Origin of the sequence: Mycobacterium conspicuum (genome assembly GCF_010730195.1) — a bacterium.
Taxonomy (GTDB): domain Bacteria; phylum Actinomycetota; class Actinomycetes; order Mycobacteriales; family Mycobacteriaceae; genus Mycobacterium; species Mycobacterium conspicuum.
In genome coordinates this window covers 2,222,954-2,684,326 of sequence record NZ_AP022613.1, presented here as the reverse complement: position 1 = coordinate 2,684,326, position 461,373 = coordinate 2,222,954, and the positions used below count along the sequence as shown (strand labels likewise).

General features: G+C 68.0%; 328 protein-coding genes, 2 tRNA genes, 10 pseudogenes, 1 riboswitch and 1 other annotated feature (2 of these 342 only partly in view). Of the genes and pseudogenes, 125 read left to right on the top strand and 215 right to left on the bottom strand.

Features of this window, described 5'->3' with window-relative positions; translation table 11 throughout:
- The 3 genes from G6N66_RS30050 to G6N66_RS29015 form a co-directional block, all read right to left on the bottom strand.
- Positions 1-781, bottom strand: partial view of a serine/threonine-protein kinase gene (locus G6N66_RS30050; RefSeq protein WP_085236348.1) — the 5' portion only. Its footprint begins 1,139 nt before the window's first position; the window shows 781 of its 1,920 coding nt (coding positions 1-781); its start codon is at positions 779-781; its stop codon lies off the left edge, out of view.
- Positions 782-939: 158 nt separating this feature from the next.
- A complete protein-coding gene (locus G6N66_RS12480) occupies positions 940-2,340 on the bottom strand; it encodes a sulfatase family protein (RefSeq protein ID WP_085236347.1) in 1,401 nt (466 codons plus the stop codon).
- Between the two features lie 52 nt (positions 2,341-2,392).
- Positions 2,393-2,890, bottom strand: a complete 498-nt coding sequence (locus G6N66_RS29015; protein WP_179968273.1) for a hypothetical protein — start codon at positions 2,888-2,890, stop codon at positions 2,393-2,395.
- 166 nt (positions 2,891-3,056) lie between these two features.
- Between G6N66_RS29015 and G6N66_RS12470 the strand changes: the two genes are divergently transcribed.
- Entirely contained in the window at positions 3,057-3,917 is an 861-nt protein-coding gene (locus G6N66_RS12470; protein ID WP_085236344.1) for an SCO6745 family protein, read from the top strand.
- Here the strand turns inward: G6N66_RS12470 and G6N66_RS12465 are convergent, their stop codons facing one another.
- The 6 genes and pseudogenes from G6N66_RS12465 to G6N66_RS12440 all read right to left on the bottom strand — a co-directional run bounded on the left by G6N66_RS12465 (position 3,918) and on the right by G6N66_RS12440 (position 31,692).
- Positions 3,918-4,289: a nuclear transport factor 2 family protein gene (locus G6N66_RS12465; RefSeq protein WP_085236342.1), complete on the bottom strand. Its 372-nt coding sequence runs from the start codon at positions 4,287-4,289 to the stop codon at positions 3,918-3,920. It abuts the gene before it with no gap.
- A 20-nt stretch (positions 4,290-4,309) separates the two neighbouring features.
- A complete protein-coding gene (locus G6N66_RS12460) occupies positions 4,310-5,779 on the bottom strand; it encodes an MFS transporter (RefSeq protein WP_085236340.1) in 1,470 nt (489 codons plus the stop codon).
- Positions 5,780-5,905: 126 nt separating this feature from the next.
- Positions 5,906-8,191 (bottom strand): MMPL family transporter, encoded by a 2,286-nt coding sequence (locus G6N66_RS12455; protein ID WP_085236339.1) that lies wholly within the window; start codon positions 8,189-8,191, stop codon positions 5,906-5,908.
- 33 nt (positions 8,192-8,224) lie between these two features.
- Positions 8,225-9,913 carry an ABC transporter ATP-binding protein gene (locus tag G6N66_RS12450; RefSeq protein ID WP_163645828.1) on the bottom strand — a complete coding sequence of 563 codons (1,689 nt, stop codon included), beginning with the start codon at positions 9,911-9,913 and terminating at the stop codon, positions 8,225-8,227.
- A gap of 29 nt (positions 9,914-9,942) precedes the next feature.
- A pseudogene (locus G6N66_RS30575) lies at positions 9,943-31,422 on the bottom strand (non-ribosomal peptide synthase/polyketide synthase); the annotation flags it as partial.
- Positions 31,423-31,464: 42 nt separating this feature from the next.
- Entirely contained in the window at positions 31,465-31,692 is a 228-nt protein-coding gene (locus tag G6N66_RS12440) for an MbtH family protein (protein ID WP_085236334.1), read from the bottom strand.
- Between the two features lie 497 nt (positions 31,693-32,189).
- Between G6N66_RS12440 and G6N66_RS12435 the strand changes: the two genes are divergently transcribed.
- Positions 32,190-33,206, top strand: coding sequence for a TIGR03617 family F420-dependent LLM class oxidoreductase (locus tag G6N66_RS12435; RefSeq protein ID WP_085236332.1), 1,017 nt, complete (start codon positions 32,190-32,192; stop codon positions 33,204-33,206).
- Here G6N66_RS12435 and G6N66_RS12430 read toward each other — a convergent pair.
- On the bottom strand, positions 33,203-34,717 hold the full coding sequence (locus tag G6N66_RS12430; RefSeq protein ID WP_163645827.1) for a PecA family PE domain-processing aspartic protease: 1,515 nt from the start codon (positions 34,715-34,717) through the stop codon (positions 33,203-33,205). The genes G6N66_RS12435 and G6N66_RS12430 overlap by 4 nt on opposite strands.
- Before the next feature lie 130 nt (positions 34,718-34,847).
- Here G6N66_RS12430 and G6N66_RS12425 point away from each other — a divergent pair, with 130 nt between their 5' ends.
- Positions 34,848-35,558, top strand: a complete 711-nt coding sequence (locus G6N66_RS12425) for a glycoside hydrolase (RefSeq protein WP_085232124.1) — start codon at positions 34,848-34,850, stop codon at positions 35,556-35,558.
- 58 nt (positions 35,559-35,616) lie between these two features.
- Here the strand turns inward: G6N66_RS12425 and G6N66_RS12420 are convergent, their stop codons facing one another.
- Both G6N66_RS12420 and G6N66_RS12415 read right to left on the bottom strand, forming a co-directional pair.
- Entirely contained in the window at positions 35,617-35,928 is a 312-nt protein-coding gene (locus tag G6N66_RS12420) for an STAS domain-containing protein (protein WP_085232125.1), read from the bottom strand.
- Positions 35,928-38,393 (bottom strand): SpoIIE family protein phosphatase, encoded by a 2,466-nt coding sequence (locus tag G6N66_RS12415; protein WP_085232149.1) that lies wholly within the window; start codon positions 38,391-38,393, stop codon positions 35,928-35,930. The genes G6N66_RS12420 and G6N66_RS12415 overlap by 1 nt, the downstream gene beginning before the upstream one ends.
- A 229-nt stretch (positions 38,394-38,622) precedes the next feature.
- Here G6N66_RS12415 and G6N66_RS12410 point away from each other — a divergent pair, with 229 nt between their 5' ends.
- The 3 genes from G6N66_RS12410 to G6N66_RS12400 all read left to right on the top strand — a co-directional run bounded on the left by G6N66_RS12410 (position 38,623) and on the right by G6N66_RS12400 (position 41,622).
- Positions 38,623-40,221 carry a PecA family PE domain-processing aspartic protease gene (locus G6N66_RS12410; protein WP_085232126.1) on the top strand — a complete coding sequence of 533 codons (1,599 nt, stop codon included), beginning with the start codon at positions 38,623-38,625 and terminating at the stop codon, positions 40,219-40,221.
- A gap of 67 nt (positions 40,222-40,288) precedes the next feature.
- Positions 40,289-40,666, top strand: a complete 378-nt coding sequence (locus G6N66_RS12405; RefSeq protein ID WP_085232127.1) for a hypothetical protein — start codon at positions 40,289-40,291, stop codon at positions 40,664-40,666.
- Entirely contained in the window at positions 40,666-41,622 is a 957-nt protein-coding gene (locus tag G6N66_RS12400) for a dipeptidase (protein ID WP_085232128.1), read from the top strand. Before G6N66_RS12405 ends, G6N66_RS12400 begins: the two co-directional genes overlap by 1 nt.
- A 6-nt stretch (positions 41,623-41,628) precedes the next feature.
- Here the strand turns inward: G6N66_RS12400 and G6N66_RS12395 are convergent, their stop codons facing one another.
- Positions 41,629-42,165: a hypothetical protein gene (locus tag G6N66_RS12395; RefSeq protein WP_085232129.1), complete on the bottom strand. Its 537-nt coding sequence runs from the start codon at positions 42,163-42,165 to the stop codon at positions 41,629-41,631.
- Between the two features lie 179 nt (positions 42,166-42,344).
- Here G6N66_RS12395 and G6N66_RS12390 point away from each other — a divergent pair, with 179 nt between their 5' ends.
- Both G6N66_RS12390 and arr read left to right on the top strand, forming a co-directional pair.
- The gene (locus tag G6N66_RS12390; protein ID WP_372515954.1) at positions 42,345-43,796 is read left to right on the top strand and encodes an aldehyde dehydrogenase family protein; all 1,452 of its coding nucleotides are present in this window, start codon (positions 42,345-42,347) and stop codon (positions 43,794-43,796) included.
- Positions 43,797-43,818: 22 nt separating this feature from the next.
- Positions 43,819-44,247, top strand: coding sequence for an NAD(+)--rifampin ADP-ribosyltransferase (gene arr, locus G6N66_RS12385; RefSeq protein WP_085232131.1), 429 nt, complete (start codon positions 43,819-43,821; stop codon positions 44,245-44,247).
- Positions 44,248-44,251: 4 nt separating this feature from the next.
- On the opposite strand, the gene G6N66_RS12380 is transcribed toward arr, so the two are convergent.
- Both G6N66_RS12380 and G6N66_RS12375 read right to left on the bottom strand, forming a co-directional pair.
- Positions 44,252-45,922 carry a sensor domain-containing diguanylate cyclase gene (locus G6N66_RS12380; RefSeq protein WP_232079282.1) on the bottom strand — a complete coding sequence of 557 codons (1,671 nt, stop codon included), beginning with the start codon at positions 45,920-45,922 and terminating at the stop codon, positions 44,252-44,254.
- 210 nt (positions 45,923-46,132) lie between these two features.
- On the bottom strand, positions 46,133-47,869 hold the full coding sequence (locus G6N66_RS12375; RefSeq protein ID WP_085232132.1) for a PE domain-containing protein: 1,737 nt from the start codon (positions 47,867-47,869) through the stop codon (positions 46,133-46,135).
- Between the two features lie 174 nt (positions 47,870-48,043).
- Here G6N66_RS12375 and G6N66_RS12370 point away from each other — a divergent pair, with 174 nt between their 5' ends.
- The gene (locus tag G6N66_RS12370) at positions 48,044-48,346 is read left to right on the top strand and encodes a hypothetical protein (RefSeq protein WP_139825121.1); all 303 of its coding nucleotides are present in this window, start codon (positions 48,044-48,046) and stop codon (positions 48,344-48,346) included.
- A 126-nt stretch (positions 48,347-48,472) separates the two neighbouring features.
- Here the strand turns inward: G6N66_RS12370 and G6N66_RS12365 are convergent, their stop codons facing one another.
- Positions 48,473-49,378, bottom strand: a complete 906-nt coding sequence (locus tag G6N66_RS12365; RefSeq protein ID WP_085232151.1) for an alpha/beta fold hydrolase — start codon at positions 49,376-49,378, stop codon at positions 48,473-48,475.
- A 584-nt stretch (positions 49,379-49,962) separates the two neighbouring features.
- Here G6N66_RS12365 and G6N66_RS29475 point away from each other — a divergent pair.
- A pseudogene (locus G6N66_RS29475) lies at positions 49,963-50,250 on the top strand (glycoside hydrolase domain-containing protein); the annotation flags it as partial.
- Between the two features lie 181 nt (positions 50,251-50,431).
- Here the strand turns inward: G6N66_RS29475 and G6N66_RS12355 are convergent.
- The 6 genes from G6N66_RS12355 to G6N66_RS12330 are packed head-to-tail and all read right to left on the bottom strand — an operon-like array spanning position 50,432 to position 56,266.
- The gene (locus tag G6N66_RS12355; RefSeq protein WP_085232135.1) at positions 50,432-51,457 is read right to left on the bottom strand and encodes a zinc-dependent alcohol dehydrogenase family protein; all 1,026 of its coding nucleotides are present in this window, start codon (positions 51,455-51,457) and stop codon (positions 50,432-50,434) included.
- The gene (locus G6N66_RS12350) at positions 51,454-51,957 is read right to left on the bottom strand and encodes a DUF6841 family protein (RefSeq protein ID WP_085232136.1); all 504 of its coding nucleotides are present in this window, start codon (positions 51,955-51,957) and stop codon (positions 51,454-51,456) included. Before G6N66_RS12350 ends, G6N66_RS12355 begins: the two co-directional genes overlap by 4 nt.
- Before the next feature lie 23 nt (positions 51,958-51,980).
- Positions 51,981-52,817: an MBL fold metallo-hydrolase gene (locus tag G6N66_RS12345; protein ID WP_085232137.1), complete on the bottom strand. Its 837-nt coding sequence runs from the start codon at positions 52,815-52,817 to the stop codon at positions 51,981-51,983.
- 37 nt (positions 52,818-52,854) lie between these two features.
- Positions 52,855-53,760, bottom strand: coding sequence for an alpha/beta hydrolase (locus G6N66_RS12340; protein ID WP_085232138.1), 906 nt, complete (start codon positions 53,758-53,760; stop codon positions 52,855-52,857).
- An 8-nt stretch (positions 53,761-53,768) separates the two neighbouring features.
- Positions 53,769-54,611, bottom strand: coding sequence for an alpha/beta fold hydrolase (locus G6N66_RS12335; RefSeq protein WP_085232139.1), 843 nt, complete (start codon positions 54,609-54,611; stop codon positions 53,769-53,771).
- Positions 54,611-56,266, bottom strand: a complete 1,656-nt coding sequence (locus G6N66_RS12330; protein WP_085232152.1) for a GMC family oxidoreductase — start codon at positions 56,264-56,266, stop codon at positions 54,611-54,613. Before G6N66_RS12330 ends, G6N66_RS12335 begins: the two co-directional genes overlap by 1 nt.
- A 220-nt stretch (positions 56,267-56,486) precedes the next feature.
- On the opposite strand from G6N66_RS12330, the gene G6N66_RS12325 reads away from it, so the two are divergent.
- The 3 genes from G6N66_RS12325 (at position 56,487) to G6N66_RS12315 (ending at position 60,961) form a co-directional block, all read left to right on the top strand.
- A complete protein-coding gene (locus G6N66_RS12325) occupies positions 56,487-57,323 on the top strand; it encodes an alpha/beta fold hydrolase (protein ID WP_163645826.1) in 837 nt (278 codons plus the stop codon).
- A 31-nt stretch (positions 57,324-57,354) separates the two neighbouring features.
- Entirely contained in the window at positions 57,355-57,906 is a 552-nt protein-coding gene (locus G6N66_RS12320; RefSeq protein WP_085232141.1) for a hypothetical protein, read from the top strand.
- Positions 57,907-58,174: 268 nt separating this feature from the next.
- Positions 58,175-60,961, top strand: coding sequence for a helix-turn-helix transcriptional regulator (locus G6N66_RS12315; protein WP_085232142.1), 2,787 nt, complete (start codon positions 58,175-58,177; stop codon positions 60,959-60,961).
- Positions 60,962-61,034: 73 nt separating this feature from the next.
- On the opposite strand, the gene G6N66_RS12310 is transcribed toward G6N66_RS12315, so the two are convergent.
- Entirely contained in the window at positions 61,035-61,742 is a 708-nt protein-coding gene (locus G6N66_RS12310) for an alpha/beta hydrolase (RefSeq protein ID WP_263990161.1), read from the bottom strand.
- A gap of 529 nt (positions 61,743-62,271) precedes the next feature.
- Between G6N66_RS12310 and G6N66_RS12305 the strand changes: the two genes are divergently transcribed.
- The 3 genes from G6N66_RS12305 (at position 62,272) to G6N66_RS30405 (ending at position 63,635) form a co-directional block, all read left to right on the top strand.
- Positions 62,272-62,505: a hypothetical protein gene (locus G6N66_RS12305; RefSeq protein WP_139825122.1), complete on the top strand. Its 234-nt coding sequence runs from the start codon at positions 62,272-62,274 to the stop codon at positions 62,503-62,505.
- 501 nt (positions 62,506-63,006) lie between these two features.
- Complete coding sequence (locus G6N66_RS12300) at positions 63,007-63,348, top strand: hypothetical protein (RefSeq protein WP_085232145.1); 342 nt, start codon at positions 63,007-63,009, stop codon at positions 63,346-63,348.
- Between the two features lie 35 nt (positions 63,349-63,383).
- Positions 63,384-63,635, top strand: coding sequence for a ribbon-helix-helix domain-containing protein (locus G6N66_RS30405; protein WP_139825125.1), 252 nt, complete (start codon positions 63,384-63,386; stop codon positions 63,633-63,635).
- A 538-nt stretch (positions 63,636-64,173) separates the two neighbouring features.
- Here the strand turns inward: G6N66_RS30405 and G6N66_RS12290 are convergent.
- Together G6N66_RS12290 and G6N66_RS30400 are read right to left on the bottom strand one after the other, a co-directional pair.
- Positions 64,174-64,395 (bottom strand): HigA family addiction module antitoxin, encoded by a 222-nt coding sequence (locus G6N66_RS12290; protein ID WP_372515942.1) that lies wholly within the window; start codon positions 64,393-64,395, stop codon positions 64,174-64,176.
- 78 nt (positions 64,396-64,473) lie between these two features.
- Positions 64,474-64,845: a type II toxin-antitoxin system RelE/ParE family toxin gene (locus G6N66_RS30400; RefSeq protein ID WP_372515937.1), complete on the bottom strand. Its 372-nt coding sequence runs from the start codon at positions 64,843-64,845 to the stop codon at positions 64,474-64,476.
- 60 nt (positions 64,846-64,905) lie between these two features.
- Here G6N66_RS30400 and G6N66_RS29010 point away from each other — a divergent pair, with 60 nt between their 5' ends.
- The 4 genes and pseudogenes from G6N66_RS29010 to G6N66_RS12265 all read left to right on the top strand — a co-directional run bounded on the left by G6N66_RS29010 (position 64,906) and on the right by G6N66_RS12265 (position 69,726).
- Entirely contained in the window at positions 64,906-65,442 is a 537-nt protein-coding gene (locus tag G6N66_RS29010; protein WP_085232154.1) for a helix-turn-helix domain-containing protein, read from the top strand.
- Positions 65,443-65,454: 12 nt separating this feature from the next.
- Positions 65,455-65,811: pseudogene (locus G6N66_RS12275) on the top strand (PIN domain-containing protein); the annotation flags it as partial.
- 47 nt (positions 65,812-65,858) lie between these two features.
- Positions 65,859-67,098, top strand: a protein-coding gene (locus G6N66_RS12270) for an IS3 family transposase (protein WP_408632889.1) whose coding sequence is annotated in 2 segments (ribosomal slippage) — positions 65,859-66,151 and positions 66,150-67,098 — 1,242 coding nt in all. Because the reading frame shifts where the segments join, the coding sequence is not laid out codon by codon here.
- Positions 66,134-66,249: a sequence feature (AL1L pseudoknot), on the top strand. It overlaps the preceding gene by 116 nt.
- Before the next feature lie 294 nt (positions 67,099-67,392).
- A complete protein-coding gene (locus G6N66_RS12265; RefSeq protein WP_232079281.1) occupies positions 67,393-69,726 on the top strand; it encodes a DEAD/DEAH box helicase in 2,334 nt (777 codons plus the stop codon).
- Between the two features lie 252 nt (positions 69,727-69,978).
- Here the strand turns inward: G6N66_RS12265 and G6N66_RS12260 are convergent.
- The 16 genes from G6N66_RS12260 to G6N66_RS12185 all read right to left on the bottom strand — a co-directional run bounded on the left by G6N66_RS12260 (position 69,979) and on the right by G6N66_RS12185 (position 83,251).
- A tRNA-Pro gene (locus G6N66_RS12260) sits at positions 69,979-70,052 on the bottom strand.
- Between the two features lie 35 nt (positions 70,053-70,087).
- Positions 70,088-70,561 (bottom strand): lipocalin-like domain-containing protein, encoded by a 474-nt coding sequence (locus G6N66_RS12255; protein WP_085234211.1) that lies wholly within the window; start codon positions 70,559-70,561, stop codon positions 70,088-70,090.
- Positions 70,558-71,325, bottom strand: coding sequence for an IclR family transcriptional regulator (locus tag G6N66_RS12250; protein WP_085234212.1), 768 nt, complete (start codon positions 71,323-71,325; stop codon positions 70,558-70,560). The genes G6N66_RS12255 and G6N66_RS12250 overlap by 4 nt, the downstream gene beginning before the upstream one ends.
- A complete protein-coding gene (locus G6N66_RS12245) occupies positions 71,322-72,143 on the bottom strand; it encodes a BKACE family enzyme (RefSeq protein WP_085234213.1) in 822 nt (273 codons plus the stop codon). Before G6N66_RS12245 ends, G6N66_RS12250 begins: the two co-directional genes overlap by 4 nt.
- The gene (locus G6N66_RS12240) at positions 72,140-72,490 is read right to left on the bottom strand and encodes a beta-D-galactosidase (RefSeq protein WP_085234214.1); all 351 of its coding nucleotides are present in this window, start codon (positions 72,488-72,490) and stop codon (positions 72,140-72,142) included. The genes G6N66_RS12245 and G6N66_RS12240 overlap by 4 nt, the downstream gene beginning before the upstream one ends.
- Before the next feature lie 2 nt (positions 72,491-72,492).
- The gene (locus tag G6N66_RS12235) at positions 72,493-73,323 is read right to left on the bottom strand and encodes a cyclase family protein (protein WP_085234215.1); all 831 of its coding nucleotides are present in this window, start codon (positions 73,321-73,323) and stop codon (positions 72,493-72,495) included.
- On the bottom strand, positions 73,320-74,237 hold the full coding sequence (locus tag G6N66_RS12230) for a 3-hydroxyacyl-CoA dehydrogenase family protein (RefSeq protein ID WP_085234216.1): 918 nt from the start codon (positions 74,235-74,237) through the stop codon (positions 73,320-73,322). Before G6N66_RS12230 ends, G6N66_RS12235 begins: the two co-directional genes overlap by 4 nt.
- Positions 74,231-74,998 carry an SDR family NAD(P)-dependent oxidoreductase gene (locus G6N66_RS12225; protein ID WP_232079280.1) on the bottom strand — a complete coding sequence of 256 codons (768 nt, stop codon included), beginning with the start codon at positions 74,996-74,998 and terminating at the stop codon, positions 74,231-74,233. The genes G6N66_RS12230 and G6N66_RS12225 overlap by 7 nt, the downstream gene beginning before the upstream one ends.
- 128 nt (positions 74,999-75,126) lie before the next feature.
- Positions 75,127-76,551: a PE domain-containing protein gene (locus G6N66_RS12220; protein ID WP_085234218.1), complete on the bottom strand. Its 1,425-nt coding sequence runs from the start codon at positions 76,549-76,551 to the stop codon at positions 75,127-75,129.
- 34 nt (positions 76,552-76,585) lie between these two features.
- Entirely contained in the window at positions 76,586-78,019 is a 1,434-nt protein-coding gene (locus G6N66_RS12215) for a PE family protein (RefSeq protein ID WP_085234219.1), read from the bottom strand.
- Between the two features lie 47 nt (positions 78,020-78,066).
- Positions 78,067-79,467 carry a ribosome biogenesis GTPase Der gene (gene der, locus G6N66_RS12210; protein ID WP_085234220.1) on the bottom strand — a complete coding sequence of 467 codons (1,401 nt, stop codon included), beginning with the start codon at positions 79,465-79,467 and terminating at the stop codon, positions 78,067-78,069.
- A complete protein-coding gene (gene cmk / locus G6N66_RS12205; RefSeq protein WP_085234221.1) occupies positions 79,464-80,126 on the bottom strand; it encodes a (d)CMP kinase in 663 nt (220 codons plus the stop codon). Before cmk ends, der begins: the two co-directional genes overlap by 4 nt.
- Complete coding sequence (locus G6N66_RS12200) at positions 80,123-80,860, bottom strand: pseudouridine synthase (protein ID WP_085234222.1); 738 nt, start codon at positions 80,858-80,860, stop codon at positions 80,123-80,125. Before G6N66_RS12200 ends, cmk begins: the two co-directional genes overlap by 4 nt.
- Positions 80,860-81,564: an SMC-Scp complex subunit ScpB gene (gene scpB / locus G6N66_RS12195; protein ID WP_085234223.1), complete on the bottom strand. Its 705-nt coding sequence runs from the start codon at positions 81,562-81,564 to the stop codon at positions 80,860-80,862. The genes G6N66_RS12200 and scpB overlap by 1 nt, the downstream gene beginning before the upstream one ends.
- Complete coding sequence (locus tag G6N66_RS12190; protein WP_085234224.1) at positions 81,564-82,391, bottom strand: segregation/condensation protein A; 828 nt, start codon at positions 82,389-82,391, stop codon at positions 81,564-81,566. The genes scpB and G6N66_RS12190 overlap by 1 nt, the downstream gene beginning before the upstream one ends.
- Positions 82,388-83,251, bottom strand: a complete 864-nt coding sequence (locus G6N66_RS12185) for a ParA family protein (protein ID WP_085234225.1) — start codon at positions 83,249-83,251, stop codon at positions 82,388-82,390. The genes G6N66_RS12190 and G6N66_RS12185 overlap by 4 nt, the downstream gene beginning before the upstream one ends.
- A 163-nt stretch (positions 83,252-83,414) precedes the next feature.
- On the opposite strand from G6N66_RS12185, the gene G6N66_RS12180 reads away from it, so the two are divergent.
- Entirely contained in the window at positions 83,415-84,167 is a 753-nt protein-coding gene (locus tag G6N66_RS12180; RefSeq protein WP_085234226.1) for an O-methyltransferase, read from the top strand.
- An 89-nt stretch (positions 84,168-84,256) separates the two neighbouring features.
- Here the strand turns inward: G6N66_RS12180 and xerD are convergent, their stop codons facing one another.
- The 9 genes from xerD to G6N66_RS12135 all read right to left on the bottom strand — a co-directional run bounded on the left by xerD (position 84,257) and on the right by G6N66_RS12135 (position 93,948).
- Positions 84,257-85,195 carry a site-specific tyrosine recombinase XerD gene (gene xerD / locus G6N66_RS12175; protein WP_085234227.1) on the bottom strand — a complete coding sequence of 313 codons (939 nt, stop codon included), beginning with the start codon at positions 85,193-85,195 and terminating at the stop codon, positions 84,257-84,259.
- Positions 85,192-85,815 carry an NUDIX domain-containing protein gene (locus G6N66_RS12170; protein WP_085234306.1) on the bottom strand — a complete coding sequence of 208 codons (624 nt, stop codon included), beginning with the start codon at positions 85,813-85,815 and terminating at the stop codon, positions 85,192-85,194. Before G6N66_RS12170 ends, xerD begins: the two co-directional genes overlap by 4 nt.
- Positions 85,808-87,559: a CTP synthase gene (locus G6N66_RS12165; RefSeq protein ID WP_085234228.1), complete on the bottom strand. Its 1,752-nt coding sequence runs from the start codon at positions 87,557-87,559 to the stop codon at positions 85,808-85,810. Before G6N66_RS12165 ends, G6N66_RS12170 begins: the two co-directional genes overlap by 8 nt.
- Before the next feature lie 117 nt (positions 87,560-87,676).
- Entirely contained in the window at positions 87,677-88,618 is a 942-nt protein-coding gene (locus tag G6N66_RS12160; RefSeq protein ID WP_085234229.1) for a copper transporter, read from the bottom strand.
- A 7-nt stretch (positions 88,619-88,625) separates the two neighbouring features.
- Complete coding sequence (gene steA / locus G6N66_RS12155) at positions 88,626-89,807, bottom strand: putative cytokinetic ring protein SteA (RefSeq protein WP_085234230.1); 1,182 nt, start codon at positions 89,805-89,807, stop codon at positions 88,626-88,628.
- A gap of 453 nt (positions 89,808-90,260) precedes the next feature.
- The gene (gene recN, locus G6N66_RS12150; RefSeq protein WP_085234231.1) at positions 90,261-91,994 is read right to left on the bottom strand and encodes a DNA repair protein RecN; all 1,734 of its coding nucleotides are present in this window, start codon (positions 91,992-91,994) and stop codon (positions 90,261-90,263) included.
- 15 nt (positions 91,995-92,009) lie between these two features.
- Positions 92,010-92,945, bottom strand: a complete 936-nt coding sequence (locus G6N66_RS12145) for an NAD kinase (RefSeq protein ID WP_085234232.1) — start codon at positions 92,943-92,945, stop codon at positions 92,010-92,012.
- Positions 92,942-93,751: a TlyA family RNA methyltransferase gene (locus G6N66_RS12140; protein ID WP_085234233.1), complete on the bottom strand. Its 810-nt coding sequence runs from the start codon at positions 93,749-93,751 to the stop codon at positions 92,942-92,944. The genes G6N66_RS12145 and G6N66_RS12140 overlap by 4 nt, the downstream gene beginning before the upstream one ends.
- Before the next feature lie 8 nt (positions 93,752-93,759).
- Positions 93,760-93,948 carry a hypothetical protein gene (locus G6N66_RS12135; protein ID WP_085234234.1) on the bottom strand — a complete coding sequence of 63 codons (189 nt, stop codon included), beginning with the start codon at positions 93,946-93,948 and terminating at the stop codon, positions 93,760-93,762.
- A gap of 111 nt (positions 93,949-94,059) precedes the next feature.
- Here G6N66_RS12135 and G6N66_RS12130 point away from each other — a divergent pair, with 111 nt between their 5' ends.
- Complete coding sequence (locus tag G6N66_RS12130; RefSeq protein ID WP_085234235.1) at positions 94,060-94,365, top strand: hypothetical protein; 306 nt, start codon at positions 94,060-94,062, stop codon at positions 94,363-94,365.
- On the opposite strand, the gene G6N66_RS12125 is transcribed toward G6N66_RS12130, so the two are convergent.
- From G6N66_RS12125 to G6N66_RS12105, 6 genes and pseudogenes are all read right to left on the bottom strand, one after another.
- The gene (locus G6N66_RS12125; RefSeq protein ID WP_085234236.1) at positions 94,346-95,350 is read right to left on the bottom strand and encodes an HAD-IIA family hydrolase; all 1,005 of its coding nucleotides are present in this window, start codon (positions 95,348-95,350) and stop codon (positions 94,346-94,348) included. The two genes, G6N66_RS12130 and G6N66_RS12125, sit on opposite strands and share 20 nt — an antisense overlap.
- A complete protein-coding gene (locus G6N66_RS12120; protein ID WP_085234237.1) occupies positions 95,347-96,192 on the bottom strand; it encodes a tetratricopeptide repeat protein in 846 nt (281 codons plus the stop codon). Before G6N66_RS12120 ends, G6N66_RS12125 begins: the two co-directional genes overlap by 4 nt.
- Positions 96,193-96,223: 31 nt before the next feature.
- A complete protein-coding gene (locus tag G6N66_RS12115) occupies positions 96,224-96,595 on the bottom strand; it encodes a DUF732 domain-containing protein (protein ID WP_085234238.1) in 372 nt (123 codons plus the stop codon).
- Positions 96,596-96,668: 73 nt separating this feature from the next.
- Positions 96,669-97,943 (bottom strand): tyrosine--tRNA ligase, encoded by a 1,275-nt coding sequence (gene tyrS / locus G6N66_RS12110; RefSeq protein WP_139825326.1) that lies wholly within the window; start codon positions 97,941-97,943, stop codon positions 96,669-96,671.
- A 3-nt stretch (positions 97,944-97,946) separates the two neighbouring features.
- Positions 97,947-98,134: pseudogene (locus G6N66_RS29005) on the bottom strand (gamma-glutamyl-gamma-aminobutyrate hydrolase family protein); the annotation flags it as partial.
- 97 nt (positions 98,135-98,231) lie between these two features.
- A complete protein-coding gene (locus tag G6N66_RS12105; RefSeq protein WP_085234240.1) occupies positions 98,232-98,843 on the bottom strand; it encodes a DNA-3-methyladenine glycosylase in 612 nt (203 codons plus the stop codon).
- Positions 98,844-98,902: 59 nt separating this feature from the next.
- On the opposite strand from G6N66_RS12105, the gene G6N66_RS12100 reads away from it, so the two are divergent.
- Positions 98,903-100,174, top strand: a complete 1,272-nt coding sequence (locus tag G6N66_RS12100; protein ID WP_085234241.1) for an ammonium transporter — start codon at positions 98,903-98,905, stop codon at positions 100,172-100,174.
- A 7-nt stretch (positions 100,175-100,181) separates the two neighbouring features.
- On the opposite strand, the gene G6N66_RS12095 is transcribed toward G6N66_RS12100, so the two are convergent.
- Positions 100,182-102,368 carry an NHL repeat-containing protein gene (locus G6N66_RS12095; protein WP_085234242.1) on the bottom strand — a complete coding sequence of 729 codons (2,187 nt, stop codon included), beginning with the start codon at positions 102,366-102,368 and terminating at the stop codon, positions 100,182-100,184.
- Positions 102,369-102,553: 185 nt separating this feature from the next.
- Between G6N66_RS12095 and G6N66_RS12090 the strand changes: the two genes are divergently transcribed.
- Genes G6N66_RS12090 through G6N66_RS12080 form a run of 3 tightly spaced genes read left to right on the top strand, consistent with a single transcriptional unit; the run spans position 102,554 to position 104,698 of the window.
- Complete coding sequence (locus G6N66_RS12090; protein WP_085234243.1) at positions 102,554-103,318, top strand: ABC transporter ATP-binding protein; 765 nt, start codon at positions 102,554-102,556, stop codon at positions 103,316-103,318.
- Positions 103,252-104,082 (top strand): ABC transporter permease, encoded by an 831-nt coding sequence (locus tag G6N66_RS12085; RefSeq protein WP_197747039.1) that lies wholly within the window; start codon positions 103,252-103,254, stop codon positions 104,080-104,082. Before G6N66_RS12090 ends, G6N66_RS12085 begins: the two co-directional genes overlap by 67 nt.
- Before the next feature lies 1 nt (position 104,083).
- Entirely contained in the window at positions 104,084-104,698 is a 615-nt protein-coding gene (locus tag G6N66_RS12080) for a TetR/AcrR family transcriptional regulator (RefSeq protein WP_085234245.1), read from the top strand.
- Here the strand turns inward: G6N66_RS12080 and G6N66_RS12075 are convergent.
- From G6N66_RS12075 to G6N66_RS12065, 3 genes are all read right to left on the bottom strand, one after another.
- Positions 104,664-104,876 carry a Trm112 family protein gene (locus G6N66_RS12075; protein WP_085234246.1) on the bottom strand — a complete coding sequence of 71 codons (213 nt, stop codon included), beginning with the start codon at positions 104,874-104,876 and terminating at the stop codon, positions 104,664-104,666. The two genes, G6N66_RS12080 and G6N66_RS12075, sit on opposite strands and share 35 nt — an antisense overlap.
- Positions 104,869-107,910 carry an acyl-CoA synthetase gene (locus G6N66_RS12070; RefSeq protein WP_085234247.1) on the bottom strand — a complete coding sequence of 1,014 codons (3,042 nt, stop codon included), beginning with the start codon at positions 107,908-107,910 and terminating at the stop codon, positions 104,869-104,871. The genes G6N66_RS12075 and G6N66_RS12070 overlap by 8 nt, the downstream gene beginning before the upstream one ends.
- Positions 107,911-108,019: 109 nt before the next feature.
- Positions 108,020-108,373 (bottom strand): hypothetical protein, encoded by a 354-nt coding sequence (locus tag G6N66_RS12065; protein WP_139825327.1) that lies wholly within the window; start codon positions 108,371-108,373, stop codon positions 108,020-108,022.
- A gap of 93 nt (positions 108,374-108,466) precedes the next feature.
- On the opposite strand from G6N66_RS12065, the gene G6N66_RS12060 reads away from it, so the two are divergent.
- On the top strand, positions 108,467-110,254 hold the full coding sequence (locus G6N66_RS12060; protein ID WP_085234249.1) for an ABC-F family ATP-binding cassette domain-containing protein: 1,788 nt from the start codon (positions 108,467-108,469) through the stop codon (positions 110,252-110,254).
- 14 nt (positions 110,255-110,268) lie between these two features.
- Positions 110,269-111,552: a cytochrome P450 gene (locus G6N66_RS12055; RefSeq protein WP_139825331.1), complete on the top strand. Its 1,284-nt coding sequence runs from the start codon at positions 110,269-110,271 to the stop codon at positions 111,550-111,552.
- Here the strand turns inward: G6N66_RS12055 and G6N66_RS12050 are convergent.
- The 15 genes and pseudogenes from G6N66_RS12050 to G6N66_RS11980 all read right to left on the bottom strand — a co-directional run bounded on the left by G6N66_RS12050 (position 111,535) and on the right by G6N66_RS11980 (position 141,575).
- Positions 111,535-112,596: a type III polyketide synthase gene (locus tag G6N66_RS12050; RefSeq protein WP_085234251.1), complete on the bottom strand. Its 1,062-nt coding sequence runs from the start codon at positions 112,594-112,596 to the stop codon at positions 111,535-111,537. The genes G6N66_RS12055 and G6N66_RS12050 overlap by 18 nt on opposite strands.
- Positions 112,597-112,795: 199 nt before the next feature.
- Positions 112,796-115,915: a type I polyketide synthase gene (locus G6N66_RS12045; protein ID WP_085234252.1), complete on the bottom strand. Its 3,120-nt coding sequence runs from the start codon at positions 115,913-115,915 to the stop codon at positions 112,796-112,798.
- Positions 115,912-122,295, bottom strand: a complete 6,384-nt coding sequence (locus G6N66_RS12040; RefSeq protein WP_085234253.1) for a type I polyketide synthase — start codon at positions 122,293-122,295, stop codon at positions 115,912-115,914. Before G6N66_RS12040 ends, G6N66_RS12045 begins: the two co-directional genes overlap by 4 nt.
- A gap of 19 nt (positions 122,296-122,314) precedes the next feature.
- Positions 122,315-128,701, bottom strand: a complete 6,387-nt coding sequence (locus G6N66_RS12035; RefSeq protein ID WP_085234254.1) for a type I polyketide synthase — start codon at positions 128,699-128,701, stop codon at positions 122,315-122,317.
- Between the two features lie 218 nt (positions 128,702-128,919).
- Positions 128,920-129,981 (bottom strand): type III polyketide synthase, encoded by a 1,062-nt coding sequence (locus G6N66_RS12030; protein ID WP_085234255.1) that lies wholly within the window; start codon positions 129,979-129,981, stop codon positions 128,920-128,922.
- Between the two features lie 102 nt (positions 129,982-130,083).
- A complete protein-coding gene (argH, locus tag G6N66_RS12025; protein ID WP_085234256.1) occupies positions 130,084-131,511 on the bottom strand; it encodes an argininosuccinate lyase in 1,428 nt (475 codons plus the stop codon).
- Complete coding sequence (locus tag G6N66_RS12020; protein WP_085234257.1) at positions 131,508-132,728, bottom strand: argininosuccinate synthase; 1,221 nt, start codon at positions 132,726-132,728, stop codon at positions 131,508-131,510. The genes argH and G6N66_RS12020 overlap by 4 nt, the downstream gene beginning before the upstream one ends.
- Before the next feature lie 13 nt (positions 132,729-132,741).
- Positions 132,742-133,233 carry an arginine repressor gene (locus G6N66_RS12015; protein WP_085234258.1) on the bottom strand — a complete coding sequence of 164 codons (492 nt, stop codon included), beginning with the start codon at positions 133,231-133,233 and terminating at the stop codon, positions 132,742-132,744.
- Positions 133,230-134,162: an ornithine carbamoyltransferase gene (gene argF, locus G6N66_RS12010; RefSeq protein WP_085234259.1), complete on the bottom strand. Its 933-nt coding sequence runs from the start codon at positions 134,160-134,162 to the stop codon at positions 133,230-133,232. The genes G6N66_RS12015 and argF overlap by 4 nt, the downstream gene beginning before the upstream one ends.
- A complete protein-coding gene (locus G6N66_RS12005; protein ID WP_263988763.1) occupies positions 134,159-135,343 on the bottom strand; it encodes an acetylornithine transaminase in 1,185 nt (394 codons plus the stop codon). The genes argF and G6N66_RS12005 overlap by 4 nt, the downstream gene beginning before the upstream one ends.
- Complete coding sequence (argB, locus tag G6N66_RS12000) at positions 135,340-136,227, bottom strand: acetylglutamate kinase (protein ID WP_085234260.1); 888 nt, start codon at positions 136,225-136,227, stop codon at positions 135,340-135,342. The genes G6N66_RS12005 and argB overlap by 4 nt, the downstream gene beginning before the upstream one ends.
- On the bottom strand, positions 136,224-137,441 hold the full coding sequence (gene argJ / locus G6N66_RS11995) for a bifunctional glutamate N-acetyltransferase/amino-acid acetyltransferase ArgJ (RefSeq protein ID WP_085234261.1): 1,218 nt from the start codon (positions 137,439-137,441) through the stop codon (positions 136,224-136,226). Before argJ ends, argB begins: the two co-directional genes overlap by 4 nt.
- A pseudogene (gene argC, locus G6N66_RS11990) lies at positions 137,438-138,497 on the bottom strand (N-acetyl-gamma-glutamyl-phosphate reductase). The gene argJ and the pseudogene argC overlap by 4 nt, the downstream one beginning before the upstream one ends.
- 51 nt (positions 138,498-138,548) lie before the next feature.
- On the bottom strand, positions 138,549-140,027 hold the full coding sequence (locus tag G6N66_RS11985) for a PE family protein (RefSeq protein ID WP_085234263.1): 1,479 nt from the start codon (positions 140,025-140,027) through the stop codon (positions 138,549-138,551).
- A gap of 240 nt (positions 140,028-140,267) precedes the next feature.
- Complete coding sequence (locus G6N66_RS11980) at positions 140,268-141,575, bottom strand: cytochrome P450 (protein WP_085234264.1); 1,308 nt, start codon at positions 141,573-141,575, stop codon at positions 140,268-140,270.
- A gap of 109 nt (positions 141,576-141,684) precedes the next feature.
- On the opposite strand from G6N66_RS11980, the gene G6N66_RS11975 reads away from it, so the two are divergent.
- A complete protein-coding gene (locus G6N66_RS11975; protein WP_085234265.1) occupies positions 141,685-142,365 on the top strand; it encodes a TetR/AcrR family transcriptional regulator in 681 nt (226 codons plus the stop codon).
- On the opposite strand, the gene pheT is transcribed toward G6N66_RS11975, so the two are convergent.
- The 5 genes from pheT to G6N66_RS11950 form a co-directional block, all read right to left on the bottom strand.
- On the bottom strand, positions 142,362-144,848 hold the full coding sequence (pheT, locus tag G6N66_RS11970) for a phenylalanine--tRNA ligase subunit beta (RefSeq protein WP_085234266.1): 2,487 nt from the start codon (positions 144,846-144,848) through the stop codon (positions 142,362-142,364). The two genes, G6N66_RS11975 and pheT, sit on opposite strands and share 4 nt — an antisense overlap.
- The gene (gene pheS / locus G6N66_RS11965) at positions 144,848-145,891 is read right to left on the bottom strand and encodes a phenylalanine--tRNA ligase subunit alpha (protein ID WP_085234308.1); all 1,044 of its coding nucleotides are present in this window, start codon (positions 145,889-145,891) and stop codon (positions 144,848-144,850) included. The genes pheT and pheS overlap by 1 nt, the downstream gene beginning before the upstream one ends.
- Before the next feature lie 158 nt (positions 145,892-146,049).
- Entirely contained in the window at positions 146,050-146,853 is an 804-nt protein-coding gene (locus tag G6N66_RS11960) for a rhomboid-like protein (RefSeq protein WP_085234267.1), read from the bottom strand.
- Positions 146,854-146,895: 42 nt separating this feature from the next.
- Complete coding sequence (locus tag G6N66_RS11955; protein WP_269474949.1) at positions 146,896-147,684, bottom strand: adenylate/guanylate cyclase domain-containing protein; 789 nt, start codon at positions 147,682-147,684, stop codon at positions 146,896-146,898.
- A gap of 202 nt (positions 147,685-147,886) precedes the next feature.
- Positions 147,887-148,711 carry a PE family protein gene (locus tag G6N66_RS11950; RefSeq protein WP_085234268.1) on the bottom strand — a complete coding sequence of 275 codons (825 nt, stop codon included), beginning with the start codon at positions 148,709-148,711 and terminating at the stop codon, positions 147,887-147,889.
- Between the two features lie 245 nt (positions 148,712-148,956).
- Here G6N66_RS11950 and G6N66_RS11945 point away from each other — a divergent pair, with 245 nt between their 5' ends.
- The gene (locus tag G6N66_RS11945; protein WP_085234269.1) at positions 148,957-150,015 is read left to right on the top strand and encodes an oxygenase MpaB family protein; all 1,059 of its coding nucleotides are present in this window, start codon (positions 148,957-148,959) and stop codon (positions 150,013-150,015) included.
- 70 nt (positions 150,016-150,085) lie between these two features.
- Here G6N66_RS11945 and G6N66_RS11940 read toward each other — a convergent pair whose 3' ends face one another.
- The 4 genes from G6N66_RS11940 to infC form a co-directional block, all read right to left on the bottom strand.
- Complete coding sequence (locus G6N66_RS11940; RefSeq protein WP_085234270.1) at positions 150,086-150,859, bottom strand: TrmH family RNA methyltransferase; 774 nt, start codon at positions 150,857-150,859, stop codon at positions 150,086-150,088.
- Positions 150,860-150,873: 14 nt separating this feature from the next.
- Positions 150,874-151,263 (bottom strand): 50S ribosomal protein L20, encoded by a 390-nt coding sequence (gene rplT, locus G6N66_RS11935; protein ID WP_085234271.1) that lies wholly within the window; start codon positions 151,261-151,263, stop codon positions 150,874-150,876.
- Positions 151,264-151,338: 75 nt separating this feature from the next.
- The gene (gene rpmI, locus G6N66_RS11930; RefSeq protein ID WP_085234272.1) at positions 151,339-151,533 is read right to left on the bottom strand and encodes a 50S ribosomal protein L35; all 195 of its coding nucleotides are present in this window, start codon (positions 151,531-151,533) and stop codon (positions 151,339-151,341) included.
- A gap of 49 nt (positions 151,534-151,582) precedes the next feature.
- A complete protein-coding gene (infC, locus tag G6N66_RS11925) occupies positions 151,583-152,203 on the bottom strand; it encodes a translation initiation factor IF-3 (RefSeq protein WP_085234273.1) in 621 nt (206 codons plus the stop codon).
- A 549-nt stretch (positions 152,204-152,752) separates the two neighbouring features.
- Between infC and lysX the strand changes: the two genes are divergently transcribed.
- The 4 genes from lysX to G6N66_RS11905 are packed head-to-tail and all read left to right on the top strand — an operon-like array spanning position 152,753 to position 158,417.
- Entirely contained in the window at positions 152,753-156,058 is a 3,306-nt protein-coding gene (gene lysX / locus G6N66_RS11920) for a bifunctional lysylphosphatidylglycerol synthetase/lysine--tRNA ligase LysX (protein ID WP_085234274.1), read from the top strand.
- Positions 156,058-156,492: a DUF6653 family protein gene (locus G6N66_RS11915; protein ID WP_332107691.1), complete on the top strand. Its 435-nt coding sequence runs from the start codon at positions 156,058-156,060 to the stop codon at positions 156,490-156,492. The genes lysX and G6N66_RS11915 overlap by 1 nt, the downstream gene beginning before the upstream one ends.
- Positions 156,467-156,712, top strand: coding sequence for a hypothetical protein (locus G6N66_RS11910; RefSeq protein WP_085234275.1), 246 nt, complete (start codon positions 156,467-156,469; stop codon positions 156,710-156,712). Before G6N66_RS11915 ends, G6N66_RS11910 begins: the two co-directional genes overlap by 26 nt.
- Positions 156,705-158,417 (top strand): serine/threonine-protein kinase PknH/PknJ, encoded by a 1,713-nt coding sequence (locus tag G6N66_RS11905; RefSeq protein WP_085234276.1) that lies wholly within the window; start codon positions 156,705-156,707, stop codon positions 158,415-158,417. The genes G6N66_RS11910 and G6N66_RS11905 overlap by 8 nt, the downstream gene beginning before the upstream one ends.
- Positions 158,418-158,420: 3 nt before the next feature.
- Here the strand turns inward: G6N66_RS11905 and uvrA are convergent, their stop codons facing one another.
- The gene (gene uvrA / locus G6N66_RS11900; protein WP_085234277.1) at positions 158,421-161,330 is read right to left on the bottom strand and encodes an excinuclease ABC subunit UvrA; all 2,910 of its coding nucleotides are present in this window, start codon (positions 161,328-161,330) and stop codon (positions 158,421-158,423) included.
- Between the two features lie 159 nt (positions 161,331-161,489).
- Between uvrA and G6N66_RS11895 the strand changes: the two genes are divergently transcribed.
- Positions 161,490-162,167 carry an MBL fold metallo-hydrolase gene (locus tag G6N66_RS11895; protein WP_085234311.1) on the top strand — a complete coding sequence of 226 codons (678 nt, stop codon included), beginning with the start codon at positions 161,490-161,492 and terminating at the stop codon, positions 162,165-162,167.
- A 233-nt stretch (positions 162,168-162,400) separates the two neighbouring features.
- On the opposite strand, the gene G6N66_RS11885 is transcribed toward G6N66_RS11895, so the two are convergent.
- On the bottom strand, positions 162,401-162,796 hold the full coding sequence (locus G6N66_RS11885; protein WP_085234278.1) for an XRE family transcriptional regulator: 396 nt from the start codon (positions 162,794-162,796) through the stop codon (positions 162,401-162,403).
- Positions 162,797-162,992: 196 nt separating this feature from the next.
- Between G6N66_RS11885 and G6N66_RS29470 the strand changes: the two are divergent.
- Positions 162,993-163,083 (top strand): annotated as a pseudogene (locus G6N66_RS29470) (MBL fold metallo-hydrolase); the annotation flags it as partial.
- Between the two features lie 3 nt (positions 163,084-163,086).
- Here the strand turns inward: G6N66_RS29470 and G6N66_RS11880 are convergent.
- Complete coding sequence (locus G6N66_RS11880; RefSeq protein WP_085234279.1) at positions 163,087-163,527, bottom strand: universal stress protein; 441 nt, start codon at positions 163,525-163,527, stop codon at positions 163,087-163,089.
- Between the two features lie 291 nt (positions 163,528-163,818).
- Between G6N66_RS11880 and G6N66_RS11875 the strand changes: the two genes are divergently transcribed.
- Positions 163,819-165,402, top strand: coding sequence for a mannosyltransferase (locus G6N66_RS11875; RefSeq protein WP_085234312.1), 1,584 nt, complete (start codon positions 163,819-163,821; stop codon positions 165,400-165,402).
- A gap of 40 nt (positions 165,403-165,442) precedes the next feature.
- Positions 165,443-166,162, top strand: coding sequence for an MgtC/SapB family protein (locus tag G6N66_RS11870; protein WP_085234280.1), 720 nt, complete (start codon positions 165,443-165,445; stop codon positions 166,160-166,162).
- A gap of 2 nt (positions 166,163-166,164) precedes the next feature.
- Here the strand turns inward: G6N66_RS11870 and G6N66_RS11865 are convergent, their stop codons facing one another.
- The 4 genes from G6N66_RS11865 to G6N66_RS11850 all read right to left on the bottom strand — a co-directional run bounded on the left by G6N66_RS11865 (position 166,165) and on the right by G6N66_RS11850 (position 173,425).
- Positions 166,165-167,592, bottom strand: coding sequence for an MFS transporter (locus tag G6N66_RS11865; RefSeq protein ID WP_085234281.1), 1,428 nt, complete (start codon positions 167,590-167,592; stop codon positions 166,165-166,167).
- A gap of 29 nt (positions 167,593-167,621) precedes the next feature.
- Positions 167,622-169,040, bottom strand: coding sequence for an MFS transporter (locus G6N66_RS11860; protein ID WP_085234313.1), 1,419 nt, complete (start codon positions 169,038-169,040; stop codon positions 167,622-167,624).
- Positions 169,041-169,100: 60 nt separating this feature from the next.
- Positions 169,101-171,272 carry an excinuclease ABC subunit UvrB gene (gene uvrB, locus G6N66_RS11855; protein WP_085234282.1) on the bottom strand — a complete coding sequence of 724 codons (2,172 nt, stop codon included), beginning with the start codon at positions 171,270-171,272 and terminating at the stop codon, positions 169,101-169,103.
- Between the two features lie 113 nt (positions 171,273-171,385).
- Positions 171,386-173,425 (bottom strand): serine/threonine-protein kinase, encoded by a 2,040-nt coding sequence (locus G6N66_RS11850; RefSeq protein WP_085234283.1) that lies wholly within the window; start codon positions 173,423-173,425, stop codon positions 171,386-171,388.
- 239 nt (positions 173,426-173,664) lie between these two features.
- Between G6N66_RS11850 and G6N66_RS11845 the strand changes: the two genes are divergently transcribed.
- The gene (locus tag G6N66_RS11845; protein ID WP_232079279.1) at positions 173,665-176,322 is read left to right on the top strand and encodes an ATP-binding cassette domain-containing protein; all 2,658 of its coding nucleotides are present in this window, start codon (positions 173,665-173,667) and stop codon (positions 176,320-176,322) included.
- A 155-nt stretch (positions 176,323-176,477) separates the two neighbouring features.
- Positions 176,478-176,912, top strand: a complete 435-nt coding sequence (locus tag G6N66_RS11840) for a DUF402 domain-containing protein (protein WP_163645824.1) — start codon at positions 176,478-176,480, stop codon at positions 176,910-176,912.
- Here G6N66_RS11840 and G6N66_RS11835 read toward each other — a convergent pair.
- The gene (locus G6N66_RS11835) at positions 176,899-177,882 is read right to left on the bottom strand and encodes a DUF2889 domain-containing protein (RefSeq protein WP_085234286.1); all 984 of its coding nucleotides are present in this window, start codon (positions 177,880-177,882) and stop codon (positions 176,899-176,901) included. The two genes, G6N66_RS11840 and G6N66_RS11835, sit on opposite strands and share 14 nt — an antisense overlap.
- A 66-nt stretch (positions 177,883-177,948) precedes the next feature.
- Between G6N66_RS11835 and G6N66_RS11830 the strand changes: the two genes are divergently transcribed.
- Genes G6N66_RS11830 through G6N66_RS11810 form a run of 5 tightly spaced genes read left to right on the top strand, consistent with a single transcriptional unit; the run spans position 177,949 to position 181,619 of the window.
- Positions 177,949-178,506 (top strand): DNA polymerase ligase N-terminal domain-containing protein, encoded by a 558-nt coding sequence (locus tag G6N66_RS11830; protein ID WP_085234287.1) that lies wholly within the window; start codon positions 177,949-177,951, stop codon positions 178,504-178,506.
- Positions 178,503-179,501 (top strand): non-homologous end-joining DNA ligase, encoded by a 999-nt coding sequence (ligD, locus tag G6N66_RS11825; protein ID WP_085234288.1) that lies wholly within the window; start codon positions 178,503-178,505, stop codon positions 179,499-179,501. The genes G6N66_RS11830 and ligD (G6N66_RS11825) overlap by 4 nt, the downstream gene beginning before the upstream one ends.
- Entirely contained in the window at positions 179,501-180,391 is an 891-nt protein-coding gene (ligD, locus tag G6N66_RS11820) for a non-homologous end-joining DNA ligase (protein ID WP_085234289.1), read from the top strand. Before ligD (G6N66_RS11825) ends, ligD (G6N66_RS11820) begins: the two co-directional genes overlap by 1 nt.
- On the top strand, positions 180,384-181,163 hold the full coding sequence (locus G6N66_RS11815; RefSeq protein WP_085234290.1) for an Fpg/Nei family DNA glycosylase: 780 nt from the start codon (positions 180,384-180,386) through the stop codon (positions 181,161-181,163). Before ligD (G6N66_RS11820) ends, G6N66_RS11815 begins: the two co-directional genes overlap by 8 nt.
- 21 nt (positions 181,164-181,184) lie before the next feature.
- On the top strand, positions 181,185-181,619 hold the full coding sequence (locus G6N66_RS11810; RefSeq protein WP_085234291.1) for a hypothetical protein: 435 nt from the start codon (positions 181,185-181,187) through the stop codon (positions 181,617-181,619).
- Here the strand turns inward: G6N66_RS11810 and coaE are convergent.
- The 3 genes from coaE to polA all read right to left on the bottom strand — a co-directional run bounded on the left by coaE (position 181,599) and on the right by polA (position 187,043).
- Positions 181,599-182,762: a dephospho-CoA kinase gene (coaE, locus tag G6N66_RS11805; protein ID WP_085234292.1), complete on the bottom strand. Its 1,164-nt coding sequence runs from the start codon at positions 182,760-182,762 to the stop codon at positions 181,599-181,601. The genes G6N66_RS11810 and coaE overlap by 21 nt on opposite strands.
- A gap of 6 nt (positions 182,763-182,768) precedes the next feature.
- Positions 182,769-184,211: a 30S ribosomal protein S1 gene (rpsA, locus tag G6N66_RS11800; protein WP_085234293.1), complete on the bottom strand. Its 1,443-nt coding sequence runs from the start codon at positions 184,209-184,211 to the stop codon at positions 182,769-182,771.
- Between the two features lie 168 nt (positions 184,212-184,379).
- Positions 184,380-187,043: a DNA polymerase I gene (gene polA / locus G6N66_RS11795; RefSeq protein ID WP_085234314.1), complete on the bottom strand. Its 2,664-nt coding sequence runs from the start codon at positions 187,041-187,043 to the stop codon at positions 184,380-184,382.
- A 109-nt stretch (positions 187,044-187,152) separates the two neighbouring features.
- On the opposite strand from polA, the gene G6N66_RS11790 reads away from it, so the two are divergent.
- Positions 187,153-187,635, top strand: a complete 483-nt coding sequence (locus G6N66_RS11790) for a Zn-ribbon domain-containing OB-fold protein (protein ID WP_085234294.1) — start codon at positions 187,153-187,155, stop codon at positions 187,633-187,635.
- 8 nt (positions 187,636-187,643) lie between these two features.
- Positions 187,644-188,846: a lipid-transfer protein gene (locus G6N66_RS11785; RefSeq protein WP_085234315.1), complete on the top strand. Its 1,203-nt coding sequence runs from the start codon at positions 187,644-187,646 to the stop codon at positions 188,844-188,846.
- Between the two features lie 78 nt (positions 188,847-188,924).
- Here the strand turns inward: G6N66_RS11785 and G6N66_RS11780 are convergent, their stop codons facing one another.
- Complete coding sequence (locus G6N66_RS11780) at positions 188,925-189,548, bottom strand: ANTAR domain-containing response regulator (RefSeq protein ID WP_085234295.1); 624 nt, start codon at positions 189,546-189,548, stop codon at positions 188,925-188,927.
- Between the two features lie 124 nt (positions 189,549-189,672).
- Between G6N66_RS11780 and G6N66_RS11775 the strand changes: the two genes are divergently transcribed.
- A tRNA-Leu gene (locus G6N66_RS11775) sits at positions 189,673-189,749 on the top strand.
- Positions 189,750-189,823: 74 nt separating this feature from the next.
- Here G6N66_RS11775 and G6N66_RS11770 read toward each other — a convergent pair.
- Positions 189,824-191,032 (bottom strand): tyrosine-type recombinase/integrase, encoded by a 1,209-nt coding sequence (locus G6N66_RS11770; protein ID WP_085234296.1) that lies wholly within the window; start codon positions 191,030-191,032, stop codon positions 189,824-189,826.
- Positions 191,033-191,240: 208 nt separating this feature from the next.
- On the opposite strand from G6N66_RS11770, the gene G6N66_RS11765 reads away from it, so the two are divergent.
- From G6N66_RS11765 to G6N66_RS11740, 6 genes are all read left to right on the top strand, one after another.
- Entirely contained in the window at positions 191,241-191,477 is a 237-nt protein-coding gene (locus tag G6N66_RS11765; RefSeq protein ID WP_085234297.1) for a helix-turn-helix transcriptional regulator, read from the top strand.
- Positions 191,478-191,601: 124 nt separating this feature from the next.
- Positions 191,602-191,829: a hypothetical protein gene (locus G6N66_RS11760; RefSeq protein ID WP_085234298.1), complete on the top strand. Its 228-nt coding sequence runs from the start codon at positions 191,602-191,604 to the stop codon at positions 191,827-191,829.
- Between the two features lie 76 nt (positions 191,830-191,905).
- On the top strand, positions 191,906-192,619 hold the full coding sequence (locus tag G6N66_RS11755; RefSeq protein ID WP_085234299.1) for a hypothetical protein: 714 nt from the start codon (positions 191,906-191,908) through the stop codon (positions 192,617-192,619).
- Entirely contained in the window at positions 192,616-192,930 is a 315-nt protein-coding gene (locus G6N66_RS11750) for a hypothetical protein (protein WP_085234300.1), read from the top strand. Before G6N66_RS11755 ends, G6N66_RS11750 begins: the two co-directional genes overlap by 4 nt.
- A gap of 1 nt (position 192,931) precedes the next feature.
- Positions 192,932-193,663, top strand: a complete 732-nt coding sequence (locus tag G6N66_RS11745; protein WP_085234301.1) for a RelA/SpoT domain-containing protein — start codon at positions 192,932-192,934, stop codon at positions 193,661-193,663.
- Positions 193,660-193,920 (top strand): hypothetical protein, encoded by a 261-nt coding sequence (locus G6N66_RS11740; RefSeq protein WP_085234302.1) that lies wholly within the window; start codon positions 193,660-193,662, stop codon positions 193,918-193,920. Before G6N66_RS11745 ends, G6N66_RS11740 begins: the two co-directional genes overlap by 4 nt.
- A 45-nt stretch (positions 193,921-193,965) precedes the next feature.
- Here the strand turns inward: G6N66_RS11740 and G6N66_RS11735 are convergent, their stop codons facing one another.
- Positions 193,966-194,691 (bottom strand): hypothetical protein, encoded by a 726-nt coding sequence (locus G6N66_RS11735; RefSeq protein ID WP_085234303.1) that lies wholly within the window; start codon positions 194,689-194,691, stop codon positions 193,966-193,968.
- Positions 194,692-195,051: 360 nt separating this feature from the next.
- On the opposite strand from G6N66_RS11735, the gene G6N66_RS11730 reads away from it, so the two are divergent.
- The 9 genes and pseudogenes from G6N66_RS11730 to cydC all read left to right on the top strand — a co-directional run bounded on the left by G6N66_RS11730 (position 195,052) and on the right by cydC (position 206,514).
- Entirely contained in the window at positions 195,052-195,498 is a 447-nt protein-coding gene (locus G6N66_RS11730; RefSeq protein ID WP_085234304.1) for a hypothetical protein, read from the top strand.
- Between the two features lie 248 nt (positions 195,499-195,746).
- Positions 195,747-197,576 carry a PE family protein gene (locus G6N66_RS11725; protein ID WP_163645823.1) on the top strand — a complete coding sequence of 610 codons (1,830 nt, stop codon included), beginning with the start codon at positions 195,747-195,749 and terminating at the stop codon, positions 197,574-197,576.
- On the top strand, positions 197,573-198,571 hold the full coding sequence (locus G6N66_RS30395; RefSeq protein ID WP_408632893.1) for a hypothetical protein: 999 nt from the start codon (positions 197,573-197,575) through the stop codon (positions 198,569-198,571). Before G6N66_RS11725 ends, G6N66_RS30395 begins: the two co-directional genes overlap by 4 nt.
- 130 nt (positions 198,572-198,701) lie before the next feature.
- Complete coding sequence (locus G6N66_RS11720; RefSeq protein ID WP_085235162.1) at positions 198,702-200,033, top strand: adenylate/guanylate cyclase domain-containing protein; 1,332 nt, start codon at positions 198,702-198,704, stop codon at positions 200,031-200,033.
- Positions 200,034-200,035: 2 nt separating this feature from the next.
- Positions 200,036-200,611, top strand: a complete 576-nt coding sequence (locus G6N66_RS11715) for an HdeD family acid-resistance protein (protein WP_085235159.1) — start codon at positions 200,036-200,038, stop codon at positions 200,609-200,611.
- A gap of 62 nt (positions 200,612-200,673) precedes the next feature.
- A complete protein-coding gene (locus tag G6N66_RS11710; protein ID WP_085235158.1) occupies positions 200,674-202,128 on the top strand; it encodes a cytochrome ubiquinol oxidase subunit I in 1,455 nt (484 codons plus the stop codon).
- Between the two features lie 17 nt (positions 202,129-202,145).
- On the top strand, positions 202,146-203,186 hold the full coding sequence (gene cydB, locus G6N66_RS11705) for a cytochrome d ubiquinol oxidase subunit II (protein ID WP_085235157.1): 1,041 nt from the start codon (positions 202,146-202,148) through the stop codon (positions 203,184-203,186).
- Between the two features lie 80 nt (positions 203,187-203,266).
- Positions 203,267-204,823, top strand: coding sequence for a thiol reductant ABC exporter subunit CydD (gene cydD, locus G6N66_RS11700; RefSeq protein ID WP_232079498.1), 1,557 nt, complete (start codon positions 203,267-203,269; stop codon positions 204,821-204,823).
- Positions 204,816-206,514 (top strand): annotated as a pseudogene (gene cydC / locus G6N66_RS11695) (thiol reductant ABC exporter subunit CydC). The gene cydD and the pseudogene cydC overlap by 8 nt, the downstream one beginning before the upstream one ends.
- On the opposite strand, the gene G6N66_RS11690 reads toward cydC, so the two are convergent.
- The 10 genes from G6N66_RS11690 to G6N66_RS11645 form a co-directional block, all read right to left on the bottom strand.
- Positions 206,427-207,824 (bottom strand): bifunctional lysylphosphatidylglycerol flippase/synthetase MprF, encoded by a 1,398-nt coding sequence (locus G6N66_RS11690; RefSeq protein WP_085235161.1) that lies wholly within the window; start codon positions 207,822-207,824, stop codon positions 206,427-206,429. The pseudogene cydC and the gene G6N66_RS11690 sit on opposite strands and share 88 nt — an antisense overlap.
- 82 nt (positions 207,825-207,906) lie before the next feature.
- Positions 207,907-208,755 (bottom strand): acyl-CoA thioesterase II, encoded by an 849-nt coding sequence (locus G6N66_RS11685; protein WP_085235154.1) that lies wholly within the window; start codon positions 208,753-208,755, stop codon positions 207,907-207,909.
- 21 nt (positions 208,756-208,776) lie between these two features.
- A complete protein-coding gene (pyk, locus tag G6N66_RS11680; RefSeq protein ID WP_085235153.1) occupies positions 208,777-210,195 on the bottom strand; it encodes a pyruvate kinase in 1,419 nt (472 codons plus the stop codon).
- A gap of 75 nt (positions 210,196-210,270) precedes the next feature.
- Positions 210,271-210,672 carry a DUF2752 domain-containing protein gene (locus tag G6N66_RS11675; protein WP_139825418.1) on the bottom strand — a complete coding sequence of 134 codons (402 nt, stop codon included), beginning with the start codon at positions 210,670-210,672 and terminating at the stop codon, positions 210,271-210,273.
- Positions 210,673-210,690: 18 nt separating this feature from the next.
- Complete coding sequence (locus G6N66_RS11670; protein ID WP_085235152.1) at positions 210,691-212,031, bottom strand: prolipoprotein diacylglyceryl transferase; 1,341 nt, start codon at positions 212,029-212,031, stop codon at positions 210,691-210,693.
- On the bottom strand, positions 212,028-212,816 hold the full coding sequence (trpA, locus tag G6N66_RS11665; protein WP_085235151.1) for a tryptophan synthase subunit alpha: 789 nt from the start codon (positions 212,814-212,816) through the stop codon (positions 212,028-212,030). The genes G6N66_RS11670 and trpA overlap by 4 nt, the downstream gene beginning before the upstream one ends.
- Positions 212,813-214,075 carry a tryptophan synthase subunit beta gene (trpB, locus tag G6N66_RS11660; protein ID WP_085235150.1) on the bottom strand — a complete coding sequence of 421 codons (1,263 nt, stop codon included), beginning with the start codon at positions 214,073-214,075 and terminating at the stop codon, positions 212,813-212,815. Before trpB ends, trpA begins: the two co-directional genes overlap by 4 nt.
- Before the next feature lie 35 nt (positions 214,076-214,110).
- A complete protein-coding gene (gene trpC, locus G6N66_RS11655) occupies positions 214,111-214,929 on the bottom strand; it encodes an indole-3-glycerol phosphate synthase TrpC (RefSeq protein ID WP_085235149.1) in 819 nt (272 codons plus the stop codon).
- Between the two features lie 85 nt (positions 214,930-215,014).
- The gene (locus G6N66_RS11650) at positions 215,015-215,656 is read right to left on the bottom strand and encodes a TIGR02234 family membrane protein (protein ID WP_085235148.1); all 642 of its coding nucleotides are present in this window, start codon (positions 215,654-215,656) and stop codon (positions 215,015-215,017) included.
- Positions 215,646-217,175 carry an anthranilate synthase component I gene (locus G6N66_RS11645; RefSeq protein ID WP_085235147.1) on the bottom strand — a complete coding sequence of 510 codons (1,530 nt, stop codon included), beginning with the start codon at positions 217,173-217,175 and terminating at the stop codon, positions 215,646-215,648. Before G6N66_RS11645 ends, G6N66_RS11650 begins: the two co-directional genes overlap by 11 nt.
- A 94-nt stretch (positions 217,176-217,269) precedes the next feature.
- Here G6N66_RS11645 and G6N66_RS11640 point away from each other — a divergent pair, with 94 nt between their 5' ends.
- Positions 217,270-217,752 (top strand): peroxiredoxin, encoded by a 483-nt coding sequence (locus G6N66_RS11640; RefSeq protein ID WP_085235146.1) that lies wholly within the window; start codon positions 217,270-217,272, stop codon positions 217,750-217,752.
- On the opposite strand, the gene G6N66_RS11635 is transcribed toward G6N66_RS11640, so the two are convergent.
- Positions 217,725-218,816, bottom strand: a complete 1,092-nt coding sequence (locus G6N66_RS11635) for a calcium:proton antiporter (RefSeq protein WP_085235145.1) — start codon at positions 218,814-218,816, stop codon at positions 217,725-217,727. The genes G6N66_RS11640 and G6N66_RS11635 overlap by 28 nt on opposite strands.
- Before the next feature lie 64 nt (positions 218,817-218,880).
- Here G6N66_RS11635 and G6N66_RS11630 point away from each other — a divergent pair, with 64 nt between their 5' ends.
- A complete protein-coding gene (locus tag G6N66_RS11630) occupies positions 218,881-220,338 on the top strand; it encodes a serine/threonine-protein kinase (RefSeq protein ID WP_085235144.1) in 1,458 nt (485 codons plus the stop codon).
- Positions 220,339-220,417: 79 nt separating this feature from the next.
- Complete coding sequence (locus tag G6N66_RS11625) at positions 220,418-221,779, top strand: HNH endonuclease signature motif containing protein (RefSeq protein WP_163645822.1); 1,362 nt, start codon at positions 220,418-220,420, stop codon at positions 221,777-221,779.
- Between the two features lies 1 nt (position 221,780).
- On the opposite strand, the gene hisI is transcribed toward G6N66_RS11625, so the two are convergent.
- Genes hisI through hisD form a run of 8 tightly spaced genes read right to left on the bottom strand, consistent with a single transcriptional unit; the run spans position 221,781 to position 228,156 of the window.
- Positions 221,781-222,128, bottom strand: a complete 348-nt coding sequence (gene hisI, locus G6N66_RS11620; RefSeq protein WP_085235196.1) for a phosphoribosyl-AMP cyclohydrolase — start codon at positions 222,126-222,128, stop codon at positions 221,781-221,783.
- Positions 222,125-222,919 carry an imidazole glycerol phosphate synthase subunit HisF gene (gene hisF, locus G6N66_RS11615; protein WP_085235197.1) on the bottom strand — a complete coding sequence of 265 codons (795 nt, stop codon included), beginning with the start codon at positions 222,917-222,919 and terminating at the stop codon, positions 222,125-222,127. Before hisF ends, hisI begins: the two co-directional genes overlap by 4 nt.
- 50 nt (positions 222,920-222,969) lie before the next feature.
- Entirely contained in the window at positions 222,970-223,770 is an 801-nt protein-coding gene (locus tag G6N66_RS11610; protein WP_085235198.1) for an inositol monophosphatase family protein, read from the bottom strand.
- 4 nt (positions 223,771-223,774) lie between these two features.
- The gene (gene priA / locus G6N66_RS11605; protein ID WP_085235199.1) at positions 223,775-224,509 is read right to left on the bottom strand and encodes a bifunctional 1-(5-phosphoribosyl)-5-((5-phosphoribosylamino)methylideneamino)imidazole-4-carboxamide isomerase/phosphoribosylanthranilate isomerase PriA; all 735 of its coding nucleotides are present in this window, start codon (positions 224,507-224,509) and stop codon (positions 223,775-223,777) included.
- Between the two features lie 2 nt (positions 224,510-224,511).
- Positions 224,512-225,132, bottom strand: coding sequence for an imidazole glycerol phosphate synthase subunit HisH (hisH, locus tag G6N66_RS11600; protein WP_085235200.1), 621 nt, complete (start codon positions 225,130-225,132; stop codon positions 224,512-224,514).
- The gene (hisB, locus tag G6N66_RS11595) at positions 225,129-225,740 is read right to left on the bottom strand and encodes an imidazoleglycerol-phosphate dehydratase HisB (RefSeq protein ID WP_085235201.1); all 612 of its coding nucleotides are present in this window, start codon (positions 225,738-225,740) and stop codon (positions 225,129-225,131) included. The genes hisH and hisB overlap by 4 nt, the downstream gene beginning before the upstream one ends.
- Positions 225,737-226,858 (bottom strand): histidinol-phosphate transaminase, encoded by a 1,122-nt coding sequence (locus G6N66_RS11590; protein ID WP_085235202.1) that lies wholly within the window; start codon positions 226,856-226,858, stop codon positions 225,737-225,739. Before G6N66_RS11590 ends, hisB begins: the two co-directional genes overlap by 4 nt.
- Positions 226,855-228,156 carry a histidinol dehydrogenase gene (gene hisD / locus G6N66_RS11585; protein ID WP_139825427.1) on the bottom strand — a complete coding sequence of 434 codons (1,302 nt, stop codon included), beginning with the start codon at positions 228,154-228,156 and terminating at the stop codon, positions 226,855-226,857. Before hisD ends, G6N66_RS11590 begins: the two co-directional genes overlap by 4 nt.
- A gap of 106 nt (positions 228,157-228,262) precedes the next feature.
- On the opposite strand from hisD, the gene G6N66_RS11580 reads away from it, so the two are divergent.
- Positions 228,263-228,682: a nitroreductase family deazaflavin-dependent oxidoreductase gene (locus tag G6N66_RS11580; protein ID WP_085235204.1), complete on the top strand. Its 420-nt coding sequence runs from the start codon at positions 228,263-228,265 to the stop codon at positions 228,680-228,682.
- A 68-nt stretch (positions 228,683-228,750) separates the two neighbouring features.
- On the opposite strand, the gene G6N66_RS11575 is transcribed toward G6N66_RS11580, so the two are convergent.
- Positions 228,751-229,779 (bottom strand): alcohol dehydrogenase catalytic domain-containing protein, encoded by a 1,029-nt coding sequence (locus G6N66_RS11575; protein ID WP_085235225.1) that lies wholly within the window; start codon positions 229,777-229,779, stop codon positions 228,751-228,753.
- A gap of 40 nt (positions 229,780-229,819) precedes the next feature.
- Here G6N66_RS11575 and G6N66_RS11570 point away from each other — a divergent pair, with 40 nt between their 5' ends.
- Positions 229,820-230,398, top strand: a complete 579-nt coding sequence (locus G6N66_RS11570) for a TetR/AcrR family transcriptional regulator (protein WP_085235205.1) — start codon at positions 229,820-229,822, stop codon at positions 230,396-230,398.
- Here the strand turns inward: G6N66_RS11570 and G6N66_RS11565 are convergent.
- Entirely contained in the window at positions 230,395-230,802 is a 408-nt protein-coding gene (locus G6N66_RS11565; RefSeq protein WP_085235206.1) for an SRPBCC family protein, read from the bottom strand. The two genes, G6N66_RS11570 and G6N66_RS11565, sit on opposite strands and share 4 nt — an antisense overlap.
- 91 nt (positions 230,803-230,893) lie before the next feature.
- On the opposite strand from G6N66_RS11565, the gene G6N66_RS11560 reads away from it, so the two are divergent.
- Positions 230,894-231,751: an AraC family transcriptional regulator gene (locus tag G6N66_RS11560; protein ID WP_085235226.1), complete on the top strand. Its 858-nt coding sequence runs from the start codon at positions 230,894-230,896 to the stop codon at positions 231,749-231,751.
- On the opposite strand, the gene nadC is transcribed toward G6N66_RS11560, so the two are convergent.
- From nadC to nadA, 3 genes are all read right to left on the bottom strand, one after another.
- The gene (nadC, locus tag G6N66_RS11555; RefSeq protein WP_085235207.1) at positions 231,688-232,545 is read right to left on the bottom strand and encodes a carboxylating nicotinate-nucleotide diphosphorylase; all 858 of its coding nucleotides are present in this window, start codon (positions 232,543-232,545) and stop codon (positions 231,688-231,690) included. The genes G6N66_RS11560 and nadC overlap by 64 nt on opposite strands.
- A 61-nt stretch (positions 232,546-232,606) precedes the next feature.
- Positions 232,607-234,181 (bottom strand): L-aspartate oxidase, encoded by a 1,575-nt coding sequence (locus G6N66_RS11550; protein WP_085235208.1) that lies wholly within the window; start codon positions 234,179-234,181, stop codon positions 232,607-232,609.
- Positions 234,178-235,230, bottom strand: a complete 1,053-nt coding sequence (gene nadA / locus G6N66_RS11545; RefSeq protein WP_085235209.1) for a quinolinate synthase NadA — start codon at positions 235,228-235,230, stop codon at positions 234,178-234,180. Before nadA ends, G6N66_RS11550 begins: the two co-directional genes overlap by 4 nt.
- Positions 235,231-235,278: 48 nt before the next feature.
- Between nadA and G6N66_RS11540 the strand changes: the two genes are divergently transcribed.
- Together G6N66_RS11540 and G6N66_RS11535 are read left to right on the top strand one after the other, a co-directional pair.
- Positions 235,279-235,989: an NUDIX hydrolase gene (locus G6N66_RS11540; RefSeq protein WP_085235210.1), complete on the top strand. Its 711-nt coding sequence runs from the start codon at positions 235,279-235,281 to the stop codon at positions 235,987-235,989.
- Between the two features lie 156 nt (positions 235,990-236,145).
- The gene (locus G6N66_RS11535; RefSeq protein WP_085235227.1) at positions 236,146-237,486 is read left to right on the top strand and encodes a lipase family protein; all 1,341 of its coding nucleotides are present in this window, start codon (positions 236,146-236,148) and stop codon (positions 237,484-237,486) included.
- Here the strand turns inward: G6N66_RS11535 and G6N66_RS11530 are convergent.
- Genes G6N66_RS11530 through bioB form a run of 3 tightly spaced genes read right to left on the bottom strand, consistent with a single transcriptional unit; the run spans position 237,452 to position 239,344 of the window.
- The gene (locus tag G6N66_RS11530; RefSeq protein ID WP_169721535.1) at positions 237,452-238,105 is read right to left on the bottom strand and encodes a DUF2567 domain-containing protein; all 654 of its coding nucleotides are present in this window, start codon (positions 238,103-238,105) and stop codon (positions 237,452-237,454) included. The two genes, G6N66_RS11535 and G6N66_RS11530, sit on opposite strands and share 35 nt — an antisense overlap.
- A complete protein-coding gene (gene bsaP, locus G6N66_RS11525) occupies positions 238,102-238,296 on the bottom strand; it encodes a biotin synthase auxiliary protein BsaP (protein WP_163645821.1) in 195 nt (64 codons plus the stop codon). The genes G6N66_RS11530 and bsaP overlap by 4 nt, the downstream gene beginning before the upstream one ends.
- A 16-nt stretch (positions 238,297-238,312) precedes the next feature.
- Positions 238,313-239,344, bottom strand: coding sequence for a biotin synthase BioB (gene bioB / locus G6N66_RS11520; RefSeq protein ID WP_085235212.1), 1,032 nt, complete (start codon positions 239,342-239,344; stop codon positions 238,313-238,315).
- A 114-nt stretch (positions 239,345-239,458) separates the two neighbouring features.
- On the opposite strand from bioB, the gene G6N66_RS11515 reads away from it, so the two are divergent.
- From G6N66_RS11515 to G6N66_RS11495, 5 genes and pseudogenes are all read left to right on the top strand, one after another.
- Positions 239,459-239,638, top strand: a complete 180-nt coding sequence (locus tag G6N66_RS11515) for a hypothetical protein (protein ID WP_085235213.1) — start codon at positions 239,459-239,461, stop codon at positions 239,636-239,638.
- Between the two features lie 74 nt (positions 239,639-239,712).
- Positions 239,713-241,554, top strand: coding sequence for a hypothetical protein (locus G6N66_RS11510; RefSeq protein ID WP_232079277.1), 1,842 nt, complete (start codon positions 239,713-239,715; stop codon positions 241,552-241,554).
- 1 nt (position 241,555) lies between these two features.
- A complete protein-coding gene (locus tag G6N66_RS11505) occupies positions 241,556-241,930 on the top strand; it encodes a hypothetical protein (protein WP_085235214.1) in 375 nt (124 codons plus the stop codon).
- 62 nt (positions 241,931-241,992) lie between these two features.
- Positions 241,993-243,245, top strand: a pseudogene (locus tag G6N66_RS11500) (hypothetical protein).
- A gap of 73 nt (positions 243,246-243,318) precedes the next feature.
- Positions 243,319-244,164: an aldo/keto reductase gene (locus tag G6N66_RS11495; protein ID WP_085235215.1), complete on the top strand. Its 846-nt coding sequence runs from the start codon at positions 243,319-243,321 to the stop codon at positions 244,162-244,164.
- On the opposite strand, the gene G6N66_RS11490 is transcribed toward G6N66_RS11495, so the two are convergent.
- The 5 genes from G6N66_RS11490 to G6N66_RS30035 form a co-directional block, all read right to left on the bottom strand.
- Entirely contained in the window at positions 244,152-244,670 is a 519-nt protein-coding gene (locus tag G6N66_RS11490) for a 2'-5' RNA ligase family protein (RefSeq protein WP_085235216.1), read from the bottom strand. The genes G6N66_RS11495 and G6N66_RS11490 overlap by 13 nt on opposite strands.
- A complete protein-coding gene (gene bioD, locus G6N66_RS11485; protein ID WP_085235217.1) occupies positions 244,670-245,350 on the bottom strand; it encodes a dethiobiotin synthase in 681 nt (226 codons plus the stop codon). Before bioD ends, G6N66_RS11490 begins: the two co-directional genes overlap by 1 nt.
- A 9-nt stretch (positions 245,351-245,359) precedes the next feature.
- Positions 245,360-246,502 (bottom strand): 8-amino-7-oxononanoate synthase, encoded by a 1,143-nt coding sequence (locus G6N66_RS11480; protein WP_085235218.1) that lies wholly within the window; start codon positions 246,500-246,502, stop codon positions 245,360-245,362.
- A gap of 922 nt (positions 246,503-247,424) precedes the next feature.
- Positions 247,425-248,843: a PE-PGRS family protein gene (locus G6N66_RS30040; RefSeq protein ID WP_163645820.1), complete on the bottom strand. Its 1,419-nt coding sequence runs from the start codon at positions 248,841-248,843 to the stop codon at positions 247,425-247,427.
- Positions 248,844-248,974: 131 nt separating this feature from the next.
- Positions 248,975-250,807, bottom strand: coding sequence for a PE family protein (locus G6N66_RS30035; protein WP_163645819.1), 1,833 nt, complete (start codon positions 250,805-250,807; stop codon positions 248,975-248,977).
- Between the two features lie 605 nt (positions 250,808-251,412).
- Here G6N66_RS30035 and G6N66_RS11465 point away from each other — a divergent pair.
- Both G6N66_RS11465 and G6N66_RS11460 read left to right on the top strand, forming a co-directional pair.
- Positions 251,413-251,607 carry a hypothetical protein gene (locus tag G6N66_RS11465; RefSeq protein ID WP_085235220.1) on the top strand — a complete coding sequence of 65 codons (195 nt, stop codon included), beginning with the start codon at positions 251,413-251,415 and terminating at the stop codon, positions 251,605-251,607.
- Positions 251,608-251,948: 341 nt separating this feature from the next.
- Complete coding sequence (locus G6N66_RS11460) at positions 251,949-252,563, top strand: methyltransferase family protein (protein WP_139825428.1); 615 nt, start codon at positions 251,949-251,951, stop codon at positions 252,561-252,563.
- Between the two features lie 9 nt (positions 252,564-252,572).
- Here G6N66_RS11460 and G6N66_RS11455 read toward each other — a convergent pair whose 3' ends face one another.
- The 3 genes from G6N66_RS11455 to G6N66_RS11445 are packed head-to-tail and all read right to left on the bottom strand — an operon-like array spanning position 252,573 to position 269,975.
- Entirely contained in the window at positions 252,573-265,157 is a 12,585-nt protein-coding gene (locus G6N66_RS11455) for a non-ribosomal peptide synthetase (protein ID WP_139825424.1), read from the bottom strand.
- Positions 265,144-269,742, bottom strand: a complete 4,599-nt coding sequence (locus tag G6N66_RS30390) for a non-ribosomal peptide synthetase (RefSeq protein ID WP_139825425.1) — start codon at positions 269,740-269,742, stop codon at positions 265,144-265,146. Before G6N66_RS30390 ends, G6N66_RS11455 begins: the two co-directional genes overlap by 14 nt.
- Before the next feature lie 5 nt (positions 269,743-269,747).
- The gene (locus G6N66_RS11445) at positions 269,748-269,975 is read right to left on the bottom strand and encodes an MbtH family protein (RefSeq protein WP_085235221.1); all 228 of its coding nucleotides are present in this window, start codon (positions 269,973-269,975) and stop codon (positions 269,748-269,750) included.
- A 594-nt stretch (positions 269,976-270,569) separates the two neighbouring features.
- Between G6N66_RS11445 and G6N66_RS11440 the strand changes: the two genes are divergently transcribed.
- Positions 270,570-271,367, top strand: coding sequence for a class I SAM-dependent methyltransferase (locus G6N66_RS11440; RefSeq protein ID WP_163645818.1), 798 nt, complete (start codon positions 270,570-270,572; stop codon positions 271,365-271,367).
- Here G6N66_RS11440 and pdxR read toward each other — a convergent pair.
- On the bottom strand, positions 271,352-272,755 hold the full coding sequence (gene pdxR, locus G6N66_RS11435) for a MocR-like pyridoxine biosynthesis transcription factor PdxR (protein WP_085235223.1): 1,404 nt from the start codon (positions 272,753-272,755) through the stop codon (positions 271,352-271,354). The two genes, G6N66_RS11440 and pdxR, sit on opposite strands and share 16 nt — an antisense overlap.
- Before the next feature lie 62 nt (positions 272,756-272,817).
- Between pdxR and G6N66_RS11430 the strand changes: the two genes are divergently transcribed.
- Positions 272,818-273,726 carry a class I SAM-dependent methyltransferase gene (locus tag G6N66_RS11430; protein WP_085235224.1) on the top strand — a complete coding sequence of 303 codons (909 nt, stop codon included), beginning with the start codon at positions 272,818-272,820 and terminating at the stop codon, positions 273,724-273,726.
- A 37-nt stretch (positions 273,727-273,763) separates the two neighbouring features.
- Here the strand turns inward: G6N66_RS11430 and G6N66_RS11425 are convergent, their stop codons facing one another.
- From G6N66_RS11425 to G6N66_RS11405, 5 genes are all read right to left on the bottom strand, one after another.
- Positions 273,764-281,398 (bottom strand): type I polyketide synthase, encoded by a 7,635-nt coding sequence (locus tag G6N66_RS11425; protein WP_163645817.1) that lies wholly within the window; start codon positions 281,396-281,398, stop codon positions 273,764-273,766.
- Positions 281,398-289,941 carry a fatty-acid--AMP ligase gene (locus tag G6N66_RS11420; RefSeq protein ID WP_408632888.1) on the bottom strand — a complete coding sequence of 2,848 codons (8,544 nt, stop codon included), beginning with the start codon at positions 289,939-289,941 and terminating at the stop codon, positions 281,398-281,400. Before G6N66_RS11420 ends, G6N66_RS11425 begins: the two co-directional genes overlap by 1 nt.
- Positions 289,942-290,022: 81 nt before the next feature.
- The gene (locus G6N66_RS11415) at positions 290,023-300,990 is read right to left on the bottom strand and encodes a type I polyketide synthase (RefSeq protein WP_232079494.1); all 10,968 of its coding nucleotides are present in this window, start codon (positions 300,988-300,990) and stop codon (positions 290,023-290,025) included.
- 326 nt (positions 300,991-301,316) lie between these two features.
- Positions 301,317-302,597: a glycosyltransferase gene (locus G6N66_RS11410; RefSeq protein ID WP_085235286.1), complete on the bottom strand. Its 1,281-nt coding sequence runs from the start codon at positions 302,595-302,597 to the stop codon at positions 301,317-301,319.
- Entirely contained in the window at positions 302,598-303,710 is a 1,113-nt protein-coding gene (locus G6N66_RS11405; protein ID WP_232079275.1) for a class I SAM-dependent methyltransferase, read from the bottom strand.
- 341 nt (positions 303,711-304,051) lie between these two features.
- Here G6N66_RS11405 and G6N66_RS11400 point away from each other — a divergent pair, with 341 nt between their 5' ends.
- A complete protein-coding gene (locus G6N66_RS11400; protein ID WP_085235285.1) occupies positions 304,052-306,262 on the top strand; it encodes an acyltransferase family protein in 2,211 nt (736 codons plus the stop codon).
- A 126-nt stretch (positions 306,263-306,388) separates the two neighbouring features.
- A complete protein-coding gene (locus G6N66_RS11395) occupies positions 306,389-307,489 on the top strand; it encodes an NAD-dependent epimerase/dehydratase family protein (protein WP_085235284.1) in 1,101 nt (366 codons plus the stop codon).
- A gap of 12 nt (positions 307,490-307,501) precedes the next feature.
- Here G6N66_RS11395 and G6N66_RS11390 read toward each other — a convergent pair whose 3' ends face one another.
- Positions 307,502-308,782 (bottom strand): glycosyltransferase, encoded by a 1,281-nt coding sequence (locus tag G6N66_RS11390; protein ID WP_085235283.1) that lies wholly within the window; start codon positions 308,780-308,782, stop codon positions 307,502-307,504.
- Positions 308,783-309,079: 297 nt separating this feature from the next.
- Here G6N66_RS11390 and G6N66_RS11385 point away from each other — a divergent pair, with 297 nt between their 5' ends.
- A complete protein-coding gene (locus tag G6N66_RS11385; RefSeq protein ID WP_085235282.1) occupies positions 309,080-311,257 on the top strand; it encodes an acyltransferase family protein in 2,178 nt (725 codons plus the stop codon).
- Positions 311,258-311,278: 21 nt separating this feature from the next.
- On the opposite strand, the gene G6N66_RS11380 is transcribed toward G6N66_RS11385, so the two are convergent.
- Both G6N66_RS11380 and G6N66_RS11375 read right to left on the bottom strand, forming a co-directional pair.
- Positions 311,279-312,274: an NAD-dependent epimerase/dehydratase family protein gene (locus tag G6N66_RS11380; RefSeq protein ID WP_085235281.1), complete on the bottom strand. Its 996-nt coding sequence runs from the start codon at positions 312,272-312,274 to the stop codon at positions 311,279-311,281.
- Between the two features lie 54 nt (positions 312,275-312,328).
- On the bottom strand, positions 312,329-313,711 hold the full coding sequence (locus G6N66_RS11375) for a nucleotide sugar dehydrogenase (protein WP_085235280.1): 1,383 nt from the start codon (positions 313,709-313,711) through the stop codon (positions 312,329-312,331).
- Between the two features lie 215 nt (positions 313,712-313,926).
- Between G6N66_RS11375 and G6N66_RS11370 the strand changes: the two genes are divergently transcribed.
- The gene (locus G6N66_RS11370; protein ID WP_085235279.1) at positions 313,927-314,739 is read left to right on the top strand and encodes an alpha/beta fold hydrolase; all 813 of its coding nucleotides are present in this window, start codon (positions 313,927-313,929) and stop codon (positions 314,737-314,739) included.
- A 12-nt stretch (positions 314,740-314,751) separates the two neighbouring features.
- Here the strand turns inward: G6N66_RS11370 and G6N66_RS11365 are convergent, their stop codons facing one another.
- Complete coding sequence (locus G6N66_RS11365; RefSeq protein WP_085235278.1) at positions 314,752-315,579, bottom strand: TylF/MycF/NovP-related O-methyltransferase; 828 nt, start codon at positions 315,577-315,579, stop codon at positions 314,752-314,754.
- A gap of 314 nt (positions 315,580-315,893) precedes the next feature.
- On the opposite strand from G6N66_RS11365, the gene G6N66_RS11360 reads away from it, so the two are divergent.
- Entirely contained in the window at positions 315,894-317,534 is a 1,641-nt protein-coding gene (locus G6N66_RS11360) for a GMC oxidoreductase (RefSeq protein ID WP_085235277.1), read from the top strand.
- 59 nt (positions 317,535-317,593) lie between these two features.
- Here the strand turns inward: G6N66_RS11360 and G6N66_RS30030 are convergent, their stop codons facing one another.
- Positions 317,594-320,977 carry a PE family protein gene (locus G6N66_RS30030; RefSeq protein ID WP_085235276.1) on the bottom strand — a complete coding sequence of 1,128 codons (3,384 nt, stop codon included), beginning with the start codon at positions 320,975-320,977 and terminating at the stop codon, positions 317,594-317,596.
- Positions 320,978-321,180: 203 nt separating this feature from the next.
- Positions 321,181-322,170, bottom strand: coding sequence for a Gfo/Idh/MocA family protein (locus G6N66_RS11350; RefSeq protein WP_085235275.1), 990 nt, complete (start codon positions 322,168-322,170; stop codon positions 321,181-321,183).
- A gap of 110 nt (positions 322,171-322,280) precedes the next feature.
- Between G6N66_RS11350 and G6N66_RS11345 the strand changes: the two genes are divergently transcribed.
- The 6 genes from G6N66_RS11345 to G6N66_RS11320 all read left to right on the top strand — a co-directional run bounded on the left by G6N66_RS11345 (position 322,281) and on the right by G6N66_RS11320 (position 330,244).
- The gene (locus G6N66_RS11345) at positions 322,281-323,096 is read left to right on the top strand and encodes a glycosyltransferase family 2 protein (protein WP_085235274.1); all 816 of its coding nucleotides are present in this window, start codon (positions 322,281-322,283) and stop codon (positions 323,094-323,096) included.
- Positions 323,097-323,142: 46 nt separating this feature from the next.
- The gene (locus G6N66_RS11340) at positions 323,143-324,792 is read left to right on the top strand and encodes a GMC oxidoreductase (RefSeq protein WP_085235273.1); all 1,650 of its coding nucleotides are present in this window, start codon (positions 323,143-323,145) and stop codon (positions 324,790-324,792) included.
- Positions 324,793-324,874: 82 nt separating this feature from the next.
- Positions 324,875-325,897 carry a GDP-mannose 4,6-dehydratase gene (gene gmd, locus G6N66_RS11335; protein WP_085235272.1) on the top strand — a complete coding sequence of 341 codons (1,023 nt, stop codon included), beginning with the start codon at positions 324,875-324,877 and terminating at the stop codon, positions 325,895-325,897.
- Positions 325,898-325,905: 8 nt separating this feature from the next.
- Positions 325,906-326,868, top strand: coding sequence for a GDP-L-fucose synthase family protein (locus G6N66_RS11330; RefSeq protein WP_085235295.1), 963 nt, complete (start codon positions 325,906-325,908; stop codon positions 326,866-326,868).
- A gap of 88 nt (positions 326,869-326,956) precedes the next feature.
- Positions 326,957-329,143 carry an acyltransferase family protein gene (locus tag G6N66_RS11325; protein ID WP_085235271.1) on the top strand — a complete coding sequence of 729 codons (2,187 nt, stop codon included), beginning with the start codon at positions 326,957-326,959 and terminating at the stop codon, positions 329,141-329,143.
- Between the two features lie 249 nt (positions 329,144-329,392).
- Positions 329,393-330,244 carry a sulfotransferase domain-containing protein gene (locus tag G6N66_RS11320; protein ID WP_085235270.1) on the top strand — a complete coding sequence of 284 codons (852 nt, stop codon included), beginning with the start codon at positions 329,393-329,395 and terminating at the stop codon, positions 330,242-330,244.
- A 116-nt stretch (positions 330,245-330,360) separates the two neighbouring features.
- On the opposite strand, the gene G6N66_RS11315 is transcribed toward G6N66_RS11320, so the two are convergent.
- Together G6N66_RS11315 and G6N66_RS30385 are read right to left on the bottom strand one after the other, a co-directional pair.
- Positions 330,361-331,473: a glycosyltransferase family 4 protein gene (locus G6N66_RS11315; RefSeq protein ID WP_085235269.1), complete on the bottom strand. Its 1,113-nt coding sequence runs from the start codon at positions 331,471-331,473 to the stop codon at positions 330,361-330,363.
- Complete coding sequence (locus tag G6N66_RS30385) at positions 331,470-331,760, bottom strand: GDP-mannose 4,6-dehydratase (protein WP_372515775.1); 291 nt, start codon at positions 331,758-331,760, stop codon at positions 331,470-331,472. The genes G6N66_RS11315 and G6N66_RS30385 overlap by 4 nt, the downstream gene beginning before the upstream one ends.
- 299 nt (positions 331,761-332,059) lie before the next feature.
- Between G6N66_RS30385 and G6N66_RS11310 the strand changes: the two genes are divergently transcribed.
- The gene (locus tag G6N66_RS11310) at positions 332,060-332,935 is read left to right on the top strand and encodes a sulfotransferase domain-containing protein (RefSeq protein ID WP_085235268.1); all 876 of its coding nucleotides are present in this window, start codon (positions 332,060-332,062) and stop codon (positions 332,933-332,935) included.
- A gap of 70 nt (positions 332,936-333,005) precedes the next feature.
- Here the strand turns inward: G6N66_RS11310 and G6N66_RS11305 are convergent, their stop codons facing one another.
- Positions 333,006-334,271: a glycosyltransferase gene (locus G6N66_RS11305; RefSeq protein ID WP_085235267.1), complete on the bottom strand. Its 1,266-nt coding sequence runs from the start codon at positions 334,269-334,271 to the stop codon at positions 333,006-333,008.
- A gap of 56 nt (positions 334,272-334,327) precedes the next feature.
- A pseudogene (locus G6N66_RS30380) lies at positions 334,328-334,543 on the bottom strand (GDP-mannose 4,6-dehydratase); the annotation flags it as partial.
- 702 nt (positions 334,544-335,245) lie between these two features.
- On the opposite strand from G6N66_RS30380, the gene G6N66_RS11295 reads away from it, so the two are divergent.
- A complete protein-coding gene (locus tag G6N66_RS11295; protein ID WP_139825430.1) occupies positions 335,246-336,160 on the top strand; it encodes an FkbM family methyltransferase in 915 nt (304 codons plus the stop codon).
- 187 nt (positions 336,161-336,347) lie between these two features.
- Positions 336,348-337,223 carry a hypothetical protein gene (locus G6N66_RS11290; protein WP_232079274.1) on the top strand — a complete coding sequence of 292 codons (876 nt, stop codon included), beginning with the start codon at positions 336,348-336,350 and terminating at the stop codon, positions 337,221-337,223.
- Between the two features lie 21 nt (positions 337,224-337,244).
- On the opposite strand, the gene G6N66_RS28805 is transcribed toward G6N66_RS11290, so the two are convergent.
- The 10 genes from G6N66_RS28805 to G6N66_RS11245 form a co-directional block, all read right to left on the bottom strand.
- Positions 337,245-338,036, bottom strand: a complete 792-nt coding sequence (locus tag G6N66_RS28805; protein WP_169721537.1) for an ABC transporter permease — start codon at positions 338,034-338,036, stop codon at positions 337,245-337,247.
- The gene (locus tag G6N66_RS28800) at positions 338,033-338,794 is read right to left on the bottom strand and encodes an ABC transporter permease (RefSeq protein WP_169721536.1); all 762 of its coding nucleotides are present in this window, start codon (positions 338,792-338,794) and stop codon (positions 338,033-338,035) included. Before G6N66_RS28800 ends, G6N66_RS28805 begins: the two co-directional genes overlap by 4 nt.
- The gene (locus G6N66_RS11280) at positions 338,791-339,720 is read right to left on the bottom strand and encodes an ATP-binding cassette domain-containing protein (RefSeq protein ID WP_085235263.1); all 930 of its coding nucleotides are present in this window, start codon (positions 339,718-339,720) and stop codon (positions 338,791-338,793) included. Before G6N66_RS11280 ends, G6N66_RS28800 begins: the two co-directional genes overlap by 4 nt.
- A 199-nt stretch (positions 339,721-339,919) precedes the next feature.
- On the bottom strand, positions 339,920-341,221 hold the full coding sequence (locus G6N66_RS11275; protein WP_085235262.1) for a UDP-glucose dehydrogenase family protein: 1,302 nt from the start codon (positions 341,219-341,221) through the stop codon (positions 339,920-339,922).
- Positions 341,222-341,343: 122 nt separating this feature from the next.
- Entirely contained in the window at positions 341,344-342,063 is a 720-nt protein-coding gene (locus G6N66_RS11270; RefSeq protein ID WP_085235261.1) for a class I SAM-dependent methyltransferase, read from the bottom strand.
- 163 nt (positions 342,064-342,226) lie between these two features.
- The gene (locus tag G6N66_RS11265; protein WP_163645815.1) at positions 342,227-343,039 is read right to left on the bottom strand and encodes a Gfo/Idh/MocA family protein; all 813 of its coding nucleotides are present in this window, start codon (positions 343,037-343,039) and stop codon (positions 342,227-342,229) included.
- A 59-nt stretch (positions 343,040-343,098) separates the two neighbouring features.
- Complete coding sequence (locus G6N66_RS11260) at positions 343,099-344,166, bottom strand: NAD-dependent epimerase/dehydratase family protein (RefSeq protein WP_085235259.1); 1,068 nt, start codon at positions 344,164-344,166, stop codon at positions 343,099-343,101.
- Positions 344,167-344,182: 16 nt separating this feature from the next.
- Positions 344,183-345,385 carry a class I SAM-dependent methyltransferase gene (locus tag G6N66_RS11255; protein ID WP_197747038.1) on the bottom strand — a complete coding sequence of 401 codons (1,203 nt, stop codon included), beginning with the start codon at positions 345,383-345,385 and terminating at the stop codon, positions 344,183-344,185.
- Positions 345,386-345,559: 174 nt separating this feature from the next.
- Positions 345,560-346,795 (bottom strand): glycosyltransferase, encoded by a 1,236-nt coding sequence (locus G6N66_RS11250; protein WP_085235257.1) that lies wholly within the window; start codon positions 346,793-346,795, stop codon positions 345,560-345,562.
- Between the two features lie 131 nt (positions 346,796-346,926).
- A complete protein-coding gene (locus G6N66_RS11245) occupies positions 346,927-348,213 on the bottom strand; it encodes a glycosyltransferase (protein ID WP_085235294.1) in 1,287 nt (428 codons plus the stop codon).
- Between the two features lie 402 nt (positions 348,214-348,615).
- Between G6N66_RS11245 and G6N66_RS11240 the strand changes: the two genes are divergently transcribed.
- The 4 genes from G6N66_RS11240 (at position 348,616) to G6N66_RS11225 (ending at position 356,764) form a co-directional block, all read left to right on the top strand.
- Positions 348,616-349,032 (top strand): MmpS family transport accessory protein, encoded by a 417-nt coding sequence (locus tag G6N66_RS11240; RefSeq protein WP_085235293.1) that lies wholly within the window; start codon positions 348,616-348,618, stop codon positions 349,030-349,032.
- Entirely contained in the window at positions 349,029-351,890 is a 2,862-nt protein-coding gene (locus G6N66_RS11235; RefSeq protein WP_085235256.1) for an MMPL/RND family transporter, read from the top strand. Before G6N66_RS11240 ends, G6N66_RS11235 begins: the two co-directional genes overlap by 4 nt.
- A 137-nt stretch (positions 351,891-352,027) precedes the next feature.
- A complete protein-coding gene (locus tag G6N66_RS11230) occupies positions 352,028-354,943 on the top strand; it encodes an MMPL/RND family transporter (protein WP_085235255.1) in 2,916 nt (971 codons plus the stop codon).
- Positions 354,944-355,012: 69 nt separating this feature from the next.
- Entirely contained in the window at positions 355,013-356,764 is a 1,752-nt protein-coding gene (locus tag G6N66_RS11225; RefSeq protein ID WP_085235254.1) for an AMP-binding protein, read from the top strand.
- Here G6N66_RS11225 and G6N66_RS11220 read toward each other — a convergent pair.
- Positions 356,761-357,225: a YbjN domain-containing protein gene (locus tag G6N66_RS11220; protein WP_085235253.1), complete on the bottom strand. Its 465-nt coding sequence runs from the start codon at positions 357,223-357,225 to the stop codon at positions 356,761-356,763. The two genes, G6N66_RS11225 and G6N66_RS11220, sit on opposite strands and share 4 nt — an antisense overlap.
- Positions 357,226-357,315: 90 nt before the next feature.
- On the bottom strand, positions 357,316-358,659 hold the full coding sequence (locus G6N66_RS11215) for an adenosylmethionine--8-amino-7-oxononanoate transaminase (RefSeq protein WP_085235252.1): 1,344 nt from the start codon (positions 358,657-358,659) through the stop codon (positions 357,316-357,318).
- Positions 358,660-358,667: 8 nt separating this feature from the next.
- Here G6N66_RS11215 and G6N66_RS11210 point away from each other — a divergent pair, with 8 nt between their 5' ends.
- The 9 genes from G6N66_RS11210 to G6N66_RS11170 all read left to right on the top strand — a co-directional run bounded on the left by G6N66_RS11210 (position 358,668) and on the right by G6N66_RS11170 (position 370,467).
- Complete coding sequence (locus G6N66_RS11210) at positions 358,668-359,132, top strand: hypothetical protein (RefSeq protein ID WP_085235292.1); 465 nt, start codon at positions 358,668-358,670, stop codon at positions 359,130-359,132.
- 274 nt (positions 359,133-359,406) lie between these two features.
- Positions 359,407-360,213, top strand: a complete 807-nt coding sequence (gene ripD, locus G6N66_RS11205) for an NlpC/P60 family peptidoglycan-binding protein RipD (protein WP_085235251.1) — start codon at positions 359,407-359,409, stop codon at positions 360,211-360,213.
- A gap of 94 nt (positions 360,214-360,307) precedes the next feature.
- Positions 360,308-362,434 (top strand): acyltransferase family protein, encoded by a 2,127-nt coding sequence (locus G6N66_RS11200; RefSeq protein ID WP_085235250.1) that lies wholly within the window; start codon positions 360,308-360,310, stop codon positions 362,432-362,434.
- A gap of 37 nt (positions 362,435-362,471) precedes the next feature.
- Complete coding sequence (glgX, locus tag G6N66_RS11195; RefSeq protein ID WP_085235249.1) at positions 362,472-364,676, top strand: glycogen debranching protein GlgX; 2,205 nt, start codon at positions 362,472-362,474, stop codon at positions 364,674-364,676.
- A 3-nt stretch (positions 364,677-364,679) separates the two neighbouring features.
- The gene (gene treY, locus G6N66_RS11190; RefSeq protein WP_085235248.1) at positions 364,680-366,977 is read left to right on the top strand and encodes a malto-oligosyltrehalose synthase; all 2,298 of its coding nucleotides are present in this window, start codon (positions 364,680-364,682) and stop codon (positions 366,975-366,977) included.
- Entirely contained in the window at positions 366,970-368,715 is a 1,746-nt protein-coding gene (treZ, locus tag G6N66_RS11185; protein ID WP_085235291.1) for a malto-oligosyltrehalose trehalohydrolase, read from the top strand. The genes treY and treZ overlap by 8 nt, the downstream gene beginning before the upstream one ends.
- 61 nt (positions 368,716-368,776) lie before the next feature.
- On the top strand, positions 368,777-369,349 hold the full coding sequence (locus G6N66_RS11180; protein WP_085235290.1) for a mismatch-specific DNA-glycosylase: 573 nt from the start codon (positions 368,777-368,779) through the stop codon (positions 369,347-369,349).
- Positions 369,346-369,999, top strand: a complete 654-nt coding sequence (locus G6N66_RS11175; protein ID WP_085235247.1) for a class I SAM-dependent methyltransferase — start codon at positions 369,346-369,348, stop codon at positions 369,997-369,999. The genes G6N66_RS11180 and G6N66_RS11175 overlap by 4 nt, the downstream gene beginning before the upstream one ends.
- A 36-nt stretch (positions 370,000-370,035) precedes the next feature.
- Positions 370,036-370,467: a hypothetical protein gene (locus G6N66_RS11170; RefSeq protein WP_085235246.1), complete on the top strand. Its 432-nt coding sequence runs from the start codon at positions 370,036-370,038 to the stop codon at positions 370,465-370,467.
- A 13-nt stretch (positions 370,468-370,480) separates the two neighbouring features.
- On the opposite strand, the gene vapC is transcribed toward G6N66_RS11170, so the two are convergent.
- The 3 genes from vapC to G6N66_RS11155 are packed head-to-tail and all read right to left on the bottom strand — an operon-like array spanning position 370,481 to position 372,428.
- Positions 370,481-370,882 carry a type II toxin-antitoxin system VapC family toxin gene (gene vapC / locus G6N66_RS11165; protein ID WP_085235245.1) on the bottom strand — a complete coding sequence of 134 codons (402 nt, stop codon included), beginning with the start codon at positions 370,880-370,882 and terminating at the stop codon, positions 370,481-370,483.
- Positions 370,882-371,091: a type II toxin-antitoxin system VapB family antitoxin gene (locus G6N66_RS11160; RefSeq protein ID WP_179968272.1), complete on the bottom strand. Its 210-nt coding sequence runs from the start codon at positions 371,089-371,091 to the stop codon at positions 370,882-370,884. Before G6N66_RS11160 ends, vapC begins: the two co-directional genes overlap by 1 nt.
- A 20-nt stretch (positions 371,092-371,111) precedes the next feature.
- A complete protein-coding gene (locus tag G6N66_RS11155) occupies positions 371,112-372,428 on the bottom strand; it encodes an aminotransferase class I/II-fold pyridoxal phosphate-dependent enzyme (RefSeq protein ID WP_085235244.1) in 1,317 nt (438 codons plus the stop codon).
- Positions 372,429-372,457: 29 nt separating this feature from the next.
- Between G6N66_RS11155 and G6N66_RS11150 the strand changes: the two genes are divergently transcribed.
- Positions 372,458-373,141, top strand: coding sequence for a pyridoxamine 5'-phosphate oxidase family protein (locus G6N66_RS11150; RefSeq protein WP_085235243.1), 684 nt, complete (start codon positions 372,458-372,460; stop codon positions 373,139-373,141).
- Between the two features lie 31 nt (positions 373,142-373,172).
- Here the strand turns inward: G6N66_RS11150 and ilvA are convergent, their stop codons facing one another.
- From ilvA to G6N66_RS11115, 7 genes are all read right to left on the bottom strand, one after another.
- Positions 373,173-374,453, bottom strand: a complete 1,281-nt coding sequence (ilvA, locus tag G6N66_RS11145; RefSeq protein ID WP_085235242.1) for a threonine ammonia-lyase — start codon at positions 374,451-374,453, stop codon at positions 373,173-373,175.
- 34 nt (positions 374,454-374,487) lie between these two features.
- Positions 374,488-374,925 (bottom strand): nitroreductase family deazaflavin-dependent oxidoreductase, encoded by a 438-nt coding sequence (locus tag G6N66_RS11140; RefSeq protein ID WP_085235241.1) that lies wholly within the window; start codon positions 374,923-374,925, stop codon positions 374,488-374,490.
- 85 nt (positions 374,926-375,010) lie between these two features.
- A complete protein-coding gene (gene dnaE / locus G6N66_RS11135; RefSeq protein WP_085235240.1) occupies positions 375,011-378,553 on the bottom strand; it encodes a DNA polymerase III subunit alpha in 3,543 nt (1,180 codons plus the stop codon).
- Positions 378,554-378,610: 57 nt separating this feature from the next.
- Positions 378,611-379,042 carry a type II toxin-antitoxin system Rv0910 family toxin gene (locus tag G6N66_RS11130; RefSeq protein WP_085235239.1) on the bottom strand — a complete coding sequence of 144 codons (432 nt, stop codon included), beginning with the start codon at positions 379,040-379,042 and terminating at the stop codon, positions 378,611-378,613.
- A gap of 23 nt (positions 379,043-379,065) precedes the next feature.
- The gene (locus tag G6N66_RS11125; RefSeq protein ID WP_085235238.1) at positions 379,066-379,905 is read right to left on the bottom strand and encodes a DUF559 domain-containing protein; all 840 of its coding nucleotides are present in this window, start codon (positions 379,903-379,905) and stop codon (positions 379,066-379,068) included.
- 114 nt (positions 379,906-380,019) lie between these two features.
- Positions 380,020-380,823 carry an SDR family NAD(P)-dependent oxidoreductase gene (locus tag G6N66_RS11120; protein ID WP_085235237.1) on the bottom strand — a complete coding sequence of 268 codons (804 nt, stop codon included), beginning with the start codon at positions 380,821-380,823 and terminating at the stop codon, positions 380,020-380,022.
- 4 nt (positions 380,824-380,827) lie between these two features.
- On the bottom strand, positions 380,828-381,844 hold the full coding sequence (locus G6N66_RS11115; protein WP_085235236.1) for an SDR family NAD(P)-dependent oxidoreductase: 1,017 nt from the start codon (positions 381,842-381,844) through the stop codon (positions 380,828-380,830).
- A 224-nt stretch (positions 381,845-382,068) separates the two neighbouring features.
- Here G6N66_RS11115 and G6N66_RS11110 point away from each other — a divergent pair, with 224 nt between their 5' ends.
- Complete coding sequence (locus tag G6N66_RS11110) at positions 382,069-382,473, top strand: group I truncated hemoglobin (RefSeq protein WP_085235235.1); 405 nt, start codon at positions 382,069-382,071, stop codon at positions 382,471-382,473.
- Between the two features lie 28 nt (positions 382,474-382,501).
- Positions 382,502-383,263: a methyltransferase domain-containing protein gene (locus G6N66_RS11105; RefSeq protein WP_085235234.1), complete on the top strand. Its 762-nt coding sequence runs from the start codon at positions 382,502-382,504 to the stop codon at positions 383,261-383,263.
- Here the strand turns inward: G6N66_RS11105 and G6N66_RS11100 are convergent.
- A complete protein-coding gene (locus tag G6N66_RS11100) occupies positions 383,260-384,186 on the bottom strand; it encodes an RluA family pseudouridine synthase (RefSeq protein WP_085235233.1) in 927 nt (308 codons plus the stop codon). The genes G6N66_RS11105 and G6N66_RS11100 overlap by 4 nt on opposite strands.
- A complete protein-coding gene (gene lspA / locus G6N66_RS11095) occupies positions 384,183-384,776 on the bottom strand; it encodes a signal peptidase II (protein WP_085235288.1) in 594 nt (197 codons plus the stop codon). The genes G6N66_RS11100 and lspA overlap by 4 nt, the downstream gene beginning before the upstream one ends.
- A 42-nt stretch (positions 384,777-384,818) precedes the next feature.
- On the opposite strand from lspA, the gene G6N66_RS11090 reads away from it, so the two are divergent.
- Positions 384,819-385,739 (top strand): asparaginase, encoded by a 921-nt coding sequence (locus G6N66_RS11090; RefSeq protein WP_085235232.1) that lies wholly within the window; start codon positions 384,819-384,821, stop codon positions 385,737-385,739.
- On the opposite strand, the gene G6N66_RS11085 is transcribed toward G6N66_RS11090, so the two are convergent.
- On the bottom strand, positions 385,704-387,113 hold the full coding sequence (locus G6N66_RS11085) for a DNA polymerase IV (protein ID WP_085235231.1): 1,410 nt from the start codon (positions 387,111-387,113) through the stop codon (positions 385,704-385,706). The genes G6N66_RS11090 and G6N66_RS11085 overlap by 36 nt on opposite strands.
- Positions 387,114-387,337: 224 nt before the next feature.
- Between G6N66_RS11085 and G6N66_RS11080 the strand changes: the two genes are divergently transcribed.
- Positions 387,338-388,666, top strand: a complete 1,329-nt coding sequence (locus G6N66_RS11080; RefSeq protein ID WP_232079273.1) for a hypothetical protein — start codon at positions 387,338-387,340, stop codon at positions 388,664-388,666.
- A gap of 37 nt (positions 388,667-388,703) precedes the next feature.
- Here the strand turns inward: G6N66_RS11080 and G6N66_RS30025 are convergent, their stop codons facing one another.
- A complete protein-coding gene (locus G6N66_RS30025) occupies positions 388,704-390,113 on the bottom strand; it encodes a PE family protein (RefSeq protein ID WP_163645814.1) in 1,410 nt (469 codons plus the stop codon).
- Between the two features lie 108 nt (positions 390,114-390,221).
- On the bottom strand, positions 390,222-393,356 hold the full coding sequence (ileS, locus tag G6N66_RS11070; RefSeq protein WP_085232800.1) for an isoleucine--tRNA ligase: 3,135 nt from the start codon (positions 393,354-393,356) through the stop codon (positions 390,222-390,224).
- A 458-nt stretch (positions 393,357-393,814) separates the two neighbouring features.
- On the opposite strand from ileS, the gene G6N66_RS11065 reads away from it, so the two are divergent.
- The gene (locus G6N66_RS11065; RefSeq protein WP_085232799.1) at positions 393,815-394,552 is read left to right on the top strand and encodes an O-methyltransferase; all 738 of its coding nucleotides are present in this window, start codon (positions 393,815-393,817) and stop codon (positions 394,550-394,552) included.
- Positions 394,553-394,581: 29 nt separating this feature from the next.
- Here G6N66_RS11065 and G6N66_RS11060 read toward each other — a convergent pair whose 3' ends face one another.
- From G6N66_RS11060 to G6N66_RS11045, 4 genes are all read right to left on the bottom strand, one after another.
- Positions 394,582-394,824 (bottom strand): Rv1535 family protein, encoded by a 243-nt coding sequence (locus G6N66_RS11060; protein ID WP_085232798.1) that lies wholly within the window; start codon positions 394,822-394,824, stop codon positions 394,582-394,584.
- A 299-nt stretch (positions 394,825-395,123) separates the two neighbouring features.
- Positions 395,124-395,293: riboswitch (M-box (ykoK) riboswitch) on the bottom strand.
- A 172-nt stretch (positions 395,294-395,465) separates the two neighbouring features.
- A complete protein-coding gene (locus G6N66_RS11055; protein WP_085232797.1) occupies positions 395,466-396,596 on the bottom strand; it encodes an NAD(P)H-dependent flavin oxidoreductase in 1,131 nt (376 codons plus the stop codon).
- Between the two features lie 91 nt (positions 396,597-396,687).
- Positions 396,688-397,506: a phthiotriol/phenolphthiotriol dimycocerosates methyltransferase gene (locus tag G6N66_RS11050; protein ID WP_085232796.1), complete on the bottom strand. Its 819-nt coding sequence runs from the start codon at positions 397,504-397,506 to the stop codon at positions 396,688-396,690.
- A gap of 41 nt (positions 397,507-397,547) precedes the next feature.
- Positions 397,548-398,117 carry a carboxymuconolactone decarboxylase family protein gene (locus tag G6N66_RS11045; RefSeq protein ID WP_085232795.1) on the bottom strand — a complete coding sequence of 190 codons (570 nt, stop codon included), beginning with the start codon at positions 398,115-398,117 and terminating at the stop codon, positions 397,548-397,550.
- Positions 398,118-399,176: 1,059 nt separating this feature from the next.
- Between G6N66_RS11045 and pks2 the strand changes: the two genes are divergently transcribed.
- Positions 399,177-405,443, top strand: coding sequence for a sulfolipid-1 biosynthesis phthioceranic/hydroxyphthioceranic acid synthase (gene pks2 / locus G6N66_RS11040; protein ID WP_085232794.1), 6,267 nt, complete (start codon positions 399,177-399,179; stop codon positions 405,441-405,443).
- Complete coding sequence (locus G6N66_RS11035) at positions 405,440-406,681, top strand: glycosyltransferase (RefSeq protein ID WP_085232793.1); 1,242 nt, start codon at positions 405,440-405,442, stop codon at positions 406,679-406,681. Before pks2 ends, G6N66_RS11035 begins: the two co-directional genes overlap by 4 nt.
- Before the next feature lie 2 nt (positions 406,682-406,683).
- On the opposite strand, the gene G6N66_RS11030 is transcribed toward G6N66_RS11035, so the two are convergent.
- The 4 genes from G6N66_RS11030 to G6N66_RS11015 form a co-directional block, all read right to left on the bottom strand.
- Positions 406,684-408,081, bottom strand: coding sequence for a WS/DGAT/MGAT family O-acyltransferase (locus G6N66_RS11030; protein ID WP_085232792.1), 1,398 nt, complete (start codon positions 408,079-408,081; stop codon positions 406,684-406,686).
- A 68-nt stretch (positions 408,082-408,149) separates the two neighbouring features.
- Positions 408,150-409,334: a wax ester/triacylglycerol synthase domain-containing protein gene (locus G6N66_RS11025; protein WP_232079272.1), complete on the bottom strand. Its 1,185-nt coding sequence runs from the start codon at positions 409,332-409,334 to the stop codon at positions 408,150-408,152.
- Between the two features lie 250 nt (positions 409,335-409,584).
- Positions 409,585-410,946 carry a wax ester/triacylglycerol synthase domain-containing protein gene (locus G6N66_RS11020; protein ID WP_179968271.1) on the bottom strand — a complete coding sequence of 454 codons (1,362 nt, stop codon included), beginning with the start codon at positions 410,944-410,946 and terminating at the stop codon, positions 409,585-409,587.
- A gap of 52 nt (positions 410,947-410,998) precedes the next feature.
- On the bottom strand, positions 410,999-412,444 hold the full coding sequence (locus tag G6N66_RS11015) for a condensation domain-containing protein (protein WP_085232789.1): 1,446 nt from the start codon (positions 412,442-412,444) through the stop codon (positions 410,999-411,001).
- Positions 412,445-413,300: 856 nt separating this feature from the next.
- Between G6N66_RS11015 and G6N66_RS11010 the strand changes: the two genes are divergently transcribed.
- Positions 413,301-416,798 carry an MMPL/RND family transporter gene (locus G6N66_RS11010; protein WP_085232788.1) on the top strand — a complete coding sequence of 1,166 codons (3,498 nt, stop codon included), beginning with the start codon at positions 413,301-413,303 and terminating at the stop codon, positions 416,796-416,798.
- Here the strand turns inward: G6N66_RS11010 and G6N66_RS11005 are convergent.
- From G6N66_RS11005 to G6N66_RS10980, 6 genes are all read right to left on the bottom strand, one after another.
- Positions 416,787-418,526 (bottom strand): AMP-binding protein, encoded by a 1,740-nt coding sequence (locus tag G6N66_RS11005; protein WP_085232812.1) that lies wholly within the window; start codon positions 418,524-418,526, stop codon positions 416,787-416,789. The genes G6N66_RS11010 and G6N66_RS11005 overlap by 12 nt on opposite strands.
- Positions 418,527-418,624: 98 nt before the next feature.
- Positions 418,625-419,452 carry a glycosyltransferase family 2 protein gene (locus tag G6N66_RS11000; RefSeq protein ID WP_085232787.1) on the bottom strand — a complete coding sequence of 276 codons (828 nt, stop codon included), beginning with the start codon at positions 419,450-419,452 and terminating at the stop codon, positions 418,625-418,627.
- 11 nt (positions 419,453-419,463) lie between these two features.
- A complete protein-coding gene (locus tag G6N66_RS10995; RefSeq protein WP_085232786.1) occupies positions 419,464-420,216 on the bottom strand; it encodes a GAP family protein in 753 nt (250 codons plus the stop codon).
- Positions 420,217-420,300: 84 nt separating this feature from the next.
- On the bottom strand, positions 420,301-421,200 hold the full coding sequence (locus G6N66_RS10990; protein ID WP_085232785.1) for a hypothetical protein: 900 nt from the start codon (positions 421,198-421,200) through the stop codon (positions 420,301-420,303).
- A gap of 18 nt (positions 421,201-421,218) precedes the next feature.
- Positions 421,219-421,797 carry a methyltransferase domain-containing protein gene (locus tag G6N66_RS10985; RefSeq protein WP_085232784.1) on the bottom strand — a complete coding sequence of 193 codons (579 nt, stop codon included), beginning with the start codon at positions 421,795-421,797 and terminating at the stop codon, positions 421,219-421,221.
- A gap of 61 nt (positions 421,798-421,858) precedes the next feature.
- Positions 421,859-422,902, bottom strand: coding sequence for a polysaccharide pyruvyl transferase family protein (locus tag G6N66_RS10980; RefSeq protein ID WP_085232783.1), 1,044 nt, complete (start codon positions 422,900-422,902; stop codon positions 421,859-421,861).
- Positions 422,903-423,093: 191 nt separating this feature from the next.
- Between G6N66_RS10980 and G6N66_RS10975 the strand changes: the two genes are divergently transcribed.
- Complete coding sequence (locus tag G6N66_RS10975) at positions 423,094-424,134, top strand: polysaccharide pyruvyl transferase family protein (protein ID WP_085232782.1); 1,041 nt, start codon at positions 423,094-423,096, stop codon at positions 424,132-424,134.
- Between the two features lie 8 nt (positions 424,135-424,142).
- Here the strand turns inward: G6N66_RS10975 and G6N66_RS10970 are convergent, their stop codons facing one another.
- The 5 genes from G6N66_RS10970 to mutA all read right to left on the bottom strand — a co-directional run bounded on the left by G6N66_RS10970 (position 424,143) and on the right by mutA (position 432,480).
- Positions 424,143-425,876 carry a PE family protein gene (locus G6N66_RS10970; RefSeq protein ID WP_085232781.1) on the bottom strand — a complete coding sequence of 578 codons (1,734 nt, stop codon included), beginning with the start codon at positions 425,874-425,876 and terminating at the stop codon, positions 424,143-424,145.
- Between the two features lie 85 nt (positions 425,877-425,961).
- Complete coding sequence (gene lipL / locus G6N66_RS10965) at positions 425,962-427,248, bottom strand: esterase/beta-lactamase LipL (RefSeq protein WP_139825189.1); 1,287 nt, start codon at positions 427,246-427,248, stop codon at positions 425,962-425,964.
- A gap of 63 nt (positions 427,249-427,311) precedes the next feature.
- Positions 427,312-428,283, bottom strand: a complete 972-nt coding sequence (gene meaB, locus G6N66_RS10960; protein WP_085232779.1) for a methylmalonyl Co-A mutase-associated GTPase MeaB — start codon at positions 428,281-428,283, stop codon at positions 427,312-427,314.
- Between the two features lie 67 nt (positions 428,284-428,350).
- Positions 428,351-430,612, bottom strand: a complete 2,262-nt coding sequence (gene scpA, locus G6N66_RS10955; RefSeq protein ID WP_085232778.1) for a methylmalonyl-CoA mutase — start codon at positions 430,610-430,612, stop codon at positions 428,351-428,353.
- A 2-nt stretch (positions 430,613-430,614) separates the two neighbouring features.
- Positions 430,615-432,480 carry a methylmalonyl-CoA mutase small subunit gene (mutA, locus tag G6N66_RS10950; RefSeq protein ID WP_085232777.1) on the bottom strand — a complete coding sequence of 622 codons (1,866 nt, stop codon included), beginning with the start codon at positions 432,478-432,480 and terminating at the stop codon, positions 430,615-430,617.
- Between the two features lie 168 nt (positions 432,481-432,648).
- On the opposite strand from mutA, the gene G6N66_RS10945 reads away from it, so the two are divergent.
- The gene (locus G6N66_RS10945; RefSeq protein ID WP_085232811.1) at positions 432,649-433,380 is read left to right on the top strand and encodes a TVP38/TMEM64 family protein; all 732 of its coding nucleotides are present in this window, start codon (positions 432,649-432,651) and stop codon (positions 433,378-433,380) included.
- A 28-nt stretch (positions 433,381-433,408) separates the two neighbouring features.
- Here the strand turns inward: G6N66_RS10945 and G6N66_RS10940 are convergent, their stop codons facing one another.
- Positions 433,409-434,548: an SPFH domain-containing protein gene (locus G6N66_RS10940; protein ID WP_085232776.1), complete on the bottom strand. Its 1,140-nt coding sequence runs from the start codon at positions 434,546-434,548 to the stop codon at positions 433,409-433,411.
- 26 nt (positions 434,549-434,574) lie between these two features.
- A complete protein-coding gene (locus G6N66_RS10935; protein WP_085232775.1) occupies positions 434,575-435,009 on the bottom strand; it encodes an NfeD family protein in 435 nt (144 codons plus the stop codon).
- 57 nt (positions 435,010-435,066) lie between these two features.
- On the opposite strand from G6N66_RS10935, the gene G6N66_RS10930 reads away from it, so the two are divergent.
- Positions 435,067-435,942, top strand: coding sequence for a hypothetical protein (locus G6N66_RS10930; RefSeq protein WP_085232810.1), 876 nt, complete (start codon positions 435,067-435,069; stop codon positions 435,940-435,942).
- On the opposite strand, the gene G6N66_RS10925 is transcribed toward G6N66_RS10930, so the two are convergent.
- The 3 genes from G6N66_RS10925 to fabG1 are packed head-to-tail and all read right to left on the bottom strand — an operon-like array spanning position 435,939 to position 438,483.
- Positions 435,939-436,937, bottom strand: a complete 999-nt coding sequence (locus G6N66_RS10925) for a ferrochelatase (RefSeq protein WP_085232774.1) — start codon at positions 436,935-436,937, stop codon at positions 435,939-435,941. The two genes, G6N66_RS10930 and G6N66_RS10925, sit on opposite strands and share 4 nt — an antisense overlap.
- A 6-nt stretch (positions 436,938-436,943) precedes the next feature.
- Positions 436,944-437,750, bottom strand: a complete 807-nt coding sequence (gene inhA / locus G6N66_RS10920) for an NADH-dependent enoyl-ACP reductase InhA (RefSeq protein ID WP_085232773.1) — start codon at positions 437,748-437,750, stop codon at positions 436,944-436,946.
- 10 nt (positions 437,751-437,760) lie between these two features.
- Positions 437,761-438,483, bottom strand: a complete 723-nt coding sequence (fabG1, locus tag G6N66_RS10915; protein ID WP_085232772.1) for a 3-oxoacyl-ACP reductase FabG1 — start codon at positions 438,481-438,483, stop codon at positions 437,761-437,763.
- Positions 438,484-438,630: 147 nt separating this feature from the next.
- Here fabG1 and G6N66_RS10910 point away from each other — a divergent pair.
- A pseudogene (locus G6N66_RS10910) lies at positions 438,631-439,467 on the top strand (hypothetical protein); the annotation flags it as partial.
- A 68-nt stretch (positions 439,468-439,535) separates the two neighbouring features.
- On the opposite strand, the gene G6N66_RS10905 reads toward G6N66_RS10910, so the two are convergent.
- The 6 genes from G6N66_RS10905 to G6N66_RS10880 all read right to left on the bottom strand — a co-directional run bounded on the left by G6N66_RS10905 (position 439,536) and on the right by G6N66_RS10880 (position 445,694).
- Entirely contained in the window at positions 439,536-440,543 is a 1,008-nt protein-coding gene (locus G6N66_RS10905; RefSeq protein WP_085232809.1) for a VWA domain-containing protein, read from the bottom strand.
- A gap of 10 nt (positions 440,544-440,553) precedes the next feature.
- The gene (locus G6N66_RS10900; protein WP_085232771.1) at positions 440,554-441,507 is read right to left on the bottom strand and encodes a DUF58 domain-containing protein; all 954 of its coding nucleotides are present in this window, start codon (positions 441,505-441,507) and stop codon (positions 440,554-440,556) included.
- Positions 441,504-442,646 carry a chaperone MoxR1 gene (gene moxR1, locus G6N66_RS10895; RefSeq protein ID WP_085232770.1) on the bottom strand — a complete coding sequence of 381 codons (1,143 nt, stop codon included), beginning with the start codon at positions 442,644-442,646 and terminating at the stop codon, positions 441,504-441,506. The genes G6N66_RS10900 and moxR1 overlap by 4 nt, the downstream gene beginning before the upstream one ends.
- A 115-nt stretch (positions 442,647-442,761) precedes the next feature.
- On the bottom strand, positions 442,762-443,475 hold the full coding sequence (gene ripB / locus G6N66_RS10890; RefSeq protein WP_085232769.1) for an NlpC/P60 family peptidoglycan endopeptidase RipB: 714 nt from the start codon (positions 443,473-443,475) through the stop codon (positions 442,762-442,764).
- An 11-nt stretch (positions 443,476-443,486) separates the two neighbouring features.
- Positions 443,487-444,914: an NlpC/P60 family peptidoglycan endopeptidase RipA gene (gene ripA / locus G6N66_RS10885; protein ID WP_085232768.1), complete on the bottom strand. Its 1,428-nt coding sequence runs from the start codon at positions 444,912-444,914 to the stop codon at positions 443,487-443,489.
- 240 nt (positions 444,915-445,154) lie between these two features.
- On the bottom strand, positions 445,155-445,694 hold the full coding sequence (locus G6N66_RS10880; protein WP_085232767.1) for an Rv1476 family membrane protein: 540 nt from the start codon (positions 445,692-445,694) through the stop codon (positions 445,155-445,157).
- Between the two features lie 220 nt (positions 445,695-445,914).
- Between G6N66_RS10880 and G6N66_RS10875 the strand changes: the two genes are divergently transcribed.
- Positions 445,915-448,713 (top strand): aconitate hydratase, encoded by a 2,799-nt coding sequence (locus tag G6N66_RS10875; RefSeq protein WP_139825188.1) that lies wholly within the window; start codon positions 445,915-445,917, stop codon positions 448,711-448,713.
- Positions 448,714-449,295, top strand: a complete 582-nt coding sequence (locus tag G6N66_RS10870) for a TetR/AcrR family transcriptional regulator (RefSeq protein ID WP_085232766.1) — start codon at positions 448,714-448,716, stop codon at positions 449,293-449,295.
- Between the two features lie 116 nt (positions 449,296-449,411).
- On the opposite strand, the gene G6N66_RS10865 is transcribed toward G6N66_RS10870, so the two are convergent.
- Genes G6N66_RS10865 through trxA form a run of 3 tightly spaced genes read right to left on the bottom strand, consistent with a single transcriptional unit; the run spans position 449,412 to position 452,266 of the window.
- Positions 449,412-451,040, bottom strand: a complete 1,629-nt coding sequence (locus G6N66_RS10865) for an ABC-F family ATP-binding cassette domain-containing protein (protein ID WP_085232765.1) — start codon at positions 451,038-451,040, stop codon at positions 449,412-449,414.
- Between the two features lie 24 nt (positions 451,041-451,064).
- On the bottom strand, positions 451,065-451,907 hold the full coding sequence (locus G6N66_RS10860) for an enoyl-CoA hydratase (RefSeq protein WP_372515809.1): 843 nt from the start codon (positions 451,905-451,907) through the stop codon (positions 451,065-451,067).
- The gene (gene trxA / locus G6N66_RS10855) at positions 451,904-452,266 is read right to left on the bottom strand and encodes a thioredoxin (RefSeq protein WP_085232807.1); all 363 of its coding nucleotides are present in this window, start codon (positions 452,264-452,266) and stop codon (positions 451,904-451,906) included. Before trxA ends, G6N66_RS10860 begins: the two co-directional genes overlap by 4 nt.
- Before the next feature lie 207 nt (positions 452,267-452,473).
- Between trxA and G6N66_RS10850 the strand changes: the two genes are divergently transcribed.
- From G6N66_RS10850 to G6N66_RS10840, 3 genes are all read left to right on the top strand, one after another.
- Positions 452,474-454,303, top strand: coding sequence for an acyl-CoA dehydrogenase (locus G6N66_RS10850; protein ID WP_085232763.1), 1,830 nt, complete (start codon positions 452,474-452,476; stop codon positions 454,301-454,303).
- 68 nt (positions 454,304-454,371) lie between these two features.
- Complete coding sequence (locus G6N66_RS10845; protein ID WP_179968270.1) at positions 454,372-455,109, top strand: DUF5666 domain-containing protein; 738 nt, start codon at positions 454,372-454,374, stop codon at positions 455,107-455,109.
- A gap of 32 nt (positions 455,110-455,141) precedes the next feature.
- Positions 455,142-455,903: a DUF5666 domain-containing protein gene (locus G6N66_RS10840; RefSeq protein ID WP_085232760.1), complete on the top strand. Its 762-nt coding sequence runs from the start codon at positions 455,142-455,144 to the stop codon at positions 455,901-455,903.
- Between the two features lie 6 nt (positions 455,904-455,909).
- Here the strand turns inward: G6N66_RS10840 and G6N66_RS10835 are convergent, their stop codons facing one another.
- The 6 genes in view from G6N66_RS10835 to sufB are tightly spaced (at most 2 nt apart) and all read right to left on the bottom strand, a layout consistent with a single transcriptional unit that may run on beyond the window.
- Positions 455,910-456,266: a metal-sulfur cluster assembly factor gene (locus G6N66_RS10835; protein ID WP_085232759.1), complete on the bottom strand. Its 357-nt coding sequence runs from the start codon at positions 456,264-456,266 to the stop codon at positions 455,910-455,912.
- Positions 456,263-456,727 carry a Fe-S cluster assembly sulfur transfer protein SufU gene (sufU, locus tag G6N66_RS10830; RefSeq protein ID WP_139825187.1) on the bottom strand — a complete coding sequence of 155 codons (465 nt, stop codon included), beginning with the start codon at positions 456,725-456,727 and terminating at the stop codon, positions 456,263-456,265. Before sufU ends, G6N66_RS10835 begins: the two co-directional genes overlap by 4 nt.
- Positions 456,724-457,959 (bottom strand): cysteine desulfurase, encoded by a 1,236-nt coding sequence (locus G6N66_RS10825; protein ID WP_263989479.1) that lies wholly within the window; start codon positions 457,957-457,959, stop codon positions 456,724-456,726. Before G6N66_RS10825 ends, sufU begins: the two co-directional genes overlap by 4 nt.
- 2 nt (positions 457,960-457,961) lie before the next feature.
- Positions 457,962-458,729: a Fe-S cluster assembly ATPase SufC gene (sufC, locus tag G6N66_RS10820; RefSeq protein ID WP_085232757.1), complete on the bottom strand. Its 768-nt coding sequence runs from the start codon at positions 458,727-458,729 to the stop codon at positions 457,962-457,964.
- Complete coding sequence (gene sufD / locus G6N66_RS10815) at positions 458,726-459,880, bottom strand: Fe-S cluster assembly protein SufD (RefSeq protein ID WP_085232756.1); 1,155 nt, start codon at positions 459,878-459,880, stop codon at positions 458,726-458,728. The genes sufC and sufD overlap by 4 nt, the downstream gene beginning before the upstream one ends.
- Positions 459,877-461,373, bottom strand: the 3' portion of a protein-coding gene (gene sufB / locus G6N66_RS10810) for a Fe-S cluster assembly protein SufB (protein ID WP_179968346.1). 1,095 nt of this gene lie beyond the right edge of the window; the window shows 1,497 of its 2,592 coding nt (coding positions 1,096-2,592); the start codon falls outside the window, past its right edge — the gene reads right to left on this strand; the stop codon is at positions 459,877-459,879. The genes sufD and sufB overlap by 4 nt, the downstream gene beginning before the upstream one ends.

Genomic DNA, 461,373 nt, shown 5'->3' with positions numbered 1-461,373 from the left:
ACGGATCTTTGGCCATCGCGGTGGCGAACACCGCGTCCAGCCCCGCCAATTCGGGACGTCGCGCGCCGATCGACGGCGGCGGGGTGTTGACATGGCGGCTGATCACCACCGCCTGGTTGGAGTCTTCAAACGGCGCTGCCCCGGTCAACAAGTGAAAAGCGGTGCAGGCCAACGCATATTGATCGGCGCGTCCATCGATGGCCTCGCCCCGCAACTGCTCGGGCGCCGCGTAATTCACCGTGCCCACCGTCATGTTCGTCGCGGTCAGCCCCGCCGCATCGTCGATGCTGCGCGCGATCCCGAAATCGGCCAGAAAGACTCGCCGCAGCCCTGCGTCGGGATCGGCCAACAAGATGTTGGCCGGCTTGACGTCGCGGTGCAACAACCCCCGGTGATGGGCATAATCCAGCGCCGAGGCCACCGCGGCGATGATCGCGGCGACCTCATCGAGGGGCATGCCGCCCGGAAACTGTTCGCGCAGGAAGCGGCCCGCATCCGTGCCGGCCACGTAGGCCATCGAAATCCAGAATTGCCCGTCCTCTTCGCCGCGGTCGTGGATCCGCACGATGTTCGGATGCGACAGACCGGCCGCTAGCTCCGCCTCGCGCAGAAAACGGGCCCGAAACTCCGGGTTGGCGGTTAGGTCCGCCGGCAACACCTTGAGCGCATCCTGGCGCGGCAACCGCGGATGCGACACCAAGTACACGGTGCCCATGGCGCCCGCGCCCAGCACGCGCACGATGGTGTATCCGGCGAACACCTGGCCAGCCGCTAGCGACATGGGCAAATCGTAAATCCTTTCTGTGGGCACCTCATATCCTTTCCCAGCAAAAGGTCGGGGCCGATTCTCCTCGTCCGTGCCGGACGGCGGCCGACGCACTTAGGCTGACGGAAGCCGCTTGCCGCTTGGTCGCGGAATCCTTGCGGAATTCTTGCGGGCTAGTGCTTGGTACCGGTTACCTGCCGCACGCCGCGTTCTGTTCCGCGGGGCGAACGCGGGGTCGGCCGCACACCGAGGGTCCGCATGCTGGCCTCGACGTAGGTTTCGGTGCGCTCGAACAGGATTCGCGGCCCGGCAGACTCCGACGGGCACACGTCGCCCGTCCGTTCTCGCCACTGGCGCAGGCGCAGCGCGAGTTCGTCTGCAACCCCGGCCAATCCGTCGCGCTCGTCCCCGAGGAGCAGGTTGTTCAACTCGTCGGGGTCGTCGAGGAGGTTGTAGAGCTCGCGCGGCGGGCGCGGCCCTTCCGCGTACTCGTACACCGCTTTCCCGGATGGGCTGTCCTGAATGTCCAAGGGTAAGTCGACGAGGTGACGCGGCGCGTAGTTCTCGATGTAGCTGTATTCCTTGGTGCGGACGGCGCGCATCGGATCAAACGAGTCGTGAAAGGTCTTCTCGGTGAACACTTCTCGACGAACGGGTGCCGCGCCCGCGGTGAACCGCAGCAGATTGTTTGCGTGTGAAACACCTTCCACGTCGGCCGGTACTTCGATGCCGAACATGTCGAGCAGTGTCGGCAGCAGGTCGATACCGCTGAACAACTCGTCGTAGACCCGCGGCTCGACGCCCAGCCGCGTGGGCGGCCGGATGATCAATGAGATCTCGGTGCCGGCGCCGTACAGCATCGACTTCGCACGCGGGAATGGTGCGCCGTGGTCAGTGAAGAAAACCACCCACGTGCTGGCGTCCAAACCGGTCTCCGCCAGCGTGTCCAGCAGGCGGCCGACCGCCGCGTCCGCCACCGCGATCGCCCCATAGAAGTCGGCGAGGTCGCTGCGGACGTCCGCGACGTCGGGCAGGTAGGCGGGCACTTCGACGACCTCGAGCGACGCCGGCCGATACTCCCCCGCCCAGGGCCGGTGCGTTTCGAAGAACCCGGCGGTCAGCAGGAACGGGTCACCCCCGTCCAGCGGCGCGCTCTCGGTCAGCCATTCCTGCGCCTTGGCGACGACATGGTCGCAGTGCGAGTCGGACACGTCGAACTCGTCGAAGCCCAGCCGCGCCGGGAAGGACGTTTCGTGCTGCATCCCGAACAGCGCCGAGTACCAGCCGGCCTCCGACAGGATCTGCGGCAGCGTGCGGACCCCTTCGCGATACTCAAAACCGTGATGGGCCAACCCGATCAGGCCGTTGCTGTGTGGATACCGACCGGTGAATATCGCCCCGCGCGATGGTGAGCACTGCGGGGCGGCAGCATGGGCGCGGGTGAACAGGATGCCCTCGGCGGCCAGGCGATCCAGGCGGGGGCTCGAGACGCCGGGATGCCCGTAAGCCCCCAGCCAGCGGCCGGTGTCGTGCCAGTGCACGATCAGCAGGTTGTCGTGTCGCCGGTCCGTCATGCTCAGCAAGCATGCCCGAGCGGCGGCCGAAAATGTCGGGTTATGCCCCGGATTACGCCGAGACCCGCCGGCTGCGATACGGCGACGGCCAGGACAACCGCACCGGCGTGGGTTCGCGGCGCGCCGGCCTGATCAGCAGCGCAGTCAGCAGCACCGCCCCCGCGGCCGCCACCGGGAAGGCCCAGGCCCGACGGATCGTGACGGCCGCGCGGCATTGCTCCACGAAGTGGGTTCCGGCCCCGTCCGCGGTCGCGGCCTGGGTCCAATCGCTGCCGAATCCGGTGCCGCAGTTGATTTGAAAGCCCCACTGGTCGAACTCGGCGAGGAAGACGGGAAACCGCAGCGCCAGCAAGCCGCCCACCAGCAGCAGGACGCCGCTCAGCAGCATGAGCAGGCGTGGCGTCGACGCGTTCGCCAGCGCCGTCCCGAGCGCGGACGTCTTGTTGCGCCGCTGCGAGTTCTGCCCCAGTTCGCGTGCCATCTCCCGGTCCATTCGGGCGGATTCGAAAATTCCCAGATCCTCGGCGGACATCGCAGTGCTGACAGGCATCGACCGGCTCCCTCGCGCAGAACAGTGCTGGGTATTGCTAGCTGTACTCAGCGGCAACGCCGGGGTGGACGAAGAAATTCCAGGACAGCGTTCGGCGGTCTCCGACAAGCTGCGCAGCGGTCGGCCCAGGGGGTGATCGTGGTGCGGCCGGTGGTTAGCTTCAGGGATGCAACGCCTACCCGAGCTGGCCCGGCAGCTCTACGACCGTTTCGAACCGATTCATGCGGTGACGTATTTCGCGCCGGAGGCGCGCGCGGCGATGGACGACCTCGGCTTCCGCGGGTTCTGGATGGGCTACTTCGCCGCCCGCTCGGCCCCGCTGGGCCGGGTGGCCCCCGAAGTGGTGACCGCACTGTTTTACAACTTCGCGGCGGCCGGGGTCGCCAAAGCCCTGCCCGCGGCGTGGGACATCGCCGGGCCGCAGGTGGTGTTGGCGGCGCGCGAAGCGGCGGCGGTGGCCGCGCTGCGGCGCTACGGCATCACCGATGACGAAACCGTCCGCGCGGCAGCACAATTGGCCGGCAGCGCCGCCCGGCAGGCATCCGTGGACGGTCGGGCCCTGTTCGCGGCCAACCTGGCCTTGCCGATGCCGACCGATCCGATTGCCGCGCTCTGGCATGCCACGACGCTGCTGCGTGAGCATCGCGGCGACGGCCACGTCGCGGTGCTGGCGGCCGCCGGTGTCTCGGGCCGGGAGTCGACCGTTCTGCACTGCGCCGCCGGCACGGTGCCCGCGGACTACATGAGGCGGACCCGGCACTACGACGACGCCGAGTGGCGCGCGTGCGAGCAAAGCTTGGCCAGCCGCGGCCTGCTCACCGACGACGGCGCCCTGACACCCGCCGGACGGGACCTGAAGAACCACATCGAGGCCAGCACGGACGCGCTGTCGCTACGTGTGTTCGACAGCCTGGACGACGCCGAGGTTCAGGCGTTGCTGGACGCGTTGACGCCGATCGCGCGCACGGTGATCGCCGCGGGTGACATGCCCGCCGTCACCCCGATGACGCTGCGACGGAATTTCTAGCTAAAGGACCTTCATGTCGGTCGGCGACCAAAACGCCCGCATCGACGTGATTTTGGCGTCGTCGTCGAACCGCATCACCGAGATGGGCGACAAGCGGCTGCGACTGCCCCCGGCGTCGAGGGTGAGGTGCCAGAAAAACGCCGCCTCGCTGCCGCCGATCCGCAGGTGCACCAGTTCGGTTTCCTTCTTGATGCCCTCGACCGCCGCGTAGAACTCGCGGACGGCGTCGTGGCCGCGCCGAATGTCGGATCCGATCGGGTCCTCGATGGTGGCGTCGGCGGCGTACAGGCTCGCGATATCGTCGGCGCTGCCTTTGGACAGGAACTCGAGATAACGATTGACGGTCTGTGCGATGGCTTCCTGGGATGGCATTGCTCGGACGCTACACGGCGCTAATCGTCCTTTTCGTCTGAGGCGTCGGCCACCGTCAAGGGCAACGCCAGCTCTTCCAGCGGGCGCTGTTCGGCCGCCACCCCGAGCCAGAGTTCGACGAGCCCCGCGACGGCCATCACCGCCGCTCCGATCAGGAACGACCAGACCACCTCGCCGCGCTGCCCGTAATTGATCAACTGGCCGAACAGCAGCGGGCCGGTGATGCCGCCGATCGCCGTGCCGATCGCGTAGAAGAAGGCGATCGCCAGCGCCCGGGTCTCCATCGGAAAGATCTCGCTGACCGTCAGGTAGGCCGCGCTCGCACCCGCCGAGGCCAGGAAGAAGGCCGTCGCGAGCACGGCGATGAAGGCCCAGACTCCGCCGACCTGCGTCACGAACAGCACCGCGAGGACGACGACCACCACAGCCGAGCCGACATAGGACAGGGTGATCATCGGTTTGCGGCCGACTGTGTCGAACAGATGCCCGAGCGCCAGCGGGCCGACGAAATTGCTCAGCGCCCACAGGATGTAGAACAGCGGCACCTTCGCGGCCGGAACCGCGTAGAACCCACTGAGCAGCGTGCCCAGGTTGAAGGTCACGCCGTTGTACAAGAACGCCTGCCCGATGAACAGCGCCAGCCCCAGCACCGCGCGCCGCGGATAGAGCGTGAACGCCACCCTGGCGATCTCGACGAACGAAATCGTTTGGCGCTGGCGGATTTTCAGCGGCTTTCCCTGCGGCTCGGGCAGCGGCTGACCCGTTTCCCGCAGCACGTCGGACTCGATGTCGCCGACGATGCGCTCGGCTTCCTCGTCGCGCCCGTGAATGAACAGCCACCGCGGGCTCTCGGGAACGTTGCGTCGGACCAGGAGGACGAAAATACCGAACAGGGCACCGATCCCGAACGCGAGCCGCCAGCCGATGTTCGCCGGGAAATTCGACGTGTCGAGCAGAACCAGCGCGCCGGCCGCGCCCGCGGCCGAGCCCAGCCAGTATGTCCCGTTGATGATCAGGTCCACCCGACCGCGCACCCGCGCGGGAATCAACTCGTCGATCGCCGAATTGATCGCGGCGTATTCGCCGCCGATGCCGGAGCCGGTGAAAAAGCGCGCGACGAAGAAATACCACGGCGCGAACGCGAATGCCGTCGCGACGGTGGCGATCAGATAGACGGCCAGCGTGAGGATGAACAGGTTGCGCCGTCCGAAGCGGTCGGTCAGGTGACCGAAGAACAAGGCACCCAGGCAGGCACCGGCGATGTAGAACGCCGCCGCCATGCCGATGTCCGCGGGGTTGAGTTCGATGCCGCTGCCGTGCTCGGTGAGCCGCGACGACACGTTGCCCACCATGGTGACCTCGAGCCCGTCGAGGATCCACACGCCGCCGAGGCCGACGACGACGCGCCAGTGAAACCTCGCCCAGGGCAGCCGGTCCAGGCGTGCCGGGACGTGGGTTGTGATCGTTCCGGTTTGCACGTGTTCGCTCATCTGCCTCCGATCTGGGTGGACAGAGAATTACCCAACCACGGCCTGTCGCACGCCTCGGGGCTGGTCGGTGATTGACTCTGCGGTGAGGGCGCAATTGTTCGAGTAGGGGCCGCCCTCAGCGCAGAATCAACGAGCGGCCTGTCCGAACAGCACCCGACGGGCGCGCCGGCGAAAGCGGCCCGGATCCGCTTCAGCGGCGGGGTTCTCACTCAGGCCGAACCGATCGTGCAGGTCGGCCAGCGGTTTGGGCGCCCACCAGTTGGTCCGGCCCAGGACATGCATGAACGCCGGCACCAGCGCCATGCGGACCAGGGTGGCGTCGGCCAGCACGGCGACCGTGAGGCCGAAGCCGAACAACCGCATGAACGACACCTTCGCGGCCATCAGCGCGGCAAAGGAGATCGTCATGATCAACGCCGCGGCCGTGATGACCCGGCCGGTATGGGCCACCCCCAGCGCGACGCTGCGGTCGTTGGCGCCCCACCCCCGGTGCGACGCCCGCCAGTACTCCCGGATCCGCGACATCAGGAAGACCTCGTAGTCCATCGACAGGCCGAAGGCGATGCAGAACAGCAGCACGGGCAGCTCCACGCCGAGCGTGCCGGTCGCCGCGGTGCCCAGCCCGCCCAGATGCCCCTCCTGAAACACCCACACCAGCGCGCCGAAGGATGCCGTCAGCGACAGCGTGTTGGTCAGCACCGCCTGGAACGGCAACACCGCGCTGCCGGTCAGCGCGAACATCAGCACCATGGTGACCACCGCGATGATGGTCAGCACCCAGGGCAGCCGCGACGCGATCGCGTGCACGCTGTCGCGATTGCCCTCGGCGGTGCCGGCCAGCAACACCGGTTTGCCGCCCGGGGTCGGCACGGCGTGCAACCGGTCCAGCTGGGATGTCGAGGCGGCCGAGTACAGCGGCGCAGTGGTCGTCACCGTGAGGAACGCGCTGCCGTCGCGCAGTCCGGCGGCCGACGCGGGCGGTCCGGGTTGCAGCCTGCCGCCGGCGAATGTCCCGCGCGGCGACGACGCCGACGTCACGTCCGGCACCCGGGACAGGGCGGCGGCGTAGGTGTCCAGGTCGGCGAGGGTCAAGCCGGCGGCGTTGGGCAGCACGACGGTGATGTCGGGCACCGCGTCGCCGGCGAAGTCGTGGCGCAGCTGATCGCCGACCTGGCGCGCGGACGCCGTGGTCGGCAGCACCCGGTCGTCGGCGAAGCCCCACTTCACCTCCCGGAAGGGGGCGCCGAGCAGCAGCAGCACGGCGGTGATGGCCACGCCGATCGGCACGGCGTGGCTCATCACGAACCTCGTCCACCGGTACCAGAACCACTCCTCCACCGGCTGGGCGTGGCGGTCGGGCCTGAGGAACCGGGGCAGGACGCGGCGCACGTCCAGCGCGTCGAGCCGGTCACCCAGCAGCGCGATGGCTGCGGGCGTCACGATGATTGCCGCCGCGGCGGTGAACGCGACCACCGCGGCTCCCGCGTAGGCGAAGGATTTCAGGAAATACGGCGGGAACAGCACCAGCGCCGACATGGACAGCGCGACCGTCATTGCCGAGAACAGCACGGTGCGGCCGGCGGTGGCCATGGTGCGGATCAGCGCGGCGTCGCGGGATTGGCCCTCGGCGAGCTCGTCCCGGTATCGGCTGAGGATCAGCAGGGTGTAGTCGACGGCCAGCGCCATGCCCAGCGCGACGGTCAGGTTGAGCGCGAATATCGACACGTCGGCGAACAGCGTGATCGTGCGCAGCGAGGCCAGGGCGCCGAAGATCGCAAACAGCCCGACGGCCACCGGGAGCGCCGCCGCGACCAGTCCGCCGAAGACCCAGACGAGCAGCACAAAACTCAACGGCAGCGCCAACGACTCCATGAGCAGCAGGTCTTCTTGCGTCTGCTCGTTCACCTGCCAGGCGACGGCGGCGTCTCCCCCGGCGCGCATCGTGACGCCGTCGCGGTCGTGGACCCATTGGTCGGCGAACTGCTTGGCGTAGACCTGCGCGTCCTGGGAATCGCTGTTGAAGGCCGCCACGATCAATCCGGTCTTGCCGTCCCTGCTGATGAACTTGCGCGCGGCGTCGCGCGAGACGCTCCACGGAGAGACCACCTGCCCGACGTGAGGCGAATTGCTCAGTCGCTGAGCGATTTCGGCGCCGACTGCGGGCGCCTTCGGGCCCAGCGCTCCACCGTCCGCCGTGACGGTGATCAGCAGGCCCATGTCGCCCTGGTCGAACTTCTTCGCCAGCAGCGCGGCGGCCCGGGACGATTCGGCGTCGGGGGCCAGTTCCCCGCCGGACGACAGCGACGCGACCACCGGGACGCCGAAGATCGCGGTGCCGATCATCACCAGCACAGCCAGCGCGACGACCCGACGCGGGGCCGCGATGGCAAGTCGCGCCATTCCGTGCAGCACGGTCCTCCTTTTGTCGTTTCTCGATCTTCCTCGCTAGCGCGACGTCAGTTGGTGCTCAATCAATTCGCGGTAGAAGGGCGTGCGCATGAGTTCGGCGTGGGTGCCGGTGGCCTGGATCCGGCCGTGCTGCAGGACCAGGATTTGGTCGGCGTGGGTGACGGTGGACAGCCGATGGGTGACCACGAACAGACTGCGCCGACCGCGGGCGCGCAGCAGATTGGCCATCACGTCACCCTCGTTGGCGCGGTCGAGATGGGCGGTGGGTTCGTCCATCAGGATGAGCTGCGAGCGCGACAGGAATGCGCGGGCCAGGGCCAGCCGCTGGCGTTGGCCGCCGGAGAGGCCGCGCCCACGCTCGAGCACCGGTGTCTCGAGTTGTGTTGGGAGACCGGCGATTTCATCGGCGATGTTCGCCTGCTGCAGGACGCGCCACAGGTCGTCCTCGCCGGCATCGGGGTCGGCGATTCGCAGGTTGTCGCCGATGGTGCCGTTGAGCACGGGCGCGTCCTGTTCCAGCAGCCCGAGCCGGCCTCGATGCTCGGCGAGGGGGATGCCGCGAATGTCGTCACCCTCCCAGCGCACCGTGCCGGTGTGCGGGTCGTGGAAGCGGCATAGCAGCGCCAGGATGGTCGACTTTCCCGAGCCGGACGGCCCGACCAGCGCGGTCAGCTGACCCCGGCCGATCGTGAAGGACACGTCGTCGAGGACCGGCGTCTCGCCGTAACCGAACGAGACGTGCTCGAATTCGACGAGCGGCGTAGGGCTTTGGGCCGCCGGCGAGCTGACTTTCCGGCCGACTCCCGTAGCGGCGCCCATGGTCGGCGGGTCGCCCTCCGGGAGTTCGCGCAGGGTGGTGGTGAGGTGTTGGTACGCGCCGGCCGAGGTGCGCAGGTGGTTGAGTGCGGTGATGCCGGCGGTGATGGGAAAGACCGCGTACATCGCGAAAGCGAATAGGCTGACGAACTGCCCGACGGGCAGGCCGCCGTGGGCGACGCGGCGGCCATCGATGACCATGATCGCCAAAAACGAGGCGGTGACCCCCATTCGGATGATCGACATGTCGGTGGCGGTGGCCGACGCGATGCGGACACCGGCCCGGTAGGCGGCCTGCGCACTGGCGCCGATGGATTTGACTTCACGGTCCTCGGCGCCGAATAGCTTGATGGTGCGCGCGGCGCCCAGGGCTCGGTCCAGCCCGGCCGTGTAGTCGCCCAGCGCGACTTGACGGTCCAGGGAGGCCCGTTGGATCCGGGACAGAAACGGTGCGCCCGCGGCGAACGCGATTCCCATGGCGGCGACCACGACACCAACCGTGACCGGGTCGATCGACAGCATGAGGATGCCCGCACCGAGCAGGGTCAGCGCACCGAACACGACGTCGGCGACGGCACGTGGCATCGGCCGCACTAGGCCGGCGTCGCTTGCTCCGCGCGCCAACAGTTCTCCGGTGCGGCCCCGGTCCAGTACGCCGATGGGCAGGCGCACAACGTGATTGGTGAAGTCGGCCCGCAGTTCCAACACGATCTTCTCGCCGGTCCGGTCCAACCGAAAATGCGCCAACGCGTCCAGCAGGAACTGTCCGCTCAGCATGGTCACCAGCACGGCGGCCAACCCGAAGATCGGGGCGCCCGCCGCCGCACGATCGACCAGACGCCCGGCCAGCAATGGCTGCAGCAGGGTGAGCACGGTCGCGACACCGAGCAGCAGCATGCTCGACGTCATCGACTTCCATTGCCCCCGAAGCAATGCGATCATGGCGGTCCGAGCAGTCCCAGTAGCCGCAAATCGGTGGCGTAGCTGAGGACGGTCGCCGCCGTAACGTGCGGGATATCGGGGTTCTTCTTGTCCGGGCCGAGCTTGGCTTCGCGGACCGCGGCACGGAATCGGTCGGTCGGCGCGTCGCATCCGCGGCTGGGTTCCAGGGGCCGCAACCGCCGGGAATTGCGCGCCAGCACCAGCATCGGCAGCACCGAGTGCCGGCGTTGCCGATCCGGCAGGGCGCGCAGCGCCGCCTCGAACTGCTGCAGCCATTCGTCAAAGTCGTCGATGCGTTGGATCGGGTAGCCCGCCTCGATCAGCCAGTCCACGTACTCATCGAGGCCGATGCCGTCGTCGTGCGGGTTCATCACGTGGTAGGTCTGGAATCGCCGCGACCGGGAGCCAACCACCTGGGGCCGCAGCGCGGCGATCGCCTCGGCGACGAATCCGACTGGCAGGCCGTCGAAGTGCGCTCGTTGCCGGTTGCCGTCGCGGTCGAGCGCGTAGAACGAGCCGGGCGCGATTCCGGTGGCCAACAGGCTTACCGCCATGCGGCTGACCGTATCCGACACGTTGAGTTGGCCGGCGTAGGTGGGGTCGGCCAGCACCATGCCGCAGCGGAACACCGCGACCGGCAGCCCGCACAGGTCGTTCGCCTCGCGCAGCAGCACCTCGCCGGCCCACTTGGTGTTGGCGTAACCGTTGGCCGGGCCGCCATCGGCGGTGCGGGTCGGGCTGATGGCCCTTATGTCGGCGTCCTCGGTGAACATCGAGGGATCGATTTGCTCGCCGACGTCGGCGGTCGAGACATAGCTGTAGGCCTTGAGTTTGGCGCTGAGCGCCAGCCGGATCAGCTCGGCGGTGCCGACGACGTTGGGCCCGAACAGCTCGCTGTACGGCAGGATCGCGCTGACCACCGCCGCGGAATCGACGATCAGGTCGACGCTTTCGGCGAGCCGCTGCCAGGTTCCGGCGGCCAAGCCCAGGTTTTCTTCGCCTTTGTCGCCGGCGATGACCTCCAGGTGATCGGCGGCCAGTTCGCTGAACCGGCGCAGCAGGTGCGGGTCGCCGCTGTCGAACGTGTTGTGCAGCCGACGTCGGGCGTCCTGGTCGGATTCGCCGCGCACCAGACAGATCAGCGTGCCGTCGACGAGCTCCAACTGCTCGAGCAACTCCAGGACCAGGTACCGACCCACGAACCCGGTCGCGCCGGTGAGCAGGATGGTCCGCACCTCGGCGCTCGGGCCGGGTAGCGCCGGGGCGCCGGTCAGCGTCGGCGCGTCGATGAACTTGTCCAGCGTCAGGTCGGCGGCGTGCAGTTCGCGGGCGTCAGGCCCGTGCACGGCCGCGAGGCGCGGGTCGCCGTCGCGGGTGGAGGGGCCGCCCAGTTGCCGGCTCAGGCCGGCGACGGAAGGCGCGTCGAACAGGCTCGCCACCTTGATTGGCACGGCCAGTTCCGCGTCGATCGCGGCGATCACGCGCATCGCGGACAGCGAATCGCCGCCCAGGTCGAAAAACGACTCGTCCACGCCGACGCGCTCGACGCCCAGGATCCGCGCGTAGATGCCGGCCAGGATCTCCTCGACCGGGGTGGACGGCGCGCGGTGGTGCTTGCCGTCGCGGTATTCCGGCGCGGGCAGGGCGCGGACGTCGAGTTTGCCGTTGACGGTCAGCGGCAGCGCGTCGAGCACCACCACCGCGGCGGGCACCAGGTAGGACGGCAGCCGCTCGGCGAGGTGCGCGCGCGTTTCGGCCGGGTCGGCGGTGCCGGTGACATAGGCAACCAGGCGTTTGTCGCCGGGGCGGTCCTCGCGGGCGACGACCGCCGCCTGCCGCACACCGGGCAGCTCGGTCAATGCCGCGGCCACCTCGCCGGGTTCGACCCGGTACCCGCGGATCTTGACCTGCTCGTCGGCGCGGCCGACGTAATGCAGTTGCCCGTCAGGGCGCCAGCGGACCAGGTCCCCGGTGCGATACATGCGCTCGCCCACGCTGAACGGGCAGGCGACAAACCGTGACGACGTCAACGCGGCCCGGCGCACGTACCCGACCCCCACCCCGGAACCGGCCACGTACAACTCCCCGACCACGCCGGGTGGTACCGGCCGCAGCCAGGCGTCGAGCACGAACAACGCCGCCCCCGCCACCGCGGAGCCGATCGGCGGGGCGCCGGATCCCGCCGTCAATGGTGCGCTCATCGCCGCGTCCACCGTCGTCTCGGTCGGGCCGTAGGCGTTGATCATCACCCGCCCGGGCGCCCACCGGTCCACCAACTCCGCGGGGCACGCTTCGGCGCCCACCACCAGGGCCATCGACTCCAGGCCGTCGGGCGACAGCAGGGCCGCCGCGGACGGGCTCTGGGTCAGCACGTCGACGCGCTCGTCGATCAGCAAGTCGTGGAAGTCGCCCGGCGAGACCGTCACCGATTCGGGCACCACCACCAGCCGGCCGCCGGCCAGCAGCGCGCCCCACATTTCCCACGCCGAGACATCGAACGCGTACGAATGGCACTGCGCCCACACGCCCGCGCGTGGCAGCACCTCGCCGAGCGACTCCACCAGCCGGATCACGTTGTGGTGGGTGATGGCCACGCCCTTGGGTGTACCAGTCGTGCCGGAGGTGTACATGACGTAGGCGAGATCGTCGCCGGCGGGCGTCGGCGGGGCCGTGCACGGGTAGCCATGGATGACGGGATCCTCGACGGCGACCACCAGCAGGTCATGGCCATCGAAGCGTGGGCGCAGCTCCGCGGTGGTGACCGCAGCCACCGGGGCGGCGTCGGCGAGGATGAACTCCAACCGCGCCGCCGGTTGCGCCGGGTCGATCGGCAGATACGCGGCCCCGGTCTTCAACACCGCCAGGATGGCGACGATCGCCTCGGCCGATCTCGAAAACATCAGCGCCACTTGAGATCCCGGGCCTGCGCCGTGCTCGGCCAGCAGGTGCGCGAGCCGGTTGGCGGCCTCGTCGACCTCCCGGTAGGTCCACGACCGTGCGCCGAACACCACCGCCACCGCGTCGCGACTGCGCGCCGCCTGCGCGTCCCACAGTGCCGGGATCGACGCCCGGGCGGGCGTCGCGTGGGGCAGCGCCGCCCGATTGCCCCACCGCTCCAGCGTGGTGCGCTCCGCCTCGTCGAGCAGATCCACCGACGACAACCGCGCCGCGGGGTTGGCCGTCAGCGCGACCAACACCCGTTGCAGCCGCTGCACCAGCAGCTCGATGCTGGCCGCGTCGAACACGTCGGTGCGGAACTCCACCGCCCCGCCGATCCCGGCGGGCCGGCCGACCTCGGTGCAGCGTTCGGCCAGGGAGAACGCCAAATCCATGCTGGCGGAATGGGTTTCGACGGGCATCGTGGAGACCTGCAGATCACCCAGGCGCAGCTCGGCCGGGGCGTTGTTCTGCCAGGCGAGCAACACCTGAATCAGGGGGTGATGACTTTGGGATCGGGACGGCTGCAGGCGATCGACGAGCACCTCAAACGGAACGTCCTGGTGCTCGTAGGCGGCCAGGCTGCTCCGCCGCACCTGGGCGAGTAATTCGGCGAAGGTCGGATCCCCGGCCAGGTCGACCCGCAGCACCAGGGTGTTGACGAAGAAACCCACCAGCCCGTCCAGCGCGGCGTCAGCGCGACCGGCGATCGGGAAGCCCACCGCCACGTCGGCGCTGCCGCTCAGCTTTGACAGCAGCACCGCCAGCGCGGCCTGCAGCAGCATGAAGCTGGTCGAATTATGTTCGCGGGCAACCGAAGTGATCCGCTGCTGCAGCGTCGCCGGCCATTGCACCTCCACGTGGGCGCCGCGGTGGTCGGCGATGGTCGGATAGGGCCGGTCGGTGGGTAGCTCCAGGCGGTGCGGCATCCCCGCCAGCGCCTGCTCCCAATACGCCAGCTGCGCGGCAAGGCGGCTCTCGGGGTCCGCGAGATCACCGAGGGTTTCCCGCTGCCACAGGGTGTAATCGACGTACTGCAAAGGCAATTCAACCCAGTCCGGTGGCTGTCCCGCGCAGCGGCTGGCATAGGCCGCGCCCAGATCGGAGGCCAGCACGCCCACCGACCAACCATCCGCGGCGATGTGGTGGACCACGGCCACCAATACGTATTCGTCGTCGGCGACCCGTAAAAGCCTTGCCCGCAACGGTATCTCGTGAGCCAGATCAAAGCTGTGCCGCGCCACCTCCTCGATCGCGCTGGCGAGCCCGGCCCTCGGCCAGCCGATCGCATCGACGACCTCCCACCCGACATCGGCTCGGTCGGCGGATACGACGAGCTGCCGCGGTATCCCGTCGGGCGCAACGAACAGCGTCCGCAGGCTTTCATGGCGGGCCACCACGTCGGCCAGGGCCGCGCCCATCGCGTCGGCATCCACGCGGCCGCGCAGCCGCAACCCCACGGTCATGTTGTAGACCGGCACGGGCCCATACAACTGGGCCAGGAACCACAGCCGGCTCTGCGCGAACGACAACGGGATGGCCGCGGGCCGCTCCCGCGCCAGCAGTGGGGCGTGTCGGTGCGCGTTCGCATCCATGCGGCGGGCCAACTCGGCAACCGTGGGCGCCTCGAATATCGTGCGAACGGCGAGGCCGGCCCCCAGCGCCTTGTTGGCGGCGGCGATCACGCGCATCGCCAGCAGCGAATCGCCGCCCAGGTCGAAGAATGATTCGTCGACCCCGACCCGCTGCAGTCCGAATATTTGCGCGTAGATGCCGGCCAGGAGCTCCTCGACCGGGCCGGCGGGGGCCCGGTAGCGGTCGACGCCTTGGTATTCCGGTGCGGGCAGCGCGCGGGTGTCGAGCTTGCCGTTGGGCGTCAACGGCAGCGCCTCCAAGTTCATCACCGCGGCCGGGACCATGTAGGCCGGTAGCCGCTCGGCCAACCGGGCGCGGATCTCCGACAGGTCCGCTGATCCGGTGACATAACCCACCAGGCGCGGGTGGCCCGGGCGGTCCTCGCGGGCGATCGCCACCGCTTGCTCGACCCCGTCGAGCGCGGCCAGCGCGGCGCGCACTTCGCCGAGCTCGATGCGGTATCCGCGGATCTTGACCTGCTCGTCGGCGCGGCCCAGATAGCGCAGCTGCCCGTCGGTCCCCCAACACACCAGGTCGCCGGTGCGATACATCCGCGTGCCCAGCGCGCCGCCAAACGGGCAGGCCACGAACCGCGACGCCGTCAACCCCGCCCGACGCCAGTACCCGACGCCCACCCCGGCGCCGGCGATGTACAACTCCCCGACCACGCCGGCCGGCACCGGCCGCAACCAGCCGTCCAGCACGAACAGCGCCGAGCCCGGCACCGGCGAGCCAATCGGCACGACACCCGGCCCGGCGCGAAGCGGCGCGCTCATCGCCGCGTAGAACGTCTCGGTGGGGCCGTAGGCATTGATCATCACTCGATCGGGCGCCCAGCGGTCCACCAGCTCGGCCGGGCAGGCTTCCCCGGCGACCACCAACGCCGCCGATTCCAGACCCTCGGGCGAGAGCACCCCGGCCGCCGACGGAGTCTGACTCAGGACGGTGACGCCCTCCGTGACCAACAGGGCGTGCAAGTCGTCCGACGAGTGGGCCACCGGTTCGGGCACCACCACCAGCCGTCCGCCGCCGAGCAACGCCCCCAAGATCTCCCAGACCGACACATCGAAGGCCAGGGAATGCCACTGCGACCACACTCCCGCCGGGGGGAGTTGGGCATGCGGCGACCCCAACAGGTGAGTCACGTTGTGATGGGTGATGGCAACGCCTTTGGGGACGCCGGTGGTGCCCGAGGTATACATGACATAGGCGATACCGTCGGCGGCCGGCGCCGGCGGGGCGGTGCCGGGTTGACCGTCGACGGCGGGGTCGTTCACATCGAGGACGAACAGCCCGTGGCCGTCCAACCGCTCCGCCAGGTCCGCCGTGGTGATCGCGGCGACCGGACTGGCATCGGCGAGCATGAACGCGATCCGGGCCGCCGGAAGCTGCGGATCGATCGGCAGGTAGGCCGCCCCGGTCTTCAGCACCGCCAGGATCGCGGCGACGGCCTCGGCCGAGCGCCCCAGCAACACCGCCACCGTCGCGCCCGGGCCGGCCCCGTGGCCGGACAGCGAGTGCGACAACCGATTAGCGGCCTCGTCCAACTCGCCGTAGCGCCACGAACGGCTCCCGCAACTGACCGCGATCGCGTCCGGGGCGCGCTGCACCTGCGCGGCGAACAACTCCGGGATCGACGTCGCGGTGGGCGGCGTGGCCAACGTCGCGCGGTTGGCCCAGCCATCGAGGCGGGCGCGCTCGGCTCGGCCGAGCAGATCGATCGAACACAGCCGACGGGTCGGGTCGGCGGTCATCGCGACGAGTATCTGCTGCAAACGCCCGATGAGCGTTTCGATGTCGGCCGGGTCGAACACGTCGCCGTCGAATTCGACGCGCAGACCCAGCTCGTGGCCCGGCTGGGCCAGCACGGTCAGCGGATAGTGGGTCGATTCGCGGGTGCGGAATTCGGTGATGGCCCATTCGCTGCCACCCGCGAAGACCGCGCTTTCGACCGGGTAGTTCTCGAACACCAGCAGAGTGTCGAACAGTTGGTCGTGGCCGGTGAGGCGGTGAATCTCGCTCAGCGCGAGGTGTTGGTGCTCAAGGGTTTTGGTGTGGGTGCGTTGCAGTTGGTCGAGCAGGCCGGCGGTGGTGGTGGCCGCGGTGATGTTGGCGCGCACCGGCACCGTGTTGATGAACAGACCCACCATCGATTCCGCGCCGGCCAGCTCGACGGGCCGCCCCGAGACCGGCACGCCGAAGGCGACATCACGCTGGCCGGTCTGCCACGTCAGCAGCTGCGCCCATGCGGCCTGCAGCACGGTACTGACGGTGGTGTGGCAGGAGCGGGCCAGCTCGCCGAGGGCCCGCGTGGTTTCGGCCGGCACCCGGAATGACCGAATGCCTTGCCGGGTAAGGCCCAACCGATCCGGCGGGGCCAGCAGGGTGGGGGTGTCGAAGCCGGCGAACACCTCGCTCCAGGTGGCGCGGGCGGCGTCCAGGTCACGATCGGCCAGCCAGGTGACGAACCGACGGTACGACCCGGCGGGCGGCAGCGGCTGTCGGTGGTAGCCGGCGAAGACTTCCCGCAGCAGGATCGGCGTCGACCAGCCGTCGAGCACGATGTGGTGGCTGGTGAGCACGAACCGGTGCCGCCGCTCGGCGACCCGAATCAGGACGGCCCGAAACGCCGGCGGGGTGGTGAGATCGCAGACCGCGGCACGCTCGGCGGCGCACACCCGATCGATCTGCTCCTCGGCGTCCGCGTCATCGGCGAGTTCCAGGTACCGCCACGGCACCGCGGGATCCGCCGGGATGATCTGCACCGGCTCGTCGAAATCGTCGCAGAACCGGGCGGCCACGTTGGGATGCCGATCGACCACGGCTTGCAGCGCGGCGCGCAGCCGCTGGGGGTCAAGAGAGCCGGTCACGGCGAAATCCAGCTGCACCCAATACACGTCGTCACCGCCGCGCGCGGTGCCGGCGTGGAAGAGCAGCCCCTGCTGCATCGGCGTGAGGGGAAGCACGTCGGCGACGCGGTATTGCCGCTGCAGCTCGTCGAGTTGCTGTTGGCTCAGCCGCGCCGGCACGACGTCCGAGGGCGTCAGCCCGCCCCCACCGGCTCGCACGTGCGCGCAGATGCCGGCCAGCGCGTCGAACCACAACTGGCCCAGCCGGGTGACCTGAGCGCGATCGAGCGCCGACGGCGCCCACATGAATTCGGCCTGCAGGTGCGGGCCGGCGTCGGTGTCCACGGTGGCCGCGTTGACCTCCACCGCGTGCGCCAGCGGCAGCGCCAACCCGGCGCTGCTGTGGCGGTCGGCGGCCCGCGGGCAGATCCGCCACCCGTCATCACCGGCCGTCGCATTCGGTGCGCCGAGGCGGCCCAGGTAGTTGAATCCGATCGACGGGTCCGGTCCGGTAAGCTCGACGCCGGGGTTGAGGTAACGCAACATTCCAAAGGTCAAGGGATCCGGGATGTTTCGCAGTTGCTCCTTGGCATCCTTGATCGCCGCCCCCAACGTCGGATCGCCGGCGAGCACCCGCGACCACGGCAACCCGCGCAACACCAGTGACACCGGATATTTGGCGGTGAACCAGCCCACCGTGCGTGACAGGTCAACGTGCTCGCCGCGGGTGGCCAGTTCCTCGTCGCGCCCGTGTCCCTCGACGTCGATGCCGAGCGGCGTGGCGCCGGCGCCGAAGCATTCGGCGCATGCCAGGGCGAAGGCGATCAACAGGATGTCTTGCACGCCAGCGTGAAACGCCGCGGGGACCGGGCCGAGCAGCATGCGGGTGGTCTCCACATCCAGCGGCGCCGACAGGTGCCCGGCGCTGGCGAAGGTGTCCACCTCCGGCCGCGGCGCGGGCAGCGCGGCCGGCGCCGCCATCACCCGACGCCAGGCCGGCGCCTGGTTCACCACCGCAGGGGCGTGCGCATGGTCGACCAGCAGTGCCGCCCACCGGGCGAACGACGTCCCGCCCGGCGGCAACAACACCGGCTGCCCGCCGCGATGCTGCGCCCAGGCAATATTGAAGTCGCCCAACAAAATCCGCCACGACACCCCGTCGACGGCCAGATGATGAAGGATCAAGACCAGCTGGCTGGTGGGGGCTACCCACAGCGCGCTCAGCATGATCCCCGCCGACGGCTTGAGCCGGGCCCGGGCCGCGACCACCGCCTCCTCGGTCAGCGCCGCCACGACGCGCAGGCACTCGCGCACCCGCACCGAACCCGCCTCGGGCACCGTCATGGCCCATCCCCCGGCACCGTCATCCACGACACGGAGCCGCAGCATGGGATGCCGATCTATTAAGGCCTGCAACACAATTGACACGTCGTGTTCGGTTACCCCCACCGGGGCCTGCAGCACCACCGTCTGATTGAACTCGTCGACGGGTCCGCCGAGGCCCCGCAGCCAATGCATGATCGGGGTGGCAGGCACGGGGCCGAGCCCCTCGTCGATGACGTCGGACGCAGCGTCGGCCAGCCGCGCCGACTTGGCGAGCCTGGTTACGGTCTGCTCCACCATGATGTCGCGCGGCCGACACAGCACACCGGCCGCCCGCGCCCGGGCCACCACTTGCATCGACAGGATGCTGTCCCCACCCAGCTCGAAAAACGATTCGTCGACGCCGACTCGCTCCAGCCCCAGCACCTGGGCGTAGATCTCGGCCAGGATTTCCTCGACCGCCCCGCTGGGGGCGCGGTAGTGATCGCCGTCCTGATATTGCGGCGCCGGCAAGGCCTGGCGGTCGAGCTTTCCTGAAGCGCTCAACGGGAACTCGTCGAGCACCACGATCTGCGTCGGCACCATGTACTCGGGCAGCTGCGCGCGCAGCCGCTCACGCAGCGCGGTGACCTTGGTGTTGATGTGCGGGTCATTGCTGAGGGTGGCCCGCGTCAGCGGCAGGTAGATGTCGGTCAGCGCGGCGTCGGTGGGAGTGAAGAAGACGGCGTCGACGGTGCCGGGAAGCCCGCCCCAGGTGACGGCGACGTGGTATCCCGTTGCTGCGCCGAGACGGTGCAAGTCTTCGGGCGTGACGCTGTCTGCGCCGTGCCCGAGTGCGTCGGCCAGGGGTAGCCCGTCGGCCACCGCGCTCTCGATGTGGACGTCGGTGATCAGTCCGGCGCGGGGGATGTCGGTGACGCGCACGGCGGCGGGATGCTCGGACGTCAGCCGGGTGCGCAGGGCGTCCAGGCCCGGCGATGCCGGCCAGGACCAGGTGGGGGCGGCGGCCAGTGAGCGCGCCGGCGTCGGCGCCTTGTGCACGATGACGTCGTAGCGGTAGCGGTTGAGTTCGTTGTCCGCTGTGCCGCGTTTGACTTGGATGTCGAGCCCGGCCACCGCCGGACGGTCACCGGCCCAGGTGGTGAAAAACTCTGGGGCAACCAGCAATTCGGATTCGTTGACCGTGGCGCGGTGGACGCGTTGACGGATCTCGGCGGTGTCGGTGCCGGCGGTGCGGGCGAGCGCGACCGCAGCCCGGAACGCTCCCTGCAGCGCATGGTTGCGGACGTCGCCGATGAATAGCGCCCCGCCGGGGGCCAGCAGATCCATTGCGCCGTCGATCAGGTCGGTCAGATATCCCCCGTTGGGGAAGTACTGGACGACGGAGTTGAGGATGATGGTGTCGAAGTGACCGCGCGGCAGTGCATCGGTGACGTGCGCCGGTTGGGCCAGCAGCTGGATTCGATCACGCCATGGGATCTGCAATCGCTCCAGCGTTCGGGCGAGGTTGTCGATCGCGGCCGCCGACATGTCGGTGGCGACGTAAGTTTCGCAGTGCGGCGCGATCTGTGACAGCACCAGGCCCGAGCCCGCGCCGATCTCCAATGCCCGCCGCGGCCGCAGCGCCATGATCCGATCCACCGTGGCCGAACGCCACTCCAGCATCTCCTCGAGCGGTATCGGATCATCGGTGTAGCTGCTATTCCAGCCGCGAAAATCCATGCCAAATCCGGGCGTATCGACCTGCGCGCCATACAGCTCGTCGTACACGTGTTGCCACTGTCCGACGATTTCCGCGTCTTGCTCGGCGTCGTGGTGGGCGGCGGCGCCGTGTCGGAAGGTGACGTAAGCGACGAGGTGCGCGCCCCCGGTGGCGCCGCGGTGTGCGGTGGCGGCGGCCTGATTGACCTGCGGGCAGGCCAGCAGGGTGCTTTCGATTTCACCCAACTCAATGCGATATCCGCGGACTTTGACCTGCTCGTCGGCACGCCCCAGATACCGCAGTTTCCCATCGGCACCCCAGCAGGCCAGGTCCCCGGTGCGATACATGCGTTGACCGGTTGCAAAAGGACACGCCACGAACCGCGACGCCGTCAGCCCGGCCTGGCGCCAATACCCCACGGTCACCCCGGCACCGGCCACGTACAACTCCCCGACCACCCCGGCCGGTACCGGACGGAGCCAGCCGTCCAGCACGAATAACGCCGCCCCCGGCACCGGTGAACCGATCGGCACGGCCCGCGACCCCGAGGGAGCTAGCGGCGCACTCGTCGCCGCATACACCGTGGCCTCGGTGGGGCCGTAGGCGTTGATCATCACTCGCCCGGGCGCCCACCGGTCCACCAACTCGGCCGGGCAGGCCTCACCGGCCACCACCAGCGCCGCCGATTCCAGTCCCCGGGGTGAAAGCATCCCCAGCGCGGACGGGGTCTGGCAGATGACGGTGGCGTGCTCGGCGACCAGTAAGGCGTGGAAGTCTTCGGGTGAGCGGGCCACCCACTCGGGCGCGACGACCAGCCTCCCGCCGTGCAGGAGCGCGCCCCAGATCTCCCAGACCGAGACGTCGAAGGCCAGCGAATGCCATTGTGACCACACCCCGGCCGCGGGCAGATGGGCGTGCCGCGACTCGACCAGCTGGGCGACGTTGCGATGGGTCACGGCCACACCCTTGGGAACTCCGGTCGTTCCCGAGGTGTAGATGACGTAGGCGATGTCCTGCGGGTCCGGGTCGAAAGGCGCTGCCGCGCAGGGATAGTCGATCAGGGACGGGTCCGCGATATCGATGACCGGCAGGTGATGTTCGGCGAGCCGGCCGGCCAGCGCCGCGGTGCTGATCGCGGCGATCGGGGCGGCATCGGCGATCATGAACCCGACTCGCGCCGCGGGCAGTGCGGCATCGACGGGCAGATAGGCGGCCCCGGTCTTAAGCACCGCCAAGATCGCCACGATCGCCTCGGCCGACCGCTCCAACAGCACCGCCACACACGCCCCCGGGCCCGCTCCGCGACCAGACAGCAAGTGCGCCAACCGATTAGCGGCTTCGTCCAGCTCGCGATACGTCATCGAGCGGCCCTCGAACGTCAGCGCCGCCGCGTCCGGTGAGCGGTGCACCTGGGCGGTGAACAAGGCGGGAATCGACGCCGCCGCCGGCCGCCGGCTCAACGCGGCCCGGTTGCCCCACCGATGCAGTCGGGCGCGCTCGTGGCCATCCACCACATCGATCGACGACAGCCGCCGGCTCGGGTCCGTGGTCATGGCCGCCAACAGTTTCTGCAGCCGGGCGATCAACGCGTCGATGTCGTCGGCGTCGAACACGTCGGTGTCGAACTCGACCCGAAGCCCGAGCTCACTGCCGGGCAGCACGCGAATTGTCAACGGGTAGTGGGTGTAATCGCGGCTGGCGCTCTCGGTGATGGCCAATCCGTGGGTTCCGCCGAGCAGTACCCCGGTGTCGATCGGATAGTTCTGGTAGACGAACAACGTGTCGAACAGCCGCTCCCGGCCGGTGACGCGGTGAATCTCGCTCAGCGCGAGGTGCTGGTGCTCCAGCGTTGCGCTGTGCGCGTCCTGCAGCTGATCGAGCAGGGCCGCGGTGGTCATCGTCGCGGTCATCGTCGCCCGCACCGGCACCGTGTTGATCAACAGCCCCAGCGTCGAGTCCGCGCCTGGCAGCTCGGCCGGGCGCCCCGAAACGGGGCAGCCGAAAACCACATCATGCTGTCCGGTCAGCCCCATCAGCAGCTGCGCCCAGGCGGCCTGCAACACGGTGTTCACGGTGGTGTGGCAGCTGCGCGCCAGCCGGCTCACCGCCCGGGTGGTGGCCAGCGGTACCCGCACCGACGTCGCGCTCCGCGGACCCGCGCCCACCCAGTCCGGCGGGCCGACCAATGTCGGGGTGTCGAGGCCGGCCAGCACCTCCCCCCAGGCCGCGCGGGCAGCGCTCAGGTCGCGGCCGGCCAGCCAGGCCATGTACCGGCGGTACGAGCCGGGCGCGGGCAGCGTTTGCCCGTCGTATCCGGCGAAGATCTCCCGCAACAGGATTGGCATCGACCAGCCGTCCAGCACGATGTGGTGATTGGTCAGCACGAAGCGATACCGCTGCTCGGCCGTGCGGATTAGCGCGGCCCGAAACGCCGGCTCGTCGCCCAGTCCGCACGCCGCCGCCCGCTCGTCGGCGCACACCCGCTCGACCTGCTGATCGGTAGCGACCTCGAGATAGCGCCACGGCGCCACCGGCTCGGCCGGAATGATTTGCACCGGTTCCTCGAACCGATCGCAGAACCGCGCTGCCAACTGGGGATGCCGCTCGATCACCGCCTGCACCGCGTCGCGCAGCCGGCCGGGATCAAGGGCTCCGGTGATCGTGAAATCCAGTTGCACCGCGTACACGTCGTCGTGGTCGTGCGTGGCGTGAAACAGCAGTCCTTGCTGCACCGGCGACAACGGCAGCACATCGGCGAGCGAGTACTGCCGCTGCAGCTCGTCGATCTGCTGCTGGCTCAACCGGGCGGGCACGATGTCCGAGGGCGTCAGCCCACCGCCGCCGCGTTGGACGTGCGCGCAGATCCCGGCCAGCGCCTCGAACCACAACCGGCCGAGCCGCTCGACCTGAGGCCGATTCAGCACCGACGATGCCCACAGCCAGTCGGCGCGCAACCGCGGACCGGCGTCACTTTCTGAGGCGACGGCGTTCACCTCGACGGCGTGCGGCAGCGGCATCGGCAGCCCGGTGTTGCTGTTGCCCGAATCCCGCGGGCAGACTCGCCAGCCGTTTGCCGTCTCGCCCTGGATGCCAAGGCGGCCAAGGTAATTGAACCCGATGGCCGGGTCCGGGCCACTCAGCTCCGAGTCGGGGCTGAGGTAGCGCAGCACACCGTAGGTCAAGGGGTTCGGCAGGCCACGCAGCTGTTCCTTGGCGTCCTTCAGCACCGTTCCCAGCGCGGCGTCGCCGGCTTTGACCGCCGACCAGTGCAGCCCGCTAACCGCAAGCGCGACAGGGTATTTCGCGGTGAACCAGCCGACCGTGCGGGATAGGTCGAGGTCGGGGGCGAGCTCCTCGTGCCGCCCGTGACCCTCGACGTCGATGCCGGTGGGCGCGCCGCCGGTCGCAAAGAACTCGGCGCACGCCAGGGCAAACGCGATCAACAGGATGTCTTGCACGCCAGCATGAAACGCTGCGGGAACCGCGCCGAGCAGCGCGCGGGTGGTCTCGACGTCCAGGGTCATCGACGCCTCGCCGGCCGTGGAGAAGGTGTCCATCACGGGACTCAGCGCTGGCAACACCGGGGGCGCCGCGAGCACCTGGCGCCAGCGGTCCGCCTGCTCGAGCACCGCTGGGTCGTGCGCGTATTCCTCCAGCAGCGACGCCCACCGTTGAAACGACGTGCCCGCCGGCGGCAACTCGACCGGCAGCGCGCAACTGTGCTGCGCCCATGCGGTGGCGAGGTCGCCCAGCAGGATCCGCCAGGACACCCCGTCGACGGCCAGATGGTGCACCGTCAGCGCAAGCTGCGCGGTGTCGGTGGCCCACAGCGCGCTGAGCATCACGCCGTCGGCCGGATCCAACCGGGACCGGGCCTGCGCCAGCGCATCATCGGACAGTTCGTCGACGGCGTGCAGGTGACTTTTCGCGTCCACCGAACCCGGTTCGGGCACCCACAACGACCCGGCTGGGTCGTTCCTGTCCACCTGCAGGCGCAGCATGGCGTGCCGGTCCAGCACGGCCTGCAGCGCGACCGCGACGTCGGCCTCCGTCACCTCGGCGGGTGCCTGCAACACGATCGTCTGGTTGAACTGGTCGACGGGGCCGTCCACCGCGTGCAGCCATCGCATGATCGGGGTGGCCGGCACCAAGCCAACCCCGTCGTCGACGGCGGCCGCGGCCGCGGTGACCCGTGCTACAGCGGCCAACCTGCTGACCGTCTGCTCGACGAAGATGTCGCCCGGCTTGCACAGCACGCCGGCAGCACGCGCCCGCGCCACCACTTGCATGGACAGGATGCTGTCGCCGCCGAGATCGAAGAATGACTCGTCCACGCCGACGCGTTTCATGCCCAGCACCTCGGCGTAGATCGCGGCCAGGATCTCCTCGGTAGGGGTCGACGGGGCGCGATAGGCCTCGACATCGCCGTATTCGGGCGCCGGCAGGGCACGCCTGTCGAGCTTGCCGTTGACCGTCAGCGGCAGCGCATCAAGTGCCACCACCGCGGCCGGCACCATGTAAGACGGGAGGCGCTCGGCCAATTCGGCGCGCAACCGCGCCGGGTCGGCGGTTCCGGTGATGTAGCCCACCAGACGCTTGTCGCCCTCGCGGTCCTCGCGGGCGATCACGACTGCCTGCCGCACCCCGTCCAATCCGGTTAGGGCGGTGGCGACTTCGCCGCACTCGATGCGGTAGCCGCGAATCTTGACCTGTTCGTCGGCGCGGCCCAGGTAGTCCAGCTGACCATCCGCCCGCCAGCGCACCAGGTCCCCGGTGCGGTACATTCTCGTGCCGGGCGCTGCCGAGCCGCCAAACGGGCAGGCAACGAACCGTGACGCCGTCAGCCCGCCGCGACGCCAATACCCAACGCCCACACCGCGACCCGACACGTACAACTCGCCGACCACCCCGGGCGGCACCGGTCGCAGCCACGCGTCCAGAACGAACAACGCCGCCCCGGCGACGGGTGAGCCGATCGGCGGCACCCCGGAACCCGGGGTCAAGACCGTGCTCATCGATGCATAGATCGTGGTCTCGGTGGGGCCGTAGGCGTTGATCATCACCCGTCCGGGCGCCCAACTGTCCACCACCTCGGCCGCGCAGGCCTCGCCGGCCACCACCAGCGCCGCCGATTCCAGGCCCGTCGGTGGCAACATTCTTGCCGCCGAGGGGGTTTGGCTGACCACGTCGACTCGTTCGGCCGCCAGCAACGCGTGCAGATCATTCGGGGCGGCCGCGACTTCGTCGGGCACCACCACCAACCGACCGCCGGCCAGCAGCGCGCCCCAGATCTCCCACGCCGACACATCGAACGCGTAGGAGTGCCACTGACTCACGGTGAACGGCGTTGGGCGACTGTCGGTTTCAAAGAAACCGGTGAGCCCGAACAGTTGGGTGACGTTGCGGTGGGCGATGGCCACCCCTTTGGGCACACCGGTCGTGCCCGAGGTGTAGATGATGTAGGCGATGTCTTGGGCATCCGGGGCATCCGGGGCGTCCGGTGAGGGCATGGCTTCGCCTGGGTCCCCCGGATCGTCCACGCAGATCACCGGCAGGCCACAGTCGTTGAGGCGGGACCGCAGCGCGGTGACGGTCATCGCGGCCACCGGCGCGGCGTCGGTGAGCATGAACGCGATCCGCGCGGCGGGCAGCGACGGGTCGATCGGCAGATAGGCCGCACCGGATTTGAGTACCGCCGCCATCGCCACGATGGCCTCCGCGGAACGCGAGAACAGCAGCGCCACAGCGGAACCGCGGCCAACACCATGACCGGTCAGCGACCGCGCCAACCGGGTGGACGCGTCGTCGAGCTCCCGATAGGTCATCGACCGGCCCGCGAAGCTCACCGCCACCGCATCGGGCGTGCGCTCGACTTGGTCGGCCAACGCCGCGGGGATCGACAGCGCGGGCGGCGCGGGCTGGGCCAGCACCGCCCGGTTGCCCCAGCGTCCGAGGCGGCGGTGCTCACCCTCGTCGAGCAGGTCCACCGTCGACAAGCGCAGCCCCGGATTGGCCGTCGTCGCGACCAGAACCCGCCGCAGCCGGTCGACCAGGGTTTCGATGCTGGCCGCGTCGAACACGTCGGTCCGGAATTCCACCGTCGCCTCGATCCCGGCCGGCGCACCGGTACCGGTGCGCCGCTCGGTCAGGGAGAACACCAAATCCATTCGGGCGGTGTGGGTTTCGATCGGCATCGGGGTGGCCCGCGCGTCACCCAGAGTCAGCTCGCCCGGGGTGTTGGTCTGCCAGGCCAGCAGGACCTGGATCAGGGGATGATGGTTCAGCGACCGTGGGGGTTGCAGCCGATCCACCAGCACCTCGAACGGCACGTCTTGATGCTCGTAGGCCGCCAGGCTGCGCCGACGCACCTGGGCCAGCAGTTCGGTGAAGGTCGGGTCCCCGGCGAGGTCGACGCGCAACACGAGGGTGTTGACGAAAAACCCCACCAGCCCATCCAGCGCGGGATCGCCGCGACCGGCGATCGGGAATCCCACGGCTACGTCGACGCTGCCGCTCAGCCGCGACAACAGCACCGCGAGCGCCGCCTGGATCACCATGAAGCTGGTCGAATGGTGTTCGCGGGCAACCGAAGCCAGCTGTTGCTGCAACGAGGCCGGCCATTCCACGGTCACGCTGGCGCCCCGGTGATCGGCCACCAACGGATACGGCCGATCGGTGGGCAGCTCCAGGCGTTGGGGCAGTCCGGCCAGGGCCCGCTCCCAATACGCCAACTGCCCGCCGAGGTCACCCCACTGCGCGTGCTGCCACAACGCGTAGTCGGCGTACTGCACCGGCAGGGGCGCCCAGTCCGGCGCCTGACCCGCGCACCGGCTTGCGTAGGCTGCGGCCAAATCGGCGGCCAGCACACCGATCGACCAGCCATCGGCGGCGATGTGGTGGACCACGGCCACCAGCACGTGCTCGGAGTCGGTGATCCGGAAAAGCTTTGCCCGCAACGGTATTTCGGTCGCCAGATCGAACGGGCTGCGGGCTTCCTCCTCGGCGCTGTCCTGCAGCCGGGCCGTCGACCAGTCGGCCGCGTCGACGACCTCCCAGCCGAAGTCCGCGCGCTCCGCGGGCACAACGACCTGCCGCGCCACCCCGGCGGCGGCGGGAAACGTGGTGCGCAGGCTCTCATGTCGGCCGACCACGTCGGCGAGTGCCGCGCCCAGCGCCTCGGTATCCAGGTGGCCGGTGCAGCGCAACGCGATCGCCATGTTGTAGAGGGGAGACGGACCTTCCAGCTGGTCGATGACCCACAACCGGCTTTGGGAGTACGACAGCGGGATCACCGCGGGCCGATCCGCCGGCACCAGCGGCGCCAGCCCCCGGGAGCCGCCGTCGACGCGAGCGGCCAACCGCGCGACCGTCGGCGCATCGAACAGCGCGCCCACCCTGAGGTCGACGTCCAGGGCCGCGCTGGCCGCGGCGACCACGCGCATCGCCAGCAGCGAATCCCCGCCCAGGTCGAAGAAAGAATCCTCGACACCCACGCGCTCGACGCCCAACACGCGGGCGTAGATGCCGGCCAGGATGTCCTCGATCGGCGTGGACGGCGCGCGGTAGCGGTCACCGTCGTGGTACTCCGGCGCCGGCAGCGCACCGGTGTCGAGCTTGCCGTTGACCGTCAGCGGCAGCGCCGCCACCGCGACCACCGCGGCCGGCACCATGTAGCCGGGCAGCCGCTCGGCGACCAGTTCGCGCGCCGCCGCGGGGTCCGCGCTGCCCGTGATGTAACCCACCAGGCGCTTGTCCCCGGGGCGATCCTCGCGGGCGATCACCACCGCCTGCTCGACGCCGGGCAGCGCGGCCAGCGCCGCCTGGATCTCGCCGGGTTCGATGCGATAGCCACGCAGCTTGACCTGCTCATCCGCGCGCCCGACGTACGTCAGCGCGCCGTCAGCGCGCCAGCACACCAGGTCCCCGGTGCGATACATCCGGGCACCGGTTCCACCGAACGGGCACGCCACGAAGCGCGCCGCCGTCAGGCCCGCCCGGCGCAGGTATCCGACGCCCACACCGGCGCCGGCCACGTACAACTCACCGACCACACCGGGCGGCACCGGCTGCAACCAATCGTCCAGCACGAACAGGGCCGCCCCGGGCACGGGCGACCCGATCGGCGGCACCCCCGAATGCGCCCGCAGGGCTCCGCTCAGCGCCACATAGATGGTGGTTTCGGTGGGACCGTAGGCGTTGATCATCACCCGCCCGGGGGCCCACCGATCCACCACCTCGGCCGGGCATGCCTCGCCGCCCACCAGCAAGGCCGCGGAGTCCAGCCCGTCGGTCGACAATGCCCCCACCGCCGACGGGGTCTGGGTGATCACGTTGACCCGCTGCGAGACCAGCAGTTCGTGGAAGTCGCTCGGCGAGCCCGCCACCGACTCGGGCACCACCACCAGCCGGCCGCCCCGCAAGAGCGCACCCCAGGTCTCCCACACCGAGAAGTCGAAGACATAGGAGTGGCATTGCGTCCACACCTGCTCCGCGGCCGTCGGGAGGCCCGCGTCCAGCGACGCGATCAGCTGGGTCAGGTTGCGATGCGTAATGGCCACACCCTTGGGCGCACCGGTCGTGCCCGAGGTGTAGATGACGTACGCGATGCCGTCCGCCGCCGGCGCGGGCAAGCTCGTGCACGGGTAGCCGGCGATGCACGGGTCGGCGACGTCGAGGACGGGCAAGTCGTGTCCATCCAGCCGCGGGCGCAGTGCGGCGGTGGTGATCGCGGCCGTCGGCGCGGCATCCCCGAGCATGAAATCGGTACGCGCCGCCGGGTGGGCCGGGTCCAGCGGTACGTACGCCGCCCCGGTCTTGAGCACCGCCAGGATCGCGACGATCGCCTCCGCCGACCGCTCACACAGCAACGCCACACACGCGCCCGAGCCGATGCCACGGTCAACAAGTAAGTGCGCCAACCGATTCGACGCTTCCTCGACGTCCCGGTACGTCCACGAGCGGTCTGCGCACACCAGCGCCACCGAGTCGGGCGACCGCGCGGCCTGGGCGGCAAACACCTCGGGAATCGCCACAGCCGCGGGCGCGGCCCGAGTCAATGCCGACCGGTTACCCCAGCCCTGCAGCAGGGCCCGTTCCCCGGCGTCGAGCAGATCCAACGACGACACCCGCGCCGTCGGGTCGGCCGTCACCGCGACCAAGACCTTTTCGAAACGCCGCACCAGCGTCTCGATGCTGGCGGCGTCGAACACGTCGGTGCGGAATTCCACCGTCCCGACGATGCCGTCGGGCACACCGTTGTCGGTGAAGCGTTCAGCCAGGGAGAACACCAGATCCATGCGGGCGGTGTGGGTGCGCAGCGCCATGGGACTTGCTTGCAGATCCCCCAGCGCCAGCCCGGCGGCGGGGTCGTCGTATTGCCAGGTGAAGTTCTGCCAGGCCAACATCACCTGGATCAGCGGGTGATGCGTCCGCGATCGCGGGGGGTTGAGCCTATCGACAAGCGCTTCGAAGGGCACGTCCTGGTGCTCGTAGGCGGACAGGCTTCGCTGTCGTACCTGATCGAGTAGCTCGGTGAAGGTCGGATTCCCGGTCAGGTCGGTCCGCAACACCAGGGTGTTGACGAAGAATCCGATCAGGCCGTCCAGGGCCGGATCTCCGCGGCCGGCGATCGGGAATCCCACCGCCACGTCGGCGCTGCTGCTCAGGCGCGACAACAGCGCCGCCAGGGCGGCTTGAACCACCATGAAGCTGGTCGAATTATATTCGTGGGCAACGCTTCCCACCCGCCGCTGCAAGTCGGCCGACCACTCCACCACCACGCTGGCGCCACGGTGGTCGGCGACCAACGGGTAGGGCCGATCGGTCGGCAGAGCAAGGCGGTCGGGCATGCCTGCGAGCGCCTCTTCCCAATAGCCGACTTGGGCCGCCAATGGGCTGTTTCGGTCCGCCAGATCACCGAGATTCTCCCGCTGCCACAGCGCGTAATCGACGTACTGCACCGGCAATTCGGCCCAGCCCGGGGCCTGGCCGGCGCACCGGCTGACGTAGGCCGCTCCCAGATCGGCGGCCAGCACACCGATCGACCAACCGTCTCCGGCGATGTGGTGCAGCGTGATGAGCAACACGTGCTCGCAGTCTGCGACACGGAAAAGCCTTGCCCGGAACGGAATTTCGGCTTCCAGGTCGAAACAGCCACGCGCCGCCTCTTCGATGGCCTCGCTCAACGTGTCCGCCGGCCATCCCGTCGCATCCACGACCCCCCAGCCGAAGTCGGCGCGATCGCCCGAAACGATCAGTTGCTGGGGTATCCCGTCGACCGCCGAAAACACGGTGCGCAGGCTCTCGTGCCGACCCACCAGATCGACCAGCGCCACCTGCAGTGCGTCGACATCCAGCTGCCCTCGCAGGCGCAGCGCCATCGACCGGTTGTAAACCGGTGAGGGCCCCTGCAATTGGGCGATGAACCACAGCCTGCTCTGCGCGAACGACAACGGAATCACCGCGGGCCGCGCCCCGGCCCGCAACGGCATGAGCCCACCAGAGTTGCCGTCGATGCGCGCCGCCAACTGGGCGATCGTCGGCGAGTTGAACAGGGCGCCCACCTTGAGGTCGACGTCCAGGGCCGCGTTGACCGCGGTGATGGCCCGCATCGCCGACAACGAATCCCCGCCCAGATCGAAGAACGACTCGTCGATGCCGACCTCGTCCACGCCGAGCAGGCGCGCGAAGACGTCGTGCAGCACTTGCTTGATGCGGGGGTCGATGCGCGGCTCCGGTGCCGGCAGGGCGCGGGTGTCGACGTCGCCGTCGGCGGTCAACGGCAGCGCTTCGAGCACCAGCACCTCGGCCGGAATCATGTAGGACGGCAACCGCTCCGCCAGCCCCGCGCGCGCCCCGGCCGGGTCCACCGCCCCACGGCGGGACTCGGTGACATAGCCGACCAGTCGCCGGTCGCCGGGGCGGTCCTCGCGGACGATCACCGCCGCCCGATCCACCCCCGCCAGCTCCGCCAGCGCGGCCCGAACCTCCCCCAGCTCGACACGGTAGCCACGGATCTTGACCGGCTCATCCCCGTTACGCTTCATTCGACCGCCAACCCGACGGCTCACGGATCAGGAGTCGGTGCCCGGCTGCGCCAACCTTTCGCGCAGACTCTTCGGGCGGATATCGGGCCAGTTCTGTTCGATGTATTCCAGGCACGCGGCCCGGTCCGCTTCGCCGAAGACCACCCGCCACCCGGCCGGAACATCGGCGAAAACCGGCCACAGGCTGTGTTGCTCTTCGTCGTTGATCAAGACGAAGAAGCTACCGCTGTCGTCGTCGAACGGATTGATGCTCACTCGTTCTCCTCACCGCCTACTCGAGATGGGTCAAGGGCCAGACCGGCGAGCGCGGAACCGTAAAACGCTGTCTGCAGGTCACGGACCGGCGACGCCAACATAACACCAGCAACCTTGAGTTCGGGGCCCTTCCGCGTTGCTATCGGTCCCGTGCCGACTGCAGAGACGCGGGTCGGCCGCACCTTTGCGGCCGGCTTCACTCAGGTTGCAGCACGCCGCTTGCGACACGACCGCGAAGTTCTTGCGGATTTCTTGCTCGCCGGCTGCCGCGGCCGATGCGCCCCGTTGACCTCGGCCACCCGGGGGGATCGCGGGTGAGCGCGACCGCCAGCATGATTCCAGTCCGCACGGTGGATCTGTGCTGGGATTGTCGTCGTCGCGGTCGCGGTGAGCCTGGTCCTGAAACCACGACCCGCGGCGGTGCCGTCACCACACTGAGCACTTCCGCCCCCAAATGGGCGGTGCGCCAACGTGGTTAAACGATGTACCGTTCGACTGTGCATGTCGACGTGATGACCGTTCCACTGCCCCTGGCCCTGATCGGCGACACCGCCCGGCGCACCCAGGCCGCAGGATTTTCTGGCCTCCTGCTCACCGAAACCGGCCGTACCGCCTATCTCAACGCCGCAGTGGCAGCTCAGGCGGCGCCCGGTCTGGAGCTCTCGACCGGCGTTGCGGTCGCCTTTCCGCGTAGCCCGTTCGTCACAGCTGCGACGGCATGGGAACTCCAAGAGGCGACGAACGGGAAGTTCCGGCTGGGCCTGGGCACCCAGGTGCGCACGCACGTGGTGCGGCGATACGGCGTGCAATTCGAGCGTCCGGGTCCCCGGCTGCACGATTACGTGCACGCCGTGAAGGCGTGTTTCGCCGCGTTCCGGACGGGGACGCTCGATCACCACGGAGAGTTCTACGACCTGGACTTCATCACGCCGCAGTGGAGCCCGGGATCCATCGATGCGCCCGACCCCAAGGTCGACATCGCCGCCGTCAATCCGTGGATGCTGCGCATGGCGGGCGAGGTCGCCGACGGAGTCCACGTCCATCCGCTCGGTGAGCCCGGATACCTGGCGCGCCACGTCGTCCCCAATATTGCTGCCGGAGCGCAGAAATCGAATCGGTCACCGTCGGACCTCGCGGTCATCGTGCCGGTCATGACGATCGTCGGCGACACCGACGAAGAACGCCACAACGAGCGTGAGCTCGCGCGGGCCAGCATGAGTTTCTATGCAAGTACGCCGAACTACTCCTTCATCCTGGACGAGGCTGGGTTTGAGGGCACGACCGCCCGGCTGCGGGAGAAGCAGAAGGCCGGTGACTTCAAGGGCATGGCGGCCCAGATCACCGACGACCACCTGGCCGTGTTCGCCACCGAGTCGACATGGGATGGTTTGGCCGACGCGCTTGTCGCAAAGTACGCAGGAGTCGCGACCCGCATCGTCTTGTATAACGCACTCGCCGATGCTGAACGCTTCGAGCGATATGGCGAAGTCGCTCAACGCATATCGGCCAGCTAGGTGTCGAAGACCGTGGCGCCGACGCCGCTCGGGCTGTACGAGATGTACACCGGTCCCAGCGCGAAGGGCTCGTTGCCGGTGTTCATCTGGTCGCCGGATACCACCGTCGGGCTGTTCCCCGCGGTTGTCGTGTACGAGTACAGCAGCGTGTTCCCGTCGCTGGTGTAGACCGAGATCGTGGTGCCCGGCGGCACGCTCCCGATCGACCTCCCAATCGACGAAGGGAGGTAGCCTTGCTCGCCGCCGCTGTCGATGATGGCGGAAACGCTGTGCATCGGCCCGTTGTCGATGGATACGTTCAGGGCGGTGAACGGTGCTCCGACCACCGGCACCCCGGCGGGTAGCGGGTTGGGCCCGAACTGCAGGTAGCCCTGGGGTTCGTTGAACAGCACACCCTGGTTGAGCTCGCCCGGCAACGCGGTCGTCACGCTACTGGGCCCCGGGGCCGTCGCGTTGGCCCCGATGCCCAAGATGCCGTCGGCGTAACCGTAGGTCTGGCCCGCCAACATGAAGCGCACACCGTCAAGCGAGATCGGGATCGTCAGAACCGGAATGTTGACGCTAGTCGACGCGGAGACGATGCCGTTCCCGAAATTCACCGTGGTTTGAAAGGTGCAGCAGACCAGAAGTATCCCCGAACCATAGGCGACGCCGGTAACGCCGGTGGGGTGTCCGAGACCGAGAATTCCGATGTCCCGCAACGGAATAACCAGGCCTTCGGATCCGGTATCGACCACGACGGGCACACTGGGCCCGCCGTTGACGGAGATGTTGATCGCTGGCTCGACGCCGTTAGCGCCGCTGAGGAGCTGCAGCGGTACGGTGCCCGTCGGACCGGCGCCCACCGGCCCGGTGCGGCCGAGCAGCGCGCCGCCGCTGCCGCCAGGGCCGCCATGAAGCCCGCTCACGCCGGCACCCCCCGCGCCGCCGTTGCCGATCAATCCCGCGGCACCGCCGGCGCCGCCCGCCGCGCCGCTGCCGGCCTGGCCACCGGTTCCGCCGTGACCGAACAACAAGCCGCCGCGGCCGCCGGCCCCCCCATTCGCGCCTGCGCCGCCGGCGCCCCCGCGGCCCCCGTCGCCGATCAGCCCCGCGGCCCCGCCGGGCCCACCGGCCATTCCCGGCGCCGTGCCTGCGCCGCCCGCCCCGCCGTTGCCATAGAGCCATCCCCCGGGCCCGCCGGGTTGCCCGGGGCCGCCGTCGGCGCCGTTGCCGATCAGCGGGCGGCCACCCAGCGCCTCGGTGAGCTGGTACGCCCCGGCCCCCGAGTGCAGCGCCCGGACAAACCGTTGGTGAAACGCGCTGGCCTGCAGGCTAACCGTGTGGAACTGCCGACCGTGGCCGGTGAACAGCGCCGCCACCGCCACCGATACCTCGTCGGCGCCGGCCGCCGGTAGCCCGGTCGTCGGAGCCGCAGCGACCACCCGCGCCGCACCCAGTTCCGCCCCGATGTCACGCAGCTCGGCGGCCGCCGACTGCACTACCTCGGGGAGCACGACCAGAAGTGACACGCCGCCCTTTCACCACGATTCGAGTGCTGATAAGGGTATCCAGCGGCACCGTCTGTGTGACCCACTCGCCGGACCGGCGCGTCAGAGATGACGAAGTTCGCCACACGCGTCGCACGCGACACTAAAGTAACTGTGCGTGGGCTTGTTTGGAGACAAAGGCACGTCAGTCAAGAGCCGGGGGGCCTGGTCCGCGGTCGCCGCCTCGCTCCTCGTCTCTGCCGCGATGATCTATGCCCAGGTCACCGAGTCGCACGGCCAGCCTCCCCAGCCGCAGAGCCGCGTTGAAACCACCAAGGTCAATCCGCCGCCGAGCCCGGGGCCCGCGCCGGCCAACGGCCCCCGCGTCGCCAGTCCCGCCGAGGTCGAATCGTTGGCCGCCAACGCGCCCAGCCCCGGCCAACAGTTCCAGGTCGCGTTGTCCGCCGGCGTCGCGTCCGAAGACAGGCTGCAGGTCAAGACCATCTGGGCGGCGCGTGTCATCGGCGTGTTGTTTCCACAGATCAAGACCATCTACGGGTACCGGCAAGACGCCCTGCCCTGGCATCCCAACGGATTGGCGATCGACGTGATGATCCCGGACCACAACAGCCCGGAAGGCATCGAACTCGGCAACCAAATCGCCGGCTTCGCCCTGGCGAATGCCAAACGTTGGGGCATCAACCACGTCATCTGGCGGCAGAAGATCTACCTGGGACCCACGTCCGGGAGTTGGACGGCCGACCTTGGGAACGAAACCGCCAACCACTACGACCACGTTCATATCTGCACCGACGGCGGCGGCTACCCGACCGGGCACGAAACCTACTACATCGGCTCCATGACCCCGACTCCGCCGCAATAACCGTTCACGGCCGTTTGGACGCTGCCTGAAAAATCCTGCGCAGCAACGCCTTTGGCCGTCAACCCGCCGATTCGACGGCGACCAGCTCGGACAGGCCGCTGACTTTGAAAACGGGTATCAGCAGTGGATTCGCGAGCAGGCGGATATGGTCCGCGCGGGTGAACAGCACGTTGATTGCGGCGCTGTCCAGGTACTCCACCGCGGTGAGGTCGACGGTGAGGGTTTCCCCGCGTCCGGCGGCCTCGGCCGTGGCAGCGCCGAGGGTCTGGTCGAATACGTCGACATTGCTCAGGTCGATCTCCCCCGCTGCCCTCAACGTGAGCTTCCCTTCGCTGCAGCGTGCGGTGTCGAGGGTGAGCGAGGTGGGCATCATGTGATCCTCGCGGATAGGTGGACGGTTGTCCCGGCGGCGTCGGGGTCGATCGTGACGTCGTGCATCAGGCCTCGCATGAGGGTGATACCGCGACCGCGATGGGCGTTGACGGCCGGTTGGGGGGTCTTCCACGAGCCGGTGTCGGCGATGGTCAACTGCACCTCGTCGACCAGCGCGGTCGCGTCCAGACGAATCGTGCAGTCCGGATTTTTGCGGTGTCCGTGTTCGATGGCGTTGGCGACCGCCTCGCCCGCGGCAATCAGCACCTTCATCGTCTCGGCGGCGTTCACCCCGGCTCGTTTCAACCAGCTGCGTAACGCCATCCGGGTCGTCGCGACCTGGCTGACGTGGGCGGGAAACTCCAGCTCCAGCGGGGCGGGGTGGCGGTACATGAGGAGCGCCACGTCGTCCTGATAGCCGCCGCTGGGGGCGAGACGGGACATGATCTGGTCCGCCAAGTCATCCAGCGGGGCGGCGAGGCCCTCTTGAACGAAGGCGGCCGCGCGGGCGATGCCGTCATCGAGCGGTATGCGGCGACGTTCGACCAGACCGTCGGTGTAGAGCACCAGGCAGCCGCGCGCCGGCAGGATCACGCTGGCTTCGGGGCGCGACCGGTGGGGTCGGATGCCCAAAGCGATGGTGTGGCCATCGTCGAGTATCCGGGTGGTCCCGTCGGCGTGCGCCACGATCGGCGGCGGGTGCCCGGCGCTGGAGTACACGAGTTCACCGGTCTCGCGGTTGAGCACCGCGCACACGGCGGTGGTGCACTGGGCGCCGGGCAGCCGGGCCGCGAACCGGTCCAGCCACTCGAGAGCGGTTGCGGGACTTGGATTTTGGAAAAGTAGCGCGCGGCAGGCGCTGCGCAGCTGCCCCATCACGGTGGCAGCGTCCAGCCCATGGCCGACACAGTCGCCGACGATCAACGCGATCCGGCCGTCCTCCAACTCGACGACGTCATACCAGTCGCCGCCGACCTGTAACGGGCGGGCGGCGGCCTGATAGCGCACCGCGAACCCGTGCGGCAGGTCAGCCGGGCCCAGGATGGCGTGTTGCAGCGCGAGCGCGGTTTCGCGCTGTTGGTCGACCTGGTGCACCCGCTGCAGCGCCTGGCCGAGGCGACCGGCCAGCACGGTGAGCCGGGTCTGGTCCTCGAGGGTGAACGGCCGTTCTTCTGCCAGATCGATCCAGACGACGAGCACACCGTCGGGATGCTGCAGCGCGATGGCCGCCGTTCCGGGCTGCGTGGTGTTGGGGGTCAGCAGGTCGCCGGCGCGCACCGAGCCGAGCAGCTGACGAGTCTGGGGCGGCAGATCGAACCACTGTGCGGGTTCGCCGACCGAGACCAGCCGCGGTGCCCCGGACGCTGCCTCAGCGGAGGAAGGGCGGCTGGGGAAGGTCACGGCCAGGACCCGGCGTGCCCGCCAGATCCGACGCAATTCCTCCGCCGCGGTATGCACCGCGTCATCGACGTTGTCGGCTTGAGCGAGTTCCTGGTTGAGCGCATGTTCGCGACCCGCCGCCAGCGCCAAGGCAATCGCCGCGTGGCGGGCGAAGTCACTGACAAGTTCGAGGTAATCGCTGTCGAACGGCGGCTGCCGCGGGTCACGCGCCACCGCGATCACACCCAGCACCGCGTCGTCGGCGATCAGCGGCATGACGATCGCCGAGCGCTCGCCGACATCGGTGAATCCCTCGATCGGGTATTGAAAGGAATCGGTAATCAGCGGCAGGCCGCGACGCGCGACACCGCCCGTGGTGGAGCCGGCCATCGGCACCTGCCGGCCGATCACTTCGGAGGAGTAGCGGCCTGCCGTGGCGGCCACCACGAGCGCGTCGACCTGGTCGGCGGGCAGATCGGGTTCGCTGGGGATCAACAAGATTGCCTGCTCGGCTCCGGCCAACTCCAGCGCGCGGTTCACGATGAGTTGCAACGGCCTCGTCCGGGGGTCGCCGGACAACAATGCCGTCGTGATCTCGCGGCTGGCCTTCGTCCACTTCGCCGATTCACGTTCCCGCACGAACAGCCGCGCGTTGTCGATGGCCGCCGCCGCCGCAGTGGCCAACGCCCGCACGGCGTTCTCCTGCGAGTCAGAGAACACATGGCCGGGCCGGTCGTCGAGCAGGTAGAGGCTCCCGAAGTCGGCCGCGCGCACGGTGATCGGTAGGCCGAGGAGTGCCCGCATCGGCGGATCGCCACCGAGCAGCGCGGCGCCTTCGGGATCAGCGGTCAGATCGTCGATCCGGATACCCGCTCCTACTGGCAGACCACTGAGCCGCCGCGCCGCGTCGTCGTTGATTCCGGCGCGCACAACGGAGGACGGGCTGGCGTCGGTGGCACGCAGTTTCAAAGCTCCGTACCGGGCGCCGCTCAGTTCCACCGCCGCACTGACGATCCGACGCAACGTCACATCCAGGTCCAGATCGGAACCGATCTCGACGATGACCCGCACCAGATGTTCCATCTGATCGCGAGCCGCCACCAGTTCGTCAAGCTGTTCGCTCGCGCCACTCACCGGCCCGGGCCAGCCCTGCCCATTGAACCCGGGTACCCGGTTGTCACGCCCATACCCACAAACCTAATTGGTGGAATCGGACCCTCGACCGTTCGGGGCTCAAGCGCAAGCTTGAACGGCGAGCGAACCGGCCGCCAAAACCGAGAAACGCGCCGTCGCCTCGTGGTACCTATGGGCGATGTCTTACCTGATCACCGCACCCGAGGTGGTGGCGGCGGCCGCGCAAGATGCGGCGAGCATCGGGTCGTCGCTCGACGCGGTCAATGCGGCCGCAGCGGCCCGGACCACCAGGGTGATCGCCGCGGCCGGTGATGAGGTATCGGCGGCGATCGCGTCACTGTTTTCCGGTCACGGCCAGCAGTTCCACGCGCTCAGTGCGCGGGCGGCGGCGTTTCATGCGCGGTTCGTGCAGGCCCTGAGCGCGGCGGAGAGTGCGTACGCCGCCGCCGAGGCGTCGGGCGCTCAGAGCCTGGCCGTGTTTTCGCCCGTCGCGGCGCTGACCGGGCGCCCGCTCGTGGGCGACGGCGCGAACGGGACGGCCGCGCACCCCAACGGCAAGCCCGGCGGAATCCTGTACGGCAACGGTGGCAACGGTTACTCCCAAACGGCAGCGGGGCTCGCCGGCGGAAGCGGCGGTAACGCGGGGCTGATCGGCAATGGGGGTGCTGGGGGCTCCGGCGGTGCCGGCGCGGTCGGGGGTGTCGGAGGCCTCGGCGGCTGGCTGTCCGGCAAGAACGGGGTGGCCGGCGCCGGGACGGCGGTGAACGCGACCGTCCCGCTGCACCAGGTGTCCACCACCGGGACGAACTCGGGGTCGATCGACGAGATGGTCAATATCTCGGTCAACGGCGGGCGCAGCGTGTCGGTGATCGTCGACACCGGATCCGCCGGCCTCGTCATCCCCGTCACCGACATCGGACTCCAGCACCTCGGCATGCCCACCGGGTTCACTCACGTGACCTACGGCGAACCCGGCTCGGGGAATTTCATCACCGATTACTGCCTCACGTTCAACACGACCGTGAATTTCGGAAATGGGATCGCGACCACGCCGATCAACGTTGACGTCCCGCTCTTTTCACTCCGCGGCATCACCTTGAGCCTGGCGCATCCGATCGAAATCCCGCTCCCCGGAGGCCTTTCCCCGATCGAGATCACCAAGCTACCGACCATCGAGTGGGTGTTCCCCGACGTGCCACCCTTCACCAACTGGGGTGATAGCGGTACCGGCATTCTGGGTATCGGCCCAAATGCATTGGGCCCCAACACCTCCCCGGTGACCGCGGCCCTGCCCGGACAACTGAGTCAGGGTGTGCTCATCAACGCAACCAGCCCCACCGCGGGTTACCTGGAGTTCGGCCCCAACCCGTTGACGCCGATTCCCAACGCGTCGGTCCCGGGCGCCCCGTTGACCACCGTGGAGGTATCGATCAATGGCGGAGCGCCGCAACCGGTTACCACGGCGATCGATTCCGGTGGTCAGTATGGAGCCATCCCGGCAGCCATTTACGGCGGCGACACAATCCCGATCACCATCGGCCCCTTCTCGCTCGGCCAGGCCATGCCGGCCGGGACAACCATCTCCGTCTACACCAGTGACGGTGCGACGCTGCTGTATTCGTATACGACAACGGCGTCGACCGGCCCGTTGGTCACGTCGACCGACCCGTCCAGCTTCGGGGCGTTCAATACCGGGATGGCGCCGTTCCTGCTGACACCGGTGTATATCCAGAACAGCCCCAGCGGCCTCGGGATGACCATCTTCGATCAGCCCTGACGTTTCACGCGCGGCGGGCAAGCTGTAGTTGCCGGTCGTCCTGGCGGAGAACCCTAGACTGGGGTCCATGAGCATCGCGGTGCTGCGTCGGATGTTCGAGCAGATGGTGGTGAAGAAGGACCCTACGGCCATCGACCGGTTCTACGATCCGTCCTTCATCATGTTCTCCAACGGCATCACCCAGGATTTCGACGCGTTCGCCGCAAGCCACCGCACGATCTACGACACGCCGATCTCCTACTCCATCGAGTACGACGAAGATGCGTGGGTTGAAGCGGCCGACAAGGTCGCCGGCCGGGTATGGATCACGACCAGCCGCCCGGACGAGGACCCCACTCGCATCGAGGTGGTGCTGATCGCCGCGTTCATCGACGGCCGGATCAGCCGCGTCTGGGAGACGACGTGGCCAAGCTGGAACGAGCTGCCGGCATTCGAGACCTACTAATGCATTCTTTGCTCTGGGACCAGCATCTGTGCCTGCCGCTGCAGGCCGACGCCGATATCGCTCCGCTGGCCCGCTACCGGCGTCCCGGCGGCGCATTCGTTTCGGTCAACGCGGGATATGCGCCCCACAGCCTGTCGGACACGCTGGCGTTGCTGCGCCACTACCGGGGCGCGATCGAGGCGCACCCGGACCTACAGCTGGCGGCCAGTGTCGACGACGTCGCGGCAATCGCCGGAAGCGGCCGCATCGCGGTGGTGTTCGATCTGGAGGATTCGCGTCCGCTCGACGACGACCTCGATAACCTCGCCGTCGTGGCCGACCTCGGGGTGCGCACGCTGCTGCCCAGCTACAACCGCGCCAACCGAGCCGGCAGCGGATGCCTGGATACCACCGACACCGGCCTCAGCGGGTGGGGGCGCTCGATGGTCGCCGAGATGAACCGCGTCGGCATCGTTCCCGACGGCTCGCACTGCAGCGCCCGTACCGGACTGGATATGTGCGAGATCTCCTCCGGCCCAATGGTTTACAGCCATTCCTGCATGCGCGCGATCTGGGATCACCCGCGCAACATCACCGACGACCAGGCCCGCGCCTGCGCGGCCACCGGCGGCGTCGTCGGCATCACCGGCGTCGGTATCTTTTTGGGCCCCAACACGCCCACGCTCGAGGCGATGACCCGACACCTGGAATACGCCGTCGACCTCATCGGCATCGACCACGTCGGCATCAGCAGTGACTTCTCTTTCGACGCAGCCGATTTCATCGACGAACTCATGCGCAATCCGCACTCGTTCGACGACAGCTACACACGTTGGGGACCGATCCAGTGGATGCCGCCCGAGACGTTGCTGACGCTCGGCACGCACCTCGTCGGGCGTGGCTGGAGCGACGAGGACATCCGTGCGGCCTTGGGGGGCAACTTTTTTCGGGTGGCTCGACAGGCTTGGCGCGCCTAGTCGAAGTCAGAGCCAACCGGTGCGGGCGGCGGCAACGGGCTCGGGCGGCGACGGTGCCAAGTCCCCGTCGCGCACGCCGTCGAGCATCCGCTGCACCGCGGCGACAATCTCCGGGGCCGCCGCGGCCAGGCCGCGCTTGTCGGCGTCGCTGACCGCATCTGGATCGACACCGGCCCGGTCCAGGACGGCGGCCGGGTCGGCCAGCTGACCGGCCAGCCAACCTACCGGGTCTGCGGACAACTCGGGGACGAAGTTGCGGCGCCCGGGTTCCCACCCATTGAACCGGGGGTGGTGATGGGCCCGGTCCAGCGTCCCGGGCGGGCTTTCGGTGGACCCGAAGAGGTCCACCCGCCACACCGGCCGGGTGAAGGCGATTGGGACACCCGCGTAGATCGACCCCTGCGGCTCGTCCCGGTCCACGAGGCGAAGTTCCAGTCTGACGCCTCGTTCCGGGGTTTCTTGGCCTTCGAGCGGGTTGGGATCGACGAAATACATGTCCCCGACGACTACACCCATGGCTTCAAATCCGAACGCTGCGAGCATCGCGCACCTTTCCTAATTTCTCTTCAGGGTAAACCGCGGTGGTCGCGCCCGGCACGGCCCACAATCGGGCCGTCAAACGGGTCCCGGACCACTGGACGCCTGCCTAGTTAAGCGCGTAATCTCCGGGTTGGTTACCCGCGCTTCTTCATGTCAGAGGGGGCTCGACGAAAGGATGAAGGATAGTGAGTAACGCCATCGACACCGATCCTGCGGTCGAAGGCCGCAGCTCGGGCATCGTTCCGGTCTTCAACCCGTCCACGGAGGAGCAGATCGCGGAGGTGCCCGACTCCGACCAGGCCGCCGTGGACGCGGCAGTGGCCCGGGCCCGGGAGACGTTCGAGTCGGGCGTGTGGCGCAAACTGCCCCACCAGCAGCGCGCCGAGATCCTCTTCCGCGCCAACGCCATCATCAAGGAACGCCTCGACGAGCTCGCCGCCGCCGAGTCCAAAGACAACGGCATGAATGCCACCGCTGCGCAGCAGATCATCAAGGTGGCCAACGACATGCTGCTGTATTACGCGGGCTGGGTCGGCAAGATCCATGGCGAGTCGAGCAACGTCGTCACCGACGGCCTGCTCGGCCACTACGACAACTTCCACAACTTCACCCAGCTCGAGCCGATCGGCGTCGCCGGGCTGATCATTCCCTGGAACGGGCCGTTCTTCGTCGCGATGCTCAAGGCCGCGCCGGCCCTGGCCGCGGGCTGCAGCTGCGTCCTCAAGCCCGCCGAGGAGACCCCGCTCACCGCGCTAATGATGGAGCAGATCTTCCGCGAGGCGGGAGTGCCCGAGGGCGTCTTCAACGTCATCACCGGCTACGGCGAGACGACCGGTGCCGCACTCGCCGCGCACCCCGACGTCGACAAGATCTCGTTCACCGGTTCGACGGAGGTCGGCAAGCTGATCGTGCAGGCCGCGGCGGGCAACCTCAAGCGGCTGACCCTCGAGCTCGGCGGCAAGTCGCCGCTGATCATGTTCGACGACGCCAACCTCGACAAGGCGATCATGAACGCGGGCCTGGGCCTGCTGGTCGGGTCGGGGCAGAACTGTTCCTGCACGTCGCGCATCTACGTCCAGCGCCCCATCTACGACCAGGTCGTGGAGGGGCTGGCCGCTTTCGCCAAAATGCTGCCGATGGGCGGCAGCGAGGATCCCGTCTCGGTGCTTGGGCCGCTGATCAGCGAGAAGCAGCGCCAGCGCGTGGAAGGTATTGTGGCCGAGGGCGTTTCGAAGGGTGCCGAGGTGATCACCGGCGGCAAACGGATGGACCGCAAGGGTTACTTCTACGAGGCGACGATCATGACGAACACGACGCCCGACATGCGACTCATCCGCGAGGAGATCTTCGGGCCGGTTGGCAGCGTCATCCCGTTTGACGACGAGGACGAGGTCCTCGCCGCGGCCAACGACACCGAATACGGTTTGGCCGGCGCCATCTGGACTGAAAACGTCGGGCGTGCGCACCGCGTCGCGAATGAGCTTCGCGCGGGCCAGGTCTGGGTGAACTGCGCCCTTGGCGCCGACCCGGCGATGCCCATCTGCGGGCACAAGCAGTCGGGCTGGGGTGGCGAGCGCGGCAAGAAGGGTATTGAGGAATACTTCAACACCAAGGCGGTCTACATCTGCCACTGACCGGATTCGATGGGGGGTCTCGGTGCCGGCTAGGCCGAAGCCGTTTGAGTTGCACGAGTCGGGCGCCCTTCTGCACGGCACGAAAGCCGATCTTGCCGTCGGTGATCTGCTCGTGCCCGGGCACCAGGCGAATTACGGCACAGGACGCATCGCAAATCATGTCTACGTGACACGCACGTTGGATGCCGCGGTGTGGGGAGCCGAACTTGCCGCGGGCGACGGCCCGGGCCGCATCTACATCGTGGAACCGCTAGGCGCCCTCGAGGACGACCCCAACGTGACCGACAAGAAGTTCCCGGGAAATCCGACGCACTCCTTCCGCACCCGAGAGCCCGTGAAAATCGTTGGTGAGCTGACGGATTGGGCGGGGCATTCACCCGAACAGCTGCGGGCCATGCGGGCCGGGCTGGCCGATCTTGAGCGGCAAGGGAAGGCTGTTATTTACGACTGAACCTTCAGTGCGCTGCGGCACCGGCGATCCGGTCCCGCCCTTGGTTTTTGGCCTGATACAGGGCGCGGTCGGCGCGGGTCAGGGCATGGGCGAACGGCTCGGGGGGTCGCCAGGTCGTGAAACCGATAGAACACGTTTGAGTCGCCGGGACGGAGCAGCGGATACCGTCGAGCAGGTGGGTGGCATGGTCGACTTCGGTGTCGGGCAGCGCGATGATGAATTCCTCTCCGCCCCAGCGCGCGAACACGTCATGCTGGCGTAGCCCCGAGCGGACGGCGGCGGCGAAATCTCGAAGCAGCGCGTCGCCGGCGTTGTGCCCGTGCGCATCGTTGTACGACTTGAAGTTGTCCAGATCGATCAACGCGATGATCGATTCTTGGTCGAGCAGCGCCTTCAAGGCTGTGTCCCACCCGCGGCGGTTCAACAAACCCGTGAGGGCGTCGGTTGAGGCCGAATGCCGGAGTGCGGCTTGCGCGTTGGCGGCGGCGGTGACGTCGCGGACCTCTAGCTGTAACGCCGTGCCGCCGCCGTAATTGATGGCGGTGGCACTGAACTCCACGACGATCTGGGCACCGCTGAGTTGTTGCAGACGACCTCGCTGCGCACACATTGGCGGCCCGCCCGCCAGGATCGACTCCATCATGGCGCACAACGCATTTTCGGTGCCGGGGCCGGCGAAGTCCACGAGTGGGCGACCTTCGATGTCGGCGGCCGACGAGGCACCACAGAGGGTCGCGGCTTGTGGGTTCGCGTAGACCACCAGCCCGTCGCTGTCGGTGACTGCCACCGCGATCAAGGACTGTTCGACCAGCTCTCGCCACCGTTGTTCGGCCTCGGCGTGCGCCGCTCGGGCCGCGGCGAGTTCGGTGACATCGGTGGACACGCCGCCGATCCCGATCACCGCGCCTGTCTCGTCGAGGAGCGGGAACTTCGTCGAACGGTAGGTATGCCGAGATCCGTCGGCATGAAGGAGGTCTTCATCGAAGATCTGCCATTGTCTGGTCTCGATGATGTGCAGGTCGTTGTGGCGATATGCGTCGGCTATCTGCTTATCGAAAAAGTCGTGGTCGGTGTGCCCGATCAGTCGGCCGTCCAATATCCGGGTCGCCCGTTCCACGGCCGGGTTGGTCATGAGAAAGCGGCCGTCGAGATCCTTGGCGTAAATCAGGACGTCGGTGTGGTTGAGGACGCCATCGAGGACCCGCTGCCGTTCGCGCAGCGCGGCCAGTTCGGCTGATTTCACGCTGAGCTCCGATTCGAGCAGCCGGGTCCGGCTACGGCATTCCAAGTGGCTCACCACCTGGGCAGCCAGATCGCGCAAATGTTCTTCTTGAGGCCCAGTCAGAGTCCGCGGCCGTCGGTCCAACACGCATAGCGCACCCACGACGTAGCCGTCGGTGGTTACCAGCGGCGCCGCGGCATAAAAGCTCAGCTCCGGGTAGGCGGCCAAAAGGGCGTCGCCGATGACGTGTTCGTCGACGGGGCCGGCGGGTGCCATGGCCACCTCACGGCCGCATAGTTCCTCAGCTCCAAGCGAATTCGCGCTGGGACAATATCCGGACTTGAACCAAAGCCGCTCGGCGTCGGCTAGGCACATCAGTGCCGCCGGTGCCGCACACACGACCGCCGCCAGCGCGATCAGCTGGTCGAACTCCGGTTCGGGCGGCGTATCCAAGATCGCAAGGGAATCTAACTTGCGCAAGCGCATCGATTCATGAACTTCAGCCGAGGGATCGTCGGCGAGCCAATTCGCGGGCTGACCGGAAGCAGAATCGAGCATCACCGTGGCCTCACGCCCGGCAGCAATGTAGTCGGCACCTTCGCCGCAAACACTTCGGCATCATAAACGGCCGGGATATCGTGCCGTTCGCTTTTCAAATAGAAGTCAGGTTTGGGATGCGTTCTCGATCTGCTCGAAGATCTGCGAGAACTCAAACGGGGTCTGGGTGATTCCGCTGCCGTCGACGGCGTCTACCGAGCCCAACGTGCCGGTGACGTCGCGCGGCAACTCCCACATGGACAGTTCACCGATGCCGTTCTGCTGGGCGAAGGTGGTCAGCTGGTGGGCGTCGGCGAGGGTGAAGATCTCGCTTGGGTCATCGTTGATTCCGATCAGCGGCGTCACGCCGACCAGGTTCCAGGCCTGCTGGCTGGTGAGCGACGGATACAGCGTCATCAACTGGGTGTGTGTTGCCGTCGCGGCGTCGATCGCCGCGGTTCCCATGTCGGTGACCGACGGATCGTAATAGTCCATCGCCATGACGTTCACGCGAGAGACGGTGACGCCGTTGGTGTTAGCGATCTGCAGGACGTTGTATCCGCCGCCCTGTCCCTCGACCAAACCGGTCGGCAGCACCGGCAGCGTGTAGGAGACCGTGATGGGTGTGCCGGCGGCCGCCTCCTCCGCCTGCAACATGGCGATCGCCTGCGCCTGAGTGGTCAGTGCCTGGGTGTTGCCCTGCAGCGCGCCTTCCACATCGAAGTCGAGATTGTAGATGTGGTAGGTGTTTACGACGGTCAGGTAGTCCTGCTCTAGTGCAGCGGGGGTCTGCCCCGGCACCGCGGACAGATCCGTGCCGGCCGCGCCCCCGAACGAGATGGTCCCGTTGATGCCCGCGGTGTGCATGTTGGTGATCTGGTTGTTGATGTAGGAGATCTGCGAGCCGCCGGCGATGTCGTAGGCCGTGTAGCCGCCCCAGGCCGGTTGACCGTTGGGGTCGGCGGTGATGAAGGCGAGCGTGGCGTTGTTGACCCCCGCCTGGCCGGCGGCCGCGAAGTCGTAGCCGTTGGGCCCGGGGTAGAGCGTGATGTCGACGTAGGGCGAGTACTCCCCCGACGTCGACCCGCCGCCGCCACCACCGCCACCACCGTCGCCGAGGCTGGTGCCGGCTTGGCCGTTGGCGCCCGCGCTGCCCGCGTGGCTGAAGAAGGCCGCGCCTTGCCCGCCGAGCCCACCCACGCCGCCGTCGCCGCCGGTGGCGCCGTCGCCGCCCTTGCCACCATCACCGCCGTCGCCGCCGTTGCCGTACAACAGTCCGCCGCGCCCGCCGGCACCACCGTTGCCTCCGGTGGCGCCATCCGCGCCCTTACCGCCGGCACCGCCCCTGCCGCCGTTGCCGATCAGGCCGGCGTCTCCGCCGTTGCCGCCGGCCTGCCCCTGGGCGCCGGACCCGCCGTCGCCGCCGTTTCCATAGAGCCATCCCCCGGCTTTCCCGGCCTGTCCGGTGCCCGGAGTTCCGCTGGCGCCGTTGCCGACCAGCGGGCGCCCGGTGGCCGCCGCGACGGGTGAAAACAGCGCCAGGATCTGGGCGGTGCGCACCACCGCCTGCAACGGAGAGGCGTTGGCGGCTTCGGCGGCTTTGTAGGCGGTCGCTGCCCCGTCGAGGGCCTGCACAAAGTTGGCATGGAACGCGGCCGCGTGGGCGCTGAGCGCCTGGAATCGCTGACCGTGCCGGGAGAACAGCGACGCGATGGCCGCCGACACTTCATCCGCGGCGGCCGTCACCACTGCGGTGGTGGGTCGGGCCGCCAGTGCAGTGGCAGCGCTCAAGGCCGACCCGACGCGGGCCAGGTCGGCGGCCGACGCGGCAACCATTGCCGGTGCTGCGATCACGGTCGACATGAGCGTGAGTAGAACGGTACCGGCGCACAACCCAAAATGTGCTACAACGCTCAGTATTTGGATGCCATGAGCTTGATGAAGGCGCAGCGGCCGACGTTATTTGGGATCGGTAGCTGGCCTCGTCCTGTGAGCTGTCGGCAGAACACACAAGCCGAAGCAGAAAGGACGACGACCGTGTTGATGCAGAAGGTGATCGCCGGTGCGCTGCTCGGTGGCGGGCTGGCGTTGGCCGCATTTGGGCCGGCGACCGGAATTGCCCAGGCCGACAAGGGCTACGGAACGTGGTGTCCGGGCCAGCCGTTGCCGGTGCCGTACAAGTACCAGAAGGGCCCCGACGGCGGGATCAGACTGGTTGCCACCCTGGCCCCCGATCTGAACTGGGACATGAACAGCTGCGACGACTGGCACCGCCGATGGATCGATCAAGGCAACGGCGCCAGCCTCTCCGACACCGTCGAGGGCAGCATCCCCGGATGAACTGCGGTCCGGGCTGGTGCCCGGTGCCACCGGGCGCCGGCACGTAAGGCTGCTGGGTCGGCAAAATGCCTTGTGGGTGCTGAATTTCCGGCCCGCGTTGGGCTGTCCGCTCTGTGCTAGGCGCACCTATTCGTTCAGCGCGATGCGGTCGATGTGGGCGAGGAAGTGGGTGAGCACCGCATCGGGCGCTTCGAGTTGCGGCCAGTGCCCGATGTCGTCGGCCAGCATCACCACATCGGGATCGGGTATCACCTCGGCATATCGGCGCGCCATGTGGGCACCGGAGTTGGGGTCGATCGGCCCGTCGATCAACCGCATCGGAACCGGGGTCTGCCGCATGGCACGTACCCACCGGTTGCGGTGCGTGTAGCGATCATTGATGAACCGGCCGACCTTGTGCAGCACCCGCCGGCCGTCGTTGTAGTCCAAGATCTGGTTGAACACGTCCATCATGTGCCGGGTCGGCTTGGTATTCGGGCCGAACATCTCCCGCAGCGTCGGTTCCAGCAGCCGTCGGGACAGCGGGCTGTCCTGCACATGACTGAGGATGTCCCCCAACGGCGTTCGCGACATGAGCTTTTGGGCCGCCCTGGGCGTATAGGCCTCGATGAACATGCCTCCGTTGAGCCAGGTGATCGAATCGATGCGCAGCGCGCCGTAGGCCTGTTGCCCAAACTCGTGACGGGCCAACAGTTCTTGGCCCACCGAGTCGCCGATGTCGTGGGCCAGGATGTGCGCGTTGCCGATGTCGAGGTGCGCCAGCAGCGCTTCGTGCATGTCGGCGTGGTCTGTCACCGAGTACTCGTAGGCCACGGGCTTCGCCGAGAACCCCATGCCCATCATGTCCGGGGCGATGACGGTGAACCGCTTGGACAGAGTGGGCCACATCGGCGCCCAGTCGTAGGAATTGAACGGATAACCGTGGATCAGCAGCAGCGGCGGTCCGCCACCTTCTACGCGGTAGAAGATGTCGAAGCCGAGGTAGTCGAAGGTCTGTCCGGAATCCAGCCAGCGTTTCAGTTCAGCGTCCATCACGGTCATCATGCTCTGCCATAGCGCAACGCCGTGAGGGTGGTTCACCGATGCCGGGACCCGGCGACAACGGCTTGATCGACCCAGCCCCGGTTCACACCGCGGACACCGCTCAACCCGATCACGGCCTTCTGGGGACTGACGCCGCGCCCGTGATGCCGTCAATAACTCGCATTCGTCTGCTCGGCGGTGAATCCAAATAGGGGTGGTCGTGGCCGTCACTTGGGGATCAACTCGCCGGGCCGCAGTCCGGCTGCCCGCGGAGCCATTAGCGATACCGAACCGGGGCCACGCTCTATACCCGGACGGCGATGACGGTTCCCCCGCCGGCAACATTTGCGCCCGGGCTATGGATAGCCGGCCAGCGTGGCTGCCCCCTAAGTCTCGAAGACTCGTGCATAACGCTGCACGCGAGAAATCGGTAGTCGCTACGCGGGATCGAGTAGTCAACCACGCATCCCAAGCGAGCGATCGGCATCGGAGAATCGCGCCGGACGCTTGGTGCGGATCCAGCCTTCGTGTATTGCAACCGCATCCGGCGTTGAGTCACCGGACCCAGAACGCTCCCCTTGAGAGAGGAAGCCATGAGGCTTATCGACTTTCTGCGCGGGAGATCCTACCGGATCAAATCAAGGCTGCCGGGTACGGCGGTGTAATTACCTACGTCTCGGAATCGCGCCCAGGGGACAACTTCGGCGCCAAACCGGCAACGCGAAAGTACGCCGACGCGCTGCGTACTGTCGGCCTGGAGATCGTGAGCAATTTCCAATACGGCAAGCCGAACGGGTCCGCACCATCGGACTTCACCCGGGGCTTCGACGGCGGTGGCGGATGCACAAACCGCCCTGCGTTCGCACAAAGGGGCCGGCGGCGCGCGTCGAACTTGGTTCGGGTCGCTGGCGCGCACAGCCGTACGACCGGAACGAATTAGCGTGGTATGAGTGCCAACCTTTTGGGCTGGCGGTTTCTGATCATCGATCAGCTGTATCAAAGTTGCCTCGAATACCAGGCATCTTCGCCGCCGTAGTAGCGGCCGGGTTTTCGCGGCACGCGTTAGCTTTGGCCAGGGGCGATGACCACCTTGCCGTCGCGGCCGGGGCATTCGGCTTCGGTCACGGCATCGCGGATGAGGTCGAGCGGGTACGTTGAGCCCGGGGTGGTTGTGAGGACGCCTTCACGCACGAGACCGCCGATCTCGTCGATGAGTTGGGCGACGGCCGAGCGTCCCGTCGGGAAGAAGCCGCTCGCGTCGAGACGCGGTAGCCAGTAGCCCAGCCAGTAGACCTCGAGCCGTCGGCGTCCCGACAGGGTGAAGCGGGGGTCCTCGCCGACCCGGACGGGCTCGTCGGTCAATGACCCGTATAGCAGCATCCGGCCGTCGACGCTAAGCGAGCGGAACATTTCGGTTCCGGTCTGCCCCGCCACGGGGTCGACGGCGTAATTGACACCGTCAGGCCCGACGATGTTGCGGACCTGCTCGTCGATGGGCGCGTCGGTGGACACGAGCACCGCGTCGGCGCCGAGGGCCCGCAGCTCGGCCACGGCCTCCCTGCGGCGCACGATGTTGAGCGTCTTGATTCCGTCTCGCTTGGCCAGCCTGATGATCATGCGGCCCAGCTCGGAGCCCGCGGCCGACTGCAACAGCCACTCTCCGGGCGGCACGGCCAGCACGTGGCGCACCATGAGGATCGCCGAGGCGGGGTTGATCAGGAAGGATGCCACCTGCTCGTCGGGTATGCCGTCGGGTGCCGGGTAGACCTTGGCGGCCTGGATGACAGCGTACTCAGCCCAGTTGCCGCCCTGCGAGTTTCGGCAGATGACGCGCTGACCGACGGCCGGATGGTCCACGCCTGGCCCCAGGGCGTCCACGATGCCCACGCCTTCGAACCCGGCCGGTGCCGGAAACACCGGCGTGACCCCGGAGTAGCGGCCCCGGACATACAACAAGTCCGAGGGGTTTATCGGGCTGAGCAGGACACGAACGCGGACTTGGCCTTCGCCAGGTTCGGGTATCGGGCTGTCCGTGACTTTCAGAACTTCTTTGGGCTCACCGTAGTGGCTGAACTGAATCCCTTTCACGATTGGACCCCCGATCCTCGGTTCAGTGTTTTCTGGCCGTTCGGCCATGCCGCTCGCAGGGTGTCGGCACTGGTGGGTGCGGCTTGAATACCCACGATCCGCCAGCCGTCTGACGCCCGCGCCGCCTCGAAATGCACTGCCAGGCGCTCGATCTCGCTGCCAGTGCTGCGGCAGCGGGACCAGATCACTTCGATGGCGGCCCCATGTGAGTGGTAGACGACGATGCTGCGGTCCGGCACGGCGGTGTAGGCGTAGCCCCTGGCCCGCAGTTCACGGTGCCGCCGTTTGAGAAAGTCGACGACCGCGGCGGCGTCGAGCAGCCACACACTCGCGTTGGGCATGCAGTGGTGCAGCGGCACCCCCCAGTAATCGAGGATGAAATCGGGGTCCAGGTCACGGGTTCCGTTTCCCACTCCCACCCAGGCGGGCAGGTAGCGGTCGAAGAACCACTGGGACACCTCGTCGCGGACCGCGATTGCGTCGACGTTCGAATCGCTCACGGGGCGCCCCCTCTGCGTTGACGTCACGACAGCAACTCCACCGCGCTATACCAGAGCGGGCCGACGTTCAACCGGTCCGGGTAGAGCTCGATCATCCCGTCGTAGAACTCTCTCGGATTCCGCGAACGCGCGAGCAGGCGCCGCGCGTCGCGGAGGTAGTCGCGGGTTTGTCCGAGGATGGCCGGATCGTCGGGCAGATCCCTGTTCTTGTGCCCGGCGACCACGGCCCGCGGGGCCAGCGCGGAGACCTCGTCGATGGCGGCCAGCCACGAATCAATTCCGGCGCCGGCGCTTTCGAGCAGATACTGGTGCACGCCGTTGTATGCCACGTCCCCGGCGACGATGAGCCCGATGCAGGGCACATGCAGGACGGTGGTGTCGTCGGTGTCGGTGTGGCCGGTCTCGACCGCGACGAGCTGATGGCCTTCCAGCTCGAACCCATCGGGTGAGATGGGTTGGTACACCACGGGACTGTCGGGGATGGCGCCGGGGAAGTCGACGTCCCAGTGGCCGGATCGCCCCCTCGCCTGGGCGTACATCATCGAGATGGTGCCCTCCGTGGCATAGGCGTCCGCGTGGCCGAGCCGGCGCATCAGCAGATCAGTCCCGAACCAGTGATCGCCGTGCCCGTGAGTGGCGTAGATGCGCGTCACCCGTCTTCCCAAACCCTCAACCCAGTCAGCCACCCGCGCCACCTGCTCGGAGGTGAACGGGGGGTCGACGAGAGTGGCTTCGCGTTCGCCGTAGATCAGCGTGGTCGCCAGTGGCGAGGATACGATTTGACTGCCGCCGGGCAACCGTTGGCGACGTTGACGGGGGACGCCGTCGTTGACAAAGACCTGGTAATTGAGCTCGGTCATGAGCTGAATCCGTCTCGTGGACAACAGGACTGGGGCATTATCTACGCCTGCTTCCGAGGTGCTCGGTGAACCAGGAGCACGCGGCGCTGCTGGCCTCACCGAACCGGCCCAGGTAGGGATCGAAATGCCCTCCGGCGATGGTGACCAGTCGCTTGGGCTGCAGTGCGCGTTCGTAGCCGGCCAGAGCCAGGTCGGCAATCGTCACCGTGTCGTACAAGCCCACGATCATCAGCAAGGGTGTAGGTGAGACCCTTTCGATGAACGTGCCCGGCTCATACATGCGTGCAGCGCGGGTGGACCGCACCGTGACGATGTTGTCCCAGACGCCTTCGGGCACGGCCTGGTTGTAGAACGCGATTGCTTCGGCGGATCGGTAGGCGGCGGGCACATCGGGGTCGGCACCGGCGACCGCCTGGGTGGCCGGCGCCGCGCCGTGGAACTGGCCGCGTTCGTCGGCGATAAAACTGGCTTCCAGGGACGCCACCTGATCGGGTGGAACCCGCCGCAGGCTCTGCTGGTAGCCGCTGACGGTGGGAACCTGCGCGACCACGGCGCGCAATCGACGATCGCTGGCGCCCAACACAATTGCGTGCCCACCTGCGTAGCTGCTACCCCACAGGCCAACGCGGTCCGGGTCGACATCCGGGTTGCTCTCCAGATAGGAGACGGCGCGCCGCCAGTCGGCTACCTGCTGCCATGGGTCGACGTCGTAGCGCGGTTCACCGTCGCTGGACCCGAATCCGCGATGGTCGTGCACCAACACCACGAACCCGGCGCCGGCGAAAAACTCCGCGAATCGCGCCAGCCCATGTTCCTTGACGCCGGCGAAACCGTGCGCCATCGTGATCGCGGGATGCGGTGGCGCGGAATCGGGAACGAACAGCCAGCCGCGCAAGGTGACACCGCCTTCGCCAGTGAATTCGATGTCGTTTCGCGCCACCATGATCGGGCCTACGTGTCGAGGAACCCGCAGACGTCGTCGGCGAACGCGCTGTGGTGCTGGAAAAGGAACCCGTGGGCGGCATCGGGATAAATCTTGATGGTGGCGTTGGGCAGCAGGCTCACCGACAGGTGGCTGTAGCGGGGCAGGATCATCCGGTCGCTGTCGCCGTTGGCGACCAGCACGGGTTGGCTGATCGCGGCCAGCCGTTCGAGCATGCTGTGGTTGGGGACGCCCCACTGCACGACTGCGTCGTAGTGAGCCTGCCGAGTCGCCCAGTCGGTGGCCTCGTCGCGGCCCTCGGCGCGGGCGAATATCCGGCCCAGGAATTCCCCGCCTGCCGCGCGGCTGGCCGCGCTGTCGGTGAAGAAGGCGTGCAGCAGTTGGTCGCCGGTGGTGTGCTCTGAGCCCACCGCATCGATGATGTCCCCGACCCAGCCGTGCATGCCCGGCGCGCCCTGTGGTGCGGTGGCCGCCAACACCATTCGTTCGACCAGGTCGGGCCGAATCAGCGTGATCTCCTGGGCGACGAAACCGCCCAGGGAGTAGCCGAGGATGTCGACACGGTCCAGCCCCACCGCGGTGATGAAACTGATCGCGTCGTGGGCCATCTGGGTGACCGAGGGCGGTACCCTCCCGGTGCTGCCGCCCACGCCGACGTTGTCGAACGCCACGACTTCGCGGCTGCCGGCCAGCGCGTCCAGCAGCGCCGGATCCCAGTTGTCCAGGTTGCCGCGAAAGTGCTGCAGCAACACCAGTGGCCGTGCGGCCGGGTTGCCGACGCGGCGATAACGGTAGCTGATTCCATTGGCGCCCAAGGCCGTTGAGGAGCGCACACTCTCGTAGCTGGTCATTAGTTTTCGTTCTCGGCTGAGGTGAGTGAGGCTGACAAACCCTGTTCGGCCGCGATCAGCGCCGCGGCTCGCTCGCCGATGGCCACGCACGAGGCCATGGTGTTCGAGGTGGGCAGCCGCGGCAGCACCGAAGCGTCCGCGATCCGCAGATGATCGATCCCGTACACCTTGAGGCCGCTATCGACGACGGCCATTGAATCGCGGCCGATCCTGGCGGTACCCACTCCGTGCCAATACGACAGGGCGGCATCGCGAACATAGTGCTGCAGCTCCGCCCCCGCGAGTGCTCCGGGCATCACCTCGACCTTTACGAAAGGCCGTACCGACGCGGAATTGCCGACTTCCCGCAGGAATTCGACACATGCCACGGCCCCTTGCACGTCTGCGTTCTCGCACAGCGTGTTCGCTTCGATTCGCACGGGGTCGGTTGGATCCGCTCCTGTCAGCCGGACACGACCGCGGCTTTGTGGATGCGAGACGCCGCCGAACAGAACCCAACTGTCGTCGGGCAATCCGAATCGCGCAGCGTTCTCCGAGCTGGCGTGCGGAAAGGTGCCCAGGTACGCAAACAGCTCCGGTGAGCAGGCGCCGGTTTCGTGTTGCCAGTACACGACGGCTTCGGATCTGGCGTTGGGCGGCGGGACGTCGCGAAACCGCCAGACGCAGTCCACTCCGACATGGTCCTGAAAGTTGGCGCCGACACCGGGCAGATGCGCGACGACAGGAATCCCGACCCGAACCAGGTCAGGTTCGTTGCCCACACCGGAGACCATCAGCACCCTCGGCGTGTTGACGGCACCCATGGACAGGATCACCTCGGCCTGAGCCGCGACCCGATGGACCGCCGCGCCGTAAGCGACCTCGACGCCGGTGGCGACCGGGCCGTCGAAGACGACGCGCCGAACCACGGCGCCGGTCAGCACCGTCAGGTTCGGGCGGTCCAGGTACGGGTAGACGTACGACCGGAACACCGATTCGCGGGTGCCGTCGCGGACCCTCAAGTCCGAGATCGATGCCCCCGCAGTGGCTTCCATCAGCCGACCATTGGCGTTCTCGAACGTCGGCACGGCCAGCGAACCTGCCGCCTCCACGACCGCGTGCGCCAGCGGGTGCGGGTCGGGTGCCGGCGCAACGAACACGGGACCCGCCGTTCCGCGGTAACGCGGATCGGGTTTGCCGTGCCAATTTTCGACCGCCCGGTAGATGTCGAGCACCGACTCGTAGCCCCAGGCCGGATCGCCGGCTTCCGACGCGACGAAGTCCCAGTCGGCTTTGTGGCCGCGTGCCCACAACATGACGTTGATGGCCGACCCGCCGCCCAGAGCCTTGCCCATCGAAAACGTCAACGCGCGGCCGTTGACGCACGGGTTGGGCTCGCTCTGAAAGGCCCAGTCCCGTTCGCTGCCCAAGTTGGTCGGCCACAGGTCGGGAATCCGGATGGCGGGGTCGTCATCGGGTCCCCCGGCCTCCAGCAGCAGCACCCTGACCGATGGGTTCTCGGCCAGCCGGCGCGCCAGCACCGAGCCCGACGTGCCGGCGCCGCACACGATGAAGTCGTAGTCCCGCGTATTCCATTCCGCCGCCAAGCGCTCCTGGTTAGCGCGGGCCAACGCGGCGAAATCGGCCGAGCTGTTGTCGTGCTCGGAAGCTGTCATCGTCACCTGCCAAAACTTGATCGCCGGAACTCGGTGCCGTGCCCCACGAGGGCCAGCCGGCAAGACCCGTGGGCACCGTTCTGACGCTAGGTGCGCGACAAGCCGGTCACATCGCCCGAATGACCGATGTCGCGGCTGTGATCTTCGCGCGACGACGGGGCCTTAGCTCTCACCCGATCGTGCGATGCCATCCCACGCGACACGCGCAAGACTTAAATCCATGAGCGCCCTGATTCACCCGAAGAAAACCACGGTCGACGGAGTGTCGGTTCGCTACGCCGAGGGCGGCCAAGACGGTCCCGACGCGGTCCTGATGAGCCCCTGGCCGGAAAGCGTGTACGCCTTCGAGCCGGCCTGGCTGCAGCTGGCGTCCGCCGCGCACCTGATCGCCATCGATCCCCCGGGCTTCGGCGGATCGGACTACCGCCCGGAGCTGATGAACCCGAAGGCAATGGGACAGTTCATCCTTCGCATCGCCGACGCTTTGGGGCTGGACAACCCGCACATCGTCGGCCCGGACATCGGGACCTCCTCGGTGCTGTTTGCCGCCGCCACCGAACCGGGCCGATTCCGCAGCGTCGTGGTCGGCAGCGGCGGGGCGGCGGTGCCGCTGGATGTGAGCGGTGTTCTCAAGGACTGGGTCGAAGCGTCCGACCTACAGCCCTACCGCGAGATCGGCGGGCGCAAGATCGTCGAGATCGCTCTCGGCACGATCGCGGGCTACGCCCCTCCGGACGAGATCCGCGAAGACTACATGTCTTGCTATGAGGGCGAACGCTTCGCCGACACCATCCCCTACGCCCAGAGCTACCGCGAATACCTCCCGCAACTTGCCGAGTTGTTGCCCGGTATCCCGACGCCGGTCCGCATCGTCGCCGGCGCCGACGACGACGTGGTGCCCACGACCAATGCCGAGTTCCTGCATGAGCGACTGCCCAACTCCCAAGTCGATCTCATTGCCGGCGCGGGTCACTTCTGCTGGGAGGAAAAACCGACCGAATACGCCGCGTTGCTCACCGGCTGGTGGGACCGAGCCGACACCGCGCCGAAAAGCTAGACCTACCAACGAGAAAACGAGCGCGTGAAACATGACCACGTCCACAAACATCCTGACCGACACAGTGTTGGTCGAATCCAAAAAGACCGCCACCATCCACGCCGGGATAGACCGCGTCGACATCGCCGACTGGCTACTGCACCTGCCCGACGCCGAGTACCAGCGTTGCGCGCCACCGGATCACATCGCCGCCGGAACAACGACGACCGACGACGGCCGGCCGATGTCGATCAACGTGGAGCAGATCGGCGGCACGCTCATGGTGCAGCACTACGTCGCCGAGGTCCACGAACCCCACCATTGCCGGATGGTGTCGCTCAGCGACGTGCAAGTGCCGGGCGGTTGGACAAAGATCCAGGTGATCTGGGACCTCAGCGTCACCGCAGTGGGCCCTGCCAGCTGCCGATACACCAACCAGGTAATCAGTTACCCGACATCGGCATTCCTGGAAATGCTCGAGAGGATCGGGATCCCGTTCGAAGACGCCGTGGCCGACCGCCAAGCCGCCACCGATGACCACAACCGTCGCGAGACGGCGCTTTACGCGCAAAGCCTGGAACGGAAGGCATTGGCCCGCAATTAAACTCCGTATACTGTTGCGTTTCTGATGCGTGCATGCTCCTTTCGGTACGCATCGACTGAACGTGGTCACCCGACGAACAACCGCTGGTCCTTGCTCGTCTGTCCTAGATGACTTCGCTTCGACCACAAGGTCACGGCGTCGTGCCGAGCCTTGCCGTCAACCGAGTACGATCGACACCGATCTGGAATAGCGTCTGGATGCAGACCGGCGTTGGCATGAAGCGTCACGAGCGGGTATTCACCGAGCCACCGAAAGCAGAGTCAGAAGCATGGCTCGGCTGAATCTCTACGGCCGGGCAGCCGAGTTGGACCACGTAGACGACGCCTTGCGCGCGGCCACGCGCCACGGTGGCGGCGTCGTCATCGTCATCACCGGGGAAGCCGGCATCGGCAAGTCGGCGCTGCTGGAGTCGATCCAGCGGCAGGCCCGAGACGCGGGCTTCGCGGTGGGATGGGCCCGAGCGGCCCCGGTGGACGACGTCGCCGCGGGCGCCTTGGTGCTGTTGGCGCTGCGATCAGGCAATCAGCCGCTGGTCGACACCGAGACGTTCCAGAATCTAGCCACCATCTTCGACAAGAGACTGTGGCTGGCAGACCAGATCGCCGACATCCTCGAGGACCGAGCACAACGGCAGCCGATTCTGATTGCGCTCGACGACTTTCAGTACGCCGACCCGTTGAGCCGCTTCCTGATGCGCGCACTGACCGGGCGGTTGGCGGGTTCCTCGATCATCTGGGCGATCGCCCGGCGCGGAAGTCAGGCCGAAGCAGCTGAGGAGATCGCCGCCGGGGCACTCGACGCGACCGTCGACGTCGACCATATCGCTCTGGGCCCGCTCGCCGACGAGGACATTTTCGCCCTGGCCGCCGAAATTGTCGGTCATCCGCTTTCGGCGCCCGCGCGCCAACAACTGCGGGTGGCCACCGGCAATCCCCTGCTGGCATCTCAACTGTCCAGACAGATTGCGTCCGGGCACCTGGCAGACGCCGACAACGCGGCCATTCCGGGGTCGCTGCTGATCTCGCTGCAAACGCGGACCCGCCGCCTCGGTGGGCCCGCCCGGGACCTGCTGCACCTTGCCGCCGTGTGGGGACGCCCACTCACATTCACCACCGCCGCGGAGATGCTGGGGTTGACCTCGACGCAAGAGGTCCTCGACCGCGCCCGCGACGCCGCCGCCCTCGGCCTGCTCAACGTCGACGGCGATGCGGTGGAGTTCCCCCACGACCTAATCCGGGAGTTCTGCTACGGCGCCCTGTCGCGTTCGGCGAAAATCGACCTGCATCGTCGGTGCGCGGCCTTCATCATGGTCGCCACGAATGGCAACGCGGTTCGCGCGGCACCCCACGCCGAGGCGTGCGCCCGGCTCGGCGACGCCGAGGCCATATCGATCCTGCGTACCGCGGCCGAGCAGTGCCTTGGCACCGTTCCGCACGCGGCCGCTGAGCTCGCCCTGGTGGCGTTCGCGCTGGCCAAGCCGCATGACCCTGACTGGCAAGATGTCGGTCAGGCGTGCGCGGAAATCCTGCTCGAGGCACAACATGGCGCAGAGGCCCTGAACATCGTCGACGAACTGCTGCAGCCTGCCGTCGATCCCAATCGGTGGGCCCAGCTACAGGTGATCGCCGCGCGCGCCCTGTGGCTCACCGGCCGGCTGAGCGAACTCGTCGACCGGGTCGACACCACGTTGTCGCTCACTGGGGTGTCCGCCGAGCTGATCGCGCGGCTGACCGCCACCAAGGCGTTGGCGCTGACCAGGGTGGAATCGGCCTCGGTAGCCGAGGCGACCGCCCAGCGCGCGCTGCAGATGGACGGGGGCGTGGATCCCGCCGTCGCGCTGATCGGTCTGCAGGCGCTGGGCCAGGCCGCACGCAACGAGGGCCGCTACGGCTTGGCGCTCGACAGATTCCACTCACTGCGAACGCGTTTCGGGCCGCAGTACGTCTCGTCGGAGATCATGACGCTGCAGAATCTGGACCGCTACTCAGAGGCGCAGTCATTGCTCGACGCGGCATTTCATGGTGCCGATTCGCATTCGGAGGCGGTCCTTCCCGATCTGCTGCTGGCGCAGCAGTGGCAGGACTGGCACCTGGGCCACCTGGACGCCGCGGCGGCGACCGCGCACAGTCTCATCCGTGTCAGCGATGAGCTCGGCAACCGGGCCAACAAAATTGAGGCACTGATCCTGTTGGGCATCTACGCGGCGCTGCAGAAACAATTCGAACAGGGCGCTGCCCTCCTGAGCGAAGCCAGCCGCGACTTTGCCGCCGACAACTCGGCGCACCCCCCGGAGTTTGCGCTGGTGCGTGGCTACCTCTGCGCGGCGATGGGCGATCCCACTACGCCGGTGGCCGTCCTGGCCCCGATGGTCAGAGAAGCGACCCAACGCCACGACCATTGGCCCGATCCCAGTCGACTAACAAACGCGTTTCGTCGCCTACAGGAGTGGCCGCGGCTACTGGCCGGGGCCGCCATGTCCGGGCAGCAGCGAGCGCTGGCCGACCAGTGCGTCGCCCAAGCTGAGCTGTTCGCGCGACGAAATCCCGCCGTGCAGACGCTTCAGGGGATCGCGGCCCAAACACGCGGGATCGTCGAACAGGACGTGCGGCTACTGCAAGACGCGGCGGCGATCCTGGCCGAAGCGCCCCGTGTGATGCTGCACGCGCGGGCGCGCGCCGACTTGGGCCACGCTCTGATCAGGAGCCGTCGGCGTCGTCAAGGGGTTGTGGAGCTGGAGCTCGCGCTGTCGCTCTACGAGCGTCTCGGTCTGCCGCTTTATTTCGACGAGGTGCAGGCCGCACTAGAGAAGGCCGGGCAATCGGTACCTCGCTCGGCTCGAAGCGTCCGCCCCAAATTCGGCTGGGGCGCACTCACCGACACCGAACGCGCCGTCGCCCGGCACGTGGCGGCCGGACGTACCAACCGCGCAACGGCCGAGGCGCTAAACATATCCATCCACACCGTCAACACCCATCTGCGATCGATCTTCGCCAAGCTCGACCTGCATTCGCGGGTGCAGCTGGCCAATGCGTGGAACGCGCGCCCAATCAACTGAGCCTGTGCCGCCGCGCCGGCATTCACTCGTCAGCGGGCACGCAGCAGGCGACGGCCACACGGAATCGAGCCGGCTATGGGCCGGGAAGGGTGGCCTTGCCCGTCGCCTCGACGATGAGGTCAGTCAACCTGGCGGGCATCGACAGCATGGGTGAATGGCTCGAGGGCAGGTAGCGGATTTCGGTTGCCCGCGCGGCCAACGTGTATTGACTCGGACCCATTTTGGCGTCGCACTCGCACACGATGTACGTCGATGACACGCTGTGCCACGCCGCCTGCGTCAACTTCTGGGCGGCCGCGATCCGGCTGAACGGCTTCATCCGGGCGATCGCCCGATCGACCTCATCCTCCTCGACGTCGTGGAAGAACACCGCCCGCGGGTCGTCGACGGTCATGATGTCATTATCGATGACCCACCAATCCGGTTCGGCGCCAAGCAATCCCAATAACGATTCACCGACGTCCAGCACGAAACCGCAAATATAGACTATGTGCCGGACATTCGGCAGGTTTACCGCACCCTGCGTCGCCGCAGTAGCGCCGTAGGAATGTGCCACCACCACGACCGGGCCCCCAATACCTTCGATGCGCCGACGGACCGCATCCGCATCGTCGTACAAGCCGCGACGTGGGCAGCCGCGATCGGCGACACTGGGCAAGTCCATCGTCTGCACGACCCACCCCCGGGCTGTGAGCTCGGGCTGCACTTTCTCCCACACCCACGCGCCATGCCACGCGCCAGGTACGAGTAGGAGGACGGGGCGTTCTTCTCGCCCACTCACTCGCAGCCCGCCGGGTCCGCCGTCTCACCAGTAGGTCCCGCGACCACTGAGCTATCATCGACGCTTCTCATCCATGAGACCATGCGTACTCCTATGTTGACCAACATATTTGGAATGACAAGACTTTTCGCGCACCCCGCAACATCGGCCGCAGTCATCAGTCCGGCAGAGTTGCCGTCTCCTTAGATCCCGCAGCGAGTCCCCCCGGCTCATCCCGCCAGCCACCTTTCGTGAATGGGCTGGCCCCGACCACGGAACCGGCATGAAGTAGACCTCGCTTTCTAGTCTGTCGTTTATCGCAACGACGGGCATCGCCCAAAGTCGTGAAATCAGGGCTATCCATCAGCTGGCGCCATTCGGCGATGAGTCGCTCGTTTATGCGATGCGCGGACACTAGCCCCACAGAAGAGAAAGACAGAGAGAGACAGACTCTCCCCGCATAGGCACTGACATTCCTGGACAAGTTTTGAACCGGCACGCGCCGGTATCAAAAGTTAGCTAGCCCAACGGGAAACGAAGAGGAAACGTCATGACCTACAGCGCCGATCACATCGCGGGCCTCCGAGCAGTCCGGTCGGAGTTGGTCGCCAGCTGGCGGAGCGTCAATGAGTTGATCGCCGAAGCCGAAGGCGGACTCGACGCCATCGACTCCCCCGTACCCGAGGCAACGATGCTCGACCTTCTCGCCGCCGCTGATGCGGTGCCGGTGCCCAGCGGTGACGCACCCTCACGGTGGAGATACGACCATGTCGCTCAGTCCTAGCGCCGGTGAGAGCCGCAGCGCCGTATCGGCGCTGATGCCACGCTTGCCGTGCGCGATCTCATTGATACTGCGAGGCGGTACGTCGATCGTTTTGACGATCCGGTACCGCGAGACGCCCAGTGAGTCAAGGATTCCGTCTTAAGGATCTCGCCGGGGTGAGTAGGTGCGAAGTCTGCCATCGCCGTCTCCTTTGTAGTGATAATCGACTAGCTCGATGCTGCCGGCGCCGCTAGCACTCCATGTCAAGCAGATGCGCCACTGCTCGTTGACGCGGATGCTGAATTGGCCGGGATGTCTGCCAGCTTCTCCAGTTGGGTCAGACCGCGGAAAGTCTGCGGACTTACAGTGATCGCGCATGGCGCTCATGGGCGCACAGGTCGCTACCTCTATTAATGGCTATTAAGGCGCCCTTGGGCCGCAGCGCTCCCCGGGCGCGCAGAACCAGCGGGTCGATAAAAAATGTATTGCACTAACCCTTAAAAGGCATTACACTTTCGGCGTGTGCGGATCAGATGCCTGCCTACCGCTTGGCAGCACGGCATCACCGGCGATGAGATCCGTGCGGTGATCTCCTTTCCACTCCTGCGGTATGGGATCACCACTGCATACCCTGACGCCGACACCTACATGTTCGTCGGCGCGATGAACAACGAACCCTGGATCGAGGTCGCAGCCGAAGACGAAGACGGCCACACCTGGGCGGTATTCCACGCAATGGTCCTTACGCCCGGTGTCGCTGCCGAGGTCTATGAAATCTCCGGCGACATCATCGACCTCCGCGCCGACCTGTCCCCGCAACGGCCCTACGTCGGCCCCCAGTACGACAGAGACGAGGAGATCTGACCGTGGTGAAGAGAAGCCCGAAGGACTACGACGAGATGAGCCGCGCTGTCGAATCCGGCGAATACACAGTGCGCAGCCCACTGGAAGTCGGCGCAACGCTCCGCATGGGCCGCCCCACCAAAGGAACTCCACCGACGGGCAAAACGCCCGTACTGCCCATCCGGTTGCCCCGCGCACTCCGTGCCGAGATCGAACACCGCGTAGAGACCGGCGAATCCGACTCCGCGTCAGAGCTGATCCGACGCGCTGTCATCGAATACCTCGAGCGCCACCCAGCCCGCCGATAACGCATGTCAAGTTGCGCGAGCGAGGCGCAGCCGGAGTCGGCGCACTTCCAAACCTGGCAGTGACTGCTAGCGAGGTTGGAGACGCTACCGTTGTCGGTGTAACTGGTCGTGTTGGAAAGCTTCCAGCGAAAGTGGATAACCCGGCCACCTAGCTGCTTCCCGACCGGCATCCGCCATTGGCCGGTGGTGACCCCGATGGCCGCCTTTTCACCGGCCCAAGGGGTGGGCGGACCATCACGGCCACGCTTGGGGATGCAACTTGTTGGGACGAGGTCGTAATCCAGCTTGGCTACGAGGAGCTCAAGCGTCACAGCCTGCGGCACACCGGGTCAACGCCTCCTGGACGAAGCCATCACGATATCCCGACATGCCTTGCCTGTTGGGACTTTGGCCGCTCACATCACTCAGCTGAATCGCCGTCCTCCAAATGTCTGACCGGGTATGACGCTACGTTTCGGCCCACAGACGGATTCCGAGGTTATGCGGTTGCACAAACCGGTCCGTAGCTCTGGCAAATCGCCACCGGCACTGCTGGCGGTCAGGCGATGCGGACGATACCTGCCAGCTTCTTAGCAAGGTGCTCACGCGCGACTTCGGCGTCGTAGTGCGCCTGCATGTTGATCCAGAACATGTCGCTCAGTCCTAGCGCGCGCGAGAGCCTCAGTGCGGTGTCGGCGCTGATGCCCCGCTTACCATGCACGATTTCGTTGATGCGGCGCGGCGGCACGTCAATCGTTTTGGCAATCCGGTACTGCGAGATCCCGAGCGGATCTAGAAATTCCGTTTTGAGGATCTCGCCGGGGGTGGGTGGGTTCGAAGTCTGCCATCGGTCTCCTTCCTAGTGGTGGTCGACTAGCTCGACGTTGCCGGCGCCGCGCGTACTCCAGGTGAAGCAGATGCGCCACTGGTCGTTGACGCGAATGCTGTACTGGCCGGCGCGGCTGCCGGCCAGCTTCTCCAACCGGTTACCCGGGGGCGCCCGAAGGTCGTTGATGCTCTCGGCGGCATTGACGAGAGCCAGCTTGGTGTATGTAAGCGGCAGGTCGCCCGCAGTGTACGAGCTTGCGATAGCCGCGCATAACGTGCGTAGACGCGCAGGTCGTTCACCGTCGCGCAGGACGTGTGGTCCCAAAGTGGTCCCCGGCTGAAAGGTGCGGACCTGTAGTCCTTGGAGGTGCTGGGGGTTAGCGCCGACAGCGGGGCGACCCATATTTGCGGTACTATTCGAACGTTCCGAATATTCTTTCGGATAGTGCAGATAGGAGCCAACGTGAGCGCCGACACCGCAGAGGCAGCCACCTTTACCCCGGAGGATCCCGACGAGCTCGCCCCGGTCGTCGGGTTTCTTGCTACCCATGAGCGCCTCCGCGGAACGGTCACATCGCCCAGTTATGCCCTTGTGGGGATCGGTGAACATGACCGCATCGAGTTACCGCGTTCAGTGCACCAAGCATTGATCAAGGTTGTCACGGCGTTGCATGCCGGAAAGGCCGTCACCATCGCGCCTCAGACGATGAAGTTGACCACCCAGCAAGCTGCAGACCTGTTAGGGGTCAGCCGCCCGACGGTCGTTCGCTTAATCACCGACGGTACGTTGCCCGCTGAGCGGATCGGCAATCGCCACCGACTGCTGCTCGACGACGTACTCGCCTACCGCGAGCAGCGCCGCAATCGCCAGTATGAGGCGCTCGCGGCGACAGCGATCGACATCGATGCTGAGGACGATCCGGAAGTCGTTCGTGAGCGGCTCCGTGAAGCGCGCCGCGTCGTCGCGGAGCGGCGTCGGGCCAAGGCTGCCACGCGCTGACAGCACTTCCGAATGTTCACCGCGCTGTTGGATACCTCAGTGCTGTGGCCCGGTCTGCAGCGCGACTTCCTGCTCTCGTTGGCCGTCGAGGGGTTGTATCGGCCGTTGTGGTCAACGGCGATTCTCGATGAATTGTGTTATCAAGAAGCGCGAAAGCTCATCAATCGCGGTCACGACCCGGCTCTCGCATCGCAGCGGGCGCAACGTCTGGTCGATCGAATGAGAACGGCATTCGATGACGCCATCGTGGTGAGCTGGGAAAGCCTAGAAGGCACGTTTGGGCTGCCCGACATCGACGATGAACACGTTGTTGCGGCGGCCCTGGTTGGAGGCGCGGACGTGCTCGTCACCAGCAACTTGAAAGACTTTTGAAGTACCCCAGGTTTTGTTCCGATCTTCGTAGGAGGATTGGAACTATGCCCCGTCAGTATCCGCTTGAGTTCCGCTTACGTGCGTCGCGTTTGGTGGACACCATGCTGGAGGATTCAGATATTTCTGAGTCGATGGCCATCAAGTCGGTGGCCAGCAAACTTGGTGTTGCTGAGGAGTCGGTGCGTCGGTGGCGGCGTAAGGCTCAGGTTGATGCCGGAGAGCGGCCTGGAACGTCCAGTTCCGAGCATGTCGAGATCCGCAGGCTCAAGCGTGAGGTCGCCGAATTACGCAGAGCTAATGAGATTTTGAAGTCTGCGTCTGCGTTTTTCGCAGCGGAGCTCGACCGCCCGCGACGAAATGATCGCCTTCATCGATACCTACCGCGATCAATTCGGGGTCGAGCTCATCTGCCGGGTGTTGCGGGCAGCTATTCCGGGCTTTCTCACCTCCCGCGGGTATCGGGCCGCGCGGACCCGCCCACCCTGCGACCGTGAGATCCGCGACGAGCAGCTGATCGCCGACCTGCTGGCGGTGCACCGGGAGAACTTCTCGGTCTACGGCGTGCTCAAGATGCACCGGGCCATGAAGCGCAAGGGCTGGCACCTGGGCCGCGAACAAACCCGACGACTAATGCGCAAGGCGGGCCTGCGGGGCGTTCAGCGCGGGAAACCGGTGTTCACCACGATCACCGACCCGGCCGATCAGCGGCCGGCAGATCTGGTCAATCGGCAGTTCAAGGCCAGCGCACCGAACCGGCTGTGGGTCGCTGACATCACCTTCGTGCGAACCTGGCAGGGATTCTGCTACACCGCGTTCGTCACTGATGTATGCACCCGAAAGATCGTCGGCTGGGCAGTCTCGGCGACGATGCGCACCGAGGACCTCCCGCTTCAAGCGTTTAATCATGCTGTGTGGCAGTCGAATACCGATCTATCTGAGTTGGTACACCATTCCGACCGCGGATCCCAGTACCTCTCGCTGGCATATACAGATCGGCTAGCCGAGCTCGGGATCGCACCGTCAGTGGGATCGCGCGGCGATAGCTATGACAACGCCCTCGCCGAGGCCGTCAACGCCGCCTACAAGACCGAGTTGATCAACCGTGGCAAACCCTGGCGATGCATCGACGACGTCGAACTCTCGACCGCCGAATGGGTGGCCTGGTACAACCAGGAACGCCTGCACGAAGCCCTCGGCTACGTTCCACCCGCCGAGTACGAGGCCGCCCTCACCGGCACCTCACACCCCGCGAGCCAGCCAACCCCGGCCCTCGCAACCGACTAGGAACAAAACCTGGGGTACTTCATTTCCCCCGCAGCAGATTCCCAATCCACTTTCGGTTCTCTCACCTACGCAGTTCGCTGCTGACACCGTCGCGGTGTCCCCCGACATCGCCTATCGCGCAGTGATTAGCCTGGCTTCTAGATTCGTTCGGCCTTCGTCCACGGTCGATGAGATTCTCGACCATCTTGTGGCACGCTATTCGATGATCGAAGCCGTCGAACTCATCCGCAGCGTCATATAGCTGCCGTTCGAGGAGAAGCGACCGTTAGCGGCATCGAGAACTTTCCTGGCGAGTTGGACACTCTGCGTGCCGATAATCTGCGTCTGCGCCGTCTTCTTCGGTTGAGTGAGGAACAGGCACGCGCAGCCGCCAGTGACCAAGCGACACTGACGGGAGCGCCGACCTCACCGGTGACCATGGGCTCCAGCTCCGCTGATAAGGTGCGGTTCTTCTTCGAGTTGTTCCGTTCTCGCACCGACGTTTACGCGCTTCGCTGGGAGAATCGCCGAGATGGCCGCTCGGGTTGGATACCGGCGATCAAGGGCCATTGGCGCAAGGGTATGAATCGGGCCGACGCACCTTACCTTCCGCTGACTCCAGAGGTCATTGACGCTCACCTGCGGGGCGAGGCGCACGTCGGCTTGTATCCGCTCAGCGATGACGACACTTGCTGGTGGATAGCTGCCGATTTCGATAAAGAAGCCGCGATGCTCGATGCACTCGCGTACATGAAAGCGGCTCGCTCCTATGGAATTCCGGCTGCGCTAGAGGTGTCACAATCCGGACGAGGAGCTCACGTCTGGATTTTCTTCGCTCATGCGATCTCGGCATCGGTCGCCCGCAGCGTCGCTACGAGTCTGTTGGGTGAGGCATTTCGGCTTCGTGGCAGCATGCATCTGAGTAGCTATGACCGCTTGTTCCCGGCTCAGGATGTGCACACTGGGCGTGGGGTGGGCAATCTCATCGCGGCACCGATGAACGGCAAGCGTCGTCAACACGGCACCACCGTCTTCCTCGATCCCGCTACCCTTGAGCCATACGAGGATCAGTGGGCATACCTGTCAAGCATTGCCAGATTGTCCACCAAAGACGTGATCGCGTTGGCGCGTCAACTTCCCGGCCCGCAGATCGGCCACAACGTCCGGCGTCTGCAGTTGCCGACGTCGTCACGCATCGTTCGGCGGCCTGCGCCAATCATCCGCGCAGAGTTCACATCCCGACTCACCCTGAAGGCCAATGATCTTGGCCCAGCCATGATCTCGGCGGTCAAGCATGCCGCTTCGATCCGCAACCCCGAGTTCGATGCGCGCCAACGCGCCCGCCGCAGCACTTGGGACACACCGCGGTTCCTCTACAGCTACGACCAAACAGCCGAAGGTGATCTCGTCCTGCCCCGCGGGCTCCATCCGCTGCTGACCGAACTCGTCGAATCGGCAGACAGCACACTGCGCGTAGATGACAAGCGCATCACCGGCGAACACCACGAGTTCAGCTGCAGGACGCCGTTGCGCACGGTGCAGACCAGCGCACTGCGCCAACTCCTTGAACAAGACACCAGCGTCCTTGTCGCGCCACCGGGTACCGGAAAGACGGTGATCGCCTGCGCGGCAATCGAATCGCGGTCCACATCCACTCTGGTCCTTGTCGATCGCAAAGCCATCGCCGACCAGTGGCGCGACCGGATCAGCAGCCACCTCGGTTTCAAGTGCGGTCAAATCGGCGGTGGGCGATCGAAAACCACAGGCATTCTCGACATCGCGTTACTGCCAACACTTGCCCGCCGCGACAACGTCGAAGACATCACCGCCAACTACGGATTCGTCATCGTGGACGAATGCCACCATGTCGCCGCCAGCGCATTCTTCGGCGTCCTGAGCCGCATAGCCGCGCGCTTCTGGCTCGGCTTGACCGCGACTCCGGAACGCCGCGACGGGCTCGAAGACCTGATCTATCACCAACTCGGATCACACCACGTAGCGATCGACCAGCCGAGTACTGGGCAACTCCCGGTCGACAGCTCCGACCTGCTGACGCCCCACCCGGTTCTGCACCTGCACCCGACCGAATTCGAATACCGCGGCGACGCCGATCCCACCGCACCCGGTGGAATGGCCGAAATCTATCGCGCCCTCGTCGCCGATCACGCACGACTCGACCAAATCGCGGCCGATGTCCTGACCGCCGCCGAAACCGGCGCCAACATCCTGGTGCTCACCACATGGGTCGAGCACCTCAACGCGATCACCGACCGGCTACGGACCGCAGGAAAGACCGTCACCGTCCTCAGCGGCGGCATGAAGGCTCGTGAACGCCGCCAAATCGCCGACCAACTTGCCAACCACACGCCCGACTCGGATCCACTCCTGATCGTCGGCACCAGCTTATTCATCGGGGAAGGCTTCGACTGCCCAGCCCTCGACACACTGTTCCTGGCCGCGCCGATCACCTTCAAGAACCGGCTCGTCCAGTACATCGGCCGCGTCACCCGGCCCTACCACTCAAAGACAACCGCAACCGTGCACGACTACCACGACGAGCGCACCCCCGTTATCGCCTCTTCGCTGAAGAAACGAGCTCCCGGCTATATCAAGATGGGCTTCCCCGACCCGCGCAAGATGATCCGATAGAACTGCGCGCCACCCCACTTAACCAGCGGTCAACTTCGGCACAAGGACAGCGCCCTCGGTCGCGCCGCATAACGTGCACAGGCGCGCATGGCGTGCATGGCGTGTGGTCTAGCTGGCAGAAACTCCCCTAGACGAGTACATCGAGCCCGTCGCCGGCACCGCATGTGGTCCCAAGGGAGATTTGCGGCACCTACCCAACCGTCACGACTGAATATCAACACATCATCGCAGGTCAAGGCCTACTTCTCCGGGTCGGGCTGACAGGATTTGAACCTGCGACCACTTGACCCCCAGTCAAGTGCGCTACCAAACTGCGCCACAGCCCGCACGCCACCGAAATCACCGGCAGCAGGTCGACAGCCTACCGCAAGCCGTGCTGCGCACCGGAACGCCCCGCACGCGCCCACACCAGCGACGAGTACACCGTCCCGCCGTCGGGAAGGGGCGTCTCCGCCGATAGTCGCAACCGATCACCGTCGAGGTCGCTGTGCCGCAGATGGAACTTGCCCAGGTAGTTCGGCACCAGCGAAAGCTTCGCCTCGTGCCGAATGTCTCCCGTCGACTCGTCGACAAAGTAGCGCCCGCTGTAGGCGAGATACCCCAACGCCGCGGCGGCGGCCTGCTCAACGGAGCCACCGCTGGCGACCGGTCGGTCGTAGTTCGGCCGGCCGGCAGACTGGATCTGCGCCGACATGTACCCGTCCGGCGTGTACATGATCAAGCCCTGCGCATCCTCGCCGTGCGGATATCTGATGGGCCCGTCGGGACGGTCTCGCTCGACGTAGGACACCAGCTCCCATGCCCCAACCAGCTTGTCGCGCAACGGTTTCGTCACTTCGCCTCCGCGAACCACTCGGTCACGCTCCGCACCCACGCCAGCACGGCTGCGGAAAGCGCATCTTCGCGGCCGTAGAACCGTTGCGCCGGAACGGGCACGCTGACCGCGACCGTCTGCTCCCCCACCCGCACCGCTGCTCCCACCGCGCACACGCCCTCGGTCTGTTCCTCGCGGTCGTAGGCGACACCGTCGGCCTGGATCCGTTCGAGCTCTTTGCGCAGCGCCGCCGGGGTCGTGATGGTGTGCTCGGTGAGCCGGGCGAGTCGACTGGGCAGCACCTGCGCCTGCTGCGCAACAGACATCGAAGCCAGCAGCGCTTTGCCGTTGGCGCAGCAGTGCAGCGGAAACGATTCGCCCACCGCGCTGATCGCGCGCAGCCGGTGCGGCGAGACGACCTGGTCGACGAACCGCGCCCGGTCGCCGTCGAGGATCGACAGGTCCACGGTCTCCTCCAGCTCGCGAGACAGCTCCTCCATGAACGGGTGCACATCCATCACCACGCCGAGGCGCACGGTGCTCGCCATGCGCGCGATCTCGGGGCCCAGCCGGTACGGACCGCGGGCCCCGCGCGAGGCCACCAGACCCTCGTCGTCCAACGCGTTGAGGATCCGGCTCACTGTGGAGCGCGCCATCCCGAGTCGCTCCCCGATCTCGGCCTGGCTGACCCCGCCCGGATGCGCCTGCAGCAGCCGCAGGATTTCGGCGGCGCGGGCGATGACCTGAATGCCGCCGCGCGTGTCTTGGTCTACCGAGACGCTCACCGCTGCTCCCCCGATAACCGCAGCAGCGCGGAGGTCTCCTCCACCGATGCCACCGGCAGGTCCAGCGCCTCGGCCAAGCGCTTCGTGCGCGCGACGAACGCCTGATTGCTCGGCGCCAGTTCACCTTTCCGGAGATACAGGGTGTCCTCCATGCCGGTGCGGGCGTTGCCGCCCAGCGCGAGACCCATCGCGGTCAGCTCCAAATTCGCCCGGCCGATCGCGATGACTTGCCAGATCGCCTCGGGCGGAAGCCGGCGCACCATCGTCAGCAGATTGTCCGCTGTGGCGGCCATGCCGCCGCGCACCCCGAGCACGATGCTGAATTGCAGCGGCTCGGCCAGCAGGCCTTCCTGCCACAGCCGCAGGCACGCGTCCAGATGCCCGGTGTCATAGATCTCCAGCTCCGGTTTGACGTCGAGCTCGCGCATCCGTTCGGCCAAGCGCCGCACCGCATCCGGCGGGTTACGGAACTCGCCGTCGGCGAAGCTCATCGAGCACGGATTCAAAGTCGCCATCCGCGGCCGCAGCTCGACGAGCTTCGCGCGCTCCTCGAACGGCACCGTGAGCCCCACCCCGGTGGACATCTGGATCAGGATCGGGCAGCGCTCGCCGATCAAATCCATCACCCTGCGCGCAATATTCAAATCGGCTGTGGGCCTTTCATTCTCGTCGCGCAGGTGGATGTGCGCGACGGCGGCACCGGCGTGGTAGGCCTGCTCGACGGCAACCGCGATCTCCTCTGGAGAAGTTGGCAGCGACGGGTTGTCGGCCTTGGTCGCGATCGGCCCGGTCGGTGCGACGGTGATGACGACACTCATGACACTTCCTCCTGTGGGTGGGCGCTGACCACCAGCAGCACCGCCTCACGGCCGGAACGGTTTTCGATGGATCGCACCTCACCCCTCGCGAAGTGCACACTGTCGTACCGGCCCAGCACAGTGGACGTACCGTCGGCGGTTACGACAAGCTCACCGTCGATCACGATGTAGACGGTTTCCTCCTTGGCGGGAGCCGCCTGGGCGATCCCCCCGGGACGGTAAGTCGACAGGCCGACCCACAATCGTTCGGTGGGCCCGGCCTCGTGGCCCTGCAGGCGCACCGCGTGCACACCGTCGTGCAGCGGGACAACGTAACCGGGAGCATCAGAAGCCCGCGTCAGGTTCATCGTCACGCCGCCTCACCCGTCTCGATGCGATACCTGCCGCTGGGATCGACGATCGCCACCAGCCGCACGATGCAGCCGTCGCCGCCGACCCAGCGCCAGGGGAACGCGGCGAAGGTGACCCGCTTGCCGGTGACCTTGTCCAGCTCGCCGCCGACGTTCTCAAAACCATAGATGCCGTTTGACAGGATCGCCCGGTGGCACGGCTCCCACTCGGGGAAATCGTCGAGCACCTTGCGCCCGGTCTCCTGCTCGTATTCCTTTACCGCCCAAGGCAGTAGGCCGCCGGTATGTTCGGCGGGACCGTGCGGGCCGATCGAGGTGGCCAGCGGGTGGTCCAGGGCCTGGGTGTCGGTGCCGACGGCCTTGACGCCCTTGGCGGCGAACCACTCGCCGGCTTCCTTGTAAAAGCCCGGCGAATAGGCGTAGTACTCGGCGCTGTCGGCGTACTTGTGGTGCCAGCCGGTGTTGACGATGACGATGTCACCGGGTCTGATCGAAGCTGTCGCATTCTCCAGGTCCTCGGCGGTGACGACGCCCCACTTATCCTTCGGGATCGACACCACGACTCCGGTGCCGAAGAACGCGCTCAACGGGATCTCGTGCAAGAACGGTGTGCCTTCCACGACGTGGGCCGGCGCGTCGATGTGGGTCCCGGAATGCATGACGGTGGTGATCTTTTGGGTGAGCACCCGGCTTCGGGCCATGTTGTGCAGGCGCTCGATCTTGACGTCCTCGAAGTACGGCCACGCCGGCTGACCGTGGCCCCACGGGTGCGACAGGTCGTAGAACTCCAACGTCGATTCGGCTTCGCCCAGCGGCCAGGTGTAACTCATGACTTTCCTTCCAGTGCAATGCTTTCGAGCTGACTAGTGATGTGTGCGGCCAACCGCGCGGCGGCCCGTTCGCGCGCGCCTTGGGGCCAGTCGAGGAAGCCGTGGCCGGTGCGCGCGCCGAGTTGCCCGTCGGCGACCATGGCGCGTAGCAGCGGGCTGGGATGGGGGTGCGAGTCGAGGCTGGGGATCACCGCTTCGTGAATGGCCAGGGTGAGGTCCAGGCCGACGTAGTCGGCATTTTCCAGGGGACCTAGCGTGGCCAGCCGCAGCCCAATCGTGTTGCGTACCACCAGATCCACGGTCTCGGCGTCGCAGACGCCCTCGGCGACCAGCGCGATCGCCTCGCGCCACAGGGCGTGTTGCAGCCGGTTCCCGATGAAGCCGGGGACGTCGCGCCCGACCCGCACCGGCGTCTTGCCGGCGTGCGCGAGAAAACCCATGACGCGGTCCACGGTGGCCGCCGCGGTCCGCGCGCTGGGCACCACCTCGACGATCGGGATCAGATCCGGCGGGTTCCACCAGTGCATCCCAATCGCGCGGCCGCCGTCGGGCACCCGCTCGGTGACCGCACCCACCGGCAGCACCGAGGTGTTGGTCGCCAGCACCGCAGATGGTGCCAGCGCGGCCAAGCGTTCGAACAGGCCCTGCTTGATGGCGAGGTCCTCGATGATCGCCTCGATGACCAGATCGGCGTCGCCCACCGCCGCCGCCAGATCGGCGACCGCGGTCACCTTGCCGCGCCCCGGACCGGCCACCTCGCTCGCCTCGGCCACGGCGTCGTCCAACACACGGGTGTTGGTGTCGGTGAGGACGACATCCAGGCCGGCCGCGGCCAACACCCCCGCGATGCGGCTACCCATCAGGCCGGCGCCGACGACCGCGGCGCGGGCGAAACCGAAATCCGAAGTCAGCATGCCGTGTACCCGCCGTCCAGATACATCACCTGGCCGGTGAAGAAGCTCGACGCATCGCTGAGCAGATAGATCAAGGCGCCAACGAAGTCCTCCGGTTCAGCGAAGCGGCGCAACGGAATTCGCGCGAACATCGCCTCACGGGTGGCGCGCCCCTTGTCGTCGTCGGCAAACATCCATTCGGTCACTTCGGACCGGAAAACCGTTGGAGCAAGCGCATTTACGCGGATACCGGCCCCGCCCCACTCTGCCGCCAGGCTCTTGGCCAGCAGGTCGGTGGCCGCCTTTGACGGGCAATAGGCGGTGTAGCCGGCGGGGTGGCCGAGCGAGCCGCGGACCGACGAGACGAGTACCACGCTGCCTCCCCTGCCCTGATCGAGCAGCACCCGCCCGGCCGCCTGGCACACCAGCCAGGCTCCCCGCGCGTTGGCGCTCATTACCTTGTCGAAATCCTCGACGGCCATCTCGGTGATGGGCGCGACGTGGTTCATCCCCGACGCCACCAGAACCCCGTCGAGGCCGCCGTGGCGGGAGACGACCGCCTCGACCATGGCCGCGGCGTCGGCGGGGGTGTCGGGGCGCCGGGTCACCAGCACGGCGTCATCGAGGCCGAGTTCGGTCAGGCCCGCGGCGTTACCGCCAGCGAGTATTAGCCGAGCTCCCGCGTCGGCCAACGCTCGGGCAGCGACGCTGCCCAGTGCACCGCTCGCGCCGGTGATCAGTATCGACTTGCCCCGCACGCTGAAGCGCTCCGCCGCCGTCACCGTTGACCTCCACATAATTCCCGCAATACGGAATTATCAATTCGTTATACGAGAGGACGTTAGGCGCGGGCGGCCGCCAAGTCAAGCAATATTCCTGTGATGCAGAGCGCAGTGGCCGCATCGCGGGATTACGGCAGCACGATCCCGGTCGCCGGGCCCAGGGGGATCGCCTGGCCACCGGGGGCCTGGTAGCCGCCGGGCGTCCCGTACAACCCGAATATCGGGTCGGTCGGCCCCGCCCCGGCGAACATGTCGTTGATCCAGCCGGCGGACAGGGTGTACACGGCCGCCGTGTCGCCCCCCGGGGAGATCTTCGTTGCCAGCTGGGCGGCGACGTCGACGAGGGGGTGATCGCCCAGCATCGAGTCGACATGCGAGCCGTGGACCATCTCGACCCCGACGAACTGCCCCGGGTACAAATGCACCAGTTGATTCGTGGTTTCACCGAAACCGTTCTCGAGCTGCGGCGGCGAGGCGATCGTGTAGTCGGGGATGTTCATCGTCTTCAGGCTGGCGATCCCGGACGCGAAGCCGGTGGAGTTGTTTCCGGCGCCGTCGAACATCACCACCCCGAGAAGGTGGTTGTCGGCGGGGTTTCCGGCCAGGTCGGCGATGTAGTCGCCGCCGGCCTCCGTGGCGAAGGCGCCGCCGGCGGAATGCCCAGAAATCACGAAGCTTTGCGGCAGCGTGCCGTGGTAGCCGGCCTGGTTCGCGCTGGCGTTCAGCGCCGCCTCGTTGCCCAGGAACAACGAGCCGACGGCTTGCTGCATCTGCGCGCCGTTCAGCCAGGCGCCGTTCGGCAGGAACACCGACGACACCGTCGGGGTGACCACGATGCAGTCGGTCCGCTCGGCGAGCTGAATCGCCAGATCGCTGTACCAGCCGCCGGTTCCCGGCGAGCCGTGCTGTAGATAGATGACACCGCGGGCATTCACCGTTCCGTCGGCCTGCGTCGGGAAGTACCAGCGCGCCGGGGCCGAATAGCCATGGGGACCAACCGGAATGTTCAGGTAGGAGGTCCCCTCGGTCACCCCGGTCACCGCGCCGGGCGTCCCGGTCGACTGCGTCACGCCGCCGCTGCCGGTGCCGAGGCTGCCGTTGAAGAGGCCACTCAGCAGCCGGCCACCCAGGCTGGGCCCGGTTCTCCCGGTGACCACGGGCCCGACGGCTTGCTTACCGAAGAGCGGTTGCCCGGTCAGATAGATGAAGGGGGAAAAGACCCCCTTGTCGAAGAACTGCTGCTGTAGACCCCGCACCAACAGCGACGCATTCGAGGCTTCGGCGGCCGCATACGTCGTCCCAGCGCCGCTCAGCGCATCCGCAAACTCGGTGTGAAACCGAGTCGCCTGCGCGGTCAGCGTCTGAAATGTTTCGCCGTAGCGGCCGAAGAAACGCGTGACGGCCGCCGACACCTCATCGTGCGCCGCGGCGACAATGCCCGTCGTCGAGGGCGCCGCCTCGGCGGCCGCCGCCTTGATCGCCTCCCCGATTCCCCTCACGTCCCCCGATACCGCGGCAAGTGCCTCGGGTCCTGCGATCACGTACGACGACACCGGTGCCCCCCAATCGTCAACGGCAAAGCGGGCTTTAGGAAGAAATCACCGGCAGCACGATCCCGGTGGCCGGGCCAAGGGGGATCGTCTGACCGCCGGGGGGCTCATAGCCGGTTGGGGTTCCGTACAACCCGTTGATTGGGTTGCTCGGCCCCCCACCGGCGAAGAAGTCGTTGATCCAGCCCTCGGCGAGCGTGTACACGGCGGCGGTGTTGCCGCCGGGCGAGAACCTGGTGGCCAGCTGGGAGGCGAAGTCGATGACGGGCTTGTCGCCGAGCATCGAATCGACATGCGAACCGTTGGCCAGCTCCACCCCGACAAACTGGTTCGGGTACAGGCTGACGAGTTGGTTGGTGGTGACGCCGTATGCATTCAACATCTGGGGCGGCGCAGCGATCGTGTAGTCCGGGATGTTCAACGTCTGCAGGCTGGCGATCGACGGCGCGAAGCTTCCGGCATTGGTCGCGACGCCGTCGAACATCACCACACCGAGCAGGTGGTTGTCGGCGATGTCCGCCCCCAGGGCCTTGACGTAGTCGCCGCCCGCCGCCGTGGCGAGGCCGCCGCCGGCCGAATGCCCGGAAATCACAAACTCTTGCGGCAGCGTGCCGTGGTAGCCGGCCTGGCTCGCGCTGAGATTCAGCGCCGCCTCGTTGCCGATAAACAATTCGCCGACGGCGTGCTGCATCTGAGTGCCGCTGATCCAGGCGCCGCCGGGCAGCGGAAGCGACGACACGGTGGGGGTGACCACGATGCAGTCGGTGGTTTCCGCCAGCGCGATCGCGAGCGGGCTGTAATAGCCGCCCGTTGCCAGGAAACCGTGCGACAGATAGATGACACCGCGGGCATTCACCGTCCCGTCGGCCTGCGTCGGGAAGTACCAGCGCGCCGGGGCCGAATAGCCATTGGCACCGACCGACAGGTTCAGGTAGGAGGTGCCCTCGCGGACCCCGGTCACCGCGCCGGGCGTCCCGGTCGACTGCGTCACACCGCCGCTGCCGTTGCCGAGAGTCCCGTTGAAGAAGCCGGTGATTAGCCGGCCGCCCAGACTCGGCCCGGTGGTGCCGGTGACGACGGGCCCGACAGCCTTGTTACCGAACAGCGGGTGCCCGGTGAAATAGATAAACGGCGAGTAGAAGCCCTTGTCGAAGAACTGCTGCTGCAACCCCCGCACCAGCAGCGATAAATTCGTCCCCTCGGCGGCCGCATAGTTGGTCGCAGCCGCGGTCAGCGCATGGCCGAACTCGGAGTGAAATTGCGTCGCTCGCGCGGTCAGCGTCTGAAATTCTTTGGCGTAGTTGCCAAACAGACTCGTGATGGCCGCCGACACCTCGTCGCCGGCCGCCGCGACAATCGCCGTTGTCGAGGGCGCCGCGTCAGACGCGGCACCCTTGATCGCGTCCCCGATCCCGGTCAAATCCCCCGACACCGCGGCAATGGCCTCCGGTGCTGCGATCACATACGACATCGGCGGCTCCGATCCTCGTGCCAGATAACTGTTTCGGAGGATAAGCCTTAGCGGCGCTTAGGTCCGCGTTTCTCGCGCACTCGCACATTGATGCGGATCGGGCTGCCCTGGAACCCGAATGTTTCGCGCAGCCGCCGCTCCAGGAAGCGTCGGTAGCCGGCCTCCAGAAACCCGGAGGTGAACAGCACGAAGGTCGGCGGCCGCGTCGTGGCTTGGGTGGCGAACAGGATGCGAGGTTGCCTGCCGCCGCGCACCGGCGGCGGGTTGGCCGCGACGACCTCTTTGATCCACGTATTGAGAGGACCGGTCGCGATCCTGGTGTCCCACGACTCCAGCGCGTTCTCCATCGCCGGCACCAGTTTCTGCACCGCCCGACCTGTCTTGGCGGAGATGTTGACCCGTTGCGCCCAGCGCACCTGCACCAATTCACGGTCGATCTCGCGCTCCAGCAGATCGCGACGATCCTCGTCGACCAGGTCCCATTTGTTGAACGCCAGCACCAGCGCCCGCCCTGCGTCGATCACCATCGACAGCACCCGCAGATCCTGTTCGGTCAACGGCGCCGACGCGTCGATCAGCACGACTGCCACCTCGGCCGAATCGATGGCCGCGTGCGTGCGCACCGAGGCGTAGAACTCGTGACCGCTGGCCTGACCCACCTTGCGGCGCAGGCCCGCGGTGTCGATGAATCGCCAGATTTTGCCGTCCATTTCGATCAGCGAGTCCACCGGGTCGACCGTCGTTCCCGCCACGTCGTGCACCACTGATCGCTGATCGCCGGCCAGCTTGTTCAGCAACGAGCTCTTGCCGACGTTGGGCTTGCCGACCAGCGCCACCCGGCGCGGTCCGCCACTCACCGCTGCGGCTTCGGACACCTCGGGCAGCTCGGCCAACACGTCGTCGAGCAGATCGGCGACACCGCGGCCGTGCATCGCGCTGACCGGGTGCGGCTCGCCGAGTCCCAGTGACCACAGCGCCGCCGCGTCCGCCTCGCCCTTCTCGTTGTCAACCTTGTTGGCGGCCAAGAAGACTGGCTTACCCGAGCGCAGCAGGATGCGGGCGGCGGCCTCGTCGGCGGCGGTGGCGCCGACGGTGGCATCGACGACCAAGATGACCGCATCGGCGGTGCGCATGGCCACCGACGCCTGCTCGGCCACCAGCTGTTGCAGGCCCTTGGCGTCGGGCTCCCAGCCTCCGGTGTCCTGCACGACGAACCGGCGTCCGGTCCACAGCGCGTCGTAGGAGACCCGGTCGCGGGTGACGCCGGGGACATCCTGCACCACCGCTTCGCGCCGGCCCAGGATGCGGTTGACCAACGTCGACTTGCCGACGTTGGGCCGTCCCACGATCGCCAGCACTGGGGCCGGTCCCTGTTCAGCGAGCTCGTCGAGGTCCGAATCGCCGAGTTCCCAGTCGCTTTCGTCGGTCCAGGTGCCGTCGTGGGTCACTGCTTCACCAACTCCAGTAGGTGGGCGATCACGGCTTCCTCGGTCATGGCGCTGGTGTCGACGACCACGGCGTCGTCAGCCGCCCGCAGCGGTGACACCGCACGCGTGGAATCGAGATGATCGCGGCGGCGCACGTCGGCCAGCACCCCCTCGTAGTCGTCGGGCAGGCCCGCCGCGACGTTCTGGTCGTTGCGGCGCCGCGCGCGGGTTTCGGCCGACGCCGTCAAGAAGATCTTCACCGGCGCGTCGGGCAACACCACGGTCCCGATGTCGCGGCCCTCCACCACGACGCTGCCGCCGCCGTTGGCCATGCGGCGCTGCAGCTCGACAAGTCGGGTACGCACCGCGGGAACCGACGACACCGCCGACACCGCCCGGGTGACCGCATCGCCGCGAATCTCGGCCGAAACATCCTCGTCGGCAAGGCAATAGCGATCACCCTTGGGGTTGTAGTCCACCGACATCTGCACCGTCGACGCGATCCGTCCGACGGCCTCGGCATCGTCTGGGTCGACTCCGGCGCGCAGCACCGCCAGCGTCACCATGCGGTACATCGCCCCGGTGTCCAGGTAGCGTGCGCCGAGTTCTTGCGCCAATCCCTTTGACACGGAGGACTTTCCGGTGCCCGCCGGCCCGTCGATGGCGACGACGACCGTCACAACCCCACCGCCTTGTACAGCTGGCCGATCTCGTCGCGGCGCAGCGCCCGGATGCTGCCGGGGCGCTGCTCCCCCAGCGTCACCGCCCCGATATCGGTGCGCACCAGCGCCTCCACCGGGTGACCGGCCGCCGCCAGCATCCGGCGCACGATGCGGTTGCGGCCTTCGTGTAAGGTCAAGCGCAGCAACGTCTTTCCCGGTATCGCATCCACCACCGCGAAATCATCGACGCGCGCGATGCCGTCGTCCAGCTCGATTCCGGCGCGCAGCTTTTTGCCCAGTCCGCGCGGCACCGTCCCGGTCACCGTCGCCAGGTAGGTCTTGGGCACCTCGTGGGAGGGATGCATCAGCCGGTGCGCCAGCTCGCCGTCGTTGGTCAGCAGGATCAGGCCCTCGGTGTCGGCGTCCAGGCGGCCCACGTGAAATAAGTTCTTGTTGCCCCGAACTTTTCGCTCGATCAGGTCGCCGATGCAGGGGCGGCCACGATCGTCGGACATGGTCGAGTGCACCCCCCGCGGCTTGTTCAGCGCCAGGTACACCTGTGAGTCGTCGAGAACCACCCGCGCCCCGTCGACGCGGATCACCGAGGCGTCCGGGTCGACCCGAGTGCCCAGTTCGGTGACCACCTCGCCGTCGACCTCGACGCGGCCTTCGATGATCAACTTTTCGGCGGCGCGCCGCGACGCAATCCCGGCCTGGGACAACACCTTTTGCAAACGGACCGGTTCGCCCATCAATCCTGGTCCACGTCGAATGACATAGCCTCGTCGGAGGATTGGCCGCCCGTGAGTTTGATGAAACGTGGTTCGCTGTCCAGGGATTCGCTGAGGTCTTCGATCGTGTCGACGTCGGGCAGCAACGGCGCGATATCGGGAAGTTCGGCCAGCGAGGCCAATCCCAACCGTTCCAGAAACAGCTCCGTGGTGGCGAACGTCACCGCGCCGGTGTCGTCGTCGGTGCCGGCCTCGGTGATCAGCCCGCGCGCCAACAGGGTGCGCATCACCGCGTCCACGTTGACCCCGCGGACCGCACTCACCCGCGCGCGCGTCACCGGCTGGCGGTAGGCCACCACGGCGAGGGTCTCCAGCGCGGCCCGGGTGAGTTTGGTGCGCGCGCCGTCGAGCAACAGCTTCTCGACGTACGGCGCGAACCGGGCCCGGGTGTACAGCCGCCAGCCCTCGCTGGTCTTGCGCAGGTCGATGCCGCTGTCGCGCGCGGTGAGTTCCTCGGCGAGTGCCTCGAGCTTCGCGGTCACCCGGTAGACGGGTTGCTCGATGGCCGAGGCCAGTGCCTCGACGGTGACCGGGGTGTCGACCACCAGCAGCAGGGCCTCCAGCACGGAGCCGAGTTCCTCGGGATCCAGCGGCGCCACCTCGGCGATGTCGGGGATGCCAGAAACGGCACCATCGAGATCGAGGTCGGGCACGTCGTTAGTCATCATTCGTCTCGCACTTCTACCAGGGCTTCGTTGGTCGGCCGTTCCCCGGTCCACGAAACTTGGAGCACGCCAAGCGGCTCTAACTGCTCGAATGCTACCGCCCGGGCCCGATACAGCTCGAGCAGCGCCAGGAAGCGCCCGACCACCTCGATCGACGCCTGACAGTCGGCGACCAGCTCCGAAAACGTGGCCCAGGCACCGCTGCCGCGCGCTTCGAGGATCTCCAGCAGCCGCTTGGCCTGCTCGGGCACCGACACCTGCAGCTCGTGCAGATGCCCCAGCGCCACCACGGGCACCGGCCGCGGGGTGAACGCGACGGCGGCGATCTCGGCGAAAGTCTGCGCGTCGACGCCCAGCATCACCTCGGGGAGCAGGCTGGTGAACTGTTCCTCCAGCGCCACCGAACGCGGATAGCTGCGCAGCGCGTTGGCCTCCAGCTCGGCGAAGATCGACGCCACATGCTTGAAGGCGCGGTACTGCAGCAGCCGGGCGAACAGCAGGTCGCGCACCTCGAGCAGCGCCAGGTCCTCGTCGTCCTCGACCTGACCGGCCGGCAGCAACCGGGCGGCCTTGAGGTCGAGCAGGGTCGCGGCGACCACCAGGAACGCGGTGGTCTCCTCGAGTTCGAGCTGCGAGCCGATCTCGCGGGTGTAGGCGATGAAGTCGTCGGTGACCTGGTGCAGCGCCACCTCGGTGACGTCGAGCCGATGGGCGAAGATCAGCTGCAGCAGCAGGTCAAACGGCCCCTCGAAGTTGGTCAGCCGGACCTGGAAGCCGTTCTGGGATGCCGTCTCGCTGGTCTCGGAGCCGTTCGCGATCCCGTTCACGCGCCGAATCGGTCGATGAACTCGCGGGCCAGGGCGCGGTAGGCGAGGGCGCCCTGCGACTTCGGGGCCCACGTCGTGATGGGTTCGCCGGCGACGGTGGTTTCCGGGAAGCGCACCGTGCGGGTGATCACGGTGTCGAACACCAGGTCCCCGAACCGCTCCACGACCCGGGCCATCACCTCGCGCGCGTTGACGGTGCGCGGGTCGTAACGGGTGAGCAGGATGCCACTGATTTCCAGCTTGGGGTTGAGCCGGTCGCGCACCTTATCGACGGTATCGGTGAGCAGCGCCAGCCCGCGCAGCGAGAAGAACTCGCATTCGGTCGGGATGACGACGCCGTCCGCGCAGGCCAGTCCGTTGACGGTGAGCAGGCCCAGCGACGGCTGGCAGTCGATCAGGATGTAGTCGTAGCGGTCCAGCACCGGGTACAGCGCCCGGGCCAGCGTCTGTTCCCGGCCCACCTCGTTGACCAGCTGGATCTCGGCGGCCGACAGGTCGATGTTGCTGGGCACCAAATCCATGTGCGGGACGCGCGTGTGCAGCAGCACGTCGTCGATCGACACCCGCGGCTCCACGAGCAGGTTGTGAATGGTCTGCTCGAGTTCGTAATGCGGTACGCCGAGACCCGCGGACAGCGCGCCCTGCGGATCCATGTCCACCAGCAGCACCCGTCGGCCATATTCGGCGAGCGAGGCACCCAGATTGATGGTCGACGTGGTTTTCCCGACGCCGCCCTTCTGGTTGCACATCGCGACGACCTTGGCCGGCCCGTGCGACGTGCGCGGCTGGGGCTCCGGGATCGCCCGCGGCGGGCGTCCGGTCGGGCCGACCGGAACGTCGCTGTCGGGGAGCTCGGTCATCGCCGGCCATGTGTTCGGGAGGTGAACATCGCTGGAAAGTCTAACGGCTGCACGCCCATAAGCCGGGCGACCCGCAGGCAATCTCACCAGCCAATATGCGCAAATTCGCTAAAGCTTAACACCAGTCACACCAGCAACATTGGTGGCCCTATCGTGGTGAGTTATGGATCTCAAGCGACGGATGCCCCTGCTGCGCTGGTCGGTGTGGCGTCTGGTGGTCGGGAATCGCAACATCACCGTCACGGGCCAGATCGGGGACGGACGCGAAGCCGCCGCCGTCGACTACGTCCTGCGGAACGCTCGGGCGGGCGACATCGACGACGTGCTGGCCACGATCGACAAGTACGCCTACGAGAAGTCCATCCTGATGAACGTCGGCGACGAGAAGGGCGAGATCCTCGACGCGGCCGTGCGCCGCGCGGATCCGAAGCTGGCACTGGAGTTGGGCACCTACTGCGGCTACGGCGCGCTGCGCATCGCGCGTGCCGCGCCGAACGCGAAGGTGTACTCCGTCGAACTCGCCGAAGCCAACGCCGTCAACGCCCGTCAGATCTGGGCGCACGCCGGCGTCGCCGACCGCGTCACGTGCGTCGTCGGAACCATCGGCGACGGCGGGCGCACCCTGGACGCGTTGGCCAATGAGCACGGGTTCCATACTGGTGCAATCGATTTCGTCTTTCTCGACCACGACAAAGACGCCTATCTGGACGATCTGCACAGCATCGTCGACCGGGGCTGGCTGCATCCGGGGTCGGTCGTGGTCGCCGACAACGTCAGGTTCCCCGGCGCGCCGAAGTATCGCGCGTACATGCGCGAACAGCAGGGCAAGCTGTGGAAGACCGTGGAACACAAGGCGCATGTCGAGTACCAGACGCTGGCAACGGATTTGGTGCTGGAGTCCGACTATTTGGGCTAGCGCGTATTCACGGCATTGACTCTGCGTTCAGGGCGGAGTTTTGCGAGTGGGCGCCACCCTCAGCGCAGAGTCAACCGAGGCGACGCCAGTTACTGCGCGCGGGGGTGCGCGCCGGCCCACACCTCGCGCAGCGCGTGCACGGTCACCAGCGTGTAGATCTGCGTCGTCGTCACCGAGGCATGACCCAGCAGCTCCTGCACGACGCGGACGTCGGCGCCGCCCTCGAGCAGGTGGGTGGCAAACGAGTGCCGCAGCATGTGCGGTGACACACCCGAGGTGATGCCGGCGCGCTCGGCGGCGTCCTGCAGCACCTGCCACGCGCTTTGCCGCGACAACCGGCCGCCGCGCGCGTTGAGAAAGATGGCCGGCGTGCCGCGGCCCCGGCGCGCCAGTTCGGATCGCCCCCGCACCAGATACGCGTCCAGCGCCTGCACCGCGGGGCGCCCCACCGGCACCAGCCGCTGCTTGCCGCCCTTGCCGCGCAGCAGCGCCGTCCTGGCCTCGGTGTCGATGTCGTCGACGTCGAGCCCGACGGCTTCCGAGATCCGAGATCCGGTGGAATACAACAACTCCAGCAGCGCGCGGTTGCGCAGCGTCAGCGGGCCGTCGGCCGCGCTGTCGCCGCCCGCACCCTCGAGCAGCGACAGCACCTCGTCGATGCTCAGGCTCTTGGGTAGCCGACGCCCCGGCGTCGGCGGCCGCACGGCACGCGCCACGTCCAGCTCGGCGAGACCCTCGGCGGCCGCGAACCGATGCAACCCGCGCACCGCGATCAGCGCCCGTGCCGCCGACACCGCGGACAGCCCCGCCCTGCCGGAGTCCGGATCCCCGCGGCGCAGCGCCGCCAGGAATTCGCTGACGTCGTCCTCACCGACCTTGGCCAGATCGTCAATTCCACGCTCCGACAAATGCTCGGAGTAGCGGCGCAGGTCTCGGCGATAGGAGCTCAAGGTGTTGGCGGCCACCCCGCGCTCGATGGTCAGGTGGTCGAGGTAGCCCTGCAGCTGCGCTTGCAGGGCAGCCGTCACTGCGAGGCCTTCCGCGCCGCGAACGCGGTCGGCTTGTCGATCCACGGACTGTTCACCGGGCGCGTGAAGAAAAGCTCTCTGGTGACCGCGTGCACGGCCATAATCCCGGCAACGGCAATGGCGTTGACGATTTCGCCGCTGAGCACCTTTTTCGCGGCGTCCTCCAACGGATACCACTGCAGCGTCATGTCGGCTTCTTCGTCATGCGCCTCGGGCCGATCCACTTGGCTCAACTCGGTGGCCAGGTAGACACGCACCGATTCGTCGCTGAAGCCGGGAGTGGAATCCAGATCGACCAGCACCCGCCAGTTGCCGGCTTGCAGGCCCGCCTCCTCCTGCAACTCCCGGGCGGCGGTGAGATGCGGCGCCTCGCCGTGGACGTCGAGCAGCCCGGCAGGCAGCTCCCACAGCCGGCGACCGAGTGGGTGGCGGTACTGGTAGACCAGCAGGATGTTGTCGTCGTCGTCCATCGCCACCACGGCGACGGCCCCGAAGTGCTCGACGACTTCCCGGACCACCTCTTTACCGCCCGGCATATGCACATGATCGCGGCGCAGCGCGAAAATCTTTCCGGTGTATAAGGTTTCGGACGACGTCGTCGCGAAGACGTGCTCAGCCACGGGCCGCGGGTTCACGTAGCGACCGCTCTTTGAGCTGGTTGCCGTTGGACGACTGCTCGGGAATCGAAGGGATCTCTACGGGCAGCAACTCGCCCGCCTTGTAGTCGATCGCCGCACGGACGAAGGCGACGAACAGCGGATGCGGCCGGGTCGGCCGGCTCTTCAGCTCCGGGTGGGCCTGGGTGCCCACGACGAACGGATGCACCTCCGCGGGGTATTCGACGAACTCGACCAGATGCCCGTCGGGCGACGTGCCGGAAAACTGCAGCCCGCTTTCGCCGATCTTGTCGCGGTAGGCGTTGTTGACCTCGTAGCGGTGCCGGTGCCTCTCGGAGACCTGGGTGGTGCCATAGGCTTGCGCCACAACGGAATCCGGCTGCAGCACCGCGGGATAGGCGCCCAGCCGCATCGTGCCGCCCAGATCGGCCTCACCGGCCACGATCTGTTCTTGGTCGGCCATAGTTGAGATCACCGGATGCGGTGTGTCCGGGTCGAATTCGGCCGAATTGGCGTCGGTGAGACCCGCCGAGCGGGCGGCCTCGATCACGATGCACTGCAGGCCCAGGCACAGCCCCAGCACCGGCAACCCCCGCGCCCGGGCATGGGCGATGGCGCCGATCTTGCCCTCGATGCCGCGGATGCCGAACCCGCCGGGGACCAGCACACCGTGCACGTCGCCCAGGGCCGCCGCGGCGCCGCTGGCCGTCTGGCAGTCATCGGAGGCCACCCAGCACATCTCGACTTTTGTGTTGTGCTTGAACCCGCCGGCGCGCAGCGCCTCGGTGACCGAAAGGTAGGCGTCGGACAGCTCGACATACTTGCCTACCAAGGCAATTCGCACGGTTTCCTGCGGTTCGTGCACCCTGCGCAGCAGGTCGTCCCACTCGGTCCAGTCGACGTCGCGGAACGGCAGATTCAGCCGGCGCACCACATACGCGTCGAGTTCCTCACGGTGCAACACCTTGGGGATGTCATAGATCGACGGTGCGTCCGGGGTGGAGATGACGCCGTCGATATCGACGTCGCACATCAGCGCGATCTTGTCCTTGAGCGCCTCGGGAACATCCCGATCGCAGCGCAGGATCAACGCGTCCGGGGTGATACCGATGCTGCGCAGCGCGGCCACCGAGTGCTGGGTTGGCTTGGTTTTGAGCTCTCCCGACGGGGCCAGGTACGGCACCAGCGACACGTGCAGGAAGAACACGTTCTCCCAACCCAGATCGTGGCGCACCTGCCGGGCCGCCTCGAGAAAGGGCTGCGACTCGATATCGCCGACGGTGCCGCCGATTTCGGTGATGACGACGTCGGGGCGCTGGCCGTCGGCGTCGGGTTGGGCCATCGCCAGGATGCGCCGTTTGATCTCGTCGGTGATGTGCGGGATCACCTGGACGGTGTCGCCGAGGTACTCGCCGCGCCGCTCCTTGGCGATCACCGTCGAATAGACTTGCCCGGTAGTGACATTCGCCGACCCGGACAGGTCGCGATCCAGGAATCGCTCGTAGTGACCGACGTCGAGGTCGGTCTCGGCGCCGTCCTCGGTGACGAAGACCTCGCCGTGCTGAAACGGGTTCATGGTGCCGGGGTCGACGTTGAGGTAGGGGTCGAGCTTCTGCATCGTCACCTGCAGCCCGCGCGCGGTCAGCAGCTGGCCGAGACTGCTGGCCGTCAATCCCTTGCCGAGCGAGGATGCAACGCCACCGCTGACGAAGAGGTGCTTGGTGGCGGATTGGGGGTGCTTTCGCACTTAGCGACCTCCGTGAAGACTGGCAGGGCTGGTATTGGGCCTGCCGACCCACGGAAACCCACCCTAACATCAGCCTCGCGGCCGCGCCGAAAACACGCCCGAGTGGGCCAAGCGGGACTACTGCGGCACGGTGATCGAGGTGGCGCCGTGCCCCGTGCCGTACTGCCCGACGTGGCCGCCGTTGATCAGATCGTGCAGGCCCAGGATCGCGGTGATCCGCCCGGGTGCGGTGTCGACGTCGTCGACGGTGCTGATCGCGGCCGCCATGCCGGCATCGGCGCGGGTCACCGCCACCGCGGCGCCGCCCGCCGCCGAACCGTCCCGGCCGGCCAGCAGCGTGCCGGAGCCGTGCGGGGCCAGCGCGGAGGAGAACCGGGCCACGGTGACGCCCTGGTTGCCGGCGTCTTGGGGCAGCCCACCGCCGGTGACGACGATCGCGGCGTTGGCCGCACCGACGTGATCAGACGGCTGATAGGTGATGAACCCGGTGTCGCGCAGCGCCGCCAGCACGGTGTCCCGCTGAACGTCTTCCACCGCCGGGGCCGGGTTGGGGTTGAGCAGCAGCGTGATGCCCAGTAGGTCGCCCGCCTGGGACCCCTGGTCGACCAGCTTGGTGCTCAGCTGCGCGCCGGCGGGCAGGATGGACGAGTTCACCACGGTGCGCAGCTTCTCCCCCGAGTTGGCGTCGACGAACTCCTGCGTCAGCGACACCGTCCCGGTCACCGTGCCGCCGGCCTGACCCACGATCTTCGACACCGCGGCGACGTCGTCGTCTTTGGCGTCCGGGGTGCGGAAGACCACCACCGTCTTGGCGCCCAGCGCGTCGTGCACCATGCGGCCGACCAACTGGTTATCGAAGTTGTTTGCCGCACTGAGCTTTTCGTTCAGCACGTTCTTCTGGTCGTTGAGCCCGTTGATCTGCGTGTAGAGGTCACGCTTCTCGGCACGCAGGCTGGACAGCAGGGTGTCGGACAAAAAGCCGGAGCCCAGCACCACGCCGACGGCCAGCGCCAGGAAGACGGCCGCCAGTGAGAACGCGTGTTGGCGTAACGAGATCATGGGCCCCCTAGCTGACCAAGTGCTGCACCCACAGGGAGAAGCGGTTCCAGTAGTCGACAACCCAGTGCAGCACCGTGGCGTCGGTGCGTGACACCCACAGCGCGACGATGACGGCGATCAGCATGGTCAGCGCCAGCAGCGCGATGGCGCCCGCCGAGATGTGATTGCGGTAGAGGGTGGCGACCGCCTTGGAGTCCACCAGCTTCTCGCCCACCCGCAGCCGGGTCAGGAAGGTCGACGGGTTGCTCTGCGCGCGCGTCCGGTCGAAGAAGGTCTCGATGTTGGCGGTGTGGCCGGCCGTGACCAGCAGGGCTGCGCCGTGATGATCGGCCAGCAGCAGGGCCAGGTCCATCGCCGAGCCGGCCGCCGGGAACGTCATCGCCCCGACACCGAGGTCCTGGATTCGCTCCAGGCCCGGGGCGTGGCCGTCGGCGTCGGCGGGCAACACGACATGCGCACCACACTTGAGGGCGTCGGTGCTGATCTTGTCGGGGTCGCCGACGATCAGCTGTGGGCGATAGCCCGCCTTGCGCAACACGTCCGCGCCGCTGCCGACACCGACCAGCACCGGCTGGTACTCCTTGATGAACGGCTTGAGGGACTTGAGATCGTCGGCGGCGCTGAACTCCTCGCCGACGAGCACCACGTGCCGGCGGCGCAGGTCGAGGTCGACGTCGGGGATGCCGATGCCGTCGATCAGCAGCGGGCTTTCGCTCTTGATGAACTCGATCGTGTTGCCGGCGAATGCCTCCAGGTGAGCGGCCAGGCCGCTCTTGGCTTCGCGCATCAGGTCGGCGATGTCGTGGTCGGTGCGCTCGGTCCCGCGGATCAGCCGCCGGTCACCGGAGTACACACCGCCTTCGTAGAGGCGAATCTTGCTGCCGTCCTTGACCTTCTTGAAGACGTCGGGCCCGGTCTCGTCGATGAGCGTGACCCCGTTGTTGACCAGCACCTCGGGCCCCATGTTCGGGTAGCGGCCCGAGACGGACGGCGATGCGTTGACGACGGCCGCAATGTCGGCCTCAACCAGTGCATCGGCGGTGATGCGATCCAGATCCAAGACGTCGAGCACCACGATGTCGCCGGGGCAGACCCTGCGCAGCAGTCGGTCGATGTTCCGGTCCACCCGGGCGGTGCCGGTGACGCCCGGCCGGGCGGTGTTGCGGGAAAGTAGGCCTGACATCTTCATGGGGGCGATTCTGTCGGTGAAGCGTGACCAGGGCGGGGAGGCGCGCCGTAACACCCGTCACAGAAGTTATATTGCGCCACATCTGTCACAGGGGGATATCGGAGGCGTAACTCTCGCTCCTGTGGTCACAGCGGCCACATGGGCACCGTCTGCCGATCATAAAAGCCTTTTCAAACTTGATAGCGGATGCGATATCACGAAGGCCCTGGTATCACCTGTGCCATCGGATTTCGGAGCGCATAAAGCCGAGGCAGCAGCGGTTCATTGCTGCGATGTCACATGTGATAGCGCATTTGAGAGTGGCCCAATGGTGGACTGGCCCGGTTGGATCTCGTCCCGCTGCGCCGCTTCGTTCCGCTCCCGGCCGGGTAGCGCGGCGAGCGTGCGCAGATGTACACGGTTGACGGCGTGTCGGCGTACAGACACGCACGCTCGCGCTAGGTAGGGGCGGCCCTAGCCGCGCTCGCTCTGCGCTGTCTCCAACAGTTCGCGCGCGTGCGCGCGACCGCTGTCGGACTCCCCGAGCCCGGCCAGCATCCGGGCCAGCTCGGCCACCCGATCGTCACCGGTCAGGCGTCGCACCGCACTGGCCCCGCCCTTCCCGGTGCTGTGCACCGCGAGATGGACGTCGGCGTAGGCGGCGACCTGTGGCAGATGCGTGACCACGATGACCTGATGGGTCCGGGCCAGCTTCGCCAGCCGGCGCCCGATCTGCACCGCGGCCCAGCCGCCGACGCCGGCGTCGACCTCGTCGAACACCATCGTGGTCCCTGCCGACGAGGCCGTCAGCACCACTTCCAGCGCCAGCATCACCCGGGACAACTCGCCGCCGGACGCGCTCTTGGCCAGCGGCAGCACCGTCATGCCGCGGTGCGCCGCGAAGCCGAACTCCACCTGGTCGACGCCGTCCACACCGGCGCGGGCCAACTCCCCTGCAGGCAGCGGGAGCGCCGCATCATCCTGCGCGGCCGCGAGATCCGTGGTCACCTCGATGGTGAATTCGGCATCTCCCATCGCCAACCCGGACAGCTCGGCCGTGACCTCCTTGGCCAGCTTCTTGGCGGCCTTGCGCCGGATTTTGCTGAGATCGACTGCGGCTTGGGCTAATTCACGCCCGAGTTCATCGGCGCGACGCTCTAGCGCGGCCAGTCCCTCCTCGGACACATCGAGTTGCGCCAGCCGGTCCCGAGATTCCTGCGCCCAGCGCAGCACCCCGTCGATGTCCGCCGCGTACTTGCGGGTCAACGTCCGCAGCTCGGCCTGACGGGCCAACTTGGACTCCAGCGCGCTGGCGTCGGTCGGGAGCTCGTCCAGATAGCCGCGAAGCTCGCGGCCCGCGTCGGCGACCACCGTCAGCGCCTCGCCGATCTGCGCCGCCAGCGCCTGCAGCTTGGCGTCGTCGGTGGATTCCAGTGCGGCCCTTGCCTTTCCCAGAGCATCGGTGGCACCGAAGTCATCGCCGGACAACAACGTGTGCGCCGTGGCCGCAGCCTCGCGCAACGTATCCAGCTCGGAGAGCCGAACGATGTCGGCCACCAGCGTGTCGTCTTCTCCGGGTTGGGGTTCCACGGCATCGATCTCGTTGAGCGCGAAGTGCAGCCGGTCCGCCTCCTGGGCGAGCTCGCGGGCCCGGTTGCGGCGGTCGATCAGGTCGCGTCGCGCCGACAACCACGCGTCCCGCAGTTTGCGGTAACGCTCGCACGCCGGGCCCGCGGCGGCGAACCGATCCAGCGCGCCGCGTTGCTCCTCGGGCCGCATCAACCGCAATTGGTCGTTCTGCCCGTGCAAAGTCAGCAGCTCGGTGGTGAATCCGCTCAGCGACTTGGCGGGCACACTGCGGCCACCCAAATACGCGCGCGAAGGCCCGTCGCGGCTGACCGAGCGCAGCGCGATCACGCTGCCGTCCTCGTCGCGTTCGGCGCCGGAGGCGTCCAGGATCTCGTCGAGCCCTGCACTCGTCGCTTCATCGAGATCGGTTGTGGTGAAACGGCCTTCGACCACCGCACGGTCGGCTCCGGACCGCACGCGGGTGGCGTCGGCGCGGGCGCCACCGAGCAGGTGCAGCCCGGTCACCACCATGGTCTTGCCGGTGCCGGTCTCGCCGGTCAGCACCGTCAGGCCGCGGTCGAACTCGGCGGTCGCGACGCTGATGGCGCCCAGTGATTCGATGCGGATTTCAGTCAGCATCAGTCAAAGCGCCGTTTACTTTCCCCGCCAACCGGTTACCGGCAACCGGAACTTGCGCACCAAGCGATCGGTGAACGGCGCGCTGTCCAGGCGTGCCCATTTAACCGGTGTGGCGCAACGAGTCACCTCGAGCCGCCCGCCGGCCGGTATGACCATTTCGCGGCGGCCGTCGCAGAACACCAGGGCGTCGTTTCCGCCCGCTTCGATCTCGATGGCGATCGTCGCCTCGGGGCTGGTGACCATCGGGCGGCCGAACAGCGCGTGAGCGTTGTTGGGCACCACCAGGATCGCCTCGAGGTCCGGCCACAACACCGGGCCGCCGGCCGAGAACGCGTACGCGGTGGATCCGGTGGGCGTGGCCACCAACACCCCGTCGCAGCCGAACGTGGACACCGGGCGACCGTCGATTTCGACGACCACCCCCAGCACGCCGAGTCGCGGGCCCTTTTCCAGGCTGGCCTCGTTGAGCGCCCAGCCCTGCTCGATGACGGTGCCCCGGTAGCGCACAACGATATCCAGCGTCAGTCGCTCCTCCACCCGGTAGTCACGCGCGATGACGTGCTCGAGCACCGTTTCGATGGACTCCGCCTCGGCCTCGGCCAAAAAGCCGATCCGACCCAGGTTGACGCCGAGCACCGGAATGCCGGCGTTGCGAGCCAATTCGGCCGCGCGCAGAAAGGTGCCGTCGCCGCCGAGGACGAGCACCAGCTCGCAGCCCTCGGCGGCATTCGGCTCGGCGTCGACCACCTCGATCTCGACGCCCAGGGCACGCATGTCGTCGGGAGCCAGGTGCAGCGATCCCCGGTCGACCGCCTCGGCGGACAGCACCCGAAGCGCAATCCCCTGGTCGCCCAACACCTTTTCGACGCGCCGCGCGGTCTCGGTCGCTTCATCGCGCCCGGTGTGGACCACCAGCAGAACGGTGCGTTCCTTGTGACTTTGGGGCGTCATTGCGGACCCTCTGCCACCGCGCGCTGCACCGCCGCGGCCAGGGCATCACCAGCTAGCCCACGGTCAGTCTCGGCGCGCAGCCACAGGAAGTATTCGACATTGCCCGACGGGCCCGGCAGCGGGCTGGCCGTGACATCCACGGTGTGCCATCCCAGCTCCCCCGCGCGCCGCGCGACGCTGCGCACCGCTTCCGCGCGCAACACCGGGTCGTGAACCACCCCGCCGGGACCCACCTGGCCCTTCCCCACCTCAAACTGCGGCTTCACCATGGGAACGATATCCGCGCCGGGCGCGGCGCATCCAGCCAGCGCCGGTAACACGGTGGCCAGCGAGATGAACGACAGGTCGGCCACCACCAGGTCGGCCCGCCCGCCGATCGCCTCGGGCGTCAGGTCCCGCACGTTGGTCCGCTCGACGACGACCACCCGCGAATCGCTGCGCAACGACCAGGCCAGCTGGCCATATCCCACGTCGACCGCAACCACCTCGCCCGCCCCGCGATCGAGCAGCACTTCGGTGAATCCGCCGGTCGACGCCCCGGCGTCCAGGCAGCGACGACCCTCGACGGGGATCCCGAAGGCGTCCAGCGCCCCGATGAGCTTGTGCGCGCCCCGCGACACCCAGGTGCGTTCGCCGTCGTCGGCCACGGTCAGCGCGGCGGTGACGGCGACGGCGGTGGCCGGCTTCACGGCCGGCAGGCCGTCGATGCGCACCTTGCCGGCGCCGATCAGCTCCGCGGCCTGCTGACGGGACCGGGCCAGGCCGCGCCGCACCAGCTCGGCGTCGACGCGGGCACGCCGGGACATGCGCGCACTCAGCCCTTCTCCGCCGACTCCAGGGCCCGTAACAGCACGTCATGGGCCTCGGAAAGCCGGCGGGCCATCTGCTCCAGGTCGGCGAGGGACGGCTGGTTTTCCGACTCGGCCGTCATATCGTGGGGGTCGGGCAATTGGGCCAGCAGGGCGTTGATTTCAGCGCGGATCTGATCCGGATCGGTAGTCATTGCGTCTTTACGCTAGTCACCGCTTGGCCGTTAGCAAGCGGTGCCGCGCCCCGGCGAGTCACATCCTGCGGTCGACGGCGTCAACGCGCGGCCAAATGGGTATGTAAAGGCATGTCTATCACCTCTTTCACCGCGGCGCTCGGCACGGCCGGCGCCGTCCTGCTCATCGCCCCAGTGATCGGGGCATCGCCGGCGCACGCCGACATCAGCGGTTACCGCCGGTGCGTTGCGGGAAATGCTCAGCAACTCCCACTGCGGGCACCCGACCCCCTGAGCATGCAGCTCGTCGGCGAGATTGAGCAGGCGCTCAAGTCCGGTGTCTCCCCCGATGCGGAAGCCCAGCGCGTCGCGCAGACGGGATTCGACCAGCACGCCGCCAATGCGGTGGTGCAGTGCGTCATTCAGAACTACCCATAAGATCCCAGCGGCCCAGCGCGTCGCGCGCCTCGTCGTCGCCGGCCTCGATTCGCAGCGGCGAGTGTGCGCTCCACACCGCGTCGGCGACTGCACGAACGATCGACAACCCATCGCCGTCATCCCCCCCGTTGGCGCTGACCGTGATTGTGTCGGCGCTGAGGTCGACCCGCCAGCCCGATTGCTGCCCCACCTTGAGCCGTGTGCCGTCCTGGTGCAGCGAACGCAGGTCGAGGCCGATGTAGGTGGGCCGCCGGACGGGCTCGGCGTAGACCGCGTCGCGCGCGGTGTTGACCCCGGAGAGCACCATCAGGCTGGGCAGCCCGGCATTGTTGGCCCCCTCGATGTCGGTGTCCAACCTGTCGCCGATCACCAACGGCGCATCGAAATCGCCACGGTCCACCGCATCCTGCATCAGTTGGCGGCCCGGCTTGCCCGCCACCTGGGGTTGCGCGCCGGTGGCGGCCCGGAGCGCGGCCACCAGCGACCCGTTGCCCGGCAGCAGACCGCGCTCGGTGGGCAAGGTGGGATCGACGTTGGCCGCCACCCACAGCGCGCCCGCGCGGATGGCCAGCGCGGCCTCGGCGAGATCGGGCCAGCCGATGGTCATCGAGAGGCCCTGCACGACGGCGACCGGGTCGTCGTCAAACCGGCGCACGGGACGCAGCCCGACCGCGGTGATCTCGTTGGCCAACGCGTCGGTGCCGACGATCAAGACCGGCGACTGCGACGGCAACTGACCGGCGAGCAGGTGCGCCGCGCTTTGCGCGCTGGTGACGACGTCGGCGGCGCTGGCGGTGAAGCCGAGCTCACGCAGGTGCGCGGCCACCTCGTCCGCGCTGCGGGAGGCGTTGTTGGTGACGAACAGCTTGCGGGAGTCGGCCCGGTCCAGCGCCTCGACCGCGCCCTCGGTCGGCTGACGGCCGCGAAACACGGTCCCATCCAGATCGACCAGCAGGCAATCATATTGCTGCGCAAGGCTTTTCACGATGTGTCTGCCGCGCCCAGCTCTTCCACCCGGTCTTCGGCGTCGGTGACACCGTCGACGTCGGCGCCGGCGGAGCGCAGGAACCACTGCAGCGCTTCCTCGTCGCGACCGAGGGCCAGCAGCGTGTCGGCGTAGACGTAGAACAGCCGCGCGGCCGTTGAGCCGGTGCGGTTGGGATCCAGCTGCGGTGTCGACAAGAGGGCCAATGCCTGCTCCAGCTGCCCGAGGTCCGCGCGGGCACCGGCGGCGACGATGCGCAACTCGTCGGCATCGTCGCCGGAGAGCTGGGCCGCCTCGGGTCCACGGGCCAGTTCGATCGCCCGCTCCGGACGGCCCAGTCCCCGTTCGCAATCGGCGATCAGCGCGAGCAACGCGGACTTGCTGCCCATCCGGCGGGCGGCGCGCAATTCGGAGAGCGCCTGGCCCCAATCGCCGCTGTGATACGCCGCGATTCCGACGGCCTCCCGAATCGCGGCGATCCGGCTGGCCCGGGCCCGCGCTGCGCGGGCATGGCGCAGGGCCGCCTCGGGGTCCTCGTCGAGCAATTGCCCGGCGGCGACCAGGTGCCGCGCCACCGCGTCGGCGGTGGCACGGTCCAAGGTGCTCAGCTCGCGCCGGACCTCGGGCGCCAGCTGCCTGGCGTCGATGTCCGGCGGTATCGGCGGCCCGTCATCGCCGGGTGATGAGCGCTGCGGCTGCGCCGAGCGCGCGCGGCCGGGGCCCGACCAGCGGCCCTCCCACTCGGTGCGTGGCCCGCGCCCCTGAGACCCGCGGGGGCCGCCGGAGCCAGCAGTCGACCGCGGACGCCGCTCGCCGCCCCGACCGTGCCTGTCGTCGACCACTCCGTAAAGGTTACGGGACGCTTACGGGGTGCTAGGCCGGCCGCCGATCAGACAACAGCGGCCCCAGAATTGCCGGACAATACGTCGCGATGGCGATGAGGGTGAACGCTCCGGCCGCCTCGTGCGAGATTCCGCTGTCGTCGGCCACTCGGGCGGCAATCGCATCGAACGAGCCGCCGGGCGCAAACACCATCGGGCAGACCGACTCACCGAGCGCCGTCGCGGCGGCCGGTTCGCTATACGGAACCCCGGCATTGGTCAGGGCGGCCAGGAACGCGTTGCCCATGATGTCGGCGCGGATGGGTGCCGCCAGCGTGGCGGCGGCCACAGACGTCAGCGCCATGCCCGCGGCCAGCACCACAATGCGAACGGTGGGCTGGTGTAGCGAAGGCGCGTAACGCATTGTGACAACAGTGGTCAAGCAGAGTCACAGCTGCGACACGGTCCGGTAAAGGTTTGCGCACTAAAGCGTTTCGCTACCCGACCCGTTCGATGCCCGCGATATTGCGCTTGCCGCGGCGCAGCACCAGCCAGCGACCGTGCAGGAAATCCGAATCGCGCGGCACCCATTCGTCGCTCTCGATGCGGACGTTGTTGACGTAGGCGCCGCCCTCTTCGATCGTGCGTCGCGCCGCGCCCCGGCTCGCCGACAAGCCGCTGGCCACCAGCAAGTCGACGATCCCGTCGGGGCCGCCGGGCTTGAGCTCGGCGACCGCCGCCTCGCGCAGCGCCGCGGCCAGCGTCGACTCGTCCAGACGGTCGAGTTCGCCGCGGCCGAAAAGCGCCTGGCTGGCGTGCTCGACCGCCGCCTTCGCCTCTTCGCCATGCACCAGAACGGTGAGCTCGGCGGCGAGCCGGCGCTGGGCGGCACGCTGCTGCGGCCGCTCGGCCGTGGCCTGTTCCAGCTCGGCCACCTCGTCGGCCGACAAGAAGGTGAACCAGCGCAGGTAGCGGATCACGTCGGCGTCGGCGGTGTTGACGAAGTACTGGTACCAGGCATAGGGGCTGGTGAGCTGAGGGTCTAGCCACAGGCTGCCGCCGCCGGTGGATTTGCCGAACTTGGTGCCGTCGGCCGCGGTGACCAGCGGAACGGTGAGCGCATGCACCGAGGCGCCCAGTTTCTGGCGGACCAGGCGGACCCCGGCGATGATGTTGCCCCACTGATCCGACCCGCCGAGCTGCAGCGTGCACCCGTGCCGCTGATGCAATTCGACGTAGTCGTTGGCCTGCAGCAGCATGTAGCTGAACTCGGTGTAGGAGATTCCCTCGCCGTCGAGGCGGCGCCGGATGGTGTCGCGATCCAGCATCACGTTCACCGAGAAATGCTTGCCGAGATCGCGCAGGAATTCGATCGCCGACAGCTGGCCGGTCCAGTCGAGGTTGTTCTCGACGATCGCACCGGTCGGCGAGCTGTCGAAGTCGACGAAACGTTCCAGCTGCCCGCGGATCCGGTCGGTCCAATCGGCAACGGTGCCGGCCTCGTTCAGCGTGCGCTCACCCACCTCACGCGGGTCACCGATCATGCCGGTGGCGCCGCCCGCGAGCACGATGGGGCGGTGACCCGCGCGTTGAAACCGCCGCAACGTCAGCAGCGGCACCAGATGCCCGGCGTGCAGGCTCGGCGCGGTCGGGTCAAAACCGGCGTACACCGTCATCGGCCCCTGTTGCGCTTCGGCCGCCAGCGCGTCGAGGTCGGTGGACTGCGCGATCAGGTCGCGCCAGCCGAGCTCGTCGAGGATCATGCTTGACATCCCGGACGACTTTAGTGGTGATCGCAAGCGCGGCGAAGCCGGGCGCAGCGGGTCACCACCATCGACCCCGTGGTGATCGCAAGCGCGGCGAAGCCGGGCGCAGCGGGTCACCACTAATCAGATAGTGGTGATCGCAAGCGCGGCGAAGCCGGGCGCAGCGGGTCACCACCATCAGATCTCGTCGCTGTCACCCGTGACTGCGGTCCGCGAGCGTAACGTGGCTGCGATTTCTGGCGCGGAATTTCGCAGCCCGGTTACGCTCGCGCGCTCAGCCCGTCGGCGAACCCTTCAGTCGCTCTCGCCCGGCGCCGGGGCCCGGGGGCTGCGGCGGTAGGGGGAGACTTCCGGTCGGCCCGCGAGCCACAACCGCCAGGGCCGGTCGGCGGCCTGGCTGACCCCGACACGGGGACCCGACACCGCGCCTTGCGCCGTGTTGAGGACCAACCGCACCGGACTCTTCCGGTCGAACAAGTCAATCCCGTTGTCGGCCATGGTGATTCCCAGGGCTGAGCATAAATTCCCCGGGCCGCGTGCCAACGCGACGGTGCGGACGGCCGCGCCGCGCCTGCCCCGGGCGACGTCGGTACCCTCCTCGATGGCCGCGGCCCTGAGCAACACGGCGGCCGCGACGCCGTCGGGTCCGCAGGAGACGTTGGCGCACACGTGAATACCGTGGCTGCGGTAGGTGTACAGCCGCCCCGGGGGGCCGAACATCACCGCGTTGCGGCCGTTGATGCCGCGATACGAGTGCGCGGAAGCGTCCGGCCACGGGCCGTCGGGAACCCCGCCGTAGGCCTCGACCTCGACGAGGGTGGCGCGCACCCCGCGACCCACCAGGGTGGCCCCAAGCAGCCGATGCGCCGCCGCGACCGGATCGACGAGCAACTGGTCAGCAGCCACCCAGCGAACCTACCGGGACGGCCGACGTGGCATTATCCCGACGTCGAAGGAGACACGTCATGCACACAATCGACCCCGCCGCTACCGCCTGGCTGTTGGCCAGCACCGCCCTGGTCCTGCTGATGACCCCCGGCCTCGCCATCTTCTACGGCGGCATGGTCCGCACCACCGGTGTGCTGAACATGATCATGATGAGCTTCATCTCGATCCCGCTGGTCACGGTGGCGTGGCTGCTGGTCGGCTACAGCATCGCGTTCTCCGATGACGGGGCCCGCGGACTGATCGGCAACCTCCGACACGTCGGGATGCTCGGCATCGGCGCCGACACCCTGCGCGGCACGGTTCCCGAACTGCTCTATTCCACGTTCCAGTTGGGCTTCGCGATCGTCACGGCCGCTTTGGTCAGCGGGGCGATCGCGGACCGCGCCAAGTTCGCGGCCTGGTTTGTGTTCGTCCCGATATGGGCCGTCGCGGTCTACTGCGTTGTCGCGCACTGGGTGTGGGGACCAGGCGGCTGGCTGGGCAAAATGGGGGTCCTCGACTACGCGGGCGGTCTCGTCGTCGAAATCGTCTCCGGCGCTTCGGCGCTGGCGCTGGCGCTGGTGGTAGGCCCCCGCATCGGCTTCAAGAAGGACGCCATGCGGCCGCACAACCTGCCGTTCGTATTGCTCGGCGCCGGGCTGCTGTGGTTCGGGTGGTTCGGGTTCAACGCCGGTTCCGCGTTGGCCGCCAACGGAATTGCCGCAGCCGTCTTCCTCAACACCCTTGTCGCCGGCTGCCTGGGCATGCTCGGCTGGCTTGCGGTCGAACAACTGCGCGACGGCCGGCCCACGACGTTCGGTGCGGCGTCCGGTGTGGTCGCCGGCCTGGTCGCGATCACCCCGTCGTGCGGGACCGTCAATACGCTCGGCGCGGCAGTCGTCGGCGTCGCAGCCGGGGTGGTGTGCGCGTTTGCGATCACCGCGAAATTCCGCTTCAACTACGACGATTCGCTCGATGTCGTCGGTGTGCACTTCGTCGGCGGCGTGGTCGGCGTGTCATTGATCGGGTTGCTCGCCACGGCGGTCATGACGTCGGGCCCGCGGGGGCTGTTTTATGGGGGCGGGTTGGGGCAGCTGGGCAAGCAGACGTTGGCGATCGTCGTCGTCGGGCTCTATGCGTTCACGGTGTCGTTCATCCTGGCGAAACTGATCGATCGGGTGATGGGCTTCCGGCTCAGCGCCAAGGACGAGACGTCCGGCATCGACCTCGCCCAGCACGCGGAAACCGCGTATGCCGAAGGCGTGCATGGACATCTGCCGCTGCGCCGACCGGGACCCGAGACCAACTGATCGGGCGTCAGCCCGCGGGTAACTTGAGCACGAACCCGTGCGCGTCGTCGTCCTCCCAGGGCAGGGCCGCTCCCGTCGCCCGGGAACCCAGGTGATCGGTGACGTATACGTTGCCGCGGGTGTCCACCGCCAAACCGAGCGGGTCCATGAGGGGCGGCGCGCCCTGCAGCGGAATCCAGGTGTCCGAGCCGGGCGCCAACTTCCACACGCCTTGCGTGTCGGTTGACGTGATGGCGTACAGGTTGCCGGCCGGATCCACCGCCAGGTCCTGCTCGCCCGTGCTGAAACTCGCACCGAAGTTGTCGGGGGCCGACGTCACTGTGGTCCAGCTGTTCGATCCGGGTGCCAGCTTCAGCAGGTAGCTCTCCGACCGGCGTTTGTAGTGGCTTTTGCTGAAGCCGACGTAGACGTTGCCGGCGGTATCCACCGCCACGTTGCCGTCGGGCGTGATCCCTTTGCCGGGCGACGGGAGCGGCGTTTGCTTGCTCGAGCCGGCGGCCAACTTCAGCACCTGACCGCCGGAGAAGTCGACGACGTAGACCGTGCCGGTGCTGTCCACCGCCACGCCCTGGGGACTATCCAAGCCCTTGAATGGCAGCACGGTTTGGGTGTTCGACCCGGCCGGCAGTTCCACCACCCGGTTATGGCAGCTGTCGGAGACGTATACGTTGCCCGCGGCGTCGGCCGCCACCCCGGCGATGGCGGCGTCGACGTTGTTGTCGCACAGGTCGAGGCCGGTGAACGGCAGCGCGGTCTGGGTGTTCGATCCGGCGGCCAGCTTCAACACCCGATGGGTGTGGGTGTCGGCGACGTAGACGTTGCCGGCGGCATCGACCGCCACCCCGTGCGGCATGCGCAGGTCGGTGAACGGCAGCGCGAACGGCAACTCCCGGTTCGCCTTCAGCTGCTCGTCTTTTAGTTGTTTTTGGTGCCAGATCATGCTGGCGCCAAACATCATCGCGGGCACCACGACGAACATGATCACGGCGATGATGACGCCGTAAATCCAGAGCTTGCGTTTGGGCCGAGCCAGCGGTGTCTGTCCCGGCGCCGCCAGGGGTGCGGCCGCGTTGGCTTTGGCCCTGTCTTCCAGACGGTCGGCCAAGCCGAGTTTTTCGACCAAGACCAGCCAATCGGCGTCGGAGATCACAAACTCCGGGTCGTTTTCGGCAGGCGCGAGCCCGCGCCACGCGAATCGATAGGTGAGTTTGGTGGACCCGCCCCACGTCGCGCCGGGGGCGCCCGCCAGATCGGGGCACTCGATGGTCAGGCGTTGCGCGTTCGGAACGCCCACCACCAGCACCGGCGTTACCTGCGTCCCCGCGCGCGGCATCGAACGGGTGCACATTGCCGGCGTCGCAGTCACCTGCGCGAGCGGCGCCGAGGCGATCAGCGCGTTTCTCTTCAGGTCGTGCACCGAGATCTTCTCGTCGCCGACCTCAATGGCCACACTGGGTCGGGGCGGATTCGCGTTGAGCTGCAACGCTTTCGCGGTGTTTTTGAACATCCCAAACATGGATGTCGAGAACATCCGCATGGGGTTTGGAATCAGCAGACAGCGCGTCGCTTGCCCCGCTTCCGGCGCCTGCGCCGCCGGCTTTGGCGTGGTGCCGAGTGCGGCGAGAAGCTTGTCGAAGTCCGCGGCCCACATCCAGGCGTCCACACCGTCCACCGCTTTGGCGTTCAGTGCTGTTTGCCTGGCGGCGCGGTGATCTCGTCCGCCCAAGACGAATTCGCGCCGGCCCCCGCCCAGATGCAGGGCCGTGCCTTTGGTCAGCCCGCCGTATCCTTCGGGGGTCCATCGCCCCAGCCGCAGATCACCGAGCGGGAAAACCTCACCCGGCCTGGCACTGACGCACAGGCCGTCGGTTCCGAGATCGATGAGCACCTTCTTGTCGCGATTCAGGCGCCGCCGGAGCACGCCGAAGAGCGGCATAGCAAGCAGTAGGAACGTGATCAACACGACCGCGCTGCCGACCTGCGCCACTGTTTCCGACCCCACGAGAGCGCCAATCGTGAAGAGCGCCATATAAATTACGCCAAGCCCTGCCATGCCCCCGAACATGTACAGTTGGGCGTACTTCATCATCTGCTTGTTGGACGGGGCCGCCGCCGTCGCCTCGAAACGGCGGGCCGCCTCCAGGTCGGCGATGCGTTTCTCGGGATCCCCGTGATCCATCAGCACATTGCCCATCGCGGTTCCTTTCGCTGCTGCCGAGCCGGACGTTAGCGCGGATCACTTGCGGGATTCTTGCGTGAATCGTGCCATGCGCCGAGCGTGAACGGACGGCGAAAAATCATGCGATTTTTCGCCATGGTTACACGCTCGGCGCCGCCGACCCCTTGACAAGTCCGCCCAACCGGCGAATTATTCATCACATGATGACTTCATCTCGTGATGAATTAATCCCGGACCGGAGCGAACCGGCGATCAGCATCGAGCACCTGCGTGTGATCCGGGGTAAACGCCCTGCTCTGCACGACTTCTCGGTGAACATCGCGCGGGGCAGCATCACCGGCCTGCTCGGCCCATCCGGCTGCGGCAAGACCACCCTGATCCGGTGCATCGTCGGCTCCCAGATCGTGACGTCGGGGACGGTCACCGTGCTCGGCAAGCCGGCCGGCTGCGCCGACCTGCGTCGTCGCGTCGGCTACCTGCCGCAAGACCCGACCATCTACAACGATCTGCGGATCGTCGACAACGTGCGCTACCTTGCCGCGCTATACGGCTTCGACGGCAAGGCCGCCGATTCCGCTATCGAGCGGGTGGGCCTGGCGGATCATCGAACGGCCTTCTGCGGCAACCTCTCCGGAGGTCAGCGCACCCGGGTGTCGCTGGCCTGTGCCTTGGTGTGCGAGCCCGAGTTGCTGGTGCTCGACGAGCCCACGGTGGGCCTCGACCCCGTTCTGCGGGTGGATCTTTGGGAGCAGTTCACGGAGCTCGCCCGCGGCGGCACCACGCTGTTGGTGTCCAGCCACGTGATGGACGAAGCCGACCACTGCACTGACCTGTTGCTGATGCGCGAAGGCAGCCTGGTCGCGCATGCCACACCGACCCAACTACGAGAGGACACCCGATGCACGTCACTGGAGGACGCGTTTCTGTCCATGATCAAGCGCAGCACGATGCGCCAAGCGGGCTAGGGTTCGCGGGCTATCTCAAGCCCTACGCCGCCACCACGACGCGGATCTTGCGCCAACTGGCCGCCGATCATCGCAGCATCGCGATGATCCTGCTGGTGCCGGTGTTGGTGATCACGCTGATGTACTTCATGTACCAGAACGCCCCGCATCGCCCGGGCACCCCGGCCCCGTTCAACAACGCCTGCCTGATTCTGCTGGGTCTCTTCCCGCTTTTCGTAATGTTCATCATCACGGCGATCACCATGCAGCGAGAAAGAGCATCCGGAACGCTAGAGCGCATCCTGACGACTCCCCTGCGCCAGCTCGACCTCTTGATCGCCTACGGGACGGCCTTCTCGATTGCCGCCGCGGCGCAAGCCATCTTGGCCTGTGTCGTGTCGTTTTGGTTGTTGGGCTTCACTACCGTCGGTAGCCCGCTGTGGGTGTTCGTGATCGCGATCATCAACGCCGTACTGGGCGTTGGGCTGGGGTTGCTGTGCAGTGCGTTCGCGCGCACCGAATTTCAGGCCGTGCAATTCATCCCGCTGGTGATGGTGCCGCAGCTACTGCTGGCCGGGATCATCGTGCCCCGGCCCTTGATGCCACACTGGCTGCAATGGATCAGCAATGCCATGCCCGCCAGCTACGCGCTGGAGGCACTACAACAGGTGGGGGCACACCCGCAACTGACCTACATCTCGGTGCGCGACATCGTGGTCGTTATGGTCTTCGCGCTCGGGGCACTCTGCCTGGCCGCGGCGACGCTGCGGCGCCGGACGCCCTAGCATGACGGCGGGCACCAGGCGGCGCGGGCGCCCGGCCGGGACTTCCGACACCCGGGACCGGATCCTGGCAAGCGCTCGAACATTGTTTGCGCACAACGGAATTGACCGGACCTCGATACGCGCCGTGGCCGCGGATGCCGGGGTGGATTCCGCGCTGGTGCACCACTACTTCGGGACCAAGCAGCAGCTGTTCGCCGCCGCGATCCAACTCCCGATTGACCCCATGACAATTCTGGTGCCGTTACGGGAGACGCCGGTCGATGAGCTCGGGTTGCGGCTGCCGACGGTGTTGTTGCCATTGTGGGATTCGGAAATGGGCGCGGGACTGATTGCGACGCTACGGTCGTTGCTCGTCGGCGACGACGTAAGTCTGGCTCGCAGGTTCCTGCAGGAAGTCATCGTCGCGGAAGTCGCTCCGCGCGTTGACAATCCTCCCGGCACGGGCCGGATCCGTGTGCAGTTCGTCGCGTCGCAGTTGATGGGCGTGATCATGGCCCGCTACATCGTGAAGATCGAACCGCTCGCGTCGCTGCCGTCCGAGCAGGTCGCGAGGACCATCGCGCCGAACCTGCAGCGCTACCTCACCGGGGATCTGCCGGAGGGCTTTGATTCATGAGCCGGGCGTGCTCGTCGTCGTCGACGTCGCGGGCCTCGTCGATCAGCAGCACCGGGATGCCGTCGTCGATGCGGTAAGCCCGCCGCAGCCGCGGGTTGTACAGCTCGTCGCCGACCAGCATCAGCGGGCCCCGGTCGGCCGGGCACACCAGGATGCTCAGCAGGGAATCGTCAAGCATTGGAGCGTTTACTCCCCCCGGTCAGCGCCGTGCGGGCCGCCGGGGTCAAGCGCCGGAACTCGTTGCCGTCGGCGTCGAAATACCAAGCCTGACGGCCCGATTTGGGAATCCCGGCCGCCCGCAACGCACTGACCGTCGGGCGGTAGGTCGCGCTCAACGTCATCTTCTGACAGACGTGCACGATGTCGGGCCCCAGCCCGACGGGCATGTTCGCGACGGCCTCGGTCAAGTCGGCGGCCGTGATGGTGGCGCCCGGCAGCAAGGTCAGCGCGGTTACCGCCAGCTGCCGACCGTTCACCGACACGTCGTAGGTCACGGCGAGGTCGATGCCGTTGATCAGGCCCAGCGCATCGGTGACCGGCTCGGCATAGACCAGGCCGCGGCGGGTGCGAATCACCGCGCCGCGCCTGCCCATCAGCCAGAAGTTCCCGTCGGAGTCGCGGCGGAACAGGTACTCGGTCGAGATCCAGGTGTCACCGGGCGCGAAGACGCCGCGTTTGACCGACGCGGTCGGATCGATCGGTCCGTTGGATTGCGCGAGCAGCACCCCGACCTGGTTGACGTCGGCGACCTGGACGAAGCCGCGCTCGTCCTCCAGGATCAGGTCGCGGTCGGCGTCGTAGGCGGCCAGCTCGACGCGCCCGGCGCCGGGCAGCGGGCGGCCCTTGCTGCCGACCTTCACGCCGGACACGTTGGCCAGCACCGCCTGCCCGTCGGTGGTCGCGAAGAACTCGACGATGTGCGCGGGCGCGAACGCGTCGACCACCCGCTGCCACAGCCCGGTCGGCATGCCCGAGCCGATGAACAGCCGCACCGGGTGGTTGCCCTGCAGCGCAAACGCCGGATCGTCGACGACGTCGCGCAGCATGGCCCAGGTGTAGGACACCACGGTGACGCCGTACTGGCGGACCTCCTTGACGAACCGGTCCCGGTCCAGCCCGCGCGACAGCGCGATGCGGGTGCCGCCGACGACCGCGCCGCCCAGGCTGACCAGCAGCGCGGACTCGTGGTGCAGCGGCGTCAAGCAGTACACGGTGTCCTTACGGTCCAGGCCGGCGGCCGACGCGGTCCCGAAGGCGGACACCGCCCAGCGGTAGTTGGTGATCTGCTTGGCCACCAGTTCGCCGCCCGCCGCGCTGAACGCGATGAACGCCAGATCCCGCGCCAGCGCGGGGTTGGGTCGGTACCAGGCGGGCAACTCGACGAGGTCGGGGTCGATCTGTTCCATGTCGATGACGCGGCCCTGCTCGGCGGCGTCATCCGGCAGATGCAGATCGCGCACCTCCCCGCCCCCGCCCAACACCAAAATCTGAGCCGGAAGTTGTCGCGCGGCATCGAGATTGGTGGGGTCGGTCATGATTTCCGACACCCGCCCGAGCCGCACCGACTCGGCCAGATCGGCTTCGGGCCGCATCACCACCGCGATGGCGCCCAGCCGGGACAGCGCGGCGATCGCGACCAGTGCGCTGGGCCGCGTCTCCATCAACACGCCCACCCGGTCGCCCTGCCGCACCCCGACCTCGATCAAGCCGCGAACGACGTTGTTGACGCGGCGGTTCACCGCCTCGTAGGTGTGCACGCGGCCGTCGAACAACAAGAACTCGCCCTGCGGGGCGTCGTGGGCCTGCTCCTCGATGATGCGTCCCAGCGAAATCCGGGTGTGGTCGTTGATCTGCCCCAGCCGGGCCAGCCTAGGCAGGGTCCGGGCCGTCTCTATCGCCAGCGTGCGCATCGACTTGTTGGCGGCGACGAACGCGCCGACCGCGCCGCGGGCCAGCCCCACCGTCGCCTCGGAGAACTCGCCCAGCCCGTGTGCCAGGCGGGAGCTGAAGGCCACACCGCTGTCGGTGTGCTCCTCGGGCTGATCGGCCATCAGGTCGATGTTCGCCGGCTTGTCGCCGCCGCCGGACAGCCAGCGCACCCACTCGGCGACGGTCGGCCAACTCTCCTTGGCCGCCTTGGATCCCACCACAAGGCCGAAATGTCCTGTGCGGATGCGGTATTCGAATACCTCGGCGTTGGGCGCCGCCCGCCGGATGCCGCGTACGGCCGCGGGCTGGCCGATGTCGTCGACCTCGCCGACGAACGCCAGGATCGGGCAGGTGATGTCGGTGAGCGTCACCAGTTGCCCGTTGACGGCGAAACCGCCAGTCATCATGCGGTTGTGCGCGATGAACTGCTTGAGCAGCTCCGAGATCGCCGGGCCCGACCACGCGATCCAGCCTTCGGATTCGAGGAATCGGCGCTGTTGTTCGCGCGGCAACAGGGCCTCGCGGTCATGCAGCTGGCGCACGAAGTCGACCCGCGCCTTGGCGGTTTTCAGCGGGTCCATCATCTGAAAACCGGTGCGCGCCAACCAGCTTGGAATGCTCAGCCGGGTGAAGACGTGATCGGCCATGAAATCGGCTATGGCGGGAGCCATGTTCGGCGGCAGGCCCATGGGCAGCGCGGCCAGCGTGTCCACCGGCGAACCGAACGCCACGATGCTCGCGAGGTTCTTCGAACGCCGGTATGCCGCGACCTGATAGCACCACATCCCGCCCTGCGAGTAACCGACCAGGTGCACGTCCTGCCCGGTCGCGTCCTTGACCGTGTCGATGGCCTGATCGAGCGCGACGATGTGGTCGGCCAGCGTGCGCAGCATCCCGCCCTCGACCTTGTCGGGCGAGCCGAAGTCGATGACCCACGGGTCCAGGCCGTTGGCGTGCAGGATCCCCACCGCCCCGTCTTCGCGGGTGACGTCCCACATGTCCGCCGACATCATCATCGGGTGCACCATCAGCACCGGCGGGCCGATTTTCGGCTCTCCGCGCCGGCTGTCCGGCGGGAAGTACCGCTTGAGCTTGTACATCGGTACGCTCTCGACGATCTGGGACGGCGACGGGACACTGCCCGTCTCCAGGCCCCCCAGCCGGATGACTTCCAGCCCATTCTGCGCCGTGGCCACCAGACGCTCGATCGGTCGGGTGACCATCGAAAAATTCAGATCCACCGCTGCTCCCTGAATGTGTACAGCTTGGCCATCATGGCACATCGGCCCGTGCGGTGGTGTTGATCAGGGAGTTTGCCGGCCGGCGCAGCGCGGCGAGCGTGAACGCATGGCGGGATTTCGATTTCCCGCCATGAGTTCACGTTCGGCGCGGTTACGGCGAACCCGAGCACATGAAGGGGAACCCGCACCACGGCTTCCGCAGCGCGTCCGGCGGCGGTGGCCCACCCTCCCACACACCGGGGGAAGCGTTCCCGTGCCCCCACACCACGCCGTACCAGGTGTGGCATTGCGTCTTGTCCCAGTGCACACCGGACGGGCATCCGCGACCGGTCTGTGGGCGCAGTCCGCCGCTCTCGTCGCCCGGGCAGCAGGTGTACGGCCCGGAGGCTCCGGGCGGCACCGGGTCCGCCTGTGCGGTACCGAGGCTGAACGCCATGCCGGTGAGCGCCGCGCCCGAGAGCAACGCCCCGGCAAAGATCTTCTTCAGGGTGTGAGAGGTGTTCATGCGCAGCAACATAATGCCGCTCACTTGCGTGATTCTTGCGTTTGCCAGGGCTGATCCCATACCGCGCGGATCTCCGCCGGTAACTTTGGTCCGGTGGCGCACCTCCTGGGAGCCGAGGCGGTACACCTGCAATATCCGACGCAGGTGGTATTCGAGTCACTCACGCTCGGCGTCAACGACGGCGCGCGCATCGGCATCGTCGGCCGCAACGGCGACGGCAAGTCCAGCCTGCTGGGACTGCTGACCGGCGAGCTGCAGCCCAACTCGGGCCGGGTCACCCGGCGCAGCGGACTGCGGGTCGGTGCCGTGAGCCAGGCCGACACCCTCGATCCGCACCGCACGGTCGGCTGGACCCTGGTCGGCGACCAAGCCGAACACCAGTGGGCCGGTAACGCAAAGGTCCGCGACGTGGTCAGCGGGCTGGTATCCGATATCGGTTGGGAAGCAACGGTTTCCACGCTCAGCGGGGGCCAGCGCCGACGCGTGCAGCTGGCCCGGCTGCTGATGGGCGACTGGGACGTGATCGCCCTCGACGAGCCCACCAACCACCTCGACATCGAGGGCATCACCTGGCTGGCCGACCACCTGCGGCGGCGCTGGGCCCGCAATACCGGCGGGCTGCTGCTGGTGACGCACGACCGCTGGTTTCTCGACGAAGTCGCCACCACGACGTGGGAGGTGCACGACGGGATCGTCGAGCCGTTCGAAGGCGGCTACGCCGCGTACGTGTTGCAGCGCGTCGAGCGCGACCGGCAGGCCGCCGCCGCCGAGGCCAAGCGGCAGAACCTGATGCGCAAGGAGCTGGCCTGGCTGCGCCGCGGCCCGCCGGCGCGCACCTCCAAGCCCAAGTTCCGGATCGAGGCCGCCAATCGGCTGATCGCCGACGTGCCCCCGCTGCGCAACACCGTGGAGCTGGCCAAGCTGGCGACCGCGCGGCTGGGCAAGGACGTGGTCGATCTGCTCGACGTGTCGGTGTCGTTCGCATCTTCTGGTGGGCGCCCCGTGCTGCGCGACATCGAATGGCGGATCGCGCCCGGTGAGCGCACCGGCATCGTCGGGGCCAACGGCGCCGGCAAATCGACCCTGCTGGGGTTGATCGCCGGCACCGTCGCGCCGGACACCGGGCGCGTCAAGCGCGGCAAGACGGTCCGGTTGGCGGTGCTGGATCAGCAAGGCGATCAGCTGACCCGCTTCGCCGATGACCGGATCGCCGACGTGCTGGCCGGGCTGCGCGGCGGCTATCAGGTCGAGGGTGACGAGGTCACCCCGGCCCAGCTGCTGGAGCGACTCGGTTTTGGTCGCGGCCAGTTGTCCGCGCGGGTCGGTGAACTCTCCGGCGGTCAGCGCCGCCGCCTGCAGCTCATGCTCACGCTGTTGGCCGAGCCGAACGTGCTGCTGCTCGACGAGCCCACCAATGACGTGGACACCGATATGCTCACCGCCACCGAGGATCTCCTCGACTCCTGGCCGGGCACGTTGATCGTGGTCTCGCACGATCGCTATCTGCTCGAACGCGTCACCGATCAGCAGTACGCGATCCTGGACGGGCGCCTGCGGCACCTGCCCGGTGGTATCGACGAATACCTGCGCCTGGCAGCCGATTCCGCACCGCGCGAACGACCGACACGCCCGTCGGCCGCCGCCGCGCCAGACACCCTGTCCGGCGCGCAACGTCGCGCCGCCGAGAAGGAGCTCGCCTCGGTCGACCGCCAACTCGCACGGCTGGCCGATCGGATCGCGGCCAAACACACCGAGCTCGCCGAGCATGACCAGTCCGACCACGTGGGGATCACTGGGCTGACGGCCGAACTACGTACTCTCGAGGACGAAGTCGGCACCTTGGAGGGGCGCTGGCTCGAGCTCTCGGAGGCGCTGGAATGAGTACCTGGCAACCGGTGCGTTACCTGCCCGGCGAGACGTTGCTGAACCTCTACCGACGGCGCGGCCCGGTGATCAACTCCGGGCTCGGACGGCACGGGTACACCTACCTGCTGGGCGCCGAAGCCAACAAGTTCGTCTTCGCCAACGCCGACGCGTTCAGCTGGCGCAAGACGTTTGAGAACCTGGCGATCGTGGACGGGCCCACCGCCCTGATCGTGAGCGACGGCGCCGACCACCAGCGTCGTCGCAGCGTCATCGCCCCCGGGCTGCGGCACCGGGAGATCCAGAGCTATGTGCAGACCATGGTGTCCAACATCGACGCCGTGATCGACGGCTGGCGGCCCGGGCAGCGCCTGGACATCTACCAAGACTTCCGCTCGGCGGTGCGGCGCAGCACCGCCGAGTCGCTGTTCGGCCCGCGCATGGCCGCCCACTCCGACTTCCTGGGCGCACAATTGCAGCCGCTGCTGGATCTCACGCACCAACTTCCGCAAGTCATGCAGCTGCAGCGGCGGGCCAAGACGCCGCCCTGGCGGCGCGCAATGCAGGCCCGCGAACGCATCAACGAGCTAATCGACGCCCAGATCGCGGAAGCCCGTAGCGCGCCCAGCCCCGACGACCACATGCTGACCATGCTGATCAATGGCCGCGGTGATGAGGGTTACGCGTTGAGCGACAACGAGATTCGAGATCAGGTCATTTCCCTGATCACCGCCGGCTACGAGACCACGAGCGGCGCGCTGGCCTGGGCCACCCACACGCTGCTCTCCGCCCCGGACGCCTGGGACGCCGCCGCCGACGACGTCCGCCGCGTATGCGGTGACCGGCCTCCCGCTGCCGAGGACCTTTCGGCGCTGACCTACCTCAACGGGGTGGTGCACGAGACGCTTCGGCTGTACCCGCCCGGGGTGATCTCCGCCCGCAGGGTGATGCGCGACCTTCGCTTCGACGGGCACCGCATCCGCGCCGGGCGGCTGCTGATCTTCAGCGCCTACGTGACGCACCGCATCCCCGAGGTGTGGCCGGAACCAACCGAATTCCGGCCGCTGCGTTGGGATCCCCGCTCACCGGGTTACCGCAAGCCCGCGCCACACGAGTTCATCCCGTTCAGCGGCGGGCTGCACCGATGCATCGGGTCGGCGATGGCGATCACCGAGATGACCGTGATGCTGGCCCGGCTCGTCTCCCGGACCAGGCTGCGATTGCCCGCTCAGCGGATCCGCGCGCATAACCTCGCCGCGCTGAGCCCGCGACCGGGATTGAGTGTCGAGGTCGCTGACTTAACGCCAGCGCAGTAGCACGAGTTCGGAGCAGAATCCCGGGCCGATCGCGATCATCAGCCCGGGGGTTCCGCTGGGCGGCAGTTTGGCGATGGTGTCACGCAGGATGTGCAGCACCGAGGCCGACGAGAGGTTGCCGATCTCGTCCATCGAGCGCCAGGTCAGCTCGAGTGCGTCCGGCGGCAACTCGAGAGACCTGGCGATTGCGTCGATGACCTTGGGACCGCCGGGATGGGCGACCCACGCGCCGATGCCGTCCTTGTCGAGTCCCTGGGCGGCCAGGAAGCGCGACACGTCACCGGCCAGATGCCGCTCGATCACGCTGGTCAACTCGGGGGACATCACCAGCTGCAGGCCGGAGGAGTTGATGTTCCAGCCCATGACGTTGAGCGAGTCGGGGTAAAGGCGGCTGCGGGAGGCGACGATGTCGGGCCCGCCGGCGCGGACCTGTTCGGCGCGACGGTCGCCGACGGCCACCACCGCGGCGGCACCGTCACCGAACAGCGCGGTCTCGACCAAGCCGGAAACGGTCGGTTTGACCGCCGGGAACGTGAGCGAGCAAAGCTCGATGGACACCAGCGCCGCGACGCCGTCGGGCGCGCCGCTCAGGTAGTCGTGCAGGCGCCCCACCCCGGCCGCCCCCGCGGCGCAACCCAGCCCGAACAGGGGCATCCGCCGCACGTCGGGGCGCAGGCCCACGCGCCCGGCGATCCGGGCCTCCAACGACGGCACCGCGATGCCGGTGACGGTGGACGAGACGATCAGGTCGACGTCCTGCGGCCGCAGGCCCGCCTCCTCGAGCGCGCCCAGCAGTGCCTCGCAGCCCAGCTCCACCGCTTTGTCGATGAAGATTTCGTTGGTCTCGTCGAAATCGGCGAGCGCGTGGTATTTCTCCAGCGGCAAGACCAGGTGGCGGCTGTTGACCTTGGCGCCGGCGTGCATGCGCCGGACGAGCACCTCGTTGTCCTTCAAACCAGGGAACTGGACGAAGGCCTCGGTGAGTTCGTGCTGGCCGTATCGATTGGGTGGCAATGCCCCGAATACACCTGCGATGACGCTCATGCCCTACCCCTGCGTATTAAAACCTGCCCGATTCAGTACCAGAAGTTTAATGTAATTCCGCAGACTAGGGGAAAGTTAGAGATATTAAACACACGCCTCATAAACGGTATTGAACGTGCGTCAAATTGCGCTATTTGACATGCGTTGGATTAATTCAACAAATTATTTTCGCGCGGTTCGTTATTGAGGTCACGTGGCTTCACTCGTCGCGGTCGTCCGCTTCGTCGAGCGCCATCGCGATCAGCGCGTCGGCGCTCAGTCCATCGATGACGTCGTCGTCGACCGTCGACTCGCGAGGGGATCCGTCGGGCAGGCCCGCCAGCTGCAGGAGTTTGTCCAGCAAACCCGTCCGTCGAAGCTCCTGGAGAGGGATCTTCCTCAGCGCAGACCAGATCCGCTCCTCGTCGGACTCTTCCTGATGGCCGCCCAGCAGGTGGTGCGCGAGATGATCGGCCAACGCCGTCGGAGTGGGATAGTCGAAGATCAGCGTGCGGGACAGCGCGGCGCCGGCCAGCCCGGTGTCGACTTTGAGGCGGTTGCGCAGTTCCACGCCGGTCATCGAATCGAATCCGAGGTCGTTGAACGCGCGCTCCACATCAATGTCGTCGCTGCTCGAATGGCCCAAAACCGTTGCCGCATGGGCACATACCAATTCCAGCAGCTGACGGTGCTGTTCCCCGGGGGGCAACTGTCGCAAATTCTCGACGAAGCCGGCCGATCGGCTCGCTTCCCCGCGGCTCGCTTCCGGCCCGCCGGAATCGCCCGCGCCCAGCCAAAACCGCCGCCGCGCAAACCCGTAGGTGGGCAACGCCACCCTCCGGACACCCGAAACATTCAACACGCCAACCCAATCCACCGGCACGCCCACGGTGAACAATTGACCCAGCGCGGCCAGCAGCGAATCAACCTCGCCGCGATCCTTGACCAGCGTCGCGACCGCGGCCGCGTGTTCGGTCGTCGGATCGGTCAGCGACTGCTCCACGGCCGCCATCAATCCCCCACCCGGACCCACCTCCACGAATACCGCGCCGCCGAGCGATTCCGCCGTCTGCACCCCCTTGGCGAACAGCACGGGGCGACGCACATGATCGACCCAGTACTGGGGCGACCCATACCCGGGCGCGGCGAGTTCACCGGTTAGATTGGACACCAAGTCAATTCGGGGCTGAACCGCCTCGAGTTCGTCGAGCGCTCCCGCGAACCGCTGCAGCATCGGCTCCATCAACGCCGAATGAAACGCATGCGACACCGCCAATCGGTGCACCCGGCGCCCCGCACCCGCGAACCGGTCGGCCACGGCGCCCACGGCGGCTTCCCCACCCGAAATCACAACCGAATTCGGGCCGTTGACGGCGGCGACATCGACACCCTCGGTCAGGAATGGCGCCACCTCGTCCGCGCTGGCGGCCACCGCCACCATCGCGCCGCCGTCTGGCCCGGTGGGTAGGTCCGCCATCAAGCGGCCCCGGGCAGCGACCACGCTGGCCGCAGCGGCCAACGACAATGCGCCGGCCACGTGCGCCGCGGTGATCTCACCCACCGAATGACCCATCACGACATCGGGCACCACGCCGCAGGACCGCAACAGCGCCGCCGTCGCCGCCTGCACCGCGAACAATGCGGGCTGAGCGAACTCGGTGCTGCGCAACAGGTCCGCGTCGGTGCCCCCGATCACGTCGCGCAATGGCAATCGCAGGTGTGGCTGTAACGCCGCGGCGGCCTCGTCGAAGGCCTGGGCGAATACCGGAAATCGGTCGTAGAGCTGCTGACCCATGCCGAGCCATTGCGAACCCTGCCCGGGAAACACGAACACGGTCTTGCCCACCGGGTGGGCCCGCCCCAGCACCGTCGCCGGGCTCGGCTCACCGGCGGCCAGCGCGGACAACTGCGCCATCAGCTGCTCGCGGTCGGCGCCGACCACGACGGCCCGATGCTCAAACACCGATCGGGTGGTCGCCAACGACCAACCCACGTCCGCCGGACTCGGGCCCGCCTCAACGCCGTTCTGCGTGCTCAGCTGCCCCAGCAACCGGGCAGCCTGATTTTGTAGCGCCTCCCCGGACCGCGCGGACAGCACCCAGGCGGTGGTGGGCTCGCTGGCATTGTGTTGGGGTGCAGCACTTTCCGGCACGGCCGGCGGTTGTTCGACGATGACGTGCGCGTTGGTCCCGCCCATCCCCAACGAGGACGCCCCCGCGCGCCGCAAGGCGCCACCGGTGGGCCAGGGCGTCAGCGCGGTGTTGACCCGAAGCCCGAGGCTGTCGAGATCGATCGCGGGGCGGACGTAGTTGAGACTTGGTGGCAGCAGACCGTTTTCCACCGCGAGCACCGTCTTGATCAGCCCGGCGATTCCGGCGGCGGCCCCGGTGTGGCCGATGTTGGTCTTCACCGATCCGACGCTGACCGGATCCCGGCGTCGCTCGGCGAACACCGTGCCCAGCGCCCTCGCCTCGACCGGATCGCCGACCGCGGTGCCGGTTCCGTGCGCCTCTACGTAGTCGATCTGGTGGGCGTCGAGGCCCGCGCTGGCCAGGGCGCGCGCGATGACGTCCGCTTGCCCCGGGACGGAGGTGACGGTCAGCCCGGCCGCGCTGTGCCCGGCGTTGCCCACCGCGCTGCCTCGAATGACGGCGCGGATTCGGTCGCCGTCGTCGAGTGCCGCACTCAACGGCTTCAACAGAACCAAAGCGCCGCCTTCGCCCCGAACATAGCCGTCGGCGCGTTCGTCGAACGCATAGGTGTGGCCCGACGGCGAGATCGCACCGAATTCGGCTTCCAGCAAGGCGGTTTCGCTGGCCATGTTCAGGTGAACCCCGCCGGCGATCGCCAGCGGCGCCGCGCCCGTCCGCAGGCTCTCGCACGCGAGGTGGACCGCGACCAGGGAGGACGATTGCCCGGAATCGACCGTCATGCTGGGGCCCTGCAACCCGAACGCGAAGGACAGCCGGTTGGCGATCATGCCCCGGCTGATGCCGGTGAAGGAGTGATGCTCGACGTTGTCGGTGGCGACGGTCAGCAACGCGTAGTCGTCGTTCATCGCGCCGAGGTACACCGCGACGTGCTCGCCGTCCAGCGTCTCGGGCACCACGAACGCGTCTTCGAATGTCTCCCAAGCCAGTTCGAGCGCCAGCCGTTGCCGGGGGTCCATCGCCCGGGCCTCGCGTGGCGACAGGTTGAAAAAGTCCGCATCGAAATCGGCGACATCGGCGGGCAACTGGGTAACTTCGAGCCCATCGCAGAGCAACCGCCAGAACTCGTCGGCGTTGGCGGCGCCGGGAAACCTGCAAGCGAGCCCGATGATTGCGACGTCTGGAGTCACACCGGAAAGTCCTCGTCGAGGATGGCGAACAGTTCGCTTTCGGTGGCGGTGGCGAGGTCGACGTCTTCGAGCCCGTGCGACTCGGACTGGGGCGCGGTCAGTTCGGTCAAAATGCTTTCGATGCGCGCCGTGAAGTGTGCCTTGTCCTTCGCGGTCCAGTCGGCTTGGTTGACGAGAGTTTGCAATTCGCGGGCGATGTCGTTAAATCGGGCCAGCCTGTCGGGTGCATTGGCGGGCGCGCTGCCGTTGGTGATCGGCGCGGACTTGAGCAGCCCGTCGATCTGCTCGGCCAGCGCGGAGGCGGTCGGGTATTCGAAGATCAAGGCCGGCGGGAGGGTAAGGCCGGTAGCGGTTTTGAGGCGGTTGCGCAGTTCCACGGCGGTCAGCGAGTCAAAACCGAGGTCCTGGAACGCGACGTCGGCGCCGATGTCGGCGCTGGAGCGGCCCAAAACCGTTGCCGCGTTGGTAGAAACCAGCTCCACCAACTGGCTGTGGCGTTGTTCGGCAGTCAGCCCTTGCAGTCGCGCCACCAGTCCGGACATCGAGGCGGCGGTGTCGCTGTCCATCACCAACCGCCTGCCCCGACGGGTGGCCAGGTCACGCAGCAACGGCGGCACGGCGCCGCTGGCGCCTAGCCCGGCCTCGTCCAGGCGGGCGGCCACCAACACCGGGCGGTCGGCCAGCATCGCGTCGTCGAACAGCTGCAGCGCCCGGGGCGTGGGTAGCGGTGCCAGCCCGGCCCGCGTCATGCGGGCCTTGTCGCGGTCGCCAAGGTGCCGGGTCATCGCGCTGGCTTGCTCCCACAGCCCCCAGGCCACCGACAGCCCGGCCAACCCGTGGGCGCGGCGGTCGGCGGCCAGCGCGTCGAGAAAACTGTTGGCGGCCGCGTAGTTTCCCTGTCCCGGCGCGCCCACGATCCCGGCCATCGACGAGAACATCACGAACGCCGACAGATCCCGATCCTGGGTGAGCTCGTGCAGGTTCCACGCGCCGTCCACCTTGGCGCGCAACACCGCATCCATGCGCTCCGGCGTCAGCGAGGCGATCAACCCGTCATCAAGCACACCGGCCGCATGGAACACGCCCCGCAGCGGATATTCGTCTGGAAGCCGCGCGATCAGCGCCGCCACCGCATCGCGGTCGGCCACATCACAGGCCACCACCGACACCTGCGCGCCCGCCTCTTCCAGCTCGCCCACCAGCTCCGCGACACCCTCGGCAGTGACACCGCTGCGGCTGGCCAACACGACGTGCGCCACCCCGTAGCGGCGCACCAGGTGAGCGGCCACCGCCGACCCCGCCATCCCGGTGCCGCCGGTGACGATCACGGTGCCGCCGGCCAGCCCCCCGCCCGATCCGGTCAGCACGGCGTTTCCCGGCCCGTCGGGCAGGGTCAGCACCACCTTGCCGATCTGGCGAGCCTGGCTGACGAAGCGATACGCCGCCGAGGCGCTGCGCACGTCAAAAGCCTTGATCGGCAACGGCTCTAGCACCCCGTCGGCGAATAAGCCCATCAGCTCGGCGAGCATTGCGCGAATGTGGTCGGGGCCGGCCTCCATCAGGTCGAATGCCCGGTATGTCACGCCCGGGTGTTCGTCCGCCACCGTCGCGGGGTCGCGAAGGTCGGTCTTGCCCATCTCGATGAAGCGTCCGCCCCCGACCAGCAGCCGCAGCGACGCATCGAGGAAATCGCCCGCCAGCGAGTTGAGTACCACGTCGACCCCGGCGCCGCCGGTGGCCGCCAGGAATTTCTCCTCGAACTCCAGCGTCCGCGAGTCACCGATGTGCGCGTCGTCAAAACCCATCGCGCGCAACGTGTCCCACTTACCGCGGCTCGCGGTCGCGAAAACCTCGGCGCCCCAATGCCGGCACAGCTGCACCGCGGCCATCCCCACCCCGCCGGTGGCCGCATGCACCAACACCCGCTGGCCCGCCGTTACCTCGGCCAGCACCGAGAGGCCGTACAACGCCGTCAAGAACACCACCGGCACACCGGCGGCCCGCGCCAGCGGCCATCCCGCCGGCACCGGTGTCACGAACCGCGCGTCCACCACCGCTTCGGAACCGACCACGCCCAGCAGGCCCAGCACCGCATCGCCGACGGCCAGCCCCTCGACCCCGGCACCCACCTCGACGACCACGCCGGCACCTTCGGCGCCGAGTTCGCCGCCGCCGGGATACATCCCCAATGCCACCAAGACATCCCGGAAATTCACGCCCACCGCGGCCACCGCCACCCGTACCTGTCCGGCCGACAACTCGACCGGCTCGGCCGGGGTCACCACGACGTCCTCCAGGGTGCCGCCGCCCCCGGCGGCCAAACGCCAGCCGCCAGCGGGCAATTCCAACACCGCCCCTGCCCCGACCGCGGTCAGGCGGGCGGTGTGCGCCACACCGGAGCGCACCATCACCTGCGGTTCACTCGGGCTGATGACCTCGGTGATGTCCACCGAGCCGTCCGAATCGACCAGCACCACCCGTCCCGGATGCTCGGCCTGCGCGGAGCGCACCAGCCCCCATACCGCGGCCGCCGCCAGATCGGCGACGGGCTCACCGGCCAGGCCCACCGCGCCGTGAGTCTGCACGGCCAGCACGCCCGACCCATCACCGGCCAGCCACGACTGCAAGGTTTCCAACGCCTCGTGGGTGGCGCTATGCACCGAGTCCAGCACGCCTTCGGTGCCCGAGCTAGCCGGGGTCGGCTGCCAGACCACCACGTTGTCGTCCATCTCGCTGCGTTCCAATGTCGTTGCCGACCAGGCGACTTCGTACAGCGAACCGCCGCCGCCGGCGGCCGCCGCCACCGCGGCCGACAGGGCCTGCGCCGACACGGGACGGACCATCAACTCCCGCACCGACAGGACCGGCAAACCCGCCGCATCGGCCAAGTCCACCGACACCGCCCCGGTTCCGGCGGGTGCGATGCGGACCCGAACCCGCGACGCGCCCGCGGCATGCAGACACACCCCCTGCCAGGAAAACGGCAACATCGTCGCGTCTCCGCCGTCGGCGACTCCCCAGGCGTGCAGCGCGGCGTCCAGCACCACCGGGTGAATCCCGAAGCCCGCCACCGCTACTCCCTCACCCACCGCGACCTCGGCAAAGACCTCGGACCCGCGGCGCCACAATGCGCGCAACCCGCGAAACGCCGGCCCGTATTCATAGCCACGGCGCGCCAGCACGTCGTACGCGTCGTCCGCATCGATCTCCGACGCGCCGCTGGGCGGCCACACCGACAGATCCGCGCCCGAGTCGGTCGCGGCGGCACTCAACGCACCCTGCGCGTGCAACACCCACACCGAATCCGGGCCCGTGCCGCGCGAATAGACCCACACGCCACGCGAACCCGACTCGCCCGCCGGGTCGACGACGATCTGCACGCGGGCGCCGCCGGCCGAGGGCAACACCATGGGCGCCAGCAGCGTCAGCTCCTCCACCACCGAGCAACCGACCTCGTCGCCGGCCCGCAACACCAACTCCACGAATCCGGCGCCGGGGAACAACATCACCCCGTCGACGACGTGATCGGCCAGCCATGGCATTTGGGCGACGGACAACGACCCCGTCAGCACCACTCCACCCGAATCGGGCCGCTCTACCACCACGCCCACCAGCGGATGATCGGACCGCGTCAAGCCGACGCCGCGCACGTCCGCCGACCCGTTCGACCCCACGGGCAACCAAAATCGCTGTCGGACAAACCCGTACGTCGGAAGGTCGACCCGCCGCCCCTTCCCCAGCGCCGCTGGCCAGTCGACGTCGACGCCGCTGGTGAACAATTGCCCCAGCGCTGCCAGCAGCGACTCCGCTTCGGGGCGGTCTTTGGCCAGTGTGACCGCAGATGCCGCGGGTTCGGCGCTCAACGACTGCTCCACCGCGGCACTGAGACCACCGCTGGGACCCACCTCGACGAAGACGTTGGCGCCCGACGACTCGGCGGCGCGCACGCCGTCGGCGAAGCGGACCGGCCGCCGCACGTGCTCGGCCCAGTACTGCGGAGATCCGTATCCTGGTTCCGCCAGCGTGCCGGTCAGGTTGGACACCAACCCAATTCGCGGCGGCGCGGCGGAGACGCCGGCCAGCAGCCGGGTGAACTCCTCGAGCATGGGATCCATCAGCACCGAGTGGAACGCGTGCGACACCGCCAGCCGGTGCACGCGTCTGCCCTGCTGCGCCAGCCGATCCGCCAGCGCGGTCACCGCGGCGTCCACGCCCGAAATCACCACCGCGTTGGGGCCGTTGACGGCCGCGATGCTGACGTCGTCGCTCAGCAGGGGCGCCACCTCGTCCTCGCTGGCCGCCACCGCGACCATCGCGCCGCCGGAGGGCAGGGCCGCCATCAACCGGCCCCGCGCGGCGACGACCCTGGCCGCATCCTCGAGCGTCAGCACCCCGGCGACGTAGGCGGCGGTGATCTCGCCCACCGAATGACCCGTGACCACGTCCGGCAGCACACCCCAGTCCGTCAGTTGCGCCGCCACCGCGACCTCGACGGCGAACAGGGCCGACTGCGCGAACTCCGTGCTTTGCAGCAGCGCGGCATCGCCGCCCCACATCACCTGCCGCAGCGGCAACCGCAGATGCGGATCCAGCGCGGACACCGCCTCGTCGAACGCGCGGGCGAACACCGAAAACCGTTGATAGAGCTGCTGGCCCATGCCCAACCGCTGCGCACCCTGGCCGGGGAACACGAACACCGTCTGGCCCACCGGGCGGGCGCGCCCGGTCACCACGCCCCCACCCGGTTCGCCGGCCGCCAGCCCGGCCAGCGCCGCCATCAGCTGCGCACGGTCGGCCCCCGTCAGCACGGCACGATGCTCGAACATGGCCCGCGTCGCCGCCAGCGACCACGCCACATCCGCCGGTGCCAGATCCGCGCGCTCGGTCAGGTGCGCAAGCAACCGCCGGGCCTGATTGGTCAGCGCTTGCTCCGAGCGGGCCGACAGCACCCAGGCCGTCGGCGGGCCATCGCGTTCGGGCGCAACGTCTTCCAGCGGCGGTTCCGCCGGGGCCTGCTCGAGGATCACGTGCGCATTCGTGCCGCTGATCCCGAACGACGACACCCCGGCCCGCCGGGGGCCGTCCGCGCGCGTCCACGGGCGCGACTCGGTCAGCAACGACACCGCCCCCGCGGACCAATCCACGTGCGGCGTCGGCACGTCCACGTGCAACGTCTGCGGCAGCACCTGGTGCTGGATCGCCTGCACCACCTTGATCAGCCCGGCCACTCCGGCGGCGGCCGACGTGTGACCGATGTTCGACTTGATCGAACCGAGCCACAGTGGCTGATCGTTCGGCCGGTCCTGCCCGTAGGTCGCCAGCAGCGCCTGCGCTTCGATCGGATCCCCGAGCGTGGTGCCCGTGCCATGGCCTTCGACCAGATCGACATCGGCCGCCGTGAGCCCGGCGCTGGCGAGGGCCGCGCGGATAACCCGTTGCTGCGACGGCCCATTCGGTGCGGTGAGCCCATTGGAGGCGCCGTCCTGATTCACCGCGGAGCCCCGCACCAACGCCAACACCGGATGGCCCAGGCGCCGTGCGTCGGCCAGGCGCTCCACCACCAACACGCCCGCGCCTTCGGACCACGCGGTGCCGTCGGCGGCACCGGCGTACACCTTGCAGCGTCCGTCTGGAGCGAGCGCCCGCTGCCGGCTGAACTCGATGAAGGCGGTCGGGGTGGCCATCACCGTGACGCCGCCGACCAGGGCCAGGTTGGATTCGCCCGACCGCAGGGACTGTGCCGCCAGATGCAATGCCACCAATGACGACGAGCACGCGGTGTCCACCGACACCGCCGGGCCCTCCAGGCCCAGCACGTAGGACACCCGACCCGACGCGACGCTCGAGGTCGCGCCGGTGAGCCCGTAGCCCTCCAGCTCGCCTTCTACGTCTCCCCCGTAACCGGCATGGATGACACCGGTGAACACGCCCGTCGCCGAACCCCGCAACGTGGTCGGGTTAATTCCGGCCCGCTCCAAGCCTTCCCACGACAGTTCCAGCATCAACCGCTGCTGCGGGTCCATGGCCAGCGCCTCGCTGGGCCCGATGCCGAAGAACCCCGCGTCGAAGTCACCGGCGTCGAGCAAAAACGAGCCCTGTTGGACATACATCTTGCCTTGCGCGTCGGGATCCGGATCGAACAGCTCCGCTACGTCCCAGCCCCGGTAGGTGGGAAAGTCGGACACCGTGTCGCGGCCCTCAATCACCATCTGCCACAGGCTTTCCGGTGAGTCCACTCCGCCGGGATACCGGCATGCCATGCCCACCACCGCCACCGGCTCGGACAGCTTGCCTTCCAGCTCCGACACCCGTCGCCGGGCGCGCCGCAGGTCCGCTGCGAGGCGTTTCAAATAATCAACATGCTTGTCGGTGGCCGACACAGTGCTCCTCGTGAGGGGGTTAGGAGCCGAGTTCTTCGTCGAGTATTGCGAAGAGTTGGCTTTCGGTGGCGGTGTACAGGTCCGCGTCGATGGTCTCCTTGAGGTCGTTGGAATCCTGGGTGCCCAGCGCGGTAAGCAGGGTTTGAATGCGGTTGGTCAGGTGGACTTTGTCTTCGGGTTTCCAGTCGGGTTGGTTCAGTAGCGTCTGCAGTTCGCGGGTGATGTCGTTGAACCGGGCCATCAGGTTTGGTTGATCGGCGCCTCGGGCGGCATGCGTGGCCTCGGTGGCCTCCAGCCGGGCCGCGAGGTGTTCGGCCAGCGCGACGGGCGTCGGGTAGTCAAAGATCAGCGTCGGCGAAAGACTGAGTCCGGTGGCGGATTTGAGCCGGTTGCGCAGCTCGACAGCGGTCAGCGAGTCAAAGCCGAGGTCTTGAAACACGCTTGCGGCGTTGATGTCTGCGGGGTTGCTGCGGCCCAGGACCGTCGCGGCGTTGCTGCAGACCAGGCCCACCAGATGGCTGTGCCGTTGCTCGGCGGGCAGGCCGTGCAGCCGGGCGAGCAGGCTGGACATCGAGGCCGCCGTGGTTTCGGTTTCGTCGATCACGCGTCGGGTTCGGCGCGCCACCAGCTGACTGAGCAGCGGGGGCAGGGCGGCGCTGTGGCGGGCCAGCGCGGCGGGGTCGAGGCGGGTGGCCACCAGCATGGGGCGATCGGTGAGCAGCGCGGTGTCGAACAGGCGCAGCGCGTAGTCGGTCGGCATGGGCGCCAGCCCGAGGTTGCTCATGCGGGCCTTGTCGCGCTCGGCCAGGTGCTGGGTCATCGCGCTGGCCTGTTCCCACAGCCCCCAGGCCACCGACAGCCCCGGCAAGCCGTGGGCGCGGCGGTGGGCGGCCAGCGCATCGAGAAAGCTGTTGGCTGCGGCGTAGTTTCCCTGCCCGGGGGTACCGACGATGCCGGCCATCGACGAAAACATCACGAACGCCGAGAGATCCAGGTCTCGGGTGAGTTCGTGCAAGTTCCAGGCGCCGTCGACCTTGGCGCGCAACACCGTATCGATGCGCTCCGGCGTCAACGACGCGATCAATCCGTCGTCGAGCGCTCCCGCCGCATGGAACACGCCGCGCAGGGGATATTGCTCCGGCAGCTGCGCGATCAGCGCCGCCACCGCCTCGCGGTCAGCGACATCGCAGGCCGCCACCGACACCCGCGCCCCGACGGCTTCCAACTCGCCGATCAACTCCGCGACTCCATGGGTATCGGCCCCGCGGCGACTGACCAACACCACGTGCGCCACCCCGTGATGGGCCACCAGGTGGCTAGCCACTGCCGAGCCGGCCATCCCGGTGCCCCCGGTGATGATCACCGAGCCTCCGGCCAACCCGCCGACCCGCCCGCCGGGACCGTCGGGCACGGTCAGGATCACCTTGCCGATCTGCCGCGCCTGGCTGACGTAGCGGTACGCCGCCGCGGCGCACCGGACGTCAAAAGCCTTGACCGGCAACGGCTGCAACACGCCGTCGGCAAACCATTGCATCAACTGGGAAAGCATCGCCGCGGTGCGGTCCGGGCCGGCCTCGATCAGGTCGAACGCTCGATACCCCACTCCGGGGTGCTCGTCGGCGATCACCTGCGGATCGCGCAGGTCCGTCTTGCCCATCTCGATGAAGCGCCCACCGCCGACCAGCAGCCGCAACGACGCGTCCACGAAGTCTCCAGCCAGCGAGTTGAGCACCACATCGACCCCGGCACCACCGGTGGCCGCCAGAAACTTCTCCTCGAACTCCAGCGTCCGCGAATCACCGATGTGCGCGTCGTCAAAACCCATCGCGCGCAACGTGTCCCACTTGCCGCGGCTGGCGGTCGCGAAAACCTCGGCGCCCCAATGCCGGCACAACTGCACCGCCGCCATCCCCACCCCGCCGGTGGCCGCATGCACCAACACCCGCTGGCCCGGCTTTACCCCGGCCAACACCGACAAGCCATACAGCGCGGTCAAGAACACCACCGGCACACCGGCGGCTGACACCAACGACCAGCCCGGCGGCACCGCGGTCAGCAGCCGCGCGTCCACCACCGCCTCGGAACCGACCACCCGCAGCAAGCCCATCACCGCATCGCCGACGGCCAGCCCCTCGACCCCGGCACCCACCTCGACGACCACGCCCGCGCCCTCGACGCCCAGCTCGCCGCCACCGGGATACATTCCCAGGGCCACCAACACATCCCGGAAGTTCACCCCGATCGCCGCGACCGCAACCCGCACCTGGCCGGCGGCCAGCTCGGCGCGCGGAAGCGGCTGCACGGTCAGATCCTCGAACGTGCCGGCGCCGCCGGCGGTGATCTGCCAGCCATCCCCGGGCAATTCCAGCGGCGAGGCGGCGCCCAGCCAGGTCAACCGCTGGCAATAGGCCACCCCGGAGCGCACCACGACTTGCGGCTCGCCGCAATCGATTACGGCCCCGACATCGATCGAACCGTCCGAATCGACCAGCACCACCCGACCCGGATGCTCGGCCTGCGCCGAGCGCACCAGTCCCCACACCGCCGCGCCCGCCAGATCCGTGACGTCCTCACCGGCCAGACCCACCGCGCCGTGGGTCAACACGACCAGCACGCCGGTTCCGTCGCCGGCCAGCCACGACTGCAGCATCCCCAACGCTTCGTGCGTGGCCGCCGACACCGTTCCCGAACCCGGCTCCCACACCACCGTGCCGTCACGGTGAGTCTCGCTGTCCGCCAACGACACCGGAGACCACACCACATCCAACAGCCCACCGCGGCCGCGGCGGACCGGCGCCGACAGTTGCGCCTTGGAGACGGGGCGAAGCACCAGTTCCCGCACCGACAGGATCGGCAGGCCCGTCCCGTCGGCCAATTCGACCGAGACCGCCCCGCCGCCGGCCGGGGCTATCCGCACCCGCGCTCGCTGCGCCCCCGCGGCGTGCAGGCACACGCCCTGCCACGAGAACGGCAGTTGCGTCTCGCCGTGCGCATCAACCTCATTCGCGGCGAGCCCCATCGCGTGCAACGCCGCGTCCACCAACACCGGATGAATCCCGAATCCGTCGATTTTCACGTCGGCGACGTCCGGAACGGCCACCTCCGCGTAAACCTCATCGCCGTGCCGCCACATCGCCCGCAGGCCCCGAAAGGCCGGGCCGTACTCGTAGCCCCGTGCGGCCAGATGTTGGTAGGCGTCGGCCACGTCCACCGCCGTCGCACCCACCGGTGGCCACACCGACAGATCGGCCACCGGCGCGGGTGGCTCCGGGCTCAGAACGCCCTCGGCGTGCAGTTGCCATTCCGAATCAGATTGATCCGCAAGCGAATACACCGACACCGTCCGGCGGCCGGAATCGGCTGCCGCGCCGACCACCACCTGCACCTGAATCCCGTCGGCCGTCGGCAACAGCAGCGGCGAGGACAACGTCAGCTCCTCCACCACAGCGCAGTCGACCTGATCGCCGGCCCGCAGGGCCAACTCGACGAAGCCGGCACCGGGGAACAACACGATCCCGGCCACCGCGTGATCGGTCAACCAGGGCTGAGCGGCCACCGACAACCGACCGGTCAGCACCACCCCGCCGGAATCCGGACGCTCCACCACGGCGCCCAGAAAGCCGTGCTCGGCCCCGGCCAGTCCCAGGCCACCGAGATCGCCGTCACCGATTCCCAAGGGCGGCAACCAGAACCGCCGACGCTGGAAGGCGTAGGTGGGCAACGGGACGCGTCGGCCGCCCTCGAATGCCGCCCGCCAATCCACGCTCACGCCCGCAACGTGCGCCTGACCGGCCGACAGCCAGAACCGGTCCAGGCCGCCGTCGTCGCGGCCCAGCGAGGGAATCGCGAAGGCGTCGGTCAAGGTCTCTAGGGTGTCCAAGATCCCGGCGATCAGCACCGGGTGCGGGCTGGACTCGATGAAGACCCGGTATCCGGCTTCGCCGGCGCTGCGCACCGCCGTTTCGAATTGCACCGTGCGCCGGATGCTTTGGTACCAATAGTCGGCATCCATGCCCGCGGTGTCGGTGAGTTCGCCGGTGACCGTGGAGAACAAGGCCACCGACGACGATCGCGGTTCGATGTCGGCCAGCGCCTCGATCAGGGGCTCGCGGATCACGTCGACCTGTGCGGAATGCGAGGCGTAGTCGACGTCGATCCAGCGGGCACGCACGTTGTCGGCCTCGCAACGCGCCACCAATTCCGTCAGGGCGCTCACCTCGCCGGAGACCACCACCGCGGCAACCCCGTTGACCGCGGCGACGTTCAGCCGCTCGCCCCACGGCGCCGACAATTCCTCGGCCCGGGCCAGCCCGCAGGCAAGCGAGACCATGCCCCCGGCACCCGACAACCGCACCAGCAGACGGCTGCGCAGCGCCACCACCCGGGCCGCGTCCTCGAGCGAGAGCGCGCCCGCCACATAGGCCGCCGCGATCTCGCCCTGCGAATGGCCGATCACCGCGTCCGGCCGCACACCCAGCGAGCGCCACAGTTCGGCCAGCGACACCATGACCGCCCACAGCACGGGCTGCACCACGTCCACCCGGTCCAGCCCCGGGGCGCCCGCCGCGCCGCGGATGACGTCGATCAGCGACCAGTCGACGTGCTCGCCGAGGGCCTTGTCGCAGCGCTGCATGTGCTCGGCGAAGACCGTGGAGGTGTCGAGCAATTGGGTGCCCATGCCGAGCCATTGCGAGCCCTGGCCGGGAAAGACGAACACCGTCTTGCCGACCGCCTGAGCCCGCCCGACCACCGTGTTCGCGCCCGGCTCGCCGGCGGCCAGCCCGACCAACCCGGCCAGCAGCTGCGCCCGGTCGGCGCCGACGAGCACCGCCCGATGCTCGAACACCGACCGCGTCGACGCCAGCGACCACCCGACGTCGCCCGCACCCAGATCCGGGTTGGCGTCCAGGTGCGCCGACAACCGTTGCGCCTGCGCCGCCAAACCCTCGGCCGACCGGGCGGACAGCACCCACGGAACCGCTCGCGTGTCGTTATCGTCTTGAGCGGCAACGCCTTCCGGCGCCGGAACTTCTTCGAGGATCACGTGCGCGTTCGTCCCGCTGATGCCGAACCCGGACACCGCCGCGCGGCGCGGCCTGTCCCGCACCGGCCAGGCCCGCGGCTCGGTCAGCAACGACACCGCGCCCGCCGACCAATCCACATGCGGCGTGGGCACATCCACGTGCAACGTCTTGGGCATCACCCCATGGCGCATCGCCTGCACGATCTTGATCACGCCGGCCACGCCGGCCGCCGCCGACGTATGACCCATGTTCGACTTGATCGAGCCCAGCCACAACGGTTGATCCGCCGGCCGGTCCTGCCCGTATGTCGCCAACAGTGCTTGCGCCTCGATCGGGTCCCCCAACGTGGTGCCCGTCCCGTGACCCTCGACCAGATCGACGTCTTCCGCGGTCAGCCGAGCACTCGCCAGCGCCGCCCGGATTACCCGCTGCTGCGCGGGCCCGTTGGGAGTTGCCAGCCCGTTGGAGGCACCGTCCTGGTTGATCGCCGAGCCGCGCACCACCGCCAGCACCGAATGCCCCAACCGCTGCGCGTCGGCCAGCCGCTCCACCACCAGCACCCCGACGCCTTCGGCAAAGCCGGTTCCGTCGGCGGCGCCCGCGTACGCCTTGCACCGCCCGTCGGCGGACAGCCCGCGTTGTCGACTGAACTCCACGAACATCGACGGGGTGGCCATCACGGTCACCCCGCCGACGAGTGCCAACTCGCACTCGCCCGCCCGCAACGAGCGCGCGGCCAAATGCAGCGCCACCAACGACGACGAACACGCCGTATCCACCGACACCGCCGGGCCTTCCAGCCCGAGCGAGTACGCCACCCGTCCGGACGCCACGCTCAGCGTCGAGCCGCGCAGCCCGTATCGCTCCAAGTCCCCGGGCACCCGGCCCTGGCCGCCGTACGAACCGTGGAAAACCCCGGCGAAGACGCCGGTCGGTGTACCCCGCAGGGTCGACGGGTCGATCCCGGCCTGCTCCAGCGCTTCCCACGACACCTCGAGCAACAGCCGCTGCTGCGGATCCATCGCCAGCGCTTCGCTGGGAGCGATGCCGAAGAACGCGGCATCGAAGTCCGCGGCATCGGCGAGGAATCCGCCGGAACGGGTGTACGACTTACCGGTCGCGTCGGGATCGGGATCGAACAGGCCCGTCACGTCCCAGCCGCGGTCGGTCGGAAAATCCGACACCACGTCGCGGCCCTCGGCCACCATCTCCCATAACGCCTGCGGCGAATCCACCCCGCCCGGGTACCGGCACGCCATCCCGACCACGGCGATGGGCTCGGTCGCTAACGCCAGAAACTCGCGATTCTCCCGCTTTAGCCGTTCGTTTTCTTTGAGCGATTTACGGAGGGCCTTGATCAGCTCGTCTTGCGTGCTGTTCATCCGAGCCGGCCTTTCGTGCTACCCCCGCTACGAGGTGTCAGGCCCGCGATAGTCATGGCGATATTGCCGCAACGGTCGCCAACGACCCGTGGATGCAGAATATCGGCTATTAAATTCGGGCTATCCGCCCCGTCCACCACGCATTGCGCCTTTCATGACCCCCCTAACAACGTTTTGTCACCGCGTCGCACGAACGGAACTCCCGGCGCGCAATAGCCTCAATGCCAGCGCAGCAGCACGAGCTCCGAACAGAAGCCGGGACCCATCGCCAGCATCAGCCCCGGGCTCCCGCTGGGCGGCTTTTTGGCGATGGTGTCGCGCAGCACGTGCAGCACCGACGCCGACGACAGATTGCCGATCTCGCCGAGCGAGCGCCAGGTCAACTCGAGCGCTTCGGGCGCCAGGTCGAGGCTCGCGACGATCGCCTCGATCACCTTGGGGCCACCCGGGTGGCTGACCCAGGCGCCGATGTCGGTGGTGCTCAGGCCGTGGTCGCCGAGGAAGCCCGTGACGTCGTCTTCGATGTATTGCTCGACGACGGCAGCAACGTCCTTCGACAGCACCAGCTCGAACCCGGCCGCGCCGACGTCATACCCCATGGTGCGCAGCGAGTCCGGGTACAAGTGGCTGCGCGAATCGATGATGGCCGGGCCGCTCGCGTCGATCTGCTCGGCGCGCCGGTCGCCGACCGCCACCACCGCGGCAGCACCGTCAGCAAACAATGCGCTGCCGACCAGGCCCGCCAGGGACGGCTTGTAACCCGGATAGGTCAGCGAGCAGAGCTCAACCGACACCAGGGCGGCGACGCTGTCCGGCGCGCCCCGCAGGTAGTCGTGCAGCCGGGCCACCCCCGCCGCTCCGGCCACGCAGCCCAGGCCGAACAGCGGCACGCGGCGCAGGTCGTCGCGCAGCCCGAGGCGACCGGCGATCCGGGCGTCCACCGACGGCACCGCCAGGCCGGTGACCGTCGTCGTGATCAGGATGTCGACGTCGTCGGGTCGCAGACCCGCTTCGTCCAGCGCGCCGGCCAGCGCCTCGCTCCCGAGATCCACCGCCTTTTCGATGTAGATCTGATTTGCTTCGCCGAAGTCGGTCAGCGTCGGATACCTATCCATCGGCAGAACGAGGTGGCGGCTATTCACCTTGGCGCTGGTATGCAGCTGCCGAACTATGTCCTCGTAGTCCTCGAATCCCGGAATGCTCAGGAAAAGCTCGGTGAGTTCGCGCTGTGAATAGCGATAAGGGGGCAACGCGCCAAACACACCCGCGACGACGCTCATTGGTGACACCCCCTGGTTACGAAGACCCGGTCGGAATGGTTCAACCGGTCGTTAGCTCACTGAAGTTTAGTCCGGTGGGCAAGAGCCCGGCAAAACCGTGATTCAGGTAACAGGATGCCCCCGGAGCAGCCTTGCCCGCAGTGTTTCGGTGTTTGCCCGCACCTCATCTAGCTGGCCGGAGACCCGTCGCGGCGCCGTCCCGCCGCGCGCGTCGCGCGAGGACACCGAGCCCTCGATCGTCAGCACGTCACGCACCGCCGGCGTCAGCTCGGGGCTGATGGCGGCCAGCTCGTCGTCGGTGAGCTCTTCGAGCCCGACGCCGCGCGCCTCCGCCACCCGCACCGCGGCGCCGGCGGCCTCGTGCGCCGAGCGGAACGGGACGCCGCGGCGAACCAGCCACTCGGCGATATCGGTGGCCAGCGTGTAGCCGGCCGGGGCCAGCGCCGCCATCCGCTCGACGTTGAACGTCAGGCTGGCGACCAGTCCCGCCATCGCCGGCAGCAGCAGCTCCAGCTGGGCCACCGAGTCGAACACCGGCTCCTTGTCCTCTTGCAGGTCGCGGTTGTAGGCCAGCGGCTGGGCCTTCAGCGTGGCGAGCAGCCCGGCCAGGTTGCCGATCAACCGCCCGGACTTTCCGCGGGCCAGCTCGGCGATGTCCGGGTTCTTCTTCTGCGGCATGATCGAGCTGCCGGTGGACCAGGAGTCGTGCAGGGTCACGTAGCCGAATTCCGTCGAGCTCCAGATGATGATGTCCTCGGCCAGCCGGGACAGGTCGACGCCGATCATGGCGAACACGAAGGCCGCCTCGGCGGCGAAGTCGCGGGCGGCCGTCGCGTCGACGGAATTGTCGTTGGCGGCGGCGAACCCCAGATCGGCGGCGATCGCGTCGGGGTCCAGACCCAACGACGACCCGGCCAGCGCGCCGGCGCCATACGGCGACACCGCGGCGCGCTTGTCGAAATCGACGATCCGATCGACGTCGCGCAGCAGCGGATGCGCGTGCGCCAGCAGATGGTGGGCCAGCAGGATCGGCTGGGCGGACTGCATGTGGGTCTTGCCGGGCATGATGGCGCTCGGGTGCGCGGCGGCCTGGGCGGCCAGCGCGGCGACGACGTCGAGCACACCGTCGGCGACCCGGCGCACCGCGTCGCGCAGCCACATCCGAAACAGCGTGGCCACCTGGTCGTTGCGCGACCGGCCGGCCCGCAGCCGGCCGCCCAAATCGGGGCCGACCCGGTCGATCAGCCCGCGCTCCAACGCGGCGTGCACGTCCTCGTCGGTGACCAGCGGCGAAAAGCTGCCGTCGGCCACGTCTTCGGCGAGGCTGTCCAGCCCGGCCAGCAGCCCGTCGCGCTGCTCCTCGGTGAGCAGCCCGGCGCGGAACAGCACGATGGTGTGCGCCCGCGACGCGGTGATGTCGTAGGGCGCCAGCACCCAGTCGAAGTGGGTGGAGCGGCTCAGCGCCGCCAGCGCGTCGGCCGGGCCGTCGGCGAACCGCCCGCCCCACAGGGACCCCTCGCGCGTGCTCACGCTTCGTCGGTCGCCAGGTCCCGGCGGGACGCGATCTTCGACGACAGGCCGTGCACGTAGACGAAGCCCTTGGACATGGACTGGTCGAAGCTGTCGCCCTCGTCGTAGGTGGCCAGGTTGAAGTCGTACAGCGATTCGGCGCTGCGCCGGCCGTTGACCGCGATGTGGCCGCCGTGCAACACCATCCGCACCTCGCCGGAGACGTGCTCCTGGGTTTTCGCGACGAAGCTCTCCAGCGCGACCTTCAACGGGGAGAACCACAGCCCGTCGTAAACCAGCTCGGCCCAGCGCTGGTCGGTCTGCCGCTTGAACCGGCCCAGTTCACGCTCGAGCGTGACGTGTTCGAGTTCGGTGTGCGCGGTGATGAGCGCCATGGCCCCGGGCGCCTCGTAGATCTCGCGGCTCTTGATGCCCACCAGCCGGTCCTCGACCACGTCCAGGCGCCCCACGCCCTGCGCGCCGGCGCGGGCGTTGAGTTCCTCGATGGCCTGCAGCATCGACACTGGCTTGCCGTCGATGGACACCGGCACGCCCTTTTCGAAGCCGACGATGACCTCGTCCGGCGTGCTCCAGTTCAGCGTGGGGTCCTCGGTGTAGGCGTAGATGTCCTTGGTGGGCGCGTTCCACAAGTGCTCGAGGAAGCCGGTTTCCACCGCGCGGCCCCAGACGTTCTGGTCGATCGAGAACGGCGAGCGCTTGCTGACGTTGATCGGGATCGCGTTCTCTTCGGCGAACGCGATCGCCTTCTCCCGTGTCCAGGCGTAATCGCGGACCGGCGCCAGCACCTCCAAATCCGGTGCCAGCGAAGCGAATCCGACCTCGAAGCGAACCTGGTCGTTGCCCTTGCCGGTGCAGCCGTGCGCGACGATGGTGCCGCCGTGCTCGCGCGCGGCCGCCACCAGATGCTTGGCGATCAGCGGGCGGCTGATCGCCGAGACCAGCGGGTAACGGTCCATGTACAGCGCGTTGTTCACGACGGTGGGCAGGCAGTACTCGTTCGCGAACTCGTCGCGGGCGTCGACGACGACCGCTTCGACGGCGCCGCAGTCCAGGGCGCGCTGGCGCACCAGCTCCATGTCCTCGCCGCCCTGGCCGAGGTCGATCGCCACCGCGACGACCTCACGGCCGGTCTCCTTGCCTATCCAGCTGATCGCCACCGAGGTGTCCAGACCGCCGGAATATGCCAGGATGACGCGTTCTGACCCCCGTACTGACATTGAGAAATCTCCTTTAACTCTGCTGCAGCTTGTGCAAGGCGGCCGCCAACTGGGCGCCGTTCATCGGGTCGCGGGCCGCGACAAAGACCGTGTCGTCTCCGGCGATGGTGCCGACGACGTACGGTAGCGCCGCGCGATCGATCGCGGAGGCCAAATAGTTCGCGCCGCCGGGTGGGGTGCGCAACACCGCGAGATTGGCGCTGTTGTCGACGGACACCAGCAGCTCGCCGAGCAGCCGCGACAGCCGCGCGGTGCCGCCGGACACGCCGCGCACCGGGCTGCCGTCCTCGGGAACGACGTAGACGCCGACGCCGCCGTCGGCGCCGCGCAGTTTGACCGCGCCGAGCTCCTCGAGGTCGCGCGACAGCGTGGCCTGGGTGACCTCGATGCCCTCGTCGGCCAGCAGTGCGGCCAACTCGCCTTGGCTGCGGACCGCTTCGGAGGACAGGATCGCGACGATGCGGTCTTGACGGCCGACGCGGGTGGTTTCCGGTGCGCGCGTCATGTGCGTTGCGCCCGCTCGAGCAGCCACACCAGCAGCGCCTTCTGTGCATGCAACCGGTTTTCGGCCTCGTCCCAGACCACGCTGGCCGGCCCGTCCATCACCTCGTCGGTGATCTCGTCGCCGCGGTGGGCCGGAAGGCAGTGCAGCACAATGGCTTCCGGGTCGGCCAGGTCTACCAGTCGCTGGTTGACCTGGAACGGCCGGAACGGCTTCACGCGGTCCAGCCCGTCGCCCTCCTGCCCCATCGACGTCCACGTGTCGGTGACGAGGACGTCGGCACCGGCGGCGGCCTTGTCGGCGTCGGCGGTCACCGTCACCGAGGCGCCGGTCGCCTCGGCGCGGGCTTCGGCGGCGGCCAGCACCGCCGGATCGGGCGCGAATCCTTCGGGTGCGGCGACGGTGACATGGATGCCGGCGGTCACCCCACCCAGCAGCAGCGAGTGGGCCATGTTGTTGGCACCGTCACCGAAATAGGACATCTTCAAACCCGTTAACGAGCTTTTGCGTTCGGCGATGGTCTGCAGATCGGCCAGCACCTGGCACGGGTGAAACGCATCGGACAGCGCGTTGACAACGGGCACCGACGCGGTCTCGGCCATCGCCTCGAGGCGGTCATGGCCGAAGGTCCGCCAGACGATGGCATCGACGTAGCGGGACAACACGTTTGCCGTGTCCTGCAGGGTCTCATCGCGACCCATCTGGGTGCTGCGGGCATCCACGACGACGGCGTGCCCGCCCAGCTGGGCGATGCCCACCTCGAAGGAGAACCGGGTGCGGGTGGAGTTTTTGTCGAAGAGCACCGCGACGCCGCGCGGGCCCTCGAGGGGGCGGCGGCTGAACGGCTCCTTCTTCAGTGCGGCGGCCAGCGCTAGGACCTCGGCTTGTTCGGCCGGCGACAAATCGTCGTCGCGGAGGAAATGTCTAATCACGCCGACACCCCGTCGAGGATGCCGGGCAGGGCCGCGACGAAGCTGTCGAGCTGGGCTTCACTGATGATCAACGGCGGCGCCAGCCGGACGACGTCGGGGGCGGCGGCGTTGACCAAAAACCCGGCATCGCGCGCGGCCGCCTCGATGTCCTTGGCGCGCGGCGCCGTGAGCACCACGCCCCACAACAGTCCGCGGCCGCGCACATGGTCGATCAGCGGATGGCGCAGCGATTCGATGCCGTGTCGCAGCGACTTACCCAGCAGTTCGGCATGGCGGACCAGGTCGTCGGCGGCCAGCGTCCGCACCACCGCCAGCGCCGCCGCGGTGCACACCGGGTTGCCGCCGAACGTGCTGCCGTGCAGACCCGGCGTCAGCAATTCGGCGGCCGGGCCGACCGCCAGCACCGCGCCGATCGGCAGTCCGCCGCCCAGGCCCTTGGCCAGCGTCACCACATCCGGGGTGATGCCGTCGTGCTGGTGGGCGAAAAACGCTCCGGTGCGTCCCATTCCGGTCTGCACCTCGTCGAGCACCAGCAGGGCGCCGTGCCGCGCGGTGAGGTCGCGGGCCGCGGCCAGATAGCCCTCGGGCGGAACGACGACCCCGCTTTCGCCCATGATCGGCTCCAGAAAGACCGCCGCGGTGTCGTCGCCGACCGCGGCGTCCAGCGCGTCGGTGTCGCCGTAGGGCACGTGGCTGACGTCGCCGGGCAGCGGCGCGAACGGCGCCTGTTTGGCCGGCTGGCCGGTCAGCGCGAGCGAGCCCATCGTCCGCCCGTGAAAACCCTCCTGCGCGGCAACGAGTTTGGTGCGGCCCGTGAGCCGGGAAAGCTTGAACGCCAGCTCGTTGGCCTCGGTGCCGGAGTTGCAGAAAAACACCCGGGTCTGCGCGTCCGCGCCGAGCAGGGCGACCAGTTCCTCGGCGAGCGCGATACCGGGCTCGGTGGCATAGAGGTTGGAGGTGTGGCCGAGCGTCGAGATCTGTTGTGTCACAGCCTCGATCACGGCCGGGTGGCGATGGCCGAGAACGTTGACCGCGATGCCGCCCAGCAGGTCCAGGTACGTCTTGCCGTCCACGTCGGTGACCACCGCGCCCTCGCCGGTGGCCAGCGCCACCGGCGGGGTGCCGTAGTTGTTCATCATCACGGCTTCCCAGCGCTGTTTCATGCTGTCCGTGTGGCTCACGCCGGCACCACCTTGGTGCCCGTGCCCGCGTCGGTGAACAGCTCCACCAACACGCAGTGCGTGACCCGCCCGTCGATCACGTGCGCGCTGGGCACACCCGCGGTCACCGCGCGCAGACAGGCCTCGACTTTGGGGATCATCCCCGCCTCCAGGGTGGGTAGCAGTTGCGCCAGGGTGGCGGTGTCGATTTCGCTGACCAGCGAATCCCGATCGGGCCAGCTGGTGTAGAGACCTTCGACATCGGTGAGCATCAACAGTTTTTCGGCCCCCAGCGCTTCGGCCAGCGCCGCGGCGGCGGTGTCGGCGTTGATGTTGTGCACCACACCGTCGGCGTCCGGCGCCAGCGTGGATACCACCGGAATCCGGCGTGCCGCAATCAGATCCAGGACCGCGGCGGTATTGACCGTGTCGACGTCGCCGACCAGGCCGATGTCGGTGGCCACACCGTCGACGGTGACGCTGCGCCGCACGGCGGTGAACAGTTGCGCGTCCTCCCCGGTGAGGCCGACGGCGTACGGGCCGTGGGTGTTGATCAGGTTCACCAGTTCGCGGCCCACCTGACCGAACAGCACCATCCGCGCCACGTCGAGCACTTCCGGTGTGGTGACCCGGAATCCGCCCTTGAAGTCGCCCTTGTCGATACCCAGCCGGCGCAGCATGGCGGTGATCTGCGGCCCGCCGCCGTGCACCACGACGGGATGGATGCCGCAGTTGCGCAGGAACGCCATGTCGGCGGCGAACGCGGCGCGCAGCGTCTCGTCCGTCATGGCGTTGCCGCCGTATTTGATGACGACGACCTTGCCGTGCAGCTGTTTGAGCCAGGGCAGGGCTTCGGCCAGGACCTCCGCCTTGACCTGGGTGGAGAGCGCGTCGGTGCTCGTCATGTGCTGTAGGCCGAGTTCTCTTCGACGTAGGCGTGCGACAGGTCGGTGGTGCGGATGGCGGCCTGCCCATCCCCCATGCCCAGGTCGACTGCCACGTCGATATCGGCGCCGGAAAGGTCCACCTCGCGCGCGCCCGGCGCGCCCACTCCGTCGATGCACACTAAAGACCCGTTGAACGACACCGTGATTCGGTCGGCTTGCAGCGCGACCCCGGGCGCCAGGCCGACGGCCGCGAGCACCCGGCCCCAGTTGGGATCCGACCCGAACAGCGCCGTCTTGACCAGGCTGTCGCGCGCGATCGCCCGCGCGGCCGACAGCGCCTGGTCCTCGGAAACGGCCCCCGTCACCGTCACGGTGACGCGCTTGGTGACGCCCTCGGCATCCGCCTGCAGCTGCGCGCACAGGTCATCGCAGACGCGCAGCACGGCGTCGTCGAGATCGGCCTGCGGCGGGGCAATTCCGCTGGCACCCGACGCCAGCAACAGCACGGTGTCGTTGGTGGAACAGCAGCCGTCGATGTCGAGCCGGTCGAAGGTGTAGGCGCTGGCGCGGCGCAACGCCCGATCGAGCGCCGCCGGATCGGCGACCGCGTCGGTGGTCAGCACGCACAGCATGGTGGCCAGTGACGGCGCCAGCATGCCCGCGCCCTTGGCCATCCCCCCGACCGTCCACCGGTTGCGATGATGCAGCGCAACCTGTTTGGGCACGGTGTCGGTGGTCATGATGGCGTGCGCGGCGTCGTCACCGCCGGACAGCCCACCCGCCATCTCGTGCACGATTTCGCTCACCCCGGCCAGCACCTTGTCCATCGGGAGCCGGTCGCCGATCAGCCCGGTGGAGCACACGGCAACCTCGACGGCGCCGGTCTCGGTGCCCCAGTCCGACAGCGCGGCGGCGACCGCCTCCGCGGTGGCGTGGGTGTCCTGGAAGCCGGCCGGGCCGGTGCACGCGTTGGCGCCGCCAGAGTTGAGGATCACCGCGCGCAGCTGCCCGGTGGTCAGCACCTGTTGCGTCCACAGCACCGGCGCGGCCTTGACATTGTTGCGGGTGAACACGCCGGCGGCCGCATAGTCCGGCCCCTCGTTGAAAACCAGTGCGAGATCGCGCTTTCCCGACGCCTTGAGCCCCGCCGCGATGCCGGCGGCCCGAAATCCTGCGGGCGCGGTGACCCCCTGTGCGCGCAGCAGCCTTGTCTCGTCCGCGATTTCGGTCACGGTGCCACCCCGACCACCGAAAGCCCTTCGCCCTCCGGCCAACCCAACGCCAGGTTCATCGACTGCACGGCCGCGCCGCCGGTGCCCTTGACCAGGTTGTCGATCGCCGCGATCGCGACGAAGGTCTCGGCCGCCTCGTCGACCGCGACGGCGATGTGCGCCGCGTTGCTGCCGATCACCGACCCGGTGCGGGGCAGCTGCCCTTCGGGCATCAGGTAGACGAAAGGCTCGGCATCATAAGCCTTTTCGTAGGCCTCCCGCAGCCGCGACAAGGGCGACCGGGTACGCGCCGTGCAGGTGGCCAGGATGCCACGCGACGTCGGGATCAGCACCGGGGTGAATGACACCGTGACGTCGCGGGTGGTGACGCTGCGCAGCCCCTGCACGATCTCGGGTGTATGCCGGTGCGCGCCGGCGATGTTGTAGGCCCGCGCCGACCCGATGACCTCGGAGCCCAGCAGGTCGGTCTTGGCCGCGCGACCGGCTCCCGAGGTGCCGCTGACGGCAACCACCGTGACGGCGGGTTCGACGAGGTCCTCGGCGATCGCGGGCGACAGCGCCAACAGGGCCGCGGTCGGGTAGCAGCCCGGAACGGCGATCCGACGCGCGCCGTTCAACCGCTCACGCGCGCCGGGCAACTCCGGCAGTCCGTAAGGCCAGCTGCCGGCGTGCGCGGACCCGTAGAAGTGTTCCCACGCGGCGGCGTCGGTGAGCCGGAAGTCCGCGCCGCAGTCGATGATCAGGGTGTCGGGGCCGAGTTGCTCGGCCAGCGCGGCCGAGTGTCCGTGCGGCAACGCCAGGAACACCACATCGTGGCCGGCCAGGACCGCAAGGTCGGTGGGCTCGACCACCCGCCCGGCCAGCGGCGTCAGGTGCGGATGGTGCTCGCCGAGCGTGCTGCCGGCGCTGGCCGCCGCGGTCAGCGCACCGATGGCCAACCGCCCGTCGGAATACGCCGGATGCCCCAGCAGCAGGCGCAGGATCTCCCCGCCGGCATAGCCGCTGGCACCGGCAACCGCCACCCTTGTTACGTCGGCCATTCCGACGATTCTGCATGGTTATGCAGAGGTTTGCAAATCCATACCCCCGAGGCTGTCGTGACGCCCCTCAGGCCCCGATCGCCTCTGCGAGTTGCTCGGGCACGTAAGTCATGAGCGCGGGCACCAGGCCGCTGATCGGTGTCCCGCCGACGTTAGTCGTGGCGGTGAAGGGAGTGTTCCCGATCGTGACCGTGACCGACGCTTTGTACGGGGTGGCCGGCACGAGCAACCCGTTCAGCGGCAGGTCGATGGTCACCGGGTAGCCGCCCGCATTGAAGGAAATCGGCGCGATCAGCTCACCGTTGAGGAGTCCGTTGGTGATGACGGCCGGCGCGCCGACGAGCGCGTCGAAGGCACCGCCGAAGTCACCGGCCCGCAACGCGTTGGTGAACGCCCGCGCGCTGAGATCGGCCGCATGCAGCGCGTTAACCGGCCCGCCCGCCGCCTCGAGCAACAGTGTTATCGGCATGCCGAAGTGGGCGTTGAGGAAGAAGCCGACCGCGGGCGGGAAGATCCGGATGGCGAGCCCCGCGTTGGCGACGATGGAGGTGTCGTTGAACGTCTCGATGGCGTTGGTGACGTTTTGCGCCATCTGCGCGGCGACGGAGCCCGGGACCAAGAAGTTGGTGAAGTTCTGCGCCATCTCCCCCGGTATCCCAAGGATGGGCAACAGGTCGCCCAGCGTGCCCGTCGGCGTCACGACCGCGGTGAAATTCGTGAGGGAACCGGACGTGACGGTGGAGAACCCGGTGAAGAACAGATTGACGAAGGCGTCACTCAGGGTGCTCACCGCGCCGCCGATGTTGCCGGAGAACACATCCTGCAGCGCCGATTCGAAGGCCGCGGGCAACGCTTGCAGGCCGACGGTGAAATCGTGGGCAGCGTGGGAAAGCGCCGTCCCGATCGTGTGGGCGTAGCCGAGCTGGTTGTTGATGACCTGCTCGACGAATGCCACGGGGTTGAACGCCGCCAGCCGGTCGAAAAACGCCTGAATGGCGATCGGCACGCTTTCGGGGAAGTTCTGTGCGAAATGGTCGATGGCGGTGAAGATCTGCTGGGCGTAGGCCTGCTGGTTGGCGAGGAATTGGTGCAGCACCGGCGCCGGGTTCGCGGCGATGGCGGCGCGCAGCGCCCGCAGGTTGGCGCTCGTGTTGGCGACCAGTTCCTCGTAGGGGTTCGAGCTGTCAGCCGCGCCGCGCAGCAAAGCCGGCGCGCCGGTGATCGACCCGATGGCGGATTGCACGTCGGCCACCACCTGCTGCGCGTTGGCGGTCTCGGCGCTGAGGTAGGCCTCGGCGCTGGACTGCAACGACCGCACGAACTGGCCGTGAAACGCCGACGCCCGCGCACTCAGGGAGTGGAATTGCCGGGCATGCGCGCTGAATAGCGCTGCGACCGCGACCGACACCTCGTCCTGGGCCGCGGCGACGATGCCGGCGGTCGGCGGCGTCGCGGTGGCGGTCGCCGCGCCCAGCGTCGAGCGAAGATTTTCCAGATCCCCCGCGGCCGACTCGATCAGTTCTGGCATCGTGCTGACGAACGACATACCCGTCCCCCTTGGACTGATTGCGGCGATCAACTGAATCCCGAAGGCCCTGAGCGTAAATTAACGCCGCAGTAATGCGGGCAAAATTCCGCCGGTTTCGTCAAACGCGTTGCAATAACGCGCCGCCCGCCGCATGACCGGGTTCGTGTACTTCAACTGCAGTTGGTCGGTCCAGGCCGGAACAGCACCGGCAAGCCCGGGCGTTGTTGCGATGAGCCTTGGCGGACACGAAGCTTTACTTCACGACGGCGCAACCGTGAAAGTTGTTCTCCTGCCGCCGAGTTGGGCCGGCAGGCGCGTATATCCGTGCAAATTGATCAGCCCACGCGGCTGCGGCGGCGCGACGAGGCGCAGATCCGGAAATGTCTCGAAAAGCGCACGCAGCGCGGTAGCGCCTTCGATTCGAGCCAGGGCGGCGCCGACGCAGGCGTGCACGCCGGACCCGAACGCCAGGTGCTCGCGCGCGTTCTCCCGGGTGATGTCGAAGGCGGCCGGATCGGCGAACACGCGCGGGTCCCGGTTGGCGCCGCCAAGCAACAGCGCCACCATGTCGCCGGCCGCGACGCGGGCGCCGGCGATTTCGACGTCACAATGCGGGGTGCGCGCCGTCATCTGCACGGGGCTGGCGATCCGCAGGATCTCCTCGATGGCTCCGGACCACAGCTCGGGATTCTCGCGGAGCAGCGCCAATTGCTCGGGGTGTTGCAGCAGCAACACAATCCCATTGCCGATCAGGTTGACCGTGGTTTCGAAGCCCGCGCCGACGATCAACGCGGCATTGGCGGTCAGCTCACGGTCGGTCATTGTGCCGTCCGCGGCCATCCGGCTGAAGGGGTTGTCGCCGGCGTCGGCCGCCCGCAGTTTGCGGAAGTGCTCGAGAATGTAGTCATCGGCGCCTTGCAGGCCGGCGATGGCGTTCCGGTAGGTTTTCCAATCGATGCCGATATCGAGCAGCGGCGCGCCGCAGCGACCCCACTCCAGCATGCGGGGATAGGAATCGGTTGGCAGGCCAAGGATCTCGGCGATGATGGCGACCGGCAGTTGCATCGCGAAATCGGCGATCAGATCGGGTTGCGGTGTGGCGGCGATGCGCTCGATCAACGCCATCGTCACCTCGGCGACGCGGGTACCGAGCGCGTCGACCGCGCGCGGGGTGAAACTTTGCGCCACCAGCTGCCGATAACGCGTGTGATCGGGCGGATCCACAATTACCATGGCCGGCGGTTCGACCGGGTTGGCCACGCCCGGGTCGGTCGCGGCAATGAGCTTCCGCAGCGGCCGGGGCAGCTCCATGTCGGTGGGCGCGGTGACGCCAAAGCGTTTGTCTCGCAGCACTTCTCGACACACGGCATGGTCGACACTCGCCCACACGTACGGCGCACGCATCAGCGGGCCGCGCGCCCGGATCTCCTCCATCAGCGCGTAGCGGTCGTTGCCCGGGGCGCGCAGCAGCCGGGCCAGCGGGTTGCCCCGGCGGGATTGAACGGCGAAATAGGCCCGCGGCACACCGTGTATCGCCATCCATCGGGCCCGCAGTCCGACACGCATAACGATCCCTCCCGGACGTGCCACGTGCGATACAATGAGACTCTTATTGTCTCAAATGACTCAACCGCAACGATACGTCGACCGCGGCCAAGGAGCAAGGAGGGATCGGGTGACCTCGACTCGAACGGCCGAGTTCGTCCGACGACTCACCGAACCCGATCCCGTCGTCCTCGCCCAGGTCGACAACCCCGACGAGATCACCACCCGCATCCTGGCCGCCACGCTGGAACAGGCCGAACTCGTCGGGATCCGTCGCACCACCATGGAGGACGTCGCTCGACGCAGCGGTGTGGGGCGAGCCACCCTCTACCGTCGCTTCCCCACCAAGGCCGCACTCATGGATGCCGTCGTGCTCGCCGAAGCGCGCCGATTTCTGGAAGGCAGCGCGCAGGCCCGCGCGCACGCCACGACGTTCGAAGACCGCATGGTCTACGACACGATGTTCTCGGTGACGTTCATGCGCGAGCACACCCTGCTCAAGAAGTTGCTGCGCACCGAGCCGGAGACCATCCTGCCCAGCCTGACCATCGACGCGGGCGCCCTCGTCGATTACGCCACCGAATACTCTGCGGCGTTGATGCGGACCGAGCTCTATGGCACGTCGAAAATCACCAAGGCCCAGGACCGGCATCTGCGCACCGTCGCCGAACTGCACACTCGACTCACGCTGTCGTTCATCGTGACCCCGCACACCCGCATCAACCTGGCCACCCTCGACGACACCCGCGCCTACGTCCGCAACTACCTGATGCCGATGATCACCAGCGCGGCCGAATTCCCGCGACGCTAGGTGCGCAACACGGCGCCGACCGCGGCGGCCGCGCGTTGCACGGCGGCGTCACGCGCCGCGCTGGCGTCATCTTCGGTCAGCGTGCGATCCGGGGCGCGGAACCGCAACGCGAACGTCAGCGACTTGCAGCCCTCGCCGACCTGCGGACCGGTGAAGACGTCGAACAATTGGATGTCCTCGAGCAGTTCGCCGGCGCCCTCGCGAACGGCATCGGCCACCGCCTGGGCGGGTACTTCCGCGGACACCACCAGGCTGACGTCCTGGAACACGGCCGGAAACGGCGACACCCTGGGCGCCGGCAGCGCCTCGACGCCGGGGATCGCATCGAGGTTCAGCTCCAGCGCGCAGCTGTCCTTCGGCAGTCCGGAGCGCTCGATCACCGCGGGATGCAACTGCCCGGCATGACCGACGACCGTCTCGCCGACCAGCACCTCCGCGCACCGACCCGGATGCCACGGCAGGTGTTGCGCCGCACGCAAAGTCACCTCGACTCCGCTGGCGCGGGCGATGATCCGCACGGCCTCGAAGGCGTCGGCGGCTTCGACCCGGCGACCGGGACCCCAGGGACCGCGCGGCTCGCGCAACCCGGCCAACACGGCGGCCACGTGTTGCGGCTGCCGCGGCAAAGACGCATCCAGCATGGCGATTTCGTCGTCGGTGGGCCGGCGGTGGACCGGGATCAGCTCGACACCGCGAGTGTCCTCGGTCGGGCGCACCACCTGCGCGAGGGCAAACAACGCGACATCGACCAGACCCCGAGATACGTTGCGCGCCAAGGCTTCCAACAAGCCGGGCAGCAGCGTGGTGGCCAGCTGCGGACGGTCGGCCTCCAGGGGGTTCAGCACGCGGGTCGTCACGCGGCGCGGGTCGTCGGCCGGCAGTGCCCACAGGTCGAACACGCCGGCGGGCAGGAACGGCGTCGGCAGGATCTCGACAAAACCCGACTGCGCCAGCGCCTTTCCGATCGCGCGGTGGCGTTTTTGCGCCGCGGTGAGCCCGGCACCCGCGGGAGCCGGCGGCAGCACCGACGGCACCGCCTCCAGTCCCTCCAGCCGCAGCACCTCCTCGACCAGGTCGGCGGGCTGCAGCAGGTCGGGTCGCCAACTCGGCGGCGTGACGGTCAGGGTGTCGCCGTCCTCGCTCACCTGGGCACCGATCTGGGTTAGCCGCCGAGCCGTCGTGCCCGGCGCGTAGGTCACCCCGGCGACGCGGTCCGGCAGGTCGGTCGCGATCCGGACCGGCGGCAGCGACCAATCGTCTCGCGGCGGGTCGCCGCGCCAGTCGGTCAGCGTCGGCTCGGCGACTCCCCCGGCGATGTCGGCCAACAAGGCTGCGCAGCGATCCAGGGCGGCGACCGAGACGGCCGGATCCACCGTGCGCTCATAGCGCCGCGCGGCCTCGCTGGGCAGATGCAGCCGGCGCTGCGTGCGCGACACCGCCGCCGCGTCCCACACCGCGGCCTCCAGCAACACGTCGGTGGAATCGGTGCGCACCTCCGTGCTGGCGGCCCCCATCACCCCGCCGATCGCGGTGGTCGCCACGTCGTCGACGATCAGGACGTCGGCCGGATCGAGCCTGCGTTCGATGTCGTCGAGGGTGACGACGGTTTCGCCCGGACGCGCGAACCGCACCGCGAAGGCCCCGGTGATGCGCTTGCGGTCGTGGGCGTGCATGGGGTGGCCCAGCTCGAGCATCACGTAGTTGGTCACGTCGACGGCCGGAGAGGTCGCGCGGATCCCGGACAGCAGCAGGCGGCGTTGCAGCCACCAGGGCGACACGGCGGCGGGGTCGATCCCGGTCACCGGGCGCAAGGCAAACCGCCGCACCCCCGTGCCGGGGTCCACGGTCAACGGCCAAGCCTCGCCCTCGACGGGCAATGGCTCCACGTCGGCCGGGTCGACGAAATCCAGGTCATAGGTGCACGCGATCTCCCGGGCCAGCCCGCGCACCGACATGCAGTAACCGCGGTCGGGTGTGATCGCCAGATGGAACACCACATCGTCGAGCCCGAGCACGGCGGTGCCGTCGGCGCCGGGTTCGGCGGTCCCGGGCGGGAGCACCAGGATCCCGGAATGGTCTGTGCTCAGGCGGAGTTCGGCCGCCGAGCAGATCATGCCGTCGGAGATGCGGCCGTAGGTCTTGCGCGACGCGATGGCAAAGCCGCCGGGCAGGGTGGCACCGGGCAGTGCCACCACAACCAGATCACCTACGGCGAAATTCGTTGCACCACAGACAATCTCGCGCTGCTGCGGCTCGCCGACATCCACCAGACACGCCCGGATCGGCTTCTTGAATTCGGTGAGCTCCTCGATGGCGGCCACCCGCCCCACCACGAGCGGACCGTCGACGGGACCGAGGGTGATCACCTCTTCGACCTCGTGGCCGATGCGCACCAGCGCCTGCGCGACGTCGTCGGGACCGATGTCCCAGCCCGGCGCCCCGGCGGAAATCACTTCGCGCAGCCAGCTATACGGGAGGCGCATCAGAAACCCACCCCGAAAGGCAACGAGAACCGGATGTCCCCTTCGACCATGTCGCGCATGTCGGGGATGCCGTTGCGGAACTGCAGGGTCCGCTCCAGACCCATGCCGAACGCGAAGCCGGAGTAAATTTCCGGGTCAATTCCCGCGGCCCGCAACACGTTTGGGTGCACCATGCCGCAACCGCCCCACTCCACCCAGCCGGCGCCGCCCTTCTTGCCGGGAAACCACACGTCGACCTCGGCGGAGGGTTCGGTGAACGGAAAGAAATGCGGCCGGATACGGGTGCGGGCCAGCGGCCCGAACTCGGCGCGCGCGAACGCGTCCAGCGTTCCGCGCAGGTGCGCCATGGACAGGCCGCGATCCACCGCCAGGCCCTCGACCTGATGGAAGACCGGCGTGTGGGTGGCGTCGAGCTCGTCGGTGCGGAAGGTGCGGCCGATCGAGATGATGTAGACCGGCAGCTCGCGTTCGAGCAGGGTCCGCACCTGCACCGGTGAGGTGTGGGTGCGCAGCAGCTGCCGGGAACCCTCGGGCGCGATGTAGAAGGTGTCCTGCTCGCTGCGCGCCGGGTGGTCCGGCGGGAAGTTGAGCGCGTCGAAGTTGAACTGCTCGGTCTCGACCTCGGGACCCTCGGCCAGCTCCCAGCCCATCGCGATGAACGTGTCGGCGATGTGCTCGGCCAATATCGTGATCGGGTGCCGGGCGCCGGTCGGCTGGCGAGTCGACGGCAGGGTGACGTCGATGCGTTCGGCGACCAGCACCGCCGCGTCGCGTTCGTCGCGCAGGACCCCCAGCCGTTCGTCGTAGGCGCGTTGGACCTCGGCGCGGGCGGTGTTGACGCGTTTGCCGGCGTCCGCGCGGTCCTCCTTGGGCAGGCTGGCCAGCGCCTGTCGCGCCAGCGCCACGGGTGAGCGGTCGCCGAGGTGTTCGGTTTTCACCTGCGCCAGCGCGTCCAGGCTGCCGGCGCCGGCCAACGCCCGGTGTGCGGCGCTGACGGCGTGCGCCAGGGCTTTCGGCGACAGGTCGACGGGTTGATCACCCACGCGGCGGCACTCTCCTCGCTGACCGGGCTGTTCGGTCCGCTCGCCTCGTCGCGAAGCGGACGGGTAATTGATTGCGCGCAGCATGGATGTGGCGCAAGTGCCGATCATAGGTGATCAGGTGCTCGCCCCTGGGCGACCTTCCGGTCGTGCCGGGGCGCTTAGCCGGCCAGTGCCGGCTGCACGGCGGCGAGCGTCGCGGCGTCGGACGCCGTGCGCGAGCGGATCAACCGCACCAGCTGGTGCACCGCCACCGCACCCAGCAGGCCGAACGCCGGGGCCGCGGCCATGGTCGCCCAGTGGTGGGCGAGCACCAGGAAGCCGAAACCCGAGGAGGCCAGCAGCATCATCAGGCGCACCGGCGTCCAGTGGATCGGGCCGCGGAACTGGGCCGACACCAGCACGCCGAGGATCACGGCGATGGTGTGGCCCGCATCGGTGAAATCGCCGCCGATGACCGCGGCGGTGATCGCCGCAAAGATCCACCAGCCGACCCACGCCGGGCGCCAGCGCGGCGGAATCGCCGCCGTCAGGGCCCCTAGCACCGCGAGCGCGCCATAGCTCATCCCCACATCACTGGCCCGGGTGATCGACCACGGCAGCCAGCCGAACTCCACCGCGGCCGCCAGCGCGCCGACCACGACCACCGTCGCGCCGATGTGCCCGACCACGAATGCCACCATCAGCCGGATGCTGCGCAGATGCAGCTCCGCGAGCGCCAGCAGGCACGCCAAAAACGGCATCCAGAAGTACAGCGGACCGGCGTCGACGACGAAGGCGCTGCCCAGCAGCGTGCCCACGTGTCCGTGCGCCAGGTTGTGCAGGTTGGTGCTGGCGTGCTGAATCACCAGCTCACGTGTGTGCGGTTGCAGCGAAAGGAGCGCAAGACTCACCGCACCGGCGATCGCGACGTACCCCACGGTGACGCGGACCCGCGCGACCCGGGAGAGGATTCCGTAAATCATTACCCCCCACTATGCCTGTGCATTGTTTCAAGCGTTTCACCGTCAGGTAAGAACTCCCTCGGAAACCGGGAGCGTCCGGATCCGATAGATCGCCAAGTCCGCGGGAATGCCGGTAAGTTTGCTGGCAAACACGGGCCTACGTGCGCGCTTGGCGACGACCCCCAGTGCCTCCAGTTCGCTTTGCGGTATCTGATCCAGTGTCGAACTCGACACCATGATGCCACCTTTGGTGGCGCGTTCCATCACCCGGGCGGCGATGTTGACGTCGACACCGAGCCAATCGGCGGCCAGCCGCTGCGGCCTACCGGTGTGGATTCCAACCCGCATGCGGGGCGTATATCCGTTCACTTCAACGCTTTTCAACTCGTCTTGGGCGGCCAGCACGGCGCGGACGGCGACGACGGGGTTGCGGAATACCGCCATGATTCCATCGCCCAACCGTTTGACGATGTGCCCGCCGGCGTCGAGCAGCGGCGGCTCGACGGCACGAGCCACCTGACGCAGCAAGGCCAGGGCGGCGTCGTCGCCGGCTTCCAGCGACCACGTCGAGAAGCCGACCAGGTCGGTAAACACCAGCGTCACCTCGGGGTTTGCTGGCTGGCGCGAAACCGCCTCGGTCAACGCCTGCCACACCTGCAGCACGCCCAGGCTGACCTCGCGCGATGCCGCATTACGATCGCCCAACAGCCGATCGGCGGCTCGCGCGGCGGCACGCGGGCCCCCCTCGCCGGCGGTCGACAGCGGGTCGCCGAATTCCGGATCGCCGGGCAACAGCCGACGCGCCCGCCGGAGGAACGCCACCACGCCCGGGCTTTCGTTGGTGCTGCGCATCCAGCGCGTCGCGCTGTGCACCGGAGAACGCCGGGACGGGCCCGGCGCAGCGTCGGTTGCTTTGGTGCCTTGAGATCTCCCGGCCTCGTGTTCCCCGTGAGGCCCCGCTTCCACGTCGCAAGGGTAGGTGGTTTCTGCAGAATCAGGCAACGTCGAGCGGCGCGGCTGTGTCACAGGTCGCAGCGACCGACCGGCCCGAGGGTCACTGTTGGTCGTCGGCGGTCGGCCCTTCCGCAGCTGGACCGAGGAGCCCGGCGACGGGCACGTTGACGCTCGACGACGGGTCCGTCCCCTGATTTTGGAGGAAGGCTCTCACGGCGTTGACCGGAGTGTTCGGGAGCGCATTGACGGCTGGCATTGGTCGCACGCCCGACAGCGCGCTGCCGATCGCCGCGCTGCCGCTGTGCAGCGCGGACGCCGTCGTCAGGTACGGAGCGGCCGCGGCGACGCCGAGCGACACCTCCGAAGGCACCGCGAGAGTTCCGGAGGCGAGCGAGGCGGCTCCCGTCGCGAGGTCGTCCGGCCCGGTCAGCGTCTGCTTGATCGGGCCGACGGGATTGACCGTGCTGGGGATTGGGAAACCGGCCGGCTCCGGTTCCCCCGTGCCGCCGGCGGGAACGCCACCGGCGATCACCGGCGGGCTCCCGGTCCCGCCGACCGCGCCCGCGGTCCCGGTCCCCACATCCGAATGTCCCAGCAGCGCCTGCGGGGGCGAGTTCAGCGCGTTAATCAAACTCTGCGCCGCGTTCGCGGCCTCGGCGGCCAGGTACTGATTCGCGCTGGAGTTCAGCGCCCCCACGAATTGCGCATGAAAGTCCGCCACCTGCTCGCTGACGGCTTGATATTCGAGCGCGTGGGTGCCGAGCACCGCGGTGATGGCCGCCGACACCTGATCCATGGCCGGCGGGGCGATTCCAGTGGTCGAAGGTGCCGCGGCGGCGTTGGCCGCGCTCAGCGCCGAGCGGATGCCGTCCAGGTCCCCGGCCGACGAGGACACCGTCTCCGGCGCGACGTTGACAAAGGACACAGTCCGTCTCCTTCGACTGACCTCGAATCACCTGATAACGCACCGAGGAGCAGAAGTCTACTGGCGAGTAGTCGACTTTTGGCTAAAATGCCGCCGCCTGTCGGAGCCCCCACGATACGTCCTGATCACGCCTCCGCCTCGTCGTTGTGGACTCTCGATAACAGCATCGCGGCCCTGGCCGAAAACGTGGACAACGCGCGTTGTCAACGCTTATCTTTAGCCCCAGCACGAGTAGGGAGGTCGCGATGACTGCCACTTCAACATCGGGGACATCTGGGGCACCTTCCGATCCGCTCGGACCAAATTCGCTCACCTGGAAGTATTTTGGCGACTTGCGCACCGGAATGATGGGTGTGTGGATCGGGGCGATCCAGAACATGTATCCCGAATTGGGCGCCGCCGTCGAAGAACATTCGATCCTGCTGCGCGAGCCGCTGCAACGCGTGGCCCGCTCCGTCTACCCGATCATGGGCGTGGTCTACGACGGCGACCGGGCCGCGGCGACCGGCCAGCAGATCAAGGGCTACCACCGCACGATCAAAGGCGTCGACGCCGAGGGGCGTCGCTATCACGCGCTGAACCCCGAGACGTTCTACTGGGCGCACGCAACGTTTTTCATGCTCGTCATCAAGGTGGCCGAATACTTCTGCGGCGGGTTGACCGAGGCCGAGAAGCGTCAGCTTTTCGACGAGCACGTGCAGTGGTACCGGATGTACGGGATGAGCATGCGACCGGTGCCCAAGTCCTGGGAGGAGTTTCAGGAGTATTGGGAGCGCGTCGGCCGCGACGAGCTGGAACTCAACCAGGCGACCTTGGACATCTTCCAGATGCGGATCCCCAAGCCGAAATTCGTCCTGCTGCCCACGCCCGTCTGGGACCAGATCTTCAAGCCGCTGGTGGCCGGCCAGCGCTGGATTGCGGCCGGCCTGTTCGAGCCCGCCGTCCGGGAGAAGGCGGGCATGCACTGGACACCCGGCGACGAGATCCTGTTGCGGGTGTTCGGCAAACTGGTCGAGCTGGCGTTCCTGGCGGTCCCCGACGAGATCCGCCTGCACCCGCGCGCGCTGGCGGCGTACCGCCGCGCGGAGGGACGGATTCGCAGCGACGCCCCGCTGGTCGAGGCGCCGGCCTTCATGGGGCCGCCGCGTGACCGCCGCGGGTTGCCGATGCACTACTTTCCGCCGAGGTCCCGGTCGCCGCTCGACCCGGCCAAACTACTCATGGAGCGGGCGGGATCGCTGGTGCACGGCACGCTGTCGATCGCGGGCCTGCGTCCGGCCCGCGGCCGGAGCCGGGCGGCTTAGTCCGCGAGCCGAACGACACTGCGATTTCCGGCTCGAAATTTCGCAGCCAGGTTCGGCTCGCGGAGCCGACTCAGCCGTTGAGCGCCCGGGCGCTCTGGTACAGGCAAATCGCCGCGGCCGAAGCCACATTCAGGCTCTCGGCGGCGCCGAACATCGGAATGCGCACCCGACGGTCGGCACCGTCGGCGATCTCGGCGGACAAGCCATGAGCCTCGGGGCCGAACAGCCACGCCGTTGGCCGAGCAAGGTCGGCGTCCTCGAGCGACGTCTCGCCGTCCACGGTGGTCGCCAGCACCTGCAGCCCGGCGGCGCGCAACGCGCCGACGGCGGCACCAGCGTCGGGCGCGACCACGACCGGGATCGAGAAGATGCTGCCCGCGGAAGCGCGCAGGCATTTGCCGTTGTACGGGTCGACGCTGTGCCCGGCCAGGATCACGGCCGTCGCCCCCATCGCATCGGCGATGCGGATCACGGTGCCGGCGTTGCCCGGCTCGCTGATCTCGACCGGCACCACGACCAGCCGTGGCGCGGCGGCCAGCACGTCGGTAAGCCGGGTCGCCAGCATCTCGCACACGGCGACCAGCCCCGCCGGAGTCACGGTGTCGGACAACGCCTTTGCGGCGCGGTCGGTCACCAGGTGAACCGGCGACTGCGCACCGTCGAGGAATGACGAGTACCGCTCGGCCGCGGACTCGGTGACGAAGACATCGCGAACCAGCCCGCGCGCCGAGGCGGCCTCGACGAGGTTGACGCCTTCGGCGAGGAATCGTCCGGCGCGGCGCCGCGCGACGTGGCGATGCAGTTTGACCGCGGCGGCCACCCTGGCCGAGCGTTCGGTGAGCATCGACAGCCCGGAGGTTAGGCGGCCTCTCCGTTGGGCGCGTTGACATCCTCGGGCAGCGCCGCGCGCGCGACGTCGACGAGCGCGGTGAACGCCGCCGGATCGGTGATCGCGATGTCGGCGAGGTTCTTGCGGTCGACCTCGACGCCCGCGGCCTTGAGGCCCTGGATCAGCCGGTTGTAGGTGATGTCGTTGGCGCGCGCGGCCGCGTTGATTCGCGAAATCCACAACTTGCGGAATTCGCCCTTGCGCGCACGCCGGTCACGGAAGGCGTAATTCAGCGAATGCAGTTGCTGCTCTTTGGCTTTGCGGTAGAGCCGTGATCGCTGGCCGCGATAGCCTTTCGAGGCCTTTAGGACGGTGCGCCTCTTCTTCTGGGCGTTGACTGCCCGCTTCACGCGTGCCATGGGATGTTCCTACTTCCGTTCGTACGTAAATGGTCGGGTGCCGGACCAGTGCTCTGGCCCTTGGCGTTTGGGCGGTCAGCCGTTCAGGAGCGCGTTGATCCGTTTGGTGTCGTTGGCCGCAACGGTGGTGCGGCCGTCCAGCCGCCGGGTGCGCTTGGTCGGCTTGTGCTCGAGCAGGTGCCGACGGTTGGCTTTTTGCCGGACGATCTTGCCGGAACCGGTGCGCCGGAACCGCTTCGAAGCCCCGCTGTGGGTCTTGGCCTTGGGCATGTTTCCTCTAACTCTTCTAACTGTTAACCGGTCAGTGCTGGTGTTCTGGTCAGTTCGGTGCGGCGTCGGTGTCGCCGGCCGCGTCCGAGTCCGGCGCCGCGTCGCTCGCGACCGACGGCTCGTGTCCCTCCGGGTGCCGCGCCCTGGCGCGAGTCTTCGCGCCGCGGTGTGGTGCTAGCACCATCGTCATGTTGCGGCCGTCCTGCTTGGCCGAAGTTTCGACGAATCCGTAGTCGGCGACGTCGGCCCCCAGCCGCTGCAGCAATCGATAGCCCAGCTCGGGCCGTGACTGTTCGCGTCCGCGGAACATGATGGTGACCTTGACCTTCGATCCCGCTTCCAGGAAGCGGACCACGTGGCCCTTCTTGGTCTCGTAGTCGTGGTCGTCGATCTTGGGTCGCAGCTTTTGTTCTTTGACGACGGTCTGCTGTTGATTGCGGCGGGACTCGCGTGCCTTCTGCGCCGCCTCGTATTTGTACTTGCCGTAGTCCATGATCTTGCAGACCGGAGGTCTGGCGTTCGGGGCGACTTCGACAAGGTCGAGATCGGCGTCCGCGGCGACGCGGAGTGCGTCTTCGATACGCACGATGCCTACCTGCTCTCCCCCTGGGCCGATCAATCGGACTTCAGGTACGCGGATGCGCTCGTTGACGCGGGTCTCAGTGCTGATGGGGCCTCCCTCGTTTGGCTTCTAGTCACGACCTCGTACGGACCCCGTCAGGATTCAGCGGTGGAAACGCCACGTCATCAGCAAAAAGGCCCTGCCAAGCAGGGCCCAATGCCGACCGATCGCAACTTGACGTTACTCAAGCCGCCCACGCCACGCAGAACGGGCGCAGAACGGGCATTGCATGATGCCCGTGACCGGACCGCCTAGCCTTGACTTGAAGTCGTGGCCAGCGGTGGGAGTGGGACTCCACTTACTGTCCCTGGCGTTCGCCAGGATGGTCGCGTGGGTGAGTCTACCAGGCATGAGATGCCATTCCGCACATCGCGGAGCCGGAGCGGAGCTGGACGGGCGCCGGGTCGGCGTCGGGCCGGCATGGACCGCGCCTGGTGCGGGGATGGCAGGGGTCGTCACACGGTATCTAAAGGGGGCTGACAAGTCTTGAGCAGTCTTGGCGCTTCGCCAGGTAATTCACGGGTTGAGCGAATATCCTCGCGGTCTGTGGCACTAACAACGCCCACCACCGGCAGCCCCGCAGGCAGGCCCCCCAACGTGCGGGGTCGGTCGACCTCCCGCCTCCGCTGGGTCCCGGCGGCCGCCGGTTGGATCGTCGGTGTCATCGCCACACTTTCGCTGCTGGCCAGCATCTCGCCGCTGCTCAGATGGCTGATCCACGGCCCGCGGGAATTCATCAACGATTACCTGTTCAACTTCCCGGACACCAGCTTCGCCTGGTCGTTCGTGCTGGGCTTGCTGGCCGCGGCCCTGACCGCGCGCAAACGCATCGCCTGGCTGCTGCTGCTGGGCAACATGGTGCTGGCCGCGGTGCTCAACATCGCCGACCTCGCCGCGGGCGCCAACACCCCGGCCGAGGCCTTCGGCGAGAACCTCGGGTGGGTCGTCCACACCGTCGTCGCCATCCTGCTGATCGCGAGCTATCGCGAGTTCTGGGCCAAAGTCCGCCGGGCCGCATTGTTCAAGGCCGCCGCGACGCTGGCCGCCGGGTGGGTGATCGGCATCGGGGTGTGCTGGGGTCTGGTCGAGATGTTCCCCGGGACGCTGGAACCACAGGAGCGCTTGCTCTACGTCGTCAACCGGGTGATCGGGTTCGCGATCGTGGACCGCGACCTGTTCACGGGCAAGCCGATGCTCTTGCTCAACGCGGTCATGGGGCTGTTCGGCGCGCTCGCGTTGATTGCGGCGACGATCGTGCTGTTCCAGTCCCAACGCGCCGACAACGCTCTGACCGGCGAGGACGAATCGGCCATCCGCGGGTTGCTGGAACTGTGGGGCAAGAACGATTCACTGGGCTACTTCGCCACCCGCCGCGACAAGTCCGTCGTGTTCGCGCACAGCGGCCGCGCCGCCCTCACCTATCGCGTCGAGGTCGGCGTCTGCCTGGCCAGCGGCGACCCGGTGGGCGACCCGCGGGCCTGGCGGCAGGCCGTGGACGCCTGGCTGGCGTTGTGCCAGACCTACGGCTGGGCGCCCGGCGTCATGGGGGCCAGCACGGACGGGGCCCGGGTTTATCGCGAGGCCGGCCTCAACGCCTTGGAGCTGGGCGACGAGGCGATCCTGCGGACCGGTGACTTCAAGCTGTCCGGTCCGGACATGCGTGGCGTGCGCCAGGCGGTCACCCGGGCGCGCCGGGCCGGCCTGACGGTGCGCATCCGCCGGCACCGCGACATCTCGCCCGACGAAATGACCGCGACCATCCGCCGCGCCGACGCCTGGCGCGACACCCAAACCGAGCGCGGCTTCTCCATGGCGCTCGGCCGGCTCGGCGACCCGGCCGACGGCGATTGCCTGCTGGTCGAGGCGATCGACCGCGACGGTGAAGTCGTGGCGATGCTCTCACTGGTGCCGTGGGGAACCACCGGCGTCTCCCTGGACTTGATGCGCCGTTCCCCGCAGTCCCCCAACGGCACCATCGAGCTCATGGTCAGCGAGCTCGCCCTGAACGCCGAGGGCCTTGGCATTACTCGCATTTCGTTGAACTTCGCGATGTTCCGGTCCGCCTTCGAGCAGGGCGCTGCGCTCGGCGCCGGACCGGTGGCCCGATTGTGGCGAGGTTTTCTGCTGTTCTTCTCGCGGTGGTGGCAGCTGGAGACGTTGTACCGCTCCAACATGAAGTACCAACCCGACTGGGTACCGCGGTACGCCTGCTACGAGGATGCCCGGCTGATTCCCCGGGTGGGCGTCGCCTCCGCACTGGCCGAGGGCTTTCTGGTGCTGCCGTTCAGCCGCCGCGAAAGGGAGCACACCGGGCATCATTCCGCAGTTCCGGAACGGCTGGCAGAATCCGGCCTGTTGCACGCCGATGGGTCCGCCCCCGACGTCAGGGGGCTGGAAGAGGCCCGCGACGCCGCCGCCGCCGAAGAGACGAGATCGCGCCTGCCCGAACAGGTTCGGGTGCGCATGACCAAACTGCGGGCCCTGCAGAACTCCGGCATCGACACCTATCCGGCGGGGACTCCGCCCAGCCACACGGTCGCCCAGGCGATGGACGCGGACGACAAGGAGAGCGTCTCGGTGTCCGGGCGCATATTGCGGATCCGTGACTACGGCGGCGTGCTGTTCGCCGACTTGCGCGACTGGTCGGGGGAAATGCAAGTGCTGCTGGACAATTCACAAGTGGAGCGCGGCAGCACCAGGAATTTCACCGCCGCCATCGACCTCGGCGACCTGGTGGAGATCACCGGCCACATGGGCTTTTCCAAGAACGGGACCCGCTCGCTGATAGTGCGCGACTGGCGGATGATCGGCAAGTGCCTGCGGCCGCTGCCGAACAAGTGGAAGGGGCTTACCGACCCCGAGACCCGTTTGCGCACACGCTATGTCGATTTGGCGGTCAACACCGAGTCCCGTGATCTACTCATGGCCCGCAGCAGCGTGCTGCGCTCGGTTCGAGAGACGTTGTTCGCCAAGGGATTCGTCGAAGTCGAAACCCCGATGTTGCAACAGATCCACGGCGGAGCCGCCGCGCGACCGTTCAGCACTCACATCAACGCCTACGACATGGACCTGTTTTTGCGCATCGCGCCGGAGCTCTATCTGAAGCGGCTCTGCGTCGGCGGCGTGGAGCGCGTGTTCGAACTGGGCCGCGCCTTCCGCAACGAGGGAGTGGACTTCAGCCATAATCCGGAGTTCACCCTGCTGGAGGCCTACCAGGCGCACGCCGACTACCGGGTGTGGATCGACGGTTGCCGCGAGCTCATCCAGAACGCCGCCGAGGCCGCCCACGGCACGCAGACCGTGATGCGCCCGCGGGCCGACGGCACCCACGACGGTCTCGAGCCGGTTGACATCTCCGGTGTCTGGCCGGTGAAGACCGTCTATGACGCGGTGTCCGAAGCGCTGGGTGAAGAGATCGGCGTAAGCACCAGGCTGAGCCAGCTGCGCAAGCTCTGCGACGCCGCACACATTCCGTATCGGGCGCATTGGGACGCCGGCGCGGTGGTGCTCGAGCTCTATGAGCACCTGGTCGAGGGCCGGACCGAAAAGCCGACGTTCTACATCGATTTCCCGACCTCGGTGTCGCCGCTGACCCGACCGCACCGCAGTCAGCCCGGGGTTGCCGAGCGGTGGGATCTGGTGGCGTGGGGCGTCGAGCTGGGCACCGCCTACAGCGAACTGACCGACCCGGTGGAGCAGCGCCGCCGGTTGCAGGCGCAGTCGCTGTTGGCCGCGGGCGGCGACCCCGAGGCGATGGAGCTGGACGAAGACTTCCTGCAGGCCATGGAATACGCGATGCCCCCCACCGGCGGCCTCGGGATGGGCATCGACCGTTTGGTCATGCTGATCACCGGCCGAAGCATCCGCGAGACGCTGCCGTTCCCGTTGGTCAAGCCGCACTAGTGCTCACGGTCGCCGCCATGCGCCGCGCGGTGTTCGCGCGGCACTGCCATCCCTGGAGTGCGTGGACCCGCTGGGCGAGCACACCGCTGGTGCTCGTCCCCGTCTGGACACGGCGCTGGAGACACGCCGTGCCGATCGGCTTGTGGCTAACGGTCAACCCGTTCGTCTTCGGCAAGCCGGCACACGCAGGCGCCTGGTCCACCCGGGCGATGCTGGGCGAAGAATTGTGGATCGCCCAGCGGCCCCGCGATGCGGCGGCGGCCGTCAGCGCGTTGACGTCGGCGGTATCGCTGGGCGCCGTCGTCGCCGCCCGCCGCCGCCGGCTGGCCCCGGCGGCAATCGCGACCGCGGTGCAGATGGCGCTGACGTTGGTGTACTGGGCGCAGATGGTGCGTTATTTTGAATCGCATGCCCGACGAACCGGACCTTCCTGACGCCGCGCAGTCCGAACCCGGCTACGACAACGCCGGCGTGCCGACCTTCGACTACGTGCGCGAAAAGATCGAAACCCGATACGGAACATCGCTGGGCGCAACGGAACTCGACGACAAGAGTCCCGAAGGCCAGACCGTGGAGCAGCAGTACGAGGAGCGCCAACGCGCCGCCGCCGAGCGCCTCGCGCAGATCCGCGAGTCGATGCGCACCGATGAGTGAGACCAATCCCGTCTCGCGAGTGGGCAGCCAATTCGGGCGTTACCGGCTGCAGCGGTTACTGGGCCGCGGCGGTATGGGCGAGGTCTACGAGGCCTATGACACCGTCAAGGATCGGACCGTGGCGCTCAAGTTGATGTCGCAGCAGTTGAACTTCGACGACACGTTCCGCCGGCGCATGCAACGCGAGGCGCACACCGCGGGCCGACTGCAGGAACCCCACATCGTGCCGATTCACGACTACGGCGAAATCGACGGCCAACTGTTCATCGACATGCGCTTTGTCGAGGGCACCGACGTTGCGGCGCTGATCCGCCGCGACGGGCCGCTGCCCCCGCCGCGCGCGGTCGCGATCGTCGGACAGGTCGCCGATGCCCTGGACGCCGCCCACCGCGCCGGCGTCATTCATCGCGACATCAAACCCGAGAACATCTTGGTCAACGAGAACGACTTCGCTTATCTGGTCGACTTCGGGATCGCCGCCGCCTTCACCGACCACAAGAACTTGACCAAAACCGGTACCGCCGTGGGCAGTTGGAGCTACATGGCGCCCGAACGGTTCGGCGACGCGGAGATCACCTATCGCGCCGACGTCTACGCCCTCGCGTGCGTACTGTATGAGTGCCTCACCGGCGAACCGCCGTTCCGCGCGGACGGCCTACCCGCGATCATGGCCGCACATCTGACCCGGCCCATCCCCAGGCCCAGCTACCAAAATCCTGCCGTACCAATCGCTTTCGATGAGGTGATCGCTCGCGGCATGGCCAAGGATCCTGCCCACCGATATCACACCGCCGGCGACCTGGCCCGCGCCGCCCACCATGCACTCAGCGCCCCCGACCAACGCCGCGCCGACAGGCTGGTCGAGCACAGCCGGCAATTCACACCCCCGCCCACCGCACCGGCGCCTTTCGCTCCCACCCCACCGCCGCAGTGGCCGGCACCCGCGCGGCCGCCCGTCAAGCGCACGCCATGGCTGATCGTCGGCGCGGCACTGACGGTCGTCGCCGTCCTCGCCGGCGTCGGCATCTGGCTCGGGGTCAGGCACCAACCCAACGCCCCGACGGCGGCCTCCACGACGACCACGACGACGGCCACCGCCGGTGCCGCGACCACCACCAGGACGTCGCCGACAGTCGCGCCCGCGCAACTAAATTCGATCCTGCTCAGCCCCGCACAGATCGACGCCTACTTCTGGACCAGCGGCATCGTCGTCGACCACAGCGCCTCCGATATGCGCGACCCCGACCCCGGTAACACGGTCTCCGATCCGCAGTGCCTGGGTGCGCTGATCGGTTTGCAATCCGCGACCTACAAGAGCAGCGGCTACACCGCGGTGTTGGGCCAATTACTTAAGAAGCCGCAGAGCAACCCCCCTATCGTCGTGGTTCAGGGCGCAGTGATTTTCGCATCCGCCGAACAGGCGCTCGGCTTCGTCACGGCACAACAGGGCGCGTGGCATGGCTGCGCCGGAAAGACCCTCACCCAGAATCAGCCCGGCACGTCACTGCTGTGGACATTTCACGACGTGACGGGCAATCCGCCGAAAATCTCGCTGGTACACGACTCGGCGAACAACTCGGGGGTGACCTGTCAGCGCGTGCTCAACGCCGTGTCGAACGTGGTTCTCGACGTCAACGCCTGCGGACCGCAGGTCACCAACCAGGCCAGCCAGATCGCGACGGACATGGCCGCCAAGGTCAAGTAGCGCTTAGGCGGTCACCTTGCGCCGCCGCGTCGACTTTCGCCGTGCCGGCGCCGGCCGGTCGACGACGACCTCGGCGAGGAACTTCCCGGTGTAACTTTCCGGAACGGCGGCGACATCCTCCGGAGTGCCTTGTGCGACAACGGTTCCGCCTTCGGCGCCCCCTTCGGGCCCCATGTCGATGATCCAGTCCGCCGTCTTGATCACGTCCAGGTTGTGCTCGATCACGATGACCGTATTGCCTTTATCCACAAGGCCGTTGATGACGTTCAGCAGTTTGCGGATGTCATCGAAATGCAGCCCGGTGGTGGGCTCGTCGAGGATGTACACGGTGCGACCGGTGGAGCGCTTCTGCAACTCCGAGGCCAGCTTGACCCGCTGCGCCTCCCCGCCGGACAGCGTGGGGGCGGGCTGCCCGAGCCGCACATAGCCCAGGCCGACGTCGACCAGCGTGCGCAGATAGCGGTGGATGCCGGTGATCGGCTCGAAGAACTCCGCCGCCTCCTCGATCGACATGTCCAGCACTTCGGAGATGGTCTTGCCCTTGTAGTGCACCTCAAGGGTCTCCCGGTTGTAGCGGGCGCCGTGACAGACCTCGCAGGGCACGTACACGTCGGGCAGGAAGTTCATCTCGATCTTGATGGTGCCGTCGCCCGTGCACGCCTCGCAGCGACCGCCCTTGACGTTGAACGAAAACCGGCCGGGTTGATAGCCGCGGACCTTGGCCTCCGTGGTGGCCGCGAACAGGGTGCGGATCTTGTCGAACACCCCGGTGTAGGTGGCGGGGTTGGACCGCGGCGTGCGCCCGATCGGCGACTGGTCGACGCGCACCAGCTTGTCGACGTGGTCCAGCCCGGTGACCCGGGTGTGCCGGCCCGGCACCTGCCGCGCTCCGTTGAGCCGGTTGGCCAGCACGGCGGCCAGGATGTCGTTGACCAGCGTCGACTTGCCCGAGCCGGACACGCCGGTCACCGACGTCAGCACGCCGAGCGGAAACGACACGTCAATCCCGCGCAGGTTGTGCTCGCGCGCCCCGACCACCGTGAGATTGCGTCGCCGGTCAACGGGACGGCGGATCACGGGGATCTCGATGCGCTCCCGGCCCGAGACGAAGGCGCCGGTGATCGAGCCCTTGTTGGTCAGCAGCTCGGCATACGTGCCGCTGTGCACGATGCGGCCGCCGTGTTCCCCGGCCCCGGGCCCGATGTCGACGATCCAGTCGGCGTGCGCGATGGTGTCCAGGTCGTGCTCGACCACGATCAGCGTGTTGCCCAAATCCCTTAGCCGAGTGAGTGTTTCGATGAGTCGACGGTTGTCGCGCTGATGCAGGCCGATGGACGGCTCGTCGAGCACATACAGCACGCCCACCAGGCCGGAGCCGATCTGGGTGGCCAACCGAATGCGTTGCGCCTCACCGCCGGACAGCGTGGCGGCCGCCCGCGACAACGACAGGTATTCCAGCCCGACGTCGAGCAGAAAGCCCAGCCGCGACTGTATTTCCTTGAGCACCTGACCCGCGATCGCCTGCTCGCGGGCACCCAGGGTGAGCCCGCGCAGGAAGTCCGAGCACTCGGAGATGGACAGCTCACAGACCTCGGCGATGGACTTCGCGCCGTGGGTCCCGGCCGCCAGCGTCACGGCCAGGATCTCCGGCTTGAGCCGGGTGCCGTCGCACTCGGGGCACGGCACGTCGCGCATGAAGCCCTCGTAGCGCTCCTTCATCATGTCCGATTCGGTCTGGCTCATCTTGCGCTGCAGGAATGCCAGCACACCCTCGAAATCGGCGTAGTACGAACGGGTTCGGCCGTAGCGGTTGCGGTAGCGCACATGCACCTGCTCGTCGCAGCCCTCCAGGATCGCCTTGCGCGCCTTGGCCGGCAGCTGACGCCACGGGGTGTCGACGTCGAAGCCCATCGCGTCGCCGAGCCCGGCCATCATCCGGGTGAAGTATTCGGCGGTGTGCCCCATCGACCATGGGGCCACCGCGCCCTCCGCCAGCGTGAGCTCGGGGTCGGGGACCACCAGGTCGGGATCGACCTCCTTGCGGATGCCCAGGCCGGTGCATTCGGGGCAGGCCCCGTAGGGCGAGTTGAACGAGAACGACCGCGGTTCCAGGTCGTCGACGGCCAGCGCGTGCCCGTTGGGGCAGGCCAGCTTCTCGGAGAAACGCTGCTCACGGTTGTGCGAGTCGTGTTCGTGGTCGACGAACTCCAGCACCACGATGCCGTCGGCCAGATTCAGCGCGGTCTCCACCGAATCGGTCAGCCGCTGCTTGGCGCTGGCCTTGACCGTCAGCCGGTCCACCACCACCTCGATGTCGTGCTTTTCCTGCTTCTTCAGCTTGGGCGGATCGGTCAACGAATGCACCACGCCGTCGACCCGGACCCGGCTGTAGCCCTGCGAATTGAGCTTCTCGAACAGGTCGGCGAACTCGCCCTTGCGGGTGCGCACGACCGGGGCCAGCACCAAAAACCGGTTGCCCTCCGGCATCGCCAGCACCTGATCGACGATCTGCTGCGGGGTCTGGCGCGCGATCCGCGCACCGCAGATCGGGCAGTGCGGCGTGCCGGCGCGGGCGTACAGCAGCCGCAGGTAGTCGTACACCTCGGTGATGGTGCCGACGGTCGACCGCGGGTTGCGGTTGGTGGACTTTTGGTCGATGGACACCGCCGGGGACAGGCCCTCGATGAAGTCGACGTCCGGCTTGTCCATCTGGCCCAGGAATTGGCGTGCGTAAGCGGACAGCGATTCGACGTAGCGTCGCTGTCCCTCGGCGAAGATCGTGTCGAACGCCAACGAGGACTTACCGGAGCCGGAAAGCCCGGTGAAGACGATCAACGCGTCGCGCGGTAGGTCGAGGTCCACGCCGCGCAGGTTGTGCTCGCGGGCACCCTTGACGATCAGGCGGTCGGCCACATGGCTCCTCTCCAGGTCCCCTCAGCCATCCAATTGGGCGCAGTACAGACCCATGCTATGTGCCCCCACCGACAACTAAATCCGCCGCAGTAACGTGGCGCCTATGACCCGCGCCGACGACGATGATGACGGTGCAGCCGGGATCGAGGAGTGGTGCACATGACCATGGTCGACGACAACTACACGGGCCACGTCGACGCCGGAACCGCCGCGCGCCGCACGCTGCCGGGCGCGACAATCCTGAAGGCGTCGGTGGGTCCCATGGACAACAACGCCTACCTGGTGACCTGTTCCGCGACCGGGGAAACACTGCTCATCGACGCGGCTAACGACGCCGACGTCCTGATCGATCTGGTGCGAGAGCACGCCCCGAAGGTGTCCCTGATCGTGACGAGCCACCAGCATTTCGATCATTGGCAGGCGCTGCAAGCGGTGGCCGAGGCCACCGGCGCGCCCACGGCGGCGCATGAGATCGACGCTGAGCCGCTGCCGGTGAAGCCGGACCGCTTGCTGGCCGACGGCGACACCGTGCAAATTGGTGAGCTGAGCTTCGACGTCATCCACCTGCGCGGTCACACGCCCGGCTCGGTCGCGCTGGCGCTGAGCGGACCCGCCACTGGCGGCGTCACGCAGTTGTTCACCGGCGACTGCCTGTTCCCGGGGGGCGTTGGCAAGACCTGGCAGCCCGGGGATTTCACGCAGTTGATCAACGACGTCACCAGCAAGGTGTTCGAGGTGTACGCCGATTCCACCGTCATCTACCCCGGCCACGGCGACGACACGGTGTTAGGCGCGGAGCGTCCTCACCTTCAGGAGTGGCGCGAACGCGGCTGGTGATTCCATCCCTTCAACTGGCAGGACAGTCCTCCAGATCCAGATTCCACTCAGTCGTGACAGTGAGAAGCGGACCGGGAGCGGGGTCCGTCAGCGGAATGATGTCGCCCATGAGGTCCGCATTTCCGCGGCCTCGTCGAACCGATGGCTGAAGCTGTATAGCTCGAGCGGCGTGAATTCGAGTGGACTTGCGTGGTAGCCAACTCGCCACAACCGAATGTCGGACCCGACCGTGGTCACGCCTGAAAGCTAGCGACCTGTCTAGCCGCTTGCACGACCATCGCGAAGTCAGCCGTGTCGGAGGCGCCGCCGAGAACTTCGACTGGCGCACGATCGTCGAGACGTGTGTTCGTGCCGAACAACCAGGCCCGAGCAGTTTTGTCGTCGTATGCATCAACAAGCATTCGCACGACTTTGTAGCCCTCTCGCAACCTACGTTCGGTTACGTCATGTGGTTCCGGGCCGCCTACTCGCGCGTATCGGCCGATCTGTTTTGCATCGGCAAGTCCTGCGAGGGCTGCGGCGATTCGTTGTCCGACCGTTTCCTGCAGGTAGCGGGCGATTTCACGAATTGGGCGTGTCGTTGCATCGCAATCGAGCTTCTCGGCGGCACTCGCTGTTAAGGCAGACATTTTGGGACCTCCGGAGGGGCTGTATCCACCGCAAGGCTACCACTACGCCACCACTAAACAACACCATAAACAACACCACAACGCCGAGATGTACGTGCTAGCTGGCCTCCGCTCGACGCCTGTCGAGCTCTTGGCCCTTCCCGATGGATGCTTCACGGCGAGAATGATGTTGCGGCGTTGTCGCTATCGGCGGCATTTCCCCGGCGGCGTCGGCAAGACCTGGCAGCCAGGGGATTTCAGGCGCACAGCGTCCTCACCTTCAGGAGTGGCGCGAACGCGGCTGGTGACCGTCAGGTGGTGTGCACGATCAGCACGTCGACCTTGGCCCGGCGTGACACGTTGGCCGGCACCGAGCCGAGCAGCCGGCCCGCGATCGTGCTCAGGCCCACGTTGCCGACGACCAGCAGGTCGGCCTTGGCGTCCTCGGCCAGGCTTACCAGCGCGTCCACCGGGGCGCCGACGATCGCGCGCTCCTCGACGTTCTTCGCGCCGGCGTTGTGAGCGCGCTCCTTGGCGGTGTGCAGGATCTCGTAGATCGGGGCGCTGCCCGTCACCTTGTAGCTTTCATCCCGCAGAACGTCGGCGGCCCGGGAGTCGTCGTTGTGCGGCAGGTACGCCGACGCGACGATCAACGTGGCGTCCGCCCCGGCGATCCTTGCGGCGCGTTCGACCGCGCGCATAGACGAATCCGAACCGTCGGTCCCCACCACCACGGTCTGATAGGCGCTCATTCACCCTCCAAAATGTCGGAAATGCACAGCCAACCCAAGACAGTATCGCGTTGCCGCACGTAGATGGAAGAAATAACGGCGCGGCGACCGCATGACGCCTTTCCCCTTTTACCCCGTCAGCCACCGTTAACACCCGATATTTTTCAATGCCGATCGTTTCGCCATTGCGAAAAGCGGTAATTGGCAGAACTTTTGGCCGGCGGGGGCGCAGGTTCGCGGACGATCGGCGGCCGCGGCGCCGATACCGCTGGTGAGCAGGCCGTACGGGTGCGCCTTAAAGTTACCTGCATCATGTCTACGTCGACCGTCGAGCCGCGGGCCGAAAGCCCGGAACCCGCTGCCGTCGACGAGCTCGCGCGGCCCCGACCGCGCGGGGCGCGCCTCGACGCGTGGCTGGTCGCCCTGCTGGCCGCGGCCATCAGCGCCGGTTGGGCCGCGCGGCCCTCGCTGTGGTTCGACGAGGGTGCCACGATTTCGGCGTCGGCCAGCCGCACGTTGGCCGAACTGTGGAAGCTTCTTGGCCATATCGACGCCGTGCACGGCCTGTATTACCTGCTGATGCACGCCTGGTTTGCGGTTTTCCCGCCGACGGAGTTCTGGTCGCGGTTTCCCAGCTGCCTGGCCGTCGGGGCCGCCGCCGCCGGCGTCGTGGTGTTCACCAGGAAATTTGCCGGCCGGCCCACCGCGCTGAGCGCGGGCGTCGTCTTCGCCATCCTGCCGCGGGTGACCTGGGCCGGGATCGAAGCCCGCCCATACGCGCTGGAGGCGGCCGTCGCCGTCTGGCTGACCGTATTGCTGGTCGCCGCGATGCGAAGCAACCGGATGCGGCTGTGGCTGTGCTACGGGCTGGTGCTGGCGCTGTCGATCCTGGTCAGCATCAACCTGGTGCTCCTGGTGCCGGTGTACGCCGCGATGCTGCCGCTGCTCGCGGTCAAGGGCTCCCGCAAGTCGCCGGCTCGGCGGTGGGCGGTCGCCTCCGCCGTCGCACTCGCGACCATGACACCGTTCCTGTTGTTCGCCCACGGCCAGGTGTGGCAGGTCAACTGGATCGCCACGCTGAATCGCAACCTCTTCCTGGACGTCGTGCATCGGCAGTACTTCGACCACAGCGTTCCGTTCGCGATCCTGGCGGGTGTCATCGTCGTCGCCGCGGTCGTGGCGCGGCTGGCCGGCGTGCCCGCGCTGGACGCGGATACCCGCCGACTGTTGCGGGCCTGCGCGGCGTGGATCGTCATCCCGACGGGTGTGGTGCTGCTCTATTCGGCGCTCGTCGAACCCGTCTACTACCCGCGGTATTTGATCCTGACCGCGCCGGCGGCGGCCGTCGTCCTGGCGGTGTGCATCGTCACCCTGGCCCGCAAGCCGTGGCGCGTCGCCGTCGTCCTGGTGCTCTGCGCCGTCGCCGCGTTTCCGAATTATCTGTTCACCCAGCGCGGCCCGTACGCCAAAGAGGGTTGGGACTACAGCCAGGTCGCCGACGTGATCGGTTCCCACGCGTCGCCCGGGGACTGCCTGCTGGTCGACAACACGGTGGTGTGGAAGCCGGGGCCGATCCGTGCGCTGCTGGCCACCCGGCCGGCGGCGTTCCGGTCGGTGATCGACGTCGAGCGCGGCTTTTATGGGCCCAAGGTCGGCGCCCTGTGGGACGGTCACGTCGCGGTGTGGTTGACGACGGCCAAGATCAACAAGTGCCCCACGCTGTGGACGATCACCAATCGCGACAAGTCGCTGCCGGAACATCAAGCGGGGCCATCGCTACCGCCGGGGCCCGTGTTCGGACGCGCGCCCGCCTACCAGTTCCCGAGCTACCTGCGGTTCCGGATCGTGGAGCGCTGGCAGTTCCATTACTCGCAGGTGGTCAAGTCGACACGTTGACGTTGGCTTGAAACACGTTCGTGGTGGGTAGCTGACCGGCATGCAGACGTGGCTGGCCGACCCGTTGTTCGGCGGCGCGGCGCAGAACGGTCGCCATGTGATCGAGCTCTTCGCCGCATTCGTGCTCACCACCTTCATCGGGCTGGAACGCACCATCCAGGGCAAGAGCGCCGGGCTGCGGACGCAGACCATCGTCGGTACGTCGTCGGCGCTGATTCTGTTGATCAGCAAATACGGCTTCGGCGACGTGTTGACCGGGAACACGATCGTGCTGGACCCGTCCCGGGTCGCGGCCCAAATCGTTTCGGGCATCGGCTTTTTGGGTGCCGGCATCATCATTACGCGACGGGGCGCGGTGCACGGGCTGACCACGGCGGCGGCGGTGTGGGAATCGGCCGCGATCGGCATGGCGGCTGGTGCCGGCATGCTGTTGCTCGCCACCGCCGTCGTATTCCTGCACTTCGTCAGCGCGCTGGCGTTCAACGTGCTGGAGCGTCAGCTCACCGCGCGGCTACGCGGCACGATGCGGCTGCACGTCGTCTACGAGAACGGGCGCGGCGTGCTGCGCGAGGTGCTGCGGATCTGCGGGCAGCGGAACTGGCAGCTCACCGAACTCGACGCGGACGCCCACGATATCGACGACGGCGAGGTCACGGTGATGATGACCCTGTCGGGCTCCAAGATGGCCAACGCCCAAGACGTCTTCTCCGGCGTCGACGGAGTGATCGCGGTGCTCCGCGCCGAGGACGAGGCGGACTGAGCTCAGCGCTCGGCGCGCGCCGGGAAGCAGGCCCGGTAGGAGGCGAAGACACCGAGCGCGGCCAACACGGCGAACGCCGCGTACAGCCAGCGTGCCGCCGCGGCGTCGGCGGCTCCGGCGGAGTCGACCGAGTTGACGATGACTCCGGCCACGCCCGCGCCAAACGCCCCCGAAATGACCTGCACGATGTTGATGGCGGCGGCGGCCACACCGCCGGCGGACGGGTCGGCGGGGTCGTCCACCGAGTCCATCGCGAGTACCGACAGGTGCGGCCAGGCCAGACCGATCCCGACCCCGGCCACCAGTAACGCCAACGCCCACAGCGCGACGGTGGTGGTCGGAGCGTTGTCGCGCTGGGTCGCCGCACCCAGCGCAAGACCAGCCGCCATGATCACCGGCGCGACGGTGATCGCCCTCGCGACGGTCCTCGGGTTGTCCCGCGAGGCACTGACGATCTCGCTGACCGTCCAACCGAACGCCAGCGCGGCGCCCAGGAACCCGGCCGTCAGCGGGGTCAGGTGCGCCAGCCGCTGACCGAACAGCGGCACATACGTGGTGACCATCGCCCCGACCATCATCACCGCCATGGTCAGGTAAAGCCATTTCAGCGGTCCAGGCCCAAAAACGCTGGGCGGCAACACCTTTGCCCGCATCCGCCGGTCGACGATCAGGAACAGTCCGATCAGGGCCGCGGTGGCGACGAGCAGCGCGACGGTCGCCGCAAAGTTGCGCGGCAGCTGCGCGACGCTGACGGCGAGCGCCGTGGCGCCCAGTAGCAGCAGCGACCCCACCGGGACCTTGGGCGCCGCGCCGACGGCTTCGAGGCGGGCGGAATCCTTCGGGGCGAGCGCGATCGGTACCAACACCGCCACCAGCGCCGTCAGGATCGCCATCGCGACAAACGCCCACCGCCACAGGCCGAACTGCGCGAACAGGCCCCCCGTCGCGGGCCCGACGACGGTGGCCACACCCCACATCGCGGACACCAGCGCCGCCGCCCGGGTCCACAGCGCACGAGGCAGGGCGGTGTTGATGACCGCGTAGCCCAGGCCGGCCAGCAGGCCCCCGGCGACGCCCTGCAGGGCGCGACCCGCGATCAGGATCCCCATGTTGGGTGCCATGCCGCAGACCAGGCTGGCGGCCGCAAACACGGCCAACCCCAACAGGTATGACGCCCGCGGCCCGACGCGTATCAGGACGGTGCTGACCAACGTCGCGGCCACCACCGACCCCACCAGATACAGCGTCGTCACCCAGGCATAGAGGCGGCTGCCGCCGATCTCGGCGACGGTGTTGGGCAGCAGGCTGCCGGTCAGAAACTCGTTGGTGGCGTAGAGCGCGACGCCGCCGGCCAGCACCACCGACGTCCCCAAATACCTACCGCCGAGCAGCGCGCGCCAACTGCCGGTGGTGCTCGCTGTCTCGGTCACGCCTACACGGTATGGGGTAGGGCCGACGGTCAGGCCATACCGGCTGCCAGACGGTGCCGATAGATCGCGTTGTACGAGGCGAAAAAGCCGAGGGCGGCCAGCGCGACGAACGTCGTGTACAAATAGCGCGCCGCCATCACGTCGCCGCCCTTGGTGGTGTTGACGACGACGCCGGCCACCCCGGCGCCGAAGGCGGCCGCGATCAGCTGCACCGTGTTGATCGCGGCGGCAGCCGCGCCACCTTCGGCCGGATCGTTGACGGAGTCCATTGCCCGCATCGACAAGTGTGGCCACGCCATGCCGATGCCGATTCCGCTGACCAGCAGGCCCACCGCCCACAGCACCACCGTCGAAATCGGCGCGTTGTCGCGCTGCGTGATCGCCGCCAGCCCCAGCCCGGCCGCCATCACCAGCGGCGCCGACGCGATCACCCCGCTGACGATCCGTTTATCGGTCAGCGAGGCGGAGACGAGCTCGGCGGCGGTCCAGCCGAACGCCAGCACCGCCCCCAAGAATCCGGCGCCGACCGGGGTGAGATGCCCCAGCCGCTGCCCGAACAGCGGCACGTACGTTCCCAGCATCACCGCGATGATCTGCAGGGCGATGGTGAGATAGATCCACTTCAACGGCCCGCGGCCAAAGACGCTGGGCGGCAACACCGCTGCATGCATCCGCATGTCCACGACGACGAACACCCCCACGATCAGCGCTCCGGCGGCCAGCAGCCCGGCGGTCGCCGAGAAGTAGTGCGGGAGCTGCGCCACGCTGATCGACAGGGCGGCGATACCCACCAGCAACAGCGACCACACCGGCACTTTCGTCACCGGCGTCTCGGCGCTCCGATCGGCCTCGCCGGTGGGCAGCACCACCCGAACCAGCAGCGCCATCAACGTCGTCAGGATCACCATGGCGCCAAACGCCCACCGCCACATGCCCAGCTGCGCGAAGAGGCCGCCCATCGCGGGCCCCACCAATGTCGCGATGCCCCACATCGCCGACACCAACGCGGGCCCGCGGGTCCACAACGAGCGCGGCAACGTCGCGTTGATCAGCGCATAGCTCAGGCCGGCCAACAGGCCGCCGGCCACGCCCTGAAAGGCGCGCCCGGCGATCAGCACCCCGATGCTCGGCGCCGCCGCACACATCAAGCTGGCGGCGCCGAAGATGCCCAGGGCCGCCAGAAACGACGAGCGGGCCCCGATGCGCGTCAGCAGCGCGTTCACCGTCGTCGCCGAGACCACCGACCCGACCAGGTACAGCGTGGTGACCCAGGCATACAGCCGGCTGCCCCCGATCTCGGCGATGGCACTCGGCAGCAGGCTGACGGTCAAAAACTCATTGGTGGCATAGAGCGCCACACCCCCGGCCAGCACGACGGACGTGCCCAGATGATTGCCGAACAGCTCGCGCCAGGTGCCCACGTCGCGCGCTGTCCCGGTCTCCCCCATACGGTCGCTCGCAATGTCGATCACTCCATCCACCGTAAGAGGTGATCGAAGTGGCCCAGGTCACTGCAAGCCGGCGGCGTCCATCCCGCGCAGCTCCTTCTTGAGGTCCGCGATTTCGTCGCGGAACCTCGCGGCCAGCTCAAATTGCAGGTCACGGGCGGCGGCCATCATCTGCGCCGTGAGGTCCTTGATCAGGTCCGCAAGTTCGGCGCGCGGCATGCTAGCTGTGTCGCGCCCCTCAAAAATTCCCGCGCTGACGGCGCGTCCGGGCTCGCCCTGGGCGCGTCGGCCGCGCGACGCGTTGCGCCCCGACCCACCGATCTCCACGCCGCCACTATCGTCGGCCTCGCGGTAGACCTGGTCCAGGATGTCGGCGATCTTCTTCCGCAACGGCTGCGGGTCGATGCCGTTGGCCTCGTTGTAGGCGACCTGCTTGGCGCGGCGGCGTTCGGTCTCGTCAATGGCCTCCTTCATGGAGTCGGTCATCGAATCGGCGTACATGTGCACCTCGCCGGACACGTTGCGGGCGGCGCGGCCGATGGTCTGGATCAGGCTGCGCGACGACCGCAGGAAGCCCTCCTTGTCCGCGTCGAGGATCGACACCAGCGACACCTCGGGCAGGTCCAGACCCTCACGCAACAGGTTGATCCCGACCAGCACGTCGTAGTCACCGAGGCGCAGCTGGCGCAGCAGTTCGACGCGGCGCAGCGTGTCGACCTCGGAGTGCAGGTAACGCACCCGGATGCCCATCTCCAGCAGGTAATCGGTGAGGTCCTCGGCCATCTTCTTGGTCAGCGTCGTCACCAGCACCCGCTGGTCGGCGTCGGCGCGTTTGCGGATCTCGCCGATCAGGTCGTCGATCTGGCCCTTGGTCGGCTTGACCACCACCTTCGGGTCCACCAGCCCGGTGGGCCGAATCACCTGTTCGACGAACTCCCCGCCGGCCTGGCTGAGCTCGTACGGCCCGGGGGTGGCCGACAGGTACACCGTCTGGCCGATCCGGTCGGCGAACTCCTCCCAGGTCAGCGGGCGGTTGTCGCACGCCGACGGCAACCGGAAGCCGTACTCGACGAGGTTGCGCTTACGCGACATGTCGCCCTCGTACATGCCGCCGATCTGGGGCACGGTGACGTGCGACTCGTCGATGACGAGCAGGAAATCCTCGGGGAAGTAGTCGAGCAGCGTCGCCGGCGGGGTGCCCGGCCCGCGGCCGTCGATGTGGCGCGAATAGTTCTCGATGCCCGAGCAGAACCCGACCTGCCGCATCATCTCGATGTCGTAGTTGGTGCGCATCCGCAGCCGCTGCGCCTCGAGCAGCTTGCCCTGGCTTTCCAGCAGCGCGAGCCGCTCGGCGAGTTCTTCCTCGATGGTGGAGATCGCGTGCGCCATCCGCTCGGGACCGGCCACGTAGTGCGTGGCGGGGAAGATCCGCAGCGAATCGACCTGGCGGATCACCTCGCCGGTGAGCGGGTGCAGGTAGTACAGCGCCTCGATCTCGTCGCCGAAGAACTCGATGCGCACCGCCAGCTCTTCGTAGGAGGGGATGATCTCCACGGTGTCGCCGCGCACCCGGAACGAACCGCGGGTGAAGGACAGGTCGTTGCGGGTGTACTGCACGTCGACCAGCAGCCGCAGCAGCCCGTCGCGGGCCACCTCGGTGCCGACCCGTAGCTCGACGGACCTGTCCAGGTAGGACTGCGGGGTGCCCAGGCCGTAGATGCACGACACCGAGGCCACCACCACTACGTCGCGGCGCGACAGCAGAGACGACGTCGCGGAGTGCCGCAGGCGCTCGACGTCGTCGTTGATCGAGCTGTCCTTTTCGATGTAGGTGTCGGTCTGCGCGATGTACGCCTCGGGCTGGTAGTAGTCGTAGTACGAGACGAAGTACTCAACAGCATTGTGCGGCAACATCTCTCGCAGCTCGTTGGCCAGCTGGGCGGCCAACGTCTTGTTGGGTGCCATCACCAGGGTGGGCCGCTGCAGGCGTTCGATCAGCCACGCGGTGGTGGCCGACTTGCCGGTCCCGGTGGCGCCCAGCAGCACCACGTCGCGCTCCCCCGCCAGGATCCGGCGCTCCAGCTCGTCGATGGCGGCCGGCTGGTCGCCGGCGGGGGCGTGCGGGCTGACCACCTCGAAGCGGCCGCCGGCGCGCACCAGCCCTTCCACGGCCTCTGCGGCGGGGCGGTATTCGGAATGCGCGACGACGGGATGCTCGGTGGCGAAGGCCATGTCAACCAGGGTAATAGCGGGTACCGACAACGTGGCGATCGCAAGCGCGGCGAGCGTGCGCAGAATGCCACGCCGCGCGGCGTGTCACCGTACAACCACGCACGCTCGCGAGGTTAGCCCGCGGGGCGGGTCCACAGCCGGGTGACCGGGTCGCACTGCAGCAGGTAGCCGTCGTTCGAGGTGGTCATGGCGAACACCGGCGTGGCCGGCCGGTCACACGAACTGCCCGCGGTGTGCGTTCCCGCCGTCGTCGGAGCCTTGGCCCAACTGTTGCCCTCGCACACGACCTGCTCGTTGTTGGTCGGGTCGTAGCCGAGTTTGCCGACATCGCTGCACAACGCGCCCAGCACCGGCGGCGACGGGGCCACCGGCGCGGTCGTCGCATTGACCACCTCGGCGGGGTCGGCCAACTTCACGCCGGCCGGCACGTCACCGGTTCGGGTGGCCACCACGGGCGTGCGCACCACCGCGCCCTGGGCGCCGCATTCGTTCGACAGCACGGTCTCGGTCTCGGTGCCGCGCAGCGTGCCGTCGGCCTGCGGCGCCAGCGACCACGCGACCGTCTCCTGTTGGGTGGCGGTGACCTGCCCGTTGGGCTGGGTGCAGCCGACCCGCTCCTGCTGCGGGGCGCCCTGCCAGTAGCCGCCGACGTAACGCAGGCTGTCGGTCTGGCCGCCGTCGGCGGTGTTGGCCACCAGGTGGTTGGTGTCGTCCAGCTGGGTCCCGGTGGCCGCACACCCGTTGGGCGTGCACGCCGAGCGGAAGGCCCACCAATCGGTTGCGGGGCCGTCGTGGCGGATCTGGACGCCGTTGCCGGTCCGCTTGGTCTGGTCGTAGGTCAACTGATAGGTACCGTCGAGCCCCTGATTGCCGGTCGGACCGGCGACGGGCGCCGGCGCCGACGGTCTGGAGGCGAGCGCCGGGTTCGGTGGGGCGGGGTCGGGCTGGAAGGAATACAACAGCGACCACGTCGCCGCTACCGCGATCAGCATCGCGCAGACCAACGCGGTCGCCCACCGGGTCCGTGGCGACACGTTGTGCCGCATCGCCCGCAAAATGCCTCGCGGAGAACGCAACTCGGCCATGTTGACGCTGAGGCGAACGTCGCCGATCGAGTCGCCGTCGTCGAACGCGGCCGCGAAACCGCGGCAGCGCTCGAACCTGTCCCCCGGGTCCTTGGCCAGCGCCGTGAAGAACACGTCGTCGAGGTACGCCAGATCCGGACGGTAGTCGCTGAGCCGGGGCGGGTCCTCGTGCAGGTGCTGGCTGATCACCGCGATCGGGTTCTCATGCTGGAACGGCGGTGAACCGGTCAACAGATGAAATGCCGTGGCGGCCAACGCATATTGGTCTGCGCGGCCATCGATGTTGGAACCCGTCAACTGTTCCGGCGCGGCGTAGGCGACGGTGCCCACCGCGACATTGGTCTCGGTGATGCCGCTGATGTCGCCGAGGTGGCGGGCTACCCCGAAGTCCGCCAACAGGATTCGGCGTTCCCCGCGCTCCTCGTCCTGGGGATGGGTGAGCAGGATGTTGGCGGGTTTGACGTCGCGGTGCAGCAACCCCCGGTCGTGCGCGTAGTCGAGCGCGCTCGCCACGGCGCGCACGATGTCGCACACCTCGTCGACGGGCATGCCGTCGGGGTAGCGCTCCTTCATCAGCCGGCTGGCGTCGGTGCCCTCGACATAGTCCATCGAGATCCACAGCTGGCCGTTGAATTCGCCGCGGTCGTGGACCCCGACGATGTGCGGATGCCACAGCGTGGCGGCCAGGTCGGCTTCCCGGTTGAACCTGTCGCGGAATTCGCCGTCCTTGGTGATCGTCTCGGCGAGGACCTTGATCACGTCGCGGCGCGGCAACCTGGGATGCAACGCCAGATAAACCTCGGCCATGCCGCCGGCGCCGAGCGGCCGCAAGATGGTGTAGCCGGCAAACGGCGCCCCGCTGGCGAGCCGCGACCCGCTGGCCTCGTCACGGCGGGCTTTTGCCGGCGGACTCGAGTTGACCGGCGGCACGCGCCGCATGAAGTGGTTCACGGTCGCCGAAGGAAGAGACTGAAAGCCCGCGCGCACCGCCTGACGACCCAGCCACGGGTTGCTCAGCAGCCCCCGACCGGCGTCCGGGCGCCGAGCCCTCCGTTTCATCTCGTCCATCAGTGACTGCCCCCTCGCTTTCTCCGCCTTTGGACGTAGTTGACCGATCCGGATCGGCGTCCGGATTTCACTTTGTTCACACCAATCCCGTCCGAATCATGCCGGAGACGCATGGGCGGCGGGCCAACGCAGGCTATGAGACAGCTATGAGTGGCCAAATTGAGACCGAAATTGACACAAAGCCAAGTCACAGGCGAGTCCAATGGAGAGCACCCGTTCCGCGGACCGATACTGGGGTAGTGAGTCGACCTGCCGCGCCCGTACTGACGATCCGGCACGACGGAGCCCAACAGTCTTTCGCCCCCGGCCACGAGGTGGTCGTCGGGCGTGATCTGTACGCCGACCTGCGCATCGCGGACCCGCGGATCTCTCGCGCGCACCTGTTTCTGCGCTTCGATCAGGGCCGATGGCGGGCGATCGACAACTCGCTGAACGGCACCTACCTCAACGGCTACCGGATGCCGGTGATCGATATCCACGACGGGCAGAGCATCAACGTGGGCAACCCGCAGGGACCCAGGTTGACCTTCCAGATCGGGTCCCAACAGGCGACCGTCCGGCCCACGCAGATGAGGTCGGTGCGAGACTCCGGGCCACCCACCCTGGCCTGGCCGATGAATCCCGAGCGGGGGCAGCCCCCGCAGCGGCCCGCGCCGCCGCCGCGACCGACCAGGGAGCAGACCCCGCGCCCCGGGCGTGCGCGCACCGGGCCCGTCCCGGCACCACCCAGGCCGCCGGGACCGCCCGGCCCGCCGCGCCCCTACCAGCACAAGGTGACACCGCCGCCGGCGCCGAAGCGCGAAGAGCTGACCACCGTCAACGCCAGACCGGCGCCTGCGAGCACGAAGCCGCCGGCCGAGTTCACCGTCGTCGACGCCAAACCCGGCGACGTGTCGAACCTGGCGACCAGGTTCGTGAAATTTCTCTCGCAGCGCTCGCCGGGCGCCCCGCGAACCCGCGGGACCACGGTCGGGGCCGGCACCGTCACCGTCGGTCGCGCCGCGGACAACGACATCGTCGTCGATGATGTGTTGGCCTCGCGCCAGCACGCCACGCTGTCGTTGACACCGCTGGGCACCGAGATTCGCGACCGCAGCGTCAACGGGACGTTCGTGAACGGCACCCGGGTCGGCTCGGCGATCCTGTCCGAGGGCGACGTGGTCACGATCGGCAACGTCGACCTGGTCTTCACCAACAGCACCCTGATCCCGCGCAAGGAGGCGGAGACCCGCACCGGCGGCCTGGAGGTGCGCGGCGTCAAGTACGTCGTCGACAACGGCAAACAACTACTGGACGACATCTCGCTGATCGCCCGGCCCGGCACGCTGACCGCCATCATCGGCGGGTCGGGGGCGGGCAAGACCACGCTGGCCCGGCTGATCGCCGGCTACGCGCAGCCCAGTTCCGGCTCGGTCACCTTCGAGGGCCACGACCTGCACGCCGAATACGCGTCGCTGCGCAGCAGGATTGGCATGGTCCCGCAGGACGACGTGGTGCACCGGCAGCTGACGGTGAACCAGGCGTTGGGCTACGCCGCCGAACTGCGGTTGCCGCCCGACACCAGCAAGGCCGACCGCACGCAGCGGGTCGCCCAGGTGCTCGACGAGCTCGATCTGACCAAACACGCCGACACCCGGGTGGACAAGCTGTCCGGCGGCCAGCGCAAGCGCGCCTCGGTGGCGCTCGAACTGCTGACCGGGCCGTCGTTGCTGATCCTCGACGAACCCACGTCGGGCCTCGATCCCGCGCTGGATCACCAGGTCATGATGATGCTGCGCCAGCTGGCCGACGCCGGGCGCGTGGTGATCGTGGTCACGCACATGTTGTCGTATCTGGACATCTGCGACCAACTGCTGCTGGTGGCGCCCGGCGGGAAGACCGCGTTCTGCGGTCCGCCGGGCGACATCGGCGACGCGATGGGCACCACGAACTGGGCCAAGATCTTCTCCAAGGTCGGCGCCGACCCCGACGAGGCGAACCGGCGCTTTCGGGCCCAGAACCAGGCGCCGGGCAACCGCGCGATGCCCGAGACCGAGCCGGCCGAGCTGGGCAAGCCGGTGCATACCAGTCTGCGGCGTCAGATCTCGACGATCGCGCGCCGGCAGGTCCGGCTGGTGGTCGCCGATCGCGGCTATTTCGTGTTTCTGGCGCTGTTGCCGTTCGTCCTCGGTTCGCTGTCGCTGACCGTGCCCGGTTCCAGCGGATTTCACATTCCCGCCCAGGGCGCCGGCACGCCCGACGAGTCCGCGCAGATCCTCAGCCTGCTGCTGCCGGCCGCGGCGTTCATGGGAATCGCGCTGACGATCCGCGACCTGGTCGGCGAGCGCGCCATCTTTCGGCGCGAGCAGGCGGTCGGCTTGTCGGGCAGCGCCTATCTGCTGGCCAAGACCGCCGTGTTCTGCGGCTTCGCCATCCTGCAGGCGGCGGTCATCACCGCGATCGTGGTGGCAGGCAAGGGCGCCCCGACCCGCGGGCCGGTGGTGATGGGCCATGGCACCGCCTTGGCGACCGTCGAGCTGTTCAGCACGGTCGCCGCGACGTGCGTGGCCTCGGCGATCCTCGGGCTGGCGATCTCGTCGGTGGTCCGCTCGACCGAGCAGGTCATGCCGTTGTTCGTGGTGGCGGTGATGGCGCAGCTGGTGCTGTGCGGCGGGATGGTGCCGGTGACCGGCCGGCTCGGGCTCGACCAGCTGTCGTTTGGGATGCCGACCCGCTGGGGGTATGCCGCGGCGGCGTCGACGGTCGACGTGCGCACGCTGGTGCCCGGTTCGGTGCTGCCGCAGGACCGGTTCTGGGAGCACACCGCGAAGATCTGGGCGTTCGACATGGCCATGCTGGCCGCGTTGTCGTTGCTCTACGCCTGCTTCGTCCGCTGGCGAATCCGATTGCGGCGTTGACTCTGCGTCCCTGGCGACAAAGTTCGAGTAGGGCCCGCCGCCAGCGCAGAGTCAATCGCGTTCAGCGCGCGCCGGTAGAGTGACGTCTCATCCATCCGCCGAAGAACGAGACGTTCGATCTGGTCGCCCGCACCAACACCGATCCCAAGGGCATCGTGCGGGCCGTCGACGAATACACGGTGCGGCCGTGGGGGCTGTACCTAGCCCGGCCCACTCCCGGCCGTGCCCAGTTTCATTACCTCGAGTCGTGGCTGCTGCCGTCGTTGGGCTTGCGCGCCACCGTCTTTCACTTCAACCCGGGCCACGAACGCGACTACGACTACTACCTCGACGTCGGCGAATACACGCCCGACCCGGCGACGTGGCGCTCCGAAGATCACTACCTCGACATCGAGGTGCGCACCGGGTCGGCGGCCTCACTGGCCGACGTCGACGAGCTTTTGGAGGCCGTGCGCCTCGGGCTGCTGACCCCGGACGTCGCCGAGCGCGCGGTGCTGCGGGCCACCACCGCCGTCGACGGCCTGGCCCGCCACGGCTATGACCTCCAGCGGTGGCTGGCCGGCCTGGGCATGGAGCTCAGCTGGCGCTGAAGTGATCCAGCAGCGCGTCCAAATCGGCGATCGCGCGCAGGGTGTCGTTGAGATGCGTGCACGTGCTGGTGCCCACGAATTCGCTTCGGACGCGGTGGCGTAACTCGCCGAGCGGCATGCCACGCACCCGCCCGGCGCTGCCGATGGCCCCGGGGCATTCCTGCCACGGCAGCACCCGCACCTCGGCGCTCACCGCCGCGATGGTCCGCGTCGAGGTGTCGACGGTGCCGGCCACCGTGTACTCGTGCACGATCGTCTCGACCAGCTCGTCGTCCATGTGGGAGTCGCGGAAATGGGCGTCAAACTCCACCGAATCGGCGTCCGACGGCCACATGTCGAGCCGCCGGAATCTGCGCATCCCACGTGCGCGAAGGGGGTCGACGTCATGCAGTCCGTCCAGGGGCGGCGCCACGGGTCCCCGGCCCGTCGGGACGACATCGTGTCGCCGGGCATAGTTCACCAGCGACGCCTCGGGCGCGAAACCCGCGCAGATTCCGGCCATCCGGTCCGCGACGCCCGCCGGCATCTTCTGCTCGACGCCGAGCGTGATTGCCGTGTGCTGCAAGCCGTATCCCGATACCAGCGCGGCGCCGACCCAATCGTCGAGCAACAGGTGAAGCAGGCTCGCCCGCCGGACTTCGTCGGGCAACAGCGCGGCGATCTTCGACCGGAAACCCGCACCGACGCGAGCGCCCCGCAGCGCATCCAGACCGCTGGCCGGCGGTGTGCACCACAGGTCGTCGATGACGAAATTGACCAGCCGCGCACCGACGCGGACCTCGCCGAGCACCTCGACGTCGCCCGTTCCCGTCGCGGACGCGTCGCGCGCCCGGAGGTCCACCAGCGACTCCCCCGGCCCGCCCGGATGCGTGTCGATGGTGCTCGTGCGCCGCAGCCGCCCCGCCACCAGCGGCGGCGCCGGGTCGACGACGGGCTGCCGCGGTCCGAGGATGTCGGTGACGAACGGCATGCACCGACGGTACCCGGTGCCTACGTCGTCGGTTTTCGGGCCGAGGGCGCGGGTACTTGGTTGGGTATGTCCTTGAGCGAGTACCGGCGCAAACGACCTTCCGGGCGCAGCCCGGAGCCGTCGGGGCGGAAGGGACGAAAGCGCTCTGGCAGGCCGAGCTTCGTCATCCAGCACCACGCGGCGCGCAGCGATCATTACGACTTCCGTCTCGAGATCGACGGTGTGCTGGTGTCCTGGGCGGTGCCCAAGGGGCCGTCGACAAACCCGAAGGACAAGCGGATGGCGCGCCGCACCGAGGATCACCCGCTGGAATACGCCACATTCGAGGGGGTTATACCGCGCGGCGAGTACGGGGCCGGCGGCGTCATCGTCTGGGACCGCGGCAGCTACACCAACGCTGGGGATCGCGAGATGACGGAGGGCCTTGCGCGCGGCCACCTTTCGTTCGTTTTGCACGGCGAGAAGCTGCGCGGCGGCTACGCGCTGACCAGGATCCGGGGCGGCAAGCAGGAGACCTGGTTGTTGGTCAAACGCAAGGACGAGGGCGCCGACGCGCGACGCAAACCCGTGAAGAGCCAACCCGAATCCGTGCTGTCCGGACGGACGTTGGACGACCTGTCGTGACGGATCTCGCCGGCCTGCCCGACTCCGTGCGCGCCGCGCTGCGCGACGAGCCGGTGCCGGACTGGCGGGCGCCGACGCTGGCCACCCTGACCGAGAAGCGGTTTTCCGATCCGAAGTGGATCTTCGAGCGCAAATTCGACGGCATGCGTTGCCTGGCGTTCGGCGACGGCGACCGAGTCAGGCTGCTGTCTCGAAACCGTAAGCAGCTCAACGGGACCTACCCCGAGCTGGTCGACGCGCTCGCGGCGCAACACGTCACCCGTTTCGTCCTCGACGGCGAGGTGGTCGCGTTCGACGGCCGACGCACCAGCTTCGAGCGGCTGCAGGCCCGCCTGGGCATTACCGATCCGAAGGTGGCACGCGCCTCCGACGTCCGCGTCTACTACTACGTCTTCGATCTGTTGCACCTCGACGGCAAGTCCACCGTCGACGTGCCGCTGGCCTGGCGTAAACGCTTGCTGCGCAGCGCTATTGACTTCACGGATCCGCTGCGCAACGCCCCGCATCGCGTCGAGGACGGGATCGCGGCCTACCGTCGCGCCTGCGAACGCGGCGACGAAGGCGTGATCGCCAAGCTCGCCGACTCCAAGTACGACGGGCGCCGGTCGCCGAACTGGCTGAAGTTCAAGTGCGTCCGCGATCAGGAGTTCGTCGTCGGCGGCTATACCGCCCCCAAGGGCAGCCGGATCGAGTTGGGCGCCTTGCTGATCGGCTACTACGACGACGGCGCGCTGGTCTACGCCGGCAAGGTGGGCACCGGCTTCGACGAGCCCACCCTGCGCAGCCTGCACAAGCAGTTGTCCCGAATCGGGCGGGACACACCGCCGTTCACCCGGGGATTGGTGCGCGAACGCGACGCCTGCTGGGTGCGCCCCGAGCTGGTGGTGCAGATCGGCTTCAGCGAATGGACGCGCGACGGCAAGCTGCGCCACCCGCGCTATCAAGGCCTGCGCACCGACAAGGAGCCCCGCGACGTGGCAAGGGAGACACGCTGATGCCCCACATTGACGTTGAGGTCACCCACGGCGATCGGGTGCTGTTTTTCTCCGACGGGATCACCAAACGCGATCTCGTCGACTACTACTGCGCGGTGGCCGACACGATGCTGCCGCACGTCAAGGGCCGGCCGCTCAACGTGCAGCGGTTCCCGCGCGGCATCGGCGAAAAAGGGTTCCTGCAACAGGATTTCGACGGTTCGATGCCGGACTGGATGAACGGTATCAAGGTCGAGAAGGAAGGCGGCACGCTCGTGCATGCGGTGGCCGAACGCCCCGAAGCGCTCGGCTGGCTGGCCAACCAGAACTGCATCACGGTGCACATCTGGCAGTCACGCCGCGACCGGCTGCACAACCCCGACCGCCTGGTCTTCGACCTGGACCCGTCCGGTGACGACTTCGCCGTGGTGCGCGCGACGGCCCGTGCGACGGCCGCGGTGCTCGACGACCTCGGGCTGGCTTGCTATTTGCAGACCACCGGGTCGCGTGGGCTGCATGTGGTGGTGCCGATCCGCGGCGATTCCGACTTCGACACCGCGCGGCAATTCGCGCGGGACGTCGCGGAGGTCGTCGTCGCCGACGACCCCGACCACCGCACCCTGGAAGCCCGCAAATACAACCGCAGCGACCGCGTGTACCTCGATGTCATGCGAAACGCCTACGCGCAGACGGCGGTTGCGCCGTACTCGGTGCGCGCCCGCGCCGGCGCGCCGGTGGCCACCCCGCTGGAATGGGACGAACTGGACCGGCGGGGCTTGCGGGCGGATCGGTTCACCCTGTGCGACGTTCCCAAACGCCTGCGCGAGCAGGGCGATCCGTGGGCCGACATGTCCCGGCACGCCCGCGCACTCGCCGGCCCCCGGCGGCGCCTGGACAAGCTTCGTGCCTGAACTGCCTGACGTGGAAGGGTTTCGGCGCGAGCTGGCCACGACGCTGCCCGGTCGCCGGATCGACCACGTCGAAGTCCACGATCCCGGCATCCTGCGCAACAGCACCGCCCCGGCGCTCGGACGCGCGCTGCGCGGCCATCGCTTCGCGGCCCCGCGCCGGCACGGCAAGTGGCTGATCCTGCCGACCGACGGCCCGGTGCTGCTGATCCATGGCGGGATGACCGGCCACCCGTACTACGCGGCCGACGGTGCCGAGCCCATCGGATACGAGCGGCTGGTGCTGGCCCTGGACGAGGGCGAACTGCGCTACGCCGACCTGCGCAAGCTGCGCGGGGTGTGGCTGGCCCGCGACGACGACGACGTCGCCGACGTGACGGGACCGCAGGGCCCCGACGCGCTGGGCATTGGCCTGCGCGCGTTCCGCGACGTGCTCGACGGCCGGTCCGGGCGGCTCAAGCCGACGCTGATGGATCAGTCCGTGATCGCCGGGCTCGGCAATCTGCTCACCGACGAGATCTGTTGGCGGGCCCGCATCGCCCCGAGACGCCCGGTGGCCGAGCTGGATGCCGACGAGGTGCGCGGATTGCACGGCGCGCTCACGCAGGTGCTGCGCACCTCGGTGCGGCATGGCCGGGTGCCCGGCCTGTCGCGGTGGCTCACCGGGGCGCGTGACGAGCCGGACCCGACCTGCCCGCGCTGCGGCACCCGCCTGCAACACGGGCGCATCAACGGTCGAACGTCCTGGTGGTGCCTCCGATGTCAGCCGCGCTGACGCGGCGTAATCTCACCAGCTATGAGCTGCATCGGGCGCAGTTGGATGCCGATCGCGGCCGCGACGGTGCTCGCGGCCGGCCTTCCGGCCATGTCCCCGCAAGCGCGGGCGGATCTGCACAACATCACCTACCGGGCCAGGATCGACGCGCTGACCACCGGCAGCCAGGCCATCTTCGTGACCGGCGCCGGCCGGACGAGCAGCACCAACCTGCCGTCGATGCCCGGCAACGCATTTGAGGCCAACGCCGTGCTGCCCGATCCGAAGCAGGCCGGGATGCAGATCGTGCTGCGCTGGCCCTATTCGGCCAATGTGCATTGCGAGATCGATGTGGACGACGCCGTTTTCACCCAGGTGGATCGGCGGGTGACGCCGGCGCCCAGTGGCGGCGATCCCGCGAGCGGCATCCTGCAGTGCGGTGCCACGCCGGACAGGCTAGGGCTGCCATCCGGTTGAGTCGGCCCACTCGCGCGCCCGCCGGTAGGCATCGAGAAACCACGGCTCCTTGGCTTCGGCGTACTGGGCCGCATTCTCGGCCGCGCGCTTGACGGCCAGATAGTCCTCCCGCACCCCGGCGTTGGCCTTAAGCCAGTCGACGAAGAGCAGCGCGAACCGCTGATTGGGCCAACCGTCCACCCGAATATGCACGTTCGTCGGCCGGCCGGGATCCGCCGACGCGTGAAACCGCTTGTGCCACAACGACGGATCGCTTCCGTGGGCAACGTCGGCGGTGATGTGTTCCAGGCGGGGATACCCGGCGGAAAGCAACGGTTCAGCGAGTTCGTCTGCCACCGTAAGGGATTCGACGGTGATCTGGATGTCGATGACGTCCTTGGCGTCATAGCCGGGGACGGCGGTGGATCCGATGTGGTCGACGCGCAACGCCCGCTGGCCGCACGCCGTCTTCAACCGGTTGATGATGCGCTGCGCCTGCTCCGGCCAGGTCGGGTCGGCCGGCACCAGCCGCGCCGGCGCCTTGGCGACCTGACGTTGCGCGAGGTTGTGCGCGAACGGCACGACGCGGTTGTTCCACACGTCGTGCGCCCGCTGAATCAAATCCGCTTGCGTGCCCGAGTTATCCAGCCAGATGTCGGCGACGGCGCGGCGTTGCTCGTCGCTGGCCTGGGCGGCGATGCGGGCGCGGGCGTCCTCTTCGGGCATGCCCCGCTGTTCGATTAGTCGCCGCAGCCGCACCTCGACGTCGGCGTGCACGATGACCACCAACGGGAACAGCGGCGCCATCCCCGATTCCACCAGCAGCGGAATGTCTTCGACGACCACCGCGTCCTCGTGCACCGCCGCGATGATCTCCGCGCGCCGCTTGCCCACCAGCGGGTGCACGATGCCATTGAGCTTCTGGCGCGACTCGTCGTCGCGGAAAGCCTTGGCGGCCAACGCCGGACGGTCCAGCGCCCCGTCGGGAAGCAGGATGCCGTCCCCAAACGCGTCGACTAGCGCCGCGAGGCCCTCGGTGCCGGGCTCGACCACCTCGCGCGAGATGACGTCGCCGTCGACGATGATCCCGCCGCATTGCGCGAAGGTGGCGGACAGCACCGACTTGCCGGCGCCGATGCCACCGGTGAGCCCGATGCGCAGCATCGGCTATTAGGCGTTGCCGGCGAGCTTTTCCCGCAGCGCGGCCAGTTGGGCGTCGCTGGCAAGCGAACCACCCGCGGCCTTTTCCTGCGGCGCGCTGCTGGACGACGATTCCTCGGAGCCGTGTCCGGCCGCCTCGGCGGCAGCGAACTTCTCCATCTGCGTGGTGTGCATCTTGTGCCGGCGCTCGGCCTCGGCGTAGCGCGCTTCCCACTCGTTACGCTGGGCGTCGAATCCCTCAAGCCACTCGTTGGTTTCGGAGTCGAAGCCCTCGGGGAAGATGTAGTTGCCCTGCTCGTCGTAGCTGTCGGCCATGCCGTACTTCGCCGGGTCGAACTCGTCGTGGTAGTCCTCGTTGGCTTGCTTGAGCGACAACGAGATTCGGCGACGCTCCAGGTCGATGTCGATGACCTTGACCATCGCGTCGTCGCCGACGGCGACCACCTGGTCGGGCACCTCGACGTGGCGCTCGGCCAGCTCGGAGATGTGCACCAGACCCTCGATGCCCTCCTCGACGCGGACGAACGCACCGAACGGAACGAGCTTGGTGACCTTGCCCGGCACGATCTGGCCGATGGCGTGGGTGCGGGCGAAGTGCCGCCACGGGTCTTCCTGGGTTGCCTTGAGCGACAACGAAACCCGCTCGCGGTCCATGTCGACGTCGAGCACCTCGACGGTCACCTCGTCGCCCACCTGGACCACCTCGGACGGGTGGTCGATGTGCTTCCAGGACAGCTCGGAGACGTGCACCAGGCCGTCCACCCCGCCCAGGTCGACGAACGCGCCGAAGTTGACGATCGAGGAGACCACACCCTTGCGGATGGTGCCCTTCTGCAGCTGGTTGAGGAACTCGCTGCGCACCTCGGACTGGGTCTGCTCCAGCCAGGCGCGCCGCGACAGCACCACGTTGTTGCGGTTCTTGTCCAGCTCGATGATCTTGGCCTCGATCTCCTTGCCGATGTACGGCTGCAGGTCGCGCACGCGGCGCATCTCGACCAGCGAGGCGGGCAGGAAGCCACGCAGCCCGATGTCGAGGATCAGGCCGCCCTTGACGACCTCGATGACGGTGCCCTTGACGGCCTCGTCCTTCTCCTTGAGCGCCTCGATGGTGCCCCAGGCGCGCTCGTACTGGGCGCGCTTCTTGGACAGGATCAGCCGACCCTCTTTGTCCTCCTTGGTGAGGACGAGGGCCTCGACCTCATCGCCGACGGTAACGACCTCGTTGGGGTCGACATCGTGCTTGATGGAGAGCTCGCGGGCGGGGATGACCCCTTCGGTCTTGTAGCCGATGTCGAGGAGCACCTCGTCCCGGTCCACTTTGACGATCGTGCCTTCGACGATGTCGCCATCGTTGAAATACTTGATCGTTTTGTCTATTGCGGCGAGAAAGTCCTCGCTGGTGCCTATGTCGTTGACGGCTACTTGCGGCGAGGTGACGGTGGGACTCGGCATATTGTTGGGTTGCTCCGGACAGGGTCTGGTCGTAGGGACAAATACGAGGGTTTACCCATCGAGGCTACTCGACAGGGCACACGCTGGACAAACCACACCATCCGTCGCGTGCGTAACGCCACGGCGAATTTCAGCGGGATTTGCGGCCTTTACGTTACACAGGCGCCGCTAATGGGCCGCCGCGTCCCAGCTGCGGCCGTATCCCACCGACACCTCCAGCGGCACGTCGAGCGGGTACGCGCCACCCATCTTGTCGCGCGCCAGCGCCTCGACCTGCTCCCGCTCGCCGGCCGCGATTTCGAATAACAGCTCGTCGTGCACCTGCAGCAGCATCCGCGACGCCAGCCCGGCCGCCTTGAGCGCCTTGTCGACCTCGATCATCGCCACCTTGATGATGTCGGCCGCGCTGCCCTGGATCGGCGCGTTGAGCGCCGCCCGTTCGGCGGCCTCGCGGACCTGGCGGTTGCTGCTGTCCAACTCGGGCAAATACCGCCGCCGGCCCAGCACGGTGGACGTGTAGCCGTCCTTGCGGGCCTGCTCGACGACCTCCATCAGGTAGTCGCGCACCCCGCCGAACCGGGCGAAGTACTGGTCCATCTGGTCCTTGGCCTCTTCGGTGGAGATCTTCAGCTGCGCGGACAACCCGTACGCGCTCAGGCCGTAGGCCAGGCCGTAGGACATCGCCTTGACCCGGCGGCGCAGCTCGGCGGTGACCTCCTCGATCGGCACGCCGAACGCGCGCGACGCCACGAACGAATGCAGGTCCTCGCCGGTGTTGAACGCCTCGATCAGGCCCGCGTCGCGGGACAGGTGCGCCATGATCCGCATCTCGATCTGGCTGTAGTCGGCGGTCATCAGCTCGGTGTAACCCTTGCCGACGACGAACGCGTCGCGGATCTGGCGGCCGGCGTCGGTGCGGATCGGGATGTTCTGCAGGTTGGGCTCGGTCGAGGAGAGCCGGCCGGTGGCGGCGATCGTCTGGTTGAAGGTGGTGTGGATGCGCCCGTCGCCGGCCACCGCGTTCAGCAGCCCGTCCACGGTGACCTTGAGCCGGGTCACGTCGCGGTGGGCCAATAGGTGCTGCAGAAACGGGTGCCCGGTCTTGTCGAACAGCGACTGCAGGGCGTCGGCGTCGGTGGTGTAGCCGGTCTTGGTGCGCTTGGTCTTCGGCATCTCGAGCTCGTCGAACAGCACCACCTGCAGCTGCTTGGGTGAGCCCAGGTTGATCTGCTTGCCGATCACCGCGTAGGCGGCCTCGGCGGCGTCGCGGATCTGGTCGCCGAACTGGCTCTGCAGCTCGGTGAGCATGCCCAGATCGACGGCGATGCCGGCGGACTCCATGTCGGCCAGCGCCTGCTGGACCGGCAGTTCCATCTCGCCCAGCAGCGCGGTGGAATCGATGCGGTCCAGTTCGGCGTCCAGCGCGTCGGCCAAATCCGCCACGGCGCGGGCCCGCAGGATCGATGTTTGGACCGCCTGTTCGTCGGTTCCCTCGATATCGTCGAGCAGCGAAAGTTGTTGCTGTTCACTGGTTTCCGCGCGCAGCTCGCGCCGTAGGTAGCGCAGCGACAGGTCGTCCAGGGTGAAGCTGCGCTGCCCGGGCCGCACCAGGTAGGCCGCCAGGGCGGTGTCGGAGGTGACGCCGTTGAGTGTCCAGCCGCGGCCCGCGAGATCGTGGATGGCCAGCTTCGCCTCGTGCAGCGCTTTGGGTTTGGCGGCGTCGGCCAGCCAGGCCGCCAACGCGGCGTCGTCCTCGGGGGTCAACGTCGCGGTCTCGAGGTAGGCGCCGTCGCCGTCGGCCGCGGCGATGGCCAGCGCCGTGGCGTCGCCGTCGTAGGGCAGATGGGTGCCGACGACGGCCAGCCCGGCCCGGCGTCCGTCGTCGGCGTGCTCGGCCAGCCAGTGCGCCACCGTGCCGGGCTCCAGCGCGCCGCCGCGCACGTCGAAGCCCTCGTCGACCTCGGGCTCGACGGCGGCCAGCGTGTCGAACAGCCGGTCGCGCAGCACCCGGAACTCCAGGTCGTCGAAGAGGCGGTGAATTTGGTCGCGGTCCCACGGCTGCATCCGCAGCGTGTCCGGGGTCTGCGCCAGCGGCACATCCTTGACCAGCTCGGTGAGGTCGCGGTTGAGGATGACGCCGGCGACATGCGCCCGCAGCGCGTCGCCCACCTTGCCGCGCACCGCGTCGACGTTGTCGACCAGTCCCTGCAGCGAGCCGTATTCCACGATCCACTTGGAGGCGGTCTTCTCCCCCACGCCCGGGATGCCGGGCAGGTTGTCGCTGGGATCGCCGCGCAGCGCGGCGAAGTCCGGGTACTGCGCCGGGGTCAGGCCGTACTTTTCGACGACGGCCTCGGGCGTGAAGCGGGTGAGCTCGCTGACGCCCTTGCGCGGGTACAGCACCGTCACGTCGTCGCTGACCAACTGCAGCGAGTCGCGGTCGCCGGTGACCACCAGCACCCGGTAGCCCTCGTTCTCGGCCTGGGTGGCCAGCGTCGCGATGATGTCGTCGGCCTCGAATCCGGGCTCGGCGAGCACCGTAATACCCAGTGCGGCAAGGACTTCCTTGGTGATGTCGATCTGGCCGTGGAACTCGTCGGGCGTCGTGGAGCGGTTGGCCTTGTACTCCGGATAGCGCTCGGAGCGAAACGTCTGCCGCGACACGTCGAATGCGGCGGCGATGTGCGTCGGGGCCTCGTCGCGCAGCAGGTTGATCAGCATCGCCGTGAAGCCGTAGACCGCGTTGGTGGTCAGCCCGCCGCGGGTCTTGAAGTTCTCCGCCGGCAGGGCGTAGAACGCCCGGAACGCCAGCGAATTGCCGTCCAGCAGCATCAGCGTGGGTTTGGTTTGTTCCTCGATCGCGGCGGGCACGGCTTTCACTCTAGGCACTCGGTACGACGAGACCTGGCGTGCCCAAACAAGCGCTTGGTAGTGTTGGCGGGTGCCCGAGGTCACCAGTCAACAACCCGCGATCGACGGATGGTTCGCCACCGACGAGGACGGCCGTACGCATCTGATCGGCAGCAAGTGCCCGCAGTGCGGCACCTACGTGTTCCCGCCCCGCGAGAACAACTGCCCCAACCCGGCGTGCAGCAGCGACGCCCTGGAGTCCGTCGCGTTGTCCACCCGCGGAACGCTGTGGAGCTACACCGAAAACCGGTATCCCCCGCCGGCCCCCTACCCCGCGCCGGAGGACTTCGAGCCGTTCGCGATCGCCGCGGTGGAACTCGCCAACGAGGGAATCATCGTGCTGGGCAAGGTGGTTGAGGGCACGCTGGCGGCCGACCTGAAGGTGGGCATGGAGATGGAGCTGACCACCATGCCGCTGTTCACCGACGACGAGGGCGTGCAACGGATCGTGCACGCGTGGAGGCGTGCCGACGACGATGCAGAGCGCAGCGATGAGGAGGAGCGGCACAAATGACGAGCGTCATGACCGCACCCGAACCGCTGTACATCCTCGGCGCCGGCATGCACCCGTGGGGCAAGTGGGGCCGGGACTTCACCGAATACGGTGTCGTCGCCGCGCGCGCCGCGCTGGCCGAGGCCGGCCTGGATTGGCGGCAGATCCAGTTGGTCGCCGGCGCGGACACCATCCGCAACGGCTATCCGGGTTTCATCGCCGGATCGACGTTCGCGCAGAAGCTCGGCTGGAACGGTGTGCCGGTCAGCTCCAGCTACGCCGCGTGTGCCAGCGGCTCGCAGGCGTTGCAGAGCGCGCGCGCCCACATCCTGGCCGGGTTCTGCGACGTGGCGTTGGTAGTCGGTGCGGACACCACCCCGAAGGGCGCGTTCGCCCCCGTCGGCGGCGAACGCAAGAACGACCCCGACTGGCAGCGCTTCCACCTCATCGGCGCGATGAATCCGGTGTACTTCGCGCTGCTGGCGCGCCGGCGGATGGACCTCTACGGCGCGACGTCGGAGGACTTCGCCGCGGTGAAGGTGAAGAACTCGCGGCACGGCCTGCAGAACCCAAATGCCCGCTACCGCAAGGAATCCTCGGTCGAGGACGTGCTGGCCAGCCCGGTGGTTTCCGACCCGCTGCGGCAGCTGGACATCTGCGCCACCTCCGATGGGGCGGCGGCGTTGATCGTGGCCAGCGCGGAGTTCGCCCGCAAGCACCTGGGCTCGCTCGAGGGCGTGCCGTCGGTGCGCGCGGTGAGCACGGTGACACCGCAGTACCCGCAACACCTGCCCGAATTGCCGGACATCGCAACGGATTCCACCGCGGTGGTGCCCGGGCCCGATCGGGTGTTCAAGGACCAGATCCTGGATGCGGCCTACGCCGAGGCCGGCATCGGGCCCGAAGACCTGAGCCTGGCCGAGGTCTACGACCTGTCGACCGCCTTGGAGCTGGACTGGTATGAGCATTTGGGGCTGTGCGCCAAGGGCGAGGCCGAGCAGTTGCTGCGCAGCGGCGCGACGGCGATCGGCGGTCGCGTGCCGGTCAACCCCTCCGGCGGACTGGCGTGCTTCGGCGAGGCGATCCCGGCGCAGGCGATCGCGCAGGTCTGCGAGCTGACCTGGCAGCTGCGCGGGCAGGCCACCGGCCGGCAGGTGGAGGGGGCGACCGTCGGCGTCACCGCCAACCAGGGCCTGTTCGGCCACGGCTCGTCGGTGATCGTCGCGCGCTAGCTTTGCGCCCCCTCGCCGAAACTGCGCCCAGAGCGTGAAAACCGCGGGAACTTCGATCTGACCGCAGTCTCGATGCGCTTAACCGTCCTCTTTGGGCGCGTCCCCGAGCGTTTCCAGCACGACTTCGGCGACCCGCTTCATGCTGGTCCGCCGGTCCATGGCGGCGCGTTGAATCCACTTGAACGCCTCGGGCTCGGTCATGCCCTGTTTGACCTGTAGCAGGCCCTTGGCCCGCTCGACGATCTTGCGGGTCTCCAGCCGATCCGCCAACGTCGCGACCTCGTGTTCCAGCTCGGTGATCTCGGCGAACCGGCTGACGGCCAGTTCGATGGCCGGGATCAGATCGCTGACGGTGAACGGCTTCACCAGATACGCCATCGCGCCGGCGTCGCGTGCCCGCTCGACGAGGTCGCGCTGGCTGAAGGCGGTCAGCACCACGATCGGCGCGATGCGTTTGCTGGCGATCTCCGACGCGGCGTCGATTCCGTCGCGGCGCGGCATCTTGACGTCCATGATCACCAGATCGGGCTTGTGCTGCTCGGCCAGTTCGACGGCCTCCTGACCGTCGCCGGCCTCCCCGACGATGTCGTAACCCTCGTCCCGCAGCATCTCGGCCAGATCCATCCTGATCAGCGCTTCGTCTTCGGCGATGAGGACTCGGCGCGCCGGTTTGGCGTCGGCGTCAGTCGTGAGGCCTGTCATGACGGATATTGTGTCGTGGGCGGCTGTGACCAGGAACGTCGGGGCGTCCGAAGCGACGGCCCCGGCCCATCCTCTATGGTGGGAGGCTGCTCTAAGGTTGGGTGGCCGCACCTCAACCGCACACGCCCTCGTATCCCAACTGGCAGAGGAAACGGACTCAAAACCCGTCCAGTGTGGGTTCGAATCCCACCGAGGGCACCACGCCAATGCCGAATGTCATTGCAGGTCAGAGGCTTAGCGGGACCGATGAATTGCGTCCCCACCGACGCCCGTGACTACATTCTGACTACATTTACGGGGAAGACGACCCCTGCTAGGCGCGCGTCGTGCGCGTCGGCCACCGCTTCGGCGTCCTTGTCGAACAGGTCGGCATAGGTGTCCAAAGTCATCACCGCGGACTTGTGCCCCAGCATCTTCTGTACCGCTTTGACATTCGCGCCTGCCGAAACGGCCAGCGACGCGGCGGTGTGACGCAGATCGTGCGGAGTGATGTGCGGGAATGCCGCTGCCATCGGTTCATGGCCGGCACGCTGCGCCTTGCGCTCAGCCTCGCGAGCGGCATCAGCGGCAGCGACACACCGCCCCACCGCGCCAGAAAACCATGTGTTTGCCCCTGGCGACTTCGCGTAGGTGCCATCGGTAGCCGGGAACACAATGCCGTCGCGACCCTTGCCTTGGCAGGCTGCGGCCAACGGCTCGACTAGAAACCGCGGAAACGGGATCGACCGCCGTTCGTGCGTCTTGGGCGTTCCGACTTCGATCACGCCGCCGACGTTGACCGCGTTGCGCCGTACGTGGATGCGCCGGCGCAGAGTGTCGATATCGGCGACGTGCAGCCCGGCCAGCTCGCCCCAGCGCAGCCCGCAGTAGGCGAGCACCAGGACGATGACGCCCTTGTCCGGTCCGGCCTGGCCCGCTAGGTCCCACACTTGGGTGTCGGTCAAATAGCGGTGCTCCCGTTTTACTTTGCGCGGCAGCTTCACGCCACGCGCCGGATTGGTCATCAGCCGGCGGTCGCGTACCGCTTCATCGACGATCTTGGCCAGCACGTCGAAAGCCGCACGCACGCTGACGGCTCCGCTGGCGCGCTTAGTGACTTCGCCGTCCGCGTCGGTGACCTCGCGTCCCATCTGGGCGACCCATGACTGGACGGCGCTGTGCCGGATATCGGCGAGTTTGACGCGGCCCCAGCGCGGCTCGACGTGCACCCGCCACGCGATTTCTTCGCGCCGGCGCGTCGAGGGCTTGAGATGGCTGCGCCGCGCCAGCCAGCCCGGTCCGAGGTCGCCTACCGTCACACGCGCGTCGGCCGGATCGATGTACTCCCCGCGGGCCTTGCTGACGGTGACGGTCGCGGCGTAGATCTCGGCCTCGCGCTTAGTGGTAAAGCCGCGTGCGCCGGTCAATTTGTTTTCCGGCGTCCAGTACTGGACGCGCCATTTCTCGAGGCCCGACGCCGTTCTGTACTTGGTGATGCTCGCCATCGCAAACCCCTAACCGTGCCTGGCACAGTGATGCACAATGCCTCAGAATGAAGGCAAATAGGTTGACTCGCAATCGTATTCAGCCTGTGAATTGTCGTGAGTCTACTTCAGTAGTCATCAATTTCGTGTTAACGTTCGCGGCAGAGGCGTGGACTGCACCGGCCCGGTAGGTATCCGAGATATCCGACCGGCAAGGAGCAGGAGATAGATGACCACTGCCGCCAATCCCAATCAATCTCTAAGTGCCGCGTCCGCACGCGCAGTCGATCTTGACGAGCTGCTGACGCCGCAGCAGTTGGCCGAGTATCGCGGGACCACTGTTGCCGTGCTTGCGCAGGAACGGCACAAAGGCACCGGGCCCAGGTTCATTCGCGACGGTCGGCGAATCCGCTATCGGGTCCGCGACATTCGCGACTACCTCGACGCCAACACTAAATCGCCATAGCGGCCACGAACGAAACGGCGGCCCCGTAGCCCCGGTGTCTCTAGCACCGAGCGGGACCGCCATCGATGCAATCCCAACCCACTCAACAACAGGAGGAAATTACACAATGGCAAGGCTAACCCCGGTGCCTGATCCCGAGGACAAACGCATCATCACGGCCGCGTTTCGGCGGCTCATTGACGACTTGATAAGCCAACAACACTCGCCATTCCACGCACCGCCGCTCCACGAACTCGCCGGGCAGATCGTTGATGACCCGGAATCGCGTCCCATAGTCGTAGAGCTGATCGCCAACTGCCTCCGGGTCGTGCTGGAGGACAACCTCAGTTGGCAGGACGACAAGTCCAAATAGTCGACCCCTCACCGGTGGTTCTCCATCCCCCTCCACCCCTCAACCCCTCAACCCCCTCAACCCGAACGGAGTAACCATGTCCGCGTCCGTATTTCAGCTACCCGCAATCAAGCATCGTCGATGGACCTGGCCCGATTGGCCAGCCGGCCTCTACGAGGACGCCGACAACTATCACTACGACGGAGACGCCATGACCCGCAACGTGTTTGACGAGTGCAGCCACGCGGTCAAGACCGATGCTCCGTTGCTACTCGACAACCTGGTGGCAGACCGCACGATTGATCTGGCGTGGCCCACTATGGCGGGGGCTGTTGTCGCGGCGTGGTCATCGTGGGAGTATGCCGAGTCCAAGCTCGACCGACGCCGGTGGGTTGAACTGTTCCGCGCCAACGGATACACCGTCGACCGTGAGCACGCCGCCCGGCCTCACGAACCGATCGCGTTGTGGCGCGGCTGTGTCCCTGCGTTCATCGGCATCAACACCCGCGGGAACCTGGTCGGGGTGGATTGGCGCGGCCTGCCGGCTGACCCATATGGCGAGATCGTCGAGAGCTGGTACACGCCTTGCTCGATGAATTGGACCTGCGACTTTAGCGCAGCACGCCGATTCGCCCGCCGCGGTCCCGTTGGCTATCGGGAGTTTGGGCAGATTTTTGCCGCCGTAGTCGAGCCCGAGCACCTGCTGGCCCAGGTGGGGAACGACTACATCGTTGACCCGGCCGGCCTGTCGGTCACTGCCCTTAGCGCAATCAGCCGGGACAGCCCCAGCGCCGCGGCGGTGCGGCGATGACCGGTACCAACCGAGCCCGCCAGGCCCGTCAGCGCGCCAAGCGCCTGGGCTTGCGAATGAGCCAACGCGGCCACGTGATCACGCTGCACGACGGCCAGGGCCTGGCGGTCGCGTCAGGCGGCCTCGGAGCGATCGAGACCTATCTGGCCGCACGGGCTGTGCATCGACGGGCCGTCCGCCGTTCAGGACATCACCAGCGGCGGGCGCAGACCGCACAGCCAGCGCACCAGGTGTCCCGGGTGATGGTCTCGGCGGCGTGGTCGGTCATTGCCGCCACGCCAATGTCAGTGCGCGGCGGTAGCGTTCCCTGACGTGCCTGCGTCCGTGCCGAGCGTCTCCGCGGTGAACCGCGCTGGTGACGTCTTGCGCAACCTGCGGGTGAGCGGAAATCGGATCAAGGTCTCTGGCGCGGTCGAGATCACACCCGAGCAGATCTTCGCCGCATTGGACACGCTGGAAGCGTGGCGCGCAGCGCATGCGCGCCCCCTCGGCGCTGCAACGATGGGGCTGCGGTCACGCGTTGCGACGATGGGCTGTGCAGATATCGAGGTCTCCCAGCGGTTGAAACGCATTCCGACGATCATTGACAAACTCCGTCGTGAGCCCCGCATGAATCTCGGGCGGATGCACGACATCGGCGGCTGCCGCGCCGTTCTCCGAAGCCTGGATGAAGTTCGGCGCGTCCAATCCCGCTACAAGGGCGAAACTGTGACGGTCAGGACCAAAGACTACGTTGACCAGCCGAAACCGGACGGATATCGAGCTGTCCATGTGATCGTCCGATACCACGGCCGGCTGATTGAAGTGCAGTTGCGCACACAGGTCCAGCACGAGTGGGCCTACACTGTCGAGAGCGTCACATCTCGGTTCGGACTCGATATCAAAGCTGGCGGGGGACCACCACCGGTGCGGGACTGGTTTGCGGCAGTGTCGGAGGCAATGGCGCTCGAAGAACACGGCCAAACCGTGGGCCCAGAGCTTTTACATCGGGTATATACACTGAGAGACGCCGCCCAACCCTATCTGCAAGGAGTCAATCGATGACTGCATCGCAGCTCAAGCACTTCTTGCTCGTGTTCGACCACAACCGCGCCCAGCTGGTCGACCTCAAAGAGTTCGGCACGGACGCCAAGAGCGCGATGGCTGAGTATGCCCGGCTAGAACGTGCGCAGATGAAGAAGGAGTCGGACTCGATCGAAATCGTGCTGATCGGCTCAGACTCGCTGGAAACCGTGAAGGTTACCCACGCGAATTACTTCGATGGCACGGTTGCAGTTTCGAAGTACTTCGCAGGCATCTAACCCCTTGGCCTGCGCGCCTGATTTCAGGTTAGTGCAGCCATGTCGTTAGTTCGACTCGCCCGGCCCCAGGCGGATGTGGCCAACGGTAAGCGACGTCGTCTTTGGGTCGCCCCACTCTGGCAACCACCAGTTGACCTGCCACATGAAGGGATCGATCACCTTATCGTCGGATAGGTCGGCACTCTCATCCGCGAGGATGTCCCGAATTCGGAGAAGCCCACGACAGCAATCGATCATTGACTTCATCCCTTTAAGGGCCTCAATGAGGGTTTGCTCTTGAATCGGCGCAACGTGTCTCGTTTGGCTCGACCAAGTCTCATCGCGCCAGGACAGTTCGCCAGGCGTACCATCTGCGGCCTTGCGCGGGGCCCCCGGCGCGCCTAGGCGCACGATGTTGATCGTCCGATTCGGCATGTCACCCGTGACCGAAAGGATGTATAGCATGTGAGCCAATTGATGGCGGGCCTGCTTGGCTTTCGCCGCGGTAGCAGACCATAGCTCGTGAGGCCACCGGACTCGCGCCGCGTCGGCCACCGCGCGCATGGCCTTCGGCAATTCCTCCGGTTTAAGAGGACCGGCACCGTGGCCAGCGGCGTGAAATCGGGTGAAGTTCACCTCGCCGAGGAGGTTTTCCCACCCTCCGATGACGCGCAAGATCAGCGCCTCGGGCGTTTCGGCGGGTTCAAATGCACGCGCTTCGGCGTCTCTTCGGGCCTCGACCGCGGCGCGCGTCTGCTCAAGCTGTTCGAGCCGGCTCGACGCATCGCCCATGGCGTTCGAAACTACCTCGCAGAGTCGCGCGGGGCGAACGTCTATCGCCCTTTGACCTTGCCCCCTCGGTCGACTCGACCTCTATCTCCGCCGAACGTCTGATCGACGTGACTACATTCTGACTACATTCTTCGCTCACCGCCGCTAATCTGCGTTCACCTCAGTTAATCGTATTGCCGCAGCTAGACAGGGATATTCGCCCATCGTTCGAGGTCATCGGCAACGCGCGATTAGAGTTCGAATCCCACCGAGGGCACCACGTGAACCTCCACAATCGTTCACCTGAAGTTCTTTGGCCTCGCCATCGCCGGCTGGTAGACCAGCGCTTGCGAGTTCCCGACTGGCCAGGAGGGGTCAAAGATGAAAGTCGCACGAAGTTTTGCCGCAGCCGCCGCGTTCGCCGCACTCGGTGTCGGCGCCGGTGTCGGTGTCGGGGCAGCTGCTCCCGCGTCCAGCGCCCCCGAAATGAGGGGCCACTACATCGAAACCGAAACCGCCGACAATGGCCGATCCGCGACCGACGATTGGTACTTCACGCCCTGCGGTGACGGATGCGAATCGGTAGCCCGCAAAGGTGTCAAGGCTTTCGGGCAGGCGCACTTGGTGGGCGGGCAATGGGTTCTCGATATCACCAATGAGACCGCGATGTGCCCGGACGGCAAAGAGGTTCCCAACGCGCTCTCCGCGCACTACACGTGGGACCCCAACACGTTGGCCGGCACGGTCCAGACCACCGCGAACACAGCGGAATGCGGCGACCCGGCGGGCTACCAGGTGACCGACAAGATCCAGTTGCGGCCGGCCTAACCCGCCGCACGCGGGGTGCGCGTACGGAAACCTATGCAGCACAACGCTTAATACGCCGCTCGTACGGGCGCGGGTGGTCCGGGCGGCACCGGCACACCCGACGGCCACGCCGGCTCAACGCCGCCCGGATATGAGCAAATCCGGATTTATGCCACCGCGATCGCGCTAGGCTTTGGAGCGTTTTCGACAGGGCTCGACGACCGCGCCACGCGTCCGCCGGGTCGTGATGTGCCGGTCGGAGGTACGGAATGTCGTTCGTGATCGCCGCTTCGGACGCGATGGCCGCAGCCACAACGGATTTGGCGGATCTCGGCTCGACGCTCAGGTCGGCCCACGCCGTCGCCGCGCCGGCGACGACCGGGTTGGTGGCGGCCGGCGCCGACGAGGTGTCGGCGGCGGTGGCCACGCTGTTCGGGTCGCACGCGCAGGCTTATCAGGCGATCAGCGCCCACGCCGCGGAGTTTCACAGCCGATTCGTACAACTGCTCAGCGCCGGCGCCGGGCAGTACGCACTGACCGAGGCCACCAACGCCTCCCCTCTGCAGGCCGTCGAACATGGTTTACTCAACGCAATTAATGCGCCAACGCAAGCATTGGTGGGGCGGCCGTTGATCGGTAACGGTGCCGACGGGGTAGCCGGCGGCACGTTGGCGCAAGCCAATGGCGGTGCCGGCGGAATCCTGTTCGGTAACGGCGGGGCCGGCGCGACCGACGCGGCCGGACAGGGAGGGTCCGGCGGAGCCGCCGGACTGATCGGCAACGGTGGGGCCGGCGGGGCCGGGGCCACCGGCGGCGCCGGCGGTCGTGGCGGTGCCGGCGGATTGCTGTACGGCAACGGCGGGGCCGGCGGATCCGGCGGTGACAGCACCGACGGCGCGGCCGGCGGAGCCGGCGGGGCCGGCGGGTCCGCAGGCTTCTTCGGCAACGGGGGTGCCGGCGGTTCCGGCGGGGCCGGCGGAGACGCAACCGTCGCCGGCGGCAACGGCGGGGCCGGCGGCAACGGCGGCGCTGGCGGCAACGCCGGGCACGTACTCGGCGATGGCGGAGCCGGTGGCGCCGGCGGTGCCGGTGGCGGTGGCGGGGCGATCAACGGCGGCATAGTCATCTCCGGCGACATCGGCGGGGCCGGCGGCAACGGCGGGGCCGGCGGCTGGGCGGGCGGGCTGGGCGGCAACGCCGGGGCCGGCGGGGCCGGCGGTGACGGCGGCGCCGCCGGGGCCGTCACCAACGGCACCGTCTACTCCGGGGACATCGGTGGAGCCGGCGGCGCCGGCGGGGCCGGCGGCCCGACCTTCGTCGGTCAGGGTGGCAACGGCGGGGCCGGCGGGGCCGGCGGCGCCGCGGGGGCGGTCACCGACAGCACCATCTACTCCGGCGACACCGGCGGCGCCGGCGGCAACGGCGGCGCCGGCAACCTCGCCGGTTTGTTCGGCAACGGCGGCCACGGCGGGGCTGGCGGCAACGGCGGCGCCGCGGGCACCGTCACCAACAGCACCGTCCAAACCGGTGACACCGGCGGGGCTGGCGGCGCCGGCGGCGCCGCCAGCCTGGGCGGTTTCGTCGGCAACGGCGGCAACGGCGGGGCCGGCGGTGCCGGTGGCGACGCCGGGGCGGTCACCGGCGGCTCCAACATCGCCACCGGCGACAACGGCGGGCCGGCGGGGACGGCGGCGCCGGCAACATCGCCGCCTACGTCGGCAGCGGCGGCAACGGCGGCGCGGGCGGCAACGGCGGCAACGCGGGGGCCGTCAGCGCATCCAGCACCGTCGACAACGGCGACAACGGCGGCGACGGAGGGGACGGCGGCACCGGCACCGGCGGCGCCAGCAGCTTCGGCGGCACCGCGAGCCACGGCGGCAACGGCGGGGCCGGCGGCGCGGCCGGGTCCGTCACCGACAGCGCCGTGCACTCCGGCGACAACGGCGGCGCCGGCGGCGACGGCGGGACCATCGTGGCCGGCAAAGGCGGCAACGGCGGCAACGGCGGCAACGGCGGCGACGGCGGGGCGCTCACCGGCAGCACCGTCACCAGCGGCGACAACGGCGGGACGGGCGGCGCGGGCGGCGCCGGCGGCATGATCGGCACCAGCGGCAACGGTGGCAACGGCGGCGACGGCGGCGACGGCGGGGCCGTCAGCGCATCCAGCGCCGTCACCGTCGGCGACAATGGCGGGGCCGGTGGTGCCGGCGGGGCGGGCAGCTCGTCGGGATATTTCGCGAACGGGGGCAATGGCGGTGCCGGTGGCAATGGCGGGGCCGGCGGGGCCGTGAGCGGATCGAGCACCGTGTCCACCGGCGACAACGGCGGGGCGGGCGGGGCCGGCGGCGCCGGCGCCATTGCCGGGTTCATCGGCAACGGCGGCAACGGCGGGGCCGGCGGTGACGGCGGGGCCGGCGGGGCCGTGACCGGACTAAGCAGCGTCGTCAACGGCGACCACGGCGGGGCCGGCGGGGCCGGCGGCACCGGCGGCCTCTGCTCGGACACCGGTAACGGCGGCGCCGGCGGTCACGGCGGCGCGGGCGGGGCCGGCGGGGCCGTCACCGGCAGCACCGTGAATACCGGCGACATCGGCGGGGCCGGCGGGGCCGGCGGCATCGGCGGCGCCGGAGTCGTGCTCGGCAACGGCGGGGCCGGCGGGGCCGGCGGGAGCGGCGGGACCGCCGGAACCGTCACCGACAGCACCATCTCCACGGGCGACGTCGGCGGCGCCGGGGGCGCCGGCGGGGTCGGCGGGACCGCCTCGATCGGCCGCGGCGGTCATGGCGGAGCAGGCGGCGCCGGTGGCGACTCCGGGACCGTCTCCGGCGGCGAACCCCTGGTCGGGGACACCGGTGGCGCCGGCGGGGCGGGCCGCGCGGGCGGCCCCTCGACCGCACTCGGTAACGGCGGTGGCGGTGGTGCCGGCGGGGCCGGCGGCGACTCCCCGACCGGCCAGGGCGGCGACGGCGCAGACGGCGGAGACGGCGGCACCCCCGGCCTGATCGGCGCCGGCGGTCCCGGCGGCCCCGGCGGTGCCGGCGGGACCGGCGCTACCGGTGACGGCGCCGCCGGCCAATCCGGCCAGTCCGGCTAACGACTTGCGTTGTGTCCCAACGGTCCTGAACCAGCCAGGCAGGCCCGCCCGGCCCTGGCGCGGATTGGAGCAAACACCAGCAGCCCGTCGATGCGTTCTCCCAGTCAGATCCAGCGGCTAGGCTTTGATCGTGGGCGCTAACAAATGCGGTGCCTCATCAGCAGCGGACCCGGGCCGGCCAGACTGCGTCGCCGCCGTGCGCGAACAGTCCCGCGACCGGAACCAGCACTACGCCGAGACGCTGGCGCGGCGGCACCGCGTGCTCACCATCGTCGCCTGGCTCGCGGTCATGGTGAGCATGAGCTTCTTGCTGATGCAGATCCTCACCGATACCTGGTCCTGGCAGATCAGCTCGATCAATCTTGCCTCGGCGGCGATCTTCGCGTTTGTCCCGCGGCTGCACCGCTTCGGCGATCTGGTCGCGCCGCTGACGTTCGTCAGCGCGGCCTACGTTTCGATCTTCGCCAGCACCTGGGACGTCGGCACCGGCAACGGCGGCGAATTCTTCTTCCTGGTGAGTACCTGTCTGGTGGTGTTGCTGCTGGGCACCGAGCACATCGTGTTGGCGGCGGGACTGGCGGCCGTCGCGGTCGGGGCGATCATGGCGCTGGAATTTTTGGTCCCGCGCAACACCGGGCTGCAGCCGGACTGGACCCTCTCCGCGTTTTTCGTGGTTACCACGGTTTCCTCCTGCTTGATGATCGTCGTCACCGTGTGGTTCGCGCTGCGCGACACCGCGCGCGCCGAGGCGGTCATGGAAGCCCAGTACGACCGCTCGGAAGCCCTGCTGGCCAACATGTTGCCGGCCAGCATCGCCGATCGGCTCAAAGAACACGACCCGGGCGAGCGCAGCCTCATCGCCGACAAATACGACGAAGCCTCGGTCCTGTTCGCCGACATCGTCGGCTTCACCGAACGCGCCAGTGGCACCGCGCCGGCTGATCTGGTGCGATTCCTCGACAAGCTGTACGGCGCCTTCGACGCGCTGGTCGACAAGCACGGCCTGGAAAAGATCAAGGTCAGCGGCGACTCCTACATGGTGGTCAGCGGAGTTCCACGGCCGCGACCCGACCATGTCGTGGCCCTGGCGGACTTTGCCATCGAGATGGCCGCTGTCGCAAGGGGATTGAAGGATCCGCACGGGCTGCCCGTCCCGTTGCGGGTGGGCATGGCCTGCGGCCCGGTGGTCGCGGGCGTCGTGGGTTCGCGTCGGTTCTTCTACGACGTGTGGGGTGACGCGGTCAACGTCGCGTCCCGGATGGAATCCACCGACTCGGTGGGACGCATCCAAGTGCCCGAGGATGTGTACCAACGCCTCAAGGACGACTTCGTGCTGCAGGAGCGCGGGCGCATCGAGGTCAAGGGCAAGGGCATCATGCGCACGTGGTATCTCATCGGCCGCAAGGCGATCGAGGTCACCGACGACCAGCTCGCCGAAGACCCACGCACGGCCCACGTCTGAGCATGGAGTCGACCCCCGCCTGGTTGCCGCATTTGTGGAAATCCACGCTGGCATCGGGCATGCTGTCGCTGATTCTGGGCATCGTGGTACTGGCGTGGCCGGGAATATCCGTGCTGATCGCCGCCGTCGCGTTCGGCCTCTACCTGGTGACGACGGGCGCCGCGCAGGTCATGTTCGCGTTCAGCCTGCACGTCTCGGCGGGAAGTCGCGTGCTGCTGTTCGTCAGCGGCGCAGCATCTCTCATCCTCGCCGTGCTGGCATTCCGTCATTTCGGTCAGGGATACGCGGTGGTGTTGCTGGCCATCTGGGTCGGCGTGGGGTTCATCTTTCGCGGGGTCGCCACCACCGTTTCCGCCATCAGCGATCCGGACCTGCCCGGACGGGTCTGGTCGATTGCCGTCGGGGTGATCAGCCTGATCGCCGGCATCGTGGTGATGGCGTCGCCGCTCGAGACGCTTCTCACCCTGGCGCTCGTCGTCGGCATCGCGTTCGTGGTGATCGGTGCGTTGGAATTCGTCGCCTCGTTCGGCATCTACCGCGCATCCAAGCAGCTCCGGGCCACGGACCCGCAGGGCTAGCGGCCGCGAGAGCGAACTACTACACTGCGTCGTAGACCATTCGCCGTCCCGGGAGATGACAGATGAGTGTCGTCGACATTTCACGGTGGCAGTTCGGTATCACCACCGTCTACCACTTCATCTTCGTGCCGCTCACCATCGGCCTGGCTCCCCTGCTGGCGATCATGCAGTCGGTGTGGGTGGCCACCGGCAAGACCGCGTGGTACCGACTGACCAAGTTCTTCGGCAAGCTGTTCCTGATCAACTTTGCGATCGGCGTGGCGACCGGGATCGTGCAGGAGTTTCAGTTCGGGATGAACTGGAGCGAGTACTCGCGGTTCGTCGGGGACATCTTCGGCGCGCCGCTGGCGATGGAAGGTCTGTTCGCCTTTTTCTTCGAATCCACGTTCATCGGGTTGTGGATTTTCGGCTGGGGCCGGCTGCCGAAACTGATTCATCTGGCCTGCATTTGGATCGTCGCGCTCGGGGTCAACGCGTCGGCGTTCTTCATCATCGCGGCCAACTCCTTCATGCAGCACCCGGTCGGCGCGCACTACAATCCGGCGACGCGGCGTGCCGAACTGCAGAGCATCGGCGCCCTGCTGACCAATAACACTGCCCGAGCGGCGTTTTCACACGCCGTTAGCGGTTCGCTGCTGACCGCGGGAACGTTCGTCGCCGCCGTCAGCGCGTGGTGGCTGGTGCGATGCCACAAGGCCGGCGACCCCGATGGCCCCGCCATGTACCGCCCGGCGGCCATCCTCGGCTGCTGGGTCGCACTGATCGCCGCCGTGGGCCTGTTCTTCACCGGCGACGCCCAGGGCAAGCTGATGTTCGTTCAGCAGCCCATGAAGATGGCATCGGCGGAGTCGTTGTGCGACACCGCAACCGATCCGGACTTCTCCATCTTGACGGTGGGGACGCACAACAATTGCGAAAGCATCACCCGCGTGCTCGAGGTGCCCTACGTGCTGCCGTTCCTCGCCGAAAGCCGATTCAGCGGTGTGACGCTGCAGGGCGTGCGTGATCTGCAGCGCGACTACCAATACAAATTCGGGCCAAATGACTACCGGCCCAACCTGTTTGTCACCTACTGGTCGTTCCGGGCGATGATCGGCTTTCTGGCGATTCCGGTGCTGTTCGCGCTGACCACGCTGTGGTTCACCCGCCGCGGCCGGACCCCCACCCAGCGATGGTTCTCCTGGTTCGCGCTGCTGAGTATTCCGATGCCGTTCCTGGCCAACAGCGCCGGGTGGATATTCACCGAAATGGGCCGCCAGCCCTGGATCGTGGTGCCGAACCCGACCGGTGATCAGCTGGTCCGGCTCACCGTCCGCGAGGGGGTCTCACACCATGCGCCGGCCATGGTGATCACCTCCCTGGCGACGTTCACCCTTGTCTACGCGGTGCTCGCGGTCATCTGGTTCTGGCTGCAGCGGCACTACATCGTCGAAGGCCCGCTAGAGCACGACGCGGAACCCGCCGCGCCGCCGAAACCCGGCGACGACGAGGTGGCGCCGCTGTCGTTCGCCTACTGAGGGTAAGGAGCTGACCAGTGGGACTCCAACAATTGTGGTTCGGCATCATCGGAATGCTGTTCCTCGGCTTCTTCATCCTGGAGGGCTTCGACTTCGGCGTCGGCATGTTGATGGAACCGCTTGCCCGCGCCGGGCGGGGTGAACCGGAGCCGATCCGTCGCACCGCGCTCAACACCATCGGCCCGGTGTGGGACGGCAACGAGGTGTGGCTCATCGTCGGCGGCGCGGCGATGTTCGCCGCATTCCCCGGCTGGTATGCCACCGTGTTCTCCACGCTGTACCTGCCGCTGCTGGCGATCCTGGTCGGCATGATCGTGCGCGCGGTGGCGATCGAATGGCGCGGCAAGGTCGACGACACCAAGTGGCGGGGCTGGGCCGACGCCGCCATCGCGGCCGGGTCCTGGCTGCCCGCCATCTTGTGGGGAGTCGCGTTCGCGATCCTGGTGCGCGGGCTCCCGGTGGACGCCATCGGCCACGTCGACCTGTCGATCGGCGATGTGCTCAACGCCTACACGCTGCTGGGCGGCCTGGCCACCGGTGGGCTGTTCTTGTTCTACGGCGCGGTGTTCGTGACGTTGAAGACCTCCGGGTCGATCCGCGACGACGCGCACCGGATCGCCGTGTGGCTGTCCCTTCCGGTGACGGGACTGGTTGCGGCCTTTGGCCTTTGGACGCAGCTGGCCCACGGCAAGGACTGGACCTGGCTGGTGCTGACGGTGGCGGTGGTCGCGCAGCTGGCGGCGATCGCACTGGTGTGGCGACGCCTGTCCGACGGTTGGGCGTTTGCCTGCACCGCGCTGGTGGTTGCGGCCGTGGTGATCCTGTTGTTCGGCGCGCTGTATCCGAATCTGGTGCCCTCGACGCTGGACGCGCAGTGGAGCCTGACCATCTACAACGCCTCGTCGACGCCCTACACCCTGGGGGTGATGACGTGGGTGACGGCCTTCATGGCGCCGCTGACGGTGGTGTACCAGGCCTGGACGTATTGGATTTTCCGGCAACGCATCTCGGCCGAACGGATACCGCCGCCCATCGGTCTGGCAAGGCGTCCGTCCTGAGCACGCGGGCCGCTCGGGCGCCGCTGGACCCGCGGCTGTGGCGGGCGTCGCCCGCGTTGCGCCGCTTCCTGGTCGCGGCCGTGGGCTGCGGGGTGGTGATCTCCGGTTGCGCGATTGGCTCGGCGATCGTGCTGGCAAGCATCGTCGCGCGCGTCATCACCGACCCCGCGGCGCGCAGCCTGGAGATCCTCTCGGGTGCCCTGTCAATCCTGTTGGCGCTGTGGGCTATCCGTGCCGTGACGCACTGGCTGCAGGCGCGCCTCGGCCAACAGGGGGCCAGTGCGGTGATCGCCGAACTCAACGGCGAGGTGCTCGCCGCGGTCACCGCGCGACAGCCCGGTGAGCTTGCGGCGCAGCGCGATGACGCCGCGATCGTGGTCACCCGAGGCCTGGACGGCTTGCGGCCGTACTTCACCGGATACCTGCCCACGCTGCTGCTCGCCGCGATCCTCACCCCGGCGACCGTCGCGGTGATCGCGCTCTACGACCTGAAATCGACGGTGATCGTGGCGATCACGCTGCCCTTGATACCGGCGTTCATGGTGTTGATCGGCTTGGCGACGGCGGACCGGTCGGCGGCGGCGCTGGCCGCGATGTCGACGCTGCAGGCGCGGCTGCTGGATCTGGTCGCCGGCATCCCCACCCTGCGGGCGCTGGGCCGCGCCTCGGGCCCGGAACGGCGCATCGCCGAACTCGGCGCCGCGCACCGACGCTCGGCGATCGCCACGCTGCGGATCGCGTTCCTGTCGGCGCTGGTGCTGGAATTGCTGGCCACGCTGGGTGTCGCGCTGGTGGCGGTCAGCATCGGCCTGCGCCTGGTGTTCGGCGAGATGAGCCTGGTTACCGGCTTGACCGTGCTGCTGCTGGCGCCGGACGTGTACTGGCCGTTGCGCCGCATCGGCGTGGAATTCCATGCCGCCCAGGACGGCCGGGCCGCGGCCGACAAAGCCTTCGCGCTCATCGGCGAACCGGAACACACACCCGAGCGTCGACGAACGATTGCGGCGCGAGCGGCGGTGATCGCGCTGGAGCACCTCAGCGTCACCGGCCGGGACGGCGAGGCGCCGCACGATCTCAGCGCCGTCATCGAACCCGGTCAGGTGACGGTGCTGACCGGACCCAACGGCGCGGGCAAGAGCACCACGTTGCAGGCGATCACGGGGCTCACGCTGCCGTCATCGGGCCGGGTCACCGTGGCCGGAGTCGACGTCACCGAACTGGATCCCGAAGCGTGGTGGCCGCAGTTGTCCTGGCTGCCGCAGCGCCCGGCGCTGGTGCCGGGCACGGTGCGAGACAACCTGATGCTTCTCGGCGACCTCGATGACGTCGAAAGCGCCTGCGCCGCCGCCGGATTCGACGACGTGTTGGCCGAGCTGCCGGACGAAATGGACACCGTGCTCGGGCGCGGCGGCGTCGGGCTGTCGCTGGGGCAGCGGCAACGGCTGGGCCTGGCCCGCGCGCTCGGGTCGCGCGCCCCGGTGTTGCTGCTCGACGAGCCCACCGCACACCTCGACGCCCACACCGAGGATCGGGTATTGCAAGCCATCGTCGACCGGGCCCGGGCCGGCGCGACGGTGGTGGTCGTCGGACATCGCGAGCGCGTCGTCGCGATCGGTGATCGGGTCGTCCATGTCTGACCTGCAAGCCGCCGTCAAGCTGTTGCGCCCGCGGCTGCCCCGCATTCTGCTCGCCGTAACGCTGGGCGTGCTGTCGCTGGGCAGCGCATTGGCGCTCGCCGGGGTGTCGGCCTGGCTAATCACCCGCGCCTGGCAGATGCCGCCCGTGCTGGACCTTTCGGTGGCGGTGGTGGCGGTGCGGACATTCGCGATCTCGCGGGGCGTGTTGCACTACTGCGAGCGGCTGGCCACGCACGACACCGCCCTGCGCGCGGCCAGCACCGCGCGCGAGCGCGTCTACCACCGGCTCGCCCACGGACCGTCAACGACGGCGGTGCGGCTGCCCAGCGGGGAGCTGGTCGCCCGCCTCGGCGCCGACGTCGACGAGGTGGCCGACGTGCTGGTGCGTGCCCTAGTCCCGGCCGGTGTTGCGGCGGTGCTGGGGCTGGCGGCGATCGCGGTGATCGCCGCGATTTCACCGGCGGCCGCGGTGGTGCTCGCGATCTGCCTGGTCGTCGCCGGCGTCGTCGCGCCGTGGTTGTCCGGACGGGCCGCCGCCGCGCAGGAAGCGGTTGCCCGCCAACAGCATTCCGAGCGGGACACGGCGGCGATGCTCGCCCTCGAGCATGCGCCCGAGCTTCGGGTGGCGGGCGTGCTCCCCGACGTCATCGCCGAATCCCAACGCCGCCAACACACCTGGAGCACCGCCCTCGATGCCGCCGCCAAACCCGCCGCCATCGCCGAGGCGATGCCCACCGCGGCCATCGGCGCAAGCGTCCTCGGGGCGGTGGTGGCCGGAATTGCGATGGCGGCCCAGGCCGCTCCCACCACGCTGGCGGTGCTGATGTTGTTGCCGCTCTCGGCATTCGAGGCGATGACTCCCCTGCCGGCCGCCGCAGTCCAGCTGACGCGATCGCGGATCGCCGCGCGCCGCCTGCTCGACCTGGCTCCACCGGTACGCCCGACGCCGTCGCACGTACCGCTACCCGCGGGCGCCCTGCGGTTGTCCGCCGACGCGCATTCGCTCGATCTGGCACCGGGTGCGCGGCTGGCCGTCACCGGCGCCAGCGGCGCCGGCAAGACGACACTGCTGATGACGCTCGCCGGACTGCTACCGGGACGGGTGGCGCTCAACGGAACCGCACTGGATCAGTTCGACGAGGCCGAATTGCACCGTACGGTCAGCTTTTTCGCCGAGGACGCGCACATCTTCGCCACCACCGTGCGGGACAACCTGCTCGTCGCCCGCGGGGACTGCCCCGACGACGAACTTATGGCCGCGCTGGCCGCCGTCGGCCTGGGCTCCTGGCTCGCCGGTCTGCCCGAGGGCCTGTCGACGGTGTTGACCGGTGGCGCGCAGGCGGTCTCGGCCGGCCAGCGCCGGCGGCTCCTGCTGGCGAGGGCGATCATCTCACCCGCCCGGATCGTGCTGCTCGACGAACCCACCGAGCACCTCGACGCGACCGATGCCGAGGCCATCCTGCGTGATCTGCTAAGCCCTGGCCCCGGGCTCATGGCCGCCGGGAGAACGGTACTGGTGGCGACCCACCACTTGCCCGACGACATTGACTGTGCCGAACTGTGTCTGGAGCTACGCGGCTCGCGAGCGCATACCAAGCGCAACTCAAAGATGCCGGCGGCGCGGCATGAACTCCAGCGATAGCAGCACCAGCACCAGCGGAACGATCTGGGTCATCGAGATCAGCGCGTAACGCCGGGCGTCCAGCGCGTGGAACTTGCGCACGTACCGGTACAGCGATTCGAGCGCGATCAACGGATCCAGCAGGTGGATCAACCGGTAGAACACGCGCTGCAATCGACCCGAAAGCGTGCCGTCGAACAATTCGGGAAACGCCGCAAAGGACAACGATACCCGTTGCCCGCCAATGTCTTTGGCGGCCACGATCATGTCGACGCTGAGTCGTTCGTCGATCCCGTTCGGTGCGCCGCGGCGGCGCCACGGCACGTCCATGGTGATATCGGCACCGCCGCCGGCGGTCGCATACCGGTGAAAGCCCTGTACCGTTCCCGACGCATCCCTGGCAATGATCAACAGTATTCCGGGAAAGCGGCCCTCCAACACGCCGTCCAGGTTCATGTAAAACCCGCGATCGCTATGCGCCCCACTGGGTGAGGCCCGCACCACCTCGGTGAGCTCGGCCCGCTGCTGCTCGGTCAGTTCCTGTTCGACGACGATCTCGGTGGTGACCCCGCAGTTGTGGGTACGCTTCACCGCCTGGCGCAGATTGCGAAACTTGCGGCCCACCATCTCAAAACGGGCCGCGTCGACGACGACGTCGCGGCCGATCGGCACGGCCCGCAGCCGTTGCCCGACGACGGCGGGGTCCGTCCACAGCGGCAACCGCTGCTCGCTGCAGCCGACCACCGCGATGCGCCACCCGCGGGTGTGACACATCGCCGCGAAATCGGCGACGAGCGCGTCGAATTGGCTCTCGTCGCCGATCGGGTCGCCGCCGACCACCGCGTATCCCATCCGCGCCCGGTAGGCCAGCGCCGCCGTCCCCGCCGCGTTGAAGTGGTAGGCCTTGCCGGTCTGCATGGCGAACGGCGCCAACGGATCGGCGGCGGTGGCGTTGATCAGTGCCCAGGCCCGCGGCAGATCCTCGGGCCGTGGCCGCGACGACGTCGGCCGCATCAGCACCAACCCCGAACCGGCGATCAGGACCTCGCCGAGCAGATCGAACGCCAGCACGTGCGCGGCCAGACCGACCAGCAGACACAAGGCGGCCTCCAGGGCATGCGTCGCCGTCACCGGACGCCCCAGGAAGATGCCGCGGGCGATCAAGGCGACCGCCACCAGCACCGTCAGCGACCAGCCCAGCCGGCCCGCGCAGTGCCATGCCGGGTTGTGGTGGTGCCGGGCGAGGATCACGACCAGCCAAAACGCCGAGCAGAACAGCGCCGACGCACCGATCCAGCGGGCCGCGACCGAATCCACGTGAACGACGACTCGTTCGCGCGCGGGGGCTCGCGGTCCGACAGCTACCGGCGGCCCATTCATGATCACCTCCCGATGCGTGGCGGCCTACCTGCCGCTTTCACATCGATTACCCGGCTGGCTTTACGTTACGCCCGGTATATCGTCAGGAGGACGGAAAATATATCAACACGCCTTCTTGGACCACCGTGGCGACGATCTGCCCGGAGCGATCGAAGAAGTGCCCGGTGCCCAGCCCGCGGGACTCGGCGGCCACCGGGGACGACGTCGAATACAGCACGTAGTCGTTGAAGTCGACCTGCCGGTGAAACCACACCGAGTGATTCGCGGACGCGGCGAAGATGCGGTCGTGGCCCCAGGACAGCCCGTGGGTGGTGATGACCGAGTCCAGCACGGTGGTGTCCGACGAGTAGATCATGGTCGCGGTGTGCAGCACGGGGTCGTCGGGTAGCACCCCGTCCGCCTTCACCCAGACCCGATTGTGCGGGAGGCGGTCGCCCTTGTCCCGCATCACCCAGGCCGGGTCGTTGGTGTAGCGGTAGTCGATCGGGTGCAGGGCCGTGACGAAGTGCGGCACGGTCTGCTCGTAGCCGCGCAACAGCTCGCTCATCGGCGCTTGGGTGTGCGGCTCGGCCACCTCCGGCGGAGCGACGCCGTGCTCGAGCGCCCCGTTGGCCAGCGAGCTGCCGGCCATGTACGAGATCATCGCCGAGGACAGCACCACCCCGTCCTGCACGGCGTCGACGCGCCGGTTGGCGAAGCGCCGTTCGTCGCGCAGCCGCACGACGCGGAATTCGATGTCCTTGGTGATGTCCCCGCCGTTGACGAAGTGCACCGAAAATGCGCTGGGCGGCAGGTCCTGGCTCAGCGTGCGGCTGCTCGCGACGAACGATTGCGCCATGAGCTGGCCGCCGAACGTCCGCATCGGGTTTTTGGTGGGATGGGAGCCAATGAACAGATCGTCGGCGATCCGATTGAGATCCAGCACCCCCATCAGTTCGTCAAAGTCTGACAACTAGAGGTCGTCCTCCCCAATGCGGTGTACGTGGATCAGGTTGGTTGACCCTACCGTGCCCGGTGGCGCGCCGGCGACGATAACCACCAGATCGCCCCGCCGGTAGCGGCCCAGCTCGACCAACGACTTGTCGGCCTGGCGGATCATCTCGTCGGTGGACTCCATGATCGGGACGATGAACGTCTCGGTGCCCCAGGTCATGGCCAGCTGGCTGCGCACCTCGGGCCACGCGGTGAAGGCGAGCAGCGGCAGCGGCGTGTGCAACCGCGCCAACCGCTTGACGGTGTCGCCCGATTGCGTGAACGCCACCAGGGCCTTGGCGTCGAGCCGCTCGCCGATGTCGCGCGCGGCATACGAGATCACGCCACGCTTGGTGCGCGGCACATGCGTCAACGGCGGCGCGGCCGTCGAATTGTCCTCGACCGCACAGATGATGCGCGACATCGTCCGCACGGCGACCAGCGGGTACTTCCCCACCGACGTCTCCCCGGACAGCATCAGCGCGTCGGCCCCGTCGAGCACGGCGTTGGCGACGTCGGAGGCCTCGGCGCGGGTCGGCCGGGAGTTCTCGATCATCGAATCCAGCATCTGGGTGGCCACGATGACGGGTTTGGCGTTCTCCCGGGCCATCTGGATGGCCCGCTTCTGCACCAGCGGGACCTCTTCCAGCGGCAACTCGACGCCCAGGTCGCCGCGGGCCACCATGACGGCGTCGAAGGCCAGCACGATGGCCTCCAGATTGTCGATGGCCTCGGGCTTCTCGAGTTTGGCGATGACGGGCACCCGCCGTCCGACCCGGTCCATCACCTCGTGCACCAATTCCACGTCGGAGGGCGAGCGCACGAAGGACAGCGCCACCATGTCGACGCCGAGGTTCAGCGCGAAGGTGAGATCGTCGACGTCCTTTTCCGACAGCGCCGGCGCCGACACGTTCATCCCGGGCAGAGAGATGCCCTTGTTGTCGCTGATCGGGCCGCCCTCGACGACCTTGCAGATCACATCGTCGCCCTCGATGCCCTCGACGATCAGCCCGACCTTGCCGTCGTCGACCAAGACGCGGTCGCCGACCACCGCGTCGGCGGCCAGCCTCTTGTAGGTGGTCGAGACGCGGTCGTGGCTGCCGTCGCAGTCGGCAACGGTGATGCGGACCGTTTCACCGTCGGCCCAGTAGGTCGGGCCCGTGGCGAAGCGCCCCAGCCGGATCTTGGGGCCCTGCAGGTCGGCGAGGATGCCGACGGCGCGGCCGGTCGCGTCGGACGCGGCGCGCACCCGCTCGTAGGCGGCCTTGTGGTCGGCGTAGTCGCCGTGGCTGAAGTTCATTCTGGCGACGTCCATTCCGGCCTCGACTAAAGCCAGAACCAGCTCGTCACTCCTGGTGGCCGGACCGAGAGTGCAGACAATCTTTCCGCGTCTCGCCACGACGACTCAGCATAGTCGCCGCGCGCGACGGCCGGGTTGCCTCGATGTCACCGCCTGGGGAACGCCGCGCGGCACCTAGCTGCTGAGAATCGTCGGAACCAACGGGAAACCGGGCCAGTTGCGCAGCACCGTCCAGGCGGCAGCCGCGACCACGACGGTCACCCAGACCGCAACGGGCGGCAATTTTCGGCCGCGACGGCGCCGCAGCAGCAGCCAGCCGATCAGCACCGGGATGCCGACGAGCAGAAAGACGTTGTCGGTGATGCTGGCCGCCAAATCGCCATGCAGCAGGTCATGCGTCATCCGCAGCCCGCCACAGAAGGGGCAGTTCCAGCCGGTGAGCATCTTGAATGGGCACCCCGGGTAGATCGAGCTCGTGCTGTGCGGGTCGACGAGCCCGATGTAGCCCAACGCGCCGGCGAACAACGCGCCCGTCGCGACCGCGGCGTAGCGGCCGGTCCGGGGCTGGTCAGTCACGTTTTCAGGATGCCAGATCTAGTTGCCCTGGCGCTTTCTGCGCCCAAAGCCCCAGCGCCTGCGCGCCGGTGCCTCGGGCGCTTCCTCGGCCGCGGCGACGGGCGGCTCGGCCGGTTCTGACGGCTCGCCTTCGTCCTGCGCGTCGGGCTCGGGTGCGTCGGCGTCGGCTTCGGCTTCGGCGGCCTCGGGCTCTTCGGGCTCCGCCTCGTCGTCGGCTTCCCGCTCTTCGGCGGTCTCCGGCTCGACGGTCTCCGGCTCGACGGCTTCCGGCTCGAGCGCTTCGGGTTCGAGGGCGACCTCGGGCTCATCGGTCACCGACTGGATCTCATCCTCCGCGACGGCGGTCTGCGCGGCTTCCGGCTCTTGGGTCTCCGGCTCGGGCGTCTCCGTCGAATCTTCCACTCCGGCAACGCTTGCTGCGGCCGGCGCATCGGAAGCCGCTGCGACGGACGCTAGTTCGGGCTCCGGTTCGGGCTCGAGCGGAACGTCATACGTGCCGCGCAGGGTTTCGGGCTCCTCGCGGCCCTTCGGGGCCAGGATGACGTAGACCACGGCCCCGATGAACACGAAAGTCGATGTGAACGAGTTGATTCGGATTCCGGCGATGTGCGTCGCGGCGTCGTCACGCAGCAGCTCGACGCAGAACCGCCCGACGCAATACGCCGCAACGTAGACGGCGAACAGTCGTCCGTGCCCGAGCCGGTACTTCCGATCCACGTAGAGCAAGAACGCGAATACCAAGAGGTTCCAGATCAATTCGTAAAGGAACGTCGGCTGGACGACGAACGCCACGTGCCCGGTCGAAACGCCGTCGAGCGAATGCGGATCCACGAAACCCGTGGGATCCCGGCGGTAGAAAATCTGCAGGCCCCACGGCAGCGTGGTTTCCCGCCCGTAGAGCTCCTGGTTGAAATAGTTGCCCAGCCGGCCGATGGCCTGCGCCAACACCAGTCCCGGGGCCAGCGCGTCGCCGAAGGCGGGCAACGGGATTCCGCGGCGCCGGCAACCGATCCAGGCGCCCACCCCGCCGAGCGCCACCGCACCCCAGATGCCCAGGCCGCCGTCCCAGATCCGCAGCGCCGCGCCGAAACCGGCGCCGCCCGGGCCCCAATACGTCTGCCAATCGGTGGCCAGGTGATAGAGCCTGCCGCCGAGCAAGCCGAACGGCACCGCCCACATCGCGATGTCGTAGATGACGCCGCGCTCGCCGCCGCGGGCCGCCCACCGCCGGTCGCCGATCAGCAGCGCGGCCACGATACCGATGATGATGAACACGGCATAGGCGCGAATCGGCAACGGCCCCAAGTGCCAGACCCCGCGCGGCGGACTCGGAAAATACGCGAGCCAGGTGGTCGTCACGCGGACACCCCTTGGCGCACACCACCGGCGAGTTCCTCGGTCAGCGCCCGCACGGCGGGCAAACCGTCGCCCAGCGCCGAGACCAACGCCGAACCGACGATCACGCCGTCGGCATAGCCGGCGATCTGCGCGGCCTGCTCTCCCGAGCGCACACCCAGACCGACACCGACGGGGATGTCGGATACCGCCTTGACCCTGCTCACCAGTTCGGGCGCGGCGTTCGACACCGCGTCGCGTGCCCCGGTCACGCCCATCGTCGAAGCGGCGTAGATGAATCCGCGCGATGCCTCGACGGTGTGCGCCAACCGCTGCGGCGTCGAGGACGGCGCCACCAAGAAGATTCGATCCAACCCATGCTCGTCGGAAGCCGCCAGCCATTGCTGCGCCTCGTCGGGAATGAGGTCGGGAGTGATCAGGCCGTCCCCGCCGGCCGACGCCAGATCCCGGGCGAACGCATCAACCCCATAGCGCAGCACCGGATTCCAGTACGTCATCACCACCGCGCGTCCCCCGGCCCCACTGATCGCCTCCACCGCGGCCAGCGTATCCCGCACGCGCACACCACCCCGCAGCGCGGCCTCGGTCGCGCGGGCGATGGTCGGGCCGTCCATGCCGGGATCGGAATAGGGCACCCCGACTTCGATGAGGTCACAACCGGATTCGACGAGCGCGACCATCGCGTCCACCGACGTCGCCACGTCGGGGTAGCCGGTCGGCAGGTAGCCGATCAGGGCCGCGCGGCCGTCGGCGCGGCACGCCTGGAACAGCGGTCCCAGCCTGCTCATTGCTTGCCCCGGTCCATCAGGCCGAACCACTTCGCGGCCGTCTCGACGTCCTTGTCGCCGCGGCCGGAAAGATTCACCACGACGACCGAGCCCTCCCCCAGTTCGGCGCCCAACTTGAGGGCTCCGGCGACCGCGTGCGCGGATTCGATGGCCGGGATGATCCCTTCGGCGCGGCACAGCAGGCGAAACGCGTCCATCGCCTCGGCATCGGTGATGGGCCGGTACTCGGCGCGCCCCGTCTCGCGCAGCCACGCGTGCTCCGGCCCCACCCCGGGATAGTCCAGACCCGCTGAGATCGAATGGGATTCGATGGTCTGACCGTCCTCGTCTTGCAACAAATATGAGAAGGATCCCTGGAACGCGCCGGGGGAACCGCCGGTGAAAGTCGCGGCGTGCCTGCCGGTCTCGACGCCGTCGCCGGCCGCCTCGAATCCGACCAGCCGCACGCCGGGGTCGTCGATGAACGCGTGGAAAATCCCGATGGCGTTGGATCCGCCCCCGACGCACGCGGTGACCGCGTCCGGCAGCCGACCGGCCTGCTGCTGGATCTGCGCGCGCGCCTCCAAGCCGATGATGCGCTGGAAGTCGCGCACCATGACCGGGAAGGGATGCGGTCCGGCCGCCGTGCCGAAGCAGTAGTAGGTGCTGTCGGCGTTGGTCACCCAGTCCCGAAATGCTTCGTTGATGGCGTCTTTGAGCGTTTGCGAACCGGTCTCGACGGACACGACCTCGGCGCCGAGCAGGCGCATCCGCGCCACGTTGAGCGCCTGACGCGCGGTGTCCACGGCGCCCATGTAGATGATGCAGTCCAGGCCGAAGAGCGCGCACGCGGTGGCCGTGGCCACGCCGTGTTGGCCGGCACCGGTCTCGGCGATCACCCGGGTCTTGCCCATTCTGCGGGCCAGCAGCGCCTGCCCGAGCACGTTGTTGATCTTGTGAGAACCGGTGTGGTTCAGGTCTTCTCGCTTCAGGAAGATGCGCGCCCCGCCGGCGTGGTCGCTGAGCCGACCGGCCTCATACAGCGGCGAGGGCCGGCCGGCGTAGTCGGTCTGCAACTTGTCCAGCGTGTCCAGGAAGTCCGGGTTGACGCGTTCCTTTTCGTAGGCCGCGGTCACCTCCTCGATCACCGCCATCAACGCCTCGGCGACGTAGCGGCCGCCGTACGCGCCGAAATGGCCGCCCTGGTCGGGATCGTGGCGGGTCGGTTCGGCGATCGCCGCACTGGGGCGCGGAAGACCCGGGCGGGAAAGATCTGCCATCACGAAGGCTTGCGGCGATCGCGGCTCATCAACGATTAGCGAGCCGGTTTGGGACAGGACGGGTGGGTGCCGGCGGTGACCAGGTCCGCGACCGCGGCCCGCGGGTCGCCGCTTTTGACCAGACCTTCACCGACCAGCACGGCGTCGGCACCGGCGCCGGCATAGGCCAACAAATCCGCGGTGCCGCGCACGCCGGATTCGGCGATCCTGATCACGTTGCTGGGCAAGCCGGGGGCGATGCGCGCGAAGCAATCCCGGTCGACCTTGAGCGTCTTGAGATCACGCGCGTTGACGCCGATGACCTTCGCGCCGGCCTTCAGCGCCCGGTCGGCTTCCTCTTCGTCGTGCACCTCGACCAGCGCTGTCATGCCCAGCGATTCGGTGCGGTCGAGCATCGATACCAGCGCCGACTGGTCCAAGGCCGCGACGATGAGCAACAACATATCGGCGCCATGCGCGCGCGCCTCGTGGATCTGATACGGCTGCACCACAAAGTCCTTGCGCAACAACGGAATCGAGACGGCGGCGCGCACCGCGTCAAGGTCGTCAAGCGATCCGTGGAAACGGCGCTCCTCGGTCAGCACGCTGATGATCCGGGCTCCGCCGTCTTCGTAGGCGCGCGCCAATTTGGCCGGATCGCTAATGGGCGCCAGCGAACCCGCCGACGGACTGGCGCGCTTCACCTCGGCGATGACGCCGATGCCGGGCTCGCGCAACGCCGACATCACGTCGCGCGGTGGCGGTGCCGCGGCCGCGGCGGCTTTGATCTCGGCCAGGCTGATCCGCGCTTCGCGCGCGGCAACATCGGCCCGGACTCCCTCGAGGATGGAGTCAAGCATGGTTGCCGGAGTCATGCCTGCCGTTTCCCTTCGTACTGTCACCCACGGCCCACAGCCGATTTCGACGACCCATGAAGGGTAGCGACTGTCGGGGCGCGATTCATAACCGCCCCTCGGTGTCTGGGTCGCCGGGCCGATCGGTAGGGTCCCGCCCTTCGTCGAGCGCATCCCAGATCATGCGTTCCGAGATGTCCGGGCCGCCGGTGTCGGGGGTGTCGACGTTCTCGCCGTTGTCGCCGCGCGCGGCCGCACGTCGCGCGCCGGGGGCGGCGTACCGCGTCGTACCGTTGCGGGCCGGCCCTGCTCGCATCAACAAAACCGCAGCGATCAGCGTGCACACCGCGGACAGCACCGCGGCGGCCGCGCCCCAGTAGTGTCGCTCGGTTCCCACCAGCGTCACCAGCGCAATGTGCGCCAGATCGGCGCCGCGCACCGCGACGTCCGGGACCGCCCACAGGCTGACGCCCAGATAGCCGACGGCGAAGCTCACCAGCGCCAGCAGGGCCGCCAACACCCGCAACGCCCAGCCGCGCACGGCCAGGGCCGCGACGGCGGCGGCCAACTGCAGCACGGCCAACGGCAGCAGCGCCGTCGACCACGTGCCGCCGGACAGCGTCACCGATTTGGGCGGCCCCAGCCCGTCGAACGACCGGATCACCACCCACGGCACCCGCGACGCCGCCCACAGCGCCCCGGCCGCCACCACCAGCAGCAGTTGCGCGATCCGGGTTTTACGAGCCATCCGGTGCAGCCAGTGTCTCGGCGGCGGCGATCGCGCTCAGCACGGCGCGCGCCTTGTTGGTGGCCTCGGTGTATTCGTAGAGCCCGTTGGAGTCGGCCACGACGCCGCCGCCCGCCTGCACGTAGGCCGTGCCGTTACGCATCAGCGCGGTGCGAATGGCGATCGCGAAGTCGGCGTTGCCGGCGAAGTCGAGATAGCCGACGACGCCGCCGTAGAGGCCGCGGCGGGTCTTCTCCACCTCTTCGATCAGCTCCATCGCTCGCACCTTCGGCGCGCCCGACAGGGTGCCGGCCGGGAAGCACGCGGTGACCGCGTCCAGGGCCGTGTGGTCCGCGCTGAGCATCCCCGTCACCGTGGATACCAGGTGCATCACGTGGCTGTAGCGCTCGATGTGGCTGTAGTCCTCGACGCGGACGGTGCCGGGCGTGCAGACCCGGCCGAGGTCGTTGCGCCCGAGGTCGACGAGCATCAGGTGCTCGGCCTGTTCCTTCTCGTCGGCCAGCAGATCCTTTTCCAGCAGCTGATCTTCTTCCTCGGTCTGCCCGCGCCACCGGGTGCCCGCGATCGGATGCGTGGTCGCGCGACCGTCCTGCACGGTGACCAACGCCTCGGGACTGGAGCCGACTATCGAAAAGTCCGTTGCGCCATTGGCATTCGGCACATGCAGCAGATACATGTAGGGGCTGGGGTTGGTCACCCGCAGCATCCGGTACACGTCGATCGGATCGACGTCGGTGTCCACCTCGAAGCGCTGCGAGGGCACCACCTGAAACGCTTCGCCGGCTTCGATCTGCCCGACGAGATGGTCGACGATGACGCCGTACTCCTCGACGGTGCGCTGCGCCCGCTGCCGCGGTTCGGGCCGGCTGAACGTGGCGACGGTCGACGGCAGCGGCTGGCCCAGCGCGGCGGTCATCACGTCCAGCCGGGCGATGGCGTCGTCGTAGGCCTCGTCGATGCGTTCGGCGGTGCCGTTCCAGTTCACCGCGTTGGCGATCAGCGTGATGGTGCCCTCGTGGTGGTCGACGGCGGCGACGTCGGTGGCCAGCAGCATCAGCATGTCCGGCAGCTGCAGGTCGTCGACGGCCAGTTCGGGCAGCCGCTCCAGGCGGCGCACCAGGTCATAGGCGAAGAAGCCGACCATGCCGCCCGACAGCGGCGGAAGGCCGGGCATCGGCTCGGTGGCCAGCAGCTCGAGGGTGCTCTGCAGCGCCCGCAGCGGGTCGCCCCCGGTGGGCGCGTCCTGCGGGACGGTGCCCAACCACACCGCGTGGCCGTCACGCACCGTCAGCGCCGACGGCGCGCCCGCGCCGATGAACGACCACCGCGACCAGGATCGGCCGTTTTCGGCGGACTCCAGCAGAAAAGTGCCCGGGCGGTTGGCGGCGAGCTTGCGGTAGGCCGACAGCGGTGTCTCGCTGTCCGCCAACACCTTGCGGGTCACCGGAACCACCCGGTGTTCCGCCGCGAGCTGGCGGAACTCCTCCCGGGACGAGGTGGCGGCGATGTGGGCAGTCACCGAACCATCCTCGCAGACGTGGTTACGCCGCCCGCGAGCGTAACGTGGCCGCGATCCGAGGCCAGATTTTTCGCAATGCGGTTACGCTCGCGACATGAAAACTGGTGACACCGTGGCGGACTTCGAGCTACCCGATCAGACCGGGACGCCGCGGAAGCTCAGCGACCTGCTCTCCACCGGCCCCGTGGTGCTGTTCTTCTACCCGGCCGCGATGACGCCCGGCTGCACCAAGGAGGCGTGCCACTTCCGCGACCTGGCCGCGGAATTCGCCGCGGTCGGGGCCAACCGGGTCGGCATCAGCGTCGACCCCGTCGACAAGCAGGCCAAGTTCGCCGACAAGCAGCACTTCGACTACCCGCTGCTGTCGGACACCGACGGCAAAATCGCCGCGCAGTTCGGCGTCAAGCGCGGTCTGCTCGGCAAGTTGCTGCCGGTCAAGCGGACGACGTTCGTCATCGACACCGACCGCACGCTGCTCGGGGTGATCTCCAGCGAGGTCAGCATGGACACCCACGCGGACAAGGCGCTCGAGACGCTGCGCGCGCGCTCTCACGGGAAGAGCGACAAGAAGACGTAGGCGGCGAGCACCACCAGGTGCACCTCGCCCTGCAGTCGGGTGGCGCGCCCGGGCACCACGGTCAGCACGCTGATCACCACGGTCAGCGCGAGCAGTGCCAGCTGCAGCGGGCCCAGCCCGAGCACCAGCGGTCCCTTGAGCCAGACCGACGCCAGCGCGATGGCCGGGATGGTCAGCCCGATGCTGGCCAGCGCCGAGCCGTAGGCCAGGTTGAGGCTGGTCTGGATGCGTCCTTGTCGCGCCGCACGCACCGCGGCCAGCGTCTCGGGCAGCAGCACCAGGGCCGCGATCACCACGCCGACGAACGAATGCGGGAAGCCGGCCGCCGACACCAAACGCTCGATTGGCGGCGACTCCTCCTCGGCCAGGCCGACCACCGCGGCCAGCGCGACGAGCAGCAGTGCGAGGCTGGACAGCGCGTGTTGGGTGCTCGGCGGCTCCGCGTGGCTCTCGTCCTCGAAGGGGAGCGCTTTTTGACCCTTCTGGGCGACGGGCAGGAAGAAGTCGCGATGCCGGACGGTCTGGGTGAAGACGAACAGCAGATACAGCCCCAGGGAGGCGATGGCGGCGAACGCCAGCTGCGCCGGTGAGAACTCGTTGCCCACGTGGCTGGTGAACGTGGGCAGCACCAGGGCCAGCGTCGCCAGCGTGGTGAGCGTGGCCAGCGCCGCCCCGCTGCCCTCAGCGTTGAACAACGTCACGCCGTAGCGTCGGGAACCGAGCAGCAGTGACAGGCCGGCGATCCCGTTCATCGTGATCACCACGGCGGCGAACACGGTGTCGCGGGCCAGCGTCGCCGCCTCGCTGCCGCCGGACGCCCTCAGCGCGACGATGAGCGTCACCTCGATGATGGTGACCGCGACGGCAAGCACCAGCGACCCGAACGGCTCGCCGACCCTGACGGCGACCACCTCCGCGTGATTGACCGCCGTCAGCACCGCGCCGCCCATCACCACGGCCACGGCCGCGGCGGCTACCGGCCCCAGCTCTTCGCCCCACGTCAGTGCGAGCGTGAGGAGTGCAAGCAGCGGCACGACGACGGTCCAGGGCACCCGTTTCAACATCGCCTGCCATTCTTGTCGACGTCATGTCCAGGCCGCCCGGTCACGCCCTCGTTAGCATGCTCACATGTCGCAAAGCGGAGGTCTGGCGGAAGGACAGGTGTTCGCCGGCTACACCATCGTTCGGCGGCTGGGCGCCGGCGGGATGGGTGACGTGTATCTGGCCCAGCATCCCCGGCTGCCGCGCCGCGATGCGCTGAAAATCTTGCCCGCCAACCTGACCGAGGATTCGGAATTTCGCCAGCGGTTCAATCGCGAGGCCGACCTTGCCGCCAGCCTCTACCATGAACACATCGTCGGCATCCACGACCGCGGCGAATACCAAGGGCAGCTGTGGATCTCGATGGACTACGTCGAGGGCACCGACGCCGCGCAACTGCTGCGCAGCCGGTATCCCTCCGGAATGCCCAAAGCCGATGTCGCCGAGATCATTTCGGCCGTCGCCGACGCGCTTGATCACGCCCACTCGCGCGGAATGCTGCACCGCGACGTCAAACCCGCCAACATCCTGCTGGGCCCTGGGGGCTCCCGTCGGCGCATCCTGCTCGCCGACTTCGGCATCGCCCGCGAGATCGGCGAGATCAGTGGCCTGACCGCAACGAACATGTTGGTGGGCACGACCGCCTACTGCGCGCCCGAGCAGTTGCAGGGCAACGACCTCGACGCGCGGGCCGACCAGTACGCGCTCGGCTGCACCGCGTTCAACCTGCTCACCGGGGTCGCGCCGTACCAGCATTCCAACCCCGCGGTGGTTATCGGCCAGCATTTGTCCGCGCCGCCTCCGCTGGTGAGTGAACGGCGCCCCGAGCTTTCCGAGCTCGACGCCGTCATTGCCAAGGCGATGGCCAAGAATCCGTCGGAACGGTATGCCACGTGCGCGGATTTCGCGTCGGCGCTTGCCGGCCAGGAGCGGACCGCGCCCGCGGCAGTGGCTTCGGCACCGACCGAGGTGATCGCGGTGCGCGGCAAGCGGCGGGGGCCGGCGCTGCTGATCGCGGCACTGGTGGCCGTCGCGTTGATCGCGGTGGCCGCGGTGGTCGGTGTGCGCATGCTGGGTGCGCGGGGCCATCAAAGCACCCCTGCGCCGTCATCGGCGTTGCCGACTGCCAGCGCTGCGCCGCCCCTCACGGCACCGGCGCTGAAGCTGACCAGCCAGATCACCGACGTGTCGGGCGTGCTCGGGCCCCTCGAGCACGACGCCGTGGAGCGGGCCCTCACCAGGCTGCACGACGGGCGCGGCATCCGGCTGTGGGTGGTGTATGTCAACAACTTCGGTGGCCTCAAGCCGTTTCGGTGGGCCGAGGACACCATGGTGGCCAACGGTTTTGCCGACACCGACGCCATTCTGGCTATGGCCACCGATCAACCGTCGTACTCCTTCCGGGTGCCGAACGCGGTGCTGCAGGGCAAGGCCATCGATCTCGAGATCATTCGCCGTGACCGCATCGGGCCGGCCGTTTACCGCCATGAGTGGGCGCGCGCGGCGATCGCCGCGGCCAATGGGTTAGACGTTGCACCGAGCTAGTTGGTTCCATTTTCATTTTTCTTAATTCCGTTGCGCCGCTTGGGATTTTCTTGTCGGTGGGTGTTCGTAGAATTCGGGCATGGGTTGCAGTAGCCGCGAGGAGATCGTCGAGGTGCTCGACGCGCTCGATGGTGTGCTGGACCGGTTGTGCGCGTTGAGCTTCGACGCACTGACCACCCCGGAACGGCTGCGGATCCTGCAACGCCTCGAACGCGGCGCGCGCCGCCAACGCACACCCCAACACGCGCTGATCAACCAACTCGACGCCCAAGCCGGCCCCGAAGAGCTCGGCGGCACACTGTGCGGCGCGCTGGCCGACCGGCTGCGCATCACCAAACCCGAAGCCAGCCGCCGCATCGCCGAAGCCGAAGACCTCGGGCCACGGCGCGCGCTGACCGGAGAACCGTTGGCGCCGCTGCTCACCCACACCGCGGCCGCCCAACACGACGGCCTCATCGGCGACGCCCACGTGCGCGTCATCCGCGACTTCTTCACCCACCTACCCGCCGTCGTCGATGTGGGCACCCGCGCCGCCGTCGAACTCGTCCTGGCCGACAAGGCCACCGAGTACCGCCCCGACCAACTCCGCGAACAAGCCCGCCAACTCATGGACTGGCTACACCCCGACGGCGACTTCACCGACGAGGAACGCGCCCGCAAACGCGGCATCATCCTGGGCAAGCAGGAGTACGACAAAATGTCACGCATCAGCGGGCTGATCACCCCCGAGCTGCGCGCCTTCCTCGAGCCCGTGCTCGCCAAACTCGCCGCCCCCGGCACCTGCAACCCCGACGACGACACCCCCGTCGTCCACGAGCAACCCGACGACGACGCGGTACGCCGCGATCACCGCTCCAGCGCCCAACGCAACCACGACGCCCTGCTGGCCGGCCTGCGCGCCCTGATCGCCTCCGGCCAGCTGGGCCAGCACAACGGGCTGCCGGTATCAATCATCGTGACCACCACCCTCAAAGAGCTCGAAGCCGGCGCCGGCAAGGCCCGCACCGGCGGCGGCGCCCTGCTGCCCATGTCCGATGTGATCCGCCTGGCCAGCCACGCCCACCACTACCTAGCCATCTTCGATGGCACCAAGCCCTTAGCACTGCATCACGGGAAACGCTTCGCCTCCCCCGCACAGCGGATCATGCTGTGCGCCAAAGACCGCGGCTGCACCCGCCCCGGCTGCGACGCCCCGGCCTACCACAGCCAAGCCCACCACGTCAGCGGCTGGACCACCACCCACCGCACCGACATCGAAGACCTCACCCTGGCCTGCGGACCCGACAACCGACTCGCCGAGAAAGGCTGGACCACCCGCAAAAACGCTCACGGCGACACCGAATGGATCCCACCCCCACACCTCAACTACGGCCAACCCCGCACCAACACCTACCACCACCCCGAAAAACTCCTAAACCCCGACGACGACGAACCCGATTGACTTAGTCGTCCGGTTCGAGCAGCACCGCGGTGTCGAAGCAACTGTGGCTGCCGGTGTGGCACGCCGCGCCCGTCTGGTCGACGGTCAACAGCACGGCGTCGCCGTCGCAGTCGATGCGCACCGAGTGGACGTGCTGGGTGTGGCCGGAGGTCGCGCCCTTGATCCATTGTTCGCCGCGCGACCGCGAAAAGTACGTCGCCTCATGGGTTTCCAGCGTGCGGGCCAGCGCCTCGTCGTCCATCCAGGCGACCATCAACACGTCGCCGCTGCCCCGCTCCTGCACGACGGCGGTGAACAGCCCTTCCGCATTGCGCTTGAGCCGCGCCGCGATAGCCGGGTCGAGGGTCATCGCACGGTAATCCCTTCCGCGGCCATCGCGGCTTTCACCTGTCCGATCGTCAGCTCGCCGAAGTGAAAGACGCTGGCCGCCAACACCGCATCGGCGCCGGCGGCGACCGCGGGCGCGAAGTGTTCGATGGCTCCGGCGCCGCCGCTGGCGATGACCGGCACCGTGACCGCGGCACGTACCGCGCGCAACATGGCGAGGTCGAACCCGGCCTTGGTGCCGTCGGCGTCCATCGAGTTGAGCAGGATCTCCCCCACGCCGAGTTCGGCGCCGCGGGCCGCCCACTCGACCGCGTCGATGCCGGTGCCGCGGCGGCCGCCGTGCGTGGTGACCTCCCAGCCCGATGGCGTGGGGTTAGATCCAGCCGGGACCGTGCGGGCGTCGACCGACAGCACGATGCACTGCGAGCCGAATTGTGTTGCCATCTCCGCGAGTAAGTCCGGGCGCGCGATGGCGGCGGTGTTGACAGAAACCTTATCGGCGCCCGCGCGCAGCAGCACGTCGACGTCGGCCACGGTGCGCACGCCGCCACCGACGGTCAGCGGGATGAACACCTGCTCGGCGGTGCGACGCACCACCTCCAGCATGGTCGCGCGTCCCGACGAGGACGCGGTCACGTCGAGGAAGGTGAGCTCGTCGGCGCCTTCGGCGTCGTAGACGGCGGCGAGTTCCACGGGATCACCGGCGTCGCGCAGGTTCTCGAAGTTGACCCCCTTGACCACCCGCCCGTCGTCCACATCCAGGCACGGAATCACCCGAACCGCGAGGCCGCCATTCGTGTGCCGAGCAGACACAAAAGTGCCATTTTCGTCGGCGTGTCGGAGACTTTTGTGTCTGCTCGCCATCAGAAGTCCTCCGGTTCGCCGGTGCTGCGCAGGATTTCGAGGATCTCGGCGTGCGCGTCGGGCGCCCCGGCCAGCACGGACCGCGACGTGGGGGTCCACGGTTCGCCGGCCAGCGTGGTCACGGTCCCGCCCGCGGCCCGCACCAGCGCCACCCCGGCGGCGTGGTCCCACACCTGGCCGCCGAAAATGACTGCGCCGCCCAGTATTCCGTCGGCGACGTATGCCAGGTCGATGCCGGTCGAACCGTGCATGCGCAACCGCGACGACACCCGGCTGAGGTTTTCCAGCAGTGCAACCCGGAAGCGACCCGGGAAGCGGCCGCGGGAATCCGCGCTGAACGTTCCGACCCCGACGAGCGCGTCGGCCAGCCTGGTGGGGGCCAAGGAGGGTTGCGGTGTGCCGTTTTTCATCAGCGGGCCGCCCGCCACGGCGGTGTAGCGCTCGCCGGTGAACGGCAACCAGGTCAGCCCGGCCACCGGATCGCCGTCGTGCAGCAGCGCCAGCAGGATCGACGCCATCGGCGATCCGGCGGCGTAGTTGAACGTGCCGTCGATCGGATCCAGCACCCATACCCACGGGGAATCGACTGCGGCGCCGCCAAATTCCTCACCGTGCACTCCGATCCCGGTGGCCTCGACCAGCGCGCTGGTGATCTGCCGCTCCAGCGCAAGGTCGACCTCGGTGGCGAAGTCGTCGCCCTTCTTGGGCACCGCCGACTCGGCGCGGTGGCCGGCCAGAAACGGCTCGGCGGCGGCGTCCAAAATTACGGAGGCCTGAGCTACCAATGCGTTCAAATCCATTGGCTCAATCCCGCATCGCGGCCAACGCCTGCGGCAGGGTGAACCGTCCGGCGTAGAGGGCCTTGCCCACGATGGCGCCCTCGACGCCGCGGTCGACCAACGTCGCGATGGCGCGCAGGTCGTCGAGGCTGGACACTCCGCCCGACGCGATGACCGGAACATCGGTGCGCTCGGCGACGCGGGCCAACAGGTCCAGGTTCGGGCCGCCCAGCGTGCCGTCCTTGGTGACGTCGGTGACGACGAACCGCGAACATCCTTCGCGGTCAAGGCGTTCCAGCACGTCCCACAGATCACCGCCGTCGGTCTCCCAGCCGCGCCCGCGCAGCCGGTGCGCGCCGCCGACAATCTGCACGTCCAGGCCGACGGCGACCTTGTCGCCGTGCTCGGCGATGGCCCGCGCGCACCACTGCGGGTTCTCCAGCGCCGCCGTGCCCAGGTTGACCCGCGCGCAACCGGTGGCCAGCGCCGCGGCCAGCGAATCGTCGTCGCGGATGCCGCCCGACATCTCGACCTGCACGTCGAGCTTGCCCACCACCTCGGCGAGCAGTTCGCGGTTGGACCCACGGCCGAACGCGGCGTCCAGGTCGACCAGGTGGATCCATTCGGCGCCGTCGCGCTGCCAGGCCAGCGCGGCGTCCAGCGCCGAGCCGTACTCGGTTTCGCTGCCGGCCTTGCCCTGCACAAGGCGCACGGCGCGACCCTCGACGACGTCGACGGCGGGTAGCAGTATCAGCGGCATCGTTACAGTCCCTCGACCCAGTTGTTCAGCACCTCGGCACCGGCATCCCCACTCTTTTCCGGGTGAAACTGGGTGGCGGACAGCGGACCGTCCTCGACGGCGGCCAGAAACGGTACCTGGTACGTGGCCCAGGTCAGCCGCGCCTCCGGCGAGCCTTCCCAGCGCTGCGCGGCATAGGAATGCACGAAATAGAACCGGGCGTCGCTGCCCAGCCCCTTGAACAGCACGCCGCCGGGCGCCGCGTTCACCACGTTCCAGCCCATGTGCGGAATCACCGGGGCATCCAGTCGCGTGACCGCCCCGGGCCACTGCCCGCAGCCGATCGTGTCCACCCCGAACTCCACCCCGTGGGCGAACAGGATCTGCATGCCGACGCACACGCCCAGCACCGGGCGCCCGGCGGCGACCCGGTCGGCGATGATCTTCTCGCCCGCGATCTTGCGCAGGCCCGTCATGCACGCCTCGAAGGCGCCGACGCCGGGCACCACCAGCCCGTCGGCGGCCGCGGCGGCGCCCGCGTCGGCGGTCACTTCGACGTCGGCGCCGACCCGCTGCAGCGCGCGCTGCGCCGACCGTAGGTTACCCGAGCCGTAGTCGAGCACCACCACTGATTTGGTTGTCACAGAACACCTTTGGTGGACGGCACACCGGACGTCCGGGGGTCGGGCTCGACGGCCTGGCGCAACGCGCGGGCGACGGCCTTGTATTGCGCTTCGGTGATGTGGTGCGGGTCGCGGCCGTACAGCACCCGCACGTGCAGCGCGATGCGCGCGTTGTTGGCCAGCGTCTCGAACACGTGGCGGTTGATGACGGTGTGGTAGGGCACCGAGCTGCCGGCAATGGTGGTGTGCTGCAGGTGATCCGGCTCGCCGGTGTGTACGCAGTACGGTCGGCCGGAGACGTCGACGGCGGCGTGCGCCAGCGTCTCGTCCATCGGGATGAACGCGTCACCGAACCGGCGGATGCCCTTCTTGTCGCCCAGCGCCTGCCCCAGCGCCTGGCCCAGCACGATGGCGGTGTCCTCGATGGTGTGGTGTCCCTCGATCTCGACGTCGCCCTTGGTCCGCACGGTCAGGTCGAAGCTGGCGTGCGTGCCCAGCGCGGTCAGCATGTGGTCGTAAAACGGGACGCCGGTGTCGACGTCGACCAGCCCGGTGCCGTCGAGGTCGAGCTCGACGACGATGTCGGATTCCTTGGTGCGGCGTTCAATACGCGCGCGGCGGGTGGTCATGATGCTCCTACGTTGACGGGGTTCAGTTCGGTGGCTGCGATCCGCGCGCTCACCTTCAAAAAAGCGTCGTTCTCCTCGGCCAGACCCGTGGTGGCGCGCAGGTAGCCGGGTATGCCGACGTCGCGGATCAGCACGCCGTCGTCGAGGTAGTGCTGCCACGCCGACGGCGCATCGGCGAACTGTCCGAACAGCACGAAGTTCGCGTCGCTGGGGATCACGCGAAAGCCCATGCCGCTCAAGGCCGTCATCACCCGTTCGCGTTCGGCGATCAGCGTCGCCACGCTGCCGAGGGTGTCGTCGGCGTGGCGTAACGCGGCCCGGGCCGCGGCCTGGGTCACCGACGACAGGTGATACGGCAGGCGCACCAGCAGCATCGCATCGATCAGCGCCGGCGTGGCGATCAGGTAGCCGAGCCGGCCGCCGGCGAAGGCGAACGCCTTGCTCATGGTGCGGGTGACGACCAGCTTGGTTGGAAACTCCTCCACCAACGCCACGGCGCTGGGCTGGGAGGAGAACTCGCCATACGCCTCGTCGACGATCAGGATCCCCGGCACCACGTCGAGCAGCCGGCACAGGTCGGGCAGCGAAACGCTTTGTCCCGATGGGTTATTCGGGCTGGCGATGAACACCACGTCGGGTTGGCGCTCGGCGACGGCGGCGACCGCGACGTCGGCGTCGAAGCTGAAGTCGTCGGCGCGGGCGGCCTCGAGCCACTCGGTGCGGGTGCCGTCGGCGATGATCGGGTGCATCGAGTACGACGGGACGAAGCCGATCGCGCTGCGCCCCGGCCCGCCGAACGCCTGCAGCAGCTGCTGCAGGATCTCGTTGGAACCATTGGCGGCCCAAAGGTTTTCCACGCCGAGCGCAACCCCGGTCTGTGCCGTGAGGTAGGCGGCCAGGTCGCGGCGCAGCTCCACGGCGTCGCGGTCGGGGTAGCGGTGCAGGTCCGCCGCGGCCTCGCGCACCGAGGCCACCACGTCGTCGACCAGCGCCTGGGTCGGCGGGTGCGGGTTCTCGTTGGTGTTCAGCCGCACCGAAACGGCCAATTGCGGTGCGCCGTAAGGGGATTTGCCGCGCAGGTCGTCGCGCAGCGGCAGGTCGTCAAGGGTGGGCTTCACCGTTCGAACCTCCGGCGTACCGCCTCGCCGTGCGCCGGCAGGTCCTCGGCGGTGGCCAGCGTGACCAGGTGACCGGAGACGTCCTTGAGGGCCGCCTCGGTGTAGTCGACGACGTGAATGCCGCGCAGGAACGTCTGCACCGACAGGCCGCTGGAATGCCGCGCGGTGCCCGAGGTCGGCAGCACGTGGTTGGACCCGGCGCAGTAATCGCCGAGACTGACCGGCGAATACGGGCCGACGAAAACGGCCCCGGCCGAACGGATCCGCCCGGCCACCCGCGGCGCGTCGGCGGTCTGGATCTCGAGATGCTCTGCGGCGTAGGCGTTTACCACGGCCACGCCCGCGTCCAGATCATCGACCAGGATGATCGCCGACTGCCGCCCGCCCAACGCGGTCGTCACCCGTTCGCGGTGCTTGGTGGTCTGCAGTTGGGCGGCCACCTCGGCGGCGGCGGCGTCGGCAAGCTCCGGGCTCGGGGTCACCAGCACGCTGCCGGCCATCTCGTCGTGCTCGGCCTGGCTGATCAAATCGGCGGCCACGTGCGTGGGGTCCGCGGTGTGGTCGGCCAGGATGGCGATCTCGGTGGGCCCGGCCTCGGCGTCGATGCCGACCCGCGAGCGGCACAGCCGCTTGGCGGCGGTGACGTAGATGTTGCCGGGGCCGGTGATCATGTCGACGGGTTCGAGGTCGGTATCGCCGTAGGCCATGAGGGCCACGGCCTGCGCGCCGCCCACGGCCCACACCTCGTCGACGCCCAGCAGCCGGGCCGCGGCCAGGATCGTCGGGTGCGGCCACCCGTCAAAGGCCACCTGCGGCGGGCTGGCCACCACCAGCGAGCCGACCCCGGCGGTCTGCGCCGGCACCACGTTCATCACCACGCTGGACGGGTACACGGCGTTGCCGCCCGGCACGTACAGGCCAACCCGCTCGACGGGCACCCACCGCTCGGTCACCGTGGCGCCCGGGCCGAGCACGGTGGTGACGTCGTCGCGGCGCTGATCGGCGTGCACGGCGCGGGTGCGTTCGATCATCACCTGCAGCGCTTCGCGCACGTCGGGGTCCAGCCCGGCCAGGGCGGCGTCCAGCGCGCCGTCGGGCACCCGCACGGCCGGCGGGCGGACGCCGTCGAACGACGCCCCGAATTCCAGTGCCGCCTCGGCGCCGCGCTCGGCGACCGCCTGCACGATCGGGCGCACCTGACCCATGACGCTCTCCACGTCGGCGCCACCGCGCGGCAGCGCGGCCCGCAGCCGCGCGGCCGTCAATTGCGCGCCGCGCAGGTCAATGCGGGCCATCAGGGGTGTACTCATTGCTCTCATTGTCCCAGAGCAACTCAAATCGATATTCGGCCGGAACACCGGTTGGATAACCGCTGCTCAAAGCGGCGCAGGTACAGTTCCGGTCATGTCCAGAAAAGATCATCCGAACAACGCGCCGGGCGTCCCGATGCTCTTTCCGGTCTGGTTTGAGAACCTGCAGGTCAAATACTTCAACAAGGCGATGAAGCCGTTCGCGCGCTTCCTGCCGGGCACCGGGACCATCGAGCATCGCGGTCGCAAGTCCGGCAAGCCGTACCAGACCATCGTGACGGCCTACCGCAAGGGCAATGTGCTGGCGATCGCGCTGGGCCACGGGAAGACCGACTGGGTGAAGAACGTGCTGGCCGCGGGGCAGGCCGACCTGCGCCTCGCCCGCCGCAAGCTGCACCTCACCAACACCCGGATCCTGCCGGCCGGCTACGACGGCCCGGACGCGGCGGGGCTGCCGTTCCTCGCCAAGGCGCAGCTGGGCCGCATGGGCGTTTTCGTCGCCGAGATCGCCTGAACTAACGCCGAGCCTGCGTTCAGTGCGCCTTTTCGGCGATTTTTTCGCGCTGGACGCAGTTTCGATGACTAGTCACGCACGTAAACGGTCTTGCCGATCATCTCCGGCCAGGCCGACGGGGCGTCCTCCCAGGCCACCACGCGATCGACGGCTGGCGACAGGTCCATACCGCCGGCCAGCAGCTCGAGCACCTGCGGAATCACCACCCGAGCGTTGACGCGCCCGGTGACGAACCGCACGCCGCGGGTGTACATCGCGAGCAGCGGCAGCTCGACCGCGGGTTGGTAGTAGACGCCGGTGTCGGTGCACACGCCGTCGGGCCAGGTGGCGCGCAGGGTGGCGGCGAGCAGCTCGGGTTCGGCCGAGGTGTGCACCGTGACCGGATAGCGGCCCCAGGCCTTGTCCGGCTTGTCGCGTTCGTGCGCGACCGCGCCGAGCTTCTCGGCCGCGGCCAGGCGCTGCGGGTCGGTGTCGACGTAGTCGACGTGGGCCCCCTGCGCGGCGGCCATCGCCGCCGCATACAGCCCGATCGACAGCCGGCCCACCACCAGGACCCGCCGGTCGGCCGCATCGAGGGCGGCCAGCTCGCCGGCGAACGGTCCGACCGCCCGCCAGCCGTCGGGAATGTTGTCCGACAGCGACGCGATGGCCGTGGGTTCCACCCCGTCGGGCACCGGGATGAGCATCGCGTCGGCGTAGGGCACCAGCACCAGGTCCGACATGAAGCCGCCGCTGTCCCGGCCGGCGATGGGGGCCATGCCGTAGACCGTCATGAGTGGCACCGAGCCGCATGATCCGGTCACGCCGCGGCGGCATTCCGCGCAGGTTCCGCAGCTGACCTGGAAAGGCACCACGACCCGGTCGCCCACCCGGACGCCGGTCACGGCGTCGCCGACCGCGACGACCTCGGCCAGGCCCTCGTGCCCCACCGCGTACCCGGGCGGCAACGGCAACCGGCCGTGACATACCGCGACGTCCAGGTCGCAGCAGGCGACCGCCACCGGCCGGACGAGGGCCTGCTCGGGCGCGGTGATCTGGGGTTCGGGCACCTCGGTCCAGTCGTATCGGCCGGGTTCTTGGAACGTCAATTGCCTCATCTCCACATTCTTGAGTGATCACTCAAGTATTGTCAATACCGTGCCGAGACCGGATCGCAGCCGCGCAGCCCTGGTGGAGAACGCGGCCACCCTGTTCCGCCGCCAGGGCTACGCGGCGACCGGACTGAACCAGATCCTCGACGAGGCCGGCGTCAAGGCGGGCTCTCTGTATCACCACTTCCCACAGGGCAAGCAGCAGCTGGCCGCCGCGGTGGTGGACGCCGCCGGAGCCGATATCGAGCGGCTGCTGCGCCGGTTCCTCGCCACCGGTCGGCCGGTGGCCGAGATCGTCGAGCGCTGGATCGACCTACTGGTGGCGGGCCTGGCCGGCGATCAGCGCGACGGCTGTCCGATCGAGCCGGTAGCGACCGAGTCGGTAAACGCCAGCCCGTTGGTGCGCGCGGCCTCGGCGCGCGCATTCGCCGGTTGGTGCGCCGCGATCGAGGAGCGGCTGCGCTCGGAAGCCTGGGCCGAGACGGAAGCGAAAGATGTTGCGCTGGCGGTGATCTCGTTGATCGAGGGGGCGCTGATCCTGTCCCGCATCGCGGGTGATCCGGCCGCGCTGCAGGCCGCCAAACCGGCGGCGCGCACGTTGTTGCGTGGCGAACGCGTTAGTTAGGCGCCGCTTTCCAGCGTCCGCTTGATGACCGGAGCGGCCTCCTCCATGGCGGCATGCAACGGCCCGGCCAACTCATCCGGCAACACGTCGCGCGACCAGACGAACCGGCAGTGACCGGCACCGTCGGCCAGGATCTGCATGACCGTGTTGTCGTGGTCGGGGCACACCGTGTCGCCGATCAACGAGTAGACGATTCGGCGCGCGGCGTCGTCCCGGGCGACCAGCCGCTCCCGCGCGACCGTGCCCTTGGCGAAGGTCACCACGCGGACGTCGGCCGCCGCGTGCGACGACACCACGTAACCGCCGCCGCCCATGCCGACGGGGCCATCCGCCCAGTCGCCGATCACCCGCCAGGCCCGGTCGGGGTCAATGTCGATGTCGAACTCGGTGCGTATCCATGCCATGAATCCAGCTTCGCGAGCAGGTGCCGCGCAGTCTTGAACATTCTTGCGGGCAGCTGTCATACCGGGGCGCTAGCCTGGCGCCGTGCTGTCGATGGTCACCCTCGCCGCGCGACCGCAGTTCAGCCTCGAGGCCTGGACGTGCCGGCCCGACAGTTCGGGTTGGTCGGCGATTGAGCGCCCGCTCGGCGGACGGCTGGTGTTGGTCAGGTCCGGCCGGTTTCAGCGGCGGGCGGCGGGCGGCCCGGCCGATCTGGACCCGACCGTCGGATACCTCGGCGCACCGGAAGACGAAGACCAGTTCGCGCATCCGCACGGCGGCGACGTATGCACGTCGGTGCGCCTGACCGCCGCGTCGTGGCGGCGGCTGGTCGGCGAGCCCGGCCGGATGCCTCGCTCGACCTTCTATGCCGACGCCCGGTTGGAACTCGCGCACCGGCGCCTGCTGGCCGCCGTCGACGTCGACTATCAGCTCGCCGAGAATCTGCTGGCGCTGACCGTCGCGGCGCTGCGGCAGGTAACCGACCGGCGCACGCCGCTGACCGATCCACCGGTACCCGCCGACGCGCGACTGGTGCAGCGGGCGCGCGAGGCCATCCACGACGACCACCCGGCGGCGCGCGGGCTATTCCCGCTGGCCGAGCTCCTCGACGTGTCGCCCTACCGCTTGAGCAGGGCTTTTCCCAAGCATCTGGGCGTATCGCTGACCAGCTATCGCAACAGAGTCAGGGTCGGTCGTGCCCTGGAACGACTGCAGGCCGAGACGTCGACAATGGCCGACATCGCCGCCGCACTCGGCTTCGCCGACCAAGCGCACTTCACCCGCGTGATGCGGGCACATGTCGGGCATACGCCGAACGCGCTGCGGCGCGCACTGCAGACCACCGGCTACATGTCCAAGCCGATGTCCAGGACGCGCACCGAGTGCGTCAACGCCCCGACGGCCAGATAATCCACCCCCGTGGCGGCGTAGGTCGCCGCGTTTTCCAGGCTGAGCCCGCCCGACGACTCGAGCAGCACGCCGGGCGCGCGGGCATCGCGGCGCTGCACGGCCGTCTGCGTCTGCCAAACCGGGAAGTTGTCCAACAGGATCAGCTCGGGGTCTTCGGCCAGCACTTCGTCGAGTTGCTCGAGCGAGTCCACCTCGACCTCGCACGGCAGGTCGGGCGCGGCCTCGCGGACCGCCCGCAGCGCGGCCACCACCGACCCCGCGGCCACCACGTGGTTGTCCTTGATCAGGGCGGCGTCCCCGAGCCCCAGCCGGTGGTTGACGCCGCCGCCGACGCGCACCGCGTACTTCTGCAGCGCGCGCAGGCCGGGCAGGGTCTTGCGGGTGTCGCGGATCTGGGCCTTGGTGCCGCGCACCGCGTCGACCCAGGCCGCCGTCGTGGTGGCGATCCCGGACAGATGGCAGATCAGGTTCAGCATGGTCCGTTCGGCGGTCAGCAGGCCGCGGGTCTCCGCGTGCACCGTCAGCAGGGGCTGGCCCGGCTGCAGCCGGGCGCCGTCCTCGACGCGGTCCAGCACCTGATACCCGTCGGGGCCGATCACCTCGTCGAGCACCAGCAGCGCGACGTCCACGCCCGCGACCACGCCGGCGTCGCGGGAAACCAGCGACGCCTTGGCCACCGCCTCGGCGGGCACGGTGGCCGCCGTGGTGACGTCGGGCCCGTATCGCAGATCCTCGGCCAGGCCGCGCCGGACGATCTCGCGGGCCTCGCTCAGTTCGCGCTCGGAGAAAATCATCTGGCGCCGCTCCTCCTGCCCTTTCCGGATCGCACTGCTCTGTCTATCGTCGCCGACGCGATCAGCAGGGCACCGCCGATAGCGCTTCCACGCACACCGCGTCACCGACCAGCCGCACGACCTGAGACCGCGCTTGCTCCGGAACGGCGTCGGAGTACTCGGCGCGGTGGTGGCAGCCCCGGCTTTCGTTGCGGGCCAGGGCCGCCGCGGTCACCACCCGAGCCGCCAGCGCCAACGCCGCATTTTCGAAATCGCGGCGGCTCGCCACGGTGCGGACCCGCGCGGCCGACAGCGTCTCGGACAACCGCCGCAGCCCGGCCGCGTTGCGGACCACCGAGGCGTCCCGGCTCATCGCCTTCTGCAGTTCGCGGCGCTTCGGCGCGGTGTGGATGATCGGCTCGGGCGCGATTGCACGCGACCGGCCGACGGCCGCGGCGTGCGCGGCCGCGGCCTTTCCGGCGCGGCCGCCGACCACCAGGCCCTCCAGCAAGCTGTTGGACGCCAGCCGGTTTGCGCCGTGCATCCCGGTGCGGGCCACCTCGCCCGCGGCGAACAGCCCGGGCAGCTCGGTTTGTCCGTACACGTCGGTGACGACGCCGCCGCAACTGTAGTGCGCGCCCGGGGTGACCGGAATCGGTTGGCGGACCGGGTCGATGCCAACCGCGCGGCAGGACGCCGCGACGGTGGGGAAGCGGGCATCGAAGCCGTCGATGCCCCGGGCGTCGAGGTAGACACACGGATCGCCGATGGCCTTCATCCGCGCGTCGATGGCGGCCGCGACCACGTCGCGCGGCGCCAGATCCCCCATCGGGTGAACGCCGGCCATCACCGAATTACCTTGGCTGTCAAGCAGTATCGCGCCCTCGCCGCGGATTGCCTCGGTGATCAGCGGGCGCCGGCCCCGCCCCCGCCCCGCATACAGCATGGTGGGGTGGAACTGGATGAACTCCAGGTCGCTGACCGGCACACCGGCCCACAACGCCAGCGCGATCCCGTCGCCGGTGGAGCCCTCCGGGTTGGTCGTCGCGCCGTAGAGGTGGCCCAGGCCGCCGGAGGCCAGGATCACCGCGGGCGCGCTGATGATGCCGCGCCCGTCGGCGTTGACCACCGCCACCCCGGTGACCGCAGTACGGTCGTGCAGCACGCGGGCGGCAACGTGGCCGGTGCGGATGTCCAGCAGCTGGGCCGCGCCGTCGAGCGCTCGCTGCACCTCGGCGCCGGTGGCGTCGCCGCCGGCGTGCACGATGCGCCGCCGCGAATGGCCGCCCTCGCGGGTCAGCGCCCACCGGCCGGGGGCGGATTCGTCGAAACGTGCTCCGTCACCGACCAATTCGGCGACGGCGCGGTAGCCGTCGGCGACGATCGAATACACCGCGTCGGCGTCGCACATGCCGGCCCCGGCGGCCAGGGTGTCGGCGACGTGGTCGTCGATCGAGTCGTCACTGTCCGGCAGCACCACGGCGATGCCGCCCTGCGCGTAGTGCGTCGCGGTCACCCCGTGCCGCTGGTCGGCCTTGCTGAGCACCACCACCCTGCGCCCGGCGCGGTGGGCGGCCAGCGCGGCGGCCAAACCCGCGACGCCGGTGCCGATCACGACGACGTCGGCGGTGTCAGTCCACTCGGGGGCGAACGTCATTCGCCACCGCCCGGCTGGCCGATCTCGATCATCCGCTGCACGCTGCGGCGCCCGGCCGCCGCGATGTCCGGGTCGACATGCACCTCGTCGGCGCCGTCGACCAGGCAGCGCAACAGCGCCGCCGGGGTGATCATCTTCATGTACTTGCAGGACGCGCGGTCGTTCACGGCGCGAAAGTCGACTTCCGGTGCGGCCCTGCGCAATTGGTGCAGCATGCCGACCTCGGTGGCGACCAGAACCTTGCGGGCCCGCGTCGCGTGCGCCGCGTCCAGCATGCCACCGGTGGACAAGATCTTCACCCGGTCCGCCGGGAAGGCGCCCTCGCCGGCCAGGTACAACGCCGAAGTGGCACAACCACATTCGGGGTGCACGAACAGCTCGGCATCGGGATTGGCGCGGGCCTGCTCGGTGAGCTCGTCGCCGTTGATGCCGGCGTGCACGTGGCACTCACCGGCCCACACGTGCAGCTTGGTGCGGCCGGTGACGCGGCGCACGTGCGCCCCGAGGAATTGGTCCGGGCAGAACAGCACCTCGCGGTCCGGGTCGATGGACTCGACCACCTCGACCGCGTTCGACGAGGTGCAGCAGATGTCGGTGAGCGCCTTCACCGCCGCCGTGGTGTTGACGTAGGACACGACGACGGCGCCGGGGTGTTCGTCCTTCCAGGCGCGCAGTTCGTCGGGGGTGATCGAATCGGCCAGCGAGCAGCCGGCCCGCTGGTCCGGGATGAGCACGGTCTTGTCCGGGCTCAGGATCTTGGCGGTCTCGGCCATGAAGTGCACGCCGCAGAACACGATGGTGTCCTCGGGCGCGTCGGCGGCGATCCGCGACAGCGCCAGCGAGTCACCGACGTGGTCGGCCACGTCCTGGATGGCGGGCAGCTGGTAGTTGTGCGCCAGCACAGTCGCGCCACGCAACCGCGCCAGGCGACGAATCTCGGCGGCCCATTGGGCGTCACCGTCGACCCCGGCGTAGCCGGTCGGTGAGTTGGTGATGCCGGCCGCCAAGTCTTCGTCCGCGCGCGCGTCCCAGCGGTTCAGGACCGTCATTGGTCCGCTCCTTTCGCGACAGGAGGTTTTCGACTTACAATCGAAAACATGCCCAATGGTAGCACCGCCCACGAAGTGCTTGCGGTCGTGTTCCAAGTTGGGCAGGTTACGGGCGCACCCCGTGAGCAAAAACCGCAACTTAACGTGCTGTTATGGCAGCGTGCCCGGGATCCGCAGAAGGGCGCGTGGTCGCTACCGGGCGGGCGGCTGCGCAACGACGAGGACATGACCACCTCGGTGCGTCGCCAGCTGGCCGAGAAGGTCGACCTGCGTGAGCTGGCGCATCTGGAACAGCTCGCCGTGTTCTCCGAGCCGGCCCGGGTGCCCGACGTGCGGATGATCGCGTCCACCTTCCTGGGCCTGGTGCCCTCCCCCGCCACCCCGGAGTTGCCGCCGGACACCCGCTGGCATCCGGTCAACGCGCTGCCGCCGATGGCCTTCGACCACGGCACGATGGTGGCGCACGCCCGCACCCGGCTGGTCGCCAAGATGTCCTACACCAACATCGGATTCGCTTTGGCGCCAAGGGAATTCGCGTTGTCGACGCTGCGTGACATCTACGGCGCCGCGCTGGGCTATCAGGTCGACGCGACGAACCTGCAGCGGGTGCTTGCCCGCCGCGGAGTCATCACGCACACCGGCACCGTCGCCCAATCCGGCCGCAGCGGCGGGCGCCCGGCCGCGCTGTACCGCTTCACCGATTCCCAGCTGCGGGTGACCGACGAATTCGCCGCGCTGAAGCCGCCCGGCCAGGTTTAACTCGGTTTGAACGGGAACCGACCGGCTATATGTGGCCCATTGTGATGTTGCCTACCTGTAGGCGCAGGCCGAGGAATTACTCACAACACCGCCGTTGCGGTTTGGTTGCCGGTTGTTCATACGCGAGAATGCCGGATGGCCTTGAAGGGAGCCTCAATGGTTGAGCTCGGCAATCTGGCAGGGACGCGCGCCGCGGAATGGATCGGGCGGCCGCCGCATGAAGAGCTGCAGCACAAGGTCCGCCCGCTGCTGCCCCGCGACGACCCGTTCTACCTGCCGCCGTCCGGCTACGAATGCGCCCACCCCGGCACGGTGCTGCGCACGCGCGATGTCGAGCTGGCGTTTCTCGGCCTGATTCCCCAGCCCCTGCGGGCCATCCAGCTGCTCTACCGCACCACGGACATGAACGGACATCCCGAGGCCTGCGTCACCACGGTGATCGTCCCGGCCGAACGCGACCCCCACCGGCCCTGCCCCGTGCTCTCCTACCAGTGCGCGATCGACGCCATCTCGTCGCGCTGTTTCCCGTCGTATGCGCTGCGGCGCAGGTCGAAGGCCATCGGCTCGATCAGCCAGCTGGAACTGTTGTTGATTGCCGCCACCGTGGCGGAAGGGTGGGCGGTGTCGATCCCCGACCATGAAGGCCTGCACGGCATGTGGGGCGCGCCGTACGAACCCGGCTACCGGGTGCTCGACGGGATTCGCGCCGCGGTGACCTCCGAGCGGCTCGACCTGTCGCCCGACGCCCCGATCGGGCTGTGGGGGTACTCGGGCGGCGGGCTGGCCAGCGCCTGGGCCGCCGAAATGTGCGCCACCTACGCGCCCGAGCTAAACGTCGTCGGCGCCGTCCTGGGATCGCCCGTCGGCGACCTGGGGCACACCTTCAGCCGGCTCAACGGCGGCCTGTTCGCCGGCCTGCCGGCGCTGGTGGTGGCCGCGCTCGCGCGCATCTACCCCGACCTCGACCGCGTCATCAAGGAACACACCAACGAGGAAGGCCGCGCCCTGCTGGACGCGCTCGAGACGATGACGACGGCGGAAGCGGTCATCCGGATGGCGCACAAGAACATGGGCGACTACCTCGACGAGCCGCTGGAAGACACCCTGGCCAGGCCGGAAGTCGCGCGCGTCTTCGACAGCATCAAGCTGGGTTCCGTCGTGCCGGCACCGCCGGTGCTGATCGTGCAGGCCGTGCACGACTACCTCATCGACGTGCACGACATCGACGAGCTGGCCGACACCTATTCAATCGGCGGCGCCGACGTCACCTATCACCGCGACGCGTTCAACGAGCACATGTTCCTGCATCCGTTGTCGGCGCCGATGGCGCTGCGCTGGCTCACCGACCGGTTCGCCGGCCGACCGCTGACCGAGCACCTGGTCCGGACCAAATGGCCGACCGCGTTCAACCCGATGACGTACGCCGGGATGGCGCGGCTTGCGGTGATCGCGGCCAAGGTCATCACCGGTAAGAAGGTTCGCCGCCGTCCACTGTGACGCCCCCGGACTCTCCGGGCTCCCCCGGCGGCGGGGATTCGGGCGCCGCGAAGGCACCGAGGTCGTCGTGCGCGCTCGCGGCCGCGAGCGCGGCATACACCAGCGCGGCGATGCCGGCCGGCCAGATCACGGTGAGCGCCGCCTGCAGCGGCGTGCGCGCGAAGAACACCGGCGGCGCCTCGACGGCATAGGCGATCTTGTGGTCGCTCGACAGCGGTATCGCGGCGAAATCCAGTGCGCCGTAACGCAACCGGACCAGCAGCACCCCCACCCCCGCGGCCGCCGCTGCCCCGATGATCAGCCCGACCGCGAGCGCGAAGGCCGTCGCCGGGCCCCGCTGCGCGCGCCGCTGCCACACCAGGACCGGCGCCACCACCGCCACCACGGTCAGCAGCCCCAACATCAGGCAGGGCGCGACGAAGAAGTGCTCGGAATCGGTGCCCAGGTAGTCGTGCACCCGCTCGCCGGTCTTGGTCAGGGCCGCCACGGCGTGGATCGGCGGGGCGATCCACGCCCAGCACCCGCCGATCAGCACACCGACGCCGGACAGACCCAGGATCACCTGGAGCACGAAGCGGTCCCGCGACCTGAAGTAGTCGAGTTCTGGCTGTGGGATCACCGCTGTGCCTCCATGTCGGCCGAGTCCACCTGTCCGTGCCGCGAGCACGTCGCCCGCCACCCGTCGGGCCGAACCTGCACCACCATCCGGCGCCCGCATTCGGCGCAGAACCGGGGCGGTTCCAGGCCCAGTTGCGCGGCGGTCGGCATCGCTGTGCCGCCGGGTTCCCCCGTATAGACGTTGTAGCTCACTGGTAGCTCACGGCGTCTACAAGCTGGCGTTCAGCGCCTTGATCGGCATCTGCAGGTCGTCGAGCAGTTCGAGGTCGGCCTCGGCGGGACGGCCCAGGGTGGTCAGGTAGTTACCGACGATCACGGCGTTGATGCCGCCCAGGATTCCCTGCTTGGCGCCCAGGTCGCCCAGCGTGATCTCGCGGCCACCGGCGAAGCGCAGCATGGTGCGCGGCAGCGCCAGCCGGAACGCGGCCACCGCCTTGAGCGCCTCGCTGGCGGGCATGACCTCCAGGTCACCGAACGGCGTGCCGGGCCGGGGGTTGAGGAAGTTCAGCGGCACCTCGTCGGGACCGAGCTCGGCCAGCTCGGCGGCGAACTCGGCGCGTTGTTCCAGCGTCTCACCCATGCCGAGGATGCCGCCGCAGCACACCTCCATGCCGGCGTCGCGCACCATCGACAGCGTCTGCCAGCGCTCCTCCCAGGTGTGGGTGGTGACGACGTTGGCGAAGAACGAGCGGGCCGTCTCGAGGTTGTGGTTGTAGCGGTGCACGCCCATCGCCGCGAGCTCGTCGACCTGCTCGGGGCTCAGCATGCCCAGCGAGCAGGCCACGTTGATCTCGACCTCGTTTTGGATCGCCTCGATGCCGGCCGCGACCTGCGCCATCAGCCGCTGGTCGGGGCCGCGCACCGCGGCCACGATGCAGAACTCGGTAGCACCCGACTTGGCCGTCTGCTTGGCCGCCTCGACCAGGCTCGGGATGTCCAGCCAGGCGCTGCGCACCGGCGAGGCGAACAGCCCCGACTGCGAGCAGAAGTGGCAGTCCTCCGGGCAGCCGCCGGTTTTCAGGCTGATGATGCCCTCGACCTCGACCTCGGGGCCGCACCACCGCATCCGCACCTCGTGCGCCAGCGCCAGCAGCTCCTCGAGACGGTCGTCGGGCAACCGCAGCACCTGCAGCACCTGATCCTTGGTCAATCCCTCGCCGCGCTCGAGGACCTGCAGCCGGGCTTGCGCCAGAATGTCGGTCACGCCGTCAGTGGTTGGCCGAGTCGCCGCCTGAGTCACCCAGTGCTCCTGAATCCTTGCTTAAGCCCGTGAAAGGTCTGCCCCAGGCTAGGGTAGCGGTGCGCACGTGCACAAACGTGATGCGGGCGCGTCGGACCGGGGTATACCAGCCTGATGACCAACCCGCACGTCGAGTACCTGGCGCACCACTGGATCCTGCTGGCGGCCCCGGCGTTCCTGCCCGCGGTGATCGTCGTCGGCGTGGTGTTGTACATCGCCATCCGGGACCGCCGCGCCCGCACCCCGCAGAATCCCACCCAACGCAGCGATTCGACCGGCGAAACGGATGATTGATCGGCGCTGAAATGGGGCATTCCAGCGCTCGTCAGAATTAGTCTTTCGGGCGGCGCAGTTGGGAGGACATCGCAATGCAGCACGTGAATTCGCTGGCACTGACGTTGGCCGCTGAGCCGTCGGCGCGCGGTGCCGGTCTCAACCAGGTGATCGGCCTCTCGATCGCCGCGCTGGTGATCACCTTGTTGATGCTGTGGGTCGGCTACCGGTATCGCCAGCACCGGATGGCCTGGCTGGCCCGGTCGGCCGACTGGCTGGGCGCGAAGTTCAACCGGCCGTCCTGGGTGGCGCTGCCGGTCCTGGTGTTCACCACGTCGATCATCTGTGCGCTGTTCGGGTTCATCTGGGATGTCAGCTGGCACATCGGCAATGGCCGCGATCCCGGTCCGTTGGCCAACCCCGCGCACTACTTCATCATCATCGGCCTGTTCGGGGTGTTCCTCGCCGGCATGGTGGCGATCGTGCTGCCGTTCGACCGGCCCGGCCCGGCGGCGGTGCGCATCACCAACAACTGGCATGCACCCGTAGGCGGTGTGCTGATGGCCGGCTGCGGCCTCTACGCGATGATCGGATTCCCCCTCGACGACGTTTGGCATCGCATCTTCGGTCAAGACGTAACCCTTTGGGGCCCAACGCATTTGATGATGATCGGCGGCGCGGGACTGTCCCTGTTCGCCGTGTTGATGCTGGAGTACGAGGGCGGGCGCGCGCTGCCGGAAGCTCCGCGCGAGCGCCCGTTCGTCCGGTTCCTGCGCTACCTGTCCTGCGGCGGCCTGCTGATCGGATTGTCGGTCTATCAAATCGAATACGACTTCGGCGTCGAGCAATTCCGGCTGGTGCTGCAGCCGATGATGATCGCCGGCGTGGCGGCCCTGGGCCTGGTGGTGGCCCGCATCACCCTGGGCCGGGGCGCGGCGTTGGTGGCGGCGCTGCTCGCCGTGGCGCTGCGCGGCGGCGTCGCGCTGCTGGTGGGCCCGATCCTGGGTGCCCCGACCAACTGGTTCCCGCTCTATCTGGGTCCCGCGCTGGTGGTCGAGTTGCTGGCGCTGACTCCATTGTTCAAGCGCCCCATCGCTTTTGGCGCCGTCGCCGGGCTGGGCGTGAGCACCGTCGGGCTGTGGCTGGAATCGCTGTGGATCGGGGCCGTGTATCACTACCCCTGGCCGACGAGCATGTGGGGCGAGGCGTTGGCGATGGCGGTGCCGGTGGCGGTGCTGATGGGGTTGTGCGGCGCCATGATGGGCATGGTGCTCACCGGGCAGCGGCTGCCCGGCCGCGCGATCGGCATCTCGGTGGTCGCCGCGACGGTGGTGGTGATCGGCGGCGCGGTGGCCAACGGCTTGCATATCGTTGTGCCGCAAAAAGACAACGCCACCATCACCCTGACGGACCTGCCCAGCCCGGCCGGCCAGCGCATGGTGTCCGCCGATGTGCGGCTGCTGCCGGCGGACATGGTGAGCGACCATCCGAACTGGGTGACGATCCTGTCGTGGCAGGGCCGGATGCAAAACCACCGCGGCCTGGTGATCGACCGGCTCGAGAAGGTCGGTCCGGGGCACTACCGTTCGACGATGCCGGTCCCGGTGTGGGGTTCGTGGAAGACCCTGCTGCGGGTTCAGGACGGCTACACGATGACGGCGGTCCCGATCTACGAGCCGGCCGACGACGCCATCCCCGCGCCCGAGGTGCCCGCGCTGGCGTCGAGCAGCCGGGGGTTCGTGCAGGAGGTCACCATCCTGCAGCGCGAACGCGACCAGAACGCCCCGGCCTGGTTGTTCACCGCCGGCTCGATAGTGGTGCTGATCTTCACGCTGATCGTCATCGCCGCCCTGACGTGGGGCGCGGGCCGGATCAACAACGCCGTCACCGCGCCCGAGCCGGTAGAGGAGAAGCACCCACTGCCGAAAGCCGCGTGAGGTGAGGCTTCGCGGCGCCCTGATCGCGGCGTGGCTGGCGGCCCTGATGGCGGCGCTGATGATCGCCCTGATCGGCTGCGGCGCCTCGACGAATCCGCCCCCGGCCGCGGCGGTGGTGCTCGACGTCACCATCGCCAAGGGGCAGGTCAGTCCGACCAACGCCACCCTGGGCGCCAAGGTCGGCCAGCCGATCACCGTGCGCGTCACCAGCGACGCCACCGATGAGCTGCACGTGCATTCCTCGCCCGACCACAAGTTCCAGGTCGCGGCCGCCCCCAATCAGACGTTCCAGTTCACCGTCGGCGTCCCCGGCAGCGTCGAGGTCGAACTGCACCACCTGAACCGCACGATCGCGACCATCCAAGTCCAGCCGTGACGGCGGTGCTCGCGCACGGCCTGGGCGGGTCCAGCGATCTCCCGGTCCCCGTCGCCTATGCGATGGTGGGCGCCGCCTGGGCGCTGACGTTCACCTTCGCCCTGGTGGCGTTCGCCTGGCGGCGCCCGCGGTTCGATCCGCTGCATGCCGGCCGCCCGCTGCCAGCGGCGGTGACCACCCTGGTCGATGCCCGCGCGACCCGCTGGGCGGCCGCCACGGTCGCGCTGATCGTCGCGGCGTGGGTGGTGCTGGCCGGGGTGTGCGGCCCGCAGACGAATTCGAATGCGTTGCTCGGGGCGTTCTATGTGCTGTTGTGGGTCGGGCTGGTGGCGCTCTCGTTGCTGTTCGGGCCGGTCTGGCGGGTGATCTCGCCGATGCGCACGGTGTATCTGCTGCTTCGGCGGCTCGTCCCGGGGCGCTCGCGGCTCGGCTATCCCGAGGGCTGGGGGTATCGCCCCGCCGCGCTGGGGCTGTTCGCGTTCGTGTGGATGGAGCTGGCCAGCCCGGACTCGGCGTCGCTGCCGGCGGTCGAGGTGTGGCTGCTGACGTATGCCGTGGCGATGCTGGCCGGGCGTGGTTGTGCGGTCAGCGCTGGTTGGCCCGCGCCGACCCGTTCGGCGTGTACAGCATGGCGGTGTCGCGGCTGTGCCCGTTCTGGCGCGATCCGGAAACCGGGCGGATCGTCGTCGGCAACCCGTTCGACCACCTGCCGTCGCTCCCGGTGCGGCCGGGGGTCGTCGTGACGCTGGCGGTGCTGCTCGGGTCGACGGCGTTCGACAGTTTCTCGTCGTCGCCGACGTGGCGCGGCTTCGCCGATCAGCTCACCCGCGACTTCGGCGCGCCGGCGACGCTGTCGTCGTCGGTGCTGCGGACCCTGGGGTTAATTGTCTTCATTTCCGTTGTGGCAGTGACCTTTTCGCTGGCGGCGCGCGCCACCGGCGGCGTCGACCGGGACCAGCGCCGAGCGTTGCCGGGCCAGATGGCGCATTCGCTGATCCCGATCGTGGTGGGGTACATCTTCGCGCACTACCTGTCGTATCTGGTCGAGCGCGGCCAACAGGCGGTCTTCAGCCTGGTCGACCCCTTCGGCCGGGCGCACCTGCACGTCGCCTACGTGTTGTCCGCCCATCCCCCGGTGCTGGCCGCGATCAAGGTGGCGTGCGTGGTCACCGGGCACATCGTCGCGGTGATCGCCGCGCATGACCGGGCGCTGCGGCTGCTTCCGGCCGGGCATCAGCTCACCGGCCAGCTCACCATGATGCTGGTGATGGTGGGCTACACGTTCACCGGTTTGTACCTGCTGTTCGGCGGGTGAAGCGGCATAAAGACGACCGAAAGACAGTTGGCAAGCAATGGCACGCATCCCAATCGTCAGGAGATCAAAGTAGATGAGTTCCGTCCCGTCGATCACGCTCAATGACGGCCACACCATCCCGCAACTGGGCTTCGGCGTCTTTCAGATCAAGCCCGCGGAGACCGCCGCGGCCGTGCGGTCCGCGCTCGACGTCGGCTACCGCCACATCGACACCGCCGAGATGTACGGCAACGAGAAGCAGGTCGCGCAGGGCATCCGGGATGCCGGGCTGGACCGCCGCGAGGTGTTCATCACCAGCAAGCTGAGCAACCGCCATCACCGGCCCGACGACGCGCGGCGCGCGTTCGACGACACGTTGAGTGCGCTGGATTCCGAATACGTCGACCTGTTTCTCATCCACTGGCCGCTGCCCACGCTGTACGACGGCGATTTCGTGTCGACGTGGAATGTGCTCGAGGAGTTCGCCAAGGACGGCCGGGCAACCAGCATCGGGGTGTCGAATTTTCAGGTCGCCCACCTGGCGCGGCTCGCCGAGGGTTCGCACACCGTGCCCGCCGTCAACCAGGTCGAGGTGCACCCCTACTTCGCCAACGACGAGGTGCGGGCCTACGGCCGCGAGCACGGAATCGCCACCGAGGCCTGGGCGCCGATCGCGCAGGGCAAGGTGCTCGACGACGAGTTGATCGCGCGCATCGCCGACGCGCACGGCAAGACGCCGGCGCAGGTGGTGCTGCGCTGGCACATCCAGCGCGGCGACATCGTGTTCCCGAAATCGGTGCACCCCGAGCGGATGAGGTCGAACTTCGAGATCTTCGACTTCAGCCTCGACGACGCCCAGATGGATGCGATGGGCGGCCTCGACCGCGGCGAGCGGGGGCGCAACGGTCCCAACCCCGACGTGTTCGCCTACCTGCCCTGACCGATCGGGTGCTCGGTCTTCTTGTTGCCGTCCCAGCGGCGCAAACCGGCGATGCTGCCGCGGATCTCCGGCGGGCGGCCCGCGACGCGTAACGCCCGCCCGAGTTGAGCCCCGCCGACCCGGCGGGCCAGCGTGACGTGCGCGGTCCACTGACCGGGAAGGCAGTTGGGCAGCGGCGCCGGCGTCGCATGCGGAGCGCACAACCGGTGCGCCTCCGCGTGCACGGCGAGCAGCTCGCTGCTCGGCACCACCAAGCGCGCCAACACCACCTTGGCCCGGCCGAACAGCACCGGCGCCCCGACGACGCAGTCCAGCGGCAGCCGTTGGGCCACCGCCTCGAGCGGGGCGTCGACGTCCGGCGCGATGCGCTCGGCCACCACCATGGTGGCGTGCGGACGGCTGGCCGGCGCCTGGCTGGGTATGCCGGCGGCGGCCAGATCGGCCCAGATGCGCCGGATCGCCGCCTCGGTGTCGCGGTCGAAGACCAGCTCGATCGAATGCACCATCAGCGCAGCAGCCCGGTCACCCACGCCGGGTCGAACGCCTGCGCGGCCATCGCGGCGAACTCGGCGGCATCCAGCGCGGCGGCCCCCGCGGGCAGGGCGGCGCGCACCGGCGCCAGCCGGTTCAACTCGCACCGGTTGAAGGCCTGCACCGACCCCGGACTCGCGGGCCAGCTGCCGATCACCAGCCCGGCACACGAAACATGTTGTGCAGCAATCGATTCCAGTGTCAGGGCGGTGTGGTTCAGGGTGCCCAGCTCGGCGGTGGCCACCACCAGCACCGGTGCGTCGAGGTAGACGGCGAGGTCACGCAGCGTCACGCCGCCGTCGCCGAGTTCGACCAGCAGCCCGCCGGCGCCCTCGACCAGGGTCAACCGGCGCGGGCGGTCCACGTTCCGGATGCAGTGCAGGATCTCGTCGCGGGTCGGCAACGCCGCACCCGCCAGCTCGGCCGCCGCGCGTGGCGCCATCGGCTGCGGATATCGGGCCAGCGCGGCGAGTTCGGTGACACCGGACAGCCGCGCCACCTCGGCCAGGTCGTCGTCGCCGGCGGCGGTGCCGGTTTGCACCGGCTTGCACACCGCGACGTCGATGCCGGCCCGGCGCGCGTGGCTCGCCAGGGCCGCGGTGGCGATCGTCTTACCGACGGCGGTGCCGGTACCCGTCACGGCCAGGACGGTCAACGGCGCGCCCTAAAGCCCGGCCAGGACGTCGGTCAGCACCTGGCGGGCCAGGTCCAGCTCGGCGGCGTCCAGCGACGCGCGCGCCGACAGCCGCAGTCGCGACGTGCCGGCGGGCACGGTCGGCGGGCGGAAGCAGCCCACCCGCACGCCGGCGTCCAGGCAGGCGGTCGCGGCGGCCACCGCGACCTCCGGGTCGCCCAGCACCACCGACACCACCGCCGACTGCGGCACCTCGGGCACGCCGCAGATGCCGGCCAGCGTGCGGGCGTGCGCCAGCACCTTTTCGGGCCGCCACGCCTCGGTCTGCAGCACGCGCAGCGCGGCCCGCGCGGCGCCCACCGCGGCCGGCGCCAGGCCGGTGTCGAAGATGAACGTGCGGGCCGCGTCGATCAGGTGGGCGCGCACCGCCGTCGACCCGAGCACCGCACCGCCCTGGCTGCCCAGCGCCTTGGACAACGTCGTCGTCATCACCACGTCGGGCGCGCCGGCCAGCCCCAGTTCGTGCAGCAGCCCGCGCCCGCCGCCGCGCACACCCAGGCCGTGCGCCTCGTCGACGATGAGCAGGGCGCCCTGGGCGCGGCACACCTCGTGCAACTCGGCGATGGGTGCCAGCGCGCCGTCGGTGCTGAACACCGAGTCGGTGACGACGACGGCGCGGTCCTCGTTGCGCGACGCCAGCGCGGCCGCCACGGCGTCGACGTCACGGTGCGGGGTGATCACCACCCGCGCCCGCGACAGCCGGCACGCGTCCACCAGCGACGCGTGCGCGTAGGCGTCGGACACCAGCAGCGCACCCCGGCCGGACAGCCCGACGACCGCCCCGATGTTGGCGGTGTATCCCGACGAGAACACCAAACCCGCTGCGGCGCCGACGAATTCGGCGAGCTCGGACTCGAATTCCTGGTGCAGCTCGGTGTCACCGGTGACCAGCCGGGAACCGGTGGCCCCGGCGCCCCAGGTGCGCAGCGCCTGCACGCCGCCGTCGATGACGTCGGGATGCTGCGACAGGCCGAGGTAGTCGTTGGAGGCCAGATCCAGTTCGGCGGCCACCGGGGGCCGCGGGCGCAGGGCGCGCCGCAGGCCGGCCTGGCGGCGCTGTTGTTCCACCTCGTCCAGCCAGGCCAGCGGGGATACCTCGATCGGTGTCTTCATCGGCTATCAGCGTACGAGGCGAGCACCGCCTGTTCGCTACGGCGTTCCGGGGCTCCCGGCAGAACCGCTGCCGGCCGGGCCCACACCGCCGGCCCCGCCCTGCCCGCCGGTGTCGGTGGTGCCGCCGGTCGCATTGCCGCCGTTGCCGCCGTTGCCGCCAGTGCCGGTGGCGTCCAGGGCGGTGCCGCCCGTTCCGCCTTGGCCGCCGGTGGCGTTGCCGGTGCCGGCGGCGATCGTCGCGCTGCCGCCGTTGCCGCCGTTGCCGCCGACGCCGCCCGCGCCGGTGGCGATGCCGCCGGCGCCGCCGGTGCCGGCGGTGATGTTGTTCGTGTTGGCGGCGTTGTTGATCTCGGCACCACCACCGGTGCCACCGGCGCCCCCGGTGCCCGTCAAGCTGATGCCACCATTGCCGCCGCTGCCCGCGGCGACGGTGCCGGTTCCGATGGTGGACGCGGCCCCGCCGTTGCCGCCGGTCCCGCCGGTGGTACCGCCACCGCCGGCCCCGCCGTTGCCGCCGACGGTGCCGCTCGCGTCGGCGCTGTTCAAGATGGCCGCGCCGCCGCCGGCGCCGCCGCTGCCGCCCGCGCCGCCGCTGCCCGCGGTGCCGGCCGCGCCGTCGCCGCCCTGCGCGAAGCCGGTTCCGGTGGCACCGATGATGCCGGTGCCGCCGGCACCGCCGTTTCCGCCGTGGAAGCCGGTGCCGCCCTGCCCGCCCGCGCCGCCGATGGCGTTGCCGGTGCCGTTCTCGGTGGCATTGCCGCCGCTGCCGCCTTGGCCGCCGGTGCCCGAGGCGCCGGTGACGTTGCCGCCCGCACCGCCCTGGCCGCCCACGGCGTCGCCAATAGAACCGTTGGCGACGCTGCCGTCGCCGCCGGCGCCGCCGTTGCCCGCGGTTCCGGTTCCGCTTCCCGCGGTCGCCGCATTACCGCCGGTGCCGCCGGCGCCGCCGAGGGTGCCGGTGCCGCCGGCCCCGCCGTTGCCGGCGATCGCGTTGTTCGTGTCGGCGCTGTTTTGGATGGTCGCGCTGCCGCCGGCCGCCGGCGCCGCCCGCCCCGCCGCTGCCGGCGGTACCGGCCGCGCCGGCGCCCCCGGTGGCGCTGCCGGTTCCGGTGGCACCGATGGTCCCGGTGCCGCCGGCGCCGCCGTCGCCGCCGTTGAAGCCGGCGCCGCCCTGCCCGCCGGCCCCGCCGATGGCGTTGCCGGCGCCGTTGCCTATTCCCGCGCCGCCGGCACCGCCGGTGCCGCCGGTGCCGCTCACACCGGCGGCGGCGCCGCCCGCTCCGCCCTGGCCACCGCTGGCGTTCCCCGAACCGGCATCGACGGTCGCGGTTCCGCCGGCGCCGCCGGCCCCGCCGTCGGTACCGCCACCACCCGTGCCGCCGGTGCCACCGGTGATCGCGTTCGCATTGCCCGCGTTGTTCACCTCGACGTTGCCGCCGGCGCCTCCGGCACCGCCGGCCCCGGCCGAACCGATGCCACCGTTGCCACCCATGCCCGCGGTGACGGCTCCGGTTCCCGTGGTCGACGCATTGCCGCCGGCCCCGCCGGCCCCGCCCAGGGTGCCGCCCGCGCCCGCTCCACCGTTGCCGGCGACGGCGCCGTTCGCATCGGCGCTGTTCTGGATGGTCGCATCGCCGCCGGCCCCACCGGCCCCGCCCGCGCCGCCGCCGCCGGCGGTGCCGGCCGTGCCGGCGCCGCCCTGGGCGCTGCCGGTTCCGGTCGCGCCGATGGTCCCGGTGCCGCCCGCACCGCCGGCACCGCCGTTGAAGCCGGAGCCGCCCTGCCCGCCGGTCCCGCCGATGGCGTTGCCGGCGCCGTTGCTGAGTCCCGCACCGCCGGCGCCGCCCGTACCGCCGGTGCCGCTGGCACCGGCCGCGGCACCGCCCGTCCCGCCCTGCCCGCCGCTGGCGGTCCCGGCACCGGCGTTGACGATCGCGACGCCGCCGGCGCCGCCCGCCCCGCCGTTAATGCCGCCACCGCCGGAGCCGCCGATCCCACCGACGACGGCGTTGGCGTTGCCGGCGTTGTTGACTGCGACGTTGCCACCGGCGCCCCCGGTGCCTCCGTTGCCGGCCGAACCGGTGCCGCCGGTCCCGCCGCTGCCCGCGAAGAGCGTTCCGGTTCCCGTGGTCGACGCATTGCCACCGGCGCCGCCGGCCCCGCCATCGGTACCGGTGGCGCCGGCTCCGCCGTTGCCGGCGACGGCGTTGTTCGCATTGGCGCTGTTCTGGATGGTCGCGTTCCCGCCGGCCCCGCCCGCGCCGCCCACCCCGCCGCTGCCAGCGGTGCCGTCCGCGCCGGTGCCGCCGGTCGCGCTGCCCGTTCCGGTTGAGGTGATCACCGCGTTGCCGCCGGCGCCACCGGCGCCGCCGGAAAAGCCCGTGCCGCCCTGACCGGCGATGCCGCCGATGGCGTTCCCGCTGCCGTCGTTGATTGCGTCGCCACCCGCGCCGCCGGTCCCCCCGGTGCCGGTCAGGCCGCTGGCCGCGCCACCCGCCCGCCGTGACCGCCGATGGCGGTACCCGAGCCGGCATTGATGGTCGCCGTGCCACCGGCGCCGCCGGCGCCGCCGATGCCCGTCGCGCCGCTGGCGGTCCCGCCGGTGCCGCCGGTGCCCGCGTTGGCCGCTCCGCTTCCGGAGGTCGACGCGGCACCGCCGGCCCCGCCGGCCCCGCCGTCGGTGCCGCTGGCGCCGGCCCCGCCGTTGCCGGCGACGGCGTTGTTCGCATTGGTGCCGTTTTGGATGATCGCGCTGCCGCCGGCCCCACCGGCCCCGCCCGTGCCGCCGGTGCCCGCGGTACCGTCCGCGCCGGTGCCACCGATGGCGCTGCCGGTCCCGGTTGCGCCGATGATCCCGGTGCCGCCGGCACCGCCGGCGCCCCCGTTGAAGCCGATGCCGCCCGTTCCCCCTTGACCGCCGGTGGCGTCTCCGGTGCCGGTAGCAACCGTGGCGGTCCCGCCGGCCCCGCCGGCGCCGCCGGTGCCGGACCCACCGCCGGCTTCACCGCCCGCTCCGCCCTGACCACCCTGGGCGACCCCGGTGGCCAGATAGTTGGTCGCATCACCGCCGGCCCCCCCGGCACCGCCGCTGGTGACGCCGATGCCGCCGGCGCCGCCGGCGCCGCCGATGGCGTGACCCCAGGTGTTGTTGTAGATGACCAAGCCGTCGAATTGGTCGACCGTGAAGTTGAAGGGCCCCATTACCGCGTTGCCACCGACGCCGCCGGCGCCGCCGGCACCGGTGGTGCCGGTCCCGCCCGCGCCGCCGGTCCCGCCCACGACGTTTCCGAACCCGTCGTTGAACGCAACACCGCCCGCGCCGCCGTTACCACCGATGGCGCCGTTACCGCCGGCACCGCCGGTGCCGCCGAGCTCAAAGCTGGCCCCGCCAGCACCGCCGTTGCCGCCCAGGCCGGTCAGGCTGTCGCCGCCGGCCCCGCCCGTGCCGCCTTGCGGCGGGCCGAACACTAAGCCTTGGAGGAAGCCTGTGCTGCCGCCGGCTCCGCCGTTACCGCCCGTCGCATCGGTGGCGTTCCCACCGGCCCCGCCGTTGCCACCCACGCCCCAGAGGAATCCACCCTGCCCGCCGCTCCCGCCGTTACCGCCGTTCACGCCAGACGTGGTGGAGGTGAAACCGGCCCCGCCGTTGCCGCCGTTGCCCGCCCAAACCGCGTCGCCGCCGTTCCCACCCGTCGCACCGGCCCCACCGGTCCCGCCGTTGCCGCCGTTGCCCCAGATGCCGCCCTGCCCGCCGTTGCCCCCATTAACGCCGGCAAGGGTGGAGTTCCAGCCGTTGCCGCCGTTGCCGATCAGCAAGCCGCCGTTCTGGCCGTTCGGGCTGGCCTGTGTCCCATCGGCGCCGTTAAAGAACAGCGGTTCCCCGACGAACGCCTCGCTGGTCTGGTTGAGCTCGTACATCAGGGTCGCCAAGACATCGGTCCTGGGGGGCGGCGACGTCCCAGAGGCCTCTTCCACCGCGGTCCAGATCGGCGTGTAAACATTCGCAGCCGACAAAGCGCCGGCGCTCCTCGCCTCTGCGGCCGCGTACGAGTGCCCCGCCGAGGTCAACGACTGCACGAACGAACTGTGAAACAGTGCCGCCTGCGAGGTCAGCGCGTGAAACTGCTGACCATAGCCGCCGAACAACTTGGCGATCGCCGCCGACACCTCGTCCTCGGCCGCGGCCACCAGCGCACCGGTCGGCGCAGCCGCCGCTGCGTGAGCGGCGTCGAGCGACGAGCCGATAGCCGCCACTTCCTTCGCCGCCGCCGCCAGGATGTCCGGCGCGATGATCACAAAAGACACTGCTGACCTCCCCAGAAACCGTAGCGGAGTGGTAGACGCCCGCGACGGTCACCGTCCAAGGTCAAAACCTACCTGTTGCACACCTGTATATTGGCGCGTTTCGGAAACTCCAATAGATTGCTTTCGCGCCGCTGTCGGGGTTTCCATGCGGAGCAGGAGAATGTCTGTCCGAGTAAGCGATCTGCTGCATTATCGGGCCACCGGCGAAGCCGCCACGCGACGTCGTCCAGGCGCCCGCCCGACCCCCGCCACCGCCCGGCCCAACCCGGGCTGACGTGGGAGTTACGTCGTGGACGACGCCTCCCGCGCGGGCGTTTGGATGTCGGTTGGCGTCGCAAACTCATGCCGTCGAGCAAACATGCAACGAAGGTTAAGCGGGTAACGTATACGGCTCAATTTATTTGACGGGCGTTGAATGAGATTAGCTAGGCATTATTTGCTAAAGCACGTTTCATCTGGGTAGGGCGAGGGTATCCGTCATCAGCTTTTCAGGTAGTGCCGTCAAAGCGGGATCCGGACACAAGCAGGTGAATCGTATGAGCCTCGTAGAGAGTTTCGAACTCGCTGTCGGTAAAGATGCGCGTCGCGTACCACCCGGGGGAACCATGAGCGAGGCCGACTTCGAGATAGCCGTGGGCGAGGCGGCGCAGGATGCGGTGTGGACGACGCAGCATCCGCTCACGCTCCACATCGCGGAGGACGACCCGCGCCGGGAGAAATACCTGCGTGAGTACCAACAATCGGTCGGCCGCCAGGTGCTGGCGGCGGTAAAGGCCCTCGGGCTCTCCCAAGCGTCATAAAGCGCGGCACCAGCTTTGTGCGGCGGGTAACTCGATTCAACTCGGCAGCCCTTTCCGCCGCATTTTGCTGAGCGGCCTAATATTCGCCGCGAGTCGATTTGGTGGCGTTTAACCCAGGCCAATTGAACGGCAGGCCTGTCATGGCGTCGGCGTTCGGTCGCGTCCGCACGCGCGCGATGATGCCCTCAGCGCGCGGCAAATGACCCATTCGCACCGATTTCCGGTCCCGCACCCGGTAGTTTCAGTCGTGCCCCGCGCCGGTGGACGACGAAGGAGGATGGGTGAAGACCGTTCCTAAGCTGGTGGTATTTACCGTGGTCGAGTTTGTTCTGTTCGGCGCGATGCTGTTCGTTCCGGCGGGCACCTTCCATTACTGGCAGGCGTGGGTGTTCCTGGTGGTGGTCGCGATCCCGGCCTGGATTCCCCCCATCTACTTGCTGCGCGCGAATCCCGTTGCGCTGCAAGCGCGGATGAGTGGTGGCCCGACGGCGGAGACCCGGACCGCGCAGAAGCTGATCATTGCCGGCCTGTACCTGTCGCTGGCCGCGATGGTCGTGGTCAGCGCGCTGGACCACCGCTGGGGCTGGTCGCCGGTGCCCACCACCGTCTGCCTGGCCGGTGATGTCCTGGTCGCCGCCGGGCTCGGCGTGTCGGCGGCGGTCGTCATTCAGAACAGCTATGCGGCCGCCACCGTCCGGGTCAAGGAGGGCCAGCGGGTCGTCTCCACCGGGCTGTATGGGTTGGTCCGCCACCCGATGTACACCGGCAACGTGATCATGATGATCGGCATCCCCCTGGCGCTCGGTTCCTACTGGGGACTGGTGTTCGTCGTGCCCGGAGTGAGCGTGCTCGCCTGGCGCATTCGCGACGAGGAGAAGCTGCTCCGGGACGAGTTGGACGGATACCGCGAGTACACCGAGAAGGTTCGCTATCGCCTGGTGCCCGCCATGTGGTGACGGCCCGTCCTACAGGTCGCTGACCGGGGTCGCGGCGGGAACCTTCAACCGCTCGGTCAAGCCTCTTACCGAGGGGGCGTCGAACAGGATCGGCAGCGCGAGCTGGACGCCTAAGGCGGCGTTGATCCGGGCGATCGCCCGCATGGCGGCCAGCGAGTCGCCGCCCAGGTCGAAGAACGACTCGTCGGGCTTGACCTGGTCCACGCCCAGCACCTGGGTGTAGATGTCGGCGAGAATCTGCTCGACGCCCTGGTATTCGGGGTAATCGGGGTAGTCCGGTAATCCGAGGTACTCGGGTACCGCCACCGCCGACATCCCGCTACCCCAGTCATCGGGTCCGGCGTGCCGACCGACGTCTCGCGCGTCGACCGGTGACAGCCGGCGCGCCGGGTCGGCGGTCATGTCGACCAACACCCGATGGAATCGCTCGATCAGCGTTTCGATGTCGGCCGCGTCGAACACGTCCGCCTGATATTGGACGTGCACCTGCAGCTCGCTGCCCGGCAAGGCCTGCACCGTCAGCGGGTAGTGGTAGTAGTCGCGGTTGGTGAGCCCGGTGATGGCCAACCCATCCGCGCTCGACAACGCGGCGGCGTCGGTGGGGTAGTTCTCGTAGACGAAAACGGTGTCGAACAGTTGTCGGTGACCCGTGACCCGGTGAATCTCGCTGAGGCCCAGGTGGTGATGGTCGATGGTGTGGTTATGAGCACTTTGCAGTTGGTCCAGCAGATCGGCGGTGGTGGTGGTCGGCGTGACGGTCGCCCGCACCGGCACCGTGTTGATCAACAGGCCCACCATCGCGTCCGCGCCGGTCACCTCCGTGGGTCGATTCGAGACGACGGCGCCGAACGCGATGTCGTGCTGGCCGGTGAGCCACATCAGCAGCTGCGCCCAGGCGGCCTGCAGCACGGTGCTGACGGTGGTGTGGCGCGAGCGCGCCAGCTCGTTGACGGCCTGCGTGGTCTGCTCGCTGACCCGGAACGACGCGGCGCCGCGGCGCCCCAGCCCGAACCGATCCGGCGGGCCGACCATGGTGGGCTTGTCGAACCCGGCGAACGCATCGCGCCACACCGCGCGGGCGGCGCCGCGATCCCGACCCGCCAGCCAGGTGATGTACCTGCGGTATGACGGGGCCGCCGGCAGCCACTGCCCGTAGTAGCTGGCAAAGATTTCGCCGAGCATGATCGGCAGCGACCAGCCGTCCAGCACGATGTGGTGGTTGGTCAGCACAAACCGGTGCTGGTTTTCTGCGGTGCGGATCAACGCCACCCGCAGCGGCGGCCGGTTGGCCATGTCGTAGACCGCGGCGCGTTCGGAGGCGCATACCTGCTGAATCTCGCCTTCCAGGTCCGGGCCGGCGGCCGCGCCGAGATCGACATACCGCCAGGGCAGCACGGGATTGGCCGGGATGATCTGCACCGCCTCGTCGAACCGTGCGGAGAACAGGGCCGCGAGGTTGGGGTGCCGATTGACGACGGTCTGCACCGCATCGCGCAGCCGGTGCTGATCCAGCGGGCCGCTCAACGCGATGTCGATCTGCACGGCATACACGTCGTCGCCGCCGTGGGCGGAGCTGGCGTGGAACAGCAGCCCCTGCTGCAGCGGGGTCAACGGCAGCACGTCGGCGATGTCGTAGCGCCGCGCGAGCTCGTCGAGCTGCTGCTGGCTCAGCCGGGCGGGCAGGACGTCGGAGGGCGTCAACCCGCCCCCGCCGCCGCGCACGTGCGCGCAGATGCCGACGAGGGCGTCGAACCACAGTTGGCTCAGCCGGCCGATTTGCGCCTGATCGAGAACCGACGGCGCCCACGTCCAGCCGGCGCGCAGCTGTGGACCGTGCTCGTCCTCGACGGTGCCCGCGTTGAGCTCCACGGTGTGCATCAGCGGCATCGGGGTGGCCGTGGCAACCGCGGCGACGGACGCGCCGTCCCGGCTGAGCCGCCACAGCTCGCCCGGGGCATCGGCCGCGGCGCCGAGGCGCCCGAGGTAGTTGAAGCCGATCGGCGGATCCGACTGCGCCGCTTCGAGATTCAGCACATCCGGGTTCAGGTACCGCAGCAAGCCGTAGGTGAGGCCGTCGGGCAGGGCCCGCAGCTGCTCCTTGGCCTCCTTGATCACCGCCCCCAGCGCCGCTCCGCCCGCGGTGACCTCCGCCCAGTCCAAGCCGCCCACGGCCAACGCCACCGGGTACTTGGTGGTGAACCACCCCACCGTGCGCGACAGGTCCGTGTGGTCGTTCGGCGATACCGAATCCTCTTGGCGCCCATGGCCTTCCACGTCGATGCCGATCGGGGCGCCACGGGTGCCCATAAACTCGGCCAGCGCCAAGCCGAAGGCGATCAACAAGATGTCGTGGATGCCGGCGTGGAATGCGGTCGGCACCTCGCCGAGCAGCAGGCGGGTGGTTTCGGTGTCCAGCTCCATCGACAGCTGCCCGGCGGTGGCGAACGTGTCCACGTCGGGGCGCACCGCGGGCAGCACCGCGGGCACCGCGGCGACCTGCCGCCACACCTCCGCCTGCTCCACCACCTCCGGGCGGCAGGCGTGCTCGGCCAACAGCGACGCCCACCGGGAGAATGACGTGGCCGGCGCCGGCAACACCACCTGCTGACCGGCGCGATGCTGAGCCCACGCAATGTTGAAGTCTTCCAACAGGATTCGCCACGACACCCCGTCGACGGCCAGGTGGTGAACGATCAGCACCAGCTGGGCCGTGGGCGCCACCCACAGCGCGCTCAGCATCACCCCGGCCGCCGGGTTCAACCGCGAGCGGGCCTCGATGACGGCCTCGTCGGACAACGTTTGCACCGCGCGCAGGCAGTCGCGGGCATCCACCGACCCCGCCTCGGGCACCGTCAACGACCAGCCCCCGGCGTCCTCGTCGACCCGCAGCCGCAGCATGGCATGCCGATCCAGCACGGCCTGCAACACCGCTAGCACATCGGCCTCGGTCACCCCCACCGGCGCCTGCACCAGCACCGTCTGGTTGAACTGGTCGACCGGCCCTTCGACGCCGTGCAGCCAGCACATGATCGGGGTGGCCACCACCGGGCCGAGGCCCTCGTCGCTCACGTCGGCGTCCCCGTCGACCACGCCGGCCACCCGGGCCAGCCGGGCCACGGACTGCTCGACGAAGATGTCGCGTGGCCGGCACAGCACCCCGGCGGCCCGGGCGCGCGCCACGACCTGCATCGACAGGATGCTGTCCCCGCCCAGCTCGAAGAACGACTCGTCGACCCCGACCCGCTCCAGCCCGAGCACCTGCGCGTAGATGTCGGCAAGCACCTCTTCCACCGCGTCGGACGGGGCGCGGTAGCGGTCGACGTCCTGGTACTCCGGTGCCGGCAGGGCGCGGGTGTCGAGCTTGCCGTTGACCGTCAACGGCAGCGCGTCGATGACCACCACGGCGGCCGGCACCATGTACGTGGGCAGCCGCTCGGCCAGCGCGGCGCGCGCCGAGGCCGGGTCGGCGGTGCCGGTCACGTACCCGACCAGGCGCTTGTCACCGGGGCGGTCCTCGCGGACGATCACCACCGCCTGCGTCACCCCGTCGAGCGATGCCAGTGCCGCCTGGATTTCACCCAGCTCGATGCGGTACCCGCGGATCTTGACCTGCTCGTCGGCGCGCCCGACGTAGCGGAGTTGACCGTCGGCGCCCCACCACGCCAGGTCGCCGGTGCGATACATCCGGGTCCCAGGCGGACCGAACGGGCCGGCGACAAACCGCGTCGCGGTCAATCCCGCCCGGCCGATGTAGCCGTCGGCCAATCCGGCGCCGGCGACGTACAGCTCGCCCACCACGCCCTGCGGCACCGGCCGTAACCAGCCGTCAAGCACGAAGAAGCCCAGGTGCGCCAGCGGCACCCCGATGGGGCTGACGGTGGCGTTGGCGTCGTCGGCGAAGATCTCCCGGAACGAGGCGTGCACCGTCGTCTCGGTGATGCCGTACATGTTGATCAGCCGCGGTGATCCCGGATGATTGTCCAGCCATCCGCGCAGCCGCTGCGGTTCCAGCGCTTCGCCGCCGAACACCACGGCCTCCAGCTTGAGCTGGCCGGCCAGCTCCGGCTGCATGGTGTCGGCGGTCTGCAACGCATAGAACGCCGACGGCGTCTGGCTCAACACGCTGACCTGTTCGGCGACCAGCAGCGCGTGCAGGTCCTCCGGCGAGCGCACCACCGGGTCGGGCACCACCACCAGCCGCCCGCCGTACAGCAGCGCGCCCCAGATCTCCCACACCGAAAAGTCGAACGCCAGCGAATGGCACTGCGACCACACCTGTCCCGCCAACTCCACGTCCACGTCCAGGGTGTCCAACAGCCGGGTCACGTTGCGGTGCGGGATCGCCACGCCCTTCGGCGTGCCCGTGGTGCCCGAGGTGTAGATGATGTACGCGACGTCGTCCGGGGTCGGCCCGGCCGGCGCAGCGCCGGGCTGGCCGTCGGTCGACGGATCGGCAATATCCGAGATGTCTAGGACCCACAGGTTCTGCTCGCGCAACCGCTCGGCCAGCGCGGCGGTGGTCACCGCGGCGATCGGGGCGGCGTCAGCCAACACGAACTGCAGTCGCGCCGCCGGCACCGTCGGGTCGATCGGCACGTACGCCGCCCCGGTCTTGGTCACCGCCAGCATCGCCACGATCGCCTCGGCCGAGCGCGGCAACAACAACGCCACCCGCTGCCCCGGACCCACCCCGCGGCCGGCCAGCACCCGCGCCAACCGGTTCGCGCCGGCGTCGAGCTCGCGGTAGCTCATCGACGCGCCCTCGAAGGTCACGGCCAGCGCGTCCGGCGTGCGCTCCACCTGTGCGGCGAAGGCGACCGGAATCGACAGCAACGGGCTCGCCGGCTGCCGCATCAACGCCGGGCGGTTGCCCCACCGCTCCAACCGCGCCAGCTCGGCGTCGTCGAGCACCTCCACCGACGACAGCCGCCGCTCCGGATCCGCGGTCATCGCCTGCAAGACCCGCTGCAACCGCCCGATCAAGGCGTCGATGGTCTCCGGGTCGAAGACGTCGGTGCGGAATTCCACCAGCCCGCCGATCCCCGCGGGTTCGCCGGCCTCGCTGAAGCGTTCGGCGAGGTTGATGGTCAGGTCGACGCGCGCGGTGCGGGTGTCCACCGGCAACGGCGTGACCTGCAGATCACCCAGGGCCAGCCCGGCGGCGTCGGTGTCCTGCCAGGCGAAGTTCTGCCAGGCCAGCATGACCTGCACCAGCGGGTGATGGGTCAGGCTGCGGGTCGGCTTGAGCCGCTCCACCAGCACCTCGAACGGCACGTCCTGGTGCTCGTAGGCGGCCAGGCTGCGCCGACGCACCTGCGCCAGCAGATCGGCGACGCTGGGATCCCCGGCCAGGTCCACCCGCAGCACCAAGGTGTTGACGAAAAAGCCCACCAACTCATCCAGCGCGGCGTCGCTGCGCCCGGCGATCGGGAATCCCACGGCGACGTCGCGGCTGGCGCTCAGCGCCGACAGCAGCACCGCCAGGCCGGCCTGGACCACCATGAACGGCGTCGCGTTGTGCTCGCGGGCCACCTGCGCCACCCGCTGCTGCAACTCGGCCGGCCAGTTGACCAGCACCGTGGCGCCCCGATAATCGGCGACCGGCGGGTAGGGCCGATCGGTGGGCAGCTGCAGGTGCTCGGGCATGCCGGCCAGGGCGTCCTCCCAGTAGGCCAGCTGCGCGGCGATGCGGCTGTCGCTGTCGCCGATGTCCCCCAGCTGCGCGCGCTGCCACAGCGTGTAATCGACGTACTGCACCGCCAGATCGGCCCAGCCGGGGGCCTGCCCCACACACCGGCTGGCGTAGGCCACCGCCGTGTCGTTCACCAACGGGTTGACCGACCAGCCGTCGGCGGCGATGTGGTGCATCACCGCGACGTACACGTGGTCGTCGTCGGCGAGCCGGAAAAGCCTTGCCCGCATGGGGATTTCGGTGGCCAGATCGAACGGGTGGCGGACCACGGCGTCGATGGCCTCCCCCAGCTGGGCCTGCGACCAGCCGGTGGCGTCCACGACCTCCCAGCCGAAGTCGGCGTGCTCGACGGGCACCACCAGCTGCCGCGGGATCCCCTCGACCGCCGGGAACAACGTCCGCAGGCTCTCCTGGCGGCCCACCACATCGGTCAGCGCGGCGCCGAGCGCGTCGGCATCCAGATGCCCGCGCAACCGCAACGCCAACGGGAGGTTGTAGATCGGCGAGGGCCCCTGGAACTGGTCGATGAACCACAGCCGGCTCTGGGCGAACGACAGCGGAATCACCTCGGGCCGCTGCGCGGCGGACCCCGACGTCAGCGGCTCCAGGCGGGCGTCGTCCCGGCCGATGCGGGGCGCCAACTGCGCGACCGTGGGCGACTCGAACACGGCGCGCACCGAAAGGCCGGTGTCCAGGGCGGCGTTGACGGCGGCGATCAGCCGCATCGCCGACAGCGAGTCGCCACCCAGGTCGAAGAACGAGTCGTCCACCCCGACCCGCGGCACGCCCAGCACGTGCGAGTAGACGCCGGTCAGAATCTCCTCGGTGAGCGTGGCCGGCGCGCGGTACTGGCCGATGTCCTGGTAATCCGGCGCCGGCAGGGCCCGCTTGTCGAGTTTGCCGTTGACCGTCAACGGCAGCGCCTCGAGCATCACGATCGCGGAGGGCACCATGTACGGCGGCAGCCGGTCGGCCAGCGCCGCGCGCGCGGCAGCGGGCTCGACCGGGCCGGTGACGTAACCCACCAGGCGTTTGTCGCCGGGGCGGTCCTCGCGGGCGATCACCACCGCCTGCTCGACGCCGTCCAGCCCGGCCAACGCGGCCTGGACTTCGCCGGGCTCGATGCGGTACCCGCGGATCTTGACCTGCTCGTCGGCGCGCCCGAGGTATTGCAGCTGACCGTCGGGTCGCCACCGGACCAGGTCCCCGGTGCGGTACATGCGTTCCCCGGGCCTGCCGAACGGGGAGGCCACGAACCGTGCCGCGGTCAGGTCGGCCCGGCCCAGGTATCCGACGGCGACGCCGCGGCCGGCCACATACAGCTCACCGGTCACGCCCGTCGGCACCGGTTGTAAGAACTCGTCGAGGACGAACACCGCCGCGGTCGACGGCGGCGATCCGATCGGCGCCGCCCCGGCGCCCGCCGACCCCGCCGTCAGTGGCGCGCTCATCGCCGCATACACCGTCGCCTCGGTGGGGCCGTAGGCGTTGATGACGACCCGACCGGGCGCCCACTGGTCCACCACCTCGGGCGTGCAGGCCTCGCCGCCGAGCAGCACCGCCACCGACTCGAGCCCCCGCGGGGACAACGCGTTCACCGCCGACGGGGTCTGGGTGAGCACGTTGACCCGTTCCGCGATCAGCAGGTCGTGGAAGTCGTCGGGTGAGTGCACCACGCAGTCGGGCACCACCACCAGCCGTCCCCCGCCCAGCAGCGCGGCCCAGATCTCCCACACCGAGAAGTCGAACGCGTAGGAGTGGCATTGCGTCCACACCTGCGCCGCAGGCAGGTCGGCCGGCGTCGACTCCGGCAGGTGCGCCAGGTTGGCGTGGGTGACCGCCACCCCCTTGGGCGTGCCGGTGGTGCCCGAGGTGTAGATGAGGTAGGCGATGTCGTCGGGAGCCGCCGCCGGCAAGGCGATGCCGGGTTGGGGCTCGAGGGCGGATGCCGCATCGAGATCGATGACCGCGATATCGCAGCCGTCCAGCCGCGACCGCAGCTCCGCCGTGGTGATGACGACGGTCGGGGCCGCGTCGTCGAGCATGAATTCCATCCGCGCCGAAGGCAGCGCCGGGTCGATCGCCAGGTAGGCGGCCCCGGTTTTCAGCGCCGCCAGCATCGCGACGACGGCCTGCGCCGAACGGTCCAGCAGCAGCGCCACCCGCGCGCCGGGGCGGACGCCGTGCCCAAATAGCAAGTGCGCGAACCGATCTGCCGCCGCATCGAGTTCGCGGTAGGTCATCGACTGGCCGTCGAACGTGACCGCCACCGCGTCCGGGGCGCGGGCCACCTGCTCGGCGAACAACGTCGGAACCGACACCGCGACCGGCGCCGGCCGCGTCAACACCGCGCGGTTGCCCAGCTCGTCCAACCGGATCCGCTCGGCCTCGTCGAGCACATCGATCGACGACAACCGCTGCTTCGGGTCGGTGGTCATGGCGACCAACACCCGCTCCAACCGTGTCACCAGGGTCTCGATCGTCTCGGCGTCGAACACGTCGGTGCGGAATTCCACCGCGCCGCTCATCCCGGCGGGGTCGCCGGCCTCGCTCCACCGTTCGGCCACCGAGATCGACACGTCCATGCGGGCGGTGCGGGTGTCCAGCGGCAGCTGGGTGACCTGCAGGTCGCCCAGCGCCAACCCGACGGCGGGGTCGACGGGACCGCGGTCGTGCCAGTTCTGCCAGGCCAACATGACCTGCACCAGCGGGTGATGGGTCAGGCTGCGGGTGGGGTTGAGCCGCTCCACTAGGACCTCGAACGGCACGTCCTGGTTTTCGTAGGCGGCCAGGCTGCGCCGGCGCACCTGGGCCAGCACGTCCGCGACGGTGGGGTCGCCGGCGAGATCGGCGCGCAGCACCAGGGTGTTGACGAAGAAGCCCACCAACTCGTCGAGGGCGGGATCGCTGCGCCCGGCGATCGGGAATCCCACCGCCACCTCGCTGCTGGCGCTCAGCTTCGACAGCAGCACCGCCAGCGCGGCCTGGACCAACATGAAGGACGTCGCGTTGTGCTCGAGGGCCACCTGTGCGATCCGCTGCTGCAGCTCGGCCGGCCAATCCACCGCCACGGTGGCGCCGCCGTAGTCGGCGACCGGTGGGTAGGGGCGATCGGTGGGCAGCTGCAGGTGCTCGGGCATGCCGGCCAGGGCGTCTTCCCAGTAGGCCAGCTGCGCGGCGATGCGGCTGTCGCTGTCGCCGATGTCCCCCAGCTGCGCGCGCTGCCACAGGGTGAAGTCGACGTACTGCACCGCCAGATCCGCCCAGTCGGGGGCCTGCCCCACGCACCGGCTGACGTAGGCGACCCCGGTGTCGCGCACCAGTGGTGTGATCGACGAGCCGTCGGCGGCGATGTGGTGCATGACGGCCACGTACACGTGTTCGTCGTCGGCGAGCCGGAAAAGCCTTGCCCGCAACGGGATCTCGGTGGCCAGATCGAACGGGTGACTCACCACGGCGTCGATGGCCTCGGCCAGTTGGTCTTCCGACCAGTCGGTGGCATCGACGACTTCCCAGCCGAAATCGGCTTCCTCGGCGGGTACCACCAGCTGCCGCGGGACCCCATCCACCGACGGGAACAGCGTGCGCAGGGCCTCCTGGCGGTGCACCACGTCGCCGATCGCCGCGCCGAGCGCCTCGGCGTCGAGGTGCCCGCGCAACCGCAACGCCACGGGCATGTTGTAGATCGGTGACGGGCCCTGGAACTGGTCGATGAACCACAGCCGGCTCTGAGCGAACGACAACGGAACCACGTCGGGCCGCTCTTCGGCCGGCCACGGCACGAGGGGATCCAGCCGGCCCTCCTCGCCGCCGATGTGGGTCGCCAGCTGCGCGACTGTGGGCGACTCGAACACGGCGCGCACCGAAAGGCCGGTGTCCAGGGCGGCGTTGACGGCGGCGATCAGCCGCATCGCCGACAGCGAGTCGCCGCCCAGGTCGAAGAACGACTCGTCGACCCCGACCAGTTTCGGCGGCTGCACGCCCAGCACCTGGCCATAGATTCCGGCCAGCACCTCCTCGACCGCGTTGGTCGGGGCCCGGTATTGGCCGGCGTCCTGGTATTCCGGCGCGGGCAGCGCGCGGACGTCGATCTTGCCGTTGACCGTCAACGGCATCGCCGCCAGCACCACGATCGCGGTCGGCACCATGTAGGTCGGCAGCCGCTCGCCCAGCGCGGCGCGCGCCGAAGCCGGGTCGACGGTGCCGGTGACATAACCCACCAGGCGCTTGTCGCCGGGGCGGTCCTCGCGGGCGATCACCACCGCCTGCTCGACGCCGTCCAGCCCGTTGAGTGCGGCCTGGATCTCGCCGAGCTCGATGCGGTATCCGCGGATCTTGACCTGCTCGTCGGCGCGCCCGACGTAGCGCAGCTGCCCGTCGGCACCCCACCACGCCAGGTCGCCGGTGCGATACATGCGGGTGCCGGGCTCGCCGAACGGGCACGCCACGAACCGGGTGGAGCTCAACCCGGCGCGGCCGATGTAGCCGTCGGCCAATCCGGCGCCGGCGACGTACAGCTCGCCCACCACGCCCGGCGGCACCGCCCGCAGCCACCGATCCAGCACGAAGAAGCCCAGGTGGGCCAGCGGCACTCCGATGGGGCTTACCGCGCTGTCCACGTCGCCGGCGACGATCTCGCGGAACGAGGCGTGCACCGTCGTCTCGGTGATGCCGTACATGTTGATCAGCCGCGGCGCCGCGGGGTGATGGTCCAGCCAGGTGCGCAGGCGTTGCGGTTCGAGCGCCTCGCCGCCGAACACCACCGCCTGCAGCGCAAGCCGGGCGCCCTGCTCGGGGTGCGCTGCGTCGGCGGCCTGCAGCGCATAGAACGCCGACGGGGTCTGGCTCAGCGACGTGACCCGCTCGGCGACCAGCAGCGCGTGCAGGTCCTCCGCCGAGCGCACCACGGGATCGGGCACCACGACCACCCGCCCGCCGTACAGCAGCGCGCCCCAGATCTCCCACACCGAAAAGTCGAACGCCAGCGAATGGCACTGCGACCACACCTGCCCGGCCAAGCCCATCTCGTTGTCCAGGGTCTCCAGCAGCCGCGTCACGTTGCGGTGCGGGATCGCCACGCCCTTCGGCGTGCCCGTGGTGCCCGAGGTGTAGATGAGGTACGCGACGTCGTCCGGGGTCGGCCCGGCCGGCGCGGCGCCGGGCTGGCCGTCGGTCGACGGATCGGCAATATCTACTACCCACAGGTTCTGCTCGCTCAGCCGCTCGGCCAGCGCGGCGGTGGTGACCGCGGCGGTCGGCGCGGCGTCACCCAACACGAACTGCATCCGCGCGGCCGGCACGGACGGGTCGATCGGCACGTACGTCGCCCCGGTCTTGCTCACCGCCAGCATCGCCACGATCGCGTCGGCCGAGCGCGGCAACAACAACGCCACCCGCTGCCCCGGACCCACCCCGCGGCCGGCCAGCAGCCGCGCCAACCGGTCCGCGCCGTCGTCGAGCTCCCGGTAGGTCAGCGATGCACCCTCGAAGGTCACGGCCACCGCCTCCGGTATGCGCGCCGCCTGCGCGGCGAAGGCGGCCGGAATGGTCATCGGCGTGCGCCCCGGCGTGCGGGCCAATGCGGCCCGGTTGCCCCACTCGTCCAACCGGGCGTGCTCGGCCTCGCTGAGCACGTCGCCCGCCGACAGCCGCCGCTGCGGGTCCGCGGTCATCGCCGCCAACACCCGCTCGAAGCGTCCGACCAGGGTTTCCACGTCGGCCGCGTCGAAGATGTCGGTGTCGAATTCGATGCGCAGCCGCAGTTCGCTGTCCGGCATCGCCTGGACGGCCAGCGGGTAGTGGTTGTATTCGCGGTGGATGAACTCGGTGACGGCCAGCCCGTCGGTGCCCGCTAACGCGGACGCGTCGAGCGGGTAGTTCTCGTAGACGAAGAAGGTGTCGAACAGGTGGTCCTGGCCGGCGACGCGGTGGATTTCGCTGAGCGCGAGGTGCTGGTGGTCGAGGACGGCGTTGTGGGCGCCGTGCAGCTGGCCCAGCAGGTCAGCGGTGGTGGTTGCCGCGGTGATGTGCGCCCGCACCGGCACGGTGTTGATGAACAGGCCCACCATGGAGTCCGCGCCGGCCACCTCGGCGGGCCGGCCCGAGACCGTCGTGCCGAAGGCGACGTCGGGCTGACCGGTCAGCCACATCAGCACCTGCGCGAAGGCCGCCTGCAGCACGGTGCTGACGGTGGTGTGCTGGGAGCGCGCCAGCTCGCTGACGGCCTGCGTGGTCTGTTCGGGCAGCCGAAACGACGCGACGCCGCGCCGCCCCGACGCCAGCCGTCCGGGCGGGCTCACCAGGGTGGGTGTCTCGAAGCCGGACAGCACCTGACCCCACGCCGTGCGGGCCGCGTCGACGTCACGACCGGTCAGCCAGGCGACGAACCGGCGATACGGCACCGCGGCCGGCAGCCATTGCCCGTGATAGCTGGCGAAGATCTCCCCCAGCAGGATCGGCAGCGACCAGCCGTCCAGCACGATGTGGTGATTCGTCAGTACGAACCGGTGCTGGTCGTCGGCGATGCGGATCAACAGCGCCCGGGACGCCGCCTGGTGCGCGATGTCGCAGACCGCCGCGCGTTCCTCGGCGCAGAGCTGCTCGATCTGCGGATCGAGATGCGGGCCGTCACCGCTGAGGTCGACGTACCGCCAGGGCGCGTCCGGATCGGCCGGGATGATCTGCACCGGCTGCTCGAACTTGTCGGAAAACCGGGCCACCAGGTTGGGATGGCGAGTTACCAGGGTGTGCACGGCCTCGTGCAGCCGGTGCTGATCGAGCCGGCCGCTCAGCGTGATGTCGAGTTGCACCGCGTACAGATCGTCGTCACCCTGCGCCGTGCTGGCGTGGAACAGCAGCCCCTGCTGCAGGGGGGTCAACGGCAGTACGTCAGCTATCCGCATATTGCCGCTGTAGCTCGTCGATCTGCTGCTGGCTCAGGCCAACAGCGATATCGGACGGCGTCAGACCGCCCCCGCCGCCTCGCACATGCGCGCAGATGCCGGCGAGCGCGTCGAACCACAACCCGTTCAACCGGCTGACCTGCGCCTGATTGAGGATCGAGGGCGCCCACGTCCAGCTGGCCCGCAACTGCGGCCCGCCGTCGGTGTTGATGGTGCCCGCGTTGAGTTCGACGGTGTGCGCCAGCGGCATGGGGATGGCCGCGGCAACGCCGGTGACCGACCACCCGCCCGGGCTGATCTCCCACACATCGCCGGAGAGCTCGCCGTCCGCCGAGCCCATCCGCCCCAGGTAGTTGAACCCGATCGGCGGGTCCGTGCCCGCCACGTCGAGGTCCGTGACGTCGGGATTGAGATAGCGCAGCAGGCCGTAGGTGACGCCGTCCGGCAGGGCGCGCAGCTGCTCCTTGGCATCCTTGATCACCGCCCCCAACGCCGCGTCACCCGCCGTGACCTGCGCCCAGTCCAGCGCGCCCACGCGCAGCGCCACCGGGTATTTGGTGGTGAACCAGCCCACCGTGCGCGACAGGTCCATGTGCTCGCCGTGTTCGGTCGAGGCGGCCAGTTCCTCGTGGCGCCCGTGGCCCTCCACATCGATACTGAGCGGCGCCCCGCCGGTGCCCAGGAATTCCGCACACGCCAGGGCGAAGGCGATCAGCAGGATGTCCTGCAACCCCGCGTGGAACGCCGCCGGCACCTCGCCGAGCAGCGTGCGGGTCGTCTCGGGGTCCAGGGACATCGAGAAGGTCCCGGCGTTCACCTGGGTGTCCGACTCGGGGCGCACCGCCGGCAGCGTCGCGGGAATGGCGGCGATGCGCTGCCACGCCGACGCCTGCGCCACGACGTCCGGTCGGCGCGCGCACTCCGCCAACAGCGACGCCCACCGGGAGAACGACGTCCTCGGCGCCGGCAACACCACCTGTTGTCCGCCGCGATGCTGGACCCAGGCGAGGTTGAGGTCCTCCAGCAGGATGCGCCAGGACACCCCGTCGACGGCCAGGTGGTGAACGATCAACACCAGCTGGGCCGTGGGGGCCACCCACAGCGCGCTGAGCATCCTCCCGGCCGCCGGGTTCAGCCGCGACCGCGCCTCGATCACGGCCTCGTCGGAGAGCACCTGCACCGCGTGCACGCACTCGCGCGCGTCCACCGAGCCCGCCTCGGGCACCGTCAACGACCAGCCGCCCTCTGTCTCGTCGTCGACCCGCAGCCGCAGCATGGCGTGCGTGTCCAGCACGGCCTGCAGCACGGCGACCACATCGTCCTCGGTGACCCCCACCGGGGCCTGCACCAGCACGGTCTGGTTGAACTCATCGACGGGCCCCTCGACGCTGTTCAGCCAGTGCATGATCGGGGTGGCGACGACCGGTCCGAGGCCCTCGTCGCTGACCTCGTCACCGTCGGCGATCCCGACGACCAGGGCGAGCCGGGCCACGGATTGCTCGACGAAGATGTCGCGCGGCCGACACACCAGGCCCGCGGCCCGGGCCCGGGCCACCACCTGCGTGGACAGGATGCTGTCGCCGCCCAGCTCGAAGAACGACTCGTCCACCCCGACGCGCTCCAGCCCGAGCACCTGGGCGTAGATGTCGGCCAGGATCTCCTCGACCGCGTTGGCCGGGGCGCGATAGTTGTCGGCGTCTTGATACTCCGGCGCCGGCAACGCTCGCTTGTCGAGCTTGCCGTTGACCGTCAACGGCAGCGCGTCGACGACGACCAGGGCCGCGGGCACCATGTAGGCGGGCAGTCGTTCGGCCAGCGCGGCGCGCACGGTGTGCGTGTCGACGGCCCCGGTCACATACCCCACCAGCCGCTTGTCGCCGGGACGGTCCTCGCGGACGATCGCCACCGCCTGCTGCACCCCGTCTTGCGCGGCCAGCGCCGCCTGCACTTCACCGAGTTCGATGCGGAATCCGCGGATCTTGACCTGGTCGTCGGAGCGCCCGACGTAGCGCAGCTGCCCGTCCCCGTCGTCGTTCAGGCCCCACCAGGCCAGGTCGCCGGTGCGGTACATGCGCATCCCCGGGGCGCCGAACGGGCACGCGACAAACCGCGTCGACGTCAGGCCCGGCCGCTGCCAGTACCCCAACCCCGCGGCCCCGCCGGCCACGTACAACTCCCCCACCACGCCGGGCGGCACCGGCTGCATCCAGCCGTCGAGCACGAAGAAGGCGTAGTTGGCCAGCGGCACGCCGATGGGGCTGGCGGAGCTGCCGAGGTCGTCGGGGAAGATCTCCCGGAACGAGGCGTGCACCGTCGTTTCGGTGGTGCCGTACAGGTTGAGCAGGCGCGGCCGCCCCGGATGGTTGTCCACCCACGAACGCAGGCGCTGGGGTTCCAGCGCCTCGCCGGCGAAGATGACGGCCTGCAGGTTGAGCTGACGTCCCAGCTCGGGCGCGAGCCCGTCGGCGGTTTGCAGCGCGTAAAACGCCGACGGGGTCTGGCTGAGGACGGCGACCTGTTCCTTGACGAGCAACGCGTGGAAATCCTCGGGCGAACGCGCCACCGACTCGGGCACCACCACCAGGCGCCCGCCGGAGAGCAGCGCACCCCAGATTTCGCACACCGAGACGTCGAACGCCAGGGAATGCCACTGCGACCACGCCTGCCCGGGCGACAGCTCGACGTCCAGGGACTCCAGCAGCCGGGTCACGTTGTGGTGGGTGATGGCCACGCCCTTGGGGACGCCGGTGGTCCCCGAGGTGTAGATGAGGTAGGCGACGTTGTCCGGCTCCGGCACCGGCAGCGCGGTACCGGAATCAACCGCAGCGTCTCGGACTTCGTTGAGATCGATGATCAGCAGATCGCGCTCGCCCAGCCGGTCCACCAAACCGGTGGTGGTGATCGCGGCGATTGGGGCGGCGTCGTTGAGCATGAACTCGATTCGGGCCGCCGGCACCGCCGGATCGATCGGGACGTACGCGGCGCCGGTCTTGAGCACCGCCAAAATCGCCACGATCGCCTCGGCCGAACGCTCCAACAGCAGCGCCGCCCGCTGTCCCGGCCCCAGCCCGTGGCCGGCCAGCAGGTGCGCCAGCCGGTCGGAGGCCTGCTGGACCTCGCGGTAGGTCCAGGTGCGTTCGCCGAACGTGATCGCCGCCGCCTCCGGGGTGCGGGCCGCCTGCGCGGCGAACAGCGCCGGAATGGACGGCGTGGACGGCGCCGTCGCGGCCGGCCGGTTCAACACCGCACGGTTGCCCCATCCGTCCAGCCCGTCGAGCTCGGCGGCGTCGCGCAGATCCATCGACGAGAGGCGTCGGTCCGGATCGGCGGTCATCGCCACCAGCACCTGGCTCAACCGCTTCGCCAATTCCGATACGTCGAAGTTCGCCAACGGCCCCCCGGCGCCCGCCGTGCTGAGGAAAAGCTGATCGCCGGCGCCGGAGAAGATCAACGCAAAGTCGCCCACCTGAACGGGGTTGGTGAATGACGCCGACGCCGCGACACCCGCGAAATCCATGGTCATCTTGGACGGCATGAAATTCACGCTCACCCGATTGGTGGGCCCGCCGTTCGAACCGGCTTTGCGTTCCAGGGCGTGCACCGGGAATCGCTGGTGCTGCAACGCTTCCCGTATTCGCGCATCGACGTACTGGCAAAAGCCCGCGACCGTCGACGCCGGCGGAATCGTCAACACCAGTGGCACCACCCCGGAAAGCATTCCGGCAAGCGTCTTTGACTCCGGACGCACCCGCCGGCTGACCGGGAAGTCGAGCACCACCTGCGAGCTGTCGGCGCACCAACCGCGGACCAGCAGGGCGGACGCCGCCGTGATGAGCGACGAGCGGGGCACCCGCCACGAGTCGGCCAACTCTTGCACGCGCCGAAGGACGTTGGGGTCCAAGCGAACCGGCGCCGACGGCGCTGACGCGTTCCCCTCATCCGTCGCCGGGAGCAAGCCGCTGGGTGGCCCGCCTTCCGGCGGCAGATTCTTGGCCCAATAGTCCTGATCTTCCTGATACTCGGGAGACGCTTCGTATTCCGACTCGCAACGCACCAAATCGGCCAGCGAGCCAAAGAACGCGGGAGGAACGGGCGCGTCCGCAATGAATGCGGCGTACACACTCGCCATTCGATTGGCAATCAGCGTAATTCCCGTGCCATCAATGGCTATGTGGTGGAAGCACCCGAACAAATAAAATTCATCGGCCCAGGTCTGGAATAGCGCGAATCGGAATAGCGGGCCATCCAATGGCATTGGTGTGCCTTGGATCGCTAATGCCATCGCCTTGGCTTCCTGCACCGGATGGCGCGCATCGCTCAGGTCATGAAATTCCAGCGCGACGTCCGGGTCCTCAATCGGCCGTTGGCAGGCCTGGCCGTCCACCTCGACGATCGCGATCCTGGCCGGTTCGGCCTCGCGCATCACGTGACGGATCGCCCGATCGAGCACGTCTCGCTGCACCACGCCGTCGAAGCGCACCAGAACGCCAAGCTGCCAGTCAGTTCCGGAGTGACCCGTTTCTTCCGCCAGCCAAATGTCTAGCTGACCCCGCGTAAGCGGAAGTCCCTTGTCAACAAATTCCATCCGGTCTACCCAGAGCCCTGTCCCGTTGCCAACCTCTCGCGCAGACTCTTCGGCCGGATATCGGTCCAGTTCTGTTCGATGTAGTCCAGACACGCCGCGCGTTTCGCTTCCCCGTGCACCACCCGCCAGCCGGCTGGGACATCGGCGAAGGTCGGCCACAGGCTGTGCTGCTCTTCGTCGTTGATCAAGACGAAAAACTCGCCATCGTCGTCGTCGAACGGATTAATGCTCACCGTGTCTCCAGACCATCTCTTTGACATGGGTAGAACAAGTTCTAAACGATACTGAGCCCGATGAAGGTTTGTCTCGGGGTTGGTGGAATTAAGGGGGCGACCCCACGCCCTAGGCCCGCGCGCCGCGACGTCGTCAGAGGTACGCCCTGGTAGACCGGCTGCGGCGGCGACGGCTCGCGGCCGCGGTCCGTGGGCGAATCGACGCAGGCGGCGCCGGCGTCGACGGTGGGCCGGCCAATTGGCGCGTTCGCACCTACCCGCCCAGTGCCGTGGGCGATAATCGACGCCGGAGGCCTGGTGGCCAGGGTCGTGGGTGTTAATTGCGCTGGCGCCACGAAGTTCACGGAGAAGTTCACGGAGAAGTGGGAGGCAGCTGGACTACTTGCACCGACGGCCCCTCGACGTCGAGCCGCTAGCTGATGCGCGTCGCCACTCGATGACCGGGGGCCGGATCAGACCGGGGGATCCACAATTATTTATCCGTAAAGACACCATGAATCATGGCGAAAAACACATCTGGTTGAGGCGACATAAATGAACAACCCTAGCGAAACTTCGATGAATGCCGACTCGGAAGACAATTCACAAGTTGCGATGTCAGAGCACCTGGCTGACGACCTGCTGTCTACGACGGCCGGTGGATGGCGCAGCTTTTACAACAAGCTCAGCCGCCGTTTAGAGGACGTCGGTGTCGCCGATTCGTCGTTTTTCCTCAATTATGGATATCTCGCGCTGGATTCGAACAATGAATCCGCTTTCGACATTCCGCAGGGCACGTTCAACGCCAACTCGGTGCGCCTGGTGCTCGAGGTCATCGGTTCCGTCGACCTGAATGGCCTCGACGTTGTCGAGATCGGGTGCGGCCGCGGCGGCAACAGCGCACAGGTGGCGCAGAAGTTCACCGCGCGGGTGACGGGCATCGACATGTCCTCGGAGGCGATCGCCTTCTGCCAACGGGCGCACGCCAAGCATTCGATCGACTTCAAGGTCGGCGATGCGCTGGATCTTCCCCTGCCCGATGGGTGCTGCAATGCCGTCCTCAACGTGGAGTCGTCGCACTCCTACGGGAATCTGCCCAAGTTTTTAAACGAGGTCCGCCGGATTTGCCGACCCGGGGCGTGGTTCTTGCACACGGACTTTTTGAGCTCCGAGGATTGGGACTACGTGCGGTCGCGGCTGAGCGCCCTGGGCTTCGTCACGGAAAACGACCGCGACATCACCGCCAACGTGCTGGCGTCGCGCGATCACGCGAGCAACAACTGGGAGCAGGTCTACGGCGACGGGAATGCCCGCGTGGCGAACTTCCTTTCGCTGCCCGGCTCGGCGATCTACGAGCAGATGCGCGCGGGGCTGTTGGAGTACCGGATACTGCGGTCTCAGTTGCGCACCTGACGCATGAACTGACCGAGGCGGTCGAGCGCCGCGGCGTATTCGTGTTGAAACGGTGTTCCGTAGCCGACGATGATTCCCGTTGCGCGCGGCCGTGTTCCGTGCCAAAAGGGGGCGAGGCCGGTGAGCGCGATGTCTCGTGCCCGGGCGGCGGTCACGAGGTCGGTTTCCGAAAGATCTTCGGGTAGCGAAATGACCGCGTGCAGGCCGGCGGCGACGCCCTTTATGCGTATCGCGGGCGCCGAGTGGCTGAGAGTCGCGACGAGTGCGTCGCGCCGATCCCGGTAACGGCGGCGCATTCGGCGGATGTGTCGGTCCAGGCCGCCCGATTCGACCAGCTCGGCGAATGCCAACTGGGCCAAGACGTCTGTGCCGCGGTCAGCGCGCCGCTTGGCTTCGATCACCGCATCGAGCAGGCCCGCGGGGGCCGCGATCCAGCCCAATCGGAGGCCGGGAGCCAGGCTCTTGCTGGCGCTGCCGACATAGACGACGTGGTCTGGCGCGAGCCCCTGCAGGGCGCCGACGGGATGGCGGTCGTAGCGGAACTCGCCGTCGTAATCGTCTTCGATCAGATAGGCGCCCCGGGTTGCGGCGATCCGGACGAATTCGGCGCGTCGGTCGGCCTGCAGCGTGGCGCCGAGGGGGGCTTGATGCGCTGGAGTGAGGACCGCCGCCGCGGCCGATGAGGCAAAGTCTTCCGGCCGGGCGCCGTCGCTGTCGACGCGCAGTGGGAGGACCGAGAGTCCGCTCGCGATGGCTGTGGCGCGGTGGTCGGGCAGACAGGGGTTCTCCAGCGCGATCGACTCCGCGCCGCCAGCGACGAGCGCGTCACACACCAGCCGCAACCCCTGCGTGAAGCCACTGCAGATCACGATGTGCTCGGCGGTGGTGAGCACTCCCCGCACCCGGCCGAGGTAATCCGCTAGCACGGCGCGCGCGCGTGCCGATCCGCGCGGATCGGACGGGCCGAGGTCGGAGTGCGGGGTCCCCTGAAGGGCCCGTCGTAGCGCTCGCAGCCATTCGGCGCGAGGAAACATGCTGAGGTCCGGGCGCCCGAGACGGAAGTCGGCGGCGATGCGGGGGAAGGTCGCCTCGGCGGGCAGTCGCACCTGGCTATGCGGCCCGGAAGCCACCTCGGTTGCCGCGCCGGGTCGGGCGCGTAGGTACCCCTCGGCCGCCAGCTGTGCATAGACCTCGACGACGGTTCCTCGTGCGAGCCCGAGCTGCGCGGCCAGCGACCGCGACGACGGCAACCGTTGGCCGGGGGTCAGTCGCCCGTCCCGGATGGCTTGTCGCAGGGCACCTTCGAGCGCCGCTCGTCTGCCCCGGCCGGCAGGCAGGTCGAGGTGCAGGTCGACCCCGCCCGCAGAACTGGTCCACGAATCTGCCACTGAATTGGACCTTACACATGGGCCGATCCGTTCGTAGCGTCGACCACGACATGTTTTGCGTAATGAAGCAAGAGACCGTGCGTGCGGCCGACCGGCGCCTCGACCGGACAGCCAGTTGGACGGCTCAGGCCAATGCGGCTCAACGCGCCGCGGAGACGCTGCGGCCACCGCACCGTCGCCTCCTCGACGACCCCTACGCGCGACACTTCGTCGGGCACAGGGCGTTACGGGCCATCCTGGTGCATCCACGGGTAGCCGACGCCGCCCTTCGAGTGATGGACAAGCTGTGGGGCGGGCTGCACGCCCACATCGCGCTGCGGGTGCGCTTCGCGGACGATGAATGCCAGGCCGCCGTGAGCGACGGGATCGACCAGCTCGTACTGCTCGGCGCGGGGTTCGACACCACCGCCCTTCGTCGTGCCGCCGACCCGGTCACGGTCTTCGAGGTGGACGCGCCCACCACGCAGGCGGACAAGCGCCGCGTGATCGAGCGGCACCTTCCGCCGCATCACGGCGCCCAAATGGTGTGGGTGCCTTGTGATTTCGAACGACGGGTGTTGCGCGAGCGCCTGGTGAGCAGCGGGTTCGATCCGGCCCGTCGAAGCATCATCGTGTGGCTCGGCGTCACCCCCTATCTCACCTGCAGTGGCATCGATGCGACGCTCGCCGATCTGGCCGCGCTCTGCGCGCCGGGCAGTCGCCTCGTCGTCGACTACATCGGCGCCGGGGTCGCAACCGGGCAGGCACAATGGGCAAGCGCGCGCCGGGTTGCCCGGATGGTCGCGCGGCGCGGGGAGCCGTATCGCAGCGACTTCACCCCCGCCGCGCTGGATGCGCTACTGACAAGGCACGGTTTCCGGCCGGTCGAGCACCTGGGGGTGTCGGCGCTGCTACGGCGCTACGACCCCCATCACAGCAGCCAGCTGGCCACCGATGACTGGCTGGCGGTGGCCAGCGCTCGGCGCCGATAGCAGGTCGCGGACGAAGGCCCACGCACCGCAGGACGCGCTAGCAGTCGATCTCGGCCTTCAGGTCGAATTCGGCCAGGGTGCGCGACGTGATCGCGCGCAGCTCTTCTACGGTGTTGGGCCGGCCGGGGATGTAGGCGGAGATCCTGACGAAGATCGTGCGGCGGATCCGGCCCGAACCGACGAAAAGCTGTCCGCCCCGGTGCTCGAGGGTGCCCTGCGTGATGTCGGGCTCGGGGTTGCCCATGTACACGTAGTCGGCATCGGTGCCGTCGGGGCGGTTGGCCGCCGCGGGTATCTCGCCGACGTTGGACACGGTGACCGGAAGGCTGGCGCCGCCGGCCGCCATCCCCAGCAGCCGCCGGGTCACCCGCGTCGGTATCAGCGCCGCCAGCGGGAGCGTCGCCAGGTTCTCGTCGTCGGGGTCCTCCATCGCCGCGAGGATCGCTTGGGTGATGGTGACGTGCATCGCCGCGAGGTCCGTCGCCGCGTGCGTGGGGTCGACCGGGACGTCGACGATCGTCAGCGCGTTGCCGCGGGTGTCGTCTTCGGTGCGTAGCGTCACCGGGAATCGCAGCACGACCGTTCCGTCGTCATGGACGCGCCCCAGCCCCACCGCGAGTCTGCACGCGATGCCCGCCACCAGCGAATTGCTGGTTGCGCCAAGGCTTTTCGCGCGAGCGTCCCAGTCCGCCAGGTCGATGTAGGCGGTCAGGGCCGGCACCTCGACAACCCGATCGCTGCCGACGGATTTCGGCGGGGGCGGCGCCGCCCTGACCGAGGAGGTGAATCCCTTGCGGTCGGGCCAGATCCTGCGGGCCGCGACGGCCGACGCCCGCCCGATTTCGGGCAGGTCCTTGACGGTTTGGCGCAGATCCTCGCGCAACGCGCGCCTCAGGGTGCGCGAGCGAGCGGGCGGGTAGCCCAAATCGCGCGTCTTGCCCTCGGCGGCATCGGCTATCGCCTGGCCGAACCCGACGGCGTCGACGACCGTGTGCGAAACCACCAGGCTCACCGCGGTCCCGCCGTCGTCGAGCGGAAGCACTCCGAGGTGCCAGCCGGGTCCCCACTCCGGATCGATGGGCAGGCGGGTCCGCTCGTCGGCCCATGCGCTCACCTCGGCGCGGGGCCGCGGGCTGGCGGCGATGTCGAAGTCCTGCGACGCCGGGGCCTTGACCCAGCGATCACGCGCGAACGGGATCGGGGACCGTTCGATCCTGCGTCCCATCAACCCGCAGCCGAGGTTGCGGTGGAAACGGCGTAAGCCCTCGAGATCGACGGCACGGTCGTAGAGCCAAGTGACCTGAAGCAGCGCCCCGTGCGCCGCCCGCAGCGCCTGAAACGACGCCTGGTCGACGGGGGCGAGCGCGTTGTCGACCGGCTCCTGGCTGCGCGGGCTGACCTTCGCCGCGGGGGCCGCCGGCGCGGTGGTGGTGTCGGTGAGCAGGCCGGCCAGGTGGGTGGCGAGCGTGGTCGGGGTGGGTTGGTCGAGGACCAGCGTGGCGGGCAGCGTCAGGCCGGTCTGCTGGTTGAGGGTGTTGCGCAGTTCCAGCGCGGTCAGCGAGTCGATGCCCAGGTCCTTGAAGGGACGGTCCGGGTCAAGGGCGTCGGGGTCCGGGTGGGCCAGCACGGTTGCGGTGGTGGCGGTGACCATCGCGGTGAGCGTCTGCAGCCGCTGCTGAGGGGATTGGCCGGCCAGCGTGGCGGCCAGCGTGCGGGGGCTGCCGGCGGAGGCTTGCGGGCGGCTGCTGACCAGGGCGGACAGCATCGGGTCCAGGGCGTTGTTGCGGGCGCGGCGGGTCAGCGCCGCGGTGTTGAGGGGGCTGGCCAGCAGGTTGGGCTGTTGACTGGCGAGGGTCGCGTCGAACAGCGCCAGCCCGCGCTGCGCGGTGATGGGGGTCAGGCCGCTGCCGGTCAGGCGGGTCAGGTCGGCCGTGCTGAGGTGCGCGGTCATGCCGGTGGGGGTTTGCCAGTAGCCCCAGGCCACGCTGGTCGCCGGGTTCTGGCTGTGGTGGCTGTGCCGGGCCAGCGCGTCGAGGACGGCGTTGGCCGCCGCGTAGTTGGCCTGCCCGGGGCCGCCCAGGGTTCCGGCCACCGAGGAGAACAAGACGAACGCGGCCAGGTCGTGCCCGGCGGTCAGGCGATGCAGATGCCAGGCGGCGTCGGCCTTGGCGGCCAGGACCGCGTCGAGCTGTGCGGGGGTCAGTTCGCTCACCACGGCGTCCTGCAGCACGCCGGCGGCGTGCACGACGGCGGTCAGCGGATGCTCGGCCGCGATGCTATCCAGCGCGGCGGCCAGCTCGGCGGCGTTGCCGGTGTCGCAGGCGGCGATGGTGACGTGCGCGCCCAGCCCGGTCAACCGTTGCTGCAGGTCGCCGGCGCCCGGGGCGTCGGGACCGCGGCGCGACAGCAGCAGCAGGTGCTTGATGCCGTGGCGGGTGATCAGGTGTTCGGCAACGAGCGCACCCAGCGCCCCGGTGCCGCCGGTGATCAGCGCCGTGCCCTCGGGGTCCAGCACCGCGGGCGGGATCAGCACGATCTTTCCGGTGTGCCGGGCCTGGCTCATGTCGCGGAACGCTTGGCGGGCGGCCAGCAGGCCGTAACTGGTGGTGGGCAGCGGCGTGAGCGCGCCGGCGGCGAACATCGGCGTGAGGGCCGCCCAGGCCCTCCGCAGCGGTTCGGGTGCCACGGTGGCCAGGTCGTAGGCCTGGTAGACGACGCCGGGGTGGGACGCGGCGACGTCGCCGGCCGCGCGGATGTCGGTCTTGCCGATCTCGATGAAGTGACCCCCGCGGGGCAGCAGCCGCAGCGACGCGTCGACGAACTCCCCGGCCAGGCTGTTGAGCACGACGTCCACGCCCTCCCCCGCGGTGGCCGCGCCGAAGGCGTCGGCGAAGCTCAGCGTGCGCGAGGAGGCGATGTGGCCGGCGTCGAGCCCCAGCCCGGTGAGAACGTGCTGCTTGTTCGGGTGCGCGGTGGCGAACACCTCCGCGCCGAGGTGGCGCGCGATCTGGATGGCGGCCTGACCCACACCCCCGGCACCGGCATGGATCAGCACCCGCTGCCCGGCCGACAGCCCGCCGATGTCGACCAGCGCGATGTACGCGGTCAGGAACGCCACCGGCACCGACGCGGCCTGGGTAAACGACCAACCGGCCGGCACCGGCACCACCGTGTGCTCGTCGGTGACCGCGATCGGCGCGAACGCGTTGTTCGGGAACAGCCCCATCACCGCGTCACCCGGACGCAGCGACGTCCCGGGCCCGGCGTCGACGACGACCCCGGCGGCCTCGCCGCCCAGGCCCTCGTCGCCGATCGCGCCCAGCGCCACCACCACGTCATGGAAGTTCAGCCCCGCCGCGCGCACCCGAACGCGGATCTGCCCCGGCGCCAGCGTCGCGGGCGGATCGGTGGGCAGCAGGGTCAGGTTGGTCAGGTCACCCTTGCCGGTGGTGGCCAACTGCCAGCCCGGGGCATCCGGCGGGGTCAGGGCCGCGGCCCGCGCCAGGCGCGGCAGGTGGGCCACCCCGTTGCGCACCGCCAGCTGCGGCTCGCCGGCCGGTCGCGCCGCGATCACGGCCAACAACTTTTCCTCGGTGGCCGCGCCGCCATCAATGTCGAACAGGACGAGGCGGTCGGGGTTTTCGTTCTGCGCGGAGTGCAGCAGCGCCCAGGCCGCGGCGTGCGCCAGGTCGGGCGCGTCGTCGTGCGCGCCGACGCTGACCGCGTGACGGGTGACGACGATCAGGCGCGTGTTGGCGGTGTCGGGCCGCGCCAGCCAGCCCTGCAGCTGGGCCAACACCTGACGGGTCAAAGCATGCACCCGGTCCAGCGGATCGGTCTCGCCAACGTGGGGCAGCGGCCAGATCACCAGCTCCGGGCAGGGCGTCAGGGTGGCCAGGTCGGTGTGGACGGTGCCCCGGGTCAGGCTGGGCGGGAGCTGCTCGGGCACGTCCGTGCATACCGCCCACGCCGGTGGGGTCGCCGCGGGCTCAAGCGGCTCGGGCGCGGGCGACCAGGTCAGCTCGAACAGGCTGTCCGAGACCCCGGCCAGCGGCGCCGGCCCGCCGATCTGGTCGGAGACGGCGCGCACCCGCAATTCGGCGATGCTGATCACCGGGGCGCCGGCGGGGTCGGTGGCGTGCAGCGCGACCGTGTCCTCGCCGGTGCGGGTCAAATGCACCTGCAGCTGGGTGGCCGCCGTGGCATGCAGGGTGATCCCGCTCAACACATACGGAAGCCGCAGCGACGCCGAGTCCGCATCCCCGTCCAACACGGAGGCCAACGGGTGCAGGGCGGCATCCAACAGGGCGGGATGAATGCCGTAGCCGCTGATCTCGGTGCCGGCGGGCAACGCCACCTCGGCGTAGACGGCGTCGGGTTGGCTCGCGCCGATGCCGCGCAGCGACTGGAACGGGCCGCTGTAGCGGTAGCCCCGCTCGGCCAGCGCCCCGTAGAAGTCGTCCTGGTCGACAACCTCGACGCCCGGCGCCGGCGGCGGCGCGGGACCGGCGGCGGGCTGATCGGCGCTCAGCGCGCCGCTGGCATGCAACGTCCACCCGCCGAGCTGCTGTCCGGCCGGGCGCGAGTGCACGCTGAACGCGCGCCGCCCGTGCTCGTCGAGGGGCTGCACCAGGATCTGCAGATCGCTCGGCGCCTGCTCGGACAGGATCAGGGCGGCGTGCAGAACCAACTCGTCGATCACCGGGCAGCCGCTCAACTCACCGGCCCGCAGCGCCACCTCGACGAACCCGGTCGCCGGGAACAGCACGGCGTCGTTGACCCGGTGGCCGGACAGCCAGCCCTCGGCACCCAGCCGGCCGCTGATCACGATCTGGTCTTCATCGGCCAGCTCGGCGACCGCACCCAACAACGGGTGCTCCGCGCCCTGGAGGCCCAGCCCGCCGGCGTCGCCGGACGCGGCCGGGACCAGCCAGAAGCGGCGATGCTCAAACGCATAGGTGGGCAGCTCCACCGTGCGAGCGTGCGGATACAACGCCGGCCACGACGGGCTGCGGCCGCGGTTGTGCAGCGCGGCCAACGCAGTGACCAGGTTGTCTTGATCCGGGTGGTCGCGGTGCAGCGTGGTGATCACCGCCGACTGTGCGCGATCGGTCGCCTGGGCCAACGTGTCGGTGATCGCCGGCGCCAACACCGGATGCGGCGACAGCTCGACGAACGTGCACTCGCCGGCGCCCAGCAGCTCGCGGACGCTGTCGTAGAAGCGGACCGGCTCACGCAGGTGTCGGGTCCAGTAGCGGCTGGACGTGAGCTGCTCGGACGTCGCGAGTTGTCCGGTGAGGTTGGACAGGATCGGCACCGTGGGCGAGGCGAAGGTCAGGCCGGCGGCGATGGCCTCGAACTCGGGCAGCGCCGGGTCCATCAACGCCGAGTGGAAGGCGTGGCTGACCGACAGGGAGGTGGTGCGCAGGCCCTTGGCGGCGCAGGACTCGTGGATGGGGGCGAGCTCGTCGGGATCCCCGGACACGACGACCGCCGTGGGCCCGTTGACCGCGGCGATGGCCACCTTGGGGTGATCCTCCAGCAGGGCCTCGACCTGGCGTTCGGTGGCCTGGATGGCCAGCATCGCGCCGGGCGGGCAGGCCTGCATTAGCCGACCGCGAGCGGTGACCAACTCGGCGGCGTCGGCAAGGGAAAACACGCCGGCCACGTACGCGGCGGTGAGTTCCCCGATGGAATGCCCCAGCAGATAGTCGGCGGTGATCCCGGCCGCGCTGACCAGGGCGTGCATGGCGGCGCCGATCGCGAACAGCGCCGGTTGTGCGTATTTGGTTTGGTGGATCAATTCGCCTGCGGCACTGCCCGATTCGGCGAACATCAGTTCGCGCAGCGAAACGTCGAGGTGGGCGTCGAGGGCCGCGCAGACGTCGTCCAGGGTGCGCGCGAAGACGGGGTGGTGTTCGTAGAGTTCTCGGCCCATGCCGGGGTATTGGGCGCCCTGGCCGGGCAGCAGGAACACGGTTTTGCCACGCAGGTGGGGCAGGTAGTGGTGTTGGGTCAGCCGCGGGTGGGGTTGGCCCGCGCGCAGCGCATCCAGGGCGTCGAGCAGCTCCTTGCGCGCGGCGGCCGTCGGCGCGGTGATCGTCGCGCGATACGGGTGGTGGGTGCGGGTGGTGGCCAGGCTGTAGGCCACATCGGTGAGGTCCAGGTCGGGGTGGCTGGTCAGGTGCTGGTGCAGCCGGTCGGCCTGCGCGCGCAACGCGGTGGGGGTGCGCGCCGAGATCGGCCACACCAACCCGAACCCGCCGTCGTGCTCGGGGTGCCGGGTCTCCGGTTCGGCCGGCGCGGCGGGGGCTTGCTGCAGGATCAGGTGCGCGTTGGTGCCGCTGATCCCGAACGAGGACACCGCGGCGGTGCGCGGGTGATCGGTGACCGGCCAGGCCACCGGCTCGGTGAGTAGCCGCACCGTGCCCGCCGACCAGTCGATGTGCGGGCTGGGCTGATCGACATGCAACGTCGGGGGCAACGTGTCGTGGTTCAGTGCGGCAACCATTTTGATGATGCCGGCCGCCCCGGCCGCGGCCTGGGTGTGACCGATGTTGGACTTGATCGAGCCCAGCCACAGCGGCCGCTCGGCGCTGCGCGCGGCACCGTAGGTGGCGATCAGCGCGCCGGCCTCGATCGGGTCACCCAGCGTGGTGCCGGTGCCGTGGGCCTCGACCACGTCGACCTGGTCCAGCCCGATCCCGGCGTTGGCCACGGCCTGGGTGATCACCCGCTGCTGGGAGGGCCCGTTGGGCGCGGTCAACCCATTCGAGGCGCCGTCCTGGTTGATCGCCGACCCGGCGATGACCGCCAACACCGGATGCCCATTGCGCTGCGCGTCGCTGAGCCGCTCGAGCACCAGCACCGCGGCGCCTTCGCCGAACGCGGTGCCGTCGGCGTTGGCGGAGAACGTTTTACAGCGCCCGTCGGCGGCCAGCCCGCGTTGCCGGGCGAACTCGGTGAAGATCGCCGGGGTGGTCATCACGGTCGCGCCGCCGGCCAGGGCGAGCGCCGATTCGCCGTTTCGCAGGGACTGGCAGGCCAGGTGGGTGGACACCAGCGAGGACGAGCAGGCCGTGTCGACGGTGACGGCCGGGCCCTGCAGACCCAACGCGTAGGCGACCCGCCCGGAGGCCACGCTGGTCGACGAACCGGTCAGGCCGTATCCCTCGGCGGTGTCGGAGCCGCCCGCGCCGTAGGGTTGCGACCACGTTCCGACGAACACCCCGGTGTCCGAACCGACCAACCCGGCCGGATCGATGCGGGCGGACTCCAGGGCTTCCCAGCACACCTCCAGCAGCAGCCGCTGCTGCGGATCCATGCTGTGTGCCTCGCGCGCCGAGATGCCGAAGAAGTCGGCGTCGAACCCGGCGGCGTCGGCCACGAACGTTCCGGCGCGGGTGTAGGTCTTGCCCACCGCATCGGGATCCGGGTCGAACAAGTCCGCCAGATTCCAGCCCCGGTCGGCCGGGAACTCCCCCACCGCATCGATGCCCCCGGCCACCAGCTCCCACAACCCCGCCGGCGAATCCACCCCACCGGGAAACCGGCAGGCCATCCCGACGATCGCGACCGGTTCTAACGCGCGTGCCCGCAGCTGCCGCAGGTCTTCGTTCTCGATAAGGGCAGCCCGGAGGGCCTCGGTTAATTTATCGAGCTGGCTTTGCATCAGCCATTTCCTCGAGTTTTCAGCGCGATGGCGATCAGGTCGTCGGCGTCCATGTCGGCGAGGCGTGATTTGGTTTGTTCATGATCGGCGTCGCGGTCCTCGCTGGACGCGAGTTTGCGTAGCAGCGCCAAGATGTCGGCCTCTTCGAGTCGACTGGCCGGAATCGACGTGACTAATTCTTGAATTTGTCGGACGTATTCGTTGGTCGGAGATGCCGCCGCGGTCCCGCCGAGTTGGGCGGTGAGGTGGTGGGCCAGGGCCGTGGGGCTGGGGTGGTCGAACGCCAGGGTCGCCGGCAGTGTCAGCCCGGTGTGTCGGTTGAGCGTGTTGCGCAGCTCGAGGGCGGTCAGCGAATCGATGCCGAGGTCCTTGAAGGGGCGGTCGGGGTCGAGGGCGCTGGGGTCGGGGTGGGCCAACACGGCGGCGGTGGTGGCGGTGACCATCGCGGTGAGAGTGTGCAGCCGTTGTTCGGGGGTTTGGGTGGCCAGCGTGGCAACCAGGGTGCGCGAGGTCGCGCCGGCGGCTTGGCGCCGGCTGGTGACCAGGCCGGACAGCATCGGGTCCAGGACGTTGTTGCGCGCCTGGCGCGTCAACGCGGCGGTGTTGAGCGGGCTGGCCATCAGGTTGGGCTGTTGGCTGTTCAGCGCCGCGTCGAAGAGTGCCCGGCCGCGCTCGCTGGTGATGGGGACGACGCCGCTGGCGGTCAGGCGGGTCAGGTCGACGGTGTTGAGGTGGGCGGTCATGCCGGTGGGGGTTTCCCAGTAGCCCCACGCGACGCTGATCGCCGGCCGTTGGGTGTGCTGGCGCTGGTGAGCCAGCGCGTCGAGGACGGCGTTGGCGGCCGCGTAATTGGCCTGCCCGGGGCCGCCCAGGGTTCCGGCCACCGAGGAGAACAAGACGAACGCGGCCAGGTCGTGCCCGGCGGTCAGCCGATGCAGTTGCCATGCGGCGTCGGCCTTGGCGGCCAGCACCGCGTCGAGCTGTGCGGGGGTCAGTTCGCTCACCACGGCGTCGTCCAGCACGCCGGTCGCGTGCAGCACCGCGGTCAGCGGGTGCTCCGCCGCGATGGTGTCCAGCGCCGCGGCCAGCTCGGCGGCGTTGCCGATGTCGCAGGCGGTGATGGTGACGTGCGCGCCCAGCGCGGTCAGCCGCTGGTGCAGGTCGCCAGCGCCCGGGGCGTCGGGGCCGCGGCGCGACAGCAGCAGCAGGTGCTTGATGCCGTGGCGGGTGATCAGGTGTTCGGCGAAGACCGCGCCCAGCATCCCGGTGCCGCCGGTGATCAGCGCCGTGCCCTCGGGGTTCAACACCGCGGGCGGGATCAGCACGATCTTTCCGGTGTGCCGGGCCTGGCTCATGTCGCGGAAGGCGCGGATGGCGTTGGTCAGCCCATAGCTGGTGGTGGGCAGCGGCGTGAGGGCGCCGGCGGCGAACATCTCGGTCAGGGCCGCCCATGCGGGCCGGACGGATTCCGTCGTCGCGCCGGCCAGATCGAAGGCGTGATAGGCGACGCCGGGGTGGGATGCGGCGATGTCACCGGCCGCGCGGACGTCGGTCTTGCCGATTTCGACGAAGGCGCCGCCCCGGGGCAGCAGTCGCAGCGACGCGTCCACGAACTCGCCGCGCAGGCTGTTGAGCACGACGTCCACGCCCTGCCCTACGGTGGCCGCGCCGAAGGCGTCGGCGAAGGCCAGCGTGCGCGAGGAGGCGATGTGGTCGGCGTCGAGCCCCAGGCCGGTGAGCACGTGCTGCTTGTTCGGGTGCGCGGTGGCGAAGACCTCCGCGCCGAGGTGGCGCGCGATCTGGATGGCGGCCTGACCCACTCCTCCGGTTCCGGCGTGGATGAGCACCCGCTGTCCGGCCGAGAGCCCGCCGATGTCGACCAGCGCGATGTAGGCCGTCAGGAACGCCACCGGCACCGACGCGGCCTGGGCGAACGACCAACCATCCGGGACCGGCACCACCGTGTGCTCGTCGGTGATCGCGGTGGGTGCGAACGCGTTGTTCGGGAACAGACCCATCACCGCGTCGCCGGGCTTAACGCCGGTGACGCCGGGTCCGGTGTCCACGACGACACCGGCGGCCTCGCCGCCCAGGCCTTCGTCGCCGATGGCGCCCAGCGCCACCACCACGTCGTGGAAGTTCAGCCCGGCGGCGCGCACCTGGACCCGGATTTGCCCCGGCGCCAGCGTGGCGGGCGGGTCGGTGGGCAGCAGGGTCAGGTTGGTCAGGTCACCCTTGCCGGTGGTGGCCAGCTGCCAGTCGGGGGCATCCGGCGGGGTCAGGGTGGACGTGCGGGCCAGGCGTGGCATGTGGGCGACCCCGTTGCGCAGGGCCAGCTGCGGCTCGTCGGCCGGTGGTGCCGCGATGACGGCCAACAACTTTTCCTCGGTGGCGGCGGTGTCATCGGTGTCGAGCAGGACGAGGCGGTCGGGGTTTTCGTTCTGCGCGGTGTGCAGCAGCGCCCAGGCGGCGGCGGGTGCCAGGTCGGGGGCGTCGTCGTGCGCGCCGACGCTGACCGCGTGACGGGTGACGACGATCAGGCGCGTGTTGGCGGTGTCGGGCCGGGCCAGCCAGCCCTGCAGCTGGGCCAACACCTGACGGGTCAGGGCATGCACGTGGTCCAGCGGATCGGTTTCCCCGGCTTGGGGTAACGGCCAGATCACCAGCTCCGGGCAGGGGGTCAGGGTGGCCAGGTCGGTGTGGATGGTGCCGTCGGAGAGGCCGGCCGGCAGTTGCTCGGGGGACTCGGTGTAGACCGCCCAGGTCGGTGGGGTGCCCGCGGGTTCCGGCAGCTCGGGTGCCAGGGGCCAGGTCAGCTCGAACAGGCCGTCGGTGAGCCCGGCCGTCGATGCCGGCCGGCCGATTTGGTCGGGGACGGCGCGCAGGGTCAGCGACGCGATGGTGATCACCGGCGCGCCGGCGGGGTCGGTGGCGTGCAGCGCAAAGGTGTCCGCGCCGGTGGGGGTCAGCTGGACATGCAGCTGGGTGGCGGCGGTGGCGTGCAGCGTGATGCCGCTCAACGCGTACGGGAGCCGCAGCGCGTCGGCGTCGTCAGTGTCGTCGGTGTCGTCCAAAGCGGAGGCCAACGGGTGCAGGGCGGCATCGAGCAGCGCGGGGTGGATTCCGTAGCCGGCGACGTCGGTGCCGGCGGGCAGCGCCACCTCGGCGCAGACGACGTCGGGGCGAGCCGGGTCGGAACCGATACCGCGCAGCGACCGGAACAGACCGCCGTAGCCGTAGCCCCGCTGGGCCAGTGGTTCGTAGAAGTCGTCCTCGTCGAGCGGCGGCACGCTCACGGCCGGCACGGGCGCGGGGCGGGCCGCGGGCTGCTCGGCGCTCAGCGCGCCGCTGGCGTGCAGGGTCCAGGCGGGCTGGCCGCCACTGCGGGAGTGCACGCTGAACTCGCGCCGCCCGTGCTCGTCGAGGGGCTGCACCAGGATTTGCAGATCGCTCGGCGCCTGCTCGGACAGCGTCAGGGCGGTGTGCAGGACCAACTCGTCGATCACCGGGCAGCCGCTCAACTCACCGGCCCGCAGCGCCACCTCGACGAACCCGGTCGCCGGGAACAGCACGGTGTCGTTGACCCGGTGGCCGGACAGCCAGCCCTCGGCACCCAGCCGGCCGCTGATCACGATCTGGTCTTCGTCGGCCAGCTCGGCGACCGCGCCCAACAGCGGATGCTCCGCCCCGTCGAGCCCCAGCCCGCGGGCGTCGCCGGCCATGGCCGGGACCATCCAGTAGCGGCGATGCTCGAACGCATAGGTGGGCAGCTCCACCGTGCGAGCGTGCGGATACAACGCCGGCCACGACGGGCTGTGGCCATGGTTCTGCAGCGCGGCCAACGCAGTGACCAGGTTGTCTTGATCCGGGTGGTCGCGGTGCAGCGTGGTGATCACCGCCGACTGTGCGCGATCGGTCGCCTGGGCCAACGTGTCGGTGATCGCCGGCGCCAACACCGGATGCGGGGACAGCTCGACGAACGTGCACTCGCCGGCGCCCAGCAGCTCAACGACGGTGTCGTAGAAGCGGACCGGCTCACGCAGGTTGCGGTACCAGTAGTCGGCGTCCATGGTTTCGGTGTCCAGCGGATCGGCCGAAAGTGCTTGCCCCACCGTGGAATACAGCGGGATGCGGGCCGCTGCCGGGGTGAGGTCGGCCAGCTCGGCCAGCAGCCGCTCGCGCACCGCCTCGACTTGGGCGGAGTGCGACGCGTAATCGACCGCGATCAGCCGGATGTGGATGCCGTCCCGCTCGCAGGCCGCGGCGAATTCCTCGAGGGCGGCGGGGTCGCCGCTGATGATGGTGTGGGTAGGGCCGTTGATCGCGGCGATGCTCACCGCCGCAGCCCAGGGTTGCAGGCGCTGCCGCAGTGCGTCGGCGCCCAGCAGCACCGAGGCCATGCCGCCGGTGCCGCGCAGGGCGCTGAGCGCTTGACTGCGCAGCGCCACCACCTTGGCCGCCTCGGGCAGGGGCAGCACCCCCGCGATGTACGCCGCGGCGATTTCTCCTTGGGAGTGGCCGATCACCGCGTCGGGAACGACGCCGTAGTGGCCCAACACGTCCGCCAGTGCCACCATCATCGTGAACAGCACCGGTTGCACCACATCGACGCGGTCCAGCGCCGGAGCGCCGGGCGCCTGCAGCAGGACGTCGCGCACCGACCAGCCCGTGTAGGGGCGCAACGCGTTGTCGCAGTCGTCGACGGTGTCGGCGAAGACGCGGTGCTGTTCGTAGAGTTCGCGGCCCATGCCGGGGTATTGGCCACCCTGGCCGGGCAGGACGAACACGGTCTTGCCGTGCAGGTGGCCCAGGAAGTGGTGTTGGGTCAGCTGCGGGTGGGGTTGGCCCGCGCGCAGCGCATCGAGGGCGTCGAGCAGCTCCTTGCGCGGATCGGCGGCGGCCGTCGGCGCGGTGATCGTCGCGCGATACGGGTGGTGGGTGCGGGTGGTCGCCAGGCTGTAGGCCACATCGGCCAGGTCCAGGTCGGGGTGGCTGGTCAGGTGGTGGTGCAGCCGGTCGGCCTGCGCGCGCAACGCGGCGGGGGTGCGCGCCGACACCGGCCACAACGGGGCCGCCGGCATTGAAAGCTGGGCGGCGTCCTGGGCCTGCCCGGCCGCGGATTCGGTTGGCGCGCTGGGGGCTTGCTGCAGGATCAGGTGCGCGTTGGTGCCGCTGATCCCGAACGAGGACACCGCGGCGGTGCGCGGGTGATCGGTGACCGGCCAGGCCACCGGCTCGGTGAGTAGCCGCACCGTGCCCGCCGACCAGTCGATGTGCGGGCTGGGCCGATCGACATGCAACGTCGGGGGCAACGTGTCGTGGTTCAGTGCGGCAACCATTTTGATGATGCCGGCCGCCCCGGCCGCGGCCTGGGTGTGACCGATGTTGGACTTGATCGAGCCCAGCCACAACGGTTGCTCGGCGCCGCGCGCGGCACCGTAGGTGGCGATCAGCGCGCCGGCCTCGATCGGGTCACCCAGCGTGGTGCCGGTGCCGTGGGCCTCGACCACATCGACCTGATCCAGCCCGATCCCGGCGTTGGCCACCGCCTGGGTGATCACCCGCTGCTGCGAGGGCCCGTTGGGCGCGGTCAACCCATTCGAGGCGCCGTCCTGGTTGATCGCCGACCCGGCGATGACCGCCAACACCGGATGCCCATTGCGCTGCGCGTCGCTGAGCCGCTCGAGCACCAGCACCGCGGCGCCTTCCCCCCACCCGGTGCCATCGGCGTTGGCCGAGAACGTCTTACAACGCCCGTCGGCGGCCAGCCCGCGTTGCCGGGCGAACTCGGTGAAGATCGCCGGCGTGGTCATCACGGTGGCGCCCCCGGCCAGAGCCAACGTCGACTCGCCGTTGAGCAAGGACTGACAGGCCAGGTGGGTGGACACCAGCGAGGACGAGCAGGCCGTGTCGACCGTGATCGCCGGGCCCTGCAGACCCAACGCGTAGGCGACCCGCCCGGAGGCCACACTCGTCGACGAACCCGTCAGGCCGTATCCCTCCACGGAATCGGACCCGCCCGCGCCGTAAGTTTGCGACCACGCTCCGACGAACACCCCGGTGTCCGAACCGACCAACCCGGCCGGATCGATGCGCGCGGCCTCCAGCGCTTCCCAGCACACCTCCAGCAGCAGCCGCTGCTGCGGATCCATGCTCTGCGCCTCGCGCCCCGAGATCCCGAAAAAGTCGGCGTCAAACCCGGCCGCATCGGCCAGGAATCCCCCGGTGCGCGTGTAGGTCTTGCCCACCGCATCCGGATCGGGGTCGAACAAGTCCGCCAGATTCCAGCCCCGGTCGGCCGGGAACTCCCCCACCGCATCGATGCCCCCAGCCACCAGCTCCCACAACCCCGCCGGCGAATCCACCCCACCGGGAAACCGGCAGGCCATCCCCACCACCGCGATCGGTTCGTCCACTCGCACTTGGGCTTCCGTCGCCGCGGCGGCCGAGGCCGACCCGCCCAGCAGCTGACTCAGGTGGGTGGCCAACTCGTCGGGGGTCGGGTAGTCGAAGGCCAGCGTGAGCGGCAGATCCAGCTCGGTGACGGTGTTGAGCCGGTCGAGCAACTCGGTCGCCTTGATCGAGTCAAACCCCAGATCCAAGAAGGGGAGCTTGGGGTCGATGCGGTCCGGGGTGGGATGGCCCAACACCGTTGCCGCTTGCGCGCACACCTCGGCCACCAGCAGCTGATGGTGCTGCTGGCGCAATGCGCGAAGTCGTTGGGCCAATCCCGAGTCGGCCTCCGCAACCGTGTCGGTGGCATCGGGGACGGGTTGCCGCTCCAGCGCGCGGATCGACTCGTCTATCCGGGTGAACTCGTTGTGCTGGTACACCTTCAGGCAGTCCCGCCGCCTGACTTTGCCGCTCGTGGTCAGGGGAATCGAACCGGGTCGCACCAGAACGAGATCCGCCACACTCAGACCGTGCGATTTCGATATCGCCGCGGTGATATCACGCCTGACGGCGAGGATTCTTTGCGCCGCAGCCTCTTCGGATTCTTCTTGCATCTTGAGTTCGACGATGGTGACCAGTTGCTCGACGCCTTCGGCGTCGGGAACCGCTATCGCCACGCAGCGGTTTCGGGTGATCGCCTGGATCGTCTCCTCGATGTCATCCGGAGAGTGGTTGCGCCCGTAGACAATCAGAAGATCCTTCATACGGCCGACGAGGAACAGCTCACCCTCCGAGAGGAAGCCCAAGTCCCCGGTTCGCAGCCAGGGCGCTTCGGGTGTGCCGGGCGACGGATTGACAAGCGTTGCGCCGAAGGTACGTTCGGTCTCTTCGGGCTTCTGCCAATAGCCGCTGGCGACGTTGTCGCCGTGTACCCAGAGCTCACCGACCCTTCCGTCGGGCTGCTCGGTGCGGGTTTCGGGGTCGACGATACGCACGGTCGGCCAGCCGAATGAGCGGTAAGTGACCAGCGGCGTGCCTTCTCCGGTTCGGCTCCGCTTGGCGTGGCCGGCCGTCAGTTCCGCGGATTCGAAAACTACCGTGTCCGGTGGTTGACGCGCGTCGCCGCTCGCCACGTACAACGTGGCCTCCGCGAGCCCATACGAGGGCCGTAATGTCTTGGGGTTCAAGTTGAACGGGGCGAATCGCTCAGCGAAGCGCCGCAGCGTCGCGGGTTGTACGCGCTCGCTCCCATTGACGATGGTGTGCACGGCCCCGAGGTCCAGTCCGGCCAGATCGTCATCCGAGGTCTTACGTGCCGCCAGTTCGAAGCCAACGTTCGGCGCGGCGGTGAACACGCGACCGTTGCGGGCCAGAAATTGCATCCACCGTGCCGGTCGCTGCAGGAACGATGCCGGGCTCATGAACACACAGTGATTTCCGCCCAGCACCGGCATGACGATGCCCAACACCAAACCCATGTCGTGAAACAAGGGCACCCACGACACCATGCTGGTGTCCGGTGGGATAACCCCGCCCTGCTCCACGAAGAGGGCGCCCGCGAGCTGATGGTAATTGGCCACGATGTTTTCGTGCGACATCATGACTCCGGCCGGCGTACGGGTCGACCCGGAGGTGTATTGCAAATGGGCGATGCTTGGCGGACTATCGACCTCGATAGCGGCGACGTCCGGAGAGTCCAGGTCCAGCGAATCAAGCTCGACGATGGACGGCGCGGACTCGCCGGGCTTTGACTGGATGTGCTCGGCGATGTGTCCCGTGAGAGACGAGCTGGTGAGAATGGCAGTGGGCGCCGCGTCCCGAAGGACCGCGTGTACACGCTCGTCGGCGGACCCACCCACCGGCTCAGATAGCGGAACCGCGATCATGCCGGCCTGCAATGCGCCGAGAAACCCGACGACGTAGTCGAGTCCTTGCGGCGCCGAGATCACGACCCGATCACCGGTTGACCCGAAAGACCTCAGCTCCCGTGCCATGTTCAGCGTGCGCCGATACAGCTGCGACCACGTCAGGCTTTCGGGGACGCCCTCCCAGTCCTGCGCGAAATCAACATAGGTGAACGCCGGCTCATCGGGCTGGCGGCTGGCGTGCCCCCGCAGCACGACGGGAAGGGAAGACTCAATCGGCATCATCGCCCTCCAAAACCGGTCCTCATCGCGCCAACGCCGAACACGAGCACGTCTGCGTTGGCCCGGTTGCCCGCCGGGCTTGGATCAGTGCGCGGGCTCGGACTCATCAACGGATTCGACCTCCTCCGCGTCCGGCATTTGACCGGCCAGGTACTCGGCGAGCGACCCAATTGTCGGATAGTCGAATACTGCGGTTGCGCTGATCGTGAACGCCCCACCGAACTGTGGGAGCAACCGGTTGCTGAACTCGACCGCCATCAGTGAGTCGGTGCCGAGCTCGAGGAACCGGCTGGTTGCGGCCGGCGGTTGCGCGAGCCGCAAGAAGCTCTGCACCTCGTAGCGCAGGTACTCGGTGAGGAAGCTGCCGCGCTCCGACTCGGGCACCTCGTGCAGTTGCCGGAGCAGCTCGCTGTCGCCGCGGCTCGCCGTGACCGTGCTCGGCAGCACCGCGTCGAGAAGCGCTGGCCGGGACGAACCCAGCCCACCCTTCGCGGCACGCTGCCAGTTGGCCTTGATGACGGTGGCCTGCCCGGTTCCGTGCCCGAGGATCTCGTCGAGCGCGTTGAGGGAGGCCGAAGGTTCCAGCGGAATCAGGCCCTGCGCACTGAGATTCGCGCGTGCGGCGTGCGACGTGGCCATGCCGCCCTGGGCCCACGGACCCCAGTTGACGCTGGTCGCGGGCAGGCCCTGCGCCCTGCGGGCCGCCACCAGCCCGTCGAGCAGCGCGTTGGCGGTCGCGTAGTTGGCCTGGCCGGGCGAACCGAGCACGCTGGAGGCCGACGAGTACACGATGAAGAAGTCGAGATCGTCGTCCTTCGTCAACCGGTGCAGGTAGTGCCCGCCAAAGGCCTTGGGCGCCAACGTGGTCCGGAAGTGCTCCAGATCCTGCTGCGGCAGCAGCGCATCATCGAGCACGCCCGCCAGGTGGGCCACCCCGGCCAGCGGCGGCAGCTCGGCACGGATGCGGGCCAGCAGCGCTTCGGCCTGCGCCTCGTCGCCGACGTCGGCGGCGAAGACGTGAACCCGGCAGCGGTGCCGCTCGCTGATCTCGGCGATGGCCTGCCGCGCATCCGCGTCGGGCTCCCGCCGGCTGCTCAACACGATGTCGCCGGCCCCGAGTTGGGCCAGGTGCGCCGCCGTGTACAGGCCCAGAGCACCCACACCGCCGGTGATCAGGTAGCTCCGATCACTCCGCGGCTGAAGGGGTTTCGGCATCTGCAGCACGATCTTGCCGATGTGTCGCGCCTGCTGCATGCGGCGGAACGCGGCCTTGGCCTCCGTGACCGGGTAGACCTCGGCGGCGATCGGCTTCAGCTCACCGCGGGCCATGCTTTCGGACACCTCGTCCAGCAGACGCCCCACCCGCTCGGGTTCGTGCTCGATGCACCAGTCCAACGCGATGATCTCGTAGGCGATGTCGGGCCGGGCCGCCGCCATCTGCTCACGGGTCCAGATGTCCCGCTTGGCGATTTCGGCGAAGCGGCCGCCCTTCGCGGTCGCCCGCACCGTCGCCTCGATGAATCCCTCGTTGGTGAGGCTGTTGAGCACCACGTCGACGCCGGCGCCGCCGGTGTCGGCGAGGATCTGATCGGCGAAGTCCGTGCTGCGCGAGTCGTAGACGTACTCCACACCCATGTTGCGCACCGCCGCGCGCTTGTGGGCGCTGGCGGTGGCGAAAACGGTGGCGCCGCACTGCTGCGCGATCTGGATGGCGGCCAGACCGACACCGCCACTGGCGGCGTGGATCAGCACCCGGTCGCCGGGCTTCACGTTGGCCCAGTCGAACGAGAGCCGCACCGTCAGCGCCCCGGCCGGCATGGTCGCCGCGCCCACCAGGCTCACCCCGTCGGGCACCGGCGACAGGAACGCCGCCGGCACATTGACCCGGGTGGCGAACCCGCCTGGCATGAAGCCGAAGACGCGCTGGCCCACCTCGAATCCCGTGACACCGGCACCCACCTCGGTGACGATGCCGGCCAGGTCACCGCCGCCGACCCGGCCCGGGTCGCCCGGATACAGGCCGAGCACGTTGAGCACGTCCCGGAAGTTGAGGCCGGCGGCGTCAACCCGGATCTGCACCTGACCCGCGCTCGGCGGGGGCACCAGCGTCTCGACGAGGCGAAGGTTGTCGATCGCGCCGCGTTCGGTCGGCTCCAGGATGTAGTCGGTCGAGCGGGGTATCGCGAGGTTGCCGCTGCGCGACCACGGCAGCAGCCGCGGTGCCAAGCACTTCCCTTGTCGCACAGCGATTTCCGGCTCGTCAGCGGGTGCGCCAAGCAGGCCCGCCAGCAACGGCGCCGCGTCATCGAACTTGTCGAAGTCGACCAGCCGGCAGCGCAGGGCCGGTTGTTCGGTGATGGCGGTGCGTCCCAGTCCCCACAGCGCCGCCTGCGCCGGGTCGACCGGCTCACCGGATTCGGTTGCCACGGCCCGCTCGGTGACGATCCACAGCCCGCCGGCGAGTTTCGTGTCCTGCTGCGCCTGCAGCGTCCGCACGACCGTGAGCAGCTGGCCGATCTCGCCCTCCAGCCGAGCGGCCAAGTCGGCGCTCGACTCCTCGGCGGCGGGTTGCCCCGCGCTGCGCCAGACGATGCCGGAGACCGGGGCACCCCGGTCCTCGGCCTGCGCGAACAACCGCGTCCACGCCTCCTGATCCGCGGCCGGGTCCACCACGACCGAGCCCGGCAGCTGGGCCGACAGCTCATCGAACCCGGCGATCAACCAGGTGCCGTCGCTCGCGACGGCGTTCTCCGGCGGGGGCGCCGCCTGCCAGCCGATGGTGTACAGGTTGCGGGTGGCGTCGCCACCGAGCCCGCGCAACAGCGCCTCCCGGGGCGCGCGCTTGACCGCGAAATCGCGAATGCCGCCCAGGTGATGACCGTCGCGATCGACGAAGTCGAGGTCGAACACCTGGGTTTCGCTCTCGGCGCTGCCCGTCTGCCACCGCGCGCGGCAGTAGAAGCGCTTCGGCATCCGCTCGGGCAGCATGACCCGCCCGTAGCGCAGCGGCAGGAACAGGTCGGCCATCGGCCCGCCCTCCTCGGTCGCCGCCAGCACCGCCGGGAAGGCCGGGAACGCCACCCCGGTGCACAGGTCGAGCAGCACCGGATGGATCGGCTCGCTGCCCAGATGCTCGGCGAGTTCGTCGCCGATGGCGACGTCGCCGACCGCCTCACCGTCACCGGTCCACAGTGACTTCAGCGAGGTGGACCAGGTGGGGCCCCAGGACAGCTCCATGTCGAGGAAGGTGTCGAACAGCTGCTGCGGACGCATCCGGCTCAACCGTTCGCAGGCCGAGTCGATGGATTCGTCCGACACCGGCGCCGGCGCGTCGTCCATGCTGCTGACGATCTTGCCGTCGGCGTTCAGCGACCAGTCGGCCTCGCGCTCGCCGTACGGGCGGCTGTGGATCTGGAAGGTCGATCCGCTGCCGTCTTCGAGCGGATGCACGGTCAGCTGCACCTCGCGAGAAGCCTTCTCCGGCAGGATGATCGGCTCGTAGAAGAAGACTTCGCGAACCTGCCCCGGTACCCCGGCCGCGGCCAGGGCCATCGCCGCGTACGTCGCACCCGGAACGACGACGGTGCCGTAGATGACGTGATGCGACAGCCACGGCTGCGTCTTGGTGGAGAACCGGCTGGTGTAGACGATGTCGCCGGACGCGAGGTCCTTGGCGCTACCCAGGATGTCGGCGACGCCGGAGATCCCGGCGCCCTGGCCCTCGACGCCGCGGATGTCGGCGTTCTTGGGCCAGAAGCGACGGCGCTGGAACGGATAGGTGGGCAGTTCGAACCTGCGGCGCGGCTGATGTTGCAGCGCAGCGAAGTTCGGCCGATGCCCGGCGACGTAGACCGCGGCCAGCGCCTCGGCGATCTGACGCCGCGCGTCGGTGCCCTTGCGCAGGCACACGACCGCCTGCGGCGCGGCCGAGGAATCCGGCCAGGCCTGGGCCGCCGCATTGGTCAGCACCGGTTGCGGGCCGATCTCCATCAGCACCGTGCAGCCCAGCTTCGCCACCGTCTGCACGCTTTCGGCGAACTGCACGGGCTGGCGGGAATGCCGCCGCCAATACTGGGCGTCCAGCGGGGTTTCCGCGGTGAGGACCGCGCCGGTGCGGTTGCACACCAGCGGAAGGGTCGGCACGGCGAACTCGAATCCCTTTGCGTACGACTCGAATTCGTCGAGCACCGGCTCCAACAGCTCGGAATGGAAAGCGTGACTGGTGTCCAGCCAGGTGCAGCGGACTCCGTCGCCGGTGAGCTTGGCGACGATCTGCTCCAGATCATCGCCCGGACCCGACAGCACGGTGTTCGGGCCGTTGTAGGCGGCCACCGAAATCCGCGGGAACGCCTCGGCGGCGCTTTCCACCCGCTGCGCGTCGGTGAACACCGCCACCATCCGGCCGCCCGCGGGCAGGCTGCCGAACAGCCGACCGCGCTCGGCCATCAACCGGGCCCCGTCCTCGAGGCTGAACACTCCGGCCACACAGGCCGCCGCGTACTGGCCCACGCTGTGCCCCAGCACCACGTCGGGCTCGATGCCCCACGACTGCCACAACCGGGCCAGGCCCATCTCGATGGCGAACAGGGCCGGCTGCGCGAACGAGGTGTGCGCCACCGTCTTGTCGGCTTCGCCGGCCGCGCCGTCGGCCTCGAGGATGACCTCGAGCAACGGCCGCGGCAGCATCCCCTCGACCGCCTCCGCGCAACGCTTCACGGTCTCGGCGAAAACCGGCTCGGTGTCGAACAATTCACGCGCCATCCCCGGGTACTGGCTGCCCTGCCCGGTGAACAACCACGCCGTCTTGGGCGGGTCGCCGCACACGCCACGCACCGCGCCCCTTCCCACCTGGTTCTCGGCCAGTCCGGCCAGCAGCTGGCGGGCCTCGGCGACCGAATCCACGACCAGCGCCGCGCGGTGCTCGAAGTGCGAACGCCCCACCCCGGCGGTGAAGGCCACATCGGTGATGTCGGCGTCGGGGTGCGCCTCCAGCCAGTCCGCGTAGCGCTGCGCCAGCGCGGCCAGCGCCTCGGGTGCCCGCGCCGACAGCGGCAGCACGGTGACGGGCGCGTCGGAGTCCTGCGTCGCGGCCGGCTCCGCTTCCCCGGATTGCGCCGGCGCTTCCTCGATCAGGACGTGCGCGTTGGTGCCGGAGAACCCGAAGGAGCTCGTCCCGGCGCGGCGCGGCCGACCGTTGGCCTGCCATGGGATCGCCTTGTCCACGACCCGCACCGGCAGCGAGTCCCACGGGATGTTCGGCGACGGGTTTTCGAAGTGCAGGTTCTGCGGCAGCATCCCGTGCTGCAGCGACAACACGACCTTGATCAGCCCGGCGATCCCGGCCGCCGATTCCAGGTGGCCGATGTTGGACTTCGCCGAGCCGATCAGCAGCGGCCGGTTCGGGTCGCGGCCGATGCCGTAGGCCGCCGCGGCGGCCTGAACCTCGATCGGGTCACCCAGCGAGGTGCCGGTGCCGTGCGCCTCGAGGTAGTCGACGTCCCCGCCGACCAGACCGGCACGCGCCAGCGCCGTGGCGATAAGCCGTTGCTGCGCACCGCCGTTCGGCACCGTCAAACCACTGGACGCACCGTCCTGGTTCACCGCGGTGCCCCGGATGACCGCGCAGACCTGGTCGCCGTCGCGCTGCGCATCGCTGAGCCGCTTGAGCACCAGGATGCCGCAGCCCTCGCTGCGCGCGTAGCCGTTCGCGGCCGCGTCGAAGGTCTTGCAGCGGCCATCGGCGGACAGCATCCGGGCGCGCGAGGTGGCCACGATGGAGGCCGGGCTCACCAACACGTTCACGCCGCCGGCCAGCGCCATGTCGCAGTCACCGGAGTGCAACGCCTGGCAGGCCTGGTGGACCGCCACCAGCGACGCGCTGCACGCGGTGTCCACCGCCATGGCCGGGCCTTCCAGCCCGAGCGCGAACGCCACCCGGCCCGCGATCACGTTGAGCGCGTTGCCGGTGATGAAATGCGCCTCGAGCGTCTCGACCGAGTTCGCGTGCAGCAGCTGCGAATACTCGTTGGCGGCCACGCCGACGAACACGCCGGTTCGGCTGCCGCGCAACGCCGCGGGCGCATACCCGGCACGTTCCAGGCCCTCCCACGCGATCTCCAGCATCAACCGCTGCTGCGGATCCATCCACACGGCCTCGCGCGGGGAAATGTTGAAGAACTCCGGATCGAAACCGTCGATGCTCTCCAGGTATCCGCCGTAGCGCGTGTAGATCTTGCCCGGCGCCTCGGGGTCCGGGTCGTAGTACTCGTCGACGTCGAAGCGGTCCTCGGGGATCTCCCGGATCGCATCGACCGCGCCGGACAGCAACTCCCAGTACGCCTCGGCGTCGGGCGCGCCCGGGAAACGGCAGGCCAACGCGACGATGGCGATCGGCTCGTCACTGCGCACGGGCGCCGCGACCGGGGCGACCGGCGCGGGGGCGCTGGACTCCGGTGCGGCGAAGCTCAGGACGTCGCCGAGCAGGAAGTCCGCGACGTCGACCAGGCGCGGGTAGTCCATCGCGAGGGTCGACGGCAGCTCCTTGCCGACCGCCCGCTCGACCCGGCGGCGCAGTTCCACGGCCATCAGCGAGTCCATGCCGACGTCGAAGAACCCGGCCTCGTCGCGGATCTCGGACGCATCGATGCGGGTCACCTCCGCGACGACATCGCGCAGGTAGTCCACGACGAGCTTCTTGCGCTGCTGGGCGGGGGCCACGGAGAGCCGGTCCACCAGTTGGGTGTTGCCCGAGGCCGTCGGCGCCGATTCGGACTCCGGCACCTCACGCTGCAACTGCGCGAAGAACGACCGCTTGCCCGCCACCTGGAACAGCGGCAGGAAGCTGGCCCAGTCGATGCGGGCCACCACGCCGTGCGAGGTGCCCTTGCCGGATGCGGCCATCAGTTCGGCCATCCCCGCCAGCGCGTCGGCGGGCGACAACGGCCGGACGCCGCGCTTGTCCAGTTCGGCGCGGGCGGCCTCGTCGGCCATCCCCGCGTTCAACCAGGGCCCGAAGTTGACGCTGGTCGCGGGCACACCCTGCTCACGCAGCCGCCACGTCAACCCGTCGAGGAAGGCGTTGGCCGCGCTGTAGGCGGTCTGGCCGCCGGCACCCCATACCCCGGCGATCGAGGAGGTGCTGACGAAGAAGTCCAGCTTCAGACCGGCGGTGGCTTCGCTCAAATTCCAAGCCCCCCAGACCTTCCCGGCGAACACCCGGTTCACTTCGGCGTCGTCCAGGTCCCGCAGCGGGGTGGTGCTGATCTCGCCGGCGGCGTGCACGATGCCGGCCAGTGGGGGCAGTTCGGCCCGCACCGTCGTCAAGACGCGAGCGACGTCGTGCGGGTTGGCGACGTCGGCGGTGATGACCCGGACGTCGCAGCTGTCCTTTTCGCGGATCGCGTCGATGCGCTGCTGCGCGGCGTCGCTGGGTGCGCGCCGGCTGGTCAGCACCAGCTGCTTGGCGCCGTGCGCGGCCAGATACTCGGCCACCTCCAGGCCGATCGCACCCAGCCCGCCGGTCACCAAATATGTTGCGTCGGAACGCAGTTCCGGCGGGGTGGCGACCGGCTGGCCCGCGCGTCGCGTCAGCCGGGGAACGTAGACGGCTTGGTCGCGCAGCGCGATCTGGTCCTCACCGGCCGGTGCCGCGACCACGAAATCGATCAGTCGCGACCACGCGTCGGCGCCGGAGGCGGGCAGGTCCGCCAGTCCGCCCCACAGGCGCGGGTGCTCCAGCGCGACGGCGCGACCGAATCCCCACAGGCTGGACTGCGCCGGGGACACCGTGTCGGTACCGGCAACCCGTTGTGCGCCACGGGTTATCAGCCAGATGGGGGTGCGCAGTTCGGCGGCGGCCGCGGCGCAGAAGAGTCGCCGCGTTCCGCTCAGGACCTGGTGTTGCACCCGCAACAGCGATTGCGTCGACGCCGTGGTGTCCGAATCGATGGGCGCGAGCAGCAGAATGCGCGTCGTCGGTTCGTCGTCGACGGCGGCGCGCAGCGCGGCCTCCAGCTGCTTCTCGTCGGCGTCGGATACCGGCAGCCCGAGGATGCGGTGCCGGTGCCCGCCCGCGGCGAGCGCGTCGACCACGGGCTGAGCCGCCCGGGCGTCGTCGGTGATGAGAATCCAGGCGGACTTCTCGCCCGCCTTGGCAGCGGCCGCCTTCTCCCAGCGGATCTCGTAGCGGGAGTCCGTGATGGACTGCGCTCCACGCTGCTGGTTGTGTTGTGCGGCAAGCTGTTTCAGCACATCGACGGCCGACTGATTGCCGTTGGCGCCGTCGAGCAGCGCGGCGAGCTCCTCGATCCGTCCGTCCTCGAGCAGCCGGACGGTGTCGGTGCGCACGGCCTCGCCCTGACCCGAGCCCCGGCTCGAGGGTTGCCGGCCGTCGGCGACCCGGTCCTCACGGAACCAGTACTGACGGTGCTGGAACGGATAGGTGGGCAGATCGACCTTGCGCGCCGTTCCTTGCCGCAGCGCACCGAAGTCGGGCCGGTGGCCGGCGACGTACGCGTTGGCCAGGGCCTCGGTGATCTGGCGGTGGTCGGCGACGTTCTTGCGCAACGACGCGATCGCCCGCGGTGCGGTCGCCGGGTCGGGCCAGGCCCGCATCGCCGCGGCGGTGAGCACCGGCTGCGGCCCGATCTCCAGCAGCATCGTGCACCGCAGATCCGACAGGGTGCGCACGCTCTTGGCGAACTCGACCGGCTGCCGCGCGTGGCGGCGCCAGTACCCGCCGTCCAATTTCGCGCTTCTGCCCAGGGCCGCGCCGGTGCGGTTGCACACCAACGTCTTTTGCGGCGAACGGAACTCGAATCGATCCGCGAAGGCCTCGAACTCGTCGAGGACCGGATCCAGCAGCGCCGAGTGGAAGGCGTGGCTGGTGTCCAGCCAGTCGCAACGCACGCCGTCGTCGCTCAGCTTGGCGACCGCCTGTTCCAAATCCTGCCCCGGCCCGGACAGCACGGTGTTGGCGCCGTTGTAGGCGGCCACCGACAGGCTCGGGAACTCGTCGGTGAGGCTTTCCACCCGCTCGGCGGCGGCGAACACCGCGGCCATCCGGCCGCCGGCGGGCAGGCTGCCGAACAGCCGGCCGCGCTCGGCCATCAGCCGCATGCCGTCCTCGAGGCTGAACACACCCGCGACGCAGGCCGCCGTGTACTGGCCGACGCTGTGACCGATCAGCACGTCGGGCTCGAAGCCCCACGACTGCCACAACCGGGCCAGGCCCATCCCCACCGCGAACAGGGCGGGCTGGGCATAGGCGGTCTGCCGCAGGGTGTCTTCGTTGGCGGCGTCGAAAATGACGTCCAGCAACGGCTTTTCGAGCACGTCGGCCACCGCGGCCGCGCACCGGTTCAACGTCTCGGCGAACACCGGCTCGGTCTCGAACAGCTCCCGGGCCATGCCGGTGTACTGGCTGCCCTGACCGGTGAACAACCACGCGGTCTTCGGCTTGTCGGTGCATTCTCCCCGCAGCAATCCCGGCGCGGGGCGATCGTCGGCCAGCGCGCCGAGGAATTCGCGGGCGGACTCGCTCGAATTCACCACCACCGCGGCCCGGTGCTCGAGGTGCGAGCGCCCCACCCCGGCCGTGTAGCACACGTCGGCCAGCGATGCTTCGGGGTTCGCCGCCAACCAGCTGCGGTAGCCGTCGGCGAGCGCCACCAACGCCTCGGGGCTGCGCGCCGAGAGCGGCAACACGGAAAAGCGCCGATCGTCGGCGGGCGCCGGCGCGCCGGCGGCCTGGCCCACCTCGACCGGTGCTTCCTCGATGATGACGTGCGAGTTGGTTCCGGAGAACCCGAACGAACTGATCCCGGCGATGCGGGGCCGCCCGTCGCGCGCCCAGGGGGTGGCCTGGTCCACGACCCGCACCGGAAGGCGGTCCCAGGGGATGTGCGGCGACGGGTTCTGGAAGTGCAGGTGCTTGGGCAGTTCCTCGTGCTCGAGGGACAGGATGACCTTGATCAGGCCCGCGATGCCCGCGGCCGCTTCCAGGTGCCCGATGTTTGTCTTCACGGATCCGATCAGCAGCGGCCGGTCGTCGGCGCGGCCCTTGCCCAGCGCCGCGGCGGCGGCCTGGACTTCGATCGGGTCACCCAGCGACGTCCCGGTGCCGTGCGCCTCCAGGTATCCGACGTCGGCGGCGGAGACGCCGGCGTGCGCCAGCGCGTCGGCGATGACGCGTTGCTGGGCGACCCCGTTGGGCACGGTCAGACCGCCCGACGCGCCGTCCTGGTTGACGGCGCTGCCCCGGATCACGGCCCGAATTCGGTCACCGTCGCGGATCGCGTCCTCGAGCCGCTTCACGATGACGACGCCGACGCCCTCGCCGCGCACGTAGCCGTCCGCGGCCGCGTCGAAGGTCTTGCACTTGCCGTCCGGAGCCAGCATGTGCGCGTGCGAGAAGGTCATCGCCGTCTTGGCGCTGAGCAGGACGTTCGCGCCGCCGACCAGCGCCAGGTCACATTCGCCGTAGCGCAGCGCCTGGCACGCCTGGTGCACCGCGACCAGCGACGAGCTGCAGGCCGTGTCGACGGTGACCGCGGGGCCCTGCAGGCCCAGCCCGTAGCTGATCCGGCCCGCGCCCGCGGCGGCCGACGTGCCGATGGCCACGTAGGCCTGGATCTCGTCGTAGTCCAGTTGTTCGGAGATCAGTCCCAGGTAGTCGTGGGTGCCCAAGCCCATGAACACGCCCGTGCGGGTGCCCGCCAAGGCCGATGGCGCGGTGCCCGAGTGCTCCACCGCCCGCCAGGCCGTCTCCAGCAACAGCCGATGCTGCGGGTCGATCAGCATCGTCTCCCGGTTGGACAGCCCGAAGAACGGCGCGTCGAAGCCGGTCGCGTCATCGATGAAGCCCGCCCGGCGGCTGACGATCTTCCCCGGCGCGTCGGGGTCCGGGTCGTAGAACTCGTCGACGTCCCAGCGGTCTGAAGGCACCTCCGAGATCGCATCGCGGCCTTCGGCCAGCACATCCCAGAATTCGTCGGCATTCGCGGCACCCGGGAGGCGCAGCGCGTAGCCGATGATCGCGAAACTCTCACCCATTGTTTCGGTGGCTGCCTCGGTGGAAGGCAGGGCCTGATTTTGGAGATCGGTCATTTCCGGCCACCCATCACCACGAAAAAACTGCAGCCATCATCCAGCGGTTTGATGCTCAACCGGGTCTCCCCACCATCTAATCGACATAGGTGTAACAAGTTCCAAACCATACTTCCTGGTGAGACGCCTGTCAGGCGATTCGATAATTGGTACGCGCATAGTGTTCTGTGAGCCCGAATTCTTCTGCGACCTGCGCCGATTGGCTTTGCTTTTTGACGCTTCCCTACCGGGTAGCCGCGAACCCCCCGGGCCATGGTAAGACACGGCGAGGCTCAGCCAACACGGTTCGAGCGAGCGAAATCTTCCAGCAGGTCGGCGGCCGTGGCGGCGCTTTTGGCGGGTTCCGTCATTTGGGTGGCAAGTTCACGGGCACGCGCGGCGTACTCGGGCGCGAGAATGGTGCGCAGATCCGCGACCAGCGATTTCTCGTTCGCGGTGGAAAATCGCCGGGCGGTGCCCACCTTGAGCCGTTTGACCGCGGCCCCGTAGACCGCGTGCACCAGGTCCCAAAACAGGATCAGTTGGGGGACCCCCGCGCGCATGGCGATGGGTGTCGTGCTCGAACCGCCGTGATGGACGACCGCGCGGCAGGCCGGGAAGACGGTGCCGTAATTCATCGTGCCCACGACCTTGACGTGGTCGAAATGCGGGACGTCGCCGTAGTCGGTGCCGGCGGCGCCCACCAACGCCCGCTCACCCAACTGCGCGCAGGCCGCGGCGATCATGGCGATCGTGTCGGCCGGAGATTCGACCGGAATGCTGCCGAACCCGAAGAAGATCGGTGGCGTTCCCGCCGCGATCCAGGCGGCGACCTCCTCGTCGGCATCCGTCTGCACGTCCAGCGTCAGCGTGCCGACAAAAGGTCGCTGGGGGGACCGCCGCCGCTCATATTCGGCCCACTCGGCGGCCAGGCCGGGAAAGCACGCCTCGTCGTAGGCCTGGATCTCCAGCGATCCACGTTCGGTGATCCGCCGCGGCGCCGAGCCCCTGGCCCGCGGTAGACCAAGTTCACGACGCTGGGCGTCCTCGGCCTTCTTTGTGCCGCGCCAGGACACCCACCAGAACGCCGTCACCGCGGCGCGGGCCACCGGCGCCGGCAAGAATCGCAGCGTCTGGCCGTTGGGGCGCAGGGGGAAGTAATGCAGCGTGGCCAACGGAATGTCGTAGTACTCGGCGACGTTGGCGGCGGCGTCCTCGAAATTGATGGCGGTGAAGATGAGGTCGGCGCCGTCGGCCAGCGATCTCAGCGTCGTACTCATCTCCTGCCAGCCCTGCAGCAGCGGCCCCGCGATCGCGAGCCGCGCCCTGGTCAGCTCACGGATGCGCCAGGGCCGGCTGAAGAAGCACGTCCAGAATTCGCGGTGCGCGTCCAGGATGGACCGCGCCTCCGGGCCGAAGCCGACCGCCGCGACCCCGGCCGACTTGGTGAAGCCGACCAGGTCGGGCGGGACCGCCATGCACACCTCGTGCCCTCGGCGCGCCAACTCGCGGCCGACGGCGAGGTTCGGTTCGATGTCGCCGCGACTTCCCCAGCTGGCCAGGACAAATTTCATTCATCCGGCGTTCTGGTCACGCGTGCGGGAGTGGTCAAGCTTGCCCAGACCGGTGATTTCGAGGCTGACCGACTTGCGTTGCCCGACGGCACCGAGCAGGAACAAAATGTCGCCGACCGGTGCGCCCAACCAGAAGCGCCAGAACCGCGGACGGAAGAACTGCCAGGCATAGCTGCCGTCGCCCGCCAACCAATACGCGGCGATCCAGAGCAAGTAGTACGTCACGCGCTTCCAGCGCCCGACGACCATCTCGAGATTCATCTGCATGATCTCCAGACCCCAGGCCCGGTATCGCCATTCCAGCTCGTATTTGCTCTGGAACTCAAAGAACGCAAGCATTTCGGCGTTGGTCACCAGGTATTCGTCGAAGACCAGCACGGATCCCTCGACGAAGTGGTCCTTGCAGGTCTCCAGCGCGTGCAGGCAACTCTCGTAGGTGTCCAAATCCATGTGGAAGAGGCTGATCGGGGCGGTCGGCCGCGCCGCCAGGAACGGTTCCAGCGTGTCGTAGGTGCGTCCCTTGATGAACTGGACCTTGCGACCCAGCGGCGCGGGAATCCCGTCCTGCAGGCTCACGCCCGTATCCCGCATGGTGCGTTGCGCGAGCGGTTCGGCTAGTGAAAAGGTGCCCTGCTTCAGCAGCATTTGGTCATCGATCTGCCAGTCTTCGACCAGGCCCTCAAAGGTGTCGAAGCCGTAAACCTGGCGACCGGAAGCCTCAGAGATCAGCCTGGTCGACCAGCCAAGCCAGACGCCCAGATCCAGCAGTAGCTCGTCGGAGTCCGCGCCGTTGGGTCGCGCCAGTTGCGACGCTTCCCACAACAGCGGGTGGCCGCCGATTTTGCACCGCCGAATGTCCTCGAGCGTGCGGGCGATGAAGGTGCGATAGGCGTCGTCGTACACCCGGGTGTCCCGGGCATACAGGCACGGGATGTAGCGGTCGCGATCGCGATATAAGAGGCGCGCGCAGAAAAGTAGCAGCAGAACCGTGCCCAACACGGCGAGCAGTATCGGAGCGAAATAGCATGCCGTGGCCAGCAGAAGCGCGATGCCGACGACAATCGCCTTCCATATTCTATGCAGCGTCGTCCGATCCACTTCGGTGCTTTTCACCGTCGGACTGTCGACTACGCGCACCGGTTCACCTCCAAGGTTTCGGCCAGACTCGACGTGCTCGGTCGGCGCGGGAGCTCCGGGTGGTGTCGGCTCGTGCACAGCCCAAAAACCCTCCGAGCCGACGACGCCGACGTAATGATTCGTCAACATACCCAATGCGTTTGACAGGTGTGTGATATTGCCCAACTCGAGGACCACGTCCGCTTCCGTCAGGGTTGGCGACGTTGCCCCGGCTGCATTGCCGACGGCTGCCCGCTCCGCCGTTGAGGGGTCGCGAATGGGACGGCGACGGAATCGGCCCGGCGTGTTCCACGCGCGTGTGATAATGCGTCGACTCGATGAATTCGTCTCTCCCCTGGCAGGTGGCTTTGCACCCGATTGACAGCGTTAGCCCTAGCGAAGCAGCATCGGGTCGACGCTCCGCCAAGCCGGGATTTCGCCCCGACATCGAGGGGTTACGCGCCGTCGCGGTGATCGCCGTCGTCCTCTTCCACGCGGACATACCCGATGTGGCTGGCGGGTTCGTCGGGGTGGACGTGTTCTTCGTGATCTCCGGCTTTCTGATCACCGGCCTGCTGTGGCGCGAGGCGAACAGCACCGGCACCGTCGGGCTGGCTCGCTTCTATGGGGCGCGGGCGCGCCGACTGCTGCCGGCGTCGGCCACGGTCGGCATCGTGATCATGCTCGGCGCGGCCGTCCTGATGCCCACGTTGCAGTCGCGGCCCATCATCACCGACGGCATTTTCAGCGCGCTCTATGTCAGCAACTACCGGTTCATGCTCCAGGGCGTCGACTACCTGACCGCCTCGCGGCCGCCGTCGCCGTTCCAGCACTACTGGTCATTGGGCGTCGAGGAACAGTTCTACCTGGTGTGGCCGGCGTTGATCATCGCGACGGCCTGGCTGGTGCGGCGTGCGCGGCGGCGCACCGGGGCCAATGCCGCCCCGTCGGCAGCCCCCTACCTGGTAGTGCTGGCGCTGGTCGCGGCGGTGTCGTTCGCGCTGTCGCTGGCGACCACTCGCTCGGCGCCTCCGGTGGCGTTCTTTTCACTACCCACCCGGGCCTGGGAGTTGGCGGTCGGTGGCCTGGTGGCCCTCACCGCGGGGCACTGGCGCCGACTCCCACCCCTGCCCGCCGCGATCGCGGGCTGGGTGGGGCTCGGGGTGGTTTTGCTGGCCTGCACCCAATTGGGCCGGACCACGCCGTATCCGGGTACCGCGGCGCTGTTGCCCGTGCTGGGCGCAGCGTTGGTGATCGGTGCGGGCTGCGCCACCCCTGAGCAGGGATGCGGCCGTGTGCTGTCGGTCCGGCCGATGCGGGCGATTGGCCGGGTGTCCTACTCGTGGTATCTGTGGCACTGGCCGGTGCTGCTGATGATGGTGCCCGCCGCAGGACCCCGGCACCAGCTCTGGCTGCCGCTGGTCGGGGTGTTCGTGTCACTCGGGCTGGCCGTGCTCACCCTGCGTTTCATCGAGAACCCATTGCGGTTCGCCGCCCCGGTGCGCCGGTCGGCCGGCCGCAGCCTTGCGCTCGGCGGTGCCGCCACCGCGCTGGCGGTTTGTGTGGGCGCGGCGCTGCTGGTCGTGGTGCCGCCCCCGGTCGGCCGTGGCCCGGCAGCGCCCACGCTGGCCGTCACGGTGGTGCCTCCCCCCGCGGGCTCCGACATGGCCGCGTATGACGCGGCGGTGCAGCAGGCGTTCGCGCAGGTGCAGGCCGCGGTCGCGGCCTCGGCCAACCTCAAGGCCGTCCCCGCCAACCTGAACCCGCCGCTGGCCGACGCCACCAAGGTTCCGATCAACGGCCCCAGAGGCTGCTTGCGCGACATACTCCAAGTCGATCAGCCCGAGTGCGCGTCGGGCGATACCGCCTCGTCGACGACGGTCGCGCTGATCGGCGATTCGAATGCCACCATGTGGTACTCGGCGTTGCAGCAAGTCGCCACGCAACGCCACTGGCGACTCGAAACCCTGACCAAGGGCTACTGCCCATGGCTCGACATGCCAATCGTCATCCCCCTCTATGGCCGGGAGTACACCGAATGTGAGCAGTGGCGCGGCCAGGTCCTTGCCCGGTTACAGGCCGAGCACCCGCGGTTGGTGGTCATCGACATGGCGCGGCGATACGGTGTCCGCTACGGCTGGGCGTCGGGTTTCACGTCATACGACCCGGCGTGGGTGGACAGCTTGACCCGACAGGTGCAACAGCTGCGCGCCACCGGGGCGCAGGTGCTGGTGCTCGGGGCGATCCCGGATCCGCAGTCGGTGGTGCCCATCTGCCTGTCCCGCCACCTCGATGATGCGGCGGCTTGCTCGCCGCCGCGCTCGACGGCGGTCAACGACTCCGGCATCGCGGCCGAGACCGCCGCCACCAAAGCCGGCGGCGGACAATACGCCAACCTCACCGCCCTGTTCTGCACGACCGACCGTTGCCCGGCCATCGTGGGCAACACCTTGGTATACCTCGACCAGAACCACGTGACGGCCGAATATAGTCGGCTGTTGGCACCGGCCGTCGGTGTCTTGGTTGACCGCTCACTCGCCCGAGATTGACACCTTGCGGGGCGTCGGCGATCCCCGCATATGATCAGCGCGGCAACGCACGCGCAGCACCGCGTGCCTGCCGGTCACCAATTTTCTGCCCGAAGGAACCGGAGGCGTCGGCCGATGTCAACATCCGTGCTCATCACCGGCGGGGCCGGATTCATCGGGTCCGCACTCGCTCGCCGCCTCGTCGCAGCCGGCCACGACGTCGCCGTCGTCGACATCCTGCACCCGCAGGTGCATGCTGCAGGCGCCGCGATCGATCTGCCGCCGTCCGTGCGGTTGTTCACCGGCGATATCACCCACGCGCCCGACTGCGATGCCGTGCTGCGGTTGTTCCGCCCGTCCCAGATCGTCCACTTGGCGGCCGAGACGGGCACAGCGCAGTCACTGTCCGAGGCCACCCGCCACGGTTCGGTCAACGTGGTGGGAACGACCCAGCTGCTTGACGCGCTGAGCCGCTCGGGCCAAGTCCCCGAGCAGTTCGTGCTGGCCTCGTCGCGGGCCGTCTACGGCGAGGGCTCCTGGCAATACGGATCCGAGGTGTTCTACCCGCCGCCGCGCAGCCACGCGCAACTGGTGGCCGGTAGGTGGGATCCGCAGGGGCCCGCGGGCGAAGCCGCGACGCCGCTGCCGAGCCGCGCCGGCCGAACGGAGCCGCGGCCCACCAACATTTACGCCGCGACCAAGCTCGCCCAGGAGCACATCCTGGCCGCCTGGGCGGCCTCGCACGACACCCGGCTCAGCGTGCTGCGGCTGCAGAATGTCTACGGGCCGGGCCAGTCGCTGACGAACTCCTACACCGGAATAGTCGCGCTGTTCGCGCGATTGGCGCGCGAGCAGCGCGCGCTGGACGTCTACGAGGACGGACAGATCGTGCGCGACTTCGTCTACATCGACGACGTCGTCGAGGCGCTGTTCGCCGCCATCCAGGCGCCGGCGGCCGGGCCGCGCTGCCTGGATATCGGCTCGGGTACCCCGACCACGATCCACGACCTGGCGCGCACGATCGCCGCCATCTGCGGTGCCCCCGAACCCGTTGTCGTGGCGAAGTTCCGCGACGGTGACGTGCGCGCCGCGAGGTGCGACGTCGAGGCGGCGCGGCAGGAACTCGGGTGGTCGCCCCGGTGGGCGCTCCAGGACGGGCTGCGCGCCCTGCTCGACTGGATCGGCGGGCAGCCCGAATCGCCTTCCGCGCCAAGCGGTCACCCGCACGCGACAGCGCTGGCAAATTAGCTCACGGTCGGATCAGCCGACAGGCTTGAGGCGCGCGAACTCCTCGACCAGGTCGGCGGTGGTCGTGACGCTGTCCGCGGGTTTGCTCATCCGGGTGGCGAGTTCGCGTGCGGCGGTCTGGCATTGCGGCGCCAGGACGGTGCGCAGGTCGGCGACCAGTGATTTCTCGGTGGTGGCCGAAAAGCGCCGTCCGGTACCGACTTTCAGGCGTTTGACCCGCGCTCCCCACAGCCCCTGATCGGGCAGCGTCCAAAGGATCAGCGTCGGCAGTCCCGCGCGCAGGCCGGCGTTGGTGGTGCCGCAGCCGCCGTGGTGCACGAACGCGCGGCAGGCCGGCAGGGCGGCCGCGTAGTTCATCACGCTCACCACCTTGACGTGCTCGGCGTGCGAGACGTTGCTGTAGTCGGACCCGGCGGCGCAAATCAGCGCCCGCTCACCGAGCTGCGCGCAGGCCGAGCTGATCATGGCGAGCGTGTCGGCGGCCGACTCGACGCCCACGCTGCCGAACCCGAAACAAATCGGGGGGGTTCCCGCGGCGATCCACGCCGCGACTTCCTCGTCGGCGTCCGTCGGCAGCTCCATCGTCAGCGCGCCGACGAACGGCCTTCTGGGCGGCCGCTGCTCGTTCCATTTCGCCCATTCGGCCGCCAACCCGGGGTAGCACACGTCGTCGAAGGCCTGAATTTCCAGCGATCCGCGTTCGGTGATCCGTTGCGGCCAGGGGCTTCTCGCCGGCGGCAAGCCCAGTTCGCGGCGTTGGGCATCCTCGACCTTCTTGCCTCCGCGCCACGCCACCGCGTCGAGCAGCCTGGTCGCGGAGCGGGCCAACGGCGCCGGCAAATACGGCAGCAGCTGGCCGTTGGCGCGCAGCGGGAAGATGTGCAGGGTGGCGAACGGGATGCCGCAGTGCTCGGCGGCGTTGAGCGCGTCGTCCTCGAAGTTCATGCCGGTGAGCAGCAGGTCGGCGCCGTCGGCCAGCGAGACCAGCGTCTTGCTGACCTCGGCTCGGCATTGGGTCAGCGGCGCCGAATATTCGGCCGACAACCGGCCCAGTTGCTTGACCCGCCAGGGGGTGGTGAACAGGCCCGCCCAGAAATCGCGATGCGGGTCCAGGATGGCCTTCAACTCGGGTCCGTAGGCCACCACGGTGGGGCCGGCGGCCTGGGCGAAGCTCACCATCTCGGGCGCGACGGCCATCTGCACGTCATGCCCGCGGCGTACCAGTTCGCGGCCGACAGTGACGTAGGGCTCGACTTCGCCGCGAGTTCCCCAGTTTGCCAGCACAAATTTCATCGGCGAGGTCCTAGCCTTTCACTGCGCGTCCTGGGGATCTGGGGATTGACTGCGGCAGCCCGCGCCCCGGCTCAGCCGCCCAGCAGCATAACCCGGTCGCCGCGCCGTCGAACTGGAAGCCGAAATTTCAGCGCTCACAACAGCCGAAATGGCGGGCGAGTCCTTCCTCTATATATGGCGGCGTTCGCCAGCGGTCGACAGTGGGCGGAATCGGCACGGCCTGATCGACACATGTGTGATAATTCCTCGACTCGAGAACGCGTCTTCTTGCCAGCTCCTCTTATCAGGTAGGTCACCGTGCGCCAGGCCGACAGCGTCAGCCCTACCGCAGAAGTGCAGCGCCCGCGCCCGCCGTCCAAGGATTTCCGCCCCGACATCGAGGGCTTGCGCGCCGTGGCGGTGGTGGCCGTGGTGCTGTTTCACGCCGGCATACCCGGAGTGGGTGGCGGGTTCGTCGGCGTCGACGTGTTCTTCGTCATCTCAGGGTTTTTGATCACCGGGCTGCTCTGGCGAGAGGTGAGCAGCACCGGGACCGTGGGGCTGCGCCGCTTTTACGGCGGGCGGGCCCGCCGGCTGCTGCCGGCCTCGGCGCTGGTCGGCATCGTGATCATGCTCGGCGTGGCCGCCCTGACACCCGTGTTGCAAGCCCGAAGCATCATCATCGACGGCATCGCCAGCGCGTTGTACGTCAGCAACTACCGGTTCATCCTGCAAGGCGTCGACTACCTGGCCGCCTCCGCGCCGCCCTCGCCGTTTCAGCACTACTGGTCGCTGGGCGTCGAGGAGCAGTTCTACCTGGTGTGGCCGCCCCTGATCATCGGCACGGCGTGGCTGATCCGGCGGGTCAGCCGGCGCTCCAGGGCCGAGGCGGCGTCCTCGCAGCGCCCGTATCTGGTGGTCCTGGCGCTGGTCGCGGCGCTGTCGTTTGCACTGTCACTGGTACTCACCCGGGTGATGCCGCCGGCGGCGTTCTTTTCGCTGCCCACGCGCGCGTGGGAGCTGGCGGCCGGGGGCCTGGTGGCGCTGACCGCCGGCCAGTGGTGCCGGCTACCGTCCCGAGTCGCCGCGGTCACCGGCTGGGCCGGACTGGCCCTGGTCCTGCTGGCCTGCACCCGGTTGAGCGAGACCACACCCTACCCGGGTACCGCCGCGCTGTTGCCGGTGCTGGGCACCGCGCTGGTGATCGGCGCGGGCTGCGCCATCCCCGCTCAGGGCGTGGGCCGCGCACTGGGGTTGTGGCCGATGCGGGCGATCGGCCGGGTGTCCTACGCGTGGTATCTGTGGCACTGGCCGTTGCTGCTGGTGGCGCCCGCGTCGGCGACCGGCCATTCCCTGTCGCGTTCGCTGACGGCGATCGTGGTTTCCCTGGTGCTGGCCGTGCTGACGTCGCGCTTCATCGAGAACCCGCTGCGATTCGCTCCCTCGCTGCGCCGGTCGGCCAACCGCAGCCTTGCGCTGGGCGGCGCCGTCACCGCGATCGCCGCCGCCGTGGGCGTCGCGCTGCTGCTGTGGATACCCGCCCCCGTCGGCCGCGGCCCGGCGGCCCCGCCGCTGACCATCGCCGCGGCGACACCGCCCACCGGCTCGGATCTGGCGGCCTACGACGTGGCGGTCCAGCACGCGTTCGCTCAGGTGCAGGGCGCGGTCGCGGCGTCCGTCGGGCTCAAGGCCGTGCCGTCCAACCTGAACCCGCCGCTGGCCGACGTGGCGGCCCAACTCAAGGGCCTGTTCTTGGGCGGCTGCCTGCGCACGTTCTACCAAACCGGGCAGCCCGAGTGCGCGACGGGCGACACCGCCTCGGCGACGCGGGTGGCCCTGATCGGTGATTCCGACGCCGCCATGTGGAGCCCGGCGCTCCAGCAGGTCGCCACGCAGCGGCACTGGCGACTGGAAACCATGGCCAAGGCCGGGTGCCCCCTGCTGGACCTGCCCCTCATCAATCCCGCGCTGCGCCGCGAGTACACCGAGTGCGATCAGTGGCGCGGTCAGATCATGGCCCGGCTGCAGGCCGAGCACCCGCGGCTGATCGTGCTCAGCATGACCCGCCGATACGGCGCCGGCCGGCTGCTGTCCGGTTTCACCTCATACGATTCGGCGTCCATCGACAGCCTGAACCGTCTGGTCAAGCAGCTGCGTGGCACCGGCGCGCAGGTGCTGGTCCTCGGACCGATCCCGGATCCGCTGGCGCTGGCGCCGAACTGCCTGTCCGTCCACCTCGATGACGCGACGGCCTGCTCGCCGCTGCGGTCCAAGGCGGTGAATCAAGCCGGCATCGTCGCCGAGTCGGCCGCCGCCAAGGCCGGCGGTGGCCAATACGTCGACCTCACCGAGCTGTTTTGTACCGCCGAACGCTGCCCGGTCATCGTGGGCAACACCCTGGTCTACATGGACGAGACGCACATAACCCTGTCGTACTCGAGGGTGCTGGCGCCGGTGCTGGGTGCGCTGGCCGACCGCGCGCTCTTCCCCGGCTGACGGCCACCCGAGGACGAACGGCTAGTCCCCGGCGGGTAGCTCCAGGTACCACGGGTTGGCGCGCGCCCACTCGATGGTGCGGCGGATGCCCTCCTCGACGTCGACCTGAAGGCGCCACCCCAGCTCGCGCTGGGCCTTGGTCGAGTCCGGGATGCGACGCGGGATGTCCTCGTAGCGCTGGCCGTAGCGCGCCGCGGTGTCGACGGCTTCGGCGCACGACACCCCCTCGACGTTGGCGATCTTGATCGCCAGATCGACGGCCTCGCCGATGGTGGTCTCGGTCATGCTGCCGATGTTGAAGGCCTGACCGATCGCCGCGCTGCTCTCGGCAGCGAGCAGGGTGCCGGCGATGGCATCGTCGACGTAGGTGAAGCACCGGGTCTGATTGCCCGAGTCATAGAGCAGCGGCTGGCGGCCGTTGAGGATCCGGTGAATGCTCTGCGAGATCACGAAGATCGGGTTCTGCCGCGGGCCATACACATTGAAGTAGCGAACCACCGTCACCGGGAGTTGATGGGCGGCGTGCATCGCGAAGACCAGATGCTCGGCCATAGCCTTGCTGGTGCTGTAGCTCCAGCGCGCCGTTTTGGTCGAGCCGAGGACGCGGTCGTCGTCCTCGGCCCACGGCGGGTTGGGGTTCTTCCCGAACACCTCGGACGTGCTGGCGAACACCACCCGGGTACCGTGTCGGTGGCTGAGCTCCAGGACGTTGCGGGTGCCGATCACGTTGACGTCGAGGACCCGGAGCGGATCCTGCATGTAGTTCTTGACGCCGACGACGGCGGCGAGGTGGAAGACCGTGTCGACGCCGGGCGTCAGCGCCTGTGCGAGTGCGCCGAGATCGGTCACGTCGCCCTGCACGAACCGGAAGTTGGTATGCCGGTCGAAGTCGATGCTGGTGTCGCGGGTGTTCTTGGCGTAGTCGAACACCGTGACCGAGTCGCCGCGGCCCAGCAGTGTGGAGACCAAATGCGATCCGATCAACCCATAGCCGCCCGTCACGACGACATTAGCCATATTCGCTCTTTCGTTTTACGTGTGCAGGGGGTGACGTGCAGCCCGCCCGATGGGCTAGCGTCCGATCCCTTTGTAGACGAAGCCGGCGGCGCGTGCCGCGGCCGGGTCGAAGCTGTTCCTTCCGTCGAGGAACACACACTTGGCCGCCGTCAGCTCCGCGAGCCGGGTCAGCGGGATCTGGTGGAACTCGCGGTGCCCGGCGAGGACCACCAACGCGTCGGCATCCTTGACCGCCGACTCGATGTCCGGGGTGAGCGGGATGCTGGTGACGGTGGGAGCTTCCTCGTCCGGCACCCAGGGGTCGTGGATCGACAGGTCACAGCCCGACTGCTCGAGCAGGGCGACGACGTACTTGGTCGGCGTGAGTCGGCAGTCCCCGGTGTTGTTCTTGAACGCGATGCCCAACACCGCGATCTTGCTGGTCTCGATCGCCTTGCCCTGATCCGCGAGAAGCTGCGTGAGCAGCCCGTACGTGTAGGACGGCATCGTGTCGTTGACCGTCCTCGACGTCCGCGGGATGCCCAGCTCCAACCCCAGGGTCTGCCCGAGATGGTTGACGAACCACGGATCCTTGGTCAAGCAGTAGCCGCCGACGCCCATGCTGGGCCGCAGGATGTTGACGTTGTGGGTGCCCTTGGGCATCGAGTTGGCCGCGTCGATGACCTGCAGCACGTCCATGTTCAGCCGGTCGCACACCTTGGCCAGTTCGTTGGCCACCGCGATGTTCAGATCGATCCAGAGGTTGTCGGCGAGCTTGACCATCTCCGAGGTCCGCGGATCCTCGACGACAATGGACTCCACGCCCAAGGCGTGCCGCCACAGCATGGAGCAGGCGCGGGCGCTGCGCTCGTCGACGGCGCCGACCACGACGGGGATCGACGTCAGCTCGCGGATGGCCTGGCCCTCGGCGAGCCGCTCCGGGCAAAACGCCAGCCCGAAGTCCACCCCGGCCCGCAGACCCGACGCCTCTTCCAGGATCGGCTGAACGATCTTTTCGGTGGTGTCGGGCGGCACCGTGCTCTTCAGGATGACCAGGTGGCCGCGATGCAGGTGCTCCCCCACGGCCCGCGCCGCCGCCTTGATGTCGTCGACGATGGGTTCGTAGTCCGGGCCCAGCGGCGTCCCGACGGTGACGATGACGAAGTCGTTGTCGGCGACGGCGCCGAAACCGGTGGTGGCGCGCAGCCGGCCGACGCGCACGTTGTCCGCGACGAGTTCGCCGAGCCCCGGCTCGGGCACGGTCGTCTTGCCCAGGTTGATCTCGTCGACGATGGTCTGTCGCACGTCGATCCCGGTCACGGGCCAGCCGCGATCGGCGAGCACCGCACCGATCACGGTGCCGATGTAGCCGAACCCCACCACCGCGATGCCCGACCGCATGCCGCGGACCAGCAGATCGACCTCAGCGTCGCTACGCCCGAAAACGCCGTCAGTCATCGAGGAACCCCAGCCCTTCAGTCCCCCGTGCGCGTGCTGTGACTGAAAGCGGCGACCTCCCACCCCCGCTGACCCGTTCAGGAGTCTAATCCAACGCCCCGTACCACCGGCCCGGAATCCGCAAGTTCGGGCGGGCACCCGGACCGCCATGCGACTTCGGGCGAATTGATTCGGACCGGGCCACCGCGGCGAGGACCGCTGCTAAGGTCGCCTCCATGGACCTGTTCGTGCGCGAATCCGGTCCGGTGGGGGCACCCACGATCGTCTTCCTGCACGGCGCGTTTACCAGCGGCTGGTACTGGGACCCGGTGGTCGAGCGGATGCCGCAATACCGCTGTCTGGTCCCCGATCTGCCGCACTACGGCAAGAGCTTCGAGCAGGGGCCATTCGAGATGGGCCGGGCCGCCACCGCGGTCGCCGAACTCATCCGCTCCCGCACCGACACCGGCCGCGCGCACGTGGTGGGCTTTTCACTCGGCGCCCAGGTGGGGGCGCAGCTGCTCGCGACCGAACCGAAGCTCGTCGAACGCGCGGTGCTGTGCGGGACCATCCTCAACCGGGTGCCGCTGGCGCATCTGACGCCGCGGCTGTTGGCGCTGCCCGCCCGCAATTCGCTGTATCGCCGGATGGTGCGCCGCTATCGGACCGCCTGGCAGGCCGTGGTTCCCGCGGAGCATCTCGACGACTACCGCGAGGACGTCCGCCTCAACACCACCGAGCAGCTCGTCGACGTCACCATGGCGTCCGCGGGGTTCACGCTTCCCGAGGAACTCGACAAAGCCGATACGCCCACCCTGTTCCTGGCCGGCGCCAAGGAGATGCCGTTCGTGCGCCGCTGGGCCGCGGCGCTTGCGCAGCAGATGCCCAACGGGGTCGACCGGGTCGCGGCCGGCATGCCCCATGACTGGCCGGCGCGCTTCCCGGACCTGTTCGTGCGCACCGTCGACAGCTGGCTCACCGACAGGGCGCTGCCGCCCGAGATCGCCCTGCCCAAGTCGCCTAAGCCGGCTAAGCCGGCGCGCCGCTGATCGACCCTTGCGTCACTTGCGCCAGAATGCGCCGCAACCGTCGATGTCGACGATCTCCGCGGAGATGCCGTGTTTCTCGCGGTACGCGAGGACGGCCGCGCGGCACCCCTGCAGCACGTAGTCGTCGATGATGCAGAACCCCCCGGGGGACAGCCGCGGGTACAGCGCGTCGAGCGCTTCCATCGTTGATTCGTAGAGGTCGCCATCGAGCCGCAACACGGCGATGCGCTCGATCGGGGCGGTGGGCAGCGTGTCCTTGAACCAGCCGGGAAGAAAGCGGACCTGGTCGTCGAGCAACCCGTAGCGCTGGAAATTCGCCCGCACTTCGGCTTCCGGCACCGCCAGGATGCCCGTGTAGATCTCGGGCATCAGCCATCGATTCAGTCGGGCGCGCAGCCCGGCGCTGTCGTTCGGGGTGTCCGGCAGGGGCAGGCCCGCGAACGAATCGGCCAACCACACGCGCCGCGTCTCATCCTCATAGGCCGCCAGGACGGCGCGCATCAGGATGGCCGCACCGCCGCGCCACACTCCGCATTCGACCAAATCGCCGGGGATCTCCTCGGCCAGTGCCGTCTCGACGCAATGCTGCAGGCTGGTGAGCCGCTGCATCCCGATCATCGTCTCGGCTTCCGCGGGCCAGTCCAGGCCGAAGTCGCGCTTGCGCTGACCGAACGGGTTCTTGCGCATGAACAGCGGGGCGACGGTGCTGTAGGTTTTCACCAGCAGTCGGCGCCGCAGGGACCAATCGGCGGGCATGCGCTCGCGCATCCCGTATCGGGTGAGTTCGCGGCGGGTCCGCTCGAGGTACTCGGATCGGGCGTCGCGATCGGTCGCGGTCACAATGCTCCTATCTCGCGTGCCGGTGCTCCCGCCGATGAGCCGGGACGCCGTCGATGTGGTGTCCCGCGAAAGTGCAGATGTGGCATCGCGGAACCCAGCCCTTCAGTTCCCCGTATGCGTTCGACGAGCGAAAGCGGCGGCCTCCCGCCCCCGCTAATCCGATCGGCAGTTTAATCGAATGCCCGCACCGCCGACCTGGAATCCAAAAGTTCGGACAGGCACCCGATCGAGGTGGTTGGATCGCGAGGGGCAACCCGGTTGGACGCGGGGCCCGCCATGCATCGGTGCACAGAGTCGACCGCTGAGGAGCACGATTGGCTGACGGCGATCTGAGCGCGCGCGAGGCCGAACGCGTGCTGTGGGACGTGATCGTCGTGGGCAGCGGCATGGGCGGCGGGATGCTGGGCTACTCGCTGGCCCGCTCCGGCCGCCGGGTGCTGTTCGTCGAAAAGGGCCGCTCGACCCTGCCCGGGACCGCGGGAACCATTCGCGCGGCCATGCCCGAGCTGGCCGAACCGCGGGCGTACCGTTCCGCGGCAACGTTCTACGACGCGTTGGCCCGCGCCGGCCGCAGCACCGACGAGATCGAAGACATCAGCCGACGCTTCTCGAAGCGGTTCGTGCCGACCATCGGCAGCGGCACCGGCGGATCCTCGGCCCTGTACGGCATGGTGTGCGAGCGGTTCTTCGCTCAGGATTTCACCCCCCGACAAAACTTCCGCGACCCCGGGGATTCCACGGTGCCGGAGGCCTGGCCGATCACCTACGACCAGCTGAGCCCGTGGTACGCCGAGGCCGAAAAGCTGCTCGGGGTTCGTGGTCAGCCCGATCCCCTGCGCCCCGAGGCCGCCGCGGTCGGCCTGCCCGCGGCGCCGCCGTTCTCGACGGATAACCAACCGTTGGTCGACTATCTGACCGGTCGCGGGCTGCATCCCTACCACCTGCCGATGGCCTGCGAGTACGCCGAGGGGTGTGCCACCTGCCAGGCCTATCTGTGCCCCCGGCCGTGCAAGAACGACGCCGCCCGCAACGGCGTGTTGCCGGCCGTTGCCGAGCACGGCGCCCAGCTGCTGACCGAGTGCCGGGTCGTGCGTCTGCAGGCGGACCGCACCCACGTGCAGCAGGTGATCGCCCAGCATCACTCCGGGACGCTGGCGCTGCAGGCCAAGGTGGTGGTGCTGGCCGCCGGCGCGTTAGCGACGCCGCTGTTGTTGCTCAACTCCCGGTCGGGTGACTGGCCGGCCGGATTGGCCAACGGCTCCGACTGGGTGGGCCGCAACTTGATGCGCCATCTGCTCGAGCCGATCGAGGTCTGGCCAGACCCCAAGCACAAGATCACGGCGGCCAACAAGGAAATCGGGCTCAACGACTTCTACTTCTACGAGGGGCAGAAATACGGCACCGTGCAGTCATTCGGCGAGATACCGCCCATCGAGTGGCTGGCCAACCGCCCAGGCTGGCGAGGTGGGGCGATGCGCGTGCTGGGCCCCGCCGCGCGCCGGATCTATCGGCGGTTCGTCACCGGCGGGCTGGTGCTGGCCGCGATCATGGAAGACCTGCCGTACCTGGACAACCGCATCCTGCCGTCGAATCGACCCAGCGCGGATGCCCGCCAGCGGCTGCGAATGCAGTATCGGTTACACCCCAGCGAGCTCGAGCGCCGCGCAACGTTCGTGCGGCAGCTGAAGGAGCTGTTGCAGCCGTTTCGCACGCTCAGCCTGGGCAGCGGCAAAGACAACACGAACCTGGGTCACGTCTGTGGCACCTGCCGCTTTGGCGCCGATCCCAAAACCAGCGTGCTGGACCCCCAAAACCGGGCGCACGAGGTCGCCAACCTGTACGTGGTGGACACCTCGTTCTTCCCGTCCAGCGCCGGCCTGAACCCCAGTTTGACCGTGGCGGCCAATGCCCTGCGGGTGGCCTCGCACGTCAACCAGGCGCACTTCCCCACGTGACCCGGCGCAGCATCGACGCCGGCGTCTTGCCCGGTGGCTTCGTTTAGGCGGCGCCGCCGTTACCCGGGGTTGCCGGGGTTGCCGGGAGTGGCGGTTCCGGATCCCTTGGTGGCGCCCAAACCGCCGGGTCCGCCGGCGCCGACGGGGGTGCCGGCCCCTCCGTCGCCACCATCGCCTCCGGTGGCGTTGGCCGGCGAGGAAGTGTTCTGGATACTGCCGCCGCCGCCGGCGCCACCCGCGCCCCCCGCGCCGCCGCTGCCGCTGGATCCGTCCCCACCGTCACCACCGGTGGCGTTTCCGATTCCGTTGCTCACCGCACCGCCGCCAGCGCCGCCATTGCCGCCGTTAAAGCCCTTGCCGCCGGCGCCACCGGTACCGCCGGTGATATCCCCGGTCCCGGCATCGGTCACCGAACCGCCGACACCACCGGTACCGCCCGTGCCGGCGGCGCCACTCGAGGCGCCGCCCGCCCCGCCGGTACCGCCGACGGCGCTCACCGTGGAGAAGCTAGAGGTGATTGAAATGCTGCCGCCCACGCCACCTGCCCCGCCATTGCCCATACTGGCGGCGCCGCCGGTCCCGCCCGAGCCGGCGGTGACCATTCCCGTTCCGGCCGTGGTGACTCCACCGCCGGCCCCACCGACGCCGCCGGTCGTGCCATCACCGCCGATCCCGCCATTGCCGCCGATGGCGTCGCCGGTGGAGACGCTCGACGTAATCACGCCGAAGCCACCGGCTCCGCCGGCGCCACCGACACCGTTGGTGGCATTGCCGCCGGCGCCACCCATCCCGCCCGCGACGGTTCCGGTTCCGGCCGTGGTGGCGCCACCACCGGCGCCACCGGCACCACCGGGGTTGCCGCTCCCGCCGTTACCGCCGTTCCCGCCATTGCCGCCGGTGGCGGTGGCCGGGTTCAAGCTGCTTGAGATGACCGCGGTGCCACCGACACCACCGGAACCACCGGCACCACCGGAGGGGCCGCCCGCGCCGTTCCCACCGGCACCCCCGGCGCCACCGATGGCGTTTCCGAAGGTCGCGGCGCTCACCGCACTGCCGCCGGCGCCGCCACTGCCACCGTTGAAGCCGTTGCCGCCGAGGCCACCAGCGCCGCCGGTAGCGTTACCGCTCCCGACGGAGCTCGCCGCACCGCCGACGCCGCCCGCCCCGCCGGTGCTCGCGGCGCCGGTCGCGGCGCCGCCCGCCCCGCCGGCGCCGCCGACGACGTTGGCCGAGGAGTGGGTCGAGTTGATGACCGCGGTGCCACCGGCCCCACCGGCGCCACCGATGCCGATACCGGCGGTGCCACCGGCGCCGCCCGCGCCGGCGATGGGGGTCCCCGTTCCGTAGGTGGTGGCTCCCCCACCGTTACCCCCGGCGCCGCCGAAGTTTCCATTACCGCCGTTGCCGCCAACGCCGCCGACGGCGGCGACCGACGAGGAATCGCTGTAGATAACCCCGACGCCACCGGCACCACCGGCGCCGCCGACGCCGTTGCTGGCGGTGCCGCCGTTTCCGCCCGCCCCCGCCGCAACGGTGCCCGTTCCGTAGGTGGCGGCTAGACCGCCGGCCCCACCGATGCCACCGAAGACGCCGTTCCCGCCGGTCCCACCAACGCCGGCGGTGGCGGTGCCAGAAGAGTTGCTGCTGTAGATGATTCCGGCGCCGCCGGCACCACCGGCGCCGCCGACGGCGCCGCTGGCGGAACCGCCCCCGCCGCCCGCGCCGGCCACCACGGATCCGGTTCCCTCGGTGGTGGCCAAGCCACCAGCCCCACCGGCACCAGCGAAGACGCCGTTCCCGCCGGTCCCGCCCACGCCGGCGGTGGCGGTTGCCGAAGACGAAGTGTTATAGATAACCGCGGTGCCACCGGCCCCACCAGCGCCGCCGGCGCCCCCGGCAACGTTGGCGCCGTCGCCGCCGTTGCCGCCCGCGCCGGCCGTGACGGATCCCGTTCCGGCCGTGGTGGCCAGACCCCCGGCACCGCCGGCACCGCCGGAGCCGCCGCTGCCGTCGCTTCCGTCTCCGCCGGCACCACTGGTGACGCTTCCGCTTCCGTAACCCACCGCAGTACCACCGGCGCCGCCACCGCCGCCGTTGAAGCCGGAACCGCCAGCCCCGGCGGTACCGCCGGTGGTGGTGCCGGTTCCTTTGTTGATCACCTCTCCGCCGGCGCCGCCCAGCCCCCCGGTGCCGGTGGCGCCGGTCGCGGCGCCGCCCGCTCCGCCGGCGCCACCGACGGCGTTGATCGCGGAGTGGCTGGAATCGACGATGAGGACGCCGCCGGCGCCGCCGGTCCCGCCGATGCCGCTGCTGGCGGCGCCACCCACGCCACCCACGCCGGCCGTGGCCGCTCCCTTGCCATACGTGATGGCTTCACCACCGGTCCCGCCGGTCCCGCCGATCCCGGTGCTGGCGTCGCCGCCCGCACCACCCGCGCCGGCCGTGACCGCTCCCGTTCCGTGTGTGATGGCCGCACCACCGGTTCCGCCGGCGCCACCCGAGGTGCCGTCTCCGCCGTTCCCGCCGATCCCGCCGACGGGGTTGGTCGCTTTGGAACTGTTCGAGACGAGCGCGGCGCCGCCGTTGCCGCCGTTACCGCCGTTACCAAGGCCGGCGGCGTCGCCGCCGTTACCGCCATTGCCGCCATGCGGTTGGGAGACACCGCCGTTACCGCCGTTACCGCCGTTACCGTTGCCGGTGGCGTCACCGCCGTTACCCGCATTGCCGGCCACCCCAGACCCAAAGGCCATCCCGCCGTTGCCGCCGTTGCCGCCGTTGCCGTTGTCAACGCCGGTGCCGCCGTCGGCGCCCTGACCGCCATTGCCGCTGTGGCTGAAGAACTTTCCGCCGAGGCCACCGGCGCCGCCGTTGCCGCCGTTTTGGCCGTTGCCGCCGTTGACGCCCGATACGCCGTTCGCGCCGGACCCGCCGTTGCCGCCGTTGCCGCCGTTGCCCCAGAGCCGCCCGCCGCTGACCCCGTTACCACCATTCGCGCCGGTCCCGGCCGCGCCGTTGGCGCCGTTAGCGCCGTTGCCCAGCAGCGCACGCCCGGTGAACCTCAACCAGGGCGACAACCACGTGCCGACATAGGTCCAGTCGGCGGGATTCAAGATGAGCTCCAGCCGAGCCAAAATGTTCCCCGGGCTGAAGGCCGCCGAGTTGGCCACCTCGGCGGCGGCATACATGCCCCCGCTCGCCCCCAGGGCCTGCGCGAACGAACTGTGGAACTGGCCGACCGCCGAGCTCAGCGCCTGAAATTCCGCGCCATAGTTGCCGAAGAGCTTCGCGATCGCCGCCGAGACCTCGTCCTGGGCCGCGGCTAACAGCGACGTCGTCGACGGTGCCGCGGAGCGATAGGCCGCGCTAATCGTCTCCTGGAGTCCGGCCAGATCCGAGGACGCGGAGGCCAGGGCGTCCGAAGTGGCGATCACGTAGGAAGACATATGGGTTCCAACCCCCGATGAGACAACGAGTGATTAGGCCGTACGCTACGCGCGTCAAATTAAGTTTGAGGTCCGATTCCGAAAGCTCGGACCATACCAATAGCACGATTCTGTGACTGGTGCGACAGCAGCGACTCGAGGTGCCAGGTGTGCCGCGGTGAGGCTGTGTTGGCTGTCGAGGAGCCAGTCTGAGCCATGGGGGCTCACGCCGGCTCGCGGAGCGAGAGGCCGGCGGCGCGATACATCGCGTCGATGACCGTCATGTTCTCGACCGCTTCGTCCGGTGTCGTCTTCACCGGTTCACCGCGCAGCACGGCCGCGGCGAAAGCGTCGAGTTGAAACGCATAGGTGGGACGCAACGTGAAGTTTTCCACCCGCCTTCCCTTGGCCGTTCGGACCGAGAACCGCTGGAACGGCAGCAGCGGATGGAGCCGCAGCTCGCCGCGGTCGCCAACCACCTTGACGGTCAGGCGCGGTGGATCCGTCGACCACATCGAGCAGTGGATCCGGCCGGTGGGCCCGCCGGCAAACCGCAACTGGGCCGTCATCACCCGGTCGACCTCGGGGCCGTGCAATTTGGCCTGCGCCGAAACGACTTCCGGGGTGGAACCGCCGTACCTGCGCACCATGTCGACCGCGTAACAGCCCAGGTCCATCAACGCACCGCCGGCCATGCCGTAGTTGTAGCGGTTGGTGGAGAACTTCGGCATCCAAAAGCACCAGTGCCCCTCCACCCGCTCGATCGTGCCCAGCTCGCCCGAGGCGATGATCTCCTCGATGCGCGCCGCACACGGGTGATAGCGGTAATGGAAGGCCTCCATCACCACCCGGTCCGACTTCGCCGCCAGTTCGGCGATCTCGCGGGCCTCGGCGGCATTGGCGGTGAACGGCTTTTCGCACAGCACGTGCTTGCCGGCGTCCAACGCGGCGCGCATCCACCTGCCGTGCAGCGCGGGCGGCAGCGGAATGTAGATCGCGTCGATCTGCGGATCGTCGAGCAGCGCGTGGTAGCTGTCGTGCACCCGGGCGATGCCGTGTTTGGCGGCGAAGGATCGCGCGCGCGACACGTCGCGCGCGGCCACCCCGGCCACCACAACCTCGTCGTTTCCCCGCGCCGGCTTGATGAGCACCGTCGGCGTGATGCGGGCGGCCCCCAAGATGCCGATCCGCACCGGGGTCGCGGGTCCAGACACGGACGGGATGCTAACACCCGGGCCGCGGGGGCCCCGAGCGTTCGAGCCAGCGTCGTTGTTTGACGAATCGGCGTGCGGACTTTTCTGCTGTTGCTAACGTGAGGCGCGCCATGTCCACACCAATGTTTTCGATCATCATCCCCACCTTCAACGTGGCGGCGACCCTGCACGCTTGCCTGGACAGCATCGTCAAGCAGAGCTGCAGCGACTTCGAGGTGGTGATCGTCGACGGCGCCTCGACGGACAACACGCTGGACATCGCGAACAGCTACGCCTCGACCCTCGGCGCGCGACTGGTGATCCACAGCGGCCCCGATCAAGGGATCTACGACGCCATGAACCACGGTGTCACCATGGCCACCGGGGCGTGGTTGCTCTTCCTCGGCGCCGACGACACCCTGTACGAGGCGGACACCCTGGCCCGCGTGCGCGACTTCATCGACGCACATCAGCCCAGCGATCTGGTCTACGGCGAGGTGATCAGGCTCTCCAGCGGGTCAGCCTTCGGCGGCGAGTTCGACCTTGACCGGCTGCTCTTCGGGGCCTGCATGTGCCATCAGTCGATCTTTTACCGCCGCGAGCTCTTCGCCGGCATCGGACCCTACAACCTGCGCTACCCGGTGTGCGCCGACTGGGACTTCAACATCCGCTGCTTCTCCAATCCGGCGCTGGCGATCCGGTTCATGGACATCGTCGTGGCCCACTGGAACGACGTCGACGGGTTCGGCCAGCAGGTGGTGGACAAGGAATTCAAAAAGCGGCTGCCGAAGCACTTCGGGCTATCGGCCCTCCAAGTACTTGGCCGAATCCGGATGACCCTGAGCCAAAAGGAAGCCCGGCAAGCGGCGTGGACCGTGGTGCGGCGGATGCCGTATGTGGCATATCAAGCGCGCAAGGCCAAATCGAAGTCCGTTCGGCCCTCCTAGCTCCGAGTCATGCACGATCCGCTACACCGAGAGTGAGGAACTCGATTTGGCTGACGGCGATCTGAGTCCGCGCGAGGCCGAACGTGTGCTGTGGGACGTGATCGTCGTGGGCACCGGCATGGGCGGCGGGATGCTGGGCTACTCGCTGGCCCGCGCGGGCCGGCGGGTGCTGTTCGTCGAAAAGGGCCGCTCGACGCTGCCCGGCACACCGGGAACGATTCGCTCAGCGATTCCCGAACTCGCCGAACCGCTGGCGGCCCGTTCGGCAGAAACCTACTTCGATGCCTTGGCCCGCGCCGGACGCAGCACCGACGAGATCGAAGACATCAGCGGTCGCGTCCCGAAGCGGTTTGTGCCGTACATCGGCGCCGGCACCGGCGGCTCCTCGGCCCTGTACGGCATGGTGTGCGAACGATTCTTCGTCCAGGATTTCACCCCCCGCCAAAACTTCCGCAACCCCGGCGATTCCACCGTGCCCGAGGCCTGGCCGGTGACGTACGACGAGATGAGCCCGTGGTACGCCGAGGCCGAAAAACGGCTGGGGGTGCGCGGCGCACCCGATCCGCTGCGCCCGGAGGCCGCCCACGTCAATCTGCCTGCCGCGCCGCCGTTTTCGGCCGATAACCAGCCGCTGGTCGACCACCTGACCAGGCGCGGACTGCACCCCTATCACCTGCCGATGGCCTGTGATTACACCGACGGATGTCCCACCTGCCAGGCCCATCTTTGTGCGCGGTCGTGTAAGAACGACGCCGGCCGCAACGGCGTGCTGCCCGCCGTGACCGAACACGGCGCCCGACTGCTCGACGAATGCCGGGTGCTGCGCCTCGAGGCCGACAGCACCCACGTCCATCAGGTGATCGCCCAGCGGCACTCCGACATGCTGGCTCTCAAAGCCAAGGTGGTGGTGCTGGCCGCCGGTGCACTGGCCACCCCGGTGCTGTTGCTCAACTCCCGCTCCGGGCAGTGGCCGCGCGGCCTGGCCAACGGCTCCGACCTGGTGGGACGCAACCTGATGCGTCATCTGATGGACTGGATCGAACTCTGGACAGAACCCGGCTGCCAGATCACGTCGGAAAACAAGGAAATCGGGCTCAACGACTTCTATTTCTGGGACGGGCAGAAATACGGCACCTTGCAGTCGGCCGGCGCCATGGCGAATTTGGCATCGATGGACATGTTCACCAATCAGCCTGGCTGGCAGTCGAAGGTGCTGCGCATGATCAGCCCAGCGGTGCGGCCGATCTACGATCGCTTCTTCAACGGTGGGCTGGTGCTGGCCCCGATGTTGGAAGACCTGCCGTACCTGGACAACCGCGTGCTGCCCAGTGAGAATCCCGCCGCGGACAACCGCCAACGGGTGCGGCTGCAATATCGTTTGCACGCCAACGAGGTCGAACGCCGCGGGATGTTCATCCGCCAGATAAAAGAGGTGCTGAAGCCGTTTCGCACGCTCACACTGCGCACCGGCGCGAACAACTCCACCCTGGGCCATGTCTGCGGCACGTGCCGCTTCGGCGACGATCCCAAGACCAGCGTGCTCGATCCGCACAACCGGGCGCACGAAGTCGACAACCTCTACGTGGTGGATGCGTCGTTCTTTCCGTCCAGCGCCGGCTTGAATCCCAGTTTGACGGTCGCGGCCAACGCTCTGCGGGTGGCCGCGCACATCAATCAGGCGCATTTCGCCAGCTGACCACGCGTTTACGTGATGCCCTTGCTCGCCGTTGTGGCAGAGTGATACGACCGAGCAATTCATCTGTGGAAGTGGGAATTCAGTGAAGCGAGCGCTGATAGCCGGGATCACCGGGCAGGACGGCTCCTATCTTGCCGAACTGCTTCTGAGCAAGGGTTACGAAGTCCACGGCCTCATCCGTCGAGCCTCGACGTTCAATACCTCGCGCATCGATCACCTCTATGTCGATCCCCACCAAACGGACGCGCGGTTGTTTTTGCATTACGGCGACCTCACCGACGGGACCCGTTTGGTCACCCTGCTGAGCACCATCGATCCCGACGAGGTGTACAACCTCGCGGCGCAGTCGCACGTCCGGGTGAGCTTCGACGAACCCGTGCACACCGGTGATACCACCGGCATGGGATCGATCCGGCTGCTTGAAGCCGTCCGGCTGTCAAAGATCGGCTGCCGCTTTTATCAGGCGTCCTCGTCGGAGATGTACGGCGCGACGCCGCCCCCGCAGAACGAGCAGACACCGTTTTACCCGCGCTCCCCCTATGGCGCGGCGAAGGTCTACTCATATTGGGCGACGCGCAACTACCGCGAGGCGTACGACCTGTTCGCGGTCAACGGAATCTTGTTCAATCACGAATCACCGCGGCGCGGCGAGACTTTCGTGACCCGAAAGATCACCCGGGCCGTGGCACGCATCAAGGCGGGGGTGCAGTCCGAGCTTTTCATGGGCAATCTCGACGCCGTCCGCGACTGGGGCTATGCGCCCGAGTATGTCGAGGGGATGTGGCGGATGCTGCAGGCGCCCGAGCCCGAGGACTACGTGTTGGCGACGGGGCGTGGTTACACCGTGCGCGAGTTCGCCCAGACCGCCTTCGACCATGTCGGCCTCGACTGGCAGAAGTATGTGAAATTCGACGAGCGCTATCTACGGCCCACGGAGGTGGACGCACTCATCGGCGACGCCTCCAAGGCCGCCCAATCGCTCGGTTGGAAGGCGTGCGTGCACACCGCCGAACTCGCGCGGATCATGGTCGACGCCGACATGGCCGCGCTCGAGTGCGATGGCACACCGTGGATCGACAAGCCGATGCTGCCCGGTTGGAGCTGAGCCACACGATGGAAGCGTCACTTGGCGTCCTTGACCGCGGCGCGCCGGTGTATGTCGCCGGACATCGAGGGCTGGCCGGGTCCGCGCTGGTTCGCAGGCTCGCGGCGGAGGGATTCACCAATCTTGTTGTGCGGTCACACAATGAACTCGATCTGACGGACCGGGCCGCGACATTCGATTTCGTGATGGACGCACGGCCTCAGGTCATCATCGACGCCGCCGCGCGGGTCGGCGGCATCATGGCCAACGACACCTACCCCGTCGATTTCCTGTCCGAAAACCTGCGGATCCAGGTCAACCTGCTTGATGCCGCCGTCGCCGCCCGGGTGCCGCGCCTGCTGTTCCTCGGTTCCTCGTGCATCTACCCGAAATTCGCGCCCCAGCCCATCGAGGAGGGCGCGCTGCTGACCGGCCCGCTGGAGCCGACCAACGACGCCTACGCGATCGCCAAGATCGCCGGCATCCTGCAGGTCCAGGCGGTCCGGCGGCAATACGGCCTGGCGTGGATCTCTGCGATGCCCACCAACCTGTACGGGCCGGAGGACAACTTTTCCGCCGAGGGTTCGCATCTGGTGCCCGCGCTCATCCGCCGATACGAGGAGGCAAAAGCCAGCGGAACGCCGACGGTGACGAACTGGGGCACCGGAACTCCACGGCGTGAGCTCCTGCATGTCGACGATCTGGCGAGCGCGTGCCTATTCCTGTTGGAAAACTTCGACGGCCCCAATCACGTCAACGTGGGCACCGGCATCGACCACACCATCGCAGAAATCGCCGAGATGGTCGCCGCAGCGGTGGGCTACACCGGCGAAACCCGTTGGGACGCAAGCAAACCGGACGGAACACCACGCAAGCTGCTCGACGTGTCGGTGTTGCGGTCGGCGGGATGGCGGCCCGAAATCCCGCTGCGGGCCGGCATCGAGGCAACGGTGGCGTGGTATCGCGCGCACGCAAACGCGGTGCGGAGATAACCCCGGCGACGGCAGGACGGGCAAAACGGCCAGCCTGTTGAACGGCTGTGTGATAATTCCTCGGAAAATCGCGCCTCTTGACGGGTAGGTGACAGTGCGCCAGGCCGACAGCATCAGCACCACCGAAGGGGTGGCGGGTCGGTCCTCGGCAAAATCGGGATTTCGCCCCGACATCGAGGGCTTGCGCGCCGTCGCGGTGCTGGCCGTCGTGCTGTTCCACGCCGGGGTGCCCGGGGTGGGCGGCGGGTTCATCGGCGTGGATGTGTTTTTCGTCATCTCGGGCTTTTTGATCACCGGGCTGTTGTGGCGCGAGACAAGCACCACCGGCACCGTCCGGCTGCGCAGCTTCTACGGGGCGCGAGCCCGTCGGCTCCTCCCGGCCTCCGCGGCGGTCGGCGTCGTCACCTTGGTCGCGTCGACGGCGCTGTTGTCCCCCTTGCAGTTGCGGGACGTGATTTACGACGGCATCGCCTGCGCGTTGTATGTCGGCAACATGTGGTTCGTGCTGCAGAACGCCGATTACTTCAACCAGGGGGCCACCCCTTCGCCGTTCCAGCACTACTGGTCGTTGGGGGTCGAGGAACAGTTCTACTTCGTGTGGCCGGCGATGATCATCGCGACGGCTTGGGTTGTCAGGCAGGTGCGGCGGCGACGCGGCGCGCAGGCCCCAGCGTCGGTGCGACCCTACGTCGTCATTCTTGTCTTGGTCGCGGCGCTCTCGTTCGCGGCATCCCTTGCGCTGACCCAGATGTGGCCCCCCATCGCGTTCTTCATGATGCCGACCCGGGCCTGGCAGTTAGCCGTGGGCGGTCTGGTGGCCTTGACCGCGAGCCAGTGGCGCCGACTACCCACACCGCTCGCCGCGATCGCGGGCTGGGCGGGTCTCGGGGTGATCCTGCTGGCCTGTGCCTGGTTGGGCCCGAGCACGCCGTATCCGGGTACCGCCGCGCTGTGGCCCGTGCTGGGCGCGGCGCTGGTGCTGGGCGCCGGCTGCGCCATCCCCGCGCAGGGCTGCGGCCACATCCTGGGGTTGCCGCCGATGCGGGCGATCGGGCGGGTCTCGTACTCCTGGTACCTGTGGCACTGGCCGCTGCTGGTGCTCGCGGCGCCGTTGTTCGGTCACCCGCTGGGGCTGCCCGCCAGGCTGGCGACGGCGGCCATCTCCGGCGCCCTTGCCGTGCTGACCCTGCGCTTCGTCGAGAACCCGCTGCGCTTCCGCCCGGCGCTACGCCGGTCGCCCGCCCGCAGTCTCGCGCTCGGCGGTGTGGCCACCGCCGTCGCGGTCTGTGTGGGTGTGGCGCTGCTGGTGTCGATGCCGCCGCCGGTCGGCCGCGGTTCCCCGGCTCCGACCCCGGCCGTCACGTGGGGAACTCCCCTGGCGGACAACAACATTGACGCCTACGACGCGGCGGTACAGGGCGCGTTCGCCCAGGTGCAAACCGCGGTCGCCGGATCCGCCGAGCTGAAAGCGGTCCCGTCGAACCTCACCCCGGCCCTGTCGGACGTGGCAGCCGAAACGAAGGCCATGGGCCGCGAGATTTGCGCAAGCAACGGGTTCCAGCTTTTCGCGGCCGCGCCGCCGCCATGCGCGACGGGCGATGTCGCCTCGCCGACGACGGTGGCCGTCGTGGGCGACTCGCACGCCGTGATGTTCAGCCCGGCGTTCAAGCAGATCGCCGAGCGGCGGCACTGGCGGCTGGAAATGCTTTCCATGGGCTTGTGTCCATTGCTGGACGTGCCGATCATCCACCCGATCCTGCACCGGGAGTACACGGAATGCGCGCAATGGCGTACTCAGAGCATCGCCCGGCTGCAGGCCAACCACCCGCGGCTGATCGTGCTGAGCATCGCACGCACCTACGACGCCGGCACGGGGGTGGTGTCCTACGGGCCGGCCTGGATCGACGGCTTGACTCGCCTCGTGCGGCAGCTGCGCAACACCGGTGCGCAGGTGCTCGTGCTCGGACCGACGCCGAATCTGGTGACATCGGTGCCGATCTGCCTGTCCGGGCACCTCGACGACGCGACGGCCTGTTCACCGCGCAGGTCGGTCGCCGTCAACCAGCCCGGCGTCACGGCCGAGGCCGCCGCCACGAAGGCCGGCGGCGGGCATTACTCCGACCTCACCGACCTGTTCTGCGCCACCACCCGCTGCCCGGTCGTCGTCGGCAACCTGCTGGTCTACCTTGACTCGAATCATTTGACCCTCGAATACTCCCGACTGCTGGCACCGGCGATCGGGGCGCTGGCCGACCGCGCCCTCGCCTCCGGTTGACGGGCGGCGAAGACGTCCAATCGTTTGAGCTTCCAAGGCATTCCTTCGCACCCGCGTTGGAAAAATCGGTGGTCCTGTACAAAAACATACGGCGTGAGCGGATCGTGAATAGGATGACGCTCGAAAAGGAAATTCCACCCCGTTCGCTCTGTGAACAACGCGCGCTGAAAGGTTCGACGATATGAAAACACCGCGGTTCTCTGGAGCCCACGAGTACCCCGGGCTGCGGTTGGCCAGCGGGCCCTGTTGATGGAACCGATCGTTCCGCGTCTGCGGCTATGGACGGAGACCTGGCTCAAAAAGACACAGTTGCGCCGTGTTGCCGTCGTCTATCAATCCCTGAACGAGAACGTCTTTCACTGCACGGTTCAAAAGACCGCCAGTCAATGGGTGCGAGGCATCCTTTCCGATCCACGCATATATCGCTATTGCGGCTTGTACACCCACCGCTATGAGGACGGCCTTCCCGGGCGGAATGACGAGCGAACGCTGATCGAACGTCGTTTCGACAAACCATTCCCTGTCGGCGCTATAGCCAGCCCGCTGTACTGTGACTACGAGGGATTCTGCAGTATTCCAAAACCCTTGCACCACAAGGCCTTCTTCGTCACGCGTGACCCCCGCGACGTGCTGATATCGTGGTACTTCTCCGCCAAGATCTCGCATCCACTAATCGGCGATCTCGGCCGCGTCCGGCAGGATCTCAATCGCCTTTCCGAAGAGGACGGCCTGCTGTACAGCCTGGAATATCTCAACGAGGTCGGATTGTTCCCTGCCCAACGATCATGGGCGGATGCGGACGCCAAAGACGAAACGGTTCTGATGTTGCGCTACGAGGACCTTATCGGGTCAGAATCGGAGGCGCATTTCAAGAGGTTATTCCAGCATTGCGATGTTCGCGTGCCCGATGAGGAACTCCGCGGGGTCTTGCAGTGTCACGGATTCGAGCAAACCAGCGGCCGGCGGCCAGGGCAGGAGGACCAGAGCGCTCATCTTCGCAAGGGCGTCGCCGGCGATTGGCAAAATCATTTCAACAGCAAAATATCTGCGCGGTTCGAAGATATTGCCGGGGATCTGCTCGGGGTGTGGAATTACCGATGATTCGCGGCTAGCAATAAATCATTGATCGGCCGCCGCCGGCGCCCGCCACCGTGGATGTGCCGCGGGCTGCGGCACGCAGCCAAGCCGTCGACGCGGTTACCGACTCTGAGCTGGGGTCAGATGATCGCGCGATAGATGCGCGCCGTGGCCGCGGCGCACTTGTCCCAGGAGAACTCGTTGATCCGCGCGTATCCGCGGGCCCGCAGATCGGCCTGCAGCGCCTCACTGGTGGCGACGCGTTCCAGCGCGGTGCGTAACTCCTCGGGGTCATTCGCATCGAAATAGACGCCGGCATCACCGACGACTTCTGGAATCGAGCCCGCATTGCTGCATACGACCGGGCAGCCGTGGCTCATGGCTTCCAGCGGAGGAATTCCGAAACCCTCGTACTTCGAGGGAAAGACGAATGCGCTGGCCGCCCGGTAGCGTGCGGCCAATTCCGCATCGGACCCCGACTCAAAGCGCACCCGCTCGCCAATACCCAGCCGCTCGATCTCTTTGCGCTCGTCGGGCAGTTCCGGGTGGCCGCCGAACGCAATCAGGTCGAATTCCCGCAGCACCGGAGAGCTGCCATAGGCCCGCAGCAGCGTCGCGAAATTCTTGTAACCCGTGCGGCTTCCCACGTAGAGCAAAGTGGGCCTGCCCGCGCCGCCGCCGGCATCTACCGGGTCGGCCTGCGCGGTCAGCGAACAACCGAGGTGCACAACGCTCGTCCGGGCGGGATCGATGCCGAGAAGTCGCACCAGGTCGCGCCGGGTGTTTTCCGAAACGCAGATCACGTGGTCGGCGCGCTCGACGGCTGCGCGTTTGGCCCGGCTTACCTTTCTGGCACCCAACGTCTCTTTGGCGAACAGTTCGTGGATCATGTCGTGGACCGTTACGACGCGCCGTCGCGCCTTCCCGACGGGATTGTCGGCGAAGAAGGTCTCGTGAATGATGTCAGGATTCGCTCCGCGCCACGCCAATGGTGCGGCAAGTTGGTTCGCCAGCGAGAGAACGCCCGGGACAAGACCCGAAAGGCCTTCGGCCGTAAACGGCGGCACATACCGCCCGCGCGTAAAGCCGCGCCCGGAATCGGCAGCCAGGTAGTTGTTGATATAGAGCGGTGCGACGATGAACAGCTCAGACACGCCATGTGCGGGAAGCCGGTTCGCGAGCTCGAAGAAATAGCGCGAAATGCCGCCATATCGCTGCAGCGAGAAGGTCTGGTGGTCGAAGGCGACTTTCACCGGCGCTCGGCCTTCCCACCGGCCGCTAACGCGAAATCGGAGCCCGACGACTCCCGCCGTGTCCGCCACGCCGCATCAACATATTCGGGCGGCAAATCCCAACCTCGTTTGATATTGATGTTGCCCAACGCTAGTCGTGAACGGTCCCCACTCACGATGCGGACCGCCGCCGCGCACTTCTTCGCAACGCGCTCGGGACGCAACGGCAAGCCATGAATGAACAATATGTCAGGGCTCACGTACGGCCGGTAGGCGACCCAAGAGTGCGCAACCGGGCGGCGCGCCATTCCTTCGCGACCGCTTAGGGGCCGCGGAGACAGCGGGGCATCTCGTCGTTCGCCACGCGACACGAAGTGGGTCCCGGACATGAGATCGTCCTGCGACCGGCATTGGGTCAGGACGCCGACGAGGCGAGGTAGCAAAGCATCGTTGTTTCGCCCCCTGGCAAATCGACTGGCTTCGTTCACCCGGGCCCGCGGCGGCCGTGCTACGGCAAAAATTGCGATCACGGGAGAGGTTCGGTGAAGGCAACGGTAGGCTCCAACCGATTCGCACTGGGACGCGACTTCTCGAAAGGCTCGATGACATGAACGCGCTGCGGTCCTCTAGGGCTGAGCCGATCGTTCCCCGGCTGAGGCTATGGGCGGCGAGCTGGCTTCAAAAGACACGGTTGCGCCGCGAGGCCGTCGTCCATCAATCGCTGAACGAGAACATCTACCACTGCACCGTTCAAAAGACCGCCAGTCAATGGCTGCTCGCTATCCTTTCCGACCCGCGGATATATCGCCATTGCGGGTTATACATCCACCGCTACGAGGACGGGCTCCCGGGCAGGAACGATGAACGAACTCTAACCGAGCGTCGTTTCGATAAGCCTTTCCCTGCCGGCACCATTGCCAGCCCGCTGTATTGTGACTACGAGGGATTCTTCAGCATTCCAAAGCCGTTGCGCTATAAGGCATTTTTCGTCACACGCGACCCTCGCGACATTCTGGTGTCTTGGTACTTTTCCGCCAAGATCTCGCATCCGCTGATCGGCGACCTCGAGCGCGTCCGTAACGATCTCAATCGTCTGTCAGAGGAAGATGGCCTGCTGTATAGCCTGGAATATCTGCAGAAGGTCGGCTTGTTCGCGGCCCAACGCTCGTGGGTGGATACCGAGATCCGCGACGAAAGCGTTCTGTTGTTGCGTTACGAGGACCTTATCGGGTCGGAATCGGTGGCGCATTTCGAAAGGCTATTCCAGCACTGCGATGTTCGCGTGCCGCACCAGGACCTGCCGGGGATCTTGGCGTCTTATGGATTCGAGCAGCGCAGCGGCCGTCAGCCAGGGCAGGAAGATCTGACCGCTCATCTTCGCAAGGGCGTCCCGGGCGATTGGCGGAATCATTTCACCGGCAACGTGTCTACCCAATTCGAAGCTGTTGCCGGAGATCTGCTGGGGGTTTGGAATTACCGCTAGCGCCTATGCGGTCGGCTCAGGTCGCCTCGACATTTGCCCCCGCCCTGGCCCGATCGCCCGCATGGGCCGATCAGCCGATGCGGCCCGAGTGGGCGGCCTTTTCCAGTAGATCGGCGGCGGTGGCAACGCTTTCGGCCGGTTTTGTCATCCGCGTGGAGAGCTCGCGGGCCCGAGCGGCGTACTCCGGAGCAAGAATTTGGCGTAGGTCCGCGACCAACGACTCCTCGGTCGTGGTTGCCAAAGACCGGGAGGTCCCCACGTTGAGTCGTCTCAGCTGGTTTCCCCAGAGCGACTGGCTCTGCCACGTCCAAAGGATCAATGTGGGCACGCCGGCGCGTAGGCCAATCGGGGTGGTGCTGGAGCCGCCCTGGTGGACGAGCGCGCGGCAGGTGGGGAAGATCCTTTCGAAATTCATCGCGCTCACCACCTTGACGTGCTCGAATTGCGGGACGTTGCTGAAGTCGGATGCGGCGGCGCAAACGAGCGCCCGCTCGCCTAACCGCTCGCAGGCGGCGGCGATCATGGCGATCGTGTCGGCCGGAGATTGGACGGGGGTGCCGCCGAATCCAAAGGAAATCGGCGGTGTGCCCGCGGCAACCCAGGACGCGACCTCATCGTCGGCATCCGTCTGCAACGCCAGCGTCAGCGTGCCCACAAACGGCCGTTGGCCACCCCATTTCGCCCATTCGGCGGCCAGCCCCGGAAAGCAAACCTCGTCGTAGGCCTGGATTTCCAGCGATCCGCGCTCGGTGATTCGTCGCCAGGACGGGCTGGTCGCTTTCGGTAAACCCAGTTCACGACGTTGCGCGGCGTCGGGCTTTCTCAGCCACCCCCAATACTGTTGCCATTCAGTTAACGCCGCCGCGGGCCGGATCATCGGCGAGAGCAGGGCCGGAACGTTCTGGCCGTTGGCCCGCCTCGGGCTGATATGCAACGTGGCCAACGGGATGTCGTAGTACTCCGCGATGTTGATGGCCGACTCTTCGAGATACTGATGGGTGATCAGCAGGTCTGCCCCGTCCACGAGGGGCGTCAGCGTCGCGCTTGTCTGTCTCCATGTTTCGGCAAGTAGCGTCCGGCTGTGCCGAATTGAGTTGATCAGCTTTGGGATTTTCCCGAAGGCGCTCTCCGTCAAGGCGGGGCGTTGTGCGTCGATGAAGGACCGCAAATCGGGTCCGAAAGGGGTCACCGCAAGACCCGCCGCCTCGGCGAAGCCAGCGAGGTCCGGGGTGACGGCCATGCGGACGTCGTGTCCTCTGCGTACTAGCTCGGCGCCGACCGCCACGCTGGGCTCGACATCGCCGCGACTTCCATAGCATGCCTGCACAAACTTCACCGCAGAAATCCCCGCCTCTCAGTTGCGCGCGAACGCGATGTGGTCGAAGACGACGCTCACGACCGTTCGGCCCCAGCCGAGCCGGCGGACTGCTGCAGCACAGGCCACATCGCATCGCCAAATTCGGGCGCGCATCCCCGGTCCCGTTTGCCATGAATTTTGCCCAACGAAAGACGCTTCTTGGTCACAGAACGCTCCGGACGCAATGGCGACTCATGGTTGAACAGTATGCCAGTGCCCCCGTGCAGCCCATATGCGTCTCTGTTGTTCGCAAGCGGCCGGTGCGCGGGGACCTCCGCCGCGGCGTACGGGGCACGGGAGCGGAATACGGTGCCCGCTCATTGGCGGCGCGGCCTGCGGGGTCTGCGAAACATTCACCGGATCCCGCGCTGTATGCAAACGGGCCCGTCGCGAATGCCGCGGCGTGACTTTCGAGGGGCTCCACGAACCGCTCAAAGAACAGAACTTTGGCCGCCCAAGTTGTAAATCTGCCGGGGTCGGTCCCGTGCGGCGTGTTGAGCACGTTGCGAAAATCATTGGCAGCCACGCATTTCAGATGCACTCGATCGCGGATTCGGAGCCGCACGAGGTTCGCGAATTCACCCGACTGCGCGGCGCATGGCGTTCCCGAATATCCCCATCCCTGGTCGAGCAGCAGGCGCGTCGGATCCGCACCCTCTTGGCCCGAAATGCCGCAGCCGCGTGCTCCCAACCAACCCTGCTGAGCGCGTCACACAATGTCGGCAAGTACGAAGCGAGGAACAACGGGAACGTCCGGAACCTTCGGCGTCGCACACAAGCAAGACCGGCCGAGAGGTGGCTCTGGGTCGCTTGGAGATTGAATCAGGTTGATGTCAAGTTGGTAGCTGCGCCGCCGAGGGTGCGTCAGGCAGCAATTCACGCTGACCCAATGCCGGGAGTTAAGGTTCGGCCTTTCATCTTTGTGCCGGAACTGGGAACCATAGGATGTGCGGGTGGCCCCAGAAAGCAGAATTTTGGACTTCCGCTCGTCGCTGCGCTTCCTTGCAGAGGAATTCTCCTACCGCACGATTCGGAAGGCGTTTGGCAGCCGCACGGTCACGCGAAATGTACAGGGTGTGCACCTGGCGATGCCGTGGTCGCACCGGCTCCCGGGCAACGCCAGGCTGTGGCCCACCTATGGTCAGAACCTCGTGGCCCTGGCGGCCGGCCTTGGCGAGGTCGACAGGCCCCTCGGGGTCATCGACGTCGGGGCGAATATCGGGGACTCGGCGGCGCAGATCCTGACCAAGGTCGACGCCCGCGTGCTCTGTGTCGAAGCGGACCCCGAGTACCTGCCGTATCTCGAACGCAACGTCGGGTCGGACCACCGCTGTGTGATCGCCTTCGGCCTGCTGGTCGTCGACGTTGCCGAGGCCTCGGGTCTTGGCGCGGTCCGGAGCGGCGGCACGACTCACTTTGCCAAGGACGGCGCCGGCGGGGCGGCGGTCGCGCTGGCCGTGGCCGAGCTGCCGTCCCGCTATCCGGACTTGCCGCGCATCCGGCTCATCAAATCGGACACGGATGGCTATGACACGACCCTGATCCCGCCGCTGGCGCGGGCGTATGCACAGTCTCGCCCGGTGCTGTTTTTCGAGTACGACCCCTACCTGACGCGCAACGCCGGCAAGCCGGACCCCGCCGCGGTGTGGACAGAGCTCCGGGACGCCGGCTACTCGGATGTAGGCATCTGGAACAACTTCGGCAAGCCGATCGAGTTTCTGCCGATCGACGAGGTGCCAGCCCGGGCCGTGGTGCTGGACAAGCCATTTCGGGAGCGCGGATACCACTATTGGGACGTCGCGGTGGTGCACGCCGACGACCCCGCCGGCAAAGCCGCGGTGGCCCGGCTCTTCGCCTCGCGCCCGTGAAGCACGCAACCGACGGATCGGCGCTCAACCCGTTCCCCCCGAACGACAAGCTAAGGTGTCCCAGTTCGCGTTCGGATGAAGGTCATCTTCATCCTCGATATGACAGCTTTCGCGACGAGGCGCCGACGGCGCAGCGCTCGTCGGTGAGCAGAGTAGGACAGATGTGAGTCTCCTTAGCAAGGTTGCTATGTGGGCCGCGCGCCGCAGTGACGTTCAGGACAAGCAGCGCACTCTCATCGGCCGGCAGTTGGCCTGGCGGGTGCGGGAGCTCGAATCGATCGACAGCCTCTCGGACGTGGAATTCTCGGTGTTCAGCCAGTTCGGAGACGACGGCATCATCCAATGGCTCATCCACCGCCTTGCTGGCATCAGTGAGTCGTTTGTCGAGTTCGGGGTGGAGTGGTACCACGAGGCCAACACCAGATTCCTGCTCGTGAACGACAACTGGCGCGGCCTGGTCATGGATGGCTCGAAGCAAAACATCCATGCCATCAAGCGCGACGAAATTTCCTGGCGCCACGATCTGCAGAGCAAATGCGCCTTCGTGACCGCCGAGAACATCGACCAACTGCTGCTGGAGCACGGGTTTGAAGGCGACATCGGACTTCTGCACATCGACATCGACGGCAACGATTACTGGGTGTGGCGCGCCGTCACGGCGGTAGATCCTGCGATTGCCATCCTCGAGTACAACAGCGTGTTCGGAGCCGAGCGAGCGATCACGGTCCCCTACGATCCGAACTTCAGCAGAGGCCGACCCTTCAGCAATCTCTACTTTGGCGCCTCGCTGCCCGCGCTCTGCGACCTGGCGCAATCCAAGGGGTACGACTTCATCGGCTGCAACAGCGCCGGTAACAACGCCTTTTTCGTTCGATCCGAGCTGCGCCACCACCTCAATGGCCTCAAGCCCCTCACCGCAGCGGAAGGTTACGTGGTCTCCAAATTCGCGGACTCCAGGGACAGCAAGGGCCGGCTGAATTATCTCCGCGGTGACCAGCGGCTGGCGTCGCTGAAAGGATTGCCGGTGGTCAACACCCGGACCGGCGCCACCGAGGAGCTCTGAGCCTCGCGCGCGAATTCGCTATCAGGGGCCGGATTCGGCCGCGATGCGGTAATTGCGGACGGCCAGTGGCCCGAGGACTGCGGCAAGGCCGAGAGCCCACAGCAGGGTCAGCAGCAGCGGCCACGACGCGGGAGCACCCTGTGCGAGCGCCCGCATGGACTCAATCGTCGGCCACAGCGGCTGCAGGTGGACCTCCGTCCGCACCGACGAGGGCACCGGGACGACACCGGAGCTGGAGAACACCGAGCCGATGGCCGGCACCCCCAGCCAGACGAGCACCGCTCCGGTCTTGGACCGCACCGCGATCGCTATCACCGCCAGCGAGAAGACGACAATGGCCACCACCGGGACCAACAGAAACGGGATCACGGCAAGCCAGCCGCCCTTGAATCGCAGTCCCAGCCCGACGCCGACCGCCGTGACCAAGGCGGCACTTGCCAGCGTGCGGACGGCCTCGGCGAGCAGCCGACCCGTCAGGGCGCTGGCCCGGTGCACGGGAAATACCCACATTCGACTGAGCAGGCCGATGCCGTGCTCGAGGGGGATGCTGCGGCCGGCCGCGAGCGCGCCGTACATCGCACCGGCCACGGCGCACATCGGCACCAGGCCGTAGAGGCTGTCCGTGCCGGTGATTCTCAGTATCGACTTGCCGACCAGCAGTTTGTAGGTAATAAGCAGGAAGCTGGGGAACAACAGGCTTTGAATCACCACGGATGACTGGCGCCGCCAATGCAGGAGGAGCCAGCCGGCAAACACCATGGTTTCGGCCGCCAGCGAGCTCCGCTGCGGCGCATCAACGGTCCCTGCGGTCATTGCGTCCGCCGCTGTACGCGCGCCGCAATAGCACCGAACACCAGCAGCAGCCCAAGGCACCACGCCAAACTGGTCAACAGGTTGCCAACGGCGAAATGGCCGGCGGCGAACCCGCGCAGGGTTTGCGTGACCTGCGAAATGGGCTGGTTCCGGACGAACGGGTGCAGCCAGTCCGGGAACGCGTCGGCCGGCGCCATCCCGGTGGACAGCATGACCAGCAGCATCTGCGGAACCAGCAGGAACTGACTGAACGCTCCCCCTCCGCCCATGCCACTCTGTGACCCCGCGGACAGCACACCCGCCGAGTCGGCAGCGAGCGACAGCGCCAGTGTCAACAGCAGGACGAGCGCGGTGAAGGCGGCGGCGTAGCCCAACCCGCCGAACAGCCGGAAGCCGAACACATACCCGACGGCGATCGCGGCCAGCAGGCCGAGGGCGCCGCGGAACAGGCAATACAACATGCGTGCCATCACGGGTACCGCGGCGGATATCGGCAGCGTGCGGAGCCGATCCCCGAACTCGCCCCGCTCGTCTCGGGCGGCCCGGTCAACGCTCGTCAGGGCGCCGATCATCATCACCTGAACGATGACGACGGGCAGGACGTACTGGGGGTAGCTCATCCCCCCGGTGTCGATCACCTTCCCCAGCATGAAGTTGAAGACGAGGAAGTTACCCGCGGGCGCCAGCACGGCAAACGGCACGTCTTCGCGCACTCCGGCGCGTGCCGCGCGCTCGGTCAAAGCGGCGAGCGCGCTCACGTGGTGATGCTCTCCGTGAGGTGCAGAAATGCCTCGTCCAGGGACGGTTTGCGCAGCGCAATGTCGGCCAGCTCGACGCCGAGTTGATCGACCCGGCGAAACACCTCACTAAGCGTCGCAACCCCATTGGGCGCCAACACGGAAACCGTGTTCGCCTCGGGATCGGCTTCGGCTCCGTCGAGATCGGCGAGCACGGCCAGGATCCTGGACAGGTCGGCCGGGTTCACTGGACTCACGGTGCAGTAGCTTGATCCCACCAGGTGCTTGAGGTCTTCGGCAGTACCGCTGGCGATCACGCGTCCGCCGTTGATCACGACGACCGAATCGCTGAGCACGTCGGCTTCCTCGAGATATTGCGTCGTGAGCAGCACTGTGACGCCCTGGTCCGACAATGACGACACCGTGTCCCACACCGCGCGGCGACTGCGCGGGTCCAACCCGGTGGTGGGCTCGTCGAGGAAAAGCACCTTCGGTGGGACCACCAGTGCGACGGCGATATCGATGCGGCGCCGCATGCCACCCGAATAGGTGGACACCTTGCGGTCGGCGGCGTGGGACATGTCGAATTGCTCGATCAACGCGTCGGCTCGCAGGTGGGCATGTTTGCGCCGCATTCCCCGCATGCGGGCGAACAACACCAGGTTCTCGCGGCCGGTGAGATCCCAGTCCAGCGCGGTGAGTTGGGCGGTGATTCCGATGCTCTCGCGCACCTGTGCGGGTTGTTGGACGACGTCGTACCCGGCCACGATTGCCTGGCCAGAGGTGGGCCGCAGCAACGTGGACAGGATCTTGATCGTGGTCGACTTGCCCGCGCCGTTATGGCCGAGCAGGGCGCAAACCGACCCCGTCGGAACCGAAAAGCTGACGTCCTGCAATGCGTGTATCGCCCCGTCGAACGTCTTGGCTACGCCATTTAGTTCGATCACGGATACAGACGATACCTGTCAGTACAGGCGCTTTGTACGGAAACCGGTTGCTTCGCATTCGCGGTGGTCTGCTCGGCGCGCGTGCCCTTCGCCGCTGGCCGCGGAGGCGCGATCACCACATGGCTCCGGGGTCCTCGACTTCCGAGGAAAACGAGGGGCTCAGTCCCCCTTGGTGATTCGGACATCTTCGATGCGATCGCTATGACCAGTACTCCCAGCCTGAGCCCTTCCACTTGGCCGCGTCCAGGCACAGTCGGCCGTCGATGATGACGGGTCTGTTCACCACCTCGCCGAGCGCCCCGGGATCAAGGTCGACGAACTCGGTCCACTCGGTCAGCAGGAGCACCACGTCTGCCCGGTCGCACGCGGCGACCGCCGAGTCGACGTAATGCAAAGTCGGAAATACCTTCCGGGAGTTCTCGATCGCCCTCGGGTCGTACACCTTGACAGCTGCGCCCTGCAGTTGAATTTGAGCGGCGACGTTGAGTGCGGGCGAGTCCCGGACATCGTCGGATTCCGGCTTGAAGGCGGCCCCGAGAACCGCGACATGGGCCCCCAGCAGCGAGCCTCCGCACACGCGACGGGTGAGGTCGACGATCCGGGTCCGTTGCCGCATGTTGATGGCGTCGACTTCGCGCAAGAACGAGAGGGCCTCGGACGCGCCGAGCTCACCGGCCCGCGCCATGAACGCGCGGATATCTTTTGGCAGGCACCCGCCGCCAAAGCCGAGGCCCGCGTTGAGGAATCGTCGTCCGATTCGTGCGTCCAGTCCGATGGCGTCCGCCACGGCCCGCACGTCGGCGCCGGCGGCCGAACAGACTTCGGCGATCGCGTTGATGAAGGAGATCTTCGTCGCGAGGAACGCGTTGGCCGATGCCTTCACCAGTTCGGCGGTTGCGGTATCGGTGACGATGAAGGGAGTGCCTTCGGCGAGGATCGGCGCATAGATTTCCCGGGCCACCGATTCGGCGGTGCCACCGGGCGTCCGTCCCAGCACCAGGCGGTCGGGGTGCAGGGTGTCAACGATCGCATGCCCTTCCCGGAGGAATTCGGGGTTAAATGCGATTTCGACCCGAACGTCGTTGGCCAACTCCGCGGCGCGACGCGCCAGCATTTGCGCGGTGCCGACGGGAACGGTCGACTTGCCGAAGATGACGGCGTCTCGGGTCAACAGCGGGGCCAGCCGGTCGATGACGGCCTCGACGTAGCTCAGGTCGGCGCTGTTTTCGCCCGTCTTTTGCGGCGTGCCGACGGCGATGAAAAACGCGTCGCCCCAGTCGGCCGCATCTTCGTAGGAATCCGTCAACCGCAGCGCGCCCGAATTCAGGTGTGTGGCCACCGCCTCGGACAAACCCGGTTCGTAGAACGGCAGCTGTCCATGCCTGAGCTTGGTGAGCCTTTCCGGATCGACCTCCACGCCCAGCACTTCATGACCAAGTTCTGCCATGCAGGCGGCGTGGGTCGCGCCCAGGTACCCGAGTCCGAGAACTGTCAGCCGCATGGGCGCTCAGACCTTTGCGTGCACGAAATCATGATCCCTCTCAACGGATTCTTCAATATACGGACCGCGTCTTGGGCCCGCAGAGCTATCGACCAAATTCGCCCAGCGCGCTGATCGTGCCGCTAGGAAGGCGTTACCCCCTGATCCGGAGAGTTTTCGAAGACATACCGTCCCAGCGCCCAACATCTTTTCCCGGGAGGCTCGAGGGCATCAACGGGCGTACCATCCTTGACCAATTCATCCTGGCGAATGATCCCTTCCGCTATGGCCTCTGTCCATGCTTGCGTAGGCCCCGTGCCCCACCAACACCAGGGCAAAAGATCGTCCATGACCACCGCAGTCTTCTCCGTGCAGAAGGGCTTCATATTCACTATGTCCGCTTTGGCCGCCTCGTATCCATGGGCGCCGTCTATGAATACCAGGTCAAAGCGCAAATCAGGGTTCCGGCTCTTAAATTGCGGGACGGTCTCGCCGGAGGGTCCACAGATAAGCGTGTGCCGGTTCGGATACCTCTTGTCGATGAGCCCTTTCGCCGCCCTGGTGGCATCATTTTCCCCTAGGTCAAAAGAAACGACCTGGGCATCGGGGCATGCGGTGAGAAAGGCGTAAGCGGAGCACCCGATATTGAAACCTATCTCTCCGACACGGCGCGCGCCGGTGCGCTGCGCGGCCGCGGCAAGGTACAGGAGTTCGTCCGGCTTACTCGATCCGTCCCTCGGAAAGTGTCCGCGCAGTAGCAGGAATCGCAGGATCTGCCGTTTCATCCTTTTCATGTCCTGAAGCGAAAGAGATTGCGACGAAGACGGCGCGTCGGCCTCGGCCTCAAATCCTCCGGATACCATCTGCGTACTCCTCACTGAGATTTTCGCGCGAAAAACGGACTGGTCGGGGCGGGCGATCGCCAGTGGAGTCTAAACGCCGGCACGGGCCGGAGTTGGCCGTTCCGAGGCACTCCGACAGGGCGACGCAGTTCAACGGAACCCGGGTGCAGATCTTTGTTGGCGGTCACGATTGACCGTCGTCAATCGCTACCGGTTTACCGGCATTCCGAGCGGATTCTTCGGCGGCGGCGACGGCCCGCACCAGCGCTACTTCGCTCTTTATCTGGGCCGTATCCAAGTGGCCGGCGCGCACCACGCCGAGGAACGCCTGCAGTTCCCGCGTGAGTGGGAGTTCGTCATCGTAGCCGGGATGCGACGCACCCCGGGACGTGTGCAGCGAAAGCTTTCTGTCGGCGGTGTCGTCGAACGTGAGCGAGTTGTCTTCCCCCACAATCGTCAATCGATGACGCTTCGGCGGCGAGAGCCAACTGACGTTCGCGATGAGCGGGATTTCACCGAACGCGAATTTGGCGCTGGCGGCGGTGAACCGCGACGCCGCGCCGACGCCCCAAGCCTGCACCGAACCAGGGTTCGCGTCGAACAGCGCCCGCGCCATCGAGAGACCGTGCGGAAGCCAATCCCACAGCACCGATGAATCGCTACGCGGGTGGTGATTCATTCCCTCCCAGAACACGGCCTGCACGGGTTCGACATCGGGGAGCAGCTTTTTTGCAGCCTGAAACGCCGGGTTGTGCAAGTGCACGTGCCCGACGACGACGGGTGCGCCGGAACGTAGGGCCGCCTCGCTGATGCGGATCGCGTCGTAAACCGTGGTGGCCATGGGCTTTTCGATGAATGTCGGCACACCCGCATCGATGAATGGGATCGCGACGTCGGCATGAGTCGCCGACGGCGTCGCGATCAGAACCCCAGCGGGCCGCTGGCGAAGAACGAGATCGACGTCCTTCGACTCACCGATCAGCTCCACGTCGCTCATCGACGCCAGGGTCCGGACGATGTTCGTGCCCCATTTGCCCCGGCCGACGACGGCTAGTCTCATGCGCCGTTCTTGTAAGACGGCTGATCCTTGGCCCAGGCGATGAATCGCGCGAGTCCGTCCTCGACGTCGACCTGCGGAAAGTAGTTCAGGTCTTCGTGCGCCTTGGAAAGGTCCGGGCAACGCCGCTGCGGCTCGCCCGCCGGGTAGGTGTCGGGGTAGTCGATGAGCTCAAATGTCGAGCCCGACACCAGCTTTCCGTACAACTCCGCCAGGTCATGCATCGAGATTTCGTTGGCGGCATTGCCGATGTTGTAGGGCTCGCCGCGGCGGCCACGCAACAACACCTTCAAGAACCCGGTGATCGCGTCGGTGATGTAGCAGAACGTTCGGGTCTGCAGCCCGTCGCCATGCACGGGAATCGGCTGGCCCGTCAGCGCCTGGTAGGTGAACATGGGAATGACGCGGCGATCGTTGTGCTTCATCCCGGGCCCGAACACGTTGAACGGCCGGACGATCGTTGCGGGCAGACCGTACTTCTGGTGATAAACCGTCGCGATCGTTTCGGCCAGCCGCTTCGATTCGTCGTAGCAGGCCCGAGGGCCGACGCTGGAGACGTGACCGTGGTACGTCTCGGGAGTGGGCACGAAGCGGGGATCGGGGTCGCCGTAGATCTCGCTGGAACTGAAGAACAGAAACCCTTCCAGCGCGGGGTTGCGGCGCCCCAACTCCAGCAGGTTCTTGATGCCCGCTACGGCGCTCTCGATGGTTTCGAGCGGATATTTCATGTAGTAGACCGGCGACGCCAAACCGGCCGCGTGCATGATGTAGTGAATGTCTTCGCGCACGGGCAGCGGATAGGTGACGTCGGCCCACACTTCGGCGATATTTTCGTCGCGCTCGGCGGTGCTGGGATCGCCCGTGATGAAGTTGTCGGCCGAGATGACTCGAACGGGCTGTTCCAGAATCGTATCGTTGAGCCGCTTGAACACCCGCAGAAAGTGCTTCCCCAGAAAGCCCGCGCCACCACTGAGCAGAACGGTCTTGCCCGAAAGCAGATGAGCGTCCTCGCCGAGGCCCCTGACGATCGCCTCGGTATCGCGACGGACGATGAAATGTTCAACCATGCGAAGGAACCTCTCCCTAGTTCAGCTCTGTCGGTGGAATGGGCTTCAAGTAGCGGTACGCGCCGCCGGTCTTCTTCTTGATGTCGTCGAAGTATTCGTACGCGAAGACGACGAGCACGTCGGCCCGGTGTTCATCTAGATAGCTTTTGGGAACGATCGGGATGTGCGTGCCGGGAGTGAACTTGTTCTGCTTCAAGGGACTGTCGTCGACCGTGAACGCGATTTCGCTGGGTCCGATCCGGCCGTAATTGCAGATCGTCGCCACTCGTGCCGGCGAACCGTAACCGGCAACTCGCAGCCCGGCTTGCCGGTATTCCGCCAATTGGTCCCGGAACGCGGATATTTGAAGGTCGACGTTGCGCCCGAACTCGCGCATGGCTTCCACCGTCAAATCTTGTTCTTCGCGGGCGAAGAGTCGCCGCACGGCATCGGACGGGGATTGCCCGCGTGCCCGTTGCACGAACACTTGTAGTGAGCCACCGTGCGGGACGATCTCGCGGACATCGGAGATGAGCATGTCGTGCGCGGCGAACAACTTTGCCAGCGAGGTAAGCGAGTAGTAGAAAATCCGGTCCAAGTAGAAGCGCTCGAACTGCGTCGTCGTCACAATGGCGCCGATGTATTCCACCTCGATGATGAACGTGCCGTCGTCCGTCAGCAGTCGCTGCACCGCCTCGATAAACCCGCTCGGACTATCCAGATGGGTGAAGACGCTGCTGGCGACGACGACATCCGCCCTGCCATAGGATTCTTCGATCTTCTCGGCGGTCGGGATGTCGAAAAAGGACGTCAGCGTTTCCAACCCCTGGTCGTTGGCGATCTTCGACACGTTGATCGAGGGCTCGACGCCGAGCGCCTTGACGCCCAGCTTCTGGAGTGGCTTGAGGAGAATGCCGTCGTTGGAGCCGACGTCGACGACAAATTCCGCCGATGCCAGTTGCTGGGCGAGATCCTCGAAATGCCTCACCAGTTCGCGGTTAACCGAGGACAGGTAATAGTAGTCTTCGAACATTCTCTCCCGGGAGACGATCACGCCCAGTTGGACGTTCTTGCACGTCGGACAGAAGAACGCCTGCAACGGGAAGAAGTCTTCGGTTGCAAATTCGGCTTCGGAAGGATATTTGTTCGCGAGCGGTTGTCGCCCTAGATTGAGGAACTCTATCGCAGCAGGTTCACCGCACAATCGACATTTCATCGTCGCAGTGGACGGTGCGGACATCGACGAGCTCCTATTTCGGTAACGTAAGTCTTTGAAAATGACGATATTCAAGATGTGGCGGCCGGGCGGCTCGACCTTCCAGCACCGCCCGCATTCTTCAGCCCGACGGCAATCCCATCAACCCTCCCCGAGGCGATAGCCGGCGCCGTCACTGCGGCCACCAGCCCGCGCCGATCAGCCAACGCGCCCCAGCCGCGCGAAATTTTCCAGAAGATCGGCGGCGGCCGTGACGCTTTCGGCGGGCTTGGTCGTCTGAGTGGCGACCTCGCGTGCCCGGGCGGCGTATTCCGGGGCCAGGACCGTGCGCAGGTCAGAGAGTAGCGATTCGAGGGTGGTGTCCGAACGGCGCCGGGAGGTGCCCACCCCCAGTCGTTTGATCGTGTTGCCCCACACGTTGCGCTGATCCGGCAGCTTCCACAAGACCGCTGTGGGGACGCCGGCGCGCAGGCTGGCGGCCGAGGAGCCCGTGCTGCCGTGGTGGACGACCACCCGGCAGAGCGGAAAAATTGCCCCGTGGTTCACCGCGCCGATCACCTTGACGTGGTCGGGAAGGGGGACGTCGCTGAGGTCGGTCCCGCCGGAGCAAAATATCGCCCGCTCGCCCAACTCCGCGCAGGCCGCGCTGATCATGTCGAGCATGTCGCCGACCGAATCGACCGGCACGCTGCCAAAACCGAAGTAGATCGGCGGTGTTCCGGCCGCAATCCACGACGCGACTTCCTCGTCGGCATCCGTCGGCAGGTCCAACGTCAGGTTGCCCACGATGGGGCGCTGGGCGGCCCATTTCGCCCATCCGGCGACCAATCCCGGGAAGCACACCTCGTCGTAGCACTGCAGTTCCAGCGACCCACGCTCGGTGATGCGTCGCGTAGCGGGTGCCGTTGCCTTGGGTAGGCCCAGTCGACGACGCTGCGCGTCCTCGACGTTCTTCGACATGCGCCAATACAGCCACTCGTACGCCGTCACGACGGGGCCGACCGCCCGGATCGGGTTGTAATGCAGGCAGGCCAGCGGAATGTCGTAATACTCTGCGACATTGCAGGCTTGCTCCTCGAAGCTCTGCCCGGTGAATATCAGGTCGGCGCCGTCGGCCACCGACACGAGCGTCGCGCTCATGTCCTCCCAGCACCGGGTGAACATCGCCTTGCTGTCGCGCAAAAAACTGACCGCATTCGGGATGTTCCAGGGGTGGCGCCAAACGGAACTCCAGCCGGGGCGCAACACTTCCATGGAGGCCGACCAATCCAGCCCGTAGGGGACCGCCGGCAGCCCGATCGACTCGCAGAAGCCGATCAGGTCGGGCGGGACGGCCATACACACGTCGTGCCCGCGGCGTAGCAGCTCTCGGCCGGCTGCGGCGTTGGGCTCAACGTCGCCGCGACTTCCCCAGCATGCGACGACAACTTTCACCGCGGGTCCTGGCCTTTCTGAGGTGGTCTTTCTGAGGTTGTAGTGGACATGGGTCCAACAGGTTCTAAACCATACTTGCTGGGTGTCATGCCGGTCAGGCGAATCCGTATTTGGTGCGCTGGCGCAGGCGATCAGCCGACGCGCTCGAGGCGCGCGAAGCTCTCCAGCAGATCGGCGGCGGCCGCGACGCTTTGGGCAGGGTTGGTCATCCGGGCGGCGATCTCGCGGGCTCGGGCGGCGTACCGCGGAGCGAGGATGGTTCGCAGGTCCGCGACCAATGATTTCTCGGTAGCGCTCGAAAAGCGCCGCGCGGTACCGACTTTCAGCCGCTTCACCGCGGCCCCCCATACCACCTGAACGTCGGCCATCCAGAGGATCAGCGTGGGGACTCCGGCGCGCAGGCTCGCGGCCGTGGTGCCCGCACCACCGTGGTGCACGACCGCACGACAGGCCGGAAAGACTGTCGCGTAATTCATCGCGCCCACCACCTTGACGTGGTCGAAATCCGGGACGGCGCTGAAATCAGACGCCGCGGCGCAAATCAGCGCCCGTTCACCGAGCTGGGCGCAGGCCCTGCCGATCATGGCGATCGTGTCGGCGGCGGATTCGACCGGGATGCTGCCAAAGCCGAAGAAAATCGGTGGCGTGCCCGCGGCTATCCAGGAGGCGACCTCCTCGTCGGCGTCGGTCGGCGATTCCATTGTCAGCGTGCCGACGAACGGCCTATTGAGGGGCCGTTTAGCGCGCCCGGCTGAGTTCGCCCATTCGGCCGCCAACCCGGGGAAACAGACCTCGTCGTAGGCCTGGATCTCCAGCGCTCGGCGTTCCGCGATGCGCCGCGGAGCGGGACCGGTGGCCTTGGGCAGCCCCAATTCCCGGCGCTGCGCGGCCTCGACCTTTCTCACCCCACGCCAAACCAGCCACTCGTAGACCCGCATCGCCGAGCGGATCAGCGCCGGCGGCAGCGTCGGAACGAGGTGGCCATTGACGCGGATCGGGAACCACAGCAGCGTGGCCAGCGGGAGGCCGCGATACTCAGCGACGCTGGCGGCCAGCTCCTGGTAACTCATGCCGGTCAACAGCAGGTCGGCCCCGTCCGTGAGCGAGGTCAGCGTCGTGCTCATCTCCGCCCAACACCGCGTGCCGGGTTCCCGCGATTCGCGCAAAAACGCGCGCACATCACGGATCCGCCAGAAGTTGCGGAAGAAATACGCCCAGAAGTCGCGCGTCGACTCCAGCCAGGCCGCGACATCGGGCCCGTACTTGACCGCCTCGAGCCCGGCCGCCTCGGCGAAGCCGACCAGGTCCGGCGAGACGGCCATGGAGACCTCGTGTCCGCGCCGCCGCAACTCTCGGCCGACGGCCACGCCGGGCTCGACGTCGCCGCGAGTTCCATAGAACGCCAGCACGAATCTCATCGCGTGATCCTGGTCCTTCACTTCCGGCGCCTTCTGCGAAATGAAAGCGGCAGACCGCGTCCCCCAGCTCAGCCGCCCAGCAGCATAGCCCGACGCCACACTGAGAAGTTCCTTAATTCCCAGACGAATCCCGGACGGCGCAGGTGAGCCTCCATTATGGTTTGCATCCGTAATTAAACTCGTGTCGGCTAGGGTGGTGCGGTGGTCTGGGGCAGTGTGGGGGATGTCGAGTCGGCGCGCTCCGATATCGACGTTGTGAACAGCCACGATGCCGGCCAACCCGACCGCCCCCGACGCGTTGCGTTCCGGCGCGCTGCTCGCCCTTCATCTGCACCCCGAGTAGAAGATGGACAAACGTATGGAAAGAGACGCCGAAATCCGGGACTTGTGATTTTCCGCGTCCTGAAGCGGTTATGGATCCCGCTGGTCGTGCTCGCGGTGGTCGCCGTCGGCGGATTAACTGTTTCCCGGCTGCACGGCCTCTTCGGTTCCGAAAAAGGCATTTCGTACGGCGACACCAGAGTCGACAACAAACCTTATAACCCGCAGCATCTGAGATACGAAGTCTTCGGACCGCCGGGCACCGTGGCCTTGATCAGCTATTACGACGAAAACGGCACCCCACAGCATGTTGAAGGGGCAAATCTGCCGTGGGCAATGGAGTTTCCCGTCACGGGCGCGATGGGCCTCGGCAGCGTCGCGGCGCAGGGCGACACTGACAGCATCGGTTGCCGGATCCTGATGGATGGCGTGGTCAAGTCCGAGAAAATCACTCACGAGGTGAGCGCCTTTACCTCCTGCATGCTGAAAGCCTCATGAGCAACCATCAGCTGCGGCAGGGCCGGCCATTCGTGGCGCGGACGATACGCCGGTTTTCGGTGCTCATCATTTTGGCGTGGTTGGCGATCATCGGTGTCCTGAATTTCTGCGTGCCCCCGCTAGAACAGGTCGAGCACGAGCACGCGGTCACCCTGTCCCCCAGCGACGCGCCATCCGTCACGGCATCAAAGCGGTTGGACGAGGACTTCAAGGTCGCGAATGAAGGGGGTGGCGGCGGCGTCGCGTCGATCGTCTTGGAGGGTCAGCAACCTCTCGGCGACGACGCCCACAGATACTACGATCGCCTGATTGCGCAGCTCAAAGACGACACCAAGCACGTGCAACGCATCCAGGACTGGTGGGGCGATGAGCTAACCAGACACGCCGCGCAAAGCTCCGACGGCAAGGCGGCCTATGTCCAGGTGATCCTCACCGCGGGCAACGAATCGGTCGAAGCCGTGCAGCGTATCGTCGCACGGACACCGGCACCGCCGGGTGTCAAAGCGTTTGTCACCGGGCCCGCAGCGATCAACGCCGATATGAGCCACAGTGGCGACAGGACGGTCGCCACGATCACGCTGGCCAGCCTCGCGGTGATCTTCATTATGTTGCTTCTCGTCTACCGTTCGCTCATCACCGTCATTCTGCTGTTGGTGGTGGTCGGCATCGAATTGCAACTGGCCCGCGGAATCGTTGCTTTCATCGGCCATCTCGGAATGATCGGCCTGACCACCTTCGCCGTGAATCTGCTGGTATCCCTGGTGATCGCGGCGGGGACCGACTACGGGATCTTTTTCGTTGGCCGGTATCAGGAGGCGCGCCAGGCCGGCGCGGACAGGGAAGCGGCCTACTACACCGCGTACCACGGGGTCACCAAGGTCGTGGTGGCCTCGGGTCTGACCATTGCCGGAGCACTGTTCTGCCTGATCTTCACCCGGCTACCGTCGTTCTATCTGCTGGCCATCCCTTGCGCGGTGGGCGTGCTGGTCGCGGTCGCGGTCGCAGTCACGCTTATTCCGGCGGTTCTGACCGTGGGCGGCCGTTTCGGTCTGCTCGATCCGAAGCGGAGAATCCATGCTGGCATATGGCGGCGGGTAGGCACGGCGATCGTTCGGTGGCCCGCCCCGATACTCATCGCGACGTTGGCGGTCACCCTGGTCGGGCTATTGACGCTGCCGGGCTACCGGCCCAGCTACAACGACCAGCAGTTCATTCCGAAGGATATCCCCGGAAATTTGGGGTATGAGGCCGCAGCCCGACACTTCCCCCCGTCGGCAATGATGGCGCCCGAGCTCCTGTTGGTGGAGACCAATCACGATCTGCGCGATCCCGCCGATTTTCTGGTGCTGGAAAAACTGACCAAGGCCGTCCTCGCCGTGCCGGGAGTTGCGACGGTTCAGTCCGTAACTCGGCCCGAGGGGACCCCGATCCAGCACACCTCGATACCGTACATGCTCAGCATGCAGGCGGCCGGCCAGCAGCAATTCCTGGTCTTCCAGCGGGCGCGGATGAATGACCTGCTCAAGCAGGTCGACTTGATCACCGAGGCGATCAACACCACTCAGCGGCTGTATGAAATTACGAAGCAAATGGTCGCCACGACGCACGATATCGCCGTCAACACCCACGAAGTCCAGGATCTCACGAATGACCTGCGGGATAACGTCTCGGATTTCGAGGATTTCTTTCGGCCCATCCGCGCCTACTTCTACTGGGAAAAGCACTGCTACGACATCCCCGTTTGTTTGGCGCTGAGAAGCGTATTCGATTCGCTGGATGGTGTTGATTCGCTTGCCGACAAGCTGAAGGACCTGGTGGCAGACATCGACAAGATCGACTTGCTCCTGCCGGAGGTGCTCGCCCAACTCCCGGAAACGATCGCGATTATGCAGGAATCGCGGACCATGCTGCTTACCATGCACAGCACGATGTCCGGGACCCTCGGGGACATGGGCGACGATAGCGGTAATGCGACCGCCTTGGGGAAGGCGTTCGACAACTCCAAGAACGACGATTCTTTCTACCTGCCGCCGGAAGTGTTGAAAAACAAGAACTTCCAACGAGTCATGAATCTGTTCTTGTCGCCCGACGGCAAGGACCTCCGAATCCTCATTCTGCAAAAGGGCGACCCGGCGTCGACGGACGGCATTTCGCGTGTCGACGCAATCAAGAGCGCGGCCGGGGAGGCGCTCAAGGGAACCCCGCTGGAAGACGCCAAGATTTACCTCACCGGGACCGCGGCGGGGACCAAGGACTTGGTGCAGGGCTCCACGTACGATCTCATGATCGCGGGAGTCGCCGCGCTGTGCCTCATCTTCATCGTCATGCTGATCATGACACGCAGTTTTGTTGCGGCGCTGGTTATCGTCGGCACCGTATTGCTTTCGCTGGGCGCGTCATTCGGGCTCTCCGTGTTCGCGTGGCAGGATTTGCTCGGCATACAAATTCACTGGTCCGTGCTCGTTATGTCGGTGATCGTCCTTTTGGCGGTAGGCGCTGACTATAATTTGCTGCTGGTAGCGCGAATGAAAGAAGAAATAGGCGCCGGTATTAACACCGGCATCATTCGCGCCATGGGTGGCACTGGCAAAGTCGTGACGAACGCGGGTCTGGTGTTCGCGTTCACCATGGCGTCCATGCTGGTCAGCGATCTGCGCACCATCGGCCAGGTGGGCACCACGATCGGTCTGGGTTTGCTGTTCGACACGCTGGTGGTGCGCGCGTTCATGACGCCGTCGGTCGCGGCGCTGCTGGGCCGCTGGTTCTGGTGGCCGCAAAAGGTGCGCCCCCGGCCCGCGAGTTCCATGCTGCGACCCACCGGACCCCGTCCGCTGGTGCGCGCCCTGTTGCTGAGATAGCGCGGGCCCGTGGCTAATTTCCAATTCAGGACGGCACCGGCAACCGTGGGGAGCATCGTGGCGCAGGGCGACAGCGAACGCACTGGCCGCGCGACGCACGGCGCGGGCGCCTTTACTGTCTGTCCGTTGCAGGCCACATGAGCACCGAACGCCCGCAACCGCCCTTTATCGCGCGGACGATCCGCAGGCTTTCCATTCCCATCATTTTGGGGTGGGTGGCTTTGACGCTGGCGGTGACGTTTCTGGTGCCCCCGCTAGAGCGGGTCGGTGAAGAGCATTCCGTACCCTTGGCCCCTCAAGATGCGCCGTCGGTGCAGGCCATGGTGGGCATGGGCAAGGCGTTCCAGGAGTCCGATTCGGACAGTTTCGCGATGATCGTGCTGGAAGGGCAGCAGGAGCTCGGGGAGGACGCTCGTACCTACTACCGCAAATTGGTGCGTGCGCTGAGAAATGACCCACGCCATGTCGAACACGTGCAGGATTTGTGGGGAGATCGTGTCACGGCGGCGGGCGTACAGAGCCCCGACGGCAAGGCCACCTATGTGCAGTTGAACCTGGCCGGCAACCAGGGCACCACCCTGGCCCAGGAATCCGTGACGGCGGTCCGGCAGATCATCAAGCAGACGCCGCCCCCTCCCGGGGTCAAGGTGTATCTCACCGGCCCGGCCGCGCTCATTCCGGACATGGTGCGCAGCGGTAACGACTCCCTGCTGAAGATGACCGTGATAGCCGGCGTGATCATCTTCGTGGTTTTGCTGTTCGTCTACCGTTCGGTGGCCACCGTGATCCTGCTGGTGATCGGGGTGGGCGTCGAAGTGGGTTCGGCCCGGGGAATCATAGCGTTCCTCGGCGATCACAACGTCGTGGTGCTGTCGACGTTCGCCATCAATCTGCTGGTGGCGCTCTCGATGGCGGCCGGGACCGACTACGGGATCTTTCTCTTTGGTCGTTATCAGGAGGCCCGCCAGGCCGGCGAAGACCCCGAGACGGCCTACTACACCACCTATCGCGGGGTCGCTCCCGTCGTCTTGGGCTCCGGTTTGACGATCGCCGGCGCGATGTTGTGCCTGAGCGCGACCCGGATGCCCATTTTCCAGACCATCGGTGTGCCGTGCGCGGTGGGCATGCTCGTCGCGGTCGCGGTCGCGCTCACGCTGGTCCCGGCGGTCCTGACCACCGGCAGTCACTTCGGGTTGTGCGACCCCAGGCGCAAGCTCGCGCAACAGCGGTGGCGTGGGATCGGGACCGCGATCGTCCGCTGGCCCGCGCCCATTCTCGTGACGACGTTGGCGATCGCGCTGATCGGCCTGGTGACGCTGCCGGGCTACAAGACGAGCTACGACGACCGGCCCTATCTACCCAAAGACCTGCCGGCTAATTTGGGCTTTGCGGCCGCCGATCGCCATTTCTCGCAATCGCGAATGTTGCCCGACATTCTCATGATTCAAGCGGACCACGATATGCGTAACCCGTCGGATTTCCTGGTGCTGCACAGATTAGCCAAGGCGATATTCCGGGTTCCCGGCATCTCTCGGGTGCAGGGCATCACTCGGCCCGAGGGAACACCGATTGAGCACACTTCGATACCTTTCCTGATCAGCATGCAAAACGCGGCGATGCTCAAAAATATTGAGCTCATCAAGCCCCGCATCAACGACATGCTCAGGCAGGCCGACGCAATGTCTAAGCAAATCGCGATACTCAAGCACATGTACGCCCTGCAGCAGCAGATCACTGACATTGCCCACCACACGGTCGGCCTGGCGATCGAGGTGGAAAGCCTCGTGGACGAGGTGGAAAACCACCTCATGGATTTCGACGACTTCTTCAGGCCAATTCGAAGTTACTTCTACTGGGAAAAGCACTGCTACGACATTCCCATTTGCTGGGCGATCAGATCCATATTTGAGCTATTCGATGGCCTCGATAAGATGCACGATAAATTGCACGACATGATTAAAGACGCGGTGAAGTTGGATGGGCTGACGGCGCAGCTGCTCACGGTGACCCCGAAGCTGATCGAAATCGCTGAGGCCACGCGGGCCGCGATATTGACCAACCACAGCACCATGGCCGGGCTCTTCGGCGAGCTGGACGGGATGAACCAAAACGCCACCGCCATGGGGCAGGCGTTCGACGCGGCAAAGAATGACGATACCTTTTTCCTGCCGCCCGAGGTCTTTAACAACACGGACTTCAAGCGCGCGATGGCGTCGTTCATCTCGCCGGACGGGAAAGCGGCCCGATTCATCATTTCGCATAGTGGCGATCCCGCCACGCCCGAGGGTATAGCGCGGATCAAGCCGATCAGGACGGCGGCCGAAGAAGCGCTCAAGACGACGCCTTTGGAGAACGCCAAGATTTCTCTCGCCGGCGCCGCGTCGACCTACAAGGACTTCGACGACGGCTCCCGATACGACCTCTGGATCGCGCTCGTTGGTGCGCTTTGCCTCATTTTCGTCATTATGCTTGCCCTCACCCGAAGTTTTGTGGCTGCCATGGTCATCGTGGGTACGGTGGTGCTTTCCTTGGGCGCATCATTTGGGCTGTCGGTGCTGGCGTGGCAGTACATTCTGGGCATCAAATTGCACTGGATGGTGCTTCCGATGTCCGTGATCGTCCTATTGGCCGTGGGATCTGACTACAACTTGCTTCTGGTAGCCCGGATGAAAGAGGAAATCGCCGCCGGCATAAACACCGGCATCATTCGCGCCATGGGCGGCACCGGGAAGGTCGTGACAAATGCGGGCCTGGTGTTCGCCTTCACCATGGCCTCGATGATCTTCAGCGATTTGCGGGTCATCGGCCAGCTCGGGACCACCATCGGCCTGGGCCTGATGTTCGACACCTTGGTCGTGCGCTCGTTCATGACCCCGTCAATTGCCGCACTGCTCGGCCGTTGGTTCTGGTGGCCGCAAACGGTCCGACCGCGCCCCGCCAGTTTCATGCTTCGGTCGGCACCGCCGCGCGCGGTGGTGCGCGCCTTGCTGTACAAGGAGGAGCACCGCGGCGACGACGCGGCCACCGTCGAGTTCCCCAGGCTCTCCGTCTAGCCCGAGCGCACGCACAGCGGGTTTGCACTAACGTCAATACGCCGCTCGCTTTGAAGTAATCTGACGGCCGTGCTTGAGACATCCCTGCCAAAGCTGCTGCGCGAGCGCGCCACTCGACAACCCGACGACACGGCGTTCACGTTCATCGACTACGAGAAGGACATGGACGGCGTCGCGGAAAGCGTGACCTGGCCGCAGTTGTATCGGCGAGTGCTGAATGTCGCGCGCGAGCTTCGACTGTGCGCCTCCCCCGGTGACCGCGCCGTGATTTTGGCGCCCCAAAGCCTCGACTACATCGTCGCCTTCCTGGGCGCGCTGCAGGCCGGGGTCATCGCGGTTCCGCTTTCGGTCCCGATGGGCGGCGTCGCCGATGAGCGCGTCGATTCGGTGCTGCGCGACGCGGAGCCGGTCGCCATTCTCACGACGTCCGCCGTCGTGGGGCACATCGCGTCGCACATCGCGCCTCAGCCCGGCGAATCCGCGCCGTCGATCATCGAGGTTGATTTGCTGGATTTGGATGCGCCAGCACAATTCGATGCCGGCGAAGACGCGTACGCCGGTTATCCGAACACCGCGTATTTGCAATACACGTCCGGCTCGACCCGACGGCCCGCCGGCGTGATGGTTTCCTACGAAAACATTCGGATCAATTACGACTTGACGATGCGCGGCTTTTTTCAGCGCAGCGCGGGCGTCACCCCGCCGGAACACACGATTGTGCTGTGGCTGCCGTTCTATCACGACCTGGGCCTGATCATGGGTGTCTGCACGCCGGTCCTCGAGGGCTGCCGCGCGGTGCTCACCAGCCCGGTGTCCTTCCTGCAGCGTCCGGCCCGGTGGATGCAAATGCTCGCGTCCTATCCCGACGCATCCAGCGGCGCGCCCAACTTCGCGTTCGAGTTGGCACTACGCAAGATATCCGACGACGACATGGCCGGATACGACCTCGGCAGGGTGTCGACCCTGATCAGCGGCGCCGAGCGGGTCCGTCCCGACACCGTCAAACGCTTTGCCGAGCGGTTCGCGCGCTTCAACCTTCCGGCCGCCGCGCTTCGGCCGACGTACGGGCTCGCGGAATCGACGTTGTACGTCGCGACCACCACCCAGGGTCAACCCCCGAAGGTCGTCGATTTCGAGTCCGGCAAGCTTTCCGTCGGCCAGGCCCAGCGCTGCGCCAACGGCACCGGCACCGCCCTGGTCAGCTATCAGGCAGTGCAGGCACCGACCGTGCGGATCGTCGACCCCGACACCCACGCCGAATGCTCGGAGGGCAGCACCGGCGAGATTTGGGTGCACGGCGGCAACGTCTGCCTTGGCTATTGGCGAAAACTCGACGAAACCGAGCGCACGTTCCGCGCCACCATCCTGGAACCGTCGGCCGGCACCCCCGAAGGCCCCTGGCTGCGCACCGGCGACCTGGGCTTCCTGTCCGACGGCGAGCTGTTCATCGTCGGCCGCATCAAGGATCTTTTGATCGTGTACGGGCGCAACCACGCGGCCGAAGACATCGAGGCCACGGTCCAAGAGATCACCGCCGGCCGCGTCGTGGCGATCACCGTTCCCCGTGACGGCATGGAGCAGCTCGTCGTCATCGCGGAGGTCAAGGCGCGGGGCAACTCGGCCGAGGATGCGGCGCACCGGTTCGCCGCGCTCAAGCGCGACGTGACCTCGGCGATCTCGACGTCACACGGCCTCGGCGTCGCCGATCTGGTATTGGTGTCGCCCGGTTCGATACCGATCACCACCAGCGGCAAGCTGCGGCGCGCGGCGTGCGTCGACCAGTACCAGCGTGACGAGTTTGTCCGGGTGGACGGGGCCTAACCGACCTCGCGCAGCAACACCGCCGCCGACGGCCCCTGGACCGGGGCGAGTTGACCGAAGAGCTCGATCGCCGCGGCAATCGTGCGGTCGACGTGGGCGGCGAAATCCTCCGCCGAGATGTCTTCCCGGATCCACTGGGATCTGCGGGCCGAGAGACCGAGGTGCTGCGTGTCGGCGGACCCGTGCACGATCGCCGTGATTCCGCGGTTGCGCCGGTTGAAGGTGTCGGCGAACTTCGTCAGCGACGCGCGGTCGGTGACCGGGGAAAACCGCGAGGGAGTGACGTCGATCATCAGCATGTCGCCAAACGACGAGGACATCGAGAGGTGGACGTGCAGCCTGCGCGGCTGGGCGTCGACGACGCAGAAGTATTCGCCGTCATGGTCGCCCCGAAGGAACGGCAGTCCACGAGTGGACAGGTAGCGTTCGATCAGGTTCGCGCAGAGCGTCTCGCTTGTCATGGAGGAAATATTGACGGTTGCGCCTTTATGAAACCTTTGAGCGAAGCCGTCAGGGATCGAAGAATCCCCTGAGAGTTCCCTGAGCGGGCGTCAGCCCACCAACCGCGCGACGTCGACCATCGCCGAGGTGATCCGGGCGATCTCGTCCGGCGTGCAGATATACGGCGGCATCGCGTACACGAGGTTGCGGAAGGGCCGCAGCCAGACGCCGCGATCCAGCGCCGCCGGGGTGGCGACGGCCAGGTCGACGGGCCGCGCGCACTCGACGACGCCGATCGCGCCGCACACCCGGACATCGGTCACGCCGGGCAGCGCGCGGGCGGGTTCCAGCCCGGCCGCCAACCCGGCGGCGATCTCGGCGACCCGCGAGCGCCAGTCCTGGCCCAGCAGCAGCTCGATGCTGGCCACCGACACGGCGCACGCCAGCGGATTGGCCATGAAGGTGGGCCCGTGCATCAGCGCCCCCGCCTCGCCGGCGCTGATGGTGTGCGCGATTTCGGTCGTGCACAACGTGGCGGCCAAACTCAGATATCCACCGGTGAGAGCCTTGCCGACACACATGATGTCCGGGCTCACCCCGGCGTGATCGGCGGCGAACAGCTCGCCCGTGCGGCCGAAACCGGTCGCGATCTCGTCGAAGATCAGCAACACGTTCTGGCGCCGGCAGGCGTCGCGCAGGTCGGTCAGGTATCGCGGGTCGTGGAAGCGCATGCCGCCCGCGCCCTGCACGACGGGCTCGACCACCACCGCGGCCAGCTCGGCCGCGCGAAGCGCCAGCTGCGCCTCGAATGCGACGCTGTAGGCGGGGTCGTAGTCGCGCGGCACCTGCGGCGCGAACTCCTGGTGCGCCAGGATGTCGATCCACAGCGAGTGCATGCCGCCGTCCGGGTCGCAGATGCTCATCGGCGTGAACGTGTCGCCGTGGTAGCCGCCCCGCCAGGTCATCAGCCGGTGCTTGCCGGGCTCACCGCGGCTGCGCCAGTATTGCAGCGCCATCTTCACCGCGACCTCCACCGACACCGAGCCGGAGTCGCTGAAGAACACCGTCTCCAACCCGGGCGGGGTGATGTCCACCAGCAACCGCGCCAGCCTTGCGGCGGGCTGATGGGTCAGCCCGCCGAACATGACGTGGTTCATCACGCCCAGCTGGGCCGTCAGCGCCGCGTCCAGCACCGGGTGGCCGTGCCCGTGGATCGCGGTCCACCAGGAGCTCATCGCGTCAAGGACCTCGATACGGGTGCCGTCGCGCACCAGCGTCAGCCACGCTCCGCGGGCTTCGACCGCGACGACCGGAGCGACCGTTTCGGCGCCGATCGTGCTGTAGGGATGCCACACGTGTGCGGCATCGATCGCGCTGATCTGCTCGGGCGTCAACTCGGCCACGGGGTCCGACACTAGCTGTGAGTCGCAGAAAGCACGGCCATCGGGCAGCATTGGACGACGTGGCCCCCGAGCAGCAGTCCGAACATCCCCTCCCAGACCTGAAGGGCGGGGAGGTCGGGGAGGTCGATTACCCGCCGGACGCCGACGAGCCCGACCCGGGGAACCCGCCGACACTGCGGTTGCGGGTGGCCAAATGGGACCTGCTCTGCACCCTCGTGCTCACGGCGCTGCTGCTCTATCTCGCCACCGCCACCGAGTGGCCGTTCAGGCTCTACGGGTTCCTCAAAGACGTGTGCACCGGGGACAGCTGCGGGCCGGTGCCCTACGGCGTCGACATTTACATCTACCCCGTGTCCTGGGGCGGCATCGGCGCGGCGTTGGCCGCGGCCGGAATCGGGCCGTTCGTCTCCCTACTCAAGGGCTGGTACATGTCCTTCTGGCCCGTTTTGTCGCTGGCCATCGTGATGGTCAGCTCGGTGGCCGGCTCGGTATTGACGGTGTTCAGCGCGCGCTACTGGGTCTGATTCGCGCCCGCTCGCGCTGAGACCCGCATCACAAATCCGCACCTCAACGCGGCCAAATTTGGGCACGGCAGTCACCGTCGGATCACGTTAAGACAAAAAATCCCGCCTAGGGCCCTTCGTCCCTTGCCCGCCGCAACGCATGTTGCGAGAGTTTCTGTAGTGACTGGTGTGAATAGACGGCCTCGACGCAGAGGCCATCGCGTGAGTCATAGAACCGGGGGCGGATTCGCGAAGTGACCGCGACTGAGGTCCAGACAAGAAAGAAGGAATCGAAATGAAGCGCATCTGCGGCTTCGTGATCGGTCTAGCACTGCTCCTGATGGCACCGGCGATGGTCAGCACGGCTGTGGCGACCGCCGACCCGGGTGCTCGGGCGATGGACTACCAGCAGGCCACCGACGTCGTCGTCGCGCGCGGCCTGTCGCAGCGCGGCGTGCCGTTTTCCTGGGCCGGCGGCGGTATCACCGGCCCCACCCTGGGCAAGGGCACCGGCGCGACCACCGTCGGGTTCGACGCCTCGGGCCTAATGCAGTACGCCTACGCCGGCGCCGGGATCAAGCTGCCGCGTTCCTCCGGCGAGTTGTACCGGGTCGGCCAGAAGATCCTGCCGCAGCAGGCCCGCCGCGGCGACCTGATCTTCTACGGCCCCGAAGGTACCCAAAGCGTGGCGATGTACCTGGGGAACAACCAGATGCTCGAGGTGGGCGACGTGGTCCAGGTGTCGCCGGTGCGCGCCAACGGCATGACCCCCTACCTGGTCCGGGTGCTCGGGGTCCAGCAGACGCCTTACCAACCAGCACCGCAGCAGCTGCCGCAGCAGGCGCCGGTCCAGCAGGCCCCGCTGCAGCAGCAGAGCCAGTTGCAGCAGGTCCCGACGCAGCAGGCCCCGCTGCAGCAGGCCCCGGTCCAGCAGGTGCCGACGCAGCAGGCCCCGGTGCAGCAGGCGCCGGTCCAGCAGGTGCCGACGCAGCAGGCGCCGGTCCAGCAGGCGCCGTTGCAGCAAATGCCGCTGCAGCTGCCCACGCCGGCGCCGGTGCAGCAGATCCCCGCGCAGCCGTCACCGTTCGGCCCCACGCAGTAACCCTTCCCGGGTTCCGAACACCCGCCACCTGCTCCCCCGCCGCGCCGCGCGCGGGATGAGCAGGTGGCGGTTTTCGGTAAATTGGCGGTCGATCATGGGAAATCCCGCACCGCCTAGTCGCCCGTCCGCCACGTCGACGCTGGGGTTCTACCGTTACGACCTCGACGGCCTGCGCGGCGTCGCGATCGCACTGGTGGCCATGTTCCACGTGTGGTTCGGTCGGGTTTCCGGCGGTGTGGACGTGTTCCTGGCGCTGTCCGGATTCTTCTTCGGCGGCAAGGTCCTGCGCGCCGCCCTCGATCCGACCCTGCGGCTGTCACCGGTCGCCGAGACGATCCGGCTGGTCCGGCGCCTGGTCCCAGCCCTGGTGGTCGTCCTGGCCGCGTGCGCGCTGCTCACCTTCCTGGTGCAGCCGCAGACCCGCTGGGAGACGTTCGCCGACCAGAGCCTGGCCAGCCTGGGTTACTACCAGAACTGGGAACTGGCCAGCACCGCGTCCAACTACCTGCGTGCGGGCGAGGCCGTCACCCCGCTGCAGCACATCTGGTCCATGTCGGTGCAGGGCCAGTTCTATCTCGCCTTCCTGCTGCTGGTCGCCGGGTTCGCTGCCGCGCTGCGCCGACCGCTGCGCGCCCACCTGCGCCGTGCGTTCGTCGTGTTGCTGAGCGTGTTGACCCTCGCGTCGTTCGTCTACGCGATCATCGCCACGCACGCCGACCAGACCACCGCGTACTACAACAGCTTCGCGCGCGCGTGGGAGCTGCTGCTGGGAGTGCTGGTCGGTGCGCTGGTGCCCTACGTGCGCTGGCCGATGTGGCTGCGCACGGCCGCGGCCACGGTCGCGCTGGCGGCGATCCTGTTGTGCGGGTTCTTCATTGACGGCGTCAACGAATTCCCCGGCCCGTGGGCCCTGGTGCCGGTGGGCGCCACCATGCTGATGATCCTGGCCGGCACCAACGTGACCGACACGGCCGAACTGCCGCCGCCGAATCGGCTGTTGGCGACGGCGCCGCTGGTGGCGCTGGGTGCGATGGCCTACTCGCTGTACCTGTGGCATTGGCCGCTGCTCATCTTCTGGCTGTCCTACACCGGGCACACGCACGCCACCTTTGTCGAGGGCGCGGTGATCCTGCTGGTCTCCGGGGTGCTGGCGCACCTGACCGTGCGGCTGGTCGAGGATCCGCTGCGGCTTCGAACGGCCGGCACCCGCGGCGCCCCGGTGGCGCCAGCGGTGCCCTGGCAGGCGCGGCTGCGCCGCCCGGGGATCGTGCTCGGGTCGACGGTGGCGCTGCTCGGCGTCGCGCTGACCGCGACGTCGTTCACCTGGCGTCAGCACGTCATCGTCCTGCGCGCGGCCGGCAAGGAGCTCAGCGGGCTGTCCGCCCAGGACTATCCCGGCGCGCGCGCCCTGACCGAACACGTGCGGGTGCCCGCCCTGCCGATGCGGCCCACCGTGCTGGAGGTCAAAAACGACATCCCGGACTCCACTCGCGACGGCTGCATCAGCGACTTCGTCAACCCGGCCGTGGTCAACTGCACCTACGGCGACGTGGACGCCACCCGCACGATCGCGTTGGCCGGCGGGTCGCACGCCGAACACTGGCTGCCCGCCCTGCAAATCCTGGGACAGCTGCACCACTTCAAGGTGGTCACCTACCTCAAAATGGGCTGTCCGCTGTCCACCGAAGAGGTCCCGCTCATCATGGGCAACAACGCCCCGTACCCGCAGTGCCGGGAATGGGTGCAGCGCACGATGACCAAGTTGGTCGCCGACCGCCCGGACTATCTGTTCACCACATCAACCCGGCCGTGGAACATCAAAGCCGGCGACGTGATGCCGGCGACGTACATCGGGATCTGGCAAACGTTGTCGGACAACAACATTCCCATCCTCGCCATGCGCGACACCCCGTGGCTGGTCAAGAACAACAAGCCGTTCGATCCGGCGGACTGCCTGGCCAAGGGCGGCACCGCGCAGTCATGCGCAATCAAACGTTCCGACGTGCTGTCCGATCGCAATCAGACCCTGGATTTCGTCGGGCAGTTCCCGCTGCTCAAGCCGCTTGACATGTCCGACGCCATCTGCCGCGCCGACTACTGCCGTCCGGTGGAGGGAAACGTGCTGATCTACCACGGCGCTCATCACCTGTCGCCCACCTACGTGCGCACCATGGTTCCCGAGCTCGGCGCCCAGATCGGGGCGAGCACCGGTTGGTGGTAGCGCAGCCGGGGCCGGTGCGCACCGATAAGGTCGAACGATGTCGACGAACAACTCCAACGGCGCCGACGTGACCCAGCCCGCACTGCCGACGGTATGGCCGGGCAACGCCTATCCGCTCGGGGCGACCTATGACGGTGCGGGCACGAACTTTTCGTTGTTCTCCGAGGTCGCCGAGAAGGTCGAACTGTGCCTGATCGACGACCGCGGCAATGGGGTCAGTGAGTCTCGCATCCCCCTCGACGAGGTGGACGGATATGTCTGGCACGCCTACCTGCCGAACGTCGCCCCCGGCCAGCGTTACGGCTTCCGGGTGCACGGACCGTTCGACCCCGCGGCCGGCCACCGATGTGACCCCAGCAAGCTGCTGCTCGACCCGTACGGCAAATCGTTCGACGGCGACTTCGCCTTCGGCCAGGCGCTGTTCTCCTACGACGTCAACGCCGTCGACCCCAACGGCGACACGGCGAACACCGGCACCCCCCCGATGGTCGACTCGCTGGGCCACACCATGACCAGCGTGGTCATCAATCCCTTCTTCGACTGGGCGTTCGACCGCGCACCACTGACCCCGTATCACGAGACCGTGATCTACGAGGCCCACGTCAAAGGCCTCACCCAGACCCATCCGAGCGTCCCCGAAGGACTTCGGGGCACCTACGCCGGCCTGGCCCACCCGGCGATCATCGACCACCTGAAGTCGCTCAACGTCACCGCGCTGGAGCTGATGCCGGTGCACCAGTTCATGCACGACCAGCGGCTGCTCGACCTGGGTTTGCGAAACTACTGGGGCTACAACACATTCGGCTTCTTCGCCCCGCACTACCAGTACGCGTCGAACCGGCAGGCCGGCGGCGCGGTGGCCGAATTCAAGATGATGGTGCGCAGCCTGCACGAGGCGGGCATCGAGGTCATCCTCGACGTCGTCTACAACCACACCGCCGAGGGCAACCACCTGGGCCCGACGATCAACTTCCGCGGCATCGACAACAAGGCCTACTACCGGCTGCTCGACGAGGACCAGCGGCTCTATAAGGACTTCACCGGCACCGGCAACAGCCTCAATGCCCGCCACCCGCATGTCCTGCAGCTGATCATGGACTCGCTGCGCTACTGGGTGCTCGACATGCATGTGGACGGGTTCCGGTTCGACCTGGCGTCCACGCTGGCCCGCGAGTTCTACGACGTCGACCGCCTGAGCGCGTTCTTCGATCTGGTGCAACAGGATCCGGTGGTCAGTCAGGTCAAGCTGATCGCCGAGCCGTGGGACGTCGGCGAAGGCGGCTACCAGGTCGGCAATTTTCCTGGTTTATGGACCGAGTGGAACGGGAAATACCGCGACACTGTGCGCGACTACTGGCGGGGCGAGCCCGCGACCCTTGGCGAGTTCGCTTCCCGGCTGACCGGGTCGTCGGACCTTTACGAAGTGAGCAGCCGACGCCCCAGCGCCAGCATCAACTTCGTCACCGCGCACGACGGGTTCACCCTCAACGACCTGGTGTCCTACAACGAGAAGCACAACGAGGCCAACGGCGAGGACAACCGCGACGGCGAAAGCCACAATCGGTCGTGGAATTGTGGCGTCGAGGGTCCGACCGACGACCCCGAGATCGTCGCGCTGCGCTGCCGGCAGATGCGTAACTTCTGGGCCACCCTGATGATCAGCCAGGGCACGCCGATGATCACCCACGGCGACGAGATCGGGCGCACCCAGAACGGCAACAACAACGTCTACTGCCAGGACTCCGAAATCTCTTGGATGGACTGGTCTTTGGTCGACAAGAACGCCGATCTGCTGGCGTTTGCCCGCAAGGTGACCACGTTGCGCAAGAACCATCCGGTCTTTCGCCGCCGCCGGTTCTTCGAGGGCGAGCCGATCCGCAGCGGCGACGAGGTCCGCGACATCGCCTGGCTCACGCCGGGCGGCCGGGAGATGACGCACGAGGACTGGAACGTCAGCTTTCACCACCGGTGTGTGGCGGTGTTCCTCAACGGCGACGCCATCACCGCCCCGGATGCCCGGGGCGAGCGCGTCGTCGACGACTCGTTTTTGATGTGCTTCAACGCCCACGACGAATGCGTGGAATTCGTCACCCCGCACGACGACTATGCCCAGGAGTGGACCGTGGAGCTGGACACCAACGATCCCGTCGGGCTCAGCGAAGGGGCGGACCACGTGGTGACGGCCGAAGCCACCGTCGAGGTGCCGGCGCGCTCGCTGCTCATTCTGCGTAAGACAGCCTGACACATGGCCTTTCCCGTGCTGTCGACCTACCGGCTGCAGCTGCGCGGTGCCTCCAGCGGGTTCGGATTTACCTTCGCCGACGCCGAGAACCTGGTGGATTACCTCGACGAACTCGGGGTCTCGCATCTCTACCTGTCGCCCATCATCACCGCGACCTCCGGTTCCACCCACGGGTACGACGTCACCGACCCGACGACGGTGTCGGCGGAGCTGGGCGGCCCCGAGGGCCTTGCGCGGCTGTCGGCGGCGGCGCGCGCACGCGGGCTGGGGCTGATCGTCGATATCGTGCCCAACCACGTGGGAATCGACCAGCCCCAACAGAACCCGTGGTGGTGGGACGTCCTTCGACACGGCCGATCATCGCAGTACGCGTCGTACTTCGACATCGACTGGGACTTGGCCGACGGCCGAATCGTGTTGCCGGTCTTGGGTTCCGACGATGACGTCGACGCGCTCGAGGTCGACGGCGACCTGCTGCGGTTGGGGGACCTGGCGCTGCCGCTCGCCCCGGGCACGTCCGGTGGCACCGGCGCGCAGGTGCACGACCGCCAGCACTACCGGTTGGTGGGCTGGCGCAACGGGGTGTGCGGATATCGGCGGTTCTTCTCGATCACCTCGCTGGCCGGGCTGCGCCAGGAGGACCGCGCCGTGTTCGACGCCAGTCACGCCGAGGTCGCCCGATGGTTCACCGAGGGGCTGGTCGACGGCGTGCGCATCGACCACCCCGACGGATTATCCGATCCCAGTGGCTATTTGGCATGGCTGCGCGAGTTGGTCGGCCCGGACGCCTGGATCGTGATCGAGAAGATCCTGGCCGTCGACGAGGCGCTGGAACCCACCCTTCCGGTCGCCGGAACCACCGGCTACGACGTGTTGCGCGAAGTCGGCGGGGTCTTCGTCGATCCGAACGGTGAGCCCGCGCTGACGGCGCTGGTGGAATCCGCCGGCGTGGACTATCAGGCCATGCCCGTGCTGCTCGCGCAGCTCAAGGTGCGCGCCGCCACCGACACGCTGGCCAGCGAGCTGCGCAGGCTGCGCCGCGCGATCGCGGCCGCCGCCGGCACCGACCATCCACAGCTGCCCGAGGCGGTGGCCGCACTGCTCACCCATATCGGGGTGTACCGCACCGACTACCTGGGCCTGTCCGCGACCCTGCCCGGGGCGCTAGCCGAAACCCAAACGGCCACACCGGAATTGGTACCCGCGCTGCAGGTGATCGCCGCGGCTTTGGCGGTCGGCGGCGAACCGGCCACGCGGCTGCAGCAGCTGTGCGGAGCGGTCACCGCCAAATCCGTCGAGGACTGCCTGTTCTACCGCGACGCCCGGCTGGTGTCGCTCAACGAGGTCGGCGGGGAACCGCACCGGTTCGGCGTCGGCGTCGCGGAATTCCATCAGCGCGCCGCCACCCGCGCCCGGCTGTGGCCGCAGGCGATGACCACGCTGACCACCCACGACACCAAACGCGGCGAGGACGTGCGCGCGCGCATCGGTGTGCTGTCCCAGGTGCCGTCGCTGTGGACCGAATTCCTCGCCCGCTGGGAAATCGAGGCCCCCTCCCCCGACGTCGCGACCGGACAATTCCTGTGGCAGAACATCTTCGGGGTGTGGCCGGTCAGCGGTGAAGTCACCGACACGCTCCGCGAGCGGCTGCACGGGTACACCGAAAAGGCCATCCGGGAGGCGGCCTGGCACACCTCGTGGAACGACCCGGACACCGCGTTCGAGGATGCGGTGCACTCTTGGCTGGACACCGTGCTCGACGGCCCGGTGGCCGCGGCGCTGACCGAGCTTGTCGCGCAACTCAATCCGCACGCCGCCAGCGATGCGCTGGGCCAGAAGCTCCTCGCGCTGACGGTGCCGGGCATACCCGACGTCTACCAGGGCACCGAGCTGTGGGACGACAGCCTCGTCGACCCGGACAACCGCCGAGCGGTGGCGTACCCCGCCCGCAGGGCCGCCCTGGACGCGCTGCAGCACCCCAAGATCCGGGTGGTCACTACCGCGCTTCGGCTGCGCCGTACCCACCCCGAGAGCTTCCTGCACGGCGATTATGTTCCGGTGCTTGCCGGCGGCTCGGCGGCCGATCACGTCGTGGCGTTCCGCCGCGGCCGGGACATCCTGGTCGCGGTCACCCGCTGGACGGTCCGGCTGGCCGAAACCGGTTGGGGTAACACGGTGCTGCCGTTACCCGAGGGCTCCTGGACCGACGCGCTCACCGGCGCCACGGCCGTGGGGCCGACGTCGGCGGCCGAATTGTTCGCCGAATTGCCGGTGGTGTTGTTGGTGCGTGGTCATGACTGAATTCCGCGTGTGGGCGCCCAAACCGGAGCGAGTGCGGCTCTACCTAGACGGCACAGACGGCGCCGTGCACGAGATGAGGCGTTCGGATGACGGCTGGTGGCGCGCGACGGTCGAGGCGCCGCCCGACGCCCGATACGGATACCTGCTCGACGACGACCCCACGGTGCTGCCCGATCCGCGATCGGCCCGCCAGCCCGACGGCGTGCACGAACGCTCGCAACTCTGGGACGCCGACAGCGCCACATGGACCGACACCGGCTGGTCCGGGCGACCGATCGAGGGCGCGGTGATCTACGAGCTGCACGTCGGAACCTTTACGCCGGCGGGCACATTCGACTCCGCCATCGACAAGCTGGACTACCTGGTCGAGCTGGGCGTCGACTTCGTCGAGCTGATGCCGATCAATTCGTTCTCCGGCCCTTACGGCTGGGGCTACGACGGCGTGCTGTGGTACAGCGTGCACGAACCCTACGGCGGCCCCGACGGGCTGGTGCGGTTCGTCGACGCCTGCCACGCCCGCGGCCTGGGTGTGCTGATCGACGCGGTCTTCAACCACCTGGGGCCGTCGGGAAATTACCTGCCGAAGTTCGGCCCCTACCTCTCGTCGGCGAGCAACCCCTGGGGTGAGGGCATCAACATCGCCGACGCCGACTCCGACGAGGTGCGCCGCTACATCATCGGGTGCGCGCTGCGCTGGATGCGCGACTTCCACGCCGACGGGCTGCGCCTGGACGCCGTGCACGCGCTGGTGGACACCACCGCCATCCATATCCTCGAGGAGCTGGCCGCCGAGACCGATTCGCTGTCAACGCAGTTGGGCCGCCCGCTGTCGCTGATCGCCGAGAGCGACCTCAACGACGCGCGGCTGATCACGCCGCGCGACCAAGGCGGGTATGGGCTTACCGCGCAGTGGGACGACGACATCCATCACGCCATCCACGCCGCCGTGTCCGGTGAGCGGCAGGGCTACTACGCGGACTTCGGCTCGCTGGCCAGCCTGGCACAGACGCTGCGGCACGGGTTCTTTCACGCCGGCACCTATTCGTCATTCCGGCGGCGCCGCCACGGGCGCCCACTGGACACCGCGCGGGTCCCGGCCACCAGGCTGCTCGCCTACACCTGCACCCACGATCAGGTCGGCAATCGCGCGCTCGGGGATCGCCCCTCCCAGAACCTCACCCCCGGCCAGCTGGCGATCAAGGCCGCGCTGGCCCTCGCATCCCCTTATACCGCAATGCTTTTCATGGGCGAGGAATGGGGCGCGTCGACGCCGTTCCAGTTCTTCAGTTCGCATCCCGAGCCGGAGCTGGCCCGCGCCACCGCCGAGGGACGCAAGGCCGAGTTCGCCGAGCACGGCTGGGACGCCGACGACATTCCCGATCCGCAGGATCCGGAGACCTTCCAGCGCTCCAAGCTGAACTGGGCGGAGGTCGGGACCGGCGAACACGCCCGGCTGCACCGGGTATATCGCGAGCTGATCGCGCTGCGGCACAGCGAGCCCGAGCTGGCCGACCCTTGGCTGGGCCATCTCGTCGTCGACTACGACGAGGATCAACGCTGGATCGTCGTGCGTCGCGGCCGGCTGGCGATCGCCTGCAACCTCGGCACCGAGCCGACCAGCGTGCCGGTCACCGGCGAGGTGGTGCTGGCCTTCGAGGCGCCGAACGTTGGCGGCGAGGCCACCGAGCTACCCGCCCACTCGTTCGCCCTGCTGCGGTCCCCCCGCGAGCAGACGTAAAAGCCCCGCTTTTGGGTCTGCTCGCCGGGCAGCGGCCCCACGATACGATGCGGCAATGTCGGTGAGGTTCAGCCGCGACGAGCTGAAGCGGTTCAGCGGTAAAACCCTGCCGGATCTGATTTCCCACCAGGTGCGGCTGCTGTTTGTGGGGATCAACCCGGGACTGCGCAGCGTCGCCGTCCAGGCCGCCTTCGCTCCCCGCGGCAATCGGTTCTATCCGGCGCTGTTTCAGGCCGGAATCACCGACCGCCTCATCGACGCCTCGGCCGGCTTCACCGACGCCGACCGGGAATACCTGTTGCACCGCGGAATCGGCATTACCGGCCTGGTGCAGCGGGCGACGGCGAGCGCGGCCGAGCTGACCGGGGCCGAACTCGTCAAAGGCGCACGGCGCCTACGCAAGACGGTGGCCGAGTTCTCGCCGCGCGTGGTCGCCGTCTTGGGGATCACGGCGTATCGCGCCGCCTTCAACGATCCCGGGGCCACGCTCGGCAAGCAGCTCAGCCCCTACCCTGCCGCCGAATTGTGGGTGGTCCCCAACCCGAGCGGGCGCAACGCCCACGCGTCGGTAACCACCCTGGCGGCCGCCTACCGCGAAGTCGCCAACGCGGCCGGCATCGAGATAGACGCGTGACCGACTTCGTGCCGGCGGCGCCACAGTTGTGGACCTACGACGCATTGAGCTTTCTGTTGAGCGGCACCCGGCGCTGGCGTCCGGCGCTGCTCGACCAGATCTGCCCGTCACCGGGCGACGTCATCGCCGACATCGGCTGCGGCACAGGCACCCAGCTGGGCCTGTTGGCGCGGGCCTGCCCGGCCGCGATACTGATCGGCATCGACCCGGACGAGGCGATCCGGCGGCGCGCCCGCGCCAAGCTTGCGCGAGTAGCACCACCGGTGCAGCTGTTGCCCGGATATTTGCGTGACGCCGCCGACCTGTTACGCGGGCGCGGTGTCACAAAGGTGTTGTCGTCATTGGTGTTTCATCAGGTGCCGCTTGAGGAGAAACGCGCCGGGCTGGCCGCCATCCACGACGCGCTGCAACCCGGCGGCAGCCTGCACGTCGCGGACTACGGTTTGCAGCGAACCGCCAAGATGCGCAAGCGTTTTCGCCTCGTCCAGAAGGGCGACGGATTCGAGAACACCGAACCCAACGCGCGGGGCGTGCTGCCCGAATTGATGGCCGAGGTGGGTTTTGCCCGCGTCGAGGAAACCCACGTGTTCGAGACGATCAGCGGATCGATATCGATCTACCGCGCACTCGTCGGGGCTGTGGATAACTGACTGGCGGGATCGCGGCCGGCGACCGATCCTTCGCTCATGAGTCATTCCGAGCTGTTGCCGATCCCGCCCATGGAGACCGCGACCGATCCGGTGCATTCCGCCGCCGACCTGCGACAGCGGTGGCGCGCCCTGATGGGGCCGCTCGGATTCGGTGAAAGGCTGCTGTGGTTCGGCTTCCTCGGGCCGGACCGTCGGCTGACGAAGGTGCTCAGCCACCTCGCCGTGGGTCCTCGCCCACGCGCGCGGACGCTGAAGAATCTCATGTCGGCGCTGCGCACACTGCTCGACGACATGGCGTCCGGCACCACGGTGGCGCTGCTGCTGACCGGACCCGGGTGCGGCCCGATCTGCCCGGCCGATCGGGTGTGGTCGAAAGCGTTGAGCGACAGCGCCGAACGCTTCGCCGTACCGCTGGAACCGATCTTTCGGGCCAACGACGAATCCCTGCTGCAGATAACACCGACCTGATGCGAGACACACGTCACCGAATCGCGGCCGCCTCGAGGCTGGCTATTTGCGCAATGACATCGAAGTCTGCGTCGCAGTGGACAACCCGGGCATTGTGGCGGATCGCTACCGCGGCAATGAGACAGTCGTTGATGCTTCGAATTGTCTTGCCAGCACGCCGGGCAGCACGATAGATATCCGCGGCGGCACGGAAATCGACTGCATTTTCGACAGCCAGCGAGGGCAGCCCGTTGATGAGGCGTTCGAGCGTCGGGTGAGTGTCGTTGGTCGCTCCGCACAAGATCTCCATGGCAATGGGTTCACACATCGCAATCTGTTCGATGCCGTCCGAGAGCAGCCGGCGTACCTCGCGTGCGGCGGTGGATCCGGTGGCGCGGAAGTATTCGATCCAGGCGGACGTGTCGATCAGGATCATCAAAATTTGTCGGGCTGTTCGCTTCGCACGTCATCGAGGTCACCCTCCCAGCCGACTCCTTCGAGTCCGAGCAGGAACTCACGGGTCAGGGGCAAGCCAACCAGACGTCGCAACGCCAAATCGACCGCCGCCTTCTTCGTGGAGAGGCCGAACCTGCGCATTACCTCCGCGGCAAGTTCGTCATCGATGTCGATGTTTGTGCGTGACATACACCAATGATACACACCCACTACACAGATCGACGGCCGGTGCTCCGCACCGCCTCGGCGACAGCGTCGGCGAGCGGGTCGATCTCGTCTTCGTGCAAATCGGCGATCGTGATGCGGATGCCCGGCGCGGTACGAACCCGATACCGCGTCCCCGGCGCCGCCGCCCAACCCGCATTGAGCAACCGCGTGATGGCAACGGTCTCGTCGGGCACCGGCACCCACACGTTGAGGCCGGACCGGCCGTGGGCCGCGACACCGCGCTTGGCAAGCGCGGCGCACAACCGCACCCGGTTGCCGGTGTAGCGCTCTTCGGCCTGTCCGACCAGGCGCGTCGCGGCGTCGTCCGCCCACAGGCCGACCGCGAGATCCTGCAGCAGACGACTGACCCAGCCCGGCCCCAGCCGCAGGCGCCCGTGCACCCGCTCGACGGTGCGATGGTCGCCGGCCATCACGGCGAGCCGCAGGTCGGGTCCGTAGGCCTTGGACGCCGAGCGCACGAAGGCCCAATGGCGCGTGGCGCCGGCCAGGGTGTGCAGCGGCGCACCGGAGATGCCGGCACAGTGGTCGTCCTCGACGAGCAGCACATCGGTCCGGTCGGCCAGCAGGTCGCGCACCGCGTCGGCGCGCGCCGCGGAAAGCGCTGCGCCGGTGGGGTTTTGGGCGCGGGTGGTCACGACGAGCGCCCGCGCTCCGCGGTCCAGCGCCCGGGCCATATCGGCGATCAGCGGCCCGTCGTCGTCGATTCGGACCGGCTCAACCGAAAGCCCCAGCGCCGCAAGCAGATCCAACAGGTTCGCCCACCCCGGATCCTCGACGATCACCCGATCGCCGGGGCGCAGGTGCGCGCTCAGCGCCCGCTCGATGCCATCCAGCGCGCCGCTGGTCACCGCGAGGTGATCGGCGGGAACGCCGTCGGCGGCCAGCGCGGCCCGGGCGTGATCGGCCAGCTCGGGCGACAGCGGCGCCTCGCCGTAGAGCACGGCGCTGGGGCGCGGCGCCCGGGCGCCGCCGATGGGCAGCAGGGCGGGATCCGGGTTGCCGGTCGACAGGTCGCGAACCCCCGCGGGTACGTCGAGCCCGAGCAACGACCGCGGCGTGGTCGCCGGTCGCCCGCGCACTCGGGTGCCCCGCCGCCCGGCGGTTTCGACGGCGCCGCGTTCGCGCAGCAGGCGATAGGCCGCCGCGACGGTGTTGGCATTGACGCCCAGTCGGCCGGCCAGCTCGCGGATGGGGGGCAACGCGTCGCCCGGCGCCAGCGCGCCCCCCGAGATGGCTTCTTCCACGTTGGCCGCTATCGATTCCGCGCCCGCGCCGGCTATCGTATATTGTACTGGCACGTAGATAATTATGTACTAGGACACACTACATGACAACCGCCTACCGACCGACGGCACGGACGACGCCCACCCGCTACCGGGAGCGCGCCAGCTACGACCGCGAAGTCGTCCATCGCATCCTCGACGAGGCGCTGATCTGCCACCTCGGCTACGCCAACGCCGGCCGGCCCGTGGTGTTGCCGACGACGCACGCCCGCCGCGGCGAAACCCTGTACCTGCACGGCTCCACCGGCAGCGGCCCGATGCTGGCCGCCAGAGCCGAGGGGTTGCCCGTCTGCGTCACCGCCACCCTGGTCGACGGGTTGGTGCTGGCCCGCTCGGCGCTGCACCATTCGCTGGCCTATCGCTCGGTGGTGGTGCTGGGCGACGCGCGCCTGGTCGAAGACGCCGCCGAGAAGCGGCGGGCGCTGCAGTCCCTGCTCGATCACCTCGCCCCGGGTCGCGCCGCCGACTGCCGTCCCCCGAACGAGCGCGAACTCGCCATGACCGCGGTCCTCGCGTTGGACCTCGTCGAGGTGTCGGCCAAGGTGCGCACCGGTGGCCCGGTCGACGACCCGCAAGACCTCTTGTTGCCGCACTGGGCGGGCGTAGTGCCGCTAACGCTGCTGGCGGGAACTCCCGTGCCGGCAGACGACCTCGACCCCGCCACCCCGGTCCCGCCGTACCTCACCCCTCACCGCGAGCGCGCTCAAATGTACGGCGACACACCGTAAAGCGCGTACAGATGAGGACGCTCGCGCCGGGCTACAGCAGGTAGCGGTACGCGGGCGAACCGGGCTCGAGGGTTTCGACGTGCAGGTCCGTCGCCCGCATCCGCGCCAGCAAGCCGTCCAGGTCGGCCGCCGACCCCAGTTCGACGCCCACCAGCGCCTCGCCGGTCTCGCGGTTGTTGCGCTTGACGTACTCGAACAGGGTGATGTCGTCGTTGGGTCCGAGCACCTCGTCGAGGAAGCGCCGAAGCGCGCCCGGCTCCTGCGGGAAGTCCACCAGGAAGTAGTGCTTGAGGCCGAGATGGATCAGCGAGCGCTCCAGCACCTCGCCGTAGCGCGACACGTCGTTGTTGCCGCCCGAGATGAGGCACACCACGGTCGACCCGGGCTCGATGTCGGTTTCCAGCAGCCCCGCCACCGACAGCGCGCCCGCCGGCTCGGCGATGATGCCCTCGTGCTGGTAGAGATCCAGCATCGCGGTGCACACCGCGCCCTCGTCGACGGTGCTGATCGACGCCATGTCGCCGGCGGCGGCCAGCGCGGCGTAGGTCAGCGTGCCGGCCCGCTTCACGGCGGCGCCGTCGACGAATTGGTCGACGTGGTCCAGCGTCACCGGCTCGCCGGCGGCCAGCGCGGCCATCATCGCGGCGGCGCCGGCCGGCTCGATCCCGAGCACCGCGGTGTCCGTGGTGCGCTCGGCCAGATAGGTGGTGATCCCGGCGATGCAGCCGCCGCCGCCGACGGGCACCACCATCAGGTCGGGCTCGCCGAGTTGCTCGAGCACTTCGACCGCGATGGTGCCCTGGCCAGCCATGGTGCGCGGGTCGTCGTAGGGCGGCACCAGCGTGGCGCCGGTGCGCTCGACGTCGGCGAGCGCGGCCTCGGCGGCCAGATCGTAGGTCGATCCGCCCACGATCAGCTCGATGAACTCGCCGCCGTGGTAGCGGATTCGGTCGCGCTTCTGCTTGGGCGTTTTGGCCGGCACGTAGACCCGGCCGTGCACGCCCAGCGTCCGACACGCATACGCGAAGCCCTGCGCGTGGTTGCCGGCCGAGGAGCAGACCACGCCGGCGGCCGTCTCCTCCTCGGTCAGCTGCACCATCAAGTTGTAGGCGCCCCGCAGCTTGTACGAGCGCACCACCTGCAGGTCTTCGCGTTTGAGGTAGACCCGCGCGCCGGTGATCGCCGAGAGCCGATCGCTGAGCTGCAACGGGGTCGGCGTGATGATGGGAGCGATCCGCTTTGCCGCGTCGTCAATGTCCGCCGCGTTCAACGGCGGCAGCGGTGACCTACTCTGGCTCAGTGAAGCGGACACCGATCAATGGTGCCATGCCGCCCAACCGGCGGATTCAGCCAACCGGGGTCAGCACGAACACCGGAATCTGGCGGTCGGTCTTCTTCTGGTAGTCGGCGTAGGGCGGATAGGCCGCCACCGCGCGCTCCCACCACACCGCCTTCTCCTCGCCGAACACCTCGCGGGCGTCGTAATCGCGGGTGACCGGGCCGTCCTGCAGCTCGACCCGCGGGTTCTTCGCCACGTTGTAGTACCAGACCGGGTGCTTCGGCGCCCCGCCCAGCGACGCGACGATCGCGTACTCGCCGTCGTGCTCGACCCGCATCAGCGGGGTCTTGCGAAGTTTGCCGGTCTTGGCCCCGACGGTGGTCAGCAGGATGACGGGCATGCCGTTCAGATCGGTGCCGTCGGTTCCGCCGGATTCGACGTACTTGTCGGCCTGTTCGCGGGACCAATCTAACGGGCTGGGTGCGTATTCACCTGAAAGGGGCATGCCAACCACATTACGACGAGGCCACCCGCATCAGCGACCGCTGCCGACAACCTCAACCTGTCGTCGCGAGCGCCAACTGCGCGAACTATCCGCCCAGGCACCCCGGACCGAGCAGCGCCTTCAGATCACCCATCAGCGCCGGCGAGAGCGTCACCCGCAGCGAGGCGTCCAGCTCTAAGGTGGTGATCCGTTCCCCGCTGATCAGCCGCAGATGCACCTGCGAGGTGCCGGGGTGGCGCGCCAGCACCTGCTTGAGCGCGCTCACCTTGTCCAGGGTGCACTGCCGGGTGGGCAGGCTCACCGCCAGCGGCCGATCCACCCGCGCGGCCGAAAAGTCCGGCACCACAAGCTCGTTGGCGATCAGCGAAATCCGGTCGTCACGGACCGCGACCTTGGCGTTGACCAGCACCACCGCGTCGTCGGCGATCTCGGCCCCGTAGGCCGAGTAGGCGTGCGGGAAGAACATCACCTCGATGCCACCGGTGAGGTCTTCCAATTGCGCTGACGCCCAAGGCATTCCGTTCTTGTTGACCCGCCGGTTCACCGACGCCAGGATGCCGCCCACCCGCACCAGGCTGTCGTTGGGAACATCACCGTCCAGGATCGCCGGAATCGCGGTGTCCACCTGGGCGCTCAGCAGGTGCGCGACGCCGTTGAGCGGATGCCCGGACACGTACAGCCCCAGCATCTCGCGCTCGAGGGCCAGCTTGTGCTTGTCCTCCCACTCGTCATCGGGCACCTTGATGGTGAACACGGGGTCTCCAGCATCACCCGCGTCCCCGGAGCCACCGAACAGGTCGAACTGCCCGATCGCCTCGGCCTTCTTGGTGCCGAGCACCGAATCCACCGCGTCGGTGTGCACCAGGAACAGGCCCTTGCGCGAATGCCCCAGCGAATCGAACGCGCCGGCCTTGATCAGCGACTCGGTGACCTTCTTGTTGCACGCCGAGATGTCGATCTTGTTCAGATAGTCCGAGAAGTCGGTGAATTTGCCTTTGTCGCTGCGGGTTTGGATCAACGAGCCGACGACGTTGGCGCCGACGTTGCGCACCGCGCCCAACCCGTAGCGGATGTCGGCGCCCACCGACGCGAAGTTCAGGCCGGACTCGTTGACGTCGGGCGGCAACACCGTAATGCCGAGCTTGCGGCAATCGGCGAGATAGACCGCGGCCTTGTCCTTGTCGTCGCCGACGGAGGTGAGCAGGCCGGCCATGTACTCGCCGGGATAGTTGGCCTTCAGATACGCGGTCCAATACGACACCAGACCATAGCCCGCGGCGTGCGACTTGTTGAACGCGTAGTCGGCGAACGGCAGGATGGTGTCCCACAGCGCCTTAATCGCGCCGGCCGAAAAACCGTTGGCCTGCATGCCTTCCGAGAAGCCCTCGAACTCCTTCTCCAGCACCTCACGCTTCTTCTTGCCCATGGCCTTGCGCAAAATGTCGGCTCGGGCCAGCGAGTAGCTGGCCACCTTCTGCGCGATCCGCATGATCTGCTCTTGATAAACGATCAAACCGTAAGTCTCGGCGAGGATCTCGCGCAGCGGCTCCTCGAGCTCGGGGTGAATGGGCGTGATGGCCTGCCGGTTGTTCTTGCGGTCGGCGTAGTCGTTGTGGGCGTTCATGCCCATCGGGCCGGGCCGGTACAGCGCGAGCACCGCGACGATGTCCTCGAAGCCGGTGGGTTGCATGCGGCGCAGCAGGTCGCGCATCGGCCCGCCGTCGAGTTGAAACACGCCCAAGGTATCGCCGCGGCCCAGCAACTCGTAGGTGGGCTTGTCGTCCAGCGGCACCGACTCCAGGTCGAGGTCAATTCCCCTGTTGGCCTTGATGTTCTCGATCGCGTCGCCGATGATCGTCAGGTTGCGCAGCCCCAGGAAGTCCATCTTCAGCAGGCCGATGGCCTCGCACGACGGGTAATCCCAGCCGGTGATGATGGCCCCGTCCTGGGGCCGCTTCCACAACGGGATGGCCTCGGTCAGCGGCTCGCTGCTCATGATCACCGCGCAGGCGTGCACGCCGGCGTTGCGGATCAGGCCCTCCAGGCCGCGCGCGGTCTGGTAGATGGTGCGCACGTCGGGATCGGTTTCGATCAGGCCGCGGACTTCGGCGGCTTCCTTGTACCGCTCGTGGTTCGGGTCGGTGATGCCCGACAGCGGAATGTCCTTGGCCATGATCGCCGGCGGCAGCGCCTTGGTGATGCGGTCGGCGATCGCGAAGCCGGGCTGGCCGTAATGGATCCGGGCCGAATCCTTCAGCGCCGCTTTGGTTTTAATGGTGCCGAAGGTGATGACCTGGGCGACGCGGTCGGAGCCCCACTTGTCGGCGGCGTAGCGCACCATCTCGCCGCGGCGACGGTCGTCGAAGTCGATGTCGATGTCGGGCATCGACGTGCGCTCGGGGTTGAGGAACCGCTCGAACAGCAGCCCGTGCGGGATCGGGTCGATGTCGGTGATGCCCAGCGCGTAGGCCACCAGCGAGCCGGCGGCCGAGCCGCGGCCCGGCCCGACGCGGATGCCGACCGAGCGTGCGTAGTTGATCAGGTCGGCGACGATCAGGAAGTAGGACGGGAAGCCCTTGGCGCAGATGACGTCGATCTCGTAGGCCGCCCGCTCTTGGTAATTGTTTGCGGGGCCGGCGGGGAACCGCCGGCGCAGCCCGGCATCCACCTCGTGGCGCAGCCAGGACGCCTGGTCGTGCCCCTCGGGCACCGGGAAGACCGGCATCCGGTCGCGTGGTTCCCACACGTCGGCGTAGGACTGCACCCGCTCGGCGATCAGCAGCGTGGAGTCGCAGGCGCCGGGAACGTCGGCGTCCCACAGCTGACGCATCTCGGCGGCCGACTTGAGGTAGTAGCCGTCGCCGTCGAACTTGAACCGGTTCGGGTCCGAGAGCGTCTTGCCGGTCTGCACGCACAACAGCGCCTCGTGGTTGTGGGCGGCGTCGCGGGTGACGTAGTGGCAGTCGTTGGTGGCCAGCGGCGGGATGCCGAGCTTGCGGCCGATCTCGAGCAGTCCCTCGCGGACCCGCTGCTCGATGCTCAGCCCGTGATCCATCAGCTCGAGGAAGTAGTTGTCGGGCCCGAAGATCTCTCGCCACTTGGCGGCCGACTCCAAAGCCTCGCGGTCGTGGCCCAGCCGCAGCCGGGTCTGCACCTCGCCGGACGGGCACCCGGTCGTGGCGATGATGCCGGCGGCGTTTTCGGCGATCAGCTCGGCGTCCATCCGCGACCACTTGCCCAGCTGGCCCTCGAAGGACGCCAGCGAGGACAGCTTGAACAGGTTGCGCAGGCCGGTGGCGTTCTCGGCGACCATCGTCAGGTGCGTGTACGAGCCGCCGCCGGAGACGTCGTCGGCCTTCTGGCTGGGATCGCCCCACAGGATCCGTCGGGTATCGAAACGGGAAGCGGGGGCGACATAGGCCTCGACGCCGATGATCGGCTTGACCCCGGCCGCGGTCGCCGCGTTGTAGAACTCGCTGGCGCCGAACATGTTTCCGTGGTCGGTCATCCCGATCGCCGGCATTCCCAGGCGCTCCACCTCGGCGAGCATGGGGGTGATCTTCGCGGCACCGTCCAGCATCGAGTACTCGGTGTGGTTATGCAGGTGCACGAAGGACGACTGACTCATAGGGACGCCAGTCTATGACCGGACACCGACGTGTTCCGGGCGTGTCGCGAACGTGTCTTAGCCGTACCGCTCGACGAACCGCTTGAGCGACTTCTCGACGTCGCACCGGACGGCGCGGGCCGCGGCCGCACCCACCGGACCGAACAGCGCGCGGCCGCCCAGCTCAAGGCGCAGGCCCAGGGTGGATCCGTCGTCGCTGGGTTGCACGGTGAGCCGCACACCGTACTTTGCCCCGCCCTTGCCGGAGCCCGACATGGCGACCTCGTGCGGCGGGTCCCACGTGGTGACCGTCCAGGTCACCCGGTTGCGCAGACCCTTGGAACGTGCGACGCCGACGACCTGGGTGCCCTCGGTGATCTCGTCGGGCAGCTCGCTGCGCCACGCCTCGTGCATCACCAGCCAGCTGCCCAGATCCGACAGGTCCGCGACGTGATCCCACATGTCCTGGGGGCTCATCGGCACGTCCATCGTCATCTCCACGGCAGCCACCGGCCGAGAATAGCGGTGACTAGCTAGCGCAGCGCATCCCATGCGTGCTGGACTCGCCGAATCACGTCGCGCGGACGCTGCCGCGAGACCACCCGGATCACGGTCCAGCCGACGTGGGCCACATACTCCTGGCGTTCGACGTCGAAGGCGTATTGCTCTGGGTCGGTCCAGTGCTGTTCGCCGTCGTATTCGACCGCCAGCATGCGGTCTTCCCAGCCCATGTCGAGGAAGTACCGCGGAAAGCCATCCGCCCCGAGCACCGGGATCTGGGTTCGCGGTTTGGGGAAGCCCGCGTTGATCAAGAGCAACCTCAGCCAGGTTTCCTTCGGCGATTGCGCTCCCCCGTCGACCAGATCCAGCGCGGTCTCCAGTTGACGCAGGCCCCGCGTATGCCGATGGGCGCCAGCCAGTTCGAAGACGTCGTTCACCTTGAAGTCGGTGGCGGCGGCCAGCGCATCGAGCCGAGCAACCGCACGGGTAAGGCCGCCGCGCCTGCCGAGGTCGAACGCGGTGCGCTCCGGCGTCGTCACCGGGAGACCATGGAGCCGCTCGAACTCGTGCGCGGACAGCGCTTGATGGCGCGTCACGACGCCGGCGGGCGCCCTCGCGTTGCGCCAGATCAATTCGACCGGCACGCCGTCGTCGACCCACTTGGCGCCGTGCATGGCCGACGCGGCGGCGCCGGCTATCACCGCCTCCCGCCGCGACCACAGCCAGGCGGCGACGCTGCGTTGCCGCAGCGTCGGCTCGACCCGCTTTTTCAGGTAGACGTTCGGCATGATCGCGCGGTAGTAGGTGCGCAACTCATGGCGGCTGATCTCCCCGGCGGCCACCGCCTCGCTGCCGACAAATGGCTTCTCCATGCCTGGCATGGCTACCACCCCCGACCGACACGCGGTTGACTCTGCGGCTATGGCGGCAAAGTGCGAGTAGGGCCCGCCGTCAGCGCAGAGTCAAAATCCACACGCGCACAGTCATTACCGGCTGGGCCCGCCGCGGAACCGGTTGCCGATCCGGATCGCCGGCAGCAGCAGCGTGCGCGGCACGTAGCGCCCCCCGGTGCTGACCACCTTGGGCACCACGCCGGGCACCACGCTGCGCTTGCCGGCGAGCATGCCGTTGATCGCGGCCTCGGCCACGTCTTGCGGCGAGACCTGGGCCGCCGGAATGCTGAACCGCTCGGCGTTGGCGATCTCGGCCCACTCGGTGGGCACCGGGCCCGGACACAGCACCGTCACCGAGACCCCCGTCCCGTGCAGCTCCTCGTGGATGGCCTCGGAGAAGGTCTGCACGAAGGCCTTGGTGGCCGAGTACACGGCCATGTAGGGAATCGGCTGGAATCCGGCTATCGACGCGATGTTCATCACCGCGCCCGCGCCGCGCTCCACCATGCCGGGCAGCGCCGCGTGGGTCAGTTCCATCAACACCAGCGCATTGAGGGTGACCTCTTCGCTTTCGCGTTCCACCGGCAGCTCGTGGAAGACCCCACTGGTGCCGAAGCCCGCGCTGTTGCACAGCCCGGCGATCGGCTCCTTGTGCAGGCGGTCGGCCAATTTCCGGCGCGACGCGGCGACGCTGAGGTCCAGCGGCATGACCTCGACCCCGACCGAATACTCCTGGCCCACCTCGTTGGCCAGCTCATCGAGGCGCTCGCGGCGCCGCGCCACCAGCAGCAGCGGGAAACCCCGGCGGGCCAGGCCGCGGGCCAGCTCGGTGCCGATGCCCGAGGAGGCGCCGGTGATGACGACGGTGCTCTGCGTGTTCGGTTTGGGAAGGCTCATAAGATCACCAATGGATCCCTCGGGTCGCGCGGACGAACGTTTCGCTGCGCTTGTCGAATTCTGTTGCGCCGGAACCAGATTCGGCGCCCTTAGCCGCATCCGAGTCCTCGAACATGCCGAAGGCGCGGTTGCGTACCCGGTCCATCACCGCCGGGTTGACGGCGTCGGCGACGGCGGCGAACTGACCAAATGGCGAACTGGCCCGTCGCGGCCGGTGCACGATCGCGTCGGTGATCACGGTGGCCGCCTGATCCGGTGTGAGGGTGGGGAATTTGTCGTAGATGGTGGTTGGGCCGATCATCGGCGTGCGCACCAGCGCCATGTGCACGGTGGTGAATTTGACGTCGTCGGTGACCACCTCGGCCTGCAGCGCGTCGCACAGGCTGTCCAGCGCGGCTTTGCTGGCGATGTAGGCACCGAAGCGCGGGGCACGGGTCTGCACGCCGACCGAGGACACGTTGACGATGTGGCCGTAGCCGCGCTCTCGCATCCCGGGGATGAACTTGAGGATGAGCTGGACCGCGCCCAGGTAGTTCAGCTGCATGGTGCGCTGATAGTCGTGGATGCGGTCGTAGGACAGCGCCAGGGAGCGGCGAATCGACCGGCCCGCGTTGTTGACCAGCACGTCGACGCCGCCCAGGTCGGCGAGCACCTTGTCGGCCATGGCGGCGATGGCGTCCATGTCGGACAGGTCGCACGGGTAGACGTGGGCCGTGCCGCCGTCCTCCCGTATCTCATCGGCGACCTCTTCGAGCTTCTCCTGGGTGCGCGCGACCAGCACCACCTCGCCGCCGGCCTCCGCGATTTTTTTGGCGGCCGCCGCGCCGATGCCCGACGAGCCGCCGGTGATGAGGATCGTCCTGCCCTGCACCGCGTCCGCCAGCGTCCGGCCCTGCACCGCGTCGAGCAGGTTGCGCAGATAGAACGGCCGATATCGCCCCGCCGAATTGGGGGTGTTGATGATGTTGGACACCGCCGCCAAAGGCTTTTCGACGAGGTTGGTCAGATCACCAAGGTTCATCGGCGCTCGCTCCTTACGGGGTTCGGCGGTACGGGAGATGTGACGCGGGTCATACTCCCCAACCTAGGACATCACCCGGGCCAAGTGCGCCGGAATACCGCCTTGTGACAACAGCGAGACCTCACAGCCGCCGGCCGGAACGGGTGATCACGTTGTTACCACCAGTAATCCGCGCGCGACCGCACACTAATCGAGCGGCAACGCCCGAATGTTCCCCTGGGGCGATGCGATTGATGGCACGTTTCCGCAAGCAGGACCGGACCAGCATCTACGACCGAATCGGCGGGCACGAGGCGATCGAGCTCGTCGTCGAGGACTTCTATGTCCGCGTCCTCGCCGACGACCAGCTGGCCGGTTTCTTCGCCGGGACGAATATGAACCGCCTCAAAGGCAAACAGGCCGAGTTCTTCGCGGCCGCCCTCGGCGGGCCCGAGCCCTACACCGGCGCTCCGATGAAGCAGGTGCACCAGGGGCGCGGGATCACCATGCATCACTTCAACCTGGTGGCCGGGCACCTGGGTGACGCCCTGGCCGCGGCCGGGGTCCCGGCCGAGACGGTGACGGAAATCCTGTCCGCCATCGCTCCCCTGGCCCCCGACGTGGTCTCGGGCGAAACGGCCACCGTCTAAGGGCTAGCCCGCGAACTACCATGCCAGCATGGGTCGTCGCACATTCGAAGATTTGGTGGCAGAGGCTGATTCGGTATCCGTCGACGGCTGGGACTTCTCCTGGCTCGACGACCGCGCGACCGAGGAACGACCCTCGTGGGGCTACCAGCGGATGCTGAGCCAGCGCTTGGCCGGGGTGTCGGCGGCGCTGGACATCCACACCGGCGGCGGCGAGGTGCTGGGCGGCGCCGGGCCGTTCCCGCCCACCATGGCCGCCATCGAAACGTGGCCGCCGAACGCCGCTTTGGCCACCAAGCGCCTGCATCCGCTGGGCGTCGTGGTGATCGCGACCCGCGACGAGCCGCCGTTGCCGTTCGCCGACGAGGCGTTCGACTTGGTGACCACCCGTCATCCCATCTCGGTGTGGTGGGACGAGATCCTTCGGGTGCTGCGGCCGGGCGGCAGCTATTTCGCGCAGCACATCGGGCCCGCCACCATGGGCGAGTTGGTCGAGTACTTCATCGGCCCGCAGCCGGAGAAGTGGGCCGAATTCCATCCCGACGCCGTCCGCGCGCAGGTGCGAGACTCCGGACTGCAGCTGGTGGATCTGCGCGCCGAGAAGCTGCGCGCCGAGTTCTTTGACATCGGCGCCGTTATCTACTTCCTGCGCAAGGTGATCTGGACGGTCCCCGACTTCACCGTCGAGCGCTATCGCGAGCAGCTGCGCGCACTGCACGAGCGCATCGAAGCCGAGGGGTCCTTCGTCGCGCACGCGACGCGGGTCCTGGTGGACGCCCGCAAACCCGACTAGCCCTCGCCGCGCAGCAGGTCCAGTGCGTGCTGCAGATCGGGCGGGTACGGGCTGACGATCTCGATCCACCGGCCGTCGGCGGGATGAGCGAAGGCCAGCGACCTCGCGTGCAGCCATTGACGTTGCAGCCCAAGCCTTTTCGCCAGTTTCGGGTCGGCTCCGTAGACCAGGTCGCCGCAGCACGGGTGGTGCAGCGCGGCGAAATGCACCCGGATCTGGTGGGTGCGGCCGGTTTCCAGGTGGACGTCGAGCAGGCTGGCGGCGACGTGCGCTTCCAGGGTGTCGTAGTGGGTGAGGCTGTGCCGGCCGTTTGAGGTGACCGCGAACTTCCACTCGCCGCCCGGGTGCCTGCCGATCGGCGCGTCGATGGTCCCGCTGGACGGATCCGGATGTCCCTGCACCAGTGCGTGGTAGCGCTTGTCGACGGTGCGCTGTTTGAACGCCCGCTTGAGCACGGTGTATGCGCGTTCGGAGAGCGCCACCACCATGACCCCGGAGGTGCCGACGTCGAGCCGGTGCACGATGCCCTGCCGCTCGTGCACCCCGGAGGTGCTGATCCGGTAACCGGCGGCGGCCAGCCCGCCGAGCACGGTGGGGCCCGTCCAGCCCACCGACGCATGCGCGGCCACCGCGGCGGGTTTGTCGACCGCGACGATGTCCTCGTCGGAATACAAGATCGTCATGCCCTCGATGTCGACCGGGGTGTTCTCCGGCGGCGGGGGCGCCTCGGGCAGCCGCACCTGCAACCAGGCGCCGGAGGTCAGCCGGTCCGATTTGCCGGCCTGCACGCCGTCCAGTTCGACGCCGCCGCCTTCGGCGATGGCGGCCACGGCGCTGCGCGACAGTCCCAGCAGGCGCGCCAGCCCGGCGTCGACGCGCATGCCCGCCAATCCCTCGGGGACGGGCATGGAACGTTCGCTCATCGGGCCTGGTCAGCCTTTTGGTCAGCCCTCTGATCGGGCCTGCGCCGGCCCACGGTGTCGAAGTCGAAGCCGAACACCGACAGCACCACCAGCAGGATGGCGCCGCCCACCACCGACGGATCGGCGACGTTGAACACCGGCCACCAGCCGACCGATAGGAAGTCGACGACGTGGCCCCGCAGCGGCCCCGGCGACCGGAAGAAGCGATCCACCAGGTTGCCCGTGGCGCCGCCGAGGATCATCCCGAGCCCCACCGCCCACCAGGGCGAGACCAGCCGCCGGCCCATCCAGAAGATGCCGACCACCACCCCGGTCGCGATCAACGTCAACACCCAGGTGTATCCGGTCGCCATCGAGAACGCCGCCCCCGAATTGCGCACCAGGGTCCAGGTCACGGTGTCGCCGATGATCGACACCGGCTGACCGGGCGGAAGCAGTTTGACCGCAAGCACCTTCGTCACGACGTCGAGCGCGAGCACCACGGCGGCCACCGACAGCAACAGCCGCAACCGTCGAGGTTGCGGCGCCGCCGTCTCGGGCTCGCCGGCCGCGGTCGCCGGCTCCGCCGATCCTGCTGGTTCCTCGGGCACGTCCCCCATCATCCCTCACCGACGATGCGGGATGATCGCGCCATGGGCCGACTCGCCGTCATCACCACCGGGGGAACCATCTCGACCAGCACCGGCGCCGACGGGGTGGCGCGGCCCGCGCGCAGCGGCGCCGATTTGACCGCCGGACTCGACGTCGACGTCGTGGATCTGATGGCGGTGGACAGCTCCGAGCTGACGACGGCCGATTGGGACACCATCGGCGCCGCCGTGCGGGCCGCGATCGGTGCCGGCGCGCAGGGGGTGGTCGTCCTGCACGGCACCGACACCATGGAAGAGACCGCGCTGTGGCTGGAGCTGACCTATGACGGTGCGGTTCCGGTCGTGCTGACCGGCGCCATGCGCAGCGCCGACGCGCCCGACGCCGACGGTCCGGCCAATCTGCGTGACGCCCTGGCGCTGGCCGCCAGCCCGGCCGCGCGCGACCTCGGGGTGCTGGTGTGTTTCGCCGGCCGGGTATGGCAGCCGTTGGGTTTTCGCAAGGTCGCGACCCAGGATTTGAGCGGCTTCACCGGCACGCAGCTCGGCACCGCCAGCGGTGGGCTGTCACGCCCCAAGACCCGCCCCTATCTGGGCGACCTGCGGGCCGGCGCGGCGCCCAGGGTCGACATCGTCGCGGCTTACCTGGGCAGCGACGGGGTGGCGATGGACGCCTGCGTGAAGGCCGGCGCCCGGGGCGTGGTGCTGCAGGCGCTGGGCTCGGGCAACGCCGGCGCCGCGGTGGTCGACGCGGTGCGCCGGCATTGCCGCGACGGGATCGCCGTCGCGGTGTGCACGCGCGTTCCCGGGGGCGGAGTCAGCGCCGGCTACGGGCCCGGCCACGCGATGGCGCAGGCCGGCGCGGTGCTGGTGCCCCGGCTGCCGCCGCCGCAGACCCGGGTGCTGCTGATGGCCACGCTGGCCGCGGGGCTACCCCTCACCGAGGCCGTCGCCCGCTGGGGCTGACTCCTCGGTGCGCAGCACGCCGACGTAGTCGGGCCAGTCCAGGCTGTCGATCGGGTTGGCGCGGGCGAGCTCGGCGGAGTCGGCGGGGAACGTCCGGGCCTGCCCCGGGCCCGACGCCCGGGTCTCGAAACGCACGGTGACCACCCCGTGCCCCGCGCCCTGAACCCAGCCGTGGCCGAACTCGCGATGCGTGACGTCGTCGCCCACACGCCACGGCGTGGCGTCCGAGCCCGCAGAGAACGCAGAGAACATCGCCTCGGACGCGGTCTCGACCGGCTGATGCGGCTCCGGCGGCAGCGTCGAGAGCTCCAGGTCGGGAAACAGCGACTCCTGCCGCACCTCGCTCAACCCCGAAAACCCAACGCCGAGAAGGCGAATCGGTCCGATCTGGACGGGGTCGAGCAGCAGCCGGCGGGCCAGCGCGACCAGCGCCCCGGCCTCGGTCGTCGCGTAGGGCAGCGTCGCCGAGCGGGTCAGAATGCTCATGTCGGACTTCTTCAGCTTCACCGTGACGGTGCGCGCACCGCGGCCGTCGCGCAGCAGGCGCTGATGGGCGTGCTCGGCGATCGGATCGATCGCCGCATGCAGCTGCTCGAGGCTGGTCAGGTCGGCGGCGAAGGTGGATTCGGAGCTGATCTGCTTGGCTTCGGCCCGTTCGGCGACGGGGCGGTCGTCGATGCCGCGGGCCAACCGGTGCAGCGCGGGCCCGACGGTCGCGCCCAGGATGTTGGCCACCTCCGCGTCGGTCAGCGCGGCGAGCTGGCCGATGGTGTCGATGCCGAGCCGGTTCAGCTTTTCCTCGGCGACGGGGCCGATGCCCCACAGCCTGCGCACCGGCAACCCGCCCAGCAGCGCCCGCTCGTCCGCGCGCGGCACCACCCGAATGCCGTCGGGTTTGGCCAGCCCGGAAGCGATCTTGGCGATCTGCTTACCCGAACCCGCGCCGACCGAGGCGATCAGGCCGGTCTCCTCGCGCACCCTGCGCCGCAGGTCCTCGCAGAACGCCTCGACGTCGCGCGCCGACGCCCCGGCGAGCTGCGACGGCTCGCCGAAACCCTCGTCGAAGGACAGTTGCTCGATCACCGGCACGACGGCGCGGATGGTGTCGAAGACCCGGCGGCTGGCCACGCCGTACACCACACCGCGCGGCGGCAGCACCACCGCGGTCACGCCGACCTGCCGGCGGGCCTGGTGCATCGGCATGGCCGAGCGCGCGCCGAACACGCGCGCCTCGTAGCTCGCACCGGCCACCACGCCGCGGCCACCCATACCGCCGACCAGCACCGGCCGGCCGCGCAGGGTGGGCCGGGTGAGTTGCTCGACGGAGGCGAAGAACGCGTCCATGTCCAGGTGCAGCACCCAACGGGACTCCACAACGGCCAATGCTATTTGCGCGCGGCGGGCTGGCGTCGAAAGGCATTGCCGAGGATCCCGACGCTCCGACATCGCGGTCCAGTAGACGTCCCTGAGGTCCACGCGCACCGGGCATTACGTTTCGGCAGCTGCCCACGGCCAACCGCAGCATGGCCCAGAACAACCCTGCCGGCGCGTATTTGAAAACGGCATCGACGGTTCGTTTCTTTTGCTAACATTTGCGCGTGAGCAATTTGCTCGCTTACATCGATCAGGCCTCATTCCAAGGCTTGCGAGTCCTCGGTCGAGCGCCCCTGCTGCAGTTCACCTGGATCTATGACCATCCAGTCGATGTCGAGTGCTTGCGCCGATTCCATGGCAACCTAAAACACGGGCTGCTGGGCCGGCGCATCGAGTGCTCGCCGTTTCCCTTCGGCCGGCACCGCTGGGTGTCGGCGACGGGTCCCGCCGACCTTGAGATCGCGGGGCAAGATCGCGCCCGCCGCGACGTGTGGACCTGGGCCGACGAACACATCCGGTTGCCGGTCGACCCCGAGACGGGACCCGCTTGGCGGCTGGGGGTGCAGCCGTTGATCGGCGGCGGAGCCGCGGTATCGCTGCTGGTTTCGCATTCGGTGGCCGACGCGGTCGGCCTGAGCCTGTCAATTGCAAACGCGGCCAACGGTGTTAGGCGAGATTTGGGCTACCCTCCTCCGGGATCGCGTACGCGTAGGCAAGCACTGCTCGAGGACGGTAAACAGACCGTGGGCTCACTGCCCGGCGCGGTGAGAGCGGCGGTGGCCGCGGCGCGCTTGGCCCGGGCCCAAAGCGAGAACTTCACGGCATCGACGAAGCAGCCGGCCAGGCAGGCGACCCGGGCCAAAGAACGACAGGTCGTGGTGCCCACCGTCGTCGCGTACTTCGACCTCCAACACTGGGACGAACGCAGCAGAAGCCTTGGTGGCACCAGCAATTCGCTATTCGGTGGTTTGGCGGCCAGGCTTGGCCAGATTCTGGGCAGGGTAGACGGCAACGGACAGGCGAAGTTGTCCTGGCCGGTGGACGAGCGAACCAACGGAGACACCCGCGCCAATGCGATCATCGGTAGCTTCGTAGCCGCGGATCCGGCGAAAGTCACCGACTCGCTGGCCGACCTGCGCACCGACATGAAACGCACCCTGACCCAGCTGTCGGAATCGCGAGAGGACCTGCTGGCCCCGCTTCCGTTGGTGCCGTTCACTCCCAACGTGATGGTCCGCATGGTGGACAGGGTGATCAACAGGCACGGCAGCCCGATCGGCTGTTCCAATCTCGGCGAATTGGATCCGGCGGTGAACCGTCCGGACGGCACCGACGCTGATTACCTCGCGTTTCGCATGTTGGAGCCCCAGATCACCAACCACATCCTCGACCGGATGGGCGGCCACCTGTATCTGGCGTCGGGTCGCGTGCACGGACTGGTCTTCGTCACTGTTGCCGCCTGGACTGTCGGCGGGACGAATACGCGGGAATGCCTTCGCAATTCGGTGCGTCAGGCGCTGGCGGATTTCCAGCTGAGCGGCATCGTCGAATAAATTGATTCACCGCTGCGCGGCGGCCCACTCGTCAGGTTCACGGCGTCGAGCCGGGCTTTCCGTTGGGACCGAAGAAGTAATACGCGCCGATGCCGCCCGGGCCGCCGATACCGGGGACGGCCCCGATGCCGCCATTGCCGCCGTCGCCGCCGATGCCGAAGAGCAGGCCGCCGTAGCCGCCCTGGCTGCCGTTGCCACCGAACGCCAAATCGGCTGCGCCGTAACCGTTTCCGCCCGAGCCGCCGATGCCGAACAGGAGGCCGCCGAGGCCGCCGAGGCCGCCCGCCCCGCCGTGGCCGCCTGCGACGGCGGCGCCGCCGTCGCCGCCTGCGCCGCCGATGCCGAAGAAGGAACCGCCGGCAACGATGGTGCCGGGGCCGGGGCTGTAGACGTAACCGTTGTCGCCGCCGTAGCCGCCAACCCCGCCGGTGCCGCCGCCGGTGTTGGCGCCGCCGGCCCCGCCGTCGCCGGCGATACCCAGCAGGACGCCGCCGCCGCCGAAGCCGCCGTCGCCGCCCGTGCCGCCGATGTTGTGCAGGCCGGCGGCCGTCCCGCCCGCGCCGCCGTCGGCCCCGGTACCGATGAGGCCGAAGAAGATGGTGCCCTGGCCGCCGTACCCGCCGGTGCCGGCGACGGCAAAGTCGGCGGTGCCGGCCCCGCCGGTGCCGCCGGCCCCGCCCGCCCCGTAGAGCAGGCCCCTGCCGTTGCCGCCGCCGCCGCCCCAGCCGGCGACGATGCCGCTCGCCCCACCCGCCCCGCCGGCGCCGCCGTTGCCGAACACGTGCCCGCCGCTGCCACCGAAACCCCCGTCGCCGGCCACACCATTGGGGCAATCCCCGCCGGCCCCGCCGGCGCCGCCGTTGCCGAAGAGTCCGACGGCGTTGCCGCCGTTGCCACCGGCGCCGGCTTGGCCGTTGGTGATGGTCCCACCGGCCCCACCCGCGCCGCCGTTGCCATAGAAGAACCCGCCGCTGCCGCCGTTGCCGCCGTTCTGGCCGGGCGCACCGGACCCGCCGTTGCCGCCGTTGCCCCACAACAGCCCGCCGTTTTGGCCGTTGGCGCCGGTTCCCGGGGTGCCGTCGGCCCCGTTGCCGATCAGCGGACGCCCCAGCACGGTCTCGAAGGGGGCATTCACCAGGTCGAGCAGATCCTGCAAGGGGGCTGCGCTGGCGGCGTCGGCCATGCCGTAGGAGACCGCACCGGCATTCAGATGCTGGACGAACTGGGCGTGAAATGCGGCCGCCAGGGCATTGATCGCGTGATAGCCCTGCGCGTATTCGCCGAACAGGGTCGCGATGCCCGCCGATACCTCGTCGGCTCCGGGGGCCAACACCGCCGCCGTCAACGCCGCCGCCGAGGCGTGGGCCGACCTGATGGTCGAACCGAGATTGCTCAGATCCGTTGCCGCGGCTGTCATCACCTCCGGTGCGGTGATCACGTAGTTCATTCCGCTCTCCCGTTGATTTGGCCTAGATGACCATGACACCACGAACTATGTCGGCCCTCGGCCAAAACTGTGTGGACCCTATGAAGCCCGACGCCGCGCGCGGGCGGGCTAAACCTTGGCGATGCTGACCCGCACACCGTCGCCGATCGCCGCGGCGTCGCCGCCGGGATCGCCGAACTCGAAGCTGGTGGCCAGGATTTCACCAGCGATCAGGTCGCGGTGCGTCTGCGCGCAGTCGGCCCGTTCGGCGGGCACCGACATCACCACCGAGATCCGGTCGGACACGTCGAGCCCGGTCGACTTGCGCAACTCCTGCAGCTCGCGGATCCGGTCCTTGGCCCAGCCCTCGCATTCCAGCTCGGGGGTCACGTTGCCGTCCAACACGACCAGGCCCGCCCCATCGGGCAGTGCCGCGGTGTATTCCGGGTCCGCGGCCACCAGCCGCGAGCTGTACTCGTCGGGGTTCAGCACCGCCGGGCCCGCAGTCAGGGTGCCGTCAGAATTGACGACGCCCTCGCCGGCCTTGACCGCCTTGATGGCCGCCTGCACGTCCTTACCCAGCCGCGGCCCGGCCACCTTGGCGTTGACCGTGAGTTCGAAGCGGCCGTACGTGTCGATCGCATCGGTCAGCTCGACCTGCTTGACGTTGAGCTCGTCGGCGATCAGATCGGTGAACGGCTTGAGCCGCTGTGGATCTTCCACGGCCACAGTCAGTTTCGGTAGCGGCAGGCGCACCCGCAGGTTCTTGGCCTTGCGCAGCGACGATCCGGCCGAGCACACCGCGCGAACCTGATCCATCGCGCCCACCAGGTCCGGATCGGCGGGCAGTTCGCCCTCGCGCGGCCAATCCGTCAGGTGTACCGACCGCTCGCCGGTGAGGCCGCGCCAGATCACCTCGGTGGTCAGCGGGAGCAGCGGCGCGGCCAGCCGCGCCGTCACCTCCAGCACGGTGTGCAGCGTATCGATCGCGTCGACGTCCTCTTCCCAGAACCGCGAACGTGACCGCCGCACATACCAATTCGTCAATGCCTCGGTGAACTGGCGCAGCTGCTCGCACGCCCCGGAGATGTCGCAGACCTCCAGCGCGGCGGTGAGGTCGTCGCGCAGCACCGCCAGCTTGGCCAACACGTAGCGATCCAGCACATGCATCGAATCGGTGCGCCAGACACCGACTTTCGGCGCATACAGGGCCAGGAAGCTGTAGGCGTTCCAAAACGGCAGCAGCACTTGCCGCACGCCTTCGCGGATGCCCGCTTCGGTGACGATCAGGTTGCCGCCGCGCAGGATGGGCGAGGCCATCAGGAACCACCGCATCGCGTCGGAGCCGTCGCGGTCGAACACCTCGGTGACGTCGGGGTAATTGCGCAGCGACTTGCTCATCTTCTGGCCGTCGGAGCCCAGCACGATCCCGTGCGCCACACAGGTTTTGAACGACGGCCGGTCGAACAGGGCAGTCGCTAGCACGTGCAGTGTGTAGAACCAGCCGCGGGTCTGCCCGATGTATTCGACGATGAAGTCGCCCGGGTAGTGGGTGTCGAACCAGGCCCGGTTCTCGAACGGGTAGTGCACCTGCGCGTACGGCATGGATCCCGAGTCGAACCACACGTCCAGCACGTCGGGGATGCGCCGCATGGTGCTGGCGCCGGTGGGATCGTCGGGGTTGGGCCGGGTCAGCTCGTCGATGTAGGGCCGGTGCAGGTTGGTGGGCCGCACGCCGAAGTCGCGCTCCAGCTCGTCGAGGCTGCCGTAGACGTCGATGCGCGGGTAGGCCGGGTCGTCGGATTTCCACACCGGAATCGGGCTGCCCCAGTAGCGGTTTCGCGAGATCGACCAGTCGCGGGCGCCCTGCAGCCACTTTCCGAACTGTCCGTCCTTGACGTGTTCTGGATACCAGGTGATCTGCTGGTTCAGTTCCACCATCCGGTCGCGGAACGCGGTGACGGCCACGAACCACGACGACACCGCGCGGTAGATCAGCGGGTTGCGGCAGCGCCAGCAGTGCGGGTACGGGTGCTCGTACGTCTCGTGGCGCAGCAGCACGGCGCCGTTGGCCGCCGCGGGCCCGCTCTGGTTCTTCAGGTCGCGGATGATGTGCGGGTTGGCGTCAAAGACGTGCTGTCCCTGGTAATCCGGGACGGTCGCATCGAACCGGCCCTTGGCATCGACCGGGGTGACGGGTGCGATTCCGGCCGCCTCCGAGACCGCCATGTCGTCCTCGCCGTAGGCCGGCGCCATGTGCACGATGCCGGTGCCGTCGTCGGTGGTGACGAACTCACCGGGCAGTACCCGAAAAGCCTTGGGCGAGTCCATGAAGTATCCGAACGGCGGCAGGTAGCGCGTGCCGAGTAGCTCCGCCCCGGTGTGGCTGCCCAGCACCTCGGGCTCGTCGCCCAGCTCGCGGGCATAGCCGGCCAGCCGCGGCTGGGCCAGCACGTAACGCCGGTCCCCCACCCGCACCTGGACGTACGTCACGTCCGGGTTGACCGCCACGGCCAGGTTCGACGGCAGGGTCCACGGCGTGGTCGTCCACACCAGCAGGTAGGCCCCGTCCAGCTCCCCGCCGACGACCTTGAACCCGACGGTCAGCGCCGGGTCTTGGCGGCTCTGATAGACGTCGTCGTCCATCCGCAGTTCGTGATTGGACAGCGGGGTTTCGTCGCGCCAGCAGTAGGGCAACACCCGGTAGCCCTCGTAGGCCAGGCCCTTGTCCCACAGCTGCTTGAACGCCCAGATCACCGACTCCATGTAGTCGAGGTCGAGTGTCTTGTAGTCGTGGTCGAAGTCGACCCAGCGGGCCTGGCGGGTCACGTATTCCTGCCATTCGTCGGTGTAGCGCAACACCGACGCCCGGCAGGCATCGTTGAACGCGGCGATCCCCATGTCGTCGATCTGAGATTTGTCGTTGATGCCCAGCTGGCGTTCGACCTCGAGTTCGGCGGGCAGCCCGTGGGTGTCCCAGCCGAAGCGGCGCTCCACCTTGTACCCGCGCATGGTGCGGTACCGCGGCACGATGTCCTTGACGTAGCCGGTGAGCAGGTGCCCGTAGTGCGGCAGGCCGTTGGCGAACGGCGGCCCGTCGTAGAACACGTATTCGTCGGCGTGGTCGCGGCGGGCGATGCTGGCGCGGAAGGTGTCGTCGTGACGCCAGTAATCGAGGACTTGGGCTTCCAGCGCGGGGAAATTCGGGGTACCGCCGCGCGGGTCGGGGCCCAACTCGGTGCGGGGGTAGGCGTTCTCGGCCATCGTCAGTCGTCAGTCCTTGTGCCATATCCGTATCGGCACGGGGACGACGACGCGCACAGTGCGCGAGCGCCGCGGTACCACCCCGCTTGCCGCGCTCACGCGCGGCCGCTCATTGCAGGCTGTGACGGGCCTACCCGTTCGGGTCTACTGGGCCGGACCGGCTGTTCTTCCGAAGGCTCCCCGGTGATGGCCGGATCGACGCCGTGGGTTGATTCTACTGGTTTGCCCCCGGCGACCACCGGCGGGAAATACCCTCGACCCCGGCGAGAGATACCCGGCGCCTGTTCGTGCAGCAGCGACGACGGCCGTCAGACTGTGCAGAGAAACTGGCGCGCCGGGGCGCCGCTGACTTATTTTGGTTCGGCAGCGTGCCGGTCGAAATCTCTTACTCGTGGCCGGACCGCTGCACTTTGCCCACCGTGCTGCGCTGAAAAGGTAGCCAGAGTAGAAGCGAGATCATGCAGGCGCAAACGGTCATTGAGGATATCCGCCGGAAGGGCGCCGTCACGAGCGCCGACGGCCAAACGTATCCCATCGGGAAGCACGGCATCGACGCCGCGGAGGGCCGGTTCCTATCGGAGTTCATCGCCAGCCGTCCCGACATCACCCGAACGCTCGAGGTCGGGTGCGCCTACGGGTTCTCGTCCCTGCACATCGCGGGTGCGCTCGCCGGACGCCCGTCCGCGCACCACATCATCGTCGACCCGTTCCAGAGCACCGACTGGAAAAGCATCGGCGTGACAAACCTCGACCGGGCCGGCGTCGAGTTCTACGAGCTCCGCGAAGAACCCTCCGAGTTGGCCCTTGCCCAACTGGTGCGCGAGGGCGCGCAATTCGACCTGGTGTTCATCGACGGTTGGCACACCTTCGACCAAACGTTGGTGGACATGTATTTCGCGAACAGGCTGATCAAGGTGGGCGGGTACATGCTCATCGACGACGCATCGTGGCCCAGCGTGTCCAAGGCGATCTCCAACTTCGCCAACTACCCCTGCTACCGAATCGTCGGCGGCTCGGCGATGGTTTGGGTGCGGGCCCTCAACCTGCTCGGCACGATCCTCAAACCCGTCGCCGAGACCATCTTTCCGCGCTGGCTCTACGACTACGTCTACCGCATGGTGAAATACCCCTCCGTCGTCGCGCTGCAGAAGGTGGCGGAGGACAAGCGCAGTTTCAGATGGTTCCGCTCGTTTTGAGCCGGCGTTCCTCGTAGTCGTCCAGCGGGCTAGGCGTGGACCTCGAGCACTCCGACCCGCCACAGCGCCGCGTAGACGTGCCGCACCGGGATGGCGAGCAAGCGAGCCGCCCCATGGACTAGCGGGTCGCCGCCGACACCGAACACGGGGAGGTCATGCGGGCGCGCCGCCTTCTTGGGCGCGGGCGCGGGCGTCGGCGTGACGTCGCGCACCACGGTCAGCTTGCGGGCGGGCGCAGGGGTTACCACTTCGTCGTACAGAGCTGCGGTCATGATCGTCTCCTGGACGGGCTCCTAGATCGACCGAGGAGCTAACGAGCACTTACGGGGACTGACGTGTCCCGTCCCGTACTGGTTCCATCCGGAAATGCTTGGCGTTTAAGCCAATTGGCTTTCAGCCGAGAATGTCGCGGCGGAGGACCGATGGGGACGAAACATGGCCCGGACTTCGACCGGGACTATCGCTGGAACTCATTCGCCCCTCACCTCCTCACCGTCACGACGCGCACGGGCGGGTGCCCGCGCGATCAACACGCAGCAAAGGAGCACAGAAAGCCGACGAATGTCGGAAATCCGCACCCCACTCGTCAGAGCTTCGGCACCACACGACGTGTCCGGTAACCCGGAAGCCACCTGGGCTCAACCCTTAAGCCGGGAGGAGCTGTCCTGACCCGGGGCGTCTTTCGACGTTCGGGGTCAGTGGCCTGTATTCGCGTAGACGCCTCACCTAACGAGGTGCATACCCGACCGATAATCCACGACGAGCGCGCGCCGGTCAACTCGATACGTGTGGTGTTCCTCAATTTTTATGCATCATTACGGGCGCGCACAGGTTTCAGCCAGGTTCAGCGGCCCACGACCTGGGCGGACGCCTGGCACAGCGAAAACCTGAAAACCCTTGCGGGCGAACACCGTTACTTGTCGGTGAGGGACTCGAGTCGGCCGATGGTGTCGATGAACTCCTCGACCATGTCGAGGACCACAGCGCGCGTCGGCCGCACCCGGTCCAGCGAACCGACCACCTGGCCGACGAAATAGGTCACCAGCTCTCGGGCCTTGGCGTCCTGGTGGCCGGCCGCCTGGTTGACGCGCACCAGGGTGTCGTTGATCAGCGCCGTCTGCAGCGGCATGCCGAGGGGGGCTGGGCTGTCGGGGCGGTCCCATTCCTCGGTCCAGGCGGTGCGCAACATCCGCGCCGGCTTGCCGGTCATCGATCGCGACCGCACCGTGTCCGAGGAGCTCGCGGCCAAAAATTTGTCCTTCACCACGGGCGGCGTCTCGGCCTCCTCGGTGGTCAGCCACACCGACCCGCACCACACGCCCTCGGCGCCCAGCGCGAGGGCGGCGGCGATCTGACGGCCGCGCGCGATGCCGCCCGCGGCCAGCACGGGCGTCGGTGCCACGGCATCCACCACCTCGGGGACCAGCACCATGGTCGCGACCTCGCCGGTGTGACCGCCGGCCTCGGTGCCCTGGGCCACGATCAGGTCGACACCCGCGGCCGCATGGCGCTGCGCGTGCGCCGTCGTCCCGGCCAGGGCGGCCACCAGCACGTCGTGCTCGTGGGCCCGGTCGACGAGGTCGGCAGGCGGCGAGCCGAGCGCGCTGGCGATCATCCGGATGTGGTGGCCGAACGCCACATCGAGCAGCGGCTCGTAGCCCTTGGGCGAGATGCTGAGCCCGCCGCTGTTCCCGCGCGGCATGGGTTGGTCCTCGTTCACCGTGATGCCGTAGCGCGCCAGGAGATCGTCGAGGAACGCGCGGTGCTCCTCGGGGAAAAGATCGCGAGCCTGCTTCGGGTCGATGCCGCCCTTATCGGAGCCGACGTACTTGGCGGGCAGCAGCAGGTCGACGCCGTACGGCTTGCCGCCGGTCTGTTCCTCGATCCAGGTCAGTTCCTTCTGCAGCCGCTGCGGGCTGTGCGCGACCGCGCCCAGGATTCCGAAGCCACCCGCGTTGGACACCGCGGCAACGACATCGCGGCAGTGACTGAAAGCGCAGATCGGGAATTCCACACCGAGCATCTCGGCGACTCTGGTTCGCATTGCACGACGCTAGAAGCTGTGGATAAACATGTCAATCGGCCCCGCTGCTGGTTTCGAATGTGTTCGCGCTCAACGCTTTTCGCGAGCAGCCTCAGTCTTTGACGAACAGATGGATCCGGTAGGTGGTGGTCCCGTCCTGCAGGCCCTGATAGTGCTTGCTACCGGCGACGGGCGCACCGTCACGAAGCGAGTTGCGCAAGAACGACGGCGCGCGCCGCTCGATGGTGTCCAGCCAATGCTGCGAGTACTGCTCCATTCCGCGCATCGTCTCGGCATTGATATCGCGCTGCGACAGCTTGCGCAGCGGCGCGTTGGCCAGCGTGGCCTCCCAGACCTCGACACCGGCGGCGGGCTGGCAGTCGGTGTAGAGGAAATGGCCGCCGGGGCGCAGCACGCGGGCCACCTCGTCGAAGAAGCGGGCCTGGTCCGGGTAGTAGTTCGCGGATTCGACGTTGACCACCGCGTCGAAGGACTGGTCGGGGAACGGCAGGTCCTGGGCATCGCCCTGCACGAAATCCAGGCCCGGCAGCTTGTGCCGCTTCTTGCAGAACGCGATGCCCGACGGGTTCAGGTCCAGCGCGGTGTACGACGCCGGACCCAGGTAGCGCTTGATGTACGAGGCGCCGCCACCGTGACCGCAGCCCACCTCAAGCACCTTCTTGCCGGTCAGATCGACCTGGGCCGCCGTCGCGTGATAGAGCTGGATGCAGCCGCGGTCGCGTTCGTCGGCGGGTTCCAGCTTGATGCCCATCGGCGGGTCTTCTTCATACGCGAAGTTGAGGAACAGCTCGTCCTCGCGGCTGATCATCCGCGTCAAGGCCATGTAGCCATACTTCGCGAACCGCTGATTCAGCTTCCAGACAAAGGGACGCTGCCACACGCGGCCCAGCATCGACGTGGATCCTGCCATCTGGGAAGTATGACAGAGATCACACGCCGCGGTGGCGTTCGTCAGGGGGATCGACCGTCGGGGGGCCAGCTGGCCACGCCGTCCTCCAGCGGGACGTTGAGGCTGTTAAGGATCGAGGCGACCATCCGCCACGCGCCGATCGCGGTGACGAGTTCGATGAGAACCGTTCTGTCGCCGCCCAATTCGCGCTCGCAGTCCGCCCAGCTCGCGACGCTCACCGCGCCGTCGCGGACCACGTCGTCGGTGGCCGCCAGGACCGCCCGCTCGGCGGCCCCGAAACCCTGGTGGGCGCGCCAGTCGCGCACGCCGAGCAGGTCGTCGGGCGGCACACCCAGTCCCGAAGCCACGCGCCAGTGCTGGGTCCATTCGTAATCGCATCCGGTCAGCCAGCCGATACGCATGATGACCAGCTCACGCAGTCGCGAACCGAGGGCGCCGTGCCACAGCATCGACGCAAGCAGGTCGTTCAGGGTCCGTGCCAGCACGGGATGGTGCAGCAGCACCTGGAAGATGCTGAGCTCGGCCATGTAGTCGGGCACGCCCGCTTCGTCGGCCGCGGCCTTGGCCTCGGCCATTGGCAGTCGGGGTATGCGCACTCCGCCGTCCGGCATACCAGCACACTAAGAGCAATCGACGCGCCGGCCAATCACCCACGCCATCCGACGCCATCCCGACGCCATCCGAGCCCTCCCGGGGCCGCCCGCGGTCCCCACCCGGGTGACCGGCGGTCACCCGGCAGTGCCCGAGTGTGCATGTGGGTCAACGAATTTCATGACGAGGCCACAATGACGGCCCGGCAGGAGAAAGTCGTGTAGCGGGTTGCTGACGGCCGCGCCGACATGGGGCGCGCGTGTTCGACTTCAAAGGAATCATTCTGATTGGCCGGAAATAAAGTCGCTGAGAGGATAGTGGTTTTTCGGATTACCGAAAAAGATTGCCCTCCCGAGGCAAATCGTTGGCCCGATCACGAACGCATAACGGGCCGCTCGTTCCCCGGGCGGGCCGTCGCATGCGCGCTCCACGGCCGAGAATCCGTCCGCCCGGGCCACCCGTTTTCGCCCGTCAGCAAAGTCTGGTGCCCGCACAGACGCCTACCCGCTGGCGTCCGATGGCGATGCTTGCGGCGCCGCATCGCCGCCGCCCACGCTGGCGGCGAGCCGGCCGTCGAGCAAAGCCAAGAGTGCCCACCCGCGCACCTGCCGGGCACCCGCGGCCACGCCGTCGTACAAAGTCCGTCATCAGCACGCCAGTGTTATGTCACCTGCTCAGAGCGATGCGGCCGAGCCCGACGGGCCGGTGACAGCAGGTTTCGCCATGACAGACCGCTACCGCTCGGCGCCCCCCTCGACACCCCTGAACGGGCCGAAAGTGGCACCCATGGGTCGGTCGGCCGCACGGGACGCCGCCGGGCCTCGCGGCCCAGCAAACGCCCTGTAAATTCTTTGGTGGGTTCGCCCGGTTCTGGCACATCCGTCCAAATAAACCGCTAGGGTACATAACGCGCCACGAACGATTTGGTTTCGATGCGGGGGATGGTGGATCGGTGCGAGCTGGGGGAAAGTTCCAAGTGTTCCCGGCTGGTAACGAATATGCGCGATGTTCATAAAGCTCGTGAGATAGCCCCGTCACAGTGATATGAACTTGAAAGTTGCTAAGAAGAGGTAAAAGCCTTGGAAGACATACGCGTTACGCCGATTGCCGTCGTCGGCATGGGTTGCCGACTTCCCGGTGGAATTGAGTCCCCGCAACAGTTGTGGGAGGCGTTGCTGCGCGGCGACGACCTGATCACCGAGGTACCGGCCGACCGGTGGGACGTCGACGAGTACTACGACCCCGAACCGGGCGTGCCCGGGCGCTCGGTGTGCAAGTGGGGCAGCTTCCTGGACAACGTGGCTGACTTCGATCCCGAATTCTTCGGGATCAACGAAAAAGAAGCGACCGCGATGGACCCGCAGCACCGCCTGCTGCTGCAGGCCGCGTGGGAGGCCATGGAGCACGGCGGCATGACTCGCGAGGCCCTGGCCGCCGTCCGGACCGGCGTGTTCGTGGGACTGATGCACGACGACTACCAATTCGTGCACGCCGAGGCCCAGGCGCTGGACGGCCCGTACGGAAGCACGAGCAACAGTTTCGCCATGGGCTCCGGGCGCATCGCCTACGCCCTGGGGCTGCGCGGCCCCGCGCTGACGGTGGACACCGCCTGCTCGTCCGGCCTGACGGCGATTCACCTGGCCTGCCGCAGCCTGCAGGACGGCGAGAGCGACATGGCGTTCGCCGGCGGCGCGTCGGTGATGTTCGAACCGCGCAAGGTGGCAGCCGGGTCCGCCATCGGCATGCTGTCCCCGACCGGACGCTGCCACGCGTTCGACGTCGCTGCCGACGGCTTCGTCCCGGGCGAGGGTTGCGTCGTCGTGCTGCTCAAGCGGCTGCCGGACGCGGTGGCCGACGGCGACCGCATCCTGGCCGTCATTCGCGGCACCGCCTCAAACCAGGACGGCCGCACGGTCAACATCGTCACGCCGTCCGGCCCCGCGCAGGTCGAGGCCTACCGCGCGGCGTTGGCCGCGGCGGACGTCGACCCCCGCACCGTCGGCATGGTGGAGGCACACGGCCCCGGCACCCCCGTCGGGGATCCCCTCGAATACGCCAGCCTCGCCGAGGTGTACGGCGTCGAACAGCCCTGCGCGCTGGCCTCGGTCAAGACCAACTTCGGCCACACCCAGTCGGCCTCCGGCGCGTTGGGGCTGATGAAGGCCGTCCTCGCCGTGCAACACGGGGTGGTCCCGCGCAACCTGCACTTCACCCGGCTGCCTGACGAGTTCGCGCAGATCCAGACCAATCTGTTTGTTCCCGAGGTGACCACGCCGTGGCCCGCTGACCAGGGACCCCGGCGGGCGGCGGTGTCGTCCTACGGGTTCTCCGGCACCAACGTCCACGCGATCCTCGAGCAAGCGCCGGAGCCGGACGCGGCGGGCGACACCTCGCCCCGTTCCGGTGCCGAGGGGCCCCTGCTGTTCCCGCTGTCGGCGACCTCGGCCGACAGCTTGCGGCAAACCGCCCGACGCGTGGCGGACTGGGTCGACGCCCACGCGCCGGACCTGGCCGCGTCGGACCTGGCCTACACGCTCGCCCGGCGGCGCGGCCACCGCCCGGTGCGCACAGCAATCATCGCCGACAGCCTCGAACAGGCAGCCGAACGCCTGCGCGAGGTCGCCGATGGCGACTTTCCATACGAGAGTGCGGTGGGTCAGGACGACCGCGGGCCGGTGTGGCTCTTCTCCGGGCAGGGCTCGCAGTGGGCGGCGATGGGTGCCGGGCTGCTGGCGAGCGAGCCGGTGTTCGCCGCGACGGTCGCCGAGATCGAGCCGCTGATCGCCGCCGAGTCCGGTTTCTCGGTGACCGAGGCGATCTCGGCGCCCGACACCGTGAGCGGCATCGACCGGATCCAACCCGCCCTGTTCACCATGCAGGTCGCGCTGGCCGCCACGATGCGGTCCTACGGGGTGCGCCCGGGCGCGGTGATCGGCCACTCGATGGGCGAGACCGCGGCAGCCGTCGTGGCGGGAGCGCTCTCGCTGCAGGACGGGGTGCGGGTGATCTGCCGGCGGTCGAAGCTGATGTCCACCATCGCCGGATCGGGTGCGATGGCATCGGTGGAATTGCCTGCGCAACAAGTGCTTTCGGAACTGATGGCGCGTGGCGTCAACGACGATGTGGTGGTCGCCGTGGTGGCGTCGCCGCAGTCCACGGTGATCGGCGGGGTCACCGAGACGGTGCGTGAGCTCGTCGCGTCGTGGGAACAGCGCGAGGTGATGGCCCGCGAGGTGGCTGTCGACGTCGCGTCGCACTCCCCCCAGGTCGACTCGATCCTCGACGCACTCACCGACGCACTCGCCGAGCTCGATCCCATGACACCGGAGGTGCCGTTCTACTCCTCGACGATGTTCGATCCGCGCGAGGAGCCGGAATGCGACGCCTGGTACTGGGCGGACAACCTGCGCCACACCGTGCGTTTCGCGGCGGCCGTGCAGGCGGCGCTGGAGGACGGCTACCGGGTCTTCGCCGAGCTGGCCCCGCACCCGCTGCTGACCCATGCCGTCGAGCAAACGGCGCAGGAGCTCGGCATGCCGCTGGCCGCGCTGCCCGCCATGCGTCGCGAGCAGGAACTGCCGCACGGTCTGCGCGGCTTCCTGGCGGACCTGTTCAGCGCCGGCGCCGCGATCGATTTCTCGGCGCTCTACCCCGCCGGCCGGTTGGTGGACACCCCGCTGCCGGTGTGGAGTAACCGTCCCCTGCTGTTGACCCGCGGCGGGCAGGAGTCCCGGGCGCGCGGCGGTTTCACGGTCGCGGTGCACCCGCTGCTGGGCGCGCATGTCCGATTGCAGGAGGACCCGGAACGCCACGTCTGGCAGGGCGAGGTCGGCAAGGCGGCGCACCCCTGGCTGAACGACCACCAGCTGCACGACGCGCCGGCGCTGCCGGGGGCCGCGTTCTGTGAGATGGCATCGGCCGCGGCCCACACGGTTTTGGGCGCGGCGTCCGAAATCAACGACGTCCGTTTCGAGGAGATGCTGCTGCTCGACGACGAGACTGCGGTCGGCGCCGCCGCGACGGTGAAGTCCCCGGGCGTCGTCACCTTCGAAGTGGAGACCTACGACGACGGGGAGCGGGTACGGCGCGCCACCGCGGTGCTGCGCGCGCTGGCCGAGGAGGAGGAGCCGGCCGCCCGGGATGTGGCCGAGCTGCTCGCCGCCCACCCCTGCGAGGTGGAGGGCGCCGACCTTCGGCAGTGGATGCTCAAGCGCGGCATTCACTATGGGCCCGCCTTCGCCGGTCTGGTGAAGGTGCACACTCCGGAGGGAACCGGGGACACGGTGCTGGCCGAGGTCGGGCTGCCCGTCTCGATCCGTTCCCAGCACGCCAGCTATCGCGTGCATCCCGCGCTGTTGGACGCCTGCTTCCAGTCGGTGGCGGCCCATCCCAGCCTGGCGCAGATCTCCAACAACAGCCTGCTGCTGCCGCTGGGCGTGCGTCAGCTGCGTACCTACGGACCCACCCGCGATGCGCGCTACTGCTTCACCAGGTTGACCAAGGCCGACGACGCCGGAGTCGAGGCGGACCTCGAGGTGCTCGACGAGTTCGGGACGCTGTTGCTCTCGGTGCGCGGCCTGGAGATGGGCACCGGCTTCTCGGGCACCAGCGAGCACGATCGCGTGCTCGGCGAGCGGCTGCTGACCGTCGAATGGCAGCAGCGCGACCTGCCCGAGGCCGGTCATGTAGAACCCGGGGCCTGGCTGCTGGTCAGCACGTCAACCACCGCGGATGTCATCGCGAGCGAACTTTCCGACGCCTTGAAACTCACTGGCGCACAATGCAGCTCGATGTCGTGGGACCAGCACGGGGAACACCTGCTCAACGCCGCTCGGCTGCGGGACCATCTCGCCGCCAACGTGCTGGACGGCGTGGTCATCCTGACCGGACCCAAGACCGGCAATGCCGACGAGTGCCCGACGCTCGGCGCGGAGTACGTGCGTCATCTGGTCCGGATCGTGCGCGAATTGCCCGAGTGCCCCCTCGACCCGCCGCGGCTGTACACCGTGACCCGGGGCGCCCAGACGGTGCTGACCGGCGACCCGGAAAACCTGGAGCAGGCCGGCCTGCGTGGCCTGATGCGGGTGATCGCCGTCGAGCACCCCCAATTGCGGCCCACCCAGATCGATCTGGACGAGGCCACCGAAATCGAACGGCTGGCAAGCCAATTGCTGCAACGGTCCGACGAAGACGAGACCGCCTGGCGCAACGGCCAGTGGTACACGGCGCGCCTGACGCCCGCTCCGCTGCGCCCCGAAGAACGCCAGACGGCGGTGGTGGACCAGGCGCGCGGCGGCCTGCGTCTCGAGATCCGCACGCTCGGCGACCTGGAAACGATGGAATTCGTTGCGGTCGACCGGGTTCGGCCGGGCCCGGGTCAGATCGAGGTCGCGGTCACCGCGTCCAGCATCAACTTCGCCGACGTCTTGGTCGCGTTCGGCCGGTACTCCACCGTCGAGGGCGAGATGCCAAGGCTGGGCACCGATTTCGCCGGTGTGGTGACCGCGGTCGGGCCCGACGTCACCACCCACCGGGTGGGCGACCATGTCGGCGGACTCTCCGACAACGGTTGCTGGGCCACCTTTGTCACGTGTGATGCCCGCGTCGCCGTCACGCTGCCTCCCGGGTTGACCGACCAGCAGGCGGCCGCGGTCACCACCGCGCACGCCACCGCCTGGTACGCGTTGCACGACCAGGCCAGGATCGCCGCCGGCGACAAGGTGTTGATCCACTCCGCGACCGGCGGTGTGGGCCAGGCCGCGATTGCGATCGCCCGTGCGGCGGGGGCCGAGATTTTCGCCACCGCCGGCAGCCCGCAGCGTCGACAACTGTTGCAGGACATGGGAATCAAGCACGTCTACGATTCCCGCAGCACCGAGTTCGCCGAGCTGATTCGCCGTGACACCGACGGATACGGCGTCGACATCGTGCTCAACTCGCTGACCGGCGCCGCACAAGAGGCGGGACTGGAACTGCTCTCCGTCGGCGGGCGATTCGTGGAGATCGGCAAGCGCGATGTCTACGCCAACACCCGGATGGGGCTGTACCCATTCCGCCGCAACCTCACGTTCCACTACGTCGACCTGGGGTTGATGGCCAAGACCCAGCCGAAGCGGTTCGGCGACCTGCTGGGCAAGGTGTACCGCAACGTCGCGGCGGGCAAGCTGCCGCTACCCCACCGGACGCTGTACTCGCTGTCCGACGCGGCCGAGGCGATCCGGGTAATGGGCGCGGCGCAGCACACCGGCAAGCTGGTGCTCGAGGTTCCCCAGACCGGCCAAAGCAACGTCGTCGTCCCGCCCGAGCAGGCCAAGATCTTCCGGCCCGACGGCGCGTACATCGTCACCGGTGGATTGGGTGGCCTGGGCCTGTTCCTGGCCGAGAAGATGGCCTCTCCGGCGAGCGGGGGCGGTTGCGGTCGCATCGTGCTCTCCTCGCGATCCGAGCCCACGACCAAGGCGCTCGACACGATCGAACTCATCCGGGCGATGGGCGCCGACATCGTCGTGGAGTGCGGGGACATCGCCGCGCCCGGCACGGCTGAGCGGTTGGTGGCGGCGGCGACGGCCACCGGACTCCCGCTGCGCGGGGTGCTGCACGCGGCCGGGGTGGTCGAGGACGCCACGCTGGAAAACATCACCGACGAGTTGATCGACCGTGACTGGGCGCCAAAGGTGCACGGGGCGTGGAATTTACACGCGGCCACCGAGGCGCAGGAACTCGACTGGTTCTGCTCGTTCTCCTCCGCGGCGGCGCTGGTGGGCTCGCCCGGCCAGGGCGCGTATGCCGCGGCCAACAGCTGGCTGGACGCGTTCGCCCATTGGCGGCGGGCGCAAGGCCTGCCGGCGATGGCGATCGCCTGGGGAGTCTGGGGCGACATCGGCCGCGCGGCGGATGTGGCGGAGGCCGTCGACGCCGCGATCACTCCGAACGAGGGCGCGTATGCGTTCGAGACACTGCTCCGCCACGACCGCGCCTACACCGGGTACGCACCCGTCACCGGGATACCGTGGTTTGACGCGCTGGCGCAACGCACCAAGTTCGCCGAACTGTTCCAGCGCAAGGGCCAAGGCGCAGCGGACACAAGCAGATTGCTGGACGAATTGCAGGAGCTGCCGGTGGAGGAATGGCCCACCCGGCTGCGCCGTCTGGTCTCCGACCAGGTCACCAAGATCCTGCGCCGCACCATCGATCCGGACCGTCCGCTGTCCGAATACGGCCTCGACTCGCTGGGCAACCTAGAGCTGCGTACCCACCTCAAAGCCGAAACGGGAGTACGGATCGCCTCCACAGACATCACCACCATTCAGGGTTTGGCGGGGCTGCTGTGCGAAAAGCTCACATGAAATTCGTTGTGGCGGTTCATGGCACCCGCGGCGACGTGGAGCCCTGCGCCGCGGTGGGTCTGGAGCTGCTGCGCCGAGGACATGAAGTGCGCATGGCCGCCCCGCCGAACATGCTCGGCTTCGTCGAGTCGGTGGGTCTGAACGCGGTTGCCTACGGGCCGGATTCGGCTGCGCAGCTGCAGGAGGACACCTTCCAGTCCGCGGTGCGGCTACGCAACCCGATCAGCATGCTGCGCGAAGGCATGGAGTACATGACCCGGGGCTGGGCGGAGATGAGCGCGACGTTGGCGGCACTGGCCGACGGAGCCGACCTGATTCTGCACGACCAGACCTACCAGGGCGTGGCCGCCAACGTCGCGGAGTACTACGACATTCCGTTGGCCGCGATGCATCACTTTCCGCACCGCATCAACGGCCAGCTGGTCCCGTTTCTGCCGGCACCATTGGTTCGATTCGGAATGGCGGTGGGCGATTGGGGTTACTGGCGCATGACGAAGGCGGCCGAGGACGCGCAACGGCGCGCGTTGGGTCTGCCACGGACAACGGTGTCCTCCATTCGGCGGATCGCGCAGCGGGGGTCGCTGGAGATCCAAACGTACGAAGAGCTCTTCTTCCCGGGGCTGGCGGCCGAATGGAATGAGCGACGCCCGTTTGTCGGCGTGCTGACACTCGAGTTGCCGACGAGCGCCGATGACGAGGTGATGTCATGGATCGCCTCGGGAACACCACCGATCTACTTCGGTTTCGGCAGCATGCCAGTCGAATCCCCCACCGACACAATCGAAATGATTGGAGACGCCTGCGCCCAACTGGGCGAGCGAGCGCTGATTTGCGCGGGCACGAACGAGTCCGCTGACCTACCGCGTCGCGAGCACGTCAAAGTGGTCCGGACGGCCAACCACGCGGCCGTCTTTCCCGCGTGCCGCGCGGTGGTGCACCACGGCGGCGCCGGCACCACGGCCGCCGCCCTGCGAGCCGGAATGCCGATGCTGGTCATGCCGATCGGCGCCGAACAGCCGATCTGGGCAGCTCAGGTCAAACGGCTCAACGTCGGTGTGTCCCGGCGCTTTTCGACCGTCACCAGGGAATCGCTGGTCGCCGACCTGCGTACCATCCTTGCGCCGCAGTATGCCGCCCGAGCCCGCGAAATCGCCACCCAAATGACCAAGCCCGAGGTCAGCGTCACCCGCACCGCTGATCTGCTGGAACTGGAAGTCGCTGCCCGCCAAGGTATTTGATACTAGTCGACCTTGGCGCTCACGCCGAACTCCGCCAGCGTGCGGGCCACTAGCTCGCGCAGGTCCTGTTTGGTGTTCGAGCCCCCGGGCCGGTAGCCGACGACGCTCATCGACATCTTCCCGTTGAGGCGTCCCCCCACCACGACCAGCTGGCCGCCCGCGCGCTCGATGTAGCCACGCGTCACGTTTTGGTCCACGCCTCGTAAATTGACATACTCGGCGGCAGTGCCGTCGGGGCGGGCCAGTGCGACCGGAAGGTGGCCGAGATCGGAACACAGCACGGCGCCATCGCCGAAGCCGAACAGCATGTCGGCTAGCCGAGTCACCACCCGCTTGGGGATGAACGGGGTCAGCGGAAGGAGCGGCAATGCCGGATCCGGTGTCTCCCGCGCTGCTTTCACGGCCTCCTTGATGGTGACCTGTGGGCCGGACAAATCCGTGGTCAGTCGCGTCGGGTCGACACTGACCTTCGCATACCTCATCGCGATCGCCCGGGTGTCGTCCATAGTGCGATCGCTGTAGGGGATCAGCAGGGCGATGGTGCCGTCGTCCGGACGCTGACGGCCCATGTGTTCGCCGAGTTTTGCCGCGAACCCCGCCAGCAACGAACCACTGTCTCCGTTAAGGGCTTTCGCCCGCGCATCCCATTCGCTGAGATCGACGTAGATCGACACCGTCGGCACGATCACCACGGCATCGGCGCCGGTCTCGGGGACCGGAGCGGTGCGCGGCGCCGGCGACTGGGCCGCCTCGCGTCGCGCGTTGGACACCAGTTTTGCCACTTCGCAGAAGGCCCGGTACGCCTCGGGCAGACCCTGCACGGTTTCCCGGAGGTCGGAAACCACGGCCTGCAGCCGGGTCCGCGAACGCGGCGGCGGGTAGCCGAGATCGCGGGTGGTGCCGGTGATCGCGTCGAATACCAAGAACAGACCGGCAACCCCGTCGGCCAAGCAGTGCGACATCACCACGGTGCCGGCGGTCGAACCGTCGGTCATTGGCAGGAGTCCCGCATGCCAACCAGGTCCCGATTCCGGGTCGACGGTCAGTTGCGCGCGTTCGTCGAGCCAGTCGCTGAGCTCGGCGCGCGGACGAGCGGACTCGGCGATGTCGATCTCCAACGGCTGTCCGACAGCCGAGACCCACCGGTGCCGGCCGAACGGCAGCGGCGAACGCTCGATCCGCCGTCCCATCAGCCCGTAACCGGCGTTGCGGAACGCGGCCATCATCTTGTCCATGTCGATCGGGTGCTCATAGATCCACACGATCTGCATGAGCTGCTCCCGACCGGTGGCGCGCAGCGTGAGAAAGGTCGCCTGATCGAAGAACGCCAGCCGGTTGTCCAGACACGCAGATTGTTCGGACGATTCTTCGGACGCGGTGCCCGCGTGGCGCGCACGCACAAGGCTAGTCCGGAGCGGCTTGCTCAACTCCAACGCTCAACCTCCAACGACACGAATGGATTTCGCTACTAGTCGATCACGCCGGTCAGCCCGAACTCCGCCAGTGTGCGCGCGGCGAGCTCGCGCAGTGCCTGCTTGGAGTTCTCTCCACCCGGCTGGTACGCGACCACGCTTATCGACATTTTGCCAACGAGCCGTCCCCCCACTAGGACGAGTTGACCGCCCACGCTCTCGATGTACTGCCGCGTGACATTCTGGTCAACCCCACGCAGCATAACGTACTCGGCGGGCGTGCCGTCAGCGCAGGCGATTTCGGTCGGCAGGTCGCCAAGGTTGGAACACAACACGGCACCATCGCCGAATCCGAACATCAGATCGGCCAATCGCAGCACCATCCGTTTCGAAATGAACGGGGTGAGCGGAAGAATCTGCAGCGCCGGATCGGGCGTCTCGCGCGCCGCTTTCAGCGCCTGCTTGAGGGTCACCCGGGCGCCGGACAAGTCGGTGGTCACCTGTTTCGGATCGACGCTGACCTTTGCATAGGCCATTGCCATCGCGCGCGTGTCGTCCAGGGTGCGGTCGCTGAACGGGACGAGCAGGGTGATGGTGCCGTCGGGACGGATGCGGCCCAGGTTTTCGCCGAGTTTGACCGCAAGCCCGGCGAACAGCGAATAGCTGTTTCCGTTAAGGGCTTTCGCCCGGGCGTCCCAGTCGTCCAGGCCCACGTAGATCGTGATCGTCGGCACGATGATGGTGTCGGCGCCGTTGGCGATGGCTGGAGCGGTTTGCGGCGCGGCCGGTCGGGGCATGTCGCGCCGGGCCTGGTACAGCAGCCGCGCCGCCTCTCTAAGCGCGCGGGCGGACTGGGGCAGGCCCTGCACGGTTTCGCGGAGGTCGGTGACCGCGGCGCGCAGCCGAGTACGCGAGTGTGGCGGCGGGTAGCCGAGATCGCGGACGTTGTTGGTGATCGCTTCGAAGACCAAGATCAGACCCGCGACGCCGTCGGCCAGGCAATGCGAGATCACCACGGTGGCGGCGATCGAACCGTCGGTGAGGGGAAGGACGCCCGCGTGCCAACCGGGTCCCGATTCCGGATCGACAGGCAGTTGTGCCCGTTCATCCGCCCAGTCGCTGAGTTCGGCGCGCGGACGGGGGGACTCGGCGAAATCAATCTCCAACGGCTGCCCGACAGATGAGACCCATCGATGCCGCCCGAACGGCAGCGGGGAACGCTCGATGCGGCGTCCCAGCAATCCGTAGCCGCCGTTGCGGTACGTCCGCTTCAGCCTGTCGATGTCAACGGGGTGCTCATAGATCCACACGATCTGCATGAGTTGCTCGCGACCGGTGGCACGCAACGTCAGAAACGTGGCTTGGTCCATAAACGCCAGCCGATTGTCCGGGCGCGCAACTTTGTTGGACGCGGAGCGCCCTAGGCGGGCACGCACGCCGCTAGTCCGGAGCGACACTGCTCACCTCCAACGACAGAGATCCGTTTCGCTGCTAGTCGATCACGCCGGTCAGCTCGAACTCCGCCAGCGTCTGCGCGGCCAGCTCGCGGAGGTGGGCCTTGGTGTTGATCCCGCCGGGCTCATAGGCGACGATGCTGATCGACATCTTGCCGACGACGCGCCCCACCACCAACGTCAACAGGCCACACCGCTCCTCCAGGGTCCGTTGCGTGATGCGTCGGTCGACTCCTCGCAGTGCGACGTATTCGGCGGGAGTGCCGTCGACGCAGGCGATTTCGGGGGGCAGGTCGCCGACATTGGAACACGACACGGGCAGGTCCGCGGAGAAGCCGAACAACACGTCGGCCAGTTTTCGCACCGCCCGCTTGGGCACGAACGGGATCAGCGGTAGGAGCTCCAACGCCTCATCCGGTACCTCCCGCGCCGTCTTCACCGCCTGCCTGAGCGCGGCCCGGGTGCCGGATAGGTCCTTCGCGACCACGGTCGGGTCGAGGCTGATGTTGAACAGCGCTACGGCGTTCGCCCGGGTGTCGTCCAAGGTTCGCTCGCTGACGGGGATGTTCAACGTGACCGCGCCATCGGCGGCGCGCCGGCGCCCCACGCGTTCGGCCAGTTTCGCGGCGAACCCGGCCACCAGCGAGTAACTGTTCCCGCCTAGCGCCTCCGCACGGGCATCCCAATCGCCGAGATCGACGTAGATCGAAACGGAGGGCACCGCAACAACGCAATCCGCGCCATCGGACCGGATGGGTCGCGATTCGCTCGATCGGGCGAAATCATGCCGGCGGCGAAATGCCTGTCGTATGCCCTTACCGAGCGCGCTGGCAACCTCGGGCAAATCCTGCACGGTTTGGCGGCCATCCAACGCCGCGGTGCGCAGTCGAGAGCGCGAATGCGGTGGCGGGTAACCGAAGTCGCGGATGTTGCCGGTGGCCGCATCGATGATTGCCGCCAGAGCCCCGACGCCGTCGGCCACACAGTGGGAGGCCACCATGCTGACCGCCGTCGAACCATCCGTCAGCGGAAGGACACCCATACTCCAGGTGGGCCCCCACTCCGGATCAATGGGCAGCTGCGCTTGTTCGTCGACCCAGTCGCTGAGTTCGGCTCGGGGACGCGGGGTTTCGGCAATCTTCATGTCCGGCCGCGGCCCGACATCGGCAACCCAGCGGTGCCGGCCGAAAGGCAGCGGCGAAGGTTCGATCCGTCGGCCCACGACACCGTTGCCCAGGTTGCGGTGGAAACGCCTCAACCCGTCGAAATCCACCGGGTGCTCGTACACCCACACGCCCTGCATGACCGACTCTTGACCGGTGGCACGCATCGCGAGAAACATGACCTGATCGGTGAACGAGATGCGATTGTCCGGCCGTGTCAGCCCACGAGCAGTCATCGACGCGCAGTCCATCTCGTCCGAACGTGATCAAGCCGGTCGTGCCGGGTGATCACGCCAGTTTCAGGTCAAGCCGAGCGGCGTCGGCGAACGGCACCAGCGCCTCGCGGCCCTCGGCGACGCGCACATAGGCCGATTTCATCGCTTCCATATACCGGACGATGGATTCGCGGGCGACGGCGTTGTCCGGGAACATGACGGTCACCGAGGTCTCCGTCTCGCTGCGGTTGACCCACATCCCGATTTGATTCGCGGCCCGGGCATCCATGTGCAGCTTGCCGTTCATCGCGTCCCACTGGGCGATGATCTCGGGCGATAGGGGCGGGACGCCGGTATCGATGTAGGAAATCATGGGAACGCCCATCTTTGGCCGCTTCAGGCCAAGGCTGGCCGGAGCCATGTCCAGGACGTGATCGAACGGCACATTCGCCAGGTCGGCGCCCGAGTCGAAGGATTTCTGGGCGGCGCGCGCGATTTCGCCGAAATCCGCGTCGATGGGAACCGTGATCGGAACCAGCCCGGTGTACCACCCCGTGGTGACGAATTCGGCCGGGTTGCGACGCGTGGTGATCGGAGTGACCACGTAGTACGTGTCGGCCCCGGTGATTTCGTGCTCCGCGATGGCCGCGCAGGCGAATACGCCACCACTGAATCGGACGCCGGCCTCGACGCACGCGGATTCAAACCGCTCGGTTTGCTCCCCGTCCAAGAGGCGCACCGTGATCAGGTCGCCGGTGGCGGGCACGGAAGGCGCCCCCAACGGCAGCGGGAAGTGCGGCAGGCTTCCGCCGTTCTCCTGCGCGAAGTCGATCCAGGCGCGAACCCCCGGCGATTCCAGGGTCAGGGCGGACAGATACTCCTGTTGCCACACGCAGTAGTCGTTATAGCTCCCGGTTTCGGGCAACTGGATGGGCGCCGCGCCTTTCGCCAACGCGTCGTACATCATGTGGATCTCGACCAACACCTGACCCACGAGCACGGCGTCGGTGTGCACGTGGTCGACACTCGCGTAGAACGTGAAGTGGTCCTCGCGCTGAATGGCTCCGAAATGGAAGCAGTCCCACCGAAACGGGTCCGGGGTGGCCAATACGTGCGCCCGCCAGTCTTCCGGTGTTATTTCTCCATGCTTCGTTGGAACTAATTTAATGTCCTTGGGGTCACTGATAGTCCGCCGGACGATCTTCCCCGGGCCCTTGAAATCGAACCAGCTGTGGAACGTGTCGTGGCGACGCAGATAGGAGTTGATGACGTGCGTCATGGCGCGAATATCGCACCGGCCGGGCACGTCCCAGGACAAAATGAACAACCGCGCCATTTCGCTGCCCCGGGCCGCGTATTCGCTATAACCACGAAGATGCTGCGCTTGCTGATAGCTGATGGGCACTGCGCTTTCGGGGGCTTCCCGAACCTTGGCGAGGGTCACAGGCGATGGGTTCCACGTGATGAGTTCACCGGGCGGCGGACTCCCCCAGTCGTGGATTCCATTTATCGCGAACATCTACCCTCCCCTGCTTCCCAGCAGCCAATTACGCGCGTGTGGATTGCAACTTTACCTGGCTGGCGCGACGAATTTTCCGAAATGAGATTATCGGGGAAGATCGGGCCGCTCAACATTCGAACGTTCCCACCAGCAAACCAACGAGGGACGCCTCGTCACAGTTGAACACTGTATCCTTGCCTTTCAGCAAACACCGAGCTCCGGTCCGCCGCCGCCCGGCGACCGCCACTGTCGGCTGTAATTCGGCACGCGCCGCGGCGGCGTTACACCCCGAAGCGCCCTCCAGGGACCCAACCCGCCCACCTGCCGCGCGGGAGTCGGCCCGCCCGCGGGCGTCTACGACGAGCCGCCCAGAAGCGAGGGAGAACGAGGGAAGGGTCCGATTGACTACCGCGCCGCGCCGCGAAGCCGTGCCCCACATGGCGAGAACGCTACTCTTCGCCGGCGCACTTTTTTGGGCAACTGTGAAATTGCGGCCCAACCGCCCTAAACAGCATCTACGTGCGGTTATACGCCGCGGAATCATACTTTTTGCCCGGTTCGATGGGCCCGGCCGGAGCTGGGTTTTCGTCGCGCGCGATCCGGCATGCCGGGTCACATTGATCGCCCCCGATGCTGGTCAGATGTGGGCCCACGGCCCACAATCTGGCACGTTTGTCCTAAGAACTCGGCCTCTTTCCCAGTCGCTCCCCCGAACCCGACCGGGCTTACAATCAGCCGTTATCATGGCACGGTCGTCCCAGATCCGCATCTCCTGGTCTTCGGCCGGCGCTCAGAGTAAGTATTTCGTGAGGTAGTGCGCGATCAGGCCCCGCGAATACCGGGTTAATTGTAGAGTCGACGGGTGTCACGCCAGATGGACACAACTGACGTAGCCGCGGGGGGGATCTTCCAGCGGTTAGGCGATTTTGTTGCGCGCCGGCCATTTTTAGTGATCGCGTTCTGGATCGCGCTCGCGGCGGTCTTAATGCTGGCGTTGCCGCCCCTCCCCGAGGTCGCCGCCAAAAAGCAGTTGCCCCCGTTGCCCGATTATGCGCCGACGATGGTCACCGCCAAGGCGATGAACGACGCATTTCATGAAACGGGATCCGGCTCACAATTGATGGTCATTTTGACCGATGAGAAAGGCCTTTCGCCGGCCGATGAGGCGACTTATCGCACATTGATCGACAACCTGCACCAGGATACGCAGGACAAAATGTCGGTGCAGGATTTCCTCAGTGCACCGCCAATGAAGGAAATCCTGGCCAGTAAGGACAATAAGGCCTGGAATCTGCCGATCAATATGCCGGGTGAGGTGGCGGCACCCGAGACGTTGACGACGTACCAACACGTTTATCAGATCGTCAACAAAACGCTTGCCGGAACCACGCTGACCGCCCACTTCGCCGGTGGCGTGGCGACCACCGCCGACATCACCATGTACGGCGAACACGACGCCCACCTGGTCGAGATTGGCACCGGGGTTCTGGTGCTGCTCATCTTGTTGATCATCTACCGAAACCTCGTCACCATGTTGGTGCCGCTGGCCACCATCGGGTTGTCCTTGGCCACCTCGCAGGGCGTCATCTCCGGGCTCGCCGAGGTCGGTTTGCCGATCGGCATCCAGACCATCATGTTGATGACCGCGGTATTGGTCGGGGCGGGGACCGACTACGCCGTCTTCCTGATCAGCCGCTATCACGACTACGTGCGGCAGGGCTTGGACTCGGACGAAGCGGTCAAAAAAGCCTTGATGTCCATCGGCAAAGTGATTGCCGCGTCCGCGGCCACGGTCGCGGTCACGTTCATCGTGATGCTTTTTGCCGAGCTGGGTGTGTTTTCGACTGTCGGCCCGGCGATTTCGATCTGCATCGTGGTGGCGTTCCTGGCCGCGGTGACGCTGCTTCCCGCCATTTTGGTGCTGACCGGCCGCCGTGGCTGGATCAAACCTCGGCGCGACCTGACCACCCGGTTCTGGCGTAAGACCGGCACCCGTGTGGTGCGCCGACCCCGGATTCACCTGGTCGCGAGCGCTACCGTGCTTCTCCTGCTGGCCAGCTGCGTGAGCCTGGTGAAGTTCAACTACGACGACTCCAAGTCAATCCCCGATTCCGCCGTCAGCGTCGACGGATTCGACGCGCTGGATCGGCACTACCCGCCGAACTCGATGACTCCCGAGGTACTCCTGGTCACCTCGCCGAAGGACTTACGTTCGCCGGCCGCACTCGCCGACCTCGAGCAGATGGCGCAGCGGGTCACCCAAGTTCCGGGGATCACGATGATACGGGGTCTGACCCGACCCAACGGCGGGCCGCTCGAGCAGACCAAGATGTCGTATCAAGCCGGTGAGGTGGGCGGCAAGCTCGACGAGGCCTCAACCGTGATCCACGATCACGGAGCCGACCTCGACCGGCTGGCCAACGGCGCGCGGCAGCTGGCCGATGCGCTCGCCATGGTGCGGGGGCAGGTCAACGGGGCCGTCGGCAGCGTCAGCTCGCTGGTTTCCGCGCTGTCGGCGATGGAGGCCGCGATGGGCGGCGACAGGACGCTCAACCAGATCGACCAGACCGCGCAGCTCGTCGGGCGGATGCGGGCACTCGGCGATGCGATCAGCGCGAACATGGCCGATGCATCGAACACCGCCGCCTGGGCCAACCCGATGCTGAATGCGCTGAACACCAGCCCGGTGTGCTCCGCCGACCCGTCCTGCGTGAACTCGCGCAACGAGCTACAGGCTCTGGTGAACGCGAACAATAACGGGACCCTGAACAGCCTCAACGACCTCGCGCGTAACCTGCAGGCGACCGGAGGCCTGCAGACCATCAGCCAAACCCTGGGTCGGCTGCAATCATCGCTGAACCAGGCCGTCGCGGCGGTGCGGTCCACCAACGGGCTGCAGGCCAAGATCGGCCAGATGCAGCAGGGCGCCAATGCCCTCGCCGACGGGAGCAAGGCCATCGCCGATGGCGTGCAGGCGCTCGTCGACCAGACCAAGAAGCTGGGGTCGGGCCTCAACGAGGCGTCGGCATTCCTGCTGGGAATGAAGCGCGATGCGAACACGCCGTCGATGGCGGGGTTCAACATTCCGCCACAGGTGCTGACCGCGGATGAGTTCAAGAAAGCCGCCCAGATCTTCATTTCGCCCGACGGGCATGCGGCGCGCTACTTTGTGCAAAGTTCCTACAAGCCGTTCACCACCGCCGCGATGGACCAGGTGAACGAAATCCTTGCGGCCGCGCGGTCGGCCCAGCCGAATACCCAGCTGTCGGACGCCACCATCCAGCTGGCGGGGGTACCGACCGGGCTTCGGGACAACCGCGATTTCTACAACGGCGACATCCTGTTCATCGTTTTCGCGACCATCCTGATCGTGTTCCTGATTCTGGTCGCCCTGTTGCGCGCCATCATCGCGCCGCTGTATCTGATCGGGTCGGTGCTGGTGTCATTCCTGTCGGCCATGGGCATCGGCGTCATCGTGTTCCAATTCATCCTCGGCAAGGAATTGCATTGGAGCCTGCCCGGATTGACCTTCATTCTGTTGGTGGCGATCGGGGCCGATTACAACATGCTGCTGATCTCCCGGATCCGTGACGAGTCGCCGCACGGAGTGCGGGTGGGCGTGATCCGGACGGTGGGTTCGACTGGCGGTGTGATCACGTCGGCGGGGCTGATCTTCGCCGCATCGATGTTCGGCCTGGTGCCCGCCAGCATCAGCATGATGTCCGAGGCCGGGTTCATCATCGGCGTCGGAATCGTGCTGGACACGTTCCTGGTGCGCACGATTACGGTGCCGGCCCTGGCAGCGCTGATCGGACAGAAGAACTGGTGGCCCTCACGCTTGGGATCAAGGGCTCCGCAGCGGCGGAAACATGCGTCGAAGTACCGGCTGCCGGCATGGGCACTCCGGCTGCAGGGTCGCTTTGGGCGCAAACCCGGTGTCGCCGATGCCCCGCCAGTTTCGCCCCCAGCGGCCGCCAGCCCGAGTCCGAACGGGCACGCAACCGACGAGCCCGTCGGCGACCACGCGCTGCCGTTGTTCAGCCTGAGCGCCCCGGTCAATGGAAGCAATGCTCACCTGAACCCGACGCTGGCCACCGCAATCGGGGACTTGTCGCATCACGCGCTACCGCTGTTCGGGCCAAACCCGAAGGCGCTCAACGGCAATGGTCGGACCAATGGCGGCGCCAACGGTCACAGCAACGGTCACACCAACGGCCGCAGCAAGCGACCCACCCGGACTTCTCCGGCGACCGGCGCCCGGGAGGAGATCGCGCTGGACTCCCCGGCGATCACCGATGGCGCCTCCGAGCATGCACTGCCACTGTTCGGCGCTAGCGGGCCTGCGATCAACAGCGCCGCATCAAGCGTCTAAGCGGCGGAACGCACCGTCGAGGTAGAGCCGTTCGCATTCGGCCCGTCTGACCTTGCCGCTGGTGGTGACGGGAATCGAGCCGGGGCCTACCAGAACAACATCGGACGTGGCCAGACCGTGCGCATTCGATATCGCCGAGGTGATCTCACGCTTGACGCGGCCCAGCCGCTCCGCGATGTCTTCGTCCGGATCGGATGACTTCTTGAGCTCCACGATGGTGACCAGCTTCTCGATGCCCTGATCCGGAACCCCGATGGCCGCACACCGGCCCCGGGTGATCTCGTGGATGGTCCCCTCGATGTCGTCGGGAGAATGGTTGCGCCCGTACACAATCAACAGGTCCTTGATGCGGCCGATGATGAACAGCTCGCCCTCGGAGAAAAAGCCAAGATCTCCGGTTCGCAGCCAAGGCGCCTCGGGCGTCCCGGCGGATGCGTCGAGAATCGTTGCGCCGAACGTGTCCTCGCGGTCGGCGGGTCTGCCCCAATAGCCCGTACCGATGTTGTCGCCATGCGCCCAAATCTCACCGACGGTTCCCGCGGGGCATTCCGTCCTGGTCTCGGGGTCGACGATGCGCACGAGCGGTGACCGCGGGACGCCGTAGCTGACCAACGGCGTCCCGACCCCGCTGGCGCACCGCTTGGCGTGCCCGGCGCTCAACTTGTCGGACTCGAAATTCACGATTTCCGGGGGATGGCCCGCCGCCCGGGTCGCGATGTACACCGACGCCTCGGCCATTCCGTAGGCCGGGCGGATCACCTTGTCCTGCAGGCCGAATCGCGCGAACCGCTCGGTGAAGCGCCGCAGCGTCGCGGGCTGCACCCGCTCGCTGCCGTTGAGGATGCACACCACGTCGCCGAGATCAACCCCGGCCATGTCCTCGTCGGTCACCTTGCGTGCGGCCACTTCGTAAGCGAAGTTCGGGGCGGCCGAGAAGGCGCGACCGGTATTTGCCATCAATTGCAGCCACCGGGCCGGCCGCTGCAAAAACGAGGCCGGGCTGGTGAGCGTCGTGCTGAACCCGTTCACCACCGGGAGAATGATTCCCATGTAGAAGCCCATGTCGTGATACAGCGGCAGCCACGAGACTATGCCGGTGCCCGGCGGCGCAACCCCGCCATGGTCCGAGAAGAAGTCGGCATTGATCTGCTTGAAGTTGCTCACGATGTTGGTGTTCGTGATCATCACGCCGGCGGGCGTGCGGGTCGATCCGGACGTGTATTGCAGGTATACGGTTTCTGCCGAGCTAGCGCCCTTCGGCGGACGCGCTTTTCCCGAGTCGAGGTCGAGCGAATCCACTTCGATGACCGACGGGGCGGGCTCGCCGGGCTCCGGCTTGATGTATTCGCCGAGATGGGGCGCGACAGCCGAAGTCGTGAGGACGACCGTCGGTGACGCGTCACGCATCACCGAACTGGCGCGCTCATCGCTGGCACCGCCCACCGGAACTGACAGCGGCACCGCGGTAAGTCCGGCCTGAACGGCCGCGAGGAAGGAAACGACATAGTCGAGTCCCTGTGGGGCGAGAATGACGGCGCGGTCATCGGTCGAGCCGGAAAGCCCGATCTGCTCGGCAAGGTTCAGGGTCCGCCGATACAACTGCGACCACGTCAGGGTTTCTGTTACGCCGTCCCAATCGTGTTCGTAATCAACATAACTGAAGGCCGCATCATTGGGCTGTAGACCAGCGCGCTCGCGCAGCACGGCGGGAAGCGAAAACGTTACCACGGAGGTCACATTACCTTGGGTTGTCGGGATAACTGTTCAAAAGGCCTGCATACGTACCCGCACGCCGCCCCGTCGCCGGGGCGGCCGTCAACGGATGGTCAGTGGTCGGTGAGAAAACGAACCAGGCCGTGCTTGCGGATCAGATAAACCACCGCCTTGTTTTCCCATTTACTGCGGTTCTTGCCCCTGACGTCGATGTGGTGATGAATGACGCTGATGCTTGGATCGAATTGCCGCTTGACGCCCATTTTTTCCAAACGTATTGCCAGATCCTGCGCTTCGTGGGACCGCAGCACGGGGTCATAACCGCCGAGCGACCTGAACACGGTGGAGTAGACAAGCATGTTGCCCTCGTGCACCCAATACGCGGGGGCCGCGGTGGGGGCGGCCAGGATGTCGGGCCAATCCTTGGCGATTGGCGCCGCCACGCGGTGCACGGCGGCGGCGAGACGCGGCCTGTCCCGGAAGCGATCGACGACGACGTGCGCACCGGACAACGTGCCCCACACGGAGAACACGGCGCCGTAGTTCAACGGTTCTTGGCTGCCGTCGTTGCGGCTGACCAACCCGCCGATCAAGCCGACGCCGCGGTCGGCGTAGCGTTCGAACAGTCCCCTGGCGACCGTGGGGATTTCGGCTGTTTCCAGGTCCATGTCCGCGTCAATGAAATGGATGATCACGCCGTCGTCGACCTGGTCGATGATTTGATTTCGATTGGCCCCGGCGCCCCTGTTTTCCGGGTTGCGCACCAAGGTGACTTCGTCGCCGAACTCGGCGACCACATCGACGGTGTCATCGGTGGAGGCGTCATCGAGCACGAAAACCCGGTCGTAGCCCTGCGCCAAGACCTGTGGGATCAGGTTGCGGAGGCTCTCCCCCATGTTGAAGTTCGGGATGGCCGCGACGACCGGTTGGGCGTTGGCCATCGTGCTCCGGCTTAGAGGCAACCCACGCCGTTGGCGATCAACATCACGCCGAACGCGCCAAGGCAGGACAGGAAGATCGGCCGACGGTGGACGCGCAGCCCGTTGTGCACTCGCGTCACCACCGTCCGCGTCTTCGACGGGGCCGCCAGGTAACAGATCAGGGGGATCTCGGCGATAGCGTAGGCCACCAACAGGAACAGCAGGACCGCGCTGGCCTGCGTCCCGGCGGTGGCTCCGGACGCCAAGATCGCCAGCACGGCCGGCCAAAACTCCAGGGGCGGCGCCGAGGTGGCCAGGCCCGCCATAAAGGCCATACCCACCGACCCGTTTTCGACCAGGGTGGTCCACGATCCCCGCACCAGGGCCCGCACCGAAAGGGCGCTGGGCGGGTCCGGCTGCAGCTCCAAGCCGGAGGGGCCGCCGACCGGTACCGGCACGGGCGCTAGCGGCGCCATCTGCCGGACCCGCGAACGCGCAACCAGCATGGCGGCGATGGAGATCGCCAGCACGCCGAAGGCGATCTTGATCGGCGGCAGGGCCGGGCTTGACGTGGCAAACCGCACGGCCTGCACGATCCTTGGCAGGTAGTCGCGCAGCAATACCATCCCGACCAGAGCAAGTGCTCCACCCGAGAGGACCAGCCCAGCCCAGAACGCCAGCAGGTTGCGGAACGGCCGCGGCAACGCAACCAGCATGGCGGCGACCCCGATGCGTGTCGGTTCCACCGCGCAAATGAGCGCGAAAAACAGGACCGTTCCCCACATGCCGGTAAACCCTACCGGGACGCCGTCAGTTTCGTTGTGTTACGGGCAAATTTGTTAGCCACTCCGACGCGCTGACCTGCATCGTCACTGCGACGGGACGGTGGGATTGGTCGGCGGCTTAAAGTTCTCCAAATACGATTTCGGCTGCATAAACCCCGGCCGTTGAAATCTGAGGTCCGGCTTGAGTGCCGCGGGTCCGAGGGCGGCCCACACGGTCGATGCCCTGCTTCGTGACGGGCGCAGGGCGAAGTCGCGGTACAGGTGAGAGCGGTAGGGCAACGCCGGGCCGGCAAGCGGATTACCGGAGTGGTTTTCGCCCGTACCGACGTGGTAGACCGCCGCGGGGAACGGCACCGGCTCGAGCGTGCGCCCGTGGCTCTTCCACCAGTCGAAGGCGTATCCGTGTTCCAAAACGTTTTCCAGTCGCTCGCCGAAGGCGTCGGCGATCTCCTGCTGCGTCGCGGCAACGGTCAGCTCCGGCGGGACGTCGTACGCGTCGAACGGGATGATGAACGAGGTTCCGCAGTAGCGGTAGAAGTTGCGGCGCAGCCGGTAGGAGTTGCGGGTGCGCGAGTATTTCCAGCCGCGCGTGATCACCCATCCGGCGTGCCCGGGACGGGCGTTGACGAAGGCCGCCAGCTCGCGATGCACGAAATCGTCGGCGTCGACCGGCATGACGTATTCCGGGCCGTATACGCGCGCGGCGATCAAAGCGATGGCCATCTTGGTGCCCTTGTCCCAGATCACCGGGGCGGGGCCGGTTTGGGGACCCTGGTGCGTGGAGGGCGGCGGGAAGTCGACCTCCACGAAGACGACCCGCTCCGGCAGCGGGAACGCCGGACGTTGCACCCCGACGATGATCACCAGGTAGTCGTCGGAGGTCTGCTGCGTGAGCGAGGCCAGCGTGTCCTGCAGCAGGGCCTCGACCTGGCCGTAGTCGGCCGAGTTGTGGGGATGCCGCAAGGTGGTGAGGAACGCGAGCATCGTGGTGTACCCCTCAGTTCACGCCGCGGTGGGGCCGCGCGAGAAGGCGAACACGCGCTGGTTTTCCCAGTTGTCGTCGTGTATCAGCTTCAACCCCCGTTCGGTGAACAGGGACCGAAACTCCTCTTCGCGGTAGTCGTTGACCCAGCCGTGGCGCAGGCGGGCGACCTTCTCGACGAGGGCACGCGGTGACTTGCCGTTGGCCTTCGCGCAGGCGTACGTCACGACGAACATCGAGACGTATTGCGACAGCCAGTCCAGCACCGCCGGAACATCGCGCACGTACTCGAGCACTCCGATGATCACCGCGACGTCGTAGACGTCCGCGCCCAGATCTGGAAGAGGCCTTTCGTTGAGGTCGCAAACCAGCGTTCCCGGCCCGCGGTCGACGACGTCGGACGGCTGGTAGGTGCATGACGGATCGAGATACTTCTCCAAAAGCCGCTTGGCCGCACCGAATTCGATGACCCGACTGTTGTTCGGCACCAGGGCGGCAACCATTTTGGTCCGAGGTTCCCACGATGCGTAGATGTTGCGCGGATCCGACCAGCGTTCGCGATCCGTCCTCTTGACAAGGGTGGTGAAGACCCTCAACATACGGCGGCACCCTCGTTCGCTGAAATCCGTTGCTCCATCACACTTACGTCCTTATCCGTCCTTATCCGCCCGCAAGCCCCAAGTGACGTCCGAGAGCAGCGTACTCGGCCTGCAGACGTTGCCGTAGCGTTGCGACGGCGGCGTGCGTCTTGACCCTGATCGTGGCCGAATCGGCGAGCGCGCTGGCGACGTGGTCGACCACGGCGGCGCTAGTCAGCCGGTCGGTGCGGATCAGCGACCGCTCGTCGTCGATAGACAGCGCGAAATCTCGGCACTTCGGCAGGTACTCCAGCGACACCACCGGCGTATCGGACAGCGCCGCCAGGATTCCCGCGTGCAATCGGCTGACGACGGCCACCGAGCAGCGCGCCAGCTCGCGCGCGGCCGCGTTCGCGTCGGCCGGCCGCACAATATCGGCGGGGATGCCGTCGAGCGCGCGTTCGGTCCAACGCTTGTCGGCGGTATTCATCAAGATGCCGACGAACCTGTGGCCCTGCGATGACAGTTGCCTTATGGCACTCGACATTTCGTCGGCGACCCTGGTTGGGTCTTGCCCCCACAGGTCGTCGTCGCCGAAGCCGAGATTCAATCCGATCAGGCCATCCTCGGGGCGGGCATCCGGCCGCGGGAGCAACAGCGCCGGATCGCCGGATACCTGCACGTTCAACCCGGCATCGGACAGCAACTCGGCGCTGCGGGGCCCGCGCACGGACACGGTGTGGAACTTCGAAAGTATTGGTAACCAGTGCTTCAGCTCGTCTTTGGCGGAGGCGTTGGTGCGCCGGTCGAAGACCGGATCATCGACGCCCACGCCGATCGCGTAGCTCCCGTTGTTTCCGGTGAGCGCCAGTCCCCGGCTGATCAATCCGCGGAAGTATTCCGTCCCGACGACCGTGCCGCCGCCCACCACCTGCGTGCTGCGCCGCAGCCTCCGACTCTGCCCCGTCGCGAAGGCGCGGAGCCTTTCGTGGGTAAACCGCGGCAGGTCGAGGAAGGTCGCCCCCGGGAGCTGCCCGCGGACCGCGTCGTAGATCGCGTCGTCACCGAGGTTGCCCATCCCGTGCCAGCCGACATAGGCGACCAGGGCATCCGCCGCGCTCGTCATTGTGCCCCCTCACCAGAGCGCGGGCAGACCCGCGCTGCCGACCACGAGGTAGCTTAGTGGTCGGCCGGGCGAGCAGCACCACTTTTTGGCGTTCCTCACCGGAGCCGCCGCACGACCAGTCAAAACATCCCCACCGTCAGAAAGATCCGCATGAGTCTCAGCCCGTTGACCCAACCAGTGCAGGTCGTGAAATGACGAGCGCGCGCGACCCCCTGGTTGGCTACCTGGGCTGGCATGGCCGGCACAATCTCGGCGATGACGCGATCTATGACGCGGTGCGTTCGCAACTTCCCGGGGCGACGTTTCTGGATGTGCCATGGTCTCCGCTGGATACGATCCGTTCTGTCGCAACAGGTTTACACCGGAGACTGCGACGCAGCACGCAGGTAGTGGGTGGTGGCACGCTGGTGGGCAGGCTGCACACCAGGCTGGTGATCGGTCGGGGCATGGCGCTCACAAGAAAGAACGGAAGCTACGCGATCGGCATCGGCGTCCATGACCCCGTCTTCGCCGGACGCAGGAGCGGATCCGACAAAGACGAGTTAAAGCGTTGGTTACCAATGCTTTCCGAATTTCACATCGTCTCCGCGCGGGGACCGCGAAGCGCCGAACTGCTGTCCGACATCGGCCTCGATGTGCAAGTTTCCGGTGACCCGGCGCTCGTTCTGCCGCGGCCCGACGTCGTTCCGGAAGACGGCCTCATCGGCTTGAACCTGGGCTTTGGCGATGACCTTTGGGGGCACGATCCGGCCGCGTTGTGCCATGAGATGTCGGTTGCGGTCAAGCAACTTTCGGCCGAGGGCCATCGCTTTGTCGGCATTCTGATGAATCATGACGACCGGCGTTGGACCGAACCAGCACTCAGCGGCATTGGCGCACAGATCGTCCGACCGCCCAACGCCAGCGCCGCCGCGCGCGAACTGGCCCGCTGTTCGGTAGCCATCGTGACCCGGCTGCACGCCGGGATCTTGGCGTCGCTGTCCGAAACGCCGGTCGTGTCACTGGAATACCAACCGAAATGCCGGGACTTCGCCCTGTCCATCGACGACGAACGGTCGCTGATCCGCACCGACCAACTGAGTAGCGCCGCTGTGGTCGACCGCGTTACCGCCGCGCTCGCCGACTCGGCCGCGATCAGGACCAAGACGCGCACGGCCGTCGCAACGCTACGGCAACGCCTCGAGGCCGAATATTCCTCTCTGGCAAGTCATCTGGGCCTCGACCGACCCTAACGATCGCCTCAGATGGCCTGGCCGATGATCGCGTTCTCGATTTGCGCGAGCCACATGTACAGCACCAGCGTGGCCGCGATCGGCCGGCCGACCGCGTTCACCAGCCCCAGCACGGGCTGGCCGGCGAACGCCTGCGCAATGCCGTCCAGGAAAAGGTTGACGTCGTACGCCGGAACGCTGACCAGGGCGGCACTGAGGACGTCCGCGGTCGGCTGCAGCGCGCCGTAGAGGTTCGACGCGGCACCGGAAATGGTGTCGGCGGTGTTGGTGATCGCCGTTTGCAGGTCTGTGATGAACGACGCGGGCGTGAGCGCGGACACCTGGGTCAGCGCCGTCCCGGGGTTGACCAACACGGTCGGCAATCCCCCCGTCGCCGACGAGGAATGCAGCAGCGAGTTCACCGACGTCAGCGTCACCGGGTTCGGGCCGGTTCCGGTGAAATCGCCGATGAAGTCGTGGATGCCCTGCTGGGCCCCGGGTCCGAGCAGCCCCAGAAGCTCCTGATGGGCGCTCAGCGACGGGAACAACCCGAACTCGGTGGGAATGTTGGCCGGGCCCGTCGACCAGCCGTAGAGCGGGTCGCCGTACCCCATGTTCACCAGGTACGTCAGATCCGGTTGCAGCAGATCGGCGATCGGGTTGCCGATGATCGGGACGTTCCGCAACCCGTCCAACAGCGGCAGGTTGTCGGTCGGAATGATGTAGTAGTCGGTCAGGGTGGGCCCCGATGTCGACAAGTGAATGGCGTTTTGCACCTGGGTCGGCGTCAGGCTGGTGTATTGGAAGTGCGTCGAGCTGGCAAATGCATTGAGGTCCGACAGGATGTTGAGCGGATATTGGGGGAAGTCCGCCCAGCCGTCGTACTCCATCGTGTAAATCGTGGTCGGGTAGGCGTTCGAGGGCGTCGCGCCGTAGAAGTCGATGCCCAGCGCGCTCATGTTCAGTCCGGCGAAGCGTTCGAAGATCCCGCCGTTGGGGTTCATCAGATCGCCGATCAGCACGAAGTGCACGTCCGAACTCGGCACGCCCGCGGCCTGCAGCGCCCGCATTTCCAGCGAGGCGATGACCGCGCTCTGCGAATAGCCGAAGACACCGACCGGTGTGCCGGAGGAGATGTAGGGCTGCAGCGCGTTGTCCAGGATCTGCACGCCCTGTGACACCGACGCGGACAACGTCAGCTGCTTGACGTTGCCCAGCGGGTAGAACTCCTCGGGCGTGTTGAGGCCGAGCGGGTTGGTTCCGGGCAGGTTGGGCTGCAGGAACAGGTTGTTGACGGTGTTCAGAAAGCCGCTCGTGGGTATCTGCATGCCGGTGCCGCCCATGACCAATGTTGTTGCCACGTCGGCCAATTGATCCGCCACGCTCGCCATCGCGCCGCCCGATGATGCGCCGGTGGCGATCAGCGAGCGTCCCAGCAGTGACTGGATGTCCTGGCGCGCGGTCTGCAGCAGCGCCGTCGCGTTGGCGCCTTCAGCGGCCGCATACGATGCCGCGTTGGCGCCCAGGGTCTGAACCAGGTGCTCCTGGAACGCGGCCGCGTGCGCGCCGAGCGCGTGATATTCCTTCGCGTACCTGCCGAACAGCGCCGCGACGGCCTGCGACACCTCGTCCTGGGCGGCGGGGACCAGTCCGGTGGTCGCGGCCGCCGCCGCGGCATGCGCGTCGCTGACCGTCTCGCCGATATCGGCCAGGTCCGCGGCCGCGGTAGCCAAAATCTGCGGGGTCGTGATCAAAGACGACACCCCATACCTCCCACCCCGGTCAGCGGTTGATCACCCCTCGGGAAGCGATCGTATCGGTTCGGCCGGCGGGGCACCGCGCATCGGGTCAGCCGGCGACGGCCCCCGGCTCCGAGAACGAGGCTCCGAACTCGGTCACCGGCCGGAAGCCGCGCTTGCGGGCCTGCTGGGCCGCGCGCCGGGCCAGATTGCCCAGCGTGGCCAGCCCGGTGTGGTCGGCCACCAAGAACGGCGTCAGCAGCCTGTTGTGCACGTAGGCGAATGCCATCCCGGTCGAGGGATCGGTCCAGCCGACCGAGCCGCCCAACCCGGCGTGACCGAAGCCCGGCATCACCCCGGCGAACGGCACACTGTGGTAGCCGAGGTGGAAAGACAAGGGCACGAAGATGTTTCGGTCCCGCTGCCAACTAGGCCGCCCGGTCAGCCCGGCGACGATCCCGCGGGACAGGAACCGGGTGCCGTCGATCTCGCCGCCGTTGGCGATCGCGCCGTACATCCGCGCCAGGGCGCGGGCGGTCACCACCCCGTTCGCGGCCGGAATCTCGCCGTCCAACAACGGGATATCTCCCTGCGCGGCGGCAATCAGGCCGGGGAAGTACATCGAACGGAATCCACCGGACAGCTGATAGGCCGCCTTGCGCGCCACATAGTTCACGGCGCGATTGCTGCGCAGCCGCTGCGGCATGATGATCTCGGCGGGCCGGGTCGGCGCTTCGGCGGGTGGGCGGCCCAGATACATGCCATCGGTGCCCAGCGGTTCGGCCAGTTCCTCGCGGATCAGCGTGCGCATGCCCTTCCCGGTCACCGCGCGGGCCAGCCCGGACATCAGCCAGCCGTAGGTCAGCGCGTGGTAGGCAGGTTTGCCCAGCAGTCGTCCGGGGCGTGCCGCGGCGAGGCGTTCTTCCATGACGACGTGATCCAGCAAGTCTTGTTGGCTCGCCCCCCGCAGACCCGACAGGCCGGCCTGGTGCCTCATCACCTCGCGAACGGTCATGTCCGCCTTGCCGTTAGCGCCGAACTCGGGCCAGTACTCGGCGACCGGGGCTTCGTAGTCGATCAGCCCGCGGTCGGCGAGCCGGTGAATGACGGTCGAAGCCATACCTTTAGTTGCCGAAAACACCATCGGCGCAGTATCTGCGGTCCATGGCAGTTTGCCACGCCGGTCCGACCAGCCGGTCCACACGTCGACGACGGGTTGGCCGTCGAGATAGACCGCCAGCGCCCCGCCGCCGAATCGGCGCGCGGGAAACAGCGCGGAGAACGCGCGAACGACGCATGAAAAGTGTGGGTCCGCCGCGCCAGACACACGATGACCTGCGTCAAGGGCATCATGAGATGGGACCGCGCGGAGATCGACCCTGGTTTCCGCCTTCACCCTGTTGAATTTACGTCGAACGGACGCGTCGCACGGGCAAACAAAGATTAAGTTACCTTTCCGTTAAAGCAAGGCCGCCTTCAGAATTTGCTGGGCCGCCAGCGCGGGCGTCAACTCCCCCGCCTTGACCTGGCGCTCCACCCCGGCACGGATCTTGCGCACCTCGGGGTTGGACAGCACCCGGTCCAGCACCGTGTCGCGGACCATCTGCCAGGTCCAGTCCACCTGCTGGGCCCGTCGGCGCGCCTCGAACTCACCGGCGTCGGTGAGCACCTCGCGATGGCGCTCGACGGTCTCCCACACCTGCGTGAGGCCCGTGCCCTCCACCGCACTCATGGTGAGAACCGGTGGCAGCCAAAGGGTTTCGCGCGGATAGATCAGCCGCAGCGCCGACTTGAGCTCGCGTGCCGCCTTGCGCGCCTCGGCCAGGTGCGCCCCGTCGGCCTTGTTCACCACCACGATGTCGGCCAACTCCAGCACACCCTTTTTGATGCCCTGCAGCTGATCGCCGGTGCGCGCCAGGGTCAACAAAACGAAGGTGTCGACCATGTTGGCCACCGCCACCTCGGACTGGCCGACACCCACGGTTTCGATCAGGATCACGTCAAAACCGGACGCCTCCAACAGGACAACTGTCTCGCGGGTGGCCTTTGCCACCCCGCCCAAGGTTCCCGACGTCGGGGAGGGCCGAATGTAGGCGTCCGGGTGCTGCGCCAGCCGCGCCATCCTGGTTTTGTCGCCGAGGATCGATCCGCCCGTCCGGGTCGAGGACGGGTCGACGGCCAGCACAGCCACCCGGTGGCCCCGTTCGATCAGGTCCATGCCCAGCGATTCGATGGTCGTCGACTTGCCGACCCCGGGGACCCCGGTGATGCCCACGCGATGCGCGTTTCCCGAGTCCGGCAGCAGCTCGAGCAGCAGCTGCTGGGCCCGCTCGCGATGGTCGGCACGGGTGGATTCCAGCAGCGTGATGGCCCGAGGGAGGGCCGCTCGATCACCGCTTCGGATGGCCTCGGCGAGGTCCTGGGACGTCATCCGGCTTTGACTCTGCGCTCAGGGTGCGGCGTTCTCGCACTTTGTCGCCATATCCGCAGAGTCAACATCAGTCCAGGTTGTAGCCGAGCCGCTCGGCGAGCTTGTGCAGCAGGCCGATGGCGGCCTCGGCGATCACCGTGCCGGGCGGGTAGATGGCGGCGGCGCCGGCCTCATACAGCTCGTCGAAGTCACCGGGCGGGATGACGCCGCCCACCACAACCATGATGTCGGGTCGGCCGACCTCGGCCAGCGCGTCGCGCAGCGCGGGCACCAGCGTCAAATGCCCGGCGGCCAGCGAGGACACCCCGACCACGTGCACGTCGTTGTCGGCGGCCTGGCGGGCCACCTCCTCGGGGGTGGAGAACAGCGAGCCGACGTCCACGTCGAATCCGATGTCGGCGAAGGCCGTGGCGATCACCTTCTGACCGCGGTCGTGCCCGTCCTGGCCCATCTTGGCCACCAGAATCCTGGGGCGGCGACCGTCGGCCTCGGCGAACTTCTCGACGAGTTCGGTCGCGTCGGAAAACGAAGTCATGTTTCCGCCTCCCGATGCTTCGTCGCGGTAGACCCCGGCGATAGTACGGATCTCCGCCTGGTGGCGGCCATAGACCTGCTCCAACGCGTCGGAAATCTCGCCGACGGTCGCCTTGGCCCGCGCCGCGTCGATGGCCAGCGCCAGCAGGTTGTTGCCCAGGCCGTCCGCACCGGCACGCCCATGAGCGGCCGCGGCGCGGCTCAGCTCGGCCAGGGCGGCGTCGACGGCCTGTTGGTCCCGGTTTGCCCGCAGCTCCTGCAGTTTGGCCAGCTGCTCGGCGCGGACCCGGCTGTTCTCGACCTTGAGGACCTCGACCTCCTGGTCCTCCTCGACCCGGTACTTGTTGACGCCCACCACCGGCTGCTGACCGGAGTCGATGCGGGCCTGGGTGCGCGCGGCCGCCTCCTCGATGCGCAGCTTGGGGATGCCGTCGCTGATGGCCTGGGCCATGCCGCCGTGCTCGGCGACCTCGGCGATGTGCGCTCGGGCGCGTTGCGCCAGTTGATGAGTCAGCCACTCCACGTAGTACGAGCCGCCCCACGGGTCGATCGGCCGCGTGGTGCCCGACTCCTGCTGCAGCACCAGCTGGGTGTTGCGCGCGATCCGGGCGGAAAAGTCGGTGGGCAGCGCCAACGCCTCGTCCAGCGCGTTGGTGTGCAGCGACTGGGTGTGGCCCTGGGTCGCGGCCATCGCCTCGATGCAGGTGCGGGCGACGTTGTTGAAGGCGTCCTGCGCGGTCAGCGACCATCCCGAGGTCTGCGAATGTGTGCGCAGGGACAGCGATTTCGCGCTCTTGGGGTTGAACTGCGCGACCAGCTCGCTCCACAGCAGCCGGCCGGCGCGCAGCTTGGCCACCTCCATGAAGAAGTTCATCCCGATGCCCCAGAAGAACGACAGCCGGGGCGCGAACTGGTCGATGTCCAGCTCGGCGTCCAGCCCCGCCTTGATGTAGTCGACGCCGTCGGCCAGCGTGTAGGCGAGCTCCAAATCGGCTGTGGCACCGGCCTCTTGGATGTGGTAGCCGGAGATCGAGATGGAGTTGAACTTCGGCATCTTGGCGCTGGTGTAGGCGAAGATGTCGGAGATGATGCGCATCGACGGCTTGGGCGGATAGATGTAGGTGTTGCGGACCATGAATTCTTTGAGGATGTCGTTCTGGATGGTGCCGGCCAGCTTCTCCGGCGGCACCCCCTGCTCCTCGGCGGCCACCACGTACAGCGCCAGGATCGGCAGCACGGCGCCGTTCATCGTCATCGACACCGACACGGCGGACAGGTCGATGCCGTCGAACAGCTGTCGCATGTCGAGAATGGAATCGATTGCCACACCGGCCATTCCGACGTCACCCTGAACCCGGGGATGGTCGGAGTCGTAGCCGCGGTGGGTGGCCAAATCGAAGGCGACCGACAACCCCTTCTGGCCGGCGGCTAGGTTGCGGCGGTAGAACGCGTTGGAATCCGCGGCGGTGGAGAACCCGGCGTACTGCCGGATCGTCCACGGCTGGTTGACATACATCGTCGGGTACGGCCCGCGCACGAACGGCGGCTCGCCCGGGAAGCTGTGCAGCGGATAGCCTTCGGCCTCGACGGCCGCGCGGTCGGCGCCGATATAGACGGGCTTGACGTCGATGTTTTCCGGCGTCTGCCACACCAGCTGAGCGGGCTCGTACCAGTGCGCCGCGGCCGCCGCGGCGACGTGTTTTTCCACCGCGGCCTCGGTGGGCGGCCGCACGGCACGCTCGCCGCTCAGCGGAACGTCGGCGAAGCTGCCGATGACGGGTGCGGTCGTCGTCATTGCTAGGCCCCCAACCGAGTCAGCAGGTTCGAAAGCGCTTCGACCGCATTGATTTTCATGGTCAGATACTCGTCGGGCCGATGTTCGGCAGCGCCGATCGCCCGCTCCGGCCCGGCGAGGTAGAGCCGCTCAACGCCGGCGTTTCGGGCCGCGCGCACAGCCGCCTCGGCCTCGTCGGCGTAACGCTGGTCGGTGCCGCAGATCACGGCGACCACCGAATCCGCATTGGCGACAGCCCCGGCCACACTGTCGGCATCGACCGTGCCCGGGTTGATCGCCTCGATGCCGCCCGACGCCAGCAGGTTCGCGGCGAACGTCGCCCGGACGTTGTGCTCGGCCAGCGGACCCAACGGCAGCAACAGCGCCTTGGGACGCGCGCCGGTGCGGGCCAAAAAGGCGTCCGAGCGATCGCGCAGCGCCTCGAAGTCGGCGGCATAGCGGGTCAGGATTCCCGCCAGGGTTTGCGAATCACCTTGCGCCAGTGCGGGTTCGTTAAGGTTGGGAAACTCGTTGACACCGGTGATCGAGGTCCGGCGATGCGCGATGTCGTCGGCGCGGCGGGCCGCTACCGCGGCGATCTGGCTGGCGACGAAGTCACGGGCGTCGGCGAAACCCCCACGCGCCTCGATCTCCTGGAAGTGCCCCCAGGCCTGTCGGGCCAGCTGGTCGGTGAGGTCCTCGACGAACCACGAACCGCCCGCGGGGTCCAGCACCCGTCCGACGTGTGACTCCTCCAGCAGCAGCAGTTGCGTGTTGCGGGCGATCCGGCGCGCGAAGCTTCGCGCCGTGCCGGGGAAACCGCCCGGGATGGCCATGTCGAACGGGAAGACCAGCAAGGTGTCGGCGCCACCGACGCCGGCGCCGAACGCGGCCAGCGTGGTCCGCAGCATGTTCACCCACGGGTCGCGCTGGGTCATCATGGGCAGCGACGTCTGGGCGTGCACGGTGGCGCCGCCGCTGTCCGGCTCGCCGACGACCTCGGCGACGCGCGCCCACAGCCGCCGCGCGGCCCGGAACTTGGCGATCGTCATGAACTGGTCGTCGTCGGCGGCCAGCCGGAAACTGATCTGCCGCAGCGCCTGGCCCACCGGCAGCCCGGACGCGGTCAGCAGCCGCAGGTAAGCCACGCCGGCCGCGACGCTGCCGGCCAGCTCCCACGTCGCATTGGCGCCCAGATTGTGGAAGGCAGGCCCGTCGACCGTGATCGCCCGCACCCCCTGCACACCCTCGTCCGAGGCCACCCGCGCCGCGACGGCGACGACGTCCCCGATCGCGGGGGCGGGACGATCGCTCAGCGCCGCGGTCAGCGGGTCGGCCCCCAGGTCTACCGACAGCGTCGGGCGCTGGTCGGCTTCCACCCGGGCGACCAGCGCCAGCATCGCATCGCACGCGGCCGGGTAGTCCGCACCCGCGTCGAGGATCACCGGCGCCATGCTCAGGTACACGCCGTCGAGCAGGTCGTCGAGTTCGTCCGGCGCCACACCGGATTCCCCGATCAGGATCAGCACGGCGCTGACCCCGTCGCCGAGCGCCCCCAGCAGCGCCGCGTTGGACTCACGCGCCCCGGCCCCTCCGGACGGAAACGCTTCGACGACCTTCCAGCCCGACTTGACGTCCCGCAACGCGTCCCCGCCGCGCAGGTACGGCCACTCGCCGGGCAGCGGCGGCTCCGGCAGCTCGTCGAACGCGGTGTAGAGCGGCTTGATGACGAACCCGTCGTAGGTGGAGGCGTCCAGCAGGTGCTCGGGTTCGTCGCCTAACTCGGCGGGTTCCTTACGCGCGCTCTTGGCCAGCACTCCCGCGACGGCGCTGCGCCAGCGCCCGCGAACCTGTTCCAGGTCGGCACGCTCGGGTACGTCAATGGACACCGACTGCTCCTATTTGTGCTGGTCACGTCGCGGCAACGGCACGGTTGCTCCATATTGCTTCCAGATGTGACTTACTAAGAAGGCTAATTGATTGCAAGCTCCGAATAAGCGTCGAGGCGCGGCGATCGGGACGATGCACCCCGGCGCCCCGTAACCTTGGAAGGCGTTATGGTCCCTGCCACCGCGAAAACCACCAGTACGCTGCGCGATTTTGCCGGCGCGTTCGCCGCCGCCGCGCGTCAGGTGTCCCGACCGAAGCGCGTCGCGATCGTGGCCGGAATCACAATCGCGGTGGCCGTGGCGCTCTTCGTTCCGGTGCCCACCGCGGTGCAATTGCGGGACTGGGCGGAATCGGTGGGCCCGTGGTTCCCGTTGGCGTTTTTGCTCGCCCACATCGTCGTCACGGTGGTGCCGGTGCCCCGCACCGCGTTCACATTGGCCAGCGGGTTGCTGTTCGGCCCCGTGCTCGGTGTGGTGATCGCGGTGGCCGCCAGCGCCGCCAGTGCCGTGCTGGCGGTGGTGCTGGTGCGCGCGGCCGGGTGGCAGTTGAACCGCCTGGTCCGGCACCGCGCCGTCGGCACCGTGGACGAGCGGTTACGCGATCGGGGCTGGCGGGCGGTGTTGTCGCTGCGCCTGATCCCCGTGGTGCCGTTTTCCGCGCTGAACTACGCCGCGGGCGCTTCCGCCGTCCGGTTGGTGCCCTACACGCTGGCCACCCTGGCCGGTCTGCTTCCCGGCACCGCCGCCGTGGTGATCCTCGGTGACGCGCTCGCCGGCCACGTCAGCCCGATGCTCTACCTGGTCTCGGTGTGCACCGGGGCGCTGGGATTGGCCGGGCTGGCCCTGGAAATTCGCCACTACCGGCGGCACCAGATCCGGCTGACGCGGGCGGGGGCATGACCCCCAACGACGCCAACGCGCGTGGGCGCTACGGGGTCAACTCCGGCGGCTGCACCGGTATCACCTGGGTGCTGTCCGGGCGGCCGGTGGCCGGCGGCGCGATCGCCGAGGTGGCGTCGGAGGCAAACCAGCTCGCGACCTCGGCGTCGTCGTCCCCGTCGGAGGCGTGCTTGGGCGCATCGTCGACCGGTGACGGCTCGAACCGGAAAACCCCGTCCGCGCCCGGGCTGCCCAACAACTTGGTGAAGCCCTGCAGCGCCGCGCTGAAGTCGCTGGGCACCACCCACACCTTGTTGGCGTCGCCGCGGGCCATCTCCGGCAACGTCTGCAAATACTGGTAGGCCAGCATCTCCGGGGTGGGCCGGCCGGCCTTGATCGCGGCGAACGTCTTCTCGATGGCCTTGGCCTGGCCCTGCGCCTTGAGGTAGGCGGCGGCCCGGTCGCCCTGGGCGCGCAGCATGCGTGACTGCCGGTCGGCCTCGGCGGACAGGATCGCGGCCTGCTTCGACCCCTCGGCGGCCAGGATCTGCGCCTGCTTCTGGCCCTCGGCCTGCATGATCGCCGCCTGCCGGGTGCCCTCGGCGGTCAGGATCATCGCCCGCTTCTCCCGGTCGGCCTTCATCTGCTTTTCCATCGAGGCCTGAATCGAGGGCGGCGGGTCGATGCTGCGCAACTCCACCCGCGCCACCCGCAGGCCCCACCGGCCGGTCGCCTCGTCGAGCACGCCGCGCAGCTGGGCGTTGATCTGGTCGCGGGAGGTCAGCGTCTGCTCCAGTGTCATGCCGCCGACCACGTTGCGCAGGGTGGTGGTGGTGAGCTGCTCGACCCCGACGATGTAATTGCTGATCTCGTAGACCGCCGCCTGGGGCACGGTGACCTGGAAGTAGACCACGGTGTCGATGTTCAGCGTCAGGTTGTCCTCGGTGATCACCGGCTGCGGCGGGAACGACACCACCCGTTCCCGCAGATCGATACGCGCGCGGATGCGGTCGATGAAGGGCACCAGCAAGGTCAGCTGGCCGCTGACGGTGCGGCTGTAGCGGCCCAGCCGTTCGATCACCGCGGCCTCGGCCTGCGGTATCAATGCAACCGATTTGGCCACCACGATGACCGCGAAGATCACCAGCACGAGAAACAGCAACAGACCAGCTACCGCGCCACCTTGCATTGCGATGCCTCCTACTTCCCAGAGGGTCAGATGTTCCTGAATACCACCGCGGTCGCGCCGTCGATGTGCATAACGGTGACCGACTCGCCAGGTTCATAGACTTCGGCATCGTTGAGCGGGCGCGCGGTCCAGAGCTGGCCGTCGAGCTTCACCTGACCCTGGTCGCGGGTCACGCGGTCCAGCACCAAGGCCTTTTTGCCCTCCAGCGCCTTGATGCCCGTCTCGCGCCGCTCGGGCGGCGTCAGCCGCCGGCGCAGCGGGGGCCGCACCAGAACCACCAGCAGCACCGAAACGATCAGGAACACCACGCCGTCGCCCAGGATCGGCCAGTCGGTGACCCAAGCGGTGCCCGCCGCGGCCAGCGCGCCGCCGCCCAACATCAGCAAGAACATATCGCCGGTCAGCGCCTCCGCAGCAGCCAACGCCACCGCGAAGATCAGCCAGCTCAGGGCCACCAGCATGCGGACAGAATACGCGTGATCCGCCTTCTGGGGGCCGAACAACTACACTGCGAGATCATGTGGTGCCCGAGTGTTTCGCTGTCCCTGTGGGCCAACGCCTGGCTCGCGGGCAAGGCCGCGCCCGACGACGTGTTGGACGCGCTATCAGTCTGGGCGCCAACGCAATCGGTCACCGCGTATGACGCCGTCGCTGCCGGGCACACCGGACTGCCGTGGCCCGATGTGCACGACGCGGGCACGGTCAGCCTGCTGCAGACGCTGCGCGCCGCCGTGGGCCGGACGCAGCCCGGGTCGCGGGGGGCGATCAACATCGTGCTGCCGGTACCGGGCGATGTGCGCGGGTTGGCCCCGGGCACACAGTTCGAGCAGGATGCTCTGACCGCGGGCGAGGCGGTGATCATCACCAACCCGGATGATCCCGGCGCCGCCGTCGGACTGGTCCCCGAGGTCTCCTACGACGAGCCCGACGAGGAAGCCGGGGCGGGGCCCGAATTGTGTGCGCTGTCTTGGATGGTGTACTCGCTGCCGAGCGCACCGACGTTCGAGCATCACGAGTTGGGGGACGCCGAGTACGAGCTGCGATCGGCGGTGCGGTCGGCGGCCGACGCGCTCGGCAGCATCGGTCTGGGATCCGCGGCGTCCGACATCGCGGACCCGCGGGGACTCGTCGAGCAACTGCTGGAATCCTCACGGCAACACCGGATTCCCGACCACGCGCCGTCGCGCGCGCTGCGCGTGCTGGAGAATGCCGCGCACGTCGACGCGATCATCGCGGTGAGCGCGGGGTTGAGCCGATCGCCCGGACCCGCCGGCCCGCAATCGTCCTCGGAGGTCCAGATCGCCAACGATGCGCTGCGCCCGCTCGGTGCGGTGGTGCGCTCGGCGCGAATGGCCGCCGTCAGCGCGATCTTGAACTCGGCCTGGTCCGCCTAGTTTTCCGGCGCAGCGCAATGCGGCGGTCGGCACGGCGCGCCGTTGACGACGGCAAGGCAAGTCGGTACCGGATCGGGGCTGCTGACTCGCACCGGCGGCCTGTCGTGACGCAGTTCGTCGATGAGATCTGTTGCCAGTTGGGCGAATCGGCGATCCGCGTTGGGCGTGGCGGCCCGCGCGAACGCGATTCCCGCAGCCTCGGCTTGCGCGCGTAGCTCATGGTCGAGATCCCACACCACTTCGATGTGGTCGGCGACAAACCCGATCGGGCATACGACGACGGCGTTACCGCGTAGTGCTTTGAGATGGTCGGCGACATCGGGCTCCAGCCACGGAACCTGCGGTGGGCCCGACCGGGACTGCCACACGACGTCGTAGTCTTCGTAGCCCGCCGCGGCGGCGACCAGCCTTGCGGCGTAATGGACTTGGCGGCTGTAGAGCGAGGGTCCGCAGCGGCGGTCCGCGGCCACCGGGACCGAGTGCGCGGTGAACACCAACCGCGCGCCGGCGGGCACCGTGCCGGCGGCGGCCGTGACGGCCTCGGCGAACATCTCGACGAACAGCGGATGGTCGAAGTAGGTCCGCAGCTTGACCAGTTCGGGTGCGTCAGGCCCGGCCGCTTGCCGCGCGCGGGCGATGTCCTCGACGTACTGGGTGCAGCTGGAATAGCCGCTCCACGCCGAGGTGGCGAAGACCGCTGCCCGACGAACACCGTTGTCACGCATGGTCGCAACGGTGTCTTCGATGTAGGGCTCCCAGTTGCGGTTACCGAAATAGACCGGCAGGTCCTGCGCCGCTTGCAGTTGGGCGATCAGCGCGCGGTTGATCCCGTTGATCGGCGACACCCCGCCGAAATGCAGGTAGTGCTGGGCGACTTCGTCGAGTCGCTCGGGGGGCACGTTGCGTCCCCGGGTGACATTCTCCAGGAACGGCCGCACCTGCTCGGGACCCTCCGGCCCACCGAACGACAGCAGCAGGACGGCGTCAAAATCCATTGGCTTTTACAGCAATTGGGTGCTGGCGCCGCCGTCGGCGTAGATGATGGTGCCGGTGGTGGCCGGCAGCCAGTCAGAGAGCAGCGCGCACACCGTCTTCGCCACCGGCGTCGGGTCCTTCATGTTCCAGCCGATCGGGGCGCGCTGGTCCCAGCCCTCCTCGAGCAGCTGCATTTGGGCTCCCGCTTCCTCGCCGAGCGCGCCGCCGACGATCGCGCTCATCGCCAGGGTCCGAATCGGGCCTGCGGCAACCAGATTCGAGCGGACACCCGATTTGCCGGCCTCGCGAGCCACGAACCGATTGACCGATTCCAGCGCACTCTTGGCGACGGTCATCCAGTTGTACGCCGGCATCGCCCGGGTCGGGTCGAAGTCCATGCCGACGATCGACCCGCCAGAATTCATAATCGGCAGTAGCGCTTTGGCCAGCGAGGCATACGAGTACGCCGAGATGTGGATGCCCTTGGACACGTCCTCGTAGGGCGCGTCGAAGAACGGGTTGATGCCCATGCCGGTTTGCGGCATGAATCCGATCGAGTGCACGACACCGTCGAGCTTGTTGCCCTCGCCGATTTCGGCGGTGACCCGGTCAGCCAGGCTGTTCAGATGTTCCTCGTTCTGCACGTCGAGTTCGATCAGTGGGGCCTTCTCCGGCAGCCGGTCGGCGATGCGCTGGATCAGCCGCAGCCGGTCGAATCCGGTGAGCACCAACTGCGCCCCCGCCTCCTGGGCAACCTTGGCGATGTGAAACGCGATCGAGGAGTCGGTGATGATCCCGGTGACCAGGATCCGTTTGCCTTCGAGCAGTCGCATATTCGTCCTCTCAGTGCCCCATGCCCATGCCGCCGTCGACCGGGATGACCGCACCGGCGATGTAGCTCGCGTCCTCGGACGCGAGGAAGCTGACCACCCCGGCGACCTCCTCGGCGGTGCCGACCCGCTTGGCCGGAATGAAGTCCAGCGCGCCGGCCTGAATCCGCTCGTCCAGCGAGCGGGTCATCTCGGTGTCGATGTAGCCGGGCGCCACCACGTTGGCCGTCACCCCGGCCTTGGACAGCTCGCGGGAGATCGAGCGCGCCATGCCGATCAGGCCGGCCTTGGCGGCCGCGTAGTTGGACTGGTTGCCGATGCCCCAGCTGCCGGAGACCGACCCGATGTAGATGATCCGCCCGAACCGCTTCTTCTGCATGCTGCGCGACGCGCGCTGGGTCACCCGGAACGCGCCCGTGAGGTTGGTGTTGATGACGTCGGTGAACCGCTCCTCGGTCATCCGAATGAGGAACGCATCCTTGGAGATGCCGGCGTTGGACACCAGCACCTCGACCGGACCCTGGTGCTCTTCGACCGCGGTGAAGGCGCGATCGACGGCGTCGGTGTCGGTGACGTCGCACTCGACGCCGAACAGCCCCTCGGGCGCCCCGGATCCGCGGTGCGTGACGGCCACCTTGTGGCCGTCGGCGGCCAGCCGCTGGGCGATCGCCAGACCGATCCCCCGGTTTCCGCCCGTCACCAGGACCGAACGGGATACGAATGCGGGTTTTGTCACCCGGCCAACTTATCGCCTCGCAGCGGCGGGGCCGAAATCGACTCGCGCCTACCCGCGAGCCGAACCGGGCTGCGAATTCCGGCGGGGATTTTCGCTGTGCGGTTCGGCTCGCGGAGGGTGTCGGTGTGGCGCAGCACACTGTCGGCCATGACAGATCCCTTCCGGGGCAGCGAAGCCGTGGCCGCGGGCACCTTGACGCCCTACGAGCTGCGCAGCCGATATGTGGCCCTACACAAAGACGTGTACGTGCAGCGAGATGTGCAGTTGACCGCACAACTGCGTGCGAAAGCGCTCTGGCTGCGGTCGCGTGGCCGAGGGGTGTTGGCCGGCTATTCGGCGGCCGCTCTGCACGGCTCCAGGTGGATCGGCGAAGACCTGCCCGCAGCAATCATCCACGCCAACAGCCGCCGGGCTCCGGGAGTCCAGACCTGGGAGGACCGCATCGAGCCCGACGAGATCTGTGTTGTCGATGGCATGCGCGTCACTACGCCGGAGCGGACGGCGCTCGACCTGGCCAGTCGATACCCGATGGACGCCGCTGTCGCGGCGGTTGACGCCCTCGTGCAGGCAACCGACTTGCGATTGGAGGACGTCGAACTGTTGGTTGATCGCTATCGCGGCCGGCGCGGCATCAAGGCTGCGCGCGCGGCTCTCGACCTTGTCGACGGGGGTGCCCAGTCGCCAAAGGAGACGTGGTTGCGGCTGCTCCTAGTCAAAGCCGGGTTTCCCCGGCCGCAAACCCAGATCGCGGTGTGCAACGAATGGGGTTGGGCGGAAGCGTATTTGGACATGGGCTGGGAAGACATCAAGGTCGCGGCCGAGTATGACGGCGAGCACCATTTGAACGATCCCTACCACGTCAGGAAGGACATTCGTCGACACGAGAAGGTCACGCACCGCTACGGCTGGATTGTGGTCCGGGTGGTTGGTCGGGACCATCCCGCAGACGTCATCCAGCGCGTAGGGGAGGCTCGCGCTTCGCGAACCGAACCACACTGCGAAAATCCCGCTCGAAAATCGCAGCCAGGTTGGGCTCGCGAACGAAAAGCAAGCTAGGTGGGCAGCCGGCGGTTGATCAGCAGCGCGGCCAGCGCCGCCAGCGCCAGCACCAAAGCACCCAGCCGCAGCCAGCCGACGCTCGCATCACCCTTGATCGTCTCGTAGCCGATCTGCTGTTGCAGCGACGCGTAGACGCTCTTCAGCTCCTCCAGGCTTGAGGCGCTGAACCAATTCCCCCCGGAGAGCTCGGCGACCTTGCGCATGGTGGAGTCGTCGACCGGGACGGGCTGACGCTGGTTGTTGATCTCGACGAAGCCATACGGCGTGCCGAAGGAGATCGTCGAGATCGGCACGCCCTGGTCCTTCGCGGTGCGCGCGGCGGTGAAGGCGCCCTTGGGGTTGTCGGGATTGGTCGGCATCGTCTCCTTGCCGTCGGAGAACAACACGATCCGGGCCGGCGGCGGGCTGTCGCCGCCCCCGATCACCGCGCCGACCGTGGCGATGGCCTGCAGGGCGGTGAAAATGCCCTCCCCGGTGGCGGTGCGATCGGCGAACTGCAGCTTGTCCAGCGCGGCCTTGGTGGCGTCCCGGTTGGTCGTCGGTGACACCAGCACCGTCGCGGTGCCCGCGTACTCGATCAGCCCCAGGTTGATTCCCGGGGTCAGTTCGCCGGCGAACTGCTTGGCGGCTTCCTGGGCGGCGGCCATCCGATTGGGCTGGACGTCGGTGGCGCGCATCGACTGCGACACGTCGATCACCAGCATCACCACGGCGCGGTTGCGGGGAATCCGCACGTCGTTCGTGGGTCCGGCCATCGCGATGGTCAACAGCACTAACGCCAGCACCAGCAGGATCGCCGGCACGTGCCGCCACCGAGGCGGGCGCTCCGGGGCGACGGTTTCCAGCAACTCCATGTTGGCGAAGCGAAGCATCCGCCGCTGCCGCGCCAGCTGCATCACGACGTACAGCGCCGCCAGGGCGACGACGGCGATCAGGAAGAGAAAGAACCACGCGTGCGCGAAGCCGGACAGCGACATCGGGCCCAGCAACGGGGGCGTCACGGCTGACCGATCACTGCCGCCCCGCCAGGGCCCCGCGCCGCCGGGATTCAACGAACCGGACGATGTCGGCGATCCAATCCCGGTCGGTGCGCAGCGTCATCAAAGGCGCCCCGCAGCTGCGGATCGTGCGCGACACCTCGGCGCGGTGGGCCGCGGCCGCCCTGGCGAAGTCGTCACGCAGCTGCGCGTCGATGGTGAACTCCCGCGTGACGCCGGTTTCGGCGTCCTGCAGGATGACGTCGCCGATGTCGGGCAGTTCGACGTCGCGCGGATCGAGCACCTCGATGCCGAGGACCTCGTGCCGGGCCGCGATCGCGCGCAGCGGGCGCATCCAGTTGATCGGGCCGAGGAAGTCGCTGATGATCACCGCCATGCCGCGGCGACGTTCCGGCCGGCGCAGCGCGTCGATGGCCGTCGCCAGGTCACCGCGCACGCCGGTCGGGGCCTTCGGGGTGGTGGCGATGGTGCGCAGCAGCGTCTGCTCATGCTGGCGTCCGGAACGGGCCGGCACCCGGGTCATCGTCATGCCGTTGGCGACCAGCGCGCCGATCCGGTTTCCGCCGCCACTGTTGAGGAACGTGATCGCGGCCGCGGCCGCCACCGCCAGGTCGCGCTTCTCGCAGCCGACCGTGCCGAAGTCCAGGCTGGCCGACATGTCGACCACCATCCAGGTCTCCAATTCGCGGTCGGCGATCATCTGGCGGACATGCGGGTGCGTCGTGCGCGCGGTCACCGCCCAGTCCATGCGGCGCACGTCGTCGCCGGGCTGATATTCGCGCGACTCGCCCGGTTCGGAGCCGGGACCCGGGATCAGGCCGAGATGGTCGCCGTGCAGCACGCCGTCGAGCTTGCGTTTGACGGTGAGCTCGAGCGACTTCAGCGCCGCCGATAGCTTCGGGTCATCGATCTGCCCTCGTTGCATCGACGGCGGGTGCGCCACCGCCGGCGGCTTGGGATCCGTCACCGACCGCTAGCCGCCCCCGCGGCCTGCATCACCGGGCCGACCGAATGACCTTGCTGCGGAACTGCATTCACCTGCGGCAGGGCCACCGTCTGCAGGACCCGGTTGATGACGATCTCCGGGGAGATCTCGTCGGCCAGCGCGTCGTAGGTGAGCACCAGCCGGTGGCGCAGCACGTCGGGGATGACGTCGATGACGTCCTGCGGGATCACGTAGTCGCGGCCCCGCACCAGCGCCAGCGACCGCGACGCCGCGATGATGCCCAGCGACGCGCGCGGGGAGGCGCCGAACGAGACCCAGGTCTTGACGTCGTTCATGCCCAGCTGTTCGGGGTGGCGGGTGGCGGTGACGACGCGCACCACGTAGTCGACCAGCGCGTGGTGCACGAAGTTGTTGGCCGCGATGCCCTGCAGCCGCACCAGGTCGCCGGTGGCCAGGATCTGCTTGGGCTCCGGCGGTTTGACGCCCATCCGGTAGATGATCTCCCGCTCCTCTTCCGGCGACGGGTAGCCCACGTTGATCTTGAAAAGGAACCGGTCGCGCTGGGCCTCGGGCAGCGGGTACACGCCCTCGTGCTCGATGGGGTTCTGCGTCGCCATCACCAGGAACGGGTTGGGCAGGTCGAAGGTCTTGCCGCCGATCGACACGTGACGTTCCTGCATGACCTCCAGCAGCGCGGACTGCACCTTGGCCGGGGCCCGGTTGATCTCGTCGGCGAGCAGGAAGTTGACCACCACCGGGCCGAGCTCGGTGTCGAACTCCTCCTTGCCCTGCCGGTAGATGCGGGTGCCGATGATGTCGGTGGGCACCAGGTCGGGGGTGAACTGGATGCGGGCGAACGTCCCGCCGACCACCTTGGCGAAGGTCTCCACCGCCAGCGTCTTGGCCACGCCCGGCACACCCTCGAGCAGCACGTGCCCCTTGGAGAGCAGGCCGACCAGCATCCGCTCGACGAGCTGGTCCTGGCCGACGATGATCCGCTTGACCTCGAAGATCGCCCGTTCGAGGGTGTGCACCTCGGCGGCCAGCCCATCAGAAGAGAGGCCGCCGCCGGACGGCGCCTCATGGGCCCCCGGGGCTGATTGCCCGCCCGGACCCGAGTAACCGCCGCCCCCCGGGGGGAACCCACCTGCTGAAGTCATCGACAACTACCTTCCAAATTCAGACGCGACTGCTGGCACCCTAATGCCCCGGGCTGCGACGTGCCCGCGTTCAACTATTCCAGGCCGGTCGGGTTCCGTCGACGCGCGCACCCGGTCAGTAGTCGATGATGCGCGTCAAAAAGGGCGTCATGCCCGGCCTGCGGACCGGGCTGATGGTGACCTTGCCCGCGCTCCCCGATGCCTCCAGCATCTGGCCGTTGCCCAGGTACAGGGTGACGTGCTGGCTGCCGTTCGGGCCGTAGAAGATCAGGTCGCCGCGCCTGGCCTGGTCCGGAGGAACGTGCTTGCCGGCGTTGTATTGGTCGCCGGAAAACCGTGGAATCAGCACGCCGACCCCGGCAAAGGCGTAGCGCATCAGACCGGAGCAGTCGAACCCGGTGATGTTCGCGCCGTCGCCGACGCCCTTGCTGGGCCCGTCGAGCGTGCCGCCACCCCACGAATACGGCACGCCCATCTGGGAGCCGGCGCGGCGGATCACGTACTCGATCGCCTGCGGCGCGTTGGCCCGCGAAATCCGGCTTCCGCTGGTGTTTGTCCCGCCGCCCGTGCTGCCCACGTTGATCCCCAGCCCGCTCAGGAATTGCTTGCCCAAATCTAGCGTCGTCTGGGTGGCCTGGGCGGTGGCTTGCAGTGACGCGGTGGCGACCGACAGCGGGTCGCCGGGCGCGCCGGCGCTGATCGTTGCCGGCAGCGTGGGGTCCCACTGACCGGGGTCGGCGCTGGCCGGGGCCGCGACGGACAGCATCAGCCCCGTTATCAGCGTCGCGGTCGCGGCCAGTTTCATCGGGTGAAAATGCTTGCGGCGCATGGCTCCTCGTTTCACCACTCGATGTACCGGACCACGTAGGGCGTCATGCCGCTGGTGCGCACCGGCGCGACGCGCACCTTCAAACCGATGTCGGGCGCCTCGAGCATCTGGCCGTCACCGAGGTAGATCGTCACGTGCTGGCTGCCGCCCGGGCCGTAGAAGATGACGTCGCCGCGGCGCATCTGCGAGGACGGGATTTTGCGGCCCAGGTTGTATTGCGAACCCGAGTAGTGCGGCAGCTTGATGCCCACCCCGGCGAACGAGTACAGCACCAGGCCCGAACAGTCGAAGCCGGTGATGCCGGCGCCCGAGTCGATTCCCTTGCTGGGGCCCGCGGCGTTGCCGCCACCCCAGGAGTAGGGCACCCCGATCTGCGACATGCCACGGCGAATCACGTATTCGGTGGCCTGCCGCCCGTAGACCCGCGGTATCCGTCCGGAGGTCGATCCGGCCGGGGCGTTGGTGATGCCGGTGTCGTCGGGCTTCAGGATGCCCAGCTGCTGCAGGAAGCTCTTCCCCATCTGCGCTGTGACCTGCGTCGACGTCGCCGAGATCCCGAGCACCTGGTTGATCACCGCGATCGGGTCGCCCGGGACGTTGGCGCTGGGCACCATGGGCAGCGTGGGGTCCCAGCCGTCCCACTTGCGGCCCCCGCGCGGCCCGGGCACTCCGGGCGCACCCGGGTCCCAACGGTCGGCGCCCGCCGGGCCAGCCGCGGTCGACCAGCGCGCATCGGCGAGCTGGGCGGTCTGCAGCGCCGCCTCAGCCTGGTCACGCTCGGCGGCCAGCCGGTTGACCTCCGCGCGCTGCTCGTCGAACTTGCGCTTGGACTCCGTCAGCGCCGCGACCGCGGCGTCCTGACTGTTCTTGGCGTCGGCGGCGGCCTTGTCGGCCTTCTGCTTGGCCGCCCGCGCCGCCGATTCCTTATTCACCTGCTCGGTGCGGGCTCGCTGCAGGTTGGTCATCACGGCCTGAGAACTGGCGCTCAGGGTCCGGGCGGCGGTCGCGGTGGCGATGATGTCGTCGGGGCTGCTCGCGGTCAGGTAGCTGCCCGACGGGCCGTTCATGTAGGTGGCCGCCGCGAAGGTGTCGAAGCGGTGTTGGGCGCCGGCGATCGCTGCGTTGGCGTCCTTGACCGCCTGCTGGCTGACCTCCAGGTCGTGCTGCGCCGTGGCCGCGTTGTCGCGCGCGGTCTCCACGTCGACGATCGCCTTGTCGACGCTCTGCTGCTCGGTCTGGATCGCGGCGCTCAGGTCATCGAGACGCTGGTTGGCCTTGGCGACGTTGGCGATCAATGTCGCCATGGCGTCCGAGCCGGGGTCGGCGACGGCGAGGCTGGGCAGCCACACCAGCGCGGCGGCACTCAACAACGACGGAATGACCGGCCGCACAACCCTTGTGGCCGATCGCGAAGCAGAACCGCGGCGGATCCGTCTCATTCGATTCGGGTCTCCTATGGCTCAGCACGGATGGACGGCGCCAGCCACCGATTCCACGGAAAGCGCCAAAGACAACAGCAGCATCATTTGCACCGTACGTCACAGGAGTCGCAATGAGAACGTAAGTCACAAACTGCACTCTGGAAGTGCGTTTACTGTGACCGAACGGTGATCTGCCGTGTTTGCCGCACGCCGTCGCGAAGGCCGTGTCGTGCGGTCGTCCGAGCCGGACGCGCGAGGCTAGGCGCCTTGGCTCGGTTTCGGTTCCGGGCCGTCGGCCGCCGCGGTCGACGTTGCTGTCCGCCTGCTGCGCAGCTGCAGGAATCGGGCGCCGACGGCGGCCGCGAGCACCCCGACCAACAACACGATCGTCAACCCGGTCCAAGGAAATTCGGGGGTGTTGAGCTCATGCAGGAAGTGCTTCGCCGAGACCACCGGATTGCCGGTCTTGGCGATGTCCTCGCCGGCTTCCAGGGTGACGCGCGGGAAGTGGGTGCTGTAGGTGCCGACGTAGCTGGGGCTCAGCGTCAGGACGGTGGCATCCGGGTAGTCGGCGCCGACCACGGTGGAGATGTCGCGCAGCGGGGTGTCGTTGGGCGGGTTGTGGTCGAGCAGCACGATCTTGAGGGTGATGCCGTCGGCGCGGGCCTGGTTCACCACGGCCAACAACCCGGGCATGTCCGCCGGCGGGGCGCTGACGCCAGTCGCGGCGACCTGAGCCTTCACCATGGCCATGTCCACGTCTTGGGGGATGTAGATCGGCAGCGGTTGCCCGGTCATGTCTGTTCCTCCTGCCCCGTCACGCTGGCGTGATCTTCGGCCACCGCGGTCACTCTAGTTTGACGCTGTGCGGACAAAGGGGTTTACCACGCGCCCGAGCGGACATGACTTACCGATGCGGGTACCGCTTAATACAGGACAAGCGTACTGTTAAAGTGGTTTTCAGCATTGCCCCGTCGACACGGCCCGTCGGCGGCAGAATTTAATCCCGGGAGTTGATGTGACTAGCAAGGAATCGGTGAACTCGTTCGGAGCACGCGACACCCTCGAGGTCGGCGACAAGAGTTACCAAATCTATCGTCTCGACGCCGTCCCCAATACCGAGAAACTCCCCTACAGCCTCAAAGTCCTCGCCGAAAACCTGCTGCGCAACGAGGACGGCAGCAACATCACCAAAGACCACATCGAGGCGATCGCGAACTGGGATCCCAACGCGGAACCCAGCATTGAGATCCAGTACACGCCCGCGCGCGTCGTGATGCAGGACTTCACCGGGGTGCCCTGCATCGTCGACCTGGCCACCATGCGCGAGGCCATCGGCGACCTCGGCGGCAACCCGGAGAAGGTCAACCCGCTGGCGCCGGCCGACCTGGTGATCGACCACTCGGTGATCGCCGACCTGTTCGGCACCGCCGACGCATTCGAGCGCAACGTCGAGATCGAGTACGAGCGCAACGGGGAGCGCTACCAGTTTCTGCGGTGGGGGCAGGGCGCCTTCCAGGACTTCAAGGTGGTGCCGCCCGGCACCGGCATCGTGCATCAGGTCAACATCGAGTACCTGGCGAGCGTCGTCATGGAGCGCGACGGGGTCGCGTATCCCGACACCTGCGTGGGCACCGACTCGCACACCACGATGGTCAACGGCCTCGGCGTGCTGGGCTGGGGCGTGGGCGGCATCGAGGCCGAGGCCGCGATGCTGGGTCAGCCGGTGTCGATGCTGATCCCGCGGGTCGTCGGCTTCAAGCTGACCGGCGAGATCCAACCGGCCGTCACGGCCACCGACGTGGTGCTGACGGTCACCGAGATGCTGCGCAAGCACGGCGTGGTCGGCAAGTTCGTCGAGTTCTACGGTGCCGGCGTGGCCGAGGTGCCGCTGGCCAACCGCGCCACGTTGGGCAACATGAGCCCCGAATTCGGTTCCACCGCAGCCATTTTCCCGGTCGACGAGGAGACCATCTCTTACCTGAAGTTCACCGGCCGCACCGACGAGCAGCTGGCACTGGTCGAGGCGTACGCCAAAAGGCAGGGCATGTGGCACGACCCGGACCACGAGCCGACGTTCTCCGAGTACCTCGAGCTCGACCTGTCCACGGTGGTGCCATCGATCGCCGGACCGAAACGCCCGCAGGACCGAATCGCGTTGTCGGAGGCGAAATCCGTTTTCCGCGAACAGATTCCGAGCTATGTCAACGGGGACGGCGATCAGGCCTATTCGAAACTCGACGAGTCTGTCGACGAGTCCTTCCCGGCCAGCGACCCCAGCTCACCCTCGAACGGCCACGCCGACGACGTCCCCGAGGCACAGTCAGCCGCCGCGCACTCCAAGGGCCGCCCGAGCAATCCGGTGGACGTGAAGTCCGACGAGCGTGGCGAATTCGTGCTCGATCACGGCGCGGTGGTGATCGCCGCGGTCACGTCGTGCACCAACACCTCCAACCCCGAGGTGATGCTGGGCGCGGCGCTGCTCGCGCGCAATGCGGTGGAGAAGGGACTGACCTCCAAGCCGTGGGTGAAGACCACGATGGCGCCGGGTTCGCAGGTGGTCAACGACTACTACGATAAGGCCGGCCTGTGGCCGTACCTGGAAAAGCTCGGCTTCTACCTGGTCGGCTACGGCTGCACCACCTGCATCGGCAACTCCGGCCCGCTGCCCGACGAGATCTCGAAAGCCATTAACGACAACGACCTTTCGGTGACGGCCGTGCTGTCGGGCAACCGGAACTTCGAGGGCCGCATCAACCCCGACGTGAAGATGAACTACCTGGCGTCGCCGCCGCTGGTGGTGGCCTACGCGCTTGCCGGGACGATGGACTTCGACTTCGAGAAGGAACCGCTGGGCCAAGACAAGGACGGCAACGACGTCTTCCTCAAGGACATCTGGCCGTCGCAGAAGGACGTGTCCGACACCATCGCCTCGGCGATCAACCGGGAGATGTTCACCACGAACTACGCCGACGTGTTCAAGGGCGACGAACGTTGGCGCAACCTGCCCACGCCCAGCGGCAACACCTTTGAGTGGAACGAGGATTCGACGTACGTCCGCAAGCCCCCCTACTTCGAGGGCATGCCCGCCGAGCCCGAGCCGGTCGCCGACATCACCGGCGCCCGGGTGCTGGCGCTGCTGGGCGATTCGGTGACCACCGACCACATCTCCCCCGCCGGCAGCATCAAGCCGGGCACCCCGGCGGCGCAGTACCTCGACGAGCACGGCGTGGACCGCAAGGACTACAACTCCTTCGGCTCGCGCCGCGGCAACCACGAGGTGATGATCCGCGGCACATTCGCCAACATCCGGTTGCGCAACCTGCTACTCGACGATGTGTCGGGGGGCTACACCCGCGACTTCACCCAGGACGGCGGCCCGCAGGCCTTCATCTACGACGCGGCGCAAAACTATGCGGCACAGGACATTCCGCTGGTGGTGCTGGGCGGCAAGGAATATGGGTCCGGCTCCTCACGCGACTGGGCGGCCAAGGGCACGCTGCTGTTGGGCGTTCGCGCGGTGATCGCCGAGTCGTTCGAGCGGATCCACCGCTCCAACCTGATCGGCATGGGCGTCATCCCGCTGCAGTTCCCCGACGGCAAGTCGGCGAAGGACCTCGGCCTGGACGGCACCGAGGTCGTCGACATCACTGGGATCGAGGCGCTCAACGACGGCAAGACACCGAAGACGGTGAAGGTGAAAGCCGGAGATGTCGAGTTCGACGCCGTGGTGCGCATCGACACCCCCGGCGAGGCGGACTACTACCGCAACGGGGGCATTCTGCAGTACGTGCTGCGCAACATGCTGAAGTCGTAGATGCCCAAGGTCAGCGAGGACCATCTCGCGGCTCGGCGCCGTCAGATCCTTGACGGCGCCCGGCGCTGCTTTGCCGAATACGGCTACGACAAGGCGACGGTGCGGCGGCTGGAGCAGGCGATCGGAATGTCGCGCGGCGCGATCTTCCATCACTTCCGGGACAAGGACGCACTGTTTTTCGCGCTGGCGCACGAGGATGCCGAGCGGATGGCCGAGGTCGCGTCCCGCGAGGGCCTCATCCAGGTGATGCGTGACATGCTCGCCGCGCCCGAGGAGTTCGACTGGCTGGCCACCAGGTTGGAGATCGCCCGCAAGCTGCGCAACGACCCGGCGTTCAACCGGGGTTGGTCGGAGCGCTCGGCGGAATTGGCCGCGGCGACGCACGAACGGCTGCGCCGGCAGAAGGAGGCACACCGGGTGCGCGAGGACGTGCCCGGCGACGTGTTGCAGTGCTACCTGGAGCTCGTCTTGGACGGGTTGGTGGCCCGGCTGGCGTCCGGCGAGGACCCGGCGCGCCTGGCCGCGGTCCTCGACCTGGTGGAAAAGTCGATGCGGCGCAACAACTCTGGGGCGCGAGCGTAACCCCACTGCGAACAGGTGGACAAACCTTTCGCAGTGCGGCGCCCTTCGCGAGCCGAACCTGGCTGCGATTTTCGAGCGGATTTTTCGCAGTGTGGTTCGGCTCGCGGAAGCCGGACTCAGGCGAGCTCGATCAGATCCCGGTAGTCGTCGGACCAATAGTCCTCGGTGCCGTCGGGTAGCAGCACGACCCGCTGCGGATGCAGCGCCTCGGCCGCGCCGGGGTCGTGCGTGACCAACACCACCGCACCCTGATAGCTGCGCAGCGCGTCGAGCACCTGCTCGCGCGAGGCGGGGTCGAGGTTATTGGTCGGCTCGTCGAGCAGCAACACGTTGGCCGTCGACGCCACCAGGCCGGCCAGCGCCAGGCGGGTCTTCTCCCCGCCGGACAGCGTGCCCGCCGGTTGGTCCAACTGTGGCCCGCTGAACATGAACGCCCCCAGCAGGCCACGCAGCTCCTGTTCGCCGGACTCGGGCGCGGCGTGGCGGATGTTCTCCCAGACGGTCGCGTCGTTGTCCAGCGTGTCGTGTTCCTGCGCGAAATAGCCGATGCGCAAACCGTGTCCGGGCTCGAGCGCCCCGGTGTCGGGCGTCTCGACGCCGGCCAACAATCGCAGCATCGTGGTCTTGCCCGCGCCGTTGAGCCCCAGCACGACCACGCGCGAACCGCGGTCGATGGCCAGGTCGACGCCGGTGAACACCTCGAGGGAGCCGTAGGACTTGCTCAACCCCTTGGCCATCAGCGGCGTGCGCCCGCACGGTGCCGGGGTAGGAAACTTGATGCGGGCCACCTTGTCGGCGACCCGTTCCTCGTCGAGCGCGGCCATCATCCGATCGGCCCGACGCAACATGTTTTGCGCCGCAACGGCTTTGGTGGCCTTGGCGCCCAGCTTGGCGGCCTGGGTGCGCAGCGCGGCGGCCTTGCGCTCGGCGTTGGCGCGTTCGCGGCGGCGACGCTGCTCGTCGGTGGCGCGGGCGTCGAGGTACTTCTGCCAGCCCATGTTGTACACGTCGACCTCGCCGCGCACGGCGTCCAAGAACCACACCCGGTTGACGACGTCGGCGATCAGCTCGACGTTGTGGCTGATGACCACCAGCCCGCCGGTGTGCGCCCGCAGGAAATCGCGCAGCCAGCCGAGCGAATCCGCGTCGAGGTGGTTGGTGGGCTCGTCAAGCAGCAGCGTGGTGCTCGAGCCCGCGCCGGTGTCCGAGGCGGCGAACAGGATGCGGGCCAACTCCACCCGGCGGCGCTGCCCGCCGGACAGCGTGCGCAGCTGCTGCGTCAGGACGCGGTCGGGCAGGCCGAGACTCGCGCAGATCCGGCCGGCCTCGCTCTCGGCGCCGTAGCCGCCCAGCGCGACGAACCGCTCCTCGAGCTGGCCGTAACGGCGGATCGCGCGGTCGCGGGCCTCGTCGTCGGCCACCTCGGCCATCAATGCCTGCTGCTTTTCCAGATCCGTCAGCAGCACGTCCAACCCGCGGGCCGACAGCACCCGGTCGCGGGCCAGCACGTCGAGATCGCCCTCTTTGGGATCCTGTGGCAGATAACCGATTTCGCCGGCCCGGCTGACCGACCCGGCATAGGGTTCGGTTTCGCCGGCCAGAATCCGCAGGGTGGTGGTCTTGCCCGCGCCGTTACGGCCGACCAGCCCGATGCGATCGCCGGGCTGCACCCGCAGATCCGGGCCGTCGGGTGAGAGCAGGATGCGTGCGCCAGCGCGGACCTCCAGGTCCGTGGCCGTAATCACGATCGCGCTCCTTGGCGTAAAGGCTTATTTGTCGTCTTTGTCGTCGGTAAAGACCGCCGGCCGCCGTTCGGCACGCGCCGCAACCGCTTCTTCGAAGTTGCCGGTGAGTAGACGGATGAAAAGCTGTCCCAAGCCTTCGGCTTGCATGTGCGCCTCCAGACTACCGGCGTCCAGGCCGCTCCACAGTGTGCGCTTGGTCAACTCGGTCCCCGGCCGGGAGAACGCGGCGATCCGCGCCGCGATGGCGTAGCAGGTGTCCAGCAGCTGCTCCTCGGGCACCTGGCAGGACACCAGGCCGATGCGCTCGGCTTCCTCGGCGCTGACGTCGCGGCCGGTCAGCATGATCTCGAACGCGCGCGATGACCCGATCGCCCTGGGCAACAGGTAGCTGAGCCCCAGTTCGCTGGCCGTCAGGCCGTTGTTGATGCCCGCCGCGCGGAAGTACGCGCTGGTGGAGGCCACCCGGATGTCGGCGGCCAGCGCCAGGCACAGCCCTCCCCCGATGGCGGGGCCGTTGACGGCGGCGATCACCGGTTGGTGCAGCTTGCGCAGCGCCAGGATGACGTCGTCGAGCACCTCCATGGAGCGCAGCGCGTAGGTGGGCCGGGTCAGGCCCTCGACGTGGGGAACGCTGCCCGCCGACTTGTGGTCGGCACCCGACGAGAACCCCTTGCCCGCCCCGGTCAGCACCACCACCCGCACGGAATTGTCGTAGGTGACCTGCTCCAGGGCGTCTTTGAGCGGCACCATGACGTCGAACGCCATCGAATTCATCCGCTCGGGCCGATTGAGGGTGATCAGGGCAACGCCGGGCCGCGGATGTTCAACAAGGACCAAACTCACCTGGAAAAGGTAGCGCGTCCTCAGACGTCTTTGGGTTTCGCCGCGGCTTCAGCGGCCTCGACGTCGAACGCCTTGACCTGCTGAAGGAGGTCCTCCAGCGCGGCCGGCGGCAGCGCGCCGGGCTGGTTGAACAGCAGCTTGCCCTTCTTGAAGGCCATCAGCGTGGGGATGGAGCGGATCTCGGCGGCCGCGGCCAGCTGCTGCTCGGCCTCGGTGTCGACCTTGGCGAACACCACGTCGGGGTGTTTTTCCGACGCCGCCTGGAAGGTCGGCGCAAACGCGCGACACGGGCCGCACCAGGATGCCCAAAAATCGACAAGGACGATGTCGTTGTCGTTGATGGTGGCGTTGAACTGGTCAGCAGTGAGGTCTCGGGTAGTCACGTCATAGCCAACGTTACTCTTCGGCGCATTGTTCCCGTGCCGGAACCCCACGTCGCGGTCGACGCGCAGGCGCTCGACACCGGTCGGTTGAATTGTCCTCTGGCACAAAGAAAGTAGGCCTGAGCGGAAAGCGCGCCACGACGTATCGGTGACGCCGCACCGCAGGTTACGGTTGCGTACGTTTGCACGCTCGGAGACACTGCTGCCGTGGGGCACTACATCGCCAACGTTCGGGATCTGGAATTCAACCTGTTCGAGGTCCTCGACATCGGGGCCGTCCTGGGCACCGGGCGGTACAGCGACCTGGACGTCGACACGGCCAAGACGATCCTGACCGAAGCCGCCAACCTGGCCGAAGGGCCGCTCGCCGAGACCTTCGTGTTCGCCGACCGCAACCCGCCGGTCTTCGACCCCGCCACCCACAGCATCAGCGTGGCCCCGGAACTGGCCAAGACGGTCGAGGCGATCAAGGAAGCCGGTTTCTGGCGGCTGGGCCTGGACGAAGCGATCGGCGGCACGCCCGCACCGCCCCCGCTGGCGTGGGCGGTCACCGAGATGATCTTTTGCGCCAATTCGTCGGCGAGCATGTTTTGCCTGGGCACGTTCATGGCTCAGGCGCTGTACGTGGAGGGCACCGAGGAACAGCGGCGATGGGCGGCCGAGGGCGCCGAGCGCGGCTGGGCGGGCACCATGGTGCTCACCGAACCCGATGCCGGCTCCGACGTCGGCGCGGGTCGCACCAAGGCCATCCCCCAGCCCGACGGCACCTGGCACATCGAGGGGGTGAAGCGGTTCATCACCGGCGGCGAGGTGGGTGACACCGCCGAGAACGTCTACCACCTGGTGCTGGCGCGGCCCGAGGGCGCCGGCCCGGGCACCAAGGGGTTGAGCCTGTTCTACGTGCCGAAGTACCTTTTCGATCCCGAGACGTTCGAACTCGGTTCCCGCAACGGGGTTTTCACCACCGGCGTGGAACACAAGATGGGCATCAAGTCGTCGCCGACGTGTGAATTGACGTTCGGCGCCACCGATGTGCCCGCCGTCGGCTACCTGGTCGGCGGCGTGCACAACGGGATCGCGCAGATGTTCACCGTGATCGAGCACGCTCGCATGACCATCGGGATCAAGGCCGCCGGCACGCTGTCCACGGGCTACCTGAACGCCCTGGCGTACGCCAAGGAGCGCGTGCAGGGCGCGGATCTGACCCAGATGACCGACAAGACGGCGCCGCGGGTCACGATCATGCACCACCCCGATGTGCGGCGCAGCCTGATGACGCAGAAGGCCTACGCCGAGGGCCTGCGCGCGCTGTACATGTATGCCGCGGCGCATCAAGACGATGATGTGGCACAACGGGTTTCGGGTGCGGACCACGACATGGCGCACCGAGTCGACGATCTGCTCTTGCCGATCGTCAAGGGCGCCAGCTCGGAACGGGCCTACGAGATCCTCACCGAATCGCTTCAGACGCTAGGCGGTTCGGGCTTTCTGATGGATTATCCGATCGAGCAGTACATCCGGGACGCCAAGATCGACTCGCTCTACGAGGGCACCACCGCCATCCAGGCGCTCGACTTCTTCTTCCGCAAGATCGTGCGCGACCACGGCAAGTCTCTGCAGCACGTGACGAATCAGATCAGCAAGACCATCGAAAACGTCGAGGAGTCACTGAAACCCGAAGCCGAGCTGCTGCAAACCGCCCTCGACGACGTCACGGCAATGACGACCGCCCTGACCGCATACCTGATGTCGGCCGCGCAACAGCCGACGGATATCTACAAGGTGGGGTTGGGGTCGGTGCGATACCTGCTCGCCGTCGGCGATTTGTTGATCGGCTGGCGGCTGCTGGAACAGGCCTGCGTCGCGCGCGCCGCGCTGGCGGGCTCCCCGTCAAAGTCTGACGAACCGTTCTACCGGGGCAAGATCGCGACCGCGTCGTTCTTCGCCAAGAACATGCTGCCCCGGCTGGGCGGAATACGCACCGTCATCGAAACCATGGACGACGACATCATGCGGCTGTCCGAATCCGCGTTCTGAATGCACATCTTCCGCACAGCTTCTTGCGGTACACCCGTTCGTTGGGACCACCCACGATTGGAGAAACCGTGACACCTGCCCCTCGGCTTGCCCGATTCGCGATCCTGACGGCCACCGCAGTGACGGCGCTGTCGCTCGCGGCGTGCGGGTCGTCGAACACCTCGAGCCCCACCACATCCCACAGCGCTGCCTCATCGACAGCCGCGCCGACGACCACCTCCGCCCCGCCTCCATCCAACGGCGCGGCGCGCGTCAGCGGACTGATCGCATCGGTGACCGGCAACGCGGCGCAGGTGAACCAGCAGAACGGCCAAAATGGCACTACCACAGTCACTTTCACCGGATCGACCAAGATCACCGATGTCACACCGGCCGCGCTGACGGACGTCACCGCGGGCAGTTGCGTGTCCGTGCGACCACAGGACCACGGCCAGGGCGGCCAACCCATCACCGCGGCATCCGTTCGCCTCCGCACCGCCGTGGACGGCAAGTGCCCGCCGGCCAAGGACGCTTGGAAGCGGCCGGGGGTCCAGGGTTCGGTTGCCTCCGTCGCGGGCAACACCATCAACGTCACCGGCATCGACGCCAACGGCAACACCACTCAGACGGCCGTGACGGTGAACGACAAGACGAAATACAGCAAGCAGGTCGCCGCCGACACCCAGGCGGTCACCGCCGGCAAATGCCTGACGGCCAAGGGCACGCAGGACGCCAATGGCGCGCTGCAGGCCACCACGATCAACCTGCGGCCCGCCCACGACGGCAAATGCGCAGGTCAAGCCGGGCACCACGGCCACGGAGGATGACTTCGCCGTTCAAGTGGGTATTCGCCTAGGCGATGCCCACGATCGACACCCCGGTACACCGTCGTCGGCTGATCCGATTCGGGATCCCGGCGGCGGTCATCGCGTTCATCGTCCTGTGTGTGGCGATGTGCGGTCCCTCGAACAACGCGCCAACCAACACCGGAAAGCCCACGGTGACGGCCACCGCACCGAAACCGGCGCCACCACCGCCGCCACCGGCGCCACCGCCACCGCCGCCGGCCAAGGACTACGTCGAAGGCCTGGTGCAGTCGGTGTCGGGCGGCGTGATCGCGCTCAGGACGCGAAGCGGTTCCGCGACGGTGGATTTCTCACCGCAGACACGGGTCGTCGAGCAGACCCCGGCCGAACTGACCGACGTCACCCCGGGCAGTTGTATCAACGTGCGGGCTACCCCGCAGAGCGCCCGTCCGCCCGCCGCGATCACCGCACAGTCCGTGACGATCACGCCGGCCGTTGATGGCGGGGAATGCCCGCCGCCGGCCGGTTACTACGGGACGGTCACCTCGATTTCGGGTAACACCATCGCCGTCAACGGCCTGGGTCCCACGCCGACCACTGTCACCGTCACCGACTCGACCACCTACAACAAGCAGACACCGTCAAGCTCGGACGCGATCGCAAACGGTAAGTGCATGGGTGCCCAGGGGTCGAACGAAGGCGGCGCGCTGCAGGCGATGACCATCGCGCTACAGGCGTGCCCGCCCATGGGCCGGCCGCACCATCATCTGCACATCCCCCACCTGCCGATCCACCTTCCGTTCCACCGTCACTAGGCGGTATCAGACGGTAAAGCCCAGTGCCCGCAGTTGTTCGCGCCCGTCCTCAGTGATCTTGTCCGGGCCCCACGGCGGGTTCCACACCCAGTTGATCCGCAGATCGTTCACCAGCCCGGCGCCGACCAGGGCGCTGCGGGACTGGTCCTCGATCACATCGGTCAGCGGGCAGGCCGCCGACGTCAATGTCATGTCGATCAGGGCGACGGTTCCCTCGTCGCCCTTTTCCACGTTCAGGCCGTAGACCAGCCCCAAATCGACGACGTTGATGCCCAGTTCGGGGTCGACGACGTCGCGCATCGCCTCTTCGAGGTCGAAGAGCAGCTCCTCGTTGGGTGCGTCCGGTGCGCTGGTTTCACTCATTGGTCCTCCTCCGAGGCTTGACTGGCCTGCGCCAGTGCGTCTTTGAAAGCCATCCAGCCCAGCAGCGCGCACTTCACCCGCGCCGGGTATTTGGCCACCCCCGCGAACGCGACCCCATCGCCCAGGACGTCCTCGTCCCCCTCGACGTTTCCGCGCGAGGACACCATCTCGGTGAACGCGGTGACGGTCTTGAGCGCCTGACCGACGCTCTGGCCGATCACTTGTTGAGCGAGCACCGACGTCGACGCCTGGCTGATCGAACAGCCCTGCCCGTCATAGGAGATGTCGGTGACCGTCTCGCCGTCGTCGGACAACGCGACCCGCAGCGTGACCTCGTCGCCGCACACCGGGTTGACGTGAAAGACCTGGGCGCCGAACGGTTCCCGCAGCCCGCGGTGCTGCGGGTGTTTGTAGTGATCGAGGATCACGTCCTGATACATCTGTTCCAGCCGCAACGTCAGTCTCTCCCAAAGAAATCCATTGCCCGCTTGACGCCGGCCACCAGGCGGTCGACCTCGTCGAGGGTGTTGTACACCGCGAACGACGCCCGCGCCGTGGCCGCCAGCCCGAACCTGCGGTGCAGCGGCAATGCGCAGTGGTGCCCGACGCGCACGGCGACGCCGTCGTCGTCGAGAACCTGGCCGACGTCGTGGGCGTGCACGCCGTCGACGACGAACGCGACCGGCGAGCCGCGATCGCGCATCGACGTGGGTCCGACGATGCGGACGCCGCCGATGCCGGACAGGCCGTCGACGGCCGCGGCGACCAACTCCCGTTCGTGCGCCTCGACCGCCTCCATGCCGATTCCGTCGAGATACCGCGCGGCGGCGGCCAATCCGATCACCTGCGAGGTCATCGGGGTGCCCGCCTCGAAGCGCTGCGGGGCCGGCGCGTACGTGGTGGCCGCCATCGTGACCGTTTCGATCATCGACCCGCCGGTGAGAAACGGCGGCAGGGCGTCCAGCAGCTCGCGGCGGCCGTACAGCACGCCGATACCGTTGGGGCCCAACATCTTATGCCCGGAAAAGGCGGCGAAGTCGACGTCCAGGGCGTGCAGGTCGACCGGCTCGTGCGGAACGGACTGGCAGGCGTCCAGCACGGTCAGCGCGCCCACCGCCTTAGCGCGGGCGACGAACTCGGCCACCGGCGCCAGCGCGCCCGTCACGTTGGAATGATGGCTGAACGCAACGACTTTGACGCGTTCGTCGAGCTGCAGCGAGTTCAGGTCGATGCGGCCGTCGTCGGTCACGCCGTACCACTTGAGCGTCGCTCCGGTGCGCCGGGCCAGGTCCTGCCACGGGATCAGGTTGGCGTGATGTTCCAGTTCCGTGGTGACGATGACGTCCCCGGGACCTACCGCCCGGTCAAACCGGTTGTCCCCCAGCACATAGGAAACCAGGTTGAGCGACTCGGTGGCGTTCTTGGTGAACACCAGCTCTTGCGCGTGAGCGCCGACGAACGCCGCGATGTCGGCGCGGCCCTGCTCGTAGGCGTCGGTGGCCTCCTCCATCAGCTGATGCGCACCGCGGTGCACGCCGCCATTGGAGGTCAACAGAAACTCGCGCTCGGCGTCGAGTACCTGCAGCGGCCGCTGCGACGTCGCGCCGGAATCCAGGTACGCCAACTGATTTCCCCCGCGCATGATGCGCTTGAGGATCGGGAAATCGGCTCGGATGGCCGCGACGTCCAGCACGGTTACGCTCCGGCGGCCGCCGCTTGGGTGAAGCGGACGTACCCGTTCTGCTCCAGCTCGTCGGCCAGCTCCGATCCACCGGATTCGGCGATGCGACCGCCGACGAACACGTGCACGTGTTCCGGGTGGATGTAGCGCAGGATGCGGGTGTAGTGGGTGATCAGCAGGATGCCGCCGTGCTCGGCCTGCGCGTACCGGTTCACGCCGTCGCTGACCACGCGCAACGCGTCGACGTCCAGGCCGGAGTCGGTTTCGTCGAGGATCGCGATCTTGGGCTTGAGCAGTTCCAGCTGCAGGATCTCGTGGCGCTTCTTCTCGCCGCCGGAGAAGCCCTCGTTGACGCTGCGTTCGGCGAAGGCCGGATCGATTTCCAGGCTGGCCATCGCCGCCTTGACCTCTTTGACCCACAGCCGCAGCTTGGGCGCCTCACCGCGGATCGCCGTGGCCGCCGAGCGCAGGAAGTTCGACACCGAAACACCGGGCACCTCAACGGGATACTGCATGGCCAGGAACAGCCCGGCCCGCGCGCGTTCGTCGATGCTCATCGCCAGCACGTCCGCGCCGTCGAGCGTGATGGATCCCGAGGTGACCCGGTACTTGGGGTGGCCCGCGATCGCGTAGGACAGCGTGGACTTGCCGGACCCGTTGGGGCCCATCAGGGCATGTGTCTCACCGGATTTCACCGTCAGGTCGACGCCCTTGAGGATGGGGATCTCGTTCTCGCTGTCGCCCACGCTGACGTGCAGGTCGTTGATTTCCAATGTGGTCATAGGACTGTTGTTTTCTCCGTGACTTCCAGTTCGTGTTCGATGGCTGCGGTGAGGCGATCCCGAAGGTCCGGGACCGCGATCTTGGAGATGATCTCGCCGAAGAAACCGCGGACCACCAGCCGGCGGGCCTGGTCCTCCGGGATGCCGCGGGAGCGCAGGTAGAACAGCTGCTCGTCGTCGAAACGCCCGGTGGCGCTGGCGTGTCCGGCGCCGACGATCTCCCCGGTCTCGATCTCCAGGTTGGGCACCGAGTCGGCGCGCGCGCCGTCGGTCAGCACCAGGTTGCGGTTCACCTCGAAGGTGTCGGTGCCGGCGGCTTCGGCGCGGATCAGCACGTCGCCCACCCAGACGGTGTGCGCGTCGGGCCGCGCCGATTCCGGATCCCCTTGCAGCGCACCCTTGTACAGCACATTCGACCTGCAGTCGGGGTAGGCGTGGTCGACGAGCAACCGTGACTCGAGATGCTGTCCGTCGTCGGCGAAGTACAGGCCCAGCAACTCGGCGTCCCCGCCGGGGCCGGAGAACCGCGCGTTGGCCGACATCCGCACCACCTCACCACCCAGCGTGATGGTGACGTGCCGCAGGACCGCGTCCTTTCCCAGCCGCGCGTGATGCGCGCTGAGGTGAACGACGTCGTCGGCCCAGTCGGCGATCCACACGACGGTGAGCCGGGCGGCGTCGTCGACGACGAATTCGACATTGTCGGCGTAGGTTCCGCTGCCCCGATGGTCGATGACGACGACGGCCTCGCCCAGCTCGCCGACGCGGACCTGCAGATGCCCATAGGCCACCGCGCCCTCGCCGGGCCCGGTGACGGTGATGTTGACCGGTTCGGCGACCTGCGTGTCCCGCCCGACGGTGACCAGTGTCGCGGAGTTGAACGACGAGAATGCTTGGGCCGCAACGCGGTCGGCGGGCACGCCGCCCTGGCCGAGTCGCTCGTCGCCGCGGCGCGCGGTGTCCACCTGCACGCCCGGCTGCTGGCTCACCTCGATCGTGGCGCTGCCCGTGGCGCGCGCCGACCCGTCGTGCAGGCCACGCAGTCGCCGCAGCGGCGTGAATCGCCAGATCTCGTCGCGGCCGTGCGGGACCTCGAACGCGTCAACATCGAAGGAAGAGAACAACTCTCCCTTGTTCAGAACGGCCGTCATCCGACCGCGCCCTCCATCTGCAGCTCGATCAACCGGTTGAGCTCCAGCGCGTACTCCATCGGCAGCTCCTTGGCGATCGGCTCGACGAAGCCGCGCACCACCATCGCCATCGCCTCGTCCTCGGTCAGCCCGCGGCTCATCAGGTAGAACAGCTGGTTCTCGCTGACCTTGGACACGGTGGCCTCGTGGCCCATCGTCACGTCGTCCTCACGGATGTCGACGTACGGGTAGGTGTCGCTGCGGCTGATCGTATCGACCAGCAGCGCATCGCATTTCACGCTCGAGCGCGACCCGTGCGATCCCTTGTTCACCTGCACCAGGCCGCGGTAAGAGGTGCGGCCCCCGCCGCGCGCCACCGACTTGGAGACGATGTTGCTCGACGTGTTCGGTGCCAGGTGCAGCATCTTGGCGCCGGTGTCCTGGTGCTGGTCCTCGCCGGCGAACGCGATCGAGAGCACCTCGCCCTTGGCGTGCTCGCCGGTCATCCAGACGGCGGGGTACTTCATGGTCACCTTGGACCCGATGTTGCCGTCGACCCACTCCATCGTGGCGCCGGCCTCGGCCCGCGCCCGCTTGGTGACCAGGTTGTAGACGTTGTTCGACCAGTTCTGGATCGTGGTGTAACGGCAACGGCCACCGGGCTTTACGATGATCTCGACCACGGCGGAGTGCAGCGAATCGGACTTGTAAATGGGAGCAGTGCACCCCTCTATGTAGTGAACGTAAGCGTTCTCATCGACGATGATCAGCGTTCGCTCGAACTGGCCCATGTTCTCGGTGTTGATCCGGAAGTAGGCCTGCAGCGGGATGTCGACGTGCACGCCCGGCGGGACGTAGATGAACGACCCGCCACTCCACACCGCCGTGTTCAGGGCGGAGAACTTGTTGTCCCCGGCCGGGATCACCGTGCCGAAGTACTGCTGGAAGATCTCGGGGTGTTCACGCAGACCGGTGTCGGTGTCGAGGAAGATAACTCCTTGCTGCTCAAGGTCTTCCCGGATCTGGTGGTACACCACCTCGGAGTTGTGCACCACCAATCCTTCGGCAATGAAGTTATGCGGGCCGTCGACCTCGACGTCATAGACCGGCTCGACGGCGTACGGCTCGATTGACTTCACCCGCTCAAAGCCCAGCCAATCGTTGCAGTGGACCCGAATCGTGGTGCCGTGCGAGCTGTTTGACGAGTGCATGTAGCGACGCCGGCCGAAGCGGTCGGTCCGCTTCAGGTTGCGGCAGCCGAGCCGCTCGAAGTCCCCGGAAATGCCTAGCCGCCAAGCGATTTGGGTGCGCTCCGGTGCATGCCGGTAGGGCTGCGTGAACGACCACGGTCCAGCTGCGCGCAGACCGGACAGCTCGGCCAGTTCCCGTGCCTGATTGAGCAAAGGCTCGTTGGCGCACGTGAGCAGGATCGAACCGCTGCTTGCCGGCCCAACGTAGCCGTCGGCGTCGACCCATCCGCCGAGGAAGGCCAGGCGCTGCTCGACCGGAAGTTC

Excerpts from the sequence above, each read along its gene's own strand:
- polA (WP_085234314.1), bottom strand. The coding sequence starts at position 187,043 with ATGCTGCTGGACGGCAATTCGCTGGCGTTCCGGGCGTTCTACGCCCTG.
- G6N66_RS11330 (WP_085235295.1), top strand. The coding sequence starts at position 325,906 with ATGGAAGCGTCACTTGGCGTCCTTGACCGCGGCGCGCCGGTGTATGTC.
- G6N66_RS11015 (WP_085232789.1), bottom strand. The coding sequence starts at position 412,444 with ATGTTCGCGATAAATGGAATCCACGACTGGGGGAGTCCGCCGCCCGGT.
- G6N66_RS12375 (WP_085232132.1), bottom strand. The coding sequence starts at position 47,869 with ATGTCGACCGTGATCGCAGCACCGGCAATGGTTGCCGCGTCGGCCGCC.
- G6N66_RS12180 (WP_085234226.1), top strand. The coding sequence starts at position 83,415 with ATGGATCTCAAGCGACGGATGCCCCTGCTGCGCTGGTCGGTGTGGCGT.
- G6N66_RS11230 (WP_085235255.1), top strand. The coding sequence starts at position 352,028 with ATGAGCACCGAACGCCCGCAACCGCCCTTTATCGCGCGGACGATCCGC.
- G6N66_RS12230 (WP_085234216.1), bottom strand. The coding sequence starts at position 74,237 with ATGCTGACTTCGGATTTCGGTTTCGCCCGCGCCGCGGTCGTCGGCGCC.
- G6N66_RS10925 (WP_085232774.1), bottom strand. The coding sequence starts at position 436,937 with ATGGATTTTGACGCCGTCCTGCTGCTGTCGTTCGGTGGGCCGGAGGGT.
- G6N66_RS11235 (WP_085235256.1), top strand. The coding sequence starts at position 349,029 with ATGAGCAACCATCAGCTGCGGCAGGGCCGGCCATTCGTGGCGCGGACG.
- G6N66_RS11320 (WP_085235270.1), top strand. The coding sequence starts at position 329,393 with ATGGAACCGATCGTTCCGCGTCTGCGGCTATGGACGGAGACCTGGCTC.
- G6N66_RS12400 (WP_085232128.1), top strand. The coding sequence starts at position 40,666 with ATGCATTCTTTGCTCTGGGACCAGCATCTGTGCCTGCCGCTGCAGGCC.
- G6N66_RS12200 (WP_085234222.1), bottom strand. The coding sequence starts at position 80,860 with ATGGGCGAACCGGTCCGTTTGCAAAAGGTGTTGTCCCAGGCCGGGATT.
- G6N66_RS30385 (WP_372515775.1), bottom strand. The coding sequence starts at position 331,760 with ATGGCGCGCCGCCCGGTTGCGCACTCTTGGGTCGCCTACCGGCCGTAC.
- G6N66_RS11495 (WP_085235215.1), top strand. The coding sequence starts at position 243,319 with ATGAGTTCCGTCCCGTCGATCACGCTCAATGACGGCCACACCATCCCG.
- G6N66_RS11160 (WP_179968272.1), bottom strand. The coding sequence starts at position 371,091 with ATGTCACGCACAAACATCGACATCGATGACGAACTTGCCGCGGAGGTA.
- G6N66_RS12245 (WP_085234213.1), bottom strand. The coding sequence starts at position 72,143 with ATGAGTGTCGTCATCACCGTCGCACCGACCGGGCCGATCGCGACCAAG.
- treY (WP_085235248.1), top strand. The coding sequence starts at position 364,680 with ATGGCCTTTCCCGTGCTGTCGACCTACCGGCTGCAGCTGCGCGGTGCC.
- G6N66_RS11090 (WP_085235232.1), top strand. The coding sequence starts at position 384,819 with ATGGGCCGACTCGCCGTCATCACCACCGGGGGAACCATCTCGACCAGC.
- G6N66_RS11390 (WP_085235283.1), bottom strand. The coding sequence starts at position 308,782 with ATGAAATTTGTGCTGGCAAACTGGGGAACTCGCGGCGAAGTCGAGCCC.
- trpB (WP_085235150.1), bottom strand. The coding sequence starts at position 214,075 with ATGGCAGATCTTTCCCGCCCGGGTCTTCCGCGCCCCAGTGCGGCGATC.
- G6N66_RS11055 (WP_085232797.1), bottom strand. The coding sequence starts at position 396,596 with ATGCGAACCAGAGTCGCCGAGATGCTCGGTGTGGAATTCCCGATCTGC.
- G6N66_RS12050 (WP_085234251.1), bottom strand. The coding sequence starts at position 112,596 with ATGAGCGTCATCGCAGGTGTATTCGGGGCATTGCCACCCAATCGATAC.
- G6N66_RS10935 (WP_085232775.1), bottom strand. The coding sequence starts at position 435,009 with ATGCTGGTGGCCCTGAGCTGGCTGATCTTCGCGGTGGCGTTGGCTGCT.
- G6N66_RS11710 (WP_085235158.1), top strand. The coding sequence starts at position 200,674 with ATGAGTGTCGTCGACATTTCACGGTGGCAGTTCGGTATCACCACCGTC.
- G6N66_RS12070 (WP_085234247.1), bottom strand. The coding sequence starts at position 107,910 with ATGTGCCATGATGGCCAAGCTGTACACATTCAGGGAGCAGCGGTGGAT.
- G6N66_RS12420 (WP_085232125.1), bottom strand. The coding sequence starts at position 35,928 with ATGCCCACCTCGCTCACCCTCGACACCGCACGCTGCAGCGAAGGGAAG.
- G6N66_RS11265 (WP_163645815.1), bottom strand. The coding sequence starts at position 343,039 with ATGAGCGACGTGGAGCTGATCGGTGAGTCGAAGGACGTCGATCTCGTT.
- G6N66_RS12030 (WP_085234255.1), bottom strand. The coding sequence starts at position 129,981 with ATGAGCGTCGTCGCGGGTGTGTTTGGCGCGTTGCCCCCTTATCGCTAT.
- G6N66_RS12305 (WP_139825122.1), top strand. The coding sequence starts at position 62,272 with ATGACCTACAGCGCCGATCACATCGCGGGCCTCCGAGCAGTCCGGTCG.
- G6N66_RS30025 (WP_163645814.1), bottom strand. The coding sequence starts at position 390,113 with ATGAACTACGTGATCACCGCACCGGAGGTGATGACAGCCGCGGCAACG.
- G6N66_RS12325 (WP_163645826.1), top strand. The coding sequence starts at position 56,487 with ATGAGCGCCCTGATTCACCCGAAGAAAACCACGGTCGACGGAGTGTCG.
- G6N66_RS11140 (WP_085235241.1), bottom strand. The coding sequence starts at position 374,925 with ATGCCCCTTTCAGGTGAATACGCACCCAGCCCGTTAGATTGGTCCCGC.
- G6N66_RS11060 (WP_085232798.1), bottom strand. The coding sequence starts at position 394,824 with ATGACCGCAGCTCTGTACGACGAAGTGGTAACCCCTGCGCCCGCCCGC.
- moxR1 (WP_085232770.1), bottom strand. The coding sequence starts at position 442,646 with ATGACTTCAGCAGGTGGGTTCCCCCCGGGGGGCGGCGGTTACTCGGGT.
- G6N66_RS10840 (WP_085232760.1), top strand. The coding sequence starts at position 455,142 with ATGCCCACGATCGACACCCCGGTACACCGTCGTCGGCTGATCCGATTC.
- G6N66_RS11830 (WP_085234287.1), top strand. The coding sequence starts at position 177,949 with ATGTCCTTGAGCGAGTACCGGCGCAAACGACCTTCCGGGCGCAGCCCG.
- G6N66_RS12395 (WP_085232129.1), bottom strand. The coding sequence starts at position 42,165 with ATGCTCGCAGCGTTCGGATTTGAAGCCATGGGTGTAGTCGTCGGGGAC.
- G6N66_RS11260 (WP_085235259.1), bottom strand. The coding sequence starts at position 344,166 with ATGGTTGAACATTTCATCGTCCGTCGCGATACCGAGGCGATCGTCAGG.
- G6N66_RS11730 (WP_085234304.1), top strand. The coding sequence starts at position 195,052 with ATGAAAGTCGCACGAAGTTTTGCCGCAGCCGCCGCGTTCGCCGCACTC.
- G6N66_RS11540 (WP_085235210.1), top strand. The coding sequence starts at position 235,279 with ATGCCCAATGGTAGCACCGCCCACGAAGTGCTTGCGGTCGTGTTCCAA.
- G6N66_RS11560 (WP_085235226.1), top strand. The coding sequence starts at position 230,894 with ATGGTCACCCTCGCCGCGCGACCGCAGTTCAGCCTCGAGGCCTGGACG.
- G6N66_RS11000 (WP_085232787.1), bottom strand. The coding sequence starts at position 419,452 with ATGGCCAACGCCCAACCGGTCGTCGCGGCCATCCCGAACTTCAACATG.
- G6N66_RS11750 (WP_085234300.1), top strand. The coding sequence starts at position 192,616 with ATGACCGGTACCAACCGAGCCCGCCAGGCCCGTCAGCGCGCCAAGCGC.
- G6N66_RS30390 (WP_139825425.1), bottom strand. The coding sequence starts at position 269,742 with ATGGAATTTGTTGACAAGGGACTTCCGCTTACGCGGGGTCAGCTAGAC.
- G6N66_RS11835 (WP_085234286.1), bottom strand. The coding sequence starts at position 177,882 with ATGCCGTTCGTCACCGACATCCTCGGACCGCGGCAGCCCGTCGTCGAC.
- G6N66_RS11125 (WP_085235238.1), bottom strand. The coding sequence starts at position 379,905 with ATGGAGAAGCCATTTGTCGGCAGCGAGGCGGTGGCCGCCGGGGAGATC.
- G6N66_RS11430 (WP_085235224.1), top strand. The coding sequence starts at position 272,818 with ATGAAGCAAGAGACCGTGCGTGCGGCCGACCGGCGCCTCGACCGGACA.
- hisI (WP_085235196.1), bottom strand. The coding sequence starts at position 222,128 with ATGACCCTCGACCCGGCTATCGCGGCGCGGCTCAAGCGCAATGCGGAA.
- G6N66_RS11780 (WP_085234295.1), bottom strand. The coding sequence starts at position 189,548 with ATGACAGGCCTCACGACTGACGCCGACGCCAAACCGGCGCGCCGAGTC.
- G6N66_RS11785 (WP_085234315.1), top strand. The coding sequence starts at position 187,644 with ATGACCGCACCCGAACCGCTGTACATCCTCGGCGCCGGCATGCACCCG.
- ripB (WP_085232769.1), bottom strand. The coding sequence starts at position 443,475 with ATGCGCCGCAAGCATTTTCACCCGATGAAACTGGCCGCGACCGCGACG.
- G6N66_RS11575 (WP_085235225.1), bottom strand. The coding sequence starts at position 229,779 with ATGAGGCAATTGACGTTCCAAGAACCCGGCCGATACGACTGGACCGAG.
- G6N66_RS11755 (WP_085234299.1), top strand. The coding sequence starts at position 191,906 with ATGTCCGCGTCCGTATTTCAGCTACCCGCAATCAAGCATCGTCGATGG.
- G6N66_RS11860 (WP_085234313.1), bottom strand. The coding sequence starts at position 169,040 with ATGGGGGAGACCGGGACAGCGCGCGACGTGGGCACCTGGCGCGAGCTG.
- G6N66_RS11985 (WP_085234263.1), bottom strand. The coding sequence starts at position 140,027 with ATGTCGTTCGTCAGCACGATGCCAGAACTGATCGAGTCGGCCGCGGGG.
- nadA (WP_085235209.1), bottom strand. The coding sequence starts at position 235,230 with ATGACGGTCCTGAACCGCTGGGACGCGCGCGCGGACGAAGACTTGGCG.
- G6N66_RS11045 (WP_085232795.1), bottom strand. The coding sequence starts at position 398,117 with ATGCCGGACGGCGGAGTGCGCATACCCCGACTGCCAATGGCCGAGGCC.
- G6N66_RS10930 (WP_085232810.1), top strand. The coding sequence starts at position 435,067 with ATGTGGTGCCCGAGTGTTTCGCTGTCCCTGTGGGCCAACGCCTGGCTC.
- G6N66_RS11635 (WP_085235145.1), bottom strand. The coding sequence starts at position 218,816 with ATGTTGAAACGGGTGCCCTGGACCGTCGTCGTGCCGCTGCTTGCACTC.
- steA (WP_085234230.1), bottom strand. The coding sequence starts at position 89,807 with ATGAAGATGTCAGGCCTACTTTCCCGCAACACCGCCCGGCCGGGCGTC.
- ligD (WP_085234289.1), top strand. The coding sequence starts at position 179,501 with ATGCCCCACATTGACGTTGAGGTCACCCACGGCGATCGGGTGCTGTTT.
- G6N66_RS11550 (WP_085235208.1), bottom strand. The coding sequence starts at position 234,181 with ATGACGTTCGCCCCCGAGTGGACTGACACCGCCGACGTCGTCGTGATC.
- G6N66_RS11685 (WP_085235154.1), bottom strand. The coding sequence starts at position 208,755 with ATGGGGGTGCTGGATCTCAATCGGATCGCCGACGATCTGTTCATTGGC.
- G6N66_RS12115 (WP_085234238.1), bottom strand. The coding sequence starts at position 96,595 with ATGCGTTACGCGCCTTCGCTACACCAGCCCACCGTTCGCATTGTGGTG.
- G6N66_RS11050 (WP_085232796.1), bottom strand. The coding sequence starts at position 397,506 with ATGGCAGGATCCACGTCGATGCTGGGCCGCGTGTGGCAGCGTCCCTTT.
- G6N66_RS12235 (WP_085234215.1), bottom strand. The coding sequence starts at position 73,323 with ATGAGTTACACCTGGCCGCTGGGCGAAGCCGAATCGACGTTGGAGTTC.
- G6N66_RS11380 (WP_085235281.1), bottom strand. The coding sequence starts at position 312,274 with ATGGCTAATGTCGTCGTGACGGGCGGCTATGGGTTGATCGGATCGCAT.
- G6N66_RS11010 (WP_085232788.1), top strand. The coding sequence starts at position 413,301 with ATGGACACAACTGACGTAGCCGCGGGGGGGATCTTCCAGCGGTTAGGC.
- G6N66_RS12405 (WP_085232127.1), top strand. The coding sequence starts at position 40,289 with ATGAGCATCGCGGTGCTGCGTCGGATGTTCGAGCAGATGGTGGTGAAG.
- G6N66_RS11490 (WP_085235216.1), bottom strand. The coding sequence starts at position 244,670 with ATGGTGCATTCGATCGAGCTGGTCTTCGACCGCGACACCGAGGCGGCG.
- G6N66_RS11415 (WP_232079494.1), bottom strand. The coding sequence starts at position 300,990 with ATGGGTGAGAGTTTCGCGATCATCGGCTACGCGCTGCGCCTCCCGGGT.
- G6N66_RS11220 (WP_085235253.1), bottom strand. The coding sequence starts at position 357,225 with ATGACAAGCGAGACGCTCTGCGCGAACCTGATCGAACGCTACCTGTCC.
- ileS (WP_085232800.1), bottom strand. The coding sequence starts at position 393,356 with ATGGCCGAGAACGCCTACCCCCGCACCGAGTTGGGCCCCGACCCGCGC.
- G6N66_RS12130 (WP_085234235.1), top strand. The coding sequence starts at position 94,060 with ATGTCTATCACCTCTTTCACCGCGGCGCTCGGCACGGCCGGCGCCGTC.
- rplT (WP_085234271.1), bottom strand. The coding sequence starts at position 151,263 with ATGGCACGCGTGAAGCGGGCAGTCAACGCCCAGAAGAAGAGGCGCACC.
- G6N66_RS11255 (WP_197747038.1), bottom strand. The coding sequence starts at position 345,385 with ATGTCCGCACCGTCCACTGCGACGATGAAATGTCGATTGTGCGGTGAA.
- G6N66_RS12075 (WP_085234246.1), bottom strand. The coding sequence starts at position 104,876 with ATGCTTGACGATTCCCTGCTGAGCATCCTGGTGTGCCCGGCCGACCGG.
- G6N66_RS10835 (WP_085232759.1), bottom strand. The coding sequence starts at position 456,266 with ATGAGTGAAACCAGCGCACCGGACGCACCCAACGAGGAGCTGCTCTTC.
- G6N66_RS11110 (WP_085235235.1), top strand. The coding sequence starts at position 382,069 with ATGCGATTGATGGCACGTTTCCGCAAGCAGGACCGGACCAGCATCTAC.
- G6N66_RS12340 (WP_085232138.1), bottom strand. The coding sequence starts at position 53,760 with ATGGTGGCGCGAAACGACATCGAATTCACTGGCGAAGGCGGTGTCACC.
- inhA (WP_085232773.1), bottom strand. The coding sequence starts at position 437,750 with ATGCGACTGCTCGAAGGCAAACGGATCCTGGTCACCGGGATCATCACC.
- G6N66_RS10990 (WP_085232785.1), bottom strand. The coding sequence starts at position 421,200 with ATGCTCGCGTTCCTCACCACCTTGCGGCATCCCCACAACTCGGCCGAC.
- G6N66_RS12240 (WP_085234214.1), bottom strand. The coding sequence starts at position 72,490 with ATGAACCTGACGCGGGCTTCTGATGCTCCCGGTTACGTTGTCCCGCTG.
- G6N66_RS11610 (WP_085235198.1), bottom strand. The coding sequence starts at position 223,770 with ATGGATTTGAACGCATTGGTAGCTCAGGCCTCCGTAATTTTGGACGCC.
- G6N66_RS12085 (WP_197747039.1), top strand. The coding sequence starts at position 103,252 with ATGCACGTCACTGGAGGACGCGTTTCTGTCCATGATCAAGCGCAGCAC.
- G6N66_RS12015 (WP_085234258.1), bottom strand. The coding sequence starts at position 133,233 with ATGACGCGCGCACCGGAAACCACCCGCGTCGGCCGTCAAGACCGCATC.
- G6N66_RS11465 (WP_085235220.1), top strand. The coding sequence starts at position 251,413 with ATGAGCGAGGCCGACTTCGAGATAGCCGTGGGCGAGGCGGCGCAGGAT.
- G6N66_RS11290 (WP_232079274.1), top strand. The coding sequence starts at position 336,348 with ATGTGGGCCGCGCGCCGCAGTGACGTTCAGGACAAGCAGCGCACTCTC.
- G6N66_RS10940 (WP_085232776.1), bottom strand. The coding sequence starts at position 434,548 with ATGCAAGGTGGCGCGGTAGCTGGTCTGTTGCTGTTTCTCGTGCTGGTG.
- G6N66_RS11455 (WP_139825424.1), bottom strand. The coding sequence starts at position 265,157 with ATGCGGATAGCTGACGTACTGCCGTTGACCCCCCTGCAGCAGGGGCTG.
- G6N66_RS12460 (WP_085236340.1), bottom strand. The coding sequence starts at position 5,779 with ATGAGCGAACACGTGCAAACCGGAACGATCACAACCCACGTCCCGGCA.
- G6N66_RS11960 (WP_085234267.1), bottom strand. The coding sequence starts at position 146,853 with ATGATTTACGGAATCCTCTCCCGGGTCGCGCGGGTCCGCGTCACCGTG.
- G6N66_RS11100 (WP_085235233.1), bottom strand. The coding sequence starts at position 384,186 with ATGAGCGAACGTTCCATGCCCGTCCCCGAGGGATTGGCGGGCATGCGC.
- G6N66_RS11715 (WP_085235159.1), top strand. The coding sequence starts at position 200,036 with ATGGAGTCGACCCCCGCCTGGTTGCCGCATTTGTGGAAATCCACGCTG.
- G6N66_RS12345 (WP_085232137.1), bottom strand. The coding sequence starts at position 52,817 with ATGACCGAGCTCAATTACCAGGTCTTTGTCAACGACGGCGTCCCCCGT.
- G6N66_RS30030 (WP_085235276.1), bottom strand. The coding sequence starts at position 320,977 with ATGTCTTCCTACGTGATCGCCACTTCGGACGCCCTGGCCTCCGCGTCC.
- G6N66_RS11765 (WP_085234297.1), top strand. The coding sequence starts at position 191,241 with ATGACCACTGCCGCCAATCCCAATCAATCTCTAAGTGCCGCGTCCGCA.
- G6N66_RS11690 (WP_085235161.1), bottom strand. The coding sequence starts at position 207,824 with ATGAATGGGCCGCCGGTAGCTGTCGGACCGCGAGCCCCCGCGCGCGAA.
- G6N66_RS12095 (WP_085234242.1), bottom strand. The coding sequence starts at position 102,368 with ATGGGCAATGTGCTGATGGATCACGGGGATCCCGAGAAACGCATCGCC.
- coaE (WP_085234292.1), bottom strand. The coding sequence starts at position 182,762 with ATGCTGCGCATCGGGCTCACCGGTGGCATCGGCGCCGGCAAGTCGGTG.
- G6N66_RS12335 (WP_085232139.1), bottom strand. The coding sequence starts at position 54,611 with ATGACCAGCTACGAGAGTGTGCGCTCCTCAACGGCCTTGGGCGCCAAT.
- G6N66_RS11510 (WP_232079277.1), top strand. The coding sequence starts at position 239,713 with ATGCAGCACGTGAATTCGCTGGCACTGACGTTGGCCGCTGAGCCGTCG.
- G6N66_RS11115 (WP_085235236.1), bottom strand. The coding sequence starts at position 381,844 with ATGAACCTTGGTGATCTGACCAACCTCGTCGAAAAGCCTTTGGCGGCG.
- G6N66_RS11725 (WP_163645823.1), top strand. The coding sequence starts at position 195,747 with ATGTCGTTCGTGATCGCCGCTTCGGACGCGATGGCCGCAGCCACAACG.
- G6N66_RS12035 (WP_085234254.1), bottom strand. The coding sequence starts at position 128,701 with ATGAACAGCACGCAAGACGAGCTGATCAAGGCCCTCCGTAAATCGCTC.
- G6N66_RS11910 (WP_085234275.1), top strand. The coding sequence starts at position 156,467 with ATGCCCGACGAACCGGACCTTCCTGACGCCGCGCAGTCCGAACCCGGC.
- G6N66_RS11375 (WP_085235280.1), bottom strand. The coding sequence starts at position 313,711 with ATGACTGACGGCGTTTTCGGGCGTAGCGACGCTGAGGTCGATCTGCTG.
- scpB (WP_085234223.1), bottom strand. The coding sequence starts at position 81,564 with ATGACTAACGACGTGCCCGACCTCGATCTCGATGGTGCCGTTTCTGGC.
- G6N66_RS11580 (WP_085235204.1), top strand. The coding sequence starts at position 228,263 with ATGTCCAGAAAAGATCATCCGAACAACGCGCCGGGCGTCCCGATGCTC.
- G6N66_RS11980 (WP_085234264.1), bottom strand. The coding sequence starts at position 141,575 with ATGCGTGTCGGACTGCGGGCCCGATGGATGGCGATACACGGTGTGCCG.
- G6N66_RS11310 (WP_085235268.1), top strand. The coding sequence starts at position 332,060 with ATGAACGCGCTGCGGTCCTCTAGGGCTGAGCCGATCGTTCCCCGGCTG.
- G6N66_RS12330 (WP_085232152.1), bottom strand. The coding sequence starts at position 56,266 with ATGACAGCTTCCGAGCACGACAACAGCTCGGCCGATTTCGCCGCGTTG.
- G6N66_RS11880 (WP_085234279.1), bottom strand. The coding sequence starts at position 163,527 with ATGAGCGCCTATCAGACCGTGGTGGTGGGGACCGACGGTTCGGATTCG.
- G6N66_RS11905 (WP_085234276.1), top strand. The coding sequence starts at position 156,705 with ATGAGTGAGACCAATCCCGTCTCGCGAGTGGGCAGCCAATTCGGGCGT.
- G6N66_RS10870 (WP_085232766.1), top strand. The coding sequence starts at position 448,714 with ATGCCCAAGGTCAGCGAGGACCATCTCGCGGCTCGGCGCCGTCAGATC.
- G6N66_RS11370 (WP_085235279.1), top strand. The coding sequence starts at position 313,927 with ATGGACCTGTTCGTGCGCGAATCCGGTCCGGTGGGGGCACCCACGATC.
- G6N66_RS11770 (WP_085234296.1), bottom strand. The coding sequence starts at position 191,032 with ATGGCGAGCATCACCAAGTACAGAACGGCGTCGGGCCTCGAGAAATGG.
- G6N66_RS11735 (WP_085234303.1), bottom strand. The coding sequence starts at position 194,691 with ATGGGCGATGCGTCGAGCCGGCTCGAACAGCTTGAGCAGACGCGCGCC.
- ripD (WP_085235251.1), top strand. The coding sequence starts at position 359,407 with ATGAAGCGCATCTGCGGCTTCGTGATCGGTCTAGCACTGCTCCTGATG.
- G6N66_RS12415 (WP_085232149.1), bottom strand. The coding sequence starts at position 38,393 with ATGGAACATCTGGTGCGGGTCATCGTCGAGATCGGTTCCGATCTGGAC.
- scpA (WP_085232778.1), bottom strand. The coding sequence starts at position 430,612 with ATGACGACGACCGCACCCGTCATCGGCAGCTTCGCCGACGTTCCGCTG.
- G6N66_RS11345 (WP_085235274.1), top strand. The coding sequence starts at position 322,281 with ATGTCCACACCAATGTTTTCGATCATCATCCCCACCTTCAACGTGGCG.
- G6N66_RS11740 (WP_085234302.1), top strand. The coding sequence starts at position 193,660 with ATGACTGCATCGCAGCTCAAGCACTTCTTGCTCGTGTTCGACCACAAC.
- G6N66_RS11850 (WP_085234283.1), bottom strand. The coding sequence starts at position 173,425 with ATGGACGAGATGAAACGGAGGGCTCGGCGCCCGGACGCCGGTCGGGGG.
- G6N66_RS10880 (WP_085232767.1), bottom strand. The coding sequence starts at position 445,694 with ATGACCGGGCAACCGCTGCCGATCTACATCCCCCAAGACGTGGACATG.
- G6N66_RS11480 (WP_085235218.1), bottom strand. The coding sequence starts at position 246,502 with ATGAAGACACCGATCGAGGTATCCCCGCTGGCCTGGCTGGACGAGGTG.
- G6N66_RS11065 (WP_085232799.1), top strand. The coding sequence starts at position 393,815 with ATGCAGGCGCAAACGGTCATTGAGGATATCCGCCGGAAGGGCGCCGTC.
- G6N66_RS12080 (WP_085234245.1), top strand. The coding sequence starts at position 104,084 with ATGACGGCGGGCACCAGGCGGCGCGGGCGCCCGGCCGGGACTTCCGAC.
- vapC (WP_085235245.1), bottom strand. The coding sequence starts at position 370,882 with ATGATCCTGATCGACACGTCCGCCTGGATCGAATACTTCCGCGCCACC.
- G6N66_RS28805 (WP_169721537.1), bottom strand. The coding sequence starts at position 338,036 with ATGACCGCAGGGACCGTTGATGCGCCGCAGCGGAGCTCGCTGGCGGCC.
- G6N66_RS11460 (WP_139825428.1), top strand. The coding sequence starts at position 251,949 with ATGCTGTTCGTTCCGGCGGGCACCTTCCATTACTGGCAGGCGTGGGTG.
- G6N66_RS10995 (WP_085232786.1), bottom strand. The coding sequence starts at position 420,216 with ATGTGGGGAACGGTCCTGTTTTTCGCGCTCATTTGCGCGGTGGAACCG.
- G6N66_RS11650 (WP_085235148.1), bottom strand. The coding sequence starts at position 215,656 with ATGGCTCGTAAAACCCGGATCGCGCAACTGCTGCTGGTGGTGGCGGCC.
- G6N66_RS11940 (WP_085234270.1), bottom strand. The coding sequence starts at position 150,859 with ATGCTCACCGAACGCTCGGCCAGGGTGGCCGCCGCGGTCAAACTGCAT.
- G6N66_RS11870 (WP_085234280.1), top strand. The coding sequence starts at position 165,443 with ATGCAGACGTGGCTGGCCGACCCGTTGTTCGGCGGCGCGGCGCAGAAC.
- G6N66_RS12480 (WP_085236347.1), bottom strand. The coding sequence starts at position 2,340 with ATGACGGACCGGCGACACGACAACCTGCTGATCGTGCACTGGCACGAC.
- trpA (WP_085235151.1), bottom strand. The coding sequence starts at position 212,816 with ATGAGCAGGCTGGGACCGCTGTTCCAGGCGTGCCGCGCCGACGGCCGC.
- G6N66_RS11020 (WP_179968271.1), bottom strand. The coding sequence starts at position 410,946 with ATGACTGCTCGTGGGCTGACACGGCCGGACAATCGCATCTCGTTCACC.
- G6N66_RS11410 (WP_085235286.1), bottom strand. The coding sequence starts at position 302,597 with ATGAAATTTGTCCTGGCCAGCTGGGGAAGTCGCGGCGACATCGAACCG.
- G6N66_RS12320 (WP_085232141.1), top strand. The coding sequence starts at position 57,355 with ATGACCACGTCCACAAACATCCTGACCGACACAGTGTTGGTCGAATCC.
- G6N66_RS11565 (WP_085235206.1), bottom strand. The coding sequence starts at position 230,802 with ATGGCATGGATACGCACCGAGTTCGACATCGACATTGACCCCGACCGG.
- argB (WP_085234260.1), bottom strand. The coding sequence starts at position 136,227 with ATGACGAGCACCGACGCGCTCTCCACCCAGGTCAAGGCGGAGGTCCTG.
- hisB (WP_085235201.1), bottom strand. The coding sequence starts at position 225,740 with ATGACCACCCGCCGCGCGCGTATTGAACGCCGCACCAAGGAATCCGAC.
- G6N66_RS12450 (WP_163645828.1), bottom strand. The coding sequence starts at position 9,913 with ATGACGTCGAGCATGCTGCTGCTCGGTGTCGCGACCGTGCTCACCCTG.
- G6N66_RS11875 (WP_085234312.1), top strand. The coding sequence starts at position 163,819 with ATGTCTACGTCGACCGTCGAGCCGCGGGCCGAAAGCCCGGAACCCGCT.
- G6N66_RS11630 (WP_085235144.1), top strand. The coding sequence starts at position 218,881 with ATGTCGCAAAGCGGAGGTCTGGCGGAAGGACAGGTGTTCGCCGGCTAC.
- pheT (WP_085234266.1), bottom strand. The coding sequence starts at position 144,848 with ATGCGCCTCCCGTATAGCTGGCTGCGCGAAGTGATTTCCGCCGGGGCG.
- G6N66_RS11105 (WP_085235234.1), top strand. The coding sequence starts at position 382,502 with ATGGGTCGTCGCACATTCGAAGATTTGGTGGCAGAGGCTGATTCGGTA.
- G6N66_RS10980 (WP_085232783.1), bottom strand. The coding sequence starts at position 422,902 with ATGACGAGCGCGGCGGATGCCCTGGTCGCCTATGTCGGCTGGCACGGG.
- G6N66_RS12140 (WP_085234233.1), bottom strand. The coding sequence starts at position 93,751 with ATGTCCCGGCGTGCCCGCGTCGACGCCGAGCTGGTGCGGCGCGGCCTG.
- G6N66_RS11515 (WP_085235213.1), top strand. The coding sequence starts at position 239,459 with ATGACCAACCCGCACGTCGAGTACCTGGCGCACCACTGGATCCTGCTG.
- G6N66_RS12215 (WP_085234219.1), bottom strand. The coding sequence starts at position 78,019 with ATGTCGTATGTGATCGCAGCACCGGAGGCCATTGCCGCGGTGTCGGGG.
- G6N66_RS12090 (WP_085234243.1), top strand. The coding sequence starts at position 102,554 with ATGATGACTTCATCTCGTGATGAATTAATCCCGGACCGGAGCGAACCG.
- G6N66_RS30395 (WP_408632893.1), top strand. The coding sequence starts at position 197,573 with ATGATCGGCACCAGCGGCAACGGTGGCAACGGCGGCGACGGCGGCGAC.
- G6N66_RS12145 (WP_085234232.1), bottom strand. The coding sequence starts at position 92,945 with ATGACGCCCCAAAGTCACAAGGAACGCACCGTTCTGCTGGTGGTCCAC.
- G6N66_RS12315 (WP_085232142.1), top strand. The coding sequence starts at position 58,175 with ATGGCTCGGCTGAATCTCTACGGCCGGGCAGCCGAGTTGGACCACGTA.
- rpmI (WP_085234272.1), bottom strand. The coding sequence starts at position 151,533 with ATGCCCAAGGCCAAGACCCACAGCGGGGCTTCGAAGCGGTTCCGGCGC.
- G6N66_RS11035 (WP_085232793.1), top strand. The coding sequence starts at position 405,440 with ATGAAATTCGTTGTGGCGGTTCATGGCACCCGCGGCGACGTGGAGCCC.
- G6N66_RS12185 (WP_085234225.1), bottom strand. The coding sequence starts at position 83,251 with ATGACCGAGCTCCCCGACAGCGACGTTCCGGTCGGCCCGACCGGACGC.
- G6N66_RS11945 (WP_085234269.1), top strand. The coding sequence starts at position 148,957 with ATGACTGCCACTTCAACATCGGGGACATCTGGGGCACCTTCCGATCCG.
- G6N66_RS29015 (WP_179968273.1), bottom strand. The coding sequence starts at position 2,890 with ATGCCTGTCAGCACTGCGATGTCCGCCGAGGATCTGGGAATTTTCGAA.
- treZ (WP_085235291.1), top strand. The coding sequence starts at position 366,970 with ATGACTGAATTCCGCGTGTGGGCGCCCAAACCGGAGCGAGTGCGGCTC.
- G6N66_RS11275 (WP_085235262.1), bottom strand. The coding sequence starts at position 341,221 with ATGCGGCTGACAGTTCTCGGACTCGGGTACCTGGGCGCGACCCACGCC.
- sufC (WP_085232757.1), bottom strand. The coding sequence starts at position 458,729 with ATGACCACATTGGAAATCAACGACCTGCACGTCAGCGTGGGCGACAGC.
- G6N66_RS11245 (WP_085235294.1), bottom strand. The coding sequence starts at position 348,213 with ATGAGATTCGTGCTGGCGTTCTATGGAACTCGCGGCGACGTCGAGCCC.
- G6N66_RS11625 (WP_163645822.1), top strand. The coding sequence starts at position 220,418 with ATGGGTTGCAGTAGCCGCGAGGAGATCGTCGAGGTGCTCGACGCGCTC.
- G6N66_RS11640 (WP_085235146.1), top strand. The coding sequence starts at position 217,270 with ATGAAAACTGGTGACACCGTGGCGGACTTCGAGCTACCCGATCAGACC.
- nadC (WP_085235207.1), bottom strand. The coding sequence starts at position 232,545 with ATGATTTTCTCCGAGCGCGAACTGAGCGAGGCCCGCGAGATCGTCCGG.
- G6N66_RS11420 (WP_408632888.1), bottom strand. The coding sequence starts at position 289,941 with ATGATGCCGATTGAGTCTTCCCTTCCCGTCGTGCTGCGGGGGCACGCC.
- tyrS (WP_139825326.1), bottom strand. The coding sequence starts at position 97,943 with ATGTCAAGCATGATCCTCGACGAGCTCGGCTGGCGCGACCTGATCGCG.
- G6N66_RS12100 (WP_085234241.1), top strand. The coding sequence starts at position 98,903 with ATGCACACAATCGACCCCGCCGCTACCGCCTGGCTGTTGGCCAGCACC.
- recN (WP_085234231.1), bottom strand. The coding sequence starts at position 91,994 with ATGCTGACTGAAATCCGCATCGAATCACTGGGCGCCATCAGCGTCGCG.
- meaB (WP_085232779.1), bottom strand. The coding sequence starts at position 428,283 with ATGACGTCCCAGGACCTCGCCGAGGCCATCCGAAGCGGTGATCGAGCG.
- priA (WP_085235199.1), bottom strand. The coding sequence starts at position 224,509 with ATGCCGCTGATACTGCTACCCGCCGTCGACGTCGTCGAGGGTCGCGCC.
- G6N66_RS10975 (WP_085232782.1), top strand. The coding sequence starts at position 423,094 with ATGACGAGCGCGCGCGACCCCCTGGTTGGCTACCTGGGCTGGCATGGC.
- G6N66_RS30405 (WP_139825125.1), top strand. The coding sequence starts at position 63,384 with ATGAGCCGCGCTGTCGAATCCGGCGAATACACAGTGCGCAGCCCACTG.
- dnaE (WP_085235240.1), bottom strand. The coding sequence starts at position 378,553 with ATGAGTCAGTCGTCCTTCGTGCACCTGCATAACCACACCGAGTACTCG.
- G6N66_RS12470 (WP_085236344.1), top strand. The coding sequence starts at position 3,057 with ATGCAACGCCTACCCGAGCTGGCCCGGCAGCTCTACGACCGTTTCGAA.
- G6N66_RS12020 (WP_085234257.1), bottom strand. The coding sequence starts at position 132,728 with ATGTCAGTACGGGGGTCAGAACGCGTCATCCTGGCATATTCCGGCGGT.
- glgX (WP_085235249.1), top strand. The coding sequence starts at position 362,472 with ATGTCGACGAACAACTCCAACGGCGCCGACGTGACCCAGCCCGCACTG.
- G6N66_RS11810 (WP_085234291.1), top strand. The coding sequence starts at position 181,185 with ATGAGCTGCATCGGGCGCAGTTGGATGCCGATCGCGGCCGCGACGGTG.
- G6N66_RS30400 (WP_372515937.1), bottom strand. The coding sequence starts at position 64,845 with ATGGGTCGCCCCGCTGTCGGCGCTAACCCCCAGCACCTCCAAGGACTA.
- G6N66_RS11895 (WP_085234311.1), top strand. The coding sequence starts at position 161,490 with ATGACCATGGTCGACGACAACTACACGGGCCACGTCGACGCCGGAACC.
- trpC (WP_085235149.1), bottom strand. The coding sequence starts at position 214,929 with ATGACTCCGGCAACCATGCTTGACTCCATCCTCGAGGGAGTCCGGGCC.
- G6N66_RS11885 (WP_085234278.1), bottom strand. The coding sequence starts at position 162,796 with ATGTCTGCCTTAACAGCGAGTGCCGCCGAGAAGCTCGATTGCGATGCA.
- G6N66_RS10985 (WP_085232784.1), bottom strand. The coding sequence starts at position 421,797 with ATGTTGAGGGTCTTCACCACCCTTGTCAAGAGGACGGATCGCGAACGC.
- G6N66_RS11215 (WP_085235252.1), bottom strand. The coding sequence starts at position 358,659 with ATGCTGCCCGATGGCCGTGCTTTCTGCGACTCACAGCTAGTGTCGGAC.
- G6N66_RS12065 (WP_139825327.1), bottom strand. The coding sequence starts at position 108,373 with ATGAACACCTCTCACACCCTGAAGAAGATCTTTGCCGGGGCGTTGCTC.
- rpsA (WP_085234293.1), bottom strand. The coding sequence starts at position 184,211 with ATGCCGAGTCCCACCGTCACCTCGCCGCAAGTAGCCGTCAACGACATA.
- G6N66_RS12465 (WP_085236342.1), bottom strand. The coding sequence starts at position 4,289 with ATGCCATCCCAGGAAGCCATCGCACAGACCGTCAATCGTTATCTCGAG.
- G6N66_RS12410 (WP_085232126.1), top strand. The coding sequence starts at position 38,623 with ATGTCTTACCTGATCACCGCACCCGAGGTGGTGGCGGCGGCCGCGCAA.
- G6N66_RS11170 (WP_085235246.1), top strand. The coding sequence starts at position 370,036 with ATGAGTCATTCCGAGCTGTTGCCGATCCCGCCCATGGAGACCGCGACC.
- G6N66_RS12135 (WP_085234234.1), bottom strand. The coding sequence starts at position 93,948 with ATGACTACCGATCCGGATCAGATCCGCGCTGAAATCAACGCCCTGCTG.
- G6N66_RS11150 (WP_085235243.1), top strand. The coding sequence starts at position 372,458 with ATGACAACCGCCTACCGACCGACGGCACGGACGACGCCCACCCGCTAC.
- G6N66_RS12160 (WP_085234229.1), bottom strand. The coding sequence starts at position 88,618 with ATGATCTCGTTACGCCAACACGCGTTCTCACTGGCGGCCGTCTTCCTG.
- G6N66_RS11200 (WP_085235250.1), top strand. The coding sequence starts at position 360,308 with ATGGGAAATCCCGCACCGCCTAGTCGCCCGTCCGCCACGTCGACGCTG.
- sufD (WP_085232756.1), bottom strand. The coding sequence starts at position 459,880 with ATGACGGCCGTTCTGAACAAGGGAGAGTTGTTCTCTTCCTTCGATGTT.
- G6N66_RS11270 (WP_085235261.1), bottom strand. The coding sequence starts at position 342,063 with ATGGTATCCGGAGGATTTGAGGCCGAGGCCGACGCGCCGTCTTCGTCG.
- G6N66_RS11120 (WP_085235237.1), bottom strand. The coding sequence starts at position 380,823 with ATGAGCCTTCCCAAACCGAACACGCAGAGCACCGTCGTCATCACCGGC.
- G6N66_RS11535 (WP_085235227.1), top strand. The coding sequence starts at position 236,146 with ATGGTTGAGCTCGGCAATCTGGCAGGGACGCGCGCCGCGGAATGGATC.
- ripA (WP_085232768.1), bottom strand. The coding sequence starts at position 444,914 with ATGAGACGGATCCGCCGCGGTTCTGCTTCGCGATCGGCCACAAGGGTT.
- uvrB (WP_085234282.1), bottom strand. The coding sequence starts at position 171,272 with ATGGCCTTCGCCACCGAGCATCCCGTCGTCGCGCATTCCGAATACCGC.
- G6N66_RS11400 (WP_085235285.1), top strand. The coding sequence starts at position 304,052 with ATGAATTCGTCTCTCCCCTGGCAGGTGGCTTTGCACCCGATTGACAGC.
- G6N66_RS10945 (WP_085232811.1), top strand. The coding sequence starts at position 432,649 with ATGGTCCCTGCCACCGCGAAAACCACCAGTACGCTGCGCGATTTTGCC.
- G6N66_RS11425 (WP_163645817.1), bottom strand. The coding sequence starts at position 281,398 with ATGCAAAGCCAGCTCGATAAATTAACCGAGGCCCTCCGGGCTGCCCTT.
- G6N66_RS12365 (WP_085232151.1), bottom strand. The coding sequence starts at position 49,378 with ATGGACGCTGAACTGAAACGCTGGCTGGATTCCGGACAGACCTTCGAC.
- G6N66_RS11440 (WP_163645818.1), top strand. The coding sequence starts at position 270,570 with ATGTCAGAGCACCTGGCTGACGACCTGCTGTCTACGACGGCCGGTGGA.
- G6N66_RS11955 (WP_269474949.1), bottom strand. The coding sequence starts at position 147,684 with ATGCGCAGCACCAACGAAAGCCCGGGCGTGGTGGCGTTCCTCCGGCGG.